General features: G+C 64.0%; 321 protein-coding genes and 2 pseudogenes. 167 read left to right on the forward strand and 156 right to left on the reverse strand.

The window, feature by feature from the left end; all coding sequences use genetic code 11:
• Positions 1 to 222: 222 nt before the first annotated feature.
• The 9 genes from U5A65_RS21915 to U5A65_RS21955 form a co-directional block, all read right to left on the reverse strand.
• Positions 223 to 2,244, reverse strand: a complete 2,022-nt coding sequence (locus tag U5A65_RS21915; RefSeq protein WP_321947365.1) for a family 2A encapsulin nanocompartment cargo protein cysteine desulfurase — start codon at positions 2,242 to 2,244, stop codon at positions 223 to 225.
• Positions 2,219 to 3,151, reverse strand: a complete 933-nt coding sequence (locus U5A65_RS21920; RefSeq protein WP_110382762.1) for a family 2A encapsulin nanocompartment shell protein — start codon at positions 3,149 to 3,151, stop codon at positions 2,219 to 2,221. Before U5A65_RS21920 ends, U5A65_RS21915 begins: the two co-directional genes overlap by 26 nt.
• 195 nt (positions 3,152 to 3,346) lie before the next feature.
• Positions 3,347 to 3,601: a helix-turn-helix transcriptional regulator gene (locus U5A65_RS21925; protein WP_321915555.1), complete on the reverse strand. Its 255-nt coding sequence runs from the start codon at positions 3,599 to 3,601 to the stop codon at positions 3,347 to 3,349.
• Positions 3,598 to 4,572, reverse strand: a complete 975-nt coding sequence (gene epsC / locus U5A65_RS21930) for a serine O-acetyltransferase EpsC (protein WP_321947367.1) — start codon at positions 4,570 to 4,572, stop codon at positions 3,598 to 3,600. Before epsC ends, U5A65_RS21925 begins: the two co-directional genes overlap by 4 nt.
• 73 nt (positions 4,573 to 4,645) lie before the next feature.
• Positions 4,646 to 5,113 (reverse strand): rhodanese-like domain-containing protein, encoded by a 468-nt coding sequence (locus tag U5A65_RS21935; protein ID WP_321915553.1) that lies wholly within the window; start codon positions 5,111 to 5,113, stop codon positions 4,646 to 4,648.
• Between the two features lie 228 nt (positions 5,114 to 5,341).
• Complete coding sequence (locus tag U5A65_RS21940; RefSeq protein WP_321947368.1) at positions 5,342 to 6,439, reverse strand: substrate-binding domain-containing protein; 1,098 nt, start codon at positions 6,437 to 6,439, stop codon at positions 5,342 to 5,344.
• A gap of 27 nt (positions 6,440 to 6,466) precedes the next feature.
• A complete protein-coding gene (locus U5A65_RS21945; RefSeq protein ID WP_321947371.1) occupies positions 6,467 to 7,705 on the reverse strand; it encodes an SfnB family sulfur acquisition oxidoreductase in 1,239 nt (412 codons plus the stop codon).
• A 71-nt stretch (positions 7,706 to 7,776) separates the two neighbouring features.
• Positions 7,777 to 8,835: an ABC transporter permease gene (locus tag U5A65_RS21950; protein WP_321947373.1), complete on the reverse strand. Its 1,059-nt coding sequence runs from the start codon at positions 8,833 to 8,835 to the stop codon at positions 7,777 to 7,779.
• Positions 8,836 to 8,838: 3 nt separating this feature from the next.
• Positions 8,839 to 10,329 (reverse strand): sugar ABC transporter ATP-binding protein, encoded by a 1,491-nt coding sequence (locus U5A65_RS21955; RefSeq protein ID WP_321947374.1) that lies wholly within the window; start codon positions 10,327 to 10,329, stop codon positions 8,839 to 8,841.
• Positions 10,330 to 10,687: 358 nt separating this feature from the next.
• Between U5A65_RS21955 and U5A65_RS21960 the strand changes: the two genes are divergently transcribed.
• The 5 genes from U5A65_RS21960 (at position 10,688) to U5A65_RS21980 (ending at position 15,793) form a co-directional block, all read left to right on the forward strand.
• Positions 10,688 to 11,932: an acyl-CoA dehydrogenase family protein gene (locus U5A65_RS21960; RefSeq protein WP_321947376.1), complete on the forward strand. Its 1,245-nt coding sequence runs from the start codon at positions 10,688 to 10,690 to the stop codon at positions 11,930 to 11,932.
• Positions 11,933 to 11,937: 5 nt separating this feature from the next.
• Positions 11,938 to 13,386, forward strand: a complete 1,449-nt coding sequence (locus U5A65_RS21965) for an LLM class flavin-dependent oxidoreductase (protein ID WP_321947378.1) — start codon at positions 11,938 to 11,940, stop codon at positions 13,384 to 13,386.
• A 178-nt stretch (positions 13,387 to 13,564) separates the two neighbouring features.
• Positions 13,565 to 14,344: an amino acid ABC transporter substrate-binding protein gene (locus U5A65_RS21970; protein WP_321947380.1), complete on the forward strand. Its 780-nt coding sequence runs from the start codon at positions 13,565 to 13,567 to the stop codon at positions 14,342 to 14,344.
• 13 nt (positions 14,345 to 14,357) lie between these two features.
• Entirely contained in the window at positions 14,358 to 15,035 is a 678-nt protein-coding gene (locus U5A65_RS21975) for an amino acid ABC transporter permease (RefSeq protein WP_321915545.1), read from the forward strand.
• On the forward strand, positions 15,035 to 15,793 hold the full coding sequence (locus tag U5A65_RS21980; protein WP_321915544.1) for an amino acid ABC transporter ATP-binding protein: 759 nt from the start codon (positions 15,035 to 15,037) through the stop codon (positions 15,791 to 15,793). The genes U5A65_RS21975 and U5A65_RS21980 overlap by 1 nt, the downstream gene beginning before the upstream one ends.
• Before the next feature lie 14 nt (positions 15,794 to 15,807).
• On the opposite strand, the gene U5A65_RS21985 is transcribed toward U5A65_RS21980, so the two are convergent.
• Together U5A65_RS21985 and U5A65_RS21990 are read right to left on the reverse strand one after the other, a co-directional pair.
• Complete coding sequence (locus U5A65_RS21985) at positions 15,808 to 16,026, reverse strand: hypothetical protein (protein WP_321915543.1); 219 nt, start codon at positions 16,024 to 16,026, stop codon at positions 15,808 to 15,810.
• Positions 16,027 to 16,403: 377 nt separating this feature from the next.
• Positions 16,404 to 17,510: a PHB depolymerase family esterase gene (locus U5A65_RS21990; protein ID WP_321947382.1), complete on the reverse strand. Its 1,107-nt coding sequence runs from the start codon at positions 17,508 to 17,510 to the stop codon at positions 16,404 to 16,406.
• 219 nt (positions 17,511 to 17,729) lie between these two features.
• Here U5A65_RS21990 and U5A65_RS21995 point away from each other — a divergent pair, with 219 nt between their 5' ends.
• The 4 genes from U5A65_RS21995 (at position 17,730) to U5A65_RS22010 (ending at position 21,481) form a co-directional block, all read left to right on the forward strand.
• A complete protein-coding gene (locus U5A65_RS21995) occupies positions 17,730 to 18,302 on the forward strand; it encodes a chromate transporter (protein WP_321915541.1) in 573 nt (190 codons plus the stop codon).
• A complete protein-coding gene (locus tag U5A65_RS22000) occupies positions 18,299 to 18,868 on the forward strand; it encodes a chromate transporter (RefSeq protein ID WP_321947384.1) in 570 nt (189 codons plus the stop codon). The genes U5A65_RS21995 and U5A65_RS22000 overlap by 4 nt, the downstream gene beginning before the upstream one ends.
• Before the next feature lie 132 nt (positions 18,869 to 19,000).
• On the forward strand, positions 19,001 to 19,327 hold the full coding sequence (locus U5A65_RS22005) for a DUF4148 domain-containing protein (protein ID WP_415765459.1): 327 nt from the start codon (positions 19,001 to 19,003) through the stop codon (positions 19,325 to 19,327).
• A 321-nt stretch (positions 19,328 to 19,648) separates the two neighbouring features.
• The gene (locus U5A65_RS22010) at positions 19,649 to 21,481 is read left to right on the forward strand and encodes a trypsin-like peptidase domain-containing protein (RefSeq protein WP_321947385.1); all 1,833 of its coding nucleotides are present in this window, start codon (positions 19,649 to 19,651) and stop codon (positions 21,479 to 21,481) included.
• Between the two features lie 88 nt (positions 21,482 to 21,569).
• Here U5A65_RS22010 and U5A65_RS22015 read toward each other — a convergent pair whose 3' ends face one another.
• The 3 genes from U5A65_RS22015 to U5A65_RS22025 are packed head-to-tail and all read right to left on the reverse strand — an operon-like array spanning position 21,570 to position 23,786.
• Positions 21,570 to 22,439, reverse strand: coding sequence for an anti-sigma factor (locus U5A65_RS22015; RefSeq protein ID WP_321947387.1), 870 nt, complete (start codon positions 22,437 to 22,439; stop codon positions 21,570 to 21,572).
• Positions 22,436 to 22,954 carry a sigma-70 family RNA polymerase sigma factor gene (locus U5A65_RS22020; protein WP_321915537.1) on the reverse strand — a complete coding sequence of 173 codons (519 nt, stop codon included), beginning with the start codon at positions 22,952 to 22,954 and terminating at the stop codon, positions 22,436 to 22,438. The genes U5A65_RS22015 and U5A65_RS22020 overlap by 4 nt, the downstream gene beginning before the upstream one ends.
• A 55-nt stretch (positions 22,955 to 23,009) precedes the next feature.
• Entirely contained in the window at positions 23,010 to 23,786 is a 777-nt protein-coding gene (locus U5A65_RS22025) for a transcriptional regulator (protein WP_321947389.1), read from the reverse strand.
• A 226-nt stretch (positions 23,787 to 24,012) separates the two neighbouring features.
• Between U5A65_RS22025 and U5A65_RS22030 the strand changes: the two genes are divergently transcribed.
• A complete protein-coding gene (locus U5A65_RS22030) occupies positions 24,013 to 26,205 on the forward strand; it encodes a hypothetical protein (RefSeq protein ID WP_321947390.1) in 2,193 nt (730 codons plus the stop codon).
• 11 nt (positions 26,206 to 26,216) lie between these two features.
• Here U5A65_RS22030 and U5A65_RS22035 read toward each other — a convergent pair whose 3' ends face one another.
• From U5A65_RS22035 to aroQ, 11 genes are all read right to left on the reverse strand, one after another.
• Positions 26,217 to 27,200 (reverse strand): diguanylate cyclase, encoded by a 984-nt coding sequence (locus tag U5A65_RS22035; RefSeq protein ID WP_321915608.1) that lies wholly within the window; start codon positions 27,198 to 27,200, stop codon positions 26,217 to 26,219.
• 202 nt (positions 27,201 to 27,402) lie between these two features.
• Positions 27,403 to 28,428 carry a chemotaxis response regulator protein-glutamate methylesterase gene (locus tag U5A65_RS22040; RefSeq protein ID WP_321915534.1) on the reverse strand — a complete coding sequence of 342 codons (1,026 nt, stop codon included), beginning with the start codon at positions 28,426 to 28,428 and terminating at the stop codon, positions 27,403 to 27,405.
• Complete coding sequence (locus U5A65_RS22045; RefSeq protein WP_321947392.1) at positions 28,425 to 30,746, reverse strand: hybrid sensor histidine kinase/response regulator; 2,322 nt, start codon at positions 30,744 to 30,746, stop codon at positions 28,425 to 28,427. The genes U5A65_RS22040 and U5A65_RS22045 overlap by 4 nt, the downstream gene beginning before the upstream one ends.
• The gene (locus U5A65_RS22050; protein ID WP_321947393.1) at positions 30,743 to 31,450 is read right to left on the reverse strand and encodes a chemotaxis protein CheW; all 708 of its coding nucleotides are present in this window, start codon (positions 31,448 to 31,450) and stop codon (positions 30,743 to 30,745) included. Before U5A65_RS22050 ends, U5A65_RS22045 begins: the two co-directional genes overlap by 4 nt.
• Entirely contained in the window at positions 31,443 to 32,924 is a 1,482-nt protein-coding gene (locus U5A65_RS22055) for a CheR family methyltransferase (RefSeq protein ID WP_321915531.1), read from the reverse strand. Before U5A65_RS22055 ends, U5A65_RS22050 begins: the two co-directional genes overlap by 8 nt.
• Positions 32,921 to 33,415, reverse strand: coding sequence for a chemotaxis protein CheW (locus U5A65_RS22060; protein ID WP_321947395.1), 495 nt, complete (start codon positions 33,413 to 33,415; stop codon positions 32,921 to 32,923). Before U5A65_RS22060 ends, U5A65_RS22055 begins: the two co-directional genes overlap by 4 nt.
• 13 nt (positions 33,416 to 33,428) lie before the next feature.
• Complete coding sequence (locus tag U5A65_RS22065; protein WP_321915529.1) at positions 33,429 to 35,102, reverse strand: methyl-accepting chemotaxis protein; 1,674 nt, start codon at positions 35,100 to 35,102, stop codon at positions 33,429 to 33,431.
• A 338-nt stretch (positions 35,103 to 35,440) separates the two neighbouring features.
• Positions 35,441 to 36,109, reverse strand: coding sequence for a TetR/AcrR family transcriptional regulator (locus U5A65_RS22070; RefSeq protein ID WP_233888670.1), 669 nt, complete (start codon positions 36,107 to 36,109; stop codon positions 35,441 to 35,443).
• 120 nt (positions 36,110 to 36,229) lie between these two features.
• On the reverse strand, positions 36,230 to 37,522 hold the full coding sequence (locus U5A65_RS22075) for an MFS transporter (RefSeq protein ID WP_321915607.1): 1,293 nt from the start codon (positions 37,520 to 37,522) through the stop codon (positions 36,230 to 36,232).
• A gap of 92 nt (positions 37,523 to 37,614) precedes the next feature.
• Positions 37,615 to 38,526, reverse strand: a complete 912-nt coding sequence (locus tag U5A65_RS22080; protein ID WP_321947397.1) for a shikimate dehydrogenase — start codon at positions 38,524 to 38,526, stop codon at positions 37,615 to 37,617.
• The gene (gene aroQ / locus U5A65_RS22085) at positions 38,523 to 38,978 is read right to left on the reverse strand and encodes a type II 3-dehydroquinate dehydratase (protein WP_321937268.1); all 456 of its coding nucleotides are present in this window, start codon (positions 38,976 to 38,978) and stop codon (positions 38,523 to 38,525) included. The genes U5A65_RS22080 and aroQ overlap by 4 nt, the downstream gene beginning before the upstream one ends.
• A 306-nt stretch (positions 38,979 to 39,284) precedes the next feature.
• Here aroQ and U5A65_RS22090 point away from each other — a divergent pair, with 306 nt between their 5' ends.
• From U5A65_RS22090 to U5A65_RS22100, 3 genes are all read left to right on the forward strand, one after another.
• Positions 39,285 to 41,201, forward strand: coding sequence for a bifunctional sugar phosphate isomerase/epimerase/4-hydroxyphenylpyruvate dioxygenase family protein (locus tag U5A65_RS22090; RefSeq protein ID WP_321947664.1), 1,917 nt, complete (start codon positions 39,285 to 39,287; stop codon positions 41,199 to 41,201).
• Between the two features lie 120 nt (positions 41,202 to 41,321).
• Positions 41,322 to 42,500 carry a porin gene (locus tag U5A65_RS22095; RefSeq protein WP_321937266.1) on the forward strand — a complete coding sequence of 393 codons (1,179 nt, stop codon included), beginning with the start codon at positions 41,322 to 41,324 and terminating at the stop codon, positions 42,498 to 42,500.
• 124 nt (positions 42,501 to 42,624) lie between these two features.
• Positions 42,625 to 43,980, forward strand: a complete 1,356-nt coding sequence (locus tag U5A65_RS22100) for a PucR family transcriptional regulator (protein ID WP_321947398.1) — start codon at positions 42,625 to 42,627, stop codon at positions 43,978 to 43,980.
• 37 nt (positions 43,981 to 44,017) lie between these two features.
• Here the strand turns inward: U5A65_RS22100 and U5A65_RS22105 are convergent, their stop codons facing one another.
• Positions 44,018 to 45,625, reverse strand: a complete 1,608-nt coding sequence (locus U5A65_RS22105) for an AMP-binding protein (RefSeq protein ID WP_321947401.1) — start codon at positions 45,623 to 45,625, stop codon at positions 44,018 to 44,020.
• Positions 45,626 to 45,948: 323 nt separating this feature from the next.
• Here U5A65_RS22105 and U5A65_RS22110 point away from each other — a divergent pair, with 323 nt between their 5' ends.
• On the forward strand, positions 45,949 to 47,532 hold the full coding sequence (locus tag U5A65_RS22110) for an inorganic phosphate transporter (RefSeq protein WP_321915522.1): 1,584 nt from the start codon (positions 45,949 to 45,951) through the stop codon (positions 47,530 to 47,532).
• Here U5A65_RS22110 and aliA read toward each other — a convergent pair.
• The 4 genes from aliA to badH are packed head-to-tail and all read right to left on the reverse strand — an operon-like array spanning position 47,468 to position 52,042.
• On the reverse strand, positions 47,468 to 49,186 hold the full coding sequence (gene aliA / locus U5A65_RS22115; protein WP_321947403.1) for a cyclohexanecarboxylate-CoA ligase: 1,719 nt from the start codon (positions 49,184 to 49,186) through the stop codon (positions 47,468 to 47,470). The two genes, U5A65_RS22110 and aliA, sit on opposite strands and share 65 nt — an antisense overlap.
• Positions 49,187 to 49,232: 46 nt before the next feature.
• A complete protein-coding gene (gene aliB / locus U5A65_RS22120) occupies positions 49,233 to 50,384 on the reverse strand; it encodes a cyclohexanecarboxyl-CoA dehydrogenase (protein ID WP_321947405.1) in 1,152 nt (383 codons plus the stop codon).
• A 57-nt stretch (positions 50,385 to 50,441) separates the two neighbouring features.
• The gene (gene badI, locus U5A65_RS22125; RefSeq protein ID WP_321915519.1) at positions 50,442 to 51,224 is read right to left on the reverse strand and encodes a 2-ketocyclohexanecarboxyl-CoA hydrolase; all 783 of its coding nucleotides are present in this window, start codon (positions 51,222 to 51,224) and stop codon (positions 50,442 to 50,444) included.
• A gap of 50 nt (positions 51,225 to 51,274) precedes the next feature.
• Positions 51,275 to 52,042, reverse strand: coding sequence for a 2-hydroxycyclohexanecarboxyl-CoA dehydrogenase (badH, locus tag U5A65_RS22130; RefSeq protein WP_321947408.1), 768 nt, complete (start codon positions 52,040 to 52,042; stop codon positions 51,275 to 51,277).
• A gap of 229 nt (positions 52,043 to 52,271) precedes the next feature.
• On the opposite strand from badH, the gene U5A65_RS22135 reads away from it, so the two are divergent.
• Complete coding sequence (locus U5A65_RS22135; protein ID WP_321915605.1) at positions 52,272 to 52,697, forward strand: MarR family transcriptional regulator; 426 nt, start codon at positions 52,272 to 52,274, stop codon at positions 52,695 to 52,697.
• Between the two features lie 45 nt (positions 52,698 to 52,742).
• Positions 52,743 to 53,084: a DHCW motif cupin fold protein gene (locus U5A65_RS22140; protein WP_321937257.1), complete on the forward strand. Its 342-nt coding sequence runs from the start codon at positions 52,743 to 52,745 to the stop codon at positions 53,082 to 53,084.
• A gap of 21 nt (positions 53,085 to 53,105) precedes the next feature.
• Here the strand turns inward: U5A65_RS22140 and U5A65_RS22145 are convergent, their stop codons facing one another.
• The 3 genes from U5A65_RS22145 to U5A65_RS22155 all read right to left on the reverse strand — a co-directional run bounded on the left by U5A65_RS22145 (position 53,106) and on the right by U5A65_RS22155 (position 57,380).
• Positions 53,106 to 54,233, reverse strand: a complete 1,128-nt coding sequence (locus tag U5A65_RS22145) for a J domain-containing protein (RefSeq protein ID WP_321947410.1) — start codon at positions 54,231 to 54,233, stop codon at positions 53,106 to 53,108.
• Between the two features lie 118 nt (positions 54,234 to 54,351).
• Positions 54,352 to 56,142, reverse strand: coding sequence for a cobaltochelatase CobT-related protein (locus tag U5A65_RS22150; RefSeq protein ID WP_321947412.1), 1,791 nt, complete (start codon positions 56,140 to 56,142; stop codon positions 54,352 to 54,354).
• 14 nt (positions 56,143 to 56,156) lie between these two features.
• Positions 56,157 to 57,380, reverse strand: coding sequence for an AAA family ATPase (locus U5A65_RS22155; RefSeq protein WP_321947414.1), 1,224 nt, complete (start codon positions 57,378 to 57,380; stop codon positions 56,157 to 56,159).
• A gap of 206 nt (positions 57,381 to 57,586) precedes the next feature.
• Between U5A65_RS22155 and U5A65_RS22160 the strand changes: the two genes are divergently transcribed.
• Positions 57,587 to 58,399 (forward strand): helix-turn-helix transcriptional regulator, encoded by an 813-nt coding sequence (locus U5A65_RS22160; RefSeq protein ID WP_321915513.1) that lies wholly within the window; start codon positions 57,587 to 57,589, stop codon positions 58,397 to 58,399.
• 29 nt (positions 58,400 to 58,428) lie between these two features.
• Here the strand turns inward: U5A65_RS22160 and U5A65_RS22165 are convergent, their stop codons facing one another.
• Positions 58,429 to 58,638: a hypothetical protein gene (locus U5A65_RS22165; protein WP_321915512.1), complete on the reverse strand. Its 210-nt coding sequence runs from the start codon at positions 58,636 to 58,638 to the stop codon at positions 58,429 to 58,431.
• A gap of 369 nt (positions 58,639 to 59,007) precedes the next feature.
• Between U5A65_RS22165 and U5A65_RS22170 the strand changes: the two genes are divergently transcribed.
• Genes U5A65_RS22170 through U5A65_RS22185 form a run of 4 tightly spaced genes read left to right on the forward strand, consistent with a single transcriptional unit; the run spans position 59,008 to position 68,452 of the window.
• Positions 59,008 to 60,339 carry an efflux RND transporter periplasmic adaptor subunit gene (locus U5A65_RS22170; protein WP_321947416.1) on the forward strand — a complete coding sequence of 444 codons (1,332 nt, stop codon included), beginning with the start codon at positions 59,008 to 59,010 and terminating at the stop codon, positions 60,337 to 60,339.
• An 18-nt stretch (positions 60,340 to 60,357) separates the two neighbouring features.
• Positions 60,358 to 63,516 (forward strand): efflux RND transporter permease subunit, encoded by a 3,159-nt coding sequence (locus tag U5A65_RS22175; protein WP_321947418.1) that lies wholly within the window; start codon positions 60,358 to 60,360, stop codon positions 63,514 to 63,516.
• Positions 63,513 to 66,827 carry an efflux RND transporter permease subunit gene (locus U5A65_RS22180; protein ID WP_321915509.1) on the forward strand — a complete coding sequence of 1,105 codons (3,315 nt, stop codon included), beginning with the start codon at positions 63,513 to 63,515 and terminating at the stop codon, positions 66,825 to 66,827. The genes U5A65_RS22175 and U5A65_RS22180 overlap by 4 nt, the downstream gene beginning before the upstream one ends.
• A gap of 35 nt (positions 66,828 to 66,862) precedes the next feature.
• Entirely contained in the window at positions 66,863 to 68,452 is a 1,590-nt protein-coding gene (locus tag U5A65_RS22185) for an efflux transporter outer membrane subunit (protein WP_415765377.1), read from the forward strand.
• 40 nt (positions 68,453 to 68,492) lie between these two features.
• On the opposite strand, the gene U5A65_RS22190 is transcribed toward U5A65_RS22185, so the two are convergent.
• On the reverse strand, positions 68,493 to 68,948 hold the full coding sequence (locus U5A65_RS22190; protein WP_321947420.1) for a PACE efflux transporter: 456 nt from the start codon (positions 68,946 to 68,948) through the stop codon (positions 68,493 to 68,495).
• A gap of 73 nt (positions 68,949 to 69,021) precedes the next feature.
• Positions 69,022 to 69,672, reverse strand: a complete 651-nt coding sequence (gene nfsB, locus U5A65_RS22195; RefSeq protein WP_321915507.1) for an oxygen-insensitive NAD(P)H nitroreductase — start codon at positions 69,670 to 69,672, stop codon at positions 69,022 to 69,024.
• A gap of 184 nt (positions 69,673 to 69,856) precedes the next feature.
• Here nfsB and U5A65_RS22200 point away from each other — a divergent pair, with 184 nt between their 5' ends.
• The 5 genes from U5A65_RS22200 (at position 69,857) to U5A65_RS22220 (ending at position 73,189) form a co-directional block, all read left to right on the forward strand.
• On the forward strand, positions 69,857 to 70,276 hold the full coding sequence (locus U5A65_RS22200) for a secondary thiamine-phosphate synthase enzyme YjbQ (protein ID WP_321915506.1): 420 nt from the start codon (positions 69,857 to 69,859) through the stop codon (positions 70,274 to 70,276).
• Between the two features lie 85 nt (positions 70,277 to 70,361).
• Positions 70,362 to 71,084 carry a dienelactone hydrolase family protein gene (locus tag U5A65_RS22205; RefSeq protein ID WP_321915505.1) on the forward strand — a complete coding sequence of 241 codons (723 nt, stop codon included), beginning with the start codon at positions 70,362 to 70,364 and terminating at the stop codon, positions 71,082 to 71,084.
• Between the two features lie 125 nt (positions 71,085 to 71,209).
• The gene (locus U5A65_RS22210; protein ID WP_321915504.1) at positions 71,210 to 71,983 is read left to right on the forward strand and encodes a hypothetical protein; all 774 of its coding nucleotides are present in this window, start codon (positions 71,210 to 71,212) and stop codon (positions 71,981 to 71,983) included.
• Positions 71,984 to 72,029: 46 nt separating this feature from the next.
• Positions 72,030 to 72,341 carry a cupin gene (locus U5A65_RS22215; RefSeq protein WP_158762796.1) on the forward strand — a complete coding sequence of 104 codons (312 nt, stop codon included), beginning with the start codon at positions 72,030 to 72,032 and terminating at the stop codon, positions 72,339 to 72,341.
• 143 nt (positions 72,342 to 72,484) lie between these two features.
• Entirely contained in the window at positions 72,485 to 73,189 is a 705-nt protein-coding gene (locus tag U5A65_RS22220) for a glutathione S-transferase N-terminal domain-containing protein (protein WP_321915503.1), read from the forward strand.
• 22 nt (positions 73,190 to 73,211) lie between these two features.
• On the opposite strand, the gene U5A65_RS22225 is transcribed toward U5A65_RS22220, so the two are convergent.
• Complete coding sequence (locus tag U5A65_RS22225; RefSeq protein ID WP_321947423.1) at positions 73,212 to 73,901, reverse strand: DUF4410 domain-containing protein; 690 nt, start codon at positions 73,899 to 73,901, stop codon at positions 73,212 to 73,214.
• Between the two features lie 23 nt (positions 73,902 to 73,924).
• Positions 73,925 to 74,542, reverse strand: coding sequence for an HAD family phosphatase (locus U5A65_RS22230; RefSeq protein ID WP_321947425.1), 618 nt, complete (start codon positions 74,540 to 74,542; stop codon positions 73,925 to 73,927).
• 138 nt (positions 74,543 to 74,680) lie between these two features.
• Between U5A65_RS22230 and U5A65_RS22235 the strand changes: the two genes are divergently transcribed.
• The 4 genes from U5A65_RS22235 (at position 74,681) to U5A65_RS22250 (ending at position 77,137) form a co-directional block, all read left to right on the forward strand.
• The gene (locus U5A65_RS22235; protein WP_158762800.1) at positions 74,681 to 74,941 is read left to right on the forward strand and encodes a hypothetical protein; all 261 of its coding nucleotides are present in this window, start codon (positions 74,681 to 74,683) and stop codon (positions 74,939 to 74,941) included.
• A gap of 210 nt (positions 74,942 to 75,151) precedes the next feature.
• Positions 75,152 to 76,267 (forward strand): hypothetical protein, encoded by a 1,116-nt coding sequence (locus U5A65_RS22240; RefSeq protein WP_321947426.1) that lies wholly within the window; start codon positions 75,152 to 75,154, stop codon positions 76,265 to 76,267.
• A 10-nt stretch (positions 76,268 to 76,277) separates the two neighbouring features.
• Positions 76,278 to 76,745, forward strand: a complete 468-nt coding sequence (locus U5A65_RS22245) for an Imm50 family immunity protein (RefSeq protein WP_321909869.1) — start codon at positions 76,278 to 76,280, stop codon at positions 76,743 to 76,745.
• Complete coding sequence (locus U5A65_RS22250; protein WP_321909871.1) at positions 76,742 to 77,137, forward strand: hypothetical protein; 396 nt, start codon at positions 76,742 to 76,744, stop codon at positions 77,135 to 77,137. The genes U5A65_RS22245 and U5A65_RS22250 overlap by 4 nt, the downstream gene beginning before the upstream one ends.
• Before the next feature lie 342 nt (positions 77,138 to 77,479).
• Here U5A65_RS22250 and U5A65_RS22255 read toward each other — a convergent pair whose 3' ends face one another.
• Positions 77,480 to 78,442, reverse strand: a complete 963-nt coding sequence (locus tag U5A65_RS22255) for a LysR substrate-binding domain-containing protein (RefSeq protein WP_321936498.1) — start codon at positions 78,440 to 78,442, stop codon at positions 77,480 to 77,482.
• A gap of 5 nt (positions 78,443 to 78,447) precedes the next feature.
• Positions 78,448 to 79,527 (reverse strand): tartrate dehydrogenase, encoded by a 1,080-nt coding sequence (locus U5A65_RS22260; protein ID WP_321909875.1) that lies wholly within the window; start codon positions 79,525 to 79,527, stop codon positions 78,448 to 78,450.
• A gap of 247 nt (positions 79,528 to 79,774) precedes the next feature.
• On the opposite strand from U5A65_RS22260, the gene U5A65_RS22265 reads away from it, so the two are divergent.
• A complete protein-coding gene (locus U5A65_RS22265; protein WP_415765383.1) occupies positions 79,775 to 80,272 on the forward strand; it encodes a GAF domain-containing protein in 498 nt (165 codons plus the stop codon).
• 158 nt (positions 80,273 to 80,430) lie between these two features.
• On the opposite strand, the gene U5A65_RS22270 is transcribed toward U5A65_RS22265, so the two are convergent.
• A complete protein-coding gene (locus tag U5A65_RS22270) occupies positions 80,431 to 82,143 on the reverse strand; it encodes a tetratricopeptide repeat protein (protein ID WP_321947428.1) in 1,713 nt (570 codons plus the stop codon).
• A gap of 350 nt (positions 82,144 to 82,493) precedes the next feature.
• On the reverse strand, positions 82,494 to 83,405 hold the full coding sequence (locus U5A65_RS22275; protein ID WP_321909881.1) for a LysR family transcriptional regulator: 912 nt from the start codon (positions 83,403 to 83,405) through the stop codon (positions 82,494 to 82,496).
• Positions 83,406 to 83,535: 130 nt separating this feature from the next.
• Between U5A65_RS22275 and U5A65_RS22280 the strand changes: the two genes are divergently transcribed.
• Entirely contained in the window at positions 83,536 to 84,426 is an 891-nt protein-coding gene (locus U5A65_RS22280) for an aldo/keto reductase family oxidoreductase (RefSeq protein ID WP_321947430.1), read from the forward strand.
• An 11-nt stretch (positions 84,427 to 84,437) separates the two neighbouring features.
• Here U5A65_RS22280 and U5A65_RS22285 read toward each other — a convergent pair whose 3' ends face one another.
• The gene (locus U5A65_RS22285) at positions 84,438 to 85,343 is read right to left on the reverse strand and encodes a LysR family transcriptional regulator (protein WP_321936503.1); all 906 of its coding nucleotides are present in this window, start codon (positions 85,341 to 85,343) and stop codon (positions 84,438 to 84,440) included.
• 95 nt (positions 85,344 to 85,438) lie between these two features.
• Between U5A65_RS22285 and U5A65_RS22290 the strand changes: the two genes are divergently transcribed.
• A complete protein-coding gene (locus U5A65_RS22290) occupies positions 85,439 to 86,710 on the forward strand; it encodes an MFS transporter (protein ID WP_415765386.1) in 1,272 nt (423 codons plus the stop codon).
• Positions 86,711 to 86,827: 117 nt separating this feature from the next.
• Here the strand turns inward: U5A65_RS22290 and U5A65_RS22295 are convergent, their stop codons facing one another.
• On the reverse strand, positions 86,828 to 87,052 hold the full coding sequence (locus U5A65_RS22295) for a hypothetical protein (protein ID WP_321909886.1): 225 nt from the start codon (positions 87,050 to 87,052) through the stop codon (positions 86,828 to 86,830).
• Between the two features lie 407 nt (positions 87,053 to 87,459).
• Here U5A65_RS22295 and U5A65_RS22300 point away from each other — a divergent pair, with 407 nt between their 5' ends.
• Positions 87,460 to 88,095, forward strand: a complete 636-nt coding sequence (locus U5A65_RS22300; RefSeq protein ID WP_321947432.1) for a LysE family translocator — start codon at positions 87,460 to 87,462, stop codon at positions 88,093 to 88,095.
• A gap of 282 nt (positions 88,096 to 88,377) precedes the next feature.
• Here the strand turns inward: U5A65_RS22300 and U5A65_RS22305 are convergent, their stop codons facing one another.
• From U5A65_RS22305 to U5A65_RS22315, 3 genes are all read right to left on the reverse strand, one after another.
• Positions 88,378 to 89,184: a sulfite exporter TauE/SafE family protein gene (locus tag U5A65_RS22305; protein WP_321947433.1), complete on the reverse strand. Its 807-nt coding sequence runs from the start codon at positions 89,182 to 89,184 to the stop codon at positions 88,378 to 88,380.
• Positions 89,185 to 89,264: 80 nt separating this feature from the next.
• Positions 89,265 to 90,932, reverse strand: a complete 1,668-nt coding sequence (locus U5A65_RS22310; RefSeq protein ID WP_321947434.1) for a TIGR01244 family sulfur transferase — start codon at positions 90,930 to 90,932, stop codon at positions 89,265 to 89,267.
• A 38-nt stretch (positions 90,933 to 90,970) separates the two neighbouring features.
• Complete coding sequence (locus U5A65_RS22315; RefSeq protein WP_321947435.1) at positions 90,971 to 91,855, reverse strand: MBL fold metallo-hydrolase; 885 nt, start codon at positions 91,853 to 91,855, stop codon at positions 90,971 to 90,973.
• A 252-nt stretch (positions 91,856 to 92,107) separates the two neighbouring features.
• Between U5A65_RS22315 and U5A65_RS22320 the strand changes: the two genes are divergently transcribed.
• Complete coding sequence (locus U5A65_RS22320) at positions 92,108 to 93,496, forward strand: sigma-54 interaction domain-containing protein (protein ID WP_415765462.1); 1,389 nt, start codon at positions 92,108 to 92,110, stop codon at positions 93,494 to 93,496.
• Between the two features lie 165 nt (positions 93,497 to 93,661).
• On the opposite strand, the gene U5A65_RS22325 is transcribed toward U5A65_RS22320, so the two are convergent.
• Complete coding sequence (locus tag U5A65_RS22325) at positions 93,662 to 94,840, reverse strand: porin (protein WP_321947436.1); 1,179 nt, start codon at positions 94,838 to 94,840, stop codon at positions 93,662 to 93,664.
• Between the two features lie 616 nt (positions 94,841 to 95,456).
• On the opposite strand from U5A65_RS22325, the gene U5A65_RS22330 reads away from it, so the two are divergent.
• Complete coding sequence (locus U5A65_RS22330) at positions 95,457 to 96,434, forward strand: ornithine cyclodeaminase family protein (protein WP_321947438.1); 978 nt, start codon at positions 95,457 to 95,459, stop codon at positions 96,432 to 96,434.
• A gap of 31 nt (positions 96,435 to 96,465) precedes the next feature.
• On the opposite strand, the gene U5A65_RS22335 is transcribed toward U5A65_RS22330, so the two are convergent.
• On the reverse strand, positions 96,466 to 97,506 hold the full coding sequence (locus U5A65_RS22335) for a LysR substrate-binding domain-containing protein (RefSeq protein WP_321947670.1): 1,041 nt from the start codon (positions 97,504 to 97,506) through the stop codon (positions 96,466 to 96,468).
• 24 nt (positions 97,507 to 97,530) lie between these two features.
• On the opposite strand from U5A65_RS22335, the gene U5A65_RS22340 reads away from it, so the two are divergent.
• The 4 genes from U5A65_RS22340 (at position 97,531) to U5A65_RS22355 (ending at position 103,146) form a co-directional block, all read left to right on the forward strand.
• Positions 97,531 to 99,084 (forward strand): M81 family metallopeptidase, encoded by a 1,554-nt coding sequence (locus U5A65_RS22340; RefSeq protein ID WP_321947440.1) that lies wholly within the window; start codon positions 97,531 to 97,533, stop codon positions 99,082 to 99,084.
• Positions 99,081 to 100,253, forward strand: coding sequence for an alanine racemase (locus U5A65_RS22345; RefSeq protein ID WP_321947442.1), 1,173 nt, complete (start codon positions 99,081 to 99,083; stop codon positions 100,251 to 100,253). Before U5A65_RS22340 ends, U5A65_RS22345 begins: the two co-directional genes overlap by 4 nt.
• Before the next feature lie 142 nt (positions 100,254 to 100,395).
• Positions 100,396 to 101,742, forward strand: a complete 1,347-nt coding sequence (locus U5A65_RS22350) for an MFS transporter (protein WP_321909907.1) — start codon at positions 100,396 to 100,398, stop codon at positions 101,740 to 101,742.
• 192 nt (positions 101,743 to 101,934) lie between these two features.
• Positions 101,935 to 103,146 carry an MFS transporter gene (locus U5A65_RS22355; protein WP_321947443.1) on the forward strand — a complete coding sequence of 404 codons (1,212 nt, stop codon included), beginning with the start codon at positions 101,935 to 101,937 and terminating at the stop codon, positions 103,144 to 103,146.
• A 57-nt stretch (positions 103,147 to 103,203) separates the two neighbouring features.
• Here the strand turns inward: U5A65_RS22355 and U5A65_RS22360 are convergent, their stop codons facing one another.
• The 3 genes from U5A65_RS22360 to U5A65_RS22370 all read right to left on the reverse strand — a co-directional run bounded on the left by U5A65_RS22360 (position 103,204) and on the right by U5A65_RS22370 (position 106,058).
• The gene (locus U5A65_RS22360; RefSeq protein ID WP_321947672.1) at positions 103,204 to 104,226 is read right to left on the reverse strand and encodes an aldo/keto reductase; all 1,023 of its coding nucleotides are present in this window, start codon (positions 104,224 to 104,226) and stop codon (positions 103,204 to 103,206) included.
• A gap of 164 nt (positions 104,227 to 104,390) precedes the next feature.
• A complete protein-coding gene (locus U5A65_RS22365; protein ID WP_321947445.1) occupies positions 104,391 to 105,047 on the reverse strand; it encodes an acetyltransferase in 657 nt (218 codons plus the stop codon).
• A gap of 255 nt (positions 105,048 to 105,302) precedes the next feature.
• Entirely contained in the window at positions 105,303 to 106,058 is a 756-nt protein-coding gene (locus tag U5A65_RS22370) for a c-type cytochrome (protein WP_321947673.1), read from the reverse strand.
• A gap of 780 nt (positions 106,059 to 106,838) precedes the next feature.
• Between U5A65_RS22370 and oxlT the strand changes: the two genes are divergently transcribed.
• Positions 106,839 to 108,113 carry an oxalate/formate MFS antiporter gene (oxlT, locus tag U5A65_RS22375; RefSeq protein WP_321947446.1) on the forward strand — a complete coding sequence of 425 codons (1,275 nt, stop codon included), beginning with the start codon at positions 106,839 to 106,841 and terminating at the stop codon, positions 108,111 to 108,113.
• 52 nt (positions 108,114 to 108,165) lie between these two features.
• On the opposite strand, the gene U5A65_RS22380 is transcribed toward oxlT, so the two are convergent.
• The 3 genes from U5A65_RS22380 to U5A65_RS22390 form a co-directional block, all read right to left on the reverse strand.
• Positions 108,166 to 108,555: a RidA family protein gene (locus U5A65_RS22380; protein WP_321947447.1), complete on the reverse strand. Its 390-nt coding sequence runs from the start codon at positions 108,553 to 108,555 to the stop codon at positions 108,166 to 108,168.
• 99 nt (positions 108,556 to 108,654) lie between these two features.
• Positions 108,655 to 110,142, reverse strand: coding sequence for an MFS transporter (locus U5A65_RS22385; protein WP_415765390.1), 1,488 nt, complete (start codon positions 110,140 to 110,142; stop codon positions 108,655 to 108,657).
• Between the two features lie 54 nt (positions 110,143 to 110,196).
• On the reverse strand, positions 110,197 to 111,321 hold the full coding sequence (locus tag U5A65_RS22390) for a mandelate racemase/muconate lactonizing enzyme family protein (RefSeq protein WP_321910401.1): 1,125 nt from the start codon (positions 111,319 to 111,321) through the stop codon (positions 110,197 to 110,199).
• Positions 111,322 to 111,448: 127 nt separating this feature from the next.
• Between U5A65_RS22390 and U5A65_RS22395 the strand changes: the two genes are divergently transcribed.
• Together U5A65_RS22395 and U5A65_RS22400 are read left to right on the forward strand one after the other, a co-directional pair.
• Positions 111,449 to 112,375 (forward strand): LysR family transcriptional regulator, encoded by a 927-nt coding sequence (locus U5A65_RS22395; RefSeq protein WP_321947448.1) that lies wholly within the window; start codon positions 111,449 to 111,451, stop codon positions 112,373 to 112,375.
• Between the two features lie 132 nt (positions 112,376 to 112,507).
• Positions 112,508 to 113,815 carry an MFS transporter gene (locus U5A65_RS22400; RefSeq protein WP_321947449.1) on the forward strand — a complete coding sequence of 436 codons (1,308 nt, stop codon included), beginning with the start codon at positions 112,508 to 112,510 and terminating at the stop codon, positions 113,813 to 113,815.
• Between the two features lie 43 nt (positions 113,816 to 113,858).
• On the opposite strand, the gene U5A65_RS22405 is transcribed toward U5A65_RS22400, so the two are convergent.
• From U5A65_RS22405 to U5A65_RS22430, 6 genes are all read right to left on the reverse strand, one after another.
• Positions 113,859 to 114,797: a dihydrodipicolinate synthase family protein gene (locus U5A65_RS22405; protein WP_321947450.1), complete on the reverse strand. Its 939-nt coding sequence runs from the start codon at positions 114,795 to 114,797 to the stop codon at positions 113,859 to 113,861.
• A 65-nt stretch (positions 114,798 to 114,862) separates the two neighbouring features.
• Positions 114,863 to 116,410, reverse strand: a complete 1,548-nt coding sequence (locus U5A65_RS22410; RefSeq protein ID WP_321909927.1) for an altronate dehydratase family protein — start codon at positions 116,408 to 116,410, stop codon at positions 114,863 to 114,865.
• Positions 116,411 to 116,523: 113 nt separating this feature from the next.
• A complete protein-coding gene (locus U5A65_RS22415) occupies positions 116,524 to 117,231 on the reverse strand; it encodes a ribonuclease activity regulator RraA (RefSeq protein WP_321947452.1) in 708 nt (235 codons plus the stop codon).
• A gap of 47 nt (positions 117,232 to 117,278) precedes the next feature.
• On the reverse strand, positions 117,279 to 118,064 hold the full coding sequence (locus U5A65_RS22420; protein WP_321909930.1) for an SDR family oxidoreductase: 786 nt from the start codon (positions 118,062 to 118,064) through the stop codon (positions 117,279 to 117,281).
• Between the two features lie 72 nt (positions 118,065 to 118,136).
• On the reverse strand, positions 118,137 to 119,423 hold the full coding sequence (locus U5A65_RS22425) for an MFS transporter (protein WP_321909932.1): 1,287 nt from the start codon (positions 119,421 to 119,423) through the stop codon (positions 118,137 to 118,139).
• Between the two features lie 123 nt (positions 119,424 to 119,546).
• Positions 119,547 to 120,548, reverse strand: coding sequence for a D-glycerate dehydrogenase (locus U5A65_RS22430; RefSeq protein ID WP_321947675.1), 1,002 nt, complete (start codon positions 120,546 to 120,548; stop codon positions 119,547 to 119,549).
• A 119-nt stretch (positions 120,549 to 120,667) separates the two neighbouring features.
• Between U5A65_RS22430 and U5A65_RS22435 the strand changes: the two genes are divergently transcribed.
• From U5A65_RS22435 to U5A65_RS22455, 5 genes are all read left to right on the forward strand, one after another.
• Positions 120,668 to 122,407, forward strand: a complete 1,740-nt coding sequence (locus tag U5A65_RS22435; protein ID WP_321947454.1) for an IlvD/Edd family dehydratase — start codon at positions 120,668 to 120,670, stop codon at positions 122,405 to 122,407.
• 142 nt (positions 122,408 to 122,549) lie between these two features.
• Positions 122,550 to 123,287 (forward strand): GntR family transcriptional regulator, encoded by a 738-nt coding sequence (locus U5A65_RS22440; RefSeq protein WP_415765393.1) that lies wholly within the window; start codon positions 122,550 to 122,552, stop codon positions 123,285 to 123,287.
• Between the two features lie 84 nt (positions 123,288 to 123,371).
• Positions 123,372 to 124,181, forward strand: coding sequence for an NAD(P)-dependent oxidoreductase (locus tag U5A65_RS22445; RefSeq protein ID WP_321947456.1), 810 nt, complete (start codon positions 123,372 to 123,374; stop codon positions 124,179 to 124,181).
• Positions 124,182 to 124,259: 78 nt separating this feature from the next.
• Entirely contained in the window at positions 124,260 to 125,336 is a 1,077-nt protein-coding gene (locus U5A65_RS22450) for a lactonase family protein (protein WP_321947458.1), read from the forward strand.
• Between the two features lie 106 nt (positions 125,337 to 125,442).
• On the forward strand, positions 125,443 to 125,841 hold the full coding sequence (locus tag U5A65_RS22455) for a helix-turn-helix domain-containing protein (RefSeq protein WP_321909938.1): 399 nt from the start codon (positions 125,443 to 125,445) through the stop codon (positions 125,839 to 125,841).
• A gap of 86 nt (positions 125,842 to 125,927) precedes the next feature.
• Here the strand turns inward: U5A65_RS22455 and U5A65_RS22460 are convergent, their stop codons facing one another.
• From U5A65_RS22460 to U5A65_RS22470, 3 genes are all read right to left on the reverse strand, one after another.
• The gene (locus U5A65_RS22460; protein WP_321947460.1) at positions 125,928 to 127,073 is read right to left on the reverse strand and encodes a DUF3300 domain-containing protein; all 1,146 of its coding nucleotides are present in this window, start codon (positions 127,071 to 127,073) and stop codon (positions 125,928 to 125,930) included.
• 415 nt (positions 127,074 to 127,488) lie between these two features.
• Complete coding sequence (locus tag U5A65_RS22465; RefSeq protein ID WP_321910406.1) at positions 127,489 to 128,886, reverse strand: heavy metal sensor histidine kinase; 1,398 nt, start codon at positions 128,884 to 128,886, stop codon at positions 127,489 to 127,491.
• A complete protein-coding gene (locus tag U5A65_RS22470) occupies positions 128,883 to 129,554 on the reverse strand; it encodes a heavy metal response regulator transcription factor (RefSeq protein WP_321909942.1) in 672 nt (223 codons plus the stop codon). The genes U5A65_RS22465 and U5A65_RS22470 overlap by 4 nt, the downstream gene beginning before the upstream one ends.
• 298 nt (positions 129,555 to 129,852) lie before the next feature.
• Between U5A65_RS22470 and U5A65_RS22475 the strand changes: the two genes are divergently transcribed.
• Positions 129,853 to 131,331, forward strand: a complete 1,479-nt coding sequence (locus U5A65_RS22475; RefSeq protein ID WP_415765396.1) for a catalase — start codon at positions 129,853 to 129,855, stop codon at positions 131,329 to 131,331.
• Between the two features lie 79 nt (positions 131,332 to 131,410).
• Positions 131,411 to 132,064, forward strand: coding sequence for an ankyrin repeat domain-containing protein (locus U5A65_RS22480; protein ID WP_321909945.1), 654 nt, complete (start codon positions 131,411 to 131,413; stop codon positions 132,062 to 132,064).
• Positions 132,065 to 132,161: 97 nt separating this feature from the next.
• Here the strand turns inward: U5A65_RS22480 and ltaE are convergent, their stop codons facing one another.
• From ltaE to U5A65_RS22530, 10 genes are all read right to left on the reverse strand, one after another.
• Positions 132,162 to 133,166, reverse strand: coding sequence for a low-specificity L-threonine aldolase (ltaE, locus tag U5A65_RS22485; RefSeq protein WP_321947677.1), 1,005 nt, complete (start codon positions 133,164 to 133,166; stop codon positions 132,162 to 132,164).
• A 91-nt stretch (positions 133,167 to 133,257) separates the two neighbouring features.
• A complete protein-coding gene (locus U5A65_RS22490; protein ID WP_321909947.1) occupies positions 133,258 to 134,160 on the reverse strand; it encodes an NAD(P)-dependent oxidoreductase in 903 nt (300 codons plus the stop codon).
• A 38-nt stretch (positions 134,161 to 134,198) separates the two neighbouring features.
• Positions 134,199 to 135,353, reverse strand: coding sequence for an iron-containing alcohol dehydrogenase (locus tag U5A65_RS22495; protein ID WP_321909949.1), 1,155 nt, complete (start codon positions 135,351 to 135,353; stop codon positions 134,199 to 134,201).
• A 68-nt stretch (positions 135,354 to 135,421) separates the two neighbouring features.
• Positions 135,422 to 135,733 carry an NIPSNAP family protein gene (locus U5A65_RS22500; RefSeq protein ID WP_321909951.1) on the reverse strand — a complete coding sequence of 104 codons (312 nt, stop codon included), beginning with the start codon at positions 135,731 to 135,733 and terminating at the stop codon, positions 135,422 to 135,424.
• Positions 135,734 to 135,817: 84 nt separating this feature from the next.
• On the reverse strand, positions 135,818 to 136,507 hold the full coding sequence (locus U5A65_RS22505; RefSeq protein WP_321947463.1) for a carbon monoxide dehydrogenase subunit G: 690 nt from the start codon (positions 136,505 to 136,507) through the stop codon (positions 135,818 to 135,820).
• Entirely contained in the window at positions 136,504 to 137,397 is an 894-nt protein-coding gene (locus tag U5A65_RS22510) for an NAD(P)-dependent oxidoreductase (RefSeq protein WP_321947465.1), read from the reverse strand. The genes U5A65_RS22505 and U5A65_RS22510 overlap by 4 nt, the downstream gene beginning before the upstream one ends.
• A gap of 14 nt (positions 137,398 to 137,411) precedes the next feature.
• Entirely contained in the window at positions 137,412 to 139,763 is a 2,352-nt protein-coding gene (locus U5A65_RS22515; protein WP_321947467.1) for a xanthine dehydrogenase family protein molybdopterin-binding subunit, read from the reverse strand.
• Positions 139,756 to 140,244, reverse strand: a complete 489-nt coding sequence (locus tag U5A65_RS22520; protein ID WP_321947469.1) for a (2Fe-2S)-binding protein — start codon at positions 140,242 to 140,244, stop codon at positions 139,756 to 139,758. Before U5A65_RS22520 ends, U5A65_RS22515 begins: the two co-directional genes overlap by 8 nt.
• 7 nt (positions 140,245 to 140,251) lie before the next feature.
• The gene (locus tag U5A65_RS22525; protein ID WP_321947470.1) at positions 140,252 to 141,136 is read right to left on the reverse strand and encodes a xanthine dehydrogenase family protein subunit M; all 885 of its coding nucleotides are present in this window, start codon (positions 141,134 to 141,136) and stop codon (positions 140,252 to 140,254) included.
• Positions 141,137 to 141,492: 356 nt separating this feature from the next.
• A complete protein-coding gene (locus U5A65_RS22530; RefSeq protein WP_321909963.1) occupies positions 141,493 to 142,281 on the reverse strand; it encodes a TetR/AcrR family transcriptional regulator in 789 nt (262 codons plus the stop codon).
• A 218-nt stretch (positions 142,282 to 142,499) separates the two neighbouring features.
• Here U5A65_RS22530 and U5A65_RS22535 point away from each other — a divergent pair, with 218 nt between their 5' ends.
• From U5A65_RS22535 to U5A65_RS22570, 8 genes are all read left to right on the forward strand, one after another.
• Complete coding sequence (locus U5A65_RS22535; protein WP_321909965.1) at positions 142,500 to 142,853, forward strand: DUF4148 domain-containing protein; 354 nt, start codon at positions 142,500 to 142,502, stop codon at positions 142,851 to 142,853.
• A 305-nt stretch (positions 142,854 to 143,158) separates the two neighbouring features.
• The gene (locus U5A65_RS22540; RefSeq protein ID WP_321947472.1) at positions 143,159 to 143,662 is read left to right on the forward strand and encodes a DUF1097 domain-containing protein; all 504 of its coding nucleotides are present in this window, start codon (positions 143,159 to 143,161) and stop codon (positions 143,660 to 143,662) included.
• 176 nt (positions 143,663 to 143,838) lie between these two features.
• Entirely contained in the window at positions 143,839 to 144,843 is a 1,005-nt protein-coding gene (locus tag U5A65_RS22545) for a GTP-binding protein (RefSeq protein WP_321947474.1), read from the forward strand.
• Between the two features lie 52 nt (positions 144,844 to 144,895).
• Positions 144,896 to 145,639 carry a nitrile hydratase subunit beta gene (nthB, locus tag U5A65_RS22550; protein WP_321947476.1) on the forward strand — a complete coding sequence of 248 codons (744 nt, stop codon included), beginning with the start codon at positions 144,896 to 144,898 and terminating at the stop codon, positions 145,637 to 145,639.
• A gap of 30 nt (positions 145,640 to 145,669) precedes the next feature.
• Complete coding sequence (gene nthA / locus U5A65_RS22555; RefSeq protein ID WP_321909970.1) at positions 145,670 to 146,293, forward strand: nitrile hydratase subunit alpha; 624 nt, start codon at positions 145,670 to 145,672, stop codon at positions 146,291 to 146,293.
• Positions 146,294 to 146,302: 9 nt separating this feature from the next.
• Positions 146,303 to 146,662 carry a nitrile hydratase accessory protein gene (locus tag U5A65_RS22560; protein ID WP_321947478.1) on the forward strand — a complete coding sequence of 120 codons (360 nt, stop codon included), beginning with the start codon at positions 146,303 to 146,305 and terminating at the stop codon, positions 146,660 to 146,662.
• Between the two features lie 19 nt (positions 146,663 to 146,681).
• A complete protein-coding gene (locus tag U5A65_RS22565) occupies positions 146,682 to 147,731 on the forward strand; it encodes a HoxN/HupN/NixA family nickel/cobalt transporter (RefSeq protein WP_321909973.1) in 1,050 nt (349 codons plus the stop codon).
• A gap of 73 nt (positions 147,732 to 147,804) precedes the next feature.
• Positions 147,805 to 148,842: a GlxA family transcriptional regulator gene (locus U5A65_RS22570; RefSeq protein ID WP_321909975.1), complete on the forward strand. Its 1,038-nt coding sequence runs from the start codon at positions 147,805 to 147,807 to the stop codon at positions 148,840 to 148,842.
• An 11-nt stretch (positions 148,843 to 148,853) separates the two neighbouring features.
• On the opposite strand, the gene U5A65_RS22575 is transcribed toward U5A65_RS22570, so the two are convergent.
• Complete coding sequence (locus tag U5A65_RS22575) at positions 148,854 to 149,165, reverse strand: hypothetical protein (RefSeq protein WP_321947480.1); 312 nt, start codon at positions 149,163 to 149,165, stop codon at positions 148,854 to 148,856.
• A gap of 1,360 nt (positions 149,166 to 150,525) precedes the next feature.
• Between U5A65_RS22575 and U5A65_RS22580 the strand changes: the two genes are divergently transcribed.
• From U5A65_RS22580 to U5A65_RS22595, 4 genes are read left to right on the forward strand one after another with little or no spacing between them, the layout of a single operon-like run.
• On the forward strand, positions 150,526 to 153,726 hold the full coding sequence (locus tag U5A65_RS22580; RefSeq protein ID WP_321947482.1) for an efflux RND transporter permease subunit: 3,201 nt from the start codon (positions 150,526 to 150,528) through the stop codon (positions 153,724 to 153,726).
• A complete protein-coding gene (locus U5A65_RS22585) occupies positions 153,716 to 154,930 on the forward strand; it encodes an efflux RND transporter periplasmic adaptor subunit (protein ID WP_321947483.1) in 1,215 nt (404 codons plus the stop codon). The genes U5A65_RS22580 and U5A65_RS22585 overlap by 11 nt, the downstream gene beginning before the upstream one ends.
• On the forward strand, positions 154,923 to 156,434 hold the full coding sequence (locus tag U5A65_RS22590; protein ID WP_321947485.1) for an efflux transporter outer membrane subunit: 1,512 nt from the start codon (positions 154,923 to 154,925) through the stop codon (positions 156,432 to 156,434). The genes U5A65_RS22585 and U5A65_RS22590 overlap by 8 nt, the downstream gene beginning before the upstream one ends.
• Positions 156,431 to 157,486 (forward strand): alpha/beta hydrolase, encoded by a 1,056-nt coding sequence (locus U5A65_RS22595; protein ID WP_321947488.1) that lies wholly within the window; start codon positions 156,431 to 156,433, stop codon positions 157,484 to 157,486. Before U5A65_RS22590 ends, U5A65_RS22595 begins: the two co-directional genes overlap by 4 nt.
• 124 nt (positions 157,487 to 157,610) lie before the next feature.
• Here U5A65_RS22595 and U5A65_RS22600 read toward each other — a convergent pair whose 3' ends face one another.
• The 8 genes and pseudogenes from U5A65_RS22600 to U5A65_RS22635 form a co-directional block, all read right to left on the reverse strand.
• Positions 157,611 to 158,546 carry an SMP-30/gluconolactonase/LRE family protein gene (locus tag U5A65_RS22600; RefSeq protein WP_321947679.1) on the reverse strand — a complete coding sequence of 312 codons (936 nt, stop codon included), beginning with the start codon at positions 158,544 to 158,546 and terminating at the stop codon, positions 157,611 to 157,613.
• A 31-nt stretch (positions 158,547 to 158,577) separates the two neighbouring features.
• Entirely contained in the window at positions 158,578 to 159,432 is an 855-nt protein-coding gene (locus U5A65_RS22605; RefSeq protein ID WP_321947490.1) for an SDR family NAD(P)-dependent oxidoreductase, read from the reverse strand.
• A gap of 316 nt (positions 159,433 to 159,748) precedes the next feature.
• Positions 159,749 to 160,567, reverse strand: a complete 819-nt coding sequence (locus U5A65_RS22610; protein WP_321909988.1) for a formate/nitrite transporter family protein — start codon at positions 160,565 to 160,567, stop codon at positions 159,749 to 159,751.
• A 406-nt stretch (positions 160,568 to 160,973) separates the two neighbouring features.
• The gene (locus U5A65_RS22615) at positions 160,974 to 161,291 is read right to left on the reverse strand and encodes a DUF4148 domain-containing protein (RefSeq protein ID WP_321909990.1); all 318 of its coding nucleotides are present in this window, start codon (positions 161,289 to 161,291) and stop codon (positions 160,974 to 160,976) included.
• Between the two features lie 355 nt (positions 161,292 to 161,646).
• The gene (locus U5A65_RS22620) at positions 161,647 to 162,597 is read right to left on the reverse strand and encodes an oxidoreductase (protein WP_321947493.1); all 951 of its coding nucleotides are present in this window, start codon (positions 162,595 to 162,597) and stop codon (positions 161,647 to 161,649) included.
• A gap of 326 nt (positions 162,598 to 162,923) precedes the next feature.
• Positions 162,924 to 163,988, reverse strand: coding sequence for a ferrochelatase (hemH, locus tag U5A65_RS22625; RefSeq protein WP_321947495.1), 1,065 nt, complete (start codon positions 163,986 to 163,988; stop codon positions 162,924 to 162,926).
• Positions 163,989 to 164,218: 230 nt separating this feature from the next.
• Positions 164,219 to 165,816 (reverse strand): annotated as a pseudogene (locus tag U5A65_RS22630) (methyl-accepting chemotaxis protein).
• A gap of 478 nt (positions 165,817 to 166,294) precedes the next feature.
• Entirely contained in the window at positions 166,295 to 166,738 is a 444-nt protein-coding gene (locus U5A65_RS22635) for a hypothetical protein (RefSeq protein WP_321909993.1), read from the reverse strand.
• Between the two features lie 1,384 nt (positions 166,739 to 168,122).
• On the opposite strand from U5A65_RS22635, the gene U5A65_RS22640 reads away from it, so the two are divergent.
• From U5A65_RS22640 to U5A65_RS22650, 3 genes are all read left to right on the forward strand, one after another.
• Positions 168,123 to 169,199, forward strand: a complete 1,077-nt coding sequence (locus tag U5A65_RS22640; RefSeq protein ID WP_321936505.1) for a DMT family transporter — start codon at positions 168,123 to 168,125, stop codon at positions 169,197 to 169,199.
• 114 nt (positions 169,200 to 169,313) lie between these two features.
• Positions 169,314 to 169,706 (forward strand): SRPBCC family protein, encoded by a 393-nt coding sequence (locus U5A65_RS22645; RefSeq protein WP_321947496.1) that lies wholly within the window; start codon positions 169,314 to 169,316, stop codon positions 169,704 to 169,706.
• Positions 169,707 to 169,997: 291 nt separating this feature from the next.
• The gene (locus tag U5A65_RS22650; protein WP_321909997.1) at positions 169,998 to 170,429 is read left to right on the forward strand and encodes a hypothetical protein; all 432 of its coding nucleotides are present in this window, start codon (positions 169,998 to 170,000) and stop codon (positions 170,427 to 170,429) included.
• Between the two features lie 176 nt (positions 170,430 to 170,605).
• On the opposite strand, the gene U5A65_RS22655 is transcribed toward U5A65_RS22650, so the two are convergent.
• A complete protein-coding gene (locus U5A65_RS22655; protein WP_321947497.1) occupies positions 170,606 to 170,917 on the reverse strand; it encodes a hypothetical protein in 312 nt (103 codons plus the stop codon).
• Positions 170,918 to 171,133: 216 nt separating this feature from the next.
• On the opposite strand from U5A65_RS22655, the gene U5A65_RS22660 reads away from it, so the two are divergent.
• From U5A65_RS22660 to U5A65_RS22675, 4 genes are all read left to right on the forward strand, one after another.
• On the forward strand, positions 171,134 to 171,790 hold the full coding sequence (locus tag U5A65_RS22660) for a TetR/AcrR family transcriptional regulator (RefSeq protein WP_321947499.1): 657 nt from the start codon (positions 171,134 to 171,136) through the stop codon (positions 171,788 to 171,790).
• Positions 171,791 to 171,851: 61 nt separating this feature from the next.
• Entirely contained in the window at positions 171,852 to 172,574 is a 723-nt protein-coding gene (locus U5A65_RS22665) for a Pr6Pr family membrane protein (protein WP_321910002.1), read from the forward strand.
• A gap of 23 nt (positions 172,575 to 172,597) precedes the next feature.
• Entirely contained in the window at positions 172,598 to 173,107 is a 510-nt protein-coding gene (locus U5A65_RS22670) for a DUF1697 domain-containing protein (protein WP_321947501.1), read from the forward strand.
• A 53-nt stretch (positions 173,108 to 173,160) separates the two neighbouring features.
• Entirely contained in the window at positions 173,161 to 173,466 is a 306-nt protein-coding gene (locus U5A65_RS22675) for an NIPSNAP family protein (RefSeq protein WP_321947502.1), read from the forward strand.
• Between the two features lie 24 nt (positions 173,467 to 173,490).
• Here the strand turns inward: U5A65_RS22675 and U5A65_RS22680 are convergent, their stop codons facing one another.
• The 4 genes from U5A65_RS22680 to U5A65_RS22695 are packed head-to-tail and all read right to left on the reverse strand — an operon-like array spanning position 173,491 to position 178,613.
• Positions 173,491 to 174,783 carry an MFS transporter gene (locus U5A65_RS22680; protein WP_321947504.1) on the reverse strand — a complete coding sequence of 431 codons (1,293 nt, stop codon included), beginning with the start codon at positions 174,781 to 174,783 and terminating at the stop codon, positions 173,491 to 173,493.
• Between the two features lie 17 nt (positions 174,784 to 174,800).
• Complete coding sequence (locus U5A65_RS22685) at positions 174,801 to 175,352, reverse strand: GAF domain-containing protein (protein ID WP_321947506.1); 552 nt, start codon at positions 175,350 to 175,352, stop codon at positions 174,801 to 174,803.
• A gap of 30 nt (positions 175,353 to 175,382) precedes the next feature.
• Positions 175,383 to 176,795, reverse strand: a complete 1,413-nt coding sequence (locus U5A65_RS22690; protein WP_321947508.1) for an MFS transporter — start codon at positions 176,793 to 176,795, stop codon at positions 175,383 to 175,385.
• A gap of 33 nt (positions 176,796 to 176,828) precedes the next feature.
• Complete coding sequence (locus U5A65_RS22695) at positions 176,829 to 178,613, reverse strand: gamma-glutamyltransferase family protein (protein WP_321947509.1); 1,785 nt, start codon at positions 178,611 to 178,613, stop codon at positions 176,829 to 176,831.
• Between the two features lie 225 nt (positions 178,614 to 178,838).
• Between U5A65_RS22695 and U5A65_RS22700 the strand changes: the two genes are divergently transcribed.
• A complete protein-coding gene (locus U5A65_RS22700) occupies positions 178,839 to 179,489 on the forward strand; it encodes a FadR/GntR family transcriptional regulator (protein WP_321910015.1) in 651 nt (216 codons plus the stop codon).
• Between the two features lie 27 nt (positions 179,490 to 179,516).
• Here U5A65_RS22700 and U5A65_RS22705 read toward each other — a convergent pair whose 3' ends face one another.
• The 6 genes from U5A65_RS22705 to U5A65_RS22730 form a co-directional block, all read right to left on the reverse strand.
• A complete protein-coding gene (locus U5A65_RS22705; RefSeq protein WP_321947511.1) occupies positions 179,517 to 179,933 on the reverse strand; it encodes a heme-binding protein in 417 nt (138 codons plus the stop codon).
• A gap of 204 nt (positions 179,934 to 180,137) precedes the next feature.
• A complete protein-coding gene (locus U5A65_RS22710; RefSeq protein ID WP_321947513.1) occupies positions 180,138 to 181,334 on the reverse strand; it encodes an NnrS family protein in 1,197 nt (398 codons plus the stop codon).
• Between the two features lie 169 nt (positions 181,335 to 181,503).
• Positions 181,504 to 182,646: a porin gene (locus tag U5A65_RS22715; protein ID WP_321910020.1), complete on the reverse strand. Its 1,143-nt coding sequence runs from the start codon at positions 182,644 to 182,646 to the stop codon at positions 181,504 to 181,506.
• Between the two features lie 88 nt (positions 182,647 to 182,734).
• Positions 182,735 to 184,021 (reverse strand): MFS transporter, encoded by a 1,287-nt coding sequence (locus tag U5A65_RS22720; protein WP_321947515.1) that lies wholly within the window; start codon positions 184,019 to 184,021, stop codon positions 182,735 to 182,737.
• Between the two features lie 32 nt (positions 184,022 to 184,053).
• Complete coding sequence (locus U5A65_RS22725) at positions 184,054 to 185,499, reverse strand: aldehyde dehydrogenase family protein (RefSeq protein ID WP_321947517.1); 1,446 nt, start codon at positions 185,497 to 185,499, stop codon at positions 184,054 to 184,056.
• 35 nt (positions 185,500 to 185,534) lie between these two features.
• On the reverse strand, positions 185,535 to 186,434 hold the full coding sequence (locus U5A65_RS22730) for a TauD/TfdA dioxygenase family protein (RefSeq protein ID WP_321910025.1): 900 nt from the start codon (positions 186,432 to 186,434) through the stop codon (positions 185,535 to 185,537).
• 106 nt (positions 186,435 to 186,540) lie between these two features.
• On the opposite strand from U5A65_RS22730, the gene U5A65_RS22735 reads away from it, so the two are divergent.
• Positions 186,541 to 187,230, forward strand: coding sequence for a helix-turn-helix domain-containing protein (locus U5A65_RS22735; RefSeq protein WP_321936515.1), 690 nt, complete (start codon positions 186,541 to 186,543; stop codon positions 187,228 to 187,230).
• Between the two features lie 18 nt (positions 187,231 to 187,248).
• Here U5A65_RS22735 and U5A65_RS22740 read toward each other — a convergent pair whose 3' ends face one another.
• Positions 187,249 to 189,222 carry an ATP-binding protein gene (locus U5A65_RS22740; protein WP_321947519.1) on the reverse strand — a complete coding sequence of 658 codons (1,974 nt, stop codon included), beginning with the start codon at positions 189,220 to 189,222 and terminating at the stop codon, positions 187,249 to 187,251.
• A gap of 638 nt (positions 189,223 to 189,860) precedes the next feature.
• On the opposite strand from U5A65_RS22740, the gene U5A65_RS22745 reads away from it, so the two are divergent.
• The 16 genes from U5A65_RS22745 to U5A65_RS22820 all read left to right on the forward strand — a co-directional run bounded on the left by U5A65_RS22745 (position 189,861) and on the right by U5A65_RS22820 (position 205,886).
• Positions 189,861 to 190,778, forward strand: a complete 918-nt coding sequence (locus U5A65_RS22745) for a formylglycine-generating enzyme family protein (RefSeq protein WP_321910032.1) — start codon at positions 189,861 to 189,863, stop codon at positions 190,776 to 190,778.
• A 48-nt stretch (positions 190,779 to 190,826) separates the two neighbouring features.
• On the forward strand, positions 190,827 to 192,338 hold the full coding sequence (locus U5A65_RS22750; protein ID WP_321936517.1) for an arylsulfatase: 1,512 nt from the start codon (positions 190,827 to 190,829) through the stop codon (positions 192,336 to 192,338).
• Between the two features lie 129 nt (positions 192,339 to 192,467).
• Complete coding sequence (locus tag U5A65_RS22755; protein ID WP_321910034.1) at positions 192,468 to 193,331, forward strand: hypothetical protein; 864 nt, start codon at positions 192,468 to 192,470, stop codon at positions 193,329 to 193,331.
• 10 nt (positions 193,332 to 193,341) lie between these two features.
• Entirely contained in the window at positions 193,342 to 193,803 is a 462-nt protein-coding gene (locus U5A65_RS22760) for a DUF202 domain-containing protein (RefSeq protein ID WP_321910036.1), read from the forward strand.
• Between the two features lie 281 nt (positions 193,804 to 194,084).
• The gene (locus U5A65_RS22765; RefSeq protein WP_321910038.1) at positions 194,085 to 195,173 is read left to right on the forward strand and encodes a sn-glycerol-3-phosphate ABC transporter ATP-binding protein UgpC; all 1,089 of its coding nucleotides are present in this window, start codon (positions 194,085 to 194,087) and stop codon (positions 195,171 to 195,173) included.
• The gene (locus tag U5A65_RS22770; protein WP_321910039.1) at positions 195,163 to 196,089 is read left to right on the forward strand and encodes a sugar ABC transporter permease; all 927 of its coding nucleotides are present in this window, start codon (positions 195,163 to 195,165) and stop codon (positions 196,087 to 196,089) included. Before U5A65_RS22765 ends, U5A65_RS22770 begins: the two co-directional genes overlap by 11 nt.
• Complete coding sequence (locus tag U5A65_RS22775; protein ID WP_321936520.1) at positions 196,086 to 196,949, forward strand: carbohydrate ABC transporter permease; 864 nt, start codon at positions 196,086 to 196,088, stop codon at positions 196,947 to 196,949. The genes U5A65_RS22770 and U5A65_RS22775 overlap by 4 nt, the downstream gene beginning before the upstream one ends.
• A gap of 125 nt (positions 196,950 to 197,074) precedes the next feature.
• Entirely contained in the window at positions 197,075 to 198,406 is a 1,332-nt protein-coding gene (locus U5A65_RS22780) for an extracellular solute-binding protein (RefSeq protein WP_321947521.1), read from the forward strand.
• A 76-nt stretch (positions 198,407 to 198,482) separates the two neighbouring features.
• Entirely contained in the window at positions 198,483 to 199,994 is a 1,512-nt protein-coding gene (locus U5A65_RS22785; protein WP_321947523.1) for an alpha-N-arabinofuranosidase, read from the forward strand.
• 17 nt (positions 199,995 to 200,011) lie between these two features.
• Complete coding sequence (locus U5A65_RS22790) at positions 200,012 to 200,776, forward strand: FadR/GntR family transcriptional regulator (RefSeq protein WP_321936522.1); 765 nt, start codon at positions 200,012 to 200,014, stop codon at positions 200,774 to 200,776.
• Positions 200,777 to 201,104: 328 nt separating this feature from the next.
• Positions 201,105 to 202,238 carry a branched-chain amino acid ABC transporter substrate-binding protein gene (locus tag U5A65_RS22795; protein WP_321910049.1) on the forward strand — a complete coding sequence of 378 codons (1,134 nt, stop codon included), beginning with the start codon at positions 201,105 to 201,107 and terminating at the stop codon, positions 202,236 to 202,238.
• Between the two features lie 230 nt (positions 202,239 to 202,468).
• Complete coding sequence (locus U5A65_RS22800) at positions 202,469 to 203,368, forward strand: hypothetical protein (RefSeq protein WP_321947525.1); 900 nt, start codon at positions 202,469 to 202,471, stop codon at positions 203,366 to 203,368.
• A gap of 428 nt (positions 203,369 to 203,796) precedes the next feature.
• Entirely contained in the window at positions 203,797 to 203,982 is a 186-nt protein-coding gene (locus U5A65_RS22805) for a hypothetical protein (RefSeq protein ID WP_321910051.1), read from the forward strand.
• 59 nt (positions 203,983 to 204,041) lie between these two features.
• On the forward strand, positions 204,042 to 204,224 hold the full coding sequence (locus U5A65_RS22810) for a DUF6726 family protein (RefSeq protein WP_321947527.1): 183 nt from the start codon (positions 204,042 to 204,044) through the stop codon (positions 204,222 to 204,224).
• Between the two features lie 14 nt (positions 204,225 to 204,238).
• Positions 204,239 to 205,078: a hypothetical protein gene (locus U5A65_RS22815; protein ID WP_321936524.1), complete on the forward strand. Its 840-nt coding sequence runs from the start codon at positions 204,239 to 204,241 to the stop codon at positions 205,076 to 205,078.
• 163 nt (positions 205,079 to 205,241) lie between these two features.
• Positions 205,242 to 205,886 carry a flagellar basal body L-ring protein FlgH gene (locus U5A65_RS22820; RefSeq protein ID WP_321947529.1) on the forward strand — a complete coding sequence of 215 codons (645 nt, stop codon included), beginning with the start codon at positions 205,242 to 205,244 and terminating at the stop codon, positions 205,884 to 205,886.
• A 94-nt stretch (positions 205,887 to 205,980) separates the two neighbouring features.
• Here U5A65_RS22820 and U5A65_RS22825 read toward each other — a convergent pair whose 3' ends face one another.
• Together U5A65_RS22825 and U5A65_RS22830 are read right to left on the reverse strand one after the other, a co-directional pair.
• Positions 205,981 to 206,796 (reverse strand): response regulator, encoded by an 816-nt coding sequence (locus tag U5A65_RS22825; protein WP_321910054.1) that lies wholly within the window; start codon positions 206,794 to 206,796, stop codon positions 205,981 to 205,983.
• A gap of 85 nt (positions 206,797 to 206,881) precedes the next feature.
• Positions 206,882 to 207,481, reverse strand: a complete 600-nt coding sequence (locus tag U5A65_RS22830) for a hypothetical protein (protein ID WP_321910055.1) — start codon at positions 207,479 to 207,481, stop codon at positions 206,882 to 206,884.
• A gap of 441 nt (positions 207,482 to 207,922) precedes the next feature.
• Between U5A65_RS22830 and U5A65_RS22835 the strand changes: the two genes are divergently transcribed.
• From U5A65_RS22835 to U5A65_RS22845, 3 genes are all read left to right on the forward strand, one after another.
• A complete protein-coding gene (locus U5A65_RS22835; protein ID WP_321947531.1) occupies positions 207,923 to 208,846 on the forward strand; it encodes a hypothetical protein in 924 nt (307 codons plus the stop codon).
• Between the two features lie 78 nt (positions 208,847 to 208,924).
• Positions 208,925 to 209,704 carry a response regulator gene (locus tag U5A65_RS22840; protein WP_321910058.1) on the forward strand — a complete coding sequence of 260 codons (780 nt, stop codon included), beginning with the start codon at positions 208,925 to 208,927 and terminating at the stop codon, positions 209,702 to 209,704.
• Positions 209,705 to 209,708: 4 nt separating this feature from the next.
• A complete protein-coding gene (locus U5A65_RS22845) occupies positions 209,709 to 211,010 on the forward strand; it encodes an ATP-binding protein (protein WP_321947533.1) in 1,302 nt (433 codons plus the stop codon).
• A 52-nt stretch (positions 211,011 to 211,062) separates the two neighbouring features.
• Here the strand turns inward: U5A65_RS22845 and U5A65_RS22850 are convergent, their stop codons facing one another.
• Together U5A65_RS22850 and U5A65_RS22855 are read right to left on the reverse strand one after the other, a co-directional pair.
• Positions 211,063 to 211,995: a tyrosine-protein phosphatase gene (locus U5A65_RS22850; protein ID WP_321910060.1), complete on the reverse strand. Its 933-nt coding sequence runs from the start codon at positions 211,993 to 211,995 to the stop codon at positions 211,063 to 211,065.
• 184 nt (positions 211,996 to 212,179) lie between these two features.
• Positions 212,180 to 212,374, reverse strand: a complete 195-nt coding sequence (locus U5A65_RS22855; RefSeq protein ID WP_321910062.1) for a hypothetical protein — start codon at positions 212,372 to 212,374, stop codon at positions 212,180 to 212,182.
• Positions 212,375 to 212,423: 49 nt separating this feature from the next.
• Between U5A65_RS22855 and flhC the strand changes: the two genes are divergently transcribed.
• Positions 212,424 to 213,134 (forward strand): flagellar transcriptional regulator FlhC, encoded by a 711-nt coding sequence (gene flhC / locus U5A65_RS22860; protein WP_321947534.1) that lies wholly within the window; start codon positions 212,424 to 212,426, stop codon positions 213,132 to 213,134.
• A 5-nt stretch (positions 213,135 to 213,139) separates the two neighbouring features.
• On the opposite strand, the gene U5A65_RS22865 is transcribed toward flhC, so the two are convergent.
• Complete coding sequence (locus U5A65_RS22865; protein WP_321910065.1) at positions 213,140 to 213,499, reverse strand: hypothetical protein; 360 nt, start codon at positions 213,497 to 213,499, stop codon at positions 213,140 to 213,142.
• A 213-nt stretch (positions 213,500 to 213,712) separates the two neighbouring features.
• Here U5A65_RS22865 and U5A65_RS22870 point away from each other — a divergent pair, with 213 nt between their 5' ends.
• The 3 genes from U5A65_RS22870 to U5A65_RS22880 all read left to right on the forward strand — a co-directional run bounded on the left by U5A65_RS22870 (position 213,713) and on the right by U5A65_RS22880 (position 216,478).
• Complete coding sequence (locus U5A65_RS22870) at positions 213,713 to 214,231, forward strand: hypothetical protein (protein ID WP_321947536.1); 519 nt, start codon at positions 213,713 to 213,715, stop codon at positions 214,229 to 214,231.
• Between the two features lie 119 nt (positions 214,232 to 214,350).
• Positions 214,351 to 215,310, forward strand: a complete 960-nt coding sequence (locus tag U5A65_RS22875) for an alpha/beta hydrolase (protein ID WP_321947538.1) — start codon at positions 214,351 to 214,353, stop codon at positions 215,308 to 215,310.
• Between the two features lie 172 nt (positions 215,311 to 215,482).
• Complete coding sequence (locus U5A65_RS22880) at positions 215,483 to 216,478, forward strand: hypothetical protein (RefSeq protein ID WP_321947540.1); 996 nt, start codon at positions 215,483 to 215,485, stop codon at positions 216,476 to 216,478.
• Positions 216,479 to 216,527: 49 nt separating this feature from the next.
• On the opposite strand, the gene U5A65_RS22885 is transcribed toward U5A65_RS22880, so the two are convergent.
• Both U5A65_RS22885 and U5A65_RS22890 read right to left on the reverse strand, forming a co-directional pair.
• Positions 216,528 to 217,910 carry an ATP-binding protein gene (locus U5A65_RS22885; protein WP_321947541.1) on the reverse strand — a complete coding sequence of 461 codons (1,383 nt, stop codon included), beginning with the start codon at positions 217,908 to 217,910 and terminating at the stop codon, positions 216,528 to 216,530.
• 62 nt (positions 217,911 to 217,972) lie between these two features.
• Positions 217,973 to 218,638, reverse strand: a complete 666-nt coding sequence (locus tag U5A65_RS22890) for a response regulator transcription factor (protein ID WP_321910071.1) — start codon at positions 218,636 to 218,638, stop codon at positions 217,973 to 217,975.
• 239 nt (positions 218,639 to 218,877) lie between these two features.
• Here U5A65_RS22890 and U5A65_RS22895 point away from each other — a divergent pair, with 239 nt between their 5' ends.
• The 3 genes from U5A65_RS22895 to U5A65_RS22905 all read left to right on the forward strand — a co-directional run bounded on the left by U5A65_RS22895 (position 218,878) and on the right by U5A65_RS22905 (position 221,145).
• The gene (locus tag U5A65_RS22895; RefSeq protein WP_321947543.1) at positions 218,878 to 220,476 is read left to right on the forward strand and encodes an AMP-binding protein; all 1,599 of its coding nucleotides are present in this window, start codon (positions 218,878 to 218,880) and stop codon (positions 220,474 to 220,476) included.
• Positions 220,477 to 220,555: 79 nt separating this feature from the next.
• Entirely contained in the window at positions 220,556 to 220,906 is a 351-nt protein-coding gene (locus tag U5A65_RS22900; RefSeq protein WP_321947544.1) for an HdeA/HdeB family chaperone, read from the forward strand.
• Positions 220,907 to 220,941: 35 nt separating this feature from the next.
• The gene (locus tag U5A65_RS22905; protein WP_321947546.1) at positions 220,942 to 221,145 is read left to right on the forward strand and encodes a hypothetical protein; all 204 of its coding nucleotides are present in this window, start codon (positions 220,942 to 220,944) and stop codon (positions 221,143 to 221,145) included.
• A gap of 147 nt (positions 221,146 to 221,292) precedes the next feature.
• On the opposite strand, the gene U5A65_RS22910 is transcribed toward U5A65_RS22905, so the two are convergent.
• The gene (locus U5A65_RS22910; RefSeq protein ID WP_321910078.1) at positions 221,293 to 222,006 is read right to left on the reverse strand and encodes a response regulator; all 714 of its coding nucleotides are present in this window, start codon (positions 222,004 to 222,006) and stop codon (positions 221,293 to 221,295) included.
• Positions 222,007 to 222,236: 230 nt separating this feature from the next.
• On the opposite strand from U5A65_RS22910, the gene U5A65_RS22915 reads away from it, so the two are divergent.
• From U5A65_RS22915 to U5A65_RS22935, 5 genes are all read left to right on the forward strand, one after another.
• Positions 222,237 to 223,583, forward strand: a complete 1,347-nt coding sequence (locus tag U5A65_RS22915) for a HAMP domain-containing sensor histidine kinase (protein ID WP_321947547.1) — start codon at positions 222,237 to 222,239, stop codon at positions 223,581 to 223,583.
• Between the two features lie 152 nt (positions 223,584 to 223,735).
• Positions 223,736 to 223,921, forward strand: a complete 186-nt coding sequence (locus tag U5A65_RS22920) for a DUF3563 family protein (RefSeq protein ID WP_321910081.1) — start codon at positions 223,736 to 223,738, stop codon at positions 223,919 to 223,921.
• A 76-nt stretch (positions 223,922 to 223,997) separates the two neighbouring features.
• Positions 223,998 to 224,546, forward strand: a complete 549-nt coding sequence (locus tag U5A65_RS22925; RefSeq protein WP_321947549.1) for a glycine zipper domain-containing protein — start codon at positions 223,998 to 224,000, stop codon at positions 224,544 to 224,546.
• A gap of 11 nt (positions 224,547 to 224,557) precedes the next feature.
• Positions 224,558 to 225,064 (forward strand): universal stress protein, encoded by a 507-nt coding sequence (locus U5A65_RS22930; RefSeq protein WP_321947551.1) that lies wholly within the window; start codon positions 224,558 to 224,560, stop codon positions 225,062 to 225,064.
• 143 nt (positions 225,065 to 225,207) lie between these two features.
• Complete coding sequence (locus U5A65_RS22935; RefSeq protein WP_321947553.1) at positions 225,208 to 226,455, forward strand: glycosyltransferase; 1,248 nt, start codon at positions 225,208 to 225,210, stop codon at positions 226,453 to 226,455.
• Between the two features lie 2 nt (positions 226,456 to 226,457).
• Here U5A65_RS22935 and ubiM read toward each other — a convergent pair whose 3' ends face one another.
• From ubiM to U5A65_RS22950, 3 genes are all read right to left on the reverse strand, one after another.
• Positions 226,458 to 227,681 (reverse strand): 5-demethoxyubiquinol-8 5-hydroxylase UbiM, encoded by a 1,224-nt coding sequence (gene ubiM, locus U5A65_RS22940; RefSeq protein ID WP_321947555.1) that lies wholly within the window; start codon positions 227,679 to 227,681, stop codon positions 226,458 to 226,460.
• Positions 227,678 to 228,127 (reverse strand): hemerythrin domain-containing protein, encoded by a 450-nt coding sequence (locus tag U5A65_RS22945; protein WP_415765420.1) that lies wholly within the window; start codon positions 228,125 to 228,127, stop codon positions 227,678 to 227,680. The genes ubiM and U5A65_RS22945 overlap by 4 nt, the downstream gene beginning before the upstream one ends.
• Before the next feature lie 251 nt (positions 228,128 to 228,378).
• The gene (locus tag U5A65_RS22950; RefSeq protein ID WP_035514678.1) at positions 228,379 to 228,588 is read right to left on the reverse strand and encodes a hypothetical protein; all 210 of its coding nucleotides are present in this window, start codon (positions 228,586 to 228,588) and stop codon (positions 228,379 to 228,381) included.
• 275 nt (positions 228,589 to 228,863) lie between these two features.
• On the opposite strand from U5A65_RS22950, the gene U5A65_RS22955 reads away from it, so the two are divergent.
• Both U5A65_RS22955 and U5A65_RS22960 read left to right on the forward strand, forming a co-directional pair.
• Positions 228,864 to 229,250: an SgcJ/EcaC family oxidoreductase gene (locus U5A65_RS22955; protein ID WP_321947560.1), complete on the forward strand. Its 387-nt coding sequence runs from the start codon at positions 228,864 to 228,866 to the stop codon at positions 229,248 to 229,250.
• Positions 229,251 to 229,452: 202 nt separating this feature from the next.
• A complete protein-coding gene (locus tag U5A65_RS22960; protein WP_321910100.1) occupies positions 229,453 to 230,307 on the forward strand; it encodes an alpha/beta hydrolase in 855 nt (284 codons plus the stop codon).
• Between the two features lie 24 nt (positions 230,308 to 230,331).
• Here the strand turns inward: U5A65_RS22960 and U5A65_RS22965 are convergent, their stop codons facing one another.
• The 5 genes from U5A65_RS22965 to U5A65_RS22985 form a co-directional block, all read right to left on the reverse strand.
• The gene (locus U5A65_RS22965; protein ID WP_321947561.1) at positions 230,332 to 231,648 is read right to left on the reverse strand and encodes a four-carbon acid sugar kinase family protein; all 1,317 of its coding nucleotides are present in this window, start codon (positions 231,646 to 231,648) and stop codon (positions 230,332 to 230,334) included.
• The gene (locus tag U5A65_RS22970) at positions 231,645 to 232,937 is read right to left on the reverse strand and encodes a ribulose-bisphosphate carboxylase large subunit family protein (protein ID WP_321947563.1); all 1,293 of its coding nucleotides are present in this window, start codon (positions 232,935 to 232,937) and stop codon (positions 231,645 to 231,647) included. Before U5A65_RS22970 ends, U5A65_RS22965 begins: the two co-directional genes overlap by 4 nt.
• Complete coding sequence (locus U5A65_RS22975; protein WP_321910106.1) at positions 232,934 to 233,473, reverse strand: VOC family protein; 540 nt, start codon at positions 233,471 to 233,473, stop codon at positions 232,934 to 232,936. Before U5A65_RS22975 ends, U5A65_RS22970 begins: the two co-directional genes overlap by 4 nt.
• Before the next feature lie 100 nt (positions 233,474 to 233,573).
• Positions 233,574 to 235,475 (reverse strand): TRAP transporter large permease subunit, encoded by a 1,902-nt coding sequence (locus U5A65_RS22980; RefSeq protein ID WP_321947564.1) that lies wholly within the window; start codon positions 235,473 to 235,475, stop codon positions 233,574 to 233,576.
• Between the two features lie 52 nt (positions 235,476 to 235,527).
• Positions 235,528 to 236,553, reverse strand: coding sequence for a TRAP transporter substrate-binding protein (locus tag U5A65_RS22985; protein ID WP_321947566.1), 1,026 nt, complete (start codon positions 236,551 to 236,553; stop codon positions 235,528 to 235,530).
• A gap of 198 nt (positions 236,554 to 236,751) precedes the next feature.
• Here U5A65_RS22985 and U5A65_RS22990 point away from each other — a divergent pair, with 198 nt between their 5' ends.
• The gene (locus tag U5A65_RS22990) at positions 236,752 to 237,804 is read left to right on the forward strand and encodes a LacI family DNA-binding transcriptional regulator (protein ID WP_321936547.1); all 1,053 of its coding nucleotides are present in this window, start codon (positions 236,752 to 236,754) and stop codon (positions 237,802 to 237,804) included.
• Here U5A65_RS22990 and U5A65_RS22995 read toward each other — a convergent pair.
• The 6 genes from U5A65_RS22995 to U5A65_RS23020 form a co-directional block, all read right to left on the reverse strand.
• Complete coding sequence (locus tag U5A65_RS22995; RefSeq protein WP_321947568.1) at positions 237,773 to 239,266, reverse strand: cytochrome P450; 1,494 nt, start codon at positions 239,264 to 239,266, stop codon at positions 237,773 to 237,775. The two genes, U5A65_RS22990 and U5A65_RS22995, sit on opposite strands and share 32 nt — an antisense overlap.
• A 29-nt stretch (positions 239,267 to 239,295) precedes the next feature.
• Entirely contained in the window at positions 239,296 to 240,006 is a 711-nt protein-coding gene (locus U5A65_RS23000; protein WP_321910117.1) for a YceH family protein, read from the reverse strand.
• Between the two features lie 96 nt (positions 240,007 to 240,102).
• Positions 240,103 to 242,901 (reverse strand): Hsp70 family protein, encoded by a 2,799-nt coding sequence (locus tag U5A65_RS23005; protein WP_321947570.1) that lies wholly within the window; start codon positions 242,899 to 242,901, stop codon positions 240,103 to 240,105.
• Positions 242,902 to 242,906: 5 nt separating this feature from the next.
• Positions 242,907 to 244,751 carry an Hsp70 family protein gene (locus tag U5A65_RS23010; RefSeq protein WP_321947572.1) on the reverse strand — a complete coding sequence of 615 codons (1,845 nt, stop codon included), beginning with the start codon at positions 244,749 to 244,751 and terminating at the stop codon, positions 242,907 to 242,909.
• Complete coding sequence (locus U5A65_RS23015) at positions 244,748 to 245,332, reverse strand: DUF2760 domain-containing protein (protein WP_321910124.1); 585 nt, start codon at positions 245,330 to 245,332, stop codon at positions 244,748 to 244,750. Before U5A65_RS23015 ends, U5A65_RS23010 begins: the two co-directional genes overlap by 4 nt.
• Before the next feature lie 397 nt (positions 245,333 to 245,729).
• On the reverse strand, positions 245,730 to 246,239 hold the full coding sequence (locus tag U5A65_RS23020) for a DUF1269 domain-containing protein (protein ID WP_321936552.1): 510 nt from the start codon (positions 246,237 to 246,239) through the stop codon (positions 245,730 to 245,732).
• A gap of 426 nt (positions 246,240 to 246,665) precedes the next feature.
• Here U5A65_RS23020 and U5A65_RS23025 point away from each other — a divergent pair, with 426 nt between their 5' ends.
• The 3 genes from U5A65_RS23025 to U5A65_RS23035 are packed head-to-tail and all read left to right on the forward strand — an operon-like array spanning position 246,666 to position 250,526.
• Positions 246,666 to 247,388: a gluconate 2-dehydrogenase subunit 3 family protein gene (locus U5A65_RS23025; RefSeq protein WP_321947574.1), complete on the forward strand. Its 723-nt coding sequence runs from the start codon at positions 246,666 to 246,668 to the stop codon at positions 247,386 to 247,388.
• Positions 247,389 to 247,391: 3 nt separating this feature from the next.
• Positions 247,392 to 249,167, forward strand: a complete 1,776-nt coding sequence (locus U5A65_RS23030) for a GMC family oxidoreductase (protein ID WP_321947576.1) — start codon at positions 247,392 to 247,394, stop codon at positions 249,165 to 249,167.
• A gap of 15 nt (positions 249,168 to 249,182) precedes the next feature.
• Entirely contained in the window at positions 249,183 to 250,526 is a 1,344-nt protein-coding gene (locus tag U5A65_RS23035; protein WP_415765427.1) for a c-type cytochrome, read from the forward strand.
• 66 nt (positions 250,527 to 250,592) lie between these two features.
• On the opposite strand, the gene U5A65_RS23040 is transcribed toward U5A65_RS23035, so the two are convergent.
• Positions 250,593 to 252,518: a potassium transporter Kup gene (locus U5A65_RS23040; protein ID WP_321910130.1), complete on the reverse strand. Its 1,926-nt coding sequence runs from the start codon at positions 252,516 to 252,518 to the stop codon at positions 250,593 to 250,595.
• 266 nt (positions 252,519 to 252,784) lie between these two features.
• Between U5A65_RS23040 and U5A65_RS23045 the strand changes: the two genes are divergently transcribed.
• Positions 252,785 to 253,894, forward strand: coding sequence for a purine nucleoside permease (locus tag U5A65_RS23045; protein ID WP_321947578.1), 1,110 nt, complete (start codon positions 252,785 to 252,787; stop codon positions 253,892 to 253,894).
• A gap of 367 nt (positions 253,895 to 254,261) precedes the next feature.
• Entirely contained in the window at positions 254,262 to 255,566 is a 1,305-nt protein-coding gene (locus tag U5A65_RS23050; RefSeq protein WP_321947580.1) for an NAD(P)/FAD-dependent oxidoreductase, read from the forward strand.
• A 641-nt stretch (positions 255,567 to 256,207) separates the two neighbouring features.
• On the opposite strand, the gene U5A65_RS23055 is transcribed toward U5A65_RS23050, so the two are convergent.
• On the reverse strand, positions 256,208 to 257,095 hold the full coding sequence (locus U5A65_RS23055) for a LysR family transcriptional regulator (protein WP_321947582.1): 888 nt from the start codon (positions 257,093 to 257,095) through the stop codon (positions 256,208 to 256,210).
• Positions 257,096 to 257,218: 123 nt separating this feature from the next.
• Here U5A65_RS23055 and U5A65_RS23060 point away from each other — a divergent pair, with 123 nt between their 5' ends.
• The 5 genes from U5A65_RS23060 to U5A65_RS23080 all read left to right on the forward strand — a co-directional run bounded on the left by U5A65_RS23060 (position 257,219) and on the right by U5A65_RS23080 (position 262,370).
• Positions 257,219 to 258,736: a UbiD family decarboxylase gene (locus U5A65_RS23060; protein ID WP_321947584.1), complete on the forward strand. Its 1,518-nt coding sequence runs from the start codon at positions 257,219 to 257,221 to the stop codon at positions 258,734 to 258,736.
• Complete coding sequence (locus tag U5A65_RS23065) at positions 258,729 to 259,313, forward strand: UbiX family flavin prenyltransferase (RefSeq protein WP_321910138.1); 585 nt, start codon at positions 258,729 to 258,731, stop codon at positions 259,311 to 259,313. Before U5A65_RS23060 ends, U5A65_RS23065 begins: the two co-directional genes overlap by 8 nt.
• Before the next feature lie 123 nt (positions 259,314 to 259,436).
• Positions 259,437 to 260,606, forward strand: coding sequence for a GGDEF domain-containing protein (locus U5A65_RS23070; protein ID WP_321910140.1), 1,170 nt, complete (start codon positions 259,437 to 259,439; stop codon positions 260,604 to 260,606).
• 140 nt (positions 260,607 to 260,746) lie between these two features.
• A complete protein-coding gene (locus U5A65_RS23075; RefSeq protein ID WP_415765431.1) occupies positions 260,747 to 261,754 on the forward strand; it encodes an SGNH/GDSL hydrolase family protein in 1,008 nt (335 codons plus the stop codon).
• A 277-nt stretch (positions 261,755 to 262,031) separates the two neighbouring features.
• Positions 262,032 to 262,370, forward strand: a complete 339-nt coding sequence (locus U5A65_RS23080; RefSeq protein ID WP_321910143.1) for a CBS domain-containing protein — start codon at positions 262,032 to 262,034, stop codon at positions 262,368 to 262,370.
• A gap of 64 nt (positions 262,371 to 262,434) precedes the next feature.
• Here the strand turns inward: U5A65_RS23080 and U5A65_RS23085 are convergent, their stop codons facing one another.
• Positions 262,435 to 263,619 (reverse strand): citrate synthase family protein, encoded by a 1,185-nt coding sequence (locus U5A65_RS23085; protein WP_321947587.1) that lies wholly within the window; start codon positions 263,617 to 263,619, stop codon positions 262,435 to 262,437.
• 162 nt (positions 263,620 to 263,781) lie between these two features.
• Here U5A65_RS23085 and U5A65_RS23090 point away from each other — a divergent pair, with 162 nt between their 5' ends.
• Together U5A65_RS23090 and U5A65_RS23095 are read left to right on the forward strand one after the other, a co-directional pair.
• Positions 263,782 to 265,146: an MFS transporter gene (locus U5A65_RS23090; RefSeq protein WP_321947589.1), complete on the forward strand. Its 1,365-nt coding sequence runs from the start codon at positions 263,782 to 263,784 to the stop codon at positions 265,144 to 265,146.
• Between the two features lie 45 nt (positions 265,147 to 265,191).
• A complete protein-coding gene (locus U5A65_RS23095; protein ID WP_321947591.1) occupies positions 265,192 to 266,169 on the forward strand; it encodes a 2-hydroxyacid dehydrogenase in 978 nt (325 codons plus the stop codon).
• 17 nt (positions 266,170 to 266,186) lie between these two features.
• Here the strand turns inward: U5A65_RS23095 and U5A65_RS23100 are convergent, their stop codons facing one another.
• The 4 genes from U5A65_RS23100 to araD form a co-directional block, all read right to left on the reverse strand.
• Complete coding sequence (locus U5A65_RS23100; protein ID WP_321910148.1) at positions 266,187 to 267,257, reverse strand: LacI family DNA-binding transcriptional regulator; 1,071 nt, start codon at positions 267,255 to 267,257, stop codon at positions 266,187 to 266,189.
• Between the two features lie 55 nt (positions 267,258 to 267,312).
• The gene (locus U5A65_RS23105; protein WP_321936606.1) at positions 267,313 to 268,596 is read right to left on the reverse strand and encodes an MFS transporter; all 1,284 of its coding nucleotides are present in this window, start codon (positions 268,594 to 268,596) and stop codon (positions 267,313 to 267,315) included.
• 117 nt (positions 268,597 to 268,713) lie between these two features.
• On the reverse strand, positions 268,714 to 269,463 hold the full coding sequence (locus U5A65_RS23110; protein WP_321947593.1) for a ribonuclease activity regulator RraA: 750 nt from the start codon (positions 269,461 to 269,463) through the stop codon (positions 268,714 to 268,716).
• A gap of 27 nt (positions 269,464 to 269,490) precedes the next feature.
• Entirely contained in the window at positions 269,491 to 271,239 is a 1,749-nt protein-coding gene (gene araD / locus U5A65_RS23115) for an L-arabinonate dehydratase (RefSeq protein ID WP_415765434.1), read from the reverse strand.
• Positions 271,240 to 271,602: 363 nt separating this feature from the next.
• Between araD and U5A65_RS23120 the strand changes: the two genes are divergently transcribed.
• The 4 genes from U5A65_RS23120 to U5A65_RS23135 all read left to right on the forward strand — a co-directional run bounded on the left by U5A65_RS23120 (position 271,603) and on the right by U5A65_RS23135 (position 274,266).
• Positions 271,603 to 272,151, forward strand: coding sequence for a PAAR domain-containing protein (locus U5A65_RS23120; protein WP_321947595.1), 549 nt, complete (start codon positions 271,603 to 271,605; stop codon positions 272,149 to 272,151).
• Positions 272,148 to 272,762 (forward strand): hypothetical protein, encoded by a 615-nt coding sequence (locus tag U5A65_RS23125; protein ID WP_321910156.1) that lies wholly within the window; start codon positions 272,148 to 272,150, stop codon positions 272,760 to 272,762. The genes U5A65_RS23120 and U5A65_RS23125 overlap by 4 nt, the downstream gene beginning before the upstream one ends.
• Positions 272,759 to 273,454: a hypothetical protein gene (locus U5A65_RS23130; protein ID WP_321910158.1), complete on the forward strand. Its 696-nt coding sequence runs from the start codon at positions 272,759 to 272,761 to the stop codon at positions 273,452 to 273,454. Before U5A65_RS23125 ends, U5A65_RS23130 begins: the two co-directional genes overlap by 4 nt.
• 149 nt (positions 273,455 to 273,603) lie before the next feature.
• Positions 273,604 to 274,266 carry a gamma-glutamylcyclotransferase gene (locus U5A65_RS23135; protein WP_321910160.1) on the forward strand — a complete coding sequence of 221 codons (663 nt, stop codon included), beginning with the start codon at positions 273,604 to 273,606 and terminating at the stop codon, positions 274,264 to 274,266.
• A 7-nt stretch (positions 274,267 to 274,273) separates the two neighbouring features.
• Here the strand turns inward: U5A65_RS23135 and U5A65_RS23140 are convergent, their stop codons facing one another.
• Complete coding sequence (locus U5A65_RS23140) at positions 274,274 to 274,915, reverse strand: LysE family translocator (protein ID WP_321910162.1); 642 nt, start codon at positions 274,913 to 274,915, stop codon at positions 274,274 to 274,276.
• 114 nt (positions 274,916 to 275,029) lie between these two features.
• Here U5A65_RS23140 and U5A65_RS23145 point away from each other — a divergent pair, with 114 nt between their 5' ends.
• Positions 275,030 to 275,488: an Lrp/AsnC family transcriptional regulator gene (locus tag U5A65_RS23145; protein WP_321936565.1), complete on the forward strand. Its 459-nt coding sequence runs from the start codon at positions 275,030 to 275,032 to the stop codon at positions 275,486 to 275,488.
• Positions 275,489 to 275,506: 18 nt separating this feature from the next.
• Here U5A65_RS23145 and U5A65_RS23150 read toward each other — a convergent pair whose 3' ends face one another.
• Complete coding sequence (locus U5A65_RS23150) at positions 275,507 to 276,808, reverse strand: aspartate aminotransferase family protein (protein ID WP_321936566.1); 1,302 nt, start codon at positions 276,806 to 276,808, stop codon at positions 275,507 to 275,509.
• Between the two features lie 77 nt (positions 276,809 to 276,885).
• Here U5A65_RS23150 and U5A65_RS23155 point away from each other — a divergent pair, with 77 nt between their 5' ends.
• Complete coding sequence (locus tag U5A65_RS23155) at positions 276,886 to 277,776, forward strand: LysR family transcriptional regulator (protein ID WP_321947597.1); 891 nt, start codon at positions 276,886 to 276,888, stop codon at positions 277,774 to 277,776.
• A 171-nt stretch (positions 277,777 to 277,947) separates the two neighbouring features.
• Positions 277,948 to 278,502 carry a phosphoglycerate mutase family protein gene (locus U5A65_RS23160; RefSeq protein ID WP_321936568.1) on the forward strand — a complete coding sequence of 185 codons (555 nt, stop codon included), beginning with the start codon at positions 277,948 to 277,950 and terminating at the stop codon, positions 278,500 to 278,502.
• 36 nt (positions 278,503 to 278,538) lie between these two features.
• Here the strand turns inward: U5A65_RS23160 and U5A65_RS23165 are convergent, their stop codons facing one another.
• The 3 genes from U5A65_RS23165 to U5A65_RS23175 form a co-directional block, all read right to left on the reverse strand.
• Positions 278,539 to 278,913 (reverse strand): TraR/DksA family transcriptional regulator, encoded by a 375-nt coding sequence (locus U5A65_RS23165; protein ID WP_321910171.1) that lies wholly within the window; start codon positions 278,911 to 278,913, stop codon positions 278,539 to 278,541.
• 37 nt (positions 278,914 to 278,950) lie between these two features.
• The gene (locus U5A65_RS23170) at positions 278,951 to 279,592 is read right to left on the reverse strand and encodes a MarC family protein (protein WP_321910173.1); all 642 of its coding nucleotides are present in this window, start codon (positions 279,590 to 279,592) and stop codon (positions 278,951 to 278,953) included.
• Positions 279,593 to 280,042: 450 nt separating this feature from the next.
• Positions 280,043 to 281,467, reverse strand: a complete 1,425-nt coding sequence (locus U5A65_RS23175) for a PLP-dependent aminotransferase family protein (protein ID WP_321947599.1) — start codon at positions 281,465 to 281,467, stop codon at positions 280,043 to 280,045.
• An 88-nt stretch (positions 281,468 to 281,555) separates the two neighbouring features.
• On the opposite strand from U5A65_RS23175, the gene U5A65_RS23180 reads away from it, so the two are divergent.
• From U5A65_RS23180 to U5A65_RS23210, 7 genes are all read left to right on the forward strand, one after another.
• Positions 281,556 to 282,470 (forward strand): molybdopterin-dependent oxidoreductase, encoded by a 915-nt coding sequence (locus U5A65_RS23180; RefSeq protein ID WP_321947601.1) that lies wholly within the window; start codon positions 281,556 to 281,558, stop codon positions 282,468 to 282,470.
• Between the two features lie 312 nt (positions 282,471 to 282,782).
• The gene (locus U5A65_RS23185) at positions 282,783 to 285,059 is read left to right on the forward strand and encodes an FdhF/YdeP family oxidoreductase (protein WP_321910178.1); all 2,277 of its coding nucleotides are present in this window, start codon (positions 282,783 to 282,785) and stop codon (positions 285,057 to 285,059) included.
• 98 nt (positions 285,060 to 285,157) lie between these two features.
• Positions 285,158 to 286,546: a cytochrome ubiquinol oxidase subunit I gene (locus U5A65_RS23190; RefSeq protein WP_321910179.1), complete on the forward strand. Its 1,389-nt coding sequence runs from the start codon at positions 285,158 to 285,160 to the stop codon at positions 286,544 to 286,546.
• Positions 286,547 to 286,550: 4 nt separating this feature from the next.
• Positions 286,551 to 287,558 carry a cytochrome d ubiquinol oxidase subunit II gene (gene cydB, locus U5A65_RS23195; protein WP_321910180.1) on the forward strand — a complete coding sequence of 336 codons (1,008 nt, stop codon included), beginning with the start codon at positions 286,551 to 286,553 and terminating at the stop codon, positions 287,556 to 287,558.
• Positions 287,559 to 287,690: 132 nt separating this feature from the next.
• Positions 287,691 to 288,602, forward strand: a complete 912-nt coding sequence (locus U5A65_RS23200) for a bestrophin family protein (RefSeq protein ID WP_321947603.1) — start codon at positions 287,691 to 287,693, stop codon at positions 288,600 to 288,602.
• A 189-nt stretch (positions 288,603 to 288,791) separates the two neighbouring features.
• On the forward strand, positions 288,792 to 289,247 hold the full coding sequence (locus U5A65_RS23205; protein ID WP_321947604.1) for a DUF1269 domain-containing protein: 456 nt from the start codon (positions 288,792 to 288,794) through the stop codon (positions 289,245 to 289,247).
• Between the two features lie 309 nt (positions 289,248 to 289,556).
• Positions 289,557 to 290,456, forward strand: a complete 900-nt coding sequence (locus U5A65_RS23210) for a LysR family transcriptional regulator (protein ID WP_321947682.1) — start codon at positions 289,557 to 289,559, stop codon at positions 290,454 to 290,456.
• A gap of 67 nt (positions 290,457 to 290,523) precedes the next feature.
• Here the strand turns inward: U5A65_RS23210 and U5A65_RS23215 are convergent, their stop codons facing one another.
• Entirely contained in the window at positions 290,524 to 290,859 is a 336-nt protein-coding gene (locus tag U5A65_RS23215; RefSeq protein WP_321947606.1) for a DUF6566 family protein, read from the reverse strand.
• A gap of 19 nt (positions 290,860 to 290,878) precedes the next feature.
• Positions 290,879 to 291,355, reverse strand: a complete 477-nt coding sequence (locus tag U5A65_RS23220; RefSeq protein ID WP_321947608.1) for a hypothetical protein — start codon at positions 291,353 to 291,355, stop codon at positions 290,879 to 290,881.
• A 760-nt stretch (positions 291,356 to 292,115) separates the two neighbouring features.
• Here U5A65_RS23220 and U5A65_RS23230 point away from each other — a divergent pair.
• The gene (locus U5A65_RS23230) at positions 292,116 to 294,926 is read left to right on the forward strand and encodes an AAA family ATPase (RefSeq protein WP_321947610.1); all 2,811 of its coding nucleotides are present in this window, start codon (positions 292,116 to 292,118) and stop codon (positions 294,924 to 294,926) included.
• Between the two features lie 421 nt (positions 294,927 to 295,347).
• On the opposite strand, the gene U5A65_RS23235 is transcribed toward U5A65_RS23230, so the two are convergent.
• Together U5A65_RS23235 and U5A65_RS23240 are read right to left on the reverse strand one after the other, a co-directional pair.
• On the reverse strand, positions 295,348 to 295,584 hold the full coding sequence (locus U5A65_RS23235; protein ID WP_321910192.1) for a hypothetical protein: 237 nt from the start codon (positions 295,582 to 295,584) through the stop codon (positions 295,348 to 295,350).
• 127 nt (positions 295,585 to 295,711) lie between these two features.
• A pseudogene (locus U5A65_RS23240) lies at positions 295,712 to 296,995 on the reverse strand (MFS transporter); the annotation flags it as partial.
• 64 nt (positions 296,996 to 297,059) lie between these two features.
• Here U5A65_RS23240 and U5A65_RS23245 point away from each other — a divergent pair.
• Positions 297,060 to 297,434 carry a hypothetical protein gene (locus U5A65_RS23245; RefSeq protein ID WP_321947612.1) on the forward strand — a complete coding sequence of 125 codons (375 nt, stop codon included), beginning with the start codon at positions 297,060 to 297,062 and terminating at the stop codon, positions 297,432 to 297,434.
• A gap of 13 nt (positions 297,435 to 297,447) precedes the next feature.
• On the opposite strand, the gene U5A65_RS23250 is transcribed toward U5A65_RS23245, so the two are convergent.
• Together U5A65_RS23250 and U5A65_RS23255 are read right to left on the reverse strand one after the other, a co-directional pair.
• Positions 297,448 to 297,798, reverse strand: a complete 351-nt coding sequence (locus tag U5A65_RS23250; protein ID WP_321947613.1) for a hypothetical protein — start codon at positions 297,796 to 297,798, stop codon at positions 297,448 to 297,450.
• Positions 297,795 to 298,127 (reverse strand): superinfection immunity protein, encoded by a 333-nt coding sequence (locus tag U5A65_RS23255; RefSeq protein ID WP_321910225.1) that lies wholly within the window; start codon positions 298,125 to 298,127, stop codon positions 297,795 to 297,797. Before U5A65_RS23255 ends, U5A65_RS23250 begins: the two co-directional genes overlap by 4 nt.
• Before the next feature lie 11 nt (positions 298,128 to 298,138).
• Between U5A65_RS23255 and U5A65_RS23260 the strand changes: the two genes are divergently transcribed.
• Positions 298,139 to 298,285, forward strand: coding sequence for a hypothetical protein (locus U5A65_RS23260; protein ID WP_321936573.1), 147 nt, complete (start codon positions 298,139 to 298,141; stop codon positions 298,283 to 298,285).
• A 275-nt stretch (positions 298,286 to 298,560) separates the two neighbouring features.
• On the opposite strand, the gene U5A65_RS23265 is transcribed toward U5A65_RS23260, so the two are convergent.
• The gene (locus U5A65_RS23265) at positions 298,561 to 299,820 is read right to left on the reverse strand and encodes an MFS transporter (RefSeq protein ID WP_321947684.1); all 1,260 of its coding nucleotides are present in this window, start codon (positions 299,818 to 299,820) and stop codon (positions 298,561 to 298,563) included.
• A gap of 93 nt (positions 299,821 to 299,913) precedes the next feature.
• Positions 299,914 to 300,942, reverse strand: a complete 1,029-nt coding sequence (locus U5A65_RS23270; protein WP_321947685.1) for an ABC transporter substrate-binding protein — start codon at positions 300,940 to 300,942, stop codon at positions 299,914 to 299,916.
• 165 nt (positions 300,943 to 301,107) lie between these two features.
• Between U5A65_RS23270 and U5A65_RS23275 the strand changes: the two genes are divergently transcribed.
• Together U5A65_RS23275 and U5A65_RS23280 are read left to right on the forward strand one after the other, a co-directional pair.
• Positions 301,108 to 301,773: a response regulator transcription factor gene (locus U5A65_RS23275; RefSeq protein WP_321910299.1), complete on the forward strand. Its 666-nt coding sequence runs from the start codon at positions 301,108 to 301,110 to the stop codon at positions 301,771 to 301,773.
• Complete coding sequence (locus tag U5A65_RS23280; protein WP_321947615.1) at positions 301,760 to 303,178, forward strand: sensor histidine kinase; 1,419 nt, start codon at positions 301,760 to 301,762, stop codon at positions 303,176 to 303,178. The genes U5A65_RS23275 and U5A65_RS23280 overlap by 14 nt, the downstream gene beginning before the upstream one ends.
• Here U5A65_RS23280 and U5A65_RS23285 read toward each other — a convergent pair.
• From U5A65_RS23285 to U5A65_RS23310, 6 genes are all read right to left on the reverse strand, one after another.
• Positions 303,165 to 303,941 (reverse strand): TIM barrel protein, encoded by a 777-nt coding sequence (locus U5A65_RS23285; protein WP_321947616.1) that lies wholly within the window; start codon positions 303,939 to 303,941, stop codon positions 303,165 to 303,167. The genes U5A65_RS23280 and U5A65_RS23285 overlap by 14 nt on opposite strands.
• A 164-nt stretch (positions 303,942 to 304,105) precedes the next feature.
• A complete protein-coding gene (locus tag U5A65_RS23290; protein ID WP_321947618.1) occupies positions 304,106 to 305,296 on the reverse strand; it encodes a sugar transporter in 1,191 nt (396 codons plus the stop codon).
• A 115-nt stretch (positions 305,297 to 305,411) separates the two neighbouring features.
• A complete protein-coding gene (locus U5A65_RS23295) occupies positions 305,412 to 306,734 on the reverse strand; it encodes an MFS transporter (protein ID WP_321936577.1) in 1,323 nt (440 codons plus the stop codon).
• A gap of 98 nt (positions 306,735 to 306,832) precedes the next feature.
• Positions 306,833 to 307,471: a 3-isopropylmalate dehydratase small subunit gene (gene leuD / locus U5A65_RS23300; protein ID WP_321936578.1), complete on the reverse strand. Its 639-nt coding sequence runs from the start codon at positions 307,469 to 307,471 to the stop codon at positions 306,833 to 306,835.
• On the reverse strand, positions 307,464 to 308,882 hold the full coding sequence (leuC, locus tag U5A65_RS23305; RefSeq protein WP_321947620.1) for a 3-isopropylmalate dehydratase large subunit: 1,419 nt from the start codon (positions 308,880 to 308,882) through the stop codon (positions 307,464 to 307,466). Before leuC ends, leuD begins: the two co-directional genes overlap by 8 nt.
• 31 nt (positions 308,883 to 308,913) lie before the next feature.
• Complete coding sequence (locus tag U5A65_RS23310; RefSeq protein WP_321947622.1) at positions 308,914 to 309,792, reverse strand: alpha/beta hydrolase; 879 nt, start codon at positions 309,790 to 309,792, stop codon at positions 308,914 to 308,916.
• Between the two features lie 117 nt (positions 309,793 to 309,909).
• Here U5A65_RS23310 and U5A65_RS23315 point away from each other — a divergent pair, with 117 nt between their 5' ends.
• Positions 309,910 to 310,818: a LysR family transcriptional regulator gene (locus U5A65_RS23315; protein WP_321910314.1), complete on the forward strand. Its 909-nt coding sequence runs from the start codon at positions 309,910 to 309,912 to the stop codon at positions 310,816 to 310,818.
• A gap of 224 nt (positions 310,819 to 311,042) precedes the next feature.
• A complete protein-coding gene (locus U5A65_RS23320; RefSeq protein WP_321910316.1) occupies positions 311,043 to 311,867 on the forward strand; it encodes an alpha/beta hydrolase in 825 nt (274 codons plus the stop codon).
• A gap of 34 nt (positions 311,868 to 311,901) precedes the next feature.
• On the opposite strand, the gene U5A65_RS23325 is transcribed toward U5A65_RS23320, so the two are convergent.
• Both U5A65_RS23325 and U5A65_RS23330 read right to left on the reverse strand, forming a co-directional pair.
• Positions 311,902 to 312,150 carry a hypothetical protein gene (locus tag U5A65_RS23325; protein ID WP_321947624.1) on the reverse strand — a complete coding sequence of 83 codons (249 nt, stop codon included), beginning with the start codon at positions 312,148 to 312,150 and terminating at the stop codon, positions 311,902 to 311,904.
• A 60-nt stretch (positions 312,151 to 312,210) separates the two neighbouring features.
• Complete coding sequence (locus U5A65_RS23330; protein WP_321947625.1) at positions 312,211 to 312,627, reverse strand: MarR family winged helix-turn-helix transcriptional regulator; 417 nt, start codon at positions 312,625 to 312,627, stop codon at positions 312,211 to 312,213.
• Positions 312,628 to 313,060: 433 nt separating this feature from the next.
• Between U5A65_RS23330 and U5A65_RS23335 the strand changes: the two genes are divergently transcribed.
• Complete coding sequence (locus tag U5A65_RS23335) at positions 313,061 to 315,304, forward strand: NADP-dependent isocitrate dehydrogenase (RefSeq protein WP_321910322.1); 2,244 nt, start codon at positions 313,061 to 313,063, stop codon at positions 315,302 to 315,304.
• Between the two features lie 138 nt (positions 315,305 to 315,442).
• On the opposite strand, the gene ilvD is transcribed toward U5A65_RS23335, so the two are convergent.
• Complete coding sequence (gene ilvD, locus U5A65_RS23340) at positions 315,443 to 317,302, reverse strand: dihydroxy-acid dehydratase (RefSeq protein ID WP_321936584.1); 1,860 nt, start codon at positions 317,300 to 317,302, stop codon at positions 315,443 to 315,445.
• A 296-nt stretch (positions 317,303 to 317,598) separates the two neighbouring features.
• On the opposite strand from ilvD, the gene U5A65_RS23345 reads away from it, so the two are divergent.
• Positions 317,599 to 317,811, forward strand: a complete 213-nt coding sequence (locus U5A65_RS23345; RefSeq protein ID WP_321947626.1) for a hypothetical protein — start codon at positions 317,599 to 317,601, stop codon at positions 317,809 to 317,811.
• Between the two features lie 106 nt (positions 317,812 to 317,917).
• Positions 317,918 to 319,306, forward strand: a complete 1,389-nt coding sequence (locus tag U5A65_RS23350) for an alkaline phosphatase family protein (RefSeq protein WP_321910328.1) — start codon at positions 317,918 to 317,920, stop codon at positions 319,304 to 319,306.
• A gap of 38 nt (positions 319,307 to 319,344) precedes the next feature.
• On the opposite strand, the gene cynR is transcribed toward U5A65_RS23350, so the two are convergent.
• Positions 319,345 to 320,241, reverse strand: a complete 897-nt coding sequence (cynR, locus tag U5A65_RS23355; RefSeq protein WP_321910331.1) for a transcriptional regulator CynR — start codon at positions 320,239 to 320,241, stop codon at positions 319,345 to 319,347.
• A 183-nt stretch (positions 320,242 to 320,424) separates the two neighbouring features.
• Between cynR and U5A65_RS23360 the strand changes: the two genes are divergently transcribed.
• Positions 320,425 to 320,724, forward strand: coding sequence for a hypothetical protein (locus U5A65_RS23360; RefSeq protein WP_321947627.1), 300 nt, complete (start codon positions 320,425 to 320,427; stop codon positions 320,722 to 320,724).
• Here the strand turns inward: U5A65_RS23360 and U5A65_RS23365 are convergent.
• The 3 genes from U5A65_RS23365 to nirB form a co-directional block, all read right to left on the reverse strand.
• Positions 320,678 to 324,874 carry a sulfite reductase subunit alpha gene (locus tag U5A65_RS23365; protein ID WP_321947629.1) on the reverse strand — a complete coding sequence of 1,399 codons (4,197 nt, stop codon included), beginning with the start codon at positions 324,872 to 324,874 and terminating at the stop codon, positions 320,678 to 320,680. The genes U5A65_RS23360 and U5A65_RS23365 overlap by 47 nt on opposite strands.
• Before the next feature lie 72 nt (positions 324,875 to 324,946).
• Positions 324,947 to 325,294 (reverse strand): nitrite reductase small subunit NirD, encoded by a 348-nt coding sequence (gene nirD / locus U5A65_RS23370; RefSeq protein WP_321910337.1) that lies wholly within the window; start codon positions 325,292 to 325,294, stop codon positions 324,947 to 324,949.
• Between the two features lie 29 nt (positions 325,295 to 325,323).
• Positions 325,324 to 327,900, reverse strand: coding sequence for a nitrite reductase large subunit NirB (gene nirB / locus U5A65_RS23375; RefSeq protein WP_321947686.1), 2,577 nt, complete (start codon positions 327,898 to 327,900; stop codon positions 325,324 to 325,326).
• Between the two features lie 619 nt (positions 327,901 to 328,519).
• Between nirB and cobA the strand changes: the two genes are divergently transcribed.
• The 3 genes from cobA (at position 328,520) to U5A65_RS23390 (ending at position 331,566) form a co-directional block, all read left to right on the forward strand.
• Positions 328,520 to 329,317, forward strand: coding sequence for a uroporphyrinogen-III C-methyltransferase (gene cobA, locus U5A65_RS23380; RefSeq protein WP_321947631.1), 798 nt, complete (start codon positions 328,520 to 328,522; stop codon positions 329,315 to 329,317).
• A 479-nt stretch (positions 329,318 to 329,796) separates the two neighbouring features.
• Complete coding sequence (locus tag U5A65_RS23385; protein ID WP_321910342.1) at positions 329,797 to 330,516, forward strand: response regulator; 720 nt, start codon at positions 329,797 to 329,799, stop codon at positions 330,514 to 330,516.
• Positions 330,517 to 330,582: 66 nt separating this feature from the next.
• Positions 330,583 to 331,566, forward strand: coding sequence for a zinc-binding dehydrogenase (locus U5A65_RS23390; RefSeq protein ID WP_321910343.1), 984 nt, complete (start codon positions 330,583 to 330,585; stop codon positions 331,564 to 331,566).
• 32 nt (positions 331,567 to 331,598) lie between these two features.
• Here the strand turns inward: U5A65_RS23390 and U5A65_RS23395 are convergent, their stop codons facing one another.
• Positions 331,599 to 332,993 (reverse strand): MFS transporter, encoded by a 1,395-nt coding sequence (locus U5A65_RS23395; protein WP_321947633.1) that lies wholly within the window; start codon positions 332,991 to 332,993, stop codon positions 331,599 to 331,601.
• Positions 332,994 to 333,016: 23 nt separating this feature from the next.
• The gene (locus U5A65_RS23400) at positions 333,017 to 333,745 is read right to left on the reverse strand and encodes a type IV pili methyl-accepting chemotaxis transducer N-terminal domain-containing protein (protein WP_321910347.1); all 729 of its coding nucleotides are present in this window, start codon (positions 333,743 to 333,745) and stop codon (positions 333,017 to 333,019) included.
• Positions 333,746 to 334,245: 500 nt separating this feature from the next.
• Here U5A65_RS23400 and U5A65_RS23405 point away from each other — a divergent pair, with 500 nt between their 5' ends.
• The 7 genes from U5A65_RS23405 to U5A65_RS23435 all read left to right on the forward strand — a co-directional run bounded on the left by U5A65_RS23405 (position 334,246) and on the right by U5A65_RS23435 (position 341,258).
• On the forward strand, positions 334,246 to 334,614 hold the full coding sequence (locus tag U5A65_RS23405; protein ID WP_321910349.1) for a hypothetical protein: 369 nt from the start codon (positions 334,246 to 334,248) through the stop codon (positions 334,612 to 334,614).
• A 333-nt stretch (positions 334,615 to 334,947) separates the two neighbouring features.
• Positions 334,948 to 336,054: an AI-2E family transporter gene (locus U5A65_RS23410; protein ID WP_321910350.1), complete on the forward strand. Its 1,107-nt coding sequence runs from the start codon at positions 334,948 to 334,950 to the stop codon at positions 336,052 to 336,054.
• A 43-nt stretch (positions 336,055 to 336,097) separates the two neighbouring features.
• Positions 336,098 to 337,648: a TolC family protein gene (locus tag U5A65_RS23415; RefSeq protein WP_321936610.1), complete on the forward strand. Its 1,551-nt coding sequence runs from the start codon at positions 336,098 to 336,100 to the stop codon at positions 337,646 to 337,648.
• Positions 337,645 to 338,766 carry an HlyD family secretion protein gene (locus U5A65_RS23420; protein WP_321910352.1) on the forward strand — a complete coding sequence of 374 codons (1,122 nt, stop codon included), beginning with the start codon at positions 337,645 to 337,647 and terminating at the stop codon, positions 338,764 to 338,766. The genes U5A65_RS23415 and U5A65_RS23420 overlap by 4 nt, the downstream gene beginning before the upstream one ends.
• Positions 338,767 to 338,775: 9 nt before the next feature.
• A complete protein-coding gene (locus U5A65_RS23425) occupies positions 338,776 to 339,816 on the forward strand; it encodes a DUF2955 domain-containing protein (protein ID WP_321947635.1) in 1,041 nt (346 codons plus the stop codon).
• On the forward strand, positions 339,813 to 340,193 hold the full coding sequence (locus tag U5A65_RS23430) for a potassium channel family protein (protein WP_321947636.1): 381 nt from the start codon (positions 339,813 to 339,815) through the stop codon (positions 340,191 to 340,193). Before U5A65_RS23425 ends, U5A65_RS23430 begins: the two co-directional genes overlap by 4 nt.
• A gap of 114 nt (positions 340,194 to 340,307) precedes the next feature.
• Positions 340,308 to 341,258 (forward strand): hypothetical protein, encoded by a 951-nt coding sequence (locus U5A65_RS23435; RefSeq protein ID WP_321947688.1) that lies wholly within the window; start codon positions 340,308 to 340,310, stop codon positions 341,256 to 341,258.
• A 31-nt stretch (positions 341,259 to 341,289) separates the two neighbouring features.
• Here U5A65_RS23435 and U5A65_RS23440 read toward each other — a convergent pair whose 3' ends face one another.
• Complete coding sequence (locus U5A65_RS23440; protein ID WP_321910357.1) at positions 341,290 to 342,066, reverse strand: NAD(P)H-dependent oxidoreductase; 777 nt, start codon at positions 342,064 to 342,066, stop codon at positions 341,290 to 341,292.
• An 84-nt stretch (positions 342,067 to 342,150) separates the two neighbouring features.
• Here U5A65_RS23440 and U5A65_RS23445 point away from each other — a divergent pair, with 84 nt between their 5' ends.
• From U5A65_RS23445 to U5A65_RS23455, 3 genes are all read left to right on the forward strand, one after another.
• Positions 342,151 to 343,047: a LysR family transcriptional regulator gene (locus U5A65_RS23445; protein WP_321910358.1), complete on the forward strand. Its 897-nt coding sequence runs from the start codon at positions 342,151 to 342,153 to the stop codon at positions 343,045 to 343,047.
• Between the two features lie 110 nt (positions 343,048 to 343,157).
• Complete coding sequence (locus U5A65_RS23450; RefSeq protein WP_321947638.1) at positions 343,158 to 344,024, forward strand: AraC family transcriptional regulator; 867 nt, start codon at positions 343,158 to 343,160, stop codon at positions 344,022 to 344,024.
• 57 nt (positions 344,025 to 344,081) lie between these two features.
• Positions 344,082 to 344,462 (forward strand): cupin domain-containing protein, encoded by a 381-nt coding sequence (locus tag U5A65_RS23455; RefSeq protein WP_321936592.1) that lies wholly within the window; start codon positions 344,082 to 344,084, stop codon positions 344,460 to 344,462.
• A 76-nt stretch (positions 344,463 to 344,538) separates the two neighbouring features.
• On the opposite strand, the gene U5A65_RS23460 is transcribed toward U5A65_RS23455, so the two are convergent.
• On the reverse strand, positions 344,539 to 345,657 hold the full coding sequence (locus tag U5A65_RS23460; RefSeq protein WP_415765452.1) for an FUSC family protein: 1,119 nt from the start codon (positions 345,655 to 345,657) through the stop codon (positions 344,539 to 344,541).
• Between the two features lie 252 nt (positions 345,658 to 345,909).
• Between U5A65_RS23460 and U5A65_RS23465 the strand changes: the two genes are divergently transcribed.
• Positions 345,910 to 346,608: a cation transporter gene (locus U5A65_RS23465; protein WP_321947639.1), complete on the forward strand. Its 699-nt coding sequence runs from the start codon at positions 345,910 to 345,912 to the stop codon at positions 346,606 to 346,608.
• Positions 346,609 to 346,661: 53 nt separating this feature from the next.
• Here the strand turns inward: U5A65_RS23465 and U5A65_RS23470 are convergent, their stop codons facing one another.
• Complete coding sequence (locus tag U5A65_RS23470) at positions 346,662 to 347,477, reverse strand: helix-turn-helix transcriptional regulator (RefSeq protein ID WP_321947641.1); 816 nt, start codon at positions 347,475 to 347,477, stop codon at positions 346,662 to 346,664.
• A 255-nt stretch (positions 347,478 to 347,732) separates the two neighbouring features.
• Between U5A65_RS23470 and U5A65_RS23475 the strand changes: the two genes are divergently transcribed.
• From U5A65_RS23475 to U5A65_RS23495, 5 genes are read left to right on the forward strand one after another with little or no spacing between them, the layout of a single operon-like run.
• On the forward strand, positions 347,733 to 349,925 hold the full coding sequence (locus tag U5A65_RS23475) for a TonB-dependent siderophore receptor (protein ID WP_321947643.1): 2,193 nt from the start codon (positions 347,733 to 347,735) through the stop codon (positions 349,923 to 349,925).
• A gap of 8 nt (positions 349,926 to 349,933) precedes the next feature.
• Positions 349,934 to 350,779 (forward strand): ATP-binding cassette domain-containing protein, encoded by an 846-nt coding sequence (locus tag U5A65_RS23480; RefSeq protein WP_321936596.1) that lies wholly within the window; start codon positions 349,934 to 349,936, stop codon positions 350,777 to 350,779.
• A 2-nt stretch (positions 350,780 to 350,781) separates the two neighbouring features.
• The gene (locus tag U5A65_RS23485) at positions 350,782 to 351,711 is read left to right on the forward strand and encodes an ABC transporter substrate-binding protein (protein ID WP_321947645.1); all 930 of its coding nucleotides are present in this window, start codon (positions 350,782 to 350,784) and stop codon (positions 351,709 to 351,711) included.
• On the forward strand, positions 351,708 to 353,777 hold the full coding sequence (gene fhuB, locus U5A65_RS23490) for a Fe(3+)-hydroxamate ABC transporter permease FhuB (protein WP_321947647.1): 2,070 nt from the start codon (positions 351,708 to 351,710) through the stop codon (positions 353,775 to 353,777). The genes U5A65_RS23485 and fhuB overlap by 4 nt, the downstream gene beginning before the upstream one ends.
• A 41-nt stretch (positions 353,778 to 353,818) precedes the next feature.
• A complete protein-coding gene (locus U5A65_RS23495) occupies positions 353,819 to 355,519 on the forward strand; it encodes a cyclic peptide export ABC transporter (protein ID WP_321947650.1) in 1,701 nt (566 codons plus the stop codon).
• A 100-nt stretch (positions 355,520 to 355,619) separates the two neighbouring features.
• Here U5A65_RS23495 and katG read toward each other — a convergent pair whose 3' ends face one another.
• Entirely contained in the window at positions 355,620 to 357,794 is a 2,175-nt protein-coding gene (gene katG / locus U5A65_RS23500) for a catalase/peroxidase HPI (RefSeq protein WP_321947652.1), read from the reverse strand.
• A 674-nt stretch (positions 357,795 to 358,468) separates the two neighbouring features.
• Between katG and U5A65_RS23505 the strand changes: the two genes are divergently transcribed.
• The 6 genes from U5A65_RS23505 to U5A65_RS23530 form a co-directional block, all read left to right on the forward strand.
• A complete protein-coding gene (locus tag U5A65_RS23505; protein WP_415765454.1) occupies positions 358,469 to 360,085 on the forward strand; it encodes a peptide ABC transporter substrate-binding protein in 1,617 nt (538 codons plus the stop codon).
• Positions 360,086 to 360,100: 15 nt separating this feature from the next.
• Entirely contained in the window at positions 360,101 to 361,039 is a 939-nt protein-coding gene (locus tag U5A65_RS23510; protein WP_321947654.1) for an ABC transporter permease subunit, read from the forward strand.
• 27 nt (positions 361,040 to 361,066) lie between these two features.
• On the forward strand, positions 361,067 to 361,951 hold the full coding sequence (locus U5A65_RS23515; protein ID WP_321947656.1) for an ABC transporter permease: 885 nt from the start codon (positions 361,067 to 361,069) through the stop codon (positions 361,949 to 361,951).
• Position 361,952: 1 nt separating this feature from the next.
• Positions 361,953 to 362,954, forward strand: coding sequence for an oligopeptide/dipeptide ABC transporter ATP-binding protein (locus U5A65_RS23520; RefSeq protein ID WP_321947658.1), 1,002 nt, complete (start codon positions 361,953 to 361,955; stop codon positions 362,952 to 362,954).
• The gene (locus tag U5A65_RS23525; protein ID WP_321947659.1) at positions 362,951 to 363,985 is read left to right on the forward strand and encodes an oligopeptide/dipeptide ABC transporter ATP-binding protein; all 1,035 of its coding nucleotides are present in this window, start codon (positions 362,951 to 362,953) and stop codon (positions 363,983 to 363,985) included. Before U5A65_RS23520 ends, U5A65_RS23525 begins: the two co-directional genes overlap by 4 nt.
• 89 nt (positions 363,986 to 364,074) lie before the next feature.
• Positions 364,075 to 365,033 (forward strand): OprD family outer membrane porin (locus U5A65_RS23530; RefSeq protein ID WP_321947661.1); only part of this gene is annotated, 959 nt, incomplete at its 3' end.

The following is a 365,033-nucleotide window of genomic DNA, read 5'->3' on the forward strand; positions in this document are numbered from 1 at the left end:
CATGCGAGTGCTGATGGAAAGCCCAGTATAGAAAGCGCGCGAGCGGCGCTCCAATAACGAATTGGCAGATGGATATCTCGCGAACGCGCCTATGGATATCGCGGTGACGCGACTCGCGGTTCGATAGCGCGGCGATGAAGGGGATGGAGGCGATGGTTGCGCGAGCACCGGTCAAGCCGCGCAACAAGGAGAAAACGCGGGGCGCATGCGCCCCGCGTTTTGTTATTGACGTGGCGCCAGAGCACGCACGACAGACACCAGCGCATCGACCTCGTCACAGGTGTTGTAGAACGCAAGCGAAGGCCGTACGCTCGCTTCGAGACCGAAACGCCGCAAGATCGGCTGCGCACAGTGGTGCCCGGCGCGTACGGCAATGCCTTCCCGGCTCAACGCCTGCCCCACCTCCTCGGTCGTATACCCCTTCAGCACGAACGAGAGCACGCTCGCTTTGTCGCGCGCCGTACCGACGAGACGCACGCCCGGCACCGGCGCGAGCACGCTCGTTGCGTACGCAAGCAAGTCGTGCTCATACCGGGCGATATTCTCGATGCCGATACGGCTCACGTAGTCGAGCGCCGCGCCGAGACCCACTGCATCCGCGATATTGCCCGTGCCCGCTTCGAAGCGCGCGGGTGCACCATGAAACACCGTCTTTTCGAACGTGACGTCCTGAATCATGTTGCCGCCGCCTTGCCACGGCGGCATGGCTTCAAGCACCTCGTGTTTGCCGTACACGACGCCAATGCCGGTCGGACCGTAAATCTTGTGGCCGGAAAACACGAAGAAGTCGGCGTCGAGCGCCTGCACGTCCACGCGCATGTGCGAGATCGACTGGGCGCCGTCGACGAGCGCTCTCGCGCCCGCGCGATGTGCGAGTTCCACGATCTCCCGCACCGGCACCACGGTCCCGAGCGCGTTCGAGACCTGCGTCACCGCAACGATCTTCGTGCGGTCGTTGAGCAGCTTGCGATACTCGTCGAGCAACACCTGGCCCGAATCGTCGACGGGAATCACGCGCAGCTTCGCGCCCTTGAGCGCCGCGAGCTGCTGCCACGGCACGATATTCGCGTGATGCTCCAGGTGCGAGACGATGATCTCGTCGCCCTCGCCGACGTTCTGCACGCCCCAGCTCTTGGCGATCAGATTGATCGCCTCGGTCGTGCCTCGCACGAACACGATCTCCTCGGGCGACGCAGCGTTGATGAAGCGCTGCACCGTTTTGCGGGCATGCTCGTAGGCGTCGGTCGCGCGCGCGGCCAGAGCATGCGCGGCGCGGTGAATGTTCGAGTTCTCGTGCGCATAGAAGTACGCGAGACGATCGATCACGGCCTGAGGCTTGTGCGTCGTGGCGGCGTTGTCGAACCAGATCAGCTGTTTGCCGTTCACCCGCTCCTGCAGGATCGGGAAGTCGCGGCGTACGGCGTTGACGTCGAAGGGCGGATGCGCGCCGCGCAGCAGGTCGCCCTGTGCGGCGCTGCCAGTGCGTGTGCCGGGCGCGACGCCCTCGCTTGCGTCGAGGAAATATCGCGCAGGCCCATCCTGGCCATTGGTGTCCCGTCGATTGAGCGCGAGCAGTTCACGCAGCGTGTCTTCGCCTGGCAGTCCGAATGTCTCCGGCGCAGCAAGGCCTCGCGAGGGCACCTCGATCTCCTGCGCCTCCCGGCGCCAGCCGTGCGTGTCCGCTTGCGTGAAATAGAACGGCGAGCGCTCGCTGGGCGCAACTGCGACCGGAACCGGCTCCTCCGGCGCATACGCCTGCGGCACGCCGAGCAGCGCGCCGCCCACGCGTGGCTCCAGCGCGGGCGCGATTGCGACGGCATTGTCCGGCAGTCCGTTTGCCGCCGCCGCATGCGGTGCGAGCGCCGGTGCGCGGTTGCCGAGCGAGAGCACGTGAGTCGGTGCGGAAGGCGCGAGGTTCGCGCCCGGCACCTTGCCCTGCGGCGGCGAGAAACCCGGCACGCCCGTGCCTGTGCCGGCCGGTCCCGCGAGCGGCGAGCCCGCGGGCGCCGGATTGCTGACCGAGGCGAGTATCGGCGCGGCCGCGGGCAACGCCGACGGCACGCCGCCAACGGCGCCGCTGCCCGCCGCGACTTCGGGCGCGCCCGCGCTGCCCGGCAGCGAGTTGAAGAACTCGTTGGCGAGCCGCGCGAGCGTAGCGGGGTCCGGCAGACCACCCGGCAGCGGCGCGCGCCCTGCCGCTGGCGGCAATGCCGCGGGATTAGCGGTAGGTGTCTGGATAGTCATGGTACTTGCCGATCTCCACGTCATCGAGGACAGCCAGCGCGTCCGGCGAGTGGACGGCCAATGAGCAATACAGCGAGATCAGGTACGACGCGATCGCCTGATTGTTGATCCCCATGAAGCGCACCGAAAGCCCGGGTCCCTGCTCGCCCGCCACACCCGGCTGATAAAGGCCCACCACGCCCTGGCGCTTGTCGCCCACACGCAGCAGCAGGATCTTCGTCTTGCCGTCGGCGACCGGCACCTTGTCGGACGGAATCAGCGGAATGCCGCGCCACGTGAGGAACTGCGAGCCGAACAGGCTGACCGTCGGCGGCGGCACGCCGCGCCGCGTGCATTCGCGGCCGAATGCGGCAATCGCCAGCGGATGCGTGAGGAAGAACGCGGGTTCCTTCCACACTTTCGTGAGCAGTTCGTCGAGGTCATCGGGCGTCGGCGCGCCAGTCAGCGGGAAAATGCGCTGGTCTTCCTCCACATTTGCCAGCAGGCCGTAGTCGGGATTGTTGATGAGCTGGCTTTCCTGCAGTTCCTTGATCGTCTCGATCGTGAGGCGAAGCTGCTCCTTGATCTGGTCGTGCGGGCTGCTATAGAGATCGGAGATCCGCGTGTGAACGTCGAGCACCGTGCTCACCGCGTTGAGGAAGTACTCGCGCGGCTGCTCCTCGTACGGCACAAAAGTCGTGGGCAGCGTGCCTTCGTCCTCGCGCGCGGTACACGCAGCCCGCACTGCTTCGGGGTCCTTAACGCGATTCAGACGGTAAATGCCGGCTTCGACAGGCACCCATTGCAGCAGATGCGTGAGCCAGCGCGGCGTGATCGTGGAAAGCTGCGGGACGGTCTTGGTGGCATTCGCCAGTTGCCGCGCGGCATTATCGCCAAGCGCGGTCTGGCCGCTCAGAGTCGTGGACATGAATGAAGGCTCCGGTTACTTATAACGAAAACTGCTTTGCTTATGAAGACGGCCGATTATGAGGAGAGCCATTCTCCGGTTCAACCGGCTATAGACATCAGGCGGACACAGGCGGCATCAAGCGCAATGGCGCGGCGCTGCGCGAAGCATGCGACGCCATTCCAGGCGCGAGTGCCCGTCCGAAAAGACATGCAATCAGGGAGACAGTGGAATGCCCGGCAGCACAGCGGCATGAACCGCGCCGCCGGCAAGCAGGTCGCCGATATCCACGCCTAGCGCGCGAGCGAGTTTCTCCGCCGTGACGATGGATGCGATGGCCGCGCCACGCTCGATTTCGCCGACGTAGGTCCGGTTCAATCCCGCATGCTCGGCGAGCCGCTCCTGCGACCACGCATGCGCTTCGCGCAGGCGCCGTACCGAGGCCCCGAAGTCATGAACGATGGCGCTCATCGCGATGCGCCCGCCGCAAGCGCAACCGGCGCGGCTGCGCCGGCCTCGGCCGTTGCGACCGCCGCCGGCGCGCGTGTTTCGTGGCGCGAGATGGCCTGCGTGACGTGCGCACCTGGCGGCACGCTTTCGGTCAGCCAGACGTTGCCGCCGATCACCGCGGCGCGCCCGAGGGTGACGCGCCCGAGTATCGTCGCGCCCGCGTAGATGACGACGTCGTCCTCGACAATGGGATGGCGTGCCAAGCCCTTTTCGAGGTTGCCGGCCGCATCGCGCGGAAAGCGCTTCGCGCCGAGCGTCACCGCCTGATAGACACGCACACGCTCGCCGATGACCGCGGTTTCGCCGATCACCACACCCGTGCCGTGATCGATGAAGAACGCGCTGCCGATCTGCGCGCCTGGGTGGATGTCGATGCCCGTGGCCGCGTGTGCGAGCTCCGAGATAATGCGCGCGAGCAGCGGCAAACCGAGGCGGTACAGCTCATGCGCAAGCCGGTGATGCGTGATGGCAAGCACGCCGGGGTAGCAGAGCAGCACTTCGTCCACGCTGCCTGCGGCGGGATCGCCGTTGAAGGCGGCGAGCACGTCGGTGTCGAGCAGCGAGCGGATGGCGGGCAGGCGCTGCGCGAACGCGCGCACCGCGGCCAGCGCGCGCGCATCGATCTCGTCCGGGGCGGCCTCCGCGTGCCGCGCCTTGTAGCGCAGTTCGAGCCGCGCCTGCGCAAGCAACGCATGCAGCGCCGCGTCGAGCGCGTGGCCCACATAAAAGTTTTCGCTCTCCTGGCGCAGGTCCGGCGGCCCGAGCCGCATGGGAAACAGCACGCCCTTGAGCGTCTCGACGACTTCGGCCAGCGCCTCGCGCGCCGGCAGGTCGCGGCCACCCGGCTCCAGCGCCCGCCGCTGCAGTTCACGCCATTGTTGCCGCACGCCCTGCAGCGCGTCGACGATTTCAGCCACATGAAATACGGTCACGCCAGTTCTCTCTTCGTTGTTCGCATGAATGATCCGGCGAGCGGGTGCGCAACCGGGGCTGCTTTCGCCCTGTCTAGTCCTGCACCCACGGCAGGCCATGAAAACGCCAGCCGTTATGCAAGCCGCGATGCCCCGCATCGTCCAGTTCGCCTTCGAAGCCTTCGGCTACGTTGAAGACGTGCGCAAAGCCCGCTTTGGCGGCGGCTTCGGCAGCCTGCGCCGAGCGGTTGCCGCTGCGGCACAGCAGCAAGACCGCGGCGGCCTTGCCGGTCTTCGCCTCCAGCTCGCGCACGAAGCGCGGATTGCGCGTCAGGCTCGTGCCGGTCGCCCAGGCCACGTGCAAGGTGTCGGGCACGTGGCCGACGAACTTGCGCTCCTCGCCGGTGCGCACATCCACGAGCACCGCCTCGCCCGCCTGATGGAGCGCCCACGCCTGCTGCGCAGTCACGCTGCCCGCATACGGCAAACCGGCCGCCCGCGCGGCGCCAAGCGCGGCTTCGAGATCCGCGTGCAACGGCTTTTCCTGCAATGCCACTGTCATCAGTGCCTCCATGTAATGTTGGCGGCACATCAGGCCCTTTGGGAGAAGCTGCCGCCTTTAGACATCAGGAATTCACTATGCGGGCAAGGCGGCGCGCGTCCAACCAATTAAAAATGCTATCCAAATGGGCATACGCTTCACATGCAATTACGCCAGTTCAGCGGTGATCGCAGACGGCTTGTGCATCGCGAACCTTCGGCGCGACACCGTCAGCCGGTCAGCGGCAAATCACTGCTCCACGGGAATCCACGGAGCGGTCGCCGCGTTGCTCGTGCGGAATGCCGGAAACTTCGTCCCCAGTTCGGCGACCGTGCGGATATCGTTCTTCACGAGATCGTCGCGCGTAACGAGCGTGGGCTTCACGACGATCTGATGGGCGAGCGGCTGCCCGGCCACGGCGATTGCCGCGGCGCGCACCGACACCGCGCCCACGACAGCGGGATTCGTCGCGGCCGTGGCCACCCACGCGCTGTTGGGCGCGCGAATCGCCTCGATGTCGGCGGTCGAGATGTCCGCACTGTAGATCCGCAGCTTGTCGCCGAGATTCGCCTCGTTCGCCGCGAGATTGGCGCCGCGCGCGAACTCGTCATAAGGCGCGATCACCACGCGGATATCCGGATGGGCGCGATAGGCGGCCGCCGCCTGATTCGCCACGGACTGCGCAATCGGATTGTCCACGGTGCCCCAGCGCGCTTTTTCCTGAACCCCCGGATGCTCGCGCTTGAACGATTGCCACACCGCGTCGCGGCGATCGAGCGGTGCGAACCCCGCCACGTAGACGTAGCCGGCGGAAAACGCCTTGCCGTTATCCTTCACGGCCTGCGCAAGCAACAGCGATGCGAGATCGCCGTCGCTCTGCTCGATCTGCGGGACCTTGGGGTTCGCGAGATTGACGTCGAACGCAATGACCTTGATGCCCTTGTCGAGCGCCTGCTGAACGACGTCGCCCAACGACTCGGGCAAGCCGTGATTGACGATGATGGCGGACACGCCGAGATTGATGGCCTGCTGGATCTGATCGCGCTGCTGCGCCGCGTCCTGACGCCCTTCGTAAATGCGCAGATCGATGCCGAGCGCCTTCGCCTGCTTCTGTGCGCCCGCTTCGTAGGCCTGGAAGAAGTCGCCCTCGGAAATATAGTTGACCAAAGCGACCTTGACGCCGCCTTTGTCGAACGGCGCCGGCGCGCCCTTCAGCGCCTCGGCGTGCGCAGCGAGCGAGCCAACAAGGTTCGCAGCGCACAGCGTGAATGCGCCAAGCGCGCGGCGCGCCGAAGAACGGCGGCGCGATGCGCCGTTGCGAATGAGCTGGTGAATCAATGTCTTCATGACGTTCCCGTTGTGTGTGTGTCTGGATCAATTCCAGGCGTGACGCGCCGGCTTCACGCCGTTGAGGTAGTAATTCCCGACGAGGTGATACTTCCAGCGCACCGGGTCATGCAGCGTATGGGTGCGCGCATTGCGCCAGTGACGGTCGAGATTGTGGACACTGAGCGTCGCCTGGGTGCCGGCCAGTTCGAACAGCTTCTCCCCTGCTAGCAGGGCGATTTCCGTCGTCAGCACCTTCGCCTCTCCCACGGCGACCGAGGCGCGCGCCACGTCGTCCTCCGTCGTCGCACCCTGTGCCGCGAGTTCGTCGAGCACGCGCGCCGCGCGTTCGAGCAAGGCCTCCGCGGCATGCAACTGGATGTGCAGATGCCCGACCTCACGGATCGTCAGCGGATCGTCGCTCGCGCGCTCGACACCGCTGTCGACCCACGGCCGGGTGCGCGCACGCACGAACGCGAGCGTGTCGTCGATCGCGGCGCGGGCAATGCCCGCATCGATCGCGGCCTGGATGATCTGCGAGAGCGGACCATTGAGCGTGGGCTGCTCGGAAACGCGATGCGCGGGCAACACGAGACTGGCCGGCACGCGTACGCTTTCGAGCGTGACGGTGCCGCTCGCGGTGGTGCGCTGGCCAAAACCGGACCAGTCGTCAACCACGCTGAGCCCTTGCGTGCCTCGCGGAATATAGGCGAGCCATCCCCTGCGGTCCTCGTCGAGTCCGAGCACGGGCACGAAATGGGCAAATAGCGCGCCCGTCGAATAGAACTTGGTGCCGTCGACCACGTAGTGGTCCCCGTCACGGCGCACCCGTGTTTTCAGGTCGAGCACATGCTTCGTGCCCTTCTCCGAGAAACCGTTGCCGAAGCGCTTGCCGGCGAGCACCTGGCCGAACAGGCCACGCTTTTGCTCCTCGGTGCCCGTTAGCGCGATCACGTCGACGAGACCGAAGTGGTTCTGCGGCAGTTGCCCGAGCGACGCGTCCGCGGCGGCAATGAGCTTGACCACTTCCGTTAGGGTAACGAACGAAACGCCAGCGCCGCCGTATGCCTTCGGCACCGTGATGCCCCACAGGCCCGAGCGCGAAAACCACTCGACTTCTTCATGCGGCAAACGCCGCTCGCTATCGCGCAGCGCGGCGCCCTCGGCCAGCCGTGCGGCCAGTTCCTTTGCAACCGCTATCGCCTCGCTGTCCGTGGCGATGACATGTGCGGCTTCGGTTGCGGGTGTGGCACCCTGTGCCGCGATGTCTGCCAGTGTCTCTGCCATGTTGTGCTCCGCTCGATCAGGTTGTATGACTCGCAAACCAGAAAATAAAATCTGCCGGCCTTCGGATGGCGTCAGTCGCGGCCTTGCGTCCTGCGGCCGACGCTGAACGTAAATGCCAGCGCCACGACCAGCAACGCACCTTTGATGAAGTCCTGGAGGTAGTAAGGCGCGTTGAGCATCGTGAGACCGTTGAGCAGCACGCCAACGAACACGGCGCCGACGACCGTGCCCGGCACGTTGGGCCGCTTTGCGCCCCACACTGCGTAGCCCACGAGTGCCGCCGCCACCGCGTCGAGCAGCAACGAATGCCCAGCGCTCACGTCGCCGCGACCAACGCGCGCGGCAATGAGCAGTCCGCCGAGTGCCGCGATCGTCGCCGAAGCGACATACGCGCCCATCCGGTAACGGGCCGTGGGCGCGCCCGCCAGTCGCGCCGCGTTCTCGTTGCCGCCGATGGCATAGATCACGCGACCCCACCGCGTCGAGCCCATGACAGCCGAAACGAGCACGGTCAGCACGAGCAGCACGAGCACGGGAACGGGCACCACCTCGAAGAAGCGTGCGCGTCCGAGCGCGAGAAACGCAGCCGGAAACATGCCGCTTGCTTCGGTGCCGTCCGGCAGGATCGTGCCTGTGGCCAGAGAACGGCCGCCCGTCGGAATCAGTTGCAGCCCGGCGAGCAGGAAGAGCGTGCCGAGCGTCGCAAGCTGGTCCGGCACATGCAGGCGCGTGATGAGCAGGCCGTTGAACAGCCCCGCCGCGACGCCAAGCGCGAGACACGCGAGCACGGCCTCCCAGGTGCTGCCGTGCCACACCACGAGCACGTAGCTCGCGGCCATCTGCGCGGAGGCGGCGACGCTCCCCACCGAAAGATCGAAGCCGCCAGCGGCGAGCGTGATCGTCACACCGATGCCGAGCAACGCAACAATCGATACGGCCTGCAGGATGCTGAACAGGTTGGCGATATTCAGAAACGCCGGTTCACGTACCGTGAAGATCACCACGAGCGCAGCGAGCACGATCAGCAGCCCGGCGCGTTCGAGCGCGACGAAAAGGCCGCGGCGATGCCGTGCAGTCTCGTGACGGGCGGGAGAGTCTTCGGTGGCGAGTGTCGGCGTGACGGATCTCATGATTCAGTGGGCGAGGTGGGAGACTGTGGAGTCCTGATGATCGATCGCGCCGCGATCGAACGAGACGATGCGGTCGGCGACTTCGTGCGCCTCTTCGAGGTCGCTGACGAAAACGAGCGTCGCGCGACCGGCCGCGCGACGACGCAATGTGGCAGCGATATCGGCTCTAGCTCCCGCATCGACGCCCTGAAACGGCTCATCGAGCAGGAGCAGCCTCGCGGGCTCGGCGTGCCAGCGCGCAAGCAGCACCTTCTGCTGGTTGCCGCCCGACAGCCGTGAGACGCGGTCGTCCGGTCCCGAGCAGCGAATGCCGAACGCCTCGATCGCGGTGCGCGCCTCGGCGTGCTCGCGTTCGTGCGGCAACGCGCCGCCGCGCCGCCAGCGCGACAAGAACGGGAAGCTGATCGTGCCGGCGATCGATGCGAACGCCACCGTGTCGGGAAAGAGCGATGTGCGCCACCGGTCTTCACCCGCGAGAAATACGCCTGCGCGAATCGCCTCTGCGGGCGTGCGCGGCGCCCAAGGGCGCCCGTAGAGTTCCATCTGGCCCGCTGCCGCTCGCAGCGCGCCGAAAATCACCTGCGCGAGCCGCGACTTGCCCGCCCCGACCGGGCCGACAATCGCGACGATCTCGCCCTGCGCCACCTCGAGATCGAATGCATCGCAACCCGGCGCGAGACGCAGACCGCGCAACCGCAGCGCAGGCTGCACCGATTGCGCACCGGCCAGCCGCGTGTGAGGCAAGGTTCGCGCCGCCGCCAGCGGCCGGCCGATCATCGCTTCGAGCGCAGCGTCGTAATCCACCGGCGCGTGCTGCTCACCGACAATGCGGCCATCGCGCAGGATCGAAACGCGTGAAGCGAGCCTTCGGAGGTCGCCCAGCCGGTGCGAGACGAGCAACACGGCTACGCCCTCGGCCCGCAGGCCTTCGACGAGCGCGTAAAGCCGCTGCGCCTCGCTTGCAGAAAGGCTGGCCGTCGGCTCGTCGAGGATCAGCAGGCGCGGGCGCGACGCCAGTGCACGTGCGATCACGACGCGTTGCTGCCCGGCAAGCGAGAGCGAGCCGAGCGGCGCGTCGAGATCGGCTTCGAGCGCCACGCGCGCGGCCAATGCGCGCGCGCGTTCCCGGCGCGCGGACCGCGGCGTCCACCAGTGCGCGTGGCCGTCACACAGCGCGTCGAGCAACAGATTGTCGGCAACCGACAGCGCGGGCACTACCGCGTCGGCAATGCTCTGATGCACCGTGGCGACGCCCAGGCGCTTCGCCGCCTGCGGTGAAGCGGGCGCGTAAGATTTCCCGCCTAGCGTGAGCGAGCCTTCGTCGGGCAGGTTCACGCCGCTCAGGATCTTCACGAACGTCGATTTGCCCGCCCCGTTCGCGCCCATCAGCGCGACGACCTCGCCCGCGCGGATGGAAAAGTCGAGCCGCGATAGCGCAACGGTTGCGCCAAAGCGCCTGGTGATCGCATGAGCAGTCAGAATCGGAGCGGACATCGCAGCGTACGCGTTCGCGCATCGAAGGTTGGCATTGGCACTCATCCTAGCGAGGCGCGGCAGTCAGCCAAACGAAGCGATGCTCATATTCATGCGCCCCCGATTGATAAGGGAAACTACATAACAGTTGCTGCGCAGCGCTTCCGCGATGACAGCGCAATCGCTGTCATCGCGCGGCGCGCCTCCACGCAAATCCGGCAAACCGATATCGATTCGACAATCGGTTATTGGAGTGGCGTCACACGCCTTCCTATACTCATCCTCTTCGTCCCGTGCCAACGGGCGTGCATGCTGCCTCAAACGGCTACGCGGCCCTTGCCGCGCGCAGTGTTGTTACCCCTCATTCGAGAACGAAAGCATGAGTTCATCGCGATCCGACGACACACTCTCCAGCGGCGCCGACTACGACGCCCTCGCCGCCCGTTTCCTCCCCGCCTTCGCGGAAATCGCCGATGATGCCGCCGAGCGCGATCGCACACGCAGCCTGCCGCACGAAGCGGTCGCCCTGCTCAAGAAAGCGGGCTTCGGCGCCGTACGCGTTCCCGCGCGTCACGGCGGCGCAGGCGCCTCGATCGAGCAACTGTTCCGCCTGATCATCGAACTGGCGGCGGCCGATTCGAATTTGCCGCAGGCGCTGCGCGGCCACTTCGCCTTTGTCGAAGACAAGTTGAATGCGCCGGCGGACGAGGACCAGCGCGCCTGGCTCGATCGTTTCGCGGGCGGGCAGCTGGTTGGCAATGCGTGGACCGAAGCGGGCGATGTGGCGCTCGGCCAGATCAACACGAAGGTGAGCCGCCGCGATGGCCGGTTCGTGCTGAACGGCGCGAAGTACTACAGCACCGGCAGCCTCTACGCTGACTGGATCGACGTCTTCGCGCAGCGTGACGACGACGGTAGCGACGTCATCGTCGCGGTGAATGTGCACCAGCCCGGCGTGATTCGTGAAGACGACTGGGACGGCTTCGGCCAGACGACGACCGGCAGCGGCACCACCGTGTTCCGGAACGCCGAGGTGCACGCGCGCCATGTCATCGACTTCGGCCGCCGTTTCAAGTATCAAACCGCGTTCTATCAGCTGTTTCATGTCGCCACGCTCGCGGGCATTGCGCAAGCCGCGCAACGCGACGCCGCCGCGCTCGTGCGCAGCCGCAAACGCATCTACAGCCACGGCAATGCCGCGCGAGCGAGCGACGACGCGCAGATCCAGCAGGTGGTGGGCGAGATCGCCTCGTGGGCCTATGGCGCACGGGCCGTGACCTTGCAGGCCGCGCAGGCGGTGCAGCGCGCGTACGAGGCACGCTTTGGCGGCGACGACGAAGCCGAGCGCGCGGCGAACGTGGAGGCCGAAATCGCCTCGGCGCAGAGCCAGCTCGTCGCCTCCGAGTTCGCGCTGCGCGCCGCGACGCATCTGTTCGACGCGCTCGGCGCCTCGGCCATCCGCGCAAACCACGCGCTGGACCGGCACTGGCGCAATGCACGCGCCGTGTCGTCGCACAATCCGCTCGTCTACAAAGCGAAGATCGTGGGCGACTGGACCATCAACGGCACTGAGCCGCCCTTTGTCTGGCAAATCGGCAACGGACCGAAACGCGGGAGCCAATGACCATCATGAGCAAAACCATCCGTTTCAATGCCTTTGAAATGAACTGCGTGGCGCATCAGTCGCCGGGCCTCTGGACGCATCCGCGCGACCGCTCCTGGCAATACAAGGACCTCGCCTACTGGACCGATCTCGCGAAGATCCTCGAGCGGGGGGTGTTCGACGCGATCTTCATCGCGGACGTGATTGGCTACTACGACGTCTACCAGGGCAGCAACTACCACGCGCTTCATCAGGCGGCCCAGATCCCGGTGAACGATCCCTTGCAGCTTGCCGCGCCCATTGCGATGGTCACGTCGCACCTGGGCATTGGCATCACCGCCTCCACGAGCTTCGAGCACCCGTACACGTTTGCGCGCCGCCTCTCGACCGCCGATCACCACACGCAAGGGCGCCTCGCCTGGAACATCGTGACGTCGTATCTCGAGAGCGGCGCGAAGAACATCGGGCAAGGCGGCCTGCGCGACCACCACGACCGCTACGAAGTCGCGACCGAATACGTAGAAGTGCTCTACAAGCTGTTCGAGGGCAGCTGGGAAGATGACGCCGTGGTGCGCGACCGCGAACGGCGCGTGTTCACGCATCCGGAGAAAGTGCACGAGATCGGTCACAAGGGCAAACACTTCGAAGTGCCAGGCTATCATCTTTGCGAGCCTTCGCCGCAGCGCACGCCGGTGCTGTTCCAGGCGGGCGCATCCGGTCCAGGCAAGACGTTCGCGGCGCAGCATGCCGAATGTGTGTTCGTCGCCGCGCTCTCGCAGGCCCAGCTGCGCGACTACGTCGCGGATGTACGCCGCCAGGCAGCGCTCGCCGGTCGCGACGCGCACAAGCTGTTGATCTACAACCTCGTCACCGTGATCGTCGACGAGACTGACGCAAAGGCATTGGCGCGCTTCGAGGAGTACCAGCGCCATGTCTCCTATGACGGCTCGCTCGTGTTCATGTCGGGCTGGACCGGCATTGACTTCGGCCAGTACCTGCCGACCGACACCGTGAAACGCGTGCAGACGAATGCCATTCACTCCGCCGTCGATCATCTCTCAGGCGGCGACAAAACGTGGACGATCGAGTCGCTGGCGCGGTGGGGCGGCATCGGCGGAATGGGGCCCGTGTTCGTGGGCTCCGCCGCGACGGTGGCCGACATTCTTCAGGAGTGGGTCGAGGCCACGGGCGTAGACGGCTTCAACCTGGCCTACGCGGTCGCGCACGAGACGTTCGAGGACATCGTGAACCTGCTCGTACCCGAGTTGCAGCGACGCGGCGTGTACCCACGCGACTACGCGCCGGGCACGCTGCGCGAAAAGCTGTTCGGCGCCGGCGCGCGGTTGCCCGACGAGCATCCCGCGGCGCGCTTTCGCGATATCGAACGCGTGAAGCGCGAACTCGCGGCGCGCGCCAGTGAAACGGGCACCGTTCAAACGCCGGAAGACGCGGTCGCCGCCTTGCCGCACGAATAGTCAGATCGCGTACGCCAGCACTGCCGCTTCATCCGCCGCTGCGGCCCATCCGTCGTCATATTCCGCTACAGCATATGCATAGCGAATGTGGCTGTTTTGCAGCCACGCGCGCGCCTCGTAGAATCGGTCCGCTCTTCGATGACCACGCTACTGAACCTTTAACTATTCCTTCTCGATCATGAAAGCCATTCGCTCCGTTCTCGTTGCCGCGCTCCTGTCGGCCGTTGCCGCCGTACCCGCCCTCGCCGCCGATGACCTCGCACAAGTCAAGACGTCCGGGGTGTTTCGCGTCGGTACCGAAGGCACGTACGCACCGTTCACTTACCACGACGAAACAGGCAAGCTGACGGGCTTCGACGTCGACATTGCAACGGCCATCGCACAGCGGCTCGGCGTGAAGCCACAATTCGTCGAGGGCAAGTGGGACGGCCTGATCGCCGGCCTCGACGTCAACCGCTATGACGCGGTGATCAACGAGGTTTCGATCACGGACGCGCGCAAGGTCAAGTACGATTTTTCGACGCCGTATATCTCGACGCATGCGGTGCTGATCGTGCGCTCGGACAATACGAACATCCACTCCTTCGACGACCTCAAAGGCAAGAAGTCGGCCAATACGCTGACCAGCAACTTCGGCAAGCTCGCGGCATCGCACGGCGCCGATGTCGTGCCGGTGCAAGGCTTCAACGAATCGATCGATCTGCTGACCTCGGGCCGCGTGGACGCCACCGTAAACGACTCGCTTTCGTTCCTCGACTTCCAGAAGCACAAGCCCGACGCCAAACTCAGGATCGCAGCCACCGACACCTCCTCCGCCGGCGACCAGTCCGGCGTGCTGCTCCGCAAGGGCAACCCCGAGCTGGTCGCGGCAGTCGACAAGGCGCTCGCGGACATCAAGGCCGACGGCACCTACGCCAAAATCTCCCGGAAGTACTTCGGCAAAGACATTTCGCAATAAGGCGGACTGAACGATGCCTGCATGGCTGCATCTGATGGCGCAATCGTTGTGGCCACTGCTCTACGCGGGACTGGTGTTTACCGTCCCGCTCACGCTGGCTTCCTTTGCAATCGGCATGGCGCTTGCGTTCTGCGCGGCGCTCGTACGCCTGTTCGGACAGCGCTGGGCGGTCGCCGCCGTGCGCTTCTATATCTGGCTCTTTCGCGGCTCGCCGCTACTCGTGCAGCTGTTCGTCATTTTCTACGGACTGCCCAATGTGGGCATCGTGTTCGATCCGTTGACGGCGGCGATCATCGGCTTTTCGCTCAATGTCGGCGCCTATAACGCGGAAGTCATTCGCGGCGTGATCGAATCCATTCCGCGCGGGCAGTGGGAAGCGGCCTATTCGATGAACATGACGCGCGCGCAGGCGTTGCGCCGCGCCATCCTCCCGCAGGCGATCCGCGTGGCATTGCCCGCCCTCTCGAACTCGTTCATTTCGCTCGTGAAGGACACCTCGCTCGCGGCGGTGCTGACCGTGCCGGAAATCTTCCAGGCCGCCCAACGCATCGCGGCCGTGACTTACGAACCCCTGATTCTCTATACCGAGGCCGCGTTGATCTACCTGGTGTTCAGTTCCGTGCTCTCGCAGGCGCAGGGCCGGCTCGAAGCGCGCTACGGCCGCCACGCCTTGTTTTCGGTGGGGCGCTGATGATCCGTATCGAGCAAATCCACAAGTCGTTCGGCGAGCATCGGGTTCTCGCAGCCATCGACCTGACGCTCAAACCCGGCAGCGTCACCGCGCTGATCGGACCTTCGGGCAGCGGCAAAAGCACGCTCCTTCGCTGCATCAACTTGCTGGAAGTCCCCGACTCGGGCGCGTTGAACGTGGGCGACGCCCGCGTGGAGTTCGGCCCGCGCCGCCGGCTGTCTCACGGCGAAATCGCGTCGGTTCGTAGACATACCGGCATGGTATTCCAGAACTTCCAGCTATTTCCGCACCTGAGCGTCATCGAGAACGTGATGGAAGGACTGCTGACGGTCCTGAAGTGGGACAAGGATCGCGCCCGCGAGCGCGCGGCCACGCTCCTCGCGAAGGTCGGAATCGCCCAGAAGGCCGACGCGTGGCCGTCCACGCTGTCGGGCGGGCAGCAGCAGCGCGTGGCCATTGCACGCGCGCTCGCCCCCTCACCGCAGGTATTGCTATGCGACGAGCCGACCTCGGCGCTCGACCCCGAGCTTTCCGCCGAAGTCGTGGAGGTGCTCAGGCAGCTCGCGCTGGAGGGTACGACCATGCTGATGGCAACGCATGACCTGCGGCTCGCGGCTTCCGTCGCGCACGACGCGGTCTTCCTCAAGGATGGCGCGATCGTCGAAGCCGGACCGTCCAGCGAACTCTTCTCGCGCCCGCGCGATGCGCGCACGGCGCGCTTCGTCTCCACGCTCACGCAAGCGCTGCCGGCATTCTGATCCTACGCGGCGCATCACCCCGCCGCCCGCAGGCCGCGCTGATCGATCCACAGGCGCGCCCAGCGTGAGGCATACGCGATGGCGTGATCGGGCTCGAAAAAATAATCGAGCGCTTCGAAAGAAAACGACGTTTCAAGCGCCGGCGACCTGTTCTCGATGGTCAGGTTCGCCGCATAGAGTCCGCTTGGCAGCGCATGCGCGGACGGTTCGACGTTGTATCCCTTGTATCGCATGTAGGTTCCCGTGAAAGCAGGCGCGGACACGAGCGTCCGCGGCACTTCATGCTAGTGCGCGAAACGCGCGCAGCCAAAGAATGTTTTGGCGTTAGCAAATCAGCGCGGCCGCCGATTCGGGATTACCGTTTGGCCTCGATGTCGTTTGCGTGCATTCGCATCGCTGCCAAGCGGGCAGATCGTGTCGCCGCATGATAAGGATTACGTATGATCTGATAAAGCCGCCATGCGCCGCCCCCTCGCCCGAGCGGTATCAACAATATCTGCCTGGCAACGCGCGTGACGCGATGAACGCCTACCTGGAATGGGAGTATGGTCTCGTCGCTCAACTCGGGAAAGACGGCACGCACGGCTTTTTTGTGATCTGAACGCCCCGTTCACGCCATTGCGCCTGCAGCGCTTCGGCGCTGCCGCCGGAAGAACTGCCACATCATCGACATCGCGTCGGGGCCTCGATCCGAATGAAACGGCTCGCTCGGGTCGCCGCCGCTCCATGCGTGCCCGAGCCCTCGAACAACGCATACCCGTACGACGAGCCTGCCCGCCTTGACATAGTCGGTGTACGCCACCGCGTCGCGGCTATAGCTGCGTATTTCGCCAACGCGCAATTCGCTCTGCGCGTCGAGCAGCCGGTTGACTCGCGCGAACTGCATGCCAAGTTGCATCGCGTTGCGCCTCGCCACGACCGCGTCGAGTTCGCCTTGCACGATGAAGGCGGGCATGCCCGGATGCACGGCGACGTCGAGCGCGGCATCGACGAGATGCACCGGTTCTTCGCGGCTCGCGTGACGCATGACGCTCATCGCGCTCATCGTGGAGGTGGCCGCGCCGAATACCGGCCCGGAGTGCAGGCCAACGGCTGCGAAACGCCACGGATAGCGCATGGCGAGCACGGACGCGAGCCCCGCCCCCGCCGAGATGCCCGCCAGGTAGACGCGTTCGCGATCGAATCCGTGCTCGCGCACGATCGCGTCGACAAGCGATGCGACCGCTGGCGCCTCCGACTGCGCATGATCGCCGTGCCAGTGCCAGCAGCGCTGTGCATGCGCCGTTTTCGCCTGCTCGGGAAGCAGCACGGCAAAGCCTGACCGATCCGCCAGCCGGCAAACGCGCGTGCCCGCGGCGAACGATTCCGCCGTTTGCTTGCAGCCGTGCAGCATGACCACGAGCGGCATGGCCCTGGCCACGCCGGCGGGCAGATAGAGCGCATACGCGAGATGGTTGATGAGATGCCCGGCCCTGGGCGGCGCGGAATGCCAGGAACGCAACCACCTGCCGCCCGTGCCCGCCGGTTGCGCATGCGCCACGTGCGCGTTGCCGGTGTGTTTCGCCGATTTGGTTCCCGGCTTCGCGACGTGCGTGGGCTTCGCGGCCTTCGCGGGCGCCGTTTTACGTGCGGCGGCCTTTTTCTTCGGTCGCGTTGTGCTCATGCGGGTGAGCAGTTCGAGACCCTTGAGCCAAACGTTGGTCTTTTTCCTGGGCATGAGCAATGGCGACAAGGCGTTTTGTTCACGTCACGCCAGGAGCCACGCGGCGGACAGCGCGACACAGCGATCGTGTCGCTGCGAGTCCAACCATCATAGCGGCCCTGACCTTGCGCTGAATTTTGCGTGACAGCGCGCCGCTAACCGCTCCCGCGTCACGCGTGTCGCTGGCGCTATAATTTCGGCGACCGTTGCTGCGCCGCCCATTCCACCATTCCCGTGACTGCTTCCACACCCAACGCCCCGCCGCGCCCCACGCTGTTCGGACTCTTTCTGATATTCAGCCGCATTGGCTTGACGAGCTTTGGTGGCGGTTTGAGCGGCTGGCTGCTGCGCGAATTCGTTCAGGATCGCCACTGGATCAGCGAAGAGGACTTCCTCAACGGGCTCGCCATCTCGCAGGCGCTGCCCGGCATCAACGTCAAGAACATGGCGATCTGGATCGGGCATCGGCTGCTGGGCTGGCGCGGGGCCGCCGTGGCCGTCACCGGTATCGTCGTGCCGCCCGCGTGCCTGATCATCGTGATTGGCAGCGTGGTCGGCGCGCTCATCTTCCATCCGCTCACGCAGATTCTGATTGCCGGCGCCGCGGCTGCGGCCACAGGATTGTCGCTGTCGATGGGCGTCGTGACCGCGCGACGCGTGCGGCGGCAAATCCTTCCGCTGCTGCTCATGGCGGCGACTTTTCTTGCAATCGGCATTCTGCGTTTGTCGCTGGTGTGGGTGGTCGTCATCGGCGGCACGGTTAGCGTGCTCTACGAATACGTGGCGATCCGCCGGGGTGCGCGATGAATGCACGCCTGCTCGGTCAGCTGGCTGCCATTTTCGCGCCACTTTCGCTCGTGACGATCGGCGGCGGCCAGGCGATCGTCGCGGAGATTCAGCGCCAGGTCGTGCAAGTGCATCCCTGGATGACGCACTCGCAATTCGCCGCCGACTTCGCGATTTCACGCATGGCACCGGGCCCGGGCTCGCTGCTCGTCACGCTGATCGGCTGGCAGGTTGCCGGTTTCTGGGGTGCGCTCGTGGCGACCGCCGCGCTCCTGCTGCCAACGGGCTTCCTGATCTACGGCGTCACGCATATCTGGGGCCGCTATCAGGGCGCGGCGTGGCAGCTCGCGCTCGAGCGCGGCCTGCGTCCCATCGCGGCCGGCATGATGCTCGCGGCGGGCTGGGTGCTGCTCAAATCGCTGAACGGCGGCCTTCCCGCGAAGGCGATTGCCGTCGTATCGCTTTGCGTGCTGCTCAGAACGCGCGTCAGTCCGCTGGTTCTTCTCCTGGCCGGCGCGCTTGCGCTCGTTGGCGTGAGCCTGACCGGTGCGGGTCTGCCGCACTGGCTCCAGGTACAGCTCACGTAAAAAACACGCCGCCGTTACAACTCCACGGGAATAGCAGCCCACCCGCCGCGGTATACCCATTGCAGTCTCCGTTGATGCGACCGTGCTCCAGCCGGTCGCAGTACCACGCAATTTCATCAGGAGTTCGAAATGATTAACCGCCGCCCGTTTTTTGCCTTCCTCGTCGCGACTGCTTGCATCGGCGCCGTCTCCACCGCTTCCGCGCAAGGACTCACGCGCGCCCAGGTGCGCCAACAGCTGATCGAAGCGCAGGCCAACGGCTCGCAATTCGTGACCGATACCTCGTATCCCGATGTGAGCCCCGTATTCGCGCAACAAGTCGCGCATGCGAAGGCACAACAGCAACAACAGGCACCCAGCGGCATGGGCGCGCCCATGCAAGGCACGAGCGACTCCGGCGCGCCGCACGCGGCGTGCGTCGGGCCGGTGAGCTTCTGCAACCTGTATTCGGGTAGCTGAAAGCGACTGCCGCCTCCCGCTAGTCGCCCCTGCCGCAGTCGAACGCCCCGCTCAGGACGAGCGGGGCATCGCGCGCGCCTTTTTCGCCGCCGCCCTCTACCGCCCCCCCCAAGCGTCCTGGCCAGCCGCAGTGTCGGCAACGCGCCATATTCGATGCGCCGGGCATGCACCGGCACGCCGTCGTGCAGACTTTCGTGCGCTACAGGACAAACCCTGCCCCCCAATTGTCTTGTGGCGTGACTACACTATGTGCGTCGGCATTCGTTTGCTATCCGCGTTCGCGTGCCGCCCGCCAGCACGATGACCACTGGGAGGTGTGCTGTGCTCCGCCTGAACTTCGCCCGCAATTCGCGCTCCGCGGCAGCGCTTGCCCTGGCGCTTGCCAGCGCTTTCTGTTTTGATGCTAACGCGGCCACGCCGCCTGCGGCCTCCACCAAGCCGCCCGCCAGTAAAGCAGCCGCCGATAAGGCCGCAAACGACAAGGCCGCAAACGACAAGGCGGCTAACGACAAGGCCGCCAGCGACAAGGCAGCCGCGCAGCCGGCCGCCGCCGAGACGTCCGCGCCGGCGGCCGCCACACCCGACTTCTTCTCGCTCGCCGAGCGCTACGGTCCCGCCGTCGTGCACGTGATCGCGCGCAGCGCCGACGACCCGTCCGCGCAGCCCGAGCAGGAGGCCATCGACGCCGACGATCCTTTCTTCGCCTTCTTCAGGCGCGCGCCGAAGCCGGCGTCCGACGCGGACGCCAGCGGGCCGCGCGTGATGACAGGCATGGGCTCCGGGTTCATCGTCAGCCCCGATGGCGTCGTGCTCACCACGGCGCATGTCGTCGACAGCGCCGGGCAGGTGACCGTGCGGCTCACGGACAAGCGCGAGTTCAAGGCGGAGGTGGTCGGCGTCGACCCGCAAAGCGACGTTGCCGTGCTGCAGATCGACGCGCACGGTCTGCCGTTCGTGAAGCTCGCCGAAACGGCGAAGGTGCACGCCGGTGAGCCGGTGCTCTCGATCGGCTCGCCGGACAGTTACCAGAACACCGTGACGACGGGCATCCTCAGCGCGACTTCGCGCACGCTGCCCGACGGCAAGTCGTTCCCGTTCCTCCAGACCGACGTGGCGGTCAACCCCGACAACTCCGGCGGGCCGATCTTCAATCGCGCGGGCGAGGTGATCGGCATCGACGTGCAGATCTACGCCGACACCGGCCGCTACGGCGGCCTGACCTTCGCGATTCCGATCGACGCCGCCAACCAGTTCCGCGCCCAGTTGCAGGCGAGCAAGGCGGCGAACGCCGGCGGCGCCAATGCGGCGAACGCGGCGAATGGAGCCAACGGGGCAAACGCGGGCAACGGCGGCACGATCCGCACGTTCGGCATGCAGGTCGAAGACGTGAGCCCCGGGCTCGCGGCGGCGCTCGGCTTGCCGCACGCGGGCGGCGCGCTCGTCGATTCCGTCGACCCCGCCTCGCCCATGGGCAAAGCGGGTATCCGGGCCGGCGACGTGATCATGCAGGTCGGCACCAAACCCGTCGACCGGGCCGCGACGCTCGCCGCCGCGCTCGCAGCGGTGCCGCCCGCCACGCCGGCTGCGCTCAAGGTGATCCGCAACCGGCGCCCGGCGGTGGCCGGGTTCTCGAACACCGCGTACGAGGCCAAGGCGGAGGATGCGCCTGCTGCTGCGGCAGGCGCAGCAGGCGCAACAGGGGCAGCAGCGGCACAGGCAGCCGACGCCGAACAGGCAGCGGAAAAGACCGACGCGCCAGTCGCGCCCGCCGCCGGGGATGCGGCAAGCAAGGCGCCGCCGGCCAATGTGCACGCCATGAAGACGGTGATGACGGACACGGGCGCCCCGCTCGCCCAACCCGTCGCCGCGCAGGCCCCGCGGCACGCCGCGGACCGCATCGGCCTCGTCGCGCACGCGCTGAGCGAAGAGGAAAAGCGCTCAACCGGCCTGCCGCTCGGTTTGATGGTGGACGCTTCGACCGGCCCCGCCGCGACGGCGGGCGTGCGGGCTGGCGACGTCGTGCTGTCGCTCGACGACACGCTAGTCGAATCGCAGGAGGAAGCCGCCGCGCTCGAAGCCAAGGCGACGAAGAGCGTGTCGCTGCTGATTCAGCGCAACAACGCGCGCAGCTTTGTTGCGGTGAAGCTCAGGTGAAGTTCAGGTGAAGTTCAGCTGACAGGCCTGGAACAAACAAGCGCGGCACGGCGGCCTGACAAGCCGCCGTGCCCGCGCCCGGCGGTGCTCAACTCGGCGTCAACTGCGCATAAACGTCGTGCGCGAGCTGCAAAAGCGCCTTGCGGTCGATACCGCCGGAAAGCGCGTACCCGAAGTCGCCGTCCACCCAATAGAACACGTTCACCGGTCCATCCTGATACAGCTTGAACGCCGTGGTGTTGGCGCTCGTCTTGCGGTGCGAGATACACAGCGTCACGCGCTCGCCTTGCGCGTTGTGATACATGAACTGCGCGACCTGGCCGCCGTCGTCGGCGGGCAACAAGCGCCCGCCCGAAAGCTCGAAGCCGCTCTTCGACAGCATCGGCGCGCGCACATTCGTGCCGAGCCGGTTGGCGAGCCACTTCACGAAGTCCTGCTCCTGGCTGTCGTCCATTGCGTCGGGCCGCACCACCGTCGGCATGTAGACCACGTGTGCGAGCGCCGCCTGCCGTGCGAAGCGCATGGAGCCGTCCGCGCTCACCGCGTGCAGCTCGCCGCCGCCCGCCACGCCTGCGGGTCCGCCTGTGGCGCCCGTGCCGCTCATGCCGTAGTGCATGCCCCAGCCGATTGCCACGCCCAGCACGAGCGTCGCCGCGAGGCCCGCGAAGCGCGGCCAGTTCGACGCCGGCCGCGTGTTTTGCACCGTTTGCACCGTTTGCACCTGCGGCTCGGGCTCGGGCGCGGCCACGCGCAGGCGCGCGGGCAGCGGCTCGTTGAGCACGCGGTCGTAACGCTCGTGCAGCAGGTTGTTGAGCGCGAAGAAGTCGCTCGCGCGCGCGGCAAGCTCGGGATTGCGCTCGAGTTCGCGCTCCACGTCGGCGCGGCGCGCCTCGGAAAGCGTGCCGTCCACGTAGGCGTGGATCTCGTCTTGCGTGACTGGATTTTGTTGTTCGCTCATCGCACCACCTTCAGATTCGCACGCGGGACGGAACCGGCCATGAGCGCGCGCAGGCGCTCACGTCCCCTCGACAGACGCGACATGACCGTACCGATCGGGATGTCCAGCGCCAATGCGACGTCGGCGTAACTCATTTCCTCCAGTCCTACCAAAAGCACCACTTCGCGCTGCTCCACCGGCAAGCGCTGCAGCGCGAAATCCAGATCGCGCACTTCGAGCGCGCCCGTCTGCGTGGCGGGCACGGCGTAGTCGGTTTCGGGCACGCTTTCGTCGTCGACGGAAACATGCGCGCCGCGCGCTGCCGACTTGCGCACCTGGTTCACGAAGATGTTGTGCATGATCGTGAAAAGCCAGGCGCGCAGGTCGGTGCCCGAGCGAAACAGCTCCGTGCGGGCGATCGCGCGCTCCAGCGTGTCCTGCACGAGGTCGTCGGCAAGCTCGCGGTTGTTGATCAGCGCGCGCGCGTAGCGTCGCAGGCGCGGCACGTGTTCTATCAGCTCGTCACGGATGTCCATGTTTCATCCTGGATTGCTGCAAGGGTCATTGCGCGGTTTGCATCGCCGGGTGGCTTCACGATCCTTCGCCCTCGCGCGCCGGCGGCGTGGCGAGCGTCGCGAGGTCCGCCGCGCGCATCAGGCCGCGCGTTTGCGCGTTGCCCGCGAGCACCCAGCGCGTGCCATGCTCGCGCCACATCAACAGCCTCAACGGACCCGCGCGGTGCGCGCTCCACTGGGGCGCCGCGCCCGCCAGCCAGGCGCGGCTCGCGAGCAGCACCACGCGCTCGCCCTGGCTGTTCTCGTAGACATAGCGCTGCGCGTTCGCGAACGGGCCAACCCGCACTTCGCCGCCGCCCAGGAAGTGCAGGCCTGCCGCGCCGAAATCGAACGGCGCACGCGCCGCGCCTGCTTCCAGCGCCTCCGACTGCCCGTTTTCGGCCTCCATCAACGCCATGACCGCGGCGTTGTTCAAAACTTGCTGCGACGGCTCAGTCACGGCGACCCACGCCAAGGCGGCGCTCGCCAGCGCCAGGGCCGCCGCAAGAGCGATAGCGTAGCGCAACACCCGCCCGCCTCGGGCCGTAGCGGTGCGCGGCTGCGCCGTCTGCGCGGCCTGCGCCGGGTATGCGTCGCGAATCTGCGCGTTCAGCCGCCGGTAGAACAGGATGCGATGCCATTCGCCGGGCTTGCCCGCAAGGTAGCGCCGCACATGCGCCGCCCGCGCGCCGGCGAGCGTGCCGTCGCTATAGGCCTGGATATCGGCTTCGGAAATCGGCGGCTCGTCGAGCGGCCCGCGGAACTTCATGATCGTGATGCGATGCTGATTGGGTGGCGATGCGGGGACTAACACGCGGCGGCGCCGATTATTCCTGCGGGCGGCGAAATTCCCCCTTTTGCGTTCGCACGGCGCTCGAGCGATTTTGCGCTGCGCGGCCGCTCTTGCATCGCATCCGCATAAAAAAACGCCACATTACCCGCATTGAATAATATTTGAATTATTTCCTTAAAAGCGCGTGCGAGCATCACGCCCAACGGCCGCACACCTTGCGGCAGGTTCGTGATTTACGGGAATTCAAGTGAAAAATGCTGCTCGCCTCATCGCCTTGTCGCTCGCGCTGCAAGGTCTCGCCACTCACCCTGCCATCGCGCAAAGCACGCTCAACTACACCACGTCCTGGATCGGCAACAGCTTCGGTTTTGGCGACGGCAAGTGGATGCAGCAAGACGTGGAGGCCATTGCCGTCGCACCCGACGGCACCGTCTACGCGAACGCGCCGTGGGACGAAAGCGGCAGCGAGATCGGCGTCTACCGCGGCGGCGACAAGCTCGCCGTGGCCGGCAATACGCACGGCTGGGGCAATGCGGGCGGCGACGCCATCGCGGCGAACAGCACCTATGTGTATGCCGCGATGTCGATCAGCAACGAGAGCAACGGCCTCGTGGGCGCGGACTATCCGCCCGCCAACCAGACCTGGTTCGGCGTGACGCGCCGCCTGCGCGCGGACGTGACGCAAGGCGCGCCGTTCGCGAGCGGCATTGGCAACAGCGCGAACGCGACAAAGAACAGCTTTCTGCGCGTGCTCGCCGCGCCGAGCGCCAGCGACGGCGCCGTGCGCGGCCTCGCAGCCACCGATACCGAGCTATACGTTGCCGATACCGCCGACAACCGCATCGTGGTCTACGACGCGCAGACCATGCGTCAACTGCGCTCGTTCACCGTGCCCGCGCCGGGGCGCATTGCGCTCGCGAGCGATGGCACGCTGTGGCTGATCCAGGGCTTGCAGGCCGCGAGCGGCCCGAGCATTGGCCACTACCGCAAGGACGGCACCGCGCTCAACGACGCGCCCGTGCTGCCCGCCGGCACTGTGCCCACCGACCTCGCCTTCGCGCCATCCGGCCAGCTCTCGATTGCCGACAACGGCCCCTCGCAGCAGATCCTGCTCTACGCGCGCGCGTCGAACGGCCAGATGACGGCAGCCGGCTCGCTGGGCACGCGCCAGGGCATCTTCCATGTCGTGGCGGGCACGCCCGGCGACTGGCGTTTCAACGGCATCGCCAGCATCGGCTACGACCAGGCGGGCAATCTGTATGTCGCGCAGAACGGCCAGGGGCCGCGGCCGTACGGCACCGCGCTCGTCGGCCAGGGCGCGGTGCTGGAAAGCTACGCAATGGGCACACGCACGCTGGGCTGGCGCCTCGATGGCCTGACCTTCGTCGATGCCGCCGCCTTCGACCCCACCAACGCCGCGAACGTCTTCACCGGCTCCAAACGCTTCACGCTCGACTACCGCCAGGCGCCCGGCAAGCAATGGACCTATGCGGGCTTCACGCTCAACCGCTTCGCGTATCCGGACGATCCCGCGCTCCATTCCACGCGCGGCGTGCGCGGCTCGCCGATGGTGCGCCGCTTCAACGGCCGGCGCTTCCTCTACACGCTCGACCAGTACGCGCACTACCTGAACATCTACCGCTTCTCGAGCGCGACCGATGGCGAAGTCGCGATTCCCTCGGGCCTGCTCGCCCAGAATCCGATGCCGGGCACCTGGCCCGCCGGTCAACCGGCCTACGGCGAATGGATGTGGCGCGACGCGAACGGCGACGGCCATGTGGACGCGGGCGAGATCGCTTCGAACCCCTCCACGGGCGCAACCGTTGGCAACGGCTACTGGTGGGTGGACACACCCGGCAATGTATGGCTCGCCACGCCGCTTTCGGGCATTCGCGAGATGCCGATGCAAGGTCTCGACGCGCAGGGCAATCCCCAGTACACCTATGCATCGTCGAAGATGTTCGCAATGCCGGCGCCGTTCAACCGCATTGCGCGCATTGTCTACGTGGCCGAAACCGACACGATGTACATCACCGGATTCACGGCGAATATTCCGTGGGACGCGTCGCACTGGAAGGAAGCGGGGCCTGTGCTCGCACGTTACGACAACTGGTCGAGCGGTTCGCCCACGCTCACATGGCAGGCGTCGTTGCCCTGGAACACGAGCAGCAGTCCGCAGGTGACCACGGTGGGCATTGCCGTGGCCGGAAACTACGTGTTCATCGCGGAGCTCTACACGCAGAAGATCGACGTGTACGACGCGCGCAGCGGCCAGCTCGCCGGTTCGATGACGCCAGGCGCCAACGTGGGCAGCACGAGCGGATGGGTGGACATTTATATGGGCATGAGCGCGGCGCAGCGCGATAACGGCGATTACGTCGTGCTCGTGGAGGACGACGCGCGCGCGAAAATCCTGATGTACGACTGGACGCCGCGGTAAACCTTCAGGCTTTACGAGCGCCCCGACACCTGCGTGGAAAACGCCACACGATTGCGCCCGTCGCGCTTGGCCCGATAGAGCGCGGCGTCGGCCTCCTCGATCAGCGCCGTTTCCGCGAGGCCCGGCGCGGGCGTGAGCGTGGCCACGCCAATGCTGATCGTGAGGTGCTCGCTCACGGCGGAGCCCACGTGCGGCAGTGCGAGTCCCGCCACGTCGCGGCGCATTTTCTCGGCGAGCAGCCGCGCGCCCGCGCTGCCCGTGCCCGGCAGGACGACTGCGAACTCCTCGCCGCCAAAGCGCGCCACGAGGTCGCGCGGCTGCCGGATCTCGCGGCGGATCGTCGTCGCCACCGAGCGCAGCACGTTGTCGCCCGCCACGTGGCCGTAGGTGTCGTTATACGGCTTGAAGTAGTCCACATCGATCATGAGCAGCGACACTTCGGTGCGCTCGCGCTCTGCGCGTTTCCACTCGGCGCTCAGGAATTCGTCCAGATAGCGCCGGTTCGAGAGGCCGGTGAGGCCATCCGAATGCGTGAGGCGGCGCAGTTCGAGGTTCGCGCGGAGCAGTTCCTGCTGCGAGCGGCGCAGCGCGCGATAGGCCTCGTCGCGCTGGAGCATGTTTACGTAGGATCGCGAATGATATTTCACGCGGGCGATCAACTCGACGCTGTCCGGCAGCTTCACGAGGTAATCGTTCGCGCCCGAGGCGAACGCCGCGCTCTTGATGGCGGGCTCTTCCTTGGTGGAGAGCACGATGATCGGCACGTCGCGCGTCGCGTCGTTCGCGCGATAAGCCCGCACGAGCGTGAGCCCGTCGGTGCCCGGCATCACGAGGTCCTGCAGGATCACGGTCGGGCGCACTTCCTCGGCCATGCGCACAGCCTGGTCGGGATGCGCGCAATAGTGGAAGTCGATCTCGCGCTCGCTCGCGAGCGCCCGGCGCACGGCCTCGGCCACGATCGCCTGGTCGTCCACCAGCAGCACCATCATCGGCATGTCGGCGGCGGGCAGCGTTTGCTCCAGCGCGCTGCGCACGGCGTCCAGCGCAACGGCGAGCGAGGCGTCGTCGGCGCTGCCGGGGTCGAGGGAGGCATCCGTGCCGCCCGTCTCGAGGCCCGTGCTGTCGGCAACGTTTGCGCTGATTGGAAGAGTGGACTTCTCGGTCATGATGTCGGTCGCGTCTCGTGATGGCTGGCGTCTAGCCGGCAGATTGATGCGGTGATTTCACCCGGCTCGCAAGCTCGGGGGCAATGGCGTCGAGCGGCAGGATCGCGCGCGCGGCGGAAAGCGCCGCCGCCGCCTTCGGCATGCCGTACACGGCGCTCGTCGCCTGGTCCTGGGCGATCGTGTGCCAGCCCTTCGCGCGCATCGCCTTCAGGCCAATGGCGCCGTCGCGCCCCATGCCGGTGAGCAGCACGCCGATCGCCTCGCCCGTCCAGCACTCGACGAGGCTGTGAAAGAAGGTATCGACAGAGGGGCGGTACGGTGTGTCGGCCGGCTCGCGAGTGTAAGCCAGCTTACCGCTCGCTGTCATGCGCAGATGATCGTTGGTCGCGGCGAGCAGCACGCATCCGGGCGCGGGCTGCTCGCCTTCGAGCGCAATGCGCACCGTGAGCGGTGTCTGGTCGTCGAGCCAGGCGGCCATGCCCGCCGCGAACGACTGGTCCACGTGCTGCACGATCACGATGCCCGCGCCGAAACCGGCAGGCAGCGCGCCGAGCACGGCGGCGAGCGCGCTGGGTCCGCCCGCCGAGGCGCCGATCGCAACGAGCGGCGCCTTCGGCATGCCTGGCGCAGTTGCGGCCGGCGCGCGCGCGGTGAAATCGGGCGCGCCGGATACGCGCCCGATCTGCTCGATCTTCGCGAGCAACAGGTCCATCGTGCGGCGCGTGTCGGGCCCGGCGAGCGTGGGGGTGTCCACGGCATCGAGCGCGCCCGCGCCCATCGCCTCGTACACGCGCCAGGCGTTCGCGCCCACGCTGCTCGTCACGATCAGAATGGGGCACGGCGAGCGCGCCATGATCTGCCGCGTGGCCTCCACGCCGTCGATCTTCGGCATCACGAGATCCATGAGGATCACGTCGGGCACTTGCGCCGCGCAGAACTGCACGGCTTCCTCGCCGTTCGCGGCGACCCACAGCACGCGATGGCCGTGCCGCGTCGCAATGGCCTGACGCAGCGCCTCGACGGCGAGCGGCATGTCGTTGGCGATACCGATTTTCATCCTGTCGACTCCCCGATCAGGTCGCTTACGGCGTCGAGCAGCGCTTCGTCGTGGAAGCTGCCCTTGGTCAGATAGTAGTCGGCGCCCGCGTCGAGGCCGCGCCGCCTGTCGTCTTCACGATCCTTGTACGAGACGATCATCACCGGCACGTTGCGATGCATCGCGTCGCCCTTGATCATCATGACGAGTTCGATGCCGTCCATGCGCGGCATGTCGACGTCGGTGATCACCAGGTCGAAGTGCGCATTGCGCAAGGTGTTCCAGCCGTCCATGCCGTCCACCGCCACGGTCACGTCATAGCCGCGCTTTTCGAGCAGCTTGCGCTCCAGCTCGCGCACCGTCAAGGAGTCCTCGACAACGAGAATACGCTTGCGTGCGCGCGCACCGTCAAGGGCTGCGCCGCGCGCCACGCCCGCGAGCTGACCGTCGCGCACGAGTCGCGCAACCGACGTCACGATGTCCTCCACGTCGACGATCAGCGCGACCTCGCCGTCGTCGAGCAACGCCGCCGCCGAGACGTTGCGCACCTTGCCCAGACGCGCATCGAGCGGCTGCACGGCGAGCGTGCGCTCGCCCGCGAAGCGGTCCACGGCCACGCCATAGAGGCCCGCCTCGCTGCCCACCAGCACCACGTTCAGGTCTTCCGTGGCCGCGGGTTCGGCGCCTGCCCCGAGCAATTGGCGCGCGGTGACGAGTCCCACCGGCCGCCCTTCGAAGGCAATGTGCTGCTGCCCTTCGAGCATTTCGATCGTGCTGCGCGGCACGCTGAGCGCGCGGCGCACGTGCGCGAGCGGAAATGCATAGGCTTCGCCCGCGACCTCGACGATCAGGCTGCGCACCACCGAGAGCGTGAGCGGCAACTGCAGCACGAAGCGCGTGCCCTGCCCCGCCGCGCTCTCGATGCGCACGGTGCCGCGCACGGCCTTCGCGAAGTTCTGCACGGCGTCGAGGCCGACGCCGCGGCCCGACACGTCGGTCACGGTGTCGCGCATCGAGAAGCCCGGCAGCAGCAGGAAGTCGAACAGTTCGGCGTCGGACATCGCGGCAACGGCCTGGGGCTGCGCGAGCAAGCGCGCGACGATGCTCGTGCGCAGCGCGTTCAGGTCGATACCCGCGCCGTCGTCGGCCACGGCGATCAGCAGTTTGCCCGCGCTATGGCGCGCTTCGAGCGTGAGACTTGCCTCTTCGGGCTTGCCGGCGCGCCGCCTTGTTTCGGGGTCCTCGATACCGTGATCGAGCGCGTTGCGCAGCAGGTGGCCGAGCGGCGCGTCGAGCATTTCGAGGATGTCCCGGTCCACTTGCGTCGACTCGCCGACAATCGCGAAGCGCACGCGCTTGCCGAGCGAGCGAGCAAGGTCGCGCACCACGCGCGGATACGTGTGCGCCGTGTCGCCGAACGGCCGCATGCGGCATTGCAGGGCCTCGTCGTAGAGGCGCTGCGCGAGTTGAGTGCCGCGCCGGTCAATGCGGTCGATGTCGTCGAATCGTTCGGATAGCTGATGATCCAGCGACGCCAGCGCATCGCGTATGCCGGCGAGCGCGGCGCGTGCGTCGGCGTCGAGCGCATCGGCGTGGCGTTCCTGGAACTGCCCCAGCGCCGCGAGCACGTCGCCCTGCGCGCGGCGCGTGCGCAAGAGACCTTCGGCGAACGGCCGCATGCGGCGCGACTCCACCAGCGATTCGCCTGCGAAACCGAGCAAGCGGTCGAGCGTGCCGGCGCGCACGCGCAGCATGCGCTCGGCGTCGGTTGAACGGGGCTGCGCGGGCCGCGCCAATGGCGCGGATTCGACTTCGCCGGATAACACGGCCTCAGGTTCCGGTTCGGATTCGTGCTCCGGCTCGGGCAGGCGCAGCGATGCCGCAAGCGCAGCGAGGTCGTCGGCTTCCGGCACTCGCACGCTCGCGTTGGCGTCAGCGTTCGCCGCGCCGGGCTGCACTACACCCTGCAGGCGCGCCACGAACGCCGCAACCGCATCGTGCGTAATCGGCGCCGCCGCAACGTCGCCCGCCGCGCTCAGCAAGTCGATGCCAACGAGCAGCGCGTCGATGCGCGCCGCGTCGATGCGCAATTCGCCACGCTGCGCCGCCACGAAGCAATCCTCCATCGCGCTCGCCACCTCGACCGCCTCCGGCAGTCCGACAATGCGCGCCGCGCCCTTGAGCGAGTGCGTGGCGCGCATGCACGCTTCGAGCGTAGAGGCATCCTCGGGAGCGGACTCGAGCGCGAGCAGGCCCGCGGAAAGCGTGCGCGTCTGCGCCGCCGCCTCCTCCTGGAAGAGGTCGAGCAGCGAGCGGCGGCTCAGTTCGTCGTCGCTCATCGCAAACTCCTTGCAAGCGCATCGAATAGCACGTCGGCGTCGAGCACGCCCACCGAACGCCCGCGCCAGTGCGTCACGCCGCGCACATGCCGCCCAGCCGACTGCGCAAGCGTGGCGGGCGCGGGCAGCAGCGCATCGGCGCCGAAGCTCGTGACGCCCTCCACGGCGTCGACGGGAAACGCCGTCGTCGCACCCGCCCATTCGGTCACGAGCAGGCGCGGCGTGGCGGCGCGCCGTTGCGCACCTGCCGTAGCGGCTTGTGGCATCGCAACTTCGATACGCAGAAGCGCCGCCAGCGATACCGCGAGCGTGAGCACGCCGCGCACGTTCACCACGCCCAACACGGCAGCGCTGCGCCGGTGCGGCAACGTGTGGATGGCGCGCGCTTCGTCCACATGGCGCAGCGCGGTCGCGGGCAGCGCGAGCCACTCGCCGCCCACGCGAAACACGAGCGAGCCTTCGTGGCGCGTTTGCGGACCGGCAGACTGCTGCACGCGTTCGGGCGCCGGCGCAGATGACGCAAGCGGCGCGGGCCGGTCGAGCATGCGCGCCGCCGCTTCTTCGAAAACCGGGCAATTCAGGCAGCGCACACACGTCTGAAGCCGCGGGCACGAATTGTCGCCGAGCGTGCCGATGGTTTTCCAGCACGGGTCAAGCGGGTGCGCTGCGAGCACCAGGTCCTCCGTGAAGTCGCGCTCAGGCATGCGTACCTCCTGCATCCGCCGCGCCGCGCTGTGCCATCTCCTGCGCCACGCGCTTCGCGCGGCGCATCAGGCGGCGGGCACCCTCGCCGTCGCCCTGCACTTCGAGCAGCGCAGCCAGATGCGTGAGCGCTTCGTAGTGCGAAGGCTCCAGATAGATGGCCTTGCGATAGTGCGCGAGCGCTTCGGCGGCACGGCCCTGCGCATCGGCGATCAGGCCGAGCAGGTACCAGGTGTCCGCATTTTGCGCCAGCGCCTTGGCCGCTTGCGCGGCGAGGCGTTCGGCCTCGTCGAGCGCACCGGCATCGGCTAAGCGCCGCGCGTCGGCGAGCGCGGCTTCGGGCGTGGCGCCCACACACTCTGCGCCCGCAGCCGGTGCGCGCACCACAGCGGCGGCGCGCGGAGCCGGCGCGCCGTGCAACGGCCGCAGCGTGTGGCGCGGCGGCGCAGGCCTTGCCCGGTGTGCCGCTGCGGCCACGGGCGCGTCGAGCGGCGTGAACACCGGCGCGCTGCCGAATGCGGGCGCCGCTGCCGTAGCCGCGATCACCGGCAGCGGCGTGAGCGCGGGCGGCACCGCTGCCGCCGGGCTCGCCGGATGATGATCCGTCGTCGCGCCGGGTTCGGGCGTGCGAAAACCGAACGCGAGCGGAATATAGGCGGACACCATTTCATGCCGCATCATCAGCCCGGTTTCCGCCGGTCCCACGAAGATCATGCCGCCCGCCGTGAGGCGCGCGCGCAGCAGGTCGATGGCGCGGTCCTGCGAGGCGCGGTCGAAATAGATCAGCACGTTGCGGCAGAAAATGAAGTCGTAGCGTACCGGGTGCGGGGCGAGCCATTCGAACAGGTTCGCGCGCTCGAACGTCACGGCGCGCCGCACTGTTGCGGCGATACGCCAACCGTCGGGCGTCGCTTCGAAGTAGCGCTCGCGAAACGCGAGGCCGTCGCCGCGAAACGCATTGCGGCCGTACACCCCGCGCGCGGCCGCCGCGATGGACTGCGCACTGATGTCGATCGCGTCGATGGCGAACTGCTCGTGCGCGAGCCCCGCGTCGAGCAGCGCCATCGCCGCCGAGTAAGGCTCCTCGCCGCTCGAGCACGGCGCGCTCAGCACGCGCAGCACTTCGCCCGGCTGCGCGGCCAGCCGCTTCGCACCGAGGCGCGCGAGCGCGGCGAAGGCCTCGCGCTCGCGAAAAAACCAGGTCTCGGGCACCACGAGCGCGTCGATCAGCGCCTGGCGCTCGGCCGGTGTGGTCGCGAGTCGCTGCCAGTACGCTTCGCGCGCCCATTCAGGCAGCACGGCGCCGCTCATCCACTCCCTGCGCGTCTCGGCCGGATGCAGATCCGCCTGGACCTCGAGCGTCACCGCCGCCCGTGCGCCCACCGCGCGCGCGAGCGCGTTGGCGCCCAGCGATTCGGCGTCGATGCCGGTTTCTTCGAGCAACCAGGCGGCGAAGCGCGGGTCGACCTGTCTCATGCCGCGCCTTGCCACGAAGGCGGGACGGGAAAGAGCAGCGCACGCACGCGCGCGTCGAGCAGTTGGGCAACTTTCACCCACTGGACAAAACCGCGCTCGTCGCGCGCCACGGGCCCAAGCCACCGCGCTTCGGGCGTGGCGATGCCGCCTTCGGCGAAGCGCTCGGGCGCGATCGACTGCGTGCGCGTCGCGCTTTCGAGCAGCAGCGCGAGGCGGCGCGGCGGCACCTGAGAGGCGGCCGCGCCAGCGTCGTCCTCGCGGTCATACACGAGCACGAGCCGCGTGGACATGAGCGCGCGCGCGGGCCGCCCGAGCGCGAGCATCGGCAGATCGACCACGGGCACGGGTGCGCCCTCGTAGTCGATCACGCCGGCGATATACGCGGGCGTGCCCGGAAACGCGCGCACGGGAGCGAGCGGCAGCACGTGCGCGATCTCGCGGGCATCGAGCGCGTAGCGCTCGCCGTCCAGTTCGAACACCAGGAAGAGCATCGCGGCTCCCGCGTCACGCCTCGATCCTGAACCGCGACACGCCGGTGCGCAGTTCGTTGGCGACGAGCGTGAGATTGTCGATGGCCTGCGACGACTGGCGCAGCGACTCCGCCGTCTGCTGGGCCGCTTCGGAAAGCTGCGTGAGCGCCTGGGTGATCTGCTCGGCGCTCGTGGCCTGCGCCTGCATGCCGTCGTTGACGACCTGGAAGCGCGGCGCGAGCGTCTGCACGGCACCGATGATCTGCGAAAGCTGCGCGCCCACGGCCTGTACGTCGTGCATGCCGCGCCGCACTTCTTCAGCGAACTTGTCCATGCCCATCACGCCCGCCGAGACGGCCGACTGGATCTCCTTCACGGTCTGCTCGATGTCGTAAGTGGCCACGGCCGTCTGGTCGGCGAGGCGGCGGATTTCGGTGGCGACCACCGAAAAGCCGCGCCCGTATTCGCCCGCCTTCTCCGCTTCGATCGCCGCGTTCAGCGAAAGCAGGTTGGTCTGGTCGGCCACCTTCGTGATCGTCGCCACGACCTGATTGATGCTCACGGCCTTTTCGTTGAGGATGGCGAGCTTGGCGTTCACCGAGCCCGCCGCTTCCATCACGCTGCGCATGGTGTCTTCCATATGCGTGAGGCCGCTCTGGCTCGTGCTGGCGAGCCCCGCCGACTGCTCGGCCACCGTCGCCACCTCGCTCATGGTGCGCACGAGGTCGCGCGCCGTGGCGAAAATCTCACGCGAAGTGGCGCCGATCTCGGTCGTGGTGGCGGCCGTCTCGCTCGCCGTGGCCTGCTGTTCCTTCGAGGTCGCGGCCACTTCGGCCACCGAGGTCGTAACCTGCAGCGACGACTTCTGCGCCTGGGCCACGAGGCTCGCCAGTTCGTCGCTCATGCGGTTGAAGCCGTCTTCCAGCACGCCGAATTCGTCGCCGCGGTTCAACGCGAGACGCTGCGAGAGGTTGCCGGTGCGCATGGAGTCGTGCACTTCCACGAGGCGCGCCATCGGCACGGTGATCGCGCGGTACAGCGCGTAGCCCGTAGCGAGCGCGGCGAGCAGCACGACAGCGAGTGCCGTGGCAAGTGTGATTTCCGTACCCGTGACCGAACTGCGAATGGTCTGCGCGGACTCGTCGGCCTGCTGACGGTTTTCGTCGACGAGCGCGTTGGCCGTGGCGAGCACCTCCTGCCATACCGGGCCGATCTGCATGAACGCGGCCTGCGCTGCCGGGCGCGACGCGGGCAACTGGCTGGCCACCGCTTTCGCCATCGGCAGATAGCGCGCGTAGGCGTCGCGAAAGCGCTGGAAGCGCTCACGGTCGTCGGCGCGAAAGAGCGAGCGCTCGTATTGCCGCGCATTCTCCTCGACCTGCGCCATCGCCGTGGGCAACGCGGCGACATCGCGCGCAACGCTGTCCGCATCGGCGTCGACGAAGGCCGCACGCTCCACGAGGCTGTAGGTCTGATTGGCCGCCGCGCGCATGGAGGTCGCGTAGAACAGGCCCGGCACCGAATCGTGCGTGAGGCTCATCGCCTCGCTGTCGATGGCGCGCAGCCGGTCCCAGGAGATGGCGGCCGTGGCGAGCATCAGCACGAACAGCAAGCCGAAGCTGAGGACGATGCGCGTGCCGAGGGTGTAACGACCTTGAGTCTGTCGAGGCAGGCCGGCTTGGCCGGAACGGGGCATGGCGGTGCTCATTGCGCTTGGGGCTCTCCGGTGGCGTGGACCGGCGCACCGCCCCTGCCGGCGAGGCGGGGCGCGGCGGCGCACGGCGAGACCGCGCGCGGCGGCCTTGACCGCCGTAGTGTAATGCGTTTGCGTACTTTTTTGTGATAAGGAAGGTTAGCTGACAGCCACGCAGGACGGGGCTCACCGGGCTTTTGGAGATGAATTTGCAGCGCTCGCCGGAGCGTTTTGACAGCACTGCGCGGCGCGGTACGGGGATGCGGGCGCGCCTTGACCCTTGCTTGATCCATGCGTCGTGCATCGGCGGGCAAGCGCGAAGCGGCCAGGGCGGCCGCGTCCCCAGGTCCGGCTTACTTCTTCACGAAGCGCAGCGTGGCGTCGACGACCATCTCGCGATGGCGCGCGCGCAGGCGCGGATGCGACGGATCGCGCCCGAACGCCGCGCCGAACGTGTGGCGGTTGCCCACGCGGTGAAAGCACATCGAGCTGATGAGCAAGTGCAGGTCGATCGGATCGATGTCGTCGCGGAACGCACCGCTTGCCACGCCGCGCGCGAGCAGGTCTTCGATCGTGCGGATCGCGCTGGCGTTGCGGCTGCGGAAGGTCTTCAGGCGCTCGATGTACTTCGCGCCGTGAATGTTCTCGATCGTCACGAGGCGCACGAAGTCGCGGTGGCGGTCGTGATAGTCGAAAGTGAATTCGACAAGCCGCCGCAGGCCTTCGGTAGGGTCCAGTTCGTCGATATGCAGGTCCAGCTCGAGCGCGCGAATGTCGCCGTAGACCTTGTCGAGCACCGCTTCGTACAACCCTTCCTTGCTGCCGAAGTAGTAGTACAGCATGCGCTTGGTGGTGTTGGTGCGCTCGGCAATCGCGTCGACTCGCGCACCGGCGAGACCCATCGCCGAGAACTCGGCGGTCGCGACTTCGAGGATATTGCGCTTGGTCTGCTCGGGATCGTACTTGCGCCGGCTTTCGGATTGAGCATCGTTGCGTTCGGCCGAAGCCGCCGGTCTTGCCATGTTTTTGTGGCCCGCAGCAGGGAAGGAATGCGGGCGATTCTAGCATGCGGGGCGCGGCCCTTTCTCAGGCGCCGCGCCCCGCAATCCAGCTCGAAGCCGCCCGGACGCGGCTTGCGCGCCTTACAACTCGATGCGCTTGATATCGCCCACGATGAAGATATACGAGGCCGCGCCGATCAGCGCGATCACGCCGATGAACACGAGCGCCCAGACGAACGAGCCCGTTGCGCCGACGATCAGCCCGACCACCAGCGGCGTGATGATGCCCGCGAGATTGGCGGCCAGGTTGAAGATGCCGCCCGTGAGTCCGAGCATGCCAGCCGGCGCGATATCCGAAACGAGCGTCCAGCCGAGCGCGGCCATGCCCTGCGCGAAGAACGCCACCGAAAGGATCGCGATCACGGCCACGTTGCTGTCCACGAAGTTCGCGAGAATGATGGTCGAGGCGAGCAGCAGTCCGGCGATGATCGGCAGCTTGCGCGCCACGTTGGCCGAGATGCCGCGGCGCAGCATCCAGTCCGAGAACGTGCCGCCGAACATCACGCCAATGGAGGCGGCAATGAACGGCATGATCGCGAAGAAGCCGATCTTGAGCCAGCCCATGTGGCGTTCGGTGGCGAGGTAGGTCGGGAACCACGTGAGGAAGAACACGAGCGTGGAGTTGCCCGCGAACTGTCCGAGGCAGATGCCCGCAAGCTGGCGGCGGCGCACGAGCTGGCCGGCCATGCGCCAGTCGAAGCCCTGCTTTTTCTCGCCTGCGGGTTGCGCGTCGGCCTTGCGCTCGTGGCGGGCGAGACCGCCGCCCGCCTCGATGTAATCGAGTTCGGCGCGGTTGGCTGCGGGGTGTTCGTGCGGCTCGCGATACAGGAACCACCACACGGCACCGAACGCGATCCCCACGGCGCCCACCACGTAGAACAGCGAGCGCCAGCCGTAAGCGCCCATCAGCGCGAAGAGGAACGGGCTAAAGAACGCAAGGCCGACATACTCGCCCACTGTATACGTGCCGGTGGCGAACGCGCGCTCGCTTTGCGGGAACCACGTGGCGACCACGCGGCTGTTGGTCGGGAAGCACGGCGACTCGGCGGCGCCCAAACCCAGACGGCACGCGAACAGCGCGCCCACGCCGCTGATGAAGCCCTGTGCGAGCGTGCACATCGACCAGAGCGTCATCGAAAGCCAGTAGGTGAACTTGCTGCCGAAGCGGTCGAGGAACACGCCGCCGGGAATCTGCGCGACGACATAGCTCCAGGAGAACGCCGAGAACACGACGCCCATGAGCGCCGCGTTGATGCCCAGCTCCTTCGTGAGCTGTGGCGCCGCGATGCCGAGCACGGTGCGATCGAGGTAATTGATCATCGTGCCGACGGCCAGCAGGCCCAGGATGCGATAGCGCGCCTTCGAGCGGCGCATCGCGCCCTCCGCGGGCGTTGCTGCGGAAAGGGCCGGCGCGTCGCCGCGCCCCGTGGATACGGGTGGTGCCATGTCTCTCTCCAAACTGTTTGTTATGCGCCGGCGTTGGCCGCCAGCATGGATTGCAGATGCGCATACATGCGTTCCGCGTCGGGCTCGACGCCCGTGAACAGCCGGAACGCATCCACTGCCTGGTACACCGCCATGCCGCCGCCGCTGAGCGTGCGGCAGCCGCGCGCGTCAGCCGCTTCGAGCAACGCCGTGCGGATCGGGAAATAGACGATGTCGGCCACCCACAGCCGCTCGTGCAGATATTCCGCGGGCAACGGCATGCCGGGCAGCTTCGCCATGCCGGTGGGCGTGGCGTGGATGAGACCCGTGGCATGCTGGAGCACGTCGCGCAAGTCGCCGCCCGCGCTTACGCGGGCCGCCGGGAAGCGCGCCTGCAGTTCGCTGGCGAGCGATTCGGCGCGCGATGCATCCACGTCGAACAGCGTGAGCGCCTGAGCGCCCATCTGCAGCGCTGCGTGCGCGACCGCCGCGCCCGCGCCGCCTGCGCCCAGTTGCACCACCGCTTCGAGCGAGACATCGGGCAGGCCGCGCTGGAACGCGCGCGCGAAACCCGACCAGTCAGTGTTGTGGCCGATGCGCTTGCCGTCGCGGAACAACACCGTGTTCACAGCGCCAAGCGCGCGGGCGTCGTCGGAGAGTTCGTCGAGCAGTTCGATCACGGCCTGCTTGCACGGATACGTGATGTTCAGGCCGTCGAAACCCATGCGCTCGGCGGCGAGCAACAACTCGGGGAGCGCGGCGGGCGTGAGCTTCAGTGCTTCGAGGTCGATGCGCCGGTACACATAGTTGAAGCCGAGTTCGCGGCCTTCCTGCTCCTGCATTGCGGGCGTGAGCGAGCCGCTAATGCCGGAGCCGATCAGCCCGCAGAGAAATGAATGGGCGGTTGCACGCGCGCCCAGCGCGTTCGTTTTGCCTGAGTTCTGCGCGCTCATTTCGCCACCTTTTTCGCGAGCAGCGCGGCCATGCGCTCCAGCGCGAGCACATACCCCTGCGTGCCACAGCCGACGATGATCGCCTCTGCGATCGGCGAAACGAAGGAATGGTGCCGGAACGCCTCGCGCTTGTGCACGTTCGAAATATGGACCTCGATCACGGGCTTGGCGATCGCGGAAAGCGCATCCGCGATCGCCACCGACGTATGCGTATAAGCCGCCGGATTGATCACAATGCCGTCTACGCGCGTACGCGCTTCATGAATCCAGTCGATCAACTGATGCTCGGCATTCGACTGGCGAAAATCGATCTCGATCCCAAGACGCCCCGCCGCGTCGCGGCACAGGTTGGCAACGTCATCTAACGTTTCAGCGCCGTAGATCGCGGGCTCCCGCGTTCCCAGCAGATTCAGGTTCGGCCCGTTCAGGACCAGTACCGAAGGCATTCCCATTACACACACTCCAGAACAACTTGACGACCGGCGCGGCGCATACTGAGGAACCGACGCATGCTTCACCGCATGGTCGCAAGTGTGCCGCGAAGCGGTCCAGCGGTCACCTGGGGTTTGCCAGAATTTGTACTAACTAGTTAGTTTGGCGTATCCTTCGGACACTCCAGCGGCAAGTGTGCCTGCGGTGCGCCAGTGAGTTAAACGCCCGCCCCACGCCGCCGCGCCGGACCCTTGTTCAACACCGCAGTTGCAGTCAGCCCGTTCGCCATGCCCATGTCCAAGCCGCTCCACACCCCCTCTCGCGCGCTGCGCCGCTCGATCGCCACGGTGTCGATCAGCGGCACGCTCGCCGAAAAGCTCGCCGCCATCCGCGCCGCGGGTTTCGATGCCGTCGAGATCTTCGAAAACGATCTGCTCTATTTCGAAGGCTCACCCGCCGACGTGCGCCGCATGGCTGGCGATCTCGGCCTCGATATCGTGCTGTACCAGCCGTTCCGCGATTTCGAGGGCGTCGCGCCCGAACGCCTCACACGCAACATCGAACGCGTGAAGCGCAAGTTCGACGTGATGCACCAACTGGGCACCGATCGTTTGCTGGTGTGCAGCAACGTCTCGCCCGAAACGATCTGCGACGACGGCCTCGCCGCCGAGCAACTCGGCGCGCTCGCGCAAGCCGCCGGTGAGGCGGGCGTGACGATCTGCTATGAAGCGCTCGCGTGGGGGCGCCACGTGCGCACCTATGGCCACGCGTGGCGGCTCGTCAACACGGTGAATCACGCGAACCTCACGCTCGCGCTGGACAGCTTCCACACGCTTTCTCTCGACGACACGCCCGACGGTATCGCCGCGATTCCGGGCGAACGTATCGGCTTCGTGCAGATCGCCGATGCGCCGAGAATGCAGATGGACGTGCTCGAATGGAGCCGGCACTATCGTTGCTTCCCGGGCCAGGGCGACTTCGCGCTTGCGGATTTCACGGCGCAGGTGGTGAAAAGCGGCTATACGGGCCCGCTCTCGCTCGAAATCTTCAACGACGGCTTTCGCGGTGCGCCGCCCGCCGCCACGGCCGCCGACGGTCATCGCTCGCTGCTGCTGCTCGAATCGCTCACGCGCGAGACGCTGCAAGCGGAGCATGTCGAAGCGAGCGCGCTCTACCATCCGAGCGCCGCGCCCGCGCACGCGCAGTGGCAGTTCCTCGAATTCGCCGTGGACGACACGGCGCGCGCGCACGTGGCGAACTGGCTCGAAACGCTGCATTTCCGCCGCGCGGGCCAGCATCGCTCGAAGGATGTGACGCTCTATCAGCACGGCTCGGCCGCCATCGTGCTGAACGCCGAACCCGACTCGTTCGCCGACGCCTTTTTCCAGCGTCATGGGCTCTCGCTGTGCGCATCGGCGTTTCGCGTGGACGATGCACGCCAGGCGCTCGAACGCGCCGCGGGTTTCGGCTACCAGCCGTTCTCGGGCCGCGTGGGTCCGAACGAGCGCGTGGTGCCCGCCGTCCAGGGGCCGGACGGCAGTCTTAACTATTTCGTTAACGAGGAGCCGGGTCAGCCCACGCTCTTCGAAGCCGATTTCGCGCTCACCGATATCGATGGCCCGGTCGAGGTAGGCCCGATCTCGGGCATCGATCATGTGAGCCTTTCGCTGCCGGCCGGCTCGTTCGACTCCTGGGTGTTGTTCCTGAAGTCGGTGTTCGGGCTCGAAGCTACGCCCGCCGTGCTGCTGCCCGATCCGTATGGGCTCGTGCGCAGCCGCGCGCTCATGAGCCGCGACCGCGGGCTGCGCGTCGTGCTCAACGCCTCGGTGGACCAGCACACGGCCGCGGCGGAAACCGTGCGCGCCTACCACGGCACGGGCCTGAACCATGTGGCGTTCAACACGGGCGACATCTTCCGCGCGGTGACCGAGTTCGAGGCGGCCGGCGTGCCGCTCCTGCGCGTGCCGGCAAATTACTACGACGATCTCGACGCGCGCCACGCCCTCGACCCCGAGTTTCTCGACGCGCTGCGCGAGCACAACCTGCTCTACGACCGCGACGAACGCGGCGGCGAGTTCCTGCACGCCTACACGGAAACGCTCGACCAGCGCTTCTTCCTGGAGATCGTGGAGCGGCGCGGCGGCTACGACGGCTACGGCGCGCCCAACGCCGCTGTGCGCCTCGCGGCGCAAGCGCGCCAGCGTGCGCTTGCCGCAAAGGGGGCGCACGAACTGCAAGATTGATGTACACGCAGTCGATTTAGTCACTTCCCGCAGCAGTACGCACGCCGCATCGACCTGAAAATCGGGCGGCGTAGCAAAGAAAACAATAAGCAGTCCAAATCTCACCGGAGACACACGACGATGAAGAAAGCAGGCCTTGGTCTTGGTACGCTTGTCGCGACTGGCGCAGCCCTTGTGGCGAGCCCCGCATTTTCGCAAAGCAGCGTCACACTCTACGGCGCCGTCGACGACGCCATCACTTACGTCAACAACCAGAACGGTCACTCGAACGTCTATCTGCGCCAGGGCAACCTGTATGCGTCGAAGTTCGGCTTGCAGGGCAAGGAGGATCTCGGCGGCGGCACGTTCGCGATCTTCGACCTGCAAAACGGCTTCGACCTCAACAGCGGCGCCCTTTCGTCGAGCGGACTGATCTTCAATCGCCAGGCCTACGTCGGCCTGCAAAACCAGAATCTGGGCACGTTCACGGCCGGCCGCCAGTACACGCCGTATTACCTGTTCGTCGGCCCGCTCACGGGTAGCGCCTGGCTCACCGGCGCGACCGGCGCGCACCCCGGCGACATCGACGGTCTCGACACGACCGTGCGCATCAACAATTCGGCCACCTACACCTCGCCGACCTTTTACGGCGTGCAGGCAAGCGCCATGTACGCGCTCGGCGGCATTGCGGGCAGCACCGGCAAGGGTCAGACGTGGAGCGCCGCGCTGCGCTATTCCGCCGGCCCGTTGAGCCTCGCGGCAGCCATCCTGCGCATGGACAACGCGCAGCTGACGAGCGGCTTCGACAGCTCGTCCACCGGCAGCTTCGGCAAGTCCTCACTGAACACGGGCTATGTCTCCGCAAGCGCGGTCCAGCACATCGCGGCGGCCGGCAACTACACGATCGGCAACCTGATCGTCGGCGCCTCGTATTCGAACGTTCAGTACATCGCGGGCGGCAAGTCGATCTTCCACGACACGGCCATCTTCAACACCTGGGCGGCGCTCGCGGTGTATCGCTTCACGCCGGCCTTCGACGTGGGCGGCGGCTTCGCTTACACGCTCGCTTCGCAGGCCAACGGCATCACGAGCGCGGCGCGCTACCAGCAATACTCACTCAAGGAGGCATACCACCTCTCGAAGCGCACCACGCTCTACGCCCTGCAGGCCTACCAGCACGCGGGCGGCCAGACGCTCGGCGCGAACGGCGCGGGCAACATCGTCAACGCGAGCCCGGCCGTGGGCGACTCGCAGAACGCCACGCCCTCGTCCACGCGCTCGCAGTTCGTCGGCATGGCGGGTATCGCGCTGTTGTTCTGATCGGTTAGCGGGGGCCGTTCGGATGGCTCCCGGTTCCCCCTCAACCCCTCGACGCAGCGGCACGGCGCTGAGTACACTCGCGGGTATCGCCTCAACGAATCCGCGCGAATCTCGCGAACTCACCGTGCCGCCCCTCGTTCCCGCCATCAGCCCACGCCTGCGCAGCAAGCTGCGCACGCTCGCCAAAACCCAGCCCAAGGCCGTTCAGCGCACCTACGACACGCTGCTCTCGCTCGAAGGCTATAGCACGCTCTCAGCGGCGGCGCGCAAGGATATCTTCTCCTCGATCGCGTTTTCCGCGGGCCTATGGTTCCAGTGCCTGCTCGACGGCACGCAGCCCTCCGCCGAAGTCATGGACCAGACTGCGGCGTTCGCGCGCCGCCGCGTGCACCAGAATGTGCCGCTGCGCTCGCTGCTGCGCGCGTTTCGTCTCGGCGCGCGCGAGCTTTGGCGCACCTGCACGGAGCTTGCCGAAGCGGACCCGGCGCTCGCGCACGAGTTGCTGTTCGATATTTCGCCTTATCTGCTCGATTACTTCGATGCAATGGCCGAGCACATTGCCGAAGCCTATCTCGACGAGCAGCACCAGCAGGCGCGCTGGCGCGGTTCGCTGCTGCAGCAGCTCTACGACCTCGTGTTCCACGCCCCGGACGACGCCGCGCGCTTTCGCGAGACCGTCGAGGCACTCGGTCTCGACGCCACGCTGCCTCGCATTGCGCTCGCCGTCGATCTGGACTTGCGCGACCACGCACCCTCGGTGCGCGAGGATGCGCTCGATCGTTTCGCGCTCAGCGCCGCGCGTCACTTCGAACTGAAGCCCGACGCGCTCGTGCGCGTGTGGCATCGCGAGCGGCTGGTGTTCTGGCTGCCGTGCGTGCGCGGCGATTCGATGACGCGCAACGATCAGCGCGCGGCCGAGCACGCGGCCGCGCTCTCGCGTGCCGAGCCGCGCGTGCGCAGCATCGGCATCGGGCTCATGAATGAAGGGGCGCGCGGCTGGGCGGCCTCGGTGGAAGAAGCGCTGAAGGCCGTGGACTTCGCGCCGCGCGGCAGCAGCGCGAATGACGACAACGACACTGGCGACGAATTCGGCAACGTCCTTTGCGTGCACCGCTTTTCGTCTATCGCCATCGAGGAGAGTGTGCGCAGCAGCGCCAACGTTCTGCGCTACCTCGTTTCGCTGGCCGAGCAACTGGCGACGGAAGCGGACCTGCTCGCCACGCTCGAAGCGTGGTTCGCAAGCGGCCAGCGCCGCAGGCAGACGGCTGAAACGTTAGGTGTGCATCCGAATACGCTCGATTACCGGCTTGAGCGTATTGAAACGCTGCTGGGCGCGAAGCTCGACGACGCGCAATGGATTGCCAGGCTCGATATCGCGCTCAAGCTGCGTTCAGCGACGCAGGGTTCGGAGCGCGATGGAAAAAAGAAGGCGAAGAAGGGACGATTGGCGGTGAAGAAGGCGAAGAGCGCGGCGAGCTGAATGACGCGGCGCGCTCCTTTCGTGCTACTCACACGTTTCACGCCGCCGCGTCGCGCAACTCCCGCCGCAAGATCTTCCCTACCGTCGACTTCGGCAGCGCCTCCACGAAGCTCACCACACGCGGCACCTTGTACGCCGCGAGTTGCGCGCGGCAATGCGCGATCACTGCTTCCTCGCTCAGCACCGCTTCACGCGCGGGCACCACGAACACACGTACGGCCTCGCCGCTTCGCTCGTCGGCCACGCCCACGCACGCGCATTCGGCCACGCCCGGCATTGCAGTCACGACCGCCTCGATTTCATTCGGATACACGTTGAACCCCGAGACGAGGATCATGTCCTTCGAGCGATCGACGATGCGCAGGAAGCCTTGCGCGTCGAACACGCCCACGTCGCCGGTGCGAAAGTAGCCGTCGTCGGTGAATGCAGCGCGCGTAGCCTCGGGCTGGTTCCAGTAGCCCTGCATCACCTGGGGGCCTTTCGCGCAAATCTCGCCAGGCTCTCCCGGCGCTGCCTCGACGCCGTCGTTCATCAGCTTGACGTCGGTGGATGGCACCGGCAGCCCCGTCGTGCCCGTGAAGCGGTCGACGCTCCCTGGGTTGAACGACACCACGGGGCTCGTCTCCGAAAGCCCATAGCCTTCGCGGATGAACCCGCCGGTAATCGCCTGCCAGCGCTCGGAAACGGTGGAAATGACCGCCGCGCCGCCGCCGCCCGCGAGCCGCAGCCGCGAAAAATCGACCTCGCCAATGCGCGGATGCGCAACGAGCCCCGCATAGAGCGTATTCACGCCCATGAAGCTCGTGGGCCGCGCGGCCTTGAACACGTCGATCAGGCCATCGAGATTGCGCGCATTCGCAACGAGCCAGTTCTGCGCGCCAATCGAGAAGTAGACGATGAGATTCACCGTCAGCGCGAAGATGTGATAAAGCGGCAGCGCCGTCACGACGACTTCTTCGCCTGGGTTCATGAAGCCCGGCATGAAAGTCTTGAACTGCTCGACATTGGCGACGAGGTTGCGATGCGTGAGCAGCGCGCCCTTGGAAAGCCCGGTCGTGCCGCCCGTGTATTGCAGGAAGAGCGCGTCGTCGCCGCACAGCGTGGGGGCTTCGAACGGCAAGGTTGCACCTTGCGCGAGCGCCGCGGCGAACGAGCCGGGCTGCGGTTCGCGCTCGCTGCCCGCGCAATCGCTTGCGGCCACGCTCAACACGGTTTGCACGGCCGTATTCGCCTTGATCGCCTCGAAAGTCGGCAGCGCGCCGTCGAACACCACGAGCGTTTGCGCGCCGGAATCTACGAGCTGATGCTGAAGCTCGCGCGGCGTATAGAGCGGATTCACATTCACCTGCACCGCTCCGGCACGCACGATGCCGATCAGCGCAATGGGGAAAGCGAGCAGGTTTGGCAACATCACGGCGACGCGGTCGCCCTTCTTCACGCCCGCGTGCTGCAAGTACGCCGCGAAATTGCGCGAGAGACGATCGACGTCGGCGTAGCTGAGCGTGGCATCTCCCGCGCGCAATGCCGGCCGGTGCGCGTGTTCGCGCATCGCTTCGTCGAACATGTGCGCGAGCGACGGATGCAGATCGGGATTGATAGTAGCGGGAATCTCGCCGTAGCTGGCGAGCCAGGGGGCTTTCGACACGTTCGTCTCCATGAATTCGGATCGCGGCTTGTTTGCAGGGTGCCGCGTTTCATGCCCATGCTACGGACTTGCCCGCGCCTGGAGAACTGGGAAAGCAGATAACGTGATTGTGAAAAGTCACAAAAACGCTCACAGAGGCGCCCCGTGCCTGCGGGTGCGACGCCACGTCCGTGTCTGATCTTTGTCAATTGTGCGACACTGCACCGTCTCGTCCGAATCGCCGTTCTGGCGTGCCGGCGCGGCATCGCGCCACGCGCGTTTGCTAACACGCATACGCTGCGTCGAGGCGCTTCCCGAAGCGGATTGACCAGAGCATCGCTTTCATGCCGGACATACCCTTGTCCCCCTCCCGCGCGCCAAGCGCACGCCGCCGCGGCATCGGCGTCGCCGTATTTCTCGCCATCATCGCGGCCGGAGCGATCTATGTCATCGATCATCTCGTCGTCGATTTGCGCGCCGTTCGCGAGAGTTCGGCGCTGCCCTTCGTCCTGCTCGGGCTCGCGCTCATCATCGCGCTCGGCTTCGAATTCGTGAACGGCTTTCACGACACCGCCAACGCCGTCGCCACCGTCATCTATACGAACTCACTCGACCCGCATCTCGCCGTGGTCTGGTCGGGCGCGTGGAATTTCATCGGCGTGCTCGTTTCGAGCGGCGCCGTCGCGTTCGGCATCCTGCAACTGCTGCCGGTGGAGCTCATCCTTCAGGTGGGCAGCGGTGCGGGCTTCGCCATGGTGTTCGCACTCCTGATCGCTGCCATCGTCTGGAATCTCGGCACGTGGTATTTCGGGCTGCCTTCATCCAGTTCGCATACGCTCGTGGGCTCGATCATCGGCGTGGGCATCATGAACCAGTTCATCAGCGGGCCGTCCGGCACGAGCGGCGTGGACTGGGACCAGGCGCTGGGCGTAGGCAAGGCGCTGCTGTTCTCGCCCGTGGCCGGCTTTGTCCTGGCCGCGCTGCTGCTCCTCGTGCTCAAGCTGCTCGTGCGCGTGCCCGCGCTGTATGCCGAGCCCAAGTCCAACCAGCCGCCGCCGCTCTGGATCCGCACGCTGCTCATCCTCACCTGCACCGGCGTTTCGTTCGCCCACGGGTCAAACGACGGCCAGAAAGGCATGGGCCTCATCATGTTGATCCTGATCGGCGTCGTGCCTACGGCCTATGCGCTCAACAAGGCCGTCACGCCCGAGGAAACCGCGGCGTTCGTGGTCGTGGCGCGTGAGGCGTCCGCCACGCTCGGCCGCTACGCTAACGGCGCGCCGCCCGACAACGCCCGCGCCGAGGTCGAAGCGTTCGTGCGCACACGCAAGCTCACGCCCGCCACGCTGCCCGCGCTGCGCCAGCTCACCGACACCATCGGCGACCAGGTGGCGCTGTCCGGCTCGATGGCGACGGTGCCCGACACAATCGTCGACAACGTGCGCAACAACATGTATGTCGCGAGCGAAGCAATCCGGCTGATGCAGAAGGCGAAGGCGCCGCCGATGTCACCCGCTGACGCCAGGGTGCTCGAAACCTTCCGCCAGCAGATGGACCACTCGACCAAGTTCATTCCAACATGGGTGAAGGTGGCCGTGGCCGTGGCGCTCGGTCTCGGCACGATGGTGGGCTGGAAGCGCATTGTCGTGACCGTTGGCGAGAAGATCGGCAAGCAGCATCTCACCTATGGTCAGGGCGCCTCGGCGGAGGCCGTGGCCATGATCACCATAGGCATGGCCGACGTCTACGGAATGCCGGTGTCGACCACGCACGTGCTCGCCTCGGGCGTAGCGGGCACGATGGCCGCGAACGGCTCGGGCCTGCAGTGGGGGACCGTGCGCAATCTCGTGCTTGCGTGGGTGCTCACGTTGCCGGCTTCCATTGCGCTGGCTGCGGGTCTTTACTGGATGTTCCGGCAGTTTCTCTGACGTCGGCTTCACGCAGCATTTCGCGCAAACGGAACTTTTGCACCTTGCCTGCGGGCGTGGTCGGCATGGCATCGAGCAGCAATAGCCGTTCGGGCAAATACTGCACGGCGACCTTGTGCGACTTGAGGAATGCGACGAGCGAGGGCAGATCGACAGCCGCGCCAGGCCGCGCCACCACCACGGCGCACGCGCGCTCGCCCAGCCGCTCGTCCGCATACGCGACGATCGCCACTTGTGCAACGGCCGGATGGCGGTAGAGCAGCGACTCGATCTCGACCACGGGAATGTTCTCGCCGCCGCGAATGATCACGTCCTTGCTGCGCCCGCTGATACGGATATAGCCGCGCTCGTCGACAATCGCGAGGTCGCCGGTGTCGAACCAGCCTTCGGCATCTGTAGCGTTCAGGTGCGCGCGCTTGAGGTAGCCGCCGAAACCCGAGCATGCGCGCACAAAAAGCCGGCCCGCTACGTTCGGCGGCAACGCGCGGTCGCTCTCGTCCACGACCTTCACTTCCACGCCAGGCAGCGGCACGCCGTCGGTCGTGGATGCGCGTTCATCGTCGTCGTCCAGACCGGTGAGCGTCACCGCACCGAGTTCCGTCATGCCCCACGCGGAGACGATCTTCGCCCCCAGCGCCAGGCTCGCGCGCTCGACCAGTGCACCAGGTATCGGCGCGCCCGCGCACAAGAACGTGCGCAGCGTCGGCGCACGCGTTCCCGCCGTGATAGCCGCGTTTGCGAGATCTCCGAGGAACGCCGTGGAAGCCATCGTGAACGTCGCTCGCTCCTGTGCGATCAGCGCGAGCGCTGCCTCCGGCTGCCATACGTCCTGCAGGATGGCGCTCGCCCGCAATGCAATCGGCATCATCAGGCCGTACATGAAGCCGGTTTGATGCGCCATCGGCGAAGCCATCAGCACGGCGTCGTCGTGACCGAGACGCATGGCCTGCGCATAAGGCATGATGTTCGAAAACAGCGTGTTCGCCGTGTGCATCACCCCCTTGGGCTCGCCCGTCGTGCCGGAGGTGTAAAGCAGTTGCGTCACGTCGTCGGGGCCAGGGCGATTACGCGTGAGGATGGCTTCGGCGTCGCTCGCCTCTTCCCAGCGCGGGCCGCTCAGAAGCGCTTCGAAGCTGTGCCGTGCAGGCTCTCCTCGATCCGTTGCACCCACAACCACTACGTGCTGCAAGGCCGGTAACTCAGGCTGCAGCGCGTGCAGCATCGCCTCGTAATCGAAGCCTCGATAGCGCTGCGGCACGATCATCACCCGGCTTGCGCCATGCTTGAGCATGAACGACAGCTCGCGCTCGCGAAAGATCGGCATGAGCGGATTGAGCACTGCGCCGATGCGCGAGCACGCCAGATAGAGCAGCGTGAACTGCCAGCAATTGGGCAGTTGCATGGAGACCACGTCGCCCTTCGTGACGCCAAGCCGCACTAGACCCACGGCAATGCGATCCGCCATGCGCGCCATCTGCGCGTAGGTGAAGCGCGTGGTCTCCCCATCTTCGATTCGCACGGCAGTCAGCGCGATCTTCGCCGGACATACGGCCACACAGGCGTCCAGTTCGTCGTTGATGGTGCGCCCGGGCCACCAGCGCCGTGCCTCCTCCCGCGCGCGGCGCGGCCCGATCAGTACCGCGTCGAACTCCATGTACTGCCTCCCGTGGCGTTAAAGGGAACGTCGCAGGCGGCGCGCATCATGCCGGCACCGCGTCGCGGCCCGCGTTCGAGCGCGCGATGATGGTCTTCATGATCTGCGCCGTGCCGTCGCCGATCTGGAAGCCCAGCACGTCGCGCAGACGCTGTTCGAGCGGCCCGCGGTCGTAGCCGCCGTGCCCGAACGAAAGCAGGCATTGGTGCACGACGTCATAGGCGAGCTTCGGCCCCCACCACTTGCACATGGCGGCCTCAGCCGTGTGGGGCAAACCGCGGTCCTTGAGCCACAGCGTTTGCAGGCACAACAGGCGCGCAGCCTCCACCTGGGTTGCGTATTCGGCAAGCGGATGCGAAACGCCCTGGAACGCAGAAAGCGGCTTGCCGAAAGCTTCGCGCTGCGCAACGTACGCCCAGGTTTCCTCGAGGCTCACGTTCGCCACGGCGAGCACCTGCAGGCCAATGAGCGCCCGCGAAAAGTCGAAACCCTGCATGACCTGCACAAAGCCCTTGCCCTCATCACCCAGCAGATGATCCACCGGCACGCGTACGTTCTCGAAGAAGATCGAGCCGCGCCCAATCGCGCGCTGCCCGTGACAGTCGAAGCGGTTGCGCGTGACGCCCGGCAGATCCATCGGCACGAGAATGGCCGACACGCCGCGCGCGCCGTCTTCCACGCTGCCGGTGCGCGCGAACACCACGGCGGCGTCGGCCTGGTCGGCGGCGGAAATCGAGGTTTTCTCGCCGTTGAGGACGTAGTGGTCGCCCACGCGCTCCATCTTCAGGCGCAGGTTCGCGGCATCCGAGCCGCCGCGCGGCTCCGTGAGCGCGATGGCGAGCAGCGCGCGGCCCTGCGTGAGCCGCTCGAGCCACGGGCGGGCAATTTCGGGCGCGGCGTGCTTCGCGAGAATCTGCCCGTTGAGCGAGGCAAGCAGGTTGATGTACGAGAGGCTCAGGTCGGCCCGCGCAATCTCTTCGTGGATCACACCCGCGGCGAGACACCCCAGGCCCTGGCCGCCATACTGCTCGGGCAATTCCGGCGCGATGAAGCCCATTTCGCCCATTTCGCGCATGAGGCCGCGATCGAGCACGCGCGTAGCGTCGCGTTCGATGAAGCCGGGCGCCACGCGTCCCTGCGCGAAGCGCCGTGCGTGCTCGCCCAGCGCGGCGAGGTCTTCGTCGATATACGGATTCATGGTGTCTCCCGGAAGCAGCTAATTCGATTCGCAATCCTGATCGTCATGAAGACGCCTTTATTTGACGTACTTGCGGAACTCGGGCTTGCGCTTTTCCTGGAATGCACGCACGCCCTCGCGCGATTCTTCCGTGTCGTAGTAGAGCTTCAGTGCGTACATGCCCATGCCCGCAATGCCAGCCTGATGCGCCGTGTCCATATTGAACGAGCGCTTGGCGATCGCAATCGCTGTGGGGCTCTTTTCCATGATCTCGTCGCACCACTTCTGCACTTCCGCGTCGAGCTGATCGTGCGGCACGACCGCATTCACGAGGCCCATGGCCAGCGCTTCGGCAGCGGGATAGCGGCGGCACAGATACCAGATTTCACGCGCCTTTTTCTCGCCCACCACGCGTGCGAGGAACGCAGTGCCGTAGCCCGGATCGACCGAGCCGACCTTCGGGCCCACCTGTCCGAACACGGCCTTCTCCGAAGCAATGGTGAAATCGCAGATCGTGCACAGCACGTTGCCGCCGCCCACCGCATAGCCCTGCACGCGGGCGATCACGGGTTTGGGGACGTCGCGAATCACGGCATGCAGTTCCTCCATCGGCAGGCCGATCGTGCCGCGGCCGTCGTACTGCCCCGAGTGCGCGGACTGGTCGCCGCCCGTGCAGAACGCCTTGTCGCCCGCGCCGGCCAGGACGATCGCACCGATCTCTCGGTCGTAGCCCGCCTTGTTGATCGCGTGAATCAGTTCGTCGCAGGTGCGGCCGCGAAACGCGTTCATCTTCTCGGGCCGGTTGATGGTGATCCATGCCGCGCCGTTGCGCACTTCGTAAAGAATGTCTTCGTAGTTCATGATCGATGTCTTTGCTGATTCGTAGTCGATAGAGAGAGCGTTCGCCGGCATCAGCCCGCCATGGTCAGACCGCCCGATACGCTCAGCACCTGTCCCGTGATGTAGTTCGCGTCGTCGCTCGCAAAGAACACGATCGCGCCGGGCAAATCCTCAGGCTGGCCAATGCGGCCGAGCGGAATGGAACGCTGGAACGCTTCGAGCAGCTTGTCGGGGTTGCCCGCGCCTTCCTTGTATTCGGCGAAGAGCGCGGTGTCGGTCGGACCGGGGCACACCACGTTCACGGTGATGCCGTGGCGCGCATGCTCACGCGCGATGGTCTTCGAAAACGCCACGAGGCCGCCCTTGCATGCCGCATAGACCGCTTCGCCCGACGAACCCACACGCGCGGCGTCCGAGGCGATGTTGATAATGCGCCCGCGCTTGCGCTCGACCATGGCGGGCAGCACCGCGTGATGCATGTGCAGCGCACCCGTGAGATTGATGGCGATGAGCTTTTCCCACTGCTCGGGTTCGGTCTTCGTGAACGGGCGGAACACGTCCCAGCCCGCGTTGTTCACGAGCACATCCACGGGGCCGAGCTGCGCTTGCACTTGCTGGAGCGCCGCATCCACTTCCTCGCGATTCGTGATGTCGCAACGCAGCGCCAGCGCCTCGCCGCCTTTTTCGCGAATCTCCTCCGCTACCTTCAGCGCCGCTTCGAACGACAGATCCAGCACCGCCACACGCGCGCCCTCGGCGGCAAAGCGCCGGCAGGTCGCCCCGCCGATGCCGCCCCCGCCGCCCGTCACCACGACCGTCTTGCCTTCGAGTTTTCGCACCGCGATCCTCCATTCGGTTGAGCAGTACCATAGACGCCTTCGAAGCCAGCCCTCTTTGAGCCCCGCATCGAATTACGTCAATATGTTGACGTATACTAGGTAACACCCAGATCGAAGACAAGCGCGGAAGCACCAGGAGAAACCCTTGCCAAAAACATCACAAATTCAGAATTCGAGCCGCTTCGATCTTGCCAACCGGCTGTTCTTCCGGCTCTATCAATGCGCAAACATGTTGCACAAAACCGGTACGCGCGCCGTGGAGGCCGAGGGCTTGACCACGCAGCAATGGGCTGTGCTCGGCGCGCTTTCGCGCAAGGAGGCTCAACCCGGCATGAGCGTGGGCGACCTCGCGCGATACTTGATGGTGAGCCGCCAGAATCTCTCGGGCCTGATCAGCCGGATGGAACGCGACGGTCATGTGACGACCCAGGCGGATGCGCGCGACCGCCGCTCGCGCCTCGTCTGCATGACCGGGCCGGGACGCAAGCTATGGGTTGCGCAGGCCACGCCGAAAATCGAGGCGTACTACGAAGCCGTGCTGGACAATTTTTCGTCCGACGACATGACGCACACGCTGCACTATCTGCTGAAGCTGCTCGACAACATGAAGCGCGTGGACGAACGGGAGCGCGCGGCGGACGACGACGAAACGTGAGCCTGCTCCGCTACAATCAGACGACACGCGCAAGGAGAAAACCACATGAAAATGGATGCATTTCGCTTTGGCACCACCGACTGGTCCAGCGTCGAGCCCACGCAACACAAAGGGGAAACGGGCATGGCCAGCTGGCGCACGCGCTTTTTCGGCGACGAAGCCAACCCGATCCGCGTGCGCATGGTCGAATACTCGCCTGGCTACCTCGCGGATCACTGGTGCAAGAAGGGGCACATTCTGTTCTGCCTCGAAGGCGAACTCGAAACGACGCTCGACGACGGGCGCAAGTTCGTCCTCACGCCCGGCATGAGCTATCAGGTGGGGGACAACGCCGAGGCGCACCAGTCGTACACGCGCACGGGCGCGAAGCTTTTCGTCGTCGATTGAAGGCGGCCGGTGTGCGCCGCTTCAGCGCGGCGCGCCGAGATCGGCGTCGAGCCGCTTGCGCAGGTCGCGCACCACACGTGCGGCCGGCACGAGCCACCACGTGGGAGCCGCCACGGAGAAGTCATACGCGAGCGCCGTTTGCGCGGCGCCAGTCGTGTGCGCCCGGCACCGGAACGCCACCACCTGGCGGCGCGTGCCGGTTTGCGAGCCAGGCGAGAAACGCATGACCGCGCGCAGCGCGAATTGCGTATCGTCGGGCGCGGCGTCGTACGATTCGATGCTCCACTCGGCACCGTAGTGCGCCTCGTGACGCAACGCCGCGCTCACGCGGCGGCGCGTTTCGTCGCCGGGCAGCGCCACGGGGTGCTCGCACCCGGCACGCCCCGCGCGGTACAGCGTGCGCTGCGACCAGCCCCAGCCGAACGTGAGCACCACGCCGCCCGCCACGAGCGCCCAACGCAGAACATGGGCAAGCCAGCGGCCAAGCTCGAAGCGCGCGATGGGCGCGAGCAGCAAGCCCACGATCCAATGCGCGATCACGAAGATCACAATGCACGCGAACACGCTCGCGGCGAGCGTCAGCAGCCAGCCTCGCGAAGGGTCGTCGAGTTTCGCAAACAGGAAATCGCGCACACCTGAACGCGCCTGCACGTCAACGGCTTGAGGCTCGGCTGCACCCTGAGGCTCGCCTGGCTGCCCAGCATCCGCTTCGTCGCGCATTGCCGTGAGTTCGCCGTGCAGCGAGTCGCGTTCGGTGCGCATGCGCTGGATCTCGTCGAGGGTTCGCGTGCGTTCGGCGCGCAGCCCGTCCAGCTCGGCACGCACGCGTTCGCGCTGTGCCAGCAGTGCCTGCATCTGCGCGTGCAACTCTTCAGCCTGCGCGACGCTCAGCGCGGCGCGGCTCACCGGCGGCGCGTGATGCACGGACCAGTAGGCCTCAAGCAACTCGCGCGCCTCCTTGACGCGCTTGAACTGGTCGTCGGCCCAGCGCATCGAAGCGGCCGTGGGGTGCCGCCATTTGTCGGGATGCAGGATCTGCGCGAGATGGCGATAGTGATGCTTGATGTCCGCCTCGCTCGCCCCAGGCTCCAGATCGAGCCGGTAGTAGAGGCGGTCGTAATCCACGGGTCGGTAATCGCGGCCTGGCATGACCTGTCAGTGTTCGTCAGTGGATGGGTGGGCAGGCAGGCGCAACGCCTGCCTGTTCAAATTAGCGCAATGCGCCCGGTCCGGCAAGGAAAGCGCCGCCGCCCGCGCCTGCACGGTTTCAGTGCGGCCGCCCCGCCAGCAGGCGGCTTAGCGTCGCGAACGCGGTGGCCGGCAGTTCGTGCAGCTTGCGCACGACCACGGCGTTCGGATAAAACGCCTCAACGGCGTCGTCCAGTATGCCGATGCCGACCAGCTCGATGCCCTGCTCCGTCACCGCCTGCACGCGCGCGAGCAGGTCGGTGCGCAACACCGCCGGGTCGCCGTCACTCGTTGAAGGATAGCCGTCCGAGAGCACGAAAAGCAGCCGCCTGCGCGCCCTGCGCTGCGCGAGCCGCGCCGCCGCCCAGGCGAGCGCTTCGCCGTCGGGGTTCTCGTGGCCGCACTCGATGGCCGCGAGCCCGCTCAAGTCGCGTGAATCGAAGCGCTTGAACACACGCAGATCCAGCCGCTCGACGAAGCGGTTATAGACCCGCAGATTGGCGCCGGCCGCGCGTTCACGCTCATAGCGCGCGCGCATTGCCGGCGCTTCGATCGAGCTGTAGCCGAGCACTTCCGAATCGAAAGCGAGTTGCGTGAGCGCATCGGCGAGTGCCGCCGCGCACAGGCGCGCCAGTTCGATCTTGCGGCCCGCCATCGAGCCGCTCAGGTCCAGCAGCAGCGTGACCACCGTGTCGCGGCCGCTTGCGTGGCGCGCCACGCGAAACGGCGTGCGGTAGCCGCGCGAGGCAGCGAGACGCGCGAGCGCGGCGCGGTCGATCTCGCCGCGCTCCTGCTCGCGCTTCCAGTGCGTGAGTTCGTCGGCCTTGAGCACGCGCTCTAGCTGGGCCTTGAGCGCGCCGGTTTCCGCGCGCGCCAAGGCGCGCAGCTTGCGCCAGGCGGTGGCGTCACCGCGGCCCGTGAGGTCGGTGACGACGTCGAATTCGGTGGTCAGCGGGATCGACAGGCGTGGGCGCATGTGCGCGGGGCCGCGATTGCCGGCGGCGGCGTGCGGCGCGTCCGCCTCGGAAAGCGATGCACCGGCAGCGGAATCGGACTCCGCGCTCGCGCGCGCCGAAGCGCCGCCGTCACGCTCGCGGGCGTCCTCTGGCTGCGCCGCGCCGCCCGGCGGTTCGACTTCGTCTGGCGCACCGAATTCATCCATCGCCTGCGCGAGCCCGGCCGCTTCATCGTCGAGGCCTTCGGCCGGCCCCGCCGTCTGCATCATGTTGTTCGCGCCGCGCGATGCGAGCGAACGCACACCCGCCACGATCGCCGCGGCTGCACGCAGGCTCGCCTGCGTCGACTGGCTCGCGCGGGCCGCGTCGAGCGGAGCGTCGATCGCGCGCAGCGCGGCGGCGAGCGCTGCGGCGTCGCGCTCCAGCACGCCCGGCGCTTCGCCCCACAGCGTGCGCTCGATCGCCCAAGCCAGGCGCTCGCGCCATGCCAGTTTTGGCCAGCGCCGCGCGATGTCATCGCTGCGCTGCACGCGCCAGCTTTGCGCGTAGCGTCGCGCGCCAGGGAACGTTCGCGCGAGCTGCGCGAGCACGCGACGGTCCTCGATCGCCTGCGCAATACGCCCCGTCACGCCGGCTTGCGGCGTGTCGAGACGCGCCGCCTGGCTGTAGCGATGGCGCGCCGCCAGCAAGTCGAGCGCGCCGAGCAGTGCCGCTTCATTTGCGGCTTCATTCGCGCCTTCGCTCACGAGGCGCGCGGGCAGCACGAAGCGTTCGCCTTCCACACGCGGCTCGCCCGCGCCGAACGTCACGCTCACGCGCGTGTCGCCGGTCAGCACGCGCGCAAGACGCCCGAGCGCGCCCTCGGGATCGGCGCCCGCCGTCAAGCCTTCCGTTTCGTCCCGCAAGCTGGACACAAACGCCTCCGCACTCACGCGTCGAAGATCACGTGATGACGAATGATGCTGCGTATGAGCGCTGCATCGTCGGCGCTCACCTTCGCGTAGATTGCCGGCCCCGCCGCGCGCTCGACGTCGCCCGTGCGCAGCATGAGTTCGGCCCAGTCGATCAGGCGCCGCGTGGAAAACGCGCTCGCGAGATCCTCGCGGGCGAACGCCGCGCGGCAGTCGGCGGCGACGGCAGCGAGTGTCTGCGCGAGCGGCCGCGTGAGCACCGGCAGCGTGCGCAGCAATACTTCGGTTTCCTCTTCAAGCGAGAGATAGTTGAACAGGTACACGCGCCAACGGTCGAGAAACGCCTCGTTGAGCAGGTTCGCACCCTGGTACAAATGGCGGTACGCGCTCATCGCGCCTGCGGCGTTCGCGGTGGCGAAGAGGCGAAACGACGGATGCGGCTCGACAATCTCGTTGCCGCGCTCCTTGAGCAGCAGGCGGCCGTTCGGTTCCAGCACGGCGGTGAGCACCGCAAGAATGGACGGCTCGGCAAAGTCGAGTTCGTCGATGATGAGCCAGTAGCCCTCGCGCATCGCTACGGGCAGCACGCCGTCCACCCAGATCGTCTCGCCGCCCTTCACGGTCCAGAAGCCCACGAAGTCGCCAATCGTGGTCTGGCCGTTCATGTTCGCGCGCAGCACGCCATAATTCGCGCGCGCGGCCACCTGCTCGATGAAGCTCGTCTTGCCCGATCCCGTATGGCCGATCAGCATGACACGGCGATTTTCTACGATGTCCTGAACGATGTCGTCGCCGCGTTCGGTGAAAAGATAAGCCGCGTTCACGCGCGGCACCAATGCGTTCGGCTCGCCGCGCGGCAGATCAACGGTGCCGATGCGTACGGTGGGCGCTTCAACTTGTGCACGGGTTTGAGCGGCTCTCGACTCACACGCCGCTTCGACGGCTTGCCGCAAGGCTGCCGAAAACGTGCTGCCCGCTTGTGCGGCTCGCGCTTCATCGGCGCGCTGCGCATCGGAAACGAAGCCCTCGCGACGCCACTTGAGCAGCTTCGCTTCGAGATTGTCGAGGTCGATTTCGGTGTCGATATCGACCTTGTCGTCCTCGCCCGGGCCGTGCTCGATGCGGTACATATGCGCACGTGCGGAAGGCGAAACGCGCCACCATTCGCGCGCGCGGCCGGCGCCGCGGGTGTAGAAGCCGAGCGGGTCTTCTTCTTGCAGTGCGGGATCGGATGCGTTCATGGGCAGGCAATACAGGGCGCTGGCGCGCGGTCCGGAAATTCGTCTCATATTACCGGTGCGTGTCGCAGTGCGCAAAAGCGTGACAATGACGACCAAGCGAGGATCACGCCCGCGCCACGGCCCTGCTTCCACGCCACGTCGAGCCATGCTAGCGTGACGACCGCCATACGAGGCAAGCACGCCTCCCCTGTCACCCGGAGACTCCCATGCCCCAAGCCGCGCCGCCCGAACTCGACGACGAGCCCGGGCGCGGCCGTTCGCTCGCGCGCCACTACCCGCGCGGGCTGCAGATCGAGCCGCACACGCATACCTGGGCGCAGGTGCTCTACGCCGTCTCCGGCGTGATGTGGGTCGAGGTGGAGCGCGAAGCGCTCGTCGTGCCGCCGCAGCGCGCCGTGTGGCTGCCGCCTGGCACGCAGCACGCCATTCATATGCTGAGCGCCGTCGAGATGCGCAATCTCTATCTGCACGAGTGCGACAGCCGGCACCTGAGCGAGCGCTGCGAAGTGTTCGAGGTCAACGGCCTGCTGCGCGAACTCATCACGAGCCTCGCGGAACGCGCGCGCGAAGACGACGCCTGGCTCGACGCGGCCTATCGCCTCGCGTCGATCGAGCTTGCCCACGCGCCGCGCTCCACGCTGCGCATTCCGCTGCCCGACGCATCCGACCGCCGCCTCGCCACCCTGTGCCGCGCAGTAATCGACAACCCGTCGGCCGATATCGGCTTCGAGCAACATGCGGCATGGGTGGGCGCAAGCGTGCGCACGCTCTCGCGGCTCTTCACGCGCGAGCTAGGCATGGGGTTTGCGGAGTGGCGCCGCCAGGTGCAGCTCGCACTCGCGGTATCGCGCCTCGCGGAAGGCGAGCCTGTAAGCGCCGTGGCGCGCATGCTGGGCTATCTGCCCAGCAGCTTCAGCGACATGTTCCGCCGCGAACTGGGTGTGCCGCCCAGCGAGTTCCGGCCCACCGGCACACTGGGCGGCACGGCGGGCTTCGCAGAGGAAAGCGCGGCGCAGTGACTGACGCGCACGCGGGCGCATACCGCAGATCAATGCGGCGGCAGATCGCCCACTAGCGGAAACATGTCGGGCGTATAGCCCATATTGAAGTAACCGGCCCGTGCATACGTGGCGATGCGTTCGAGGTGCTCGGTTTCGCGCGAGGCATCGCGCGGTTCAGGCTCGCCGCCGTTTGGCGCAGGCGGGCTGTTCGCACGGCCGCGCCGCGCAAACCACGCCGGCATCGACAACTTCGACATTGCGGACTCCTTGCAAGGCGTTGACCCCTTCCAATCTAGACAGTCATGGGCGCACACGCAAACAAGCATTTCTGCGTTGCATTGCACACCGCGACCGGTGCTCCCCGATCACCGGATGCGCGCGCTGTAACCGCCTGAAAACCTTACAAATAACTAACGTTTCGAAATTGGCGCACGAGTTGGTTAGACTGCGAGTCTTGGCCTTCGCTGCATGGCAGGGCCTGGCTTCGACGGCATAACAATCATGAGAATGCGTATGCAGCAACTCGACAGTCACCGGCAGCAATTCGCGGCAGACAAGCCGTTGAACGCGCCGATACGGCTTCTCCACACCGCCTCGCGCGGTGGTTCGACCTCATGGAGGCAGGCATGAGCGACGTCCCGCAGACGCACCCCGCGCCCCAGCCACCCCCGCCGCCCGCCCCCCCGCCGCAGGCGCCGAAGCGCCGCCGGCTCGGCCCGCTCATTCTCGCGATTGTCGTGATCTTGCTGATCGTGCTCGTGGTCGTGCACATCATGCGCAACAAGAAGACGGAGCACGGCGCCGCGCCGCAGGTCGTGACCGTGGCCGCCGCCACGCTCGGGCCCATGCCCGTGACGCTCAACGCGCTCGGCACCGTCACGCCTGTCGCCACGGTCACGGTTCTGCCGCAAATCAGCGGCTACCTCACCGAGGTGGGCTACAAGGAAGGCCAGGACGTCGTGAAGGGGCAGTTCCTCGCGCAGATCGACCCGCGCCAGTACGAGATCAGCAAGGAACAAGCCATCGCGCAGCTCGCCAAGGACCAGGCCCTGCTCGCCCAGGCGCGCGCCGACCTCGTGCGCTATACGCAGTTGAACGAGAAACGCTCGATCGCTGAACAGACGTACAGCGACCAGCGGTTCCTCGTCATGCAGTACGAGGCCGCGGTCAAGGCCGATCAGGCGAACGTGAGGCTCTTCGAACTCGATCTGATCTATTGCCGCATCACCGCGCCGGTGTCGGGGCGCGTGGGCCTGCGGCTCGTCGATCCGGGCAACTACGTGACCTCGTCCAGTTCCACGGGCATTGCCGTCATCACGACGATGAAGCCCACCACCGTCCAGTTCGCGATTCCGCAAACCTCGCTTGGCAGCGTGCTCGAGCGCGTCAACGCCGGCGCGAAGCTGCCGATCAGCGTGTACAGCAGCGACAACACGCGGAAAATCGCCACTGGCACGCTCTTCGCGCTCAGCAACCAGATGGCCACGGCCACCGGCACGGTCACGCTGCGCGCAAGCGTGCCCAACGAGGACGAGGCGCTCTTTCCGAACGAGTTCGTCAATGTGAGGCTGCTCGTCGACACGCTGCAGAACGCCGTGCTCGTGCCCACGCCCGCCGTGCAGACCGGCGCGCCCGGCGACTATGTGTACCTCGTGAACGCCGACAACACCGTGTCGGTCCACAAGGTCACGCTCGGGCCGAGCGACGGCCGCTATACCGTGATCTCATCGGGCCTGCAGCAGGGGCAGCACGTCGTGACCGACGGCCTCGACCGCCTCAACGACGGCGCGAAGATCCAGCCGGCAGGACCGCGGCCCGCCACGCACGCCGGCGCCGCAGGTGCGGCGAGCGGCGCGAGCGCGCCGCATCACGGCAGCGCACCCGCAGCGTCGAGCGCCCCCGGCGCCACGGCGCCGAACGCCTCCGACGCGAGCGCCGCCGCCTCGCAAGCTGGTTAAGCCCCGGACCCAGCGCTGATGAATATTTCGCGTCTCTTCATCCTGCGGCCGGTCGCGACTTCGCTCCTGATGATCGCGATGGTGCTGATCGGCCTCGTCGCGATGAAGTTCCTGCCGGTTTCCTCGCTGCCCGCGGTGGACTACCCCACCATCCAGGTGCAGACGTTCTATCCGGGCGCGAGCCCGAACGTGATGGCGACCACCGTCACGGCGCCGCTCGAAGTGCAGCTCGGTGAGATCCCCGGCCTGCAGCAAATGATCTCGTACAGCTCCGAGGGGGCCTCGGTCATCACGCTGCAATTCGACCTCTCGCTGAGCCTGGACGTTGCCGAGCAGAACGTGCAGCAGGCCATCAATGCGGCGAACAGCTTCCTGCCGAGCGGTCTGCCCGCGCCGCCGACCTACGCCAAGGTCAACCCGGCCGACCAGCCCATCCTCACGCTCGCGATCACGTCGAAGTCGATGTCGCTCACGCAGTTGCAGGACGCGGCCAACAACCGTCTTGCCACGAAAATTTCGGAAGTGCCGGGCGTGGGCCTCGTCACCACCGCGGGCGGCAACGTGCCCGCCGTGCGCGTGGAGGCCGACCCCCAAAAGCTCGCCGCCTACGGCCTGAATCTCGACGACCTGCGCACGCTGCTCGCCAACGTCAACGTGAGCAACCCGAAGGGCAACTTCGACGGCCCCGAGCTCAACTACACGATCAATTCGAACGACCAGATCTCGGACCCGAAGGACTACGAAGACACGGTCGTCGCCTATCAGAACGGCTCGCCCGTGTTCATGCGCGACGTGGCGCGCGTGTCCACGGCGGCGCAGGACGTGGAGCGCGGCGCCTGGTACAACAAGGCACCCGCCATCGTGCTGAACGTGCAGCGTCAGCCGGGCGCGAACGTGATCGCGACCGTCAACCAGATCATGCGGCAGTTGCCGCAGCTCGAAGCGTCGCTGCCCGCGGGCATGCAGGTCACAGTGGTGTCGAACAGCGTGGGCGTGATCCGCGCTTCGGTAAGCGACGCGGCCTTCGAACTCGTGCTCGCCGTGGCGCTCGTGGTGGCCGTGATCTTCGTGTTCCTGCGCAACCTGCCCGCCACCATCATTCCGAGCATCTCGGTGCCGGTCTCGCTGATCGGCACGCTCGCGCTCATGTACGAGCTAGGCTACTCGATCGACAACCTCTCGCTCATGGCGCTCATCATCGCCACGGGCTTCGTGGTGGACGACTCGATCGTGATGATCGAGAACATCGTGCGCTACCTGGAAGAAGGCGACAAACCGCTGCAGGCGGCGTTAAAGGGCGCGGGGCAGATCGGCTTCACGATTCTTTCGCTGACCATTTCGCTCATTGCCGTGCTGATTCCGCTGCTCTTCATGGGCGGCGTGATCGGGCGCCTCTTCAGCGAGTTCGCCGTGACGCTCGCGGTGACCATCGTGCTGTCGGCCGTGGTTTCGCTCACCGTCGTGCCGATGATGTGCGCGCGCATTTTGCGCGCCCAGGCCGAGCGGCACCCTAGCCGCTTCGAGCGCATCAGCGAAGGGCTCTTCAACAAGACGCTGAACGCCTACGAACGCGGCCTGCGCTGGGTGCTCGACCACCAGGTGCTCACGCTCGTTGTTTTCGCGGTGACCGTCGCGCTCACCGGCCTGCTCTATGTGGTCATCCCCAAGGGCCTTTTTCCGGTGCAGGACGTGGGCGTGCTGCAGGGCATCAGCGTGGCCGACAACTCCATCTCCTACCAGGCGATGGTGCAGCGCCAGTCCGCGCTCGCCGAGGAAATTCTCAAGGACCCCGATGTGGTTTCGCTCACCTCGTACGTGGGCATCGACGGCATCAACAACACGCTCAACAACGGGCGCTTCCTTATCAACCTGAAGCCGCACGACGACCGCTCCGAAACTGCCGACGAGATCGGGCGGCGCATCCAGCAGTCGGTCGCGAACGTGCCAGGCGTGCGCCTTTACGTGCAGCCCGAGCAGGACCTCACGCTCGACACGACGGTGTCGCGCAACCAGTACAACTTCGTGCTGCGCGGGCCGAACCAGGAGGCGTTCGACCAGTACGTGCCCGCGCTCATCGCGCGCATGAAGCAGATCACGTCGATTCGCGACGTGACGAGCGACCTCAACACGGACGGCCTTTCCGTGAACGTCCAGGTGAACCGCCAGCTCGCGGCGCGCTACGGCATCACGGCGGCGACCATCGACAATGCGCTTTACGACGCACTGGGCCAGCGCATCGTTTCGACCATCTTCCAGCAGTCGGACCAGTACCGCGTGATTCTGGTCGCGAAGCCCGAGTCGCTGCCCACGGTCGAATCACTTGGCGACCTGTATCTGCCGAGCCAGACGAGCAGCGAGGGTCAGGTGCCGCTCAAGGGCATTGCGAAGATCAGCATCACGCGCTCGCCGCTCATGATCAGCCACCTCGCGCAGTTCCCGTCGGTCACGATCTCGTTCAATCTCGCCGATGGCGCCTCGCTCTCCGCCGCCGTGCGCGACGTGCGCAAGGCCGAGGCCGCCGTGAATCTGCCGCCCTCGATCACGTCGTCGTTCCAGGGCGCGGCGCAGGCGTTCGAGGACTCGCTTTCCAGCGAGGTGTATCTGCTGATCGCGGCGCTCGTGGCTGTCTATATCGTGCTGGGCGTGCTCTACGAGAGCTATGTGCACCCGGTCACGATCCTCTCGACGCTGCCCTCGGCCGGCATTGGCGCGCTGCTCGCGCTGATGATCGCGGGCAAGGACCTGGACGTGATCGGCATTATCGGCATCGTGCTCCTGATTGGCATCGTCAAGAAAAACGCCATCATGATGGTGGACTTCGCGCTCGAAGCGGAGCGCGTGCACGGCAAGCCGGCGCGCGAGGCGATTTTCGAAGCGTCGCTGCTGCGTTTCCGGCCCATTCTCATGACTACGCTCGCGGCCATGCTCGGTGCGCTGCCCATGCTGCTCGGCAGCGGCACGGGCTCGGAGCTGCGCCGTCCGCTGGGCCTTGCGATCATCGGCGGGCTCACGCTCTCGCAGTTGCTCACGCTCTTTACGACGCCCGTGATCTATCTGTACTTCGACCGGCTCGCCGAGCGATTCGGGCGCAAGCGCAAGCCGGAAACCGACGCAGACAGTGACGCAGACGGCGGCTCCGGCAACGGCGCGCCACCCGCGCCCGAGGGCACGCCGTGAACCTCTCGGCGCTCTTCATCCGGCGGCCGGTCGCGACGTCGCTACTCGCGATCGCGATCCTCATTTCGGGGATGCTCGCCTTTTTCCGGCTGCCGGTCGCGCCGCTGCCCAACATCGCCTATCCGGTGATCGTCGTGCAGGCCAACATGGCGGGCGCGAGCCCGGACATCATGGCGTCGACCGTAGCCGAGCCGCTGGAGCGGCGCCTCGGCACCATCGCCGACGTGAGCCAGCTCACGTCGATCAGCAACACGGGTTCGTCGCTGATCGTGGTCGTGTTCGGCCTGAACCGCGACATCAACGGCGCGGCGCGCGACGTGGAGGCCGCCATCCAGGCCGCGCGCGCGGACCTGCCCACTACCTTGCGCAGCAACCCGACCTACCGCCAGTACAACCCCGCGAGCGCGCCGATCATGGTGCTCGCACTCACGTCGGACACGCTCACCAAGGCGCAGCTCTACGACTCCGCCGATTCGGTCATCATGCAGCAGCTCTCGCAGGTGGACGGCGTGGGCCAGATCACGCTGGGCGGCGGCGCGCTGCCCTCCGTGCGCGTGGAGCTGGAGCCCAGCAAGCTCAACAGCTACGGCATCGGGCTCGAAGACGTGCGCGCGTCCATTGGCGCGGCCAACGCCAACAGCGCGAAAGGCCATATCGACCAGGGCAACCAGCGCTACACGGTGCTCTCGAACGACCAGATCAGCAACGCCGCGCCGTTTCGCGACGTCGTGATCGCCTATCGCAACGGCGCGCCCGTGTTCCTGCGCGACGTGGCTTCGGTCATCGACTCCAACGAAAACATCCGCAACGCGGGCCTCTACAACGGCAAGTCGGCCGTGCTCGTGATCGTCTACCCGATGCCCGGCAGCAACGTCGTGAAGACGGTACAGCAGATTCGCGCGCGCCTGCCCTCCATCGAAGCCGCGCTGCCCGCCACGATCAAGGTGAACGTGGCGGTCGACCGCTCCGAGTCGGTGCGCGCCTCCGTGGCCGACACCGAGCGCACGCTCTTCATCGCCGTGCTGCTCGTGATCGGCGTGGTGTTCGTGTTCCTGCTTTCGCCGCGCGCCACGCTCATTCCGGCGGTGGCGCTGCCGCTTTCCATCGTGGGTACGTTCGGGCCCATGTATCTGCTCGGCTACAGCATCGACAACCTCTCGCTCATGGCGCTCACCATCGGCACCGGCTTCGTGGTGGACGACGCCGTGGTGGTGCTGGAGAACATCGTGCGCCACGTCGAGGCCGGCATGGAGCCGAAGGAAGCGGCGCTCAAAGGTGCGGGCGAAGTGGGCTTCACGGTGCTCTCCATGAGCCTTTCGCTCATCGCCGTGTTCCTGCCCATTCTGCTGATGCCCGGCATCGTGGGCCTGCTCTTTCACGAGTTCGCGATGACACTCTCCATCGCGATCCTCATCTCGCTCGTGATCTCGCTCACCGTCACGCCCACCATGTGCGCCTACGTGCTCAAGCGCGAAGCGCTGCACCACAAGCCCTCGCGGGCGGCCGTGTGGATCGACGCGCAGTTCGAGCGTTTCAAGCAGTTCTACTCGCGCACGCTCGACGTAGCGCTCAATCACGCGCGACTCACGATCTTCGTCTTGTTCGCGCTGCTGGTCGGCAACGTGTTTCTCGCGCGGCTGCTTTCCGGCACGTTCTTCCCCGAGCAGGACACCGGCATTCTGATCGGGCAGATCATCGCGGACCAGAGCATTTCGTTCACGGCGATGGAGAAGAAGCTCGCGCAGCTGCAGGCCATCGTGAAGGCCGACCCCGCCGTGCAGTCGGTGGCGGGCTTCACGGGTGGGCGCGCGCTCAATACGGCCACCGTGTTCGTCGAACTGAAGCCGATTGCCGAGCGGCGCCTGACGGCCACCGAGGTCGTGAACCGTCTGCGCCCCAAGCTCAATGCCGTTTCCGGCGCACGCCTTTTCATGCAGGCGCAGCAGGACCTGCAGATCGGCGGGCGGCAGTCCGCGGCCGAGTATCAGTACACGCTGACGAGCGACGACGCCGACGCCCTCTTCACCTGGGTGCCGCGTCTCGTGGACGAGCTGAACAAGCACCGCGCCCAGATGACGGATGTGAACTCGGACCTGCAGCAAAATGGTCTGGAGGCCTACATGACAGTGCAGCGCTCGACCGCCAAGCGCTACGGGTTCGATCCGAACCAGGTGGACAACGTGCTCTACGACGCCTTCGGCCAGCGCACCGTTTCGACCATCTACAACGCGATCAACCAGTACTTCGTCGTGATGGAAGTAGCGCCGCAATACTGGCAGTTTCCGCAGTCGTTCCAGGACATCTGGCTGAGCACGGCGGCGGGCAACGCGAGCGGCGCGGCGCAAACGCAGATGCCTTCGAGCGTCATCTCGGGCGTCACGCCTTTCACGGCCGTGACCACGACCAGTTCGACGAGCAGCAACACCAACGAGCGCAACGCCAATGCGGTGGCCAACCAGCAGAACAACGCGATTGCCAACAGCAAGGGCGGCAGCTCGAGCGGCAGCGCGGACAGCACGGCCGCCGAAACCATGGTGCCGCTCATGGCGCTCATGGACTGGAAAACGCGCCATACGGCCACGCAGGTCAATCACCAGGGCACCGAAGTGGCGGGCACGATCTCGTTCAACCTGCCCCAGGGCGGCTCGCTTTCCGAGGCCAGCAACATCATCGAGCAGGCCGAGCGCAATATCGGCATGCCCGCCTCCATTCACGGCGCGTTCGCGGGCGCGGCGCAGGCCTACGCGCAGTCCATGGGCGTCGTGCCGCTGCTCATTCTGGCCGCGCTCGCCGTGGTGTATATCGTGCTGGGCGTGCTGTACGAAAACACCATCCACCCGCTCACGATCCTCTCCACGCTGCCTTCGGCCGGTATTGGCGCGATCCTCGCCATGCTGATCTTCGGCACGCCGTTCTCGGTGATCGCGATGATCGGCATCATCCTGCTCATTGGCATCGTGAAGAAAAACGGCATCATGATGGTCGACGTCGCCATCCAGTTGCAGCGCAACGAAGGCATGGAAGCGCGCAAAGCGATTCACGAAGCCGCCGTGGTGCGGCTGCGCCCGATCATGATGACGACCTTCGCCGCCGTGCTCGGCGCGGCGCCGCTCGCGATCGGCATCGGCCAGGGTGCTTCGCTGCGCCAGCCGCTCGGCGTGACGGTCATGGGCGGCCTGATCCTGAGCCAGGTCTTTACCCTTTACACCACGCCGGTGATTTACCTGTTCCTCGACCGCCTGCGCGCACGCCTTGCGCGCTGGGCCGCGCGCCTGCCGTGGAATCGCCAGGCCGATGAGAGCGCATCATGATGAAGACTTGCCTTGCCCCATCGAATCCATCGCTCATGCGAATGCTGACCTCCGCCGCCCGTTGCGCGGCCACGCGCGCACTGCCGCTCGCGCCTCTCAGCGCCGCGCTGCTGCTCGCGGGCTGCATGGTCGGGCCGGACTACCACCGGCCCGAGGTTGCCGTGCCCGCCACCTGGAAAGCGCTGCCCGGCTGGACCCAGGCCGAGCCCGAAGCCGCGCAGGGCCCCAAGGGCGACTGGTGGACCGCCTTCCAGGACCCGCTGCTCGATGAGCTGGAGCCGCTCGTCGTGGTATCGAACCAGACCGTGCGGCAAAGCTACGCGAACTACCAGGAAGCGCTTGCCGAAGTGCGCGTGGCGCGTGCGAGCCTCTTTCCGACCATCGGCATTACCGGCTCGCTTGCGCGCGAGCGCTCCTCCACGGGCACGCTCAGCAGCGTGAGCAGCATCACCTCCACGCCGAGCGGCGCGCGCATCGTCAACGGCGGCACGCTCGAAGCCAACGCGAGCTGGGACATCGACCTCTGGGGCCAGGTGCGGCGCCAGATCGAGGAACAGTCGGCCACGGCGCAGGCGAGCGAAGCCACGCTGGCCAACGCTACGCTGTCCGAACAAATTGCGCTGGCGAACGCCGTAATCAATCTGCGTATCACCGACGCCGATATCGACCTGCTCACGCATACCGTGCAGGCATACACGGACTTCCTGCGCGTGGTGGCCAACCAGGACCAGGCGGGCACCGTCCCGCCGTCCGACCTCGTGTCCGCGCGCACGCAGCTCGAATCCGCTCGCGCAAGCCTGATCGCGCTGGGCGTGGCGCGCGCGCAATACGAGCACGCCATTGCGGTGCTAGTGGGCCGCAACCCCGAAGAGGTCGATATACCGCACAGCACGCAGCTTCCCGCGCTACCCGCCATTCCGGCCGGCGTGCCCTCCACGCTGCTGCAGCGCCGGCCCGACATTGCGACCGCCGAGCGCCAGATGGCGTCGGCCAACGCGGCGATCGGCGTGGCGGTGGCCGCGTACTATCCGTCGATCTCGCTCACCGCGCTCGACGGCTTCACGCAATCGCCGCTTTCGGGCCTGCTGCACATGAGCAACTACGTGTGGTCGCTTGGCGCGAGCGCGACCCAGACGATCTTCGACGGCGGCCAGCGCAGCGGCCAGGTGGCGGCGGCGCGCGCGAGCTATGACGCGGCGGTGGCGAACTATCGCGGCACGGTGCTGACGGCGTTCCAGGGGGTGGAAAACGATCTCTCGGGCCTGCGCATCCTTGCGCAGCAGGCCGAAGTGCTCGACGCCGCCGTACGCGACGCCATACACGGCGCGCAGATCACGCAAAACGAATACGAGGCGGGAACCGTGGACTACACGACGGTCGCCACGGCGCTCGCCACCCAGGTGACCAATCAGCAGAGCGCGCTCAACGTGCAGCAGCAGCGGCTGCTCGATACGGCATCGCTGATCGGCGATCTGGGCGGCGGCTGGTCCGGCGAGTTGCACGATGCGCAGCATCCGGCGCGCGCGGCGACGCCGGCCTCCGGCGCTGCAGCGCCGGCTGCGAGCGCGAGTGGTCCAGCAAACGTGGAGGCGAACCGTACGCAGGGCGCCGTTCAGAGCCCCTGATCTCAGTCCGTGATCTCACCCCTGCGCGAGAGAGCCCGCGCTACGTGCGCGGTTCCGTGTCCGAAGCGGCTGTCACAGGCATGGCGGAGGCCGGCAGCCCGAACACGGCGTCGAAGATCAGGTTGTAGACGTAGTTGTAGACGAGGAAGAACACCGAGAGCCCGATATCCATCGCGAACGCCTCGATCAGCGAGACTTGCAGCGTGAGCGCGATCATCGGCACGAGAAACACGATGAGCCCGCCCTCGAAGCCGACCGCATGCGCAATGCGGCGCGCGACACTGCGGCCGCGTTTCGTTTGGCGCGCTTCCCAGCGCTCGAACAGCAGGTTGAAGACGAAGTTCCAGCCGACTGCGATCAGCGACGAAAACACCGCCGCTGCGCCCGCGCGATTCATGCCGCTGCCCGAGAGCGAGGCGAAACTGGAGCCGGTAATCAGGATCGCGATGCCTTCGAACAACGCGACGTAGACGATGCGGCGTTTGATACCCTGCATGGACGAATGCTCCTGATGCGGCTCCCGCGTCAATCGCCGCGCCTGTTGCGCGCGCGGCGAAATCGTTCGCGAATCAACCCAGATCGGTAAATACCGAAGCCGCAGACAAACGCGACTTCGGCAGCTTCGCGTTGAAGTCGTCGGCGCTGCGGTAGCCGAGACCGATCACCACGAGCGCGGTGAGGCCCTGCTCGCGCAGTCCCAGCTCTTCGTCGAGCGCCTTCGCGTCGAAGCCTTCCATCGGGCAGGCGTCGATCTCGAGCGTCGATGCGCCGATCAGCAGCGTGCCGAGCGCGAGATACGCCTGCTTCTCCATCCACGCGGGGAGGTCGTTGCGCTCGCGATGCAGGTTCACGTAGAACGAGCGCGTCTTTTCCTGACCGGCCTTCGCTTCGGCATTGGCGAAGCGGCCGTCTGCCTCTTCCTGCGCGAGCACTTCGGCGAGGTGGGCTTCGTCCATGTCGGTGCGCACGCACAGCACCACGACGTGCGAAGCGCGCGTGACCTTCGGTTCGTTGTATGCGAAACCTTCCATGCCGCGGGCGATACGCGCGCGCGCAGCGTCGCTTTCCGCCAGCACGAAGTGCCACGGCTGCGAGTTCACCGACGAGGGGCTGAAGCGGATCAGCTCCTTGAGTTCCGCGATGACAGCGGCGGGAATCTTGCGGGCGGGATCGAACGCCTTGGTGGCGTGGCGGGCTTTCGCGTAGCGGGTGAGGTTCAAGCGGTTTTCTCCTTCGTGTGCGGTCGGCCGAGGCAGCGCCCGGCAAGGCCGACATCGTACCAGCATCGCGCGCCGGCCGCGGACGCGGTCTGCGCGCGAGGCGCGCCTGCGCTATGCTTGAGAGTTGACATTGCCGCGGCGGCCCGTGAGCCACGCGCCGAGGCCCGCAAGGAGAACACCGATCATGCGCCAGGCCATCCATCATCTGCCGGTGAACACGCGTACGCGCGGGCTGGTCGAAATCAGCCATGAAGTGCGCGCGTTCGTGCGCGAACAGCGCATCGCCACCGGCTTGCTCACCCTCTTTTGCCGCCACACGTCGGCCTCGCTCGTGATCCAGGAAAACGCCGATCCCTCGGTGCGCCGCGATCTCGAACGCTTTTTCGAGCAGCTCGCACCCGAAGATCCAGCGCGTTACGAGCACGACACCGAAGGCCCCGACGACATGCCCGCGCACTTGCGCACGGCGCTCACGCACACGCAGCTCTCGATTCCGGTCGAGCACGGCAATCCCGTGCTGGGCACGTGGCAGGGCATCTATGTGTTCGAACATCGGCGCGCGGCGCACACGCGCGACATCGTGCTGCATCTGATCGGCGAATGAGCCCGCGGGTGCATACACACCAATCCCGTACGCAAGCGCTATGCTTGCGTCTTTCGTTCAACCGACTCACCAAAGGTTGCCCCAAATGAAACAGTCCGCCGGTTCCATGATTTCCTTTACCCGCCCTGACGGCCAGTCGCTCCAGGGTTATCTCGCCAAGCCGGAGAAAGCCGAAGGCGCGCCCGCCATCGTCGTGATCCAGGAGTGGTGGGGTTTGAACGACCAGATCCGCGGCGTGGCCGACCGGCTCGCGCAGGCGGGTTACCTCGCGCTCGTGCCGGACCTCTATCGCGGCAAGAGCACGGTCGAGCAGGAAGAAGCCCACCATCTGATGACGGGCCTCGACTTCGCGGACGCGGCCTCGCAGGACGTGTACGGCGCGGTCACTTACCTCAAAACGCTCACGGACCGCGTAGGCGTGACGGGCTACTGCATGGGAGGCGCGCTCACGCTGCTCGCGGCCACCATGGTCCCGGGGCTTTCGGCCGCCGTGGTGTGGTATGGCTTCCCGCCGCTCGACTACATCGATGCGAGCAAGATCACCGCGCCTATCCTCGGCCACTTCGCGACCCAGGACCAGGCGTTCAACATCGAAACCGTGGCGGAGCTCGAAACGAAGCTCAAGAACGCCAACGTCGACGTCGAATTCCATCGCTATCTCGCCCACCACGCGTTCGCGAACGAGACCGCCGTGGGCCCGACCCGCATCGCCATCACCCAGTACGACCCGGTCTGGGCGCAGCTCGCGTGGGACCGCTCGCTGACGTTCTGGGGCCGCACGCTGTGGCCGCAAGGCGCGGCGCGCTGAAGCGCTGACAGCGGCCCGCGCCGGCGCGCGGATCTGTCGTAGAATCGGCGTCGTCCCGCCTCGCGCGGCCGACGCCGATTTGCATTGCAGCGCCTTCGTCCCTCTCACGCTCTCGCGGAGACTTCATGACGCCGCTCATCCTCCAGCGCCCTGCGCTGCTCTTCATCGTGCTGATCCTGGTCCTGCCGCTCGCCGCCGGGCTCGGCTCAAAAGTGCTGCACCGATGCTTCCCGCTCGCCGAGGAAGCGCGCGAGAACTACAAGATCGTGCAGGGCGCGACACTCACGCTGCTCGCGCTGCTGATCGGCTTCACGCTCTCGATGGCCGTGAGCCGCTACGACCAGCGCAAGAACCTGGAGGAAGACGAAGCCAACGCGATCGGCACGGAGTACCTGCGCGCCGAGCTGCTTGGCGGCGAGGCGGCTGCCCAGACCAAGGCGCTGCTCGCGCGCTACCTTCAGGCGCGCATCCAGTTCTATGTCGTGCACGACGCTGCCGCACTCGATCAGGTCAACCGCAACACCGGCGAGCTCCAGACGCAACTCTGGGCGATCGTGCGCGATGCCGCGAAGGCGCAGCCGAATCCGGTCATGGCGCTCGTGGTCGGCGGCATGAACGACGTCATCAACTCACAGGGCTATACGCAGGCCGCGTGGGTCAATCGCATTCCCGTCGCCGCCTGGGCGCTGATGATCGTGATCGCCATCTTCAGCAACCTGATGCAGGGTTACGGCGCGTCCGGCCAGGTCGGCCGGCGCGTGTTGCTGCTCGTGCTGCCCATTACGGTGACGCTGTCGCTCACGCTCATCGCCGATATCGACAGCCCGCGCGGCGGCTTGATTCGCGTCGCGCCGATCAATCTGTTGAGCCTTGCGCAATCCCTGCCTGCGAATCCTTGAGCGCCGCTTCGCGGCGCCGCATGATCGCGCCCATCCCCGTCCAGCCATGAAAGTCATCCGTTCGAAAACCTTCACCGCCAGCCGCCCCTGGGGGGCGCTCGACATCGCCAACATGAGCGGCACCACTGTGCGCCTGCACTGGACCGACCAGCCGTACAAATGGCACGTCAACGACGGCGAGGAGGTGTTCGCCGTGCTCGACGGCGTGGTCGACATGCATTACCGCGAAGGCGGCGCGGAGCACGTCGCGGTGCTCGAGGCCGGCGACGTGTTCTTCGCGGGCGTGGGCTGCGAGCATGTCGCGCACCCGCGCGGCGAGGCGCGCATTCTTGTGGTCGAGCGTGAAGGCAGCGTGTAATCCGCGCCTTGCGGCGAAAAGACGGCACGCGCCGTTTCCACTACACTTGGCGGCCTGACTCCACTCCCTCCATCGGCCCCTGGCGCGTCTAACACGGCTCGCGCCCCGGCGCCGATGGGCTTTCAGGACTGCAAGGACCTCGCATGAACGACCTTTCCGCATTTCCCATCACGCGCAAGTGGCCAGCACTTCATCCCGAGCGCATTCAGCTCTATTCGCTGCCCACGCCCAATGGCGTCAAGGTCTCGATCATGCTGGAGGAAAGCGGCCTGCCCTACGAGCCGCATCTCGTGCGCTTCGACGCGAACGACCAGATGTCGCCGGAATTCCTCTCGCTGAGCCCCAATAACAAGATTCCCGCGATCCTCGATCCGAACGGGCCGGGCGGCGAGCCGCTCGCGCTCTTCGAGTCGGGCGCGATCCTCATTTATCTCGCCGACAAGTGCGGCCGTTTCCTCGCCCGCGAAGGCGCGGCGCGCTACGAAACGATCCAGTGGGTCATGTTCCAGATGGGCGGCATTGGCCCGATGTTCGGCCAGGTGGGCTTCTTCCACAAATTCGCGGGCAAGGAATACGAGGACAAGCGTCCGCGCGACCGCTACGTCGCCGAATCGCGGCGCCTGCTCGCCGTGCTCGACCAGCGCCTCGAGGGCCGCAAGTGGATCATGGGCGACGAGTACACCATCGCCGACATTGCCACATTTGGTTGGGTGCGCAACCTTGTTGGCTTCTACGAGGCGGGCGACCTCGTGGGTTACGCCGATTTTAAAAACGTCGCACGCGTGCTCGCGGCGTTCATCGCGCGGCCAGCAGTCGAGCGCGGGCTCAACATTCCGCCGCGCGGCTGAGGCAAGTCGTGCGCGAGCGGCGTCATTGCGGCGCCGCTTTCACGCGTGCGGCGACCGAGTCGGCCACTTCGGCCGCCGCCCGGTCCACGTTCTTGCGGTCATCGGCGCGCGCCAGCACGAATTTGGCCGCCGCCACATACGGATTGAGCGCGATGGCCGCGCCGGCGCCCGGCTTCGCGTGGCTCGATTCGCTGTCGATCACCTGATAAAGCGGCTGCGGCGCCTGGGTGGCGAGGTTGTCCACCGCTACCGCCAGTTCGATCTGGCTTGCGCCCGAGCCGAAGCCCACCACCGCGCGCCGCAAGCTGTTGCCTTCGTCCACGCTCAGGAATACGCCCCGCACGAGCCAGCCCTGCGCGGGCAGCGGCGCGCCACTGGGCAGGCGGCGCGCGTCGAGACCCTTCGCGCGCAGGTCGTTCACCAGTGCATTGGCCATTTTTGCCACGTCCTGATCGGCCCGCTGCTGCGGGTCTCGGTGACGCAGCAGCGGTCGTGGCAATAGCCCGCCCACGTGCTCGCGCGCATTCTCCACAGGGTTCGTATCCTGTTTGACGTTGGCCGCGTCGAGTTCGAAATCCGTCACGTACACGACCGGCGCGCCAGGCGCAGGTCCTGGCGCCGCGGGCGCGCCCAGGACTTGCGCCGAGGCAAGCGGCGCGAACGCACACAGCCACAGCGTCGCAACCAGGTTCCAGTGACGTCGTATCTTCATGGCATGCTCCCGTAGATTGGCCATCAAACGTCGATCAGCCCGAGCCGCGTGAGGTCACGCGCGAGCGAATCGGTTTCGACGAAGTGACACGCCTGCAGACCCGCGTCGAGCGCGCCCGTCACGTTCGCTTCGCTGTCGTCGATGAAAAGCGTTTCCTGTGGCTGGGCGCCGATCTGCGCCACGCAGCCAAGATAGGTCTGCGCAGCCGGCTTGACCGCGCCGAAGGTTGCCGACGAATAGATTTGCGAGCCGAAAAGCTGCGCGACCGGCGGATTCAGATAATCGAGGTGATGCGTGACGAGCGAACAGTTGTTGGTCAGCACAGCGATGCGGCATCGCGCGGCCACGCGCTGCGCCAGTGCGAGCGCCGCCTCGTTCGGCGTGATCGAGGCGCGCCGCGAAGCGAGCCACACGTCGCGGGCCACCTCGCAGCCGAGCATGGCGCCGAGCGCTTGCAGATACGCGTCGGGGTCGATCTCACCGGCGTCGGCGCGCGCTTCGAGGCCCGAGCCCCAGATCGCGTGGCGCACGGTTGCAGGCGGCGCGCCAGTGGCGGCCGCGAGGCTCGCCACGCGCGCGTCGCGATCGTAGTGGGACAGCACGCCTTCCATGTCGAAGAGGACTACGCCGATCGCCATCATCTGCCGCTCCCGCGATGAAATGTCCAACTGCGGTCCCTAACCCCGTCCGCTGCCGATCATACCGCCGGGCTGGCGCAAGCGCGGCATACCATGATCGCGCCCTGAAACCGTCGATGGATTTTGGGTAAACTGGACCACATGGACACCTGCCGGTACTGCGGAAAATTGCGCGACGAATGGGATTGCCACGGGCCAGCGTGCCGCCAGGCGATCGCGCAGGCGCTGCGCCGCCAGCGCAAGGGGCTGCCGATGGTGGCGAACGTGATCCGCAACGAAATTCCCGCCGACGCCACCACCGGCCAGATCATCACTGTGCTTTCGCGCCAGCGGCAGCGCGCGCGGCGCGGCAACGAGGAACGGCGCGAGCGCAAGGCGCTCGATATTCCTGAAGGGGAGTGAGGCACGCCCCTGGGGGGCGCCATCCATTGCAGTGCCCATCTTCACACTCATGCGACTGCCCTCCTGCTGACGAAAGAAACCGTCTCGTTCAACGATAGGGTTCAGTGCCGTCCGATTCAACATCGTGCAACCGTCGACATGACGCAAGGTCAGTCGTCAGTACGCGTGTTACGTATACCGGCCTTGTGCCACACGGACGACGGACATGCCATGCCCATGCCTTTCCCACGATGGAACACCCTCGAGGTACCGCTGGAGAACGGGTGGCAATGCACGCTCGTACCGGGTGGCCAGTACCGCGACGCAGTCTGGAGTCAACAAGCGAGCGGGATCAAGCCCTACCCGCTCAGAAAGCCGCGATGGGGATGGCCCGACGGCAGGGACGGAACCCTCTCTTCCCGACAGTCTTCGACGCGTACGCCCCGGTGCTGGCGCGACGACCGTGAGCGCAAGCGCTGGGAGCGCGATGAGCTTGAACGTCAGCGCGACGAGGACCGGGGCGACTTCTACCGCTATTTCAGGCCGAAGGATGACCTGCGCACGATAACCGGTCGGCGTGGCCTGCAGACAGTTCAGGAGTATCTATCCGATATTCTGGACTTCGCCCACTGGAACCTTCCACAGACCAACGACGATGTCCGGCGCGTTTTGTGCGATGTGGTGCGCGGTGGTCGCCTTGTGCCGTATATGGACAGGGAGTGGACGCAGCGCCCGCGCGTGTTCCGGCTCACGCCAGCACCGCAGTCCTGGCAGTCAGCCAGTGCATCAGGCGGGGGAAACGCGAACCGTCCATTGACATGGGATCAGTGGGTCTCGTTCAAGGCCGCACAGGAGGGAAAAACGGCTGGCGCAGGGTCGGTCCTGTCTACGGCATTCGATGCGCCCTCGCAGGTAGCCAAAGCCGCTCGCGGCTTAACACAGGCTGTGAGTAGTGCCGCGAGTACCAGCGGAGAAGGTGGAGGCGCAGGACTCTTGGGGTTCGTTAAGACGGCGGCAGGCGCATTGGCCAGCGGCGACGATGTTTCGGACAGCGGCACCACCGAAGGTGAGTCGACGTCGCTCAGCGACTCTCAGCCATTCGACTATCAACCAGATAGCTCAAGTGATGACACTCAGCAGTTCGCGGCGCGTGGCGTCCGCTTGACGGGCAGCGAGCCCGGTGGCTATCGCACGAATCCTAACGGCGTGGATGTGGACTACTTCGATTCGAATGGCAACCTCTGTGCTCAATATCACGCGAGCCACGGCGAACCACATGGTCATAATTTCTCCGATGGGAAGCGGGACAACGCTCACCTCCCGATGTCTCCAATTAACTGCGAATGAAGAGAAGGCGATGAATAAACCGGAACAGACTTGGGGCTGGGAATTGGCAACCCGAAGCGACATGCTAAAGCGTGTACTGGGAACGTATACGTCGTTTCATGATTCGGCCGTTCGCTCTTTTTGCATGATTCGTCGGCGAGAAACGCGCGAAGGTGCTGACGGGCTTCCAATGCCCGGTACGCGAACGCGCGACCTGGTAGATGTGCAACTGGAAGTGCTTCACGACCGCTATGGACCGCCTCCTGCAGGGCGAACGCGCGACTACGTCGTTTTCCTTGACTGTCTTGACGTGCGAACCGCAGAGATTGACATAAACGCAATGCTTGAGGAAGCCACCATAATGGAAATGTCGCTTACCAAAGCCGAAGGCGGATTGCTCAAGCTAGACCTGGTGCCGAACGTCGGGTTAGACATTCGACTCACCTGTGCGCAAGTCGTCGTCCGCGACCTGCAGCCCTATGTCCGCCCATCCTCATGAACGGCAGCGACATGACAGACACCATACTGACGGCATGGAACCATTTCCACGATTGGTATTTGAGGGGCGTCTCAGCAGATATGAATGCCGGAATTGTGGAACTGACGTTGATGTTCGATGACAGAAAAACACGCGCCCGTGTGCTTTTCAAAGGCGTATCCCGGTGTCTTATGAACGATTTTCTGATTCAGAACATCATCTACAATGCAAAGATACTGACAGACTACAGTGTCGAAGAATACGCGCGAGCACTCGGCATGCTCGAAAAGTCATACTTCGGCAAAGAAAATCACAACCCAAAGCCAATAGCAATGTTCACCGCAACGCTAGGCGCTGAAATACTTGTCGAATTCGATACTTTCGATGTAATGCCTGACTCCACCGTCGGATGATTGACGAATGCAGCATACGGCATATCTAGATCATCATGAGCGCGATATGGGGAAACGCACAGCGGCATACTGATGGCACGAGATCGGACGAGAAAATTTGAAATCTTCACGCTCGACGTCTCGTAAATTGAGCGACTCAAACAAACTACCGTCGTATCGGATTGGACGTTATATAAAATTGACCCAGAAATTGGAGAATAGGCGGCAAACACAGCCACGAATGGCCTATGGGGATTGTGGATTCAACCGGTCGATATGCAGAGCCTATCCATGATTGAACATTTCGCCTGCTACTATGACCCGGACACCAGGAGCCTGGTGCCCAACACGCTCTAACACTCGCTAGCCCCCGCTCTCATCCTCGCTCGCAGGCACGGAAATGCCGATGCGCGCGAACGTTTCCTCCAGATGATTCACGCACACGCGCACTTTCGCAGACTGTGCGAGCCGCGCCGGGTACACGGCCCAGACGTTGGCCGGCTGCGTGACGCCGGGCAGCACGCGCTGCAAGCGCCCGCTTTCCAGCAATGGCGCGACATCCCACATCGAGCGCAGCACGATGCCGCGTCCCGCCAGCGCCCACTGCACGGCCACCTCGCCGTGATTGGTGGAGAGCGGCCCGGCCACCTTCACCGAAACCGTTTCGCCATGCGCGTTCAAGCGCCATACGCCGAACGGATGATCGCGCTCCTTGATCGCGAGACACGCATGCTCTGCAAGATCGGCGACTTCCTGGGGCGCGCCGCGCCGCGCGAGATACGCGGGCGCCGCGCATAGCACGCGATAGTTCGTGGCAAGACGCCGCGCGATCAGATGGCCGGCGATCTCGTCGCCGATACGCACGTCGAGGTCGAAGCCCTCGCCCGCCACGTCGACGAGCCGGTCGAACAGTTCGAGCCGCACGCTCAGTTGCGCATACCGCTCGGAAAGACTCGCGAGCGCAGGCGCGACGAAATTGCGGCCAAAGCCGAAGCTGCTCGACACGCGCAATGTGCCGCGCGGAATGCGCCGCGCGGTGGAGACGTCGTCCACGAGCCGCTCGACCTCGTCGAGGATCTTGCCGGCCGATGCATACACGCGCTCGCCCGCCTCGGTCATCGCGACGCGCCGCGTCGAGCGGTGCAACAAACGCGTGCCGAGACGCGCCTCGAGCACGCCCACGCGCTTGCTCACATAAGCCGGCGACGCCGAAAGCGCTTCGGCCGCCGCACTGAAACTCGCCTTGCGCGCGACCATGCAGAACACGCGCAAGTCGTCGAGTTCGGGCGACGCTACGGACTTCGGCGCTTTCGGTGCGTCCGGCATGTGCGTCACAGCGCGGCGGCTACCGCTTCGCCCAGCACAGTCGTGTTCGCCGTGCCACCCATGTCGGGCGTGCGCGGGCCTTCCACCAGCACCTTCTCGATGGCCTGCATGATCGCGTCGTGCGCGGCCTTGTATTGCGCGTCGCCGTTGCCGAGGAAGTCGAGCATCATCGCGCCCGACCAGATCATCGCGATGGGGTTCGCGATCTTCTTGCCGAAGATGTCGGGAGCGGAACCGTGCACCGGCTCGAACAGCGAGGGAAACTTGCGCTCGGGGTTCAGGTTCGCCGATGCCGCCAGACCGATCGTGCCCGTGCATGCCGGGCCGAGGTCCGAAAGAATGTCGCCGAAGAGGTTCGATGCGACAACCACGTCGAAGCGATCCGGCTGCAGTACAAAACGCGCGCACAGAATATCGATGTGCTGCTTGTCCCATTTCACGTCGGGATACGTCTGCGCCATGGCCGCCACGCGCTCGTCCCAGTAGGGCATGCTGATCGAGATGCCGTTGGACTTCGTGGCCGCCGTGAGCTGCTTGCGCTTGCGCTGGTTCGCAAGCTCGAACGCGTACTTGAGAATGCGGTCCACGCCGTGGCGCGTGAACACCGACTCCTGCAACACGAACTCACGCTCGGTGCCTTCGAACATCCTGCCGCCCACCGAGCTGTACTCGCCCTCGGTGTTCTCGCGCACCACGAGAAAATCGATGTCGCCAGGCTTGCGGTTGGCGAGCGGACACGGCACGCCCGGCAACAGACGCACCGGGCGCAGGTTCACGTACTGGTCGAACTCACGGCGGAACTTCAGCAGCGAGCCCCACAGCGAAATGTGATCGGGCACCTTGTCGGGCCAGCCGACCGCGCCGAAATAGATCGCATCGAAGCCCTTGAGCGTGGCGAACCAGTCGTCGGGCATCATCTTGCCGTGCTGCAGATAGTAGTCGCAGCTTGCCCAGTCGAAATGCGTGAATTCGAGCTTCAGGCCGAACTTCGCGGCCGCCGCCTCGACAACGCGCACGCCCTCGGGCATCACTTCCTGGCCAATGCCGTCACCGGCAATGGCGGCGATTTTGAATGTCTTGCTCATGCTGCGTTCTCCGTTTCTGTCTGTCGCGATGCGCCAGCATGCCTGAAAAACGGCGCGCGACCAGCCCCGCAGGCGTGGATAGATTCAACACGAAACGTGAATAATCGCACGAGTGCGCGCCACGGTCCATGCACGAGCCTGAATTCAGCGTCCGGCGATTTCCTGCCGATGCCCGATCTCGCCTACACTCTCGTTTGGCTCCACCGCGCCTTTCGCTGGACCGGCGCATATCCTGATCGACCGACTTATGTTCTCGCTTTCCGACACCCTTCCCTCCGACAAACCCGCCCTCTACGAATCGCTCGCTGCGCAGGCGCGCTCGCTGATCGAAGGCGAAACCGACGTCATTGCGAACGCGGCAAACTTCGCTTCGCTCGTGTTTCATTCGCTCGAGGGGCTGAATTGGGCGGGCTTCTATTCGTTCGACGGCACCGAGCTCGTGGTCGGTCCGTTCCAGGGCAAGCCGGCGTGCGTGCGCATTCCCATCGGCAAGGGCGTGTGCGGCACCGCAGCGGCCACGCGGCAAACCCAGGTGGTGCCCGACGTGCACGCGTTCGCGGGCCACATTGCGTGCGATTCGGCTTCGCAGTCGGAAATCGTCGTGCCCCTCGTCACGCCGGACGGCGAGCTGATCGGCGTCTGGGACGTGGACAGCCCGCATCTCGCGCGCTTCGACGAAGAGGACGCGAAAGGCATGGAGTTGCTCTGCCGCACGTTCGTCGAGTACGGCATGAAGCGCGCTTAAACGCGCTCAAATACCACGCTCAAGCGCGTTGCGCGAGGTCTGCGGCAACGCGCCGTGGTGGTGCCAGTGCAGCAATGCCAGCACATCGAGAAAGGTCCAGGAGCCGCTAAGAGGTTGCCAGCCAGCGGCGCGACAGCCCACGCCAGAACCTGGCCAACCTATGCTTGCGCGTGCTGCTCCGCCAGCGCGGCGAGGGCTTTTTCCACACGCTGCAGGACTGCGCCCCAGGCGCCGTTCTCGCCCTGGCGATAAAGCCGCGCCGTTGGATACCACGGCGAATCCTCCCGGTCTCCGAGCCAGCGCCAGCACGCCGCATAGCGCGACAGCACCCACACCGGCTTGCCGAGCGCTCCGGCCAGGTGCGCCATCGAGGTGTCCATGGTAATCACGAGATCGAGATTCGCGACGATCGCGGCGGTATCGGCGAAATCGCGCACGTCGTCCATCGGGTCGAACGGACGCAAGTCAGTGGGAATCCCGGCGAGTTGTGGCCGCGTCGTCGCGCCGAGTTGCAGGCTCACGAACGTCACTCCCGGCGTGCCCAGCAGCGGCATGAACGCGCGTGCGTCGAGCGAGCGGCGCTGGTCGATGGCGTTTGAACTCGCCTCGCCCTCGCGCGGATTGCCAGCCCACACGAGCCCGACCTTCAGGCCCCCCGCGGGCAGCCGCCTGCGCCACGCCTGCGCCTGCGGCGCGTGCGCATGCAGATACGGCACGCTCGCCGGAATCGACGCGACCGTGGTGCCAAAGCGCAGCGGCAGGCTCATCGTCAGGCACCAGAAGTCGTGGCGCTCGATACGCCCCTGGCCGTTCAACGGGATCACGCGGTCGGCGCCCGCGAGCGTTTCGAACAACCGCGTGAGCGCCGGCGCGCAGGCAATGCTCACGTGCGCCGCGCCCAGCGCCTTGAGCATCGGCACATAGCGGCAGAATTGCAGGCAGTCGCCGAGCCCCTGTTCGGGCCACACGAGAATCGACTTGCCCGCGAGCGGTTCGCCTTGCCACTGCGGATACGGCACGGGCGGCCGGCCGACGCCGCCCTCGCCGATCGACGGATCGTGGCGCGCTTCGTACAACGGCCACGCCACCTCGTACGCGCCCAGACGCAGCAGCGGCAACGCCAGGTTCACGCGCGCCGCCGCGTAGTCGGGACGCAGCGCGAGTGCGCGCTGATACGGCTCGATCGACGCCTCGACCTGGCCGAGTTGCCAGAGCGCGTTACCGAGGTTGTTGTGGACTTCGGCATGGCTGTCGTCAAGCGCGAGCGCCCGGCGGCATGCGGCCTCCGAGTCGGGCAGGCGGTTCATCTCCTTGTACAGCAGGCCCAGATTGTTCCATGCCGCGACGTGATCCGGATGCTGCCCGAGCACCGCAAGATACGCGGCTTCGGCTTGCTTGAGGCGGCCCAGACGCCACATCAGCACGCCCTGATTGAGCAGCGCCGCGGCATGATGCGGATCGATCTCCAGCGCGCGTGAAAGCTCGGCTTCGGCTTCATCGGCGCGGGCGTCGTTCATCAGCGCGAGGGCGAGGTTGGCGCGCGCGGGCAGGTCGCCGGGGCGGATCGACACTACGCGCCGATACGCGTGGCAGGCGGCCGCGAAATGTCCGCGACGGTACAACCACGCGCCGAGTGCGACGTACGCGTCGGCCTGCGCCTCGGGCGTGGCAAACGGCGGCGACGCGCGGTGCCGGGCGTCGCCGGCGAGCGTGCGGGCTGCCAGCTCCAGGGCCCTTGCGTCGGCGGGCTCGGCGTCCAGCACGCGTTCGAGCGCGCCGAGCGCGCTCTCGTGCCGGCCCGCCGTGTGCGCCGACAAGGCGTCATGCCAGGCGGCGTCTGCGGACGGTGTGCGAGCTAGGGACAGGTTCATCGGCGATCTCATGAAAGGCAAAGCGCTTGCGGCGCGACATCGCTCAATCTATGGACGTCTCATCGTCATGAACATTGGCAAAGTCCGAAAATGCGATTTCGGGCCCAATCGCGCCCTTATACTGGCTGCGCGCCGCGCCACCGTTGCGCGCGGCGCCCTGTCCGATCCTGGCCGAGCGTCCCGTGCAGCCGCATGTGATCTTGCGCGTCGCCACGCTCGACGACGACCCCGGTGCACGCCCCGAGTTCCATATCTGGACCTCGCACGACGTCCCCTGGCTCACCGATGACGGCGAAACGCAACACCATCCCGAGGGGCCACGTGAGCGACGTGAGCGCTTCGACACATGCTCAGGAAGCCGAATCGTCTTGCGCGTGCGCCTTGACGAAGTCGACGAACGCGCGCAACGGCGCCGGCAGGTGCCGCCTTCCCGGATAGTAGAGAAAGGGCCCTGGAAACGAGACGTCCCAGTCGTCGAGCAAGCGCACGAGCGCGCCGCTTCGGATATGCGGCAGCAACATCTCCTCGAACAGATACACCACGCCGACGCCGTCGAGCGCCATGTTGATCAGCAAGTCGAGCGCGGCGCCGGGACGCACGACGAGCGGCGTGGGCGGGTCGAGGCGCAACACTTCGCCATTGCGCTCGAAATGCCAGAGCGGCAGCGCGCCGCCCGCGAACTGCACGCGCAGGCAGGCATGCCCGAGCAGCTCGCGCGGATGTTCGGGCTGCCCGCGCGCCGCGAGATACGCGGGCGAAGCGGCCGTCGCGAAGCGCTCCACGCGTGGGCCGATGGGTATCGCGATCATGTCCTGCTCGAGCCGCTCGTCATAGCGGATACCGGCGTCGCAGCCGATCTGCAGCACGTCGACGAAGCCGTCCTCCACCACCACTTCCACGCGGATCTCGGGATACGCGCGATGAAACGGCGCGAGCACGCCGGGCAAGATGGTCCGCGCCGCGCTTGCGGGCACGTTCAGCTTGAGCGTGCCCGCGGGCTTTTCGCGGTAGCCGTTGAGCACGTCGAGCGCCGCTTCCATCTCGCTGAAGAGCGGCGTGATCGATTCGAGCAGCCGCTGGCCCGCCTCGGTCGGCGCGACGCTACGCGTGGTGCGGTTCAAAAGGCGCAGTCCGAGCTTCGCCTCCAGCCTGCGCACAGCGGCGCTCAGGCTCGACGCCGAGACGCCGCCCACGCGCGCGGCATCGCGAAAGCCACCCGCGCGCGCCACTGAAACGAAAGCGGCCAGATCGTTCATTTCCATCGGCATCGTTCACCTCGCACTGCTCGAACGCACTGTTCGAAATTATGCACAGCCTGTTCTGATCAGACGGGATTATCGGACAATTCGAACGCGCCCATACTGCGGGCATTCGTCAACCGAGGAGTACGCAATGCCGAACCGCAAACCCGCAAGCACGTATGAACTGGCCGGCCGTCAGGTGAACCGCATGGGCTATGGCGCCATGCAACTGGCCGGGCCCGGCGTGTTCGGGCCCCCGAAGGACCGGGCGCAGGCCGTCGCGGTGCTGCGCGAGGCGCTGGCGCTGGGCGTCGATCACATCGACACGAGCGACTTCTACGGCCCGCACGTGACGAACCAGATCATCCGTGAAGCGCTGCACCCTTATGCGCAAAACCTCACGATCGTCACCAAGGTGGGCGCCGTGCGCGACGACCAGGGTGCCTGGCTACCGGCTCTCGAGCCCGCCGACATCGAGCGCGCCGTGCACGACAACTTGCGCAATCTGGGCCTCGAAGCACTCGACGTGGTCAACCTGCGCATCATGGGCGATGTTCACAAGCCCTCCGAAGGGCCCGTGGAAAAGCAGGTCGAAACGCTTGCCCGGTTGCGCGAGCGCGGCCTCGTGCGCAACGTGGGCATGTCCAACGCCACCGCTGCGCAGATCGCGGCGGCGCAACGGCTCGTGCCGATTGTGTGCGTGCAGAACCACTACAACCTCGTGCACCGCGACGACGACGCGCTGATCGACGCACTGGCCGCGCAGGGCATTGCCTACGTGCCGTTCTTTCCGCTCGGCGGCTTTACGCCGATCCAGTCGTCGGCGCTTGCGTCGATCGCCGCTCGCCTCGACGTCACGCCGATGGCGCTCGCGCTCGCGTGGCTCCTGCGGCGCTCGCCCAATATTCTGCTGATTCCGGGCACGTCCACGCTTTCGCATCTGCGTGAAAACGTGGCGGCGGCGCAGATCGATCTGGACGACGAAGTGCTCACGGAACTCGACGCGATCGGCAGCAGCGACGGCGCAGCCGCGCACGCCTGAGCGCCAGGCCGTCACGCCATGTCGGCCGTCTCCAGCTTGTTTGCCAGCGCGTCGCGAATGAGCGCGACCGGCCGCACGAGGCGCCCCGGCAGCGCCCCGTGCACGAGCCACACGTTCAGGCCCGAGCGGAAGTCGGTCGCGTCGATGACCTGCAGCTGGTCGCGCAGCGGACTGCGCGCGAGCGCCTGCGGCGCGGCGAGCCCGACGCCCATACCGCGTGCGACCAGCGAAAGCTGCAGCTCCGAGCCGAACGCCTCGACCGCCACGTTGAACGGCAAACCCGCCATGCCCATGGCGCGGCTCAGCGCCGAGCGCATCCCGCAGCCGTCCTGGTTCAGCACCCACGGGTGATGCGCGAGCGCGGCGAGCGTGGTGGGCTCGTCGGGCAAGCCGAACGAGCGCGCCGCGACGACGAGGGTCGGCGTATACCCAAGCTGGGTCGCGACGACACTCTCCGGCGGCGCAACGGCGGCGGGCAGCAGAATGACCGCCGCATCGAGCCGTGCGCGCTCGACTTCGTCGAGCAGCCCCGGCGACCAGCCCGCCCTCACCCGCAGCGTCAGCTTCGGAAACTCGCCACGCAATTGATCAACGGGCTGCTCGAGCGCCAGCTCCGAGAGAAACGGCGGCACACCGAGCTTGAGCTCGCCAGTGGGTTCGGTCTCCGGCGAAGCGACCGACATCAGGTCGTCGACCGCTCTCAGGACCGAGCGCGCGAGGCTGTACACCTCGTTGCCAGCAGCCGTGGGTTTGAGGGGCTTGCTCTGGCGGTCGAGCAACTCGACGCCGAGCGTCGTCTCCAGGTTCTGCACGCGGCGCGTAAGGCCCGGCTGCGTGAGGAAGAGCCGCTCCGAAGCCCGCACGAGCGAGCCGCTTTCGACCACCGCCACGAAGGCTTCCAGATCTCGCGTGTTCACAACTACTCCGCATAAAGATTATCGCGATAATTCAATTGTCGCATAACGTGAGGCTCCCTACGATACCTGGACCTGCCACGTTGCGGAGCCAATCGATGGAGCACCCCGCTGAAACCTGTACGCGCGTGATGGCGCGCGAAGCCACCCCCGCGAGTCACGCCACGCTCACGCTGCCGATGACACTGTTCTTCGCCGCCGCTGTCGGCGTGATCGTCGTCAATCTCTCGGCGGCTCAGCCGCTCGCCGGGCTCGTGAGCCATTCGCTGCATCTGCGCCCGGCGTTCGTCGGCGCGGTCGCCATGCTGCCGCAGCTTGGCTACGCCGCCGGCCTGCTGCTGCTCGTGCCGCTTTGTGATCTGCTCGAAAACCGGCGCCTGATTTTCCGCACACTGCTTGCCTGCTCCGCCTTTCTCGCCCTCGCGGCGCTGGCGCGCTCGGGCCCACTCTTTCTCGCCGCTGCGTTCCTCGCGGGAGCGACCTCCAGTGTGATCCAGATGCTCGTACCGATGGCCGCCTCGATGGCGCCCGAAAGTCATCGCGGGCAGGCGGTAGGCAATGTGATGAGCGGCCTGATGCTGGGCATTCTGCTGTCGCGGCCGCTTGCCAGCCTGATAGCGGGAACGCTGGGCTGGCGTGCGTTCTACGGGATCGAAGCGGCAGCGGATGGCGTGCTCGCCGTGGTTCTCTTCCTGCGCACGCCTCGCCGCATGCCGGCCGTGACCGCACGCTACGTCGATCTGCTCTATTCGCTCTGGACGTTGCTGCGCACCGAACGCGTTCTGCGGCGCAGCGCTTTCCTCGCGTCGCTCGCGTTGGGGGCGTTCTCGGCGTTCTGGACCGCCGTTGCGCTGCTGCTGTCGCAGCCGCCGTTTTCGCTGGGCATGAACGGCATTGCCGCATTTGCGCTGGCCGGCGCGAGCGGCGCGATCGTCACACCGCTCGCGGGCCGGCTGGGCGACCGTGGCGCGGGGCGCGCGGTCCAATACGCGGCGCACGCGACGATGCTCGGCGCGGTCGTGCTGCTGGGTGTGGCGGGCGCGGGCTGGGGTGGCTTTTCGCCCGCCGCGCACCCCGTGCTGGCGCTGGGTCTGCTCGTTGCGGGCGCAGCCTCGCTCGATGCGGGCGTGATCGCCGACCAGACACTAGGGCGGCGCGCCATCAACCTGCTGAACCCCGTCGCGCGCGGGCGGCTCAACGCGATTTTCGTGGGAATGTTCTTTATCGGCGGCGCGGCCGGCGCGCTCATGGCCGGCGCGGCGTGGGCCTCGGCGCGCTGGAGCGGCGTGTGTTTCGTCGCACTCGGCTTCACGGTAGCGGTTATCGCGCTCGGCTTCGTTTATCGTGCGTCGCCGGCCTCTACCCGCTAGCGCGCCCCCGGCGCGCCAATGAAAAAGCCGCGGCTCTTCAGCCGCGGCTTTCCTGTATCTGAATTGCCACTCGCGTAGCCACTCCCCGGTCGATCCGTCACGCGCGCGGCAAAGCGCTCACGCCTGCTGATCCGACCCGTCCGCGGACTGCGCGGTGTTGTCGTCGGCAGGCTTTTCCTCTTCCTTCTTTTCGACTAGCTGCTCGACTTCCTTGGCGCCCTCGAAACCGGCAACCGCCGCTGCCGCCTTGGTCAGAAAGCCCGCATTTGGATCGAGCTTCTCGGCGCCTTCCACTGCGGCCACCGCACCGGCAATTTCTCCGACCTTGTCCAGAATGCCCATATCACCCCTCCAGTTGAAACCCGCTCCGGGCTGACGAGGCGATGTCTCGCCTCCCGTGCGCCGCACCTTCCATCCAGCGAGCGCGCCGCTTCATTGTGTGCCTGGTGAATGGCCGCATCAATCACTAACTCATTAATCTGACAATGATTAACGATTCCATATACGAACGTATATTGCGACGAGTCAATAGTTTGACTATAGTGAAATTGTCTCCTCCATGTCTCCTCCTGATATGGATTCAGCCCGCAATCGCTGCGGGCTTTTCTTTTTCCCGCGTTGCACTTTGGCCCGCGCTTTGGTCCGCTGCTCGCCTTGCTCCAGCCTGGGGGCCGCAACCAGGCACGCGGCGTCCGCTGGCATAATTCACCCTTCGCCGTTTTCCAGCCCTCTTACACTTCGCCGCTGCAATGAATCTGCATACCTGGTGGCTGTTCCTCGTCACCGTCTTCGTCGTCTGCGCCATTCCTGGTCCCAACATGTTGCTCATCATGTCGCACGGCGCGCAGTACGGATTGCGCCGCACGAGCGCAACCATGGCCGGCTGCCTTTCCGCACTGGTCCTGATGCTGGCCGTCTCCGCAGCCGGACTCGGCGCGTTCCTGCAGGCGTGGCCGACCATGTTCAACGCGCTTCGATTCATCGGCGCCGCGTACCTCGTTTATCTGGGCATCAAGGCTTGGGGCGCGCCCGTGCCCGAGGCCGCCGCCGACATTGCCGAGCGTGTGGCCGCGCGCCCCGTGCGCTCGCCGCTTGCGCTCTACCGCAACGGCTTTTTCGTCGGCGGCAGCAACCCGAAGGCGATCCTGTTCGCGGCGGCGCTCCTGCCGCAGTTCATCGACGCGACCCGCCCCGTGCTGCCGCAGTTCGGCGTGCTCGTTGCGACTTTCGCCGTGTGCGAAGTGAGCTGGTATCTCGTTTATGCGGGTTTCGGCACGCGCATCGGCGCGACGCTCAAAAGCCGGCGCGTGGCGAAAGCCTTCAATCGTGTGACGGGCGGGGTGTTCGTTGGCTTCGGCGCGATGATGGCCTTGCTTCGCCAGTAGGCCGGTCAGGCAGCGCGGCGTCTAGTGGTGGTGCGGGAACCATAAAACTTTAACTTTGGACTTTAATGGTTCCCTTTTGCGGCCCGAGCGCAACCTTCGTTGGTCGCAACAGTCTCGCCACGCACGGGATTTGACGCAAACACAGCAAAACTGAGGCGGACGAGGTGACGCGCCGATGCAACCATGTGCGCATCACGGCTTGTCGCGGACGACTCCCGGTTGACTGGGTCGAGCAACGGAATTCCGCGTCGCAGCCCACACCGACCTGAGCAGCCCGGTTGCTCATGGGTTAATCCAGGCCTTCACCATCATCCCCAGTGAAACGCAGACCAGCACGCCGGCAAAGCCGATCTGCACATGCCGCGCGGCCAGATAACGCGATGCGCCGCGCCCCACGATCATCCCGAGCGCCGTCGTGACGCTGAACAGCAGCGTGAGCATAAGCGGCGGCGACACGCCGGCTCGTATCGTCGACACAACGCCGCCGCTGCCGACCATGGCGATGACCATCAGCGACGTGGCAACGATGCCGTGCATCGACACATTCGTGAACTTTCGCAACATCGGCACGATGACGAAACCGCCACCCACCCCCAGTAGACCCGTCATCAAGCCTGTCAGTGCACCCGTTCCCGCGAGCGCGGCGCCGGTTGTCCAGTTCCACAGGAGGCGCCCCGTGCGTGGGTCCACCTGGCCGATTCTGGACGGCGGCAGCGCCTGCTCCGTTGGCCTGCGGCGTAACGCCTGAGTGAGCAGGCGAATCGCAACGAGCAGCATCACGCCCGCAAAGAGTTCGATCAGCAATTGTTGCGGCAGCTTGTGCGCGAGGTTGGCGCCAAGCGTGGTCAACGGCACGCCGGCGAACGTCATCAGCAGTGCCGCACGATAGCGCACGAGACCGCGCCGGAAAGCCTCGACGGCGCCAATCGCCGCACTTCCGGCAACCGCGATCAGTGCGACCGGCGATGCTTGCTGCATCGGCCAGCCCATTCCCACTACCAGTGCGGGAACCGCGAGAATACCGCCGCCTGCACCGGTCAGGCCAAGTACAGCGCCGACGAGGGCGCCAAGTATCAGTGAAGTGAGCATGAGTGCTTGAAAAGAGGATTAGGTCGCAACACCGGCCGCAGCCGGCGTTATTCGGCACGCTCGGGATGCTTGCTCAGTACTCAGCCGACTATTTCCGGCCTGGCCAGCCACTCACGGCCCTTGAGCATGGCGCGCCAGTAGAGCGGAGGCAACACGCGCTCCTTCAGCAGCCACGCCAGTCGTGACGGGCGCTTTCCATCGATCAGCCAGGCCGGGAACGACGGTGCAAGCTTGCCGCCGTACACAAACTCCGCGAGCACGATCTTGCCGCGCGCGACCGTGAGCGGGCACGAGCCGTAGCCGTCGTAAGCGGCTTGCCCCTGTGCCTTGCCGAGACTCGCGAGCACGTTGTGGGCGACGACGGGGGCCTGCTTGCGCGCAGCCGCTGCTGTTTTTGCATTGGGTGCATTGGTCACATCGCCTAGCGCGAAGACGTCGGCGAACTTCTTGTGGCGCAGCGTGTTCTGATCGACGTCGACCCAGCCGGCTTGATCCGCCAGCGGGCTCACGCGAATGAAATCGGGCGCCTTCTGCGGAGGAACGACGTGGATCATGTCGAAGTCATGGGTGACCGCTTCGACCGTGCCGTCCTGCAACGCACGGCGGAAGGTGGCACGCTTGCGCGGACCATCTATCTCGATGAGGTTGTAACCGAAGTTGAGATCGATGCCGTATCGCTCGACGTACTCCATCAACGCCGGCACGTAGTCGGCGACGCCGAACAGAACGGCGCCCGCATTGAACATCTGAACCTCGATCTCTTGCAGCCGGCCTGAGCGCTGCCAGTAATCCGACGACAGGTACATCGCCTTTTGCGGTGCGCCCGCGCACTTGATCGGCATCGGCGGCTGCGTGAAGATGGCACGGCCGCGCTTCATCTCGCGCACGAGTTGCCACGTATAAGGTGCGAGGTCGTAGCGATAGTTGGACGTCACGCCGTTGCGCCCAAGCGTTTCCGGAAGACCGGGAATCGCGCCCCAATCAAGCTTGAGCCCAGGGCACACGACCAGTTTTCGATACCGCACCACGCGGCATCCTTCAAGAATCACAGCGTGATTGTCGGGTTCGAATGCGGCGACGCCTGCCTTGATCCAGTGAACCTTGCCTGGCAAGACGGCCGCCATCTCACGCGTCGTTGCCTGCGGTTTGAATATGCCGCCGCCTACCATCGTCCAGCCGGGCTGGTAGTAATGCGTGCCAGCAGGGTCGATGATCGCGATGTCGAGCGATTTGTCGCGCGCAAGGAGGCTGGCGGCGGTGGCGAGGCCCGCGGCACCCGCGCCGACAATGACGATGTCGTGGCTTGCCGTCGCCACTTGCACCGGTACCTTGCCGCCATTGACGATGCGGCGAGTCAGCGCGCCCAGTTCATAGCCGGCCGCCTGCGCGGCGCCGAGAATGTCCGGCAGGGGTTTCGACGGTGCCTCCGACAGTCCCCACAGCGTCGCAGCGCGCATCCCCGTGCGGCAATAGGCGAGCACGGGTTTGTCGAGCTTTCGCATGAGGTCGCCGAATTTCACGGAGTCGTCGTCGCTTACCTTGCCCGATTCGACGGGCAGGTAAAAGGCAGCTATCCCGTGTTCGCGCGCAGCTCGCTCGATTTCGACGAAGGTCGGCTGGTCCGCGCCTTCCCCGTCGGGGCGATTGCAAATGATCGCGCGGTACCCCGCCGCGCGAACCGCCGCCAGATCCTTCACCGTAATTTGCGGCGATACGGACAGGTCGTCCGTCAGCCTTCTGAATTCCATGCTTTTCTCCACGAATTCCGATTTCCCGATGCAACGCCTCAAAGGCCGTTCACCGGAATCTTGATATACGAAACGCCGTTTTCCTCGGCCTCGGGCAGCTGTCCGGCGCGCATGTTGACCTGCACCGACGGCAGAATCAGCTGAGGCATGTCGAGCTTCGCGTCGCGCGCCGTGCGCATCGCAACGAAATGCGCTTCGCTCGTACCGTCGCGAACGTGGATGTTGCGCTCGCGCTGCTCGGCGACCGTGCTGACGAATTGCAGTTCGCGCCCGCCTGGCTGATAGTCGTGGCACATATAGAGTTTCGTTTCGCGGGGCAAGCTCAGGACCCGGTTGATCGAGCGAAAGAGCGCCCGCGCATCGCCGCCGGGAAAGTCGCAGCGCGCGGTGCCGTACTCGGGCATGAACAGCGTGTCGCCCACAAATGCGGCTGTCTCCTGGCCGTCGCCCACCACGTAGGTCATGCAGGCGGGCGTGTGGCCGGGCGTATGCATCGCCCGCGCTTTCAGGCCGCCGATTTCGAACTCATCGCCATCGGCGAGCAGCCGGTCGAACTGCTTGCCGTCGCGTTTGAAATCGAGGCCGGCGTTAAAGAGCTTGCCGAAGACCTCTTGCACACGGATCACTTCGGCGCCAATTGCGATCTCGCCGCCGACCTTTTCCTTCAGATAAGGCGCGGCCGACAGGTGGTCGGCATGCACATGGGTCTCGAGCAGCCATCGTACGTTCAGGCCTAGCTCGCGAACGCGCGCAACAAGCTTGTCTGCGCTTGCCGTGCAGGTGCGCCCGGACTTCGGATCGAAATCCAGCACGCTGTCGATCAATGCGCACTCGCGCGTGTCAGTATCGGTCAGCACATAGCTGACCGTGGACGTCTTCGGGTCGAAGAAGCCCTCGATGGACAATGGGCTCGCAGTCGTCATCGCCGTATCCTCGGTGCAGATCAATGGGAGCCAGCCCTTATACAAGCTCCATGCCATCTGCTCATGTGTGTCGGCGAATTGATCGCAAGTCACTGACGCTAAAGGATATTGATTGATCATCGTCGAGACATCGCGGACGACGATTGGTCTGCTGCATGGCTGACACTGCCACATCTGGCAGTGATCTGGCAGAGTTGGCAGTGATCGGCTATAGTGAGAACCTCTTCCGAATGCTTTCGCATGAAATCGCACATCCCCATCCTCGGCACAGACTCGTTATCGACGGTCTCGGGCGACGAACCGGCGCCGGACGTGGCCGCGCTCGTCGGATACCTCGAGCACGACCCTCAGCCGATGATCGTGCTGGATCCGCAATACCGGATTCTTGCGGCGAATACGGCCTACCAGCGTCAGTTTGGCGTTGCCGGTGCGCCGCATCTGGGCCACAAGTGCTATCAGATTTCGCACCATTACGACGTTCCCTGTGACCAGGCGGGGGAGCACTGTCCGATGAAGCGCGCGCTGGAGCAGCGCGGCCCGGATCGCGTGCTGCACATTCACCACACGCCGCGTGGCCCCGAGCATGTCGATGTCGAACTGCGTCCGATCTTCGGCGCGCAGCAGGAAGTTATTGCGTACGTCGAGCGGCTCGTGACGGTTCGCAGCGCGTCGGCAAAACCGAGTGCGGACGGGCTCGTCGGACGCTCGGTCGCGTTCAACAACGCGATCGCCGCGCTTCAGCGCGTTGCGCCGTCAAAGCTGCCGGTGCTGCTGCTAGGCGAATCCGGAACAGGCAAAGAGCTCTTTGCCGCGGCACTCCATGAGGCGAGCCCGCGTGCGCAGGGTCCGCTTGTCGTCGTCGATTGCTCAGGCATCGCGGAGTCGCTGTTCGAGAGCGAGTTCTTCGGCTACGAGAAAGGCGCATTTACGGGCGCGATGACGAGAAAGCCCGGGCTGGTCGAGACGGCACAGGGCGGCACGCTGTTTCTGGATGAAATCGGCGATGTGCCGCTCTCGATGCAGGTGAAGCTCTTGCGCCTGATCGAAACGGGCACGTTTCGCCGGGTAGGCAGCACCGAGACCTTGCACTCGGACTTCCGTCTTGTTGCGGCAACCCACAAGCCTTTGCTCGACATGACGCACGATGGGCGATTCCGGCAGGACTTGTACTATCGGATCAGCGCGTTCCCAATCCAGTTGCCCGCATTGCGCGAGCGTCGTGACGACATCGCGCTTCTCGTCGATTCGATTCTCCAGCGCATCGGCAACGCAGGCGATGGCGTCGGCCGCGCACGGGGCCACAAGCTCACGGCCAGTCGCGAGGCCATCGCGACGCTAGAAGCTTACCCATGGCCGGGCAATATTCGTGAAATGCGCAACGTGCTCGAGCGCGCGTGCCTCTTTTCCGATGATGGGGTCATTCGCCCCGAGCATTTGCCGGAAAACATACTGAAAGGCACGATGGAACACGCCGATGCGGTCGAGCGGCGCACGCGAGCACGTTCATCGCCCGCACTGTCCGATGCAGACCTGGTGGACGTTGCAAGAGCGTTCTCCGGCACTCGCAAGGCGCTCGCATTGCATCTAGGGTGGAGCGAGCGGACGCTCTACCGTCGCCTGAAAGCGCTTGGCTTAAATTAGAACGGCCGCTTTTGGACGTGACTGCGACACTCGTGGAAATGGCCTGAGAGGCAGCATCGAAGCGAGAAACCCGCCTCGTCGAAAAAAAAGGGAGCGCGGGCCGACGCTGTTACGCTGGCCCGCGCACCGGACGCGACATCCGCGTCGGCGGGTATGAACGCGTCTTTAGAACATCGTGCGAAGTCCGACCGCTACCCCCAACTGATTGGTCCGGCCAATGGTGTTGGTCGGAACGCCCTCGCCGTTGACACCGCCCGGGTAGTCGGCAGAGAACGCACCTGTGCCACGCGCAAAGTCCGTGATCCCGTAGACTTCCGTGCGCTTCGTGAACGAGTATTCGGCGAGAACGGTAGCCGATTGATTCACACCCCTGCCGAGCGTGCCGTCGAGCAGTTCAGCATTGCGCGTCTGCCCGTAGTAGTAGGCGAACGTGAACAGCAGCGAAGGCATGGCGTGCCAGTTCACACCTGCGTACCAGGTGTCGTCGATACGGTTGGGGCTACCTGGACCCTTCAACGTCGGCGCGCCAGATTGCTGCATGTAGAGGTCAGTCAAACCCGTCCGGTCCTGCCCCCGCAGCCAGCCGGCCAGGAGGCGGATTTCGTGGTTGACCTGAAACGCGCCGCTGACGTGCATGAAGTTGCTCTTGGCGCCATTGATTGAGCTGCCGACACTCGTGCCAACCGAAGAGCCAGTCGCAGATGTCGGAACGGAGACCTGCTGGAAGCCTGCGTTGAGCATGGCAGGGCCGTAGGTATACGTCAGTTCCACGGCATAGGTGGCGCCGAGACCGAGCGCTCCCGGCTGATTGCCAAAGCCGTAAAGGGCATTGATATCCAGGCCCGAAAAGCTGCCCTTGTACTTCACCGAGTTGTTGACTTCGAGATAAGGGCCGATGCCGTTATACATCCAGCTGTTTTGCCAATAGTTGCCAACGGTCAGCGGGTCGAAGATATCGCCCAGGGTGTCGTAGGCCGGCGCATATTGCCTGCCAAAGGTCAGAGAGCCCCACGTTTTGTTCGAAAGGCCCACGAAAGCTTGCCGACTGAACAATGTACCGGGGACGTGTAGTTGCCCATTGAAGGCTTCGAAGCCGTTTTCGAGGCGGAAGATTGCGGACCAGCCATCCCCCAGATCCTCACTGCCCCTTAAGCCCCAGCGGCTGTGGGTTTCCGGGCCGGACGTCATGGCAACCTGGTCGTCGCCACCCGGGCCGGCATTCGTCTGATAACGGATGGCTTCATCGACGATGCCGTACAGTGTGACCGAGCTTTGCGCGAATACCGACGACGCCGCGGCAACGAAAAGTGCGCCAGCGGTGCCGGAAATAAGTATTTTTTTCATTAGCAGTCCAAAGTAGTTGGTAAGCAAACTGGGAAAATTTTCCCACGCTCGAACAACAAGACCGTGAACGGGAGCGTAGCGTGTCATTGCATTGAGGCACAGAGATTCGTTACCGATTGTTGTTTATTTGCTGTCCCGGGACAGCCATGCGCAAATCGTCTGATAATTTTTGTGTGCAGCATAACGAACCTGGCAGTTGGGTCGTGATGCGCCGCGCTTCATTGAGAACGAGACATTGCCAATGCCGCCTTGAGAATGAATTAAGCGGAACGATACTTCAGACGACGTGGCGTCCACCGCGCACCGCTCTGGAAAAACAGGGAAGGCAGAAAATGGTGGCTTTTACTTAGGAAAGCGACAGGTAAATGAATGCCAAGGGATATTGCATGAAATATTGCGCATTTCTTTTTAAAGAACACGCCCAGCGCAACCAGCGAGTGTGTGAAAATCCAATGCAAAAACTTGCTCTCTGCTCTCTGTATTGCGAGCCTACCCTTGACCGCGCAAAACGGCATTAACGTCGACGTTAACCGCAAACTTAGAAGCGGTTAACCCGATTGCCGCGCGGAGCCGCGATACTCGGGTTCGCCCCCTCGCGACGCAACCCGAGTCCCCTATGAGCAAGACCACGCGACATCAAACCCTGTTGCTTCTCGACAAGCATGCCGTCGAGTCCCTGCTGACCCAGCAAGACGCACTTGCCGCAACGCGCGAAGCATTCGTCCTGCACAGCCAGCGGGAAGGCCGGGTTTTCCAGGTCGTGCGCGAACGGCTTCGTAGCGGCATCTTCGGGATCAAATCCGGCGATGTCGAGACGCAAGCGCTGCTCGGTTTCAAGGCCGCGGGCTTCTGGCCAGACAACCGGAAGATTGGCGGCGAGCCTCATCAGGCCACGATCATGCTGATTGATCCGCTCACGGGGCGTCCCACCTGCGTGATCGACGGGAATGCCATTACGACAATGCGCACGGGCGCAGCGGGCGGTTTGGGGCTCGAGCAACTCGCCCGTCCCGACAGCACGAGCGTGTGCGTGTTCGGCACCGGCGTGCAGGCGCGCATTCAGTTGACGTTCGCGTTGCGCCTCTTCCCCTCAATCGACCGGGTTCGCTACGTTACTTCGAATGGGGAGGTTAACGATTCATTCGAATCACAATTCCGCGAGCACTGCGATATCTCACACGTGAAGGACAGTAACGACGCCGTTGAGCAAAGCGATATCGTCATCACGGCAACACCGGGCAACGGTCCATTGTTCGACGCCGACGCCGTGCGGCCCGGCACTCATCTCACCTGCGTGGGCGCGGACACGAAGGGCAAACGAGAATTGCCGGACGGTCTTCTGAAGCGCGCGCGCCTTTTCGTCGACGACGCCGGCCAGGCGTCGGAAATTGGCGAAGCGCAATGGGCACAGGAAGTCGAAGCAGTCGAGCTTGGCGATGTGTTGAACGGCAATGTCCGCTTCGAGCGCCAGCGTGATGACATTACCGTGTTCGATATGACGGGTCTTGCCTTGCAGGACCTGACTCTCGCCAGGTTATTGCGCGAGCGCGCCGTTCAAACGAACATGGGCACGTCGGTTCCGTGGCCGTGGTAGCCCCGCTCCCCACCGCGCATCCCGATTGCGTTTAGCCGCGTGTCGCGCGTGGCACTTGCAGTGCACGTGCGCGCTTGTCCTCGCCGCCAATCGAAGGGAGCCACGGCGGCGGCGACATCGACGCGCGCAAATACTCGAAAAAGCGCGTCGCCCGCAGCGAGCGCCCATGCCTCGAGTTGATCAGTGCCACGATATCTGCGTCGGGCAGCTTCCAGCCCTCGAGCAGGCGCACAAGCGTACCCGCCTGCAGATGCCCGGCCACATCCCATTCTGAACGCACGATGATGCCGAGGCCCGCGAGCGCCCAGTCTCGCACCGTGCCACCGTCATTGCTCGACAGCGCCGGTTCGATCCTGACGTTCGCCGCCGCGCCACGACCGCTCGGGCTGAAACGCCACATCGTCACGTCTTCGTCGTTTTCGCGCAGCGCGATGCAGTCGTGCGCGCGCAGGTCATCCGGGTGCTTCGGCGCACCGTGCCGGGCGAGATACTGCGGTGCGGCGCAAAGCACGCGACGGTTTGGAGCGAGATACTTACTGACGAGCGACGAGTCGCGCATCTCGCCAATGTGGATCATGAGTTCCCACATGTCATCCGAAATGCGCGTGGGTCGATCGGAGAGCGTGAGGCTGATCGTTACCTCCGGGTACTCACGACGAAACCCGGCAATTACGGGGGCGACATAACGCTGCCCGAAACCCAGCGGCGCGATCACACGCAATGCGCCAGCCACCGTACTTCGCCGGGACGACAGCATGTCGCTCAGATCGTCGATCTCCCCGCAAATCCTGCGCGCATGGGCCGCAAGCAACTCACCTTCGTCGGTCAGAACGAGACGCCGCCCAGATCGATCGAGCAAGCGCGTATGCAGCCGCAATTCGAGTTGCTTCAAGCGCTGTGTCACGGCGGGTGGCGTGACATCCAGCTTGCGCGACGCGTCGGCCAGCGACGCTGAAGATGCAAGGACAACGAAGAAACGCAAATCTTCAGTCGAAAGCATTAAGGCAGAGTTAATGTAGGAATCACCGCATGTTAACCCTGAGTGCTTATTGGCTGCCAATAATTTTTTCACGACGTCCAACTCAGGAGCTACACGATGAAATCTCCACGCATTGCCATGCTTGGCTTTGCGATCGAGTCCAACCGTTTCGCTCCCGTCTCCACGCGCGCGGATTTTGTCTCGCGCGCGTATTTGAAGGGAGCGGACCTGGTCGCCGACGCCAGACGTGACGCGCCAGCCATGACACCCGAAATCCCCGCTTTTATCCGCACACTCGACAGCATCGGGCCGTGGACGCCCGTGCCCGTCCTCTTTGCCAACGCGGAATCGGGCGGCGCAGTCGAGCACGCGTTCTTCTCTGAAACGCTGGCCGAGTTCGAGCATGGCTTGCGCGAGGCGCTGCCGCTCGACGCCGTATACATCTGCGAGCACGGCGCGGCGATCACGACCGAAGAGGACGATCCCGATGGTGCCGTCTTCGCGCTCGTGCGCAGCATCGTCGGGCCCGGCGTGCCGATTGTCGCCACCGTGGATCTCCATGCGAACGTCTCCGATCGAATGGTCGATTCCGTGGACGCGTTGATCTCCTATCGACGCAATCCCCACACCGATATGGCCGAGCGTGGCGCAGACGCGGCGCGCATACTCAACGAACTCGGGAACGGCATGCGCACCTCCGTTGCCCATGTCAGGCTCCCCGTCTGCTCCCCGCCGACCCAGTTGCTAACAGCCCCCGGCTCCGGCCCCTACGCGGAGATGATCCGGCGTGCCGAGGCAATCGACGACCCGCGCGTCGTCAACATTTCCGTAGTCGGCGGTTTTGCATTCGCGGACACCCCAAAGAACGGGCTCACCGTGCTCGTGACCACTCGCAACGACGCACCGCTCGCAGCCCATATTGCGAACGAACTCGCAACGTTCGGCTGGCAGGAGCGCGCGGCATTCGTACCGCAACTGACGCAGCTCGACGACGCAATCCACCTCGCCAAAGCCATTGCCGACGACGCAACCCGTGCGCCGGTACTTCTCGCCGACGTAGCCGACAATCCGGGCGGTGGCGGACGCGGCAACACACCGTTCATCTTGCGCGCCTTACTCGAGGCCGACGTTCGCGGCGTGATTCTCGGTGTCGTGACCGATCCCGAACTCGTAGCAGACGCCGTAAGCGCAGGCGCCGGCGCAACGCTGCTCGCCCGCTTCAATCGCAGCGAAACCACGGTGCATTCCGAGCCGTTCGAGGCTCCCGCCCGCGTGTTGCGGCTACACAGCGGAAAAGGCGTGGGGCGGCGCGGACAGCTTGCAGGATGCCGGTTCGACCTCGGTCCGTCGGCTGCGCTGCAGGTAGGCGGAGTGACCGTTATCGTCATCACCAAACGGCATCAGTGCCACGAACCGATGTTCTTCGAGATGTTCGACATCGACATTGCAAGCGCGCGCGTCGTCGTGCTGAAGTCACGCGGCCATTTCCGCGCGGCATTCGACGAGTTCTTTTCGAACGATCGAATCATCAGCGTCGACGCACCGGGGCTCACCTCGCCCATGCTGTCACGGTTTGGTTTCAGGAAGCTGCCGCGTCCGGTCGTGCCACTGGACACGGACCTGGAGTGGCATGCCAATGCTCGCACGGTCATTCCACGGGAGTCCGTATGAATCGAGAAATTCCACTCGACGGCGTGTTGCCGAAAGCGCTTCAGACGCTTGAAACGCCCTGCCTGCTGCTCGATGAGGTGCGCATGGAGCGCAACATCAAGCGTCTGCGCGACCATCTCGACTCGCTGGGTGTTGATCTTCGTCCCCATTTGAAGACGCCGAAATCCATCGAGGTCGCACAGCGCATTCTGAACGGTGGCCGTCAATGCGCCGCAGTCTCGACGCTCAAGGAAGCCGAGCTTTTTTTCGAGGCTGGCGTGCGCGACATCCTGTACTGCGTGGGCGTAACGCCTGGCAAGCTCGATCGCGTAGCGGGGCTCAGACGCAGCGGCGCGAACCTGTCCGTAATCGTGGATAGCGTGGTCGCTGCGCGCGCCGTTGCCGCGAAGTCGCGTGAAGCGCGCGCTCCCATTCCGACGCTCATCGAGATCGACAGCGACGGTCATCGCGCGGGCGTATCCGTCGAACATACTGAAGCGCTCATTGCAATCGGCCGCGAACTGCACGACGGTGGCGCGCAATTGCGTGGGGTGCTCACGCATGCTGGCGAGTCCTATAACTGCACAAGCGTCGACGCGATAGCAGCAATGGCAGAGCGAGAACGGGCCGCCGCCGTGGCGGGCGCACAGGCATTGCGCGCGGCCGGCCTGCCGTCGCCCGTCGTCAGCGTCGGGTCGACGCCGACCGCTTTGTACGCGCGAGACCTCACCGGCGTCACCGAGGTGCGCGCCGGCGTATTCGTGTTTTTCGACCTGGTCATGGCAGGCCTCGGCGTTTGCTCGACCGACGATGTCGCGCTGAGCGTACTGGCAACGGTTATCGGCCATCAGAGGGAGAAGGGCTGGATACTCGTCGACGCTGGCTGGATGGCGATGTCGCGCGACCGCGGAACAGCAAAGCAGCGTGTCGATCAGGGCTATGGCGTGGCCTGTGACATCAATGGGCGCTTGTACCCGGATCTGATCATGGTCGAAGCCAATCAGGAACAAGGCATCCTCGCCCTACGCCCAGGTAGCACCGCGACGCTGCCCGACCTGCAGATCGGCGCCCAGGTACGTCTGCTGCCGAACCATGCGTGTGCAACGGGCGCCCAACATGACACCTACGAGGTGGTGAGACCCGGCAGCCCAGCAGTCGTCGCACGCTGGCAACGCTTTAGCGGCTGGTAGGCGCCGCCGTCCGGCACTTGGCTCGAACGATTCGCCCTGTGCCGGTGAGTACAGAGACTGCGCCGCGCGCCTGCGTGGCAATCCCTCCCGACCGACGCGACGTGTGCGCCGATCTCGAGTCTTGACCTGAGGAGAAACCGGTATGAATGCGACCGCGGATGCTACCGTGCCCCTGAGTCCGAAGATCGCCCGCAAAGTGGTATGGCGTCTCGCACCCCTGCTGATCCTGCTTTACGTCGTCAATCAAATGGACCGGGCGAACGTCGGCTATGCCGCCTTGACGATGAATCGCGAACTCGGTCTTTCGGCCTCTCAATTCGGTCTGGCGGCGGGCCTCTTTTACGCAGGATACATACTCGTTGCAGTGCCAAGCAATCTGATGCTGGCACGCTTCGGCGCACGTGTGTGGATGACGCGTATTCTCGTGACCTGGGGTGTGATTGCTTCGCTCACTGCATTCGTCGACAGCGCGCATACGCTGTATCTGCTGCGCTTTCTTCTTGGCATCGCAGAATCGGGCTTCTTTCCCGGCATCGTGCTGTACGTGACGTTCTGGCTGCCGCGTCAGGAACGCGTGTGGTTGATGTCGCTGCTGTTCCTGTCCATCCCGCTGTCGAATATGCTCGGTGCGCCAATTTCGACCTACGTGATGGAGCATGTGCGGCTTTTCGGCTGGTCGGGCTGGCGCGCAATGTTATTTCTCGAAGGCTTGCCGGCGATTGCGCTGGGCGTCGTGACCGCGACCATGATGAAGAACCGGCCCGATGAAGCCACCTGGCTGACGGCGGCGGAGCGCGATCAACTCAACCGGGCGCTTGCCGTCGAGCGCGCTGAAGCGCAACGCCATTCGCCCAAGGGCGTATGGCGTGCCCTCGCGGATCGCCGTGTTTTGACTTTCGGGCTCGTGTTCTTCGGCATCAATAGCGGCGTGGTTGCCCTTGCATTCTTCCTGCCCCAGATCATCGCCGGATTTTCGCAAATGTTCGCGGTCAAGTACTCGGTCTCACAGATCGGTCTCATCACCGCGATTCCGTTTGCCGTTTCCGCCGTCACGATCGTCTCCTGGGGGCAATATGCGCGCCGCACGACAGTCAGCGCGTGGCATGTCGCGATACCCGCCGCGATCGGCGGCCTGTCGTTCGCCGCCGCGCTCTTTCTTTCGTCGCCCTACGAAGTCATGATTGCCTTTACGCTTGGCGCAGTTGGCATCTATACGCCGCACGCGTCGTTCTGGCAGTTGCCGCCGCGCTATCTGAGCGGGGAAGCGGCGGCCGCGGGAATCGGGCTCATCAATACGATCGGCACGCTTGCCGGATTCCTTGGGCCCTATGCAACGGGTTGGCTGCGCGACGCCACCGGATCGTATCAGGCGCCCATGCTGCTCGTCGCAGCACTGATGTGCATCTCCGCGATCGTGGTGGTGCTCATCGAACGCTCGGCTCGCACGGCCTCGACGCTTGATACGCGGCCTTCCGGCAGCCCGTCATGAAATCGCGACCTCGTCTCAGGCACCATTTCGTCATGCAGATTGATGAGCGAACAGGCAATCCAACGCTCACGTGCCACGCCTGCAGCATTTTCTCGCGGCTTGTATGATGACGGCTCCGGTGTCGTGGCAACGTAGTCTCGTGTCGCCGCCGGCCATCTCCCTGAAATGCTTGTTGGCTTGTCGGTAATTTTGATGAAACGGTTATTGGGTACCCGTCGTTCTGCTTCCGCTTTCATTTCAATCGCGGTCGCTTTCATGATCAATATGATGGGCACGACACTTCCGACGCCCATTTATCGGTTTTACCAGCAGCAGTACGGCTTTACACCGACGTTGATTACCGTAATTTACGCGTGCTATGCCGTTGGTGTTCTGGGCGCACTGCTCACGGTCGGGAACTGGTCGGATCAACTCGGTCGCCGGCGTATGTTGTTTGTGGGACTGTGTGCCTCCGCTGCTTCTGCCATCGCATTCATCACCAGCCACGGGGCAACCGGTTTGATGGTGGGACGTTTGCTGTCCGGGCTTTCCGCAGGCATTTTCACCAGCACGGCCACCGTCGCCGTGATCGAACTGGCGCCCCCCGCATGGCAACCGCAGGCAACGCTGGCAGCAACCGCCTCTAACATGCTGGGACTTGGATTCGGTCCACTGCTGAGCGGCATACTCGTCGCCCTGCTCCCGCGTCCGACCATCGTCCCTTACGCCGTCCATCTCGCACTGGTGTCTCTCGCGCTCATCGCCGTCTGGCGCGCGCCAGAAACTGCGCGCCCTGCTGAGCGCACGAAGCTGCAGTTTCAGCGCATTTCATTGCCCATGGAAGTGCGCGACGCATTTATTCCCGCTGCGCTCGCCGGCTTTGCAGGATTCGTCGTGGTCGGCTTCTTCGCTGCCGTGGTTCCGCAATTGATCAGTGTGCTGCTCGGATATCACAGCAGTGTGCTGATCGGCGCACTCGTTTTCCTGCTTTTCGCCTGCTCGGCCATCGGTCAGACCATTCAGGCCCGCATCGCCACGCAGCATCGCCTCACAGCTGGCTGCATCGGTCTCGCGGTGGGGCTGACCGCGATCGCACTCTGCGTCCTGGACCGCTCGCTGACGACGCTTGTCGTCGGCACGACGATCGCAGGCATCGGCCAAGGTGTGAGCTTCAGAGCGAGTCTCGGCGATCTGGCTGCGAAATGTCCGTCGAATCGCCGCGCGGAAGTGACCTCGAGCTTCTTCGTGGTGCTCTATATCGCGATCTCCCTGCCGGTTATCGGGCTCGGTTTCGCCGTACAGCGAATCGGCATTGCGCACGCCACTTTGCTATTCGCGATTCTGACGACACTGACCGTGCTAATCGCACTGTGGCTCATCGTGCGTCGTCAGCGGCAACCGATCGAATCTGCGGCGGGCCGCTAACTACCTGCTTATGCGATCTCGACGAGGCAGGCGTCAGCCCACGTTGAAGCGGCCTCGCTAGTCTTGCGAGCCGTGCCGCGGAATGCGGCCAAAAAACGGGTGTTTCGGATCGTTGAAGCCGGGGGTGGACGGGTGGCCACTCACCACGAGCGAATCGATGAACGCCTCGTCGTCCGCGCTCAGCCGGTATTCCAGCGCGGGCAAATAATCGTCCCATTGCGCCTCGGTGCGCGGCCCCGCGATCGTGGAGCTCACATAGCGACTGTTCAGCACCCATGCAACAGCAAACTGTCCGGCGCTCAGCCCGCGCGTCAATGCATGCTCGTGCACGCGCCGCGCGAGATCGAGCGACTCGCGCCGCCATTCGGTCTGGTGAAGGCGTACGTCGCCTCGACCAGCACGGCTCTCGGGTGCGGGTTGGGCGTCCGCACCATACTTGCCGGTCAGCACCCCGCGGGCAAGCGGGCTGTACGCGATCACGCCGAGGCCATACCGGTGAGCCGCGGTCAGCTGTTCGGCTTCGGCCTGCCGATTCGCGATGTTATAGAGCGGCTGGCTGGCGACTGGCGCTTCCAGACCGAGCGCCTGTGCGGTATGTGCAAACTCGGCGATCCTCCAGCCGCGATGATTCGAGAGGCCGTAATACCGGAGCTTGCCTGCGGCCACTAGATCGTTCAGTGCACGCACAGTCTCGTCGACCGGCGTTTGCGGGTCTTCCGCATGCAAGTAGAGAAGGTCGATATAGTCGGTATTCAAGCGCTTCAGGCTGGCTTCGACGGACCGCACGACGTGCTTGCGCGAAGCGCCCCTGCCATTGACGTCACCGTCGCCGACTGGATTGACGAACTTTGTTGCAAGCACCCATCGGTCGCGGCGGCTGGCGATGGAGCGACCCACCACACGCTCCGATTCCCCGCGCGAATAGGCGTCGGCGGTATCTATCGAGTTCACACCCTGCTCAAATGCCTTGTCTACGATGCGCGCTGCGGTCACGTCGTCGGTGGACTCGCCGAACATCATCGTGCCCAACGTCAGCGCAGACACCTTGATGCCGCTACGTCCAAGCTGTCGATATTCCATCATTGATTGCCTTCCCGAAATTCAATACCTCCCAGTCCCCTGCCGGCGAATCCGCCCTTGAGGACCGGACAATAATTCGTGGAGTTGCTGTCCGCTAAACGAAGCCATGGCGCATGACATCATGGGCGGCCTCCGCCCATGCGAGCGCCGTATGGCAAACCGGCTCACCGCTCGTACTTCTCGACGAACGCTTCTGCAGTGAGGCTACGGAAGTCGGCTAGCGCCGCGTCGATCCGATCATGACTCCAGTCCCACCATGCGATGCCTTGAAGTCGCTCCGCCGTACGGGCGTCGAAGCGCGGGCGCAGGACGCGCGCAGGCACGCCAACAACGATCGCATAAGGCGGCACGTCCTTCGGCACGACGGCCGCGGAACCGATCGCGGCCCCCGTTCCAATTGTCACACCAGGCATCACGATCGCACCGTGCCCAATCCACACGTCATGACCAATTACAATCCGGTCCTTGGCGCGCCATTCGAAAATACCGGCATCGTCCTCAAGAGAGAATCCGTACGAACGCGAGCGATAAGTGAAATGGTGAAGGGTCGCCCGCCATGTTGGGTGGTTAGACGGATTGATCCGCACACCCGTCGCGACATTCACGAATTTACCAATTTGCGCATGCGCGATCTGGTTGTCACCCATTGCGTAGCCGTAGTCGCCGATCACCGAATCAGTCACGTTGCTGCGAGGGCCAAGATAGGTGTAGTTGCCGAACTCGCTTCTACGAACCACTGACGTAGGATGAATCTCCGGGTTCTCGGTCAAATCCTGGCCGAGTGTCCACGGATCGACGCCAGCACCGTGATCAATTTTCATTACACGCCTCGAGTAAGTCATTCGTATCACTACATGATGTATGTCGATCGGGTTCGTACCAGCGTGAACCTCGGAGTGCGAAACACCTGGATTTCCGTGCTTGCGTGACGATCATTGTAGGAGGGTACGAGTGATGAATTTGTGAACGTTCCCTGTCGCGAAGGTAATATTCATCCCCATGCCCAGATGTTTATACATCTAGATCATTACGAATACGTGTACTTCACCGAAACCACACTCGAAGCATCGCTTTAGCTAACGTGGCAGCGTCGACAAATACGCGGCAGCGTCCACGATTTGTGCCTCGGACATGTGCGCAGCCACAGCCGTCATCGTTCCTGGCTTCGCGCCGCCCTGCGCTGCGCGCGCCTGGAACTCGTGGAGACGGGCGACCGTGAAGCTGGCCGGCTGCCCCGCGATGCCCGGAAAACGCGCACCGTTCCCCCTGCCCCCCGCTGCGTGGCAACTGAAGCAGGCCGCAACGCCCGTTCCATCGCCGAACTGCGCAAGCTGCGCGCCGGCACGGGCTTCATCGCCTTGTGGCTGTTCCTGCGCAACAACGGGCGGATTCTGGGCCGCGAAGTAACCGGCTACGGCTTGCATGTCCGCGTCGGACAGCGTGCGCGCAACCGGTTGCATGATCGAACTTGCGCGCGTGCCTGCCTTGAACATGGACAGTGCGTGGGCCAGATATTCTGCATCCTGCCCGGCAAGTCGGGGCGCCGCTACCGCCATGGAACCTTCGCCCCTGGCGCCGTGACAAGCGGCGCAGGTAGCGATCAACCCATCACGCGGAGTGGTCGCTGCAGGATCGGCAATCGCGGGAGTCACACTAAAGAGCGCGCCAATCGCCAATACCAGTACATACGCAACCCGTGCAGTGAAATGGGTCGTGTCGAAGGAGACAGCTATTCGGCCATGCGGTTGATTGCGCGTCGCTGCGGACATCTCACGCTGCCCGAGACGCGATTTTCGTGCTTGCAGAGATTGCAAAGCGAAGGACTTTGACATGGTTTGCGCCAACCTGTTTTCAACGAGAGGAAATTATTGAGCGCACCAGAATCCCTCGCAAATAGGCACTTCGAATCGTCGTGATATGCCCTGACTATGACGCCGCCGCAATCGCCGCACCCAAAGCGCGACGCCGTGAGCACACGCCTTCTCGGGACGATGTCCATTTTTTTGCGTATCGGACCCGCATCGCGATGCCATCGGAAACATGACGAATTTGTAATCGGCCTGCCATGTTGCGGTTATCTTCAGAGAGCGTAAATACAAAGTGTCTGAGTACCGACGTTCGACCGGGCTGCATTCGCATGACGCGCTGGCTCGATCGGGTCTACGACGCTTAATGCCGTTGATGCTGAAGCCGCGGTCTCGTGAATTAGTTCTTCCGGTTAGTAATGCGAATCAAATCTGAAAGCCGATCTTGCACCGACTGCATGCGCCACGCACCAATGCTCACAGCTGCGCACCAACCGCGAGCATCGTTGGCGATTGGAAATCACTGCAGGCATGTGGCTTCCATCCCTTCTCCACCTCACTGCGAGACCGCACGGTCCTGGTCGCCTCACCTGTTTGCACTGGCACGATTCTGGCTCTTGTCAACGATGACGTATGCCTGATTCGCCTGCCAGCAACAACGAGTTCCGCACCTTTCTACAGTGTCGTTCGACGAACCCCATAGTTTTCATCCCATCGCCTGGCGGACGCGACCCAGTCGTAACCGACCTCTGGCTCGCAAGGACAGCGAGCCGCCCGTGACATACCCTGCACCCTGGAAATGATGCAATGAACACAGTGAACACATCGGTATTGCCCAACACAAGACTAGCCGAACGGCACCGGTGGGGGCAGCTCGCACTCGGTCTCGTCTGCATGATGGCCATCTCGAGTCCTCAGTATGTGTGGACGCTGATGACGAAGCCTCTCATGACCAAGCTCGGCGTCGCGCTACCCGAGCTGCAGGTGACGTTTTCGATTCTCGTGCTCCTGCAGGCGTTCTTCTCGCCAGTCCAGGGGGCACTGATCGATCGGTTCGGCCCGCGCACGCTGATCTCGATTGGCACGGTGCTCACCGGCCTGAGCTGGCTACTCGCATCGCACGCGCAGAGTGTGCTCGGCCTCTATCTGACGTATGGCGGCGTGGGGGGCATCGGAACCGGCATCGTTTATGTTGGCGTCGTCGGCCTGATGGTCCGGTGGTTCCCCGATCGCCGCGGCTTTGCCGCGGGCATCGCGGCAGCGGGGTATGGCATGGGCGCGATCATCACGACGTTCCCGATTTCCGCGTCGCTCGTCACGCGGGGGATCGACGGCACGCTTGAACGATATGGCCTCCTCTTCGCCGTCGTGGGACTCGCCGCCTCGCAAGGGCTCAGGATGCCACGCAGCGAAATCACCGACCTGCACGACCAACCGGAAGCGGCCGGCACGCGGCCCTCGCTCGACTACCGGCCCGCACAAATGTTGCGCACACCGCTGTTCTGGCTGATGTTCGTCATGATGACGTTGATGGCTACCTCGGGCTTGATGGTGACCTCGCAAATGGCGATTTTCTCCGCCGATTTCGGCGTGAGCAAGGTACTCGTATTGGGGCTCGCAGCGTTGCCTCTGGCGTTGACGATCGACCGCTTCACAAACGGGCTGACGAGACCGCTATTCGGGTGGATCTCCGATCGGGTTGGACGTGAAAATACGATGGCGTTCGCATTCGCTCTCGAAGGACTTGCAATGCTCCTGTGGTTGCTCACGCGCGACGACGCAGTGCTGTTCGTCATCCTTTCCGGTGTGGTCTTCTTCGGTTGGGGCGAAATCTTCTCGCTGTTCCCCTCCACGCTCACCGATACGTTCGGCACCCGCCACGCCACGGCCAATTACGGATGGCTTTATCTTTCGTTTGGTATCGGCTCCATCTTCGGTGGCCCGCTTGCCGCCCTCCTGCATCAGCACACGAACAGCTGGATTCCCGTCTTCGGTTGCGCAATCGCCTTCGACATCACGACTGCCCTGCTCGCGCTCTTTGTCCTCAAGCCTGCGCGCAGCCGCTTCCTCCGTAGACACTAAGCCGCGCCGACAACGCCAGCCAGGCGCCGGCTCGCCCCAGAGCGACTGGCGCCTAACGCCGCGCGATGAAATCGATCTCAACGCGCGCGTCTTTCGCAAGTCCGGTGACGCCGATACAAGTCCGCGCGGGAAAGCGCCCCGCCGGGAAGTAGGTGCGATACACCGCGTTCATTCGCTCGTAATCCTCACTGAAATGCGTGAGAAAGATGCGCGCACAAATCACATTCGACTGATCAAGGCCGCAGCCCGCCAGCACCGTTTTCAGGTTGGCCATGACCGCGTGCGTCTGGGCTTCGATCCCCTCCGGGTATGGACTGTCGATCGAAGTTCCAGTAAACGGCATCTGTCCGGTGACAAATACCCAGCCCTCGCATTCGACCGCGTGACTGAACGGCGCGACCGGGTCGGGTGCGCCAGCAATCATATGGAACAAAGGGTTCATCGAAAGGCCTCCGTGCAGATATCGAATCAGGGCGCGATGCTGGGGCGCCTTGAAGTTGTCGAAAACGCTTCGGCGCATCCAGCCGTCACTCGCAACCGTTCACTCGGATTGCTGCAACGACCCAGGCCAGGCTCCGAATTGAACGCCGACAATACGCCGTGTACAGATCAAGGCGGCGACTACCACCGCAACGTCGATGGTAAAGCCTAGATGGATCGCATGCACGACAGAAGTCCGCTCAGTGCCGTGCTGTCCATGACCGGTGAAAACAACCACGCTCGCGAGCGCGCGCGACACCAGCGTACCGACGGTGGCCGTGCCCAGCATCCCGCCAACCATTCGCGTCGACTGTATCAACGCGGTCGTGATACCGAAGCGCGCGGGTCCACACAACTCCTGGGCGAAGACGTTGAGGTTGTTGAAGATGAGGCCGAGTCCGACTCCAGCAGCACCCATCGATGCACCACCCAACGCGCTCTGGCTGGCGACGTCAAGCATCGCTGCGCCGACGCATCCTATGCCAATCAATGCAAAACCGACTGTGACGACCGTCATCGGTGAGCGAACGCGCGTCACGATTTGCGTATTTGCAAAACTGCCAAGCGCGAGGCAAACGGGTAGCGGCGTAACAGCGAGGCCGGCTGCCTGCGGTGTCATGCCGAAACCGGTTTGCAGCAGAAGCGGCATATAAAAGAGCAACGAGAACATCGCGAAGCCGGCGGCAAAAGAAAGCAGAAGAAGAAACATCAGATTGCGATCATTGAAGAGATCGACCGGCAATATCGGATGCGCGTGACGCTTTTCCCATCTGTACGTCAGCACGCACGAGACGATCGTCGTCGCGGCGAGAGCCAGCGTCGAAAGCGTGAATCCCTGCACGGGAAAGCGTTCAATGCCCATCTGGAGCGACGCGAGCAAGATCGATAGCAATGCTGCACCTGTCCAGTCAATCGTAGAACGCTGGCCGCGATGCTGCTCGATTTTCGGCAAATAGCAAATGACGCAGTAGAGACCCGCAAGCCCGACCGGAAGATTGACGAGAAACGTCGAGCGCCAGCCATAGGCATCACTCAGGAAACCACCGAGAAACGGCCCGGCAGCCGTGGCAATGCCATACGAGCCGGCCATTACGACCTGCCAGCGCATTCGAACGCGTGGATCGGGGAATAGATCGGGGATCGCCGCGAATGCCGTGCCTACCATCATGCCGCCCCCGACCCCCTGCAGCGCCCTTGCGAATACGAGGACCCCTACGTTCGGCGCGAGCCCGCATAGTGCGGAAGCGGCCGTAAACGTGATGATCGACGCGGTCACGAACCTCTTGCGGCCGAAATAATCGCCGAGCCGACCGAAGATGGGTACGGAGACGACCGATGCAAGCAAATAGATGCTTGCGATCCAGGCGTAGTACTGTGCGCCCTTGAGATCCGCGACGATGGAAGGCAGCGCGGTACTGACGACGGTCTGATCGAGCGCGACGAGCATGTTGACGAGACCGATCCCGAGCATCGCCAACAGCGATTCACGGAATGGCCGACTAGCCACCTTGTCATGTGACGGCGCATGGCGGCCTTCACCACGCCGCATGCGCGCCTCCCTCATTCCCATCGATTTCCCGCGCCGGGTGACTCGCCCTGCGTCTCATCTTGCTTCGGTCCACTTACCATACTTCGCCACCGCATCATCATCGAACGAGAACCCCAGCCCAGGTTCCTGATGCAGTGCAATCCGGCCGCCCTTTTGCGTCAGCTGGCGATCGATAAGGCGGCGAAAATTCAACACCTGGTCATCCCAGAAGAACTCGACATAGCGCGCATTCGGCGTTGCCGCAACGAGTGGCGCGTGCACATCATGAAACCAATGCGGGCACACGGCGACGCCGTAGCTGGCCGCGGTCGCGGCAATGCGCCGCCACTCCGAGATGCCTCCGCATACCAGCGCGTCGGTCTGAAGAATCGCCGCCGCCTCTTTGTCCAGCAACTCCTTGTGATACCACCGGCCATAACCGATCTCGCCCGTTGCGATCGGAACGCGTGTCCGCTTCGCGAGGCGCGCATGGTTATCCACGTCGTCGGGCGAGAATGGCTCTTCGATGAAGTACGGGTCGTATTGTTCGAATCGGCGCACGAACTGCAGTGCCTCCGTGACATCACGCCATCCGTTGTTAATATCGATCATTAGCTCGACGTCCGGACCGATCGCTTCGCGTGCCGCACGCACACGGGCTTCCTCCTCGGCGGGCGACAGGCGCCCAGCCTTCATCTTCACCGCCTTGAACCCCATCTCGACATAGCTCGCCATTTCGTCGCCGAGCATCTGCGGCGTCTTGGCGTCGAGGTAATAGCCGCCGCTTGCATAAGCGGGGACTGTATCGAGCTCCACAGCGCCCAGGTATTTGTGAAGTGGCAAGCCGTGCGTGCGAGCGTTGAGATCCCAGAGCGCCGTGTCCAGAATGCTGATTGCGCGCATGACCGTGCCCGAGCGGCCTTGCAGGAGCGATTCGCGATACATCGCCTGCCACAGGCCTTCAACGGCATACGAGTCCTGCCCGATCAGTACGGGAGCGAGCAATTGCTCGACCGCCACGCGCAGAAGTTCGCCGGCTGCGCTGCCGACATAGCAGAATCCGATGCCTTCGACACCATCGCTCGAGCGAACCTTGACCAGACCGTACTCGCGCTTCGACACGGTGCGTGTAGCGAACGACGTCACCCGGTCCAGCGGAACGACGGCCGCACAGATGGAAATCGACTCGATTCGTGGCATGTCGGCACTCCTTTTTTGAAAGGCAGACGTATTGTCCAATTCACCGCTATACGCAATCGAGTGTGCTGGTCCCAGACTATAAAAAACAGTATCCTTTGCCTTCTTCACAAGATAAAACTTTTTATTGATGGACTCGCGCTATCTTCAGAGCTTTGTCTATGTCGTTGAACTCGGATCGATCGCAGAAGCCGCGCGGCGGCTCGATCTAACGCCGGCCGCCGTGGCCCAGCGCGTCAAGATGCTCGAAAATGAACTGGGGATGAAACTCGTGCGCCGCTCCGGCCGCACGGTCGGAACGACCGAAGCCGGCGAGCGTATTCTTGGCCGCGCACGCACCGTGCTTCATGAGATACGCGACCTGAAGTCCGACCTGAACGATTCATCGACACTGGCAGGCCAATTGCGCCTCGGCGGTACGCCCACGATGATGACGAGTCTGATCCCTGACGTCCTCGCCAACCTGTTGACTCGTCACCTGCAAATAGACATCTACCTGGAACCTGGCACTTCGACGGAGCTGTACCGCAAGGTCGTGAATGGCCATCTCGACGCCGCAGTTCTCGTGCGGCCGCTTTTCGAGCTTCCAAAAAACTGTGACTGGCACACGTTCCGTGAGGAACCGCTGGTGCTGTTGACGCCCTCCTCGATGCAGGTCACCGATGTCCACCATACGCTGCAAACAGAGCCATTTTTGCGCTACGACCGAAACGTCGTCGGCGGTCAGCTCGCCGACGCCTATTTGCGGCAGCACGGCATCTTGCCGCGTCAGCGCTGCGAACTCGACGGGTTGGACGCGCTCGCCGTCCTGACCGATCGCGGGCTTGGCGTGACGCTCGTTCCCGATTGGCGCATGACGCCGTTTTCGGGCCTTTCGCTCACAAAATGGCCGCTGCCACATCCGTTCCCCAAGCGAGTCGTTGGGCTGTTGTGGAACCGATCGTCTGCTCGCGTTCGGCTCGTCCATGCATTTCGTGAGATGGCCGTTGAACAATTGTGTGACGCCGAGGCCAGGGAAGCGCAAACCGGTCCTTCGTCCGGTGAGACGCAAAAATAACTGTTGTCTAAAGCAACGAGCAACCGCTTCCTCGATGAGAGACGCCACGCGATACTGCGCTCGCCGCCACTGCGTGACCCTTGCGGATCACTTGTGCACTACCTCGAACAACAGGGCGGACAAGGAGACACCATGTTCGTCCGCACCTCGATTGACCAAACGTTCGGCGCCACTGAATCTGACTCGCTTTTCAGGCGCGTCGCGTGGCGATTCATGCCGTTGCTGTTCGTCGGCTACGTGATTGCCTATCTCGATCGCGTGAACGTGGGTTTCGCAAAGCTGCAGATGGTCAACGCGCTGCACTTCAGCGAAGCAGCGTATGGACTCGGCGCTGGGCTTTTCTTCATCGGTTACTTCTTTTTCGAGGTGCCGAGCAACTTGCTGATGCACCGGCTGGGCGCCCGGCGCTGGATTGCGCGCATCATGGTAACGTGGGGTGCATTGTCGATCGCCACTGCTTTTGTCCGTACGCCGACGATGTTTTACGTCATGCGCTTTATGCTCGGCATTGCGGAAGCTGGCTTCTTCCCCGGCATGGTTCTTTACCTGACCTACTGGTTTCCCTCCCACCGGCGGGGCAAGATGGTCGCGCTACTGATGGCTGGCAATCCGGTCTCGGGGCTATTTGGAGGTCCGCTTTCCGGCTACATCATGCACGCCATGCACGGCACGCTGGGCATGGGCGGATGGCAATGGCTCTTCATCATCGAAGCCTTACCCGCAATCGCGCTTGGCATTGTGATCTTTCTCTTTCTCGATGACCGTATCGCCGACGCGCACTGGCTCGACCCCGAGGACAAGCGCCTGATCCAGGAGGAGATCGATGCAGATGCCTCGACGCACACGCATAGTTCGGTGCGGATGGTGTTCACCTCGTTGCGCGTCTGGCTGCTATGCCTGATTCTTTTTGGCATTGTGATGGGTTCTTACGCGATCGGCTTCTGGCAGCCCACGATCATTCGCGGCACCGGTATCCGCGATCCGCTCACGATCGGCCTGCTGACGATGATCCCGTACTCGGCAGCACTGGTTGCGATGATCGCAGCTGGCCGGAACGCAGATCGCACACGCGAGCGGCGACTGCACGTTGCCATACCTGCCGTTGTTGCAGCGCTCGGCTTCGTGATCTGCGCGTTCAACGGCGACCATGCGTTGCTGTCGATGATCGGTCTTACGCTTGCCGCGGGCGGAGTGGTGACGGCGCTGCCGATGTTCTGGGCCCTGCCTACCTCATTCCTTGGCGGCATGGGAGCGGCAGCCGGTATCGCACTGATCAACTGCACGGGCAATCTCGCGGGGTTCATCAGCCCGGCCATTATCGGATGGCTGAAGACCGTTACCCATACCTTGACGTCAGGACTGCTCGTCGTCGCGGCTTCGCTGGTGCTGTCCGCAATACTGATTCTCGCGCTGATTCCCGCCAGGCTGGTCAATAAGTGACTTTCAACAAACGCTGGCGCGACTGAATCGCGCCAGCCATCCCTCAGTTCAACTCCCGCAGCCTCTTCGTTTGACGCGTCACCAGGCGCTCAATGTCCGCGACATCGGCGGAAGACAGCCGGGGGCCGGGCTTACGCAATGTCGGTGATGCGATCACGCCGCGTTGCGCCATGAGATACTTCCTCACGGCGAGACCGATGTTCGACTGCTGCTCATAGCGCGCAAGCGGCAGATAAGCGTCGAAAATGTCGTGGGCCCGCTCAACGTCGCCGCTCGCATGAGCCGCGCACACGCCTACCATCATCTCGGGGTAGGCGAAGCCCGTCATCGCACCGTCTGCGCCGCGTGAGAGCTCTTCCGGCAGAAATAATCCGCCTCCGTTGCCGGTCAATATCGAAACCCGCCTGACATCGCCATCTTCGCTTGCGGCGCGGATGGCGGACAGCTTGGCCAGTCCAGGCGAGTCCTCATGCTTGAGCATCACGCAGGTTGGCGAATTCTTAATGATTCGTAGTACTACCGAGGTGGACATCTGCACGCCTGTCGACGTGGGATGATCCTGGAGGACCCACGGACAACTCTCGCCAAGCGTTGCAGTCACCATGTCGAAGTAAGCGACGATCTGCTCGTCGGTGCGCAAGGTCGACGCCGGCGCGACCATGACGCCGGAGGCGCCCATGTCCATGACCTCTGACGCCAGTTCACGCATGGGCGCAAACCCCGGCGCCGACGCGCCGACCACGACGGGCACCCGCCCTGCCACCCTCTCCAATACGCGCTTGACGAATGTGCGCGATTCGAGCGACGTGAGCTTCGTCGCCTCGCCCAGAATGCCAAGAATCGTGAGCCCCGTTGCGCCCACTTCCAGGTAGAAGTCCACCATCCGGTCCGTGCTCGCCAGATCGAGCGTGCCGTCGTCGGTAAATGGCGTCACCGCAAGCACATATACGCCTTTCGCGCTTTCATCCAATAGCCTGGTCACAGTCCACTCCTGAATGATCGAGTATGCGGCGGGATGCTAACGCCCGCTTGCAGCCGCCGCGCCTGTCAGCTCATGATGCCGATTTGCCACGGTACGAATTCGTGATCGCCGAGCCCCAGCAGTTCGCTACGCGTGCGCTCGCCTGAAGCAACGCGCAGCAGTGTATCGAAAATCGTCTGCCCCATGGACTCGATCGTGGCATCGCCGTCGAGTATGGCGCCACAATTCAGGTCCATATCTTCAGTGAGCCGCTGATACATTGGAGTATTCGTTGCGAGCTTGAGCGACGGCACCGGCTTGGCGCCAAACATCGATCCGCGGCCGGTGGTGAACGCAATCAGATTCGCGCCGCCTGCGATCTGGCCTGTCGCGGAGACAGGATCGAATCCGGGTGTATCCATGAAGACCAGGCCCTTCGCGAGCACGGGCTCCGCATAACGATACACCTCCATCAAAGGACCTGTGCCGCCCTTCATCGACGAGCCCAGCGACTTCTCGAAAATGTTTGCGAGGCCGCCCATCTGATTGCCCGGACTCACGTTGCCGTTGATCTGCACGTCGCGACCGACCGAGTACTCCTCTTTCCACCAGCGGACGCGCTCGATCAGCTTTTCACCGATTTCGCGGCTGGCCGCACGGCGTGTGAGCGTATGCTCGACGCCGTAGATCTCTGGCGTCTCCGAGAGAATCGCGGTGCCCCCATGACGTGTCAGCAGGTCCATTGCGGCACCAAGTGCCGGGTTCGCGGTGATCGACGAAAAGCCGTCTGAACCACCGCATTGCAAGCCGATCTTGAGATGTTCTGCGCTCACTGTCTGACGCTTCACGCGGTTCGCTTCAGGCAACAGGGCTAGCACCGCTTCGATGCCTGCCTCGATCGTCTTGCGCGTACCGCCATTTTCCTGCATGACGAACGTGTGCAATCGTTCGTCCGCTTGTAACGCTTCATCAGCCATGAGCCCGGCAAGCTGGTTGCGCTCGCAACCGAGGCCCACAATCAACGCAGCCGCCAGATTGGCGTGGCGCGCGTAGCCGGCCATCGTCCGCCGCAGCAAGGCCATCGGCTCGCCGCTCATTTCCATGCCGCACCCTGAGCCGTGTGTGAATGCGACGACGCCGTCGATGTTCGGGTACGCAGCTAGCCGCTCCGGGGTGAACCAGGCCGCTATCTTGTGCGCGACCGTTGCAGAACAATTGACGGTAGAAAGAATGCCGATGAAGTTGCGCGTGCCGACCTGGCCGTTTGCGCGCACGTACCCTTCGAAGCTCGCACGTTGCGCTGCCGGCACCCGCTCCAGCGCGCGATATTCGCTCGCATGGGCATAGTCGCGCTCGAACTCGCGGAACGTCGTGTTATGGGTGTGCACGAGCGTGCCCGGGGCGATGTCCGTTGCCGCGAACCCGACGACGACGTTGTACTTGCGGATCGGCTCTCCAGCAGCAATCGGCGCGCAAGCAATCTTGTACCCGGCCGCCACCTGACTGCGGCACAACAGTTGTGTGGTTCCCAGCTTCGTTCCGATCGCAACGTCTGTGCGGGCAATCACCACATTGTCGTCGGGATGCAGACGAATTACCGGACCATCAATCACCTTGTCGGATGGATTATTCACAATACCTCGAAGCAGGGATCTCGACGCCAAGTTGAATCAATGCGTCGCGTGGGAGAAATGAAAGGCCCGCCGCATGCAACGTGCGGCGGACCTCTTGCCAAAACGCAATCGCTTTATTGCTGACGTCGTTTAGCCGCTTCGTAACGCGCCTTGTTTTCCTCGTTAGGCGGATAGAGCCCCGGCAAGGATGCGCCCTGCCCCACTTGCTCCATGATCCACGCTTCGAGCCGCTCCTGCTCCGGTGCAGCGGCGACGATCTCGTCGACGAGCGCCGCAGGAATCACCACCGCGCCGTCCGCATCGACGACGATCAGGTCATTGGGGAAAACCGCTACGCCGCCGCAGGCAACGGGCTCCTGCCAGTTGGCGAAAGTCAGACCCGCGACTGACGGGGGTGCGGCAGCGCCTCTGCTCCAGACGGGCAATTGAGTGCCGAGCACGCCCCCGATGTCGCGCACGACGCCATCCGTCACGAGCGCCGCAACGCCGCGCTTTTGCATGCGCGCGCAGAGAATGTCGCCGAAGATACCGGCGTCCGTCACACCCATCGCATCCACCACGGCCACGCACCCCTCGGGCATCGCTTCGATGGCCGCACGAGTCGAGCGCGGCGAAGACCAGGATTCCGGCGTGGCGAGATCCTCCCGGGCAGGTACAAAGCGCAGCGTGAATGCGCGCCCGACGATTCGCGGCAGGCCTTCCCTGATTGGCCGCGCGCCCCGAATCCACACGTTGCGCAGGCCCTTTTTCAGCAGGAGCGTGGTCAGCGTCGCCGTCGTGACGCCCGACAAGGTATCGATAATTTCTTGATCAACTGACATGGAAGTCTCTCATGCAAAGATAATTGCCAGACTGGTCGCCCGGCGAATCAGATACTCGCGATCAGGCCGCCGTCTACACGCACGACGCCCCCGGTCATGTACGACGCGCGTTCGCTCGCAAGGAACGTAACGACGTCCGCATACTCCTTCGGTTCGCCATACCGCCCGGCGGGAATCGACGATGTGCTCTCAGCCGCTACTGCCTCGACCGTCCGGCCTTCGCGTTTAGCCTTCGATTCATCGAGGAAACGAATGCGATCGGTCGCCACACGTCCGGGCACGACGACATTCGCGGTTACGCCATCACATGCAACTTCACGCGCCAGCGTCTTCGACCAGCCGACGAGCGACATCCGCAATGCATTGGACATGCCGAGATTCGGGATCGGCGCAATGACGCCCGATGACGCGCTGGTGATGACGCGGCCCCATTTGCGCTCGCGCATGCCCGGAAGCACTCTGTCCGTGATCGCAATCACGGAGAGCACCATCAAGCCGAAATATTTTTGCCAGGCATCGGCGGGTTGCCCCGACGCCGGTGTCGGCGGGGGGCCGCCCGTATTGTTCACGAGTACATCGACCCCTGCGAATTGGGCCTCGATCGAAGCGACGTGCTTCTCGATTGAAGCCAGGTCGCCGAGATCCCATTGCAGTGAGAACGCGCGCGCACCGGCTTCTTCTACGCGCTGTGCCGAGCGCTGCAGCGCGGCCTCGTCGACGTCCGCGAGAACGATGTTCGCTCCCTCGCGCGCAAGCGATACCGCAATCGCTTGTCCCAATCCACCGCCTGCGCCCATCACCAGCGCGGTCTTGTTACGCAAACCCAAATCCATCCTTCACTCCCGGCCTCACAGCCATTTCAGTGTTGATCAGATGCGCGGCTCAACCGCCGCTTCGTTCATTCGTTACATCGTTGCGCCCGAGGTCGCCGAGCGCACGCTGGTGCGGCTGCGCACCACGAACGTCATGGCGAGCACGCCGATCAGATCGATCGTGGCGCCCAGTGCGAACCCGGTGCTATAACCGCCAAAATATTCGACCGCGAGGCCTGTGACCGTCGGACCGATAATTCCTGAGATATTCGCCATCAGATGCACGAAACCACTGACGCCGCCGAGATGCCGGCTCGGTACAAGCTCGTGGACCACCGCCCACACTGCCTGTGACGAAGCCGTAAGAAACAGCACCGCAGCCGCGACCAATGCGACAGCCGGCGCGGTGGAACTGACGAAGCTCACCGCCAGCATCGCGAGGCCAGAAAGCGCAAGCGGCAAGACCGCCGCGATCTTTCGCGCCAGCAACTTGTTGTCCATGCGCCGGAACAGCACGTCCGCAGCGAGGCCGCCGCCGAAATAGCCGATTGCGCCGCACGCCCAGGGAATCGCCGTCATCAAGCTCATCTGCGTAAGGTCGAGATGCAGCGCGTTCGTGAAGTAGCTCGGCAGCCACGAAATGAAGATGAAAAGCGTGTAGTTCACTGCGAAGAGACCGACGCCCAGTGCGAGCGTGCTTGGCCGAACCAGGTAGGCACGCAGCGGCAAGCCGTCGTCGCCTTCTTCGGCGGGATGCGCCGCGTTACGGCTGCGCTCGATGAGTTCGCGCTCCTGCACGCCAACACGCCGGCTCTGCGCAGGCGTGTCGGTGACGAACAACCGCCAGACGGCAATCCACAGGAAGCCCAGTAGCGCGACGATCACGAACGACACGCGCCAGCCGAAGGCGACCGCCACGAGCCCGACCAGCGGACCCGCCACCGCATTGCCGAAGGTTTGCCCGGAGAACGTAAAGCCGATCATGGTTGCGGTCTCGTCGCGCGGAAACCAGTTCGTGATTGCGCGGTTCGTGGTCGAATTCATCGGACCCTCGCCAAAACCGAAGAGCGCTCGCAGGATGAACAGAGAGACGAAACCCGTGGCGGCCACGGTCATGCCGCACAGCAGCGACCACGCTCCCATCGCCCACGAAAACACGCGTGTCGGTCCAAACCGGTCCGCGAGATGGCCACCGACGAACGAAAAGATCGAGTAGCCGAAGAAGAAGCTGCTGAAGATCACGCCAAGCTGCGACGGCGACAGGCTCAGGTCCTTGCTGATGATCGGTGCGACCACGCCCAGCGCCGCCCGGTCCATGTAGTTGATCATGCCCGCGGCGAACAACAGTCCCGCCACGGTGTATCGATACCTGCCACGCATCTGCGTCTCCATTTAATTCGGTTTACTAACTACTTTTCAAAAACCTGTATATTCAATTTCAAATTGATTGCGCCATTAACGCTTCAGCCTGAGGTCGTGAGCATCGCCACGACGCGGTGCTAATCACATGCAAACACCTCGTGCGCGCCGTAATTCCATGACCTGCGGATTGACGATCGTCGACACGTGGCGCCCCTCGAGCGCCGCAATCAGATTCTCCGCGGCGCGGCGCGCCATGGCTTCGCGTGTGGCGCGGGTTGCGGAGCCGATATGAGGGAGCGCAACGACGTTCGGCAGCGAATAGAGCGGCGAGTCTGCCGGCAGCGGCTCGCGCTCGAACACGTCGAGCCCGGCGCCGCGTATTTGCCCCGATTCCAGCGCAGCGATGAGCGCTGCTTCGTCGACAACCGGCCCTCGCGATGCATTGATCAGGATCGCGTCGGGCTTCATGAGTCCGAGCTCGCGCGCGCCAATCAGATGATGGGTTTCGCTCGACAGCGGCACCATCGTGCAAACGAAGTCGGATTGCGCCAGCAGCGCGTCGAGTTCGCAGCGTTGCGCTCCCCAGGCCGACTCGGCATGCGGGTCGGGCCGCCGCTTCGTGAAGAGAATGCGCATGCCAAAGCCCTGCGCGGCCCGCCGGGCCACCGCCGCGCCGATGCGGCCGAGCCCCACGATGCCGAGCGTGCGTCCGTGCACGTCCATGCCAAAGTAATGCTCGCTCACGCCGCCCCGCCACTCGCCTGCGCGGGCCCAGTTCGCGAGTTCGACCACGCGGCGCGCGCTCGAAAGCAACAGCGCGAACACGAGATCCGCCGTGGTTTCCGTCACCTCGTCGGGCGTGTTCGTGAGCACGACGCCCCGGCGCGTGAGCGCTTCGACGTCGAATGCGTCGTAGCCCGCGGAGATCGTCGAGGCCACTTCCAGCTCGGGCGCTGCGTCCAGCAGCGCCGCAGTGATCTTCAGGGTGTTGCCCATGATGCCGTGCGCCGAGCCCAGCGCCTGAACGAACTGCGGCCGATTCGCTTCGCTTACCTCATCGAATGCGGTCACGTCGAAGCGCGCACGCAGAATTTCGAGCACGTCCGCCGGCACCGGCCGATACAGCACAACACGCTTTCTCATCATGAATCATTCCCTTTCGAACTGGCTCCGGCACCGTGTGCCGGCAGGTGACTTGCAGCCCAATATAAAAGTAGATAAGATGGGCGTCAAGGATTATTGATAATCTCATCGATGACATTATGGACAAGAAATCTGTGCAATCCGGACTGAAAAAAGGGCTCACCAACTACGGTGACGAAGGCTTCTCGCTGTTCTTGCGCAAGGCCTTCATCAAGGGGGCGGGCTACACGGAAGACGCGCTGTCGCGGCCTATCGTCGGCATCGCGAACACGGGCAGCGGCTATAACCCGTGCCACGGCAACGCCCCGCAACTGATCGAGGCGGTCAAGCGTGGCGTGATGCTCGCGGGTGGCCTGCCCATCGAGTTTCCGACGATCTCGATCGCGGAGAGCTTCTCGCATCCGACGAGCATGTATTTGCGCAATCTGATGTCGATGGACACCGAAGAGATGATCCGCGCGCAGCCCATGGACGCGGTCGTGCTCATCGGCGGTTGCGACAAGACGGTGCCTGCTCAGCTGATGGGCGCAGCGGCGGCCGGCGTGCCAGCGATCCAGCTCGTCACGGGCGCCATGCTCACCGGCTCCCACCGCGGCGAGCGTGTGGGCGCCTGCACCGATTGCCGCCGGTTCTGGGCGCGATTCCGCGGCGAGGAAATCGACGCGCACGAAATCGACGAAGTCAACAACCAGCTCGTCCCGACGGTCGGCACCTGCTCGGTCATGGGCACGGCGAGCACGATGGCCTGCATTGCCGAGGCGCTTGGCATCATGCTGCCGGGCGGCGCAAGCGCGCCCGCCGTCACGGCGGATCGCATCCGCATCGCCGAGCGCACGGGCGCGACGGCGGTCGCCATGATCGGGCAGCAGCTCACACCCGAGCGCATCCTCACGCCAGACGCCTTCGAAAACGCGTTGCGCGTGCTGCTCGCCATCGGCGGGTCGACCAACGGCATCATCCATCTCACGGCGATTGCAGGACGGCTCGGCGTGAAGATCGATCTCGGCGAAGTCGACCGCATGGCACGCGAAACACCGGTTCTTGTGGATCTGAAGCCATCGGGCAAACACTACATGGAGGACCTGCACAAGGCCGGCGGCCTCACTACGGTGCTGCGCGAAATCAGGCCGCTCCTGCACCTGGACACCCTCACGGTCACTGGCAGAACGCTCGGCGAAGAGCTCGATGCGGCGCCTGCAAGCTTCTCACAGGAGGTGGTGCGTCCGTTCGACAAGCCGATCTATCCGCAAGGCGGCGTTGCCGTGCTGCACGGCAACCTGGCGCCGGGCGGCGCGATCATCAAGCAGTCGGCGGCCAATCCCGCGTTGATGGAGCACGAGGCGCGCGCCGTGGTATTCGAGAACGCCGAGGACCTCGCCCGGCGCATCGACGATCCCGAACTCGATGTCGAGACCGACGACGTGCTCGTGCTCAAGGGCATCGGCCCGATCGGCGCGCCGGGCATGCCGGAAGCGGGCTACATTCCGATCCCGAAAAAGCTCGCGAAGCTTGGCGTCAAGGACATGGTGCGCGTGTCGGACGGCCGCATGAGCGGTACGGCGGCGGGCACGATCGTGCTGCACGTGACGCCCGAGTCCGCGATCGGCGGCCCGCTTGCACTCGTCCAGAGCGGCGACCGGATCCGCCTGAGCGTCGCGAATCGCTCGATAGATGTGCTCGTGAGCGAGGAGGAACTCGCGCGGCGCGCGCAAAGTCTGGCGCCCCGCACGCAGGATCCGGCGGCGCGCGGCTACCGCAAGCTGTTCCTCACCTCGATCACGCAAGCGGACCAGGGCTGCGACTTCGACTTCCTCGCGGCGGCGGAAATGACGGCGAAAGTACCGAAACCACGGGGCTGAAGACGCAATGCGGCTCCACCACGGATTGCGCGGTGCGGCGCGCACAGCGGGTGCGCCGCACGCGAGAATCCGCGGGCAGAATTGCCGATATACTGCTCGCCTCCTGCGAGTTCACCCGGGTTCCGTAACCGAATCTGCCGACATGAAAAGCGTCTCCACTCCCCAGAAAACCCCCGTGCAAGCGCAGCCTGCCGTGCGCGACCGCGATATCGACATGAACGTTGCGCGCGTCTCCGACACGCTCGAAGAGGAAATCGTGCTTGGCGTGCTGCATCCGCGCGAACGGCTCGTGGAAGACGAACTGTGCGAGCGCTTCGCGCTCAAGCGGCACGTTGCGCGCCTCGTGCTCGCCGAGCTCGAGCAGCGCGGTCTCATCGAACGCCGCAAGAACGTGGGCGCGCTCGTGAAGTCGTACTCGCCGCGCGAAGTGATGGAACTGTATTCGGTTCGCGAAATACTCGAGACGAATGCGGCGCAACGCATCGCGCTGCCGGTCGCGCCTGAGCAACTGGCCGAGCTTGTCGAGATCCAGAAGGCGCACGATGCGGCAGCACAAGCCGGCAACCTCCGCGCCGTGTTCCGCGCGAATATGGATTTTCACCACGCACTGTTTGCGCTTTCCGACAATCAGGCGCTGACCGAGGCGATACGCGAGTACGAGCGGCGCACGCACCCCATTCGTTCGGCTTCGCTGCTTTTTCCGCACTACCTCGAAAAGGCACGCACCGAGCACCATGCAATGCTCGAAGCGTTGGCAGGCCAGGACCAGCTCAAGCTAGTCGAGCTTTGCCGTGAGCATCTGGTCCCCGCGCGCGACGCTTACCTCGAGGCCTATCACCGCCGCAACGCCGCTAACGTCGGCGCGAAAGAGAAGCAATAGGCCTCGCGGCAACCCATCTTCAAGTTTGCGTTGCACAGTAGACCTACGCAATCACAGCAACGCCATTGAATCAGGAGAGTTGATATGAAGCGAGTGTTAATTACCGGTGCGGCCGGGCACATCGGCCGCGTGTTGCGAGAGGGACTGAAGCGCCGCTACCCGCTCATCAGGCTCGCCGACATCGCAGCACAAGCGCCCGCGCAAGCCGGCGAGGAAGTCGTGAAGGTTGACATTACCGACCCCGCTCAGCTCGCGCATGCGATGGAAGGCATCGAGTGTGTCGTTCACCTCGCCGGCATTGCCGATGAAGACACGTGGGAGCGTATCCACCGGATGAATATTGAAGGCTGCTACAACGTCTTCGAAGCGGCACGCGTTGCTGGCGTGAAGCGCGTCATCTTTGCAAGCTCGAATCACGCAGTGGGATTTCACCGTCGCGACCGCATGATCGACGATCAGGTCACGCCCCGACCCGACAGCCGGTATGGCGTCTCGAAGGTTTTCGGCGAGGCGGTCGGACGACTCTATGCGGACAAGTACGGGCTTTCGGTCGCCTGTCTGCGCATTGGGTCGTTCCGCCCAGACGACAAACCCACCGCGCCGCGCCACCTCTACACCTGGATCAGCCATCGCGACACGGTCCAGCTGGTGCAGCGCGCAATCGATCACCCGGACTATCACTTCGTTGTCGCCTACGGTGTCTCCGACAACGCGCGCAATCGTTGGGACAATTCGAACGCGCGCTTGCTTGGCTACCAGCCTCAGGACGATGCAGAGCGCTATGCAAGCGAGATCGTCTCGACAGGCGCGAAGGAAGATGAGCGCGAAGCGCTCTTCCACGGAGGCTTCGGCTGTCTTGCGGAATTCGCTGGCCGGCTAGAAGAGATCGACTGATAGCGCACGAACGGATTCGCGCTATCTGCTGCTATCGGGTGGCTGCAGGCGGCCACCCACACATAGAGCGTCAAGAACATGCTGGAAAATTGCATCGCACTAGTCTCGAACTCCGAAGACGCCGACATTGCGACCTACGGGTTCGGCGCTTCAGCACCCTCCTTGCGCGCCGGCGAGCGGCATCGGGTCGGCGCTCACGTCATGCCGCTCGCGATAAGCGCCGGACGGCAAACCGTTTTCGCGGCTACGCGCGGCGCCGCGCCATCGCTCGTGAAATGCACGCTCGACTCGTTCGCCGGCCGTCTCACGACGGACTATCGGGTCGCGATCGATGCGAGCCTCGTTGCGCTCGCGCTCGACCGCACTGACCGCTTCTTGTTCGGCGCCGCATACGGCAGCCATGAAGTCGTCGTGTATAGCGTCGCACGCCTCGATCGCGGCGATCCGAAGCCGGTGCAAACACTACGCGGCGTGCGCAATGCACACTCGGTAGTCGTGACGGACGATAATCGCTTCGCCTATGTCACGTCGCTCGCAAACGACGAAATCCTGTGCTGCTCGATCGATGAGAACGCTGCACAACCGCTTGGCATGATCGAGACAGTCACGCTCGACCAAGGCTTCGGCCCGCGACATATGCGTCTTTCGCCGGACGGTAACTGGCTCTATGTCCTGAGCGAATTTCGCGCAACTGTGGCCGTGTTCCGGCGCATTGGCGATAGCGGAAAGCTGGTGCTGCACAGCGTATCTGCGCGACCGCATGCGCTCGCAGGCATGTTCGACGGCTTTGTCCGCCCTCCAGCTACCGACCCCCAACCCGACCCCGCAACGCTCACGTCGCTGATCTGGGCCGCCGACATTCACGTACGCCCCGACGGACAATACGTCTATATTTCGGAGCGCACGACAAACCGCATCTTTGCTTTGCATGTCACGCCCAATGGCGCACTCGAGCAAGCTGGCGACTTCGAAACGGAGACGCAACCACGTGGCTTCTCCATCGACCCTTCCGGCCGCTTTCTTCTCGTATGCGGAGAGAAGTCCACGCAAGTCTCGCTTTATGGCATCGATGCGAAGTCTGGCGCGCTGACACTGCACTCACGCACTCGCGGAGGAAGCGGCGCGAACTGGATTGAGATCGTACCTCGCGACTAGAACGCGACGCCGCGTACAACCGGTGAAACGCAATGGTGCGGAGATTTCTCGTACCAGCATGTTGTTCATGCCGTAGTGAACCCATGCATATAAAGGGCTGAAAGCTTTGCGATACGCCACGGAAACACATGGCCACGACACGCCTCTCGCGACTAGCGATCCCCGGCGGAAAGCTGACGATCTCGCGCGTGCGCTGATTGGCCAGATTGCCGACAAGTGGACCATTCTCGTGATCGATGCATTGGGCACGCGCGGCAAGATGCGCTTTTCAGAGCTGCGCGACGGCATTCCCGGAGTCAGCCCGAAAATGCTGACAAAGACCTTGCGCCAACTCGAGAGTGCCGGCCTCCTTTCACGCTACGTTCACCCGGTCATACCGCCACACGTCGACTACACGCTAACTCCGCTTGGCGGGAGTCTTCTGGAAGAGATCTGCGGAATCTGGGACTGGGTCGAAACGCACATGGAAGAACTCGAGCAGGCTCGACAACGATTCGCATCGTAGTCCTCTTTGATGCAAGGTTCGCCCGCGCGTTGAACTACCCGCGCGGGTGTGACCGCAACGATCTCACGGACTCGTTCACGATGGCACTATCCGCGCCCGCTTCCGCCATGCGCAGCCGCTCCCACATGCCCGCCCGCGAAGTGTCCCATGGCGCTCAAGCCTGAGCGCGCCGCGCCGAATCCCGCGTGGCCGAAGCCTGCCTGACCGACACCCCCAAAGCGGCCGAGGTCGCTCCCCAACATCGCGTGGGGTTGGACGCCTGCCTGCAATGGCGCCGAACGAACATGCGTGTCCGGCATCACGAAGGAGTCGCGCTGGGAGAACGCGCCATGCTCGCCAAAAGGACCATGCTGGGGATATGCGCCGTGCTCCGCGAATGATCCCTGCTGACGCAATGAATCCATGGGACGATTGAAACTGTCGCGGCTATGCAACTCATGCCCGGCGTCCGCGAGACTGCGATCGTGCCATACATATGGGCTGTGATCGTACGTCACTGTATGGCGATGCCAGTCCGGCCTCCAGTGATGCCAGCCCCATCCGTAGCCGCCAAAGTAACCCAGTGCGAATCCGCTGCCGAACACGATTCCCGGGCCGCCCAGGTAGAGGCTCGTGTACGGATACCAGCCCGGCCAGGCTGCCAACGGCGCACCATAGACGAGCGATGGGTCGTATTCGGGCACGTACACGACGTCCGGTGCAGCCGGCGCGATGCTGATCAGGTCGCCTTCGGACGTGACCGTTTGCTGTGCATTGGCCTGAAGGTTGCCCGCCGCCAGCGCCCGCTGACGCAACGCCTGTATGGCGGCCATCACCTGCTGAGGCTGGCTCAGGTACGCGTCACCAAGCGACGATGTCCAGACCACGTCCTCGTCCATATTGCTCAACACCGCCGGAAATTCGGTGAGCGCCTTGACGCTGGGATCCCAGTACTGCTGATCCACCTGAGCGGCCAGCGCGTCGCTTTTCAGTTGCGCATGCGCTTGCATCCAGCGGTTCGCCGAAACCACCTCCGCCAGGTGAGTTGCGGCTGCCAGGATCTGTGCGACCAGCGTATCGGGATAGAGCGCTATGGGCGCGACAAGCTGCTGCAACTCCTCGGGGCTGCGTTGTATCGCGGTGGATAGCGAATTCGGTGCCCCATTGTCCTGATCCGCAAATGCATGCCCCACTATTCCGAGGGCGATGCACGGAGATACGATCAATGACACGATTTGCTTAGGAAATTTCATCACATCTGTTCTCGAAATACAGTCCGGTATGTCCATCATAGATGCGCGTCATGTCGGACAACTGAGTTTCCGATTACGATTCAGTCATCTGCTCCCTCACTCGTAGTGAGGGAAAAGGCACACAGGCGCTTTGACATGCAAGTTCTGATTCCCACAGGCTTCTCCCGCGTAATCGACCAGGACTCTCTTCGACGAATCATTGTGCGAGCGGGCACTCAGCGCGTGGGCTTCGCTCGCACACGCGCTCAGTGAAGTTGAAAGCATCAGAGCAAGCAGGAGTCGTTTCATGGCAGTGGTTGTTACTGGTAGCAAAAGTCATTTGCGGGGATCGGACACGTCTACGGCAACCATGGAATCTGCGCGATTCCATCAGCCACCGCCCACCGCCTGAAACAACGTGAAGGCGCCGAAGGCCTTAGTGGTGCGATAGCACAGGAAAAAGAAGCGTAAACGTCGTAATGCCACCGCGACTCACGACATCAACCGCACCTCGATGCTGTTCCATGATCGACTTGACAATTGCGAGCCCAAGACCCATGTTCTTTGCAGACCCCTTGCGCGCGGCGTTGATGCGATAAAAGCGATCGAAGATCTTGCCAATATGCTCCGGCGCAATGCCAGGCCCCACGTTCGTCACGGCCACCGCAATGCAATCTCCAGATCGATAAGTGCGCAGCGCCACTTCGGACCCGGGTTCCGCATAGTTGAGCGCATTCGATACCAGGTTGCTGAGCGCACGTAAAAACAACGTTGGATCGGCACGCACGCTTTGTGCCCCCTGCGCAACGAAGCGGACGCCTTTGTTGTCGGCAACACCCTCGAAAAACGAGGTAAGCCTCGCAAACTCAGTTTCGCAATCGAGATCGGAGAGTCTCAGCGATTCCTTCGCATGCTCGGCTCGCGCGAGGAACAGCATCGTCTCGATCATGCGCTGTAGCCGCTCGCATTCTTCGATATTGGAGTCGATGAGTGTTTCGTATTCCTCGATCGTTCTTTCGCGCGACAAGGTAACCTGCGATGCGCTGATGATATTGGCTAGCGGCGTTCGCATATCGTGCGCGAGATCGGATGAAAACTGCGAGAGACGCGCGAACGCGCGCTCGAGCCTGTCGAGCATGCGGTTCACCGGCACCGCAATGTCGCGCAGTTCAACGGGACCGCCATCTATATCGAGCCGCTCCCCGAGGTTATGGGTCTCGATGCGCGAGATGCGACGGCCTATCGTCTTCACCGGCCTCAATCCCCGCCTGGCTATCAGATAGCCTAGCAGGCCCATCAGCACGGAACCCGCCAGCAACACGCCCCATACGTCGCCTTGATACTGACCAAGCAAGTCATTCCTTTCCGAAGCGCCGTGCGAGAGCAGCACGCGGATCTTCTCGCCTGAAGGCAACACGCTGTCGCCGTATACGCAACGCGCGGCACCTATGGATGGCGGACTGCACGACCAGGGCTCCCCTTGCCCGGGCGCGCCGGGGCCGGGCGACGTCAGGTGCTGCAAAGGGCGGCCGGAATCGGCTAGTACGTCGCCTTGACTATCCAGTATCGCGAACGTCATGGCAGGGTGCGAACGCATTTCGTCGCGAAAGAGATCACTCATGCGTGCCACCGCCGAGGTCGAACCGAACCCGTGCGCCTCGATGAGCAATTCGCGAAGTTTGACCGTAATCTCGTTATCGTCGTGCCGCCTGAGATCGCGCGACAACGCGTGGTAAAGCAGCCCGCCTGCGAGCGATAGCACGACGATCGCAACGGCGGTGAACGCGAAGCTTAGCCGCCGGAGCAGCGAGTATGCCCTTGTTTCGGCACTCATGGCCGCCATTCCATTACGTACCCCATGCCTCTCACGGTATGCAAGAGTTTGTTCCCGAAGGGATTGTCGATCTTCGCGCGCAGGCGTTTGATGGCGACGTCGACAACGTTTGTGTCGCTGTCGAAATTCATGTCCCATACTTGCGAAGTGACGAAAGTGCGCGTGAGTACCTCGCCTTTGCGTTCGGCGAAGAGCTTCAAGAGCGAGAACTCCTGCGCCGTCAATTCGATGCGCGCACTGCCGCGCCGAACTCGACGCTTCGCGAGATCGATCTCCAAGTCGCCTATCGTAAGGACAGTACCGACCGATTTCACCGGCCTTCGCAGCAACGCATGGATTCGGGCCAGAAGCTCCGCATACGCGAATGGCTTTGACAGATAGTCATCGGCACCTGACTCGAATCCGACAACCTTGTCTTCAACGGCATCACGCGCCGTCAGCAACAACACTGGTGTGCGCTTTTGCTCGCGCAAGCGTTTGAGTACTTCGAGGCCGTTAAGCTCAGGCAACATAACATCCAGAACGATCGCATCATAGTCCTCGTGCAACGCGAGAAATAGACCTTCTTTGCCTTCGAGTGCGACGTCGACGCGAAAGCTGGATTCCAGCAAGCCCTTGCGAAGGTAGGACGCCATCTTTGGCTCATCTTCGACGATCAGAATGCGCATGATAAGAACCCCTTTTGTCGACATCCAGTGTGACGGCCACAATAAACGCATTCTGCAATTCTCCTTCCGACTGCAATCTGTCTCGCGGATTACAAATTCGTCATTTTCGAGTGCATTGCACATTCGATGCATTCACAACTATCGCTGTCATTTCCATTTTCAATTGGACTCGAACTAGCAGCTTTCGTCTAATCGATCTGCGTTTTGAGTAGTCAACCGTTCAAGCCGGAGAGAAATCGAAATGTCAGTAAAAGCGAAGCAAATAGCAAAGGGCCTCATAGCAGCAACGTGTGCCGCGATGATGTCGACTCCTTACGCCGCGGATATGACGCGCGACAACGGATCACCGGTCGGCGACAATCAGAATTCACAGACTGCCGGCCCGGAAGGTCCAACGCTACTGCAAGACTCCCAGCTGATCGAGAAATTGCAGCGCTTCGATCGCGAACGCATTCCCGAGCGCGTCGTGCACGCGCGCGGCACCGGCGCATTCGGCGACTTCGTGAGCACTGCCGATATCAGTGACCTGACGATGGCGCAAGTGTTCAAGCCTGGCTCGAAAACACCGATTTTTGTCCGTTTTTCTACGGTGATGGGCTATCGCGGTTCGCCTGAGCAGGCGCGCGATCCACGTGGCTTCGCGATCAAGTTCTACACGACCCAGGGCAACTGGGACATCGTGGGCATCAATTGGCCGATCTTCTTTATCCGCGACGCCATCAAGTTCCCCGACTTCGTCCACGCGAACAAACCAGGCGCGGTGACGGGCGTTCAGGATGCAAATCTCGCTTTCGACTTCTTCGCGCATACGCCCGAAGCGACCAACATGCTCACGCATCTCTACACGGATGAAGGCATGCCTGATTCGTACCGCCATATGGACGGCTTTGGCGTGCATGCGTTCAAATTCGTCAACGCGCAGGGCCAGGTTAATTACGTGAAGTTTCACTTCAAGAGTGAGCAGGGCGTGCATGGCATTCGTCCTCAGGATATTCCCGGCTCGATCGGCGCGGACTGGAATCTCATGACCGACGACCTCTACAAAGCATTGAGAGCAGGCGACGATCCTAAGTGGGATCTCTATATCCAAGTGCTGAATCCACAGGACCTGAACAAGTTCGACTACGACGCGCTCGACGATACGAAGGTCTGGGACAACGTGCCTGAACGCAAGATCGGCACGCTCACGCTCAACCGCGTTCCGGACAACTACTTCGAGAGCACCGAAGAGTCCGCGTTCGCGCCTTCGCGCCTGGTGCCGGGCATCGAACCGTCTGAAGACCGCATGCTGCAGGGCCGCATGTTCGCCTATGCCGACACGCAGATGTACCGGCTCGGTCCGAATTTCAATAGCTTGCCGATCAATCGCCCGCGCGTGCAGGTTGTGAATAACAATCAGGACGGCATGATGAATTTCGGCGACCGCAAGGGCGAGGTGAACTATGAGCCGTCTACTCTGGGCGAAATCCCACAGGATCCGCGCTACAAATATGTGCAGACGCCCTTGTCCGGCACGACTCAGCAAATGGCGATCCATAAGACGCTCGATTTCCGCCAGGCGGGCGAGTATTACCGTACCCTGTCCGAGCAGGACAAGCAGGACCTCGTGACTGCGCTGTCCGGCGACCTCGATCACGTGACCAACGACGCGAACAAGTACACGATGCTCTCGTACTTCTATAAGGCCGATGCCGATTACGGCACACGTCTTGCAAGTGCAACGCATGCCGATTTGTCCCGCGTGAAAGCGCTTTCCTCAAAACTTTCGGATAACTAACGAGAAGCAGGCAATGGCGGCCATCCGGTCGCCGGGCCAGCTTGCCGTGTTCTGCAAACTCTTGCGCAGGAGCGCGACGATGAAACGATTGCGCCCCGTCCTCTGGCGCGCACTTTGCGTAACTGCACTGGCTGGCGTGGCGGCCGCGGCGGCCGGTTGTGCGTCGAGCGCGCTGCCCGCAACTTTGGCCGTCAATGCGGGGGCGCAGCAGGATCTGCGCCGTTACGACGATGACTGGTTCGACGCGGCGCGCGCAGGCCGCGTCGACATTCTGCAGGGTCTCGTCGCGGCGGGCTATCCGATCGACGCCACGACCCGCGAAGGCTATACGGCGGTCATTCTCGCGGCCTACCGGCATCAAGGCGCCGCGCTCGACTATCTGCTGCACGCCGGAGCGAATCCGTGCATCGGCGACCAGCACGGCAACACCGCACTGATGGGCGTGATCTTCAAGGGCGATACCGCGCTGTCTGAACGCCTGATGAAAGCGCGCTGCCCGATCGACGAGACGAACAATGCCGGCGAAACGGCGCTTTCCTTTGCGGCGCTGTTCGGACGGGCCAATCTCGTGCCGCAACTCGTTGCCCGAGGAGCAAATCCCGAACATGTCGACGCGCTCGGGAGAACTGCGCTGCAGGTCGCAGTCCAGCAAGGTAACGCGTCGACCATCGCAGCGCTCGAAAACGCCGGGGCGCAGCGCGTTGTTGACGCCACGCTATACAAGCAGCCTTGAAAGAGGTCTCACTTAACGCCACGGCGGCTCAATTGGGCCTGAACATGCAAACACACGCGTGCTTGCCGGACTGTGCCGCCGGCAGCACGCGAGGTCTTCAGCGCGCGAAATAGCCCTTCACAGCGTCGACAAACGTGTCGATATCGGCACGTGAGACGTCAAGGTGTGTGGCAAAGCGCGATGCGTACAGCATCTGCGTCAGGATCCCGCGCTCCTTGAGCCGTATCTCGAGTGTCGCGCAGTGCGTCTCGGGGATTTGCACGAAGACCATGTTGGTCGCCTGCGACTGCACGCGCATCTCCTCGACTTCCGCCAGCTTGCGCGCAAGATACTCGGCGTTACTATGATCCTCGCCGAGGCGCTCGACATTGTGCTGCAGCGCATAAAGGCAGGCGGCCGCCAGCACGCCCGACTGGCGCATGCCGCCACCGAGCATCTTGCGCCAGCGACGCGCGCGTTCGATTAGCGCATTGCTGCCCACAAGCACCGAGCCAACCGGCGCTCCCAGTCCTTTCGAGAAGCAGATCGAGATTGAATCGAAGGGCGCGCCCAACTCCGCGAGAGGCCGTCCCGACGCGACGACCGCGTTGAACAAGCGCGCGCCGTCGAGGTGCGTAGCGAGCCCCCTGCTCTTCGCAAGCGCAGTGGCTTGCGTCACGTATTCCTGCGCAAGCACCTTGCCGCCAATCGTGTTCTCGAGCGCCAACAGCCGCGTTCGCGCGAAATGATTGTCGATCGGTTTGATCGCGGCGACCATCTTCTCGATGGGCAGCGTGCCATCGGCGGCATTTTCGATCGGCTGCGGCTGGATGCTGCCCAGCACCGCCGCCCCGCCGCCTTCGTACTTGTATGTGTGGGCCAGTTGGCCGACGATGTACTCATCGCCGCGCTCGCAATGCGCCATCAACGCGGCGAGATTGGCCTGCGTACCGCTCGGAAAGAACAGGCCCGTTTCCTTGCCGGCGCGTTCAGCGACAGCAGTTTGCAGGCGCAGGACAGTCGGGTCGTCGCCCCACACGTCGTCGCCAGTTTCGGCAGCACTCATGGCAGCCAGCATGGCCGGGCCGGGACGGGTGACGGTATCACTACGCAGGTCAATCATTTGAAATTTCCTCTGAATTATCGCAGCCGTTCGTCTCGAAACGCAGGGCAGCGGTGCCGCCGCCCTTTCGGGGCCAACGACCGTTGTGCGCTCAGCCGTCCTGGGGGAGACGGCCGAGCCCAGCGTCGAGCTGTGCGCAGAGTCCAACCGCAGCCCAGTCATGCTCCGCTCCATAGCCCTGCGCGCGCAAGGTGACGAAGCGATCGTGAACAAGGTTGGCAAGGGGCATCGGGACACCGAGTGCCTCCGCGGCAGCCATGATCAGACGATTGTCTTTCTGACCGAGTGGCAGCGCGAAACCCGCTGGCTGAAATTGCCGTTTCGCGATCAGCGACCCGTAAATCCTGAACGCTGGCGAATTGAAGATCGTCGTGGTCAGCAACCCAACGAGGTGCGACGGTTCGATGCCAGCCTTGCCCGCAACCGCACACGCCTCCCCAAGCATTTCAATCACGCCCGACAGCATGAAGTTGCCAATCAGCTTCACCAGATTCGCGTGAGACGGGTCGGTGCCGACAATCCCCACCGACTGGCCGAGCTGATCGAGCAATGGCACCACGGCCTCCAGATGCTCGTCGGCGCCCGCCGCCATGATAAAAAGCGTTCGCGCCGCAGCCGCATCGGGCCGGCCGAACACAGGAGCCGAGACGAAGCCGAACCCTGCCTCGCGATGAAAATCGGCAGACTCGCGCGCTGCTGCGACGCTGATCGTGCTCATCGAGACATGCACTGCACCCGCCCGCATTCCCGAGACAATGCCTGTCTCGCCGCGAGTGACGGCGGTGAGCGCCGCATCGTCGGCCACCATGGAAAACACGACATCCGCCGAGTAAGCCGCCTGCGCAGGCGAGGCCGCGACGATGGCTCCGGCTTGACGCAATGGCTCGGCGCGTTCGGGACTCCTGTTATATACGTGCACCTCATGCCCGGATTCGAGGAGGTTCTTCGCAAGCGCGGAGCCCATCGATCCAAGGCCAATAAATCCAATTCTCATGACAATTCCAGTAATCGGTTAAACGATGGGTGGCACCTTTACACCGCGAGCTGGTAGACCCGTCGGCTTACGTCCGGTGTGATATCTCCGTGTTCTCCGAGCGCCGTCATGCCGTGCTCCATTAGCTTGGCGAGCAGGGGCTCGACCGAACTGCCGTCAATCTGGTAGTCGCTCAAGTGCGTCCTGACGGTCATGCGTTCGAAGAACTCCCGTGTCGCTTCAATCGCTGCGGTGATGCGGTCGTCCTCACTCCCGTCCCTGATATTCCAGACACGCTCCGCATACTGAAGCAGCTTGTACCGCTTCTCCTCCCTGCGTACTTCGAGCATGGCCGGCAGCACGATCGCCAGCGTTTGTGCGTGGTCGAGCCCGTGAAGCGCCGTGATTTCGTGACCCAGCATGTGCGTAGCCCAGTCCTGCGGTACGCCCGCCCCGATCAGACCATTCAGTGCCAACGTGGCCGCCCACATGGCATTGGCGCGCACGTCGTAGTCGTGAGGATTCGCCATCGCCTCGGGGCCCACCTCCGTCAGCGTGAGCAGCAGCCCTTCGGCAAAGCGGTCCTGCACCTTCGCCTGAACCGGATAGGTGAGGTATTGCTCGACGACGTGGACGAACGCATCCACCACGCCGTTCGCAATCTGCCTCGCGGGCAGCGAAAAGGTCGTCGTCGGGTCGAGCACTGAAAAGCGCGGATACGTCGCCTCGCTGCGAAACGGCAGCTTGTCCCCTTTCTCGCGATAGCTGATCACGCCTCCGTTGTTCATTTCGGAGCCGGTGGCCGGCAGCGTCAAGACACAGCCGAACGGCACCGCATCGCGTACCTGTACCTGCTTCGCAAGGATGTCCCAAGGCTCGCCGTCAAACTTGAGCGCTGCCGCAATGAACTTCGTTCCGTCGATCACCGAGCCGCCGCCCACCGCGAGCAGGAAATCGACCTTCTTTTCGCGGGCGAGCGCGACGGCTTTCATGAGTGTTTCGTACGTGGGGTTCGGCTCGATGCCTTCGAATACGAAGTACTTGCGCTCACCGAGTGCGCCTTCGACCTCCTCGAGGACGCCGTTGCGTTTGATGCTGCCGCCACCACTCGTAATCAGCACGATTGCGTCGCGCGCGATTTCCGCGTCGAGCGCAGCAATCTGGCCTTCGCCAAAAATGATTCTCGTTGGGTTGTGGTAAGTGAAATGTTCCATTGATTCAGTAATCCTTAAATCGATTTGACTGCTTTTACGCGCCGCGCGGCGATCTTGTCCCCGCCTGTTCACACGGCTGGACTAAACGGCGCCGGCGTAAGAAACACCGACTCTTGATGCACGAGGTAAGGCAACATGCTCGGCGTAAATGCCAGCCACTCTGGATCGCATGCGAGCTTTGCACGTTGCTCGGCGCGATGCGCGTAGCTGTCGTAAGCCCAGCAGAACACAACCGAGTTCAGCGTGCCTGACTCCTTCGTCCAGCACCCTTGCAAGCGCGCATATAACGAAATGATGTGAAGTCCATTGCGTTCATAAAAGGTGAGAAATTCGGCGACCTTGCCAGGCACAATCTGGTATGTGCGCATTTCAACCAACATCCTTTCTTCTCCTGAAAGTCGCAAGCGGGCTGACCGATGCTTCATGCCAACATCGCGCGAGTTCACGTCACGCTCGCGACCTGCTCAAAACCCGTGTCCTATTACGAAACCGATTACGAGACCAGCCACACCAGCTGCCACGCCCGTCGCAACGTAAGTCGCCCACGCTGTACGGCGCGTGCCTGTCGTATGCGATCCAACGCCGATTCGCGAATCCGGGCGAGCGGTAGTGTCGGCTCGTGGTTGTTCGACGGCAGCGGCGACGTCCGACGCCACCCGGAATGCGACCGCCCCGTCAAGCGCCGCGCAGGCGACCGATGAATCCCTCAGAGCGCCTTGTTCAATGTGGAAGCGAAACGCGTCGAAAAACGATTCGAGTTGCCTGGCCGCGGCCGACTGGATCAGGCGCGCACCAACGCTCATCAATTTCCCTCCCACTTCGACATCGGCCTCGTAGATCAGCAGCGTTGCGTCGCCCTGCGCTTCCAGCCTCACGCGCGCATCGACCTTCGCGAAGCCCGCTGCGCCCGCATTTCCGTGGCCGATAATCGTGTAGGCATGCGGAGGTTCCAGATCGCTCAGTTCCACGGCGCCGCGGAAAGTCGCGCTTACCGGGCCGACTCTCGCTTGCACTTTCGCTTCGAAATGACGTTCATCGACCATGTGCAGCGACTCGCAGCCGGGAAGCACGGCCTCCAGAACCCGTGGATCATTCAGTGCCGCCCAGACCACATCCGGTCGCGCAGGCAGCATGCACATGTCGGTCAACTTCATTCGAGCGGCTCCGTGTCATACATTCTGGACAGCGCATGCGTTCCCGAGCGCGCATGGCCCGCTTCGGCGAGACGCCGGAACATCGAGCGCACGAGTTCCAGGCCCGCGAATTCCCGCCCCATCTGTGCCGTTTCCTCGGCGGCAATGCGCATGTCCTTGATGAAGTGTTCGATCATGAAGCCCGGTGCATAGTCCCCACGCACAATGCGCGGTCCGAGATTGTTCAACTGAAAGCTACCCGCCGCACCGCCGCCGATCGAGTTGAGGACCGTCTGAGGATCGAGCCCTGCGCGTGCCGCGTATGCAAGACCCTCGCAGACACCGAGTAGCGTCGAGGCAATCACGATCTGATTGCACAGCTTGGTGTGCTGGCCTGCGCCCGGGCCGCCTTGCAACACGATATTTGCCCCGAGGTGACGCAGGATCGGCTCGACGCGCGTCAGCGTCTCGGCCCCTCCACCAACCATGATTGAAAGGCGGCCATCGCGTGCGCCGACATCTCCGCCAGATACGGGTGCGTCGAGCACTTCGACACCGCGCGCGGCGCCTTTGACGGCTATCTCGCGCGCCAGTGCGGGGCTGGAAGTCGTCATGTCGATCAGCACCGTGCCCGGCTTCGCATGCTCAATCAACCCATCGCTGCCGAGGTAGAGCGCGCGCACATCATCAGGTGTACCAACGATTGTCGCAATGACGTCGGATGCCGCCGCAACCGAGCCCGGCGTGTCGTGCCATTTAGCACCGGATGCCAGAAGCGGCGCGGCCTTCTCGCGCGAACGGTTATACAGATGCAGCGAATAGCCCGCCGCGATCAGTCTGCCCGCCATCGCGCCCCCCATGATGCCGAGGCCGATGAATCCAACAGTGGGCAATGTCACGCCTTCTTTCATATCGTTTCGTCCAGTCAAAGTGAATCACGCAACAACTCGCGTATGAACATCGGCGTCAGCGGGTGCCTGTCGGCGACCACGCCGAATGGCGACATCGCATCGTTGAGCGCATTCGTAACGGCACCGATCGCGCCCATGACGCCGCCTTCAGCCATGCCCTTGATTCCGGCTGCGGTCGAGCGGCTCGGCGTGTGCATCGGGATGATCTCGATATTGGGCAGCTCGGCTGAGGTCGCAATCAGATAGTCGGCAAGTGATCCGGTGGTGTTCTGCCCGGCTTCGTCGTAAATCATCTGCTCGAACAATGCACCCGAGAGACCCATCGCGATGGCGCCGTGCTGCTGGCCCTCCACGACTGTAGGGTTCAGCAACGTTCCGCAATCCTCCGCGACCACATATCGCACGAGGCTCAACGCACCGGTCGCAATGTCGAGTTCGACTTCGCACGCATGCGCCGAGTTGGAGTACGTCATCGCCGGCGGGTCGTACGCCAGGTGAAACTCGAGGCCTGGCGTCAATCCGTCGGGTAACGAAGTCGGGTCCAGATACGCCTGGCGCGCAATGTCGGACAATGTCACGCCTGTTTCCAGCCACTTCTCTCCATCCCGGCGCTCCACGCAGCCATCCACGATCCGAAGGGCATCAACCGGTTCGCCGAGACGGGCGCCTGCGATTGCCAGGACTTTACGCCTGGCCTCCTGCGCGCAAAGGAACAACGCCCCGCCACCGGCTGTCGCGCTTCGCGCGCCACGGCTTCCCATGCCGTAAGGCGCGACGTCGGTGTGTCCCATATAGATCATCACGCGCGAAGGGTCGACGCCGAGGCCCTCCGCAACCGCGTTCGCCATCGCACTCTCATAGCCCTGCCCGGTCGGCCCGAGCCCGAGTGACGCATTAACCACTCCAGTCGGCTCTATCCGTATCCAGCTGGCTTCGTGTCCCGACCCTGGTATGCCGGCCGCCTTATAGAACTTCGAGCCGTAGGTCGTCGGTTCGACGACATTGCACAGGCCAAGCCCCAAATAGCGCCCTTTGGCGCGCGCTTCGCGCTGCCGCACGCGAAACGCCTCGTAGCCGACGGCACGCACGAGTGTCTCGAAAGTTTCGGTGGGCGTGATGTCGGAGAGCAGTTCGCCGGTCGGCGTCCGCCAGGGCAGTTCCTGCGGCTTGATGAGGTTGCGGCGCCGCACCTCGACCGGGTCGAGACCCAACGCTCGCGCAATCGCCTCGATCGTCCCGTCCATCACCCAACTCGTGATCGACATCGGCGCGCGCATGGGAGCGTTGCCGCATTTATGACTGAGCACGACCTTGACGTCGAACGCATAATGTTCAAGCCGGTATGGGCCGCTCAATATCATTGCGACCACGCGCGCAAGATAATTCGCGGGGAAGAAGCAATACGCCCCGAAGTCCTCACGCATTTCGAGCGTCAATGACAGCAAGGTACCCTGCTCATCGACGGCTGCCCGCGTGCGGCAAAAGTCCTCGCGCGAATTGGCGGCCGCACTCAGGTTCTCGAGCCGGTCCTCTCGCCAACGCACGGGCCTGCGCAGATGGCGAGCAAGCGCAGCCACAACGAGTTCTTCGCGATACAGCGCGATCTTCTGTCCGAATGCGCCGCCCACGTCCGGCGAGATCACCGTGACCTGGGATTCGTCGAGCGCGAGGCGCGCAGCCAGTTGCGTACGCAACGGGTGAGGCACCTGCGAGCCGATATGAAACGTCAGATGTTCGCGGCCCTGGTCCCAGACCGCGGCACAACCCCGCGTCTCGATTGGCACATGAGTCTGGCGCGCCTGGGAGAAGGTCGCCTCGACAACGCGGTACGCGGTGCGCTCGGCCTCCCCCGGATCGCCATGCGCAAAGGTCTGGTGCGAGATCAAATTGCCGGGAACCATCGGGTCGACCTGAGGCGCGTCCGCTTCCAGCGCCCTCCACATGTCAGACACGGCCGGCAGCGGGTCGAACTCCACGTAGACCTTTTCCGCCGCGTCCTCGGCCGCATAACGATCCATCGCCACCACGCACGCTACGGGATCGCCGTGAAACCGCACCACCTCGGTCGGGAGCGCCTCTACCTCGACAGGAAGCAACCCCTCGATCGGCGGCGCCATGCGCAGAGGTCGTGTCCATTGCAAGAGATCGCTGCCGGTGACGACTGCGATTACGCCTGGCATCGCCAGCGCTTCGCTCGTGTAGATGGACGCGATGCGTGCATGCGCGTGGGGTGAGCGCACGAAGCAGGCGTGCAACGCGCCGGCTATGTCGATGTCGTCGACATAGCGGCCGTGGCCGGTCAACAGTCGATAGTCCTCGGGGCGGCGCGCGGGCCGGTTCAGGTACCGAAATGCAGTCTCAGACATTGGCGGCCTCTCCACGCAGGCGTTCGGCTGCCAGCAGCACTGCGCGCACGATGTTCTGATAGCCGGTACACCGGCAGAGATTGCCCGAGAGCACCTCGCGAACCTCTACCGCGCACGGCTGCGGATTCTCCCGCAGATACGCGTCGAACGTCATCACGATGCCGGGCGTGCAAAAGCCACACTGCAACGCGTGGCACTCGTGGAAGGCCTGCTGGAGCGCTGAGAGCCGCGCGCCGGCCGCCATGCCTTCGATCGTCGTGATGCACGTCTCTTGCGCCTGCACGGCGAAGGTGAGGCACGCTCGCGCAAGCTGTCCGTCGATCTGTACCGTACATGCGCCGCAGACGCCGTGTTCGCAGCCGACATGCGTGCCGGTCAGCCTGCAGTCTTCGCGCAATGCGTCCGAGAGGAGCTTGCGGGAATCGCAATGCACCGCATGCCGCGTGCCGTTGACTTCCAGGTGGATCAGCTTCTTTTCCATGGCCGTTTCACGTGTTGTGCGCGGTGTTAAGCGCGTCAATGCCGCATGCTCGCGCGAGTGCGCGCGCGGTCAACGCCTCGACAAGATCGCGCTGGTACGCGGCGCTGATATGCGGATGGTCGGCAGGCTCGACCGCTGCGGCCGCACGCTTGCCGATGCGCGCGACCGTGGTGGCGTCCGCGAAAGCGCCCTCAAAATCGGCGGCGACTTCGTCGAGCGTGACAGGCACGTCGCCCACGCCGCCTATGCCGATGCGCAATGCGGCGAGGCGCCCCGCTTCGACTACGGTTGTCACCGCGCAGGCAGCGATCGCGAAGTCGCCTTGACGGCGGCTGAATAACTCGAATCCCTGCTTTTCACCGGGCTGCGCACACGGAAAGTCAACGGCGGTGATGATCTCGTCCACCTCGAGCGAGGTCGTCATGGTCGCGAGCAGGAAGTCGGCCGCATCGATTTCGCGCGTCCCTCCACTCGCGGCCACCTTGATCCGGGCGTTCAAGGTACGTGCGATCAACGGCAACTGGGCCGCCGGATCCGCATTCGCCATGCTCCCGCCGAGCGTGCCCCTCTGGCGGATCGCGAAGTGACCGATCGTGCCCGCGGCTCGCGCAAGAAGTGGACAGCCGTCTCGCACGAGCAGGCTCGTCGCCAGTTCGTGATGGCGAGTCAGCGCGCCGATCGACAGCGTGCCGGCGGTGCGCGCGATACCAGTGAGTTCCTCGAGCGCGTTAAGGTCAATAACGTGCGTCGGCTGCGCGAGGCGCATGTTCATCATCGGCACAAGCGACTGGCCACCGGCGATCACCTTCGCGTCGATGCCGTGCCCGGCAAGTAACGCCAGCGCCTCGCACACCGTGCTCGGCCGATGATAAGAAAAGACAGATGGTTTCATGAACTCGTTTGCGGCACTTCAGCCATGCCAGCCGAAACCGACATACGCCTTTCGAAAAGAAAATCGTCATATGACGACAACTTTCCTATGACCTTTCATGCAATTACGAAGGCAGATTTGCCGCATCAATCATTAGTGATGCTTCAGGTGAACAATATTCCCAATTCACTAAGTCGTCAACTGACGACTTGCGCGACGCGCGGCCGCACGCGTGTCAGGATCGCAAGAACCGCCGAACTGTGTGCGAAAGGGCGCGCGCTCGCGCGCCCTGAAGGAGACGTGCAGTTTGTTTAGGGCCGCAGCCGGGCGTGCGGAAGAACGGCACTGAATCGCAAGCGCCGTTCTCGCTTCAAGCGTCAGGCAGGCGTGAGCGGCGGAAGCAGTGCTGGAACGCTCGCCAGAAACGCGCGCACCGTCATTGCAATAACGTCTTCCACCGGCATCGCGTCGTCGTGACCATAGATGCGGCGACGGATCGCAAGGTGCGAAATGGCGCCGTGCAAGATCCAGCCGACCTCCTTGAGCCCGTCGAGCGTTGGCGGGACCGATCGCCCTGCTTCATGAGCAGCTTCTGTCACGACAATTTCGAGCGCGTGGGAAATGACTGCATTCGAGTATGTCGGCGCCATGCTCAGGCCCGCCAGCGACGAAAAGAGGAACAGCCGCAACCAACGACGCGTGAGCAGCGTCTCATAGTATTCGCGGTAGAAAGCAATCAATCGCGCCTCGACAGGCACGTCTCGATCCTTGAGATTGACGAACCAGATTGCCTTGAAGATGCCAGCAATTTCATGGTTGTAAACTTCCTCGATCAGCGCCGCCTTGCTCGGAAACAAGCTGTAAAGCAATCGCTGGGAGATGCCACATACCTCCGCGATAGCCCGTGTCTGTGCCTCCAACCCGTGCTCGGCGAAGTAGTCGGCGGCCTTGGCAAGAACGAGCGCCCGGCGCTCGGTGCGCGGCAGCCGCCGTACGATCTTTTGCTTCGGGTGCTTCGCGTGAGTATCGCCCGAGGTTGCGCGGTCCGCCTGCACGTCCTCCCTGTCCTGCATCCCCTCTACGGGAGCACTTTTGCCTCGCGTAACGCGGCGGCGCGACTCCGCCGCCGGCTGGGCTTTCACAGTGCTTTTCATGTTCCCTTTCATGCTTCTCTCGCTGGTTTTTCTTACTATTATCCAACGAAAGTCGTCACTTGACGATCAGTCACGGCGGGAATTTTGGCGGGCTATCCGCTAACGCCCCGGACCAAATGCGATTCAAGCTGGAATATTGCTCCCCCCAGACTGTTTGCTCGCATGAGAAGCATGAAGGAATCCGCTCTTTCGCTTTTCAGCAAATGTAATTTTTGATTTAGGAGTTCGAAATGAATGTACGCGTTGCAATAGCACTTCCGGTGCTTGCACTGACATTTGGGGGGGTTGCGTCCGCCGCTTCTGCGCAGGGCCTCACGAGGGCCGAAGTGCGCGCGGATCTCGTCCGCGTCGAGCAGGCCGGCTACAACCCTTCGATCGGCAATGATGCGACCTATCCTGTGGACATTCAGGCGGCCGAGGCCAAAATCGCGGCGCAGGACCCTCAGTCCCTGGCAAACGAAGCCATGGGCGGCACGACGATGAGCGGCATGTCCGACTCTGGCTCACATATGCCTTCGCACAACGGCACGTCCTCGTCGTGCGTCGGCCCATCCAGCTACTGCAACATTTTCTTTGGAAGCTAAGCCACCTTGGCGCCTGCTTCCTACGCTGGCTCCCGCTGCCGCACGATTCACTTCGCACCGGAGAAGTGAACGTGTGCACCGAGGCGGCGCGGCCGGCTCTCACCTCTCGAATGGTTGATCACTATCGGCATGCGGCGGCGGTTGTCCGCTGCAGTCGACCTCGGCATTGACGGACACGGCTCACGGCGGTACCGGACCATTGCGGCATGAATCCGGACATAGCCTTTGAGCCGGCCCAAACATCGCTAACAGGTTGCTCGCGTGGCGATCAAGAGCCCTTCGTCAACTCGTTCAAGGAGAGAGCAATGAAGCAATCCGAGGCATACACACTGAGTATCGGCTTCCTCGCCGTGGTCGATACCTGGTTGACCGGCACCCTGCTTCCCATGCCGGTCTGGGTCACGTTCATCGCGTGGGCGTCGTTCTTCGTGCTCGGCGGCGGTTCGGCGGGTTTCATCAAGAGCATCGCGTCGAACCTCGTCGGCCTCGTCATCAGTTCCCTCACCTTGCTCACCATCCACGGCACGAGCCAGACGGCGCTCGCCATTGCCGTGTGCGTCGGCGTTGGCAGCGCGGCGATGGTGCAGGCTTCGAAGATCAAGCTGCTCGACGTGCTGCCCGCCATCGTCTGGGGATTCGCCTCGACCGTCGGCACCACCGTCGCTTCAGGCCGCCCGATCACGACGCCTGGGTTCGCGAACCCTGCGCTCGTCGCGGCCGCCGCACTCGTGACCGGCGCCGTCTTCGGCTATGTGTCGGAAATCGCCGGGAACGCGCTCACCACAAGGCGCGTGATGGGTGCGAACTGAGCGGCGGTTCGCGATCGAAACGGCGTGGGCATGGCCGTATCGGACCTTTCGGCGCAATCCGGCCAGCCACACTTGCGAAGCGTGCCATCGTCGCGACCGAACAGGACGCGAGCCTCTCAGGCCACGGTAACTTCGCTATTTTCTTGATATATCAGCAACCCGACACGGAGATTTCCATGCGGATCAGGAAGGTTCCAACGACTGTGATCACCGGCTTTCTCGGCGCCGGCAAGACTACCCTCGTCAATCATGTGCTCGACGCCACGCGGCCTATGCCATTCGGCATCGTCGTGAACGAGTTTGGCGAAGTGGGTATCGACGGGGAGATGATCGTCGCCGAAGAAGAAGCCATCGTGGAGATCAGCAACGGCTGCGTGTGCTGCACCGTACGCGCTGACCTCGTGACGAGTGTGCTCGCGCTCCTTGACCGCTTCGGCGACGGGCTGGAGCGGCTGATCGTCGAGACCTCGGGGCTCGCAGATCCGGCGCCCGTGTTGCAGACGTTTCTCGCCGACCCAGACGTGCGCGAGCGCGTCGAACTGGAGTCCGTGGTGGTGGTCGTCGACGCGTGTCATGCGCAAGCACAGCTCCGCGATGACATCGCGCGCGAGCAGATCGTCTTTGCCGACCGCATTGTTGTGAACAAAGCCGATACGGCCACGCCCGCACAGGTAGAGGCGCTGCAAGCAACGCTGCGTCAGCTCAATCCGGCCGCGACGCACGAGCTGACGACGCGCGCCCGTATCGACGTTCCCGCGCTCCTCTCAACGAAGACCTTCTCAGTCGACCATCTGCTCACTATCGAGCCGGACATCCTCGACGACGGCGAGCATGAACACGAGCACGACACGAGTATCGAGTCTTTCGGTTTCGTGATTCCCGGCGCACTCGACCCGCTGCGCTTCAACCGTTGGGCGAACCAGCTTGTGCAGTCGCAAGGCTTATCCTTGCTGCGCATGAAGGGCGTATTGAACCTCGACGGCGAAACGCGTCGTCTGCATTTCCACAGTGTCCACATGCTGATGGACACGCACTTTGGCAAAGCCTGGGCGCGCGACGCGTTGCGCGAAAGCCGTTTCGTCGTCATTGGCCGCGGCCTGGATGTGCAGGCGTTGCGCGCCGGCCTGCTGCGCTGTGTCGCCTCAGTAGCGGAAGGCGCAGCGCCTGTGCCAATGCGCTGAGTCTCCCTTACCCCGTAGTGGCCCGATCCATTTTCAACGATATGGACTCCAAATGAAACTCCAACATCACCTTGGCGGACTCGAGAACCTGGGTCCCGTCAATCTGGACACGCGCGTGTTCGCCCAGCCGTGGGAACAGCGCATCTTCGGCATCCACACCGCCATGATGGCCGAGAGCGCGCACCTCGAAAGCGCGCTGCCTGGTTATGCCATCAAGACGCTGCCAACGACCTTTCGAAGCGACTGGACGTGGGCGTCGCTGCGCACGGGCGCAGAGGGCATGCAACCGTTCGAATACTTCAAGTTCCGCTACTACGAGAAGTGGCTTGGCGGCATTTCCCAGTTTTTCATCGACGCGGGCTACCTCACTGCACAGGAGCTGGCCGAGAAGACCGCGCTCTACCGCAGCCAGCCTGACTCGCCACTGCCCCACCGGCCCAATACGCCGCTCGACGCGCAGATCGACGCCTACCTTCAACAAGGCGATTCGCCCCGGCACCCGAGCCGGCAGGCAGCACGCTTCAAGGCGGGACAGCGCGTGCGCGTTGCCGACCCCGAAGCCGTCGATCACACGCGGCTGCCGGGTTACCTGCGCAACAAGACGGGCACGGTCGATCTCGCCTATCCGGACAGTTATGCGTATTTCGTTTCGACCGGCGTGGACGGCATCGGCGAGCCCATGCCGGTCTATCGCATTGCCTTCGCGGCGGCGGACATCTGGGGCGCAGGCAAGAGCGAGGCCAACACGATGATTTACGCCGACCTGTTTGAGGCCTACGTGGCAGCGGTTGCCTGATTCCGCGCACAACTGACAAAGGAGAGAAACATGAGCGATATTTTTGCTTTTTCTGACGACCGTGAGTCGTCGAGCGCCGCGAAGGTGCGCGCACTCGAGGCGCTGCTAATCGAAAAGGGCATTATTGGCAGCGAATCGGTCGATACGGTGCTGCGCCATTTCGAAACCGTGGCAGGTCCCTTCAACGGCGCCAGGATCGTTGCGCGCGCATGGGTCGATCCGGCCTACAAGGCGCGTCTGCTCGAAGACACGCCCGCCGCGATCGCCGAACTCGATCTGCCCGTCGGGATGACGGGCGCGGAGGGCGAGCACATGGCGGCCGTTGCCAACAGCGCCGATGTGCACAACCTCATCATCTGCACGCTGTGCTCGTGCTACCCGTGGCCGGTGCTCGGCCTGCCCCCCTACTGGTACAAGGACCCGGTGTTTCGCGCGCGCGGCGTGCGCGAGCCACGCGCCGTGCTGAGCGAATTCGGCGTGGCGGTGCCCGAAACGAAGGCCGTGAAGGTATGGGACAGCAGCGCGCAGATCCGCTGGTTCGTCGTGCCCGAGCGCCCGGCGGACACGGAGGGCATGAGCGAGGAAGCGCTAGCCGCGCTCGTCACGCCCGAGTCGATGATGGGTGTGGCGCTGGTTGCCGCGCCGCAGGCGTAGGAGCAGGCGATGTTCACTCGATTCGAGGAATACGCTGCGGCGTCGATGCTCGGTCACGCCGACTCGCCGCCACGCATCGAAGGCAAGCTGCTGTTCACGAACCGCTGGGAGCGCGACGTGTTTGGCCTTGCCCTTTCGCTGGCGAAGGCCGGTTGCTTCGAGTGGGAGGACTTTCGCCAGTGCCTGATCGAAGCGATCGGCCGCTGGGAAGCACTCGAATGCGCGCACCAGCCGCGCTGGGACTATTACGAGCGCTTTTTCGAAGCGCTCCTGAAGGCGATCGAGGCGAGCGGCACGCTCGACCCGGCGGAGTTGGCGCGCGCACTCGCGCCACGCCCTGTGAGCCAATCCGCGCTGATCGAACAGTAATCTCACGAAGGAGACACCCATGAGCCTCGCCACCGAACCGCGGCATCCCAACGCGTCGAACCGCTCGCGCATCGTCGCCATGTACGCCACACTGGCGCTCGTCAACATCCTCGCGTGGAGCTGGGCGCTCATCGTCCTGCGCACGTCGCCCATGCTGCTCGGCACGGCGTTTCTCGCGTACAGCTTCGGCCTGCGCCACGCAATGGACGCCGACCATATCGCCGCGATCGATAACGTGACCCGCAAGCTGATGAACGACGGCAAGCGGCCCGTGACGGTCGGCTTCTATTTCGCGCTCGGCCATTCGCTCACGGTCGTGGTGGGCGCGCTTGTCGTCGCGCTTGCAACCCAGTCGCTTGCGCACCATTTCGAAGCGCTACGCGCAACCGGCGCGACGATCGGCACACTCGTGTCCGCGGTTTTCCTTCTCGCGATCGCAATGCTCAACGTCGTGCTGCTGATCGATCTCGTGCGGGCCTTTCGCAAGGCGCGCCGCGGCGGGATCGGCGACGCGCACAACGACAGCGTTGCCCCCCTTGCGGGCAATCTGCTCGCGCGTATGTTCCGCCCGCTCTTTGGGCTCGTGCGTTCGAGCTGGCTGATGCTTCCGCTCGGCGTTCTCTTCGGCCTGGGCTTCGAAACCGCCACTGAGGTGGCGCTGCTTGGCACCTCGGCCTCGCAGGCTTCGGCCGGCTTCTCGCTCTGGACGATCCTCGCTTTTCCGTGCCTTTTCGCAGCGGGCATGCTTACCGTCGACACGACCGATGGCATCCTCATGCTCGGCGCGTACGGGTGGGCCTTCATCAAGCCTTTGCGCAAGTTGTACTACAACCTGACGATCACGCTGCTATCGACGCTCGTCGCCGCGCTGATCGGGGGCATCGAGGCATTGGGGCTCGCCGCGCAAATGCTCGATCTCTCCGGTCCGTTCTGGCGTTTCGTCGATGCCATCAACGGCAATTTCGGGCTGCTCGGCTACGGGATCGTCGCAATCTTTACGATTGGCTGGCTCGCCTCGGCGATGCTATATAAACTGAAAGACTACGAGCAAGGGGCCTCGCCGGCATGATCCGAAGCCGCCTGGCACGGCCTGGTCCGCGGCCGACCGGCGGCCTTCCTCCCACTGTCTGCGAGTGAGCGCAATGAACCGCATCAAGGTCGGCATGGTGGTATTCCCGGGATTCCAGTTGCTCGATATCGCGGGGCCGCGCGACGCATTCGCCGAGGTCCGGGTCCTGAGCCAGGGAGAATGCGAGTACGAGATCCTCACTGTCGGCACGACGCGCGGTGCGATCCAGTCGTCGAGCGGCATGACGATCGTGCCGGAGCGCACGATTTTCGACGCCTGCCCTGACTTCGACACCGTAATCGTGCCCGGTGGCCTGGGGATCTTCGAGATCTTCGACGACCCGGCGCTCAGCGAATGGCTGCACGCGCATTACCGGCGTGCTCGTCGTGTCTGCGCCATTTGCAACGGCCTTTTCGCTCTGGGCACCGCGGGGCTGCTCGACAACCGCGTGGTCACCACGCATTGGATGGACGTGCCCAGGCTCGCCGCGACCTTTCCGAAATCGCGCATCGAGCCCGATCATATCTATGTGAAGGACGGCGGAATCTACACGACGGCAGGTGTGACAGCGGGGATCGACCTTGCGCTCGCATTGATCGAGGAAGACTACGGACGCGCGATGGCGCTGGATGTCGCGAAGTATCTCATCGTGTACCTGCGGCGAGCCGGTGGCCAGTCCCAGTTCAGCCCGCTGCTGGAATCGCAGGCGGCGCCGCACTCGCAATCCACGTCACTACAGCAATACATTCTCGACAACCTGCAGATCGACCACACGGTCGCTTCGCTCGCCGAGCGCGTGCACATGAGCGCGCGCAATCTCGCTCGAACCTTCAGCAAGGAATGCGGCGTCACGCCCATGATGTTTCTCGCCAATGCGCGCATCGACGCAGCACGGCGCTACCTGGAAGGCACGGATTTGTCCTTGCGCGAGATTGCGAAACGCTGCGGCTTCGACAGCACCGATGCGTTGCGGCGTGTGTTCGCGCGACGCCTGCAGATCAACCCTGCGGACTACCGCGCGCGCTTTCGCTCGGAGCAAGCGACAGGCATATTGCCGCAGAAGCCGGCCAACAGCGTCACGACTGCAAAGCACGTTGCGCGCGGCCGCTAAGACGCGCACTCCTACATCACCGCGCGCGCCGCAACCTCACCGGCATTTTTGACCACGACTGCCCTCGCGCGTATGCGATCCAGTGCGTCATAAGCTGTTACCAGCGCGCCAACCGGAACGTACTGCAGCAACTTGTCGTAAGCCGTCACGAACGGTGCGAACGCCGCCACTCCGCGTTCGTCGAGGCACCATTCTCCGGTCCGCTCGGCCCAATCGAATGAACGCGCGACCGAGCCATCGGCATCGTCTATTTGCTCCTGGCTCGTGATGCAATAGCCCAGTTCGACCATGTACGCGACAAGACACATGACGTCGGCAAGCAAGCGAATGCACGATGCACTCCCCTTGCCGCGCCGCAGAAGATCCAGCGCAATGTGAGCACGCAATGCCGTGGAACTGGACGCGGCCCGGGGAAGCGGCAACAGGCGCGCCTTCGAATGCTGCGCCTGAGCCGAGCGCACGTTGCGCGAAATTCTGTGATTCGTCTTTGCCATAGCCTGCAAATAAATAGCCGGGTTCGCGCATTAAATCAGGCACGCGCTGCGTCTTCCAATTGAATGTGCCTCTCGACGCGATAACGTCCTTCGCCGCCGTCAAGCGGATTGTTTCAGCTTCTCGCGGGACGCACCAGCACGTACTAGATGGAGCCATACTTACCGGGAGGAAACAAATCGCCAGGACCGGCGTGAGCGTCTGCGATGACCTTCAGGCGGGAATGGATTAGCGCGGCGTCAAAGACAACATCGGCATCCACCCCAATGTCTCATACCGTATGATCCGGCCGCGACAAGAGCATCAGGAGCGTTTCCGTTTGACGTCAGCAGGAGCGATGCCGACGTCTGTACCCGGTCCGCCAGCACGCCGCACGTGGCGCAAGGTAGGGGTTCGTCACGTTCAGCAAGCTTGCGTATAGTCTCAAAAAACGCCGCACGCTTCGCATTGGTAATCGTACAAAGGCATTTTTAACTTCCGTTTAAATTGGGTGACCACATCGCCCACAGCGTCACGGAGGCAACCCGGCCGTCCGGGTGTTCTCTACACATTGCCTGGTGCAGCCATTGTCGATCGCGCGGCGCTTGCCATCAACAAATGGAATACGTCGATCTCTGCCAATCCAGCCGCAATTCAAGCAGCCTGGAAACGAACAGAAGGTACCAGACAGAATCATGGTTTCCACAAGGAAACTAAATCAACCATGAGTAACTGTTCTTGAACGTAAAATTCGATGATCTGATAGGCCGTTAATAACTCGTAACAAAACCCTCTCTCAATTCAAGGTGCAATGCGACCTTTGTCCGCACCCTCTTTTACCGCTTCGGTAAGCCACTGTTTTCTCAATAAAAACCACGAAGTCCATGCACGCTGACCGTACACGATCAACTTGTGCAGTCACCTGTTTAGTGCGTCATCCTTACAAAATGCCGCCAGCGAGAAGTTGATCCTTTGTGTACATTCCGGCTTTGTACGTTTGCACGCGCATCAGTCACGAAGGACACACGCACCACAATGCGTCTTCGCTGACGGCTCCCATGAGCTAAAGGATCATGCAGCGGCCGCAAAGAAGGCGTGCCGCTCCCAGCGCGTTGACGAACGCTATCGAAGCCACGTGCGACGTTTGCCGCGAATAGTTCGAACGAACGACGCCCGCTTTTCCCAGTCACTGTGTTTTGCAGGAAAATCCACATGCTCGGCCTGGTACGTATCGCGCTGCGGCGTCCATACACCTTTGTCGTGCTGGCAATCATCATTTTCGTCGTCGGACCGCTGTCCGCGATGAAAACGCCAACCGACATCTTTCCCGATATCCGCATTCCCGTCATCAGCGTCGTGTGGCAATACACAGGGCTGCCACCGGATCAGATGGCCGGCCGAATCACGTCGCCCTTCGAGCGGACGATTACGACCACCGTCAACGACGTCGAACATATCGAAGCCGAATCGGTAGCTGGATTCGGCATTATCAAGATCTTCTTTCAGCCCGGCGTGAACATCGCCACCGCGAATGCGCAGGTGACCGCAGTCGCACAGACGCAGTTGCGGCAATTGCCGGCGGGCACGACGCCGCCGCTGATCCTCAACTACAACGCTTCGACAGTGCCGATCATCCAACTCGCGCTGTCGGGAAAAGGGCTCAGCGAACAGAACCTCGGCGACCTCGGACTTAACCAGTTGCGCCCGCAACTCGTAACGGTTGCGGGCGCGGCGATCCCCTATCCGTTCGGCGGCAAGACGCGCCAGGTCCAGATCGACGTCGATCCGGCGAAACTACAGGCTCGCGGCCTCTCCGCACAGGATGTCGCCAACGCACTGGCGATGCAAAACCTGATCACGCCTGTCGGCACCGCAAAAATGGGTGATCACGAGTACACGCTGCAACTCAACGATGCACCCGCTGCAATACGCGAGCTCGGCGACCTACCGGTGAAGGCCGTGAACGGTACGACAGTCTATATTCGCGACGTTGCCAACGTAACCGACGGCAGCCCGCCGCAGACCAATATCGTGCACGTGAACGGTCGCCGCTCCGTGCTGATGACGGTCCTGAAGAACGGCTCCGTCTCGACGCTCGGGATCATCGCAGGAATCAGGCAGCATCTCGCCGATGCGCGTGCCGCATTGCCGGACAATCTTCAAGTCGCCGCCATTGGCGACCAGTCGTTGTTTGTGCGTGCAGCAATCGGCGGCGTGGCGCGCGAAGCGGTGATCGCTGCGGTGCTGACCAGCCTGATGATCCTGCTATTTCTTGGCAGCTGGCGTTCAACGATCATCATCGCGACATCGATCCCGCTTTCGATTCTCGGCTCCATCGCGGCGCTCTCGGCACTCGGCGAAACGCTGAACATCATGACACTAGGCGGTCTGGCGCTCGCTGTCGGCATTCTTGTCGACGACGCGACCGTGACGATCGAAAACATCAACTGGCACCTCGAACACGGCAAGCCTGTCGAGACCGCGATTCTCGATGGCGCCGCGCAAATCGTCACGCCTGCATTTGTCTCGTTGCTTTGCATCTGCATCGTGTTCGTCCCCATGTTTTTCCTGAACGGCGTGGCGCGCTTTCTCTTTGTACCCATGGCAGAGGCAGTGATCTTCGCGATGGTGTCCTCGTTCATCCTGTCGCGCACGCTGGTCCCGACGATGGCGAACTTCCTGCTGCGCCCCCACGTCGTTGCGCACGGTGAGCATGACAACCGACCGCCCGGCCCGCTGTCACGTTTTCAGAAGGGTTTTGAGGCGCGCTTTGAAAACGTGCGCTCGGGGTATCGCGGACTGCTAGAACTGGCGCTTGCAAATCGCAGGACCTTCGTCGGCTGCTTCCTCGGCTTCGTGTTGCTTTCATTCGCACTCGTGCCATTGCTTGGCCGCAACTTCTTTCCCGCCGTGGACGCAGGCCAGATCCTGCTGCACGTTCGTGCGCCCATCGGCGAGCGCGTCGAAAAGACATCGGAGATCATTGCGGGCGTCGAGGGCGCCGTGCGCCGGATCGTGCCGCCTGCGGAGCTTGGCACCGTGGTCGATAACATTGGCTTGCCGGTAAGCGGCATCAACACCGCGTACAACAACACGGGCATCATCGGTTCCCAGGACGGTGACATCCAGATCGAGCTGAACGAAGGACACAGGCCAACCGCTGAATACGTACGCGAAATGCGCGAACAACTGCCCCGCGAGTTTCCCGGCGTGACGTTCTCGTTCCCCCCAGCGGACATCATCAGCCAGATCCTGAATTTTGGATCACCCGCTCCCATCGACCTGCAAGTGCGCGGCAACAATCTCGCGGGCAACTTCGACTACACGAACCTGCTGCTGCGAGACATTCGCCGGGTGCCGGGCGTTGTTGACGCGCGCATCGAGCAGTCGCGAGCCAGCCCGACATTCAACGTCGATGTCGACCGCACGCGCGCGCAACTGCTCGGCATCACTGAGCGAGACGTGACGAACAGCATGGTTGTGAATCTGGCGGGTTCGAGCCAGGTCGCGCCGACGTTCTGGCTCAATAACGCAAACGGTGTCTCGTACCCGATCGTGATGCAGACGCCCCAATACAGTCTCGATACGCTGTCGTCGTTGCAGAATCTGCCGATCACGTCTTCGACCTCTACGTTGAGCGGCCCACAGATTCTCGGCGGCCTCGCCACGTTCGACCGTACGAGCAGCAACTCGATTGTGAGCCAGTACAACATCCAGCCGATGGTCGAAATCTTCGCGACTACGCAGGACCGTGATCTCGGCGCGGTTGCATCCGATATCCAGAAGGTCGTCGCAAGCCATGCGAAGTCGCTGCCGAAAGGCTCGTCCGTCGCTTTGCTCGGCCAGGTGCAAACAATGAACAGTGCCTTCACCGGTATGCTGTTTGGCCTGATAGGTGCTGTGGCGCTGATCTATCTGCTGATCGTCGTGAACTTTCAGTCGTGGGCCGATCCGTTCGTCATCGTGTCGGCATTGCCGGCAGCGCTCGCCGGCATCGTATGGATGTTGTTCCTCACGCATACCACGCTATCGGTGCCGGCGTTGACGGGCGCAATCATGTGCATGGGTGTCGCGACCGCGAACTCGATTCTCGTCGTGAGCTTTTGCCGCGAACGGCTCGCCGCGCACGGCGACCCGCTCAAGGCCGCACTCGAGGCTGGATTTACGCGCTTTCGGCCGGTGCTCATGACCGCGCTGTCAATGATCATCGGCATGGCGCCAATGGCGCTCGCGCTCGGAGAGGGCGGCGAACAGAACGCGCCACTCGGCCGCGCGGTGATCGGCGGCCTGCTTTTCGCAACGACAGCGTCGCTCTTTTTCGTGCCCGTCGTTTTCTGCATTGTCCACGCGCGCCGCGGGCGCGCGGCTACTCCCGACTCGTTTGCCTCGGAAGGTACCGCTCATGTCGTCTGAACCGATTGAATCCGCCCGCGAGTCCGCTTCCGAGCCCGGCGTCGCACGCAGGCGAGCCCCCCGGCGGCTCGCGGTTGCGACCCTCACGGGCGTCGCGATTGTCGTGGTCGCCGTCGCATCGGGCCTTGTGCTGCGCGCCGCGGATGCGCGCAAGCTGAGGACCTGGACCGATGCACAGGCCGTGCCGACCGTGAGCGTGATCGCGCCTGCACGCGAGGGAAGCGGGCCCGTGCTCACGTTGCCTTCCGAACTGCAGGCTTACTCGCGCGCGCCGATCTTCGCGCGCGTGAGCGGCTATCTAAAGGCGTGGAATGTCGATATCGGCGCGCACGTCAAGGCCGGTCAAACGCTCGCCGAAATCGAAACGCCAGAGCTTGACCAGCAACTCGCACAGGCCAGGGCCGATCTCGACACTGCCAAGGCCAATGCGGCACTGGCGCAGACGACGGCGCAACGCTGGCAGGCAATGCTTGGCACGGACGCGGTCGCCCAGCAGGACGTCGACCAGCGCACGGGCGACTACGCCGCCAAGAAAGCGATCGTCGCCGCCGCGCAGGCCAACGTCGACCGCCTTGTCGCGATGAAAGGCTTCGCCCGCATCGTTGCGCCGTTCGATGGCGTCGTCACCGCGCGTGACACCGACGTCGGCGCACTGATCAACGCGGGCAGCGCAGGCGCGGGGCAGGAACTGTTCGCCGTGTCAGACGTCAAGCAGTTGCGTGTTTATGTGCAGGTGCCGCAGAACTACGTGCCATTGATCCATGAGGGGACGACCGCCACGCTTACCGTGCCTGCCTACCCGGACCAGCCATTCACTGCGAAGGTGATTGCATCGGCCGATGCGGTCAACGCGAATTCGGGCTCGACGCTTGTGCAACTGCTCGTCGGCAACAGCGAAGGCAAGCTGCTGCCTGGAGGGTTCGCGAGCCTGCAGTTCAGGTTGCCCGTCGAAGCGAACGCACTGCGCGTGCCGGCCAGCGCACTGGTGTTCGACAGCCACGGGCTGCGCGTTGCCACGCTCGACCCAGGCGGCCATGTGCGCTTCAAGGACGTAACGATTGCGCGCGATCTGGGCGACGCCGTCGAGATCGGTTCGGGTCTCAAGCCGAGCGACCGTGTGATCGATATGCCGCCCGATGGGCTCGCCAATGGCGACGCCGTCGAAGTCGCGACCGGCAATAGCAAGGTCAGCGTCCATGGCTAAGACTGCAATTCAGCCGCGTGCGCGCTGCTTGCCCTGGGCGTTGCCTGTCTTGTTTGCCGGTGCGGCGCTCGTTGCCGGCTGCTCGCTCGCGCCGGACTACAAGGTGCCGCCCTCGCCAGTCGCTTCGCAATACCGGACGATGGGGCCGTGGGTCGATGCGAAGCCGTCCGACCAGTTGAGCCGCGACGGGTGGTGGAAGATGTACGGCGATACGCAGCTTGACGACCTCGAGGCGCGGCTCATCGCGAACAACACGGATCTGCGCGTTGCGTTCGCGCACTATCAGCAAGCCCAGGCGTTCGTCGAGCAGGTCAGCTCCGGTCTTTTCCCTAGTGTCACAGCGGTCGCGATTCCGCAACGCAACCGGCAATCGGCCACGCGGCCGCTACGCGTCGGCGGCCCGGACTACTACAACTCGGTGACACTTGGCGGCGAGGTGGACTATGACCTCGACCTTTGGGGCCGCGTGCGCGACTCGGTGAAAGCGGGCAAGGACGAGGCAGAAGCTACGAAGGACGATCTCACGTCTGTGCAACTGAGCCTCGAAGTCGAGCTTGCCGACAGCTACGTCAAGCTGCGCGGCCTCGATCAACAGACGCAGCTCCTGCAAGAGACGGTGGTAGCTTATGCGAAGGCGCTCCAGCTGACCCAAACGCTCCATGGAGGCGGGATCGTCCCGGGTCTCGACGTATCGCGAGCGCAGGCACAGTTGTCGTCCACGCAATCGATGCTGTCGCAAAACCTGGCGCAACGCGCGCTGCGCGAACACGCGATTGCGGTGCTGGTCGGGGCGTCGGCATCCGAGTTCACACTGCCTGAAGAAACCGCGTCGCTTTCGTTGCCCTCGATCCCGGTCGGCGTGCCTTCCGCGTTGTTGCAACGGCGGCCGGACATCGCCGCTGCGGAGCGACGCGTGGCCGAGGCGAACGAGAAAATCGGCGTCGCGCGCGCCGCGTACTTTCCATCGATTACGCTGAGTGCGCAGGCCGGCCTGCAAAGCGCCGCCTATGCGGGCCTCTTCAGTGCACCTAATCTCTTCTGGACGGTGGGTCCGCAGCTTGTCCAATACGTGTTCGACGGCGGCTTGCGACGCGGGCAACTCGATGCCGCAAAGGCCGCAATGGACGCGTCGGGCGCGATCTATCGGGGTATCGTCTTGTCCGCCTTCCAGCAGGTCGAAGACAACCTGTCGCTGCTGTCGGATCTCGGCACTGCGCTGGGCCAGCAACGCGACGCGGCGCAGGCCGCACAACATGCGGTGGACCTGGCGCTGACGCAATATCGGCACGGCGCCATCGGCTATCTCGACGTGGTGACGGCTCAGACCATGGCGCTCGACGCACAGCGCGCCCTGCTCGATATTCAGACCCAACAGTTGAGCGCGAACGTGCAGTTGATCCACGCTGTCGGTGGTGGATGGTCGGCTGATGCCCTTGCGCAGACCGACGCGTCGCCATCGGCGGGCACATTTCCCATGACGTCATCTCAAGGCAATACAGAATGAAGCTCACGAAATTTATTTTGCTGGCGTGCGCCGCGTTTGCTGCTGTTTCAGGCGTCGCGCACGCCGACAGCGTTGCGCTCACACCGCGGCAGGTCCCCGCGAAAACCGTGCCCGTACCGGACGATGTCAGCCCCGAGCTGCAAAAGCTCATCGCAGCGCCCTACAACCCCAACTGGAACGCCCAGTGGACAACAGGCGACGAGTGGAGAAAAGCCGCGAACATCCAGGCCGCCGCGGTCCTGAAAAACATCCCGGCCATGCAGGAGCGCCTCGGCGTAACGGTGCAGCCGACGACGATCGGCGGCGTCCGGGCATATATCGTGACGCCCGACGACATCCCGCCCGAACATCGCGACAAGGTGCTCGTCCACATTCATGGCGGGTGTTATGAGTTGTACCCGGGAGAATCCGGTACGACCGAAGCCATGATCATGGCCGGCCTCGGACATTACCGCGTGATTTCGGTGGACTACCGCATGCCGCCCGAGGCGTATTTTCCGGCGGCGCTCGACGACGTCGAAACAGTCTATAAATCGGTATTGAGCACACACGACTCGAAGAACGTGGGCGTTTTCGGAACATCGGCTGGTGGCGCGCTGGTGCTCGAACTGATGCTGCGGTTAAAATACGACGGACTCCCAGTGCCTGGCGCGATAGCCCCAGGCACGCCGATGTCGGACCTCACGAAGGTTGGCGATTCGTTCTACACGAATGAGAAAGTGGACAACGTGCTGGTGTCGCGCAACGGATTCTGCCAGGCCGCGGCGGACGTGTACGCGCACGGCCATGACCTGAAGGACCCGCTCCTCTCCCCGGTATATGGCGACATGCATGGATTTCCACCAGCCATCCTGACTACGGGGACTCGGGACCTGCTGCTCAGCAACACCGTCCGCGTGCACCAGAAGCTCCAGCAGTCCGGGGTCGAAGCGCAGCTCGAGGTTTTTGACGGAATGTCACATGCACAATATCAAATGGATGACCGCGTGCCGGAGGCAAGAGCGGCGTTCGCTGAAATCACCCAGTTCTTCGACAAGCACTTGGGCCATTGACAGGCAAGCGGCGCGAACCGCGCCATGCACGATCTGCGGGAGATTTTCAATCTCTCCGCAGATTGATTCGCATTGCGAATTTTCTCGGATCTTGCGAATGATCCGCCCGCGTCGCCAGCGGCGGCTAGCGCACTACCGCCGGCGCTGCATCGACATATAGCGCGTAGAGCGATTGGCCCGCCGCCATGAACAGCCGGTTGTGCGCCGCCCCGCCGAAGCAGAGATTGGCGCATCGTTCGGGAAGTGCAATACGGCCGATGGCGTCGCCGTCGGGCGCAAATATCATGACCCCATTGAGCCCGGCGCCGGTGCCCCAGCCTGCCCAAAGATTGCCATCGACATCGCAACGAAAGCCGTCTGGCGCGCCGTTCTCGCCCGCATCGACGAAGACCCGGCCGTTTCTCAAATGCTTCCCGTCGACGACCTCGTAGACACGGATGCGCCGCGGCTTCGAGCCCGATTCGACGATATAGAGCCGTTGTTCGTCGGGCGAGAAACATAATCCATTGGGATTGACGATGTCGTCGGCGACGATCTCGCAGCGCCCGGTGGCCGCATCGAGGCGATAGACATGCGTCGGCAATTCGCGCTCCGCCTTCCTGCCTTCGTAGTTCGTCGTGATGCCGAAGTCCGGGTCGGTAAACCAGATGCTGTCATCGCTCTTGACCACCACGTCGTTGGGCGAATTCAGCCGCTTGCCTTCGAAGCGGTCGGCGAGCACCGTTATCGACCCGTCGTACTCGGTGCGCGTTACCCGCCGCTCACCATGTTCGCACGTGACAAGTCGCCCCTGTCGATCACGCGTATTGCCATTGGCGTATCCGGAGGGCTTGCGAAATACCGACACAGCGCCGGTTTCATCGTCCCATCGCAGGATGCGGTTATTTGGAATATCGCTCCACAACAGGTAGCGCCCGTCGCCGAACCATACGGGCCCTTCACCCCAACGCATGCCAGTGGCGAGTCGCTCGACCGCGGCGTTCGTGATTCGGTACTTTCTGAAACGCGGGTCGAGCACCTCGACCGCGGGGTCCGGATAGGTTTGACTGGGCTGCCACATAGCGCTTCGCCTCGTGGTATTCAGCGCGCCTTTAGCGCGGCTGTTTGATAAAGGCTTCGAACGCCGCCGCATAGTCCGGATGCCAGCGCGACAAGGCTGGCCGGTTTTCGACGATATCCCCGACGGCCCATAGCATGCGGCGCTCGTCGAGAGAGCGCGGCACGTCGTTGTCCGGGCACAAAATATAGAAGTCGCCGGCTTCGAGCCGCTCAAGCAAGAAGTCGACCGTTTGCTCGGGTGTCCACGCCGCGGCAGGTTTTTCCGTTCGGCCGTTGCGAGTCAGCTCGGTAAACACGAAGCCAGGAATAAGCAAATGCGCGCTGATCTTGCACCCGGGGGTATTGCGGAGTTCGTGCTGCAACGCTTCGGTGAAAGCCTTCAGCCCGGCCTTCGAGACGTTGTACGCCGGGTCGCCGGGCGGCGTCGTGATGCCTTGCTTCGAGCCGGTATTGATGACGAGCCCCGGCCGGCCGCGCTTGATCATGTCGGGCACAAAAACCTGCGTGCCGTGAATGGCGCCCCATAGGTTGACGCCCAGCACGCGGGTCCAGGCTTCGGCGGGACCGAACATGCCACTGCCCGGTTGAATGCCGGCGTTGTTCATCAGCACGTCAGTGCCACCGAATCGTTCGGTAACGGCCGCGTGAAGACGGCGCACGTCGTCGAGGAGACTCACGTCCGTTTCGAGTCCAAACACGTCCTGCGCGCCATGCGCGCTCAGCCCGGCGACTTCTTCCACGGCACGTGCAATTCGATCGGCGCCGCGGTCCGCGATGCAAACGCGAAGGCCAAGTGCGGCAAACTGCTTTGCCGCCGCGAGGCCTATGCCCGCCGCGCCACCCGTGACGACGGCGACGGCTCCCTTGGTCAAAGCAGAATAAGACATGGTGTGGGTCCTTGCTCTGTGAATCGAGGTGTCTGCGCAAGCGCCGCAGCGCCCCGATGAGATTTGGAGGTATGCCAACGGAGCGCGCTTTTTGCGTCGGCGCTGGGCGTCCTTACAGCAGTACGAGCCCCCAGGCGATTATTTCAGCTTCCGCGTCCATGCACCAGAAGACACCGCTCGGGTACCTGCTTTCCGCCCGGAAACGTACGCGCAGTACGCGAACACATAGCGAAGCCATGATGGCCTCATCCTGCTTCCGAATATCTTTCAGACGTAACGCCGCGTATGAAAGTCGGGGAGCACTTCGGGCCGCCGATCAGCTCTTCCCGACGTGTACGCCGGTTGACGATGCGGAAACTTTCGACGGCTGGCGCGCGCCATCATCCTGAAGCCAATAGCCAAGGCCCATGAAAACCGCACCGCCGGCCAGGTTGCCCAGCGTGACGAACACTTCATTGTGCACTGCGCCGGCAAAGGTGATATCGGCCGGATGGTCAGCCATCAGTGCAAGCGAGAACACGAACATGTTGGCAACGCTGTGCTCGAATCCGCTCGCAACAAACGCGAATATCGGCCAGAAGATCAGGCCCAGTTTCGCGGCGTCATTTTCGGTGCGGGCAGCCATCCAGATTGCAAGGCAAACAAGCCAGTTGCACAGCAGCCCCCTTGCGAACAATTGCTCGCCCGAGGCCGACATCTTCGCGAGGACCACCTTGTAGAAAGCGCCGGATCCGTCGGTCAGCAAAACGCCGCCGCCTGCCGCGTGCAGAATCGCCGCAAGTGTCACTGCCCCAATCAGATTGCCGATCCAGCAAATCGCCCAAACCGTCACCATGCCGCCAACGCCGCTTTCCCCGCGCAATACGGCCAGCGGCATATACATCGCGGTGCCGGTGAAGAGGTCCGAGCCCGCGAATACAACAATCGTCAGTGCGCTGGCGAACACCGCACCCATGATCAAGTGGACATAGGCAGGGTCGACATGCGACCCAACTGAAAACATCAGAATGTCGCCGAACCCGATGTAGGCACCCGCCATCGCCGAGCCAATCAGAAATGCTAGTGGTGTCCGCGCGATCGCCGACACCTTTCGTGCGCCGACGCGAGCGAATTGATCGATGCTGTCCGTGTACATCACTGCCTCAAAAGTGTGAATGGAACACGATCCTGGAAAGCTTTCGAAGCTAACAAGCCAGGCGTCATGTCGATACACGTGCGCGACGAAACGCCGCGCGCCGTGTCGGAATTATTATTCACACTGGATGGCCGCACGATAACGGCACGATTACGAAATTGACATCTGTGCGCCGCGCTGCGCGTAAATACGCGCCCTTCGCGTAACGCGTCGTGGTCCGGCATAGCCAATGCCATCCTCTCGCCATTCGCGCGTCAGTTACCGGCCACGTTTTCGCCACGCTGCTTCTATACACTCCTCAAGAACAACGGCGACGATGTTCGTCCAATCCAATTCTTGTTTCGCGGAGAATTTGATTCACGAACATCGAGGCTGCGCAAGCCGTGCCGACTCGCGGCCATTCACCTCAATGATGGCGGTAAAGCATTTGCTCCGTTGTTGATCCGACACTCGCTTCATCAGGTGCGCCGCTCACGCTCGTGCCGGCTGCGACGCCGCCAGAGTCATTCGATGTCGCGACTTTCGCCTCCGCTGCCTGAATGTCCGCAGGGTACTGATTCCGGAGTGGACGATAGCCCGCTTGCTGGAGGCGAACGAGATCGGCACTGACCTCGCTGCGCGTAATGGGAGCGCTGTCCGCTTGTGCAGATGGCGTTTGCCCAAAGGCAAAGACCGGAATGCTCAGTACACCCGAGATTAAAGCGAGTTTAAAGAACGATTTCATGATGCTAATCCTTACTCAGTGGATAAACGGTTCGGGTGTCTGCTGTGCCGCCCTTTCGGGTCCGTGCGACACTCATCGATCGCGAACGCCCAAGGCATTCTGCGACTTCGCTACCAACCGAAATATGTCGGGCAGGTTACAAATTTGTCATCTTTCGCCCGAGCGCACCACCGACCAGGGGCGCAATCTGAAACGATCGCACGCTTTTGATTAGCTAACCGAATTAAATTATCAGCGTTCGGCCATACTGCACCCAGTTTCCGAGTGCAGGCTGCTTTTGCCGGCGATATAAGATCGAGGGCGCCATTTGCTCGAATCGTTCGCTCGATGCGCCGCCAGAATTGAAGAGACAGTACTATGCGGCAGTCAAGGCAGCAGCCAACGTCTCGCACGCCTGCCAGAGCCGCCGTGCTTCGTCTTCGTCTTTCGCCTGAGCGGCGATCTTTGCCGGCCCCACCCGTTCGCCCCGTGCCTCGAAGAGGCCAAGCGGGCCATAGTAGCCACCGTCGACTACATCAGACGCCGTCGCGGCATAGAGCGTCGGCAGCGCGCCGGCGACGTCGCTATTCAGGACGGCGCCGATAAAAGCGCCGAGCGCGGCGCGCGCGGCGTGGCCAGCGGAGGAATGGCTGCCGCTGCGAAACAAATTCGTGTTCGCAACGCCGGGATGAGCGGCAACCGACATGACGCGCGATCCGGCAGCGCGAAGACGCCGGTTGAGTTCTAACGCGAACATGAGGTTGGCGAGCTTCGACTGCCTGTAGGCGACCATGGGTCGGTAGCTTCGCGTTGCCTGAAGGTCGTCGAAGTCGAGCCGGCCCTGCTTGTGTGCGATCGAAGCAATTGTCACCACGCGCGGTCGTTCCCTCGAGTTGGCCGCCGTGGTTTGGAGCGCCGGAAGGAGCAGTTTGGTCAGCACGAAATGCCCAAGTACGTTGGTGCCGAATTGCAGTTCCAGGCCGTCTGCGGTTTCTAGCCGCCGAGGTGGCGCCATCACGCCCGCATTGTTGACGAGCAGATCTATCGGCTTACATGACGCCTTCTCGCGGTCTGCAAAGGCGCGCACGGATGCGAGGCAGGCAAGATCGAGCGGCGCAAGCTCCGCCTGGGCTCCTGGCACCTCTCCCCGCAGACAAGCGAGCGCTTCTGCGCCGCGCCGCTCATCGCGGCACGCGAGCACGACCTCGGCGCCACGTCGAGCCAGGATTGCGGCGGTCTGATAACCGATGCCACTGTTTGCACCAGTGATGACAACGCGCCGGCCCGTTTGGGGCGGGATGTCATCGAGATTCCACGGTTTGCTCATGGTCGTTGCGGGCCGTGCATGCCAAAGGCGATGGGGGAAGTCAGTCGGGATCAGGACATCTCAACGTGTCAATCTCCGATCTGGTTGACGATCGTCTGACTATGCACCGACACAACGATGATGCCTGCATCGCCGTGTCAGCGCTAGCGAGGCTCGCGTGCTGTTTCGAGCAGAAACCATAAACGTTGCTCGACCTGATCGATCCAATCCTCGATCATACTCGTGGTCGCTACGTCTGTGTTTTCGCTGCAGACCTCGTGCAAAGCACGAAGATAGGCGACAAGCTTAAGGTTGTCTTCCTGCAGTATCAAGGTTGAGCGAACCCTTCAAATATCGGCATAAGCGTTTTCCAACAGCCACCCACGGAGGTTATCCAACGCCAGCGTCGCGACTGCGGAAATGAATGGCTCTGAATCGTTCAAACATTCGATGCGATGAAACACCTTGCCTCCGGCGTTGAGGAATAGATCGCGTCCCTCCATGCCGATCTCCTCGATCGTCTCGACGCAGTCAGCGGTAAATCCCGGACAGAACACGTCCACTCTGTGTGTGTTCATGGCACCGAGCTGGTCGAGGACTTCTGCTGTATGTGGGCTTATCCACGCTTGCCGGCCAAATTCCGATTGAAAGGTAATCCGATAGTTCAACGGACCGAGGCCCAGCGAAGTTGCGAGACGCTTTCCCGTTGCCTGACATTGGGCATAGTATGGGTCGCCTCTTTCGACTACCGACACAGGAAGTCCGTGGAAGCTCAATATCAATTGATCGCCGCCCTCGAAACTGGGACGACCTGCACTTTTCCAGTAGAGCTGTATCGTGCGTACCATCGCTTCGATATATCCAGGCTCGAGGTGAAATCCGTTCACCATCCTGACCTCAGGCGGGTTCCTCATTGCTGCGAGCGTACCGGCAACCTTGTCGAGTGCCGTAGCAGTTGTTGCCGCAGCATACTGCGGGTACATGGGCAGAATCAGAATCTGCGACACACCCATCGCAGTGAATTTCTGGATCTCGTCTTCGATGCTCGGGTTCCCGTAACGCATGGCGAACCCAACCGTAACGTCAACGTCTCGCAGCGAAAACCACTCCGCCAAGGCGGCGGCCTGGCGTTCGGTAAAGACTCTCAGCGGAGAACCCTCGGGCAGCCAGACCGATTCGTATTTCCGGGCTGAGGCCCGGCTCCGCAATGGCACCACCGCACCGCGAAGAACGGGTTGCCAGATCCATTGCGGAAGCTCGACTACTCGCGGATCCGATAGAAACTCTTTGAGATAACGGCCTACATGCCGGGGTATCGGTGAATCTGGCGTCCCGAGATTGATCAGCAGGATGCCGGTCTTGCTCCCTGCACTACCCCGATCGATATGTAAGGAAGAAGCATCGACTAACATTTCACGGGCCCTCGTTCTGATCGATACGATGCGCTCAATAGTGAGCGCTGCCTATCCGCTATTCGTGCGGTCAATCATTCACGGTTACGAACAACGAACTGTGCTCTTTCTTGCAGAGTCATGCTGATGCGAATGCCTTGTGAGCTCTGATCGACGGCCCATCGTCGCCTCGACTTGGGCCGCGGTGCGGGACACATCGCGTCTGGAACGGGCGGCGCTCAGGAACCCTCCTAAGCCGCCAAGCGAGTGTGCGCCCCCCTCTCCGTGGTGCTTGCGTCGCTTTGGATCTCCAGTCTGAAGATCGAAACGGCGGCTTTCAAGTCGTTCGTTTGAGACTCAAGCGCACCGGCGGCCGCGGCAGCCTGTTCGACCAGGGCCGCGTTCTGCTGCGTGACTTCGTCCATCTGCGTAACGGCCCGGTTGACCTGGCCGATGCCCTTGCTCTGTTCCTGTGAGGCGGCGGTGATTTCACTCATGATGTCTGTCACGCGCTGGATCTCGTCAGTGATCGCGCGCATCTTCGCACCTGCATCCCGTACATGGCCGGCACCTGCCTGCACCCGTTCCACGGAATCGTGGATCAACTCCTTGATTTCCTTGGACGCCGCAGAGGAACGCTGCGCTAGCGATCGCACTTCCGAGGCCACGACGGCAAAACCCCGCCCCTGCTCGCCCGCGCGCGCAGCTTCGACGGCCGCGTTCAGCGCGAGAATGTTAGTCTGGAAGGCAATACTTTCAATGATGCCGACGATGGTGGCAATCTTGTCTGAGCTGGCATTGATGCCTTCCATGGTTTCCACCACGCGTGCCACGACGACACCGCCCTGCTCAGCCACCTGAGCGGCCTGCGCGGCGAGCTGGTTGGCTTGAGAAGCATTGTCAGCGTTCTGCGTGACAGCCGACGTCAGCTCCTCCATGCTGGACGCGGTTTCCTCGAGCGAAGCGGCCTGCTCTTCTGTGCGTTGCGACAGGTCCTGGTTGCCCGGCGCAATCTGGTGGCTGGCTGTGGCAATCGAGTCGGCCGATGTCTTGATCGCGCCGATCGTTTGCGTGAGCTGTTCCTGCATGCGCTTCATTGAAAACAACAAACTCGAGTGGTCATCCGGTGCCGTCTTCACCACGGCAGTCAGATCGTTACAGGCGATCTGATTGGCAATTTCGGCGGCATAGGATGGCTCGCCGCCCAGTGACCGGAGGATACCGCGATTGAGGAGGACCACAACAGCCGATAAAACAACTGCCAATACCACCACAATCCCAAGGCTCTGATAAAGCGATGCGCGAAATGCCGTGTCCAGGTCGTCGACATAAAGCCCCGTCATAAGAATCCAGTCCCACGGCTGATAGGTCACGCTGTAGGCGATTTTCGCCGAGGCATCGGTCGCCCCCGGCTTCGGGCCGCTGAACGCGGTAAAAGCCTTGCCGTCACGCTTGATGGCAGCAACGATATCCCGGAAGATGTAGACACCGTTCGGGTCCTTGTAGTCATCGACTCCCTTGCCAATCAAATCGGCGTTCGTCGGATGCATCAGGACCCGTGGCTCTGAGTTGACGATCACGAAATAGCCGTCCTCGCCGTACCGCATGTTCCGGATACGTTCCAGTGCCCGCTTTTGGGTTCCGCTAACGGCATTGCACCAGCGGCCGCCTGGTCGCCAGACGTCTTGACGACACTCAGCGCGATCTCTGATGCGTGTATCAGGTCGGCCTTGCGCTCCTCCAGCCGCATTTCTCTCGTCTGGTAAGCGTTATAGATCGATATTCCGGCGAGACAGAGCAGGCTAAGGATAAACGGCAGCCAGAGCCTCTGGACAAACGACAGCTTCATATCGGTATATCCCTTGCATTGAACAAATTACGAGCAGACGAATTTGCCGACCATTCAGGTGTATGACGGCCGCCGCGGCAAGCCGCTAGTGCCAACCACTTATTCTTTGACGCGAAGCTAAAACGTTGTGCCATCAGACGGCAATACATACAAGTCATGACAAGTCGGCAATGAGCCAAGAACACATTGGAGTGAATGTTTATCGGTTCAAACCCGCCGGACTTTATTCGAAAATGCGCAATCAACGAATGACCGAAATGAGGCCGCTGGAGCGGTAGGACACCTCGCACTACGGGCGTCCCCGCAGTAATGGTCCTGTTACTGGCGAACAGCGGTAGGGGCGAGCGCTTCAAGGGTCCGTTTTCCCGCTGCTCTGCTGTGCAGCGCAAAGACGAATCGCTCGGCGAGTTCGCCGAGGCGGCACTGCGCGAAGGTAGGCTATCGTGTGGAAGCGGCATTAAGCCAGGCAGCGCGCCTTTTACTTCTCACGCCGTAACGCTTGAATGCTCTCCATGCAGGCCTCGTACCCGTTTTTATCGTCCGTTTTCATTTGCTTGAGGTCCGCCAAAACTGCCTCGAATCGCTCTTTCCGGCTGTCGGTCTTGATGTCCGCGATTTTCTGCCGCATCTTCGCAAAGGCGCCAAACGCTTCGTCTTCTGGAGGTGCGCCATTGATGATTGCTTCAACAACGTCCTCGACCCGACCCAATTGCTGCCCATAGCTGACTTCACTCACAATTGCCCGCTCGGCCGCTGGATTCCTGGAATTCTTCTCATTGATTACAAGCCCGTTAAAGGTCCATGGATTGATAGATTGCTGAAGGTGCTTGGGCGCGTAGGAAAAGGAGTCAGCAATCTCCTTCATCCAAACGAGGAAAAACATCGGCCACGCGCCTCCGTTCTCCGACTTCATTGAAGTCATATAACCTCCGACGTCGTTGCTGAGCGCATGGCTTGATTGCCGACGCCCCTCACTCCGTGACGAACCACAAAAAGCAGAGGCAGATTTTCGTGCCTCTTGTCGGCTTCGGCTATTTGAAACGTCCAAATAGCAGGCAACTGTGCGGAACCGCACATTCGATAGGTGCGATTGGATGGGCGTGGAGACTGTGCGAGATACGCGGCGAGAAGAGCAGGTCTATGGATGCCACTACCACCCTAGCAAAACTCGAAGCCGCTCCAACAACCAATCTGTTTCCACAACGGTCGTCCATTCCTTACCTTCAATAGCGCGTCGCACGCGCCTGAGCGTAACGTCACTTGAATTCCCGGGAAATTTCTCGGCGTCCCTGAGCGTTTTAGATACCAACTGCCGCGCGAGGTCTTCGCAAACGTCCCATCGCTCATATCTTTCTCGCGCCGTCATCCCCACGAAAACTCGACCGGCGATTCTCCGCGCGGCAAGCTTCAGTTGCGCCCCTGCCAATGACGCGGGCGTAGTGTCGCCTGGAAAGTCATCCGGTATTTGCGCGCTTATGAGCACGCTGCCTACACGGGTGCATGCCAGCGAACACCGGTCAATTTCGCACCTCTGCGCTCTCAATTTGCCTACGTGAACGGTCGCGACTGGACTTGCTGATCGTCTTGCTCGCCGATTCGTTATCGGACATCGGGATTGCTTCCAATAACCTCAGGATTGCCGAGTTAGATGCGCTTGTATCGCGCAAAAAACCTCCTCGCCATCGTTCGACGCTTGCTCGCGAAAAGGCAGGTCACGGCATCTTGCCCCCGAAACCGGCGAAGTGATGGGCGAGCCTGTTGAACTGTTAGCAAGGAAGTGGCCGCAGGAGCCCTTGGCCGGCGGCTTGGAGAGGCTTACGGTCGAGCAATGGGTGTCAGCCGGCGAGTGATCGACTGCCTAAGCAGCTCAAGCAGCCGTCTCTAGCAAACGGCAGATGGTTTGCACCAACTTGAAGCACGGCGCAAATCACTCACTATATCGCCGAGAGTACATCGATAGCTTAATAGCATTGCAATTGTGCGACGCACCATGAACTTCACCCTCGCTGCGAGCTTTCTTGTCACCGAACTGCGGATTTCTGTTCGCGTCAGATCCCGATGCCAGGGACGTCAAATCCGGCATATTTTGCAGGCTTCGGTAAGTAATGTACCTTTCATAAAGACTACGGACTTATCTGATGACCACCGATCCGTGTCAACCTCAAAACACGGCGCAAATAAGCAAGAATCGACGTTTATATCCTGCCCAAGTTAATGATTTATGGTTCCCCGACCATCTAGCACGCTTGCGCGCCCATCGCGCTTCTCCTACGCTTTTTTCGTCGTCTTTCCGCTTCGAGCCTGCGATGAAGTCCCATCGGCACACCATCTTCACGGCGCTGCTCGCCGCCGCCCTGTTCGGCATCACCACGCCGCTCGCCAAGGCGCTGCTCGGCAGCGTGTCGCCGTTCATGCTCGCGGGGCTCTTCTATCTCGGCAGCGGCTCGGGCCTCGCGGTCGTCCTGCTGTTGCGCCGACTCTCGGCGCGCCGTGGCGACTCGGCACCCGCACACGATCCGCTTCGCCTCGCCGAATTGCCGTGGCTCGCCGGCGCGATCGCCGCGGGCGGCGTGGCGGCTCCCGCCCTGCTCATGCTCGGCCTGAACACCACGCCCGCCGCCACGAGCGCGCTGCTGCTGAACCTGGAAGGCGTGCTGACGGCGCTCATCGCATGGGTCTGCTTTCGCGAAAACTTCGATGCGCAGATTGCGCTAGGCATGCTGGCGATCGTGGCGGGCGGCGTGCTGCTCTCCTGGCCCGGCGCGGTGTCCGGCGTTGCGGCGGGCATCGCGCCTGGCTCGCTGCTCGTCGCGCTGGCGTGCCTGTGCTGGGCCATCGACAACAACCTCACCCGCAAGGTCTCGACCAACGACGCGATGGTCGTCGCTTGCACCAAAGGGCTCGTGGCCGGTCCGGTGAATATCGGCATTGCGCTCGCCGCGGGTGCGCACTGGCCCGCGTGGCAGGCAACCGGCGGCGCCATGGCCGTGGGGTTCGCGGGCTATGGCGTGAGCCTCGTGCTCTTCGTCGTCTCACTGCGCCATCTCGGCACGGCGCGCACCGGCGCCTACTTCTCCGTGGCGCCACTCTTCGGCGTGGCACTTTCCTTGCTGCTGTGGCCGGAGCGCCCGGCGCTCGCTTTCTGGCTCGCGCTCGCGCTCATGGCGTTCGGCGTCTGGCTGCATGTGCGCGAGCGGCATGACCACACGCACACGCACGAGCCGCTCGAACACACCCACGCTCACCGGCACGACGAACACCATCAGCACGAGCACGATTTCGCGTGGGACGGCACGGAGCCGCACACGCATGCGCACCGTCACGCGCCGATCACGCATAGCCACGCGCACTACCCCGACGTGCACCATCGGCACGCACATTGACGGCGGGACGAGTCGCCGCCGCATCGATCTGAAAGCGACGTCAAGATTTCCCAGGACCACCGCGCTTTGCGCGCGCACGATGCACTCGTCATAAAAACGAAGGAGGCAAGTGCCATGGCTACCGTCTACCGGGACATTCTCGTTGAAGCCGCGGCGGATGACGTATGGGCCGCGCTGCGCGATCCCGCCAACGTCGCACACGTATTCGCCGGCGTGCTGACCGAGGCGCGCATGGAAAACGAGATACGCTGGGTCACGTTTGCCAACGGCACGGTGATCGAAGAACGCGTGATAGGCGTGGACGACGCGCACATGCGCCTCGCCTACACCGTGGGCGGCGGACGATTCGAGCATCATCACGCGACGCTCCAGGTGATGCCGGATTCGCCGCAACGTTGCCGCGTGGTCTGGATCAGCGACTTCAAGCCCGACGAGCGGATACAGATGGTCGAGCCGCTCACGGATGCGGGTTGCGAGGCGCTCAGGCGCAATCTCGCCCGGCGATAGGAGTGGGCCGGTTAGCCGTCGTCGCGGCCACGGCGCGCGCCTGGCGTTTGCGCCGCGCGCCCTGGAGACGGGTGTCATGCACGCCAATGGCGGATGTTTTCCAGTTGCGCGGGCCAAATTCGAGCGCGGTGGCCGGGTTAGGCAGTTAGTTGCGTAAATGAAAATTCGCCAAGCTTGCGCGAGTCCGGTCCAGCGGCGGCGCGGCGGCGAAACGGACTGTGCGACGGCGCCCATACCGGCACGCCATTTGCGCTCAGAATAGTGCCAGATGATTCGATAACGGGAGCGGCAATGGGGGCAGGAAAATTAACGTTGGCTGTGCAATGCATGACCGTCTGCGCGGGCCTTGCGGGAACACCGGCTTCACACGCCGCAGGCACCTTCGACGGCAATTGGAACGTGACGCTCACCTGCCCCAAAGGTGCCGCGGGCACATCCGGCTACCGCTATCAATTTCCGGCCGAAATCCAGGAAAACGTCCTGCACGGTGAGCACGGCGAAAGAGATGCGGGTGGCTGGCTCACGCTGGACGGCAAGCTCGAACCCGACGGGTCGGCCACCCTCGTCGCCCAGGGTCTGGCCGCACCATCGCCCTACGCGATGGGCCACGCCAACGCCAAAGCGCCCTATTCGTACGAAGTCAGCGCACAGTTCGACGCGACTTCAGGTAGCGGTTCGCGCACGACGGCGCGCAAATGCGACTTTGTGTTCGTAAAAGAATGACTGGCGCGGACGGCTCGCGGCGCGCACGAACCGGCGCCAGAAAAGAAAAAGCCCGCTTCAGAGAGCGGGCTGAATCCATATCAGGAGGAGACATGGAGGAGACGAATGCAGTATAGGGTTTTCCCCTAATCTGCGCAACTGTTTTTTCACGGTTTTGCCGCAGCCTGCTTCGGCCCTTAATCGGCGTGCTTTTCTCTCTGAACCGCGCCGAAATGAAACGCAAGAAAAAGCCCCATGACGAGCGCGCCGGCCAGCACCGCGACGAGGTCTTCACGCGTGACAGGCTGTTCGAGCGGGCGCATGCCAAGCGCCACCGCGATCGCGATATTCACGAAGCCCCAAACCACGTTCACAACGGGCGACGAGTCGCCTCGCCCTCGCGGACGCGCGAAGGGTGTGGGAAAAGGCAGCCCCTGCAGGCCGGAAGCCAGATGCGGGACCGCGTTGCAAAAGAACGCACCGGCAAAAAAGAGCCAAACGTACGGCATGTCGTAACCTCGAACGGACCAGCGGGAAGGGGCAGCGGGATGGCGCATCGGCGGCGATCGCCGCGCTGAAATGCGAGGATACCCTCACAAATAATAGTAGAGAGTCGCCTCGCATAAGTCAATTCATCCGGTTCGGATGGAATGATTCCGTACGTCTAGATGCCGCTCGAATCGGCATGAAATCTATCATGCTAATATGCGAGGAATTCCTCTCATATGCCCGCATTTGAAGATTTCGTCATGACGCCCTCCACGCCTGTCGCGCAACCCGCGCGGCCAACCGAACCCAAACGCGAAAGGGGCCGCCAGCGGGTGGCCGCGATCATGGACGCCGCCGTCACCGTATTCACCGAGAGGGGTTACGACGCGGCCACCATGACCGAAATCGCGGCGCGCTCGTCCACGGCAACGGGCTCGCTGTACCGCTTCTTCCCCACCAAGGAGGCGCTGGCCGAGGCGCTGTTGCTGCGCTACGCGCAGCAGGCGAGGAACGGACTCGCCGAACTCGAGCAACAGGTCCCGGAAATGACACTCGAGGCCGTAGCCGATGCGCTCGTCGACTTCGTGCTGCTGTTGCAGTCGCAACGCAGCTTTGCCGTCGCTCTCGTCGACGCCCGCAGCGGCAGCGACGACCACCGCAAGCGCTTTCGCGAGGCGATGCGCTCAGGCGTGGCCGCCATCCTGAGCCGCGCGATCGTGCATCTCAAGCCAGCCAAAGCAAAAGTCATGGCGATCGTGCTGATCCATATGCTCAAGGGCGTCGCGAACATCGCCAACGAAGAGCCCTCGGCGCGGGCCGTGCTGATGGCCGAGCTTCGCGATCTCGTGCGCCTGTATCTCGTTTCGGCTGCGCAGCGCGCTGACGGCAAATAGCCTGCTGACGCAGGAGAAACGGCGTCAGGCGCGCGCGATCTTTGTGCGCTACCATCGCTGCATGTCCGAACAACCGCTACCCGCCGCTGCCGCGCCGCTCTCCCAAAGCGCTTACGCCACCGCATTGGCGGGTGTGATCGCACTGCTCGCGTGGGGAGCGCTTGCCGCGCAAACCGACATTACGATTGAGCGCATGGTGCTGCGCGGCTTCGATACGTTCGAGGCCATCGGCCGGCTTTCGGCCTACCTGACCAATCTCACGGTGCTGCTCGTCGCGCTCACCTTCACCTGCATCGCGCTGCGCCTGCGCGCGTGGCCGGCACGCTTCTTTAGGGCTCCGGGCACAGTGAGCGCCGTAACGGTGTACATCGTCTTCGTTGGCATTGCTTACAATGTGTTGCTGCGTCATCTCTGGACGCCGCACGGATATCGCGCGTTGCTCAACGAAAGCCTGCATACCCTGATTCCGCTGTTATGCGCGGCATATTGGCTGCTGTTCGTGCCGCGCCTCACCCTTGGTGCTCGCGATCGCCTCGCCTGGCTCGTCTATCCGCTGGGCTATCTCGCCATCACCTTCTGGCGCGGCAGCGAGACGGACTTCTATCCGTACCCGTTCATCGACGTCGGGCAGCTCGGCTATGCGCACGTGCTCGTCAACAGTGCCTTGCTGCTCGCCGCCTTCATGGTGCTGATGGCGCTCTTCGTGGCGATCAACGCGAGAAGGCGCCCTGCCATCGTGGCAAACGACGGGCTCGGCGCAACGGACTTGCGGCGCCCCGACTAACTTGCCGTTTCTCGATCAAATCCATGCCTGTCTATATCGCCCTTCTGCGCGCCGTGAATGTCGGCGGAACCGGCAAGCTCCCGATGCCCGAACTTCGCGACATGTGCGAAGCGCTCGGGTTCACGCACGTGCGCACTTATATCGCGAGCGGCAACGTGGTGTTCGAGAGCGGGCTGGCCGAAGCATCGGTGAAAAAGAAGCTCGAGCAGAGCCTGGAGGCTTATGCCGGCAAGTCCGTTGGCGTTGTGGTGCGCACGGCCACGGAATTCGCCGCGGTGCTGCAAGGTAATCCGTTTCCGGCTGCCGCGCCGGATCGCACGGTCGCCATCTTTCTCGACATACCGCCGCCCGCGGACGCACTCGACCATGTGAGCGGCCAGAACGCAGAAGAATTGCGCCTGGGTGAGCGCGAGATCTATGTGTTTTACAAGGACGGCATCGGGCGTTCGAAGCTCAAAATCGCTGCGGCGAAAGCTGGCACGTCGCGCAACATGAATACCGTGGCGAAGCTGCTGGAGATCGCGCAAGCGTGACCTCCAGGTGAGTCGCGGTGCACACCGCTCTTCAACAACCCAAAGAAAGACCCATGATTACCTGCTACCTGCGTTACGTCATCGATCCATACCGGCTCGAAGAGTTCGAAACGTACGCCAAAATGTGGATTCCGCTCGTCGAAAAGTTCGGCGGCAAGCATCACGGCTACTTCCTGCCCTCCGAAGGCGCCAACAATATCGCGCTCGCGCTCTTTTCGTTTCCAAGCCTCGCGGCCTATGAAACGTACCGCGCCGATTCGATGCAAGACGCCGAGTGCCAGGCCGCGTTTCGTTATGCCACCGATACGCGTTGTATCGTGAGTTACGAGCGGAGCTTTTTCAGGCCGGTGTTGTCATAACCGGCATTGCACAAGCGCTACGCATCACCCCCTGCCCGCCGCCGTAGCCAACGCCGCCTGCTGCACCTCCCCACTCGCCTGCCCCGGATCGCCCTTGCTCGTATCGTGCAAGCGATCCGGAATGAAAAGCGCCATCACGCCGCTCAGGAAAAACACCGCGCCAACCACAAGAAAGCCCATGCCGATCGAAAACTGCGTGGCGATATAACCGATCACGACAGGGGCCGCGCCCGAACAAAAGCGCCCCACGTTATAGGAGCCGCCAACAGCCGTGCCGCGAATACGCGTTTCGAAGCTCTCCGACATGAACGTGCCGATCGTGCCCAACGGCACGCCATAAAGAAAGCCGAACACGAGCATCAGCCACGCGATGTTTTCGCGGGTGTGCAATAGCACGATGACGGGCAGAAAGACGGCCGCGCCGATACAGCCGAGCACGTACACGCCGCGCCGGCTCCAGCGGTCGCCCAGCCAGCCCGCCACGATCTTGCCGATGAACGCAACGACCCACGTCGCGGTCATGTACCCCGTCATCGCGCTGAATTTGATGTGCAATTCGCTCTCCAGATACGTGGGCAGCCAGTTGTTCAGGCCATAGAACCCGGAGAGCGCAAACACGGAAGCAAGCGACCAGAAGATGAACATCCTGCGCGCCTGGCGGTCCGCGAAAATCAACGCGTAGCGGTTGTCGTGCCAGCGGCGGCCGCTCGGGCGCGCCGCGGCCTCGCTCATGCGCCAGCTCGGCGGCTCGGGCACGAAGAAGTGAATCGCCACCGCGAGCACCACGGGCGCAGCCGCCATATAAAACAGCATGCGCCAGCCATAGTGCGGCAGGATCCAGGTGCTGAGCGCGATCACGGTGATATAGCCCGCCGAAATCGCTGTTTGCAGCACGCCAAGTATCAGCGAGCGCCGCGCCATGGGCACGTACTCGGCCACGAGCGTGCTCACCAGCACCATGCAGCCAATACCCATCGAACTGATGAAGCGCACCACTGCGAATTCGAGGAAGCTGTGCGTGAGACCGAGCAGGCCCGCGCCCACCGAGAACAGCATCATCGCCCAGACCACCACGCGCACACGACCGAACGAGTCGCTCGCCCAGCCGCCCAGAATGCCGCCAATCGCCATGCCGAGCAGCGTCAGGCTGCCGAGCGCGCCCGCTTCGACATTGGTCAAGCCGAATTCAGTCTTGATGCGCGTGAGCGTGAGGCCGTACATCATGACGTCCGCGCCGTCCACCAGCAGCGCGAGATAGCCGAGCGCGAAGACGAGCAGCCAACGGTTGGCGTTTCCTGCGGATGTCGTTGTGTTCATCGACAAAGGTCCTGCAATCAAAGGCTTGAATGGGCCGCAAAAGACATGCCGTGCGCAACTAGCGCAGGCGCGAGAAACGCGCCGAGCAGCAGGCCCGTTTCTTCGTGTTGCGAGGTGTACCAGCCCTCTACGTGCGTGAGGTTCATCGTGCCGACACAGCGGCCATCATAGGCAACCGGTATGTTCAGAATCGAGCCGAGGCCCATCGCCGTCATCACCGCGTGATCGTCGAAGGCTTCACGCAGGCCTTGCGGCGTCGTGGCGCGAAACGGTTCGAGATCCGAAAGAATACGTTGCGCCCATGGCGTGCCGCTTTTCTTCTTGCGTCCGCCCGGTGGGTAGACGTCCGGCATGTTCGTGAACAGGCGCTCCACCTCCTGCTTCCCGGCGTCGTAGGCCATGATGGTGAAGAGGCGAAAACCGATCGCTTCGGCGGCGACGGCACACACTTCGCGAAAAATCGCATCCGGTTGCCCGGGCTGGCGAATCACGCGCGAAAGGCGCGCGAGATCGGCGACTTCACGCTGCAGCGCATAGGGTTCGTTCGCGAGGGAAAGGGGCGTTTGCATGGGACGTAGGGAAGTGAGCAAGGCGTGCGCTCAGCCTCGCAGCCCGTCGCGGGCGAGCGGCTTGTGCGTGTCGAAGCCCGCCTGCGCGCCGCTCGCCTCGATGTCTTCGAGCGAGCGATTGCGGGTTTCGATGCCAAGGAAGAACACCACGCACGCGCCCGCCAGCAACACGGTGGTCGTCATGGCGAACACGCCGAAAAAGCCGAACGCGGGGTACACGAGCCCAACCAGAATGGGTGCGCTCACTGAGCCGATACGGCCGAACGACGACGAAGAGCCCGTGCCGGTCGTGCGCACGGCCGTAGGGAAGACCTCCGGCGTATAGGCATAGACGCCCGCAAAAGCGCCATTCATGAAGAACGAGAGGCACACGCCTGCCACCGTGATCTGCACGCCTGTATGCGAGAAAGCCAGCGCAATTGCGGCAAGGCCGCCGAGCGTCATATAAGAGGCCACGACGCCTTTGCGGCCAATGCGTTCGTTGAGCCACGCCGCCGAGAAATAGCCGGGAATCTGCGCACCGTAGATGGCGATCGAATAGCCAAAGCTCTTCGTGAGCGTCAACCCTTCCTTGACCAGCAGGCTCGGAATCCACGAGAAGAACGAGTAATACGCAAAGGCGACGGAAAACCACATCAGCCAGCTCACCGCCGTCGTGCCCACGAGCCGCCGCGAGAACAGCGTCAGCACGTTTTGCAGCGCACTGCCACTGCCCTGCGCCACGGCCGGAATCGCGCCTGTCGAGCCAACCGGCGCCAGCGCAATCCCCTCTTGCTCGTAGCGCGACTCGATGGCCCGCACGATAGTGTCGGCCTCGGCGGAGCGTCCGCGGCTTTCGAGCCAGCGCGGCGACTCGGGCAGCGTTCTGCGCCACCAGAGCAGCATCACCACCGGCAGCGAAGTCAACACGGCAAGATAGCGCCAGCCGTCTGGGAAATTGCGCACGACGGTATAGCCGAGAATCGATGAACTTAGATATCCGAACGACATGAAGCCGACGAGCGCGCCGCAGAACATGCCGCGATAGCGACGCGGCACGAATTCTGCAAGAAACGGGGCGATCACGACCGTTTCCGCGCCCGAGCCGAAACCCGCGAGTATGCGCAGCGCGAAAAACGTGTGCCAGTCTTGCGCGGTGGCGCTCGCCATGGATGCCGCGCAATAGATGGCCAGCGCGCTCATCATGATGCGGCGTCGGCCGATCACGTCGGCCAGCACGCCGGAGAGGAACGCGCCGAAAAAATAACCGATATACGTGCTGCTGGCGACGAGTCCCGTTTCGGCGCTCGTCAAATGCCAGAGCTTGCTCACGACTGGCAGCAAGAAAGCAAGCGACGACGAGTCCAGCCCGTCGAACATATAGCCAAGCCCGCCGATCAGCAGCAGTTTGCGGTGGAAGCCAGCGAGCGGCAGTCTTTCGAGTCTGGCAGGGACGGTGGACATGGTCAGTCGGTTCCGGTTGAGCGTGGCACGTGTTTAGCGGCCAATCGCGTAGGCCTGCATCTGGCGCGGCGTTGCCGCGCCGCGCATCAGGCCGTTGCGGATGCCCACCGCGCAGACGCGCCCGAGCCCCCACGCCTCGGCCGCGGTGAGGTCGTGGCCGCGCGCGCGCAGTTCGGCGAGCGTGGCTTCGGGAAAGCGCGACTCGGCCGACATCTTGCCGAGCTGCATCGAGCGCGGATAGAACGAGCCGGGAAAATGCGCCGTCTGGAACGAAGGGGCGTCCACGGCGGCCTGCAGGTTCATGCCCGCATGCACGTGACGCAGGAACAGCTGCATCGACCACTGATCCTGCTGATCGCCGCCCGGCGTGCCGAACGCGGCGTAGGGCTTGCCCTCGCGCGTGACGAGCGTGGGCGAGAGCGTCGTGCGCGGACGGCGGCCCGGACCGAGCGACGAAGGCAGGCCCTCTTCCATCCAGAACATCTGCGCGCGCGTGGTGATGTTGAAGCCGAGGCCGGGCACCGCGGGCGACGCCTGCAGCCACCCGCCCGACGGCGTGGCCGACACCATGTTGCCCCAGCGATCGACCACGTCGAGATGCACGGTGTCGCCGCGCAATTCGGGTAGCGGCGCGAACGTCGGCTCGCCCTGGCCGAAACCGCCGGGCTGCTGCCGCCCCGCGTTCGCCAGAATGCGCGCCGCGCGCGCTTCGCTGTCGAGCAGTGCGCCCGGACGGAATTCGAATGAGGCCTTGTGCGGATCGACAAGACGGCGGCGCTCGTCGTTGTAGGCGTCGCTCAGCAGCGTCTCCATCGGGACGTTCGCAAAGCGAGGATCGCCGTAGAACACGTCGCGGTCGGCAAAGGCGAGCTTCGACGTTTCGATGACCGTGTGGACGAAATCCGGGCCGAACGGATCCATCGCGTCCAGATCGAAGCCCGTGAGCAGCGCGAGCTGTTGCAGGAACATCGGCCCCTGGCCCCACGGTCCGGTCTTGTGCACACGCAGGCCTTGATAGTCGTACGAGAGCGCGTCCTCGTAAGTGGGCTCCCAGCGCGCGAGATCGTCAGCATTGAGCAAGCCGCGATTGCGGCGGCCCGAGGTGTCGAGCACGTCGGTCGAGCGGAAATACTGGTCGATGGCGTCGGCCACGAAGCCGCGATAGAACGCCGAACGCGCGAGTTCGCATTGTTCGGCGCGATCGCTTTTCGCGCTCGCCTCGCGCAGGATGCGGCGGTACGTGGCCGCAATGGCGGGATTCGCAAACAGCTCGTTCGGTGCAGGCGCGTCGCCGTTGCGCAGCCACTGCTCGGCGGAGGTCGTCCATTCGCTGAGAAAGAAGTCCTTGATCGCGAGAATCGACGCGCACATGCGCGGCAGAACCGGATAACCGTGCTCCGCGTAGCCGATCGCGTAGCTCAGCACGTCTTCGAGCGGCAGTTGCCCGTAGTCGCGCAGCATCGTCATCCATGCGCCGAACGCGCCCGGCACCACGGCGGGCAGCAAGCCGGTGCCCGGCACGACTTCGAGCCCGAGCGCGCGCATGCGCTCGATCGTCATGGCCGCGGGCGTCACACCCTGGCCGCACAACACGCGCACGCGGTCTTCCCGCGCGCTGTAGAACACGACCGGCAACTCGCCGCCGGGACCGTTGAGATGCGGCTCGACAATCTGCAGCACGAAGCCGGCTGCGGCGGCCGCGTCGAACGCGTTGCCGCCCTTCTCGAGCACCGCCATCGCCGACGCGCTGGCAAGCCAATGCGTGGAGGCCACCATCCCGAAGGTCCCGATCAGTTCCGGACGCGTTGTAAAAGACATCTTCCACTCCCTGTGCGAAAGGTTCGAACTTCTGCCGAACCATTCACCATTGGTTCCACAATCCGTCACGATCAGCTTACGAAGGAAGATTTTTGGCCGCACCCGGTGTTAACCCTTAAATTTACGCGCTTATGCCAGCTTTCGTCAGTCCCTGAGACCTCGTGTCTTGCGCGCGACAGCCTGGCTGCTAGAATCGAACCAATACTTAATGGTTCACATCGCACCATGGAAAGATCCGCGCTCGACAGCCTGCTTGCCTACATCGCACAACACCGGTTGAAAGACGGCGACGCGTTGCCGCCCGAGCGCAAGCTCGCCGAGGACCTGGGCGTGAGCCGCCGGGAACTGCGCGCGGCGCTTGCCTCGCTGGAGGCGTCGGGCCGAATCTGGCGCGGCGTGGGACGCGGCACCTACCTGGGCGCGCGGCCGCTGAAATTCGCGCCCACGCTGCGCGGCCTGCGTTCGCGCACGAGCCCGGCCGACATCGCGGAGATGCGCCTCATGTTCGAACCGGCATTAGCCGGTCTTGCCGCGGCGAAGGCCACGCCCGAGGATCTGACCGAGCTGGAGAAATGCGTGAAAAGAAACGCGACAGCAAAAAACGATGAGGAGTGGCAACTATGGGACCAGCGCTTTCACCTGCTGATCGCGCAGGCCTCGCGCAATCCCGCGATCATTGCCCTCATGGAAGTGATCAACGGCATGCGGGTCAAGCCAACCCAGCGTGAAAAGACCACGGACCAGGCTACGCGTCATCATTTCGCGCAGCAGCACCAGTCCATCGTCGATGCGATTCTCGAGCGCGACGGCGAAACCGCCGCGCGCTGCATGCGCGAGCATCTGCTGAACGTGCAGGGATACGGTTCGCCGCATTGACTGCCGGAATACCAGTGCGTCGAGCGCTCACTTCACCGTGGACGCTGCGGCCTTGCACGTTACGGCGTCCTGATCGCCCGTGCCACCGCTGCAGCCGATCGCTCCGATCAACTTGCCGTCCTCGACCAGCGGGAAGCCACCGGGCGAGGCCACGAGCCCATGGTCGAGCGTGGCCACGTAGGCATGACCGCTCTCGAACTGGTTGTAGAAAACGCGCGTCTCACGGCGAAAGCGCGCGGAGGTGCGCGCCTTGTTCTGGGAAACCTCGACGGAGGCGTATTGCGCACCATCCATGCGTTCGAATGCGACGAGATCGCCATGTGGATCGACCACGGCGATGTTCATTTTCCAGTCGTGCTTGCGCGCCTCGGCCTCAGCGAGTGCGAGCAGATGCTTCGCCGCATCGAGCCCGATAGGCAAACCGTAAGGAATATCGTAAGGCATACGCTCCGGCACAGCGGCATCCGGCGGCGTGGAAGCTGACGTTTGAGCCTGCACGGTGGTTACAAAGACGAGACAGGCTGTGGCTGCGATCTGAACACAGTGATGCATTGCCCCCTCCTACGTCGGCGGGCCCGGGGCGCAACGCGCGGCAAGCCCAGGCCAACCAACATACTCGCGCAACACGCTGTGTGCAAGGCCGAAGGGTCAGCCCTCCTTACCATCGGCACGCGGCGCGATGAGCCAGCCGGCGTAGCGGTAGCAATAGGCCGCGAACGCAACGACCCAGCATGCACCTGAAGCTTCGATCCAGAACGTGAGCCACTGTGGCGCGAGCCATGGTCCCGCCACACGCATCAACGCGGCGATCACGAGCAACCCATAGCAGGCGATATCGAAGCCGCCAGCCACCAGCTTGCGGCCCGTATGTCCGCGCGCCGTGCGCGTGATCATCGCCATGATCGCGCAGCCGATAGCGCCCACCGTGAACGCGTGAATGGCCAGCGTATGCGCGACGAAACCCAATGCGGCGAGCGCAAGCAGCGCGAAGCCAACAGGTATCCACGCATAGGCGATGTGCAAGATGGTCAGGATCGGCCGGTTGCCGACCCGCCACGAACGCCAGCCCCAGATGCGCGCGCCTTGTGCACACGCCGCCGCAAGCGCCGCTAGCGCGACAAGCACGCCGGAGCCGAACACCGCGTCGAGCACGAACGCCAGTGCGCTTAGCGGCAGCACCGCGCGCTCGACCCCATGCCAGCTCCGGGCCGTGTAACCCGGCACAGCGTTGGCCGTGAAAGACGGGATGATGCGCCCGCCGATGATCGTGATGAACAGCACCAGCATGCCCACGGCGAGATACGCGCTGTGCAGCGCCCAGTCCGCGCGGCCCGCCAGCATCGAGAGGTGGAACGCCACGTTCAGCGCGGCGAGCATGCCGAGCGCGACCGGCAAGAAGATGTTGTGGCTGTTCTTTGCGCCGATAAGTACACGCAGCAGCACGATCGCGCACGCGGGAAGAAAGAGGCTGTCCACCACGGCGGCCACGCCAGGCGTTGCGTAGGCAACGGTAATACGCCCGGCGAGCCACAGCAGCCAAAGCGCCGCCAGCGACTTGCCCTGTGCTGGCGTGACCGACGTCCACGCGCGCACGGCGGTCAGAAGAAACCCCGCTACGATCGCCGCGCCGAAGCCGAAAATCATCTCGTGCACGTGCCAGAACATGCCCGGCAGGTACGAACCGAGACCCGGCAACGGGTGGCCGGCATACGCGGCCATCCAGGCCAGCACGGCCGCGCCGCCGAAAAGCGCACCGCCAAGATAGAACGGCCGGAAGCCGAGCGCCCACAGCGCGAAACCACCGCGAGCCGCGGGGGTGGGTTCTTCGATTCGAAAGACGGTCATGATCGCCCTCGCCAATACATACATTTTCAATGCATGTTATATGGACTGGCGAAGAAATGCCGCCGCAAAGCTGAAAACGCGATGTAATGCCGCAGGCGCGAGTCCGGCCGCTCCCTGCCGGCGCCACGTTCGACGAGAAAACGGACGCGGCCCGCGCCGCGTCTCTCGCTCAGAACATATGGCGCAAGCCCACCATCATGCCGAGCTGCGTGGTGGTCGCCGCTGCACTGACGCCAACAAAACCTTGCAGTTGCGCCCCGACCAGGCCGCCGCGGTACAACGAGTAATCGGCTTCCGCATAAACGCTCGTCGCACGCGAGAGATCGTAGTCGGCCAACAGCTGGAATTGCGTGGCGTTACCATCGCCGCTTTGTTTCTTGCCTTCTTGCAGCGTGCGCCACACGTTGGCGGAAAGATGCGTATTGTCCCCGACCAGCTGCGAAACGCCGCCAAAGAACATTTCACGCGAAGAAAACGTATTGAACTTGAGCGCAGTGAGTTGCGCGGCTGTGAACGGGCCGTTCGGAAAATTCCCCATAAAGCCGGCGTCCTGCCGGTTCATCGCCCAGCCGAAGTTGACGGTCGTTTCCGCAAACGTGTACGCCGCGCCTGCGGTCCACGCCTTGAAGTGCGCGGAACTGTTGATCGCGTCGCGCGTGTCCAGATAGCCTGCGGCGAGGCGCAACGGCCACTGCGGAATATAGGTGACCGAGGCGCCGATCTGGCTGCCCGCGCCGAATGCGCCGGCTTGTCCGCCGAACGCGTATGAGAGTTCAAGCGTGATGTCCTGCCAGCGCGCAATGTATTTCGCCATGTTGCTGGCCCAGACGCCCTGGGCCATCGCGACTTCCGGGCGGAACTGGTAGACCGTCGGCAACCACTGCGCACTCACGTAGGTTTTCAGCACGGCATCCGCAAGCGGGTTGGTCTGGCGCCCCAGCGTCAGCCGGCCGAGCGTGGAAGACTGCAAACCCACATACGCCGTGTTGAAGAACGGATAACCGGGATCGCTCATGCCGGAGTTCGGGAAGAACCGGCTCTCCAGCTGGAAAACAACGCGATTGCCGCCGCCGAGATCCTCCGCGCCAAGCAGCCCCCAGTTGCTTTCGCTGAGACCGCCGTTGGCGAGTTGAACCTTGTCGTCCCCGGCCGCATTGGCATGGGTCGTATAGCGCACGGCGGTGTCGACGATTCCGTAAAGCGTCACCGACGATTGCGCGTGCGCCGCCGAACCAAACGCAGCCATCGCCACGGCAACGGCCATCCGCGCCGCCCCGCCGAACTTGAGCTGCATTGCGTTGCTTGATTGCATCGAGTCTCCTGTCGCAGTTATCACGTAGTTATCAATTGCTGGCCGAACATCGACTTCAGTCGAGAACGACAATTCGGAATGCTTGACATCACGCCGCAATCCGGCGTGCGATGCGCTCGATCGACCGCTCAGGGTTGAGCACCACGAGGCCGCCCAACGCAAGCACCACGAGCAGCGCCCCGGTAAGCAGCAGGCCTTGCTCGAAGCCCACCGCTACGTTGTCGTGCGCGCCGCGAATCAGCCAGCCCACTACGGGCGGCGCGACGATGCCTGCTATCCACGCGACCGAATACTCGATGGCGAGCGCCGCGCCGCGTTGCGAGGCTGGCGCGATCTGCGCGACCATTGCGGGACCGAGCGAATAAATGATCGGCGTGGTGGCAATCGCCAATGCGATCAACGCGATCTTGACGAATGGGCCGAAATCGCAAACCGCAACCCCGAGCAGCAGAACGCCGCCAACGGCCAGACACCCGCAAACGAACGCACCGCGCGCAATACGCGATGGCACGCCACGCGTCATGAGCCGCTGCGACCACGCGGAAAGCACGAGGCTCACCGGCCCACTCGTTACGAGCACCGCGGCGAAGAGTTGGCCGGCGCGCTGCGGCGCAAAGCCGAGCCCCTGATTCAGGTAGGCCGGTAGCCAGGTCAGGGCAAGCGCCAGCGTCAGGAAGGCCGCAAAGTGCAGTGCGATGATGCACACCACAGTGCGGTCGGTCAGGAGCGACCGATAGCGCACGCGCGGCGCGGGTTCATCCGCATCCGGGCCCGTTGCCACGTTCGTTGCGTGTGCATCGAGTTGCCCTTCGCGCCCGACGATCAGCCACAAGACAGCCCATGCCAAACCCAGCGCCGCCAGCACGATGAAGTTGGTGCGCCAGCCCCACCGCGCGTCGATCCAGGGCACGGCAATGCCCGCGACGACCATGCCGAACACGCCGCCCTGCTGGAACACCGAGACAGGCAGATTGCGCTTTGCATCGGGAAACCACTTGTAGCAAGCATGAATCGCGATGGGCTGCGCCGGCCCTTCGCCCGCGCCCAGCAGCACGCGGCAGGCGATCAAGGTGGCAAGCGACGCGCTGTACGCAATCGGAAGCTGCACAACGGCCCACAACACGGCCATCGCGAGCAGCAGCCACCGCGTGGGCCAGCGGTTCGAAAGGAAACCGCCCACCACGCCTGTCACCGCGAACAGGAAGAAGAAGCTGCCCGCGAGCAGTCCGTATTGCGCTGGCGACAGGCCAAGCTCTTTCATGAGCGGCGCCGCGACGAGACCGAGCACGACCTTGTCGATGAAATTGATCGCAACGAGCAGGAACAGCATGAGCGTCATGAACCAGGCGCGCGCGGGTTGATAGGTGGGTTGCATGCTTGTGTTTTCTGGAAGTGAGACGGCGCGGCTTAGCGGCCTGAGCCGAAGTACCAGCGCAAGACCGCACGCTGAACCGCACGGCCATAGGGCGGATGAAACAACTCGACCGGAAACCATCGATGCTCGGCGAACACGGCCTTGGCATGCGAAAGCTCGCGAAAGCCCTCCTCGCCGTGGTAATTGCCCATGCCCGACATGCCGGTGCCGCCGAAAGGCAGCGAGTGGTTCATCGCGTGCCATCCCCAGTCGTTGAGCGTGACACCGCCGGAGTGCGTTTCCTGCATCACGCGGGCGTGCTCGCGCGCATCGGCGCCGAACCAGTAAAGCGCGAGCGGACGCTCGCCCCGGCGCACGTAGTCGAGCGCATCGCCAAAGGTTTCATACGCGATCACCGGCAGCAGCGGACCAAAGATCTCCTCGCGTGCAATGCGCATCTGCGGACGCACGCCGGTGACGATGTGCAGCGGCAGCTGGCGTCCGGTCGTCGCACACGACCCGCATACGGTGACCTTCGCGCCGAGCGCGCGTGCGTCGTCCAGCAGTTCGAGCATGCGGCTGTGTGCACGCGCATCGATCATCGACGTATAGTTCGCGCCGTCGCCCACCCACCCTTCGAAGGCCTGCGCGGCCGCTGCCACAAACGCTTCGACCGATTCGCGGGGAACCAGCGCATAGTCGGGCGCAACGCAGATCTGGCCCGCGTTCACCGTCTTGCCGTGAACGATGCGGCGCGCCGCACGCGCGAGATCGGCCGAGCGCGAGACGAGCGCCGGAGACTTGCCGCCCAGTTCCAGCGTAACGGGCGTCAAGTTGTCGGCGGCGGCACGCATCACCTCGCGCCCCACTGCCGGCGAGCCGGTAAACACGAGATGATCGAAAGGCAGTGCGCAAAAACGCTTTGCGCACTGCGCGTCGCCCTCGATCACCTCGACTTCGTCCGGGCCGAGTGCGTCCGCAAGCAGCGCGCGCAGCGCACGCGAAGAGGCGGGTGCGTATTCCGAGGTCTTGATCAGGCAGCGATTGCCCGCGGCGAGCGCGGTGGCGAGCGGCCCGAGCGCGAGATAGAACGGAAAATTCCAGGGCACCACAATGCCGACCACGCCCTTGGGCTGGTACTGGACCGCGGCACGATTCGTGCTGAACAACAGTTCGGGCGAGCGCCGCGACGGCCGCATCCAGCGCTTCATATGCCGCAACAGGTGGTCGATATGCAGCAGCGAAGGCAGCAGGTCGACGAGCATCGTCTCGCCCGCGGCGCGCACGCCGAAGTCCGCCGCTGCGGCTGCCGCGCAATCGGCGGCGTGACGGCGCAACGCGTGACGCAGGCCCTGGAGCGTGTCGCGCCGTTGCGCGTAGGTAGGATAAGGCGCGGCGGCGAAGGCCGCGCGCAACGCTGCGAAACGTGCCGCCAAATGGGACGCAACGGGATCGTCCGCGTTGTGCGGCGTGCGCCATGCCTGATCGATCAGCTTCATTGAACGAGTCTCCCGGGATTGTCAGTGGCCTGCGTTCAAACCGGCACGTCACCGATAATCGTCGCGCGCAGCATGCGCCTGCGAGCTGGGAAGTAGTCCTGAATAGCGTAGTGCTGCGTCGAGCGGTTGTCCCAGAACGCAATCGTGTTGGGGCGCCACTTCAGGCGCACCTGATACTCGGGCACGGCCGCCTGGCGATACAGGTATTGCAGCAAATCCATTTCGGCCAGGCGGAAATCGAAGCCAAAGCGCACCTCATTCTTTTCGATGAAATTCGCCAGGTGCGTTGTGAACGCTTCGTTCACGTACAGCACACGCTCGCCTGTTTCCGGATGCGTACGCACGACGGGGTGCATGACCGGCGGAAATGCGGCGCGGCGCGACTCGCGCTCCTCGGGCGTCATGCGCGTGCCAAATGCGGGCAGCAGATCATGGACGGCGATGAGGCCTTCCAGCGCGTTGCGCGTGGCCTCAGGCAACCGCGCGTACGCTTCGGCCATGTTCACCCAGATCGTGTCGCCACCCACCTTCGGACACTCGATACAACGCAGCATCGAGCCCATCGAAGGACGCGCACGCCAGCTCACATCCGAGTGATAGACGTTTTCGCGGCCAGGGATCTTGCTGTCGCCGCCCAGCACCACAAGCTCCGGATGATCGGGGTGATGCGGAAAAACCGGATGCACTTCCAGCTCGCCAAAACGCTGCGCCAGTGCCACCTGCTGTGCGGCGCTAATGTCCTGATCGCGGAACACGAGCAGCTTGTGCTTGAGCAGCGCAGCGCGCAATGCGGCGTACTGGTCGTCGTCGAGCGGCTGCGTGAGGTCGATGTTGCCGACCTCCGCGCCAATCACAGGCGACATCGGCTCGATGCTGAACGACGTCTTGAGGGCGCCCGCACTGACAATCGCGGGACTTTCGGGGGTGGCGTGCATGACTCTCTCCATGGTGATTCGAACCCGGCGCACAAAAGATACTCACGGGTATCGTTTTGAAAGATACTATTGGGTATCATTTGACGGGTCAACCGAGGGTTTTCCCATGTCACACCACGATGAAAAGCCGTTGTCCGAGTCTCTGGAAAGCGGGGACGGGTTCGTCGCGCCGCGCTACCGCAGCGGCCAGCGCTCCGCCGACGCCCTGCTGGAAGCGGGCCGGGTCCTGCTTGCGGAGATCAGTTACGAGGCGCTGAGCATCAACGAACTGTGCAGTCAGGCGAACCTTACGAAGGGCGCGTTCTATCGACGCTTCGAAAGCAAAGACGCCTTCTTTCACGCGCTCCAGCGTCTCGCGCTCGACGACGCGGCGCGCGTGCAGCGCGCGCTCACAGTCGAGTTGGATCGGGGTGGCGCCAGCACGACGACTGCCGCCGAGTATCTGCGTCTCGTGGTCGATAGCGTGCGCGTGTGGCACCTGAGGCATCGCGGCATGATTCGGGCTTCGTTGCAGCGGCGCGACCATACGGCCGACGGCTGGCAACCCATCAAGCAGTTCGCGCGCGGTTTCGTCGACGAGATCGCGGCGCACCTCATCCGCCTGCCGGAACTGCGGCGCAACAAGGAAGCGGTGGCGCGGCTGAAAATCGGCTTCCAGACTGTTATCGCCACGATGATCAATGCGGCGCTGAACGACCCCGGCCCGCTGCGGCTGGACGATACGGCCATGACCGACGCACTGAGCCGCATGCTCACGCTCTACGTGGTGACGCCCGAAACCGATACCGCGGCCTGAGCCGCTCCACAGGCAGGCTTAAGAGGAGGTTCTTTGGGCTGCGCTTCCGGCGCGGCCAAGCCTCGCCACCCGCGGCTGCGGGTGAGTCGCACGCCCTCGCGCCACATCGAGCGACTCGCCGGCATAGGGCAGCCACACCGTGAAGGCCGTTCCGCCCCCTTCGCGCGACGCCACTTCGACGCTCCCGTGATGAGCCTCTACGATCGAGCGGACGATAGACAGACCGAGCCCCATGCCGTGCGGCTTGGTGGTATAGAACGGCTCGAACAGGCGCTGCGCCGAAACGGCCCCGCAGCCGCTGCCGCGGTCGGCCACGGTGAATTCAACGCCGTCGGCAAGCCGTTGCGTGCTTATCGTGAGGATACGGGTGGCCTGGCCGGTATCCTGCATGGCGTCCATGGCGTTGATCGCGAGATTGAGTACGACTTGCTGGACCTGGACCGGGTCGCCCATGATCTCCGCATTGCCTGCGGCGTAATTCTCTTCCACGCTAATGTTGCGTCGTTTCGCTTCCGGCGCGATCAGCTTCAACGCGCATTGCAGTGTGGCGTCGAGCGGCAGCGGACTGAACGCTACGCTCTGCTTCTGCAGCAAGCTGCGCAAACGCTGCACCACGTCATTGGCCCTCAATGCATCGCGCTTCACATCGGAGAGGATTTCCCTCAACTCGTCGGCATCGAGATGCGAGGACTTCATGAGCAGTTCCGCGGCATCCGCATTGCTCAGGATCGCGCCCAGCGGCTGCCCCACCTCATGCGCAATCGAGGCACTCAGTTCGCCCACCGTCGCGAATCGCGCCGCACGCGCGAGTTCGCCGCGCCGCGCAGTGACTTCGGCTTCCGCAAGCCGGCGGCTACGGCGCTGCGCCAGCAACGCGACGATGGTGAGCGTCTGGGCCAGCAGCACCGCCAGCGCGATCAGCACCACTCCGCGGTATTCGCGGAAAATCGACCTGGGAAAGTCGATCAACCGGCACTCCGCTGGCAGCGCCGAGGCAGAAAGACCATAGCGTTCCAGTTGCGTGACGTTTGCCGTGCACCGCGCGGGCAGCGCGGGGAACGCCGGCCCGTCGACGCGGCCTGGGCTGCGCAGGATCGACAACGCGGCTTGCGCGGTCAAGCGAGCGTTTTCTTCGAAGTCGTACATGGCGCCCGCCGTCACCCCGCCGTCGAGATAGGTCGAATACCACGCGTAGATGGGCGCACGCGAAGCCGCGACCAGATTGGGCACGATTTGATACGGCAAATAACGATGCCCCTCGCTGTCCCGATACATGGTCGTATAGACCACGGCCGTTTGCCTGTCGAGGTGTGCGAGCCGCTGCTCGATCTCGCGCAACGGCAGCCCCCGCCATGTTTCGACGGTGCTCCAGTGAGCGCCGTGCAACGTTGCCACCTGAGCGACGCGATCGATGAATGAGTAATCGGTGTCGGTCGCGCCCCCGATCACCACGAGTCGATGCGCGTCGGGTTGGAGGTCCTCCGCGATCGCCAGCGTTTTCGTGATGTCGATTCGAAACGGCACGCGATTGAAGCCTGCGGGCAGCGTGTGCTGCGCAAACCACTCTTCAGGCACACTCGTTAGCAGTACGGGTGCGCCGGGCCATAGCTGCGCGTGATTCTTCAATGCGAAATCGGCGGCATGGATGCCTATCCCCACCACGAGATCGATGCGCTGATCCGCATACTTCTTCTTCATTAGCGCCAGAAATTCGGGCGCGAGGTCGTCGGAGCCGAAGCGAAAGCCGTCGAGTGCGTCGAGATACACTTCCGCACCGTTTGCAGCGGACGTCTCCAGTATGCTTCTGAGCGCCTTGATCTGTACCAGGACAGCCGGCTGTATCGGGTCTGCGCCCGCGAGGATCTCCACGCGCGCGGGTTCCGCGGCGAGCGCGGCCGCCGCGCCAATGAGCAGCCACACGAGCGTAATTGTCCCTGTCGCTTCGGCAAGCCCGCGCACCCGCGCCAAAGCACTCGAAAGCGCGGCGAGCACGCCAGACCGCCGATGTCCGCAAACATGCATCGACAGGCTTCCATGAACGGTGCGTGGCAAAGCGCCTTTCTCCATTTCAGGCACGGCGTGAGATTATTCGCTGAAACATGGTCGCACTTCGTCTTTAAATCCGGATATTCGCGAATGCCGACTAGTGCAATGCGTCAATTAGCAAGCCCGTAATTCGTTCGCTTCACGCCATCCCTTCAAAAAGAAGATCTTCCACTCAGCCGATTGCCGAAGGCATGCTGCGCCATTTGACCTTGAAAGCTGGATTTGGCGGCTTCAGGTTTGCAGCAAGCGACTGGCGCAGTTCATCCCCCCTTCATGCAATGCGTTATAGCAATTTCCCCAGTTCCCCGGCTCCTGACTGTACAGAAAGGTTGGAAACTGACGTTATCAGACACCTCATGTTTAGTATGGCGAATATTCAATATGAATCGAAACCAATGAAATGACAGCCCGTATTGCCCTGCCCTTGCGGGCAATCCCGTTGCCCCTTCTACCGATAGCGAAACCGTGTGGCCGCTCCGATACTGAACGCCGGTACGTCAACGCTCCGGCTGACCATGGCCCATCCCGCACCTGAAGCGACCAGTGACATCCGTGACACCGCCTCGCCAACTGGATCGCCAGATATGGTCCACATTGCGGGCGGCACATTCCTGATGGGCTCGAATCAGCACTACCCGGAAGAAGCGCCGGCGCACAAAGTGCGCGTTCGCAGCTTCTGGATAGATCGCCATACGGTCACGAATGCCCAGTTCAGGCAATTCGTCGACGCGACCGGCTACATCACCTCAGCCGAGCGGCCGGCAAACCCCGACGATTATCCCGGCGCATTGCCCGAGATGCTGGAGCCCTCTTCGGTGACGTTCGCCAAACCTCCACGCCGCGTTGACCTGCGCAATCACTACAACTGGTGGGCCTACACGCGGGGCGCGGACTGGCGGCATCCACGCGGCCCGGCCAGTTCACTGGAAGGGCTCGAGGATCATCCCGTCGTGCACGTCTCCTATGAGGACGCCGCCGCTTACGCGCACTGGGCGGGCAAGGACCTGCCCACCGAAGCCGAATGGGAATTCGCCGCGCGCGGCGGCCTGGAGGGCGCCGAGTTCGTATGGGGCGATGAGTTCACACCCGAAGGCCGGCAAATGGCCAATACGTGGCAAGGCGAGTTTCCGTGGCAGAACCTGCTCGAAGACGGCTACGAATGGACTGCGCCGGTCGGCTCGTTTGCGCCCAACGGCTACGGCCTCTACGACATGGCCGGCAACGTGTGGGAGTGGACGAGCGACTGGTACCAGGATCACGGCAAGATCGTTAAGGCGTGCTGCACGCTGGACAATCCGCGCGGCGGAACCATCGAATCCAGCGTCGACCCGCGCACGCCGCAACTCACGATACCGCGCAAGGTCATGAAGGGTGGCTCGTACCTGTGCGCACCGAATTACTGCAGGCGTTACCGGCCCGCCGCGAGAATGGCTCAGCCTGTCGATACCTCCACGTGCCATGTGGGCTTTCGTTGCGTGGTCCGCGATAACGCTTCCGGTTGAATCCCACACCGCTACCGTCGACGGTAGCTCTACGACAAGGAGTGTTCCATGGCGGGCAAGAAGAAACCCAACTTCCTGATCCTCTGGGGCGACGACATCGGCCAGTCCAATCTCAGCATCTTCACGAAGGGGCTGATGGGCTACCGCACACCCAACATCGACAGCATCGGCGAGGCCGGCGCAGTGTTCACCGACTACTACGGCGAACAGAGCTGCACCGCAGGCCGCGCGTCGTTCATCACGGGACAGTGCGGCTTGCGCACGGGACTGACCAAGGTCGGCCTGCCCGGTGCGCCGCTCGGTATGCGCGCCGAGGATCCGAATATTCCGGAACTGCTGAAGGACCTTGGCTATAGCACCGGACAATTCGGCAAGAACCATTTCGGCGATCGCGACGAGCATCTCCCCACGATGCACGGCTTCGACGAGTTCTTCGGCAACCTCTATCACCTCAACGCCGAGGAAGAGCCGGAACTACCCGACTACCCCGATGCCAACGAGTTTCCCGACTTCCGCAAGAAGTACGGCCCGCGCGGCGTGCTGCACTGCTGGTCCGACGGCAAGGGCGGCCAGAAGATCGACAATACCGGCCCGCTCACCAGAGAGCGGATGAAAACGGTCGATACCGAATTTCTCGCGGCCGCGAAGGAGTTCATCCAGAAAGCGCATAAAGAAGACAAGCCGTTCTTCCTCTGGTTCAACACCTCGCACATGCACTTCCGCACGCATATCGAGGACCGCATCCGTGGCCAGGCAGGTCGTTGGCAGTCCGAATATCATGACTGCATGGTCGAGCACGACAAGCATATCGGCGAGATGCTCGCGTTGCTCGACGAACTGGGCATTGCGGACGACACGATGGTCATGTACAGCACCGACAACGGTCCGCACATGAACTCCTGGCCCGACGCCGGCATGACGCCGTTTCGCAACGAGAAGAACTCCAACTGGGAAGGTGCGTACCGCGTGCCCTGCCTCGTGCGCTGGCCGGGGGTGATCGAGCCGGGCACGGTGTGCAACGAGATCGTGAGCCACCTCGACTGGCTGCCCACCATCGTCGATGCAGCGGGCAACCCGGATATCAAGGAGGAACTCAAGAAAGGCTTCAAGGCCAATGGCAAGGACTTCAAGGTCCATCTCGACGGTTTCAGCCTGCTGCCCTACTTCACCGGCAAGGCGAAGAAGCCGGAGCGAAAAGGCTTCTTCTATTTCACCGACGACGGCGACCTCGCGTGCCTGCGCTTCGACAACTGGAAAGTGGTCTTCATGGAGCAGCGCACGACCGGCACATTGAGGATATGGGCCGAACCGCTCGTCACCTTGCGGGTGCCGAAGATATTCAACCTGCGAACAGACCCCTACGAACGGGCCGATATCACATCCAACACCTACTACGACTGGCTGCTCGATCACGTCTTCATTCTCGTGCCGGCACAAGCCGGCGTCGCCGAATTCCTGCAGACCTTCAAGGAATTCCCGCCACGCCAGAAAGCGGCGAGCTTCGGCGTGGACCAGGTGGTCGAGAAGATGATGGACGCCGCAGGCGGCGGTCACCGCTAGCCACCGCTAGCCACCGCTAGCCACCGCCAGTCAGCCCACGCGGCGCGTGTTCGCGCGCCACTGCGTTAGTGCAGCCCTCGGGTGGCGTTCGTCCGCACGCCACCGAGGGCACGCCGTGCCAGGACATCCATGGACGCCAAGGCCCTGACTCTCCTCGCGCTCCAGTGCGCCATTGCAGGAACGGTCTTCACGTATGGCTTGCAGGCCACGCGCGACGACCTGCTCTACATCGCACGCCGGCCCGGCCTGCTCGTGCGCTCGCTCATCGCCATGCTGGTTATCATGCCGCTCATCGTGGTCGCGTGCGTGTATTACCTCCAGTTGCCGCAGCCGACCGCCGTCGTGCTGATCGCGCTCGCCATCTCGCCGGTGCCGCCGCTATTGCCCAGAAAACACAAGAAAGCAGGCGGCATCGCGCCCTACGGCCTGGGTTTGCTCGTGGTGCTTGCGCTGGTTTCCATCGTCACGGTTCCGCTCTCGGTGGCACTCTTGAACTGGCTCTTTGCCGAAGCGATAGCGGTCGGCCCGGTTGCGATCATGAAAATCGTGCTGACCATGATCATCGCCCCGCTCGTGGCGGGCGTGCTGGTCTCGAAGCTCGCTTCAGGCGCCGCACAGCGCCTGCTCGCGCCCGTTCGGCTCGTGGCCACCGTACTGCTGTTTGCGGGCATACTCGCCCTGCTGGCAGGCACCTGGCATGGAATCTGGGTGGCCACCGGCCACTGGACGGTAGTCGCCATCGTTGCCTTCGTGCTTGCGGGCCTGATCGTCGGGCACTGGCTCGGCGGGCCCGAGCAGCAGCACGCATCAGTGCTTGCGCTGTCCACCGCCTCGCGCCATCCCGCCATCGCACTGTCCATTTCCGCTGTCAACTTTCCCGGCGAGCAGTTCGCACCCACGCTGGTGCTCTATCTGATCCTGTGCACGATGCTGGCCATTCCATACGTGAAATGGCAACGCAGCCGCTCAGCGCTTTCATCCGGCACGCCTTAAAGGTCACGCCATGCCTACCTCACATGACCGCGACAATCCCTTGATACCCGACACGGACTTGTCGGCGCCCGTCAAGCCCGACGAAGGCACGCTGCAAACGCGCGCACGCACCTCGCTCGCGATCGAGCGCACCTTTCTCGCGGCCGAACGCACGCTCATGGCCTGGCTGCGCACCGCGCTGTCGATGATCAGCTTCGGCTTTACGCTCGCGAAGTTTTTCGAATACGTGGAAAGCCAGAAGGGCGCGCCCATTGTCGGGCATTTCGGCACAACGTGGTCGCCGCGCGCGGTCGGCACGGCGATGGTCGTGATCGGGACGGTGGCCTTGCTGGTCGCGGTCGTGCAGCATAAGCGCCGCGTCAATGCGCTGCGGCGCGAGGGCCTGTTGCCGCAATGGAATCTCGCCTACTGGGTCGGGATTGCGGTGGCCGCGCTCGGCGCATTTGCGCTCGGCACGTTGGTGCTGGACTGATCGCCGACGGGGACCGGCAACGCCGGCACCCAGGTCAAAACAACTTCCTTGTCTTTATTCAGGATGCCAAATAATTTTAATTTCAATTAGCGCATCCTCCCTCTTTGATCAATCAACACCCCCACGTCACGTGCGAATTCAGCCCCTCACGCAATTCGCATAGAACCCATTATTTGGGACACCGGATGATCAGTGTTTACACGAATGGGTTAGGTGGCCGCTCTTTTCATAATATCAACGCACTAAAAGCGGCGGTACGAGACTACTCCACAGGAGGCACCGTGACGGGCATCCGACTGAGCGGCGTAACGAAGCGGTATGGCGAAACCGAGGTGATCACCGGCCTCGACCTCGACATTCAATCCGGTGAGTTCCTTGTCTTCCTTGGCCCCTCGGGCTGCGGAAAATCCACATTGCTGCGCATGATCGCCGGGCTCGAAACCGTGAGCGACGGCCAGATCAGCATTGGCGAGCGGCGCGTGAACGAACAGCCTCCGGGCAAGCGCGGCGTGGCGATGGTGTTTCAGCACTACGCGCTCTACCCGCACATGACCGTGTACGACAACATGGCGTTCGGCCTGCGCAATACGGGTGTGAGCGCGGGCGAAGTCGACCAGCGCATCAACGAAGCCGCGCGCATGCTCGAACTCAGCCCGCTGCTGCAGCGCCGCCCCGCCCAGCTTTCGGGCGGTCAGCGCCAGCGCGTTGCAATCGGGCGCGCCGTCGTGAAGGAGCCCGAAGCGTTCCTGTTCGACGAGCCGCTCTCCAACCTCGACGCCGCGCTGCGCACTCGCACGCGCCTCGAACTGGCGCGCATTCATCAGCGCCTGCACTCGACCATGGTGTTCGTCACGCACGACCAGGTGGAAGCCATGACGCTCGCCACCCGCATCGTGGTCATGAACCGCGGGCGTATCGAGCAGATCGGCGCGCCGCTCGAGATCTACAAACGGCCCGCCACGCGCTTCGTCGCGGGCTTCATCGGCACGCCGGCCATGAACTTCATCGATGTCGAGCGGGTGGGCGACAACGGCGGCCGGTTGATCGTCGGACTGCCGTTCGACGGCGTGCACGCGCCCACGGCCATTGCCACAGCGAGCCTGCCCGCGGGCAAGCTCACGCTGGGCGTACGCGCCGAACACGTGCTGCTGGACCCGCAAGGGCCGCTGGTTGGCCGCGCCGAAGTCATCGAGCGGCTCGGTGACCGCTCGCTCGCCCATGTGAGCATGCCCAACGGCCAATTGCTCGTGGCCGAGTTGCCGCGTGCGCGCGAGCTCGATATCGAAACCGGAGACACGATCCGCATGAGTCTCGACGCGGCGCACCTGCATGTGTTCGACGAAACCGGGAAGGCGTGGCATGGCCTCTAATCGCTCGCTCGCAATCCCGCTGCCAAAAACGCGCGACGGCCGGCGGCGCAACCTGCGCGCGCCATGGTCCAACGCGCTGTTCGTGCTGCCGTTCGTGATCGTCTACGTGCTGTTGCTGATCGTCCCGTTGTGCCTCGGCTGGTGGCTCAGCCTGCAACGCGTGGACCTGCTCGCCGGCACGAGCGAGTTCATCGGCATGCGCAACTATCTCGACCTCACGCTCGACCCAATTTTTCGCGGCGCGTTGCGTAACACGTTCTACTTCGTCATCCTCACGGTCCCGATTTTCGTTCTGCTTGGCCTGGCGCTAGCGCTGGTGCTGAACCGCCCCGGCCGCTTCGGCGCAGCGCTGCGCGCGCTGTTTTTCGGGTCTTCGGTGTTATCGGTCACAATTGTCACGCTGGTCTGGAAGCTCGTGATGATGCCCGGCAACGGCCTGCTCGCCGACATGAGCCACGCGCTCCATTTGCCGGAATTCGTTCCGCTGATGCACGAGGCCACCGCGCTGCCCGCCATCGCCGTCGTCACGGTCTGGTGGATCATGGGCCTGCCGATGATGCTGTTTCTCGCGGCGCTCCAGCAGATTCCGCAGGAGCTTTACGAAGCCGCGGCGCTCGACAGCGCTTCGCGCTGGCGCACGTTCACGAAAATCACACTGCCTTCCATCTGGCGCACTGTCGCGCTCGTGGCAGTGATCGAAGCGGTGCTGCAGTTCCAGTTGTTCGGCCAGGCCCAGCTGCTCACAGACGGCGGCCCGAACAACTCCACGCGCCCGCTCGTGCAATTCATCTACGAAACCGGCTTCCGCCAATGGTCGTTCGGCTATTCCGCGGCAGCGGCGCAAGTGCTTTTCGCGCTGATGCTGATCGGGGTGGTTGCGCAGGCCTGGCTTCTGCGCAAGAAGGAGAAGGCATGAGCACGCTGGCTTTCGAAACGCGCTCGCGCGGCTCGCTAACGGGCCGCATGGGCGACCGCCTGATGCTCGGCGCCGTGGTGGTGCTCGCGCTGCTGTGGATCACGCCGCTCGTCTGGGTGCTGTGCCTCTCGTTCAAACCGAACGCGTTTCTCGAGCAGCACACCGACGTGCTCTTCTCGCCGCCCTTCACGCTGCGGAACTACACGAACATCCTCAACACCTCGGCGGTGGGTGGGTGGCTCGTCAACAGCCTCATCGTTTCGATCGGCCAGACGCTGCTCACGCTCGTCATCGCCTCGCTCGCGGGCTACGGCTTCGCGCGCACCGAGTTTCCCGGCAAGCGTTATCTCTACGTGCTCTGCCTTTGCGGACTCGCGGTGCCCGAGCAGGCGCTCGTGATTCCGCTACACCATATCTTCGCCTCGCTCGACTGGCACAACACCTATGGCGCGCTGATTCTGCCGCGTCTCGCCTCGCCGTTCGGCGTGTATCTCATGACGCAGTACTTCAAGGCCGTGCCCATCGAGATCGAAGAGGCCGCGTTGCTCGACAATGCTTCGCGTTTCAAGGTGTTCTGGCGCGTCGTGCTGCCGCTTTCGCTGCCGGCGCAAGCCACGCTCGCCATCTTCACGTTTCTCAGTGCGTGGAACGACTATCTCTGGCCGCTCGTGTCCGCCTCGAAGCCCGAGATGTACACGCTGACAATTGGGCTCGCTTCCACGCAAGGCAATTTCGCCCAGTCCGAAGGCATTGGTTACCTCATGGCCCAAGCCGTCTTCGCCGGCTTGCCCATCTTCGTGCTGTATCTGTTCTTCCAGAAGTACATCGTGGCGGCCGTGGCCGGCACCGCGGTTCGGTAGACGACGCCATCGAGTCACGCTTCGATCTGTTGCGCTCTATTTTTAATTAATTCGTAGTACAAACAAAACGATCCACTGGGAGCGCAGCGACAGCGCGGCAGCTGGATCTTCAACAGGAGAGAGACATGAGAAGATCGTTGGTGCGCGGCGTACTCACGCTCGCAGCGCTCGGCCTCGCGGCTGGTTTGACCGCGCCGGCCCAGGCCAAAACGGAAATCACGCTGTCGCGCTTCTTCGGCGCTTGCGACGCCGAATACGGCAAGGTCAACGACGTGAGCCAGGCCTCGGGCGAGTGCGGCATCATCACGACGCTCGTGAACCAGTTCAACGCGACGAACAAGGAAGACATCGTCGTCAAACCGCAGATCATCGAGTGGGCGCCCTACTATACGCAGCTCGACGCGCGCATTCTGAGCCGCGACGTGCCGACCATCTCGGTCATGCACGAAGCCGTGCTGGGCGACTACGTGAAGCGCAATCTGGTCGAACCGCTCGACGACGGCTTCAAGTCGGTTGGCGTGGACAAGAGCGATTTCACGGCCCAGGCGCACCGCGCCGTGACGTTCGGCGACAAGACCTATGCGCTGCCGTTCGACACGCATTCGTGGCTCTGGCACATCAACGTGAACCTGTTCAAGAAGGCGGGGCTCGTCGACGCGAGCGGCAAACCCATCCTGCCGAAGACGCCCGACGAACTGCTCGCGCAGGCGCAGCAATTCAAGGACAAGACGGGTCTGCCCTATTTTGCCGTGCCGATCGCCAATGAGTCGGCCGCGCAAACGCGCACGTTCGACACCTGGGTCTATCAGCAAAACGGCACGCTGTTCCCCAATGGCCCGACGAAGATCGACATGCACACGCCGGCCGCCACCAACGCGCTCACGCTCTACGACAAGCTCATGAAGGCGGGCTCGATCACGCCGGGCCTTGACTACGGCGCGGCCAATCAGGCCTTCGAAAACGGCAAGGCGGGCGTGCTCATGTGCGGCACATGGATGATCGAGGACTTCACGAATCTTGCGAAGAAGCCCGACTCCCCGCTTGCGAACGGCTACGACGTGGTGCCGTTCCCGAACCTGTACCAGAAGAAGGCCGTGTGGGCCGACGGTCACTCGTGGGTCATGCTCAAGGGCGGCGCGAAGGACGAGAAGACCCGCCACGCCGCGCTCGTGTTCCTCAAGTTCCTCTACGACCACGACGGCGACTGGGCGCGTACCGGCCACCTGCCCGCACGGGAGTCGATCATCACGAGCGCCAGCTTCAACGCGCTGCCGCACCGCGCGGAGATCAAGGAGATCTCGGCCACGGGTTACGCGCTGCCGAACACGGTGCCGCGCCAGTTCGCAATCCAGCAGATCGTGGGCGAAGAGACCAGCAACATGCTCTCGACCGGCAAGTCGGTTGCCGACGTGCAGAAGGAAGCTGAACAACGCACCAACGCCCTGCTCGCACGATAACGTCACCATGCGGTGCACGCCTGCGCGGCGCGCACCGCCTCACTTCACACCGCTACAGCATGGATAGAGGAACACCATGATCGCTTCCCGCCTCATCGTCGATCGCGACTTCGTCATTTCCGAACTCGACCGGCGCCTGTTCGGCGTCTTCGTCGAGCACATGGGCCGCTGCGTCTATACCGGCATTTTCGAGCCCGGCCATCCGGACGCCGACGAGCGCGGCTACCGCAAGGACGTGATGGCGCTCACGCGCGAACTCGGCCCGACGATCGTGCGCTATCCCGGCGGCAACTTTCTCTCGGGCTACAACTGGGAAGACGGCGTAGGCCCGCGAGAAGAGCGCCCGCGCCGCCTCGATCTTGCCTGGTACTCCACCGAAACCAACCAGTTCGGCACGAACGAATTCATCGAATGGTGCCGCTCGCTCGACATCGAACCGATGTACGGCGTGAACCTCGGCACGCGCGGCCCCGACGAGGCGCGCCGCTTCGTCGAGTATTGCAATCACCCGGGCGGCACGGCGCTTTCCGACCTGCGCCGCGAGCACGGCTATGAAAAGCCCCACGACATCAAGTTCTGGTGTCTCGGCAATGAAATGGACGGCCCGTGGCAAATCTGCCGCAAGACGGCCGAAGAATACGGGCGGGCCGCACTCGAAACGGCCAAGCTCATGCGCTCGGTCGACCCCACCATTCAGCTCGCGGCGTGCGGTTCCTCCACGCACGAAATGCCCACCTATGGCGCGTGGGAAGACCGCGTGCTCGACCATTGCTTCGAACAGGTCGATTTCATTTCGCTACATACTTACTTCGAGAACCGCCGCGATTCGACTGCCGAATTCTTCGGCAATATCGAAGTGATGGATCTGTTCATCAAGGAAATCGTCTCGGTGGCCGACAGCGTGGCCGCGCGCAAGCATTCGTCCAAACGCATCATGCTTTCATTCGACGAATGGAATGTCTGGTACAAGGCGCGCACCATCAACGATCTGCGCAAGCCGGGCTGGCCCGAGGCGCCGCGGCTCATCGAGGAGGTCTACAACCACGAAGACGCGTTGGTCGTGGGCGGCGCGCTCATCACGATGATGAACAACTCGGACCGCGTGAAGACCGCCTGTCTCGCACAACTCGTCAACGTGATCGGGCCGATCATGACGGAGCCCGGCGGCCGCGCGTGGCGTCAAACCATCTTCCACCCGTTCGCACAGGCCTCGAAATTCGGCCATGGCCGCGTGCTCAAGCCGGTGATCGATTCGCCCACCTACGAAGCGGAAACCTTTCCGGAGATCCCTTATCTTTGCGCGGCGGTCGTGGACGATCGCGCTACGGGCACGACGACCCTCTTCGCGCTCAATCGTCACCTGAGCGAGGAGATGGAATTGAATGTCGAGCTGCGTGGACTCGGCCGCGAACGTACGCTCGATCACGCGCTCGAGTTGTATCATGCCAACATGAAAGCGGTGAACACGGTGGAGGCGCCAACTACAGTGGCGCCGGCAGTCAACAACGCCGTGTCGGTCGAGGGGGAACGCGTGCGCGCGAAGCTCAAGCCGGGCTCGTGGAACGTGATTGTGACGACCGCCCGATAACACAGCACGCACACGCTGTGCACGACGTCCATGAAGGGGAAGTGATGTTCGAGCGCGAACCGATCGTTGGCAATATAACAACGCAGATCGCCAAGATTATCGGCATGCGCGTGGTCTCGGGCGAGTTCGCGCCCGGCGACGCGCTGCCGGTCGAAAGCGAACTGTGCAGTGCCTACGGCGTGAGCCGAACCACGCTGCGCGAAGCCATCAAACAGCTGGCGGCCAAACGGCTCATTGCCGTTTCGCCCAAAATCGGCACACGTGTCCTGCCTTTCTCCGACTGGAACCTGCTCGACCGCGACGTGCTCGCTTGGCGCCTCAACGCGCAGTTCGACTCGAAGATCGTCGAAGACATCTTCGAAATGCGCATCTGCTTCGAGCCGCGCGCGAGCTTTCTCGCCGCGCGCCACGGCAAGGAAGACACCTTCCAGATCATCGAGCGCCGGTACCTGGAACTGGCGAGCGCATACGGCCAGTCGGCCCAGCATGGCGCCTCCGACATTCGCGCAGCCGCCGACGCGAATCTCGAGTTTCATCTCGCCATCATCACGGCCTCGCAGAACGGCATGTTCATCACGATCGGCAATGCGATCAAGGCGGCGCTGCGCGTGTCGTCGGAGATGATGCAGCGCCAGGCCGCGAAGCCGAGCGAAGACCTCGAACTGCATGACGCCGTGCGCCGGCATATCGTGGCGCGCGAAGCCGACGCGGCGGCGGCTGCCATGACGCGCCTGCTCGAACAGTCGCGCGACCGGATTCTGCGCTATACGATCGCGCCGTGACGACGGTGGGCACGCGTTCGCGCGCTGTGCCCGCATTGTGCTGATTGCACCATCCGCCTCTACGCACGGCTTGCGCGCCGCCGCTACCCGTGCGCACCCTGGTCCGCGCCCGCTTGCGCCGACTATGCCGAAATCGTCACGAGTCGAACCCTAATCGACCAAGACGTACCTATTTTCGCTACCTAGACTGGCTTCGCCGATCTCGCCACGCTTCTCGCGCGAGCGCGAAGCTCACCGGCGTGTTCGCAACAACTCAAGATCGCATTCGCCGGCACCGAAGCAGGCAATGTCCGGCATTGCCCACCATGCACCTGAGGGGAAGTGAAAAGTGAATTTGAAGGTAACGCACTCCGCACTTGTAGTCGCCTGGGTATTTTCATCCGCCGCCGCGCACGCCGATGTCGTCAAGATTGGCTTTGCCGCGCCGCTCACGGGCGCGCAGTCGAACTATGGCACCGACATGCAAAAGGGCGTGCAACTGGCCATCAACGATTTCAACGCCACGCATCCCACCATCGGCGGCAAGGCGGTATCGTTCGAACTGGACTCGCAGGACGACCAGGCTGACCCGCACACGGGAACCGTGGTGGCGCAACGCCTGATCGACGATGGCGTGAGCGGCATCATCGGCCACTTCAACTCGGGCACCAGCATTCCTGCATCCGATCTGTACAACCGCGCCGGGCTGCCGCAGATTTCGATGGCGACCTCGCCGGTGTATACGGCGCGCGGCTACAAGACGACGTTTCGCCTGTTGACGAGCGACGCGCAGGCTGGCCGCATTGTCGGCTCCTATGTCGTGAAGTCGCTGCACTACAAGCGCATTGCGATTATCGACGACCGCACCGCCTACGGCCAGGGCATTGCCGACGAGTTCGCGAAGGCAGTCGAAGCCGCCGGCGGCACCGTGGTCAAGCGTGACTACACGAACGACAAGGCACTCGACTTCTCTGCAATCCTGACCAATCTGAAGGGCATGAATCCGGATGCGGTGTTCTATGGCGGCGGCGACGCGCAGTCGTCGCCGATGATCCGCAAGATGCGCCAGCTCGGCATCAAGGCGGCGTTCGTGACCGGTGAAATGTCGCGCTCGCCCACCTTCCTGAAGATCGGCGGCAGCGCGGCCGAAGGGGCGATCGTCTACATGGGCGGTCTGCCGAAGGACAAGATGCCCGGCTTCGCCAGCTACGCGTCGCGCTACAAGGCACGCTTTGGCGAGGACCCCATCACGTACTCGCCGTATTCGTATGATGGCACGATGGCGCTTCTCACCGCGATGAAAAACGCGAACTCGACTGATCCCAAGGTCTATGGCCCGTACCTCGACAAGCTGTCGATCAAGGGCGTTTCGGCGGCGACGATTTCGTACGACCCGACCGGCGACCTGAAGGATGCGCCTGTGACCATCTACAAGGTCCAGCATGGCGACTTCAAGCCGGTCGATACGATCGCGGGCAGTTGATCTCTTCGCGGGTCCATGAAGGACCCGCTGAATCCGCACTGTTTGGTCCTGGCCATCAGTGCGGATTCGTGTATCTCCCGCGCGCCCACCGTTCGAACACCCTCGGGTGCCAGATCGCTGTGTGCGATTGACCTGCGATGTGTCTTGCGTGCCTGTAGCCGGGCATGGCTGTTGCGCCCTTGCTCATACGTGGCGATACCGCCGCATGTCGAAAGCGAAGGGAGACAGTCATGAGGCAAACCGTATTGGGCGTCTACGACAGCTATGGGAGCGCACGTTCCGCGCAAAAAGCACTAGGCGAAGCAGGCGTTGCGCAGGCCGATATCGCCATTTACTCGATGTCGGTCGAGGCCCCGCTAGAAAAAGGGCCGCGTGTGTATGCGCCTGGCTTGAGTGATCCTGGGCAACACACACCGGTATTCGATCAACTCGAACGCTTGTTCGCGCGGCTCTTCACGCACGGCGCGTATCCACCGGAAACCGAAGATTACCGGGAGTTCGTTCGCCGCGGCGGATCGGTCGTCAGCGCGGACGTTTCCGAAATGCAGGTGAATCTCGCGCGCGAAGTCATGCGCAGCGCGGGCGCCGCCGACATCGAGGAGCGCAGCCAAGCCTGGCACAGCGCTTCCTCGCACATCGCGCCTTCCGGAAGCACGACGCGAGCGCCCGGCAATTTACACGCGACGTCGCCCGAGGCGGCGGCGCAGACACGGCGCGCTGCGTATGCTTCGGCAGTGCCAACCGTGGTCAGCGGCATGCAGCAGGTCACCACGCGCGCCGCAACCGCGCCCGAAGCGACCGCGAACGCAGCCGGAGCACAGCAGACATCGACGAGAGGCCTGGTAGGCGACCCTGTCATGGGCACGCCAATCGACGACGCCTCATACGAGACAGAAGTCCGCAAAGACTACGACACCAACTACGCCAACTCCGGCATGTCCTACGAAGAATATTGCGCAGCTTACGAGCACGGCGCAATGCTCGGGCAGGACGAACGGTATAGCGGACACGACTGGCAAGGCGTTGAACCGAATGCTCGCGCGGATTGGGAATCTCGCTACCCGGAAAACGGCTGGGAACGGTTCAAGGCTGCCGTTCGCCACGGCTGGGAGCGCATGAAGGGCGTTTGATGCGTTTGATGCCCTCGTGATCCCTTCTGCTTCCCACTGCTTACCGTCCCAGGCTGCTGAGTTGAGCAGCCTGGGGGCGCTCGCACTCAATTCACCTTCTTTTCCTCTCCCGCCCAAGACAGCGCACGCCAATCCGGCGTGCGCAAATCGCGCCTGAGGATCGCCCTCCGACCCGCCTCAAAGCATCGCGTATTCACGCCCCCCCGGCTGCATGTGCGCCATTCAATCTTGCACATACGTATACCCCTGGAAGGACTCGTAAGCGATTGGCCAAACGCCACGCTGATTCTTGCTTCATGCAAGCGCTCTCGAAGCGAAGATTTGCCTCGCCGCTCGCCGATTGCCCCCCGATCGGCGTAAGGCGGGGCGCGCTTCCCCCCTCTCGGCGCGCCCCTTCTTTTTGTTCCATTGCGCCAAGGAGGCCCATCATGACCAGCCCTATCGGTTCGAGCAGTATTGCGCACACGTCCTCGTTGACGTCGTCGGGCGAAAACCGCAGCACCAAGAACTCCACCACGGGAAACACCGGCGGCAACCCGTTTCCGCAACAGGAAACCCTGCATCCGGCTGCGCCGGTCGGTCCGCTCGGCCACAACATCAATACCTCGGCATGACCACTTCGCCGTCACGGGAAACGCCGACGCAGCGCTCGCCCATGTGCCTGACGCCACGGTTGTCAACGCATCTGGTGCGCGCCGCGTCGGCCGTTGCCCTCGCCTGCCTCGCCCTGCCGCTCGAAGGCTGTGCCGTGGTGGCCTTTCCATGCCGGGTCGCATCGGCCACGCTGAAGATCGTGCCGTTGGTCGGCCACCCGGCGGCCGTGCCGTTCGACGCTTGCGCGGCGGCGGTCGACTGATCGAGGTCCAGCCGATGAAACGGGCGCCATTGATCGCTTTCATTTTGAGCGCAGCATACCTGGCCGCGCCGCTCTCGTCCGCGCATGCGGACACGCATTTCGAAGGGCGCGTGCAAACGTACGTCGCGCCGAAGGCCCCCGCCCCTGCGGCAGCGGCGAGCGCGGTGAATGTTGCGAGCGCGGTGAATGTTGCGAGCGTGGACTCTGCGGCGAGCGCGGCAAAACCGTCGGCAGCGCCCGCGAAAAAGCGGCGCGCAGCGCCCGTTGCATCGGCCACCCGGGCGCGCGTTACACCGCCGGACGACTCGCCGTTCGCGTTTCGCGGCATTGCACTCGGCACGCCGCTGAGCGCGCTGCGGCAAACGGACATGGTGCGCGCGACGCCACACGAGAGCGAGCTGCTTTGCGAAACCGATATCGCGGGCAGCGACATCGGCATGATAGTCAAGAGCTACACGAGCCTTACCGTGGCCTGCCGATGGGCGCACCACACGGCGCAAGGCTGGACGCCTTCGCGAGCCGTGGTGGACGGCGTGCCCGCGGTCGACCATATCCTGCGCTTTGCGCACGCCACAGCCGGCGACCCGCTGCGTCTGTATGAAATGTCGTTCGTCGTGGATTCGACCACGGCGTTCGATTTGCGCAACCTGCTCGCCACGCGCTACGGTGCACCGCGCGTGCTCGGCGCACCTTCGCTGCCGCTGCTCGTGTGGGAGAACGCGTCGAGCACGATCACCATCTGCCTGCTGCCCGACAGCCAGCGCGCGACGCTCACGTACCTGCTCAAGCCCGCCACGCTGCGCGGCAAAGGCAGCGAGAAGACGCTCAAGCTCAGCCAGTTCGACGAAGGCTGAATCGGAACGCGCCGGGCAGCGGCCCGGACGCACTCCGACGATTTCGCCACATCCGATGAATCACTCTCGCACCCACTACTCCGCCATGCCATTTGTTCAATCGGAATCCTCAATTTCAAGCGCATGCCGCACGACTCGCTCGAAAGGCCTGCCGTACGTATTGGTGTGCGCATCGCTCGCCACTGCGCTCGCTGGCTGCGCGACGCCGGAGTCGATCGTCAATACGCCCATGACGCCGCCGCTCGCGGAACCGCTGCTGAACGTCAACACCAGCGGCGCGATCTACCAGTCGGGCACCGCCATCTCGCTGTACGAAACACCGCGTGCGCAGCGAATCGGCGACGTGCTCACGATCCGGCTTTCCGAAACGTACAGCGGCAACGACCTCACGAGCGCCGCCGCCAAGCGCGAGAGCAACATCACGGCCACGGCGGCCGATCAATCGACCGGCGCGGCGGCACGGCTCGCGCGCCTGTTCAATATCGGCTCGGCTTCGACTACGTTCAACGGAAGCGGCAATCACTCGCTTTCGAGCGACATGACCGGCACATTGGCCGTCACGGTCATCAGCAAGACGCCTACAGGCAATCTGGTGGTCTCGGGGGAGAAGATCATTGCGATGAGCGGCGAGCATCAACGCCTGCGGCTTTCCGGGATCGTCAATCCGAATGACGTGGAAGCCGATAATTACGTTGAGTCGGGAAAGATCGCCAACGCGCGGATCGAGCAGGTTGGGCGCGGGTTGCTCAACGATGCGACTACCGTTGGCTGGTTGCAGCGTATGTTTCTTAGTGTGCTGACGTTCTGAAGCTTTTTGGTCATTCCCGGCCGCGTTGGCCTTTCCCTGGTTTCAAGGAAAGGCCAACAGTGTCAGACCGGTCACGAAGCCGGGCATAAAACGCTCAGTCTTCCTCATCATCAGGCATTTCGCCTTCAAACTCGTTGGCGTACTCACCGCCAGCTTCACCCTCATGCTCGCGAGCATGTTCGCCGAAGCGCTCGGCGAAGCCAACTTCGCCATCGGGCACAAACACGTATCCGTGCCCCCATACCGTCTGAAGATAGCGCGGCTCGGAAGGATCGGTTTCGATCAGCCGCCGCAAGCGCCAGATCGCCACGTCGAGACTACGATTGCGGTACCGCCCCGCTTCCCCGTACACGATTTCGATAATGCGTTCGCGTGAAAGAATCGTCATCGAGTGATTGACGAACAGCTTGAGAAACGCGAACTCGCTAGACCGCAGCGGCATGCGAACCTCATCGCGATACAACTCCCGCGAACGGAAATCGAGCTCGAAAGGGCCGAAGCGAAACGATTCGCGGCTCTCCGGCGCGCCCGTGAGATTCGAAATGCTGCGCCGGCGCATGACCGACCGAATGCGCGCCACCAGTTCGCCCGGATCGAACGGTTTGCCAACATAGTCGTCGGCGCCGAATTCGAGGCCCAGCACGCGGTCGATGACTTCATTGCGCGCGGTGAGCATGATGACCGGCAGGTCGTCGCCGCTTTCGCGCAACGCGCGCAGCGCGCTGATGCCATCCACTTCCGGCATCATGATATCGAGCACGACAACCTGCGGCCGCTCGGAGCGCAGCCGCTCCTGCATCGCACGCACGGAAGGCAGCGTCGTGACGGTGAAGCCGCGCATCTGCAGATATTCGGCCGTGACGTCGCGCACGACCGGATCGTCGTCGACGAGAAAGATATTATTTGCCATGCGTAAATCGTAAGGGACGAGAACGAGCCGGTACAGGCCCGCAGCCTTACCAATCCTTTCCCGCGCGGCGCGCGGGCCACCAGATTTACTGGTCGCGTGAAGCGGACTGGAATGAATTGCTCAATTGCGTCTGGTCGACCACCATGCTGTCCACCAGCCCCTTGAGCTTTACCGCCGCACTCGAATAACGGTCGGTACCGAGGCCGCGCACTTCGTAACGCCCCGTAACGGCAATGTGGTTGTGCATGAAGATCGTCAGATTGATCGTCGAAAGATAGGCCCGGCTTTCGTCGCTGAACGTCGGTTTGCCAAATTCGATCGATGCGTTATACACGAGACGTCCTTCGCAGCTCACCGGCTCCGTTCCGGCGCCGTACACGTCCGAAGTCACGCCGCGCTGCGAGAGCACGAGCTGCAGCGAAGGCACGAAGTCTCCCGACGTGACCATGGGATTGTTCTCGATACAGATCGAGCTGAGATTGACCGGCCGGCCCGTCACGAATTTAGGCGAGGAGTAATTCGACGCGACCGCGTAACCCGCCTGAATCACGGAGCCAGTCGCATCGGCCGCGGTAATGAGCGTCCATGCGCAGCCGTTGAGCGCGAGCGCCGCGGCACACGCGGCGCCGAGTTTCACCGTGCGTGCGCTCGCACGGCTGACATATGACACGATTTCATGTGGCATGGGAGCGGATACCCGATGCGTTGATGGGCTGCGCGGACCATGACGTGCCCCCGGCAGGACTCAGCACGCATGATCGTTGCTAAGCGACGCGCGCGATGGCCGGGACATCGGTCAATGTTGAATGCCACTTTCCACTTCTTCAAAATCCTCCCGCACGGTAAGGACCTGAACACCCGCATTGCACGCCTTTTCAATGCACGGGTGCGCGCTACAGGCCGTCATCGCCCATTGGCGATTACCGCGCGCGGCGGTACATGTAATGTTTAGTAAGCGCTTCTGCATTCTCCCCGCTGAGTAAGACATTGCAGATTCATCGCCGCGCTATCTTTCTCACTGCAGTTCCCACTGCGGTTCTCACTGCGGCGCCTCGCGTCTTTGCGACGCCGCACGAGCCACACGCTGCTACCGTCTTTCCCCTATTTCAACATCATCATGGCTGCCATGAATCGAGAACCGAAAATCCGTCGCGCCCCCTTCTTCAAGCGCGGCCTGAACGCTGCTGCGATCGCGCTGTTCGCGTCGCTCGCTGGCTCGCCGTTCGCGCACGCTGCAAGTTTTCACTGCCCGCGCAACGCTTCGGCGTCCGAGCGCCTCGTGTGCAACGATCCGACACTCTCCGCGCTCGACGACAAACTGGCCGCGCTCTATCGCAGCGCATTCGACGCGACCACCGATACGACCGCGCTCGAAGCCGACCGCGTGAGCCAGTGGCAATGGCGCCAGCACAACTGCAAGGACAAGGCGTGCGTGACGGACTGGTACGACCGCCGTATCGCCGAACTCGAAGGCGATCTCAAGCATGGCAAGCAGGCGTCCGTCCAGCGCGTGAAGGAAGGCGTCGTGGACCAGCACCTCGCCCCTTCGGCACAGGACGCCGTGCTCGAAATGCACGGCATCCCGCCCGCGCAGAAGGACGAAAACGCAGCGGCCGCCCCCGCTGCGGACAACGCGAAAAGCGTGAAGAAGGCGGGCGCAAAGGTCGCGTCGGCCGACGCCAACGCGCCGCTTCATCTGCAAAAAATGCCGAGCGGCGTGGCCGCCGACGCACGCCAGACGAAGCTCGCGCAAGCGCACGCTCATCGCCTGCCCCCCAAGGAAGCCGCACCGGCCGGTGACGTCTCGGCGGCGACCGCGAAAATGGCCGGCGCGAACTCGGCATTCGCTAAGGCGGCCGGCATGGCGTCGATCGACGCACCGCCCGTGCAGCCCGCGAATCCCGCGGCCAACGACGCCGCAGCAAAGCCCGCGGAACAGGCAAGCGCACAGCAGAACGCGGGCGCGCTCAACTGCGCCACCGTTGCATCGACGGAGCACGCGCACGCTACGCAAACGTCCATTGAGCAAGGCACCGTCGCCCTGAAGTAAGAAGCCATGTAAGCTGCGGCAAGAAATCTGCGGTCGCGCGCTGTTCTGCCGGTTGTCGATATCAAATAAAATACGGCGATGAGTCCACACGTTCTCATCGTCGACGACGATCCGGTCGTGCGCGATCTCCTCTCCGGCTTTCTTCGAGCCAACGGTTTCGAAGCCTCGGTTCTTCACGACGGCACGCATCTCGGCGCGCGGCTGGAGCGCGAGCGGCCATCGGTCGTCGTACTCGACGTCATGATGCCTCGCACCGACGGCCTGCGCGCCCTTGCCGCCCTGCGCGCGCAAGGCGACGATATTCCGGTGATCTTCGCCTCCGCGCGTAGCGCGGTGGGCGACCGCATTGCCGGCCTTACGCTGGGCGCCGACGACTATGTCGCGAAGCCCTTCGATCCCCAGGAATTGCTGCTGCGTATCCAGACCGTGCTGCGCAGGCGCGGCAACGGGCCCGCAGGCGCACCCGCGGCGCGCGAACGTTACCGCTTCGGCGCTTTCGAGCTCGATTTCATGGCGCGCACACTCGAACGCGACGGCAAGCGCGTGCCGTTGCGCAGCAGTGAGTTCGTGCTCCTGAAGATTTTCACGGAACATCCCTATCGCGTGCTTTCGCGCGTACTGATTCACGATCTGCTGCACGCGGACGGCATGGAATTTAACGAGCGCAGTCTCGACGTGCCGGTGTGGCGCTTGCGCCGCGTGATCGAAGACAATCCCGCACAGCCGCGTTACGTGCAGACGCTGCGCGGCAAGGGATATGTGTTCGTGCCGCAGAGCGGGGTCGGCATCGAAGGCGACACCGAAGCCCCCACTGCGAATTCCACCGCAGACGACAGCGGCCATAGCACGAACGCGTAATTGCATGAACAATCCGTTGAATACGCTGTTCGGGCGCATGGCGCTGATGTCCGCGCTCCTGCTGTTCGCCATTCAGGCATGCTGGTTCATCGTGTTCGCGCCACAGCCGCGCCGCCACGAAGTGGAAGGCTTCGAGCGCGGCCTGCTGCTCATGCTGCATGCCGCGACAAGCGCGGCGCCCGGTACGGCGACGGGCGCGCCTCCCAATGAAATGGACCTCGCGCCTGCCCTGCGCGTGCATCTCGTGCCCACCTGGAACATGCCCGCCGACGTGCGGCTCGAAGTTCCGAAGCGCGAGCCGCTCGCCGACTTGCGCAAGCAACTCCTGCGCGATCTGCCGCCCGGCACCGAGATCCTTGCCGACCTGCGCCACCGCGAAGCCCTGTGGGTGCGCTTCGCGGGCCAGCCCACGTGGATCGTCGCGCCTGTCGATCTGCCGCCGGCGCGCAATCTGCTGCCGCTGTTCGGTTCGATGCTTGCCATCTCGCTGCTCCTCGCATTGCTCGCCATGTGGCAAATGCAGCGGCCGCTTTCGCTCGTGGCCCAGGCCGCGCGCGCGTTCGGCACCGGCCATCGTCCCGCGCCGGTCAAACAACACGGGCCGCGCGAATTGCGCGAACTCATCGGCTCTTTCAACGGCATGATGAAGCAGCTCAACGAAGCCGACGACGATCAGGCCGTCATGCTCGCGGGCGTCGCGCACGATCTCAAGTCGCCGCTCACGCGCCTGAAGCTGCGCGCGAGCATGATGGGCTCGGAGCGCGAGCGCGAGCAGCTCATACGCGAAGTCGATTCGCTCAACGATATCGTTCAGCAGTTTCTGGAATTCGCACGGCAGCGGCCCGAGTCGGGGCCCGAGGTGGAAGTCGACGCGCTGCTGCGCGAGCAGTTCTTCTCCGATGACGGCGATGACGACGAGGCGCTCTTCAGGCTCGATCTGCGCGCAGGCTCGGCGTTCCGGCTACCGCGCACGCTGCTCGACCGGCTCGTGTCGAATCTCGTCGACAACGCGCTCGAACATGGCGTGCCGCCCGTGGAAATCGCCACGCGCCGCGAAGGCGCGCAGTGGATCGTCGAAGTGCGCGATCATGGCCCGGGCATCCCCCCCGAACGCGTGGCCGCCGCGCTCAAACCGTTCGTACGCCTTGACGAAGCGCGCGGCGGCGAAGGCCATTGCGGGCTCGGCCTTGCCATCGTGACGCGCCTCACGCGCAATCAAGGGGGACGCTGCGAGTTGTCCAATCATCCCGAAGGCGGGCTGCGCGTGCGTATCGGGCTACCGGCCGATGCAAGGGCCGCTGCGTAAGTTCGCGACTCGGTGAGCTGCTCGCTCAGCGGCGCTACGCAGCGCGCGCCGCTCAGACCACGAGCCGGCCGCGCAGACGATCCACCGTTTCGGACGCAATGCCGAGCCCCACGGTGAGATAGCGGTTGAGGTCCCCGTAGCTTCCCTGCACCGCGTCGAACGCGGCCTGCAAATAGCTGGCCTGCACGGGCGGCGCCACATTGACCGAGTCTACGCCCGTCGAGCGCCACGCGGCGCTCAGCATGAAATCCTTCACGATGATTTCGAGCGGCACGTTTGCGATCAGCAGCAACAGCGCGCACGCCCAACCCACCACGTCCACGCCGGTCCCACCCGTGATCAGCAGCGGCCCCGGTGCATCGGCGATATGTTCGAGCAGCGCGCCGTAAATCGAAGATTGCATGCGGCCGGTCACGAGCGTGCGCCAATGCGATTGCATCGCCGCGTCGAGATCGCCGGCCTGCATGCCCGCAAACGACGGCGGCTCGAGCGTACCCAGCACATTGAGCGCAAGGTAAGTGGCCGTGCTCGGCGTCATGTCGGGCGCCGCGTCGATTTCCGCCGGCGTGCGCAGATCGTAGACGTTGGAAAGCGCCATGCGCTCCAGCGTAGCGGCGTCGGCTGCATTCGGTGTGAGCGCGTCGGAGCGGTAAATCAAGGCGCGGCGCACATGCGCGCCGTCGCTCGTCGAATAGCCGGGTGCAGCGCCGCCCAGATCGCGGAAGTTCGCCACCGCACCGATGACGGGCGTCGGCGCATCCTGCGCGCCGTCGCCTCCCGTGTATTCGCCGCCACACGCACTCAGCAACGTGCTGGCGCAACCGCTCAGCGCCAGCAGGCTCACCGTGCCCTTGAGCAGCGCGCGGCGCGGCGGGTTGGCGAGCGTGGCGCGGTCGCTCCGGTTGAAGTTGCCGGTCGCGGCCACAGGCAAACGCTTACGCGCCTGCGCGAACGAAGAGGTGTAGGCGGAGAAAGGCAAAATCATCAGTCGGCAGCTTTTGTAGGGTACCCGCGCTTCGTGCGGGCCGCTGCAACGTCGCGCGTCGCATGCGTTCGGAAAGGGCGCAGTTTACCGGCAGATAAGCCTGAAAGGGTAAAAGCGCAAAACGCCGTAATAATTCTTCCCGATTTTCAGTGCATTGCGCACCGATATTTTCACCGGTTTTTATTTATATTCTTACCGGACCTTTCCATTTACACACAACAGGTAATGATGGTGGTAAAGGGCGTTTAATTCCCGCTTCAAGCCATGCCTGAATATCGGCTCCACGACGCATTTTCTTTATAGTTCCTTCAACTCCTTTCCAAATATTATTCTTGACGCTCTTTGTCGCGCTTTTATAATCGCCCGTAAATTCAGGCATTCGCCTGGCCATCGTGGCCGTCACCGGCTGCCCCTGGGAGTACCACGTCATGTACAAAGGCAGTGTGACCGAGGAAGCGCGCGAAGTCCTGCGTGCAATCGAGCTGATCCAGCTGGGTGCACGCATGCCTGTGCTCGAAAAAGAGCTGACACTGTCGCGCAATCGTTTGATCAGGCTTTATCGGGAACTCAAGAACGCCTCGCCGCCCAAGGGTATGCTACCGTTTTCGGCGGACTGGTATTTCACGTGGCTGCCGAACATTCACGCGTCGCTGTTCTACAACATCTATCTGTTCCTTACCGACAGAGCGAAATGCAGCCGGCTCGATGCACTCACGCGTGCGTATCGTCTCTATCTCGAACACTGCGAGAGCGCGGAGACCGAACGCGTGCTGAGCTTCACGCGGGCGTGGACACTGCTGCGCTTTTTCGATGGCGGCCTGCTCACGCTGTCGAACTGCACCGTCTGCTCCGGCCGGTTCGTGCGCCACGTGCGCGACGCACACAAGCCCACAGCATGCTGCATTTGCGTACCGCCCGCGCGCGCCGGCATGACGCGCGCAGCACGTGCGACCCGCAGTCCGGAAGCTGACGCCGCGCCCCCCGCCTCCTCCACGCGAGGACGCGCCGCAGCGGCACTGGGCGAACTCTCGGGCACCATGCGCGGAACCATGCGCGACACGCTCGCCGAAGTCACGCGCGCCCTCGATCCAAAGCGTTCCGCGAACCGCCTGCGCCTCGTCCCTTCAGTGCCTGCCTAGGCGACTCACGTCACATCTTCATCGCGCTCTGCATCCGCTTGCAGAGCGCGAATATCGCATGCACAAATCCGGCAGATTGCTTTGTAATCCTGATGGTCGTGCTGATGCTGAAGACGTTCACATTGCTGCGCCGCCAGCTCGATGGCGTGTGAATGTGCCGCCTGCCAGATCTCCCAGGCGATCTGCGCCCCGCTTTGCACGTAATCGTCGTTTTGATCGCGCTCCAGCGCATCGGGCAGCCGCGTGTGAGCTTGCAGATAATGCGTGCGATAAAGCGCCTCGAAAACCTCGCGGCGTGACGGGCGCTTCACGCTCGTCTCTTCACGAACGTTACGGGACTTGTGAGGCGCAAAGACTTCATCCACATGCGGCGTCGAGGCGTACTTCTTTTTGCGGGTAGGGGGTCCCGCGGTCGTCGCGCGAGCCTGCGCGCACGACGTTACGGATACCGATATTGTCGCAGGCGGCGCAAAGGAATTGGCCGCGGAATATCGCGAATTTTTCTGCGTTATTCGTGGAGCGTTTCAGCGCCCGGACCTGCGATTATGTAGACATAAGAAAGTCGAAAGGAGTCGACCATGCAAATCGGGGCGGCGACACAGTTCGCCAGCAGCAGCGCCAACACGAACACACTCCGTGCGGGCGCGGCTTCAGACCAGGCAGAACAGGACGGCACGCAGTCGAACAACGGTTCGACGAACGTTGCATCGTCCCCATCGCAGGACGACGCCGTGCGGATTTCGCCGCAGGGCTATGCCGCCGCATCGACGGACGATAGCGCGGACAGCGACCTTGCCGCGAGCGAAGCGACGGATGCAACAGACGCGGGCGATGCGACCGAATCGGCCGATGCGACAGACGCGACGGACGCGGCCGATGTCAGCGATATGGCCGATACCAGCGATACCGGCGACACGGCCGACACGAGCGACGGGGGGTCTACGCCGACCAACGCGCAACCGATGAAATCGCTCGTTTATGGCGCGCTAGGACTCGAGCGTCCCGACGTGCCCGCCGACCCGAACCACACCTATACGATTGGACGCTGGATCGCAGCAGGCATTACGCTGGGCGGCATCATTTCCCTGTTCATCTGAGCGCTCGGCGTGTCAACCCGGCGCGCATCATGTTTCGGATAACAGAGGACACGGGCGGCAAGTCGGCTATCATCACCGCCGGCAAAACAATCAACCCGTCGCGTACACGAGGTCCACCCGTGTCTCTCAGCGCTTCAGCCGTTCCGATCGCCGCTATCGCCGCTGCCGCCGTTGCGCTCGTGAAAGGCGGCCCGAAGCAGCCCGCGCCACTCGAGTCGATCAACGCGCCGTTCAAGGAAGTCGACTTCTCCGACCTTCCCGCATTGCGCCGTTTTAGCGCGCGAGACGGTGCGTCACTTGCCTGGCGCGCGTACCTGCCTCCTGCCGGCTCGCCGCAAGGCTGCGTCGTGCTCATCCACGGATCGTCGGCAAGCAGCGCGAGCCTCCACCCGCTCGCGCGCCAGTTCGCCGCCGCGGGCTACGCGGCTTGCGTGCCCGACGTCCGCGGCCATGGCGAATCGGGCCGCAAGGGCACGATCGACTACATCGGCCAGCTCGAAGACGATCTCGAGGATCTGCTCGCCGCGCTGCCGGGCGAGTTGCGCGCGCTGCCGAAAACGCTGGTCGGTTTCTCGGCGGGCGGCGGCTTTGCGCTGCGCTTTGCGGGCAGCACGCGTCAACGTCTGTTCGATCGTTACGTGCTGCTCGCGCCCTTCCTGCATCACAAGGCGCGCACCACGCGCAACGAGGTCGGCGGCTGGGTGTCAGTCGGCTTGCCGCGTGTCGCCGTGCTCGCCTTGCTGAACGGCCTGCGCATTCGCGCCTTCAATCATCTGCCGACGATCGCCTATGCGCTGGCGCCCGAGGTACGCGAGCAGCTCACACCGCAGTATTCGTTCAATTTGATGCAGAATTTCCGCCCGCACGCCAACTACCGCACGGACATACGCGGCGTGCGGCAACCCCTGCATGTGCTGGCCGGCGCCGAAGACGAGGTTTTTCTCGCCCGCGAGTACGCAGCGGCGTTCGAGGAAGCCGGAGCCCACGTGCCGGTTACGCTCGTGCCTCGCGCGGGGCACGTCGGCTTGACGCTGGATGCCGTTGCAATCGCCACGATCGTCGGCTGCGTGAAGCAATAAGGCAGGCGCGGCGTGCTGGCGCCATGCCTGTCCGTATCCGCCAGACTGGCGGAATCCGCCGATTGATCTTCGCGGCGAACTGGCCCATATTCGAATCGGTGCGCAAATCAGGCACCGATTTTGCGGCGATTTTGCGGCCATTCGTCAATCGAAGCGAAAGCGCACTGCTCCCATGTTCAATGCCCCTGGTCGCGACGATCCCGGTCCGTCGGAGTGCCCCTACTGTGGGACGAGATTCATTGCACCGCTAGCGCTGTGCCCCCAATGCGGAGCGAATCAACTGGCTGCGGCCGCCCGCATCGCAGCCGCGAGCGAGGGCGCGCTGGATGAACGCGAACGTGCGCATGGGGTCGCCGGGCGTCTGCGCGCGAACCTGGGGGGACTCCCGGGCGGACTTGGCGGCAATCGCGGCTACGACGGCGAATATTCATCGATCGACGAGGCACACATTGCCGAGCGCTCGCGGCTGCCGCGCTATGCATGGGCAGGCTTCGGCGCGCTTGCGATCGCGTTCGGCGGTTATGCGTTCCTGCATCGCAGCGAGTGGGAGCCGAAACTCGGCGCACAGGTGGTTGTGGGGTCCGTGAGCGGCCCGAAGGGCACGCCTGGCAGGCCAGGCACATCGGGCTCGCCAGCCGCGCTGATCAGCCGGCCGCCAGCCGTCCTGCCGCGAGCGAACGCAGCTCAGCGCAACCTCGTCCAGCAAAATGCGCCTGCGGTCGAGCGCGCGCCCGCCGCGCCACGTTATGCAAGTGCGCACCCCGGAGTCGCGAAAGATCTGGCCAGCGCACACGCGAGTCTCGACAGAAACAACCTTTGGCCCGCGCGCAGGGCGCTCACGAGCGCGCTCGCCGTCGAACCCGGCAACCGCGACGCACAGCAGATGCAAGCCGACCTCGTCGCGCGCGAGCACCAGCGCGACGCGTTGATCGGTGAGGCACGGCAATGCGCGCAAGAGCGCCAATGGGCTTGTGTGCGGCAAGACGCGGGACATGCGGTGAATGTCGACGCATCGAGCCGCGAGGCGAAGCGCCTGCTCGCGCTTGCCAGCGCCGAGCGCCGGCCGGGCGGCGGCAAGCGCAGTGGCTGGACCTTGCCATGGGAAAGCCAGTATGCGCAGGCGGCCGACACCCGTTCGCGCCAGGATTCCCTTTTCTGGCATCACTGATTCTTTGCGCCGAACCTTCCCGCCGATCGATTTTGTTAAGGCATCCTACCTAGACGTGCCCGCTAAAAGCGGTCACGCACGGGCCGCCACGGATCTGTCCCGGCGTCTCGCACCCCGCGAGCGCAAACGTCACCACGGCGCGCAAGCCGTTCTGTCCATCTCGACGGTTGTGCAGCGATATCGTGCCGCCGTGCCGCTGCACGATGGCCCGCACGATCGCAAGGCCAAGCCCGCTGCCCTCGACGCCATGATTGCAGCGGAAAAAGCGGTCGAATACGCGCGTGAGCAAGGCATCGGGAATGCCGGGCCCTGTATCGGTCACCTCGATGTGCGCGCGCCCGTGTACGGCGAAGACGCGCAAATCGACGGAACCCCCTTCAGGCGTATAGCGCAGTGCATTGTCTACAAGATTCTTCACGAGCGCGCGCAGATCGGACTCCGGAATCCGCACCTTCGCCGCCGACAATTTCCCGGCACCGATATCGATGCCTTTGGCCCGCGCGATTGGCAACAGGTCGGCAACGACCGAGGTCACCACGTGCGTCACCTCGGGCTCGTCCGTTGCGGTCTCGACGACCTGCGAGTCCGCGCGTGCAAGTTGCAGCAACTGCGCGACAAGCTGGCTCGTGCGATCGATGGTCTGGCGCAGCGCCCGAAACCGCTCCTCGCTGGAAGGCGCAATATCGCCTTCCAGGTTGTCGGCCTGGAGCTTGAGCGCCGTGAGCGGCGTGCGCAACTCATGCGCGGCGTCGGCGATAAAGTCGCGTTCGAGTTTCATCGAAGCGTCGAGACGCCGGATCATGCGGTTGATCGAACACACGAACGGTATCAGTTCGACGGGCAGGCCTCGGGCCGACAACGGCACGAGATGCGCAGAGTCGATCGCGCGCGCCTGCTGGCCGAGCCGCTTGAGCACCCTGAACGACCGGCGCACGCACACATAAACGGCGAGCCATACGGCCGGAATCAGGATGAACACCGGCAGCAACCCTCTAAAGGCACTCGCTTCGGCCATGCGCTGGCGCACCGATATGCGTTGCGCGACCTGGACCACGTCATTGTCGGGCGCGACCAGGGTATAGACTCGCCACGCCTCGCGATTGACAATCTGATCGGAAAAGCCGGGCGCGGCGTCGCGATCGAAAATGACCGCGCTGTCGGTCGTTCGGGCCGGCCGCTCGAGGCCGGGCTCCCAGACCAGCACCACGATGTCGTCCGCGTTCAACGAGCCTGCTGAATGGCGCGGAATGGCGTCCTCGAACATGTCGCGCACACGCTGCGCGACATTCGACAAGCGGCTGTCGAGCACGGCGTTCACGCCAACGCGCGCGAGATCGTATGAGCTGATTGCCTGCGTGATGGTGAAGATCGAAAGCACGATCCCAAGCGAAAGCACGAGTTGCGTGCCAAGCGATCTGGCTTTGAATTTCATTCTGGATTCCTCTACGACCCGATCCATTGGCTGCATCAACGGCAAAAGCCATGGTTGTCCGGTCATGCATCGTGAAGATCGACGGTCCAGCCGAAGCCACGCAGATTGCGAATGACCCCGTACCCGAACTTCTTTCTGATCGAATAAATGAGCACCGCTACGGCGTTGCTTTCGACTTCCTCTCCCCAGCCGTAGAGGCGATCTTCGAGTTGCGCGCGCGACAGGATCGCACCTGGCCGTTCGAGCAGCGCCACCATCAGCGCGAACTCTCTCGCGGGCAGCATTTCGCGGCGGCCGCGAAACGTCAGCTCGCGCCGGTCGAGATCGAGCCCCAGCGTTGCGTTGCCGAGCACGGGAACGCTCGCGCCCGCGCGCCTGCGCAAAACAGCGCGAATGCGGGCCTTGAGTTCCGACGTGTCGAACGGCTTGAGCAGATAGTCGTCGGCGCCGAGATCGAGGCTGCGAATGCGTGTGTCGATGTCGTCGCGCGCCGTAATGATCAGCACAGGTGCTGCGCAGCCCTTCGCGCGCATGGTGGTGAGCACATCGATGCCGTCGGCGCCGGGCAACCCGAGGTCGAGCAGCACCACCGCATAAGCGTGATCGAACACGGCGCGCCTCGCACTCCCGCCGTCGCGCAGCCAGTCCACGCTGTAGCCGGCGTCCTTCAATGCGCGCATGAGGCTTTGGCCGATATCGATGTCGTCTTCGACAATGAGGATACGCATGAGTCGACCTCCACGGGTCGCCGCCGTTAGCCGGCAGTTTGCTGATACGCAGCGCATGGTAGACCCGCATGCTTAGCGCAAAGTTAGCAACGCGAACGCCGCCTGGCGCGTATGCGCTCACTCGCCACTAACTTTGCGCGATCACTCTGCTTCTCCACGACAGCCCCATTCAATTACCTCGGGGATCGCCGCGCGAGGCGGCGATGTTCCGGGACAACGCGATGAAGCAAGGTGACGCCATGAATCAAGACACGACCACGAGAGCGACAGGGACGTACCGGCCCTATGTCGATTGCCTGCTCGACGAATTCGAATCGCGGGCCGACCGGCCGGTTATCCGCTACGAAGGAACGAACGTGACGGGCCGCGCGCTGCGCAGCGCCATTTACCGCTACGCACGGGCGCTCGAGGCGCTCGGCGTCGACCGAGGCTCGCTCGTCGCGCTCTTCGCGCCCAACCGGCCCGAGGCGATCGCCATCCGTTACGCCGCCAACCTGATCGGCGCAGCAGCGATCTACCTGCCCGCGCTCGCGGATGCCGACCGGCGCGCGGCCCTGCTTGCGCGAATGGCGCCCGCGCTGCTGGTGGTCTTTCCGGAGACCGCCCGCCTTTTACCCGACACGCCCGCCACGACGCCGCTTCGCGTGATGCAGGTCGGCTTCGGCAACGCGGCGACGCGTCTGGACGTGCTCGCCAATGCGCAGCCCGACAGGCCACTGCAGGGACGCAACACGCCAGACGAACTCGCGGTGATCGTTTCCTCGGGCGGCACGACGGGCGTGCCCAAATGCAGCTGCCGTTCGTTCGCAGCCTGGTCGGCGCTCGTGAAGGCGCCGCGCGACGAACAACGGCGTCAGCTCGTCAACGGTCCGCTCGCCTACCTGTCACAGGTGCTCGTCGATACCACGCTGGGCGCGGGCGGCACGGTCGTCCTCGAGCGCCGCTACAACCCAGCCGCCACGCTTGCCGCGATCGAAGTCGAACGCATCACCGATCTCCTGCTCGTCGAACCTCAGTTGTTCGAAACGATGGATCATCGCGACGTCCCCTTTCGCGACCTCTCCTCGCTGCGCTCGATCGCGCATGTGGGCGGATCGGCGCCGGCCGTGCTTCGCCGCCGCGCAATCGAACGGTTCGGCCCCGTGCTCACGCATTTTTACGGCGCGAGCGAGGCGGGGATCGTCAGCGCGCTGGCGCCTCACGAATCGGCTTCGAAGCCGGCGCTGCTCGACTGCGCGGGGCGCGTGCGCGCCGGCGTCGATGTGCAATTTCGGCGTACTGACGGCACGCTCGCGGCGCCTGGCGAGCCGGGGAAGATCGAGGTGCGCTCAGCGGCGGTTGCAAAAGGCTACTGGAATCAGCCTGAAGAAGCGGCCCTGAAATTCCGCAACGGATGGTGCCTCACGGGCGATATGGGTTTCATCGACAAAGCAGGCTACCTCCACGTACTGGGGCGCGCGCAAGACATCAGGCGAATCGCCGGCCGCACGATCGCTCCCGTCGATATCGAAGATGTCCTCTGCCGCTTGCCCGACGTGCGCTTTGCGACCGCCTTTGCCAGCAGTGACGCGTTCAGCGACGACCTGTGGCGTGCCGTCGTCGAGCCATGGGCCGGGCGTCGAGTAGACGTGGCGCGATGCCTGCGCGCGCTCGATGCGGCCTTCGGCGAAACGGTTGCGAGTCAGGTCCGCCTCACGCAAAGCCGCGCCATTGCGCAGACCGAACAGGGGAAGGTGGACCGCATGGCGATCATGCGGGCGGCGCCGTCGCACGCCTCGGAAGCGCTCTGCCACGCCGTCGTTCGGCTCCAGCCTTCTTGCTCCATCACTCTGGGCTAACTTTCGGCCCGTACGATGACAATCATCGACGCACCCGCAAGAATACGTTGCCTACTTTCCTCACCTTTGGAGAACTGCCATGAAAAACCTTATCTCTGCTGCATCGCTCAGTGCCGCCCTTGTTGCCGGTCTCTGCGCTTCCCCGCTCGCGCTTGCGGACACCGCAAAACCCGTCACTGCAGTCTCGCCCGCGAAGATGACCTGCTCCGACTTTCTCGCCGTGGACGATGCCTACAAACCGGCACTCGTCTACTGGATCTCGGGCGTCGACAAGCTCGGCGTGAGCGAAACCGTGACGACGGTCGTGGATGTCGCGACGCCGGTGGCCGCCGTGGTCGGCGAATGCCAGAAGGCGCCGCACGCCCCGCTTGCAAACAAGGTGCACGACCTCTACAAGGGCGGCCGCCTCGCGCTGTTCCAGCATAGCTAAGCGTCTGCCGCACACCCGTTTTCGCAGGAGCCGTCATGAAGCTCAACGCTGACCAGAAAAGCGCCCTGATCCAGGCCTCGAAGCTTGGTATCAACTGTATCGACGCGACCATTCTCCAACTGAAGGCCGAATGTCCCGACGCCTTCCATTCACAGAGAACGTTGCGCAAGCGCCAGTTCCATCACCGGCCCGCCTCGGACGCGCCGCATTTCAGCTTCGTTGTGAACCGCAATGCGTAACTGCGTAATCGCGTTCGATCCCGGATTTTTTCCGTCGGCAGCACGATCGAACGCGAGTTTTCCAACGCGAACGATTTCAAACATTTAGATTAACGAAGTATTACGCATTCCGATCAAGCCGTAGCCGGCACTCAAGCGCGAACGCTGTCATTCGCGCGCCTCGCTCCCGTCTGCTGAGGGCGTGCCCGCTTGCTCGTCGCGGGCGGCCAGGTCGATGGTCCAACCGAACCCCCGAATATTGCGTATCACGTCATGGCCGAACTTCTTGCGCACGCCGTGAATGAGCACCGCCACAGCATTGCTCTCCACTTCTTCGCCCCAGCCATACAGCCGGTCCTCCAGCTGGGCGCGAGAGAGGATCATGCCGGGGCGCTCGAGCAGCGCCGCCATGAGCGCAAACTCGCGCGCGGACAGTACGTCGCGCTGCCCCCTGTAGCAGAGTTCATGCTTATCCAGATTCAGACTCAACGTTTCGTCGCCGAGCACAGAAACCGCTGCGCCCGCGTGCCGGCGTATCACGGCGCGAATGCGCGCCAGCAGCTCGGAAGTGTTGAAGGGCTTGAGCAAGTAATCGTCGGCACCGATGTCTAGACCGCGAATACGGGTCTCGATGTCGTCGCGAGCCGTCACGATGAGCACCGGCGTCGTGCAACCGCGCCCTCGCGCGGCAGCGAGAACGTCGATCCCATCGGAGCCCGGCAGACCCAGGTCCAGCAACACGATCGAATACGCGTTGCCCACCACCGCCTCCCTCGCCTGCGCGCCGTCCCGGATCCAGTCCACGCTGTAGCCGGCGTCCTTCAACGCACGCATCAAGCTTTGGCCGATATCGATGTCGTCTTCAACGATGAGGATTCGCATGATCAATCATCCGCATGAATGGGCCGCGCCAAGGCGGGCGTTCGCCCGCGCACGCGCGATTGTGATCCGGCGACGCGGGCAAAGGCAAGCGCCCGATAGCATCCAACCGCGCGCTTCGCGGCGGCGTATCGTCCCCATAATCTGATATCGTTGGCGCACGCGCCAGCATTGCCGGCGCGGCGGCGGGCCGCACTGCGCCGCTGGCTAACGCGGGACGAACCGTCATGCTCATGAAAGCCAGATCTCTCAGCACCCAGCTGATCGTCTCGCTGGGCCTGCTGCTCTCCGTCTTCGGAATCGTGCAAGGCGTGACCTCCTACCGGCTCGCTCTCGTCGGCGTGAATGCCCTGCTCGACGATCGGCTCTCGAACGTCGCGGGTCGCATTCGCGACGTGTACGAGGCCGCCATTCCGCGCCGCTCCCCTGGCTCCAGCAACGCCGACGACATCGTCGTCGTCGTTTGGACTGCTGAACACAAGTCCTCGCCCACCCGCACCACCGACAGCGCCGTCGAGTTCGACCGCAATTCGCCCACGGGCTTCTCGGAGCAATACGCCGCCAACGAAGCGTGGCGCGTGTATACGCTCGTCACCTATAACGAGGTGATACAGGTCGGCCAACGCATGTCGGTGCGCGTGCGCATGGCACAAGACAGCGCCGCACGCGCGCTGACGCCTGTTTACCTGCTGATTCCGGCCGTGTGGATCGCGGTGTACCTTTGCGTGCGCCGTGCATTCCGGGTACTCGACCGGCTCGGACGCCGCGCCCAGGCAATCGATTCGACGAGTCTCGAGGCCCTGCCGGACGAAGGCCTGCCCATCGAGCTGCGTCCGTTCGTCAGCTCGATCAACCGCATGATCGAGCGGCTCGACGGATCGATGCGGCTCGAACGCGATTTCATTTCCGATGCCGCCCATGAGTTGCGTACCCCGCTCACCGCGCTGAAATTGCAGGCCGACAATCTGCAAGGCGACATTGCTCCGCAAAACCGCGAGCGCTTCCAGGCACTGCGGCGGGGAATCGAACGCACGAGCACACTCGTCGCCCAGCTGTTGCAGCTGGCGCGCGCGGATGCGCAGATGACGTCTGCGCCGAGCGCTTCGATCGACGTGACGCAAGTCGTTGCTTCAGTCGTCTCCGAGCTGCTGCCCATCGCCAACCAGAAGCGGATCGATATCGGCGCGAGCGAATTGACGCCGGCGCGCATCTGCGCAACCGAGTCGGACCTGCGCGCCGTGGTCAAGAACCTGATCGGCAACGCGCTGCGCTACACGCCCGACGGCGGCTCCGTCGATTTGCGCGTGCTCGCCGCGAATGGGCAGGCACGCATCGAAATTGCCGACACCGGACCCGGCATTCCCGAAGCGGCGCTTCCGCGTGTATTCGACCGGTTCTTTCGCGTGAACCATGGCGTAGAGGGCAGCGGTCTCGGGCTCGCGATCGTACTCGCGATCGTGACACGCTACGGCGGTCGCGTGACCCTCGAGAATCGCCATGACGGCGTGACGGGGCTGCGAGCCATCGTGGAAATGCCGCTTCTCGCCAAGGATGGCGCGCACTGCGCAGAGGCGCCCTGACGTCCTGGCGCGCCGAGCTTGCGCAGCGGGCCGATGGGCCGGGACGCCTCGCATCGGGTCTTCGGTTTGGCTCCTGCTAACTCACGACTCATTCTGCTTCGCGATGATGCTTCTCATCGACGGCTCGCCGTCCCTGTTCAAGGAGAAGCATCATGTTCGCCAAACTCGTCAGCAAACTCGAAGCGCACTTCGCCGCTGTGGAAGCTCGACAACGCGAGGCTTACCTCGCCTCGTCCACTGATCTTGCAGAACTCGAGCGCCGCAACCGGTATTTCGATGCGCACCACAATCCGTTCGCGCCTTACTACGTCGATGAGCAAATCGACTGGCGGCATTGACGCGCGACGAGTCATAACTCACGTCTAACTTTCGCGCGTCAGCATGCTATCCGTGCACTGACTGGACACTTCCATCATGAAACCCTCACGAACCGCCTGCCTCGTCTTATCCGCCTGCATCGTCGCCCTCGGACTGGGCGGGTGCGCCGTCATTCCGCCAACGGGCCCAACCGTGGTCGCATTGCCGCCAAAGGGCAAGCCGCTGGGCGAATTCCAGCAGGAGGACTATGCATGCAGGAACTACGCCTTCCGCACGGACGGCGCAGCCCAACCCTCGGCGAGCCACGACGCGCTGGGTAGTACAGCGATCGGCACGGCAGGCGGCGCGGCGGCGGGAGCGCTGTTAGGCGCCGCGGCGGGCAATGCCGGTGTTGGCGCAGCGATTGGCGCCGGCGCGGGTTTGCTGCTTGGGAGCGCCGTCGGCGCCAATAACACCCAGGCGAGTTCCGCGAGCTTGCAGGCCAGTTACGACGCGGCTTACTCGCAATGCATGGCGTCCAAGGGCAATAGCATTTCGCAGCCGGCCGTCTACGCAACTGCGCCCATGTATGCGCCGCCCCCCATGCTGGCGCCGGCGCCGGTTGTCTATGGCTACCCGCGCTCCTTCACCTACTGGGCGTACTGAGGGCCCTCACAATGTCCAAGACCATCGTTGTTGCAATCAGTCAGTCCGATGCGTTCCTCGCGGCGGCGCTCGACACAGCCAGAAATTGCGATGCGCATATTGTCGCCGTGCATATCGTCGATTTGACGCCCTGCTTCAAGGGGATAGGCGACCACCTGGACTACGGCCTGATCGCGGGCGCAATGGAAGAAGGCGGCCGCGAGACGCTGGCCCGCGCGATGCGGATACTCGAATGCAATCGACACGGTGCGCAAGCGCGCATGGTGATATCACCGATGTCCGGTTCGACCATCGGCCGCCAGATCGCCGCGGTTTGCGACGCAGCCGGTGCCGAGCGCGTTCTTCTGGGAATTCGCAAACCGGGTTGGTGGCGCTTCATGAATGAGGATGTCGCTGCAACCGTGCAGCGCCAAACGAGCACACCCGTACAGATCGTCGTCACATCACGCTCCGCGCCCGCTGTTCATCGCTCGCTCCGGCACAGCCATCAACACCCACAATCAGGATGGGTTCGCTGACCGAGGTTGCAGGGGCGAACCGGTTTGGCGACACTACGCCTGCCGTTGCGAAACGCTGCAGGTAACGGCACGCAGTGCACATCCCGCACAAGCCGTCCGGAACGCACAACGAACGCAGCGCCGCAAGCACGGAAAAAGGCCTCATGAAGCTTCTAGTCGCGACCTATGGCACCGAAGGCGATGCGCGCCCGTTCGCCGCGCTGTGCCGTGGCTTGATGGACGCCGGGCACGACGCGCACCTGCTCGCCGATGCGGCCACGCTGGGCAGCGCCCACGCACTCGGCGTGCCGGCCACCGCGCTCGCCGGCGACATTCGCGGCATGCTGCGCCCGGACCACGCCATCGCCGGTGTCGTCGAGAAAGGCGGCGGCTTCAACGAGACCGCACGCGCGCTCGCGAAAATCGCCAACGAAAACGCGCAGTCGTGGATGCGCACCCTCGTCGAGGCCGGCGAGGGTTGCGACGCCATTCTGGTTGCGGGCCTGGCCGCGTTCGTGGGGCTTTCCGCGGCCGAATATCTGGGCGCGAAAGGCATCGGCGCAGGCATGATCCCGCTCACGCCCACGGCGGCCTTTCCCTCGGCGTTCTTGCCGCCCAGATGGGTGCCGCGCGTGTTCAACCGTGCGAGCCACGGCCTGGTGAACGGCATGCTCTGGAAGGCGTTCCGCGACCAGACCAACGTCGCGCGCGCGATGTTCGGCCTGCCGCCGCGCAAGGCGGTCTGGAAGGACCACCCGATGGTTTATGGCATCTCGCCAAGCCTGCTCGCCGCGCCCGCCGACTGGCCCGCCAACGCGCATCTTTGCGGGCAGTGGCTGGCGCCGAGCCCGGCCTGGACGCCGCCGCCCGCGTTGGCGCACTTCCTCGCTGCGGGCGAAGCGCCCGTCTATATCGGCTTTGGCAGCATGACGGGTTTCGACACTGCGCGCTTGCTGGCCGCGCTGATCGAAGCCATGCAGGGCCGGCGCGCACTCTTCTACCCGGGCTGGAACGGCATCGATCCCAACGCGCTGCCCGAAAACTTCTTCGTTGTCGGCGACACGCCGCACGACTGGCTGTTCCCGCGCACCGCTGCCGTCATTCATCACGGCGGCTCCGGCACTTCGCACTCCGCAACGCGTGCGGGCGTGCCTTCCATCGTGACGCCGTTCGCGGGCGACCAGTTCTTCTGGGCGCAGCGCCTGCGCGAGGCGGGCGTCGCACCGGTGGCCGTCGATGGGCGCGAGCCCAGCGCCAAAGCGTTCGCGAGCGCGCTCGACTTTGCCGCCAGCGAAACGGTGCGAAGCCGTGCCCGCGCATTAGGCAAAACGATGCGTGCGGAAAACGGCGTGGAGAATGCGGTAGCGACCCTCGAGCGCATCGTCGCCGTCGACGTGCGCGAGGGAGCCTGAAGCTAGCCGGTCAGCGAGGCCGCAATCGCCTTCCTGAACGGCATGAGCCGGGAAGCGGCGCGCAGCATGAAGTCGCGCGCCAGTTTGGCGGGCGCGGTGTTGTTCGTATAGACATCAGTGATGAAGCGGGTCGCGAGATAGAGCGGCCGGGTCGCGCGGCGATGCTGCGTTTCGTAGCGTTGCAAGACCTGTAAGGCACCGATGTCGAAGCCGCTATTTTTCGCCTCGATAATTCGGTTACCTAATGTTTCCACGCCGAGCAGACCAAAATTGAAACCATGCGCGGTCACCGGATGCATGCCGACCGCGGCGTCGCCCACGACCGCGAAGCGTGTCCCGACAAAACGCTCCGGATAGACGGCCACGAGCGGATAGACATGCCGCGTGCTCGCCAGCTTCATCGCGCCTAGCCTGCGCATGAAACGTTGCTCGATATGCCGCGCGAATTCGTCGGGCTCGAGCGCTGCGATCTCATTGACCTGGCCCACGGGCAGCGTGAGCACGACCGACGACTGATGCGCGTTCGTCGAACGCTGCGTATTCATGGGAAGCAACGCGAGCGTTTGCTCGTACCCGAACCATTCCCACGCCGCGTGCTCGTGCGGCGCCTCATGCGTCATGCGGCAAACCAGCATGGCCTTGCCGAAATCGTGCATGTTGGCGGCAATGCCCATCATCTTGCGCGTGGCCGAAAAGCGGCTGTCCGCGGCGACGATCAACTTCGCCGAGAGCGTCTCGCCGCTCTCCAATGTCACGCTCGCCAGATCCTCGCCGGCTTTCACGCCGCTGACCTTTTGCGCCGCGAGCAGCGTCACGTCGCCGTGCTCTGCCGTGCTTTGGCGCAGCGCCTCATAGGCAGCCTTGCGAATCAGGTGATTGGAGACCAGCCAGCCCAGCTCCGTGTGCCCGCTCAGTTCGTGCCCGATCTCGAGCGCCCCCGGCGAGGGACCGTTGAACACCTTGGCGCTGCACAGCGGAGCACGCGCGTGCGCTTCAATGCGATCCCAAAGCCCGAGCTTGTGCATCAAGCGCACCGACTTCTGCGTCAGCGCGATCTCGCGCCCGTCGAACTGCGGCTCGCTGATGTCGGCGAGACACTGCTGCTCGACCATGACGATCTTGAGGCCAGAACCACTGAACGCGCGCGCAAGACATAGCCCCACCGGCCCGGCGCCCACAATAACGATATCTGCTTGCATGAATCGAACGATTTGAAACTGACTCAAACGACCTGATCAATCTTTGCGATGCCGCGTTCGCGCAACCCTTCGACCATGAGCGCGTCCATCGACTTCACATGCCACGCGAACCATTCGCGCAGTTCACCCACCAGTTGCCGGCCCGTTTCGAAGCGCCCCTCGTCGGCAACTTGCCTGCGCACTTCGCCGGCCACGTTCAGCACGTGCCGATGCTGGCCCGCATGGCAATGGCGCGGACCGAAGTGCATTTCCTGCATCCACGCTTCTTCCTGCGCGAAATGCTGCTTCGTATGGGCGACCCATGCGTCGAACGCGCCGAGCCATGTTTCGTCGCTCGCGTGCGCGAGCGCGTCGAGCAGCACGACGAACTCGGCATGCATCGTATCGGTCATGGGTTCGCCCAGTTGCAGATCGGGCGTAAGCGTTGGCGAAGGGCGCGACGCGTGTGAGGTCATAGAGGAAGGTGGCGGCATTCAGCAGCGCTCTGAAATGCCCTCGCGGGCAAATTTTCACGATACCGGGGCATAGGGGATGGCGCGCTGATTTTTGGCAAATGTCGCACGATCGGTCACTGAGGCCGATGGACGCGGCGTGCCCGCATGGAAGCGGTCAGACGAAGGAGATGTCGTTTCGGGCTCAGCGCGGATCGCGCGGACCGCAAATATGGAAGGATGCGAGGAGAAGTGCCGCAGGCGTAAAAACATGAAGCCGCGCGGCGCGCGGCTCAAACCAGTTCAGCGAGATTGACGAGGGCGCGGTCGCCGTCGGATTGTGCTTCGTTTTCGGCGCGGAACGTCTTCTCGCTATAAGCGATGACCTTGAACCCGCCGCCTGCCGAACGCTCGATGGTGATACCCCAGTGCCAGCCGCCTTCCTGTTCGAATACGTGCAGTCTCGGACTCGATGGTTGGCTCGGCGATTGAAAAATATTCATGTGAAGCCTCCCGTAGTGGGAATATCGTCTCGGACGATTGCCTGGATACGAATCAGTCTAAAAACCTCCGTGCTGCGACGCAATACGGAATTACGTGGACGTGAGAACCCTGATGCGCGGCGCTTTATTCGAGAATTACCCTGGTTATGATTCGACGCGTGGCAACCGCAAATGCCGCCATCGCAAACGCCGGGACAGCAATGTTCGCTTATCGCAGCGCGTTTTAAGGCGCGCGTGCCGGAATCGTCGAACTGAACGACATGGGAGACGCGACTATGACCGATGACGAACGCGCCATTCGCGAGCTCGTGCAGACCTGGATGGACGCCAGCCGCGCGGGCGACACAGCCAAAGTGCTAAGCCTGATGACCGACGACGTGGTGTTCACGGTGCCCGGCCAGGAGCCGTTCGGCAAAGCCGGGTTCGCTGCGGCCTCCGAGGCGCAGCAAGCCATGCGCATAGAGGGCACGGCGGAGATCGTGGAGCTGCAGGTGATGGGGGACTGGGCTTTTCTGCGCAATCGCATCGACATTTCCATCACGCCGCCGGGTGCAACCGAGCCGATGCGGCGTGCGGGCTACACGCTCACGCTCGTGCGCAAGGATGCGAGCGGGCGCTGGCTGCTCGCGCGCGACGCCAATCTTGTGGCGCCGAAGCCATAAATCCGCTTGAGCGCGCCTGGTCGCCGGTCTTGCGCACACGCACTTGCTTTCATCACTGAAAGAAAAGAATCCCGCCCGACAAGCCTCGCAGCGTTGCGCCCCTTTTTTCAATCAGAAAACCTTATCGATTCCTTCAGTTTATTGAGTTTCCCTTAATCGTGCGCTTGCGGCAAAGTGACGCTCATACGCTCGGAGCCCCTCCTTGAACCAACGCATCGATCCCTCCCTACTAGCTGCGCCCGACCTGTCGTACGCCACGTTGCACTCGGGCATTGCCCTGCCGTTTCTCGAGCGCGGCGAAGGCGAGCCGCTGCTGTTCGTCCACGGATCGCTCTGTGATTACCGTTACTGGATGCCGCAGCTCAATGGCCTCTCCGAGCATTTCCGCTGCATCGCGCCGAGCCTGAGCCACTACTGGCCCGCTGCTGACGCCTGCATCCAGGGCGACTTCGGTTGGGAAAGCCACGTCACCGAGCTGGCCGATTTCATCACCGCGCTCGGCCTGGAATCGGTGCACCTCGTGGGTCACTCGCGTGGCGGCTGCGTGGCGTGGCATCTCGCGCGCCGCTATCCGCGGCTCGTGCGCACGCTGGTGCTGGCCGACCCGGGCGGCCCGCTCTCGCGCGTGGACAACGACGACGCCGCGCTGCCGCCCGCCACCAACGCGCTGCGCACGCGCGCAGCCGACCTCATCCATGCCGGCGACGTCGAAGCGGGGCTCGAGTTGTTCGTCGACTCCGTGAGCGTGCCGGGCGCCTGGAAGAAGGGCTCGGCGGCGTTTCGCCAGATGGCCATCGCCAACGCCACGACCCTGCCCAAGCAGTTGCAGGACCCGCTGCCGCCCTATGCACCGCGCGCCGCCGGCGAGATCAAGTGCCGCACGCTGCTCATCGACGGCCAGCGCAGCCCGCTCATGTTCCGCAACAACGTCGAAGCGCTCGAAGAGTGGATCGCGTTCGCGCGGCGCGTGACGATCAAGGGCGCCACGCACGGCATGAACGGCACGCACCCCGACCTCTTCAACACTCACGTGCATACCTTCATCACGCAGGGTTGAGACCCGCCTCGCGCGCCGATCGACTCACCCGGCAATCAATCGCTCGAACAGATCGGCGTCACCCATCTGTCCACCCTTGAGCATGAGTTCCAGGCCGTCAAGACGGGCCTCATCGGCGTGAAGGCGGCATAGCGCAACGCCCGGCGCGAGCGACGCGCGATACGAAAGCGCCCGCGCCCCGAGCGCACGCACGGCGAAACTCGACGTATCGCCGCCCGCCACACCCACCCGGCGCACCGGTGCACGCCGCAGCACGCCGTCCAGCAATGCGCCGCATGCAAGCGCCAGCGCGTTTCGCCGGCCTTCGGCAGCCGCTTCGACGCGTGTGCGCTCGGTATAGGCCAGGACGTTGCGTCCCTGTGCAAGCGCAGCCCCAATCACATTGATCTGTTCGCGCAGATACGCCTCGCCTTCTCGTTCGCCGATCATGCGTAAGGGCTCGAGGGGCACGCGCAGGTACGAAATCGCCGCTTCGATCTGGGCTTGCGTGCGCGGTGAAAGGCTCCCCGCCAGCACGAAAACGGGTCCTTGCGCGGGCGCCACCGGCTCGCCGTTGCACGGCGCAGCGCCTGGGCGCGCATCGTCCGCCAGCACCCACGCCTGCGCAACACTGCTGGCCCCAACGGCCAGCAAGGGCCGTTGCGCGGCGCAATCTCGCATCAACCGCCCTATCGCGCGTAAATGCGCTTGATCTTGCACGTCGAACAGCAACGCATCGGGCCTCGGCCCCAACGCCTCTTCAACACGCGCCATCAGCACACGCTCGCCTGACGCATAGGCGCGCCAGTCGACCGATACGACATCCTCCAGGCCTTGAGCACGCAAATGTCGACGTAAATCCGCTTCGTGCATCGGCGTGACCGGGTGCCGGCTCATGGTTGGATGCCGGTCGATGCGATATACCGGCAGGCGGCCGTCCGCCCCCGTCGCCGCAAACAGCTGGCCGAACACGCAGTAACGCTGTAAATCGGGCTGCCCGCCCACCACCATCCGCAACGGGTGCGCGAAATGCGCCCCCAGCGAGCGCACCGCGACGCCAATACTGCCCACCTCCGGCGCGCTGTCGAATGTGGAGCACACCTTGTAGTGCATCACGCGCACGCCTAGCGCGGCAAAGCGCGCGCCCACCGCATCGAGTTCCTGGCGCATGGCCGCCGGCGCCATCGAGCGCGCCGCCCCCGCCACGCCGATCGCATCAAGCGTTCCAGCACGGGCGACACACGAATCATCAGGTATGCGAAGAAATAGCCTCGTGCGCAGGCCCGCCCGTGCGAGATGCGCTAGCGTGTCCGTCGCGCCGGTAAAATCATCGCCATAAAACGCGTAGGCGGGCGCGCTCATCGTCGTGCACCGAAGAACTGCAGCGCGCGCTGCAATGCGGGCCGCTCTCGTGCGTAAGTGTCGACATCGACGCCCGCCTCGATCGCCGCCCAGGCCTCGCGCACGCTCGTCACGCCTGCCGCCGCGCCGTCCGGATGCGCGAGTATGCCGCCACCGCACATGAACAGCAGGTCTGCATTCGGCACCGCGTCGCAGGTCGCGCGCGCGGTGCCCGCCCATTGCCCCGACGAAAACGCGGGCATTACCGCGTCGTCGAACGCGCGCGTGAGCGGCGTCGCGCAGTCGCGGGCCGACTCGACCACCTCCGCATCGCACTGCGCGAATTTTCCGCCGAGTCCGTGCACATGCATATGATCGACGCCCGCGAGCCGCCAAAGTGTTTGATAAGCCTGAAACGATATGCCGAGCGCGGAATCGCGCGACATCATGCCGTAGCCGTTGCGGTGCGCGTGCAGCACGAGCGGCGTGGCCCGGCGCAGCGCCTGGATGGCGGAGAAGCCGCACCAGTTTATGCTCGCCATCACGCACGCGCCCCCTTCGCGCTCCACGAGGTCGGCGTGGCGGCGCATGGCGTCGAGTTCGTCGGTGATATTGAAGGCGATCATCACGTTGCGGCCGGTGCGCTCGCGATAGCGCCTCACTTCGTTCATCACGGCGCGTATGCGCGCTTCGATTGGGGCGTGTGCCGGGTTCGCACACACTTCGTCGTCCTTGATGAAATCGACGCCCGCCTCGCACAGGCCGCGCACGAGCGAGGCGGTCTCCATTGCATCCATGCCGACGTTGGGCTTGATGATGGTGCCGATTACCGGTCCGCGCGTCACGCCGGTCAACTCGCGCGTGCCGCGCACGCCATGGCGCGGCAGTTCGAACCGCGCGCGATAGCCGGCCGGGAGCCTTAGCGAGAGCAGGCGCATGCCGGTCGTTTCGCCGAGATCGTACAAATTGCCCGCTACGGTAGCCGCCAGCGTTGGCAGGTTCGCGCCGATATTCGCAAGAGGAAACGAGAGCGTCACGTGCGCGCGCCGGTACGGTCCGTCCACGCCCTCACGCGCAAGCCATGCGCTCGCGAGGCTCGGTTGCCGCACCGCTTCGATCTCGTCGACTCGCACCACCGTCGCGCGGCTGCGCTCGCGCAGCGCATCGGTTTCGTTGTGCACGCGCACGAACGTGCCGCTCGACTGCTCCCCGGCCATCACGTCGGCCACGCGCGCAGGATCGAGCGGCGTTTCGATCAGGTAGTCGGCTTCGAGACGATCTGCGCCAACGGCTTCGATACCGGCGCTCATAGCGCCGCCAGATCGGGGAACGCGCGCACCGGCTCGCTGCCGTCCCAGCCCGCAGACTGCGCGCGGATGAGATCGAAGAGCTTGCCCTTCGGCCCCGCCACCTCGGAAAGCTCGATCACGGTGCCCGGATGGGTTTGCGTGTCGAAGTAGACGAAGCGCCCGTTGCGCCCCACTTCGCCGCTCATCGCCACCTTGAAGCCCAGACCCTGCAGGCGCTCGAGATCGGCGTCGAAGTTCGTGGTCCAGTAGGCGTTGTGCTGCAGGCCCGTGTGGCCCGCTGCGAGAAAATCGCGGTACATGGAGGGCGCGTCATTGCGCGTCTGGATCAGTTCGACCTGCAATGGCCCTGAGTTCGCGAGCGCCACCGAGTTGTGCACCTCGTAGGCCTCGCCGCGATAGCGGTAATTCTCGATCGGCACGCGTTCGTTGTAGAACCAGGGGCCCACGCCGAGCACGCGGCTCCAGTAGTCCATGGCGGCTTCGATGTCGCGCACGACATAACCGGCCTGCCGAATCTCGCCGAAGAAGCGGCTCATAACACTCTCCACACTGCTGCAAGGATTGAAGGACGAGCGCCACCGAGGCGTTGCGCACTTGCATGCACGACGCCTTCGACAACAGCCCGCAACGGTTGGGTTAGAGAAAGCCGGTGGAAATCCAGGGAATGGCGGCGATCAGCACGAGACCCACGAATAGCGCGCACATATAGCCCACAATCGGTTTGATGCCGGCATCGGGATTGACCTTGCTGATGGCGCACGCCGAGTAGTAGCCCACGCCGAACGGCGGCGAAAAGAGCCCGAGCCCCATCGAGAGAATCACGACGATGGCGTAGTGGATCTCGTTCACGCCCGCCGTGCGCGCAATCGGAAACAGCAGCGGCCCGAACAGCACGATGGCCGGAATGCCTTCGAGCACGCTGCCGAGCAGTGCGAACACAAGAATCGAAACCGCAAGGAATCCATACGATCCGCCGGGCATCGCCCCCATCAGTTGCGCGAGATCCTGTGAGAAGCCCGATTGCGTGAGCGCCCAGGCCATCGCTGTCGCACAGCCGATGATGAAGAGGATTGCGCCCGAAAGCGTGGCGGCGTCCACCAGCATGCGGCCGAGCCGCCGCCATTCGAAGCGCCGGTAGACCAAGAGGCCGATCACCATCGTGTACGCGATGCCGATGGTCGACACTTCGGTCGCGGTCGCCACGCCTTCGACCACGGCGGCGCGAATCACGAACGGCAGCGCGAGCGCGGGCGCGGCGATCACGAGCATGCGGCCAATCTCGCGGCGCGAGAAACGCTGCGCGCCGCTCAGGTCCTCCTTGCGATAGCGCCACGACACCACGGTGCACAGGATCACGGCGAGCAACGCCGCGGGCACCATGCCCGCCGTGAAAAGCGCCGAGATCGACAACCCCGTGACCGAGCCGATCGTGATGAGCACGATGCTCGGCGGAATCGTCTCGCTCTGTGCGCCCGTGGTGGCGAGCAGCGCAACGAGATCGCCCTCGTTTGCGCCGCGCTTTTTCATCTCGGGAAAGAGCACCGGGGCGATGGCGGCCATGTCCGCGACCTTCGAACCGGAAATGCCCGACACCAGATACATCGCGCCGATCAGCACGTACGAGAGGCCGCCATGCAAATGCCCGACCAGCCCCGCGAGAAATTCGATCATCGCTCGCGCCATGCCCGTCATTTCGATCAACAGCCCCAGAAACACGAAGAGCGGCACGGCGAGCAGCACGAGATGCGACATGCCTTCGTCCATGCGGCCGACCATCACTTCCATCGGCGTGAACGTCGTGAGGCTCAGGTAGCCAAAGGTCGCGAGCGCGAACGAAAAGCCGATCGGCACGCCGGAAAAGATGCCGATCGCCACCACGCCCACGAAAAAGATGACGAGGTTGAGCTTGCCGAGCGACTGCAGCCAGGGACCGGCCTGCACCGCCAGCACGCCAATCGCGACGGCGAGCGCCAGCATCGCCAGCACGTCGCGCGCTCGGCCCACCTGCGCAAGCCGAAGCAACCCGACGATCAGCATGAGCGCAGTGCCGATGGGCAGCGCGGCAGCGCGCCAGGCGTCGCTGATCTGCAGTGCCGGGGTCAGGATGGGCACCTCACCCGAGGCAAAATCGAATGCCGGTTGCAGCAGCAGCGCGAGAAACGCGATCGAGGCGCAGATCGCGAAGGTATCGACGAACGCGCGAGCACGCGGCGACAGACGTCCGACGAACGCCGTCATGCGCATATGCTCGCCGCGTCGCAACGCGAGCACCGCGCCCAGCATGGCAAGCCACATGAACAGAATGCCGGTGAGTTCGTCAGACCAGACGAAGGGCGCGTGAAAGGCGTAGCGCGAGATCACGCCGGCAAGCAGCACTACGATCTCCACGGCGAGAAGCGCTGCCGCGCACACCTCCACGAGCGTGACGAGCGCGCGGTCGAACACGCGCAGCGCGCGCCGCCATGCGCTCTTCGAAGCGCTCGCACTGGCGGCCTCCATCGCGTCGGCTTCGGCCGGGTGCAATGCCTGATCGGTCATGATGCTGGGTCCTCGCGCCGTTTCGCGGCTCAATCGTTTCACCACCGCACTCTCACGCGAGCTTGCCCACGGTCTGCTCGAGCAGGTCCCACGCCTGATTGCCGAAGCGGCCCTGCCACTGCGCGTAGAAGCCCGCCTGGCGCAACGCCGTGCGGAACGTCTCGGGCGCGGGCTGGTTGATCGCGAGCCCCTTGCTCTTGAGGTCGGCCACTGCGGCGCCATTGAGCTTCGCCACATCCTGGCGCTGCCTGATCGCCGCCTGGTTGAAAGCGTCGCTCACCACGCCTTGCAGGTCCTTCGGCAAGCGCTGCCAGGCGCGCGGGTTGAGCACGAACCAGTAGCCGTCCCAGATGTGATTGGTCAGCGAGCAATACTTCTGGACTTCGTACAGTTTGGCGACCTGCACGATGGGCAACGGGTTTTCCTGTGCATCGACGATATGCGTCTGCAGCGACGAATACACTTCGCTGAACTGAAGACTTGTAGGCGCGGCGCCGAGTCCCTTGAACATGTCGATGGAAAGCGGGCTCACCGGCACGCGGATCTTGAGCCCCTTCATGCTCTGCGCGCTCGTGATCGGACCGCTGCTCGTGGTGGTCTGACGAAAGCCGTTGTCCCACATTTTCTCGAACGATTCGAGGCCGGCGCGGCGCATCGCGTCGCGAGCGAACGCGCCAAGCGAGCCGTCCATCGCCTTCCATACCTGGTCGTAGTCGCTGAACGCGAAGCCAACGGCATTGATCGCCACCGCGGGCGCGAGCGTCGAAACCACCAGCGACGACGGCGTGAACATTTCGATGCCGCCGCTGCGCACCTGCGCGAGCATGTCGGTGTCGCCGCCAAGCTGGTTGTTCGGGAAGATGCGGATCTCCATGCGCCCCTTCGACGCGTCCTTCACCTGATTCGCCGCTTCCTGCGCGCGAATATTGAGCGGATGTGTGAGCGGCAGGTTATTGCCGTACTTGAAGACGAATTCGGGCGCCGAAGCGGCGCGGACGATGGCGGGAAAGCCGAGTGCGCCGGCCACCGGCGCCGCGGCGGCGGCACGCAGCAACGCGCGCCTCACCTGGTTGGTCATGACGTGTCTCCAAACACTATTGTCGTGTAGATGATGGCCTTGCAAAGTCCATCAAAAACCATCATTCCATCCGCGCTTCGCTTTGCCCTATCATCGTCGTGTGCAGCGGCGCGATAGCTGCAAGACTATGTGGCGCAAGAAACGCTGTCAAATCGCGCAACTGATGGTTTTTGATTGATTTCCGATCGGAACGACGTCATGTCAGAAACGATTTCGCCGCTCGCGGCACGTGCGCGCATACCCGACGTGGCGCGGGCGGCGCGCGTCTCGACCGCCACGGTCGACCGCGTGCTCAACGGCCGCGAGGGCGTGCGCGCCGCTACCGCGCAGCGCGTGCTGCAGGCCGCCGCTCAACTCGGCTACGTGCTCGCGCAGGACGCGCCCGAAGCGCCGTCCGCCCGGCCGCTGCGCATCGCCTTCCTGCTGCCCGCGGGCACGAACCGCTACCTGCGCATGCTCGGCGACTATATCGAATTCGCTCACGAGCAATGGAGCGCGCTCGGCATGAAGTGCCGCGTGCAGTATGTCGAGAGCTTCAACCCGACCGAGCTTGCGCTGCGACTGCTGCAAGCCGGGCAGCGCTCGGACGGCGTGGTATTCATGGCGCTGGAGCATCCCGTGGTGCGCGACGCCGTGAACACGCTTGCCGACCAGGGCGTGCCCGCCATCACCCTCATTTCCGATCTTTCCAACGCACGCCGCCTGGCCTACGTGGGGATCGACAATCGATCGGCGGGACGCACGGCGGGTTTGCTGCTCGGCCGCTTCATGGGCCCGCGCCCAAGCGGCAAGATCGCGATGATCGCGGGCAGCCTCAACTATCGCGGCCATGAGGAACGGGAGATCGGTTTTCTGCATCTCGTCGAATCGATGTTTCCCCAGGTGAGCGTGATCGGCCTGCGCGAAGGCCAGGACGACAGCGAGCGCAACTACGAGCAAACGCGGCGGCTGCTCGAACAGCACCCCGATCTCGCGGGCATCTACAACAGCGGCGGCGGCTCGGACGGCGTGGGCCGCGCGATCGTCGAGGCGAAGTCCGAGCAAAAGATCCTGTTCATCGGGCACGGCCTCACGCCCGACACGCGCGCACTGCTGATCGACGGCACCATGGACGCGCTCATCACGCAAACGCCGCAGTCGATGGTGGGCAACTGTCTGAAGATCTTTCGCAATGTCGCCGCCAAACGCGACGCGCTCGACGCGGTGAAGCCGATTCAGTTCAGCATCGTGCTGCGCGAGAACCTGCCTTAGCGTCCGTACGCCATTCCAGCCGCACCGGCATGCGGTTCGGCACCATCGCGAACGCCGTGATCTCCTCGATCGTCGCGGGATCGACGGCGAGCCTCACCTTGAAGTGGTTGGTCAGCATGGAGAGCACGAGCCGCATTTCCATGGCGGCGAGATGCCGCCCCGGACACACACGCGGCCCCGCGCCGAACTGCACCCATGCGCGCGGATCGTGCACGCGGGCATCGGCATCGGCATCGGCACCCGCATGGCCGCGCAGCCATCGGTCGGGATCGAAGCGCCCGGGCTGTGCGTAGTGGCGCGCGTCGAGCATGGGCGGCCGGGTGAGGAAGAACATCTTCGAACCGGCGGGCAGCGCGACGCCGCCCACCTCCACGTTCTCGACGGGCTCGAACGCCATGATCGCGGCCACGGGGCGAAAGCGCAGCGTTTCGCTGCACACGGCTTCGAACAGGTCGAGGTCCTTCACGAGGCCATAGTCCGGACACACATCGTGTGCGCCCAGCACCGCGCGCGCCTCGCCGGCGAGGCGCTGCTGCAGCGGTTCGTCGGCGCCTAGATAGTAGAGCGACCATGCCAGCGCGTTGGCCGTGGTGTCCTCGCCCGCCAGCAAGAGCGTGAGCACGTTGGCGGCGATGATGTCGTCGGTCACGTCGGAGCCCGGCTCCGAGTCTGGCTGCTCGCGCAGCGCAAGCATCGCTTCGAGCAGATGGCGCGGCGCACGGTCGATTGAGGACGGCTCGTCGCGCATGCGCTCGCGCGAGCGCGCCATCATGCCGCGTATCGTGCGATGCACTTCGGCCAGCGCCCGGTCCGTGCGGCGGTCGCGCGGCAAGCGCACGTAGCGCCAGTACGGAAACGGCGCGTTCACGCGATGCATGAGCGTCGGGAAGATCTGCGCGAGATGCTCCTGGATCACGCCGCGCTCCTGTTCGAGCGTGCGCGGGTCCTCGCCGAACGCGAGCGCGCTCGTCACGTCCACCGTGTAGCGCTTGAGGTCGTCGGTCATCTCGACCACGTCGCCTCGTTCGGCCGCGCGCCGCCAACGGTCGTGCAACCGCGCCGTGATGGCTTGCAGTGTGGGATAGAAGGCGCGAATGTGCGGAACGGAAAGCGCCTGCATCACGAGCCGCCGCTGCGGCTGCCACGCCGCGCCCTCGGCCGAGAACACGCCGTTGCAGCCGATTTCGGCAAGCACGGGTTCGAGCGACGCGTAACGCCGGTAGCGGTGTGGACGCTCGCGCATCACGCTCTGGCTCAGCTCCGCGTCGCTCCATACCGTGACGGGCGTGCCGCAGATCTGGAAGCGATACGGCGTGCCGAGTTCCTGCGCCCAGTGTTCGAGCACGCGATGGAGCCTCGGCGCATTCAGCTGATGGAGGTTGCCGATGAGCGGCAAGCCGCGCGGGCACGGCAGGTCGCGCACCTGGCGCAGGCGCTGGGCGGTGGATGCGGCGGCGTCCATGTAGCGGCGGTGAGGCGGTGAGACGGCGCTCAGTCGAGCGACATCCCCAGTTCGGCGGCCATGCGTGCCACGAGCGCTTGCAGGCGTGCGACTTCGTCGGCGAGACGCTGCTGCTCGGCGCGCACCGCCTCGAAGTCCGCGAGCGAGACGCTCTCGCCGCCTTCCTCGCGAGCCCCGGGTGCGCTCGCTGCCGCAACGGCAAAACTTGCCGTATTCACTTCGCCGCACAGCAAATGCATCCAGCGGCTTTCGCGCTCGCCCGGCGCGCGCGGCAGCTTCACCACGAGCGGCGGCTCGCGCTCGGCCAGTTCTTCCAGGAAGCCTTCGACCGACGACACATCGGCGAACCCGTGCAGGCGCGACGAGTTCAGGCGCAATTCCGCCGCCGTCTGCGCGCCGCGCAGCAGCAGGACCGTGAGGAGCGCCACGGCCTGGCTCGGCACGCCGAGCACGCGGTTCAGGTTGTGCTCGAAGCGCGGCACGCGGCTGCTGCTGCCTTCGAACACGAGGCTCAGCAGCTTGAGGTCTTCGATGGCGGCCAGCACGTCGGCTTCGCTCACGTTCATGACCGGCGTGCGCGCGGTCTTCTGGTTGCAGCCGAGCGTGAGCGCGTTGAGCGAAAGCGGATAGGTGTCGGGCACCGTGTGCTGCTTTTCGACCAGCACGCCGACGATACGCGCCTCGATTGGCGAGAGCGCGCGCAAGGTGCGCGGCGAGGAAGCATCGGCAGGAGAATTCATGGGCAGATCAACCACGCTGTGGTTCATGTTGGAATCAGGCGTTCGATCATACGCGCGCGGCGCTTCTTGCAGAAGCCAGGTGTCGCGCGTGTGGAATCAGCCCGCGATCAGCTTCAACCCCGCCGGCAGCGCCTCGCCGAACACCCGGCCCGTGTCCGCCGTGTCGAGCGCGACGACTTCGCGCACCATCGTCACCCACGTGGGCGGCGCGTTCGCCGACTCCATGCGACGCACCACCGTCTCGCGCAGTTCGGGCGGCAGGTCGCGCGAGCGGTCGCCCGTCATGCGCGCGATCTGCGCCGCGGCGAACATCGCCGGCTCGATCTTTTTCCAGTCGAGCGCCAGGATCGCATCGAGCCAAAGCGCGGCGGTTTCCGGCGGCACCACGCCGTGCGCGCTGCCGTAGAACGGCTGGCGCGCGCCGATCCGGCCCACGGCCCACCACGTCTGATGATTCTCCGAGGGCTTCTGCAGCCGCTGCAACAGCCGCTCGCCGATCTCGATCTTGCGCTCGGCCGCAATCTGCTCGAGCGACGCATAGAGCCGGATCATGTCCGCATGGGCCAGCTTCGCGGGGTCGAACGGCAGCTTGTGGCGCTTCGAGCCGGCCGCCTCTTCGAGGTACGTCATCGCCTCCAGCACCTCGTGCTGCTGCGCCTCGTTCAAGCCGCCCGCCGCGCGCCGCCAGAGCGTCCACCACTCCGACCACACCTGGCCTTCGTTGACAAACTGGATGCCGTCGTCGAAGAGCGTCCAGAGCTGTTCGACGCGCCATTCGTCGAGCGGATAGCCGAAGCCCGGCCGCAAGCTGAAGCCGGCGAGGTTCAGCCACAGGCGTTCGTGATCGGCGGAGCGCCGGCGCTTGCCCGCGCGCTCCCAGAGCGCGCCGAACAGCTCGCGCAGCAGCGGGCCGTCCCAGTTCTGGCGCGGGCCGAGCCGCTCTTCGAGATGCGCGCGCAGGCGCTTCACTTCCTTCGCGTCGACCTTGACGGAGCGTGCGCCGAACACGCGTTCGATTGCTTCGATGGCGTCGTCGAGGCCCGCGTGGCGTGACTCGCCGTTCGCCGTGCCCGCACCACTCTCGTGCTCCGCGCGGCGCAGCGCGAATTCGAGCAGCCAGCGCTGCGAGGCGTCGTCGGTGGCGATGCAGTGCATCTCCAGCGTGCCGACTTCGGTCAGCGCGGTCGTGAGTTTGACGGGGCGCTCGCGCGCCGCCTTCGCATCGCCGCCTGCGGGCACCACCGTCGCGAGCGGCGGCAGGCGCACGAAGTCGCCCGCAGCCAGATCGGCCAACTCGCCGGGCTGCCACGCGGTGTCGGCCACCGTCGATGCGAGGTGGAACTGCACCGGCTGGCCGAGCTGCAATGCGAACGTGCGGTCGTCCAGATGCAGTTCGTGGCCTTCTTCCGTGCCGCGCGGGAGCACGCACACGCCGCGCGGTGCGGCATCGGCGCCCGCGCCTTCGTCGAGCACGAGAAAGTAACTGCGCGGCGAGCCGCCGCCAATGCGCGGCGCGTGGCCCGCGCGTGCGAGCGCATAAGCGACCGCGCCGCGCGCGACGGCCACGTCGGGCTGATCGTTCTGCAGCACGTTGAGCGCCTCGCCACGCCACGCGCCGAGCGTATCGGCCAGACGCTGCGCGAGCGCGCGAGCGCGGAACACGCCGCCGTTGAGCAGCAGCGCGTCGGGCATGGGCAGCGCGGGGTTTTCTGCGCTGGCTGCGCCTGACGCGGCGCCCAGCGCCTCGCGCGACTGCGCGGCGAAGCGCTGCAAAAATGCCGCGATATGGCGCGTGATGGCTGGATCGGCGGCATAGGGCAAGCCGAACTCGACGATCGCCGCGCGCGAGCGGCGCGGCAGGTCGCCGGCAGCGCCCATCGGGAAAAAGCCGTCCACCACGATCTGCGCGACTTCCTCGCGGCCAAGCTGCGTGGTGCGCGCGCCGCCCACGAGACGCGCGCCCGCGCCGAGCAGCGTGATCGGCACCGATTCGGGCGCGCTCGCGTCGAGCAGCTGCTCTTTCGCGACACGGCAGCGCTCCACGAGTTGCGAGAGGCTCGCCGCGCTCAACCGCGTTTGCGCGTTGGCGAGGCGGCTCTCGGCCAGATGCGCGAGCGCGAGGTCCATGTTGTCGCCGCCCAGCATCAGATGATTGCCCACGCCAATGCGCGTGAGCTGCGGCTCGCCGTTCTCGAACTGCACCTTGATGAGCGTGAGGTCGGTCGTGCCGCCGCCCACGTCGCACACCAGCACGAGGCGCGACGCGCCCAGCTGCGCGTCGAGCGTCGCGCGATGGTGATACAGCCAGTCGTAGAACGCGGCTTGCGGCTCTTCTAGCAGACGCAGCGCAGGCAGCCTGGCGAGCCGCGCCGCTTCGAGCGTGAGCGCGCGCGCGCCGTCGTCGAACGACGCGGGCACGGTCAGCACGACGTCCTGATCTTCGAGCGGCGCATGCGGGAAACGATGGTTCCACGCGGCGCGCACATGCGCGAGATAGCTCGCGCTCGCGGCAACCGGCGAAACCTTGGCGACGTCGTCGGGCGCGCCCCACGGCAGGATCGGTGCAAGACGATCCACCGCCGCGTGCGAGAGCCAGCTCTTGGCGCTCGCCACGAGCCGCCCCGGCACCTGCGCGCCGAGCGTGCGCGCGAGGCGGCCGACGACGGCGTCATCGCTTTGCGAAGGCGCGCTCCACGGCAAACGCAAATCGCCAGCCGCAAGTTCGCCCGCCGCCGGGTGATAACGCGCGGAAGGCAACATCTTTTCCGCGCCCACTTCTCCGAGGCCGGTGAGCTGCTCGACGTCGAACACGCGGATCGCGTCGCCGCCGGCCTCCACGTACGCCACGACGGTATTGCTCGTCCCCAGGTCGATGCCGACGACGTATGGCTTCATCGGGCTCAGTCGCCTGCTCCGCCACGCACGTCGAACTCGACCTTCCAGCGCTCGTTCGTGCCGCTCGGCATCGCTTCGAGCTCCAGCGTGCCCGCTTCGGTCACGCGCGCGTGCAGCTTCACGGGCACGACTTCGCCCGGCGTGCGGCCTTCGGTCGGCAGCGTGGCCTGGATTTCCTCCAGTTCCTGCAATTCTTCGGGCGACCAGTAGTCGAGCATCGTGCCGACCTGATCATGACGCCGCACCGAAGAGCCGAAGAAACGGAAGTGCACCGGCTCGCCCACCACGAGGCCGAACTCCTGCGGCGGCAGCGCCGCCTCGGTGCCCTCTTCCATGCCGAAGGGCGCGACGCAGAGTGCCGAAACCGGCGGCTCGAGCCCCGGCACGGCCGGCATGGCCGATTCGACCGCCACGTAGTACGCGCGCGCCGTGCCGCCGCGAATGCGCACGCCTTTGCCGCGCTTCACATAGCCGTAATAGGCTGCGCCGCGCGCCACCGCGAGGTCGAGATCCGCACCGCCCAGCAGACGGGCGGGCGCAGCGCCCTCGGCCGCGAGCCAGCCGCCCAGGATATCGAGCACGCGTTGCGAGAGCAGCGGCGACTTGAATACGCCGCCGTTGAAGAGCACCGCGGTGGGATGCAGGAAGGTGGCGCCCGCAGGCGGCGCGCCAAAGCCTTCGAGTTCCGCGAGCGCCTGCACCTGGCGGCCGAGGAAGGCCGCGAGATGGCGCGTCACGCCCGCGTCCTGCGCATACGGCAGGCCAAGCTGCGTGAGACCCACGCGCGTACGCACAGCCGGGCGCGCGGCGGCGTCCACTTGCGGGAAGAAGCCTTCGAGGATGATCTGCGTGAGTTCGTCACGCGTGAGTTCCGTGCGGATCGACCCGCCGATCAGCTTCGAGCCGCGGCTCGGCACGACGATCGGCACCGTATCGACGGAAGCGTCGGAGAGCAGCGTTTCCTTCGCCGAGCGGCACGCATAGGTCAGCGCGCGCAGCTGCCACGGGTCCGCTTGCGTGCCCTGGGTCGCGAGCTTGCGCGCGACCACATGCGCGAGCGCGAGGTCCATGTTGTCGCCGCCGAGCAGAATGTGCTCGCCCACGGCTACGCGGTGCAGTTCGAGATTGCCTTCGCGCTCGACCACGGCGATCAGCGAAAGGTCGGTCGTGCCGCCGCCCACATCCACCACGAGGATGATGTCGCCGACCTTCACTTCCTTGCGCCACGCGCCGCCGCTCTTCTGGATCCAGCTATAGAGCGCGGCTTGCGGCTCCTCCAGCAGCGTCATGTTCGCGTAGCCCGCCGCCTGCGCGGCTTCCGCCGTCAGTTCGCGCGCGGCGGGGTCGAACGAGGCCGGAATCGTGACGGTGATCTCCTGCTCGCCGAACGGCGCCTCGGGATGCGCGTGGTCCCATGCCTCGCGCAGGTGCGTGAGATAGCGCACCGAGCTTTCGAGCGGCGACACACGCGCGACTTCAGGCGGCGCGTCGTTGGGCAGAATGGCCGCGCGGCGATCCACGCCGGGGTGGCACAACCAGCTCTTCGCGCTCGACACGAGGCGGATCGGCGTGCCCGCGCCACGGCTGCGCGCAAGCTCGCCCACGGCGTACTCGCGTGTGGTGGTCCACGGCAGCGTGAGGTCGCCCGGCGTCAGCTCGCCCGCATGCGGCAAGTAGAGAAACGAAGGCAGCAGGTCGGGCGATTCCAGCGTGCCCGGCGCAGTAAGCTGGGTCACGTTCAGCACGCCCTGCTGGGTCTTTTCGCCATCGCTGGCGGCGAGGTCGACGTAGGACAACGCGCAATGCGTCGTGCCCAGATCGACCCCAATCGAATATCGCGGATCGCTCACAGCTCCACCTCCGCCGGCGCGATGATCCGCGCGTCGTGCGTCTTGACGAGCTGCGGCAGCTTGACTTCCTCGACGCGCCAGCCGCGATGCGTGAGGCTGCCGCTGAACGGGGCCTCGCCGACCACGTTGCCGGTGAGGCGCACGGCGGCGGCGTCGAAGCCGGCCGGCAGCGTCACGCGCGAGCCTTCGGACTCGCTGCGCACCGGGCGGATCGAGAAGTGGTCGCGCAGCGTGGCGCGGCAGCCTTCGTGGACGATGCGGGCGGCGGCGCCGATATCCGCATCGGCGTAACCGGCAATGTCTTCCTCGACAAAATCGACGAAGCGCGCGTTGCGCTGGAGCAGGCCGAGCAGTTGCAACGCGGCGTCGGGCGTCGCTTCCTTGATGACGGTGGGTGCGGGCGCGGGCGCCGGCTTCGCGACCGGAGCCGCGGCGGGCACAGGCGCGGCGGCGGCCGGGGCCAGCCCGCCCTCACGCAGACGGCGCACGTTGGCGGCAAGTTCGCCGTCGCCGAGGATCGCGAAGAACGATCCCAGCGCGACCGAAAGGCGGCCGAAGAAAGACAGATTCGATTCGGGCATGTAGACGACTCCAATATCGCTTGAGGGCTCGCGGGCAACGCGAGCCGACCTGCCGGGCTCGCAACGAGGCCCGATCGATGCCTGGAAGGAGGCGGCCGGCAGGGGAAACTCGAGCCCGGCGCGGGCTCAAAACCCGTATTTTGCCTTGTCGCGGGCGCAAGCCGGTCAAAATGCGGGATTTGGCGGGGGAATGGCGTGTCCGGCGCGGCGCGCCGGGCTTTGACGCAGGCAGTCGCCTGGCGATACGGCGGGCAATGCGCACGGGCAGCGCGGCGCAATCCCGGCTGTCAAACGGTGAGCGGTACGGCCCTCAAATGGCGCGTCAGCGCTGATAAATGGGGCGCGCACGCGGTCAGGCCCGCGCCGCAGCCGCATCACGCCTTACGGTCCGGCGCATTCAGGGAAAGATCGGCGTCGTGGCTTCCGCGCCTTCCACATCGGCGCGCGGCACATGCTGGGCGATGCTCGCCTCGATCTCGGCTTCGCGCGAGCCGGGCACGTCGGCCATGACCAGCAACTGACCGTCCTCGATCGGACGGTTAAAGCGCGTCAGCGTCGTGTTCGGCTCGTCCACGCCAATCATGCCGGCCGCCCACGCGCCGAATATCGCGCCGGCAATCGTCAACGCAACGACCACGCCGCCCGTGATATCGAAGTTCTCGAACGGAAACATCAGCGCCACGAGGCCAACGACGGCGCCGGTCGCAGCGCCGAACATCACGCCGCGCTCCAGTGCGTGCACGATGTCGCTGCGCTGCAGCAGCGAAGCCTCGGGCAAGCGCTCGAGGCCCACGCTGTGATTGGCGAGCACATGAATATGACGCCACGTGATGCGCGCGCGCAGCAGATCGTCGACGATCTGCTGCGCCGTGGTCGTGTCGGGAGCGAGGAAATAGAGGCGTCTCATGATGCCCTCCTTCGGTCATGCAGCGACACGCTAGCGACCCGCTCGCTGCCACATGACTACGATGCGATTCCGATCATCCTACGCCTGAGTTTCTGTCAGCGCGACAGTCTGACGCCGATTTCCATTCGGTTTGCCGCCGCTCTCTGCGTTTTGATTCTTTTGCATTTCGCTGAAGGTCTGCACGAGGCGATCCGCTTCCCGACAAGCGCGGAGCCACGGGAACTTGTCACGCATCAATCGAATCGCTTGCATCCACAGCGCAAGTCTGAACCGCCCGCATTGGCAACCGACCTTGCGTACGCAAAAAGTCCCGCAAAAACAGCGCATTTTCTCAACGAAAGGGCCTTATCTCGATAACGCGATCCTGAAAACAAGACGTATCTGTTCCTCCTACCATCGCTCACCTCAAATCGAGGGGAACAGCCTATGTCCACCGAACAGGATCCGCGCCGCCAATTCCTGCGGCGCATGCTCGCCGTCGTGCCGACCGCATCCCTTGCAACGGGAGCCGCGCTCTCGCAGTCCGCCTGCAAGCCGGCCTCCGCGCCGTCGGCGGCCGCGCCGCCGCCCTACCAGCCCGACTATTTCACGGCAGACGAATGGCGCTTTCTGCAAGCCGCCGTCGAGCGCCTGATTCCTTCCGACCACCTGGGGCCAGGCGCGCTCGAAGCGGGCGTGCCGGAATTCATCGACCGCCAGATGGAAACGCCATGGGGCCACGGCAAGCTCTGGTACATGCAGGGGCCGTTTCACGTGAGCGAAGCGCCGGAACTCGGCTACCAGTTGAATCTCGCGCCGCGCGACGTGTACCGGCATGGCATCAAGGCCTGCGACGCGTGGTGCCGCCAGCATTACAGCGGCAAATCATTCGTATCCCTGAGCAACGCCGAACAGGAGGCCGTGCTCCAGACCATGGAGCACGGCAAAGCCAACTTCGACTCCGTTCCAGCCAGCACGTTCTTCGGCTTTCTCCTCGCGAACACGAAAGAAGGCTTTTTCGCCGATCCCATTTATGGCGGAAACAAAAAAATGGCGGGCTGGAAAACGATCGGCTTTCCCGGCGCCCGCGCCGATTTTGCCGACTGGATCGACCAACCGGGCGTGAAGTACCCGTATGGCCCGGTATCTATCGACGGAAGCAGAGGCTGATCGATGACCATCAAAATGAACAAGGTTGATTGCGTGATCGTCGGGTTCGGCTGGACCGGTGCGATTCTCGCCCAGGAACTCACGCAAGCCGGCCTGAAGGTCGTGGCGCTCGAACGCGGCGCGATGCGCGACACGCCCACCGACGCGAAATATCCGCAGGTCGCCGACGAACTCAAATACGCCGTGCGCGGCAAGCTGTTTCAGGACCTTTCGCGCGAAACGGTCACGATTCGCCACGGCGTGAACGATCTCGCGGTGCCCTACCGCCAGCATGGTTCCTTTCTGCTCGGCAACGGCGTGGGCGGCGCGGGCTTCCACTGGAACGGCATGCACTACCGCGTCCTGCCCGAAGAGCTGCAGCTGCGTTCGACCTACGAAGCGCGCTACGGCAAACGCTTCATCCCGGAAGGCATGCAGGTGCAGGACTTCGGCGTGACCTACGACGAACTCGAACCGCATTTCGATTTCGCGGAGAAAGTGTTCGGCACCTCGGGCAAAGCCGGCAATCTCCAGGGGCAGATCCGGTTCGGCGGCAATCCGCTCGAAGGCCCGCGCAGCAGCGAGTACCCAACGCCGCCGCTCAAGAACACGCTCGGCGCGCAACTGTTCGAACTGGCGGCGCGCGAGGCGGGCTTCAATCCGTACCCGGCGCCTGCCGCAAACGCTTCGCAGGCCTATACGAATCCCTACGGCGTGCGGCTCGGCCCGTGCAACTTCTGCGGCTACTGCGAGGACTTCGGCTGCTTCATGTACTCGAAGGCCTCGCCGCAGACCACCATTCTTCCGGCTTTGCTCAAGAAGCCGAACTTCGAGTTGCGCACGAATTCATATGTGACGAAGGTGCTGCTCGACAGCAGCCGCGAGCGCGCCGTGGGCGTGAGTTACGTCGACGCACAGGGCCGCGAGGTCGAACAACCGGCCGACCTCGTGATCGTCGCAGCGTTCCAGATGCACAACGTGCGCCTGCTGCTGCTCTCGGGCATAGGCAAGCCGTACGACCCGACGACGGGTCAAGGCGTGGTGGGCCGCAACTACGCGTACCAGATGAACGGCGCCGTCAACGTGCTGCTGCCCAAAGAAACCCTGCTCAATCCGTTCATCGGCTCGGGCGCGGGCGCGGTGGCGCTCGACGACCTCAACGGCGACCAGTTCGACCACGGTCATCTGGGCTTTCTCGGCGGCGCGAGCGTGCGCCACGCGCGCACGGGCGGCCGGCCGATTGGCCAGGCCTCCATCGTGCCCGGCACCCCCGCCTGGGGCGGCCAATGGAAGGCCGGCGTGGTCGATGCGTATCAGCGCTTCCTGAGCATCGGCATTTCCGGCTCGGTCATGCCGTACCGCGACGCGTACCTCGACCTCGACCCGACCTACCGCGACGCCCACGGACTGCCGCTCCTGCGCATGACGTTCGACTGGCACGACAACGAATACCGCATGCTCGACTACGTAGGCACGCGCGTGGAGGAGGTGGCGAAGGCCATGAAGCACGACGCGTATTACCGCGCGATCCGCAAGCCCGGCGACCACTACGACACGCGCCTCTATCAGTCGACACACACGACCGGCGGCGCCGTCATGGGCGCATCGCCGCAAACGAGCGTGGTCAACAAGTATCTGCAGAGCTGGGACGTGCACAACGTGTTCGTGATGGGCGCTTCGGCGTTTCCCCAGAACATGGGCTATAACCCGACCGGGCTCGTGGCGGCGCTCGCGTATCACGCGGCGAAAGCGATCCGCGAGCAGTACCTGAAGCAGCCCGCGCCGCTCGTTCAGGCGTAAGGAGGAATTCCCCTGATGAGGATGACGAAATACTCGCGTGCCGTGCTGGCATGGGCCGCACTGGCGCTGTCCGGCTGGTTCTCGCACGCGCTGGCGGACGATCGCACCACCACGCAGCAAGCCAGCGCCAACGCGGCGCTCCCCGCGTTGATCGAAAAGGGCCGCTACCTCGCCACCGTGGCCGACTGCACGGCCTGCCACACGGCAAAGGGCGGCAAGCCGTTCGCGGGCGGTGTCGGCATTGCCTCGCCCATCGGCACGATCTACTCGACCAACATCACGCCCGACAAGCGCACCGGCATCGGCGAGTACACGCTGCGCGACTTCGATCGCGCGGTGCGGCGCGGCATTGCCAGGAGCGGCACGACGCTCTACCCCGCCATGCCTTATGTGTCGTACGCCAAAACGACGCCCGAAGACATCGAGGCGCTTTATGCGTATTTCACGCATGCGGTCGCGCCCGTCGAGCAGGCCAATCGCGCAGAAGGCATTCCCTGGCCTCTCTCGATGCGCTGGCCGTTGCGCTTCTGGCGCATGATGTTCGCCCCCACGCCGGTGACCGCCAACGCGTCGGCCAGCGCAGACCCCGCGCTGCGCGGAAGCTATCTGGTCGAGGGACTCGCACACTGCGGCGCGTGCCACACACCGCGCGGTTTTGGCCTCCAGGAGCAGGCGCTGAGCGACAACAAGAACGTCTATCTCTCAGGCGGCGTGGTGGACGGCTATCTCGCGAAAAACCTGCGCGGTGACGCGAGGAACGGCCTCGGCACGTGGAGCGAAAGCGACATCGTGGCGTTTCTGAAGCAAGGGCGATCCGACGATGCGGCAGCGTTCGGCGGCATGGTCGATGTCGTCCAGCACAGCACGCAGTACATGAGCGACGCCGACCTCGGCGCGATTGCGGCCTACCTCAAGACGCTCTCTCCCGTCGATCCGAACGGCGACGCGCTCAGACCCGACCCGAGCGCCGCGGCCGCCTTGCGCGCCGGCACGGACCGCAGCAACGGCGCGCTCACGTTCGTCGACAACTGCGCGGCCTGCCATCGCACGACCGGCGCCGGCTACGACGCAACGTTCCCGAGGCTCGCCAGAAGCTCGGTGGTCAACAGCGACAATCCGGCCTCGCTGATCCGCATCGTGCTCAAGGGCGGCCAGATGCCGTGGACGAACGCCGCGCCCACGCACTACGCCATGCCCGGCTTCGCGCAGCGCCTCACCGACCGCGATATCGCCGACGTGCTGAGCTTCGTGCGTTCGAGCTGGGGCAATCACGCGCCGGCCGTGTCGGCCGCCGACGTGGCGAAGGCTCGCAAGGCCGCGCAGGCAGGACCGCAACCGTCGCGCGCCGAAAACCCGTAAGCGCCGCGCACGCGCCGGGACGGCGCCAGGGCCCGTTCACCTGCCTAACGAGCTTGCGAACGTGACCTAGATCTCGACGCGCGCGCCGACCTCGATTACGCGATTGGCCGGCAGCTTGAAGAACGCCGCGATATTCCCGACGTTGTGCAGCATCACCGCGAAAAGACGCTCACGCCAGATCGACATGCCATGGCCGCGCTTGGGCACCACCACCGCGCGGCTCAGGAACCACGACGTTTCGTCGAGATCGAAGGTCAACTCCGCGGACTTGAACGCGGCAAGCGTGCATGGCAGGTCCACTTCGTCCTTGAACCCATAGTTGACGACGACGTGATAGCAGCCCGGGCAAAGCAGTTCGACCTTCACGCGTTCGCTTTCTGCCACCCATGGCACGTCTTTTGTCACGACGCTCAGGAATACTACGCGTTCGTGCAGCACCCGGTTGTGCCGCAAATTGTTGACGAGCGCATGCGGTACGGCATTGGCATTCGGCGTGAGAAAGATCGCCGTGCCGCCCACGCGCACGGGGTTGCTCTCCAGCAGCGTTGTAAGATAGGGCTTGAGGGGCTTCTTGCCGGCGCGTACGCGCGCCTCGGCCATCATCATTTCCCAGCCCTTTCCCCAGGTCGCCATGATCGTGAACATCAGGGCGCCGATGACGAGCGGGAACCAGCCGCCGTCCACGATCTTGAGCAGGTTGGCCGAGAAGAACATGGCGTCGATCACGAAGAAGAACGCCGTGGCGAACAGGCACAGCGCCCAGTTGTAATGCCACGCGTAACGCACGACGAAGAAAGTGAGGAACGTCGTGATGAGCATCGTGCCGGTCACGGCAATGCCGTAAGCGGAGCCGAGCGCCGTGGACGAACGGAACCCCACCACCGCCGCCACTACGGCCACGAGCAGAATCCAGTTGATACCGGGCACGTAGATCTGCCCGATCTCGCGCTCGGACGTGTGCACGATGTTCATGCGCGGCAGGAAGGAGAGTTGCATGGCCTGCATCGCCATGGAATAGGTACCCGAAATAACGGCCTGCGAAGCAATGACGGTGGCAACCGTGGCGAGCACGATCATCGGCACGATGGACCATTGCGGGAAGAGCCGGTAGAACGGGCTTTGCACCGCGCCGGGGTTCGCCAGCAGCAGCGCGCCCTGCCCGAGATAGTTGAGCGCGAGCGCAGGAAACACGATGCCGAACCACGTGAGGCGAATAGGCTGCTTGCCGAAGTGGCCCATGTCGGCGTAGAGCGCCTCGGCGCCCGTGAGCGAGAGCACGACCGCGCCCAGCGCGACAAAGGCGAGCCAGCGGTGATGCAGACAGAACGCGAGGCCCTCGCGCGGATCGAGCGCGAACAGCACCGCCGGCGCTGAGGCGATGTTGGCCACGCCCGCCACGGCGATCACGGCGAACCAGAGCACCATGACCGGGCCGAACACGGCGCCGATGCCGCCCGTGCCGTGCTTTTGCGTGAGGAACAGCACGACGATCGCCACAAGCGTCACCGGAATCACATAGGTCTTGAGCGCGGGCTCGGCCACTTCGAGGCCTTCCACGGCGCTCAGCACCGAGATGGCCGGCGTGATCACGCTGTCGCCGAAGAAGAGCGCCGCGCCCATCACGCCGATCACGAGCAGCGTGTTACGCAGATGCGGCCGCGAGGCGACCGAGGAAGCCGCGAGCGCGAGCAGCGCCATGATGCCGCCCTCGCCGTGATTGTTCGCGCGCAGGATGAGCGCGACGTACTTGAGCGACACGACGATCATGAGCGACCAGAAGATCAGCGACACGATGCCTACGATATTGAAAGCATTGACCGCGAGGCCGTTGGCGGGATCGAACACGGTGGCGAGCGTGTAGAGCGGGCTCGTGCCGATGTCGCCATAGACCACGCCGAGCGCGGCGAGAGCGAGCGCGGGAAGCGCCGGGCGATGCGGGCCGGAGTCGCCAAGGCGCTCGTGCGCGTGCCCCGCGGATGCGGAATGTCCCATGTCTCCCTCCTCGTGGCGGCCGCATGCGGGCCGGGGGGCCGCGCGGCCTTGTCGCCTCGCTTATCGCTTGGTTTGTGGCCTGGTTTGTCGCTTCGTCTGTCGCTTCGTATTGGCGCGGCGGCCCCTGCTGGGCGCGCTAGTCGAAGTATAGGAATTTCGGGCAAAAATGCGCCGCGCGTGGCGCCGTGCTTTCGCAGAACTGTCATAGTCGAGCGTATTTTCCTGACCATTCGCCCGGTACGCACACAACCCAAAGGACTTGCACAATGCGAACCCGCCTCACGTTGCTCTGCGCCGCGCCGTTGCTCGCTGCCTGCGCGTTGCAGCCTCTTTCCACGCAACAGGACGCAGGAACGCTTTCTGCGCCAACCGCGGCTTTCGCGCAGGGCGGCGCCACCGCGCACGGCCGTGCCGTGAAAGTCATGATCGTGACGATGTTCGCGCCCGAAGCGAAGACATGGCTGGAGCGCCTCGGTCCCTGGGAGTCCGTGACGATCGCGGGCCTCTCGCCCGACTATCCCAAGGTGCAATGCAATACCGACGACGTATGCGTGATGACAACCGGCATGGGCCACGCGAACGCTGCTGCCTCGACCATGGCCCTCGCCTTTGCGCCTCAGTTCGACCTGCGCAAGACTTACTTTCTCATCGCGGGCATTGCGGGCGTGAACCCCGAGCACGGCACGATCGGCTCGGCGGCCTGGTCGGACTGGCTCGTCGATTTCGGCCTGCAGTGGGAAATAGACGGCGACGGCCGCCCGCGCAACTGGCGCACCGGGTATCTCGGCATCAATACGAAAAGTCCCGACGAAAAGCCCGCGCTCGACTACCGCACCGAGGTGTTCCGCCTGAACCCGCGGCTGACCGAGGCCGCCTGGGCCATCTCGCACGACGTGACGCTCGCCGATAACGCGCAGGCTCAGGCCGCGCGCGCGAAATATGCTTATGCACCCGCGAACCGGCCGCCCACCGTGATCCGCTGCGATTCGGTCGCCGACGACACCTGGTGGTCGGGCAAGGCGCTCGGCGCGAGGGCAAGCGAGTTCACGCGTCAATTGACCGGCGGACAAGGCGTGTACTGCATGACGCAGCAGGAGGACAACGCCACGTTCGAAGCACTCAGGCGCGCAGCGCGTGCGCAACGCGTGGACCTCGATCGCGTAGCCGTGCTGCGCGCAGGCTCGGATTTCGATCGTCCGTATGCGGGTGAATCGAATGCGGCAAATCTACTGAACTATGCAAGCCAGGGTGGCTTCGCACCCGCGTTGGAAAACCTCTATCGCGCGGGCCATCCGCTCGTGCAGACCATCGTCGCGCATTGGAGCGAATGGCAGAATGGCGTTCCTCCAAGCCCTTCTCAAGCCGCACCTCGTTAACGGCGCCACGCCCTGTCCCCGCTTTGCCGCGTAGCATCCTTGTGAGGAATACAGATGATCGATGCATGGCGTTATCCGGCACGCATCGCCTATTCGCAAAGCAATTACAGCGCACGATCGTTCATACGCATGGCGCATGCGAATGCGGGATTTCCGCTACTGAAATCCTCCTTTGACCGGATAGCTTTATCGCGGCATCTATGCCAGATTAGGTCTCACTCATTTTGAGCGCAGCGCAGGGGTCGCGAAGCGATGCGCCATGATTCACGGGGGACAGCATGCACGGTTACTTCCCTCCCCTTCATGCCGCCACGCCCATCCTGTTCGCGAGTGTGTCCGCGTGTGACTATTCGCGAGCCAGTGCGTCATGAATGCCGCCAGCATCGTCGTGCTCGGCGCGGGGCCAGCAGGGTCAGCCGTTGCGCGCGCGCTTGTGGGGCTCGGCTATCGCGTGCAGGTGGTGAGCGACTGGCGTCGCTTCGATGCTGCCGAAGCCCTATCGGCACGCGCGATCGAAGCGCTGCGCCGTGCGGGCCTGCATCGCGCAGCCAGTCGCGGCGAGGGACCCTGCGTGCGCACCACACTCTGGAACGGCGTGCTGCAAACGCTCGACGCGGAATTCCTCGTCGACCGGCGTGTGTTCGATGCGGCCTTGCGCGAGGACGTGCGCGGCGCGGGCGTGGACGTGATCGAGGCGAATGTGCGTTCGCTGCAGTCCACTTCCGCGGGGCACGACCTCATGATCGAAACCGCTGACGGACCGCTCACGTTGCGCGCGGATTTTCTTGTCGAAGCGCGTGGCCGCCTCGCACCGCTCTTGCGCGACGCTACGCGCGGCCCGCAAACCGTGAGCCTGCTGAACGTATGGAAGGGCTGCGCGGGCGCGGCGGCCACTGCGGTGGAAAGCCTGCCGGCCGGGTGGGCGTGGATGGCGCGCCTCGGCAACGGCCGCTGCTACTGGCAATTGACGCTGGATGTCACGAACCCCGAGTTGCCGCAGCGCGATGAACTGCTCGCGTTCTGCGAGCGCATGCGGCACTCGCCGCTTGCCAGCGACTTCTTCGCGGGCGACGCAGCGAACGACGTGCGCCTCTATGCGCGCAGCAGCACCGCCACGCTGTGCGGCCGTACCGGCGGCCACAACTGGCTGCGCGTGGGCGACGCCGCCATGGCCGTCGATCCGCTCGCGGGCAATGGCGTGTTCCAGTCGCTCACCTCAGCGTTGCAGGCGCCCGCCGTGATTCACACGCTGCTCGCGCGGCCCGAGCGCGCGCCGCTCGCGCTGCGCTTTCACCAGCAGCGCATTGAGCAGTTGTTCATGCGCTTCGCGCGCACCGGGCGCGATGTGTATGCGCTCGAACAGCGCTGGACCACGCAGCCCTTCTGGCAAACGCGTAGCGCGTGGCCCGACGACCGGCCTGCTCGTGTGAGCGCCGATTTCAACGAGTTGAACGTGGGACGCGCGCCCGTGATCGACGGCGGCATGATTGCCGAAGCGGATGTGGTCGCGAGCCCGGACCAGCCGCTTGGCATCTGGCATCTGTGCGACGCTGCGCTTGCGCCTGTTGTTGAGGCGTTGCGGCGGGAGCCCGCCGAGCAGGTGCTCAAGTCGCTCGATGCGGATCAGGCGCGGATGATTCGGCATTGGCTTGCCATGCAGGATTATCCTTAGCTTTAGGTCGCCGTGTGGCCAGGCGGTTTGGTGTTTCTCTTTGGGCTTTCCTTGTTTTCGTGGCGGTATGCCAGCGTTGCCCCTGTGCGGGGCGGCACCTACTTTCTTTGCAGCGGCAAAGAAAGTAGGCAAAGAAAGCCGCTCAAACCGCCAGCGCCTGCCACCGTTCACCTCGCGCCACCCCAGGTAAATGGCTCCGGAGCGTCTGTCACCCCGCACCATTCTCGTTAGTGACAAAGGGCTCGTCCGTTCCCGCTGCTCGCTGCGCGCGCAGCGGTTGGGTCTGCAAGGGAAACCAAGGGGCATTGTCATGCGGTAACGCAATGCAAGCGCACCACTGGTTTTAGGTTATGCCCTTCGGGGCGCGCAGCGCCGCCGGAAGGATGAGCGCCTTGTCACTCAGTTCGGTGGTGCGAGGTGACAGACGCTCCGGAGCCATTCAACTGGGATGGCGCGATGTGAACGGTGGCAGGCGCTGGCGGTTTGAGCGGCTTTCTTTTGCCTACTTTTCTTTGCCGCTGCAAAGAAAAGTAGGTGCCGCCCCGCACAGGGGCAACGCTCGCATACCGACACGAACACAAGAAAAGGCCAAAGCCCCAGGAACAAAAAAACCATCGCACTGCAAATCACCAGCACCCACCTCACCGCTCCTGAGCGGCCATCTCCAGCAACGCCCGCGTCCCCGCCGATCGGTCATACGCCCGCGTAGCGATCACCACTTCGCTATACCCATTCGCCATCGCAAGCGGCTTGAACACCGCCCCTTCCAGCCCAAAGCGAGCGAGCGTGCGCGGCACGATGCCAACCCCAAGCCCCGCTGCCGCGAAGCTCATCACGCCCACGGAATCGGTCGTGCGCAATACACTGGCAGGCTCGACCCCGGCCTCGAGACACAGCTCCGTCACGCGATGCCCGAGCCCAACGCCGGGCGGATCGTCCACGACGATGAGGCGCTCATCGGCCACGTCGCGCAGCGTAATCCGACGACGGCCGGCGCAACGATGTTCGCCAGAGAGCACGACATCGAGCGGCGTGCGCGAAAACGGCGTGATGCGAATCGAGGCCGGCTGGGGCCCCGGCGGCGAGCGCAAAAACGCCACGTCGATGCGCTCATCGGCGAGCGCGTTCATCTGCGCCTGCACGGAGATCGCGCGCAGTTCCAGTTCGACCTCCGGCCGCGCCTGCGCAAAACGCTTGAGCAGCGCAGGCAGTTCCGGCTCGAGCGCTACGGAACTCGCATAGGCAATGCACAGCTTGCCCAGTTCGCCACGGCTCGCACGGCGCCCGGCCAGCACCGCCGTTTCGGCCTGCGCGAGCGCCGCGCGCGCATGCTCCAGAAACACCGCCCCCGCGCCAGTCAGCTCGATGCCCCGCCTCACGCGCTGGAACACCTTGAAGCCAAGCTGCGCTTCAAGCGCTTTCATCTGCTGCGTGACAGCCGGCTGGGCAATGCCCAGGCGCTCGGCGGTGCGCCCGAAATGCAGTTCCTCGGCCGCGATCACGAACGTTCGGAAGTAACGAAAGTCCATAGCCGCACATTTAACAAATAAGATTATCTTATCAAAATCGCCGGTTTCGATTTATTGATTCGATCGATACAAAGCGGTCCAATAGGGCTATCCAGCCTTTGGCTTCACCCACACCGCACGACCATGAATCAACGAATCGAACCCGCTCAACTCCAGACCGAACCTATCAACGACCTGCGCTCGGCCCTCAAACGGCTCGAGCAGTCGCCCGGGCAACTGCTCGAAACCGACCACGAGGTCGACCCGCATGCGCAACTTGCCGGCGTCTACCGGCACATCGGCGCGGGCGGCACGGTCGAGCGGCCCACCCGCCTCGGCCCCGCGATGATCTTCAATCACGTGAAGGGCTACCCGCAAAGCCGCGTGCTGGTCGGCCTCATGGCGAGCCGCAAGCGCGTAGGCCTGCTGCTCGACGCCGAGCCGCGCCGCCTCACCCAGCACATGGCGCAAGCCGTGCGCAACGCCATCGACCCCGTGAGCGTGCCGCGCGAAGCCGCGCCGTGCCAGGAAACCGTGTATCTCGCGAGCGACCCCGGCTTCGATCTGCGCAAGCTCATCCCCGCGCCGACCAACACCGAGAGCGACGCCGGCCCGTTCCTGTGCCTCGGCCTCGTGCTGGGCAGCGACCCTGACACCGGCCACGCCGACGTCACCATCCACCGCCTGTGCGTGCAGGGCCGCGACGAGCTTTCCATCTTCTTCGCGCCGGGCCGCCATATCGACGCTTTCCGCCAGAAAGCCGAAGCGCGCGGCGAGGCGCTGCCCGTCTCGGTGAACATGGGGCTCGACCCGGCCATCCATATCGGCGCCTGCTTCGAAGCGCCCACCACGCCGTTCGGCTTCGACGAACTTTCCATTGCGGGCGGGTTGCGCGGCAAGCCGGTCGAACTCGTGGACTGCGTGAGCGTGAAGCAGAAGTCGATTGCGCGCGCCGAGATCGTGATCGAAGGCGAGATCCTGCCGAACGTGCGCGTGGCCGAAGACCAGCACACGCACACCGGCCACGCCATGCCTGAATTTCCGGGCTACAACGGCCCGGCCAATCCCGCGCTGCCCGTCATCAAGGTCAAGGCCATCACGATGCGCCACGGCGCGATCATGCAAACGCTCGTGGGCCCGGGCGAGGAGCACACGAATCTCGCGGGCATTCCCACCGAGGCGAGCATCTACAACGCCGTGGAAGCCGCCATGCCCGGCTTCGTGCGTCAGGTGTACGCACACACGGCCGGCGGCGGCAAGCTGCTCGCGGTGCTGCAGGTCAACAAGCAGTCGGCCTTCGACGACGGCCGCGCGCGGCAGGCGGCGATCATCGCGCTCGGCGTGTACTCGGAACTCAAGCACGTGATCCTCGTGGACGCCGACGTCGATCCCTTCGACACCGACGACGTCATGTGGGCCATGACCACGCGCTACCAGGGCGACGTCTCTACCGTGTTCGTGCCCAAGGTGAACGGGCATGTGCTCGACCCCTCGCAAACGCCCGAATTCAATCCCGCGCTGCCCGCGCGCGGCGTGACCTGCAAGACCATCTTCGACTGCACGGCGCCGTACCATCTGCGCGACGAATTCGTGCGGGCGAAGTTCAAGGAGGTGGACCCGCGCCCGTTTGCCCCCACGCTTTTCGGGGGCGATCATGAGTAAGCGCGCGTTGAATGGCCGCAAGCGGCTGATCGTGGGCGTGACGGGCGCCACGGGCTTTATCTATGCGGAACGCACGCTGCGCCTGCTGCGCGAAATGGAGGTCGAGACACATCTCGTGATCTCCCGCGCGGCCGAACTCACGCGCGAGTACGAGTCGAACCTCTCGCGCGAAGCCGTGCATGCGCTCGCCGACCATGTCCACCCGATCGCCGATGTGGGCGCTTCCATTGCGTCGGGGTCGTTCCGCACGCTCGGCATGCTCGTCGTGCCGTGCTCGATGCGCACCGTTGGCGAGATCGCCTCGGGCGTCACGAGCACGCTGCTCACGCGCGCCGCCGACGTGGTGCTCAAGGAGCGCCTGCCACTCGTGCTGATGGTGCGGGAAACGCCGCTGAACCTCATTCACCTGCGCAACATGACGACGGTGACCGAGGCCGGCGCAGTGGTGTTCCCGCCGGTGCCCGCGTTCTACGCGAAGCCCGCGAGCCTGCAGGAGATGGTCGATCATTCGGTGAGCCGCGCGCTCGACCAGTTCGGGCTCGATACCGAACGCATAGAGGCGTGGCGCGACGCGTAAAGCCTCCGTGGACACCCCGCGGACGCACGCCGGACAATCAGGGAACGTGCATCGCAGTATTAAGTTTCGGCGTAAAATGCGCCGTTCGCCGCGATGTACCGGCGTAGAAGCCTCACGCCAGCGATGCACGTCGATCTACTTACCATCTACTTTCTCCTGATTGGGACCCTGCTAGCCAGTTCCCTGATCACGCTCTGGGAGCATCGAACGCATCCCGCGCGCAGCAAGGCCTTACGGATTCTTGCCGCCGGGTACGCCACTCTCGCAACCGGGTGCGCCGCGGTACTCGTGCGCGCCGACCTGCCGGGCGTATGGGGCGCGGCGCTGAGCAACCTCATCATCATGGCCGGCTATCTGCTGGTGTTGCACGGCGTCGCGACGATGAACGGGCGGCAATACCGGGCAGGCTCGATCGCCCTGCTCGCGCTGATCGCGCTGACATGGGCCACATGGGGCGCACGGCATCCGGCCGAGATGTGGTATTACGCGAGCGCGTTTCCCATTGCGCTGGCGAGCGGCATGACTTCGCGCGAGTTGTTGCGCGGCGACGGCATGAAAGGGGTGCAATCACGCCACGTCGCGACCTTCGTGACCGGTTTTCATGCCCTTTTTTACGTGTTCAGGACGTTTTTGCTCCCCTTGTTGGGGAGCCGCTATGGGGACGGCTTCGTCGCGCTGGTCAGCAAGATCACGATGTATGAAGGCGTGCTGTATTCGATCGTTCTGCCCATGTCGCTGCTCAAGCTGATTCGCGAGGAAACGCACGGGCAGCTTTTGCGCGAATCCCAAACGGACTACCTGACCCGCCTTGGCAACCGCCGCTGGTTCTTCGAAGAAGGCGAGCGCGTGATGAGCGAGGCCGGGGCGCGCGAGGCCGGGGCCCGCCAGCCGGTCTCGCTCCTCGCCTTCGATCTCGACCACTTCAAGACCATCAACGACCGCTACGGCCACAAGACCGGCGACGAAGTCCTCAAGGCGTTCGCCGACATTGCCCGCAGCGCCATGGGGCCCGACGCGATCCTCGCGCGCATAGGCGGTGAAGAATTCGCCGCCCTGCTGCCAGGCCACGACCGCTTGCGCGCCAAAGCGGTGGGCGAAGCGATCGCCCGGCGCTTCGCCCAAACCGCGACGCACAAGATCGAAGGCGTGGACATCCGCGCCACGGTGAGCATCGGCCTCGCGCAGCATGGTCACGAGGCGTCCACGCTCTCCGACCTGCTGGCCGCTGCCGACGCCGCGCTCTACAGCGCGAAGTCGCTGGGCGGCAACCGGCTCGAAATGCTGGTTCTCTAGCACCGCACGCCAAGTCAGCCATTTGTAGGCTGCGCGCATCCTTTTTGCTGAGCCACTTAAGCCCGCCTCATCCCGGTCGCGGGCGTAACCGCACTGAGCGGTAAGGGGGCGCAATGGCAACGATCGATTCCCGGATCCGGATGACAATTTCTGCCGGACTCATTGTCCTGCTCGCGGCTTGCGGCGGCGGCGGCGGTGGCAGCAGCGCAAGCGGAGGCTCGAGCACCGGCGCGAACACGCCGGCGGGCGGCGTCAAGCTGCAGGTCGTCTCGTTCGGCGACAGTCTTTCCGATGTCGGAACCTACGCGCCGATTGCGGGCGCCGTAGGCGGCGGGCGGTTCACAACCAACCCCGGCCAGGTCTGGTCCCAGGACGTCGCGCAATATTACGGGGACACCCTGAGCGCCGCCTACACCGTCAGCATTGATCACAAGCTGAGCGCGCAAGGTGGCTTCGGCTACGCGGAGGGCGGCTCGACGGTCGCCACGCCGGCCGACCAGTACGACTTCCTCTCGAGCGTGATCGGCAACATCGAAATGCCGGTCAATCAGCAGGTTTCGAACTATCTGTCCGCGCACGGCAGCTTCAACTCCGGCCAGCTCGTGCTGGTCTGGGCAGGCGCGAACGACGTGCTGCGCGCGGGCAATCCGCCGTCCGCCAATACCGTCGTGCAAACCGCCGCCACGACGCTCGCGCAAATCGTCGGACAGATCGTGCAGGCCGGCGCCACGCATGTCGTGGTGATCAACGTGCCGAACATCGGGCTCTCGCCCAAGGGCCTTGCCGCTGCCGACGGCGGCGCGAATCTGACCCAGCTATCGCAGCTCTTCAACTCGACATTGAACGGCGCATTGCAGGCCGAGGGTTTGCAGGGCAAGGTCATCGAAGTCGATTCGTACACCTGGATCACGCAGCTCGTGGCGAACTTCCAGGCGAGCGGATTTAGCGTGTCCAACACGGCCCAGGCGTGCGACGCTTCGAAAACGCCGGACGACACCTCGTTGCTCTGCTCGCCGGCCACCTATGTCGCGGCCAATGCCGACCAGACCTATATGTTCGCCGACGACCTGCACCCGACCACGCACACGCATACGCTCTTCGCGCAGTACGTCGAGCAGCAGATCGCGGCGAGCGGCCTGGGTCATTGAGTGCTGGATTCACGCGGCCGCGGCGCGTAGCCAGCACACACTTACCAGCAATGTGACCTACACTCAGTGCGTGACGCATTTCGCAACCCGCTCGGACGTGACCGCGCTATGCAGCGAGGAGACCATCGCCTGCCATAGATGCGCATCGTAGGCAGTGCGAGCAGTCGTTCGTTGCGAACCCCGATTCTGGCGCCTTGGCACCGTGTGCCCCCGCCGGTGTGTCTGCCAGAATCGTGCGACGAATGAAGATTCGTCGCGTCACGCTGAAGGAGCGACCATGCGCGCACTCGACATCACGACCGAGTCCGTCGTCTCCGCCATGCCGGAGATGACGATCCGCGACGTGGCGACCTTGTTCGTCGACAACGATATCGGCGGCCTGCCGGTCATCGACGCAACGGGAAAGGTTGTCCGCATCGTCAGCCACAGCGACATCCTGCATCGAATAGCGAACGGTACGGTCCGCGCGAAACGCGCACGGTGGCTCGAAATCCTCGTGTCGTCGCCGCGCGAACAGGCCGCTGCAGACGATCCCGCACCGCCCGCGGTCAACGGCAAAGCACACGACGACGCCATCGTGCATAAAACGTTTCCTCGCGTGACGCCCACGCTCTAGCGCAGCCTTCAAACATCGACTGCATACGTCTGTCACATCTGGAGAATGAGGGCGATTTCCTTCGTCAATACTCCTGATGATTTCCAGCGCCGGCGGGTCCGATATAGTTGGCCCGCGGCCGCAGCAGCGTGCCGCTCGTCATCTGCTCGATGGCGTGCGCCATCCAGCCCACGCTGCGACCAATGGCGAATATCGCGAACACGGCATCTTCCGGCAAGCGGCACCAGGCGGCCAGCGCGGTGAGCGCGATGTCGATCGTGGGCGCGAGACCGCGCGACGCGTGAACGTAGTCGATCAGCGCGCGCACGTCGTCCGGTGCCTCGAACGCCGCAAGCAGATCCGCCGCGCGCGGGTCGCCTTGCGGATAAAGCGCGTGACCGAAACCCGGCAACGGGCCGTTCGAATCGAGCCACGACTCGGCCGCCGCCGCGACACCCATCTCGCGCACCTTGCCGAGCAGCGCCTGCACGCGCAATGCGGCGTCGCCATGCAAGGGCCCGGCGAACGCGGCGAGACCCGCCAGCATGCATGAGCCAAGCGACGCGCCCGTCGATGCGGCCACGCGTGCGGCAAACGCCGAGGTCGTCAGCTCCTGGTCCGCCAGCAACGCGAGCGCACGCCGCAGCAAGTCCGCCTGCGCTTCGCACTGCCACGCACGCGCGAGCCGCTCATGCAGCGCGCCGCTTTCACCGAAGGCGCCGATGTTGCGAGGCCCGACGAAGGCGCTCGCCAAGCGGCCCACGAGGCGCGCAGCTTCCTCGTTCAACCCCGCGGCAACGAGCGCGCCGCTCGAAGGCGGCTGCGCCGCGGCGAGTGCAATCGACGCATACACTCGCGCACGCGGCGGCGCCCCAACGGGCACGCTCACGTCGTCGTGGCAGGTGGGGAAAACCGGTGCAGCGCCGGTTGCCCATAGACATTGGGCCACCTCTTCGAGCGTCGCCCGGCTCGCGAGTTCGACCGCATCGTGCCCGCGGTAGTAGAGCCTGCCCCGCGCAATCGTGGAAATACGCGTGTTGATGATGGGTTCGCCCCATGCCATCGTGCTCGCCGCGATGTTCTTGTGCGCGCGGCCCAGATCCCGTTTCTTCCTGAGCGCCGCAACATCCGAGCCGCTGTACAGCTTGCGGCTTGCGTGCTCCGGGTCCCAGCGCACCTCGATGCGCCCGCGGCTCACATACGCGTACAACGTCTGCTTGCGCACGCCCAGCGCGTGACAGGCCTCCTCCTGCGTCATCCAGTTTTCCACTCGCTTTCCCTGGGTTGGGCTGGTTGATTCACTTAATCAAGATTGACGCGTTCTGGCGGGGTGCGTCAAATACAGTCAATCCGACCCGCGCACAGCAACGCAGCTTACGGGTACGGATCGACAATGATAACCGCGCCTTAGAGCCCGACACTGGAGACACCGATGTCCACGCAGAGGTCCGTCAGCTACGCCGCCACTGAAGTCACAAGCGCCGCGCGCGCCACCCGCACGCGATACACGATTCTGGCCGCCATCCTGTTGCTCGCGACGGTCGCCTACGCAGACCGCGCGATCCTCTCGATTGCCGGACCCGGCATAGCAAAGGAATTCGGTCTCAACCCCATCCAGCTCGGCTACGTGCTCTCGGCGTTCAGCTGGGCCTATGTGGTCGGGCAGATCCCAGGCGGCCTGCTGCTCGACCGCGTGGGCACGAAGGTCATGTACGGCGCCACGCTGATCCTGTGGTCGCTCGCAACGATACTCGTCGGCTTCGTCGGCAAGGTCACTTCCGATGTATCGATGGCGCTGGGCCTGCTGTTCGCGCTGCGCTTCGCGCTGGGGCTCATCGAAGCGCCGAGTTTCCCCGCCAACAGCCGCGTGACGGTCATGTGGTTCCCGAAGGAGGAGCGCGGCTTCGCCACGTCGTTGTTTGCGTCCGCATCGTATTTCGCGGTGGCGATCTTCTCGCCGTTCGCGGGCTGGCTCACCGGCAAGTTCGGCTGGCCCGCACCGTTCTTCGCACTCGGCCTGATCGGCATTGCCTGCGCCGGCATCTGGGTGCGCGTGATGCACGAACCGCGCAAACACCCGCGCATTTCGCCGGCCGAACTCGACCGTCTCGTCGCGGGCGGCGCGATGATCGACATCGACTCGAAGTTCGAGCGTCTGTCGCGCCCCGCGGTGTCCGGCAAGGCGCTGCGCAGGCTGCTGGGCAACCGCATGCTCTGGTGCTCGTATATCGGCCAATATTGCGTGATCGCGCTGAGCTATTTCTTCATCACGTGGTTTCCGATCTACCTCGTGCAGGCGCGCGGCATGAACGTCATGCAGGCCGGCCTCGCGACGATGCTCCCGGCTGTCGCGGGCTTTCTGGGCGGCATTGCGGGCGGCGTGATTTCGGATGCGCTGATCCGGCATGGCTGGAGCGTTTCGTGGGCGCGCAAGACGCCCTATATCGTCGGCATGGCGGTGGGCTGCTGCATCGTGTTCTCGGCGTTCACCGAGAGCAACACCGTGATCGTGCTGCTCATGACGCTCGCTTTCTTCGGCAAGGGCGCAGCGGCCGGCGCAGGCACCTGGGCCATCGTCTGCGATACCGCGCCACGCGAAGCCGTGGGTCTCGCCGGCGCGATTTTCAACTGTATCGGCAATATTGGCGGTATCGTCACGCCTATCGTGTTCGGCTATATCGTGCAGGCAACGGGCGGCTACACGGCCGGTCTTTATTTTGTCGCGGCACACTGTGTGGTCGCGGCGCTGGTTTATCTCGTGTTCATGGGCCGCATCGAGCGCGTGAACGTCAACTGAGCGCGTGCCCACGCCTCAACCGAAGCAAGGATTCATCGATTCACCATGGCAAAACCCATCATTCTCAACGCAGCCGAATTGCCGGAACGCACCCAGGCGGAACTTGCCTCGCTCTTCACGATGCTCGATCTGCCGAAGGCGCCGGAAGAAGCGGCTGCGTTTCTCGCGCAGCACGGCGCGTCCATTCGCGGCATCGCGCTGCGCAAGACGAAGATCGATGCGGCATTTCTCGACGCCCTGCCCGCGCTGGAGATCATTGCGAGCTATAGCGCCGGCCTCGACAACCTCGACGTGAAAAGCGCGCAGGCGCGCGGCATCCGCATCGAAAACGCGTCGCACGTGCTGGCCGAAGATGTCGCGAATACCGCTATTGGCCTGGCGCTCGCGCTCACGCGCGACATCGTGCAGGCAGACGCCTACGTGCGCTCCGGACAATGGCCCGAGCATGGCGCACTGCCGCTCGGCCGCTCGATTTCGCGCATGAAGGTCGGCATTGTCGGGCTCGGCATGATCGGCGCGGCCATCGCGAAGCGGTTGAAGGCGTTCGGCTCGCAAGTCGCGTACTACGGGCCGAACCGCAAGAGTGTCGATCTGCCGTACTACGACGACGCAACGCGTCTTGCGGCCGATAGCGACATGCTGATCCTCACCTGCCCGCTCACGCCACAAACGCATCATCTGGTGAATGCGGCCGTGATCGACGCGCTCGGCCCGCAAGGCTTCCTCATCAACATTGCGCGCGGTCCGGTGGTCGATGAAAGCGCGCTGATCGCGGCGCTCGATGAAAAACGTATCGCAGGCGCGGCGCTCGACGTGTTCGAGCACGAACCCCACGTGCCGCAAGCGCTGATCGACAATCCGCGCGTCGTGCTGACTCCGCATATTGGTTCGGCAACGGAAGAAACGCGCACGGGCATGGCCGATAACGTGGTCGATATGCTGGCGAGCCATTTTGGCATTGCCAGTCCGCGCAGCGCACCTGAGCAAACGCCGGAAGTCGTGAAGACCGCAGCAGCAGCCTGACCGCTCCTGTGCAAGACTCAGGCCGATTCGCGCGCCACGATCGTGAACCCCACGTCGAGCGCGCGAGCCTCGGTCACGCTGGTTTCGCCGCTCAGGCGGTCCAGCAAAAAGCGCGCGGCGTTCACGCCAATGCGCGTGCCCTCCACGCGCACCGTCGTGAGCTGGGGCGTGGTTTCAGTGGCGAATTCCAGATCGCCGAAGCCGCAAATCGCCAGTTGCGAGGGGACGTGCACGCCCATCTGGCGCGCGGCACCGAGCGCGCCGATGGCGAGCAAGTCCGAGCCGCAGAACACGGCGTCGATATCCTGGGCGCGCGCGAGCAGTTGCGGCAGCGCGCGTTTGCCGTGCGCGACGGAACTCGGTGGCGCGACCTGTTCCTCGGGCACGTCCTCGATGCCTGCCTGCGCGAGCCGTTCGCGAAAGCCCGCGCGCCGCGCGAGCGCGCGCGCGTCGTTGGCGGAGATGAGCGCAGGACGGCGCGCGCCACGCGCGATAAAGTGCTCGGCCACCGCCGCGCCGATCCGGTAGTGCGAAAAGCCCACCAGCATGTCGATGGGCGTATCGGTCATGTCCCACGTTTCGACCACGGGAATGCCGACGTTCTTGAGGCGTTCGCGCAACGATTCGGTATGCGCCACCCCCGTGAGCAGCACGCCTTCAGGGCGGCGGCTCAACACCGTATCGAGCAGGCTCTCCTCGTTCGACGCGCTATAGCCGCTCAACGCGAGCAGCACTTCGTAGCCCGCGCGCGACATCGTCTCGCTGAACACCTGAATGGTTTCCGCAAACAGCGAGTGCGAAACCGTTGGCACGATGGCCGCAACGAGCCGCGAGCGCGCCGACGACAACCCGCCCGCGAGCCGGTTGGGCACATAGCCCAGTTTCTGCACGACCTGACGCACGCGCTCCAGCGTCTCCGGCGCGACCGACTCCGGGTTGTTGAACACGCGCGAAACCGTGATGGGCGAGACGCCCGCCTGCGCGGCGACATCGGTGATGCGCAGGCCCTTCGGGCCGCCGCGCGTGCGCTTCGTGCGCACGGTGGCGTCCGCGTGTTCGATGCTCGGAGCGGGTTTGATGGTCGACATGAACGTGAACGGGTGTGGGCGGTGCGCGGCTATTGTAGCGAATGCGCCTCGCAGCCTAGCGTGCGTTGTTCGGCAGGGGCGCGCCGTCTGCGGCTTGCGGCGTACGATTGCCACGGCGCAGGATCATGGCGGTGACGATCGCGAAGATCACCATGCACGCGGCGGGCACGAGCATGGGCATGCGCGTGCTACCCGTTGCCTGCTTCACGAAGGGCACGAGATTCTGCGCAATGAAACCGCCAATATTGCCGAGCGAATTGATTGCCGCAATGCCTGCCGCAGCGCGCGCGCCGTAAAGGAACTTGGGCGGCAGCGTCCAGAAGCACGGAATCAGCAGATACATGCACGGCGCACCAAGACACAGCGCGGCGAAGCGCAGCGCGTGGCCCGGCAGAAACACCGACGAAACAAAGAACACCATGCCGAGCAGCGACGCCACGAGCATCGCGACCGTCGCATGATTGCTCGCGCGCAGCCGCGAAGGGAGCGTCGCGAGCACGATCGTCGCCAGCAGCCAGGGAATGATGTTGAGCAGCCCGTTCGTGGTGTTGCTCACGCCGAATCCCTTGACGAGCGTAGGCAGCCAGTAGCTCACGCCGTACACGGAGATCGACAGCATCATGTAGTAGAACGCCATGCCGAGCACGCGCGGCTCCGTGAGCACGCTGAGCACGGAGCCGTGGCGCTCCCGGCCCCGCGCGGCCGCGCTCTCGGTCGAGAGCGTGTGCACGAGCCAGCGCTTCTCCCCTTCGGAGAGGAACGTCGCTTGCTGCGGCGCTTTCGGTAACAGGTACAGCACGACGATCGTCAGCAGTACCGATGGAATGCCGGTGACCACGAACACGAGCTGCCAGCCTTGCAGTCCGAACAGTCCGCCTTTGTCGAGCAGCCAGCCGCAAATCGGCGCGCCGACCATGTTGCCGAGGCTGCTGCCCACCGTGAAGTAACCGAGCATGCGCACGCGGTGGCGCTGCGGGAACCACAGGGTGAGGTAATAGATCACGCCGGGATAGAGCCCCGCCTCGGAGGCGCCCAGCAAAAAGCGCAGGATGTAGAACATCGTGGCGTTGCGCGTGAAGGCGAGCAAAATCGTCACCACGCCCCACGTGAACATGATGCGCGCCATCCAGCGCGGCGCGCCGTACTTGTGGAGCAAGATATTGCTCGGCACCTCGAACAGCAGATAGCCGATGAAGAACAGCGACGCGCCAAGCCCGTATGCGACCTCGGAAAGCCCGAGGCTGTCGAGCATCTGCAGCTTCGCGAAGGCGATGTTGGAGCGGTCGATATACGCGACCAGATAAAGCACGCCGAGCAGCGGCATTAGCCGCCAGCCCATGCGGTTGATCAGACGCGGCTCGTCAACCGCTGCGATGGCATCGTTCACGTTGTCTCCTGAGCCCGCTTTGCGCACGGGCCTCTGTTTATTGGTGCCGTTCTGCTTACTTCAGGCGGCCTATTTTGCCTGCTGCTCGCACCATGCGCGATATGCCGCCAGCGTTTCCTCGTTCGGCGGATAGGTGCCGCGCAGTGCGAGACCCGACTCGATGCGCTCGGTGATGAACGCTTCGAGCCGCTCCTGTTCGGTGGCGTCGCGCGCCACTTCCCCGGCCATTTCGTGCGGCACGATCACGACGCCGTCGGCATCGGCCACGACGATATCGCCCGGATAAACCGCCACACCGCCGCACGCGATCGGCACGTTCATGTCCACGGCATGATGTTTCGCGAGATTCAGCGGTGCGCTCGCCCCCGCGCACCACAGAGGCAAACCGAGCGCCGCGATCGTGCCGCTGTCGCGCACAGGGCCGTCCGAGACCATGCCCGCCACGCCGCGCTTCGCGAGACGCAACGCGAGAATCGAGCCCACCGACGCCACGGTGCGGTCTCCACGGCAGTCCTGCACGAGCACGCTACCCGCAGGCGCCGTTTCCACGGCCTTGCGCTGCGGATGATCCGGATTCTGAAACACGCCCACGTGGTCGAGGTCCTCGCGCGCCGGAATATTGCGCAGCGTGAATGCAGGACCGACGAGATTCGGCGTGCCCGGTTCGGGCTTCACGAGCGGCGCCACGCCCTGCAAAAACACATTGCGCAGGCCGCGCTTGAAGAGTTGGGTCGTGAGCGTGGCGGTGCTCACGTGACGCAGTTGTTCGAGCGCGGCTTCGCTGACTGGCGGGTTCGTTGCAGAGTTCGGTGCGGTCATGATCGGTGATGTCTTCGATGGTGGAGATTAGTGAATTTCAGGCTCGGTGCCGTGGGCTTCGCACGGCGTGGCGGCTGGCGTTTCGAGGAAATCGAAATCGCAGCCCTTGTTCGCCTGCGTCACGTGCAGCTGATGCATCACGCCGAAGCCGCGCTCGAACGGACGCTTCGGCGCCGTCCACGCCGCTTTGCGCGCGGCCAGTTCCGCGTCGCTCACCTGCAGATGCAGGCGGCGCGCCTCGACGTCGAGCTCGATGATGTCGCCGTCTTTGACGAGCGCGAGCGGCCCGCCCACGAACGATTCAGGCGCCACGTGCAGCACGCACGCGCCGTAGCTCGTGCCGCTCATGCGCGCGTCGGAAATGCGCAGCATGTCGCGCACGCCTTGTTTGAGCAGCTTTTGCGGAATCGGCAGTTGGCCCCATTCGGGCATGCCGGGCGCACCTACGGGGCCCGCGTGCTGCAGCACGATCACGGAGTCGGCGGTGACGTCGAGGTCGTCGCTGTCGATACGTGCCGCCATGTCGTTGTAGTCGCGAAACACGACGGCGGGGCCGCGATGCCTGAGCAGATGCGCCTCCATCGCCGCGGGCTTGATGACCGCGCCGTCCGGCGCGAGATTGCCCGTGAGCACGGCAAGGCCGTCGCGCGCGACGAGCGGGTTGCGGCGCGTGCGGATCACGTCGTCGTTGAAGATTTCCGCGCCCGCGATGTTTTCGCCGAGCGTTTTGCCGCTCACGGTCATCTGCGTGCCGTCGATCAGGTCGCCGAGTTCCACGAGCAGCGCACGCAGGCCGCCTGCGTAATAGAAGTCCTCCATCAGATACTGGCCGGCCGGGCGGATATTGCCGAGCACGGGCGTCACGCGCGCGAGTTCGTCGAAGCGCGCCGTGGTCAGATCGATGCCCGCGCGGCGGGCCACGGCCACGAGGTGCACGATCGCGTTGGTCGAGCCCGACATCGCGAGCACGGTGGTCACGGCATTGTCGAACGCCTTCGCGGTGAGGATGTCCGAGGGCTTCTGGTCGGCCCACACCATCTCGACAATGCGCTGCCCCGTGAGCGACGCGTACTGCGCGTGACGCGAGTCCGCCGCGGGAATCGACGAAAAACCAGGCAGCGTGAGGCCGAGCGCTTCGGTGGCGCTCGTCATCGTCGAGGCCGTGCCCATCGTCATGCAGTGGCCCGGCGAGCGCGCGATGCCGCTCTCGATGCCCTTCCACTCGTCTTCGGTGATCTTGCCCGCGCGCAACTCCGCCCAGTACTTCCATGTGTCCGAGCCGCTGCCGAGCGTGCGGCCATTCCAGTTGCCGCGCAGCATCGGCCCGGCGGGCAGATAGATCGCGGGCAGATCCATGCTGATCGCGCCCATCAGGAGACCCGGCGTGGTCTTGTCGCAGCCGCCCATCAGCACGCAGCCATCGAACGGGTACGACTTGAGCAGTTCCTCCGTCTCCATGGCGAGGAAGTTGCGGTAAAGCATGGTGGTGGGCTTCTGGAACGGCTCCGCCAACGTCATCACGGGCATCTCGACCGGAAAGCCGCCCGCCTGCCAGATGCCGCGCTTCACCTCCTCCACGCGTTGCTTGAAGTGCGTATGGCACGAGTTGATCTCGCTCCACGTGTTCACCACGGCGATCACGGGCTTGCCCATGTAATCGGACGCGTGATAGCCCATCTGCGCGGTGCGCGAGCGGTGGCCGAACGAGCGGAGGTCGTTGACGCCGTACCAGCGGTAGCTGCGCAGGTCTTCGGGCTTCTTGCGGACTGGGGACAAGGTGTTCTCCATGATAACGCTACCATTTCGGCGAATAAAAAAACCGCCGAGGGCGGGCGGGTTCGATAGGGCCGCTGGTGAGGTGTTCCAGATGGTAGCGTTATCATTCGCGATCGGATCCTGGGGGAAATACGGAGCGTGATGCACGCAGTGCGTCTGTCGTGCTGCGCTGCATGTCGGTTGCCGCCCCTTTTTCGGACATATCCGATACCACCGCCGGCCGGTCTACCTGACGATATCTCACACAAGATAATTTTATCCCGTCATTGCGCACCAGCCATATCGCTAGACGGGCGTTTTTTATCGACTTCGTGAGGATAGGAAAATGTCAGGTAAGCGGGAATGCCGCGCAGGGGAGTCGAAATGAGACGAGCCCTGCTAAAGCTCGGAGACAAGACGACGGCGGGTGGCGTTGTGCTCGAAGGCGTCGATAGTTGCCTGCATCACGGCACGCCGCTCACTTTCATCGGCGCGAAGATCTGGTGTCCCGAGTGCAATTCGGAAGGCGTGATTGGCTGGAACGGCCCGCATCGCAAGGCAACGATGATGGGCAAGCAGCAGGCCCTGGAAGGCGATCTCTGCCTCTGCAGATGCGATCCGCCACCGGTGCTCCTTGCTTCGCAGAACAGCGCCTGGCATGTGTTCGAGTCGCATGAACTGGAAAAGGCAACAGGTGCCGGCCATTCGATGACCCGCGCATCCCCGGCCGGGCACGACGAACTGGAACACTACTTTGAAATCGTTGACGCGATAAGCGGCGCTCCAATTGAAGGAATGACCTATACGCTGTTAAGCAACGGTGTTTCGCTGGTCAATAGTCAATCGCTTGTCACCGGGAGAACGGCAATCGTTTCTAAAGCCGACTATCCCAATCTAACGTTCATTGCATGGCGCAAGGGGGACGTCAGATGAGCGACACGATCGACAAAAACGTGCGTCTGCTCGCAGCCATTGCTTACGGCGAAGCTTCAACGGCAAACGACGCTCAGGAAATCGGCGGCATCGCTTTTGCAGTTGCTAACAGGTGTCGTGCGTGGGGCAACAAGACTGTGACCGAATTGCGCAGTGCGGATCCAAACTATGCATACGCGTGGGATGGTTCCAACGAGCGTTTCAATAAGCTCATGCGAACATCAGACGCGGAGATAGCGTTCAATCCAGGCATGCAACTGGCGATTGACTCTGCACGCAAGGCAATAGCGAACAGCGGCGTGGACCCTTCAAATGGTGCGTTCTGGTGGGATGGGCTGGATTTCAAAACCAGGTATTCCAGCCACCCCAAAGTCCGCGACGGATTCAAATGGACAGATCCGTCCCACAACCTATTCGACGTGCCGGAAAAACGCCGGTCTGTCATTGCGTATTGGCGAGTGCGAAACAGAAAGACTGGCCAGGTCGTCGATGGCGCCGAGCGTGGCCGGTACGATTCGGTATGGATTTCAACCGCAGCCCACGGAAGCACGATTTTCTGGATTCACGATCCCGACTACCTGCAGGCAACGGGTGGAAAATCGTATCGATGAAGCGCTTCACAATCCTCCTGGCCGTCTCCTCTTGCATATCGACATACGCATATGCAGAGAAAATTTACGACGACTATGACGCTTTTTATGCCGACCAACCAGGCGCCATTTTCAAAACCCCGCTCAAGCAAGACAGGAGGAATGTATATTCCAACTTCGGCGAAAATGGCATCTATGCGGAGATACGGGCAACCATCAACGGGAGACCCGCGAGAATTCAGGTTGCTTCGGGGCACATATCAATCAATAAGAAAACGTACAGGTTTGCCCAGGCCATAACATTTCCAAACGAACACACGGGCGACATCTACCCCGGCACCGCCGAAGTTTTCATTGCGAAAGGTCTGGACAATCGTTCGCCGCTTCTGTGTCTGGAGGGGCACGGTAGCGGGTCCGGCGAAGCCAATCGCCGTCAACAGATATTCCTTCTGATGAACCCGTTTGGCCATCAGCCAGTGTTTCTTCATTTGCCTGGCCTTCTTTCGTCATGCCGGGCCGTGCTGGCAACGCACAACGGCCAAGTGGTCTTCCCGCAGAATAGTTATGTGTGGAATGCGACGCAGGATGCACGAACAGGTTTGCAAATCTCGTACTTTGCATTCGAGCGCGGGCGATTTGCCCCGACAAGCAAGAAGATCAATCTGCGCTTCGTTACGCCAGAGAACCCGTTCACCTTCTATCGACAGGAATAGCCGATCTCGCCGCGCCAGGACAAGCGGATGACCAATTGCCGCAGCGATTGTCGCCTCCCGATGAACACAGCATCGCGTTCGAACCACTTTATCCAGACTAACAGCGCCCGCATACTGCGTCTCATAGATTTCACGATCATGCCGACGCCATGCTAAACAGAGACGCCATCCGCTCCGGTGCGTTTCTCGAGAGTTTCAGCCATCTTCCGCCGGAAATTCTCTGGACGCAGACCCAAATCGACCAGTCGCTCGCCGAAACGATGGCGAAGCGCCCCGCTGGCAAAGAGATCTGGGTGTTCGGCTACGGTTCGCTCATGTGGAATCCGCTCTCGCGCTTCGACCGGCGCGCGAGCGCCACGCTGCACGGCTGGCGCCGGAGCTTTTGCATTCGCCTTTTCGGCGGCCGCGGCACGCCGCAGCGGCCGGGCCGCATGCTCGCGCTGGAGCCAGGGGGCGCCACGCAAGGCCTCGCGCTGCGCCTCGACGCCGCGACGCTCGAAGAAGAACTGCATATCCTCTGGACCCGCGAGATGCTGACCGGCGCCTATACGCCGGCCTGGACCACCGTGACACTCGCCACGGGCGAAACGCGCCACGCTCTCGCCTTCGTGGCAAGTGATTGCCCGCGGCAATACGAGGCCGATTCGAGCCCCGCGACGGTGGCCCGCCTGATCGCCCAGGCGCAGGGACCGCTCGGCTCCAACGCGGAATATGTGTTCCAGCTCAGGCAAGCGCTCGCCGATTGTGCGTTGACCGACGCCTACGTCGAGGAGGTGGCGCAGGCGCTCGAACGGATCGAATTGACGCCCTGACTACGCGCTAAGCGAGCCGCGCGAGTCCCGTGACCAACTGAACGACGCCAAACGCGGCGATCGCAACGGCGGAAAAAATGGAGATGCCCCGCGTGAACGCGAGCGGCAGCTTGGTTCGCAACGCGGAGGTCACGCCGCTCAGGAACAGCCACCACACGGCCGAGCCCGCGAACACACCCGTCACCATGGGCGCCACCGAAAGCCATCCCGGCACGCCATGTTCGCCCGGCATGGCCGGCAATGGTCCGAGCGCCGCAAAAGCGGCGATGAACGAAAAAATCGTCAGGGGATTCGAGAGCGTGAGCGCAAACGTCGTGAAGAAGTCACGCGTAACAGGCGTGCGCAAGCCCTCCTGGACGGCGGCCGGCGCACGAGGCGCCTCGCGCGCGATCGTCCACGCCATCCATACCAGAAATGCCCCGCCAGCCGCCTTCAAGCCCACGGTCAGCATCGGCAGCGCCGCGACGATACCCGCCACGCCGAGCGCGCCGAGCAAGCCGTAACACGCGTCCGCGCACGCAGCACCCATGCCAGTGGCAAAGCCGGAGCGGAAACCCCGGCTCAGGCTGCGCTGGATGCACAGCATGCCGATGGCCCCGACCGGTGCGGCGATGCAAAAACCCAACGCCACCGCTTTAACGAACAACATGTCCCTCTCTCCGCAATTCATGTTCTGTGGGGGACTATCGTAGACCGCGAAGATTATCCGCAGAAGCGGGGATTTAAGGGAAAATGGGCATCTCACCTTAAACATTTCGCCAAGATGGACGATCTGGACTGGAAAATACTGGCGCTGCTGCAGGAGAGCGGGCGCATGACCTATACGGAGCTGGCTCGCCGCGTGCATCTCTCGGTGCCGGCGGTCACGGAACGCGTGCGACGTCTCGAAGATGCCGGCGTGATCGAAGGCTATACGGCGCGCGTGAATCCGGCCGCCGCTGGCTATCCCCTCTGCGCCCTGATCGGCATTACGGTGCCGCAGTCCGCGAAAGCGAAGTTTCTCAAGCTGCTCGGCACGATTGCCGAGGTGCTCGAATGCCATCACGTCACGGGTGCGGACTCCTACGTCATTCGCCTGGTGGCAACGAGCGTGGCCGATCTGGAGCGACTGATCCAGCGGATCAACCTTTACGGCGAGACGCGCACGTCCATCGTCATGTCCACGCCGCTCGCCGCGCGTGCGCTCACGCCGCCTCAAAACGGGTCGCGCGGCAAGGCGTAGCCGCGACGACCCAGGGGCTCAAAGCGAACGCGCGATTGCTTGGCCCAGCAGTTCCACGCCGAGATCGATCTCCTGCTCGCTTACGGTCAGCGGCGGCGCAATGCGGAACACGCCGCCCATGCCGGGCAACTGCACGATATTCATGCTGAGCCCAAGCTTCATGCATTCGCGCGTGATCTTCGCGCCAAGACCGTCGGCGGGTTCCTTCGTGCGGCGGTCCTTGACGATCTCGAGACCCAGCAGCAGGCCGCGCCCGCGAATGTCGCCGATGCAGTCGAAGCGCTCCATCAGGTCCAGCAGTCCGCGCCTGAGCCGGTCGCCCATGATGTTTGCGCGCGCAACGAGTCCGTCGCGCTCCACCACGTCCAGCACCCGCAGGCCGACCGCGGCGGGAAGCGGATCGGACACATGGGTCGTGTAGAACAGAAAGCCGCGTTCGTGCGCCGCTTCTTCGATCTGCGCGGACGTCACCACCGCCGCCAGCGGCAAGCCCGCGCCCAGCGTCTTGGAGAGCGTGAGAATGTCGGGCGTCACACCGTCGTGCTCGCACGCGAACATCGTGCCGGTGCGGCCAACGCCTGTTTGCGCCTCGTCCAGGATCAGCAGCATGCCGCGCTCTTCGCACTTGCGCTTGAGCGCCGCCATATAGCCCGGCGGCAATTCGATGATGCCGCCCGAACTCAGGATCGGCTCCGCAATGAAGGCCGCGAGATTGCCACTCGACTGGCGGTCGATGAGATCGAACGCGTAGTCGAGTTCCGCGAGGTAGTCGTATTGCCCGTTGCGCTCGAAGCGCGGCCGGTACATGAACGGCGCGGGAATCGCGTACGAGCCCACCGCTGCGGGACCTACGCCCTTGCGGCCTGCGCTATAGGTGGCCGAAGCCGCGCCGCCGGTCATGCCGTGCCACGACTGCGCAAAGCCCACGATTTCGAACTTGCCCGTGACGAGTTTCGCCATGCGGATGGCGGCCTCGTTCGACTCCGCGCCGGTGCTCAGCAGCAGCGCCCGGTCGAGCCCGGCGGGCGTGACATCGGCTAAGCGCGTCGCCAGCTCGACCACGGGCCGCGAGAGCATGCCGCTGAACAGGTGGTCCAGCTTGCCCGCATATTCGTTGATGACCGAAACGATCTCGGGGTGGCTGTGGCCGAGCACCGCGCTCATCTGCCCCGAGGTGAAATCGAGTATCGGGCGGTCGTCCGCGTCGTAGACGAAGCTGCCCTGGGCGCGCTCGATGATCATCGGCTCGAACGTGCCGCCATAGCGGATCAGGTGCTGCCGCGCGTTGCGCCAAAACTGTTCGTCGTCGTTCCTGGACACAGGCTTCTCCTTTTCGGGTGGCAGGTTTTTCTTGCAGTCTAGTCGGCGCTCTGGTTTTATAGAATCGAATAGTTCTTATGCAAGCTAGAAGAGAGGCTAATATCGTGAGCCGCCCGCTCGAAATCGATTTGCTGCGCTCGTTCGCGGTCATTGCCGAGGTGCGTTCGCTAAGCCGCGCGGCCGAACGCGTGGGCCGCACGCAGTCGGCGCTGAGCCAGCAGATCAAGCGGCTCGAGGAGATCGTCGATCAGCCGCTGTTTCAGCGCACCGGGCGCGGCGTCGCGCTGACGAGCCCCGGCGAGCGGCTGCTGGTCCACGCCCAGCGCATCCTGCGCCTGCACGACGAGGCGATGGCCGACCTGTGCGGCACGGGCCTGTCGGGGAGCATCCGCTTCGGTTGCCCGGACGACTATGCGGCCGTGTTCCTCCCCTCTTTGCTGCGACAGTTTTCGAGCCAGCATCCCCATGCGCTCGTGGAAGTCGTCTGCGTGCCCACGCCGCGCCTGCTCGAACAACTCGACAAGCGAGCGGTCGACCTCGCGATGGTGTCGCTGCCTTTGAACGCCGGCGACACGGACGACGAGATCATTCGCCGCGAGCAACTGGTCTGGATCGGTTCGCCCGAACTCGACGCCGCCCACTTCGACCCGCTGCCGCTCGCGCTCTCCGATCCCGATACGCTCGACCACATCGCGGCCTGCGAGGCATTGGAGCGCGCGGGCAGAGCCTACCGGGTCGCGTATGCGAGCAGCAGCCTCGCCGGGCTTACCGCGCTCGTGCGTTCGGGCCAGGCCTTCGCCGTCATGACGCAAACCGCCGTTCCGCCGGATCTGGCCATTCTCAATGGCGACCCGGCGCTGCCGCCCTTGCCGGCCGTCGGGATCACGATAAAGTTCGGGCGCAAGCGGCCCTCGCTGCTCACGGCGGCGTTTGCGGAGCACATTCGGCTCACGCTGCCGATGTTGTGAGCACGCTGCCGCGAACAGGGCGCGCGCACGCTACGCGCGCACTGCCACGGTCTGCCAGGCAGGCGCAACCACGTCGCGTCGCTTGCTTTCGTGCTTTCGTGACGTGAGCGGGTCGATATTGAATTCGTAATAACATCGTATGCCGTGTTTCAACCGCACCCCGGAGGCAACATGCGACCCAATAGAATCATGTTTATCCGGCACGCCGAGAAGCCCGCATCCGATGAAGGCATCGGGATCGAGGCGGATGGCAAACCCGACGCGGAAAGTCTCTGCGTGCGCGGCTGGCAGCGAGCCGGCGCTTTGGCGCGATTCTTCTGCCCGAACGAGACAACGCATGCAACGCCACTCAAGCCAGCTACCGTATTCGCAGCGGGGGCCGGTCCTTCCAGCAAGAGCAAACGCTCGATGCAGACGGTGGCGCCCCTTGTCTCGCTGCTGCGCGAAACATCGCAGGTCGATTACGTCAACACCTACCTGAAAGACGACGGCCGAGCGCTCATGACAGACGTACTCTCTCGACCGGGCGTCGTGTTGATAGCGTGGGAGCACAAAGTGCTGCCCTCGCTCATTGGACACATACCTCGCGTGCCCACGGTCCCGGCAACGTGGCCGGACGAGCGTTTCGACATGGTCTGGATATTCGATCGCGCAGGGGAAGGCTGGTCGTTTTCACAGCTCCCGCAATCGCTACTCGCTGGCGATTCCAACGCGCCAATCCGCTAGGCCTTATGTTCTGGTCTCGATCAAAAACGAGCACAGTCACCGGCTAGCATCACGCTCGCTTTGCTCCTGCACCGTAAAGATTGCCTCGGGCAATATCTTCAGACGTTCAATGGGAATAGGATCGCCGCTTTTGTCGGAATATCCATAGGTGCCTTCTGCGATCTTCTCAAGCGCGCGCTGGATGTCGGCGATTCTCCGGTCGTTCACGTTGCGCAAGGCCTGATTGGCGACGTCCTGTTCGATTCTCTGGGCATCGTCCTCGGCTTCCCTTGCTTCCTCGCCAAACGCCTCTTCCTGATCGCGCTCCGCCGCAATCGTGCCTTCTTCGCCGCCGAGCACCTCACGCTGCAGCGCCAGCAAGCGCTGACGCTGACTCTCGATGAATGCTTCGCTCAATATCTGATCAGTCATGTTGATTCTCCCAAAGACCCATCGACGACACTGCGAGCTAGTGGAGCAGACCTTTGAATATCGCCGTCAAACTGACGGCCATCATTTCGACCGCGATGGCTGCAAGGATCATACCCATCAAACGCTTGGTGATCGCTGTCACCTTGGCGGACAAAAAGCGCCCGAGATATGGCGCGGAAAACAATGCAGCAGCCAGCAAGGCGAGAAACACGACCAGCCCCGTAGCGAGGCTCGCAATCTTCCCGTTGGCGTCTGCGGTGTGGCCGAACACCACTAACGTGGCGATCGTGCCAGGGCCCACAAGAAGCGGCGTGGTCAGCGGAAACACCGCCACGTCCTGATCATAGCCGCTTTCGCCTAGCTCGCCTTGCCGCGGCGTGTGCTGCGCGCTCGATGACCCGTGTACCATGTCCAGCGCGATCAGCAATACGAGCAACCCGCCCGCGAGACGGAAATCGTCGATGCTGACCCCGAACACCTTGAGAATCGTCTCGCCGAGCGTGACGGAAATAACACAGCCAATCGTCACGCCGATAAAGGTTGTGGCCGCAACCGCCCGCTGCTTTCCATCGGACAGTCCCTCAGTCAACGAAATGAACACCGGGATGTTCGCGATCGGATTCATGATCGCAAAGAGTGCCGAAAAGACCTTCATTGAAAACGCGAAGTCGATGGCCATGAGGTCACCTCGTGATCGTCATCCGCCCTACGATTCTCAACGCGTCCCAATTCACGAGTACAGCAGACGCTTGAATTCCTGGCCGCCATGTCCGCGACGTTCACGGCACGCACAGTTTATGCCACGTCAGAGATAGAATCGCCCGCTGCATTTTCCGATACTTTGCATCGCTCGTTTGGCGTTGACAATCCAATGCATGCTGGGTTCAATGCGTATTGATCGCCTGCGTGCCGGTGCCATAATGAATCTTCGGATGACCAACGGGAGTCAATCGTGACGCGCAAGTCCAGCGACCGACGACATCGATTTCTGCACGACCTCAAGTGGATTGCCATTCTCTGGTGCGTCGGCTTCGGTGCGACCGTTCTACTCACGCTGCCGTTTCACTTTCTCGTTATGGCCATGATGAGGAAGTAGCGGCACACGAACATCCGGCTAGCCCCCTTTCGCCTACCGCGCGCACGACGCCGCGAGTCTGCCGACCGTGATGACCGCCTGTTCGATTTCCGGCGACCACGGCGTGCTGTAATTGAGCCGGATGAAGTTGCGATAGCTGTCCGACACGGAAAACATATAACCGGGTCCAATCGTGATGCCGCGCGCCAGTGCAAGCTGGTAGAGCGTCATCGAATCCACCTTCGCCGGCAACTCGATCCACAGCACATACCCCCCCATCGGCGTCGACGTGCGCGTGCCTGCCGGAAAGAAGCGCGTGACCGTCGACTTCATCAAATTGCACTGCTGCGCGTAATTTTTGCGGATGCGTCTCAGATGATGCTCGTAGCCATCGCGCTCCAGGTATTCGGCAATCGCCAGTTGTGGAATGACCGAAGTCGTCAGCGTATTCAGGAATTTCAGCTTTTCGACCTCGTCGCGATAACGTCCCGGCAACGCCCAGCCGATACGATACGCCGCGGTCAGACTCTTCGAGAATGAACCACAGTGCAGCACCATGCCCTTCTTGTCATACGATTTGAGTGTGGTGGGATGCGAGTCGCCGAAATACAGTTCGTTATAAACGCCGTTTTCAATTACCGGAATCTCAGCCTTCTCGAGCAGGTCGACAAGTTCGCGCTTGCGCTCATCGGGCATCTGGAACCCGAGTGGATTCTGAAAATTCGGCATCACCATGCAAGCGGCAATCGGCCCTGATTCGATGATTTTCGCAAGCGCTTCGACTTCGATGCCGTACTCGGGGTGCGTCGCGACTTCGATCGCCTTCATGCCCGAGCGCTCGATAGCGTGCAGCATGGCGTAGAACGTGGGCGACTCGACGGCGATCACGTCCCCCGGTTTGGCGACTGCCTGCAAACACAGATTGATCGCCTCCGTCGCGCCCACCGTCACAATGATCTCGTTGGGGTCTACGGCCATGCCATTCTCGAGGTAACGCCGGGCGATCTGGCGGACCAGCTCCGGGGTGCCCGGCGGCAGCGCGTTGGTCACGCCCCACAGCGACTTCCTGCGTCCCGCGGCCGCCGCGTAGCGGTTGAGCTTTTCGTAAGGAAACAGCTGGGGGTCGGGATACGGCGAACCGAGCGGCACGGCGTCGTCGGTACCAATGGAGCGCAAGGTAGACAGCACGAGGCGGCTCACGTCCACCGTTGCCGACACGGCAATCGGCCGGCTCGTGCGCAATTCATCCGAGCGCACGCTGCCAGCGCCCGCTCGCACGCTCACGAAATAACCGGACTGCGGGCGGCTCTCCAGCACACCGCGGCTTTCCAGCAGCAAATACGCGCGAATGACGGTAGTAATGCTGATGCGGTGCTGCTGGCTGGCCTGGCGCACCGACGGCACGCGGTCCCCCCGCCGGTAGACGCCCTTGCGAATCAGTGTCTCGATGTCGTCCGCGAGCTTTTCATAGAGCTTCACTGTCTCTCCCCGGTAGCCGCTCACAGCACAGTTGATGCAGTGTACTGCGGTGCGCGAAACTGTACTCTAAATTGCATGTGGATTCTGTATGTCATGGGGGAGGTCCATAGCTCTTACCCTTGAGCATGACGAGATGCAGCACACCCCTTATGGGCACGCCCTGGGGAAACGCGTGATACCCATGGAGCGAAGCGTAATGGACAAGGCGAGGCCAAAGGGAAATATCGAGGCGTATCACGCCCCCTCCGCCGGCTGGGACGCGCTCACTAGCCGCTACGCGCAGATTGCCTGGGACGATGTGTTCGCGCCGGTCGACTTCGAGGTCGCCGACACCCTCATCATCTTTGGGCACAATCCCGCAGCCAATCATCCGCGCATGCTCGGCGCGTTGCGCGAGGCGTCGCGACGCGGCGCGGTCATCGTTTCGGTGAATGCGCTGCATGAGCGCGACCTCGAACACTTCGCAAGCCCGCAGCATAGTGTCAAAACAATGGCGTTCGGCAGCACCCGAATCGCGTCGATGTTGATCCGGACAAAACCCGGCGGCGACTTCGCACTCGTCAAAGCAGTCGCCAAACGGCTCATTGAACTCGACGACGAAGCGCTCGCGAACGGCACCGAGCGCATGATCGATATCGACTTCATCAAGCAGCATACGCTCGGCTTCAGCGACTTCGCAGAGGAGCTCCGCGAGGAGAACTGGCCGCTTCTCGAAGTGGAGTCGGGCATGGCGCGCGAGGACATCGAAGGCTTCGCGCGTATCTACGCACACGGCAAACGCGTTGTTGCGACCTGGTGCATGGACATCACGCAGCACACGCATGCGGTGCAGACCGTACACCTGCTTCACAACCTGCTGATGATGCGCGGCAACACCGGCAGGAAAAACACGAGCAGCAGCAAGGTGTGTTTCATCTGCTCGCCGCTGCCCCGAATAGCCCCTACCTTACGTTCATGCTGCCCGGCTTATTCAAACATTAAGGGTTGCATATCCGATAGCTAATATCGGCTCGCCGACAGTTCACGGCAACACGCTGCGTCCCTAGAATGAAGTAGAGAATTTGCACGCCAATTCGCTCTTCGCTTCAACAGCCCTCACGCGAATGTGCGTGCTGAAGATCGAAGATCGAGATATTCAAATATACATAACGGGAAAATAAAAATTCGAACTTGAAGATTTAATTCTTGTTCCGAATTCGGGATTGCCTAAAATCAACCGTGACACGCCAGACAACAATCCTCAGACCCGTGCGATCCTGGTGCGGCGTTGCTCCGGCCTTGCGCTGCATGCGTAGAAAACCCAATGGAGTTTCCCATGACGAAACTACGTGATGTGCCCGGCGTTCATCCCTACACTGGCCCGGCTGGTGGATGGGGCGCACTCAAAGCAACCGCGCAGGCGATTCACGATCAAATGGAAAGCATCGAGGCGCCCATCACGCTGATGCGGACCAATCAACCCGATGGCTTCGACTGCCCCGGCTGCGCATGGCCCGACAAGGAGCACCGTTCCACCTTCCAGTTCTGCGAGAACGGTGCGAAGGCTGTGACCTGGGAAGCCACGACGAAACGGGTGACACCGGAATTCTTCGCTGCGAACACCGTCACCTCGCTGCTGCAGAAAACGGACTATGAGCTCGAAGACATGGGACGGCTCACCCATCCGCTCGTCTATGACCGCGCAAGCGACACGTTTCGCGCCGTCGATTGGGAAGACGCCTTCGCGCGCATCGGCGAAATCCTGCGCTCGCTCTCACCGGATCAGGTTGAGTTCTATACGTCCGGGCGCGCGTCCAACGAGGCTGCGTTTTTGTATCAGCTTTTCGCGCGCGAGTACGGAACGAACAATTTCCCCGATTGCTCGAACATGTGTCACGAGCCGACCAGCGTTGGCCTGCCGCAATCGATCGGAATCGGAAAAGGAACGGTCTCGCTCGAAGATTTCGATTCGACCGAGCTGATCATTTCCATCGGCCACAACCCTGGCACGAACCATCCGCGCATGATGGGCACCTTGCACGAAGCTTCGCGACGCAACGTGCCCATCATCGTCTTCAATCCATTGCGCGAGCGAGCACTCGAGCGTTTTGCCGATCCGCAAAGCATGATTGAAATGGCGACGTTCGGTTCGACCCGCATCGCATCCACCTACTTCCAGCTGGACGCCGGCGGTGACGCGGCCGCGCTCAAGGGCGTCATGAAGGTCTTGCTGCAAATGGAGGCGGAGCAAGGCGGCGTACTCGACAAGGCGTTCATTGCGCAGCATACCGAAGGCTTCGACGCTTTCGCCGCGGATCTCGAAGCAACCTCATGGGAAGACATCGAGAAGGCCAGCGGCCTCACGCGCCCCGACCTCGAGCATGTGGCGATCGCCTATGCGAAATCGAACGCGACGATCGTCACGTACGGCATGGGCGTCACCCAGCACAATAAAGGCACGGCCAACGTGCGCCTGATTGCGGATCTGCTGTTGCTGCGCGGCAATTTCGGCAAGCCCGGCGCCGGCATTTGTCCGCTGCGCGGGCATTCGAACGTGCAAGGCAACCGCACCGTTGGGATCACCGAGAAGCCGTCGAAAGCGTTCCTCAAGCTCATCGAAAATGCCTGCGGATTCACACCGCCCGACGGACACGGTCACGACGCGGTGCAAGCCATGCAAGCGATGATCGATGGCAAGGCCAAGGCGCTCCTGTGCCTGGGAGGCAATTTCGCGGTTGCGCTGCCCGACTCCGAGCAGTCGTTCCCCGCGATGGCCGCGCTCGACCTGGGCGTCCACATCGGCACAAAGCTCAATCGTACGCACCTGCTCGTTTCGAAAGAGACGTATGTGTTTCCGTGCCTCGGTCGTACGGAACTCGATATGCAGAGCAGCGGACGCCAATCCATCACGGTGGAAGATTCGATGTCCATGGTGCACGCTTCGGCCGGCAAGCTCACCCCCGCTTCCGACCAGCTTCGCTCCGAACCCGCTATCGTTGCAGGCATGGCGCGCGCCACGATGCCCAATACGAAAGTGGCGTGGATGGAGCTTATCGCCGACTACGACAAGATCCGCGATCTGATCGAGCAGACCGTGCCCGGCTTCGAGGACTTCAACCGACGCATTCGCGTTCCGGGCGGATTCCGCTTGCCGCTTCCGCCAACCGAACGCCAGTGGCACACGCCATCGGGCAAGGCCGAATTCTCCGTTTATGGAGGCGTGAAGGAAGATGCCGACGTGTTGGGGGCCCAGAACGTGCTGCGCCTGATCACGATTCGCAGCCATGATCAGTACAACACGACAATTTACGCGATGGATGACCGCTATCGCGGCGTGTTTGGCCGGCGCGACGTGCTCTTCATGAACGGCGACGACATGGCCGCGTACGGCATCGAGCACGGCGATCTTGTCGATATCGAAACGGTCACGTCGGGTCGCACGCTACGGCTGAAGAACATCACCGCCATCGTGTATAGCATCGCGCGCGGTTCCGTAGCGGCTTATTACCCGGAAGCCAACGTGCTTGTTCCGCTTGACTATATCGACAAGGAGAGTGGAACGCCCTCCTATAAGTCTGTGCCCGTGCGCGTGGTGCGCGCGGCGGGAACCTAGTCTTATTCAGTTCCGGTAGTCCGGGCGGGCGCCCCGCCTTCCCTGCCGGAATGTCTCTGGCATGCAGATGCAATCGTCACCAGGAGCGCAAAAGAATCATGGACATCTTCGACGCATTTCATCTCGCCAGGCTGCAGTTCGCATTTACCGTTTCGTTTCATATTGTGTTTCCGGCGATCAGCATAGGCATGGCGAGCTTTCTCGCCGTGCTCGAATGGCGTCTATTGCTCACGGGCGATGCGGCCTATAAAGACATGTACCGCTTCTGGTCGAAAATCTTCGCGGTGGGATTCGGCATGGGTGTGGTCTCGGGCGTCGTGATGGCTTACGAGTTCGGCACGAACTGGAGCGGATTCTCGACGATTGCGGGCAATATCACGGGTCCGCTGCTGACCTATGAAGTCTTGACTGCGTTCTTCCTGGAGGCCGGTTTTCTCGGTGTGATGCTGTTCGGCTGGAGTCGTGTGAGCCCGAAGGCGCATTTCTTCGCCACACTCATGGTCGCGATCGGCACGCTCATTTCGACATTCTGGATTCTCTCGTCGAACAGCTTCATGCAAACGCCCCAAGGCTACGCGATCCTGAATGGCCGCATCGTGCCGGTGGACTGGTGGAAAGTGATTTTCAATCCTTCGTTCCCGTTTCGTCTCGCGCATATGACCATCGCCGCGTTTATCGTGGCCGCCTTCATCGTGGCGGCTTGCGGCGCGTGGCATTTGCTGCAGGGGCGGCGCGACGTGCCGGTAAAGCGCAGTTTCTCGATGGCGCTGTGGATATTGCTGTTTCTCGCACCCATTCAGATTGTGGTCGGCGACGCGCACGGTCTCAATACACGCGAGTATCAACCAGCGAAGATCGCCGCGATTGAAGGACTCTGGGAAACGGAGCACGGCGGCACCGCGCTCAATCTGGTCGGCTTTCCGGACATGAATGCGGAAGTGACACGTTTCGCGATCAGAGTGCCGCATCTCGGCAGCCTGATTCTCACACATAGCTGGAACGGTGAAATTCGCGGCCTCAAGGAGTTTCCACCCGAGGATCGTCCGTTCTCGCCAATCATTTTCTGGACGTTCCGCATCATGGCGGGGCTCGGCATGCTCATGCTGCTGACCGCCGTGGTGGGACTCTTTCTGCGTCGCGGCGGGCGACTTTATGAAGCGCGTTGGTTTCAATGGTTCGTATTCTGCATGGGACCGTCCGGAATCCTCGCGCTACTGGCCGGCTGGATCACGACCGAAGTGGGCAGGCAGCCATGGACCGTATACGGCATCGTGCGCACAATCGATTCGGTGTCGCCCATCGGCGCGCAGCAAGCCGGCGTTTCGCTGCTTATCTTCGTGATCGTCTATTTCCTCGTCTTCGGAACCGGCGTCTATTACATGCTCAAGATGATGAAAAAGGGACCCGCTACCGGGGTCGAAAGTGTCGAATCGCTCAAGTATCCGGGATTGCACAATCGTGCACTCGACGCTGTAGTGGGGGACTGAGGCCATGCAAATCGATCTTCCTGTGATCTGGGCCGCCATCATCGGTCTCGGCGTTTTTATCTACGTGATGCTCGACGGCTTCGATCTGGGCATCGGCCTGCTGTTTCCGTTCTTCGAAGGCAAGGTTGAACGCGAGGTGATGCTCAATACCGTTGCGCCGGTGTGGGATGGAAACGAAACCTTCCTCGTGCTGGGCGGCGCCGGTCTTTATGGGGCCTTTCCCGTGGTCTACTCGACGTTGCTGCCCGCCAACTACATGCCGCTCATTCTCATGGTGGTCGGCCTGATTTTTCGCGGCGCGGCCTTCGAGTTGCGCGCGAAAGCCACGCGTACGCAACATGCGTGGGATCTCGCGTTTATCGGTGGTTCCGCGCTCGCCGCAATGTGCCAGGGCGTCACGCTTGGATCGCTCTTGCAGGGCATCAAGATAGTCGATGACAAGTTCGCGGGCGATCCGTTCGACTGGTTCTCGCCGTTTAGCGTGTTCTGCGGTTTCGGCGTATTGCTCACGTATGCGACGCTTGGTTGCGGCTGGCTGATCCTGAAGACCGACGGCGAGCTGCAGCGCAAGATGCGCCAGGTGATGCGTCCGCTCCTTGCCGTGCTGCTCCTGGCGATTGCCATCGTCAGCCTCTGGACCGTGCTCGGACTGCCCGCCGTGCGACAGCGCTGGTTCTTCAGCGGCAATCTCGGCTGGTTCCTGCCGGTGCCGATTCTCGTGGTGCTGTGCACGTTGGGCATCTACCGCTCGCTGAACCGGAGCCACGAAGCGATGCCTTTCCTCCTTTCGCTCGCGATCTGCTTTCTCGGCTACACCGGACTGATCATCAGCATCTGGCCGTACATCGTGCCCCCCTCGCTCACAATCTGGGACGCGTCGTCCAGCCATTCGAGCCAGCTGTTCGCCCTCGTAGGCACGGTCATCGTGCTACCAATCATTATTGTCTACAACGCCATGCAATATCGCGTGTTCCGGGGCAAGGTTCGCGAAGGAGACCACGGCTATCACTGAAGGGCATGGAAAGCGCTGACGCAGGCAAGACCGGAAGGACTTACGCATGCGCCAGCGAAGAGCACTAAGTGATTGCGCGCGCCCTATGACCAGGCAACCGTACTTCAATACTCCAGAAAATAAAAGGCCATCATGATTGTCCGGCCACGGGAAAACTGGTTCCGGCTGCTGTTCGTCTGGAACGGATCGGTTCTGTCATCAATCATTCCCCAACTGTGCTTCATGGCAGTCGTGAGTACGCTTGCGGTCTTCACGCACGGGCGAGTGTTTGGAGAAAAGATTCCGCTCAACACTGCGCCCTTCACACTGTTCGGCGTCGCACTGGCTATCTTCCTCGCGTTTCGAAATAACGCCAGCTACGAGCGCTTCAACGAAGCGCGGCATCTTTGGGGCAACTTGCTGATCGCTTCGCGCACGCTGACTTCGCAAATGCTTTGCTACATTCCGGAACGCGCTGACACCTTGCGCATCGCGCAGCAGATAGTCGCATTCGTTTACGCGATCAAGCATGAATTGCGGGGCACCGATCCCACGACGGACCTTCAGCGTCTTCTTGGCCGCGAGCAGGCTGAGACGGTGTGCAGCCAGATCTATAGACCGGTGGCCATTCTCAACGAAATACGGCGCGAACTCTCGATCCCTCAGCATCGCGTTCATACGCCCGATACGAAGTTATGGATGCTCGATGCACAACTCGACGAATTGGGCAAAGCATTGGGTGGCTGCGAGCGTATCGCCTCGACGCCAATTCCATTCGCCTATAACGTGCTGCTGCATCGTACCGTCTACGCCTATTGCATTTTGCTGCCTTTTGGGCTGGTGGATTCCACGGAGTTTTTTACGCCGCTACTGTGCGTTTTCATTGCGTATACGCTGATTGCGCTCGAAGCCATTGCGAGTGAAGTCGCCGATCCGTTCAGCGTGGCGCCCAACGCGCTCGCACTCGACGCCATGTCGCGCAATATTGAACGCTCCGTTCTCGAGCTGTGTGGATGCCCTGTTCCCGATCCGGTTGCACCCATTCGACCTTATCAGCTTACTTGAGTAAGCAGTAGCGAGAAGCCAGATTTCGCAGAGGAAATCGTAGCGTTAATTTTCTCTCCACCGCTCACTTACGGGTAGCGCGAATAAAATCACTGCCAATCCGATACGATGTATTGGAAATTCATCTCACTAGATTTTCGTACGACTACCGCCTACTCTGAATAGAAACCGAACCCGAGTTAATGTGCCATGGCCAACAACTTAATTGTCGCTGTTTTCAATGATTCCGCTATCGCCGAAAAAGCGTGTCAGGACTTCAAGGACTACGCAGAAAAAGGACAAGGGTTCATGATCCACAGCGGCGTCGTGGTGGAAAAGAGTACCGATGGAAAGTTGTCCGTTCTCGAGCGGCAATCACGGTCCTTCTGGGGAACGACGATCGGCGCGGCGACAGGCGCGCTCATCGGCTTGCTGGGCGGCCCGGCCGGCTCGATTCTTGGCTTTGTCGTCGGTGCAAGCGCAGGATTGACCGCGCATGCGCTGCGTGAGTTGCTTGACAGCGAACTGGTGAACGCGATTTCGGCGAAGCTGACGCCCGGCTCCGCTGCGGTCATACTCGAAGCGGACGAACCTTCCCCCTTTGTTGTGGACAATGTCGTAAGCGGTTATGGCGGCAGTGTTCACCGGAAAGCGTATCCGGAATGACGCCCTTCTCTTTGCCTCCAGGAACGAATCGCACCACAGGCTTCCATAACAGTTCGACTCTCGCCGGAACGTCAACTGTTATCTATGTGCTCACGCTGTACGCGCCGCATCAAAACTGTACTCTACTCAGCGAGCGCGATTTGTGCGCTCCGCGCATGAATGACTCCTCTTACTCTTACCCCATCGCCACGTCGCCTCTGCAAGACGCGACGCAAGAATCGGAGTTAAAGCAATGAGAGGAATCGTATGTCAACGCCATTTACTGAAGGACGCACCGCGAATACCACCGGCCACGGCAAGGAACGCACGGTGAACCTGCTGGAGGCCATGCGGATTTACGTGAGAGTGGTCGAAAGAGGGAGCATCTCGGGCGCAGCAAGGGATCTGGACATCGGCCAGCCGGCCGTGAGTGAGCGCATCGAGCGGCTCGAGAAGTACCTCGGATGTCGCCTGCTGCAACGCAACGCACGTGCTTTCAAGTGCACGCCTGAGGGGATCATCTTCCATGAACGCAGCAAAGCAGTGCTAGGCGCCGTGGAGCAAGCCGTGGCCGAAGTGTCGAATGACGAGCAGGCAGTGAAGGGGGCGATTCGTATTGCAGCGCCACACTGCTTCGGTGAAACGCTTCTGCCCGAAGGCGTGAAGCGAATCCGTGAAAGCTATCCGCGCATCGACATCGAACTCGTGCTCAACGACAAGATCACCGACCTTGTCACCGAGGGCGTCGACATCTCGTTTCGTCTCGGACAACCTGGCGACGGTGCGTACATCGCCTGGCCGATTGGTGAGATCGAGCGCGTACTAGTCGCTTCGCCGGACTATCTGAAGCGGCACGACGCGATCGACGATCTGGCGGATCTCACAGGACACAACCTGATTCGCGTGAAGGGCGCTTTCGACGCGGACCTGCTACCCCTCTCGCGAGATGGTGCGCCCATCGACAGTGCTCCGATTCAGACAATGATCAAGACCACGCATTGGCGCCCGATGTATGAAATGGTTTTGTCAGGACTCGGGCTCGGTGTGCTAGAGGCACCGGCCATCAAGGGCGCCCTCGAGACAGGCGAGCTGGTGCGGGTGCTCCCGCAGTATGAAGTGCCTGCACTGGCACTGAACCTGCTTATCCAGCCCCAGCGTCCAATTGCGGTGCGGGTTCGCAGAATCGTCGACACACTCAGGAGCTACCTCTCCGAGGCACTGGCCCAATAGTGAATATCGAAACGCCGATCCATGACGCGAGCATTCTGTTGGCTAGCTTGAACAGTCGTTAGTTACATCAAAGTGCATTCAGATCGCGAACGATCTGCTCCGCTTCCTGGGTGCATTCAAGCCTGAAGAACCAGCGTTCAGCATGCTCGCGAACGGCTACCCACGACCGATCCTGAAGGTCATTTTTTATGCGACCGATGAATTTGCAGGCGCGCTCCATGCCGTCACGATTGGCCTCCGCCTGCGTCAACCATTCCGGTTGCACGGTGTCCGGGCTACACGTAGCAAACAAACGGCCAGCGTGACGAATCTCCACGTGCGCGATCCAGCCGCCCCGCTCGTTCTCGCGGGATTGTGCCGTTATCTGAAAGCCGTAGCACGTCATACTTTCGGTCGGAGCCATGCGCTGCCTCCATTGACATTCACGTTGATGGCCGTGTATCCCCCAACGCGGACGGCTGTCCCGTCGTCGAGGTTCGCATTTCCTGTACCGCGCGATGAATGGCTTCGGTTAGCGTATTGTTGACTTCAATGAGCTTACGCATCTCATCCTGCAGCTTCAGAAGTGCCTCGGCGTCCTTGTAGGTCTGCAAGGCCTGCTTATCCGATGCCGCAGCCGCCACCTTCTGGCCGACCATGATTACCGATAACAGTACGAGCTGCAAAAATGTCTGTGCGACCCACGCGACCAGAGTCGAAACGCCACCCTGGATAGCCGACGGCAAGCTCACAAGCGCAATCGCTGCAAAAACGTAGGCGCACCACATCGTTCCGACAACATTAGTGATGGCGACGGCAATCCTGCCGTTCAGCCCCACATGCTCGTGCTTGGTCAGATGCGGGCCGGTCTTTTTACGTTCTTCAACACGCGCACTCGCTTCGTTATCCACTTTCATCATTGAACCCCCGAAAGAGCGATTGGATCAACGTCGGACCCGGCAACGTGCCCCACCGTATTTATCGGCCGTGATTCCCGTGCGTGATCTGTGTGCCAAGCTCGGAAATCGTACGGAAGGCCCTTCGCACCACTGCAAAATCGTGCGTCACAGCGCGGCGTGGAAATGCGTCGCCCGGCACGCTGACGAAATCAAAATCGAGACCATGCATTGAGAGTATATAGCTCGCTGTATACGCACGCCATGGATCGGCAAACGCCACGCCTCGCGGTGTGCCGTCGAAACGTTCGGTTCTTCGTTGCAGCCGCTTTACCCAATACGACGTATCTGTCTCCGCGTTTGGGAAATCGTACATCCAAACTGCGACACGAAAGATCGGTTTCTTCCTGTCAATCCGATACCTGATATCGCACGCACAATAAGATCGACCTGAATCTCCCCGATATAAAGTATCGGATGGGCAGAGGTTCACATCCGCCGAATTCAACAATAATATTCAATCGTCAAATTGTCCCTTTTTGGCTTCCCTCGCGCTCTCGTCTGATATCGGCGCTGCTTGCGGGCGACTATGAACTCCATCTCAGCGAGGACCGTTCCGGCTAACTTGATCGAACGGACACGACGATCAGGCTGTACCTGCGCGAAGCAGTCACTTTCTGGATGCTGACAAGCGAAGCGTCGGCTCCGCTTGCCTATTCAGTGGCACGGCCGGCACACGCTGACTTCTTCAGGACAACTTCAAACGGTTAAAGGTGCTTCGATCATGCCTACACTCTGCGATATCTGCCACGCTCGCCCCGCTGTCGCGCGAGTCGTCGTGACCGAGAACGGCGAGCGCAAGTCTCTGTCGATCTGCGACTATCACTATCGACAGTTGATGCGCCATCAAAGCATGCTCAATCCGTTCGATTCGCTGCTCGGCGGTGGAGGCGACTTTTCAGGTTTGCTCGGTGAATTCGGCGATGAAACCGGAATGAGTGCAAGCGTGCCTCGGGAGTCCGTCGACGCTACGGACGCGTTCAGCGAGCAAACCATGGAGTTACTGCAACGCGCCGCCGAAAAAGCTCACGAATTACACCGCACCGAACTCGATACCGAGCATCTGCTTTATGTGCTCGCCGATACCGACGTGTGCGCGGCGCTACTCAAAGAGCTGAAACTCTCGCCGCAGGATATCAAGCGCTATATCGACGAACACGCCAAACACGGCACGGCCAGCGACGATGAATCGCTCGAGAGAATGACGGTATCGCCGCGTCTGAAAAAGGCCTTTCAGTTTGCTTTCCAGGCGTCTCGCGACCTCGGCCATTCGTACGTGGGCCCTGAGCATCTGCTGATCGGCCTCGCCGCCGTACCGGAAAGCCTGGCTGGCACGCTGCTCAAGAAGTATGGCGTAACACCCGAGGCGCTGCGCCAGAAAGTAGTCAAGGTGGTCGGCAAGGGTGCCGAAGATGGACGCGTCGAAACGCCTACCGGTACGCCGAACCTCGACAAGTTCGGCCGGGACCTCACTGCGCTCGCGCGCCAGGGCAAGCTCGACCCGGTGCTCGGCCGCGCTCAGGAAATCGAAAGCACGATTGAGGTGCTGGCGCGCCGCAAGAAGAACAACCCTGTGCTCATCGGCGAACCGGGCGTGGGCAAGACCGCGATTGTCGAAGGACTCGCGCAGCGCGTGGTCAACGGTGACGTACCTGAGGTCCTGCGCGGCAAACGCCTCGTGGAAGTCAATATCAACTCGATGGTCGCCGGCGCGAAATACCGCGGTGAATTCGAGGAGCGCGCGAAGCAATTGATCGACGAGGTGACAGCCAAGCAAGATGAACTCATACTGTTCATCGACGAGCTGCATACGATCGTTGGCGCTGGCCAAGGCGGCGGCGAAGGCGGCCTCGACATAGCGAATGTGCTGAAACCCGCACTCGCGCGCGGCGAATTGAGCCTCATCGGCGCGACGACACTGAACGAATATCAGAAGTACATCGAAAAAGACGCGGCGCTGGAGCGTCGTTTCCAACCCGTTCTCGTGCCGGAGCCAAGCGTCGAGCAAACCATCGTTATCCTGCGCGGCCTGCGCGACAAACTTGAAGCACACCATCAGGTGACGTTCTCCGATGACGCGTTCGTTGCTGCGGCAGAATTCGCCGACCGCTATATCACCTCGCGTTTTCTCCCCGATAAGGCCATCGATCTGATCGACCAGGCTGCCGCACGCGTGCGCATCGGCGCCACGTCGCGGCCGGCCGACATCCAGGAGCTGGAGGCGGAAGTTGCGCAGCTCAAGCGCGAGCAGGATTATGCATCGTCGCGCAAGCGTTTCGACGAAGCAAAGGCCTTTGAAGAACGCATCAACGAGAAACAGAAACAGCTCGATGAGCAGATGGAGGCATGGCAGCGCAAGACAGGCACGGAAACGCTGGAAGTGACCGTGGCTTCCGTCGCCGAGGTCGTCTCGCGCCTGACCGGCATTCCTGTTGCCGAACTCACGCAGGAAGAGCGCCAAAAGCTGCTGAAGATGGAGGAGACGCTGAGAGCGCGCGTGGTCGGCCAGGACGACGCGGTTGTCGCTGTGAGCGATGCCGTGCGTTTGTCGCGCGCGGGCCTGGGCCAGGAGCACCGGCCCATTGCGAATTTCCTGTTCCTCGGACCGACGGGTGTTGGCAAGACCGAACTCGCGAAAGCCCTTGCGGAAAGCGTCTTTGGAGACGAACAGGCAATTATCCGGATCGACATGAGCGAGTACATGGAGCGCCACGCCGTCGCGCGGCTGATCGGCGCGCCACCGGGATACGTGGGTTATGACGAAGGCGGACAGCTCACCGAGCGCGTGCGGCGGCGTCCGTACAGCGTGATCCTTCTCGATGAGATCGAGAAGGCGCACCCGGACGTCTACAACGTGCTTCTGCAGGTATTCGACGACGGGCGTCTCACCGACGGAAAGGGCCGTGTGGTCGATTTCAGCAACACGATCATCATCGCCACGAGCAATCTGGGCGCCTCGATCATCATGGAGAACCTCGAACAGCCTGAGGCGAAACGCAAGAGCGAAAAGGAGGTGCGTGACGAGCTGATGAAAGTGCTCAAGGGCCACTTCCGGCCAGAGTTTCTCAACCGAATCGACGACATTATCGTGTTCCACTCGCTTTCAAAGGAGAATATTCGCGCGATCGTACAAATTCAGCTCGACCGTGTCGTTCGGACTGCGGCCGCGCAGGACATCACGCTTAAGGTGGGCGGGTCGCTGGTCGACCATCTGGTCGAAGTCGGCTATCAACCGGAGTTCGGCGCTCGCGAGCTGAAACGGCAAATCCGCCAGGAAGTCGAGACCCGGCTCGCAAAGGAAATACTCGGAGACACGCTGAAATCCGGCGACAGCGTGGAAATCGACTATGACAAGAAAGATGAGGAAGTGAGATTCAACAAGGTGCAGTCTTCCGCCACGCCTGAACCGAAGACGGGCAATGGCGCGAGCGCCAAAACGGACGACGCTGCTTCGACCGCGCCTTCGGGGGGAACCGTGACCGGCAAGGGACGCAAAAAACGTAGTGAAAAGGAGTCTGGTCCGAACGCCAGCTAACTAATTCGAATTGAGGCGGCGCCCGGTGGTTAAACCGACATTTTTAGCCCTCGGCGCCGCAATCGTTGATATCAATTCCAAAAAGACACGCCCGCGCTCTTGCTACGCATCGATAACTCAAACATGCCTTTCAGCTTCGCCCGATTCACCGTTGTGAAAAACATCCCCGCCTCGCGCGAGACATACACGGTGTCTCAACTCGTGCCACTGCTACCACAACACAACATTCCATACCAGGAACTGCACCTACTGATTCGAGCGCAGCGGCCCATTCCGATGCGCGTGCGCACAGTCGCTGAAATCATGAAACGGTGCGTGCCAGGTCTGCTTGGCGCATTGACAGTGGATGACTCTAATCGGGGTACGCATTCATGATATGGACAACCGTTGCGTCTTTCTCAGATCGGGCAGGACCCCTCTGTCACGCCCCGAGTTCCTGGAACGCATGCCCGTTCGCCTCAAGATTCTTGAGCGTTTCGCCATTGAGTTCGCTTTGCCAGATGTGCCCGGAAAACTGCCACTCCTTCGGGTTGGCAAGGTCCGGCAACCCCATGCCTTTGCGCACATATAGCCCAAGCGTCGGTTTAGCGAGGTTGATGTAAAAGTCGAATTCCTGCTGTTGCGGTGTGGAGTTTGTTGACGGCTGTTGCGGTTCCATGACGCCTCCTTCCCGTACAAGACCGATTCGCACTTGTAGAACCATGCTTCGCACAGGATACATCGTTCGGCCGCAACACACCCGTCCTTGCCACCGGTTTGGCACTCGCGCCAGCGCGTCGTAGCGCTCACGCCTCCAGTTGTTCGAGCACCTTCCCCTTCGTCTCGATGCCGAGAAAATGCACCGTCACGGCCGCGAGGAATGGCACCGCGGCGAGAATATAGAACGCGACGTCGAGATTGCCGCCGATCATCGTCTTCGAAACTATCGTCGGTGCGAAAATGGCGGCCACCTTCAGCCACGCGCCGCCCACGCCGCACCCCAATGCACGGATGCTAGTGGGGTACAACTCAGGCGTGTAGACGTAAGCGGTAATAAACCCACTAGCGAGCAGGCCGAGCGCCAGCGCGCAAAACGTCGCGACTACATAAACCGACATGGCATGGCACACGCCAGCCAGCACCAGAGAGACCGCGCAAAGCACGAAGGAGACGTTGATCACGGGCTTGCGGCCCACCTTGTCGACCAGCAGCGCGCAAGCGAGCGAGCCGAGCGAGCCGAGCACGCCGAGCACCGAGGCCGCGACCGCGAGATTGAGCGCGAGTTGCAACGGCGCGTGATAAACGGTGCGATAGATCGTGGGCAGCCAGGTCGAAAGCCCGTACTGGATAAAACCGCAGGTGATCCAGAGCATGGCCACCGCGAGCGTGCGCTTGCGATACGCGGGCCCGAACAAGTCCTTCACGCTACGCTTGGGGTGGCGCGCCACGAGCGCGTCGAATTCGGCGGCGTTCGTGACCGGGGCGAGCGGACCTTTCGCGGTACGCTCGAACGCGCTCACCGCGCGATCCGCTTCCTGCACGCGTTCGCGTTCCGCGAGCCAGCGCGGCGACTCGGGCACGAGCTTGCGCAGCACGAAGAACAGCACGAGCGGCATCCCGCCAATGAAGTACATGATCTGCCAGCCGAAGCGCGGCACGAGCCACGCGCCCAGCGCATTCGAAGCGAGCAGGCCAACCGGGAACACGATCTCGTAGAGGAGAACGAAGCGTCCGCGGCCGTGAGCGCGGCTAACCTCGTTGATATACGTCGCGGCCACGGGCAGCTCGCCGCCCAAGCCGAAGCCTTGCACCACACGCAACGCCGCGAACACGGCGAAACTCGGCGCCAATCCGCACGCAATGCTGGTCACGCCGATAATGCCCGAGCTCCACGCAATCGCGCGCACGCGGCCGTGGCGTTCCGCGAGCCACGGGAACAGGAACGCGCCGAACAACTGCCCGACCGAACCCGAAGCGATCAGAAAACCGATCTCCCACGGCGTGAGATGCCACTTCTGGATCAGGATCGGCAGCGTCGCGGCAATCGCGATGACGTCCAAACCGTCGAAGAACGTGGCGAGACCGATGAGGCCGCCCCACGCCGCCCTCTCGGTATGCGAACATCACGCGATGTTTCGCCGACGAAATCCGCCCATGCCGACAAGCCGAAAAGCCATCACCGCGCTTTTATTCATCGCACTCGCCGCAGGCAACGCCGCGGCCGAACCCGCACAAAAGCCGCCCGCACCGGCCATGATGGTCCATTTCGATTACTACCCGAAAGACCGCCTCCAGATCCACGCGCTCGAACAGCGGCTGGCAAGCGCGATCAAGCGCGCGGACGCCGGCGAACTCGGCGAAACCGAAATTCACGTCGATGGCAACGACGGGTATCTGTACATGTACGGCCCCGACCCAGACCAGCTGTATCGCGTCACGAGCCCGATTCTGAAGTCGTCCAGATTGACAGCCCATTCCGAAGTCACGAAATGGTATGGGCCGCGCACGGAGACTTTTGTGATTCGCTAAGGTAGCGAGCACCTCAAAGCTTCGGATGGCACTCGAAACGGATCGTGGAAGCCTGCTGCTGCAGCGCCTCGAAACCGTCCATTTGTTCGATGCCGAGGCTCGCCTGCATGCCGCGGGTCTCGCAATAGTCGGACGCCGCGGTCACGGCGCGCTTGTGGGCGCGCGCCCAGGCGAGGCGCCCGCCGGACGCCGAGGCCGAAACGACGAACGTGTCCTGCCGATCCGCCGTAGTGACATTGCCGGCCGAAGCGCATCCCGCGAGCACCGTGCAAGCGGCAGCAAGTGAAACGAATACCCTTGGCAACAACTGCGTGATGCGCGACGGCGACTTCGCGACGCCGTCAAACTGTTCCGACGCGCTCATGAATACACGACCTCCGCGCCGCGTTTGGCCGCCGCCTTGCGGGACTCCAGCGCCATACGCAACTTCGCATGCTGCACGAGGTTCTGCGTCGTCACGCGCCCGGCTGTGTGAAGCACTCGCTTCGCCGCGCGCGGCAGCCGCCGCTGTTCGTTGCGGCTATGCGCCCAGGCGCGCGCCGCGAACCAGCCAACGACGGTCCAGCCGAGCAGGATGTTGACCATCGTGATCGCAAACGCGTCCTTGTGCCCGCGCGCGTCGGCTTCGATGGAAGGAATCAGATACAGGATGACGGCCGCAATGACCGAGGCACCTTCGAGAATTTGGAGCATCGCACCACCTCATGTTCGAGCATCGAAACTGGGCGAAACGCCTGTGCGTCGCAGGGACAAGATCGGGCGCGATCGCGCGCCGGATTGTCCACGTCCGCCAGCTTCAGAAGCTGTTTCGCTTTGCCTGCACCGCGGCCATCGTGGCCGCCGTGACATGAGGTAGCAGTTTAGGATCGTTCTATCGAAAGTCCATGCCAATAGAACGAATTCAGTGTTGCGGCTGCATTAACAATCGCGCACGCCTGCTAGCGAAAAGGTTGAGGATTGCCGTCGAATTACGCCAATCATGAAATAAATGGGGTCGAGATCTCGTGAACGTGGTAGTGATTGGGACGAAGCGGCAGGAAGGCGAGTCGACGTGTTTCGCGCGCGAGGCACGCGTGCATCCGCGCACGCATGCCGCCACCGCCGTCAAATCAGGGGCAACCGAGGCTCAGGCCGGCACACCCTCCATCGCGCGCCCGGAACGACCCCACGCCACCACGACGCCGAGACCGAGCACCGCCAGACACACGATCGGCACGATCATCGGACCGAATGCCGTGCCCGTGAGCTTGCCTGCGAGCGGCATGAGGTTCTGGCCAAAGAAGCCGCCGAGATTGCCGATCGAGTTGATGGCCGCCACGCTCGCCGCCGCTCGCGCGCCGGTGAAGTAGCGCGGCGGCATCGACCAGAAGCACGGGTACAGCAGCGGGATGCACGCGCCGCCGAGTACGAGCGCGATAAAACGCAGCGGCGTGGAAGGCAGCAGCAGACTCAACAGGAAGCTGAGCGTCCCCAGCGCAGCGACGATCGCCATCGTTCGAAGAATGCTTTTTGCGCGGCGCAGCTTCGACGGCAGCCACAGCAGCAGCAAGACCGCCAGTGCCCACGGCAGCATGCTCAACAGCCCGTTCACGCTGCTCGACACGCCAAACGACTTCACGAGCGTGGGCAGCCAGTACGTCACGCCATACAGAGACGTCGACATCAGCATATAGGTCGCCGCGAACAGCATCACGCGCGGATCGAGCAGCGCCTTCCAGGGCTGTGCGTGTTCGGCATGCTCGGGCTTCTCGCGCTCGTGCGCGGCCGCCACGATCTCTTTTTCGCGCTCGTTCAGGAAGCGCGCTTCCTGGTACGACGCCGGCAGCAGCCTGAACACGGCAATGCCGACCAGCACGGCGGGCAGGCCCGTGGCGATGAACACCCACTGCCAGCCGGCCAAGCCCCATACGCCGTTGAGGCTCAGCAGCCAGCCGCCCACGAGCGAGCCCAGCATGTTCGCGAGCGCACTGCCCAGCGTGAAGATGCCGAGCACGCGTGCGCGGTAGCTCTGCGGAAACCACAGCGTGAGGTAATAAATCACGCCCGGATAGAAGCCGGCTTCGGCCACGCCCAGCGCAAGGCGCAGCCCGCAGAACACCTTCATCGAGGTGGTGAAGCCCATCAGCACGGTAATCAAGCCCCAGGTGAGCATGATGCGCGCGAGCCACACGCGCGCGCCGTAGCGATGCAGCGCGAGCGTGCTGGGCACTTCGAACAGCAGATAGCCGATGAAGAACAGCGACGAGGCAAGACCGAATGCCGTTTCGGTCATGTTGAGGCTGTGCACCATCTGCAACTTTGCGAAGCCGACATTCTGCCGGTCGATAAAAGAGATCAGGAACATCACCACGAGGATCGGCATCAGGCGGCGCGCGATCTTCGACATGACATCCCGCTCTTCGGCGGGCTGTTGATCGACGGTTTTATCTGGATTCACTCTGTTCTCCTACGTTTATTTGTATGTTGCCTGTGCGACTGCCTAAGACGGACGGAACTCCGCGAGCATCGGCACGAACATGTCGTTCCACGTGCGCGGTTTCGCCTTGATCGTGCCCACCATGTACAAAAAGTCCACGTACTCCATCAACTGCTCGGGCCAGACCGAAAAGCGCGACTCCGGCGCGGCGAGCGTCTGCACCACGTGCTCGCGCGACGCCCCGAAGCCCGACGAATCGACATAGATTTGCGCCGCCGCCGCTTTGTCCTGCGCGATCATCCGGTTCGCCTCGTCGAGCGCGTGAAGGAACGCGCGCACGAGCGCCGGTTCGGTGTCCACGAGGCGCTTGGGCGCGAATACCACGTCGAGCGTGAGCGGCCCGAGCACGTCGACTGAATTGACCACGCGGTGTATGCCCGGCTGCTGCAATTCGAGTGTCGAAAATGGCGGCGATGCGAAATGGGCGGTAATGCCGCCCTCGCGCCGGATCAGCGACTGCATGGCCTGCGGATGTGGCAAGCCCACGGTGATCGAATCGAGCTGCGCGAAGTGCTGCGCGCCAAGCAGCTTGCTCGCCACCATTTGCAGCACGACGGCGGAAAGCGAGGTGCGAATGCCCGGCACCGCAATGCGGTCGGCGGACGTGAAGTCGTGCAGCGTCGCGATCTGCGGCCGGTTCGTGTTCAGCGAGAGCGCCGTGGCCGAAAGGCCGCTAATGCCGATCACCTCGACGTTCGGTATGCCGCGCGCCCGCGCCCACAGTTCGATGAACCCGGGCGCGCCCACGGCGGCGAAGTCGAGCGTGCCTGCCATCATGGCGTCGTCGACGGAATTGCCGCCGTCGAGCCTCAGCCACTCGACGCTCACGTCTACGAGCCCCTGACGGGCCGCATGGCGCTCGAAGAGCCGCATCTTTTCCATCACGAGCAGCGGCAGATACAGCAGGCCGTAGCCCTTCGAAATGCGCACCGTGCGCGGCGTGGCCCGCACCCAGGCAGGCGCGAGCGCAGCGGCGAGCGCCGCCGCGCCAAGCCCGGCCGCAACGAGTGCGCGCCGCCTCGGCGACTGCATGCGCATCTTGCCGTCTCCGGTGGTTCGTGTCGTAATCACGTCGCTGCATCTTCCATGGTTCGCGAGATTACCGGGCGAGTCTGAGAAAATGCTGAGAAAACACGGCTGGCAGACCTCGGGAAAACCCGCAATCGTACCCATGAAGATTTCGGCAGGAACGGCATCATGCGCATTCTGGTGGTAGAGGACGACGCGGAAATCGGCGCGGCGGTCCGCAGCCGCCTCACGCGTCTCGGTCACGCGGTGGACCTCGAAGCGAACGGCGCCACGGCGAACAGCCTGCTAGGCGTCGAGCGCTTCGACCTGGTCGTGCTCGACGTGATGCTTCCCGCCATGGACGGCTTCGCGATCCTGCGCAACCTGCGCGCGGCGGGCTCCACCACGCCCGTGCTGCTTCTCACCGCGCGCTCGGCCATCGACGATCGCGTGAGCGGGCTGGGCCTCGGCGCCGACGACTACCTCGTCAAGCCGTTCGACTATCGCGAACTCGAAGCGCGCGTGCAGGCGCTCCTGCGCCGCAACAGCGGGCACGCGAACGACGTCGTGAGGCTCGGCGGTCTTGCGATCGACCGCAGCAGCCGGCTCGCCGAACTCGACGGCAAAGCGCTTTCGCTCTCGCGTCAGGAATTCGCCTTGCTCGAAATCCTCGCCAGCCGCCCGCAACGCATTTTCCCGAAAGAGGAACTGCTGAACCAGTTGTTCAGCTATGGCAACGAGCCGACCGCGAACGCGGTCGAACAGTACGTCACGCGTTTGCGCAAGAAACTGCAAGGCAGCTCGGTCGAAATTCGCACCGCGCGCGGCATGGGATACCAAATTGCCGCGCTTTGACTGGTTCCCCAAAACGCTGCTCGGCCGCACGCTGCTCTTCATCGCGCTCGTGGTGGCGTCGGGGGCGGCGGCGCTCGCGGGCATCGCGCGCTATTACGCGGGGGTCGCTTCCGAGCGCGCCTACGATCAACTGCTTGCGGGCGCAACCATCCAGGTCGCCGAAAATCTCTACGTGCAGGGCGGCGTGCTCGCACTCAATCCGCCGGTGGCCGCCCTCTCCACGCTCTCGCGCTATGACATCGTCTACTACAAGGTGGTCGATGCGCGCGGCCTCGTGGTAGCGGGTTATGGCGACCTTCCCGGTCCGGCCAACACGATGAGTGCGCGCCAGGGTCCGACATTCGCGAATGGGCGCTATCAGGGTGAGCGCGTGCGCACGGCCACCATCGGGCGCTACATGCCCGACGCGCGGCCGCCCGGCTGGGCCCTCGTTACAGTCGCGCAAACCACGCATGCGCGCCAGCAGCTCACGAACGACATGAGCTTCAAGGTCTGGACGCTGATTCTGCTGATGAGCGTGCTCGCCATTGGTGCAAGCGGCCTCGCGATCCGGCGCGGCCTGCGCCCGCTCGCGCAGATCGAGCAAATCATCGCCGCGCGCGATCCCGCCGACCTGCGGCCCGTTTCGCACGACACGCCGAGCGAGATCAACGCGCTGATCGGCGCGATCAACGGATTGATCGGGCGCCTCGCGGAACGCATGACGGCCATGCAGCGTTTTATCGCCGACGCCGCGCACCAGATGCGCACACCGATCGCGCGGCTCGACGCGCAAATCGAATTGCTCAGCACCGAGTCCGATCCCGCGCGCCACGCCGCACGGCTCGAAGCGTTGCGGGCCACCTGCTCGGACGTGGGCCGGCTCACCGGCCAGCTGCTCAATCACGCCATGGTGATTCATCGCACGGAAGTGGTGCCGTTGCAGCGCGTGGACCTGGCGAAGCTCGCGAGGGAAGTGCTGGGCCGCACGATCCCGCTCGCCGACGAACGCGACGTGAAGGTGGCGTTCGAAAGCAGCGCGCCGCAAGTGTGGATCGCGGGCGACGCCGTCAGCCTGCAGGAAGCGCTTTCGAACGTGCTGCACAACGCGCTGCTGCACGGCAAGGCCGACGATATCGTCGTGACCGTGAACGCTTCGCCGGAGGCTGTCACGCTGACCGTGACCGACAACGGCAGCGGCATTGCGCGCGAACACTGGGACGCCGCGTTGCGTCCGTTCGAGCGCATTGGCCAGGAAGGTACGGAGCGCACGACGGGCTCCGGCCTTGGGCTCGCCATCGTACAAGCGGTGATGAAGGCGCACGGCGGCCGCGTGAACTTTGCGTTTCCCGCCGCGGGTGGGTTCGCCGTAGTGCTGACGTTTCCGCGCGCAGAAGACGAAGCGCCTCCCACTACGCCAGTGTAAACGCCTCGCGAAAGCGCTGGAGCGCGAGTTCGGCTTCGCCGCTCGCCCAGGCTTCGAGGCCGATCGTGCCGCGATAGTCGAGCGCGGCAAGCGCACGTGCGATCGCAGGATAGTGAATCTCGCCGGTGCCGGGCTCCTTGCGCCCCGGCACGTCGGCCACCTGAATCTCGCCGATATAAGGCGCGGCACGGCGCACGAGTTCGATCAGATTGCCCTCGCCGATCTGCGCGTGATAGAGATCGAGATTCAACCGCAGATGCGGATTGTCGATGGCCTTGATGAGCGCCAGCGTGTCGGCGGCGCGCGCGAACGGCACGCCCGGATGATCGACTTCAGTGTTGAGGTTTTCCAGGCAAAACACCACGTCGTGCCGCGCGCCCAGTTCGGCAATGCGTGCGAGCGTTTTCTGCGCGGCCAGCCACATTTCGCCGCTCACGACCGGCACCGGTATAACGGGCAAACCGTTGCCATCGAGCCCGGTGCCGTGCAGGTTAAGGCGTGGGCACGCAAGGCGCTTCGCCACTTCGATCGATTGCTCGGCCGTGCGCACAAGCGCATCGGCGCCGCGCTCGGTGATCAGGTCGCCTTCGATATAACCCGTCATCGACGAAAACTTCGCGCCGCTATGCGCCAGCGCGCCGATATCGTGCCGGGTCCAGTCCCAGATCTCGACCTCGAAGCCCAGTTCGCTGATACGCCTAACGCGCTCGATCACCGGCAAGTCACAAAAGACCATCTCCGCGCACACTGCGAGAGTAAACATGGGTATCCCTTACTCAATCGGAAGATTCCAGGCCGGCGCCTGGCTGAGTCAAACGACCTTTACGCGGCCAGCAGTGCCATAGTAGTCCGACTTCGCGCCGCCTCCGCCGCGAAATGTCCAGTCTGGCTAAAGGGCCATCGATCAGCAGCTTGCCAAGCCGCGCTTCAATGGTCCGAAGGATGCGCCCGCGCATACATGCGCAATGCGAGCCAGCACACCGCTGCCCCAACGCCGCCCACCACGCCGCCGAACGAGCCGACCCACGACACGCCAAAGCCGTTGGCGATATGGTTGCCCAGCAGCGCGCCCGCGCCGATCCCCACGTTATAGAGCCCGGAATAGATCGAGACCGCGAGGTCCGTGGCTTGCGGCGCGAGTTTGAGCACCCATGCCTGCATCGCAAGGCCAAAAGAAACGATCGCGCCGCCCCAGACCAGCGTATGAACCGACAACGTGACGATGCTCAACGCAGCGGGAAACAGGACGAGCAGGCATACGCACACGGCAATCACAGCCGCCTGCAGGAATTGCGCGGGATCGCGCGGGTAAAGGCGATTGAAGCAAATGGCCGCTGGAATGCCGGCACCGCCGAACAGGATCAGGATATAGGTGATGCGCTGACTGCTTTCGTGACCCACGGTGTGAATGAACGGCTCGATATACGTATACGACGTGAAGTGCGCGGTCACGACGAGTATCGTCAGCAGATAAAGCGAGGCCAGCATCGGCTTTCTGAACAGCACGGGTACGCTGCTGAACGAGCCCGTTTGCTGGCTCGGCAAGGCGGGCAGCCACATGCGCAACATCAGCAGCGCAACCGCCGCCGCGCCCGCGATGACGAAGAAAGTCTGCCGCCAGCCCAGCGTCTCGCCAATCACGCGCCCAAGCGGAATGCCCGCCACCATGGCGATCGATGTGCCCATGCCGAGCATGGCGAGCGCACGGCTCTTGTTGCCGGGCGGCGCGAGCCTCACCACCAGCGAAACGGAGATCGACCAGAATATCGCGTGCGCAAATGCAATACCGACGCGGCCCACCATCAGCACCGTGAAATTCCACGCCACGCCGGTCACGATATGGCTGACGATGAAGAGCCCGAATATCCAGGTCAGCAGCTTGCGGCGTTCGACGTTGCGTGTGAGCAGCATCAAGGGCAGCGACGCCACGGCCACCGTCCACGCGTAGATCGTCAGCATGAGGCCGACGTCGGTCGGTTGCATGTTAAGGCTGTCGCCAATGGCACTCAGCAGCGCAACGGGCACGAACTCGGTCGTGTTGAAAATAAAGGCCGAAAGCGCCAGGACGAGCACGCCCCACCACGAGTGCCCGGAAGAGACCGGTTCAGGCGTCGACATACGAGAGATGCGGGAATCGATAAAGGGCAATTATCGCGTATCGCGCGTTTCAAGCTCTCCGAACCGTACAGTGCCTCTTCTGGCCCTCGCCGCAAGCCGCGAGGGCCGGCCCAGATCACTGGCTTACGCGAACCGCCGCGCGCCGGGCACGCAGTCCGAACGCATAGGCAAGCACGGCCGAAACAAGCAGCGTGGCGCTGACGAAATACAGCCCCAGTGAATAGTCGCCGCTCAGGTCGCGCAACCGGCCAATCACCATCGGGCCGATCGTGCCGCCGATGAGGCTGCCCATCGCGTTGATGAGCGCAATGCCCGCGGCGGCAGCAGAGCCCGAGAGAAACTGCGTGGGCATGCTCCAGAGCGGCGGCTTCGCCGCGTTGATGCCGAAGTTCGCGATCGAGAGCCCGACGATCAGCACAATGACATTGGCGGCGTGACCGGACATCAGCATGCCGATGCCGGCCGCGAGACACGCAATCGCAACATGCAGGCGGCGCTCGTTCGTGCGGTCCGAGTTGCGCGCCCAGAGCACCATCGTCACCACCGCGAACAGGTTCGGAATCGCGTTCACGACACCCAGTTCGAAGTAGCTGAAGCCAAAGCGGTGGATGATCATCGGCGCCCAGATGCCAATGGCGTAGAGTCCGGTCGACGTGCCCGCATAGACGAGCGCAAGCAGCAGCACGCGCGGGTCCTTCACTGCGCCCCACACGCTCGACTTGCTCTGTGCCGCTTTCGCTTCGCGCTCGCGCCGCATTTCGGCGCTCAGCCACTGGCGCTCGGCGGGCGCGAGCCACTGTGCGTCCTCGGGCCGGTCAGTCAAATAGAAGTACGAAACGATGCCGAGCAGCACGGTCGGCGCGCCTTCCACGAGGAAGAGCCACTGCCAGCCGTGCAGATGCGCCACGCCCTCCAGGTTCATGAGCGCGCCGGAAATGGGCGAGCCGATCATGTTCGAGAGCGGCGCGGCGGTCATGAACATGGCCGTGACGAATGCACGGTGGCGCGCGGGAAACCAGAAGCTCAGGTAAAGAATGATGCCTGGAAAGAAGCCCGCTTCAGCGAGACCGAGCACGAAACGCAGCGTATAAAAGCTGTACGGGCCCGTGACGAACGCCGTGGCTGCGGAAAGCAGACCCCATGCAACCATCAGCAGTGCGATCCATCTGCGCGCGCCAACGCGCTGCAACGCAAGGTTGGACGGCATGCCCGCCGCGATATAGCCGACGAAGAAAATCCCCGCGCCCACGCCGAACATGGCCTGCGTGAGCCCGATGTCGTGATTCATCGTGAGCCCCGCGAAGCCGACGTTCACGCGGTTCAAAAAACTCAGGAAATACAGGACGATGATGAACGGCGTGATGCGCCGTGAGACCTTGCGCACAACGCTGGGCTCCAGCGCGGCGGCGTCCTGCGGATGGACTGCGGCAATGCTCATGGGTTGTCTCCGTATGGGCGCACTTGCCGCGCATGGCGGTGAGTGCGCCCCTGTGCCGTTGCGCGCGATGCACGAACGGTCTGGTTATAGCAAGGGGATTAAGCGCGTTGCTGCTGCGCCGGCAGATCGATGCGGCACCACGGCTGCGTCGCCCAATGTTTCGCCTCGAAGGCGTCGATCGCTTCCTGCTGGCGCAGCGTCATACCGACCATGTCGAGCCCTTCCACGAGCATCTGCTTCTGCCGTGCCGGCAGCGAGAACGCATAGCGCTGCCCCGAAGGCGCGATCACCACTTCGTTGTCGACATCGATCGATACGTGTTTGTCGTCGCCGCTCGCGATCTCCGCGACCAGCGCCTCGACTTGTTCCGGCGGCAGCGTGACGAGCAGCAAGCGGTTGTTCGTCGAATTGAAGTAGAAAATCTCACCATAGCTCGGCGCGATCACGGCTTCGAAACCCGCCTGCTGCAAGCCCCACACGGCATGTTCGCGGCTCGATCCGCAGCCGAAGTTCGAGCCCCCGATCAGCACCTTCGCGTCGCGATACTCAGGACGATTGAGCACGAAATCCTCACGCACGCGGCCATCGGCATCGAAACGCAAGTCGTACAGCAGCCCGCGCGCGAGCCCCGATTTGTCGATGCCGAGCAGAAACTGCTTGGGCATGATCTGGTCGGTGTCGAGGTTGTTGACGGGCAGTGGCGCGGCAACGCCCGAGATCGTGAACGGCTTAGCCATGTGCAAGCTCCTTGCGAATGTCGACGATGCGGCCCGCCAGCGCGGCGGCGGCGGCCATTGCGGGGCTCATCAAATGCGTTTTGCTGTCGCGCCCCTGGCGCCCTTCGAAATTGCGGTTCGTCGTCGAGGCGCAGCGCTCGCCTGGCGCTAGCACGTCGTCGTTCATCGCGAGGCACATCGAGCAGCCCGGCTGACGCCACTCGAACCCCGCGTCGATCAGCGTCTGCGCAATGCCTTCGCGCTCCGCCTGGTCGCGCACCATGCCCGAACCCGGCACGACCATCGCGCGCACCGTCGCGGCCACCTTGCGGCCGCGCACGACCTGGGCAACGGCGCGCAGGTCCTCGATGCGCGCATTCGTGCAGGAGCCGATGAACACGCGGTCGATTGGCGTGCCCTCGATCGGCGCGCCTGCGGCGAGGCCAATGTAATCGAGCGCCTTGTGCAGCGTCGCGGCGTCGAGACCCGCGCCTTCGGCCGCTTCGGGAATGCGGCCGTCCACCGGCACGGCCTGGTCAGGGCTCGTGCCCCATGTCACGTAGGGTGCAACGCGCGCGGCGTCGAAGCGATGCTCGATATCGAAATGCGCGTCGTCATCGGAGCGCAGTTTCGACCATGCGTTGCATGCGGCGTCGAGCGTCTTTGCATCGAGGTCGCGCACCTTGCTGGCCACGTAGTCGAGCGTCGTGCGGTCGGGCGCGATCAGCGCGGCGCGCGCGCCCGCCTCCACGGTCATGTTGCACAGGGTCATGCGCGCCTCGGCGGAGAGCCCGGCAATGGCTTCGCCCGCATATTCCACGGCGTAGCCGCGTGCGCCCTGCGCGCCGATCTTCGCAATGATGTGCAGCACGAGATCCTTCGATGTCGTCCCCGGCGGCAGCGCGCCGTCCACGACGATGCGCATGTCCTTTGCGACGCGGTACACCAGCGTCTGCGTCGCCAACACGTGTTCGACTTCCGAGGTGCCGATGCCGAACCCGAGCGCGCCCAGTGCGCCGTAAGTCGTCGTGTGGCTGTCGCCGCACAGCACGACCATGCCAGGACGAATCAGACCGATTTCGGGCGCGACCACATGCTCAATGCCCTGCATCGGGTCGTGGATATCGAACAGATGAATGCCCTGCTCCACGCAGTTGCGCGTGAAGTTCGCGGCCTGCTTCGCGGCGTCGACGATCTCGATCGTGCGCGCGGCCACGGGCACCGGCTTGCTGGGAATGACGTGATCGACCACGCCCATCTGCTGGCGCGGGCGGCGCACGCGCAGGCCCTTCTCATGCAAGCCCGCGAATGCTTGCGGGCTCGTGTACTCGTTCATGATGTGCAGATCGGCGTAGAGCAGAACGTGCTCGGCGTCGATGATCGATACGGTGTGCGAATCAACCAGTTTCCGGTAAAGCGTTTGTGAGGACATAATGAAGCCCGACTAAAAAATGACGATCGAATCAGCGCTGCAGAAAAGGCAGCACGCGTTCGAGGAGCAACTGGGGCGCTTCTTCCGCGATGTAGTGGCCACACGGCAGCGCCTCGCCGCTTACGTTCGCGTTCCAGCTACGCCACTCCGCCAGCGGATCGAAGCACTGGCCAACCGTGCCCTGCGCGCCCCACAGCGCGAGGAACGGGCACTCGATGCGCTTGCCCGCCGCCAGATCCGCGCGGTCGTGTTCGAGGTCGATCGTGATCGACGACCGATAGTCCTCGCAGATTCCGTGTGCGGTTGCGGGGTCCGAAAGGCAGCGCCAATATTCCGCGTAGGCCTCGGGCGCGAAAGGCGCGAGCCCCGCGCTACGCGCGCCCATGGTCTGCTTCAAATACAGATCGGGGTCGGCACGGATCAGCGTTTCCGGAAACGGCGCCGGGCGCACGAGAAAGAACCAGTGCCAGTAAGCACGCGCGAACTCGAACGACGTCTGTTCGTACATCGCGACCGTTGGCGCGACGTCGAGGGTCACGAGTTGCGTGACCACGTCCGGATGATCGATCGCCATGCGCGCGGCGACACGGCCACCCCGGTCATGGCCCATCACCGCAAACGAAGCGAAGCCGAGGCCGCGCATGAGCCCAACCTGATCGAGCGCCATGCGGCGCTTCGAATAGTTGGCGTGGTCGGACGTGCCCTGCGGTTTGCCGCTGTCACCGTAACCGCGCAGGTCGGCGGCAACGACCGTGAAGTGCTCCGCGAGCGTGGGCGCCACCTTGTGCCAGATGGCATGCGTTTGCGGATGGCCGTGCAGGAGCAGCAGCGCCGGGCCGCGTCCGCCCTTGATTGCGTGAATGCGGACGCCTTCAATGTCCGCCGACACGTTGGTGAAACCTTCGAACATGCTTGTCTCCCGAGGTTGCATGCAGTCTAATTGATGCCTTAGGCGATTGGGTTTCCGCAAAAGCAATCCGGTCGTAACTTTCAGGAACGAATCACGCACGGCAACCGGAGCGGCTCGATGGACGCGTTTTCCGATCTGAATCTCTTTGCGCTCGTGGCGCGCAACCGCAATCTGGCGGCGGCCGCGCGCGAACTGGGCGTCACGCCGCCCGCTGTGAGCAAGCGTCTCGCGCAACTGGAGCAGCGCCTGGGCGTGCGGCTCGTGAACCGCACCACCCGGCGTCTTTCGCTCACGCCGGAAGGCGAGCTGTATCTCGCGAACGGCTCGCGCATCCTCGACGAACTCTCGGAGCTGGAGCAACTCGTCACGCGCAGCCGCGGCGAACCGGCCGGGCTGCTGCGCGTGAACGCGTCGTTCGGTTTTGGCCGCGCGCACGTCGCGCCCGCGGTATCCGCTTACGTCGAGCGGTTTCCCTCGATGAAAATCCAGCTGCAATTGACCGAACGGCCGCTCAGCCTGCAGGAAGAAGGCTTCGATCTCGGCATTCGCTTCGGCGAGGTGCCCGACGCGCGCATCAACGCGCGTTTGCTGCTGAAAAATCAGCGCATCGTGTGCGCTTCGCCGGCGTATTTGAAACGGCATGGCAATCCATCGGCACCGCACGATCTGACACGCCACGCGTGCATCGTGCTGCGCGAAAACGACTCGGCATACGGCACCTGGCACTTTTCGCGCGGCAAGCGCACGGAAACCGTGAAGGTCGACGGCGCGCTCTCGAGCAACGACGGCAGCACCGTGCTGCGCTGGGCGCTCGACGGACGCGGCATTGTCGTGCGCTCGCAGTGGGAAATCGGCGAGCACATCGAGCGCGGCGAACTCGTGCCGCTGCTTGCCGAATGGTCGCTGCCGAACGCCGATATTCATGCGATCTATCTCGAGCGCAACAAGCTTTCGGCGAAGCTGCGCAGTTTCGTCGAGTTTCTCGGCGACTATCTGCGCGATGCGGTTGGCGCGGAAATGGCTTAGCCACGCCGGGCCGCACACCCTCGCGTCGTCGATCAGGCGTTCTCTCTATACTCTTTCGCGTGCCTTGCGCCTCTTTCCATGAGGCTCAGGTTCGGGCACGTTCCACCTGCATTGCCCATCCCTGGACGCCGTCACGTACTGCCGCGCGAAACGCGACTGCGCGCGCATGCGCGCCGGCGTCTGTCTGCTTCGTGATGCTGTAGTTAGAAACTGGAGAGTTTCCAATGAGCACCTTCACCACCCGCGATGGCACGTCGATCTATTACAAGGACTGGGGCAGCGGGAAGCCCGTCGTTTTCTCCCACGGCTGGCCGCTCACGGCCGACGCCTGGGACGCCCAAATGCTCTTTCTCGTGCAAAACGGCTTTCGCACGATCGCGCACGACCGCCGCGGCCACGGCCGCTCCGAGCAGCCCGCCAAGGGCAACGACATGGACACGTGGGCCGACGACCTGGCCGATCTGCTCGACAAGCTCGACGTGAAGGACGCCACGCTCGTTGGCCACTCCACGGGCGGCGGCGAAGTCGCGCGCTATATTGGCCGCCACGGCACGAAGCGCGTGTCGGGCGCGGTGCTGATCGGCGCGGTGCCGCCCATCATGATCAAGAGCGAAAAGAATCCGGGCGGCCTGCCCAAAGATGTGTTCGACGGCATCCGCAAGGGCGTGATCGACGATCGCTCGCAGTTCTTCAAGGACCTGGCTGTGCCGTTCTACGGCTACAACCGCAGCGGCGCAAAAGTCTCGCAGGGCGTGATCGACTCGTTCTGGCAGCAGGGCATGTGGGGCGGCATCCTCGCGTTGCATGACTGCGTGCACGAGTTCTCCGAAGTCGATTACACGGAGGACCTCAAGAAGTTCGACGTGCCCACGCTGATCCTGCACGGCGACGACGACCAGATCGTGCCGATCGACGACGCCGGCAAGCTCTCCGCGAAAATCGTCAAGGACGCGACGCTCAAGATCTACCCGGGCGCCCCGCACGGCATGTGCACGACGCTTGCCGATCAGGTCAACGCCGACTTGCTCGCGTTCCTCAATCGCAAGTAATGCGGTGCGCGGCGTGCCCGCTTGATGTGCCCATTTAGCGCGCGCACGCCGTAAGCGCCTCGACATATTGCGCCTGCCACGCCGGATCCTGTGCGAACGCCGCGAGGTCGGCGTGCAGGTCATTCGCGTAGGCCGCAATACACGCGCGGTTGTTCGCCTCCACGGCACGCGGCATGTAAAGAATTGCCGCGACGACCGCTCCCACCGCCAGCGCGGCGATCGCCACGCCAATTGCCCAGCGCCAGGCCTCCTCCGCCGTCCCTTTCAGCGCCGCTTCGCTCATCGTTCTTCTCCTTATTGATTAGCAAGACAATCATTGAGGTTTTAAAAAAGCGCGAACGCCTCAGGCGAGACCCTTGCGTATCTTGCGCATGCCGGTGACCGTCGACTCGAACAGGTCCGAGCCCACTTGCGCACGCAGGCGGCGCGCGACTTCGGCGCTCGCACCGTTGATCGGGCCGTCGAGCGCCGCGCCGCTCGCCGTGGGAAAGAGACCCCATTCGCGGGCGTCGGCCTCGCCCTGGCGGCGCTCGAGCAGGTCCTTCTCGCACAGGGTGTCCACGAGGCGCGTGGCCGTGGGCCGCGCAATGCCGAGCGTTTGCGCGACATCGCTCGCCAGGCACCCAGGCTTGGCCAGCACCACGCGCAGCACGAAGCCTTGCGCGGGCGTGAGGCCGAACGGCGCGTAAGCGGCGCTCCACTCGCGCTCGACGAGCCGCGCGAGTGCCGACGAATTGAAGTAAAGGCAATGATCGAACATGGAACGAATGAGACCACGAATTGATTAGCAAGGCAACCGTTATTGCGCGCTCGAGCGAGGCTGACGGAGCAAAATTCTTATATAAGACTCCCCGATTCACTTCTCTTTTCACAAGGGTCTTTACCAACTTGACACATTATCAAGGGTACGATCCACAAAATCTCAGGGCGGTGAGCGAATCCCCGGAATCACCCTGCAAAGCCTTATGCAACGGGGATCCAGCGCGGAAACGTTTTCAGCGCGCGGCCGGCCAATCAAGGCAAACGCACCGACTTTCTGGTCAATTAACATTGCGCAAGCACATTCCACGATATGAAATACATGCACTGTTGGCCCCCGGCCGGCTGCAAATTCAGGCAAAATCCAGGTGTTTCGCCGACTGCGCGCAGCCGGTGGTGTTATCACCCCGTTTTTGAACCCCGCCAAGAAGCCGATGAGTACCCAGCAACCCACCATCATCTATACCCTGACCGATGAAGCGCCGCTGCTCGCCACCAGCGCGTTTCTGCCGATCATCCGCACCTTCGCTGCGCCGGCCGGCGTGAACGTCGAGACCAGCGATATCTCCGTTGCGGGCCGTATCCTCGGCGAGTTCCCGGAATTCCTCACGGAAGACCAGCGCGTGCCGGACAATCTGGCCGAACTGGGCCGTCTCACGCAGTTGCCGGAAACGAACATCATCAAGCTGCCGAACATCAGCGCATCGGTGCCGCAGCTCGTCGCCGCGATCAAGGAACTCCAGGGCAAGGGCTACAAGGTCCCCGATTTCCCTGAAGATCCGAAGACCGACGAAGAAAAGTCCATCCAGAAGCGCTATTCGAAGTGCCTCGGCTCGGCCGTGAACCCGGTGCTGCGCGAAGGCAACTCGGACCGCCGCGCACCGCTCGCAGTGAAGAACTACGCGAAGAAGCACCCGCACAGCATGGGTGAGTGGAGCATGGCTTCGCGCACCCACGTCGCGCACATGAAGCACGGCGACTTCTATCACGGCGAAAAGTCGATCACGAACGACAAGGACCGTGAAGTCCGCATGGAGCTCGTGACGAAGGGCGGCGAGACCATCGTGCTCAAGCCGAAGGTCAAGCTGCAAGCCGGCGAGATCGTCGACAGCATGTTCATGAGCAAGAAGCACCTGCTGGCCTTCTACGAAGAGCAGATGGAAGACGCGCGCAAGACCGGCGTCATGCTCTCGCTGCACGTGAAGGCGACCATGATGAAGGTTTCGCACCCCATCGTGTTCGGCCACGCCGTGCGCACGTTCTACAAGGACGCGTTCGCGAAGCACGCCAAGCTGTTCGAACAGCTCGGCGTGAACGTCAACAACGGCCTCGTCGATCTCTACACGAAGATCGAAACGCTGCCGGAATCGCAGCGCGAAGAAGTCATTCGCGACATGCACGCTTGCCACGAGCACCGTCCGGCGCTCGCCATGGTCGACTCGGCCAAGGGCATCTCGAACCTGCACGCACCGAACGACGTGATCGTCGACGCTTCGATGCCGGCCATGATCCGCGCAGGCGGCAAGATGTGGGGCGCCGACGGCCGTCCGGCCGACACGAAGTGCCTGATTCCGGAAAGCACGTTCGCGCGCATCTACCAGGAAATCATCAACTTCTGCAAGACCAACGGCGCATTCGACCCGCGCACGATGGGCACGGTGCCGAACGTCGGCCTGATGGCGCAGAAGGCTGAAGAGTACGGTTCGCACGACAAGACGTTCGAGATCCCGCAAGACGGCACGGCGCGCATCGTCGACAACGCCACGGGCGAAGTCCTCGAAGCCCTCACGCAGCCCGTCGAGCAAGGCGACATCTGGCGTATGTGTCTCGTGAAGGACGCGCCGATCCGCGACTGGGTCAAGCTCGCCGTCACGCGCGCGAAGAACTCGAACACGCCGGCCGTGTTCTGGCTCGACCCGTACCGTCCGCACGAAAACGAAGTGATCAAGAAGGTCGAAACGTACCTGAAGGATTACGACACGAACGGCCTCGACATCCAGATCATGTCGCAAGTCCGTGCAATGCGTTACACGCTCGAGCGCGTGATCCGCGGTCTGGACACGATCTCGGTCACCGGCAACATCCTGCGCGACTACCTGACCGACCTGTTCCCGATCATGGAACTGGGCACCTCGGCGAAGATGCTCTCGATCGTTCCGCTGATGGCGGGTGGCGGCATGTACGAAACGGGTGCAGGCGGCTCGGCTCCGAAGCACGTGCAGCAGCTGGTTCAGGAAGACCACCTGCGCTGGGACTCGCTCGGCGAATTCCTCGCGCTGGCTGTGTCGCTGGAAGACCTCGGCATCAAGACGAACAACGCGCGCGCCAAGCTGCTCGCGAAGACGCTCGACGCCGCCACCGGCAAGCTGCTCGACAACAACAAGGGCCCGTCGCCGAAGACCGGCGAGCTGGACAACCGCGGCAGCCAGTTCTACCTCTCGATGTACTGGGCACAGGAACTGGCCGCGCAGAAGGACGACGCGGAACTCGCAGCGCAATTCGCACCGCTCGCGAAGGCACTGGCCGACAACGAGCAGACGATCGTTGCCGAGCTGGCTGCGGTTCAGGGCAAGCCGGTTGACATCGGCGGCTACTACAAGCCGGACTTCGTGAAGCTCGCTGAAGTCATGCGCCCGAGCACGACGTTCAACGCCGCGCTCGCAGCCGTTGCGAAGTAATTGATGGAACCCTCCCCTGCGCTTGTCGCGGGGGACATTCCACCAAATGAATCGAGCCTCCCGATGTAATCGGGAGGCTCGATTTTTTTTGCCTTTCTACTGCGAGGCAAGCCACGCGGCCCGCCTCGCACTGAAGGCTTAGTCGTCCAGCAGCGAGAGGTCGCGCACGGCGCCCTTGTCCGCCGACATCACGAGCTTCGCATACGCCTTCAAAGCCGCCGACACCTTGCGCGGACGCGCCTTCGCCGGCTTCCAGCCTCGGGCGTTCTGCTCTTCGCGGCGGCGCGCGAGTTCCTCGTCCGAAACCAGCACGTTGATCGTGCGATTCGGAATATCGATGCGGATCTTGTCGCCGTCGCGCACGAGGCCGATCGCGCCGCCCGCTGCCGCTTCCGGCGAGCAGTGGCCAATCGAGAGGCCCGACGTGCCGCCCGAGAAGCGGCCGTCGGTCAGGAGCGCGCACGCCTTGCCGAGGCCCTTCGACTTGATGTAGCTCGTCGGGTAGAGCATTTCCTGCATGCCGGGGCCACCCTTCGGGCCTTCATAGCGCACGATCACGACGTCGCCGGCCTTGACCTTGTCGGCGAGGATGTTTTCCACCGCCTCGTCCTGCGACTCGGTCACGTGAGCCGTGCCTTCGAACACGAGAATGCTGTCGTCCACGCCTGCCGTCTTCACGACGCAGCCGTCGAGCGCGATGTTGCCCGTCAGCACGGCCAGGCCGCCCTCCTTCGAGAACGCGTGCTCATACGAGCGGATGCAGCCTTCGGCGCGATCCGAGTCGAGGCTCGGCCAGCGCGTGTTCTGGCTGAACGCGACCTGGCTGGGAACGCCAGCCGGACCGGCCATGTAGAACGTCTTGACCGCGTCGTCCTCGGTGCGCTTGATATCCCACTGCTCGAGCGCGTCGCCGAGCGTCGGCGTGTGCACGGTCGGCACGTCGGTGTGCAGCTTGCCCGCGCGCTCCAGCTCGCCAAGGATCGCCATGATGCCGCCCGCGCGGTGCACGTCTTCGATGTGGTACTTGTTCGTGTTCGGCGCGACCTTGCACAGCTGCGGCACGACGCGCGAAAGGCGGTCGATGTCGGTCATGCCGAAGTCGATGCCCGCTTCCTGCGCAATGGCCAGCAAGTGGAGGATCGTGTTGGTCGAGCCGCCCATGGCGATGTCGAGCGTCATGGCGTTTTCGAACGCCTTGAAGCCCACCGAGCGCGGCAGCACGCGCTCGTCTTCCTGCTCGTAGTACTGGCGCGCGAGTTCGACGATGCGGCGGCCGGCGCGCTTGAAGAGCTGTTCGCGGTCCGCGTGCGTGGCGACCACGGTGCCGTTGCCCGGCAGCGAGAGGCCCAGCGCCTCGGTCAGGCAGTTCATCGAGTTGGCCGTGAACATGCCCGAGCACGAACCGCAGGTCGGGCAGGCGGAGCGCTCGACTTCGGCCACTTCGGCGTCGGAGTACTTGGTATCCGCCGCGATCACCATGGCGTCGATCAGGTCGAGCTTCTTGACTTCGATGGCCTTGGTGACGGGGTTCGCGAGGCGCGTCTTGCCCGCTTCCATCGGGCCGCCCGAGACGAAGATCACGGGAATGTTCAGGCGCATGGCGGCCATGAGCATGCCCGGGGTGATCTTGTCGCAGTTCGAGATGCAGACCATGGCGTCGGCGCAGTGCGCGTTGACCATGTATTCCACCGAATCCGCGATGATGTCGCGGCTCGGCAGCGAATACAGCATGCCGTCGTGGCCCATGGCGATGCCGTCATCGACGGCGATCGTGTTGAATTCCTTGGCTACGCCGCCCGCGGCTTCGATTTCGCGCGCAACGAGCTGGCCGAGGTCTTTCAGGTGCACATGGCCGGGAACGAACTGGGTGAACGAGTTGACGACAGCGATGATCGGCTTGGAGAAGTCTTCGTCTTTCATGCCGGTGGCGCGCCAGAGGGAGCGCGCACCTGCCATGTTGCGGCCGGCGGTGGAGGTTTTGGAACGGTATGCGGGCATTGTGGCTGTAGGAGAAAAATCGCAGAAAGGAAGCGGGCCACGGGAATAAAGGCCCCACGCATGCCCTTGCGAACAACCTCTTGAGCTGCGCTCTGGGCAGAACCCGTAATTATCCCACAGGCCTCGGCGCCGCGCTGTCCACGGCGGTTTTGGCGGTTTTTCTCGCTCCATCATTCGCGCTTTGCATGCCTGGACGCCTCCACATTTTTGGCGGCAGATGTCGAATGAATTCTGGCGGCGTATGGTGGCCATACAGCGTCGTGCAGACGCGCAAACTCAAGCACCTCGGGGGCAATATGAAACATTGGCAACACGCGCGGCGACGCGCGAATCTGGCCGTCACGGGCCTCGCGCTCGGACTCGTTGCGACAGGTACGGGTGTACACCTCTGGCTGCGCGCCGTGGCAGGCGGCAGCGGGGACCAGTCGGTTGCGGTCGGCGCGATTGTGCTGGGCGTCTTTACGGCGATCTACGCCGGACATGAAATCTGGCGCGCGAGGACGCGGTAGGGGCGGGTAAGTCACCGGCAGGTCCCTTCGCTCAGGGTTCCCGCACCTTGCACAAAGCGTGCGGCTGCACCAATACTCTGCGTCAGTCCCCGCGACGGAGAGACCCATGCCCATGCAGAACATCAAGCACGTCGTTGTCGTGATGTTCGAAAACCGTTCGTTTGACACGATGCTTGGCGGCTTGTACACGAACGGCAGCAGCCCCACGCATTTCCTCCCCGCCGCCAGCGCGGACCGGCCATTCGACGGCCTCAAGGCGGGCCTGAGCAACCCGACCCGGGCAGGCGGCACTATCGCCGCGACCACACCGGCCTCCACGGCCACGCTGCCCGACCCCGATCCGCAGGAAACGTTCGCAAACGTGCACATCCAGTTGTTCGGCAACGCCGCTGGGGCCGAGCCCATGTCCGGCTTCGTACAAGACTACGAAACGACCGCGACGACAGATGCGAGCCAGGTCATGCAGTGCCACAGCCCCGACCAGTTGAAGGTGCTCGCAACGCTCGCACGCGAATACGCCGTTTCGGACGCCTGGTTCGCGAGCGTGCCGAGCCAGACGTGGCCGAACCGCGCGTTTGCCCACGCGGGCACGTCGAACGGGCATGTCGACAACGGCGCCCCGCCCGATCCGTTCGACTGGCAGGTGCGCACCATCTTCAACGTGTTGAGTGACGTGGACATGAGCTGGGCCGTGTACAGCGCCGCGCTCGTCGCGCCGTCGCTCACGCTCACCATGTTCCCAACGTTATGGGATCCAAAATATAAAGCGAATTTCCAGCGCTTCGGCAACTTCGTCTCGGACTGCAAGAACAACACGCTGCCGCAGTATTCGTTCATCGAGCCGCGCTTTCTGCTCGATCCCAACGACCAGCACCCGCCACACGACGTCTATGCGGGCGAAAGCTTTCTCTACGACATCTGGCATGCGTTGAGCACCTCGCCCGCATGGCCCGAAACGCTGCTCGTGATCACTTACGACGAGCACGGCGGCACTTACGATCACGTCCTGCCACCCGCCAACGCCGTGGCGCCCGATACCGCAAGCAACCCCGGAGACCAGAACTTCGCCTTCGACAGCTTTGGCGTGCGCGTGCCAGCGGTCGTGGTTTCGCCCTATATCGCACCGGGCACGGTATTTCGCTCGCCCAGCGCCACGCCTTACGACCACACGTCGATTCTCGCCACGCTGCGCGACTGGCTCGACATCGCCCCCGCCGACATGCTCGCGAGCAAGCGCGTGGCGGCCGCGCCCACGCTGGCGCCGTTGCTCACGCTGGACACGCCGCGCACGGACTTGCCAGCCATCGCCGCGCCGCCTGCCTCCGGCTTTATTGCGACCAACCTCGCCCGCCCGCTGAACGACCTGCAAAAGAGTCTCGTAAGCGGCACGGCACGGCGCACCGGGCTCGACCCGGCGGCCACGCTCGGCGCGATGAGCACTCGCCAGCACGCGGTGGACTTCTTCCACAACCTGCTTTCGTCCGGACAATCCTGAGCGGATCAACGAACCGAAAGGGGCATGCGACGCATGCCTCAGGCTTCGCCCAGCCCCTCCTGCGCAATCAACCCGAACAGCACGTCCGAAAACGCGTTGGCGGCGAGCGTGCTCGATGCGTGCCGCCGCTTGAGGAGCGCAACCGTGCGCTGCGGCAACGCCGGCATGACGGGCAGCGTGACGAGCCCGCGATGCTCGCGCAGCACCGCCGATGGCAAGAGCGTGGCGAGCGTGCCGTCCTTCACGAGCTTGAGCACCGTGCCCACCGAGTTGGCCTGCAGCATGACGCGCGGAATCAACTGATGCGCGCGGAAATACGCATCGGCGAAACGTCGCACCACGAAGTCCGGGCTCAGCAGTGCAAGCGGCATCGCCGCAAGCTGGTCAGCCGTCACTTCGGCGCGGCGCCGCGCGAGCGGATGGCGCGTGGCCACAAGCAGCGCCATGTGCTCGGCAAAGAGCGGACGCACTTCGATTTCATCGGAGCGCACGTCCGTGAAGCCAATGCCGAGATCGATTTCGTCACGCTCGAGTCCCCCTTCGATGTCTTCCAGTGGCCGCTCGCTCACGTCGAGCGCGATAGCCGGATGCGCTTCGCGAAAACTGCGCAGCGCGGGGCCGATCAGGTATTCCGCGAAAGTGGGGGTATAGGCGAGCCGCAGCAGGCCGCGCGTGAGGTCGCGCACGTCGTGCAGCGCACGCTTGCCCGCGTCGAGATGCGCGAGCGCCTGGCGCGCGTGGTCGATATACACGCGCCCGAATTCGGTGAGGCTGATGGCCCGGCCGCTGCGGTCGAACAGCGCCCCGCCAAGCTCGTTTTCCAGTTGGCGGATCTGCTGTGAGAGCGCCGGCTGCGAAACGTGCAGCACTTCGGCTGCGCGCGTGAAATTCTTCAACTCCGCCACGGTGAGCACGTAGCGTATCGAGCGAAGCATCAAGATGGCTTGCCTCCCGAATGTCTCCGGATTCTTTTCATAAGGTGCGCTTATCGCGACGATCCAAATATCGTCTTGGACGTGAGCGCGCGCCCTGCGCAAAATAGTTTGCGATGGCGGCGATCCCGTGCGCATGGCGCGCGGCATCGCTTGCCGGACACCATTCTACCGGGGAGCAAACGGATGTTCGAGTCGATCTCGATGAGCGTGGCGGCGGTGTTCGCAGGCTCGTGCCTGACGTTTCTCATCGCCGTCCTGCTGCCCGAACCCGTTGTGGCCAAAGGCGCCGAGGGCGGCCTTTATGCCGGGCTCGGCAATGAAGATGAAAGTTTCGTGCGCGCGAGCCAGGCGCGCACGCGGCGCTTTCGCGCGCTGAAAACGTGGCGCGCGGGCGGCCGCCGTTCGCCGGGCACGACGGTAGTCGCGGGTTGCCCCGTCAATAGACGTCGCGCACGTAGCGTTTGTCCCGCCCGAGCGCACTGACATAGTCGTGCGCGGCCTCGGCGCTCATGCCGCCATGGGCCGCCACCACGTCCCGGAGCGCCGCATCCACATCCTTAGCCATGCGGCTCGCATCGCCGCACACGTAGAGGTGTGCCCCTTCCTGCAGCCACGCCCATAGCTGCGCGCCCTGCTCGCGCATACGATCCTGCACGTACACCTTCTCGGTCTGGTCGCGCGAGAACGCGAGATCGAGCCGGTCGAGGTGGCCGTCCTTGCGCATTTGCTCCAGTTCGTCGCGATAGTAGAAGTCGGTGGCGGCGTGCTGCTCGCCGAAGAAGAGCCAGTTGCGGCCCGTATCGCCACGTGCCTGCCGCTCGTGCAGGAAGGCGCGGAACGGGGCGACACCGGTGCCGGGGCCGACCATGATCATCGGCGCGTCGCCATTACGCGGTGGCCGGAAATGCGTGCTTTTCTGCACGAACACGGGCACGCTGCCCTCGTGCGCGCGGTCGGCGAGGAAAGTCGACGCCACGCCCTTGCGCTCGCGGCGGCCGTTGTTATAGCGCACGGCCGATACGGTCAGATGCACCTCGCCCGCATGCGCCTTCGGGCTCGACGAAATCGAATAGAGCCGCGGCTGCAGGCGTTTGAGCATGCCGAGCAGTTCGGGCGCGGTCATGTCGACGGGGTATTCGTGCAGCACGTCGGCGAGCTGCTGGCCCCAGAGCCAGTTGCGCAGATCGCCCTTGCGCGCCTCGTCCAGCATCTCGGCAAGGCCGCGCGAGCGCGTGCGGGAAGCAATGAACGCAAGCGCATCGGGGCTCGGGCGCGCGATCTCGTAGTGCTTGCTGAGCGCCTCGCCAAGGCGCATCTCGCCCTGGCCGCTCACGGCAACCGACGTGTCGGCGGCGAGGCGCGTGAGGCCCAGCAATTCGTCCACGAGCGCGGGGCAATTGGTCGGCCACACGCCGAGCGCATCGCCCGCTTCATAGTCGAGGCCCGCCTCGCCCGTTGCAAGCGAGAAGTAGCGCGTGTCCTTCGTCGCGCCCTTCATATTCAGGCGCACGTTGCTCAGGAGCTTCGAGGCGGCCGGGCGCGCTTTGGTCGCCGCGCATCCTGGCAGCACCTCGGGAATCGAACCATCGGCAGGCACGGCGTGCAGCGCCGCATCTTCCTGCTTGATACGCACGACGATCCGATCGAGCCATGCGTCTGCGGCGCTCTGGTACTCGCTGTCGCAATCCACCCGCTCCATGAGGCGCGTGGCGCCCAGCGCTTCGAGGCGCGCGTCGAGCTTGCGGCCGTGACCGCAAAACGCGTCGTAATTGCGGTCGCCCAAGGCGAGCACCGAGAAGCGCAGCGATGCAAGACGCGGCGCATTCTCTGCCGCGAGCGCGCTCCAGAACGCCTCGCCATTGTCCGGCGCGTCGCCGTCGCCGAAGGTGCTCGTCATCAGGAGTGCGTACTGTGCTTTTTCGAGACTGGCAAGCGGGTAATCGGCCATGCTGGCCGTGCGGATCTCGAAGCCCGATTCCATGAGCTGCGTGGCGTACTGCTCGACGAGTGATTCGACATTGCCCGTTTGCGAGGCCCACAGCAACACGACCTTCGGGCGCGTGTGCGCAATGCGCACACCATGCGGCTTTTCTTCAGGAGCGGCCGGCACGGCGAGCGAAGCCGTACGCGCGCCAGGCTCGCCGCGGCTGAACAAGCCCGCCAGCAGCCCGTCCAGCCATACGCGCGTGCCGGCCGGAAAGGGGGCGTGCGCGGGCAGCACGGGCACGCCAACGGGCTCGGCTGCCCTCAACGAGCGCAGTCCGCCGACAAAGCCCGAGAGGTACTGGCGCTCTGCGTCGCTCAGTTGTGGCGCGGCGATGTCGTCGAGACCGAGTAGCTGAGAAAAGGCATCGATACGGGACATGTCGAGTTCCTGAAACGGGTTGACGGCTTGCGGCGGGCTCGCGTCGAGCGTGGCCGCATCGGCAAAGGCATCGGCGGCATCCGGCGTGCGCTCGCTCTCGCGCGGCGCAGATTGCGGACCGACGCGCGAGAGCGCCACCGCGCAGAATTTCAATTCGGGCTGCTGGGAAATGGGGTCAACCGCATCGCTCGTGAGCGCGTTCACGCAGAGTTCCTCGCCATACACGTCGTTCCAGTGCATGGGCGCGAAACAGTTGCCTGGGCGCACGCGCTCCGTCACGACGGCAGGCAGCACCACCCGCCCGCGGCGCGAACGCACTTCCACGCGATCCTTCGCGGCAATGCCGAGCGCGGCGGCGTCTTCCGGGTGAATCTCGACGAAGGGGCCCGGGTTGAGCTTGTTGAGCATCGGCACCTTGCCGGTCTTCGTCATGGTGTGCCACTGATGCTGTAACCGGCCCGTGTTGAATACGACCGGATACGTGCCATCCGGCAGTTCGGCGGGCGCGACATGCGGGCGCGCGAAGAACACGCCCTTGCCGTGGGGCGTTGCGAAAGCGATGCGAGGGCGTGTGCCGTCTGCGTTTTCCTTCAGCGTCTGGCTCACGCCATCGTTCACATAGCGAAGCGGGTTGCGATCGTTCATGGCGTCCGGTGCGATGGGCCATTGCAGCGGCGTTTCGCGCAGCTTCGCGTGGCTCGCGCCGCGCAGGTCGTAACCCGTCTTCGGGTTCGAAAACCGCGTGATTTCGTCGAATACCTCGGCGGCGCTCTGGTAGCTGAACGCGTGCGCAAAACCCATCTCGCAGGCCACGCGCGCGATGATCTGCCAGTCGGGCAGCGCTTCGCCTGGCGCTTCGACGGCTTGCTGCATGAGCGTCATGTTGCGCTCGGAGTTGATCATCACGCCCTCGGCCTCGGCCCAGAGCGCACCGGGCAGCAGCACGTCGGCGTATTGATTCGTTTCGGTGTCCAGAAAAGCGTCCTGGGCGATCACCAGTTCGGCGGCTTTCAGGCCAGCCACCACCGTCTGCCGGTTTGCGACGCTCGCAACGGGATTCGTGCAGATGATCCAGCATGCCTTGATCTCGCCCGCCGCCATGCGCGAGAACATGTCGATGGTGCCGCCGCCCACTTTCACGGGCAGCGTGCCGGGCGCCACACCCCACGCCGCTTCCACGAATGCGCGGTCGTCTTGCGCGAGCACCGTGCGCTGGCCGGGCAGGCCCGGCCCCATATAGCCCATTTCACGCCCGCCCATGGCGTTCGGCTGCCCCGTGAGCGAGAACGGGCCGCTGCCGGGGCGGCAAATCTTGCCCGTCGCCAGATGCAGGTTGCAGATCGCGTTCGTGCTCCACGTGCCATGCGTGCTCTGGTTCAGGCCCATGGTCCAGCAGCTCATCCACTCGGGCGCTTCGCCTATCATCTGTGCCGCGCGGAGAATGTCGTCAACGGCCAGGCCCGTGATTTCCGCGACCTTCTGCGGCGTGTAGTCGTCGAGGAACGCGGGCAGCGCGTCCCATCCTTCGGTGTACTGTGCAATGAAGTCTGCGTCGGTGTGACCGTTCTTGTGCAGCAGGTGCAGCAAGCCATTGAGCAGCGCGAGGTCGGTGCCCGGCGCGATCTGCAGAAAGAGCGAAGCCTTGTCTGCGGTCGCCGTGCGGCGCGGGTCCACCACAATGAGTTTCGCGCCCGCCTTCACGCGGTCCATCATGCGCAGGAACAGGATGGGATGGCAGTCCGCCATGTTCGCGCCGATCACGAAGAACAGGTCTGCCTTGTCGAAGTCCTGATACGAGCCCGGGGGGCCGTCCGCGCCCAGCGAAAGCTTGTAGCCGCTGCCTGCGCTCGCCATGCACAGACGCGAGTTCGATTCGATATTGTTGGTGCGCACAAAGCCCTTGGCGAGCTTGTTCACGAGATACTGCGCCTCGATCGACATTTGCCCCGATACGTAGAACGACAGTGCGTCGGGACCGTGCGCGTCGAGCGTCGCGCGCAGGCGGCGCGCGGTATCGGCGATCGCCTGCGCGAGCGGCAGCGGCACCGGGTCCTCGTCGCGCGCATGGCGCACGAAGGCACGCTCGAGACGCCCCGACTTGCGCAGCGCCACGTGCGCCGAGGAACCCTTCGTGCAGAGGCGGCCGAAGTTGGTCGGATGCTCGGCGTCGCCGGAGATCTTCGCGACCTGACCGTCCTCGACGTGCAGGATCATCCCGCAGCCTACGCCGCAGTACGGGCAAACGCTTTTTACGCTCTCGCTGCTCATGCGGTCGATCGATATCAGCTTGAAACAGATTCAGGGTGCGCGGCGCTACGTGCGCGCCGCGCCTTCGTCATGTCAGGCGGCAACCCAGACCTGACCGTTTTCCACGCGTGCGGCAAACGCGTTGACCGAATGCTGGGGCGCTTCGATACATTCGCCAGTGGCCAGATCGAAGTGATGCTTGTAGATCGGCGAAGCGACTACGACACGCTCACCAAAACTGCCGACGAGTCCGCGCGAAAGCACCGCGGCATGCGAGTTCGGGTCGTAGTTGCCGATGGCGTACACGCGCGCGCCGCCGTCGTCGACATGGAACACAGCGACCTGCTCGCCCTTCACGAGCGCACACACGCCGGTGTTCGGCACGATATCGTCGAGCGTGCAGACGGGAACCCAGTCGCCTTGCCTAAGTTCGTTGCTCATTTCGTACTCCTCGGTTCGATAAAAGGGAATCAGACGGTTTCGACGACTACCGGAATCGCGCTCAGCGCTTCATGTCGCGTGAAATGCGGCGACGCTTGCGACACCTGCGTGCGCTCCTCGGGCGTGGCCGGCCGGATCTGGCCGCGCTCTTCAATGAAGGCGACGTGCTGGTCGCCTGCATCGCTATTGACGAAGTGGCGGAAGCGGCGGCGCGTTTCAGGATCGGTCACGGCCTTCTTCCATTCGCATTCGTAGGTGTCCACCACGAGCTGCATTTCTGCTTCGAGTTCGGCGCCAAGGCCCAGCTTGTCGTGCACGATCACGTCGATCAGATAGTCGAGGCCGCCTTCGAGGTTGTCGCGCCACACGCTCGTGCGCTGCAAACGGTCAGCCGTGCGCACGTAGAACATGAGGAAGCGGTCGACGTAGCGCACGAGCGTCGCCTGATCGAGATCGGCAGCGAGCAGCTCCGCATGGCGCGGCTTCATGCCGCCGTTGCCGCACACGTAGAGGTTCCAGCCCTTCTCGGTCGCGATGATGCCGACGTCTTTGCCTTGCGCCTCCGCGCATTCGCGCGTGCAGCCGGACACGCCGAACTTGATCTTGTGCGGCGCACGCAGGCCCTTATAGCGGTTCTCGAGTTCGATCGCGAAGCCCACCGAGTCGCCCACGCCGTAGCGGCACCACGTCGAGCCCACGCACGACTTCACCGTGCGCAAGGCCTTGCCGTAGGCGTGCCCCGATTCGAAACCCGCTGCGATCAGCTCTTCCCACACGAAGGGCAACTGCTCGACACGCGCCCCGAAGAGGTCCACGCGCTGGCCGCCCGTGATCTTCGTGTAGAGGCCGTACTTCTTCGCCACCTGCCCCACGGCTATGAGGCCTTCGGGCGTGACCTCGCCGCCCGGCATGCGCGGCACCACCGAATACGTGCCGTCGCGCTGAATGTTGGCGAGGTAGTAGTCGTTCGAGTCCTGCAGGCTCGCGTGCTCTTTCTTCAGCACGAATTCGTTCCAGCAAGAGGCGAGAATGCCGCCCACGGCCGGCTTGCAGATATCGCAACCGAGCCCCTTGCCATGTTTCGCGAGCAGTTCGGCGAACGTCTTGATGCCTTCCACGCGCACGATGTGATACAGCTCCTGGCGCGAATAGCGGAAGTGCTCGCACAGGTGATTGTTCACGGCAAGACCCTGGCGTTTCATTTCCGACTTCATGACCTGCGTGACGAGCGGCACGCAGCCACCGCACGACGTGCCAGCGTTGCATGCGCCCTTCACGGCGGCGATGGTCGTCGCGCCGTCGCGCACGGCCGCGCATATTTCGGCCTTCGAAACGTTGTTGCACGAGCAGATCTGCGCGGCGTCGGGCAGCGCTTCCACGCCGAGGGCAGGCTTCACCTTGCCGTCGGCCTGCGGGAGGATCATGAATTCGGGCGACTCGGGTAGCTCGATGCCGTTGAGCATCATCTGCAGCAGCGTGCCGTATTCGCTTGCGTCGCCCACCATGACCGCGCCGAGCAGCTTCTTGCCGCAATCGGACACCACGATCTTCTTGTAGACCTGGCGACGCTCGTCGGCGTAGCGGAACGAACGGCTGCCGGGCGTCTTGCCGTGCGCGTCGCCGATGCTCGCCACGTCCACGCCCATCAGCTTGAGCTTGGTGCTCATATCGGCGCCCGCGAAGTCCGCCGCAACGCCCGCCAGCGCCTTCGCGGCGATGCGCGCCATGTCGTAGCCGGGGGCGACGAGGCCAAAGATCTGGCCTTGCCACAGCGCGCATTCGCCGATGGCGTAGATGTTCGTGTCGCTCGTGCGGCACTGGTCGTCGATCACGATGCCACCGCGCGCGCCGATATCGAGGCCGCAGGCGCGGGCGATTTCGTCGCGTGGACGAATACCGGCCGAGAACACGATCATGTCGGCTTCGAGGTGCGTGCCGTCGGCGAACTGCATGCGGTTGGCGGCCGTTTCACCGTCGACGATCGCCAAGGTGTTCTTCTGCGTGTGTACGCTCACGCCGAGTTCTTCGATCTTGCCGCGCAGCATGCGGCCACCGTCGTCGTCCACCTGCACCGCCATGAGGCGCGGTGCGAATTCCACCACATGCGTGTCGAGGCCCAGATCGCGCAGGGCTTTCGCGCATTCGAGGCCGAGCAGGCCGCCGCCCACCACCACGCCCGATTTCGCGTGCGCGCCGCGCGCCTGCATTGCTTCCAGGTCGGCAATGGTTCGGTAGACGAAGCAATCGGCGCGATCGTTGCCCGCGATGGGCGGCACGAACGCCGAGGAACCGGTGGCCAGCACGAGCTTGTCGTACGCAAGCGTCTCACCGTTGGACACCGTAATGGTGCGCGCCTCGCGATCGATCGACACCGCCTTGGCATTGAGCACGAGGCGCACGTTCTCGCGCTCGAAGAAGCCGGGCGCCACGAGCGAGAGGTCGTCAGCCGACTTGCCCGCGAAGAATTCGGAGAGGTGCACGCGGTCGTAAGCGGGGCGCGGCTCTTCGCAGAGCACGGTCACGCACGCGTTGGGTGCGCCGTCCGCAAGGATGCATTCGAGAAATTTGTGGCCCACCATGCCGTGGCCGACGACGACGATCTCCATCGCGGCCGAACTGTTCACTTCGTTCGTTGCTTGCACCATGAGCCTCTGCCAATAAAAAAGGCGTCCCGCGATTCCAGCTTCTAAAGAAGCCAGATTCGGGGGACGCCGTTGCCCTGAATACGAAACCCTTGTGCGCCGCGCTTGCTGCTTGCAGCCGAATCCCCATTGATTCGCTATGGCACTTGCTGTGAAGCAATACGCAAGCACTGTGCCAATTCGCGCGCATTCCGCACAACGCCCCGTCTGGCGGACTTCGGCGGTATGCGCGCAGGGCGTCCGGCACTGATGCGGCGCACGCATCGTGATGCAAGCGGGCACAAGATTGGTGCCGTGCAGCACATTCGCTGTGCGCCTCCCGCTTGCGGGTTGCGGCGTCGTCAATTGGGGGGCGCCCTGCCAGCGTGCGGCCGGGGCGAATGCGCGCGCGCTGGTCTGGAACTTGCGTGAGCCCGAGCGTCCGGCAGCGTCGCTGGGCGATGCAACTATGGGCCGCGCGACGTGCGCGGCGTGATTCGAGCTAACCGGACAATGGCGTCCCCTCGTCGCAAGCGGCGAGCGGACGCCATTTGTTTTTGGGCGTTCCCAACGTGGGTACGCGAAACAGGAAAGGAACACAACGATGACGACGGGCAACGAAGGCAAGGTCACGCTGGTGAGCGCGGGTCCTGGCGATCTCGACCTCCTCACACTGAAGGCGGCCAAGGCGCTTGCGAGCGCCGACGTCGTGCTGCTCGACGATCTCGCGAACGCGGAGATCGCTACGCTCGCGCCACAGGCCCGCGTGATCCGCGTGGGCAAGCGAGGCGGCTGCCGCTCCACGCCGCAAGCCTTCATCGAGCGCCTGATGCAGCGATACGCGCGCCGGGGGCTGCACGTCGTGCGCGTGAAAGGCGGCGACGCCTTGCTGTTTGGCCGCGCAGGGGAAGAACTCGCGGCATTGCGCAACGCGGGCGTGGCGGTCGAGATCGTGAACGGCGTGTCTTCGGCGTTCGCGGCGGCCGCCGGGCTTGGCGTCTCGCTCACGCACCGCGATCATAGTCAGGGTGTGATCTTCGTGACGGCGCATTTGCGCGACCATAGCGAGCCCGACTGGCAGGCACTCGCCGCGACAGGCATGACACTCGCCATCTATATGGGTATGAGCCGGATCGAGTCGCTGTGCGCAACCCTTGCCAACACACTCCCGGCGGGCACGCCCGCAGCCGTCGTGCAATGGGCGGGCAGCGCTGACGAGCGCCGCGTAACGGGCACGCTCGGCACGATCGCGGCACGCGCGCGCGCGGAGAACCTTGGCAGCCCGGCCATCATTCTCGTGGGCAATGCGATTGGCGAGGCGTCTTCGTTCGTTATTTCAACTGCATCATTCCCCATGGACGCGAACAAGAGGCCAATCACGGCGCAACGGCTGAGTGCGTGACCGCGTCATTAATCTCCTGATTATCACGCTATACATAGGAATACGAATATATTAAATAGATCAGGCCTTGACCACACATCTTCTCAACATCCACTGACATAAATCTTTCGTAATTCTCCCCGCACTATCGCAGCGCGCAATGCTTTCATTTCAATACGAAAAATAAAAACAGTAAGCAAAACAGCGCGTATCACTGTCGTACTAAAGAATTCCTGACCTTCGCCCTACTATTTTCGTACATGCCCTATGGAAATCCCCGATTAAATATTACGCTCCATGAAAGCGCCGGGAAGGGTTGTCTTGACTAGAATGCAGACATCAACGTAGCAGGCAGCTTTGAGAAAGGCGATCTGCCGTTGCAAAGACTGCTCACGCAGCATTTCTTTCAAGCATTGCGCCACTACCTGCTTCGGTATTCGTTCGAATAGTATTCCTATATAAATCAAGCAAATCATAGGGCGCAGGTAAGGAACAACAAGATGAAGTTGCTGCTCGTCGAAAATAATTCGGGGCTTTCCCAGTGGCTCGTCAGTTTGTTGCGCAGCGAGAATTTCACCGTCGATTGTGTGGGCGACGGCGAAAGCGCGGATCTCGTGTTGAAGTCACAACATTATGACCTCGCACTGCTCGAAATGGACTTGCCGCGCTTGAGCGGTATGAGCGTACTTGTGCGTTTGCGGCGCCGCCGCGACAACCTCCCTGTTCTGATGATGGCAACGAACGGCTCGATCGACGACAAAGTGGCGTGCTTCAGCGCCGGCGCCGACGACTACCTCGTCAAGCCCTTCGACACCCGCGAGTTGCTCGCGCGCATCAAGGCGCTGATACGCCGCCAGGCGAGCGACAAGGCAGCGCGCCTGAGCTGCGGCGACCTGCACTATCGCACGGACACGCGCGCCTTCTGCCACAACGACACGCCGCTGACGCTGCGTCGCCGCGAACATTGCATTCTCGAGGCGCTCATGCTCCGTCAGGGCAGGACCGTCTCGAAGCGCACGCTCATGGAAAGCCTGTTCGGCCTCGACGAAGAACCAAGCCGGGATGCAATCGATATTTACATCCACCGCTTGCGCAAGCATCTCGCCAACTCGAGCGCACAGATCCTGACCTTGCGCGGCCTGGGCTACATCCTGCGAGCAAAGGACGCCGCATTGCTCAAACCCGGCGAGGAACCCTGCCTGCAGACAGAAAGCAAATGATGAACTCCACACCCGCTGCGTGCACGCTCACCCCATGCGCAACCTGCCACCCAAACGAGATCGAGCATGAAAGCCTATGTCATCGAACAGCCCGGCGGCCCGGAGGTCCTGAAGATGCGCGAGATCGCGCCGGCTGCGCCCGGCGTGGACGAAGTGCGCATTCGCGTATGCGCGTTCGGCATCAACCGCGCCGAAGCCGATTTACGCGCGGGACGCCTCGGGCCGATTGCCGGCTCGGTCGTGCCGGGGATCGAGGCCGTGGGGGTGGTGGCGGAGGACCCCTCGAAGACATTCCGGGTGGGAGAGCGTGTTGCCACTGCGATGGGCGGCCTGCAGGTCTCGCGCAACGGCAGCTACGCGGAGGAAGTCACGGTTTTGCGGCGCAACGTCGTCGCGCTCGGGTCCACGATCTTGCCATGGGAAGAACTGGCCACGTTGCCGCTCGCCTATCTCACGGCGTGGGGGGCGCTTGCGGCGAGCCTCGAGGCGAAAGCCGGGCAGACCTTGCTCGTGCGCGGCGGGACGTCCGCCGTGGGCCTCGCTGCGATCGCCTATGCGAATGCCTTCGGGCTCAACGTGCTGGCCACGACACGTTCGGCAAGCCACGTCGAACGCCTCTACCATGCCGGTGCGCACGAAGTGCTGATCGACAGCGGAGAAGTCGCCGCCGCAGTCGCGCGTGAATGCTTGCATGTCGACGCCGCGCTCGAAATCGTGAGCGCGGCCAACGTGTGCGACACCGCGAAAATGGTGCGGCCGTTCGGCGGCGTAACCGTAGTTGGCACACTGGCCGGGCCACCTCTTCTCACGCCCTTTGATATTGCGCGCGATCTGCCGCCCGCGGTCCGGCTCAGCTTCTTTACGAGTGATCTGCTCGGCACAAAGGCGTTGCCGCTCAACTACGCTCCGCTGCGCCTTATCGCTTCGGGCATCGCCAGCCGGAGCATTGCGTCGCTGCACGCGTACACCTTCGAGTTCGACGAGATCAGGAAAGCGCACTACCTGCTGGAAAGCAACCGCGCCCTCGGCAAGATCGTCGTCCGCTTATAGCGGAGCGTCACTCGCGCGCGGGCCGCGGTGCCTTAGTTGCTTGCGCTCGCTTGAGCGCCCTGCACGACAGCCGGCGCCATCGCAGGCTCTTGTGGCAACGCCCATTCGAGCCAGCGTGCGCGGTGCAGCACCACCAGAGCGAACGCGGCTGCGGCGATCACGCCGAATGTCGCGAAGCCCATCTGGTAGCTGCCGGTGCTTTCCTTGGCAATGCCCATGATGACCGGCAGGTAGAAGCCGCCGATCCCGCCCGCCGCGCCGATAATGCCCGACATCAGCCCGGTGCGGCCCTGCCAGCGGCGCGGAACGAGCTGGAACGTCGCGCCGTTGCCAAGCCCGAAACACACGTAGGTGAACGCAAGCAGCGCAATACCCGTGGCGAACGGCGGCATCCACATCGCGAAGGCGAAGTCGCACAGTGAAATCGCGGCCAGCAGCACCACGAGCGCTCGCACGCCCGAAATGCGATCGGCGATCAGGCCGCCGAGCGGACGCACCATCGCGCCGGTCAGCGCGAGCAGCGACATCACCACGCCGGCCTCGAGCTTCGGTACCTGGTAGAGCGAAATAAGCAGCGTCGAGATATAGGACGACATGCCGACAAAACCGCCGAACGTGATGCTGTACACGAGCATCACAACCCACGTGTCGCTTTCCGTCAGCACCGCGCGATAGTGCCGCGGCAGCACGGCAATGGCGATCAGCGCGCCGAACACCGGCAACAAAAGCACGCCGGTCTTGCCCGCACCGAACACGCCGGCGTGCACGGCGAGCACAAGCGCGATCAGCCCGGCGAGCGTGATACCGAACGAGCGCAATGCCTTCGCCGCGCTGCCGGACTTGTGGCCGAGATCGCGGGCCCAAAAGATCACGGCCGTCGCGGCCAGCGCGAGCAGCGGCAGCGCCGCGCCCGTGGCGCGCGCCCAGCCATAGTGGCTGGCGAGGCCCGGAAAGAGGAAGCCGTCGAGCACGGCGCCAATATTGCCGGCTGCAGCGAGGCCCAGCACGAGGCCCTGCACCTTCGGCGGATAGTTACTGCCAGCCATCGGCAACGCCACAGCGAAGCTCGCGCCGCCCACGCCGAGCAGTACACCGAGCACGAGCAGCAAGGTATAGGACGGCGTGCCCGGCATCAGCAACAGCACGGCGGCGGGAATGGCGGAAAGCGCGATGCCCATCAGCGCAACACGGCGGCCATCGCAGGCCTGATACAGATTGCCGAGCGTCACGCGCAAAATCGCCGCACCGAGCACGGGCACCGCCACGAGCAAGCCCAGTTCGGCCGGCGTCATCGCGATGTCCTTCTGAATGAAAGGCGCGAGCGGGCCAAACATCACCCACACCGTGAAGCCGGTGTCGAAGTACAGGAAGCACGCGATCAATGCGCGCCAGTTACCGCTCTTGAGCGAACTTACCAGGTCTTTCACGAGGTTCTCCCCAATAGTGGATCTCAACCCGCAAGTCGGGCATGCATCCGTTGATTTCGGAATCCAGAATGTCTTTCGGGCGCGGCGTCACGCGTTTCGGGCTTGCCGACCACGCCTTGCACGAGCCGGTCCATTTCACCTATTACGTGCGCCAGCTCGGCTGTAATCACAGCGAATTCGCGGCCGAACTGGCCTGCGCGGGCGGCCGCCACCCTTGCATTGAGCGCGACGATGTTCGCGCGCAGGGAAATGGCGGCGAGCTCGTCGACGATGCCGGCCTGGCGCTTCGCCGCCGCCGCTTCCACGCTGCGCAATTCGTCCTGGTACGCCTGGGTGAGCGTTTGCAGCAGTTCGAGCAGCGGCGTGGCGGCGGCGGTGAGTTCCGTCACGGCTGCCTCGCACACGCCATCGTCCGTCGATGGCTGGACTGAGCGTTCGAGGCACGCGCACGCATGCTCGGCCAGCTTCGTGAATGCGCGAATGCGCTCGTCGGCCTTGCGCGCGCCAAAATAGAGTTCGCGCAAGGCGCTCGAAAACACACCCGGAAAGTGGTCGTCGCCTTGTACCAGCCGCGCGTGCGAAGCCGCAAATGTATCGAGGCATTCGCGCGCGATCACGAGCGCGGCGGCGTCGCCACGCAAGCCAAGCAATGCGTGCAGGACGACGCGCTGCGAGAGCATGCGCTGGCGCCCGGCCAGATTGATGAGCTCGCCAACGATTTCCGCCGAGATGTCAGGTGTCGTTTCCCGCATGTTCATCTTTAGTAGTGCAAATAGCATCGCCAAGGGTTTGCCAGACCAGGGGCGCACCGAGCGAAGCAAAAAAAAAGCGTCCCGAAGCGCACCTGCCACGCACGCTGTGCCGTGGAGTGCTGCTTCGGGACGCCGTTGCCCCGCAAGACCGAAAAGCCCCGCGCACGGCGGGACGATGATGCAATTCACTGGAGCCGTCATTGGCCCCGGCAGTGATTAAGCAATAGGTGTGCCACACTCTGCGCAAGCGGCGCGCGCTCCGGCGCAACGCCCGGCTGGCGCGGCTCCGCCCGCTCAGACAGCGCGCCCGGCCCGCGCAGTCCGGACTGGCGGCGCACCACCAATCGTGTGCTTCGCATGACTGCTGCTGGTGCACTGCAGCGTAGACCCGCACCATCGCCGGGCACCGTCTTGCCCTTCGCCGCAACCGCCCTAAGCTTTAAACATCGATCGAAAGCCGCGCTTGCACGCGTACGCGACGCCGGCTTGGGAGGTGCATCATGAAACCAACTGCCATCGCCTTCGCGAGCGCATGGGTAGCGCTTAGCCTTGTCTGCGTTCCCATCCCGGCTGCGGCGGCCGCCTTGAACGAAGCAACGATAGCGATCGTCGCCGGCACGTACGGCAGCAACTGCGGCGCGCCACACGGCAATGTCACGCGCGATCTCGCCGAGCACTGCGACGGTTTGCTAACCTGCAACTATCCGGTGTCGATGACCGCCGCGCAATCGGGAGGCTGTCGCAATGACTACCTCGCCGAGTGGCGCTGCGGCAGCCAGGAATTCCACAACGCGGCACTGGCCGCCGGTGCGGGCAAAGGCGATCGACTGATTCTCAGCTGCGTGCCGTCGAGCGGCGCGGGACATTGAGGTGTGCGAATAGGAATCAGACTCGCGCCGCGCGCACGACGCCATTTTCAGCGCACGGCTAACCCGATTCGTCGCCGACCCAAGGCGGGCGGCAGATTCGTTGTCGCCTTTCATCGCGTGTAATAGACTCAACTCAACAGCGCGTTCCGCACAACTCGCAGGCGACTGCAAACATCGTGCAGTTGTGCTCCCGGTCACGGGGTCATGCCGGGAACGAACGCGACGTTAGCGGACAGTTTCTCGTACTACCTGGGGTTCTGGCGGCCCTCGCCGGAACGCGATAGGAGCCACGGCGCGCCCGAGTTGCGCGTCAGGCCAGAGGAGAGACAGACCATGCTGCTGCCCACTACGTCAACGCCAAAGGCGCAGTCCCGGGACTTGCTCGATGTCCTGATCCGCGCCGCGCTGATTGCCGTCCTGGCGATGTTTTGCTTTCGCATCTTCGCCCCGTTCCTCGACCTCATGGTCTGGTCCGTGATTCTCGCGGTCACGCTTTTTCCGCTGCAAATGCGGCTGCAGCGCAGTTTCCCTCACAAAGATGGACTCATCGCCTCGCTCATCATTCTCGTGGCGTTCGGCGTGATCCTCGCGCCAACCTGGCTGCTGGGCGTCGCCGTGGCCGATTCGATCGAGCATGCCATGGGCGTTGCGAAGAGCGGGACGTTCAATATTCCGCCTCCCGCCGACTCGATCGCACACTGGCCAATCGTCGGCCAGCGCGTATACGACTTCTGGATGCAGGCGTCGACCGACATTACCGGTCTCGTGCAGCGGTTTGCACCGCAACTAAAGGCGGCTGGCCTCGCGCTGCTTGGCACGCTCACCGGTCTTGGCGCCGCATTGCTGGTTTTCTTCGTATCCCTGATCATTGCGGGCATTCTCATGGCGCACGGCGACAAGGGCTACCGCAGCACGGTGTTGATCGCTTCGCGCATCTCCGGCCCGGAAAACGGCCCGCAGATCGCCGATCTTTGCACGGCAACGATACGCGCGGTTGCGCAGGGCGTGGTGGGCATCGCATTCATCCAGATGGTGCTGATCGGCGTTGGCTTCATCGTGATGGGCATTCCGGGCGCGGGCTTGCTCGCGCTGGCCGTGCTGCTGATCGGCATCATGCAGTTGCCCGCCACGCTCATCACCGTGCCCGTCATTATCTTCGTGATCATGACGCAGGGCGTGAGCACGGCGACGATCGTCTTCTCCGTGTATGAATTCGTTGCAGGCCTCGCCGACAACGTCCTCAAGCCGTTGCTGCTCGGGCGCGGTGTGGCCGTGCCCATGCCGGTGGTGCTGATCGGCGCGATTGGCGGCATGGTCACAGGCGGCGTGATCGGCCTGTTCATCGGCCCGGTAATGCTCGCCGTTGGCTATCAACTGTTCTGGCGCTGGGTGAAAGACCAGCCTCAACCCGAACGCACACGAGAAGAACAGCAGGCTTGAGCCGCGAGGCCGACCTGTGTTCCTCTGCGAGCGCCCTCACTGGCTGCCTCTCGGTGCCTGTTGCATCAGCACGCTGCTGAACGCGTGCATGCACGTGGGCCCCGACTTTCAGCCGCAACATGAGAGCTGGAGCGAACACTGGAGCAGCGCATCGATCGATCAGGTCACGGTGATCGCTGCGCAGCCCGGTGAGCCGCCCGACGCGCGGCAATGGTGGCACGTCTTCAGTGACGACAATCTCGAACAGCTGATTGCCGCGGCCGATGCAAACAACGGCGACCTGAAGATCGCGGCATTGCGCGTGATCGAGGCGCGCGCCCAGCTAGGTATCGCGCTCGCGGGGCGTTACCCGCAGGTGCAGCAGGCCAACGCCGACGTGCTGGCCTCGGCACGCAAGCGCCACGACGGTTTCGACCCGCGTTCGGGCGCGTACGTTCAGTATGGTCTCGGCTTCAGCATAGGCTGGGAACTCGACTTCTGGGGCCGCTTCAGCCGCGCGATCGAATCGGCCGACGCCTCATTCTTCGCCGCCCAGGACAACCGCGAAGACGCGCTCGTGCTTGTTCACGCGCAAGTTGCGGACACCTATTTCACGCTGCGCACGACCGAAGCGCGCCTGCGCATTGCGCGCGAGAACGCGCAACTGCAAAAGCGCAGCTACGAGATCACGCAAAAGCTCTTCAAGAGCGGCGAAACCGACGAGCTCGATCTCCAGCAAGCGAAAACACAGTATCTCGGCACATTGAGCAGCATTCCTGTATTCGAAAGCCAGATTGCGCTGGCGCGTCACGCGCTTTGCGTGCTGCTTGGGCGCCCGCCCGGCCCGTTGCCGGAACTCGACGCACAGCCTGCCAAAGCAGGCTTCGTCCCGCTCATCAACCGAGCCGTGCTTCAGGATGTGCCTGCGAAGCTGCTGCTGCGCCGCCCGGATGTGCGCGCGGCCGAGCAACAGATGGCCGCGCAGTCGGCGCTGATCGGCGTGGCGAAGGCCGATCTGTACCCGTCGATTTCACTGGTCGGCTCGCTCGTGTGGAGCGCCAGCTCGCTTGCCGGGGCGCCGAGCACGCTTGCCGTGGTGGGCGGCCCGAGCATCACATGGAATGTGTTCGATCACGGCCGCATTACGAACAACGTGCGCGTGCAGGACGCGCGCCTGCAGCAGTTGATCGTCGCGTATCAGGATACGGTGCGCGAAGCGGCGCGCGAGGCTGACGACGCCGCTACGGCGCTGAACGCGGCGCTGCAGCGCGATACGATCCTGCACGACGCGCAAGGCGCTGCGCAGCGCTCGCTCACGCTCGCCAATACGATCTACCGCGAAGGGTACTCGGACTTCCAGCGCGTGCTCGACGCGCAGCGCGCACTCTCCGCGCAGCAGGACGCGTTCGTCGTCAATCGCGGCAACGCCGTCAGCAGCCTGATTGCGCTGTACAAGGCCGTGGACGGCGGCTGGGATCTGCCGCAGCCGCTCATCGATCCCGCCACGCGCGCGCAAATGCAGCGGCGCACGGACTGGGGCGACCTGCTCGACGAAACGACGCCTCCCGCCGCCGCGCAGCGTCCTGGCAATCAACCGGATGGGCCGACACAATGAGCCGCGCGCCCGAACCTTCGAGCCCGCCGCCGGCACCGCCACCGGCTTCCGACTCGTCCGGCAAGGCGGTCAAGTGGATCGTTATCCTGATCGCCATCAGTCTGATCTGGTACCTGCTCGCCGACCGTTTCACGCCGTATACCCAGCAAGCGCGTGTAGCGGCCTACGTCGTGCCCGTTGCAGCCGAGGTATCGGGACGCGTGACGCGCGTGCTCGTGCACAACAACCAGGAGGTCAACGCGGGCGACGTGCTGTTCGAGATCGACAACACGCAATATCGCATTGCCGCCGACCGCGCGCGCGCCGACCTCGAATCCACGCGCCGGCAGATCGGCGCGAGCACGGCCGGGATCGAATCGGCGCAAGCCTCGTTGCGCGCGGCCCTCGCCAACGAGGTCAAGGCGCGTCAGGACAGCGACCGGCTGGAACGGCTGTATCGCGAAGACGAGGGCACAGTCTCGCTGCGGCGGCTCGAAGTGGCGCGCGCCACGCACGAGCAGGCACAAAGCCAGGTCGAAAGCGCCCGGGCCGAAATCGAACGCGCGCGCGAGCAGCAAGGCGGCAATGAAGCGGAAAACGCGCAGTTGCGCAGTGCGGCCGGCGCGCTCGAAAAAGCCGAGCTCGATCTCGCCAACACGCGCATTCGTGCGCGCTCGGCCGGCGTCATCACCGACCTGCGCACCGAAGTCGGCCAGTTCGCGGCCGCGGGCAATCCGGTCATGACGCTCATCGCCATTCACGATGTCTGGGTCAGCGCGGACATGACGGAGAACAATCTGGGCCATCTTCATGCGGGCACGCCCGTCGCCATCGCACTGGACGCGCTGCCGGGCGAAGTGTTCACGGGACGCATCCGCAGCATCGGCTATGGCGTGAGCGTTGGCCAAAGCACGCCGCCCGGCACCCTGCCCACCGTGCAGAACAGCCGCGACTGGCTGAGGCCCGCACAACGCTTTCCCGTGATCGTCGAGTTCGACGATCACGAACGCGCGCGGCTGCGCAATGTTCGTGTGGGCGGCCAGGCCGAGGTGATGGCGTTTCCGGGCACAGGCAACCCGCTCAACCCGCTCGGCCGCGTGTTCCTGCGCGTGATGAGCTGGCTCGCCTACCTCTACTGAGCGGCCCCAATGCAAACGAGCCCATCGCCTCCCGGCCGCCGCGCGCTGCGCCTGGCCACGGGCACGGCGCTCACGCTCGCTATCAGCTTCGCGTTCGAGTTCCCGATTCCGGTGATCGCGCCGGTCCTCGCCGTCTTTCTGCTGGCCACGCAGAACCGGCCGCTTTCGCTCAAGGCGGCGCTCGCACTCGCGCTGGTCGTTGCGGGCACAACGGGCAGCGGCCTGTTGCTCGTTCCTGTGCTGCGCTATTACCCGTTCGCCGGCGTGCTGCTCGTCGGGCTTTGCCTCTTCCTTGCGTTTCGCGCCGGGCTGCGCGGCGGCAACAACCTCGTAGCGACGTTCCTCGCGGCGGGCCTCACGATGATTACCGCAGCCGGCGTGGCCGACCAGCAACTGGCCGCCACGGTGGTCGGCGCGCTCGTAAAAGGACTGCTGCTCGCCGTGCTCGCTTCGATCTTGAGCCACGCCCTCTTTCCCGAGACCGGACCTGTGCTCGCCAAACCCGCCGCGCGCGTCATGCCGCAGGCAATGGCATCGCGCGTCGCCTTGCAGGCCGCGCTCGTGGTCATGCCCGCCTGGCTGCTGGCGATGAACGACCCGGCGAGCTACATGCCGATCATCATGAAGTCCGTGAGTCTCGGCCGGCAAAGCTGCACCACGTCGGCACGCGACGCGGCGCGTGAGTTGCTCGGCTCCACGGCGCTTGGCGGGCTGCTCGCCGTTGCGTTCTGGTTTTCGCTCAGGCTCTTTGTGAATATCTGGATGTTCTATCTGTGGATGCTGCTGTTCGGCTTGATCGTGGCACGCAAGCTGTATCGCATCCGTCCAACGCGCTACTCGCCTGGCTTCTGGCTGAACGGTCTCGTGACGATGATCATTTTGCTGGGTCAGTCTGTCCAGGACAGCGCGGCGGGCAAGGACGTCTACCGAGCATTCGCGGTGCGCATGGCGCTCTTTCTTGCCGTCACTGCATACGCGTGCCTGATGCTGCAGATATTCGAGCGGTTTGCGCCGCGTGGCTCCGTATCGCTCGAGAGGAACACGCCATGAACGACGCGCCCCAAAAAGCGGTCCACGCCCCGAAGGCGCGAGCGATCCTGCTGGAATCGGGCCGGACCATCTGGTATATGCGCCTGCTGCCCGGCGGCCCTCTACTGATATTCGTTATCCTTACTGTTGGCATGTTCTATTTCGGCGGCGGCGTGGAAACGCTGAACCGCCCCCCTTCGCCGATGGGCGAGACCGTGTACTTCTGCGCGATCACGGCTCTGACCGTCGGTTACGGCGATGTCGTGCCGACCATCGTGTTCGGCCGCATCGACGCGGTGCTGCTCGGACTGATCGGCGTCGTGTTTACCAGGTTGATCGTTGCCGCCGCTGTGCGCGGCGTGCAGGAAGCCTCACGCGAGGCGCGTGAGCGGGCGTGAGCAGGCGTAAGCAAACTCAAGCAGGTGTAATCAGACCCAATCGGGCATCGGGACCCGGCAGGATCGAACATGACGAACACCACCGTCCGTTGGGCGCAACTGCGCGTCGCGCTAATGAAGATTGGCGCGGCGGCACTCGCGGCCACGCTGCCCCTGCAAACGCACGCGCAGAGCATACCGAACCAACTGTCGAGCCGCACGGTGATAGGCGGCAACATCAAGCAACATGCGGATGCCGTGCTGGCCATCATGACCTACACCACGGTTCCGGACGTCACCACCAGTTCGCTTTCGATCAACAACGGCGCCACCGGCAACCCCGGCTTTGGCCAGACACAACTGGGCGGCGGCTTCACGCTTAGCCGGACATTCCCCTTGTATATGGAAGGCACGCTCGCTTATAGCCGCTACGACCCGACGTTCATCGCCACCGACGGCGAGGACCAGCGCGCGCTGCCCACGAGGTGGAATACCTTCAGCGGCACGGTGGGGCTAGGCTGGGACTTCCGCATCACCAACGAGCTCGTGTTTCGCCCGATCATAAACGGCACGATTGGGCGTGTTTCCAGCGATCTGAGAATCGGACAAACGTTGTTCAACCATGTCACGGACAGCAATCTCCAGTTCCTGAACAACGGCTATCTCGACGCGTACGGCTACGGCGGCTCGCTCATGCTCGACTATGAGCACTACCGCGAGAACTACGAAATCGACGCGGAGTTGCGCGCAACCGATATTTACCTGCGCAGCTTCGGCGGCAGCGCGCAAGCTGTCCAGGGCTCGGCCATGGCGCAGCAAGTGAGCCTCTGGACGCGCTGGCGCGCGCCAACGGGCTGGCACGCGCTGGACAAGCCTGTACGCTACGTGCTGGAGTTCGCCTACTCGCATTACTACGGCGACAGCGCCGGGGTACTCGGTTTCAACGAACTCACGTCGCTCGGCGTGGGTCTCGAACTCGACAGCAGCAGGTATCCCATCATCATCACCCGTACGCGGGCAATGGTGCGCTACGTGTTTGGCCACAACGTGCACGGCGTTTCGTTTGGCCTGGCGGTCAGTTTTTAGGATTTCGAACGATGTCCATGACTGCATCCGCTTACGCTACATGCGCCGCAAACCCCGTGCGTTCCGGCGCAACGTCTTCGCGCAGCGTGAGCGCCGGGATTTCATACGCGCCGCCATTCTGCTTGCGAAACGCGATGGGCGCGCTGTGCGCCAGTGCATCGAGGCGCTCGCCGAGCGCGTCGAGCGTTTGCGCGTAGCGCGCGTCGTCCATGCGCCCCGTGCGGTACACGAGAAACGGTGGCAGCACGTCGTAGCCCGGGTAGTAGAGCACGCCATGATGGATCGGGAAGAGGATGTCGTCGATGGGCCCGTTCACGCCGCGCGGTCCGTAGTGCGACGCCCAGCCGCCCATGGTCACGACGAGCATCGCGCGCTTGCCGGCGAGCGTGCCCTCGCCATAGCGGTCTCCCCAGCGCACGTCGGAGTGCTCGCCCACGCCATAGGCGAAGCCATACGCAAAAACACGCTCCACCCAGCCCTTGAGGATGGCAGGCATGGAGAACCACCAGAGCGGAAACTGCAGGATGAGCGTATCGGCCCACACAAGCCTCGCCTGCTCGCGCGCGATGTCCGCGGCCTGAAGGCCGTTCTCGAACGCGTGTTTCGAATCGAGCGACGGATGAAACGGCGCGTCGCCGCGGCGCTCGAGACTGTCCTGCGCATCGATCGTCGCTTTCCAGTTCATGGCGTAGAGGTCCGACACCTGAACGGCGTGACCCGCCGCCTCGAGACGCTGCACGGTGAAGTCCCTGAGCGCGCCGTTGAGCGACTTCGGTTCGGGATGGGCATAGACAAGCAGGATATTCATGGCGAGGGCTCCGTGGTCTGACACGAACCCAGCTTAGTTGCACGGCTGCTATAGTGGAAATGAATAACGGAAATACCAGCCATTATGTCCGCTAATTTACGCAGCCTCGACCTCAACCTGCTCGTCACGCTCGACGTGCTGCTCGCCGAGCACAACGTCACGCGCGCGGCGCAACGCCTGAACTTCTCGCAACCCTCGGTCAGCGTGCATCTTGCGAAGTTGCGCGAGATCCTGGGCGATCCGTTGCTGCTGCCGGGCCCGCGCGGCATGCAGCCCACGGCGCGCGCGCTCGCGTTGCGCGAGCCGCTACGGGAGGCGCTCGAATCGCTCGAGCGCGCGATTGCGCCCGAGCGCCCGTTCGATCCAGCCGGCGCCCGCGATACGTGGCGCGTGGCGGCGAGCGACTATGGCGAGTCCACGATCGCGTTGCCAGCCCTGCGCGGCTTGCGCGAGGCCGCGCCGCACACGCGCCTTGCCGTGGTGGAACTCGCGCCTGCGCGCGTCGCGAAGCAGGCGGCGCAGGGCGAAATCGATCTGGCGTTCCACACCACCAGCGAAGCGCCCGAGAACCTGCGCCGGCGTACGCTCTTCACCGAGCGCTACGTGCTTGCGGGCCGCGCGGACCATCCGCGCCTCAAGCGCCGTCCGGGCACGAAGCAGTTCTGCGCACTCGAGCACGTTATCGTCTCGCCCGATGGCGGCGGATTTCACGGCATCACCGACGAAGCGCTGGCGCAAGCCGGACTCACGCGGCGCGTCGTGCTCTCCGTCCCGCACTTTCTTTTTGTCATTTCCGTGCTCGAGCGCAGCGACCTCGTGGCCATGCTGCCGTGGCGGCTCGTGCGCGAGAAGGCGACGCTGCGTGTGGTCGAGCCGCCCATCGAGGTGCCCGGCTACGAAATGTGCATGCTCTGGCACGAGCGCTCGCACCGCGACCCCGCGCATCGCTGGCTGCGCGAGCAGATCGCTCGCGCGGTGTAGGGCGGCGCACGGCGGGCGTGGGCCGCCAGCGCGGGCGGCGCGCCTGTGCCACAATCCCCGTGGCGCCGCACCGGCCCCAGGCCGCATTGCGCCGCACATAAGCCACCACCATGAATCCGATCGATCCCCAGCGCCGCGCCGACTGGCTGCTGCGCGCCGAACCCGTTGCGGGCATAGAACGTATCGAAGCCTTCTTTCAAGGGAAGGCGTTTGCGATGCATCGCCACGACACCTATGCGATCGGCCGCACGCTTGCGGGCGTGCAGAGCTTCAAGTACCGGCGCGGCACGACCCACAGCCTGCCGGGCCGCACGATGGTGCTGCATCCCGACGAGCCGCACGACGGCCAGGCCGGCACCGGCGAAGGCTTTCGCTACCGCATGATCTACGTGCAGCCTGCCGTGTTCCAGCACATGCTGGGCGGCCGCGCACTGCCCTTCATCGAGGGCGGCGTGACGAACGATCCCCGTTTATGGGCGGCGACCGAGGCGCTGCTGCAACAGGTCTCGCAAGGCCTCGACCCGTTCGAGCAGAGCGACGCGCTCGCGGAACTGGCACACGCGCTCGCCGCCGTGGCGGGCGCGCCGCCCGCGCTCTCAAAGGGCGACTTCGCGAGCGCGCAGCGTGCCCGCGAGTACCTCGACGCGCAGTGTCAGCAGGCCGTTTCGCTCGACGCACTCGAACACGCCGTGGGACGTGACCGCTGGAGCCTTTCGCGCGACTTCCGCATGTTCTACGGCACGAGCCCCTATCGCTACCTGACGCAACGGCGTCTCGACGCCGCACGCGCGATGATGCTGCGCGGCATGCCGCTCGCCGATGTGGCGGCCTGCGCGGGGTTCACGGATCAGGCCCACATGACGCGCCATTTCACGAAGACCTACGGCATTGCGCCGGCGCGCTGGTTGCGCATCGCGGGCGGCGCATCGGAGCGCATCGTCACGATCGTTCAAGACGCGCGACGCTCTGGGGCGTAGTCTCGAACGGGTCGTTCGCTATCGCGGGCGAATCAACCTGTGGAGCGGTCTGCAACCATGAGTCCCTTTGCCGAGTCGTTCGATCTCGAAGCCGCGTTCGGCGACGTGTCCGAATACTGGTCGCCGAAAGTCGTCGCGCAGGTCAACGACCAGTATGTGAAAGTCGCGAAAGTGCGCGGCCAACTGGTGTGGCACGACCATGCGGGCGAGGACGAACTGTTCTTCGTCGTGCGCGGACATCTGAAAATCGAGTACGAAGGCGGGCGTGTTGTCGATGTGCCCGCTGGTTCGATGCACGTGGTGCCGCGCGGCACGTTGCATAACCCGGTAGCCGAAGACGAGTGCTGGATCGTGTTGATCGAGCCCGTGCAGACGAAGCACACAGGCGATATTGCGTCGCCGTTGACGAAGACGATCGAGCAGCAGTTGCGCCGGTAGCGCCCATTCGCGAAGGGGCGCCTCGCCTGGCCGGGACGCATCGAGCGCGGTTGGCTCCCGGTCGGCTCGCCGTTGCCTATTTCGTGTGGTTCGAGCTTCGGAGCGGGAAGATGAGCATGGCGGCAGCGAGGCCAAGTGCTCCGCCGAGGAGCGTCTCCCAGGCTCGTGCGGCAAGCAGTGAGATCGAATGCACGCCGCTTGCTGCGAGCGTAACGATCAGCGTGAAGGCGAACGCCCCGCAGGCGATGTCGTAGCGCTCCGGCAACGCCATCGCATAGATGACCATTGCGAGCGCAGCGGCAGCCCATATGAGCAACGGCGCGTGCTCGGCGACCGGCAGGCAGGCAAGGCCTATGGGAACGCCAATCAACGTACCGAGAATCCGGCGGCGAACACGCTGTATCGTGCCGGTTGCCGAACCGGCGACGACGTACGTGCACGCGGTGATCGCCCAGGCAGACTCCTCGAGTCCAATCAGGCCGTTCAGGAGGCAGATGAGCAACGCGCCAATGGCCGCCTGCAGTCCCATGAAGAACTCCGGCGACCACCGCCCGGGTAACGGCTGCGGCCCGGCGGCGAGCACCGCGGCGATGGCGGGCCGTTCTGCCGGCCCGCTCAGCATGCGCGGCACGACCGACGCCAACACGGCGATCAGCGCGGCTATGCCGATTGCCCGCAGATCGTCCGTGGTAAGGCGAGCACCGTAGGCAAGCAATTCTCCGATATAGATTTGCGAACCTATGCCCGCACCGAGCACGCCGAATCGTTTGAGATAACCAACCAGAAACGCGCCCGACACGAGAACGAGTTCCGGCCCTCCCCGGCCTGCATGCTGTAGCGGCCTCGCCAACACCACGAACAGAACCGCACCGAACGCGGCGGCAAAGCTCAGCAGCATGAGATCGCGACTGGATTCGGCTCGCGTCGTTTTGCCTTCGGAGACGCTCGCCCAGAGCGCGAAGCTTCCGGCGAGATAGCCAAGCGACACGCTGCTGGGCACGCTTCGGGCAATGTCCTGCAACGTCCCGAGTGCCGCCGCGAGCCCGTACGCCGTCACGAGCCGCAGCCCCTTGATCCGGCGATGCGTACCGGGATCAACCCGGTCCAGCCAATGGCCAAGTGCGGCGACGGGTGGCAGCATCCCCCGCAGACATTTTCTGGCTTTGTCAGGCCAGCGACGCAAACTGTCGTTCATGGGCGTGTCCGTGATCTTTTCCGGGGCATTCGCGAGGCCAGCCTTCGGAGCTTCGCAGCCATAGCATGAAAACGCAGTTTAGGCTTGCGAACGCTAAAAACCTCAACGATCTGGAAAACAGGTGCGACAGACGCGGGGGCCCTCGCCCCACGCCTTGGCTCCTGCTGTCACCGGCCTGCCATGTACGCTCGCTACGCTAGCGGCTCTCCCCGTGCGGCAGCCTTTTGCTTGTGCCCATTACAAAAAACAGCCATGCAAGCCTCCTGCGTCGTCGTCCTCGTTAATGTCGCACTGATGGCGATGCAATTCGTCGCAGGCGGCATTTCGGGCTCGAACGCCATGCTGGCCGATGGCGCGCATACGCTGATCGATGTGCTCGGCGACGGGGCCGTTGCGGCCGCAATCTTTTTCGACGGTGCGAATCGATTCGGACGCCAACACAAACTGACACCGATCGCGACGGTCCTTGTCAATCTGCTTATTCTGGCAACCGGCGCGGAATTACTGTTCGCGGGCGTCCTACCTGTTGCGGCGCAGCCCGCCGGAGCGCGCCCTGCTGCGCTGGCCGCGCTCGCCGTGGCGGTCGCCAGCGTCACCGTCAGGATGGGGTTGTGGTGCTATCTGAGGGCGGCTGCCGCGCAGGCGAAGCGTCGAGACAGTGGCAGCATTGCGGGCGCACTCAACGCGAGCGCATGGCATGCATGCGCAGATTCGGTGGCTTCCGGCGTCGCGGCGGTCGGAGCAACAGGAGTGCTTGCCGGTTTCCCCGCCGTCGACCGAAGCGGCACCGCGCTTATTGGTTTGCTGCTCATCATGGCCGGCCTGTTGCAGAATGCCGCTACGCTGCGCTCGCTGTTACCGCAATTCGCCCGCATGAACTGGAGCTGGCGCCCCTATGAGCGCCCCGGCCCGGACAACGCGCCGGGCGAACCCTGCGGCGGTCGAAGATAACCGGCCGCAATGGCCTTGACCCTCTTCCGAAACGCCCCCGCGTCCCATCAGGCTCAGTCCGTTTCGCTGAGGTGTTGGCGAAACTGCTGCGGCGTGCATCCAAAGGCACGCCGGAACATCGCGGAGAATGTGCGTACGTCCGCGTAACCCAGGTCCTGCGCGATCTGGCCGGGCGTATGACCGACCGCCAGCTTCGACATCGCCTCGGCAAGTCGCAACTGTTCGCGCCATTGACCGAACGTCATGCCCGTCTCCTGACGAAAAAGCCGCGCGACAGTGCGGGCGCTCGCACCGACCTCGTCGGCCCACGCTTCCAGTGTGTCGTTGCTCGCCGGTTGCGCGATGAGGCGTTCGCAAATGCGGCGCAGACGCGCGTTCACAGGCAACGGCAGGCGCTTGTCAGGCGCGCGCGCGCACGCGAGCTGCAGCAGACGCAGAATCAGCGGCACGAGCAGCGTTTCACGCGTCGGCACCGCCCCGGAACCGGCCGTGGCCTCGTCATCGAGCGCGGAATCGAACATGCCAAGAAGCGATGCGCGCAGCAGGGCATCGACCGTTAGCATCCGGCATTCAGCACCGCCTGCCGGCAGCGCGTCGGGGTCGATATAGAGCGTGCGCATCGACACCTTGCCAACCATGTACAGCTCGTGCTCGACCTGCGAGCCGATCAGCAACGCGTGGCCGGGCGTGAGCATCCAGAGGCCGCCCGGCGTCACCACACGCACGATGCCTGTCGTCGCGTAGACGAGTTGCGAACGATGGTGAATGTGAGCGATCTCGTGGGTGTCGTCAGCGTAGTCGATGGATTGCGCGATCACTTTTTGTGCCGCAGGCAGCGCGCCGAAGGTCTGTAGCTTTGGCTGAGTCATGACTGCATTGATTACTTTTTTGGTGAATTACCTTCCAACCTGCCATCTTTGGCCATTTCGATGCCAAAGTTGTCCGGACTATGCCGGAACACCGCAGTTATAGTAGCGCCTGAGCGGCCCAGCCGTCTTCTGTTTGATCGTCCCCATCCCGTTGTTCATGCATCAGGGACCAAAAAGAGTCCCATGCACGGCATTTTATTAGTTAACGCGAATCATTTCGACTTGCATTATTATTCACGCGATGGAGAAGTCCACATGAAGACCGGGGTAGGCAGCACGACTGCCATTGCATTGCTGCTTTATCTCCTTGGAGGGGGCGGCGCAGTGCACGCACAATCGACCGACGGCAGCGCACAGGACGCCACCGGCGGCGCGACAACCCAGCTTCCGGCCGTCAAGGTGAGCAGCCGGCGCGAGCAGACGGCCACCGGCGTGGCTGACGGCTATGTCCCGGTTACGGCGGTCACAGCCACCAAAACGGACACACCGCTGATCGAAACACCGCAGTCGGTTTCCGTCGTTACGCGCGACCAGATGACCGATCAGAACGCCCAGAGCGTCACCGAGGCGCTGCGCTACACCGCGAGCGTCACGTCGGAAATCCGCGGCGCTTCGGCTGCCGGCGCGCCGTATCTGATGAGCCGTGGTTTCTACCTCGAGCAGTTTCTCGACGGCTCCCGCCTGCCGAGCGATTCGAATTTCGGTTACGCGATTCCCGCTTTCGATCCCTACGGGCTCGAGCGCATCGACGTGCTCCACGGACCGGCCTCGGTGCTCTACGGTCAGGCGAACCCAGGCGGCATCGCGAATCTGGTCAGCAAGCAGCCGACCACCACGCCGGTGCACGAGGTGTTCTTCACCACGGGCAGCCACAACCGCGTGGAAGGCGGCTTCGACCTTGGCGGCGCGATTACGCCCGACGGCACCCTCTCCTACCGCCTCACCGGCACCGCCAACCAGAACGACACGCAGGTCGACGGCGTGAAGCAGAAACACGTCTACATCGCGCCCGCCATCACCTGGAAGCCGGACGCGAATACGACATTGACGCTGCTCGCGAAGTACCAGCGCGACCCCGATGTCGGCTACTACAACTTCGTGCCGGCCATCGGCAGCGTCTTCGACACGCCGAACGGCAGGATTTCGACGCACACGAATCTCGGCGACCCGAATTTCGATTCGCACTCGAGAACCCAGGCTTCGGTCGGCTACCAGTTCGAGCACCGCTTCAACGATGTCTGGACCTTCCGGCAGAACCTGCACTACACCTACGTGCGCGACGATTTCTCGAACGTGTTCACGAACGGCTTCGCGGACAACTCCGATACGACGCTGAACCGCTACGCGTTCTTCAACGACGAAAGCGCGAAGTTCTTCACCGTCGACAACCAGGCGCAGGCGAAATTCTCCACGGGACCGGTCAGCCATACGGCACTCTTCGGATTCGATTTTCAGCGGGTGCTCTATCGCGAACGCGTGGGTCTCGGCGCCGCGCCGCAGCTCAATCCGTTCGCGCCGGTTTATCAGAGCGTGGCGATGCCGGACGCTTTCTCGGACGACAACATCCGCATGAAGCAGTTCGGCCTGTACGCCCAGGACCAGCTTGCCTGGAACAAGTGGCGCTTCCTGATCGGCGTGCGCCAGGACTGGGCCTCGGCCGACGACAACAACCCGCTCACGGCGTCGTACACGTCGCAGTCTGAGCGCGCGTTCACATGGCGCACCGGCCTCGTCTATCTGTTCGACAACGGCTTCGCGCCGTATGCGAGCTTCGCGAAGTCGTTCGATCCGCAGGCAGGTGTGCTCGCGGACGGCTCGGCCGCGAAGCCGACCACCGCTGAGCAGTACGAAGTGGGCGTGAAGTATCAGCCGCCCGGGTACAACAGTTTCATCACGGCTTCTGTCTTCGATCTGCGCGAGCGCAACGTGCTCACCGCCGATCTCGACAATCCCGGCTTCAGCACGCAAGCGGGGCAAGTGCGGGCGCGCGGCTTCGAACTCCAAGGCCAGGCAAGCCTCTCCGACAGCCTTAACGTCACCGCGTCCTACACCTACCTGAGCAGTGTGACCACCGAATCGAACGACTCGGCGACGACCCTCGACGGCGGCTCGACCCCGCTCCAGGGCAAGCAAACCTGGGGCATTCCGCGCAACGTCGCGGCCGCGTGGCTCGACTACACGCTGCACGGCGGCTCGCTGCGCGGCCTCGGTTTCAGCGGCGGCGTGCGCTATCTGGGCTCGAGCTACGACGAGTCGAACACGATCCGCGTGCCGTCCGTCACGCTCGTCGACGCGGCAGTGCACTACGACACGGGCCGTCACTGGCTGCTCTCCCTGAATGGCACCAACCTGTTCAATCGACAGTACGTGGCGTCATGCTTCAGCGCGACCACCTGCACCTACGGCGACGGCGTCGAAGTGCTCGCGACCGCGCGCTATCGCTGGTAAGGCGGCGGATGAGTTCGATACAGGCAACGCACTCGCCCGATGTCAACGATCCGGGGCCGCTGCGCGAACGCGCAAGCGGCGGGGTACTTTACGAGATCGAAGGCGCGTCGTTCGAGGCGGGTGGCCGCGTGCTGCTGCAGCCGCTCACGCTCGCGCTCACGGCGGGCCGCATGATCGCGCTGATCGGCCACAACGGGTCGGGCAAGAGCACGCTGCTCAAGCTGCTGGCGCGCCAGCAAACGCCCTCGCGCGGCAGCCTGCGCTTCTCGGGCCGCGAGATTGGCGCGTGGTCCGCGCGGGAATTCGCGAGGCGTGTGGCCTACCTGCCGCAACATCCGCCGCTCGCTACGGGCATGACCGTGCGGGAGCTCGTCGCGCTGGGCCGTTATCCGTGGCATGGCGCGCTGGGGCGCCTGCGTAGCGAAGACGCCGCGATCATCGACGAGGCACTGCGCGTGACGGACACGGCGCGCTTCGCCTCCCAGCTCGCCGACCACCTGTCGGGCGGCGAGCGTCAGCGAGCCTGGCTCGCCATGCTCGTTGCGCAAGGCGCTTCGTGCCTGCTGCTCGACGAGCCGACCTCGGCGCTCGATATCGCGCACCAGCTGGACGTGCTGCGCTTACTGCGCAGCCTCGCCGATGATCACGCGATGACCGTCGTCATCGTGCTGCACGACATCAACCTCGCCGCGCGCTTTTGCGACGAACTCGTCGCGCTGCACAGCGGCCGGTTGCTGACCTCAGGTACGCCGGCCGACCTGATGCAGGGCCAGGTGCTCGAAGCGATATACGGCGTTCCCATGGATGTCGTGCCGCACCCGCGCGGCGGCGGCGCAATTGCGGTGGCGCGCTGACCATGCACAGGCGAACCTTTTTACTTTCGTTGGCCACCCGCGCGGCCGCACTTTCCGGCATCGCGCCGCTCGCCGCCGCGGCGCGCGCTTCGACTCGAAGCGCGCCGCCGCGTGTGGTCGTGCTCGACTGGGGGCTCGCCGAAACGCTGCTCGCGCTCGGGGTCGTCCCCGCGGGCGTCGCGGAGATCAGCGACTACAACGCGAACGTGGTCGCGCCGCCCGTCCCGCCCGGCGTGCCGGACGTCGGGCTGCGGCTCGCACCGAGCCTCGAATGGCTCGCCCAGCTCGCCCCCGATCTCATCCTCATCAACTCGAGCCAGGAGTCGCAGCGCGACATCCTGGAGCGGATTGCACCGGTTCGCGCGTTCGCGATCTACACCGACGCGGGCGCGCCCTATCGCCGCGCCGAGGCGGTCACGCGCGAGCTGGGCGCGCTATGCCGATGCGAAAGCGCTGCCGAAGCGCTCATCGCACGAACTGCACAGGCACTTGCTGCAAGCCGCGCGCGTCTCATGGCCGCGCCCGCGCGATCACGGCCGCTCTACCTGATCCGGTTCTTCGACGCCCGGCATATCGGCGTATATGGCGCGCGCAGCCTGTTCCAGGACGTGCTCGACACGCTCGGCCTCGTCAACGCATGGCGTGGCCCAACCGACTACTGGGGAATTGGCGTCGCGCCGCTCGAAGCGCTCGCCGCCGCGCCCGATGCCAAGGTGCTCTACTTCGACCCGCTGCCCCAAGGCGTTGCAAGCACGCTCGCATCGAACCGCCTCTGGCACGCGTTGCCACCCGTCGCCCGTGGCCGCGTGGCCGCGCTGCCCCCGTTCTGGGGCTTCGGCATGCTGCCCTCGGCTCAGCGCTTCGGCGAGGCACTCGCGCACGCGTTGCTCGCAAACCCAACGCTCAGTGTTAGCGGAGTTGCCCATCCATGAGCGGACTCGACCGCCTTCCTCCATCCGCTGCGTGTACCCGCCTCGCATGGCGGCGCGTCTCGCTCGGGCGCTTGCCTCGCGTGCTCGTCGCCGTGGCGCTTGTGCTCGCGTTTGTCGCTGCGCTCGGCCTGTCGGCGGCCAATCTTGCTGCGATCGCACCGCGTGCGCTGTGGTGGCAGGCAGTGCTCTCGCCCGATACGCACGACGTCCGGCAGATCATCGCGCACGACAGCTGGCTGCCGCGCATCGTCACCGCCTGGCTTGCGGGTGCGACGCTCGGCCTGGCCGGCACGATCTTCCAGCAGGTGCTGCGCAATCCGCTCGCCGAACCGATGACGCTTGGCATTTCCGCCGGCGCCCAGCTTGCGCTCACGCTCGCCGCGCTCTGGGCGCCCGCGCTGGCCGCGCACGGTTTCGCGCGCGAGCCAATCGCGCTCGCGGGCGCGCTGGCCGCCGCAGCGGCCGTGTTCGGCCTGGCGTGGCGAAGCGGCCTCGCGCCGGTGACCGTCGCCATTGCGGGCCTCGTCGTGACGCTCTGGTGCGGCTCGGTCAGCGTTGCGCTGCAGCTCTTTCATACGCCCTATATGCGCGGCCTGTTCATCTGGGGCGGCGGCTCGCTCGTCCAGCAGGACTGGAGCGAAGTCGCGGCGCTCGCCCCGCGGCTCGCCGCGGGCGGCATACTCGCGTGGCTGCTGTTGCGCCCGCTGCAACTCTTCAGTCTCGATGACGCCAATGCCCGCAGCCTCGGCCTCGCGCTGCGCCGGCTGCGGCTTGCCGCGCTCGCGCTCGCCGTCATGCTGAGCGCCGCCGTGGTGAGCACGGTTGGGGTAATCGGCTTCGTCGGGCTGGCTGCGCCTGCCATCGCGCAACTCGCGGGCGCGCGCCGACTTGGGCAGCGTCTCCTGCTCGCGCCGTTGTGCGGCGCGCTGTTGCTATGGCTGACGGACCAGGCTGTGCAGCCGCTCGCCAATGCGCTCGGCGAACTGGTGCCCGCCGGGGCCGCCTGCGCGCTCTTCGGCGCGCCGCTCATGCTGCTCATCCTTGCGCGCATGCGCCGCACGCAGCGCCTCGACACCACCGCCGCACCAGCGCACACGGTCCCCGATGGCATCTCGATCAAGCGCCGCTTCACGCTGATCCTGTTTGCGACTGTCATCGTGCTGATACTCGCGCTCGACTTCGGCCGCGGCGTGCATGGCTGGCAGTTCAGCAGTCTCGCCGAACTTGCGCGTGTCGCGATCTGGCGCGCACCGCGTGAGATCGCCGCGTTTGCAGCCGGCATCATGCTCGCGTTGGCGGGGACACTGTTGCAGCGTCTGTCCGGCAATCCGCTCGCGAGCCCGGAGGTACTCGGCGTGTCCGCGGGCGCCTCGCTTGGCCTCATCGCGCTCGTGTTCGGCGCGGCCGATGCGGGACACGTCGCGCGGTTTGCGGCAACGGCCGGCGGCGCGTTCGCGACCTTGCTCGCGCTATTGTGGTTCGCGCGCCGCTCCGGCTTCGCGCCGCAACGCGTGCTGCTTGCCGGCGTCGCAATCGGCGCGCTATTCCAGGCCGTGGTCGCCGTCGTGATCGCCGGGGGCGGCGAACGCGCAGCCACCCTGCTCGCCTGGCTCGCGGGCTCGACCTACACGGTCACGCCCGGCGACGCGGCGCTCGCGCTCACGCTGTGCGTGCTGCTCAGCGCGTTCATGCCACTGACCGGACGATGGCTGGCGATCCTGCCACTCGGAGACGCAAGCGCACGTGCGCTCGGCATGCGCACACCGCTTGCGCGCGGCACGCTGCTTGGACTCACCGCCTTGCTGACCGCCGCTGCGACCTTGATCGTCGGGCCGCTGTCGTTCATCGGGCTCACTGCGCCGCATTTCGCCCGGCTCGCGGGCGCGCGGCGTCCGCTCGACCAGATGTTGCTCGCCGCGCCGATCGGCGGATTCACGATTGTTCTGGCCGACTGGCTCGGACGCACGCTGCTGTTACCGCGCGAACTACCAGCCGGCCTTGTCGCGACGATTTTCGGCGCGCCGTGGCTCATGTGGCTGCTCGCGCGCCGTGCGGCCGCCTCATGATCGCGCCCGCTGCACATCCCACAATAACGAAGGAGAAAACGATGCTTGCCGACCTGTTCCGCCTGCTGCGCCGCTTGTGGCCCATCTCGGCGCTCGCGACGCTCATGGGCGCGGCGAGCGGCATTGCCACGGCGGCGCTGCTCGCCCTCACGAATCGCGCGTTGCACGGCGCCGCCGCTTCGCTGACCACGTTCGTCGCGAGTTTCGCCGCCCTCTGCGCGCTCGCGCTCGCGGGCGAGGTGATCTCGGACATCGGCAACAACATCGTCGGACAGCGCGTGATTGCAGCGTTGCGCAAGAACCTGACTGCGAAAATCATTGCGGCGCCGATCAGCGAAATCGAACAGTTTCGCAGCCACCGGCTGATCGCCGCGCTCAATCAGGACATCGATACGATCAGCGCGTTCTCGTTCCTGTTCTCGAGCCTCGCCATTGCAACCGCCACCATCGTCGGCTGTCTTGGCTATCTGTTCGTGCTCTCGCCGACACTGCTGCTGATCGCGCTCGCAGCCATTGCGCTCGGCTCGGTCGCGCAGTCGCTCGCGAGGCGCGTCGGGATCCGCCGCTTCGGCGCGGCGCGCGAAGCCGAAGATCGTCTGCAGAAGCACTATCGTGCGCTCGTGGACGGCGCAAAAGAGCTGCGCATCAACCGCGAGCGCCGCGTATTCGTCTACGGCCATGAGCTGTCCGGCACGATCGACGCGATTTTCCGGCTGCGCGTGCGCGCCGCGAATGTGTTCGTGAGCGCGAATGCGTTCGGCTCGCTGCTGTTCTTCGTCGTGGTCGGTCTCATGCTCGTGCTGCAGAGTGGCTCCGCAAATGCGGATCGCAGCGTGTTGACCGGATTCGTGCTGGTTCTGCTTTACATGAAGGGACCGATTCAGGAGATCGTCAGCGCGCTGCCGTCCATCGGGCGTGCGCAAGTTGCGTTCAGACGTATTGCCGAACTATCCGCACGCTTCTCCAGCAGCGAGCCGGCGCTGCTCGACGCGCGCGCATTCACTCGCAGCCACGACCGACCTTTCTCGACGCTCACGCTGCGCGACGTCACTTACCGCTTTCCCGCACCGCTCGACGACGGCCTCGCAGGCGAGCAACCCGACGCCGCCGGGTTCGCGCTCGGGCCGCTGTCGCTCACCGTTCAGCGCGGCGAAACGCTTTTCATCGTCGGCGAGAACGGCTGCGGCAAGACCACGCTAATCAAGCTGTTGCTCGGCCTCTATACACCGGACAGCGGCGCAATGCTTGTCGACGGCGAACCACTGCGTGCGGACGAGATCGATGCCTACCGCCAGCTCTTCTCGGCGGTGTTCTCCGACTACTATCTTTTCGACACCTTGCTGCCGGGCGAAGACAAGCCCGCAACGCACGCGCAGCGCTATCTGGAGCGGCTGGCGCTGACTCACAAGGTATCGGTTCGGGAAGACGGCACGTTCAGTACAACGGATCTCTCCACCGGACAGCGCAAGCGGCTGGCGCTCGTGCACGCTTATCTGGAAGGCAGACCCGTGATGGTGCTCGACGAGTGGGCAGCCGATCAGGACCCGACGTTCCGCCGCATTTTCTATACCGAGATTTTGCCGGACCTGAAACGACAGGGCACGACGCTGATCGTGATTTCGCATGACGACCGTTACTTCAGCGCCGCCGACCGGTATATCCGGCTCGAAGGCGGACGCATTGTCGAAGAGGTGCGGACAGCACACGGCACACCGGCCGCAAGTGTGACGCGCGCATCCTGAACGGCACGCCGGGCGGGACGGCGCGCAAACGCGGAGGGAGCCCCGGCGAGCAGCGTAAGCCGCTTGCCGGGGCAGGTTTCAGACCATCATCAGGACACCATCACGCCAGGTCGAAGCGATCCAGGTTCATGACCTTCGTCCACGCCGCGACGAAGTCCTTGACGAACCGCTGCTGGGCATCGCTGCTCGCATACACTTCGGCCAGCGCGCGCAGCACGGCGTTGGAGCCAAACAGCAGATCGACGCGCGTGCCGGTGTACTTCACTTCGCCGCTCTTGCGCTCGCGCCCTTCGAACAACTCAGCCGTCGCGTCGGTGGGCTTCCATTCGGTGCGCATATCCAGCAGGTTGACGAAGAAGTCGTTGCTGAGCACGCCCACGCGGTCGGTCAGCACACCGTGGCCGCTACCGTCGAAATTGGCGCCCAATACGCGCAGCCCGCCGATCAGCACGGTCAGTTCCGGCGGCGTCAGCGTGAGTTGCTGGGCCTTGTCGATCAACCGGGCCTCGGTCGTGGCGCCGCCTTGCTCGCCGCGATAGTTGCGGAATCCGTCGGCGAGCGGCTCGAGAAGTCCAACCACTTCGATATCGGTCTGGTCCTGGCGGGCATCGACGCGGCCCGCCGCAAACGGCACGTCGACCTTGACGCCGGCCGCCGCAGCAGCCTGCTCGATGCCGACCACGCCGGCCAGCACGATCACGTCGGCGAGCGACGCCTTGCCGGAGGCCTGCTGGATGGCCTGCAGTTTCGGCAGCGCGCCGGCGGCGATCTTGTTGACTGCCCAGTCCTTCTGCGGCGCCAGCGCGAGGCGCGCCCCGTTGGCTCCGCCGCGCTTGTCGCCGCCGCGGAACGTCGAGGCCGACGCCCATGCCGCCGAAACCAGTTCGCTGACCGACAACCCAGACCCGGCGATCTTCGCTTTCAGATCGGCAATGTCGGCGGCGCCCGGATTGTGAGTGGGTGCCGGCAGCGGATCTTGCCAGAGCAAATCTTCCTTCGGCACTTCCGGGCCGAGGTAGCGCGCCTTCGGTCCCATGTCGCGGTGCGTCAACTTGAACCACGCACGCGCGAACGCTTCATTGAAGGCCTGCGGATCCGCGTGGAAGCGGCGTGAGATCTTTTCGAAAGCGGGGTCGAAGCGCAGCGTGAGGTCGGTGACCAGCATCGTCGGCTTGCGCTTTTTCGACGGGTCGAATGGGTCGGGGATGATGTCCGGCGCATCCTTCGCTTCGAACTGAATGGCGCCGGCCGGGCTGCGTGTCTGCACCCATTCATATTTGAAGAGATTCTCGAAGAAGTAGTTGCTCCACTGCGTCGGCGTTTGCGTCCAGATCACTTCGATGCCGGACGTGATCGCATCCTCGCCCGCGCCCGAGCCGTAGCTGCTGGACCAGCCAAGACCTTGCGCTTCGAGCGGCGCGGCTTCCGGGTCGACGCCCACATTCGTGGCCGGGCCCGCGCCATGGGTCTTGCCGAGCGTGTGGCCACCGGCGATCAGCGCGACGATCTCCTCGTCGTCCATCGCCATGTTTCCAAACGTAGCGCGTATGGCCGGGGCGGCCGATACCGGGTCGCCGCTGGCGTTCGGCCCTTCCGGGTTCACGTAGATCAGGCCCATCTCGGTGGCGGAAAGCGGGTTCTTCGCCAGCGTCTCCGGATTGCGGTGGGTGAGCCACTTCTTCTCATCGCCCCAGTCCACGTCGAGATCCGGTTCCCACACGTCTTCGCGGCCGGCGGCGAAACCGAAAGTGCGAAAGCCCGCGTTCTCGAGAGCCACGTTGCCGGCCAGCACGATCAGGTCGGCCCACGAGATCTTCTGGCCGTACTTCTGCTTGACGGGCCACAGCAGCCGGCGCGCCTTGTCGAGGCTGACGTTGTCCGGCCATGAATTGATCGGCGCGAAGCGCTGCTGGCCGCGACCGGCGCCGCCACGGCCATCCACCATGCGGTACGTACCCGCGCTGTGCCAGGCCATGCGGATGAACAGGCCAGCGTAGCTGCCCCAGTCGGCCGGCCACCATTCCTGAGAGTCGGTCAGTACGGCTTTGAGGTCAGCCTTCAGCGCGCTGTAGTCTAGCTTCTTGAACTCTTCGCGATAGTCAAAGCTTTCGCCCAGCGGATTGGAGCGGTTGGAATGCTGGTTCAGCAGGTCGACGCGTAGCTGGTTAGGCCACCAGTCGAGGTTTCCCGTGCCAGTACCGGCTACGGGCTTGGGTTCGGCGTGAACTGGACATTTTGCAGAATTGGGCGTGGGCGAGTCGATTGGCGAGCTCATGTTTCCTCCATTCGCGTGCGGGGGGCCTTTAATATATACGTAACTCATGACACGCCCCAATTGAGTGCCCCTATGTGGCCGATAGCCGGTTTCTGGCTGACGAAGCGCGACGCAGGTCGGCGCATCGACACACGCGAGGGCCGCATCGTCGTGCGTGGGCCGACTGCCCGTCGTGCCGATGGGCACCTAACTCAGGCCCTGCGCGATTGGCGAAGAGAGCGCCTGCTGATCGACCCGCGCGGTGGAAAACGACCTCTGCAATGCGTGGCGCATTCTTCGTCACGCATTCGCTAAAGGCTGCGCGCCGTTCATATAGTTGATTGACCGCAAAGCTCCTGCACGGCAGCCCGGGCGCCGCGCCGCGTATCTCATGCGCGTACGATGTTCGTCCGAACACGCTTTCTCTTTCGCGCCAAAAATATTAATTGCAATTTCAACGGCTTATTTTTGCGCTGGAAAAGCGCCTCGCGCACAAGGCTCTTCGCCATAGGAGAAATCCGAATCTCCGCGCGCATCCTCACCGATTGACAAGCCCTGCGCCGCTTCCAATAATCGCCCCCGACTCGCCCATCAGGCTAGTAATCGCCACGCCAGGCTCAGGCCGTATCGTCACGGCGTAGCTGCCTGTGCCGCGCGATCCTGCGTCGCAAAACGATCATTAATCAGGAGACCCAATGACACGCTCATCTCTCTTCGCAGCGACGCTCATGGCGTTCGCGCTCGCTCAGTCCGTTCAGGTTCGAGCCGTCACGATTGCTCCGGGCACCGCGCTCGCGGCGAAGCAGGAGATGACGCGGCAAAATCAGGCCGAAGTCGAATCGCTCGATCCCGCCTACATCGAATCGTATTCTGCCAATCTAATCGGCCTTGATCTCTACGAAGGTCTGACACGTCTCGACGCGGCGGGCACTGTCGTGCCAGGCGTGGCGGAAACCTGGACGCGCCCCGCCCCCGATACGTGGATATTCAAACTACGCCGCGAAGCAAAATGGAGCGACGGCCGCCCCGTTACGGCCGCCGATTTCGTCTATGCCTGGCAGCGCATGGCGGACCCGAAAACCGCATCGCCTTATACCATCGCCGTCGAATTTCTGAAGAACGCAAAAGCCGTGATTGCCGGCAAGCAGCCAGCCTCCACACTAGGCGTGCGCGCCATCGATCCCTACACGCTGGAGGTGAAAACCGAAGCGCCCACACCATTTCTCACCGAATTGTTCGCCAATTCATCAATGGCGCCTGTCGACCGTTCGACGGTCGCGAAGTTCGGCGCCTCGTGGACGCGTCCCGGCAACCTCCTAGGCAACGGCCCTTACGTCCTCGCCGACTGGCAACCGAACAATCGTATCGTCCTCACGAAGAACCCGCGCTACTGGAACGCGGCCCACGTTGCCATCACCAAGGTTACATGGCTACCGATCGAAAGCGACGAAACCGCCATGCGAATGTACCAGGCGGGCCAGATCGACATGACGTTCACGATTCCTTCCGGACAATACGCGCAGATCTCCAGGACCATGAGTGCCGATATCAAGGCCGGCTTGCGTATCGCGACTTACTATTACTCACTGAACAACGCCGATCCAGCACTCCGCGACCCACGTGTACGTCAAGCGCTCTCGATGGTGATCGATCGCGACCTGCTTACCTCGAAGATCACGCAAAGCGGGGAGTCGCCCGCCTACGGACTCATCGTCAAAGGCACCAAAGGCGCAGATCAATACACGCCAGACTGGGCTTCGTGGCCAATGGCCAAGCGTATAGACACCGCGCGCACACTGCTCAAGGCGTCGGGCGTTTCCGATGCGAAGCCGCTCACGATCACGCTCACCTACAACACCAACGATCTCCACAAGAAGGTCGCGCTCTTCGCTGCGAGCGAATGGCGCACCAAGCTGGGGGTCGACACGAAGCTCGACAATCTGGAGTTCAAGGTGCTGCTCAAGCAGCGCCATGATGGCACGTACCAGGTCGCGCGCAACGGCTGGTTCGCGGACTATAACGACGCGATGACGTATTACAGCCTCGTGCAGTGCAACAGTCCGCAAAACGATCAGCGCAACTGCAACACGAAAGCGGACGCCACCGCCGTCGAAGCCAACCTCCAGAGCGACGAGACCAGGCGCCAGGCAATGCTCACGCAGGCGTTCGCACTGGCGATGAACGACTACCCGCTACTGCCCATGTTCCAGTACTCGGCCGCCCGGCTCGTCAAACCATTCGTTGGTGGCTATTCGCTCACAAACTACATCGACGCGCGCGCCACCCAGGACATGTACATCCTGAAGCACTAACGCAGGCCTCCACCCATGTTCGCCTACACCTTGCGCCGCGTGCTGTGGTCGGTGCCGACCGTACTCGCGGTCATCACCGCCTGCTTTCTGCTGCTGCATCTCACGCCCGGTGGTCCGTTCGACACCGACAAACGCCTCTCCGCCGCGGTCATGGCCAATCTCAACGCGCGCTATCACCTCGACGAGCCGCTATGGCAGCAGTATCTGCGCTATCTCGGCACGCTGCTGCATGGCGACCTCGGAAGTTCGTTCCGCTACGCCGACTGGTCGGTCAACGAGCTCGTGAAAAAGGCCGCGCCTGTGAGCCTCGGCATTGGTGGCATCTCCATACCGCTCGCGGTCCTGCTGGGCGTGGCGCTTGGCACGCTCGCCGCCGTGCGCCGCAACAGCGTGGTGGACCATGCCGTGATGTTGCTCGGCAATCTCGGCAACGTCGTACCGCCATTCGTGCTAGGTCCGGCGCTCGTACTTTGCTTCGCTATCCTTCTCAAATCGGCCGACGGCAACGGCCTCTTGCCCGCAGGCGGCTGGGGCGACGGCGACTGGCGTCACCGAGTGCTGCCCGTCGCGTTGCTCGTCATCATCAACATGGCCGCGATCGCGCGCGTCATGCGCGGCAGCCTGATCGAGGTGCTCTCCGGCAACTTTATCCGCACGGCGCGCGCCAAGGGCTTGCCCGGGCACACCATCGTGTTGCGCCACGCCCTGCGCCCCGCGCTCATGCCCGTCGTTTCGTTGCTCGGCCCCGTCTGCATTTCGTCGATCACGGCGGCCGTCGTCACCGAATCGGTCTTTGCGCTCCCGGGCCTCGGGCAACTGGTGGTGAACGGCGCGGTCAACCGCGACTACACGCTCGTGCTCGGCCTGGTCGTCCTCACCACGGTCTGCGCCGTGCTCTTCAATCTGCTTGTCGATCTCGCGTATGCGTGGCTCGATCCGCGCATCCGCTACTAGTCCGTTATTAACGGAGGCTCCGCCACCATGAACGCACCTGGTCTCGTTGCGCCAGCCGCCACCGCGCAGAAGCGCCGCACGCCGCCCGCGTTGGCGCGCTTCGTGCGGCACCGAGCGGCGCTCGCAAGCGTCGTCATGCTCGCCCTCATCGCGCTCGCCTGCTTCGCAGGTCCTCTCTTCCTGCCTCATTCGCCCATCGACAACGACTGGAGCTCGATTAGCCTCGCCCCCACGCTCGACGGCGGTCACTGGTTCGGCACCGACGAACTGGGCCGCGACTTGCTGGCGCGCACGCTGGTTGGCGGGCGCGTCTCGCTCGAGGTGGGGCTGCTCGGCACCTTCGTTTCCGCGCTGGTCGGCGTGATCTATGGCGCAACGGCCGGCTATCTCGGCGGCCGCGTGGACGCCGTGATGATGCGCGTCGTCGACATGATGTACGCGATCCCCTACATGTTGATCGCCATTCTCATGGTCACACTGTTCGGGCGCGCGTTCTCGCTCGTCGTGCTCACCATCAGCGCGTTTTCGTGGCTCGACATGGCGCGCGTGGTGCGCGGGCAAACGCTATCGCTGCGCTCGCGCGAATTCGTCGACGCCGCGCGCGCCATCGGCGTGCGGCCCGCGGCAATCATCGCGCGCCATATCGTGCCGAATCTCGCGGGCATCGTCGCCGTCTACGCCACGGTCACGGTACCGGCAATTATTCTTACGGAATCCGTATTATCGTTTCTCGGCCTTGGCGTCCAGGAACCCATGACAAGCTGGGGCGTGCTGATCCAGGACGGCGCGCAGAAGCTCGATGCCATGCCGTGGCTGCTGCTCTGCCCTGCCGTGCTGCTCTGTGCCACGCTCTACTGCGTGAACTTCGTCGGCGACGGTCTGCGCGACGCACTCGACCCACGGGAGCGCTGACATGGCCCTGCTCGAAGTCCAGGACTTGAGCGTGCGCTTCGAGCGCCGCGACGGGCCGCCCGTGAAGGTCGTGCACGACTTGTCGTTTTCGCTCGATGCCGGCGGCACGCTCGGTCTCGTCGGCGAATCGGGGTCCGGCAAAAGTCAAACCGTCATGGGGCTGCTGGGGCTGCTCGCCTCGAATGGCCGCGCCACCGGTCACGCACGCCTGAGCGGCGAGAATCTGCTCGCCATGACGCCCCGCGCGCTCAACCGCATTCGCGGCGACCGCGTCGCCATGGTCTTCCAGGACCCGATGACCTCGCTGAACCCGTTCCTCACCGTCGAACGGCAAATGACCGAAGCGTTGCAGTTGCATCGCAAGGTCACACGGCGCGCGGCCCGCCAGCGCGCGATCGAAGCGCTCGAACGCGTGCGCATTCCCGACGCGCCGCGGCGTATCGGCATGTATCCGCACGAGTTCTCGGGCGGCATGCGCCAGCGCGTGTTGATCGCGGCGGCGCTGATGATGGAGCCCGATGTGCTGATCGCCGACGAGCCGACCACGGCGCTCGACGTGACCGTTCAGGCGCAGATCATGGCGCTGCTGCGCGAGATGAATCGCGAGCGCGGCACGGCCATTCTCCTTATCACGCACGACATGGGCGTGGTGGCCGGGCTTTGCGACGACGTCATGGTGATGTACGCGGGCCGCACAGTGGAGAAGGCGAGCGCGCGCGATCTGTTCGCGCATCCGCTGCATCCGTACACCGCAGGACTGCTGGGGGCGCGGCCGCGCCTCGATGCGCCAGGCGGCGCGCCGTTGAGCACGATCCCGGGTAATCCGCCCATGCCGGGCAGCGGCGGCGCCGGCTGCGCGTTCGCGCCTCGCTGCGCGGCTGCGCTCGAGCGATGCCACACGCAGACGCCGCCGCTCGAATCCATCGGTGCGCCGCCCAATTCGCGTTCGCGGGCGTGCCATCTACCCATTGGCGATAGCGCCGAACTGGGAGCACGCGCATGACACATGACGCAAAGGCGCATGACGTGCCTGACGACGCGCTACTGCGCGTACGCGACCTTGCCGTGAATTTTCGCGTCGCACGCGGTCCGTGGCCGTGGCAGAAAGCGCAGTTGCGCGCCGTGAACGGCATCTCGTTCGATCTGCGCCGCGGAGAAACGCTCGGGCTCGTGGGCGAGTCGGGCTGCGGCAAGTCCACGCTCGCGCGCGCCGCGATCGGCCTCTCGCCGGTCGCTTCGGGCAGCGTGGCCTGGCGAGGCGAAGAAACCGTTTTCGGGGCGCAACGGCGCCTCGGCGCGCTGCGCCGCGGTGTACAGATGATCTTCCAGGACCCGCTCGCTTCGCTCGATCCGCGCATGTCGATCGCCGAGATCGTGGCCGAACCCTTGCGCACGCATGCACCGCACCTGGGCCGCAAGGAGATCGCGCGCCGGGTGCTCACGATGCTAGAACGCGTGGGCCTGAACGCGCATCACCTCGAACGCCGTGCGCACGAATTCTCGGGCGGGCAGTGCCAGCGCGTGGGCATCGCACGCGCGTTGATCGGCGAGCCCGCGCTCGTGATCTGCGATGAACCGGTCTCCGCGCTCGACGTCTCCATTCAGGCGCAGATCGTCAACCTGCTGCGCGACCTGCAACGCGACCTCTCGCTCTCGCTGCTTTTCGTCGGCCACGATCTCGCCGTGGTCAAGACGCTCAGCCATCGCGTCATGGTCATGTACCTCGGCCGCGTCATGGAACTCGGCACGCGCGAGGCGGTGTACGACGAGCCCGCGCACCCCTACACGCGCGCACTGCTCGACGCCGTACCGGTGGCCGACCCGGCGCGTGCCCGCGAGCGTCACGCGCCGCTGCTACGCGGCGAGATCCCCTCGCCACTCAATCCGCCTTCGGGCTGCGCATTCCGCACGCGTTGCCCGAAGGCCTCGGCCCAGTGCGCTGCTGCGGCGCCTGAACCGGCCGCCACCGGCCCCGGTGGCTCGATCGTCGCCTGCTGGCACCCGCGCACAGCCGGCCATTCCACCGCCGACTGAAATACCCGCTTCACGCATGCCGGCGGGCGTCACCATCGATTCGCATTCCTTATCGATTGCGAATCAACGACAACCACACGAAGGGAGACATGATGAAAAGAGAACACAGAGACAAGAGCCGCGGCGCGCGACTTGCGCTACTCGCGCTCGGCCTGCCGCTCAGCCTTGCAGCGGTTGCACAAACCACAAGTGTTCAGCAGAACACAACGGGCGGGCAGCCCGCTGCGCAAGTGCAAGCTCAGCAAGCCGGGCCAGTCAAACCGAAAAAGACCCGGCACAAGGCGCGCCGCAAATCGTCCAACAGCGCCGCGCCAGCAAACGCACAAGCTGCGACCCAGGCGGAACCCTCCTCAGCCGCCGTGCAAATGCACGCGCCGCGCGTCGACCCGCTCGTGGAGCCCAACGCGGTCGACCGCCTCGCATCCGGCTCGCCGGATCAGCACGCCGACCAGGCAGTGCGAGCCGACAACCCGAAGCAGCCACAGTCGAGCCAGTCGCAAAGCAAGGGCTTCATCGCGGATAGCAGCCTCACCCTCAACCTGCGTAACTACCTCGACCACTTCGACAACGAAGGCGGCCCGCATCGCCATGCGTGGGTGCAGGGCGCGATGCTCGACTACACGTCGGGCTATACGCAGGGGCCCATCGGTCTCGGCCTTGACGCGTCGCTCTACGGCGCGCTGAAGCTCGACGGCGGCCAGGGCGCGGGGAACATGGTGCACGTGGGCAAGGATGGCGGCGGCTCGAACCAGCTGGCGTGGGCCTACCCCGGCATCTGGGACGTCAAGGCCCGCGTTTCCGATACGGTCGCGAAGTACGGTCTGCAAATGGTCTCGGACAACCCGTTCTTCGAGCCGCACGACAACCGCGCGCTGCCGCCCACCTTCCTCGGCGCCTCGCTCGTAAGCAAGGACGTGTCCAACGCGGTGCTTCAGGCAGGCAGCTTCACAAAGGTCAATCCGCGCGGCCACACCAATCTCGTCGATCTCTCGACCTCGTACGGCGGCGTGAAATTCAAACGCTTCAGCTACCTGGGCGGCAGCTGGGA

The sequence above is a fragment of the Paraburkholderia sp. J10-1 genome, from assembly GCF_905220165.1.
GTDB lineage: Bacteria > Pseudomonadota > Gammaproteobacteria > Burkholderiales > Burkholderiaceae > Paraburkholderia.

What these genes read in the sequence shown, in the direction of transcription:
- U5A65_RS21915 (WP_321947365.1), bottom strand. Translation starts at nt 2,244, where the DNA reads ATGACTATCCAGACACCTACCGCTAATCCCGCGGCATTGCCGCCAGCG.
- U5A65_RS21920 (WP_110382762.1), bottom strand. Translation starts at nt 3,151, where the DNA reads ATGTCCACGACTCTGAGCGGCCAGACCGCGCTTGGCGATAATGCCGCG.
- U5A65_RS21925 (WP_321915555.1), bottom strand. Translation starts at nt 3,601, where the DNA reads ATGAGCGCCATCGTTCATGACTTCGGGGCCTCGGTACGGCGCCTGCGC.
- U5A65_RS21935 (WP_321915553.1), bottom strand. Translation starts at nt 5,113, where the DNA reads ATGACAGTGGCATTGCAGGAAAAGCCGTTGCACGCGGATCTCGAAGCC.
- U5A65_RS21940 (WP_321947368.1), bottom strand. Translation starts at nt 6,439, where the DNA reads ATGAAGACATTGATTCACCAGCTCATTCGCAACGGCGCATCGCGCCGC.
- U5A65_RS21945 (WP_321947371.1), bottom strand. Translation starts at nt 7,705, where the DNA reads ATGGCAGAGACACTGGCAGACATCGCGGCACAGGGTGCCACACCCGCA.
- U5A65_RS21950 (WP_321947373.1), bottom strand. Translation starts at nt 8,835, where the DNA reads ATGAGATCCGTCACGCCGACACTCGCCACCGAAGACTCTCCCGCCCGT.
- U5A65_RS21955 (WP_321947374.1), bottom strand. Translation starts at nt 10,329, where the DNA reads ATGTCCGCTCCGATTCTGACTGCTCATGCGATCACCAGGCGCTTTGGC.
- U5A65_RS21960 (WP_321947376.1), top strand. Translation starts at nt 10,688, where the DNA reads ATGAGTTCATCGCGATCCGACGACACACTCTCCAGCGGCGCCGACTAC.
- U5A65_RS21965 (WP_321947378.1), top strand. Translation starts at nt 11,938, where the DNA reads ATGAGCAAAACCATCCGTTTCAATGCCTTTGAAATGAACTGCGTGGCG.
- U5A65_RS21970 (WP_321947380.1), top strand. Translation starts at nt 13,565, where the DNA reads ATGAAAGCCATTCGCTCCGTTCTCGTTGCCGCGCTCCTGTCGGCCGTT.
- U5A65_RS21975 (WP_321915545.1), top strand. Translation starts at nt 14,358, where the DNA reads ATGCCTGCATGGCTGCATCTGATGGCGCAATCGTTGTGGCCACTGCTC.
- U5A65_RS21980 (WP_321915544.1), top strand. Translation starts at nt 15,035, where the DNA reads ATGATCCGTATCGAGCAAATCCACAAGTCGTTCGGCGAGCATCGGGTT.
- U5A65_RS21985 (WP_321915543.1), bottom strand. Translation starts at nt 16,026, where the DNA reads ATGCGATACAAGGGATACAACGTCGAACCGTCCGCGCATGCGCTGCCA.
- U5A65_RS21990 (WP_321947382.1), bottom strand. Translation starts at nt 17,510, where the DNA reads ATGCCCAGGAAAAAGACCAACGTTTGGCTCAAGGGTCTCGAACTGCTC.
- U5A65_RS22000 (WP_321947384.1), top strand. Translation starts at nt 18,299, where the DNA reads ATGAATGCACGCCTGCTCGGTCAGCTGGCTGCCATTTTCGCGCCACTT.
- U5A65_RS22015 (WP_321947387.1), bottom strand. Translation starts at nt 22,439, where the DNA reads ATGAGCGAACAACAAAATCCAGTCACGCAAGACGAGATCCACGCCTAC.
- U5A65_RS22020 (WP_321915537.1), bottom strand. Translation starts at nt 22,954, where the DNA reads ATGGACATCCGTGACGAGCTGATAGAACACGTGCCGCGCCTGCGACGC.
- U5A65_RS22035 (WP_321915608.1), bottom strand. Translation starts at nt 27,200, where the DNA reads ATGCCGATGATGGTGCTGCTGGTGGACGACCAGGCGATCGTGGCCGAG.
- U5A65_RS22040 (WP_321915534.1), bottom strand. Translation starts at nt 28,428, where the DNA reads ATGAAAATCGGTATCGCCAACGACATGCCGCTCGCCGTCGAGGCGCTG.
- U5A65_RS22045 (WP_321947392.1), bottom strand. Translation starts at nt 30,746, where the DNA reads ATGAGCGACGACGAACTGAGCCGCCGCTCGCTGCTCGACCTCTTCCAG.
- U5A65_RS22050 (WP_321947393.1), bottom strand. Translation starts at nt 31,450, where the DNA reads ATGCCTGAGCGCGACTTCACGGAGGACCTGGTGCTCGCAGCGCACCCG.
- U5A65_RS22055 (WP_321915531.1), bottom strand. Translation starts at nt 32,924, where the DNA reads ATGAGACAGGTCGACCCGCGCTTCGCCGCCTGGTTGCTCGAAGAAACC.
- U5A65_RS22060 (WP_321947395.1), bottom strand. Translation starts at nt 33,415, where the DNA reads ATGCTCTTCCTGGTGTTCGAACTGGACGGCGAGCGCTACGCGCTCGAT.
- U5A65_RS22065 (WP_321915529.1), bottom strand. Translation starts at nt 35,102, where the DNA reads ATGAGCACCGCCATGCCCCGTTCCGGCCAAGCCGGCCTGCCTCGACAG.
- U5A65_RS22070 (WP_233888670.1), bottom strand. Translation starts at nt 36,109, where the DNA reads ATGGCAAGACCGGCGGCTTCGGCCGAACGCAACGATGCTCAATCCGAA.
- U5A65_RS22075 (WP_321915607.1), bottom strand. Translation starts at nt 37,522, where the DNA reads ATGCGCCGCTCGAAGGCGCGCTATCGCATCCTGGGCCTGCTGGCCGTC.
- U5A65_RS22080 (WP_321947397.1), bottom strand. Translation starts at nt 38,526, where the DNA reads ATGAGCGCGCAGAACTCAGGCAAAACGAACGCGCTGGGCGCGCGTGCA.
- aroQ (WP_321937268.1), bottom strand. Translation starts at nt 38,978, where the DNA reads ATGGGAATGCCTTCGGTACTGGTCCTGAACGGGCCGAACCTGAATCTG.
- U5A65_RS22095 (WP_321937266.1), top strand. Translation starts at nt 41,322, where the DNA reads ATGAAGAAAGCAGGCCTTGGTCTTGGTACGCTTGTCGCGACTGGCGCA.
- U5A65_RS22110 (WP_321915522.1), top strand. Translation starts at nt 45,949, where the DNA reads ATGCCGGACATACCCTTGTCCCCCTCCCGCGCGCCAAGCGCACGCCGC.
- aliA (WP_321947403.1), bottom strand. Translation starts at nt 49,186, where the DNA reads ATGGAGTTCGACGCGGTACTGATCGGGCCGCGCCGCGCGCGGGAGGAG.
- aliB (WP_321947405.1), bottom strand. Translation starts at nt 50,384, where the DNA reads ATGAATCCGTATATCGACGAAGACCTCGCCGCGCTGGGCGAGCACGCA.
- badI (WP_321915519.1), bottom strand. Translation starts at nt 51,224, where the DNA reads ATGAACTACGAAGACATTCTTTACGAAGTGCGCAACGGCGCGGCATGG.
- U5A65_RS22135 (WP_321915605.1), top strand. Translation starts at nt 52,272, where the DNA reads ATGTTGCACAAAACCGGTACGCGCGCCGTGGAGGCCGAGGGCTTGACC.
- U5A65_RS22140 (WP_321937257.1), top strand. Translation starts at nt 52,743, where the DNA reads ATGAAAATGGATGCATTTCGCTTTGGCACCACCGACTGGTCCAGCGTC.
- U5A65_RS22145 (WP_321947410.1), bottom strand. Translation starts at nt 54,233, where the DNA reads ATGCCAGGCCGCGATTACCGACCCGTGGATTACGACCGCCTCTACTAC.
- U5A65_RS22155 (WP_321947414.1), bottom strand. Translation starts at nt 57,380, where the DNA reads ATGAACGCATCCGATCCCGCACTGCAAGAAGAAGACCCGCTCGGCTTC.
- U5A65_RS22160 (WP_321915513.1), top strand. Translation starts at nt 57,587, where the DNA reads ATGCCCCAAGCCGCGCCGCCCGAACTCGACGACGAGCCCGGGCGCGGC.
- U5A65_RS22165 (WP_321915512.1), bottom strand. Translation starts at nt 58,638, where the DNA reads ATGTCGAAGTTGTCGATGCCGGCGTGGTTTGCGCGGCGCGGCCGTGCG.
- U5A65_RS22170 (WP_321947416.1), top strand. Translation starts at nt 59,008, where the DNA reads ATGAGCGACGTCCCGCAGACGCACCCCGCGCCCCAGCCACCCCCGCCG.
- U5A65_RS22175 (WP_321947418.1), top strand. Translation starts at nt 60,358, where the DNA reads ATGAATATTTCGCGTCTCTTCATCCTGCGGCCGGTCGCGACTTCGCTC.
- U5A65_RS22185 (WP_415765377.1), top strand. Translation starts at nt 66,863, where the DNA reads ATGCGAATGCTGACCTCCGCCGCCCGTTGCGCGGCCACGCGCGCACTG.
- U5A65_RS22190 (WP_321947420.1), bottom strand. Translation starts at nt 68,948, where the DNA reads ATGCAGGGTATCAAACGCCGCATCGTCTACGTCGCGTTGTTCGAAGGC.
- U5A65_RS22200 (WP_321915506.1), top strand. Translation starts at nt 69,857, where the DNA reads ATGCGCCAGGCCATCCATCATCTGCCGGTGAACACGCGTACGCGCGGG.
- U5A65_RS22205 (WP_321915505.1), top strand. Translation starts at nt 70,362, where the DNA reads ATGAAACAGTCCGCCGGTTCCATGATTTCCTTTACCCGCCCTGACGGC.
- U5A65_RS22210 (WP_321915504.1), top strand. Translation starts at nt 71,210, where the DNA reads ATGACGCCGCTCATCCTCCAGCGCCCTGCGCTGCTCTTCATCGTGCTG.
- U5A65_RS22215 (WP_158762796.1), top strand. Translation starts at nt 72,030, where the DNA reads ATGAAAGTCATCCGTTCGAAAACCTTCACCGCCAGCCGCCCCTGGGGG.
- U5A65_RS22220 (WP_321915503.1), top strand. Translation starts at nt 72,485, where the DNA reads ATGAACGACCTTTCCGCATTTCCCATCACGCGCAAGTGGCCAGCACTT.
- U5A65_RS22225 (WP_321947423.1), bottom strand. Translation starts at nt 73,901, where the DNA reads ATGAAGATACGACGTCACTGGAACCTGGTTGCGACGCTGTGGCTGTGT.
- U5A65_RS22230 (WP_321947425.1), bottom strand. Translation starts at nt 74,542, where the DNA reads ATGATGGCGATCGGCGTAGTCCTCTTCGACATGGAAGGCGTGCTGTCC.
- U5A65_RS22235 (WP_158762800.1), top strand. Translation starts at nt 74,681, where the DNA reads ATGGACACCTGCCGGTACTGCGGAAAATTGCGCGACGAATGGGATTGC.
- U5A65_RS22240 (WP_321947426.1), top strand. Translation starts at nt 75,152, where the DNA reads ATGCCCATGCCTTTCCCACGATGGAACACCCTCGAGGTACCGCTGGAG.
- U5A65_RS22245 (WP_321909869.1), top strand. Translation starts at nt 76,278, where the DNA reads ATGAATAAACCGGAACAGACTTGGGGCTGGGAATTGGCAACCCGAAGC.
- U5A65_RS22250 (WP_321909871.1), top strand. Translation starts at nt 76,742, where the DNA reads ATGAACGGCAGCGACATGACAGACACCATACTGACGGCATGGAACCAT.
- U5A65_RS22255 (WP_321936498.1), bottom strand. Translation starts at nt 78,442, where the DNA reads ATGCCGGACGCACCGAAAGCGCCGAAGTCCGTAGCGTCGCCCGAACTC.
- U5A65_RS22260 (WP_321909875.1), bottom strand. Translation starts at nt 79,527, where the DNA reads ATGAGCAAGACATTCAAAATCGCCGCCATTGCCGGTGACGGCATTGGC.
- U5A65_RS22265 (WP_415765383.1), top strand. Translation starts at nt 79,775, where the DNA reads ATGTTCTCGCTTTCCGACACCCTTCCCTCCGACAAACCCGCCCTCTAC.
- U5A65_RS22270 (WP_321947428.1), bottom strand. Translation starts at nt 82,143, where the DNA reads ATGAACCTGTCCCTAGCTCGCACACCGTCCGCAGACGCCGCCTGGCAT.
- U5A65_RS22275 (WP_321909881.1), bottom strand. Translation starts at nt 83,405, where the DNA reads ATGGAAATGAACGATCTGGCCGCTTTCGTTTCAGTGGCGCGCGCGGGT.
- U5A65_RS22280 (WP_321947430.1), top strand. Translation starts at nt 83,536, where the DNA reads ATGCCGAACCGCAAACCCGCAAGCACGTATGAACTGGCCGGCCGTCAG.
- U5A65_RS22290 (WP_415765386.1), top strand. Translation starts at nt 85,439, where the DNA reads ATGGAGCACCCCGCTGAAACCTGTACGCGCGTGATGGCGCGCGAAGCC.
- U5A65_RS22295 (WP_321909886.1), bottom strand. Translation starts at nt 87,052, where the DNA reads ATGGGCATTCTGGACAAGGTCGGAGAAATTGCCGGTGCGGTGGCCGCA.
- U5A65_RS22300 (WP_321947432.1), top strand. Translation starts at nt 87,460, where the DNA reads ATGAATCTGCATACCTGGTGGCTGTTCCTCGTCACCGTCTTCGTCGTC.
- U5A65_RS22305 (WP_321947433.1), bottom strand. Translation starts at nt 89,184, where the DNA reads ATGCTCACTTCACTGATACTTGGCGCCCTCGTCGGCGCTGTACTTGGC.
- U5A65_RS22310 (WP_321947434.1), bottom strand. Translation starts at nt 90,932, where the DNA reads ATGGAATTCAGAAGGCTGACGGACGACCTGTCCGTATCGCCGCAAATT.
- U5A65_RS22315 (WP_321947435.1), bottom strand. Translation starts at nt 91,855, where the DNA reads ATGACGACTGCGAGCCCATTGTCCATCGAGGGCTTCTTCGACCCGAAG.
- U5A65_RS22325 (WP_321947436.1), bottom strand. Translation starts at nt 94,840, where the DNA reads ATGAAAAAAATACTTATTTCCGGCACCGCTGGCGCACTTTTCGTTGCC.
- U5A65_RS22330 (WP_321947438.1), top strand. Translation starts at nt 95,457, where the DNA reads ATGAGCAAGACCACGCGACATCAAACCCTGTTGCTTCTCGACAAGCAT.
- U5A65_RS22340 (WP_321947440.1), top strand. Translation starts at nt 97,531, where the DNA reads ATGAAATCTCCACGCATTGCCATGCTTGGCTTTGCGATCGAGTCCAAC.
- U5A65_RS22345 (WP_321947442.1), top strand. Translation starts at nt 99,081, where the DNA reads ATGAATCGAGAAATTCCACTCGACGGCGTGTTGCCGAAAGCGCTTCAG.
- U5A65_RS22350 (WP_321909907.1), top strand. Translation starts at nt 100,396, where the DNA reads ATGAATGCGACCGCGGATGCTACCGTGCCCCTGAGTCCGAAGATCGCC.
- U5A65_RS22355 (WP_321947443.1), top strand. Translation starts at nt 101,935, where the DNA reads ATGAAACGGTTATTGGGTACCCGTCGTTCTGCTTCCGCTTTCATTTCA.
- U5A65_RS22360 (WP_321947672.1), bottom strand. Translation starts at nt 104,226, where the DNA reads ATGGAATATCGACAGCTTGGACGTAGCGGCATCAAGGTGTCTGCGCTG.
- U5A65_RS22365 (WP_321947445.1), bottom strand. Translation starts at nt 105,047, where the DNA reads ATGAAAATTGATCACGGTGCTGGCGTCGATCCGTGGACACTCGGCCAG.
- U5A65_RS22370 (WP_321947673.1), bottom strand. Translation starts at nt 106,058, where the DNA reads ATGTCAAAGTCCTTCGCTTTGCAATCTCTGCAAGCACGAAAATCGCGT.
- oxlT (WP_321947446.1), top strand. Translation starts at nt 106,839, where the DNA reads ATGAACACAGTGAACACATCGGTATTGCCCAACACAAGACTAGCCGAA.
- U5A65_RS22380 (WP_321947447.1), bottom strand. Translation starts at nt 108,555, where the DNA reads ATGAACCCTTTGTTCCATATGATTGCTGGCGCACCCGACCCGGTCGCG.
- U5A65_RS22385 (WP_415765390.1), bottom strand. Translation starts at nt 110,142, where the DNA reads ATGCGGCGTGGTGAAGGCCGCCATGCGCCGTCACATGACAAGGTGGCT.
- U5A65_RS22390 (WP_321910401.1), bottom strand. Translation starts at nt 111,321, where the DNA reads ATGCCACGAATCGAGTCGATTTCCATCTGTGCGGCCGTCGTTCCGCTG.
- U5A65_RS22395 (WP_321947448.1), top strand. Translation starts at nt 111,449, where the DNA reads ATGGACTCGCGCTATCTTCAGAGCTTTGTCTATGTCGTTGAACTCGGA.
- U5A65_RS22400 (WP_321947449.1), top strand. Translation starts at nt 112,508, where the DNA reads ATGTTCGTCCGCACCTCGATTGACCAAACGTTCGGCGCCACTGAATCT.
- U5A65_RS22415 (WP_321947452.1), bottom strand. Translation starts at nt 117,231, where the DNA reads ATGTCAGTTGATCAAGAAATTATCGATACCTTGTCGGGCGTCACGACG.
- U5A65_RS22420 (WP_321909930.1), bottom strand. Translation starts at nt 118,064, where the DNA reads ATGGATTTGGGTTTGCGTAACAAGACCGCGCTGGTGATGGGCGCAGGC.
- U5A65_RS22425 (WP_321909932.1), bottom strand. Translation starts at nt 119,423, where the DNA reads ATGCGTGGCAGGTATCGATACACCGTGGCGGGACTGTTGTTCGCCGCG.
- U5A65_RS22430 (WP_321947675.1), bottom strand. Translation starts at nt 120,548, where the DNA reads ATGAGAAAGCGTGTTGTGCTGTATCGGCCGGTGCCGGCGGACGTGCTC.
- U5A65_RS22435 (WP_321947454.1), top strand. Translation starts at nt 120,668, where the DNA reads ATGGACAAGAAATCTGTGCAATCCGGACTGAAAAAAGGGCTCACCAAC.
- U5A65_RS22440 (WP_415765393.1), top strand. Translation starts at nt 122,550, where the DNA reads ATGAAAAGCGTCTCCACTCCCCAGAAAACCCCCGTGCAAGCGCAGCCT.
- U5A65_RS22445 (WP_321947456.1), top strand. Translation starts at nt 123,372, where the DNA reads ATGAAGCGAGTGTTAATTACCGGTGCGGCCGGGCACATCGGCCGCGTG.
- U5A65_RS22450 (WP_321947458.1), top strand. Translation starts at nt 124,260, where the DNA reads ATGCTGGAAAATTGCATCGCACTAGTCTCGAACTCCGAAGACGCCGAC.
- U5A65_RS22460 (WP_321947460.1), bottom strand. Translation starts at nt 127,073, where the DNA reads ATGAAATTTCCTAAGCAAATCGTGTCATTGATCGTATCTCCGTGCATC.
- U5A65_RS22465 (WP_321910406.1), bottom strand. Translation starts at nt 128,886, where the DNA reads ATGAGTGCCGAAACAAGGGCATACTCGCTGCTCCGGCGGCTAAGCTTC.
- U5A65_RS22470 (WP_321909942.1), bottom strand. Translation starts at nt 129,554, where the DNA reads ATGCGCATTCTGATCGTCGAAGATGAGCCAAAGATGGCGTCCTACCTT.
- U5A65_RS22475 (WP_415765396.1), top strand. Translation starts at nt 129,853, where the DNA reads ATGATGTCGACTCCTTACGCCGCGGATATGACGCGCGACAACGGATCA.
- U5A65_RS22480 (WP_321909945.1), top strand. Translation starts at nt 131,411, where the DNA reads ATGAAACGATTGCGCCCCGTCCTCTGGCGCGCACTTTGCGTAACTGCA.
- ltaE (WP_321947677.1), bottom strand. Translation starts at nt 133,166, where the DNA reads ATGATTGACCTGCGTAGTGATACCGTCACCCGTCCCGGCCCGGCCATG.
- U5A65_RS22490 (WP_321909947.1), bottom strand. Translation starts at nt 134,160, where the DNA reads ATGAGAATTGGATTTATTGGCCTTGGATCGATGGGCTCCGCGCTTGCG.
- U5A65_RS22495 (WP_321909949.1), bottom strand. Translation starts at nt 135,353, where the DNA reads ATGGAACATTTCACTTACCACAACCCAACGAGAATCATTTTTGGCGAA.
- U5A65_RS22500 (WP_321909951.1), bottom strand. Translation starts at nt 135,733, where the DNA reads ATGTTGGTTGAAATGCGCACATACCAGATTGTGCCTGGCAAGGTCGCC.
- U5A65_RS22505 (WP_321947463.1), bottom strand. Translation starts at nt 136,507, where the DNA reads ATGAAGTTGACCGACATGTGCATGCTGCCTGCGCGACCGGATGTGGTC.
- U5A65_RS22510 (WP_321947465.1), bottom strand. Translation starts at nt 137,397, where the DNA reads ATGAAAGAAGGCGTGACATTGCCCACTGTTGGATTCATCGGCCTCGGC.
- U5A65_RS22515 (WP_321947467.1), bottom strand. Translation starts at nt 139,763, where the DNA reads ATGTCTGAGACTGCATTTCGGTACCTGAACCGGCCCGCGCGCCGCCCC.
- U5A65_RS22520 (WP_321947469.1), bottom strand. Translation starts at nt 140,244, where the DNA reads ATGGAAAAGAAGCTGATCCACCTGGAAGTCAACGGCACGCGGCATGCG.
- U5A65_RS22525 (WP_321947470.1), bottom strand. Translation starts at nt 141,136, where the DNA reads ATGAAACCATCTGTCTTTTCTTATCATCGGCCGAGCACGGTGTGCGAG.
- U5A65_RS22530 (WP_321909963.1), bottom strand. Translation starts at nt 142,281, where the DNA reads ATGAAAGGGAACATGAAAAGCACTGTGAAAGCCCAGCCGGCGGCGGAG.
- U5A65_RS22535 (WP_321909965.1), top strand. Translation starts at nt 142,500, where the DNA reads ATGAATGTACGCGTTGCAATAGCACTTCCGGTGCTTGCACTGACATTT.
- U5A65_RS22540 (WP_321947472.1), top strand. Translation starts at nt 143,159, where the DNA reads ATGAAGCAATCCGAGGCATACACACTGAGTATCGGCTTCCTCGCCGTG.
- U5A65_RS22545 (WP_321947474.1), top strand. Translation starts at nt 143,839, where the DNA reads ATGCGGATCAGGAAGGTTCCAACGACTGTGATCACCGGCTTTCTCGGC.
- nthB (WP_321947476.1), top strand. Translation starts at nt 144,896, where the DNA reads ATGAAACTCCAACATCACCTTGGCGGACTCGAGAACCTGGGTCCCGTC.
- nthA (WP_321909970.1), top strand. Translation starts at nt 145,670, where the DNA reads ATGAGCGATATTTTTGCTTTTTCTGACGACCGTGAGTCGTCGAGCGCC.
- U5A65_RS22560 (WP_321947478.1), top strand. Translation starts at nt 146,303, where the DNA reads ATGTTCACTCGATTCGAGGAATACGCTGCGGCGTCGATGCTCGGTCAC.
- U5A65_RS22565 (WP_321909973.1), top strand. Translation starts at nt 146,682, where the DNA reads ATGAGCCTCGCCACCGAACCGCGGCATCCCAACGCGTCGAACCGCTCG.
- U5A65_RS22570 (WP_321909975.1), top strand. Translation starts at nt 147,805, where the DNA reads ATGAACCGCATCAAGGTCGGCATGGTGGTATTCCCGGGATTCCAGTTG.
- U5A65_RS22580 (WP_321947482.1), top strand. Translation starts at nt 150,526, where the DNA reads ATGCTCGGCCTGGTACGTATCGCGCTGCGGCGTCCATACACCTTTGTC.
- U5A65_RS22585 (WP_321947483.1), top strand. Translation starts at nt 153,716, where the DNA reads ATGTCGTCTGAACCGATTGAATCCGCCCGCGAGTCCGCTTCCGAGCCC.
- U5A65_RS22590 (WP_321947485.1), top strand. Translation starts at nt 154,923, where the DNA reads ATGGCTAAGACTGCAATTCAGCCGCGTGCGCGCTGCTTGCCCTGGGCG.
- U5A65_RS22595 (WP_321947488.1), top strand. Translation starts at nt 156,431, where the DNA reads ATGAAGCTCACGAAATTTATTTTGCTGGCGTGCGCCGCGTTTGCTGCT.
- U5A65_RS22600 (WP_321947679.1), bottom strand. Translation starts at nt 158,546, where the DNA reads ATGTGGCAGCCCAGTCAAACCTATCCGGACCCCGCGGTCGAGGTGCTC.
- U5A65_RS22605 (WP_321947490.1), bottom strand. Translation starts at nt 159,432, where the DNA reads ATGTCTTATTCTGCTTTGACCAAGGGAGCCGTCGCCGTCGTCACGGGT.
- U5A65_RS22610 (WP_321909988.1), bottom strand. Translation starts at nt 160,567, where the DNA reads ATGTACACGGACAGCATCGATCAATTCGCTCGCGTCGGCGCACGAAAG.
- U5A65_RS22615 (WP_321909990.1), bottom strand. Translation starts at nt 161,291, where the DNA reads ATGAAATCGTTCTTTAAACTCGCTTTAATCTCGGGTGTACTGAGCATT.
- U5A65_RS22620 (WP_321947493.1), bottom strand. Translation starts at nt 162,597, where the DNA reads ATGAGCAAACCGTGGAATCTCGATGACATCCCGCCCCAAACGGGCCGG.
- hemH (WP_321947495.1), bottom strand. Translation starts at nt 163,988, where the DNA reads ATGTTAGTCGATGCTTCTTCCTTACATATCGATCGGGGTAGTGCAGGG.
- U5A65_RS22635 (WP_321909993.1), bottom strand. Translation starts at nt 166,738, where the DNA reads ATGACTTCAATGAAGTCGGAGAACGGAGGCGCGTGGCCGATGTTTTTC.
- U5A65_RS22640 (WP_321936505.1), top strand. Translation starts at nt 168,123, where the DNA reads ATGAAGTCCCATCGGCACACCATCTTCACGGCGCTGCTCGCCGCCGCC.
- U5A65_RS22645 (WP_321947496.1), top strand. Translation starts at nt 169,314, where the DNA reads ATGGCTACCGTCTACCGGGACATTCTCGTTGAAGCCGCGGCGGATGAC.
- U5A65_RS22650 (WP_321909997.1), top strand. Translation starts at nt 169,998, where the DNA reads ATGGGGGCAGGAAAATTAACGTTGGCTGTGCAATGCATGACCGTCTGC.
- U5A65_RS22655 (WP_321947497.1), bottom strand. Translation starts at nt 170,917, where the DNA reads ATGCCGTACGTTTGGCTCTTTTTTGCCGGTGCGTTCTTTTGCAACGCG.
- U5A65_RS22660 (WP_321947499.1), top strand. Translation starts at nt 171,134, where the DNA reads ATGCCCGCATTTGAAGATTTCGTCATGACGCCCTCCACGCCTGTCGCG.
- U5A65_RS22665 (WP_321910002.1), top strand. Translation starts at nt 171,852, where the DNA reads ATGTCCGAACAACCGCTACCCGCCGCTGCCGCGCCGCTCTCCCAAAGC.
- U5A65_RS22670 (WP_321947501.1), top strand. Translation starts at nt 172,598, where the DNA reads ATGCCTGTCTATATCGCCCTTCTGCGCGCCGTGAATGTCGGCGGAACC.
- U5A65_RS22675 (WP_321947502.1), top strand. Translation starts at nt 173,161, where the DNA reads ATGATTACCTGCTACCTGCGTTACGTCATCGATCCATACCGGCTCGAA.
- U5A65_RS22680 (WP_321947504.1), bottom strand. Translation starts at nt 174,783, where the DNA reads ATGAACACAACGACATCCGCAGGAAACGCCAACCGTTGGCTGCTCGTC.
- U5A65_RS22685 (WP_321947506.1), bottom strand. Translation starts at nt 175,352, where the DNA reads ATGCAAACGCCCCTTTCCCTCGCGAACGAACCCTATGCGCTGCAGCGT.
- U5A65_RS22690 (WP_321947508.1), bottom strand. Translation starts at nt 176,795, where the DNA reads ATGTCCACCGTCCCTGCCAGACTCGAAAGACTGCCGCTCGCTGGCTTC.
- U5A65_RS22695 (WP_321947509.1), bottom strand. Translation starts at nt 178,613, where the DNA reads ATGTCTTTTACAACGCGTCCGGAACTGATCGGGACCTTCGGGATGGTG.
- U5A65_RS22700 (WP_321910015.1), top strand. Translation starts at nt 178,839, where the DNA reads ATGGAAAGATCCGCGCTCGACAGCCTGCTTGCCTACATCGCACAACAC.
- U5A65_RS22705 (WP_321947511.1), bottom strand. Translation starts at nt 179,933, where the DNA reads ATGCCTTACGATATTCCTTACGGTTTGCCTATCGGGCTCGATGCGGCG.
- U5A65_RS22710 (WP_321947513.1), bottom strand. Translation starts at nt 181,334, where the DNA reads ATGACCGTCTTTCGAATCGAAGAACCCACCCCCGCGGCTCGCGGTGGT.
- U5A65_RS22715 (WP_321910020.1), bottom strand. Translation starts at nt 182,646, where the DNA reads ATGCAATCAAGCAACGCAATGCAGCTCAAGTTCGGCGGGGCGGCGCGG.
- U5A65_RS22720 (WP_321947515.1), bottom strand. Translation starts at nt 184,021, where the DNA reads ATGCAACCCACCTATCAACCCGCGCGCGCCTGGTTCATGACGCTCATG.
- U5A65_RS22725 (WP_321947517.1), bottom strand. Translation starts at nt 185,499, where the DNA reads ATGAAGCTGATCGATCAGGCATGGCGCACGCCGCACAACGCGGACGAT.
- U5A65_RS22730 (WP_321910025.1), bottom strand. Translation starts at nt 186,434, where the DNA reads ATGCACGCCACCCCCGAAAGTCCCGCGATTGTCAGTGCGGGCGCCCTC.
- U5A65_RS22735 (WP_321936515.1), top strand. Translation starts at nt 186,541, where the DNA reads ATGTCACACCACGATGAAAAGCCGTTGTCCGAGTCTCTGGAAAGCGGG.
- U5A65_RS22745 (WP_321910032.1), top strand. Translation starts at nt 189,861, where the DNA reads ATGGTCCACATTGCGGGCGGCACATTCCTGATGGGCTCGAATCAGCAC.
- U5A65_RS22750 (WP_321936517.1), top strand. Translation starts at nt 190,827, where the DNA reads ATGGCGGGCAAGAAGAAACCCAACTTCCTGATCCTCTGGGGCGACGAC.
- U5A65_RS22755 (WP_321910034.1), top strand. Translation starts at nt 192,468, where the DNA reads ATGGACGCCAAGGCCCTGACTCTCCTCGCGCTCCAGTGCGCCATTGCA.
- U5A65_RS22760 (WP_321910036.1), top strand. Translation starts at nt 193,342, where the DNA reads ATGCCTACCTCACATGACCGCGACAATCCCTTGATACCCGACACGGAC.
- U5A65_RS22770 (WP_321910039.1), top strand. Translation starts at nt 195,163, where the DNA reads ATGGCCTCTAATCGCTCGCTCGCAATCCCGCTGCCAAAAACGCGCGAC.
- U5A65_RS22775 (WP_321936520.1), top strand. Translation starts at nt 196,086, where the DNA reads ATGAGCACGCTGGCTTTCGAAACGCGCTCGCGCGGCTCGCTAACGGGC.
- U5A65_RS22780 (WP_321947521.1), top strand. Translation starts at nt 197,075, where the DNA reads ATGAGAAGATCGTTGGTGCGCGGCGTACTCACGCTCGCAGCGCTCGGC.
- U5A65_RS22785 (WP_321947523.1), top strand. Translation starts at nt 198,483, where the DNA reads ATGATCGCTTCCCGCCTCATCGTCGATCGCGACTTCGTCATTTCCGAA.
- U5A65_RS22800 (WP_321947525.1), top strand. Translation starts at nt 202,469, where the DNA reads ATGAGGCAAACCGTATTGGGCGTCTACGACAGCTATGGGAGCGCACGT.
- U5A65_RS22805 (WP_321910051.1), top strand. Translation starts at nt 203,797, where the DNA reads ATGACCAGCCCTATCGGTTCGAGCAGTATTGCGCACACGTCCTCGTTG.
- U5A65_RS22815 (WP_321936524.1), top strand. Translation starts at nt 204,239, where the DNA reads ATGAAACGGGCGCCATTGATCGCTTTCATTTTGAGCGCAGCATACCTG.
- U5A65_RS22825 (WP_321910054.1), bottom strand. Translation starts at nt 206,796, where the DNA reads ATGGCAAATAATATCTTTCTCGTCGACGACGATCCGGTCGTGCGCGAC.
- U5A65_RS22830 (WP_321910055.1), bottom strand. Translation starts at nt 207,481, where the DNA reads ATGCCACATGAAATCGTGTCATATGTCAGCCGTGCGAGCGCACGCACG.
- U5A65_RS22835 (WP_321947531.1), top strand. Translation starts at nt 207,923, where the DNA reads ATGAATCGAGAACCGAAAATCCGTCGCGCCCCCTTCTTCAAGCGCGGC.
- U5A65_RS22840 (WP_321910058.1), top strand. Translation starts at nt 208,925, where the DNA reads ATGAGTCCACACGTTCTCATCGTCGACGACGATCCGGTCGTGCGCGAT.
- U5A65_RS22845 (WP_321947533.1), top strand. Translation starts at nt 209,709, where the DNA reads ATGAACAATCCGTTGAATACGCTGTTCGGGCGCATGGCGCTGATGTCC.
- U5A65_RS22850 (WP_321910060.1), bottom strand. Translation starts at nt 211,995, where the DNA reads ATGATTTTGCCTTTCTCCGCCTACACCTCTTCGTTCGCGCAGGCGCGT.
- U5A65_RS22855 (WP_321910062.1), bottom strand. Translation starts at nt 212,374, where the DNA reads ATGCCTGAATTTACGGGCGATTATAAAAGCGCGACAAAGAGCGTCAAG.
- flhC (WP_321947534.1), top strand. Translation starts at nt 212,424, where the DNA reads ATGTACAAAGGCAGTGTGACCGAGGAAGCGCGCGAAGTCCTGCGTGCA.
- U5A65_RS22870 (WP_321947536.1), top strand. Translation starts at nt 213,713, where the DNA reads ATGCAAATCGGGGCGGCGACACAGTTCGCCAGCAGCAGCGCCAACACG.
- U5A65_RS22880 (WP_321947540.1), top strand. Translation starts at nt 215,483, where the DNA reads ATGTTCAATGCCCCTGGTCGCGACGATCCCGGTCCGTCGGAGTGCCCC.
- U5A65_RS22885 (WP_321947541.1), bottom strand. Translation starts at nt 217,910, where the DNA reads ATGAAATTCAAAGCCAGATCGCTTGGCACGCAACTCGTGCTTTCGCTT.
- U5A65_RS22890 (WP_321910071.1), bottom strand. Translation starts at nt 218,638, where the DNA reads ATGCGTATCCTCATTGTCGAAGACGACATCGATATCGGCCAAAGCCTC.
- U5A65_RS22895 (WP_321947543.1), top strand. Translation starts at nt 218,878, where the DNA reads ATGAATCAAGACACGACCACGAGAGCGACAGGGACGTACCGGCCCTAT.
- U5A65_RS22900 (WP_321947544.1), top strand. Translation starts at nt 220,556, where the DNA reads ATGAAAAACCTTATCTCTGCTGCATCGCTCAGTGCCGCCCTTGTTGCC.
- U5A65_RS22905 (WP_321947546.1), top strand. Translation starts at nt 220,942, where the DNA reads ATGAAGCTCAACGCTGACCAGAAAAGCGCCCTGATCCAGGCCTCGAAG.
- U5A65_RS22910 (WP_321910078.1), bottom strand. Translation starts at nt 222,006, where the DNA reads ATGCGAATCCTCATCGTTGAAGACGACATCGATATCGGCCAAAGCTTG.
- U5A65_RS22915 (WP_321947547.1), top strand. Translation starts at nt 222,237, where the DNA reads ATGAAAGCCAGATCTCTCAGCACCCAGCTGATCGTCTCGCTGGGCCTG.
- U5A65_RS22920 (WP_321910081.1), top strand. Translation starts at nt 223,736, where the DNA reads ATGTTCGCCAAACTCGTCAGCAAACTCGAAGCGCACTTCGCCGCTGTG.
- U5A65_RS22925 (WP_321947549.1), top strand. Translation starts at nt 223,998, where the DNA reads ATGAAACCCTCACGAACCGCCTGCCTCGTCTTATCCGCCTGCATCGTC.
- U5A65_RS22930 (WP_321947551.1), top strand. Translation starts at nt 224,558, where the DNA reads ATGTCCAAGACCATCGTTGTTGCAATCAGTCAGTCCGATGCGTTCCTC.
- U5A65_RS22935 (WP_321947553.1), top strand. Translation starts at nt 225,208, where the DNA reads ATGAAGCTTCTAGTCGCGACCTATGGCACCGAAGGCGATGCGCGCCCG.
- U5A65_RS22945 (WP_415765420.1), bottom strand. Translation starts at nt 228,127, where the DNA reads ATGCCGCCACCTTCCTCTATGACCTCACACGCGTCGCGCCCTTCGCCA.
- U5A65_RS22950 (WP_035514678.1), bottom strand. Translation starts at nt 228,588, where the DNA reads ATGAATATTTTTCAATCGCCGAGCCAACCATCGAGTCCGAGACTGCAC.
- U5A65_RS22955 (WP_321947560.1), top strand. Translation starts at nt 228,864, where the DNA reads ATGACCGATGACGAACGCGCCATTCGCGAGCTCGTGCAGACCTGGATG.
- U5A65_RS22965 (WP_321947561.1), bottom strand. Translation starts at nt 231,648, where the DNA reads ATGAGCGCGCCCGCCTACGCGTTTTATGGCGATGATTTTACCGGCGCG.
- U5A65_RS22970 (WP_321947563.1), bottom strand. Translation starts at nt 232,937, where the DNA reads ATGAGCGCCGGTATCGAAGCCGTTGGCGCAGATCGTCTCGAAGCCGAC.
- U5A65_RS22975 (WP_321910106.1), bottom strand. Translation starts at nt 233,473, where the DNA reads ATGAGCCGCTTCTTCGGCGAGATTCGGCAGGCCGGTTATGTCGTGCGC.
- U5A65_RS22980 (WP_321947564.1), bottom strand. Translation starts at nt 235,475, where the DNA reads ATGACCGATCAGGCATTGCACCCGGCCGAAGCCGACGCGATGGAGGCC.
- U5A65_RS22985 (WP_321947566.1), bottom strand. Translation starts at nt 236,553, where the DNA reads ATGACCAACCAGGTGAGGCGCGCGTTGCTGCGTGCCGCCGCCGCGGCG.
- U5A65_RS22990 (WP_321936547.1), top strand. Translation starts at nt 236,752, where the DNA reads ATGTCAGAAACGATTTCGCCGCTCGCGGCACGTGCGCGCATACCCGAC.
- U5A65_RS22995 (WP_321947568.1), bottom strand. Translation starts at nt 239,266, where the DNA reads ATGGACGCCGCCGCATCCACCGCCCAGCGCCTGCGCCAGGTGCGCGAC.
- U5A65_RS23000 (WP_321910117.1), bottom strand. Translation starts at nt 240,006, where the DNA reads ATGAATTCTCCTGCCGATGCTTCCTCGCCGCGCACCTTGCGCGCGCTC.
- U5A65_RS23005 (WP_321947570.1), bottom strand. Translation starts at nt 242,901, where the DNA reads ATGAAGCCATACGTCGTCGGCATCGACCTGGGGACGAGCAATACCGTC.
- U5A65_RS23015 (WP_321910124.1), bottom strand. Translation starts at nt 245,332, where the DNA reads ATGCCCGAATCGAATCTGTCTTTCTTCGGCCGCCTTTCGGTCGCGCTG.
- U5A65_RS23020 (WP_321936552.1), bottom strand. Translation starts at nt 246,239, where the DNA reads ATGAGACGCCTCTATTTCCTCGCTCCCGACACGACCACGGCGCAGCAG.
- U5A65_RS23025 (WP_321947574.1), top strand. Translation starts at nt 246,666, where the DNA reads ATGTCCACCGAACAGGATCCGCGCCGCCAATTCCTGCGGCGCATGCTC.
- U5A65_RS23030 (WP_321947576.1), top strand. Translation starts at nt 247,392, where the DNA reads ATGACCATCAAAATGAACAAGGTTGATTGCGTGATCGTCGGGTTCGGC.
- U5A65_RS23035 (WP_415765427.1), top strand. Translation starts at nt 249,183, where the DNA reads ATGAGGATGACGAAATACTCGCGTGCCGTGCTGGCATGGGCCGCACTG.
- U5A65_RS23040 (WP_321910130.1), bottom strand. Translation starts at nt 252,518, where the DNA reads ATGGGACATTCCGCATCCGCGGGGCACGCGCACGAGCGCCTTGGCGAC.
- U5A65_RS23045 (WP_321947578.1), top strand. Translation starts at nt 252,785, where the DNA reads ATGCGAACCCGCCTCACGTTGCTCTGCGCCGCGCCGTTGCTCGCTGCC.
- U5A65_RS23050 (WP_321947580.1), top strand. Translation starts at nt 254,262, where the DNA reads ATGAATGCCGCCAGCATCGTCGTGCTCGGCGCGGGGCCAGCAGGGTCA.
- U5A65_RS23055 (WP_321947582.1), bottom strand. Translation starts at nt 257,095, where the DNA reads ATGGACTTTCGTTACTTCCGAACGTTCGTGATCGCGGCCGAGGAACTG.
- U5A65_RS23060 (WP_321947584.1), top strand. Translation starts at nt 257,219, where the DNA reads ATGAATCAACGAATCGAACCCGCTCAACTCCAGACCGAACCTATCAAC.
- U5A65_RS23065 (WP_321910138.1), top strand. Translation starts at nt 258,729, where the DNA reads ATGAGTAAGCGCGCGTTGAATGGCCGCAAGCGGCTGATCGTGGGCGTG.
- U5A65_RS23070 (WP_321910140.1), top strand. Translation starts at nt 259,437, where the DNA reads ATGCACGTCGATCTACTTACCATCTACTTTCTCCTGATTGGGACCCTG.
- U5A65_RS23075 (WP_415765431.1), top strand. Translation starts at nt 260,747, where the DNA reads ATGACAATTTCTGCCGGACTCATTGTCCTGCTCGCGGCTTGCGGCGGC.
- U5A65_RS23080 (WP_321910143.1), top strand. Translation starts at nt 262,032, where the DNA reads ATGCGCGCACTCGACATCACGACCGAGTCCGTCGTCTCCGCCATGCCG.
- U5A65_RS23090 (WP_321947589.1), top strand. Translation starts at nt 263,782, where the DNA reads ATGTCCACGCAGAGGTCCGTCAGCTACGCCGCCACTGAAGTCACAAGC.
- U5A65_RS23095 (WP_321947591.1), top strand. Translation starts at nt 265,192, where the DNA reads ATGGCAAAACCCATCATTCTCAACGCAGCCGAATTGCCGGAACGCACC.
- U5A65_RS23100 (WP_321910148.1), bottom strand. Translation starts at nt 267,257, where the DNA reads ATGTCGACCATCAAACCCGCTCCGAGCATCGAACACGCGGACGCCACC.
- U5A65_RS23105 (WP_321936606.1), bottom strand. Translation starts at nt 268,596, where the DNA reads ATGGGCTGGCGGCTAATGCCGCTGCTCGGCGTGCTTTATCTGGTCGCG.
- U5A65_RS23110 (WP_321947593.1), bottom strand. Translation starts at nt 269,463, where the DNA reads ATGACCGCACCGAACTCTGCAACGAACCCGCCAGTCAGCGAAGCCGCG.
- U5A65_RS23120 (WP_321947595.1), top strand. Translation starts at nt 271,603, where the DNA reads ATGAGACGAGCCCTGCTAAAGCTCGGAGACAAGACGACGGCGGGTGGC.
- U5A65_RS23125 (WP_321910156.1), top strand. Translation starts at nt 272,148, where the DNA reads ATGAGCGACACGATCGACAAAAACGTGCGTCTGCTCGCAGCCATTGCT.
- U5A65_RS23130 (WP_321910158.1), top strand. Translation starts at nt 272,759, where the DNA reads ATGAAGCGCTTCACAATCCTCCTGGCCGTCTCCTCTTGCATATCGACA.
- U5A65_RS23135 (WP_321910160.1), top strand. Translation starts at nt 273,604, where the DNA reads ATGCTAAACAGAGACGCCATCCGCTCCGGTGCGTTTCTCGAGAGTTTC.
- U5A65_RS23140 (WP_321910162.1), bottom strand. Translation starts at nt 274,915, where the DNA reads ATGTTGTTCGTTAAAGCGGTGGCGTTGGGTTTTTGCATCGCCGCACCG.
- U5A65_RS23145 (WP_321936565.1), top strand. Translation starts at nt 275,030, where the DNA reads ATGGACGATCTGGACTGGAAAATACTGGCGCTGCTGCAGGAGAGCGGG.
- U5A65_RS23155 (WP_321947597.1), top strand. Translation starts at nt 276,886, where the DNA reads ATGCAAGCTAGAAGAGAGGCTAATATCGTGAGCCGCCCGCTCGAAATC.
- U5A65_RS23160 (WP_321936568.1), top strand. Translation starts at nt 277,948, where the DNA reads ATGCGACCCAATAGAATCATGTTTATCCGGCACGCCGAGAAGCCCGCA.
- U5A65_RS23165 (WP_321910171.1), bottom strand. Translation starts at nt 278,913, where the DNA reads ATGACTGATCAGATATTGAGCGAAGCATTCATCGAGAGTCAGCGTCAG.
- U5A65_RS23170 (WP_321910173.1), bottom strand. Translation starts at nt 279,592, where the DNA reads ATGGCCATCGACTTCGCGTTTTCAATGAAGGTCTTTTCGGCACTCTTT.
- U5A65_RS23180 (WP_321947601.1), top strand. Translation starts at nt 281,556, where the DNA reads ATGTCATGGGGGAGGTCCATAGCTCTTACCCTTGAGCATGACGAGATG.
- U5A65_RS23185 (WP_321910178.1), top strand. Translation starts at nt 282,783, where the DNA reads ATGACGAAACTACGTGATGTGCCCGGCGTTCATCCCTACACTGGCCCG.
- U5A65_RS23190 (WP_321910179.1), top strand. Translation starts at nt 285,158, where the DNA reads ATGGACATCTTCGACGCATTTCATCTCGCCAGGCTGCAGTTCGCATTT.
- cydB (WP_321910180.1), top strand. Translation starts at nt 286,551, where the DNA reads ATGCAAATCGATCTTCCTGTGATCTGGGCCGCCATCATCGGTCTCGGC.
- U5A65_RS23200 (WP_321947603.1), top strand. Translation starts at nt 287,691, where the DNA reads ATGATTGTCCGGCCACGGGAAAACTGGTTCCGGCTGCTGTTCGTCTGG.
- U5A65_RS23205 (WP_321947604.1), top strand. Translation starts at nt 288,792, where the DNA reads ATGGCCAACAACTTAATTGTCGCTGTTTTCAATGATTCCGCTATCGCC.
- U5A65_RS23215 (WP_321947606.1), bottom strand. Translation starts at nt 290,859, where the DNA reads ATGGCTCCGACCGAAAGTATGACGTGCTACGGCTTTCAGATAACGGCA.
- U5A65_RS23220 (WP_321947608.1), bottom strand. Translation starts at nt 291,355, where the DNA reads ATGATGAAAGTGGATAACGAAGCGAGTGCGCGTGTTGAAGAACGTAAA.
- U5A65_RS23230 (WP_321947610.1), top strand. Translation starts at nt 292,116, where the DNA reads ATGCCTACACTCTGCGATATCTGCCACGCTCGCCCCGCTGTCGCGCGA.
- U5A65_RS23235 (WP_321910192.1), bottom strand. Translation starts at nt 295,584, where the DNA reads ATGGAACCGCAACAGCCGTCAACAAACTCCACACCGCAACAGCAGGAA.
- U5A65_RS23245 (WP_321947612.1), top strand. Translation starts at nt 297,060, where the DNA reads ATGCCGACAAGCCGAAAAGCCATCACCGCGCTTTTATTCATCGCACTC.
- U5A65_RS23250 (WP_321947613.1), bottom strand. Translation starts at nt 297,798, where the DNA reads ATGAGCGCGTCGGAACAGTTTGACGGCGTCGCGAAGTCGCCGTCGCGC.
- U5A65_RS23255 (WP_321910225.1), bottom strand. Translation starts at nt 298,127, where the DNA reads ATGCTCCAAATTCTCGAAGGTGCCTCGGTCATTGCGGCCGTCATCCTG.
- U5A65_RS23260 (WP_321936573.1), top strand. Translation starts at nt 298,139, where the DNA reads ATGTTCGAGCATCGAAACTGGGCGAAACGCCTGTGCGTCGCAGGGACA.
- U5A65_RS23265 (WP_321947684.1), bottom strand. Translation starts at nt 299,820, where the DNA reads ATGTCGAAGATCGCGCGCCGCCTGATGCCGATCCTCGTGGTGATGTTC.
- U5A65_RS23270 (WP_321947685.1), bottom strand. Translation starts at nt 300,942, where the DNA reads ATGCAGTCGCCGAGGCGGCGCGCACTCGTTGCGGCCGGGCTTGGCGCG.
- U5A65_RS23275 (WP_321910299.1), top strand. Translation starts at nt 301,108, where the DNA reads ATGCGCATTCTGGTGGTAGAGGACGACGCGGAAATCGGCGCGGCGGTC.
- U5A65_RS23285 (WP_321947616.1), bottom strand. Translation starts at nt 303,941, where the DNA reads ATGTTTACTCTCGCAGTGTGCGCGGAGATGGTCTTTTGTGACTTGCCG.
- U5A65_RS23290 (WP_321947618.1), bottom strand. Translation starts at nt 305,296, where the DNA reads ATGTCGACGCCTGAACCGGTCTCTTCCGGGCACTCGTGGTGGGGCGTG.
- U5A65_RS23295 (WP_321936577.1), bottom strand. Translation starts at nt 306,734, where the DNA reads ATGAGCATTGCCGCAGTCCATCCGCAGGACGCCGCCGCGCTGGAGCCC.
- leuD (WP_321936578.1), bottom strand. Translation starts at nt 307,471, where the DNA reads ATGGCTAAGCCGTTCACGATCTCGGGCGTTGCCGCGCCACTGCCCGTC.
- leuC (WP_321947620.1), bottom strand. Translation starts at nt 308,882, where the DNA reads ATGTCCTCACAAACGCTTTACCGGAAACTGGTTGATTCGCACACCGTA.
- U5A65_RS23310 (WP_321947622.1), bottom strand. Translation starts at nt 309,792, where the DNA reads ATGTTCGAAGGTTTCACCAACGTGTCGGCGGACATTGAAGGCGTCCGC.
- U5A65_RS23315 (WP_321910314.1), top strand. Translation starts at nt 309,910, where the DNA reads ATGGACGCGTTTTCCGATCTGAATCTCTTTGCGCTCGTGGCGCGCAAC.
- U5A65_RS23320 (WP_321910316.1), top strand. Translation starts at nt 311,043, where the DNA reads ATGAGCACCTTCACCACCCGCGATGGCACGTCGATCTATTACAAGGAC.
- U5A65_RS23325 (WP_321947624.1), bottom strand. Translation starts at nt 312,150, where the DNA reads ATGAGCGAAGCGGCGCTGAAAGGGACGGCGGAGGAGGCCTGGCGCTGG.
- U5A65_RS23330 (WP_321947625.1), bottom strand. Translation starts at nt 312,627, where the DNA reads ATGTTCGATCATTGCCTTTACTTCAATTCGTCGGCACTCGCGCGGCTC.
- U5A65_RS23335 (WP_321910322.1), top strand. Translation starts at nt 313,061, where the DNA reads ATGAGTACCCAGCAACCCACCATCATCTATACCCTGACCGATGAAGCG.
- ilvD (WP_321936584.1), bottom strand. Translation starts at nt 317,302, where the DNA reads ATGCCCGCATACCGTTCCAAAACCTCCACCGCCGGCCGCAACATGGCA.
- U5A65_RS23345 (WP_321947626.1), top strand. Translation starts at nt 317,599, where the DNA reads ATGAAACATTGGCAACACGCGCGGCGACGCGCGAATCTGGCCGTCACG.
- U5A65_RS23350 (WP_321910328.1), top strand. Translation starts at nt 317,918, where the DNA reads ATGCCCATGCAGAACATCAAGCACGTCGTTGTCGTGATGTTCGAAAAC.
- cynR (WP_321910331.1), bottom strand. Translation starts at nt 320,241, where the DNA reads ATGCTTCGCTCGATACGCTACGTGCTCACCGTGGCGGAGTTGAAGAAT.
- U5A65_RS23360 (WP_321947627.1), top strand. Translation starts at nt 320,425, where the DNA reads ATGTTCGAGTCGATCTCGATGAGCGTGGCGGCGGTGTTCGCAGGCTCG.
- U5A65_RS23365 (WP_321947629.1), bottom strand. Translation starts at nt 324,874, where the DNA reads ATGAGCAGCGAGAGCGTAAAAAGCGTTTGCCCGTACTGCGGCGTAGGC.
- nirD (WP_321910337.1), bottom strand. Translation starts at nt 325,294, where the DNA reads ATGAGCAACGAACTTAGGCAAGGCGACTGGGTTCCCGTCTGCACGCTC.
- nirB (WP_321947686.1), bottom strand. Translation starts at nt 327,900, where the DNA reads ATGGAGATCGTCGTCGTCGGCCACGGCATGGTGGGCCACAAATTTCTC.
- cobA (WP_321947631.1), top strand. Translation starts at nt 328,520, where the DNA reads ATGACGACGGGCAACGAAGGCAAGGTCACGCTGGTGAGCGCGGGTCCT.
- U5A65_RS23385 (WP_321910342.1), top strand. Translation starts at nt 329,797, where the DNA reads ATGAAGTTGCTGCTCGTCGAAAATAATTCGGGGCTTTCCCAGTGGCTC.
- U5A65_RS23390 (WP_321910343.1), top strand. Translation starts at nt 330,583, where the DNA reads ATGAAAGCCTATGTCATCGAACAGCCCGGCGGCCCGGAGGTCCTGAAG.
- U5A65_RS23400 (WP_321910347.1), bottom strand. Translation starts at nt 333,745, where the DNA reads ATGCGGGAAACGACACCTGACATCTCGGCGGAAATCGTTGGCGAGCTC.
- U5A65_RS23405 (WP_321910349.1), top strand. Translation starts at nt 334,246, where the DNA reads ATGAAACCAACTGCCATCGCCTTCGCGAGCGCATGGGTAGCGCTTAGC.
- U5A65_RS23410 (WP_321910350.1), top strand. Translation starts at nt 334,948, where the DNA reads ATGCTGCTGCCCACTACGTCAACGCCAAAGGCGCAGTCCCGGGACTTG.
- U5A65_RS23420 (WP_321910352.1), top strand. Translation starts at nt 337,645, where the DNA reads ATGAGCCGCGCGCCCGAACCTTCGAGCCCGCCGCCGGCACCGCCACCG.
- U5A65_RS23425 (WP_321947635.1), top strand. Translation starts at nt 338,776, where the DNA reads ATGCAAACGAGCCCATCGCCTCCCGGCCGCCGCGCGCTGCGCCTGGCC.
- U5A65_RS23430 (WP_321947636.1), top strand. Translation starts at nt 339,813, where the DNA reads ATGAACGACGCGCCCCAAAAAGCGGTCCACGCCCCGAAGGCGCGAGCG.
- U5A65_RS23435 (WP_321947688.1), top strand. Translation starts at nt 340,308, where the DNA reads ATGAAGATTGGCGCGGCGGCACTCGCGGCCACGCTGCCCCTGCAAACG.
- U5A65_RS23440 (WP_321910357.1), bottom strand. Translation starts at nt 342,066, where the DNA reads ATGAATATCCTGCTTGTCTATGCCCATCCCGAACCGAAGTCGCTCAAC.
- U5A65_RS23445 (WP_321910358.1), top strand. Translation starts at nt 342,151, where the DNA reads ATGTCCGCTAATTTACGCAGCCTCGACCTCAACCTGCTCGTCACGCTC.
- U5A65_RS23450 (WP_321947638.1), top strand. Translation starts at nt 343,158, where the DNA reads ATGAATCCGATCGATCCCCAGCGCCGCGCCGACTGGCTGCTGCGCGCC.
- U5A65_RS23455 (WP_321936592.1), top strand. Translation starts at nt 344,082, where the DNA reads ATGAGTCCCTTTGCCGAGTCGTTCGATCTCGAAGCCGCGTTCGGCGAC.
- U5A65_RS23460 (WP_415765452.1), bottom strand. Translation starts at nt 345,657, where the DNA reads ATGAACGACAGTTTGCGTCGCTGGCCTGACAAAGCCAGAAAATGTCTG.
- U5A65_RS23465 (WP_321947639.1), top strand. Translation starts at nt 345,910, where the DNA reads ATGCAAGCCTCCTGCGTCGTCGTCCTCGTTAATGTCGCACTGATGGCG.
- U5A65_RS23470 (WP_321947641.1), bottom strand. Translation starts at nt 347,477, where the DNA reads ATGACTCAGCCAAAGCTACAGACCTTCGGCGCGCTGCCTGCGGCACAA.
- U5A65_RS23475 (WP_321947643.1), top strand. Translation starts at nt 347,733, where the DNA reads ATGAAGACCGGGGTAGGCAGCACGACTGCCATTGCATTGCTGCTTTAT.
- U5A65_RS23480 (WP_321936596.1), top strand. Translation starts at nt 349,934, where the DNA reads ATGAGTTCGATACAGGCAACGCACTCGCCCGATGTCAACGATCCGGGG.
- U5A65_RS23485 (WP_321947645.1), top strand. Translation starts at nt 350,782, where the DNA reads ATGCACAGGCGAACCTTTTTACTTTCGTTGGCCACCCGCGCGGCCGCA.
- fhuB (WP_321947647.1), top strand. Translation starts at nt 351,708, where the DNA reads ATGAGCGGACTCGACCGCCTTCCTCCATCCGCTGCGTGTACCCGCCTC.
- U5A65_RS23495 (WP_321947650.1), top strand. Translation starts at nt 353,819, where the DNA reads ATGCTTGCCGACCTGTTCCGCCTGCTGCGCCGCTTGTGGCCCATCTCG.
- katG (WP_321947652.1), bottom strand. Translation starts at nt 357,794, where the DNA reads ATGAGCTCGCCAATCGACTCGCCCACGCCCAATTCTGCAAAATGTCCA.
- U5A65_RS23505 (WP_415765454.1), top strand. Translation starts at nt 358,469, where the DNA reads ATGACACGCTCATCTCTCTTCGCAGCGACGCTCATGGCGTTCGCGCTC.
- U5A65_RS23510 (WP_321947654.1), top strand. Translation starts at nt 360,101, where the DNA reads ATGTTCGCCTACACCTTGCGCCGCGTGCTGTGGTCGGTGCCGACCGTA.
- U5A65_RS23515 (WP_321947656.1), top strand. Translation starts at nt 361,067, where the DNA reads ATGAACGCACCTGGTCTCGTTGCGCCAGCCGCCACCGCGCAGAAGCGC.
- U5A65_RS23520 (WP_321947658.1), top strand. Translation starts at nt 361,953, where the DNA reads ATGGCCCTGCTCGAAGTCCAGGACTTGAGCGTGCGCTTCGAGCGCCGC.
- U5A65_RS23525 (WP_321947659.1), top strand. Translation starts at nt 362,951, where the DNA reads ATGACACATGACGCAAAGGCGCATGACGTGCCTGACGACGCGCTACTG.